Source organism: Chryseobacterium sp. GVT01B (assembly GCF_019970045.1).
Lineage (GTDB): Bacteria > Bacteroidota > Bacteroidia > Flavobacteriales > Weeksellaceae > Chryseobacterium.
In genome coordinates this window covers 346,029-717,763 of sequence record NZ_JAHXYI010000003.1, presented here as the reverse complement: position 1 = coordinate 717,763, position 371,735 = coordinate 346,029, and the positions used below count along the sequence as shown (strand labels likewise).

At 36.5% G+C, this 371,735-nt stretch carries 309 protein-coding genes, 2 tRNA genes and 1 pseudogene (1 of these 312 only partly in view); 117 read left to right on the top strand and 195 right to left on the bottom strand.

What is annotated here, in order from left to right; all coding sequences use genetic code 11:
* Window positions 1-6: 6 nt before the first annotated feature.
* The gene (locus LC457_RS23495; RefSeq protein WP_223599152.1) at window positions 7-99 is read left to right on the top strand and encodes an IS3 family transposase; all 93 of its coding nucleotides are present in this window, start codon (window positions 7-9) and stop codon (window positions 97-99) included.
* Between the two features lie 60 nt (window positions 100-159).
* Here the strand turns inward: LC457_RS23495 and LC457_RS09880 are convergent, their stop codons facing one another.
* From LC457_RS09880 to LC457_RS09855, 6 genes are all read right to left on the bottom strand, one after another.
* On the bottom strand, window positions 160-558 hold the full coding sequence (locus LC457_RS09880; protein WP_223599694.1) for a hypothetical protein: 399 nt from the start codon (window positions 556-558) through the stop codon (window positions 160-162).
* A gap of 93 nt (window positions 559-651) precedes the next feature.
* Complete coding sequence (gene bglX / locus LC457_RS09875; RefSeq protein WP_223599693.1) at window positions 652-2,979, bottom strand: beta-glucosidase BglX; 2,328 nt, start codon at window positions 2,977-2,979, stop codon at window positions 652-654.
* A gap of 79 nt (window positions 2,980-3,058) precedes the next feature.
* Window positions 3,059-3,766, bottom strand: a complete 708-nt coding sequence (locus LC457_RS09870) for a prolyl oligopeptidase family serine peptidase (RefSeq protein WP_223599692.1) — start codon at window positions 3,764-3,766, stop codon at window positions 3,059-3,061.
* 41 nt (window positions 3,767-3,807) lie between these two features.
* A complete protein-coding gene (locus tag LC457_RS09865) occupies window positions 3,808-5,199 on the bottom strand; it encodes a glucoamylase family protein (protein ID WP_223599691.1) in 1,392 nt (463 codons plus the stop codon).
* A gap of 75 nt (window positions 5,200-5,274) precedes the next feature.
* Window positions 5,275-6,726, bottom strand: a complete 1,452-nt coding sequence (locus LC457_RS09860; RefSeq protein WP_223599690.1) for a RagB/SusD family nutrient uptake outer membrane protein — start codon at window positions 6,724-6,726, stop codon at window positions 5,275-5,277.
* A gap of 3 nt (window positions 6,727-6,729) precedes the next feature.
* Window positions 6,730-9,579, bottom strand: coding sequence for a SusC/RagA family TonB-linked outer membrane protein (locus LC457_RS09855; protein ID WP_223599689.1), 2,850 nt, complete (start codon window positions 9,577-9,579; stop codon window positions 6,730-6,732).
* Between the two features lie 365 nt (window positions 9,580-9,944).
* Here LC457_RS09855 and LC457_RS09850 point away from each other — a divergent pair, with 365 nt between their 5' ends.
* The 3 genes from LC457_RS09850 to LC457_RS09840 all read left to right on the top strand — a co-directional run bounded on the left by LC457_RS09850 (window position 9,945) and on the right by LC457_RS09840 (window position 11,488).
* Window positions 9,945-10,616, top strand: coding sequence for a DUF4197 family protein (locus LC457_RS09850; protein ID WP_223599688.1), 672 nt, complete (start codon window positions 9,945-9,947; stop codon window positions 10,614-10,616).
* 40 nt (window positions 10,617-10,656) lie between these two features.
* Window positions 10,657-10,962: a DUF493 family protein gene (locus LC457_RS09845; protein ID WP_047421595.1), complete on the top strand. Its 306-nt coding sequence runs from the start codon at window positions 10,657-10,659 to the stop codon at window positions 10,960-10,962.
* A 64-nt stretch (window positions 10,963-11,026) separates the two neighbouring features.
* A complete protein-coding gene (locus LC457_RS09840) occupies window positions 11,027-11,488 on the top strand; it encodes a hypothetical protein (RefSeq protein WP_223599687.1) in 462 nt (153 codons plus the stop codon).
* 50 nt (window positions 11,489-11,538) lie between these two features.
* Here the strand turns inward: LC457_RS09840 and LC457_RS09835 are convergent, their stop codons facing one another.
* The 22 genes from LC457_RS09835 to LC457_RS09730 all read right to left on the bottom strand — a co-directional run bounded on the left by LC457_RS09835 (window position 11,539) and on the right by LC457_RS09730 (window position 35,189).
* Window positions 11,539-11,892 (bottom strand): ArsC/Spx/MgsR family protein, encoded by a 354-nt coding sequence (locus LC457_RS09835; RefSeq protein ID WP_223599686.1) that lies wholly within the window; start codon window positions 11,890-11,892, stop codon window positions 11,539-11,541.
* A gap of 85 nt (window positions 11,893-11,977) precedes the next feature.
* A complete protein-coding gene (locus LC457_RS09830) occupies window positions 11,978-12,592 on the bottom strand; it encodes a deoxynucleoside kinase (protein WP_002977952.1) in 615 nt (204 codons plus the stop codon).
* 24 nt (window positions 12,593-12,616) lie between these two features.
* Window positions 12,617-13,579, bottom strand: a complete 963-nt coding sequence (locus tag LC457_RS09825; protein ID WP_223599685.1) for a hypothetical protein — start codon at window positions 13,577-13,579, stop codon at window positions 12,617-12,619.
* A 92-nt stretch (window positions 13,580-13,671) separates the two neighbouring features.
* Window positions 13,672-14,694, bottom strand: coding sequence for a glutaminyl-peptide cyclotransferase (locus LC457_RS09820; protein ID WP_223599684.1), 1,023 nt, complete (start codon window positions 14,692-14,694; stop codon window positions 13,672-13,674).
* Window positions 14,695-14,729: 35 nt separating this feature from the next.
* Window positions 14,730-15,113, bottom strand: a complete 384-nt coding sequence (locus tag LC457_RS09815; RefSeq protein WP_223599683.1) for a VOC family protein — start codon at window positions 15,111-15,113, stop codon at window positions 14,730-14,732.
* Window positions 15,110-15,616: a GNAT family N-acetyltransferase gene (locus tag LC457_RS09810; RefSeq protein WP_223599682.1), complete on the bottom strand. Its 507-nt coding sequence runs from the start codon at window positions 15,614-15,616 to the stop codon at window positions 15,110-15,112. The genes LC457_RS09815 and LC457_RS09810 overlap by 4 nt, the downstream gene beginning before the upstream one ends.
* 3 nt (window positions 15,617-15,619) lie before the next feature.
* Window positions 15,620-16,045: an SRPBCC domain-containing protein gene (locus tag LC457_RS09805; protein ID WP_223599681.1), complete on the bottom strand. Its 426-nt coding sequence runs from the start codon at window positions 16,043-16,045 to the stop codon at window positions 15,620-15,622.
* A gap of 11 nt (window positions 16,046-16,056) precedes the next feature.
* Window positions 16,057-16,689, bottom strand: a complete 633-nt coding sequence (locus tag LC457_RS09800) for a hypothetical protein (protein ID WP_223599680.1) — start codon at window positions 16,687-16,689, stop codon at window positions 16,057-16,059.
* Between the two features lie 15 nt (window positions 16,690-16,704).
* Window positions 16,705-18,318 (bottom strand): Na+/H+ antiporter, encoded by a 1,614-nt coding sequence (locus tag LC457_RS09795; RefSeq protein ID WP_223599679.1) that lies wholly within the window; start codon window positions 18,316-18,318, stop codon window positions 16,705-16,707.
* Between the two features lie 89 nt (window positions 18,319-18,407).
* Window positions 18,408-19,412, bottom strand: coding sequence for a bestrophin family protein (locus tag LC457_RS09790; RefSeq protein ID WP_223599678.1), 1,005 nt, complete (start codon window positions 19,410-19,412; stop codon window positions 18,408-18,410).
* Between the two features lie 76 nt (window positions 19,413-19,488).
* Window positions 19,489-20,166, bottom strand: coding sequence for a DUF2490 domain-containing protein (locus LC457_RS09785; protein WP_223599677.1), 678 nt, complete (start codon window positions 20,164-20,166; stop codon window positions 19,489-19,491).
* A 131-nt stretch (window positions 20,167-20,297) separates the two neighbouring features.
* Window positions 20,298-20,690, bottom strand: coding sequence for a DUF1398 domain-containing protein (locus LC457_RS09780; RefSeq protein ID WP_223599676.1), 393 nt, complete (start codon window positions 20,688-20,690; stop codon window positions 20,298-20,300).
* A gap of 172 nt (window positions 20,691-20,862) precedes the next feature.
* The gene (locus tag LC457_RS09775) at window positions 20,863-21,312 is read right to left on the bottom strand and encodes a VOC family protein (protein ID WP_223599675.1); all 450 of its coding nucleotides are present in this window, start codon (window positions 21,310-21,312) and stop codon (window positions 20,863-20,865) included.
* A gap of 57 nt (window positions 21,313-21,369) precedes the next feature.
* On the bottom strand, window positions 21,370-21,741 hold the full coding sequence (locus tag LC457_RS09770; RefSeq protein WP_223599674.1) for a VOC family protein: 372 nt from the start codon (window positions 21,739-21,741) through the stop codon (window positions 21,370-21,372).
* Window positions 21,738-22,142, bottom strand: a complete 405-nt coding sequence (locus LC457_RS09765) for a hypothetical protein (protein ID WP_223599673.1) — start codon at window positions 22,140-22,142, stop codon at window positions 21,738-21,740. Before LC457_RS09765 ends, LC457_RS09770 begins: the two co-directional genes overlap by 4 nt.
* Before the next feature lie 2 nt (window positions 22,143-22,144).
* Window positions 22,145-22,615: a hypothetical protein gene (locus LC457_RS09760; protein WP_223599672.1), complete on the bottom strand. Its 471-nt coding sequence runs from the start codon at window positions 22,613-22,615 to the stop codon at window positions 22,145-22,147.
* A 10-nt stretch (window positions 22,616-22,625) separates the two neighbouring features.
* The gene (locus LC457_RS09755; RefSeq protein ID WP_149832696.1) at window positions 22,626-23,081 is read right to left on the bottom strand and encodes a DUF1569 domain-containing protein; all 456 of its coding nucleotides are present in this window, start codon (window positions 23,079-23,081) and stop codon (window positions 22,626-22,628) included.
* A gap of 781 nt (window positions 23,082-23,862) precedes the next feature.
* A complete protein-coding gene (locus LC457_RS09750; protein ID WP_223599671.1) occupies window positions 23,863-25,068 on the bottom strand; it encodes an ABC transporter permease in 1,206 nt (401 codons plus the stop codon).
* Between the two features lie 59 nt (window positions 25,069-25,127).
* Complete coding sequence (locus LC457_RS09745; protein ID WP_223599670.1) at window positions 25,128-26,084, bottom strand: HlyD family secretion protein; 957 nt, start codon at window positions 26,082-26,084, stop codon at window positions 25,128-25,130.
* A gap of 11 nt (window positions 26,085-26,095) precedes the next feature.
* Window positions 26,096-27,514: a TolC family protein gene (locus tag LC457_RS09740; RefSeq protein WP_223599669.1), complete on the bottom strand. Its 1,419-nt coding sequence runs from the start codon at window positions 27,512-27,514 to the stop codon at window positions 26,096-26,098.
* 1,132 nt (window positions 27,515-28,646) lie between these two features.
* On the bottom strand, window positions 28,647-29,135 hold the full coding sequence (locus tag LC457_RS09735; RefSeq protein WP_047378072.1) for an ecotin: 489 nt from the start codon (window positions 29,133-29,135) through the stop codon (window positions 28,647-28,649).
* A 147-nt stretch (window positions 29,136-29,282) separates the two neighbouring features.
* Window positions 29,283-35,189, bottom strand: coding sequence for an alpha-2-macroglobulin (locus tag LC457_RS09730; protein ID WP_223599668.1), 5,907 nt, complete (start codon window positions 35,187-35,189; stop codon window positions 29,283-29,285).
* 18 nt (window positions 35,190-35,207) lie between these two features.
* On the opposite strand from LC457_RS09730, the gene LC457_RS09725 reads away from it, so the two are divergent.
* The 4 genes from LC457_RS09725 (at window position 35,208) to LC457_RS09710 (ending at window position 37,900) form a co-directional block, all read left to right on the top strand.
* Window positions 35,208-35,963, top strand: coding sequence for a hypothetical protein (locus tag LC457_RS09725; RefSeq protein ID WP_223599667.1), 756 nt, complete (start codon window positions 35,208-35,210; stop codon window positions 35,961-35,963).
* Window positions 35,964-35,966: 3 nt separating this feature from the next.
* The gene (gene recF / locus LC457_RS09720; protein WP_223599666.1) at window positions 35,967-37,046 is read left to right on the top strand and encodes a DNA replication/repair protein RecF; all 1,080 of its coding nucleotides are present in this window, start codon (window positions 35,967-35,969) and stop codon (window positions 37,044-37,046) included.
* Between the two features lie 105 nt (window positions 37,047-37,151).
* Complete coding sequence (locus LC457_RS09715; RefSeq protein ID WP_223599665.1) at window positions 37,152-37,529, top strand: four helix bundle protein; 378 nt, start codon at window positions 37,152-37,154, stop codon at window positions 37,527-37,529.
* 77 nt (window positions 37,530-37,606) lie between these two features.
* Window positions 37,607-37,900 carry a hypothetical protein gene (locus tag LC457_RS09710; protein ID WP_223599664.1) on the top strand — a complete coding sequence of 98 codons (294 nt, stop codon included), beginning with the start codon at window positions 37,607-37,609 and terminating at the stop codon, window positions 37,898-37,900.
* A 58-nt stretch (window positions 37,901-37,958) separates the two neighbouring features.
* Here the strand turns inward: LC457_RS09710 and LC457_RS09705 are convergent, their stop codons facing one another.
* The 3 genes from LC457_RS09705 to LC457_RS09695 are packed head-to-tail and all read right to left on the bottom strand — an operon-like array spanning window position 37,959 to window position 41,737.
* Window positions 37,959-39,989 carry a site-specific recombinase gene (locus LC457_RS09705; protein WP_223599663.1) on the bottom strand — a complete coding sequence of 677 codons (2,031 nt, stop codon included), beginning with the start codon at window positions 39,987-39,989 and terminating at the stop codon, window positions 37,959-37,961.
* Window positions 39,990-40,002: 13 nt separating this feature from the next.
* The gene (mtgA, locus tag LC457_RS09700; protein WP_047378078.1) at window positions 40,003-40,647 is read right to left on the bottom strand and encodes a monofunctional biosynthetic peptidoglycan transglycosylase; all 645 of its coding nucleotides are present in this window, start codon (window positions 40,645-40,647) and stop codon (window positions 40,003-40,005) included.
* Between the two features lie 43 nt (window positions 40,648-40,690).
* Window positions 40,691-41,737, bottom strand: coding sequence for an ABC transporter substrate-binding protein (locus tag LC457_RS09695; RefSeq protein WP_223599662.1), 1,047 nt, complete (start codon window positions 41,735-41,737; stop codon window positions 40,691-40,693).
* 60 nt (window positions 41,738-41,797) lie between these two features.
* Here LC457_RS09695 and LC457_RS09690 point away from each other — a divergent pair.
* A tRNA-Arg gene (locus tag LC457_RS09690) sits at window positions 41,798-41,874 on the top strand.
* A 119-nt stretch (window positions 41,875-41,993) separates the two neighbouring features.
* Here the strand turns inward: LC457_RS09690 and LC457_RS09685 are convergent.
* Window positions 41,994-42,926 (bottom strand): aromatic alcohol reductase, encoded by a 933-nt coding sequence (locus tag LC457_RS09685; RefSeq protein WP_223599661.1) that lies wholly within the window; start codon window positions 42,924-42,926, stop codon window positions 41,994-41,996.
* A 274-nt stretch (window positions 42,927-43,200) separates the two neighbouring features.
* Here LC457_RS09685 and LC457_RS09680 point away from each other — a divergent pair, with 274 nt between their 5' ends.
* Entirely contained in the window at window positions 43,201-43,617 is a 417-nt protein-coding gene (locus LC457_RS09680; protein ID WP_223599660.1) for a helix-turn-helix domain-containing protein, read from the top strand.
* 463 nt (window positions 43,618-44,080) lie between these two features.
* On the opposite strand, the gene LC457_RS09675 is transcribed toward LC457_RS09680, so the two are convergent.
* The 8 genes from LC457_RS09675 to LC457_RS09640 form a co-directional block, all read right to left on the bottom strand.
* Window positions 44,081-44,728, bottom strand: a complete 648-nt coding sequence (locus LC457_RS09675) for a response regulator transcription factor (RefSeq protein WP_223599659.1) — start codon at window positions 44,726-44,728, stop codon at window positions 44,081-44,083.
* Complete coding sequence (locus tag LC457_RS09670; RefSeq protein WP_223599658.1) at window positions 44,725-45,459, bottom strand: sensor histidine kinase KdpD; 735 nt, start codon at window positions 45,457-45,459, stop codon at window positions 44,725-44,727. The genes LC457_RS09675 and LC457_RS09670 overlap by 4 nt, the downstream gene beginning before the upstream one ends.
* Before the next feature lie 477 nt (window positions 45,460-45,936).
* The gene (locus LC457_RS09665) at window positions 45,937-47,370 is read right to left on the bottom strand and encodes a hypothetical protein (protein WP_223599657.1); all 1,434 of its coding nucleotides are present in this window, start codon (window positions 47,368-47,370) and stop codon (window positions 45,937-45,939) included.
* Between the two features lie 10 nt (window positions 47,371-47,380).
* On the bottom strand, window positions 47,381-50,179 hold the full coding sequence (locus tag LC457_RS09660) for a hypothetical protein (protein WP_223599656.1): 2,799 nt from the start codon (window positions 50,177-50,179) through the stop codon (window positions 47,381-47,383).
* Window positions 50,180-50,188: 9 nt separating this feature from the next.
* Window positions 50,189-50,989, bottom strand: coding sequence for an Fn3-like domain-containing protein (locus LC457_RS09655; RefSeq protein WP_223599655.1), 801 nt, complete (start codon window positions 50,987-50,989; stop codon window positions 50,189-50,191).
* Window positions 50,990-51,070: 81 nt separating this feature from the next.
* Window positions 51,071-51,616, bottom strand: coding sequence for a peptidoglycan-binding protein LysM (locus LC457_RS09650; RefSeq protein WP_223599654.1), 546 nt, complete (start codon window positions 51,614-51,616; stop codon window positions 51,071-51,073).
* A gap of 202 nt (window positions 51,617-51,818) precedes the next feature.
* Complete coding sequence (locus LC457_RS09645; protein WP_223599653.1) at window positions 51,819-52,364, bottom strand: peptidoglycan-binding protein LysM; 546 nt, start codon at window positions 52,362-52,364, stop codon at window positions 51,819-51,821.
* Between the two features lie 203 nt (window positions 52,365-52,567).
* Window positions 52,568-53,110 carry a peptidoglycan-binding protein LysM gene (locus tag LC457_RS09640; protein WP_223599652.1) on the bottom strand — a complete coding sequence of 181 codons (543 nt, stop codon included), beginning with the start codon at window positions 53,108-53,110 and terminating at the stop codon, window positions 52,568-52,570.
* Between the two features lie 402 nt (window positions 53,111-53,512).
* Between LC457_RS09640 and LC457_RS09635 the strand changes: the two genes are divergently transcribed.
* Both LC457_RS09635 and LC457_RS09630 read left to right on the top strand, forming a co-directional pair.
* Complete coding sequence (locus tag LC457_RS09635; RefSeq protein WP_047433242.1) at window positions 53,513-54,541, top strand: LacI family DNA-binding transcriptional regulator; 1,029 nt, start codon at window positions 53,513-53,515, stop codon at window positions 54,539-54,541.
* Between the two features lie 30 nt (window positions 54,542-54,571).
* The gene (locus LC457_RS09630) at window positions 54,572-54,964 is read left to right on the top strand and encodes a hypothetical protein (RefSeq protein WP_142016262.1); all 393 of its coding nucleotides are present in this window, start codon (window positions 54,572-54,574) and stop codon (window positions 54,962-54,964) included.
* An 89-nt stretch (window positions 54,965-55,053) separates the two neighbouring features.
* Here the strand turns inward: LC457_RS09630 and LC457_RS09625 are convergent, their stop codons facing one another.
* The 8 genes from LC457_RS09625 to kduI all read right to left on the bottom strand — a co-directional run bounded on the left by LC457_RS09625 (window position 55,054) and on the right by kduI (window position 64,649).
* Window positions 55,054-56,667 (bottom strand): UxaA family hydrolase, encoded by a 1,614-nt coding sequence (locus LC457_RS09625; protein WP_223599651.1) that lies wholly within the window; start codon window positions 56,665-56,667, stop codon window positions 55,054-55,056.
* 5 nt (window positions 56,668-56,672) lie between these two features.
* Window positions 56,673-58,136: a tagaturonate reductase gene (locus LC457_RS09620; protein ID WP_223599650.1), complete on the bottom strand. Its 1,464-nt coding sequence runs from the start codon at window positions 58,134-58,136 to the stop codon at window positions 56,673-56,675.
* A gap of 48 nt (window positions 58,137-58,184) precedes the next feature.
* Window positions 58,185-59,711 carry an MFS transporter gene (locus LC457_RS09615; RefSeq protein WP_223599649.1) on the bottom strand — a complete coding sequence of 509 codons (1,527 nt, stop codon included), beginning with the start codon at window positions 59,709-59,711 and terminating at the stop codon, window positions 58,185-58,187.
* A gap of 210 nt (window positions 59,712-59,921) precedes the next feature.
* On the bottom strand, window positions 59,922-60,590 hold the full coding sequence (locus LC457_RS09610; RefSeq protein ID WP_223599648.1) for a bifunctional 4-hydroxy-2-oxoglutarate aldolase/2-dehydro-3-deoxy-phosphogluconate aldolase: 669 nt from the start codon (window positions 60,588-60,590) through the stop codon (window positions 59,922-59,924).
* Between the two features lie 2 nt (window positions 60,591-60,592).
* Window positions 60,593-61,597, bottom strand: coding sequence for a sugar kinase (locus LC457_RS09605; RefSeq protein WP_223599647.1), 1,005 nt, complete (start codon window positions 61,595-61,597; stop codon window positions 60,593-60,595).
* A gap of 9 nt (window positions 61,598-61,606) precedes the next feature.
* Complete coding sequence (gene uxaC / locus LC457_RS09600) at window positions 61,607-63,004, bottom strand: glucuronate isomerase (protein WP_223599646.1); 1,398 nt, start codon at window positions 63,002-63,004, stop codon at window positions 61,607-61,609.
* A 17-nt stretch (window positions 63,005-63,021) separates the two neighbouring features.
* On the bottom strand, window positions 63,022-63,804 hold the full coding sequence (locus tag LC457_RS09595) for a gluconate 5-dehydrogenase (RefSeq protein ID WP_223599645.1): 783 nt from the start codon (window positions 63,802-63,804) through the stop codon (window positions 63,022-63,024).
* A gap of 8 nt (window positions 63,805-63,812) precedes the next feature.
* Window positions 63,813-64,649 carry a 5-dehydro-4-deoxy-D-glucuronate isomerase gene (kduI, locus tag LC457_RS09590; protein WP_223599644.1) on the bottom strand — a complete coding sequence of 279 codons (837 nt, stop codon included), beginning with the start codon at window positions 64,647-64,649 and terminating at the stop codon, window positions 63,813-63,815.
* A gap of 879 nt (window positions 64,650-65,528) precedes the next feature.
* Here kduI and LC457_RS09585 point away from each other — a divergent pair.
* From LC457_RS09585 to LC457_RS09520, 14 genes are all read left to right on the top strand, one after another.
* On the top strand, window positions 65,529-68,546 hold the full coding sequence (locus LC457_RS09585; protein WP_223599643.1) for a TonB-dependent receptor: 3,018 nt from the start codon (window positions 65,529-65,531) through the stop codon (window positions 68,544-68,546).
* A gap of 10 nt (window positions 68,547-68,556) precedes the next feature.
* Complete coding sequence (locus tag LC457_RS09580) at window positions 68,557-70,392, top strand: RagB/SusD family nutrient uptake outer membrane protein (protein ID WP_223599642.1); 1,836 nt, start codon at window positions 68,557-68,559, stop codon at window positions 70,390-70,392.
* An 82-nt stretch (window positions 70,393-70,474) separates the two neighbouring features.
* Window positions 70,475-71,497: a pectinesterase family protein gene (locus LC457_RS09575; protein ID WP_223599641.1), complete on the top strand. Its 1,023-nt coding sequence runs from the start codon at window positions 70,475-70,477 to the stop codon at window positions 71,495-71,497.
* A gap of 29 nt (window positions 71,498-71,526) precedes the next feature.
* Window positions 71,527-72,942: a polysaccharide lyase family 1 protein gene (locus LC457_RS09570; protein WP_223599640.1), complete on the top strand. Its 1,416-nt coding sequence runs from the start codon at window positions 71,527-71,529 to the stop codon at window positions 72,940-72,942.
* Window positions 72,943-72,991: 49 nt separating this feature from the next.
* Window positions 72,992-73,987, top strand: coding sequence for a DUF4861 family protein (locus LC457_RS09565; protein WP_223599639.1), 996 nt, complete (start codon window positions 72,992-72,994; stop codon window positions 73,985-73,987).
* 11 nt (window positions 73,988-73,998) lie between these two features.
* Window positions 73,999-75,252 carry a glycoside hydrolase family 105 protein gene (locus LC457_RS09560; RefSeq protein ID WP_223599638.1) on the top strand — a complete coding sequence of 418 codons (1,254 nt, stop codon included), beginning with the start codon at window positions 73,999-74,001 and terminating at the stop codon, window positions 75,250-75,252.
* Window positions 75,253-75,335: 83 nt separating this feature from the next.
* A complete protein-coding gene (locus LC457_RS09555; RefSeq protein WP_223599637.1) occupies window positions 75,336-76,979 on the top strand; it encodes a glycoside hydrolase 43 family protein in 1,644 nt (547 codons plus the stop codon).
* Window positions 76,980-77,099: 120 nt separating this feature from the next.
* A complete protein-coding gene (locus tag LC457_RS09550; RefSeq protein ID WP_223599636.1) occupies window positions 77,100-77,945 on the top strand; it encodes a rhamnogalacturonan acetylesterase in 846 nt (281 codons plus the stop codon).
* Window position 77,946: 1 nt separating this feature from the next.
* Window positions 77,947-79,614: a glycoside hydrolase family 28 protein gene (locus LC457_RS09545; RefSeq protein ID WP_223599635.1), complete on the top strand. Its 1,668-nt coding sequence runs from the start codon at window positions 77,947-77,949 to the stop codon at window positions 79,612-79,614.
* 23 nt (window positions 79,615-79,637) lie between these two features.
* The gene (locus LC457_RS09540) at window positions 79,638-80,543 is read left to right on the top strand and encodes an alpha/beta hydrolase (RefSeq protein ID WP_223599634.1); all 906 of its coding nucleotides are present in this window, start codon (window positions 79,638-79,640) and stop codon (window positions 80,541-80,543) included.
* 31 nt (window positions 80,544-80,574) lie between these two features.
* Window positions 80,575-81,534, top strand: coding sequence for a pectinesterase family protein (locus LC457_RS09535; RefSeq protein WP_223599633.1), 960 nt, complete (start codon window positions 80,575-80,577; stop codon window positions 81,532-81,534).
* Between the two features lie 237 nt (window positions 81,535-81,771).
* Window positions 81,772-82,506 (top strand): rhamnogalacturonan acetylesterase, encoded by a 735-nt coding sequence (locus tag LC457_RS09530; protein ID WP_223599632.1) that lies wholly within the window; start codon window positions 81,772-81,774, stop codon window positions 82,504-82,506.
* Window positions 82,507-82,860: 354 nt separating this feature from the next.
* Complete coding sequence (locus tag LC457_RS09525; RefSeq protein ID WP_223599631.1) at window positions 82,861-83,199, top strand: cupin domain-containing protein; 339 nt, start codon at window positions 82,861-82,863, stop codon at window positions 83,197-83,199.
* Window positions 83,200-83,513: 314 nt separating this feature from the next.
* On the top strand, window positions 83,514-84,620 hold the full coding sequence (locus tag LC457_RS09520) for a polysaccharide lyase family 1 protein (RefSeq protein WP_223599630.1): 1,107 nt from the start codon (window positions 83,514-83,516) through the stop codon (window positions 84,618-84,620).
* Between the two features lie 153 nt (window positions 84,621-84,773).
* Here LC457_RS09520 and pelA read toward each other — a convergent pair whose 3' ends face one another.
* The 7 genes from pelA to LC457_RS09485 form a co-directional block, all read right to left on the bottom strand.
* Window positions 84,774-85,793, bottom strand: coding sequence for a pectate lyase (pelA, locus tag LC457_RS09515; protein WP_223599629.1), 1,020 nt, complete (start codon window positions 85,791-85,793; stop codon window positions 84,774-84,776).
* A 28-nt stretch (window positions 85,794-85,821) separates the two neighbouring features.
* Complete coding sequence (locus LC457_RS09510; protein ID WP_262904056.1) at window positions 85,822-86,907, bottom strand: DUF4861 domain-containing protein; 1,086 nt, start codon at window positions 86,905-86,907, stop codon at window positions 85,822-85,824.
* Between the two features lie 428 nt (window positions 86,908-87,335).
* A complete protein-coding gene (locus tag LC457_RS09505; protein WP_223599627.1) occupies window positions 87,336-87,755 on the bottom strand; it encodes a cupin domain-containing protein in 420 nt (139 codons plus the stop codon).
* A gap of 85 nt (window positions 87,756-87,840) precedes the next feature.
* A complete protein-coding gene (locus LC457_RS09500; RefSeq protein ID WP_223599626.1) occupies window positions 87,841-88,407 on the bottom strand; it encodes a DapH/DapD/GlmU-related protein in 567 nt (188 codons plus the stop codon).
* Window positions 88,408-88,481: 74 nt separating this feature from the next.
* Window positions 88,482-89,537 (bottom strand): alpha/beta hydrolase, encoded by a 1,056-nt coding sequence (locus LC457_RS09495; protein WP_223599625.1) that lies wholly within the window; start codon window positions 89,535-89,537, stop codon window positions 88,482-88,484.
* 89 nt (window positions 89,538-89,626) lie between these two features.
* The gene (locus LC457_RS09490) at window positions 89,627-90,505 is read right to left on the bottom strand and encodes an AraC family transcriptional regulator (protein WP_223599624.1); all 879 of its coding nucleotides are present in this window, start codon (window positions 90,503-90,505) and stop codon (window positions 89,627-89,629) included.
* A gap of 136 nt (window positions 90,506-90,641) precedes the next feature.
* Window positions 90,642-91,079: a nuclear transport factor 2 family protein gene (locus LC457_RS09485; protein ID WP_223599623.1), complete on the bottom strand. Its 438-nt coding sequence runs from the start codon at window positions 91,077-91,079 to the stop codon at window positions 90,642-90,644.
* 126 nt (window positions 91,080-91,205) lie between these two features.
* On the opposite strand from LC457_RS09485, the gene LC457_RS09480 reads away from it, so the two are divergent.
* On the top strand, window positions 91,206-91,604 hold the full coding sequence (locus LC457_RS09480) for a helix-turn-helix domain-containing protein (RefSeq protein ID WP_223599622.1): 399 nt from the start codon (window positions 91,206-91,208) through the stop codon (window positions 91,602-91,604).
* 164 nt (window positions 91,605-91,768) lie between these two features.
* On the opposite strand, the gene LC457_RS09475 is transcribed toward LC457_RS09480, so the two are convergent.
* The 4 genes from LC457_RS09475 to LC457_RS09460 all read right to left on the bottom strand — a co-directional run bounded on the left by LC457_RS09475 (window position 91,769) and on the right by LC457_RS09460 (window position 97,606).
* Window positions 91,769-92,287: a DUF2911 domain-containing protein gene (locus LC457_RS09475; RefSeq protein ID WP_223599621.1), complete on the bottom strand. Its 519-nt coding sequence runs from the start codon at window positions 92,285-92,287 to the stop codon at window positions 91,769-91,771.
* Window positions 92,288-92,321: 34 nt separating this feature from the next.
* Window positions 92,322-94,013, bottom strand: coding sequence for a sodium:solute symporter (locus LC457_RS09470; RefSeq protein ID WP_223599620.1), 1,692 nt, complete (start codon window positions 94,011-94,013; stop codon window positions 92,322-92,324).
* 100 nt (window positions 94,014-94,113) lie between these two features.
* Window positions 94,114-96,618: a PIG-L family deacetylase gene (locus tag LC457_RS09465; RefSeq protein ID WP_223599619.1), complete on the bottom strand. Its 2,505-nt coding sequence runs from the start codon at window positions 96,616-96,618 to the stop codon at window positions 94,114-94,116.
* 442 nt (window positions 96,619-97,060) lie between these two features.
* The gene (locus tag LC457_RS09460) at window positions 97,061-97,606 is read right to left on the bottom strand and encodes a hypothetical protein (RefSeq protein ID WP_223599618.1); all 546 of its coding nucleotides are present in this window, start codon (window positions 97,604-97,606) and stop codon (window positions 97,061-97,063) included.
* A gap of 651 nt (window positions 97,607-98,257) precedes the next feature.
* On the opposite strand from LC457_RS09460, the gene LC457_RS09455 reads away from it, so the two are divergent.
* The 3 genes from LC457_RS09455 to LC457_RS09445 all read left to right on the top strand — a co-directional run bounded on the left by LC457_RS09455 (window position 98,258) and on the right by LC457_RS09445 (window position 100,392).
* Window positions 98,258-98,506 carry a helix-turn-helix transcriptional regulator gene (locus LC457_RS09455; RefSeq protein ID WP_223599617.1) on the top strand — a complete coding sequence of 83 codons (249 nt, stop codon included), beginning with the start codon at window positions 98,258-98,260 and terminating at the stop codon, window positions 98,504-98,506.
* A 154-nt stretch (window positions 98,507-98,660) separates the two neighbouring features.
* Window positions 98,661-99,317, top strand: a complete 657-nt coding sequence (locus LC457_RS09450; RefSeq protein WP_223599616.1) for a hypothetical protein — start codon at window positions 98,661-98,663, stop codon at window positions 99,315-99,317.
* Between the two features lie 58 nt (window positions 99,318-99,375).
* Entirely contained in the window at window positions 99,376-100,392 is a 1,017-nt protein-coding gene (locus LC457_RS09445) for a restriction endonuclease (protein WP_223599615.1), read from the top strand.
* A 210-nt stretch (window positions 100,393-100,602) separates the two neighbouring features.
* Here the strand turns inward: LC457_RS09445 and LC457_RS09440 are convergent, their stop codons facing one another.
* The 4 genes from LC457_RS09440 to LC457_RS09425 all read right to left on the bottom strand — a co-directional run bounded on the left by LC457_RS09440 (window position 100,603) and on the right by LC457_RS09425 (window position 106,453).
* A complete protein-coding gene (locus tag LC457_RS09440) occupies window positions 100,603-101,274 on the bottom strand; it encodes a hypothetical protein (RefSeq protein WP_223599614.1) in 672 nt (223 codons plus the stop codon).
* Window positions 101,275-101,551: 277 nt separating this feature from the next.
* Window positions 101,552-104,179, bottom strand: coding sequence for a pyocin knob domain-containing protein (locus LC457_RS09435; protein WP_223599613.1), 2,628 nt, complete (start codon window positions 104,177-104,179; stop codon window positions 101,552-101,554).
* A gap of 1 nt (window position 104,180) precedes the next feature.
* Window positions 104,181-105,599: a hypothetical protein gene (locus LC457_RS09430; protein ID WP_223599612.1), complete on the bottom strand. Its 1,419-nt coding sequence runs from the start codon at window positions 105,597-105,599 to the stop codon at window positions 104,181-104,183.
* A gap of 2 nt (window positions 105,600-105,601) precedes the next feature.
* Window positions 105,602-106,453: a hypothetical protein gene (locus LC457_RS09425; RefSeq protein ID WP_223599611.1), complete on the bottom strand. Its 852-nt coding sequence runs from the start codon at window positions 106,451-106,453 to the stop codon at window positions 105,602-105,604.
* A gap of 530 nt (window positions 106,454-106,983) precedes the next feature.
* Here LC457_RS09425 and LC457_RS09420 point away from each other — a divergent pair.
* Window positions 106,984-107,430 (top strand): hypothetical protein, encoded by a 447-nt coding sequence (locus LC457_RS09420; protein ID WP_223599610.1) that lies wholly within the window; start codon window positions 106,984-106,986, stop codon window positions 107,428-107,430.
* 172 nt (window positions 107,431-107,602) lie between these two features.
* On the opposite strand, the gene LC457_RS09415 is transcribed toward LC457_RS09420, so the two are convergent.
* The 6 genes from LC457_RS09415 to LC457_RS09390 all read right to left on the bottom strand — a co-directional run bounded on the left by LC457_RS09415 (window position 107,603) and on the right by LC457_RS09390 (window position 116,785).
* Complete coding sequence (locus tag LC457_RS09415) at window positions 107,603-112,180, bottom strand: hypothetical protein (protein ID WP_223599609.1); 4,578 nt, start codon at window positions 112,178-112,180, stop codon at window positions 107,603-107,605.
* Window positions 112,180-113,199, bottom strand: coding sequence for a hypothetical protein (locus tag LC457_RS09410; protein WP_223599608.1), 1,020 nt, complete (start codon window positions 113,197-113,199; stop codon window positions 112,180-112,182). The genes LC457_RS09415 and LC457_RS09410 overlap by 1 nt, the downstream gene beginning before the upstream one ends.
* A 15-nt stretch (window positions 113,200-113,214) precedes the next feature.
* Window positions 113,215-114,054, bottom strand: a complete 840-nt coding sequence (locus tag LC457_RS09405; protein WP_223599607.1) for a hypothetical protein — start codon at window positions 114,052-114,054, stop codon at window positions 113,215-113,217.
* A gap of 330 nt (window positions 114,055-114,384) precedes the next feature.
* Window positions 114,385-114,825 (bottom strand): lysozyme, encoded by a 441-nt coding sequence (locus tag LC457_RS09400; RefSeq protein ID WP_223599606.1) that lies wholly within the window; start codon window positions 114,823-114,825, stop codon window positions 114,385-114,387.
* A complete protein-coding gene (locus tag LC457_RS09395) occupies window positions 114,822-115,391 on the bottom strand; it encodes a hypothetical protein (protein WP_223599605.1) in 570 nt (189 codons plus the stop codon). The genes LC457_RS09400 and LC457_RS09395 overlap by 4 nt, the downstream gene beginning before the upstream one ends.
* Window positions 115,392-115,468: 77 nt before the next feature.
* Window positions 115,469-116,785, bottom strand: a complete 1,317-nt coding sequence (locus tag LC457_RS09390; protein ID WP_223599604.1) for an ATP-binding protein — start codon at window positions 116,783-116,785, stop codon at window positions 115,469-115,471.
* Window positions 116,786-116,835: 50 nt separating this feature from the next.
* Here LC457_RS09390 and LC457_RS09385 point away from each other — a divergent pair, with 50 nt between their 5' ends.
* The gene (locus LC457_RS09385; protein ID WP_223599603.1) at window positions 116,836-117,114 is read left to right on the top strand and encodes a hypothetical protein; all 279 of its coding nucleotides are present in this window, start codon (window positions 116,836-116,838) and stop codon (window positions 117,112-117,114) included.
* Between the two features lie 95 nt (window positions 117,115-117,209).
* Entirely contained in the window at window positions 117,210-117,440 is a 231-nt protein-coding gene (locus LC457_RS09380) for a hypothetical protein (RefSeq protein WP_223599602.1), read from the top strand.
* 13 nt (window positions 117,441-117,453) lie between these two features.
* Here LC457_RS09380 and LC457_RS09375 read toward each other — a convergent pair whose 3' ends face one another.
* From LC457_RS09375 to LC457_RS09325, 11 genes are all read right to left on the bottom strand, one after another.
* Entirely contained in the window at window positions 117,454-118,191 is a 738-nt protein-coding gene (locus LC457_RS09375) for a hypothetical protein (RefSeq protein WP_223599601.1), read from the bottom strand.
* Window positions 118,192-118,735: 544 nt separating this feature from the next.
* Window positions 118,736-119,596: a hypothetical protein gene (locus LC457_RS09370; protein WP_223599600.1), complete on the bottom strand. Its 861-nt coding sequence runs from the start codon at window positions 119,594-119,596 to the stop codon at window positions 118,736-118,738.
* Window positions 119,597-119,914: 318 nt separating this feature from the next.
* Window positions 119,915-120,805 (bottom strand): hypothetical protein, encoded by an 891-nt coding sequence (locus tag LC457_RS09365; RefSeq protein WP_223599599.1) that lies wholly within the window; start codon window positions 120,803-120,805, stop codon window positions 119,915-119,917.
* A 391-nt stretch (window positions 120,806-121,196) separates the two neighbouring features.
* Window positions 121,197-121,604, bottom strand: a complete 408-nt coding sequence (locus LC457_RS09360) for a 5-fold beta-flower protein (protein WP_223599598.1) — start codon at window positions 121,602-121,604, stop codon at window positions 121,197-121,199.
* A 183-nt stretch (window positions 121,605-121,787) separates the two neighbouring features.
* Entirely contained in the window at window positions 121,788-122,423 is a 636-nt protein-coding gene (locus LC457_RS09355) for a hypothetical protein (protein ID WP_223599597.1), read from the bottom strand.
* 217 nt (window positions 122,424-122,640) lie between these two features.
* Entirely contained in the window at window positions 122,641-123,282 is a 642-nt protein-coding gene (locus tag LC457_RS09350; RefSeq protein ID WP_223599596.1) for a hypothetical protein, read from the bottom strand.
* Between the two features lie 128 nt (window positions 123,283-123,410).
* Window positions 123,411-124,040, bottom strand: coding sequence for a hypothetical protein (locus LC457_RS09345; RefSeq protein ID WP_223599595.1), 630 nt, complete (start codon window positions 124,038-124,040; stop codon window positions 123,411-123,413).
* Between the two features lie 7 nt (window positions 124,041-124,047).
* Window positions 124,048-128,244 carry a hypothetical protein gene (locus LC457_RS09340; RefSeq protein WP_223599594.1) on the bottom strand — a complete coding sequence of 1,399 codons (4,197 nt, stop codon included), beginning with the start codon at window positions 128,242-128,244 and terminating at the stop codon, window positions 124,048-124,050.
* A gap of 342 nt (window positions 128,245-128,586) precedes the next feature.
* Entirely contained in the window at window positions 128,587-128,964 is a 378-nt protein-coding gene (locus LC457_RS09335) for a hypothetical protein (RefSeq protein ID WP_223599593.1), read from the bottom strand.
* 59 nt (window positions 128,965-129,023) lie between these two features.
* Complete coding sequence (locus LC457_RS09330) at window positions 129,024-129,191, bottom strand: hypothetical protein (protein WP_156118455.1); 168 nt, start codon at window positions 129,189-129,191, stop codon at window positions 129,024-129,026.
* A gap of 375 nt (window positions 129,192-129,566) precedes the next feature.
* Window positions 129,567-129,725, bottom strand: coding sequence for a hypothetical protein (locus tag LC457_RS09325; protein WP_156118456.1), 159 nt, complete (start codon window positions 129,723-129,725; stop codon window positions 129,567-129,569).
* Window positions 129,726-130,490: 765 nt separating this feature from the next.
* Between LC457_RS09325 and LC457_RS09320 the strand changes: the two genes are divergently transcribed.
* A complete protein-coding gene (locus LC457_RS09320) occupies window positions 130,491-131,153 on the top strand; it encodes a S24 family peptidase (protein WP_047421519.1) in 663 nt (220 codons plus the stop codon).
* A gap of 74 nt (window positions 131,154-131,227) precedes the next feature.
* On the opposite strand, the gene LC457_RS09315 is transcribed toward LC457_RS09320, so the two are convergent.
* From LC457_RS09315 to LC457_RS09235, 17 genes are all read right to left on the bottom strand, one after another.
* Window positions 131,228-132,142 carry a hypothetical protein gene (locus tag LC457_RS09315; protein ID WP_223599592.1) on the bottom strand — a complete coding sequence of 305 codons (915 nt, stop codon included), beginning with the start codon at window positions 132,140-132,142 and terminating at the stop codon, window positions 131,228-131,230.
* Window positions 132,143-132,246: 104 nt separating this feature from the next.
* Complete coding sequence (locus LC457_RS09310; protein ID WP_223599591.1) at window positions 132,247-135,858, bottom strand: hypothetical protein; 3,612 nt, start codon at window positions 135,856-135,858, stop codon at window positions 132,247-132,249.
* An 85-nt stretch (window positions 135,859-135,943) separates the two neighbouring features.
* A complete protein-coding gene (locus tag LC457_RS09305; protein ID WP_223599590.1) occupies window positions 135,944-138,946 on the bottom strand; it encodes a PKD domain-containing protein in 3,003 nt (1,000 codons plus the stop codon).
* A complete protein-coding gene (locus LC457_RS09300) occupies window positions 138,946-141,789 on the bottom strand; it encodes a hypothetical protein (protein ID WP_223599589.1) in 2,844 nt (947 codons plus the stop codon). The genes LC457_RS09305 and LC457_RS09300 overlap by 1 nt, the downstream gene beginning before the upstream one ends.
* Before the next feature lie 24 nt (window positions 141,790-141,813).
* Window positions 141,814-144,864 (bottom strand): baseplate J/gp47 family protein, encoded by a 3,051-nt coding sequence (locus LC457_RS09295; RefSeq protein WP_223599588.1) that lies wholly within the window; start codon window positions 144,862-144,864, stop codon window positions 141,814-141,816.
* An 89-nt stretch (window positions 144,865-144,953) separates the two neighbouring features.
* Window positions 144,954-145,364, bottom strand: a complete 411-nt coding sequence (locus tag LC457_RS09290) for a GPW/gp25 family protein (protein ID WP_047421513.1) — start codon at window positions 145,362-145,364, stop codon at window positions 144,954-144,956.
* A gap of 156 nt (window positions 145,365-145,520) precedes the next feature.
* On the bottom strand, window positions 145,521-145,811 hold the full coding sequence (locus LC457_RS09285; protein WP_047421512.1) for a PAAR domain-containing protein: 291 nt from the start codon (window positions 145,809-145,811) through the stop codon (window positions 145,521-145,523).
* A gap of 2 nt (window positions 145,812-145,813) precedes the next feature.
* The gene (vgrG, locus tag LC457_RS09280) at window positions 145,814-147,559 is read right to left on the bottom strand and encodes a type VI secretion system tip protein VgrG (RefSeq protein ID WP_223599587.1); all 1,746 of its coding nucleotides are present in this window, start codon (window positions 147,557-147,559) and stop codon (window positions 145,814-145,816) included.
* Window position 147,560: 1 nt separating this feature from the next.
* Window positions 147,561-148,280: a LysM peptidoglycan-binding domain-containing protein gene (locus LC457_RS09275; protein WP_223599586.1), complete on the bottom strand. Its 720-nt coding sequence runs from the start codon at window positions 148,278-148,280 to the stop codon at window positions 147,561-147,563.
* On the bottom strand, window positions 148,280-148,441 hold the full coding sequence (locus tag LC457_RS09270) for a DUF5908 family protein (protein ID WP_223599585.1): 162 nt from the start codon (window positions 148,439-148,441) through the stop codon (window positions 148,280-148,282). Before LC457_RS09270 ends, LC457_RS09275 begins: the two co-directional genes overlap by 1 nt.
* A 202-nt stretch (window positions 148,442-148,643) precedes the next feature.
* Window positions 148,644-149,111 carry a phage tail protein gene (locus tag LC457_RS09265; protein WP_047388278.1) on the bottom strand — a complete coding sequence of 156 codons (468 nt, stop codon included), beginning with the start codon at window positions 149,109-149,111 and terminating at the stop codon, window positions 148,644-148,646.
* A 2-nt stretch (window positions 149,112-149,113) separates the two neighbouring features.
* Window positions 149,114-149,545: a phage tail protein gene (locus tag LC457_RS09260; protein ID WP_047378138.1), complete on the bottom strand. Its 432-nt coding sequence runs from the start codon at window positions 149,543-149,545 to the stop codon at window positions 149,114-149,116.
* Window positions 149,546-149,579: 34 nt separating this feature from the next.
* On the bottom strand, window positions 149,580-150,953 hold the full coding sequence (locus LC457_RS09255) for a phage tail sheath C-terminal domain-containing protein (RefSeq protein WP_223599584.1): 1,374 nt from the start codon (window positions 150,951-150,953) through the stop codon (window positions 149,580-149,582).
* Window positions 150,954-150,977: 24 nt separating this feature from the next.
* Window positions 150,978-151,409 (bottom strand): phage tail protein, encoded by a 432-nt coding sequence (locus LC457_RS09250; protein ID WP_047378138.1) that lies wholly within the window; start codon window positions 151,407-151,409, stop codon window positions 150,978-150,980.
* Window positions 151,410-151,444: 35 nt separating this feature from the next.
* Window positions 151,445-153,169 (bottom strand): phage tail sheath C-terminal domain-containing protein, encoded by a 1,725-nt coding sequence (locus tag LC457_RS09245; RefSeq protein ID WP_223599583.1) that lies wholly within the window; start codon window positions 153,167-153,169, stop codon window positions 151,445-151,447.
* 95 nt (window positions 153,170-153,264) lie between these two features.
* A complete protein-coding gene (locus LC457_RS09240; protein ID WP_223599582.1) occupies window positions 153,265-154,974 on the bottom strand; it encodes a phage tail sheath C-terminal domain-containing protein in 1,710 nt (569 codons plus the stop codon).
* 47 nt (window positions 154,975-155,021) lie between these two features.
* Window positions 155,022-155,606, bottom strand: coding sequence for a DUF4255 domain-containing protein (locus LC457_RS09235; protein ID WP_223599581.1), 585 nt, complete (start codon window positions 155,604-155,606; stop codon window positions 155,022-155,024).
* A gap of 571 nt (window positions 155,607-156,177) precedes the next feature.
* On the opposite strand from LC457_RS09235, the gene LC457_RS09230 reads away from it, so the two are divergent.
* The 7 genes from LC457_RS09230 (at window position 156,178) to LC457_RS09200 (ending at window position 164,150) form a co-directional block, all read left to right on the top strand.
* Window positions 156,178-156,498 (top strand): hypothetical protein, encoded by a 321-nt coding sequence (locus LC457_RS09230; protein WP_047421505.1) that lies wholly within the window; start codon window positions 156,178-156,180, stop codon window positions 156,496-156,498.
* Window positions 156,499-156,546: 48 nt separating this feature from the next.
* Window positions 156,547-157,965 (top strand): contractile injection system tape measure protein, encoded by a 1,419-nt coding sequence (locus tag LC457_RS09225; RefSeq protein WP_223599580.1) that lies wholly within the window; start codon window positions 156,547-156,549, stop codon window positions 157,963-157,965.
* A 105-nt stretch (window positions 157,966-158,070) separates the two neighbouring features.
* On the top strand, window positions 158,071-159,525 hold the full coding sequence (locus tag LC457_RS09220) for an ATP-binding protein (RefSeq protein WP_223599579.1): 1,455 nt from the start codon (window positions 158,071-158,073) through the stop codon (window positions 159,523-159,525).
* 42 nt (window positions 159,526-159,567) lie between these two features.
* On the top strand, window positions 159,568-162,720 hold the full coding sequence (locus tag LC457_RS09215) for a peptidoglycan-binding protein (RefSeq protein WP_223599578.1): 3,153 nt from the start codon (window positions 159,568-159,570) through the stop codon (window positions 162,718-162,720).
* 16 nt (window positions 162,721-162,736) lie between these two features.
* Window positions 162,737-163,189, top strand: a complete 453-nt coding sequence (locus tag LC457_RS09210; protein ID WP_223599577.1) for a hypothetical protein — start codon at window positions 162,737-162,739, stop codon at window positions 163,187-163,189.
* A 188-nt stretch (window positions 163,190-163,377) separates the two neighbouring features.
* Entirely contained in the window at window positions 163,378-163,635 is a 258-nt protein-coding gene (locus tag LC457_RS09205; protein WP_223599576.1) for a hypothetical protein, read from the top strand.
* Entirely contained in the window at window positions 163,632-164,150 is a 519-nt protein-coding gene (locus LC457_RS09200) for an HD domain-containing protein (RefSeq protein ID WP_047378147.1), read from the top strand. The genes LC457_RS09205 and LC457_RS09200 overlap by 4 nt, the downstream gene beginning before the upstream one ends.
* Window positions 164,151-164,344: 194 nt before the next feature.
* Here LC457_RS09200 and LC457_RS09195 read toward each other — a convergent pair whose 3' ends face one another.
* The 6 genes from LC457_RS09195 to egtD form a co-directional block, all read right to left on the bottom strand.
* Complete coding sequence (locus tag LC457_RS09195; RefSeq protein ID WP_223599575.1) at window positions 164,345-166,255, bottom strand: amidohydrolase; 1,911 nt, start codon at window positions 166,253-166,255, stop codon at window positions 164,345-164,347.
* A gap of 493 nt (window positions 166,256-166,748) precedes the next feature.
* On the bottom strand, window positions 166,749-167,906 hold the full coding sequence (locus LC457_RS09190; protein ID WP_223599574.1) for a MalY/PatB family protein: 1,158 nt from the start codon (window positions 167,904-167,906) through the stop codon (window positions 166,749-166,751).
* An 11-nt stretch (window positions 167,907-167,917) separates the two neighbouring features.
* Complete coding sequence (locus LC457_RS09185; protein ID WP_223599573.1) at window positions 167,918-169,483, bottom strand: ABC transporter permease/substrate-binding protein; 1,566 nt, start codon at window positions 169,481-169,483, stop codon at window positions 167,918-167,920.
* Window positions 169,480-170,400, bottom strand: coding sequence for an ABC transporter ATP-binding protein (locus LC457_RS09180; protein ID WP_223599572.1), 921 nt, complete (start codon window positions 170,398-170,400; stop codon window positions 169,480-169,482). Before LC457_RS09180 ends, LC457_RS09185 begins: the two co-directional genes overlap by 4 nt.
* 8 nt (window positions 170,401-170,408) lie before the next feature.
* Window positions 170,409-171,599 (bottom strand): ergothioneine biosynthesis protein EgtB, encoded by a 1,191-nt coding sequence (gene egtB / locus LC457_RS09175; RefSeq protein WP_223599571.1) that lies wholly within the window; start codon window positions 171,597-171,599, stop codon window positions 170,409-170,411.
* 16 nt (window positions 171,600-171,615) lie between these two features.
* The gene (gene egtD / locus LC457_RS09170) at window positions 171,616-172,596 is read right to left on the bottom strand and encodes an L-histidine N(alpha)-methyltransferase (protein ID WP_223599570.1); all 981 of its coding nucleotides are present in this window, start codon (window positions 172,594-172,596) and stop codon (window positions 171,616-171,618) included.
* 361 nt (window positions 172,597-172,957) lie between these two features.
* On the opposite strand from egtD, the gene LC457_RS09165 reads away from it, so the two are divergent.
* The 3 genes from LC457_RS09165 to LC457_RS09155 all read left to right on the top strand — a co-directional run bounded on the left by LC457_RS09165 (window position 172,958) and on the right by LC457_RS09155 (window position 178,098).
* Window positions 172,958-175,354 carry a hypothetical protein gene (locus tag LC457_RS09165; protein WP_223599569.1) on the top strand — a complete coding sequence of 799 codons (2,397 nt, stop codon included), beginning with the start codon at window positions 172,958-172,960 and terminating at the stop codon, window positions 175,352-175,354.
* Between the two features lie 390 nt (window positions 175,355-175,744).
* Entirely contained in the window at window positions 175,745-176,899 is a 1,155-nt protein-coding gene (locus LC457_RS09160) for an AraC family transcriptional regulator (RefSeq protein WP_223599568.1), read from the top strand.
* A 140-nt stretch (window positions 176,900-177,039) separates the two neighbouring features.
* Entirely contained in the window at window positions 177,040-178,098 is a 1,059-nt protein-coding gene (locus tag LC457_RS09155) for a serine hydrolase (protein WP_223599567.1), read from the top strand.
* A 68-nt stretch (window positions 178,099-178,166) separates the two neighbouring features.
* Here the strand turns inward: LC457_RS09155 and LC457_RS09150 are convergent, their stop codons facing one another.
* Window positions 178,167-179,309 (bottom strand): serine hydrolase, encoded by a 1,143-nt coding sequence (locus LC457_RS09150; protein WP_223599566.1) that lies wholly within the window; start codon window positions 179,307-179,309, stop codon window positions 178,167-178,169.
* Between the two features lie 545 nt (window positions 179,310-179,854).
* Window positions 179,855-180,376: a hypothetical protein gene (locus tag LC457_RS09145; protein ID WP_223599565.1), complete on the bottom strand. Its 522-nt coding sequence runs from the start codon at window positions 180,374-180,376 to the stop codon at window positions 179,855-179,857.
* Between the two features lie 103 nt (window positions 180,377-180,479).
* Between LC457_RS09145 and LC457_RS09140 the strand changes: the two genes are divergently transcribed.
* The 6 genes from LC457_RS09140 (at window position 180,480) to LC457_RS09115 (ending at window position 186,883) form a co-directional block, all read left to right on the top strand.
* Entirely contained in the window at window positions 180,480-180,719 is a 240-nt protein-coding gene (locus tag LC457_RS09140; RefSeq protein ID WP_223599564.1) for a helix-turn-helix domain-containing protein, read from the top strand.
* A gap of 274 nt (window positions 180,720-180,993) precedes the next feature.
* On the top strand, window positions 180,994-182,214 hold the full coding sequence (locus tag LC457_RS09135; protein WP_223599563.1) for a DNA cytosine methyltransferase: 1,221 nt from the start codon (window positions 180,994-180,996) through the stop codon (window positions 182,212-182,214).
* On the top strand, window positions 182,214-184,667 hold the full coding sequence (locus LC457_RS09130; protein WP_223599562.1) for an ATP-binding protein: 2,454 nt from the start codon (window positions 182,214-182,216) through the stop codon (window positions 184,665-184,667). The genes LC457_RS09135 and LC457_RS09130 overlap by 1 nt, the downstream gene beginning before the upstream one ends.
* Before the next feature lie 2 nt (window positions 184,668-184,669).
* Entirely contained in the window at window positions 184,670-185,374 is a 705-nt protein-coding gene (locus LC457_RS09125) for a hypothetical protein (protein ID WP_223599561.1), read from the top strand.
* Entirely contained in the window at window positions 185,374-186,111 is a 738-nt protein-coding gene (locus LC457_RS09120) for a hypothetical protein (RefSeq protein WP_223599560.1), read from the top strand. Before LC457_RS09125 ends, LC457_RS09120 begins: the two co-directional genes overlap by 1 nt.
* A 91-nt stretch (window positions 186,112-186,202) precedes the next feature.
* Window positions 186,203-186,883 carry a hypothetical protein gene (locus LC457_RS09115; RefSeq protein ID WP_223599559.1) on the top strand — a complete coding sequence of 227 codons (681 nt, stop codon included), beginning with the start codon at window positions 186,203-186,205 and terminating at the stop codon, window positions 186,881-186,883.
* Window positions 186,884-187,472: 589 nt separating this feature from the next.
* On the opposite strand, the gene LC457_RS09110 is transcribed toward LC457_RS09115, so the two are convergent.
* On the bottom strand, window positions 187,473-188,291 hold the full coding sequence (locus LC457_RS09110) for a hypothetical protein (protein WP_223599558.1): 819 nt from the start codon (window positions 188,289-188,291) through the stop codon (window positions 187,473-187,475).
* Window positions 188,292-188,400: 109 nt separating this feature from the next.
* On the opposite strand from LC457_RS09110, the gene LC457_RS09105 reads away from it, so the two are divergent.
* The 3 genes from LC457_RS09105 to LC457_RS09095 all read left to right on the top strand — a co-directional run bounded on the left by LC457_RS09105 (window position 188,401) and on the right by LC457_RS09095 (window position 189,422).
* Window positions 188,401-188,547, top strand: coding sequence for a hypothetical protein (locus tag LC457_RS09105; RefSeq protein WP_223599557.1), 147 nt, complete (start codon window positions 188,401-188,403; stop codon window positions 188,545-188,547).
* Between the two features lie 97 nt (window positions 188,548-188,644).
* Window positions 188,645-188,812: a hypothetical protein gene (locus LC457_RS09100; RefSeq protein ID WP_223599556.1), complete on the top strand. Its 168-nt coding sequence runs from the start codon at window positions 188,645-188,647 to the stop codon at window positions 188,810-188,812.
* 121 nt (window positions 188,813-188,933) lie between these two features.
* Complete coding sequence (locus LC457_RS09095) at window positions 188,934-189,422, top strand: GNAT family N-acetyltransferase (RefSeq protein WP_223599555.1); 489 nt, start codon at window positions 188,934-188,936, stop codon at window positions 189,420-189,422.
* A 24-nt stretch (window positions 189,423-189,446) separates the two neighbouring features.
* Here the strand turns inward: LC457_RS09095 and LC457_RS09090 are convergent, their stop codons facing one another.
* The 3 genes from LC457_RS09090 to LC457_RS09080 form a co-directional block, all read right to left on the bottom strand.
* The gene (locus LC457_RS09090) at window positions 189,447-190,367 is read right to left on the bottom strand and encodes an AraC family transcriptional regulator (RefSeq protein ID WP_223599554.1); all 921 of its coding nucleotides are present in this window, start codon (window positions 190,365-190,367) and stop codon (window positions 189,447-189,449) included.
* A 61-nt stretch (window positions 190,368-190,428) separates the two neighbouring features.
* Window positions 190,429-191,259 carry an SDR family NAD(P)-dependent oxidoreductase gene (locus LC457_RS09085; RefSeq protein WP_223599553.1) on the bottom strand — a complete coding sequence of 277 codons (831 nt, stop codon included), beginning with the start codon at window positions 191,257-191,259 and terminating at the stop codon, window positions 190,429-190,431.
* Window positions 191,260-191,541: 282 nt separating this feature from the next.
* Window positions 191,542-191,669, bottom strand: a tRNA-OTHER gene (locus tag LC457_RS09080).
* Between the two features lie 449 nt (window positions 191,670-192,118).
* Here LC457_RS09080 and LC457_RS09075 point away from each other — a divergent pair.
* The 3 genes from LC457_RS09075 (at window position 192,119) to LC457_RS09065 (ending at window position 195,251) form a co-directional block, all read left to right on the top strand.
* Complete coding sequence (locus tag LC457_RS09075) at window positions 192,119-193,018, top strand: NmrA family NAD(P)-binding protein (RefSeq protein WP_223599552.1); 900 nt, start codon at window positions 192,119-192,121, stop codon at window positions 193,016-193,018.
* 11 nt (window positions 193,019-193,029) lie between these two features.
* Entirely contained in the window at window positions 193,030-194,013 is a 984-nt protein-coding gene (locus LC457_RS09070; protein ID WP_223599551.1) for an aldo/keto reductase, read from the top strand.
* A gap of 317 nt (window positions 194,014-194,330) precedes the next feature.
* Complete coding sequence (locus LC457_RS09065; RefSeq protein ID WP_223599550.1) at window positions 194,331-195,251, top strand: AraC family transcriptional regulator; 921 nt, start codon at window positions 194,331-194,333, stop codon at window positions 195,249-195,251.
* A gap of 103 nt (window positions 195,252-195,354) precedes the next feature.
* Here the strand turns inward: LC457_RS09065 and LC457_RS09060 are convergent, their stop codons facing one another.
* A complete protein-coding gene (locus LC457_RS09060) occupies window positions 195,355-196,221 on the bottom strand; it encodes a LysR family transcriptional regulator (protein ID WP_223599549.1) in 867 nt (288 codons plus the stop codon).
* Between the two features lie 93 nt (window positions 196,222-196,314).
* On the opposite strand from LC457_RS09060, the gene LC457_RS09055 reads away from it, so the two are divergent.
* Together LC457_RS09055 and LC457_RS09050 are read left to right on the top strand one after the other, a co-directional pair.
* Window positions 196,315-197,292, top strand: a complete 978-nt coding sequence (locus LC457_RS09055; protein ID WP_223599548.1) for an alpha/beta fold hydrolase — start codon at window positions 196,315-196,317, stop codon at window positions 197,290-197,292.
* Window positions 197,293-197,338: 46 nt separating this feature from the next.
* The gene (locus LC457_RS09050; RefSeq protein ID WP_223599547.1) at window positions 197,339-198,301 is read left to right on the top strand and encodes a zinc-binding dehydrogenase; all 963 of its coding nucleotides are present in this window, start codon (window positions 197,339-197,341) and stop codon (window positions 198,299-198,301) included.
* 103 nt (window positions 198,302-198,404) lie between these two features.
* Here the strand turns inward: LC457_RS09050 and LC457_RS09045 are convergent, their stop codons facing one another.
* The 3 genes from LC457_RS09045 to LC457_RS09035 all read right to left on the bottom strand — a co-directional run bounded on the left by LC457_RS09045 (window position 198,405) and on the right by LC457_RS09035 (window position 200,323).
* Window positions 198,405-198,866: a MaoC family dehydratase gene (locus tag LC457_RS09045; RefSeq protein WP_223599546.1), complete on the bottom strand. Its 462-nt coding sequence runs from the start codon at window positions 198,864-198,866 to the stop codon at window positions 198,405-198,407.
* Window positions 198,867-199,212: 346 nt separating this feature from the next.
* On the bottom strand, window positions 199,213-199,407 hold the full coding sequence (locus LC457_RS09040; protein WP_223599545.1) for a cold-shock protein: 195 nt from the start codon (window positions 199,405-199,407) through the stop codon (window positions 199,213-199,215).
* Window positions 199,408-199,537: 130 nt separating this feature from the next.
* Window positions 199,538-200,323, bottom strand: a complete 786-nt coding sequence (locus LC457_RS09035; RefSeq protein ID WP_223599544.1) for a DEAD/DEAH box helicase — start codon at window positions 200,321-200,323, stop codon at window positions 199,538-199,540.
* Between the two features lie 444 nt (window positions 200,324-200,767).
* On the opposite strand from LC457_RS09035, the gene LC457_RS09030 reads away from it, so the two are divergent.
* Window positions 200,768-201,715 (top strand): beta-1,6-N-acetylglucosaminyltransferase, encoded by a 948-nt coding sequence (locus LC457_RS09030; RefSeq protein WP_223599543.1) that lies wholly within the window; start codon window positions 200,768-200,770, stop codon window positions 201,713-201,715.
* A 129-nt stretch (window positions 201,716-201,844) separates the two neighbouring features.
* Window positions 201,845-203,059, top strand: a complete 1,215-nt coding sequence (locus LC457_RS09025) for a winged helix-turn-helix domain-containing protein (protein WP_223599542.1) — start codon at window positions 201,845-201,847, stop codon at window positions 203,057-203,059.
* 182 nt (window positions 203,060-203,241) lie between these two features.
* Here the strand turns inward: LC457_RS09025 and LC457_RS09020 are convergent, their stop codons facing one another.
* Both LC457_RS09020 and LC457_RS09015 read right to left on the bottom strand, forming a co-directional pair.
* Window positions 203,242-204,750 carry an adenosine kinase gene (locus tag LC457_RS09020; RefSeq protein WP_223599541.1) on the bottom strand — a complete coding sequence of 503 codons (1,509 nt, stop codon included), beginning with the start codon at window positions 204,748-204,750 and terminating at the stop codon, window positions 203,242-203,244.
* A gap of 323 nt (window positions 204,751-205,073) precedes the next feature.
* The gene (locus LC457_RS09015) at window positions 205,074-205,991 is read right to left on the bottom strand and encodes an SRPBCC domain-containing protein (RefSeq protein ID WP_223599540.1); all 918 of its coding nucleotides are present in this window, start codon (window positions 205,989-205,991) and stop codon (window positions 205,074-205,076) included.
* 220 nt (window positions 205,992-206,211) lie between these two features.
* Between LC457_RS09015 and LC457_RS09010 the strand changes: the two genes are divergently transcribed.
* Entirely contained in the window at window positions 206,212-207,216 is a 1,005-nt protein-coding gene (locus LC457_RS09010; protein WP_223599539.1) for a GlxA family transcriptional regulator, read from the top strand.
* 33 nt (window positions 207,217-207,249) lie between these two features.
* Here the strand turns inward: LC457_RS09010 and LC457_RS09005 are convergent, their stop codons facing one another.
* The gene (locus LC457_RS09005; RefSeq protein WP_223599538.1) at window positions 207,250-208,170 is read right to left on the bottom strand and encodes an AraC family transcriptional regulator; all 921 of its coding nucleotides are present in this window, start codon (window positions 208,168-208,170) and stop codon (window positions 207,250-207,252) included.
* A gap of 185 nt (window positions 208,171-208,355) precedes the next feature.
* Window positions 208,356-209,267, bottom strand: a complete 912-nt coding sequence (locus LC457_RS09000) for an SDR family oxidoreductase (RefSeq protein ID WP_223599537.1) — start codon at window positions 209,265-209,267, stop codon at window positions 208,356-208,358.
* 749 nt (window positions 209,268-210,016) lie between these two features.
* On the opposite strand from LC457_RS09000, the gene LC457_RS08995 reads away from it, so the two are divergent.
* Both LC457_RS08995 and LC457_RS08990 read left to right on the top strand, forming a co-directional pair.
* A complete protein-coding gene (locus tag LC457_RS08995; protein WP_223599536.1) occupies window positions 210,017-212,971 on the top strand; it encodes a SusC/RagA family TonB-linked outer membrane protein in 2,955 nt (984 codons plus the stop codon).
* A 10-nt stretch (window positions 212,972-212,981) separates the two neighbouring features.
* A complete protein-coding gene (locus LC457_RS08990) occupies window positions 212,982-214,445 on the top strand; it encodes a RagB/SusD family nutrient uptake outer membrane protein (RefSeq protein ID WP_223599535.1) in 1,464 nt (487 codons plus the stop codon).
* Window positions 214,446-214,775: 330 nt separating this feature from the next.
* On the opposite strand, the gene LC457_RS08985 is transcribed toward LC457_RS08990, so the two are convergent.
* On the bottom strand, window positions 214,776-215,288 hold the full coding sequence (locus tag LC457_RS08985) for a hypothetical protein (RefSeq protein WP_223599534.1): 513 nt from the start codon (window positions 215,286-215,288) through the stop codon (window positions 214,776-214,778).
* Window positions 215,289-215,374: 86 nt separating this feature from the next.
* On the opposite strand from LC457_RS08985, the gene bla reads away from it, so the two are divergent.
* The gene (bla, locus tag LC457_RS08980) at window positions 215,375-216,265 is read left to right on the top strand and encodes a class A beta-lactamase (protein ID WP_223599533.1); all 891 of its coding nucleotides are present in this window, start codon (window positions 215,375-215,377) and stop codon (window positions 216,263-216,265) included.
* A 3-nt stretch (window positions 216,266-216,268) separates the two neighbouring features.
* Window positions 216,269-217,306 carry a serine hydrolase gene (locus tag LC457_RS08975; protein WP_223599532.1) on the top strand — a complete coding sequence of 346 codons (1,038 nt, stop codon included), beginning with the start codon at window positions 216,269-216,271 and terminating at the stop codon, window positions 217,304-217,306.
* Window positions 217,307-217,563: 257 nt separating this feature from the next.
* Here the strand turns inward: LC457_RS08975 and LC457_RS08970 are convergent, their stop codons facing one another.
* Window positions 217,564-218,679 (bottom strand): acyltransferase, encoded by a 1,116-nt coding sequence (locus LC457_RS08970; RefSeq protein ID WP_223599531.1) that lies wholly within the window; start codon window positions 218,677-218,679, stop codon window positions 217,564-217,566.
* Between the two features lie 183 nt (window positions 218,680-218,862).
* On the opposite strand from LC457_RS08970, the gene LC457_RS08965 reads away from it, so the two are divergent.
* The 4 genes from LC457_RS08965 (at window position 218,863) to LC457_RS08950 (ending at window position 222,332) form a co-directional block, all read left to right on the top strand.
* Entirely contained in the window at window positions 218,863-219,927 is a 1,065-nt protein-coding gene (locus LC457_RS08965) for a sensor histidine kinase (RefSeq protein WP_223599530.1), read from the top strand.
* On the top strand, window positions 219,917-220,615 hold the full coding sequence (locus LC457_RS08960; RefSeq protein WP_223599529.1) for a LytTR family DNA-binding domain-containing protein: 699 nt from the start codon (window positions 219,917-219,919) through the stop codon (window positions 220,613-220,615). The genes LC457_RS08965 and LC457_RS08960 overlap by 11 nt, the downstream gene beginning before the upstream one ends.
* A 380-nt stretch (window positions 220,616-220,995) precedes the next feature.
* Window positions 220,996-221,556, top strand: coding sequence for a hypothetical protein (locus LC457_RS08955; protein ID WP_223599528.1), 561 nt, complete (start codon window positions 220,996-220,998; stop codon window positions 221,554-221,556).
* Between the two features lie 80 nt (window positions 221,557-221,636).
* Window positions 221,637-222,332 (top strand): ABC transporter ATP-binding protein, encoded by a 696-nt coding sequence (locus LC457_RS08950; protein ID WP_047378181.1) that lies wholly within the window; start codon window positions 221,637-221,639, stop codon window positions 222,330-222,332.
* A gap of 66 nt (window positions 222,333-222,398) precedes the next feature.
* Here LC457_RS08950 and LC457_RS08945 read toward each other — a convergent pair whose 3' ends face one another.
* On the bottom strand, window positions 222,399-224,336 hold the full coding sequence (locus tag LC457_RS08945) for an SPFH domain-containing protein (protein WP_223599527.1): 1,938 nt from the start codon (window positions 224,334-224,336) through the stop codon (window positions 222,399-222,401).
* A gap of 441 nt (window positions 224,337-224,777) precedes the next feature.
* On the opposite strand from LC457_RS08945, the gene LC457_RS08940 reads away from it, so the two are divergent.
* Entirely contained in the window at window positions 224,778-225,215 is a 438-nt protein-coding gene (locus LC457_RS08940) for a hypothetical protein (RefSeq protein ID WP_142718324.1), read from the top strand.
* 113 nt (window positions 225,216-225,328) lie between these two features.
* Here LC457_RS08940 and LC457_RS08935 read toward each other — a convergent pair whose 3' ends face one another.
* Complete coding sequence (locus LC457_RS08935) at window positions 225,329-226,129, bottom strand: patatin-like phospholipase family protein (protein WP_223599526.1); 801 nt, start codon at window positions 226,127-226,129, stop codon at window positions 225,329-225,331.
* A gap of 178 nt (window positions 226,130-226,307) precedes the next feature.
* On the opposite strand from LC457_RS08935, the gene LC457_RS08930 reads away from it, so the two are divergent.
* Together LC457_RS08930 and LC457_RS08925 are read left to right on the top strand one after the other, a co-directional pair.
* On the top strand, window positions 226,308-226,883 hold the full coding sequence (locus tag LC457_RS08930; protein ID WP_223599525.1) for a Crp/Fnr family transcriptional regulator: 576 nt from the start codon (window positions 226,308-226,310) through the stop codon (window positions 226,881-226,883).
* 70 nt (window positions 226,884-226,953) lie between these two features.
* Window positions 226,954-227,781, top strand: a complete 828-nt coding sequence (locus LC457_RS08925; RefSeq protein WP_223599524.1) for a hypothetical protein — start codon at window positions 226,954-226,956, stop codon at window positions 227,779-227,781.
* An 81-nt stretch (window positions 227,782-227,862) separates the two neighbouring features.
* Here LC457_RS08925 and lpdA read toward each other — a convergent pair whose 3' ends face one another.
* Window positions 227,863-229,251, bottom strand: a complete 1,389-nt coding sequence (lpdA, locus tag LC457_RS08920) for a dihydrolipoyl dehydrogenase (protein WP_047378183.1) — start codon at window positions 229,249-229,251, stop codon at window positions 227,863-227,865.
* A gap of 227 nt (window positions 229,252-229,478) precedes the next feature.
* Window positions 229,479-229,742 carry a hypothetical protein gene (locus LC457_RS08915; RefSeq protein ID WP_223599523.1) on the bottom strand — a complete coding sequence of 88 codons (264 nt, stop codon included), beginning with the start codon at window positions 229,740-229,742 and terminating at the stop codon, window positions 229,479-229,481.
* 198 nt (window positions 229,743-229,940) lie between these two features.
* On the opposite strand from LC457_RS08915, the gene LC457_RS08910 reads away from it, so the two are divergent.
* Together LC457_RS08910 and LC457_RS08905 are read left to right on the top strand one after the other, a co-directional pair.
* A complete protein-coding gene (locus LC457_RS08910) occupies window positions 229,941-230,327 on the top strand; it encodes a hypothetical protein (protein ID WP_223599522.1) in 387 nt (128 codons plus the stop codon).
* 123 nt (window positions 230,328-230,450) lie between these two features.
* The gene (locus tag LC457_RS08905; RefSeq protein WP_223599521.1) at window positions 230,451-231,332 is read left to right on the top strand and encodes a hypothetical protein; all 882 of its coding nucleotides are present in this window, start codon (window positions 230,451-230,453) and stop codon (window positions 231,330-231,332) included.
* Window positions 231,333-231,386: 54 nt separating this feature from the next.
* Here the strand turns inward: LC457_RS08905 and LC457_RS08900 are convergent, their stop codons facing one another.
* The 14 genes from LC457_RS08900 to LC457_RS08835 all read right to left on the bottom strand — a co-directional run bounded on the left by LC457_RS08900 (window position 231,387) and on the right by LC457_RS08835 (window position 252,271).
* Entirely contained in the window at window positions 231,387-234,050 is a 2,664-nt protein-coding gene (locus LC457_RS08900; protein WP_223599520.1) for a beta-glucosidase, read from the bottom strand.
* Entirely contained in the window at window positions 234,050-235,495 is a 1,446-nt protein-coding gene (locus LC457_RS08895) for an alpha-L-fucosidase (RefSeq protein WP_223599519.1), read from the bottom strand. The genes LC457_RS08900 and LC457_RS08895 overlap by 1 nt, the downstream gene beginning before the upstream one ends.
* 50 nt (window positions 235,496-235,545) lie before the next feature.
* Window positions 235,546-236,445, bottom strand: a complete 900-nt coding sequence (locus LC457_RS08890) for a TIGR01777 family oxidoreductase (RefSeq protein WP_223599518.1) — start codon at window positions 236,443-236,445, stop codon at window positions 235,546-235,548.
* An 84-nt stretch (window positions 236,446-236,529) separates the two neighbouring features.
* Window positions 236,530-237,234, bottom strand: a complete 705-nt coding sequence (locus LC457_RS08885) for a YqjF family protein (RefSeq protein WP_223599517.1) — start codon at window positions 237,232-237,234, stop codon at window positions 236,530-236,532.
* A gap of 18 nt (window positions 237,235-237,252) precedes the next feature.
* On the bottom strand, window positions 237,253-237,729 hold the full coding sequence (locus tag LC457_RS08880) for an SRPBCC family protein (RefSeq protein WP_223599516.1): 477 nt from the start codon (window positions 237,727-237,729) through the stop codon (window positions 237,253-237,255).
* Between the two features lie 33 nt (window positions 237,730-237,762).
* Window positions 237,763-238,269: a hypothetical protein gene (locus tag LC457_RS08875; protein ID WP_223599515.1), complete on the bottom strand. Its 507-nt coding sequence runs from the start codon at window positions 238,267-238,269 to the stop codon at window positions 237,763-237,765.
* A 26-nt stretch (window positions 238,270-238,295) separates the two neighbouring features.
* Complete coding sequence (locus tag LC457_RS08870; protein WP_223599514.1) at window positions 238,296-238,574, bottom strand: hypothetical protein; 279 nt, start codon at window positions 238,572-238,574, stop codon at window positions 238,296-238,298.
* Window positions 238,571-238,933 carry a hypothetical protein gene (locus tag LC457_RS08865; protein ID WP_223599513.1) on the bottom strand — a complete coding sequence of 121 codons (363 nt, stop codon included), beginning with the start codon at window positions 238,931-238,933 and terminating at the stop codon, window positions 238,571-238,573. Before LC457_RS08865 ends, LC457_RS08870 begins: the two co-directional genes overlap by 4 nt.
* Before the next feature lie 156 nt (window positions 238,934-239,089).
* Window positions 239,090-239,593, bottom strand: coding sequence for a GbsR/MarR family transcriptional regulator (locus tag LC457_RS08860; protein WP_034696386.1), 504 nt, complete (start codon window positions 239,591-239,593; stop codon window positions 239,090-239,092).
* A gap of 300 nt (window positions 239,594-239,893) precedes the next feature.
* Window positions 239,894-244,408 carry a TonB-dependent receptor plug domain-containing protein gene (locus LC457_RS08855; protein WP_223599512.1) on the bottom strand — a complete coding sequence of 1,505 codons (4,515 nt, stop codon included), beginning with the start codon at window positions 244,406-244,408 and terminating at the stop codon, window positions 239,894-239,896.
* Between the two features lie 3 nt (window positions 244,409-244,411).
* Complete coding sequence (locus LC457_RS08850; RefSeq protein ID WP_223599511.1) at window positions 244,412-247,180, bottom strand: hypothetical protein; 2,769 nt, start codon at window positions 247,178-247,180, stop codon at window positions 244,412-244,414.
* Between the two features lie 63 nt (window positions 247,181-247,243).
* The gene (locus LC457_RS08845; protein WP_223599510.1) at window positions 247,244-249,151 is read right to left on the bottom strand and encodes a VWA domain-containing protein; all 1,908 of its coding nucleotides are present in this window, start codon (window positions 249,149-249,151) and stop codon (window positions 247,244-247,246) included.
* 120 nt (window positions 249,152-249,271) lie between these two features.
* Window positions 249,272-251,740 carry a VWA domain-containing protein gene (locus LC457_RS08840; protein WP_223599509.1) on the bottom strand — a complete coding sequence of 823 codons (2,469 nt, stop codon included), beginning with the start codon at window positions 251,738-251,740 and terminating at the stop codon, window positions 249,272-249,274.
* A 12-nt stretch (window positions 251,741-251,752) separates the two neighbouring features.
* Window positions 251,753-252,271, bottom strand: coding sequence for an RNA polymerase sigma factor (locus LC457_RS08835; protein ID WP_223599508.1), 519 nt, complete (start codon window positions 252,269-252,271; stop codon window positions 251,753-251,755).
* A 174-nt stretch (window positions 252,272-252,445) separates the two neighbouring features.
* On the opposite strand from LC457_RS08835, the gene LC457_RS08830 reads away from it, so the two are divergent.
* Window positions 252,446-253,648: an aminopeptidase C gene (locus LC457_RS08830; protein WP_223599507.1), complete on the top strand. Its 1,203-nt coding sequence runs from the start codon at window positions 252,446-252,448 to the stop codon at window positions 253,646-253,648.
* 237 nt (window positions 253,649-253,885) lie between these two features.
* Here the strand turns inward: LC457_RS08830 and LC457_RS08825 are convergent, their stop codons facing one another.
* Window positions 253,886-254,947, bottom strand: a complete 1,062-nt coding sequence (locus LC457_RS08825) for an NADH:flavin oxidoreductase (protein WP_223599506.1) — start codon at window positions 254,945-254,947, stop codon at window positions 253,886-253,888.
* 164 nt (window positions 254,948-255,111) lie between these two features.
* Between LC457_RS08825 and LC457_RS08820 the strand changes: the two genes are divergently transcribed.
* Together LC457_RS08820 and LC457_RS08815 are read left to right on the top strand one after the other, a co-directional pair.
* Window positions 255,112-255,504 carry a helix-turn-helix domain-containing protein gene (locus LC457_RS08820; protein WP_223599505.1) on the top strand — a complete coding sequence of 131 codons (393 nt, stop codon included), beginning with the start codon at window positions 255,112-255,114 and terminating at the stop codon, window positions 255,502-255,504.
* A 108-nt stretch (window positions 255,505-255,612) separates the two neighbouring features.
* The gene (locus LC457_RS08815) at window positions 255,613-256,029 is read left to right on the top strand and encodes a carboxymuconolactone decarboxylase family protein (RefSeq protein ID WP_223599504.1); all 417 of its coding nucleotides are present in this window, start codon (window positions 255,613-255,615) and stop codon (window positions 256,027-256,029) included.
* Window positions 256,030-256,063: 34 nt separating this feature from the next.
* Here the strand turns inward: LC457_RS08815 and LC457_RS08810 are convergent, their stop codons facing one another.
* Window positions 256,064-256,699 carry a methyltransferase domain-containing protein gene (locus LC457_RS08810; RefSeq protein ID WP_223599503.1) on the bottom strand — a complete coding sequence of 212 codons (636 nt, stop codon included), beginning with the start codon at window positions 256,697-256,699 and terminating at the stop codon, window positions 256,064-256,066.
* Window positions 256,700-256,922: 223 nt separating this feature from the next.
* A complete protein-coding gene (locus tag LC457_RS08805) occupies window positions 256,923-259,355 on the bottom strand; it encodes a thiamine pyrophosphate-dependent enzyme (protein WP_223599502.1) in 2,433 nt (810 codons plus the stop codon).
* A gap of 138 nt (window positions 259,356-259,493) precedes the next feature.
* On the opposite strand from LC457_RS08805, the gene LC457_RS08800 reads away from it, so the two are divergent.
* Both LC457_RS08800 and LC457_RS08795 read left to right on the top strand, forming a co-directional pair.
* A complete protein-coding gene (locus tag LC457_RS08800; protein WP_223599501.1) occupies window positions 259,494-259,787 on the top strand; it encodes a hypothetical protein in 294 nt (97 codons plus the stop codon).
* A 131-nt stretch (window positions 259,788-259,918) separates the two neighbouring features.
* Window positions 259,919-260,728 carry a hypothetical protein gene (locus LC457_RS08795; protein WP_223599500.1) on the top strand — a complete coding sequence of 270 codons (810 nt, stop codon included), beginning with the start codon at window positions 259,919-259,921 and terminating at the stop codon, window positions 260,726-260,728.
* A 68-nt stretch (window positions 260,729-260,796) separates the two neighbouring features.
* On the opposite strand, the gene LC457_RS08790 is transcribed toward LC457_RS08795, so the two are convergent.
* The 5 genes from LC457_RS08790 to queA all read right to left on the bottom strand — a co-directional run bounded on the left by LC457_RS08790 (window position 260,797) and on the right by queA (window position 266,296).
* Window positions 260,797-261,774: a polyprenyl synthetase family protein gene (locus LC457_RS08790; protein ID WP_223599499.1), complete on the bottom strand. Its 978-nt coding sequence runs from the start codon at window positions 261,772-261,774 to the stop codon at window positions 260,797-260,799.
* 71 nt (window positions 261,775-261,845) lie between these two features.
* Window positions 261,846-262,754 carry a hypothetical protein gene (locus LC457_RS08785; RefSeq protein ID WP_223599498.1) on the bottom strand — a complete coding sequence of 303 codons (909 nt, stop codon included), beginning with the start codon at window positions 262,752-262,754 and terminating at the stop codon, window positions 261,846-261,848.
* Window positions 262,755-263,117: 363 nt separating this feature from the next.
* A complete protein-coding gene (locus LC457_RS08780) occupies window positions 263,118-264,068 on the bottom strand; it encodes a sterol desaturase family protein (RefSeq protein ID WP_223599497.1) in 951 nt (316 codons plus the stop codon).
* 72 nt (window positions 264,069-264,140) lie between these two features.
* Window positions 264,141-265,175, bottom strand: coding sequence for a 23S rRNA (adenine(2503)-C(2))-methyltransferase RlmN (gene rlmN / locus LC457_RS08775; RefSeq protein WP_223599496.1), 1,035 nt, complete (start codon window positions 265,173-265,175; stop codon window positions 264,141-264,143).
* 71 nt (window positions 265,176-265,246) lie between these two features.
* On the bottom strand, window positions 265,247-266,296 hold the full coding sequence (gene queA / locus LC457_RS08770) for a tRNA preQ1(34) S-adenosylmethionine ribosyltransferase-isomerase QueA (RefSeq protein ID WP_047388096.1): 1,050 nt from the start codon (window positions 266,294-266,296) through the stop codon (window positions 265,247-265,249).
* Between the two features lie 154 nt (window positions 266,297-266,450).
* Between queA and LC457_RS08765 the strand changes: the two genes are divergently transcribed.
* The 6 genes from LC457_RS08765 (at window position 266,451) to LC457_RS08740 (ending at window position 273,050) form a co-directional block, all read left to right on the top strand.
* Window positions 266,451-267,176 (top strand): hypothetical protein, encoded by a 726-nt coding sequence (locus LC457_RS08765; RefSeq protein ID WP_223599495.1) that lies wholly within the window; start codon window positions 266,451-266,453, stop codon window positions 267,174-267,176.
* A gap of 27 nt (window positions 267,177-267,203) precedes the next feature.
* Entirely contained in the window at window positions 267,204-267,896 is a 693-nt protein-coding gene (locus LC457_RS08760) for an AIM24 family protein (RefSeq protein ID WP_223599494.1), read from the top strand.
* Window positions 267,897-267,951: 55 nt separating this feature from the next.
* The gene (locus tag LC457_RS08755) at window positions 267,952-269,487 is read left to right on the top strand and encodes a hypothetical protein (RefSeq protein WP_223599493.1); all 1,536 of its coding nucleotides are present in this window, start codon (window positions 267,952-267,954) and stop codon (window positions 269,485-269,487) included.
* 236 nt (window positions 269,488-269,723) lie between these two features.
* A complete protein-coding gene (locus LC457_RS08750; RefSeq protein WP_223599492.1) occupies window positions 269,724-271,121 on the top strand; it encodes a Gfo/Idh/MocA family protein in 1,398 nt (465 codons plus the stop codon).
* Window positions 271,111-272,025, top strand: coding sequence for a sugar phosphate nucleotidyltransferase (locus tag LC457_RS08745; protein ID WP_223599491.1), 915 nt, complete (start codon window positions 271,111-271,113; stop codon window positions 272,023-272,025). The genes LC457_RS08750 and LC457_RS08745 overlap by 11 nt, the downstream gene beginning before the upstream one ends.
* Window positions 272,016-273,050, top strand: a complete 1,035-nt coding sequence (locus tag LC457_RS08740) for a phosphotransferase enzyme family protein (protein ID WP_223599490.1) — start codon at window positions 272,016-272,018, stop codon at window positions 273,048-273,050. Before LC457_RS08745 ends, LC457_RS08740 begins: the two co-directional genes overlap by 10 nt.
* 184 nt (window positions 273,051-273,234) lie before the next feature.
* Here LC457_RS08740 and LC457_RS08735 read toward each other — a convergent pair whose 3' ends face one another.
* Together LC457_RS08735 and LC457_RS08730 are read right to left on the bottom strand one after the other, a co-directional pair.
* Window positions 273,235-273,726: a DNA-deoxyinosine glycosylase gene (locus LC457_RS08735; protein ID WP_223599489.1), complete on the bottom strand. Its 492-nt coding sequence runs from the start codon at window positions 273,724-273,726 to the stop codon at window positions 273,235-273,237.
* 303 nt (window positions 273,727-274,029) lie between these two features.
* Complete coding sequence (locus LC457_RS08730; protein WP_223599488.1) at window positions 274,030-276,024, bottom strand: S9 family peptidase; 1,995 nt, start codon at window positions 276,022-276,024, stop codon at window positions 274,030-274,032.
* Between the two features lie 271 nt (window positions 276,025-276,295).
* On the opposite strand from LC457_RS08730, the gene LC457_RS08725 reads away from it, so the two are divergent.
* The gene (locus tag LC457_RS08725) at window positions 276,296-277,099 is read left to right on the top strand and encodes a chitobiase/beta-hexosaminidase C-terminal domain-containing protein (RefSeq protein WP_223599487.1); all 804 of its coding nucleotides are present in this window, start codon (window positions 276,296-276,298) and stop codon (window positions 277,097-277,099) included.
* Between the two features lie 51 nt (window positions 277,100-277,150).
* On the opposite strand, the gene LC457_RS08720 is transcribed toward LC457_RS08725, so the two are convergent.
* Window positions 277,151-277,495 (bottom strand): phage holin family protein, encoded by a 345-nt coding sequence (locus tag LC457_RS08720; protein ID WP_223599486.1) that lies wholly within the window; start codon window positions 277,493-277,495, stop codon window positions 277,151-277,153.
* Window positions 277,496-277,613: 118 nt separating this feature from the next.
* A complete protein-coding gene (locus tag LC457_RS08715; RefSeq protein ID WP_223599485.1) occupies window positions 277,614-278,036 on the bottom strand; it encodes a PaaI family thioesterase in 423 nt (140 codons plus the stop codon).
* A gap of 212 nt (window positions 278,037-278,248) precedes the next feature.
* Here LC457_RS08715 and LC457_RS08710 point away from each other — a divergent pair, with 212 nt between their 5' ends.
* The 3 genes from LC457_RS08710 (at window position 278,249) to LC457_RS08700 (ending at window position 280,511) form a co-directional block, all read left to right on the top strand.
* Window positions 278,249-278,674, top strand: coding sequence for a hypothetical protein (locus tag LC457_RS08710; protein WP_223599484.1), 426 nt, complete (start codon window positions 278,249-278,251; stop codon window positions 278,672-278,674).
* A gap of 262 nt (window positions 278,675-278,936) precedes the next feature.
* Window positions 278,937-279,791, top strand: a complete 855-nt coding sequence (locus LC457_RS08705) for an AraC family transcriptional regulator (RefSeq protein ID WP_223599483.1) — start codon at window positions 278,937-278,939, stop codon at window positions 279,789-279,791.
* 225 nt (window positions 279,792-280,016) lie between these two features.
* A complete protein-coding gene (locus LC457_RS08700; protein ID WP_223599482.1) occupies window positions 280,017-280,511 on the top strand; it encodes a hypothetical protein in 495 nt (164 codons plus the stop codon).
* A gap of 372 nt (window positions 280,512-280,883) precedes the next feature.
* Here the strand turns inward: LC457_RS08700 and LC457_RS08695 are convergent, their stop codons facing one another.
* From LC457_RS08695 to LC457_RS08625, 15 genes are all read right to left on the bottom strand, one after another.
* Window positions 280,884-283,010, bottom strand: coding sequence for a type IA DNA topoisomerase (locus tag LC457_RS08695; protein WP_223599481.1), 2,127 nt, complete (start codon window positions 283,008-283,010; stop codon window positions 280,884-280,886).
* A gap of 125 nt (window positions 283,011-283,135) precedes the next feature.
* On the bottom strand, window positions 283,136-283,567 hold the full coding sequence (locus LC457_RS08690) for a hypothetical protein (RefSeq protein WP_223599480.1): 432 nt from the start codon (window positions 283,565-283,567) through the stop codon (window positions 283,136-283,138).
* An 82-nt stretch (window positions 283,568-283,649) separates the two neighbouring features.
* Window positions 283,650-284,390 carry a M17 family peptidase N-terminal domain-containing protein gene (locus LC457_RS08685; protein ID WP_223599479.1) on the bottom strand — a complete coding sequence of 247 codons (741 nt, stop codon included), beginning with the start codon at window positions 284,388-284,390 and terminating at the stop codon, window positions 283,650-283,652.
* Window positions 284,391-284,643: 253 nt separating this feature from the next.
* A complete protein-coding gene (locus LC457_RS08680; protein WP_223599478.1) occupies window positions 284,644-286,011 on the bottom strand; it encodes an alginate export family protein in 1,368 nt (455 codons plus the stop codon).
* A 2-nt stretch (window positions 286,012-286,013) separates the two neighbouring features.
* Window positions 286,014-286,439, bottom strand: coding sequence for a DoxX family protein (locus LC457_RS08675; protein ID WP_223599477.1), 426 nt, complete (start codon window positions 286,437-286,439; stop codon window positions 286,014-286,016).
* Between the two features lie 159 nt (window positions 286,440-286,598).
* Window positions 286,599-288,371, bottom strand: a complete 1,773-nt coding sequence (locus LC457_RS08670; protein ID WP_223599476.1) for an amidohydrolase — start codon at window positions 288,369-288,371, stop codon at window positions 286,599-286,601.
* Window positions 288,372-288,429: 58 nt separating this feature from the next.
* Window positions 288,430-289,119, bottom strand: a complete 690-nt coding sequence (locus tag LC457_RS08665) for a hydrolase (protein WP_223599475.1) — start codon at window positions 289,117-289,119, stop codon at window positions 288,430-288,432.
* 41 nt (window positions 289,120-289,160) lie between these two features.
* Complete coding sequence (locus tag LC457_RS08660) at window positions 289,161-290,036, bottom strand: pirin family protein (RefSeq protein WP_223599474.1); 876 nt, start codon at window positions 290,034-290,036, stop codon at window positions 289,161-289,163.
* Window positions 290,037-290,352: 316 nt separating this feature from the next.
* A complete protein-coding gene (locus LC457_RS08655) occupies window positions 290,353-290,937 on the bottom strand; it encodes a Crp/Fnr family transcriptional regulator (protein ID WP_223599473.1) in 585 nt (194 codons plus the stop codon).
* Window positions 290,938-290,947: 10 nt separating this feature from the next.
* Entirely contained in the window at window positions 290,948-291,259 is a 312-nt protein-coding gene (locus LC457_RS08650; RefSeq protein WP_223599472.1) for a hypothetical protein, read from the bottom strand.
* Window positions 291,260-291,412: 153 nt separating this feature from the next.
* Entirely contained in the window at window positions 291,413-293,023 is a 1,611-nt protein-coding gene (locus LC457_RS08645; protein WP_223599471.1) for a Na+/H+ antiporter, read from the bottom strand.
* A gap of 248 nt (window positions 293,024-293,271) precedes the next feature.
* The gene (locus LC457_RS08640; RefSeq protein WP_223599470.1) at window positions 293,272-293,892 is read right to left on the bottom strand and encodes an alpha/beta hydrolase; all 621 of its coding nucleotides are present in this window, start codon (window positions 293,890-293,892) and stop codon (window positions 293,272-293,274) included.
* Window positions 293,893-293,897: 5 nt separating this feature from the next.
* The gene (locus tag LC457_RS08635) at window positions 293,898-294,851 is read right to left on the bottom strand and encodes a ring-cleaving dioxygenase (RefSeq protein ID WP_223599469.1); all 954 of its coding nucleotides are present in this window, start codon (window positions 294,849-294,851) and stop codon (window positions 293,898-293,900) included.
* A gap of 335 nt (window positions 294,852-295,186) precedes the next feature.
* The gene (locus LC457_RS08630) at window positions 295,187-295,483 is read right to left on the bottom strand and encodes a GNAT family N-acetyltransferase (RefSeq protein WP_213280102.1); all 297 of its coding nucleotides are present in this window, start codon (window positions 295,481-295,483) and stop codon (window positions 295,187-295,189) included.
* Window positions 295,484-295,541: 58 nt separating this feature from the next.
* The gene (locus tag LC457_RS08625; RefSeq protein ID WP_223599468.1) at window positions 295,542-296,474 is read right to left on the bottom strand and encodes a ring-cleaving dioxygenase; all 933 of its coding nucleotides are present in this window, start codon (window positions 296,472-296,474) and stop codon (window positions 295,542-295,544) included.
* Between the two features lie 570 nt (window positions 296,475-297,044).
* Between LC457_RS08625 and LC457_RS08620 the strand changes: the two genes are divergently transcribed.
* From LC457_RS08620 to LC457_RS08600, 5 genes are all read left to right on the top strand, one after another.
* Entirely contained in the window at window positions 297,045-298,043 is a 999-nt protein-coding gene (locus LC457_RS08620; RefSeq protein WP_223599467.1) for an EamA family transporter, read from the top strand.
* Window positions 298,044-298,061: 18 nt separating this feature from the next.
* Window positions 298,062-299,090 carry a methionine ABC transporter ATP-binding protein gene (locus tag LC457_RS08615; RefSeq protein WP_223599466.1) on the top strand — a complete coding sequence of 343 codons (1,029 nt, stop codon included), beginning with the start codon at window positions 298,062-298,064 and terminating at the stop codon, window positions 299,088-299,090.
* Window positions 299,083-299,739, top strand: coding sequence for a methionine ABC transporter permease MetI (metI, locus tag LC457_RS08610; protein WP_223599465.1), 657 nt, complete (start codon window positions 299,083-299,085; stop codon window positions 299,737-299,739). Before LC457_RS08615 ends, metI begins: the two co-directional genes overlap by 8 nt.
* Before the next feature lie 103 nt (window positions 299,740-299,842).
* The gene (gene metQ, locus LC457_RS08605; protein WP_223599464.1) at window positions 299,843-300,652 is read left to right on the top strand and encodes a methionine ABC transporter substrate-binding lipoprotein MetQ; all 810 of its coding nucleotides are present in this window, start codon (window positions 299,843-299,845) and stop codon (window positions 300,650-300,652) included.
* Between the two features lie 579 nt (window positions 300,653-301,231).
* Window positions 301,232-303,442, top strand: coding sequence for a glycoside hydrolase family 3 C-terminal domain-containing protein (locus tag LC457_RS08600; RefSeq protein WP_374200543.1), 2,211 nt, complete (start codon window positions 301,232-301,234; stop codon window positions 303,440-303,442).
* Between the two features lie 423 nt (window positions 303,443-303,865).
* Here LC457_RS08600 and LC457_RS08595 read toward each other — a convergent pair whose 3' ends face one another.
* The 8 genes from LC457_RS08595 to LC457_RS08560 form a co-directional block, all read right to left on the bottom strand.
* On the bottom strand, window positions 303,866-306,052 hold the full coding sequence (locus LC457_RS08595) for an outer membrane beta-barrel family protein (RefSeq protein ID WP_223599462.1): 2,187 nt from the start codon (window positions 306,050-306,052) through the stop codon (window positions 303,866-303,868).
* Between the two features lie 382 nt (window positions 306,053-306,434).
* Window positions 306,435-306,986 (bottom strand): DUF2652 domain-containing protein, encoded by a 552-nt coding sequence (locus tag LC457_RS08590; RefSeq protein ID WP_223599461.1) that lies wholly within the window; start codon window positions 306,984-306,986, stop codon window positions 306,435-306,437.
* A 58-nt stretch (window positions 306,987-307,044) separates the two neighbouring features.
* Entirely contained in the window at window positions 307,045-308,457 is a 1,413-nt protein-coding gene (locus LC457_RS08585; protein WP_223599460.1) for an efflux transporter outer membrane subunit, read from the bottom strand.
* Window positions 308,458-308,474: 17 nt separating this feature from the next.
* Window positions 308,475-311,615, bottom strand: a complete 3,141-nt coding sequence (locus LC457_RS08580) for an efflux RND transporter permease subunit (protein ID WP_223599459.1) — start codon at window positions 311,613-311,615, stop codon at window positions 308,475-308,477.
* A 9-nt stretch (window positions 311,616-311,624) separates the two neighbouring features.
* Window positions 311,625-312,770: an efflux RND transporter periplasmic adaptor subunit gene (locus LC457_RS08575; RefSeq protein WP_223599458.1), complete on the bottom strand. Its 1,146-nt coding sequence runs from the start codon at window positions 312,768-312,770 to the stop codon at window positions 311,625-311,627.
* A 218-nt stretch (window positions 312,771-312,988) separates the two neighbouring features.
* Window positions 312,989-313,903, bottom strand: coding sequence for an AraC family transcriptional regulator (locus tag LC457_RS08570; protein ID WP_223599457.1), 915 nt, complete (start codon window positions 313,901-313,903; stop codon window positions 312,989-312,991).
* Between the two features lie 102 nt (window positions 313,904-314,005).
* On the bottom strand, window positions 314,006-314,752 hold the full coding sequence (locus tag LC457_RS08565) for a metallophosphoesterase (RefSeq protein ID WP_223599456.1): 747 nt from the start codon (window positions 314,750-314,752) through the stop codon (window positions 314,006-314,008).
* A gap of 112 nt (window positions 314,753-314,864) precedes the next feature.
* Window positions 314,865-316,253, bottom strand: a complete 1,389-nt coding sequence (locus LC457_RS08560) for an MFS transporter (protein ID WP_223599455.1) — start codon at window positions 316,251-316,253, stop codon at window positions 314,865-314,867.
* A 144-nt stretch (window positions 316,254-316,397) separates the two neighbouring features.
* On the opposite strand from LC457_RS08560, the gene LC457_RS08555 reads away from it, so the two are divergent.
* Window positions 316,398-316,868, top strand: a complete 471-nt coding sequence (locus LC457_RS08555; RefSeq protein WP_223599454.1) for an Lrp/AsnC family transcriptional regulator — start codon at window positions 316,398-316,400, stop codon at window positions 316,866-316,868.
* Between the two features lie 83 nt (window positions 316,869-316,951).
* On the opposite strand, the gene LC457_RS08550 is transcribed toward LC457_RS08555, so the two are convergent.
* Together LC457_RS08550 and LC457_RS08545 are read right to left on the bottom strand one after the other, a co-directional pair.
* Entirely contained in the window at window positions 316,952-317,491 is a 540-nt protein-coding gene (locus LC457_RS08550) for a hypothetical protein (protein WP_223599453.1), read from the bottom strand.
* A complete protein-coding gene (locus LC457_RS08545; RefSeq protein ID WP_223599452.1) occupies window positions 317,484-318,536 on the bottom strand; it encodes a hypothetical protein in 1,053 nt (350 codons plus the stop codon). The genes LC457_RS08550 and LC457_RS08545 overlap by 8 nt, the downstream gene beginning before the upstream one ends.
* A gap of 453 nt (window positions 318,537-318,989) precedes the next feature.
* Between LC457_RS08545 and mnmE the strand changes: the two genes are divergently transcribed.
* The 5 genes from mnmE to LC457_RS08520 all read left to right on the top strand — a co-directional run bounded on the left by mnmE (window position 318,990) and on the right by LC457_RS08520 (window position 323,582).
* Entirely contained in the window at window positions 318,990-320,375 is a 1,386-nt protein-coding gene (mnmE, locus tag LC457_RS08540) for a tRNA uridine-5-carboxymethylaminomethyl(34) synthesis GTPase MnmE (RefSeq protein WP_223599451.1), read from the top strand.
* A gap of 552 nt (window positions 320,376-320,927) precedes the next feature.
* Window positions 320,928-321,497, top strand: coding sequence for an AlpA family transcriptional regulator (locus tag LC457_RS08535; RefSeq protein WP_223599450.1), 570 nt, complete (start codon window positions 320,928-320,930; stop codon window positions 321,495-321,497).
* A gap of 119 nt (window positions 321,498-321,616) precedes the next feature.
* Window positions 321,617-321,898 (top strand): hypothetical protein, encoded by a 282-nt coding sequence (locus tag LC457_RS08530; protein ID WP_066694917.1) that lies wholly within the window; start codon window positions 321,617-321,619, stop codon window positions 321,896-321,898.
* Window positions 321,899-322,015: 117 nt separating this feature from the next.
* Entirely contained in the window at window positions 322,016-322,396 is a 381-nt protein-coding gene (locus LC457_RS08525; RefSeq protein WP_223599449.1) for an AlpA family transcriptional regulator, read from the top strand.
* Window positions 322,397-322,475: 79 nt separating this feature from the next.
* On the top strand, window positions 322,476-323,582 hold the full coding sequence (locus LC457_RS08520; RefSeq protein WP_223599448.1) for a site-specific integrase: 1,107 nt from the start codon (window positions 322,476-322,478) through the stop codon (window positions 323,580-323,582).
* A gap of 674 nt (window positions 323,583-324,256) precedes the next feature.
* Here the strand turns inward: LC457_RS08520 and LC457_RS08515 are convergent.
* From LC457_RS08515 to LC457_RS08495, 5 genes are all read right to left on the bottom strand, one after another.
* Window positions 324,257-325,141 (bottom strand): hypothetical protein, encoded by an 885-nt coding sequence (locus LC457_RS08515; protein ID WP_223599447.1) that lies wholly within the window; start codon window positions 325,139-325,141, stop codon window positions 324,257-324,259.
* Window positions 325,141-326,868 (bottom strand): caspase family protein, encoded by a 1,728-nt coding sequence (locus LC457_RS08510; protein WP_223599446.1) that lies wholly within the window; start codon window positions 326,866-326,868, stop codon window positions 325,141-325,143. The genes LC457_RS08515 and LC457_RS08510 overlap by 1 nt, the downstream gene beginning before the upstream one ends.
* A 917-nt stretch (window positions 326,869-327,785) precedes the next feature.
* Window positions 327,786-328,280 carry a CinA family protein gene (locus tag LC457_RS08505; protein ID WP_223599445.1) on the bottom strand — a complete coding sequence of 165 codons (495 nt, stop codon included), beginning with the start codon at window positions 328,278-328,280 and terminating at the stop codon, window positions 327,786-327,788.
* A gap of 56 nt (window positions 328,281-328,336) precedes the next feature.
* Window positions 328,337-328,606, bottom strand: coding sequence for a heme oxygenase (locus LC457_RS08500; protein ID WP_223599444.1), 270 nt, complete (start codon window positions 328,604-328,606; stop codon window positions 328,337-328,339).
* A 512-nt stretch (window positions 328,607-329,118) separates the two neighbouring features.
* Window positions 329,119-329,679, bottom strand: coding sequence for an AraC family transcriptional regulator (locus LC457_RS08495; RefSeq protein WP_223599443.1), 561 nt, complete (start codon window positions 329,677-329,679; stop codon window positions 329,119-329,121).
* A 165-nt stretch (window positions 329,680-329,844) separates the two neighbouring features.
* On the opposite strand from LC457_RS08495, the gene LC457_RS23375 reads away from it, so the two are divergent.
* From LC457_RS23375 to LC457_RS08485, 3 genes are read left to right on the top strand one after another with little or no spacing between them, the layout of a single operon-like run.
* Window positions 329,845-329,976, top strand: coding sequence for a hypothetical protein (locus LC457_RS23375; RefSeq protein ID WP_262904055.1), 132 nt, complete (start codon window positions 329,845-329,847; stop codon window positions 329,974-329,976).
* Complete coding sequence (locus LC457_RS08490; protein WP_223599442.1) at window positions 329,977-331,005, top strand: pesticidal protein Cry7Aa; 1,029 nt, start codon at window positions 329,977-329,979, stop codon at window positions 331,003-331,005.
* A 46-nt stretch (window positions 331,006-331,051) separates the two neighbouring features.
* Window positions 331,052-333,319 (top strand): glycosyltransferase, encoded by a 2,268-nt coding sequence (locus LC457_RS08485; RefSeq protein ID WP_223599441.1) that lies wholly within the window; start codon window positions 331,052-331,054, stop codon window positions 333,317-333,319.
* 1,040 nt (window positions 333,320-334,359) lie between these two features.
* On the opposite strand, the gene LC457_RS08480 is transcribed toward LC457_RS08485, so the two are convergent.
* Complete coding sequence (locus LC457_RS08480) at window positions 334,360-335,457, bottom strand: calcium:proton antiporter (RefSeq protein ID WP_223599440.1); 1,098 nt, start codon at window positions 335,455-335,457, stop codon at window positions 334,360-334,362.
* 450 nt (window positions 335,458-335,907) lie between these two features.
* Here LC457_RS08480 and LC457_RS08475 point away from each other — a divergent pair, with 450 nt between their 5' ends.
* The 5 genes from LC457_RS08475 to LC457_RS08455 all read left to right on the top strand — a co-directional run bounded on the left by LC457_RS08475 (window position 335,908) and on the right by LC457_RS08455 (window position 337,944).
* Entirely contained in the window at window positions 335,908-336,126 is a 219-nt protein-coding gene (locus tag LC457_RS08475; RefSeq protein ID WP_103247406.1) for a hypothetical protein, read from the top strand.
* A 142-nt stretch (window positions 336,127-336,268) separates the two neighbouring features.
* Window positions 336,269-336,607 (top strand): cupin domain-containing protein, encoded by a 339-nt coding sequence (locus LC457_RS08470; protein WP_223599439.1) that lies wholly within the window; start codon window positions 336,269-336,271, stop codon window positions 336,605-336,607.
* Window positions 336,600-336,833: a hypothetical protein gene (locus tag LC457_RS08465; protein ID WP_223599438.1), complete on the top strand. Its 234-nt coding sequence runs from the start codon at window positions 336,600-336,602 to the stop codon at window positions 336,831-336,833. The genes LC457_RS08470 and LC457_RS08465 overlap by 8 nt, the downstream gene beginning before the upstream one ends.
* 7 nt (window positions 336,834-336,840) lie before the next feature.
* Window positions 336,841-337,641, top strand: coding sequence for a hypothetical protein (locus tag LC457_RS08460; protein ID WP_223599437.1), 801 nt, complete (start codon window positions 336,841-336,843; stop codon window positions 337,639-337,641).
* A 39-nt stretch (window positions 337,642-337,680) separates the two neighbouring features.
* Window positions 337,681-337,944, top strand: a complete 264-nt coding sequence (locus tag LC457_RS08455) for a heme oxygenase (RefSeq protein ID WP_223599436.1) — start codon at window positions 337,681-337,683, stop codon at window positions 337,942-337,944.
* Here the strand turns inward: LC457_RS08455 and LC457_RS08450 are convergent.
* From LC457_RS08450 to LC457_RS08440, 3 genes are all read right to left on the bottom strand, one after another.
* Window positions 337,937-338,395, bottom strand: a complete 459-nt coding sequence (locus LC457_RS08450; RefSeq protein ID WP_223599435.1) for a MaoC family dehydratase — start codon at window positions 338,393-338,395, stop codon at window positions 337,937-337,939. The genes LC457_RS08455 and LC457_RS08450 overlap by 8 nt on opposite strands.
* A 231-nt stretch (window positions 338,396-338,626) precedes the next feature.
* Window positions 338,627-338,821, bottom strand: a complete 195-nt coding sequence (locus LC457_RS08445) for a cold-shock protein (protein WP_223599434.1) — start codon at window positions 338,819-338,821, stop codon at window positions 338,627-338,629.
* Between the two features lie 50 nt (window positions 338,822-338,871).
* Complete coding sequence (locus LC457_RS08440; RefSeq protein WP_223599433.1) at window positions 338,872-339,981, bottom strand: DEAD/DEAH box helicase; 1,110 nt, start codon at window positions 339,979-339,981, stop codon at window positions 338,872-338,874.
* 438 nt (window positions 339,982-340,419) lie between these two features.
* On the opposite strand from LC457_RS08440, the gene LC457_RS08435 reads away from it, so the two are divergent.
* Window positions 340,420-340,641 carry a hypothetical protein gene (locus LC457_RS08435; RefSeq protein WP_223599432.1) on the top strand — a complete coding sequence of 74 codons (222 nt, stop codon included), beginning with the start codon at window positions 340,420-340,422 and terminating at the stop codon, window positions 340,639-340,641.
* A gap of 54 nt (window positions 340,642-340,695) precedes the next feature.
* A complete protein-coding gene (locus LC457_RS08430) occupies window positions 340,696-341,367 on the top strand; it encodes a beta-1,6-N-acetylglucosaminyltransferase (RefSeq protein ID WP_374200539.1) in 672 nt (223 codons plus the stop codon).
* Window positions 341,368-341,424: 57 nt separating this feature from the next.
* Here the strand turns inward: LC457_RS08430 and LC457_RS08425 are convergent, their stop codons facing one another.
* The 3 genes from LC457_RS08425 to LC457_RS08415 all read right to left on the bottom strand — a co-directional run bounded on the left by LC457_RS08425 (window position 341,425) and on the right by LC457_RS08415 (window position 343,278).
* Window positions 341,425-341,847 carry a low affinity iron permease family protein gene (locus LC457_RS08425; RefSeq protein ID WP_223599431.1) on the bottom strand — a complete coding sequence of 141 codons (423 nt, stop codon included), beginning with the start codon at window positions 341,845-341,847 and terminating at the stop codon, window positions 341,425-341,427.
* A 188-nt stretch (window positions 341,848-342,035) separates the two neighbouring features.
* Complete coding sequence (locus LC457_RS08420; protein ID WP_223599430.1) at window positions 342,036-342,563, bottom strand: transposase; 528 nt, start codon at window positions 342,561-342,563, stop codon at window positions 342,036-342,038.
* Complete coding sequence (locus tag LC457_RS08415) at window positions 342,514-343,278, bottom strand: transposase (RefSeq protein WP_223599429.1); 765 nt, start codon at window positions 343,276-343,278, stop codon at window positions 342,514-342,516. Before LC457_RS08415 ends, LC457_RS08420 begins: the two co-directional genes overlap by 50 nt.
* A gap of 205 nt (window positions 343,279-343,483) precedes the next feature.
* On the opposite strand from LC457_RS08415, the gene LC457_RS08410 reads away from it, so the two are divergent.
* Window positions 343,484-344,053: a ferritin-like domain-containing protein gene (locus LC457_RS08410; protein WP_223599428.1), complete on the top strand. Its 570-nt coding sequence runs from the start codon at window positions 343,484-343,486 to the stop codon at window positions 344,051-344,053.
* Window positions 344,054-344,219: 166 nt separating this feature from the next.
* On the opposite strand, the pseudogene LC457_RS23370 reads toward LC457_RS08410, so the two are convergent.
* From LC457_RS23370 to LC457_RS08390, 5 genes and pseudogenes are all read right to left on the bottom strand, one after another.
* Window positions 344,220-344,513: pseudogene (locus tag LC457_RS23370) on the bottom strand (transposase).
* Between the two features lie 47 nt (window positions 344,514-344,560).
* Window positions 344,561-344,671: a transposase gene (locus LC457_RS23365; RefSeq protein WP_262904061.1), complete on the bottom strand. Its 111-nt coding sequence runs from the start codon at window positions 344,669-344,671 to the stop codon at window positions 344,561-344,563.
* Window positions 344,672-345,068: 397 nt separating this feature from the next.
* The gene (locus tag LC457_RS08400; protein WP_223599427.1) at window positions 345,069-345,461 is read right to left on the bottom strand and encodes a Rid family hydrolase; all 393 of its coding nucleotides are present in this window, start codon (window positions 345,459-345,461) and stop codon (window positions 345,069-345,071) included.
* A gap of 142 nt (window positions 345,462-345,603) precedes the next feature.
* A complete protein-coding gene (locus tag LC457_RS08395; RefSeq protein ID WP_223599426.1) occupies window positions 345,604-346,188 on the bottom strand; it encodes a Crp/Fnr family transcriptional regulator in 585 nt (194 codons plus the stop codon).
* 256 nt (window positions 346,189-346,444) lie between these two features.
* Window positions 346,445-347,224 carry a T9SS type A sorting domain-containing protein gene (locus LC457_RS08390; protein WP_223599425.1) on the bottom strand — a complete coding sequence of 260 codons (780 nt, stop codon included), beginning with the start codon at window positions 347,222-347,224 and terminating at the stop codon, window positions 346,445-346,447.
* A 251-nt stretch (window positions 347,225-347,475) separates the two neighbouring features.
* Here LC457_RS08390 and LC457_RS08385 point away from each other — a divergent pair, with 251 nt between their 5' ends.
* Complete coding sequence (locus LC457_RS08385) at window positions 347,476-348,036, top strand: TetR/AcrR family transcriptional regulator (protein ID WP_223599424.1); 561 nt, start codon at window positions 347,476-347,478, stop codon at window positions 348,034-348,036.
* The gene (locus LC457_RS08380; protein ID WP_223599423.1) at window positions 348,033-348,881 is read left to right on the top strand and encodes a sialate O-acetylesterase; all 849 of its coding nucleotides are present in this window, start codon (window positions 348,033-348,035) and stop codon (window positions 348,879-348,881) included. The genes LC457_RS08385 and LC457_RS08380 overlap by 4 nt, the downstream gene beginning before the upstream one ends.
* Before the next feature lie 40 nt (window positions 348,882-348,921).
* Here the strand turns inward: LC457_RS08380 and LC457_RS08375 are convergent, their stop codons facing one another.
* Complete coding sequence (locus LC457_RS08375; protein ID WP_223599422.1) at window positions 348,922-349,620, bottom strand: DUF1826 domain-containing protein; 699 nt, start codon at window positions 349,618-349,620, stop codon at window positions 348,922-348,924.
* 187 nt (window positions 349,621-349,807) lie between these two features.
* On the opposite strand from LC457_RS08375, the gene LC457_RS08370 reads away from it, so the two are divergent.
* On the top strand, window positions 349,808-350,626 hold the full coding sequence (locus LC457_RS08370) for a helix-turn-helix transcriptional regulator (protein WP_223599421.1): 819 nt from the start codon (window positions 349,808-349,810) through the stop codon (window positions 350,624-350,626).
* Window positions 350,627-350,628: 2 nt separating this feature from the next.
* On the opposite strand, the gene LC457_RS08365 is transcribed toward LC457_RS08370, so the two are convergent.
* From LC457_RS08365 to LC457_RS08355, 3 genes are all read right to left on the bottom strand, one after another.
* Window positions 350,629-351,069, bottom strand: coding sequence for a hypothetical protein (locus LC457_RS08365; RefSeq protein WP_223599420.1), 441 nt, complete (start codon window positions 351,067-351,069; stop codon window positions 350,629-350,631).
* A gap of 160 nt (window positions 351,070-351,229) precedes the next feature.
* On the bottom strand, window positions 351,230-353,095 hold the full coding sequence (locus LC457_RS08360; protein ID WP_223599419.1) for a T9SS type A sorting domain-containing protein: 1,866 nt from the start codon (window positions 353,093-353,095) through the stop codon (window positions 351,230-351,232).
* 71 nt (window positions 353,096-353,166) lie between these two features.
* Window positions 353,167-358,056 carry a PKD domain-containing protein gene (locus tag LC457_RS08355; RefSeq protein ID WP_223599418.1) on the bottom strand — a complete coding sequence of 1,630 codons (4,890 nt, stop codon included), beginning with the start codon at window positions 358,054-358,056 and terminating at the stop codon, window positions 353,167-353,169.
* Between the two features lie 473 nt (window positions 358,057-358,529).
* On the opposite strand from LC457_RS08355, the gene glsA reads away from it, so the two are divergent.
* The 3 genes from glsA to LC457_RS08340 all read left to right on the top strand — a co-directional run.
* A complete protein-coding gene (glsA, locus tag LC457_RS08350) occupies window positions 358,530-359,543 on the top strand; it encodes a glutaminase A (protein WP_223599417.1) in 1,014 nt (337 codons plus the stop codon).
* A gap of 924 nt (window positions 359,544-360,467) precedes the next feature.
* Window positions 360,468-367,490, top strand: a complete 7,023-nt coding sequence (locus tag LC457_RS08345; RefSeq protein ID WP_223599416.1) for a type I polyketide synthase — start codon at window positions 360,468-360,470, stop codon at window positions 367,488-367,490.
* A 19-nt stretch (window positions 367,491-367,509) separates the two neighbouring features.
* Window positions 367,510-371,735, top strand: the 5' portion of a protein-coding gene (locus tag LC457_RS08340) for a type I polyketide synthase (protein ID WP_223599415.1). Its footprint extends 40 nt past the window's final position; the window shows 4,226 of its 4,266 coding nt (coding positions 1-4,226); it begins with the start codon at window positions 367,510-367,512; its stop codon lies off the right edge, out of view.

Here is a 371,735-nt window from a genome sequence, read left to right as displayed (position 1 = left end):
CAATATATTGACTATTATAATAATGATAGGATAAGAATTAATTTAAAAGGAAAGAGTCCGATAGAATATCGAACTCTTTATTATCAAAAGATTATTTAATTTTGTCTAAACTTTTGGGTGCACTCTATTCCGAGTGGTTTTTTACTTTGAAATCTGATCTTACTGATAGATTACAATATTATCCTTTTTAAGCTGATATCCGCTTTTTTTGTAAGGAACCAATACATATCCATCCTTTTTCCATGCTTTGGCTTTACCGCCTGCTCTGGTAAGAATAATACTTCCTGTATCAGCATCTTTAATGAAAACCTCAGCTTTTTTCATGTCTTTACTGAAAATAACGGCAGCTATTGAAGTATAACTTTCTTTTGGGGCTACCTCTGTCAGTTTAATTTTCTGTTCAAAAGTTCTTACACAGTCTTTCTTGATTTGAGAATAAGTATATCCTGCCGAACCAATACAACCGTGTGCATCCCTGTCACCACCTTTTATTTGAGTTGTTTGCGCGAATGCTAAAGAACCCAGAAATATTGTGCTTAATAAAATTGTTTTTTTCATGTCGATTTGCATATAATAGTAATTACCGAGGTATTATTAAAAATCATGCCAAAAAAGACATAATACACATTTCTGTGAAAACTTTTTTCTTTATTATTTCGTCCAATTGATTTTTGAGTGTTTCACCTCAGCTGAGCTGGTTCCGATCATAATATCAAACTCGCCTGATTCCCAGTCATATTTCAAATCTCCGTTGTAGAATTTCAAATTTTCAGGAGTGATATCGAAAGTTACTTTTCTGGATTCTCCTTTTTTCAAAAATACTTTCTGGAAGCCTTTCAATTCTTTTACAGGTCTTGTAATACTTCCTACCATATCTCTGATATACAGTTGAACCACCTCAGCACCATCATAATTTCCATTATTGGTTACTGTAACGGATGCCTGAATAGCCTGGTCTCCTCTCGGATTGGTATTGGATACTGCAATATCAGAATAATTGAACTTTGTATAGCTTAGTCCATATCCAAAAGAATACAACGGCGTATTACACTCATCCATATAGTTGGAACGGAATCTTTCGTAAGTACATTTATCTACTTTATCCTGGCTCAGCGGGCGACCCGTATTTTTAGCATTATAATAAATTGGAACCTGACCAAGGCTTCTTGGGAAAGTCATTGGAAGTTTTCCTGATGGATTTACTTTTCCGAACAAAACATCTGCAATTGCATTTCCTGCTTCAGATCCTGCAAACCATGCATTCAAAATAGAATCCGGAGTATCTTTTACATTAGTTAAAGCTAATGGACGACCTGTGAAAAGAACCATTGCAATAGGTTTTCCGGTTTTCTTTAGTTCATTTAATAAATCAACCTGAGACTGAGGAATGGTAATTTCTGTTCTTGAAGAAGATTCTCCACTCATTTCCGCAGATTCTCCAATCGCAAGAACAATAACGTCAGCTTTGTTGGCAACGTCCACGGCTTCTTTTAAAAGTTCTTCTTTGGAACGGTTGTCTCTGTCTGTTTTCTTCCCGTGAGCTGCATAGATTTCTTCTAATTTAGCATCATAATCTATGTTTGCTCCTTTCGCTGATAAAAACTTAACTTCTTTTCCGTAGTTTGATTGCAATCCCTGCATTAAAGAAACTGAAGAGGCATGTTTTGTAGCAACACTCCAGGTTCCGGCCATATTCATAGAATTATTAACCAATGGCCCGATTACCGCTACCGTTCCTGATTTTTTTAAAGGTAATACCTGATTTTCATTTTTCAATAACACCATTGATTGAGCAGCAGCACTTCTTGCTATATTACGGTTTTCCATATTATAAACTTCTTTTGCTGCTAATTTGGCATCACCATGTTTGTATGGATTATCAAATAAACCCAGGTCATATTTTGCTTCAAGAATTCTTCTTGCCGCCATATCAATTTCAGCCTGTGTAACTTTTCCTTCTGCCAGAGATTTTTTTAATGTTGTTAAAAAACCTTCTCCAACCATATCCATGTCAACGCCTGCTTTTAAAGCTAAAGCGGAAACCTGCTGAAGATCTCCCATACCATGATCTACCATTTCATTGATACCGGTATAGTCTGTTACTACAAAGCCTTTAAATTTCCATAGATTTCTCAATACTTCAGTCTGAAGCCATCTGTTTCCTGTTGCAGGAACGCCATCCACCTCATTGAAAGAAGCCATAACAGAAGCTACTCCTGCGTCTACTGCAGCTTTGTAAGGAGGAAAATATTCGTTGAACATTCTTACATGGCTCATATCAACTGTATTGTAATCTCTTCCCGCTTCTCCGGCTCCGTATAGTGCAAAGTGTTTTACACATGCTAAGATATTGGTTCCATTGGCAAGATCTTTCCCCTGGTAGCCATATACCATATTTTTAGAAATTTCACTTCCTAAATATGGATCTTCACCGGAACCTTCCGATACTCTACCCCATCTTGGTTCACGGGAAATATCTACCATTGGAGAGAATGTCCAATTGATTCCGTCTGAAGCAGCTTCTCTGGCGGCTACTTTGGCAGACTGCTGTACAAGATTCATATCCCATGAAGCAGCTAATCCTAAAGGAATAGGGAAAGTCGTTTCATAACCGTGAATAACATCCATTCCGAAAATCATAGGAATTTTCAGACGGCTTTTTTCTACAGCTACTTTCTGAACAGCTTTTATTTTATCTGCTCCTTTTATATTGAATAGACCTCCTACCAGTCCCTGCTCTACTTTCTTTCCGATATCAGAACTTTGTGCCTGTCCTGTAGTAAAATCTCCGGAAGTCGGCAGGTTCATCTGACCAATTTTTTCGTCTAATGTCATTTTAGCTAAAAGATTGTCTACAAAAGCTTTCTTTTTAGCCTGATATTGAGCCGTCTGATAAGACTGAACGGGCTTCGTTACCATTTCCTGCGCGGAAAATACAGGTGCCAATGCTAAGGTGGCGATTACAATTAACTTTTTCATAAATCTATCTTCTTAAATTATTGTTTATATTTTTTTGCTTTAATTCGATGGGTTTATCTTTCGATCATTGTGTGTCAGATTATTTTTCTTTCTTTTTCGACAGCATCCATTCATAGAGCTGTGGGTTTGAATAGGCCGAATCCCAAGAATTGTGATTGTCATTCGGGAAAATAACCAATTCTGCGGTCGGATTTACCGGATGCAGTTTTTGATAAAAATTAAAGGCATTGGCAGGTAATACGATATCGTCCATACCACCATGAAATATTTTCATATTCAAATCTTTAAATTGATGAATATTAGCGGTCATTACCTGATCTGTAGGAGCACAAACTGAAGCTACTGCTGCAAACATTTCCGGATGCTCCATTGCCAGTTTTAATGTTCCCCATCCTCCCATAGAAAGTCCTGTAAGATAAATTCGGGAAGCATCAATTTTATATTTTTTCTGAATTTCTTTGATCAGATTATACACGGTAACCGTATCCCACCACGTTCCTTCCGGACATTGAGGTGCAAGAATAGCCACCGGTTCTTTGATCAGGTTTTTGTAGGTAAACGGACTGTGAGCTTTGACTAAATCAAGATTAGTTCCGCGTTCTCCTGAACCGTGAAGAAAGACTATTAATGGTACATTCCCTTTTGTATTCTGAGGATAATCCAGAATATAGGATATTTTTTCCTGTCTTTTAATTTCTTTATTGAGTTCTGCTTTTATCTCCTGTGCATTCACCTGTAATGAAAGTGGGAGCAGTAAAAGTGGGAGATGTTTCAGTTTTAATTTCATATTGTTATTTAGGTTTTGGCTAAAGCCCATTTATACTGAATTTATTTTATTCCGTATTTGGCTGACTGGAAGCTTAGTTTTTTTAATCCCTGCTGAATTTCAGGGGCATTCATAAATAACTTCCAAAGGAATCCCGATCTGTAGTTTTCAATCATTGGTGCTATTGTTCCCTGATCTATCGCCAGATATCTTGGGGTAAACCAATTGTTGTAATTGATAGAGGTAGCATCATAAGGGCCTGCGGATCCTATAAATTCAGGTTTTTGAGTATAAATAAATCTCAGGAAAGCCATTGATTCTTTCGGGGTATAAGGGAAACTGCTCAATGCAGCTGTAGGAGTTATCACTCCGTTATCATTCGTAGGCATGTGAGCCGTATATCCTGTGCTTCCGTCCTCATTTCTGGTATAACCGGCTGTCAATCCCCAATAGTTAGGTCCGTAGCCTTTCCATTGTTTTGGGTTTTCAACACAGTATTTATAGTCGATAAGGGTTTGATTTTTATTGATATCAAAATAGTTTTTGACAAGTTTATCAGACAATCCCGTAGGATCCAGTCCGATATATGAATATTGCGCCCAGAAAAGCGGTCCGCCGTATTCTTCAGCGTAATTATGTTTTACATACAGAGGTAATCCGTATTTTGTTTTGTCTGTAAGGTAAGTTCCGTTTCTCGTCCAGCCTTTATAATAAGTTTCAGCATCAATGGAATAGGTAGGTGAAGATGCAGCCAGAATATAGGTAATAAGACATTCATTATATCCTTCCAGAGGAAAGTTCATTTCCCATTGGTATTCCGGTGACCAGTGCCAATAGAGAACTTTTTCGCCTCCTTTTGTATACCAGCTCCATTGAATTCCTTTCCATAGTTCATCACATTTTGCAGCGAGTGCTTTTTCTTCTGCGTTTCCGTTTTTAAAGTATTCACGGACCATCAGTATTCCCGAAGTAAGGAATGCAGTTTCCACAAGATCCCCGCCATTATCTTTTTTGCCAAAAGGAACCGTCTTTCCGGTTTCTCCATTGATCCAGTGTGACCAGGCACCTTTATGGCGATCTGCCTTAGCCAGGAAATCCATAATATGAGTAAGTCTTTTTACGGCTTCTTTTCTCGGAACAAATCCTCTTTCTGTACCCACAAGAATAGTTGCCAGCCCAAAACCTGAACCTCCTGTAGTGATAACATATTTATCATTATCCGGATAAATATTATCTTCGTGATAACGCTCTCTTCCTAACATTGAATTAGGTTCTGCATAATCCCAGAAATACTTCAGGGCATCTTTCTGTACTCTATCCATCAGCTGTTCATCAGTAATAGTACTTTTTACAGCTTCGATTTTTCCAACTTCCTGTTGGGCTACAGGAGCATTTTTACAGGAATATACAAAAAATAAAGAGGTGATAGCCATTGATAATACGTTCCTTTTCATGAGATCTCTTTTTATAGGGTTTCTAACTAAAAGAAGAGGAGAACTTTCATTCTCCTCTAATGTTTATGGTTTATTTTAATATCCAGGATTTTGAGCAGACAATCCACCAGCTTCCATTATGAAGTCTTGTGGAAGTGGGAATACTTCATGTTTTCCAACGATGAATTTTTTACCACCATCAGCTGCCATTGCTGTTTGTGCTTGTCCGGTTCTTACAAGGTCGAACCATCTATCATGCTCAAAAGCAAGCTCCAATCTTCTTTGTTTCCAGATATCTGATCTTACATCTGCCTGAGATGATACAGGAGTATTTCCAATATTAGCTCTGTTTCTTACCTGATTCAGGAAAGGAATAGCAGCTAAAGTTTGTCCTAATTCGTTCATTGCTTCAGCTTTAATTAATAATACCTCAGCATATCTCAAATAACGAATATTTACATCAGTTGAAGCCTGATCTCTATAATTTGAAGAATAAGCTTTATAATTATAGAATTTATTTTCAGTATTTGGACCTACATAATACCCATCATATAATGTCATATCTCTGTGGATAATCGTTGCATCTCTTCTTGAATCTGTTGCAGAGTAAGCATCGTACAGACTTTGGGTAGGTGTAGCAAATCCCCAGCCCCAGCCTGTAGTACCTCTTGCTCCCTGAACCTGACTATACTGTTGAATTGCTCTTCCTGCTGTTCCTCCACTACCATTAATTTCAAAGATAGATTCAGCATTGTTTTCTCCTGAAACTTTATAAATCTCCTGGAAGTTAGGGGTCAATGAATAACCTGTAACCAAATTAGTCTCATCCACAGCCAACTGCCATTTCTTCTGATATAAATAAACCTTAGCTAAAAGTGCATGAGCAGCACCTTTTGTAGCTCTTTGTCCTCCGGTTCCGGAAGGCAAAACTGCTGCGGCGTCTTTAAGGTCTTTTTCTATAAATGCATAAATTTCTTCTTTACTTTTTCTTGTAAGTGTCATCAATTTATCTGCTTCAACCCCAGTTACAGGAACGTGGTCCACCAATGGAACCCCTCCAAAAGATTTTACTAAAGTAAAATACATAAATGCTCTTAAAAATTTAGCTTCCCCAGCTAACCTTTCACGTAATTGCGGATCAGCTTTATCTAATTGAGGAAGATATTTCAATGCCTGATTGCATCTGTTAATTCCCTGATAATTCGATGCAAACAATTCTTTAAATGATGGAGTTGAGGGTGTAAATGTCAAAGCATCCAAAATATCTTTATCCGAGCCTGAATCACTTGCACTTGAACCTTTATCTGCATCATCAGAAACAATTGATGTAACCCCAATCCAAGCAAACGTACTCATGTTCCAATCTAAAAATTTAGCATAAATAGCCGTAACTAAACTATTTGCCCCTGCATCATTATTATATATTTCACCCAATGCAGACTCAGGAATTGCTTCTGTAGGTGATACATCTATAAAGTCATTACTACAACTTTGGTTAACAGCTCCTAAAATTAAAAACGCAGCTGCTATGATATATTTCTTGTTCATTTTTTAAAAATTTAGGTTAACACCAAATACAAAAGATCTCAATGTAGGATAAGCATCCAATTCTACTCCTGCACGTTTATATGGATCTCCTTCTGCAGTAGGATCAGCAGGATTGTATCCAGATAATTCTGAAGAATATCCTGAATATTTCTGGAACACAAAAGGATTAATTGCACTTACATAAAGCTTAATTGATTTTACATAATCAGTTAAGTTCTTAAATGTATATCCTACTGAAATATTATTGATTCTGAAATAATCTCCACTTTCTAAATAGAATGTTGAGGCAATTGGAATATTTGCAGGATTTACAGGATTCGCAGCGTTAGTATTTGTTGGTGTCCAGAAATTATTCGCTACAGAAGCTTCAACATTTTCACCACCATTTCTTTGTGCTTTTTTACCATTGTATACTTTAAATCCAAAAGCTCCATAACCACTCAAGGCAAAGTCCCAATTTTTATAAGACATTGAGATATTTACACCTAACGTTGATTTTGGAATGTAAGAATCAAAGAAACGTCTGTCTCCCGGGTCTGCACTTCCTGTAACTCCGTTACCATTCAAGTCTTTAAACTTCAGGTTACCATTTGCATCATAACCATCAGCTTCCCATAAATAGAAACTTCCTAATGCATAACCAACTGCATTAGCGTTAAAAAGTTTTGTATCTTGTCCATTTCCAAGATTTCCTCCCACAATTTGAGAAACCGGCTTAGAAAGATCAATGCTGGCAAGCTTGTTCTTATTATAAGAATAATTGGCACCAATTGAATAGGTAAAATCCTCACCTACTTTATCAGCCCAATTTAGGCTTACCTCAGCACCTTTATTAACAACACTTCCCATATGTGAATAATTCAAATCAGAAATTCCGGTTGCCATATAGGGAACAACACCCAGAATAAGATTTTTGGTTTTTCTGTTATAGATATCAAAAGTACCTGTCAATCTTCTATCTAAGATACCAAAATCTAATCCTAAAGAAGATTCTTCTGTAACTTCCCATCCCAAATCCGGGTCGTAACCTTTATTGACAGTAACTCCATTACTTACTGGTGAACTTCCAAACGCATAATTATAAGTTGCTCCCATTGAAAGTGGTAAATAATTCAAAGGAACATTTTGGTTACCAATTTTACCCCATCCTCCTCTAAGTTTCAACAAATCAAAGAACCCATCTTTCATAAAGTTTTCTTCAGAGATAATCCAACCTGCACCAAATGATGGGAACGTTCCCCATTTATTACCAGCAGCAAATTGAGAAGAACCATCCCTTCTGATTGTTCCACTTAATAAATAACGATTCATAAATTTATATTGGAATCTTCCGAAATAGGAAATTGTCGTATTCCTGTTTCCTTTTATAGATTCAAGAGCTTTAGTATCGCTATCACTATACAGATTACCATAATAATCAACGCCGCTAAGGTTCCAGTAATCTTTTGAAACAGGAACATCTTTTCTGTTAATAATTAAAGTCTCAAGCCCATTCTTTACTGAAGCTTCTGTACCTACAACAACTTCAATATCATGGTTTTCAATTTTCTTTGTATATGTTAAATAATTATTAAGTAACCAGTTGAAATAGTTCTGACTTTTATTGGTCAATCTGGTAAGTGGTGATGTAGTTGAATATTGATTATCCGTTCTCATCGGATCACTATCTAACCAGAACGATTTAGAGTTTACGAAATTATAATATTTATAATTACCATACTCTCCACTAAACTGAGAGGTAAACTTTAAATCTTTATAGATATCTACATCCAATTTTAATCCACCTTGCAATAAGAAATTTCTACCTCTTTGATTATCGTAAGCCAGCTGCATTACAGGATTACCTACGTTATTAAATCTCCCACCTTCGTAATCGATATTTCCAGTAGTCTTATTATAAATAGGCTGACCGTATTTTCCATTCGGATAATATACAGGAACTAATGGCGATTGTTTGTAAGCATTCGTAAAAGCGCCATATGATTTAGGAGTATCATTCGTAAAAGTAGCACTTAAGGTCTGAGCTAACCTGATACCTTTAGTAATTCTGAACTCGTTATTCGTTCTTACTGTGGTTCTATTGTAATTGGTTCCTTTAAGGATAGATTGTTCATCGTAATTACTTAAACTTAAAAAGTATTTAGCAACTTCTGAAGATCCTGAAATTGATAAGTTATGCTGGTTATAGATACCCGTTCTTGTAATTTCCTTAAACCAATCTGTATTGTATGGTTGATTTGGATTCAAATAATTACTTGCTTTACCCGCGTTATTATAATTCGCAAATTCAGACCCGTTAGCCATTTTGATGGTTTTCAAAGGGGTTCTAAATCCAACCAGTCCATCATAAGAAACGCTTAGCTTTCCTCTACCTGATTTTGTAGTAATAATGATTACCCCATTAGCAGCTCTATTACCATAGATTGCCAATGCTGCTGCATCTTTCAATACATCATATGTCAAAATATCATTAGAGTTGATATTATTAATGTTATCAGTAAACATTCCATCAACTACATATAAAGGAGTTCTTCCCCCCAGTACTGTACCAAGTCCTCTGATCATAACTGTCGGGGTAGATCCCGGTGCATCGGAAGCAATTACCTGTACCCCGGCTGCTTTACCCTGGATAGCTTGTGATGCATTCAATACTTTGGTTTTCGTTACTTCTTCTGCGCTGATAGAACTAATAGAAGTAGTATTATCTACTTTTTTACGGCTACCATATCCAATCATAACGACTTCATCGATTTTCTGGACTTTAGCAGAATCCTGTGTAACCTGTGCATTCACGTTCATACCGAAGTACAAAGCAGCAATGAGACATGAATACTTTAAATTACTTTGTTTCATATAGTTTCAATTTTATTCAAATAAATTCAAATTTGTACCTGTCTCTAAATAGTGGAGTTATTTAAAATCTCAAAAAAAGACATTAGCCAAAAATAGAAAAAATATTGAACAATGTTAAACTATCTTAAATATTTAAAAATTACAGCATTTTATTACGCAAAAATTGACAAATGTTTAAATTTTATAATTTTATACCTAAAAATACTATCACTTATCTAACATTTTATTAATTATAAATTAACATTTTTAATGCAAAAAATCACCAAATATTCATGTGAACTTAATATTTTGTTAAATAGAGAATAGTAATTACCTTTGGTGCAGTTTTTGACAAAAAAGCATTTAGGAATAAATTATAAAAATCAATGAAAAAATATATCATTGCAGCCGCTCTTATTATAGGAACCGGTGCTGTTATTACAACCAGTGTGCAATCATGTACAACATTGGCCACATCAGACTTGGGGCTTTCTATTATTAAAAAAATTCTGCTTAATGGTATAGATAAAGGAATGGGCATCTACGGAAACAAGGAAGCCTTTCTGCAGAATAATATGGTAGACAAAGCACTTCCAAAAGAGCTGAGAGACATCAATTCTACGCTGGAAAAGATATCTCCGTCATTGGTTGCTAAAGAAAGAGATTTTATTGCACAGGCTGCAGCTTATACGGTAAATACTTCAAAACCTATTCTGGAAGGTGCCGTTAATAGTCTGAACGCTCAGGATGTAACGAGAATCATGCAGGGAACCACTGCAACACAGGTTCTGAAAGAGAAAACATCCCAACAGCTTATTGCAGCAATCGCTCCCAAAGTTGATGAGAAACTGAATGAATATGGAATTGTAAAAACCATCAATACAGCGTTATCAGGAAGCAATTTCTTGGGTAGTCTTTTAGGAGGAAATAAAAACACGGTTAATTCAGGTGGATTGAGTCAGCTGGCCTCTGAACAACTAGTGAATGGGTTATTCAATATCATTGAAGATTATGAGCATCAGAACTCTAAATCTCTCCTGGGACCATTTGGAAAATAGGAGAAATTTCGTTATATTTATATTATATTAATAATTGCAGATGGATATATTACAAGGAAATCAACACGCAAATCCCGAAGATTTTTACAAGTCTTTGAAGGATAAACTGGAGGATCATCATGATTTTCCGGAAGATTATTTATTTAAATTTATTATTCCTACAGACCAGTCAAAGCTTACTGAGATATACAGAGTTTTTGACGGCATTAAATTTACACTGGGAAACCGCGAAAGTAAAAATGGAAAATACACGGCCTGCAATATCAATGCATTTGTTTTGGATGCAGATCAGGTTGTGAATATTTATAAAGAAGTAGCAAAAATAGAAGGCGTTATTCTATTGTAAAAAACAGAAACCGTTTCATAGTAATGAAGCGGTTTTTTACTATTTAAAAACATAAAAAAACACTATGAACATCCAATTGATCCTATTTAATATCCTTTTAATCACATCTGCAACAAGCTGTGTTCACAAAACCAACAGTGAAAACAATACGACAGTCACCACTGCAGTACAGCAGCAAAAGATTGAACAAATCCAGTTAGCGGAAAGAACAAGAGGGTTTAGTAAAAGTATTGTTTTTACACCTTCATTAAAAACAACAAATAACAACGAAGATATCGTTAATACTAAGGTATCTCCTGCTGAATGGCAAGCAGTTTCAAAACTGGCTGAAAATCTTGATTTATCTAAGATATCAGATCTTCAATCTCCTACGACAGGCAGACATTCCGACCGTGCTATGGCTGCTTCCATTATTATTACTTCCAATGGGAAAGAATATACTTCTTCAAGTTTTGATGCCGGCCATCCCCCAAAAGAACTGGAAGCATTATACAATGCAATCAACGGAACTGAGAAAACGAAATAAAATAAAAAAAATCCGCTCTTTTACAGAACGGATTTTTTATGATGTATTTATTATTTTTCAATAAAGAATTTTACATTTTCAATGGGTCTTCCCAACATGGCCACTGAGCCTTTTACCAGAATTGGCCTTTGTATCAGAGAAGGATTTTCGGAAAGAATTTTCAGCCATTCTTCTTCTGAATAATTTTTATCTGCATAATTCTCAATATACAGTTTATCAGTCTTACGGATAATATGAAAAACACTTTGGTTAAGTTTTTTCAATACAGTTCTGATCTCAAGGATGCTTAGCGGATCTTCAATGATATTAATGATCTCAAAAGGCACTCCGTTCTCGTCAAGATACTCCAATACAGCATTTGACTTTGAACAGTTTCCATTATGTAAAACTTTAACTACCATCATATAATTATTCAAAAAAATTAAATTCTCTTTACCAAATTTAGGAAGAATCTCACTGAATATATCTTAATATTCTAATAAAAGTATGTTAAAACAATCCGTGAAGTTCTGCTTCAATTTTCTCCAGAATAAACCCGAAATCTTCCGGTTTTTCAACAAAATCAAGATCATCCACTTCTACGATCAGAAGTTTTCCTTCGGTATAGTTGGAGATCCATTTTTCATATTTCTGATTCAGTTTTGAAAGGTATTCAATACTGATAGAAGCTTCGTATTCACGACCTCTTTTATAGATTTTTTTAACCAGATTGGGGACATCTGATTTCAGGTAAATCAGTAAGTCCGGAGCCGATACAAAAGACTTCATCAGATCAAAAACCGATGAATAATTATTGAAATCCCTGTCCGAAAGAAGATTCATATCATTTAAGTTTTCTGCAAAAATGTGAGCATCTTCATAAATAGTACGATCCTGAATGATGTTTTTACCGCTTTCTCTGATCTCCTTTACCTGACGGAATCTGCTTCCCAGAAAATAAACCTGCAGTGCGAAACTCCACTTGCTCATATCTGAATAAAAATCCTCCAGATAAGGATTATGATCTACGTCTTCAAATTGTGCATCCCATCCGTAATGCTTGGAAAGCATTGTCGTCAAAGTTGTTTTTCCTGCTCCAATGTTTCCTGTAACCGCAATATGCATATTCTTTTTCCTTGTATTTACTGATTAATTGATAAGCTTTTCGATTCCCTCAGTCTGAACTTTGGAAGTGTCTTCAAGCAATTTCTGCAGTGTATTGTCTGAAGGCTTCTCCTCTTTATTCTCAACGGGTTTTTCTTCAGTTTTTTCTACGGGCTTTTCTGTAGATTGCTGTAGAGATTCCGGCTGAGCGTCAAGCAGTTTCTGCTGTTTGGCTTTCTTTACTTTTTCAAGGCTGTAAAGATAGAGTTTGTTCCCCTTGATTTCAAAATAAGAAAGGATGTTTTTATCCACAATTTGTGCGTCCGGATCTTCAAAAACCGTCACCATTCCTTTTTCAGGAACGTATTGTGAAATAAAATTACTAGCCACAACCAGAATTGCATCATTTTCTCTTCTAAAGCGTTTTCCGTTTTCTAAAGGGGCTTCAAAAAGTTTTTCAAATTTCAGGCTGTAAATCCTGATATGTTTTCTTGTTAAAATATAGACTTTATTTTCATAGACCAGCATATCCATCAGATCTTCAAAACTGATATCAAATGGATAGGAATTGATCGTAGTATCATTCCTGAAATTATACTGTATCAAGCGTTTTGTACTGTCATCCAAAAGCCACAGCTGCTGCAGATCTTCGGCATAAGCCATTCTGATGAAACCAAATTTCTGCTTAAAATCAAGTCTCTGAATCTCATTCATATTCTGATCCACAAATTTCATTTCCTGGGCATTTTCAGAGAATAAAGGCACATTCAGCGGATTTTGTACATTCTGCACTTTGTAAGGAACAGTAAGCATCATTTTTCCAATCTGCTTTCCTAAAGAATCGTATTTGGTAAAACTAAAATCTTTGTTTTTATAGATATACAGACTTCCATAGTCATCGGCAAGCATATCTTTAGCTTCCTTCAATTTTAAAGTATCTAAAGGGAGAATATTCTGCGCAGAAAATGTGCAGAAAGCAAAAGTCAATATCAGATATACTAATCTCAAAATTCTTTTTTACTAAAGATAGCGCTCCTCATGGAACGCTACCAATTTACATACTTTATTTTATTCCGATAGAAATTGTTATTAAACTTTTATTATTTAATTACAACTTCATAAATCTTCGGCCAGTTCTTTCCTGTTACCAACATATTATCGCCTTTGAAAGCAATTCCGTTCAATACATCATCACTTCCTTTTGTGTTCTGTTTGGCAATTTCTGTGAAATCAAAAGTGCCCACTACTTCACCGTTGGCTGGATTAATTTTTAAAATAATTGGTTTCTGCCATACATTGGCGTAAATAAATCCGTTGTGGTATTCCAGCTCGTTTAATTGATCGTAAGCTTGAGCGCTACCGGCAACAGCGATATATTTAATCAGTTTCGAAGGATTATTGACATCAAGGAAATATAAAAGTTTACTTCCGTCAGAAGCAATCAGGTTTTTCCCGTCATACGTCAATCCCCAACCTTCACCCAATACATTTGGATAAGCAAATTCCGAAAGCAGTTTTAAAGAGCTCTTATCATAGATATACCCTTTTTTGCTCTGCCATGTCAGCTGATATACTTTATCTCCTACAATGGTACTTCCTTCAGAAAAGTCTTCCTGAGCCTGTTTGGTAGAAGCAAGCGGCGTTGTAGTTCCCAATGTATATTTTAAAATCTGGGAAGCTCCGTTCTGTCCGTCACTTTCATAAATGGTATTTCCTTCCACCTGAAAACCTTGTACAAAGTTTTTAGGGTCGTGAGGATATTCTGCTACAATCTGGTAAGGAATATTTTTTTCAGGATTTTTTGCAAATACATTAATCGTTGCATCCTGATTCAGTACTTCTCCTCCTTTTGTTTTAACGTTGAAAGTAACAGCATTATCACCTAATGTGAAAAATTTAGGATCAACTGTTAGATCTGTTGTTTCTTTATCTCCAAAGCTGATGGTTACACTTTCTGCATTTTCCGTTACCTCTTTCGGAAGCTCAAGCTTATCTCCGAAATGGTATCCTTTCGCCTCCATTGAATTATTATAAGTATTCAGTGTATCAAGAATTTCTTTATTCTTGTTACAAGATGCCAGTAATAAAATCGCTGCGAAACCCGCTATTATATTTTTTCTCATTGAATTTCTAAATATTTCCCCAAAAATAGCAAATTTTATTCCGTATTGCCAATATTATCTATGAGTTCGCCAAATTGTAGGATATAACCGTTGTTGTCATAGATCGCAAACTCCCTCATTCCCCACTCAAAAGATTCAATCTCATAGCAGATTTTTGCCTTTGTTTTAAGGTCTTCCCAAAGCTCAACCACTTTATTTACATTGAAATAAAATGAGCCGGAAAAACCTATTGAAGTATTTTTTTCATGTTGGTTTGGTTGAGAAAGCATGATGTATATTTCATCTTTACGAAGGGAAGCCCATTGCCAATCATCATTTCTCCCCATCAGGGTAAAACCGAGAACACGCATATAAAATCCTATGGTCTCATCAAGATTTTCTGTCCAGAGAACAGGACGAAGTGCTGTAAACTGTGTCATGATTCCTGTAATTCAAAAGTATTTTTATGGATTTTCATATTCAGGGAAACCCAGGTTTCTGTATCAATCTTCGCTTCGCTTCTAACTTCAGGGTCAAAAGCAAAACCTACTTTCCGATAACATTCAATAGCTCCGGTATTCCAGTCGTAAACATTAAGCTCTGCAGTTTCTTTATCAAAATGACTAAAACCATATTTAAGAAGTTCCTGCATTACTTTTTTACCATATCCTTTTCCTCTGTTGTTTTCATCCCAGATCAGAATTCTGCCCAGCAGAAATGTCTTTTCTTTTAAAAAAATCTGAGCGTGACCAATAGTTGTTCCTGTATGATCTGCAATGGTAAACAAGGTTCTTTTTTCATCGGACAAATCGGTCTCCAGCTGTTCTGCTGTAAGCGGGAAACGGTATACGGGCCCGGCAAACTGAAGAAGCATTCTTTCATCTTCTATCTTTGAAATCAGCAGCGGTGCATCGTGAATTGTAAAGGGCTGTAATGTAATCATTATCTACTTTTCTAAATATTCTTTCAAACTCTGTCCCAAAATAGTGTTCCAGCCTTGTGTAAAATTATCTCTTGAAAAACCATCTCCCAAGTCTTTGAAGTTTTCAATATTTTCATGGGTAAGTTTTACTAGAGTTTGTCCGTCCTCCGGAAGTAATTCCCAGGTCACAATAGTTTTTAACATTGAAAAATCAGGATATGACCATGTATGTTTCAGTTTCTGATTAGGTATTATTTCTAAAATTTTTCCCTGATGATGGTATTTATTTTCACCTCCGGGTTCGAAGAAATTAAATTCTTTTCCTATTTCTAATGCAAAATCCTGGATATCAAAATACCAGGATTTCATTTCATTTTTATCGGTCAATGCTTTCCAGATTTTTTCAGCCGGAGCATTTATTTTGTATTGAACAGTGATGGGTGTGATCATATTTCTTTACTTTAGATACTTTCTTTAAGTTTTTTCAAAACCTCATCGTTATTCATTTTCCATAAGCCGGACAATTCAGTGACCAGTTGTTCTGAAAAAGCAATTTCTTGAGGAGCTCTTCCTCCAAAACGTTCTTCGCTTTTTTTAAAAGAGGCAATAGATTCTTCTAATGAAACATCATGTACCACTTCAACCAGGCAATCCTCTATCTCCAGAAACTTTCCCGCAAATTCAGCAACTGCTCTTTCAATGGTTTGAATGCCTATTCCTTCATCAGGATGCCAGATGTCTATCCAGGAAGGTTTTATTCCTTCCTTATTTCTGGGTGCTTCATAGGGAACTTCAAAAAAATGCCCGTCATCTTTATGGTCATAATAAAACCAATAATGACATTCATTCCCTTCCAGATAATTTTGAAGAGTATTATAAAATTCTATTTCATCAGCATCAATATCATTCTGGATCTTAAAGCTATCAAGAGAATATCTTAAATATTTTTTTGTATTCAAACAAACGAAACCTATTCTCTCTCCTGATGCATAAAAAAGTTCAAGATCTTCCCATCCCGCTTTTTCTGTCAGACCATGTATGCCCCACCATAGGTCTGAGGATTCCGTTTTTACAATAATCTTTTGCTGAGCCATGATAGTTTCAATTATTTACCCATGTGAAAATCCAGTGATCTTCGCTTCATCAAAATCCAGTTGCATTTCAATGGTCCTCATCACATGATCGTCAAATATCTTTTCTCTTTTCATTCTGTGCAGTTCATTTCTTTGTGCCTGAATGATCTGTCGCAAGACATCTTTATTTTCATTGATTGCGGATACATAGTCTCCTGTGGAGGCCATACATTGGGCTTTATCTGCCATCAGCATCATTTCATTTTCCAGTTTATGCTTCTGATGACGGACTAAGCTGTTTGTGACTGCCAACTCAGAAAAGTCATTATCCAGCTTGTGCAATGCTGTTTCTTTCAGCTTACGCATCAGGATCACTTCCTGTTTTTCTTCCGGCAATTCACTTCCGGCATCCTGAATATTCAATAATTTCAAAATCGGACTCAACAATAATCCTTGCCCTACAAGGGTAATCAATATAATAACGAAAGTTACAAATAAAATAATATTTCTGTGCGGAAATGCATCTCCGTTTGGTAAAAAAGCAGGAATAGACAGTGCTGCAGCTAGTGAAACTACTCCTCTCATCGCTGCAAAACTGATAATAAATGGTTCTCTCCAATCCGGTTTCGGAACTTTTAATCTTAATTCTTTGGAACACACTCTTGGGAAATACATCAATGCATAACTGTACAGAATTCTTGTTCCGATGATTGCACCACCAATCACCACACTGTAGAAAATACCCTCAGAAATGGTATATTCTTTCATTCCTTCCACTACAATGGGAAGTTCAAGGCCAATCAAAATAAAAATGATCGTATTCATCAGAAATATCAGTACACTCCACACGTTCCCGGACTGTATTCTTGAGGTGTGACTCAAATAACAATGTGAATTATAAGACATCAGCAAACCTCCGGCTACTACTGCCAGTACTCCCGAAAAATGGAAATATTCTGCTCCCACATACATAATGTACGGCACAATAAGGGTAATAATAGTATCAATATTAGAATTGGTAGGAATAATTCTAAGTAAAGCCCCAAATAAAAAGCCTGTTGCCACTCCCACCGCAATTCCTCCGATCGCCATCGTAAAAAAATCCTGAACAGCATCTCTCCAGATAAACTGTCCTGAAATAACGGCTGCAAGGGCAAATTTAAATACAATTAAACTGGATGCATCATTAATAAGGCTCTCTCCTTCCAGAATATTGGTTATTTTTTTAGGAATTTTCATATGTTTCAGCACCGAAGTAGCCGCTACCGCATCGGGTGGGGAATTTACACCTCCCAACAAGAATCCCATTGCTACCGTAAGCCCCGGAATAATTGAAGAAGAGAGATAAGCCACAACAATGGATGTTAAAAACACCAATCCGAAAGCCATTGAAAATATTTGTTTTCTCCATTTATGAAAATCCTGCCATGAAGTAAACCATGCGGCTTCAAACAAAATAGGGGGCAGGAAAATAAGGAAAACGAGATCAGGTTCTATTTCTATACGCGGCATTCCCGGCACAAAGCTTATGAGCAATCCTGCAATCACAAGAAAAATCGGGTAAGCGACTTTTAATTTCTGGCCGATCATTACCAATATCATCACAGACAGCAGTACTGCAATAGATATTATAACATAGCTGTGAATCATTTTAAGTTGTTTTTTTAAGTGTTATTTATTGTTTTGATTAATAAGGTTCCTGCTTTTACAGAAAGATATCTTAATCTTTTAATTTTAAATTAGAGTACAATATTGTTCTTCGGAGTAATGGCCGGCGGAAGATCAGACTCATCCAGCATATCTCTCATATCTATTTCTATGGTACGGCTGATCTGGGTGATTGGCACATCGTTAGGACTTCCTTCAAATGGATTTACGGAAGCTTCTCCAACACTATCCAAGGTATGAAAACACCACGTTACCAATAAAGAAAACGGAATATTAAACCATAATGTCCAGCCCTCCACTATTGTTCCGTCTCCTAATTTATCAAGTTCTTTCAGCAATCCGAAAGGCACAAAAACAATGAACAACAGCAAAAGATAAGTAGTGATTGAAGAAAAGTTTCTTGGATAAGGAAAGTTTTTAATTCTTTCAGCTTTTCCCTGGTTATCTGTAAACTTCACCAATTGCTGATTGATCTGTGTCCATTGAAAATCGTTAATTTCTCCTTTTTCATAGGCTTCGGAAAGTGCTTTACTCTGTTTGGCCATCAATTGTGTTGCCCTGTTTTTTTTGCTTAAAATATACTGAAGCTCGCTTTCCGAAAGGTATTTTTTCAATTCTTCATCCAGCTTGGAAAGCCTCTCCGGAATGTCATACTTTTTAGCATATTCATCAAACTGGTCTGTGCCCATGTTTTCCCATGCTCTCGGCTCACGAAGCTGAAATCTCAGTGCGGTAAGCCATGCATAATGACGAAGAAACATTTCTTTTACTTTACCTGCATCTTTGGAAAGCAGAGCGTCTCTCAGAATATATCCGAAACTACGGCTGTCATTGATAATAGCTCCATAGATCTGTCTTGCTTCCCAGAGTCTGCTGTAGCTGGCATTGTTTTTAAAACCAACAATAAAAGCAACTGCAGTTCCCATGATGGCAATTGGCTGCCACGGAACGGAAAGGAATTTCCATCCTAAAAAGTACAGAACAGTAGGAATGGCTGATAATACGACAAGAGCATAAATACTCCGTCTGGTCCAGATAATGAACTCACGGGCTCCAAATCTTTTTCCTGAATGCATAGGTGTTTATTTTTTGTGTTTATTATTTTTTATTTTCAAATAATGGTCTTCATCAAGCATTCAGCAGCGGTTACAATCAGTTTTTGGTAAATGGAATATTATTATAGAAACCAATCTGAATCTGGCCACGATTTCTGTTTTCCTGAATCTGATTCATATAACCTGCTTCAATCCTCATGTTTTTATTGATGACATATCCTAAAGCACCATAGACTCTGTTTCTGTCAAAAACCGGATTATTAAAGTGCAGAAAAATCTCATTGTATACTGATGCATAAAGGGTTTTCGGCAGCATTTCTTTTTGTGTAATCGGAATATTGACTCCCAACATGTATCGAAACCTCATCCTGAAATCATCTTCCAGAAAACGTTCTTCCAAACGGTAACGATGCTGAAGGTAAAAACGCCCGAACTTCTGTTTGGTAATATACTGCTGGAAAATTCGGTGTTCTATATTTTCTTTTTTCTCACCGTTTACATAAGGCTGGCTCAGAATGAAACCATATCCCAATAAAACATTGTTATTATTTTCCGTAAGATCATATCCAATCCCTGTACGGATCAGTAACTGCTCCAGATCTCCGACCGCATCAAAATTACGATACTGAATCTCATTATGCCAGTTCAGTTTCTTACTGATTTTGTTATTTCCAAAATACATATACCATGCTCCCAGATCACTTTTTTGAGCAAATGTCAAAATGGAGCCCAAACCTAATACTGTGAATGCCAACTTCGTAAAAACCTTTCTCATGCCTGCTAATTACTATTATCTATCGTTTTTAACAAAATTAATATTTTAAATCAATAATAGCAAATACTATTTTACAACATGATTGAAAGAAAACCGGATACAATAATTTTCACCTGCCTTTCTCTAAAACATTACCCTGGAACCTGTTCTGTCAGTACATCAGCTTCATTTTGGCCAAAATAAGTACAGGTCATTCCATGAAGATCCATTTTCCATCCTTTGATTCCGTTTTCTGCACAGTCATTACAGAAAGTCATATAATCTGTTTCTCCCTGTTGGTGAAGCTTGAGCCTCAGTTTAAAATTTTCAAGGTTTAAGTTTTCTGAAACAGTAAGTGGGTCGTACTTGCTTCCCGTCTGCACAGATTGATTTTCCTGATCAAAATATTCTGTATTTCCATCAGAGACATAGGTTGTATAATGAGAAACCCCTAATTTTTTTACAGCCTGAATATATGCAGGGAAATCGGCTCCGCTTTTCACTTTTTGATGCTCGGTTTTAATGTCTTCAATTGTAAATTTCATTTTTTTATGTTTTTTTAGGTGATTAAGTAAAAATCTTCCATCATTTTATTACCTCTGATGTACTTTTTTATCAAATTTAAAAAATTTAGGGATGCAAATATAGAGCAAATAAAAAACCGGCAATGTAACTGCCGGTAAGTTCTAACTATATTTCAAATACAAAATATTAATTTTATGGATGCTGCTGCATTTTAGCAGGATCATCATAGTTTACCATCCAGTTGATTCCGAATTTATCGCTAAACATTCCGAAATAAGCTCCCCAGAAAGTATCTGCCATTGGCATTGTTACCTGTCCACCTGCAGAAAGACCTCCGAATAATTTATCAGCTTCTTCTTTAGATTCTGCATTGATAGAAATAGAGAAATTGTTCCCGGCTTTGAAATTGGAAGACCATTCTCCTCCTGTATCGCTTCCCATCAATATGGTTTCTTTAGAGATTGGAAGTGAAACATGCATGATTTTGTCTTTGTCTTCCTCGGGAGTTTCTTTCCCTTCCATTGGAGGCATTTCTCCAAATGTTCCAATGTAAGGATACTCTCCTCCAAAAACAGATTTATAGAAATCAAATACTTCTTTGCAATTTCCATTGAATGTTAAATAAACGTTTACTGTTGCCATAGTTGTTTTTTATTAGTTAAGTTTTTTTAAGTTGTTTTTGTACCGTTTTCCAGATAATTACCTGTGCTGATCTATAAGAATCATATTTCCATCGGGATCTTTCAGGTAAATATGTTCAGGTCCTGAAGTTGTTTCATCAGCTTCTTTTCCGATCTCAATTCCACTTTCTTTTAATCTTTTCTGAATTTCACGCACATCGTCAAAAGAGTCAAGATTCTGTGCATTTTCGTCCCATCCCGGATTGAAAGTAAGCATATTTCCGTCAAACATAGCCTGAAAAAGCCCTATCAATGTAGACCCGTTTTTCATGATCAGATAATTACTTTCTGTAGTTCCTGCCATTGTTGTAAAGCCCAGCTTCTCATAAAAGTCCTTGGATTTCTGAAGATCTTTTACACTTAAGCTGATTGAAAATGCTCCTAATTTCATATTTTTTTTGTTTTTAAAGCGAGTTTATGTCCTAGGAAAACCAGTCCCCAAACGAGGATTCCTAAAATCCAGAACCAGATTGGAGTAGGTAAAGACACCATCATGTAAATGGTCATCAGTAAAAAAATAATTCCACAGATTATGGCTGCTGCAGGTTTTCCGTTATTAGAAATTTTTGAGGCTGTAAATCCGGAAATAACTGCTGCCAAGGTGTACGCCAGAATAATAATGAATAAAGCCATAAAAGGAGCTTCATTAATATACACTTTCAGTGCCTCCATATCTCCGGCGGAAGCTTCTGCGGGAGGAGGATACAGATAATGGCCTATTTTTTCTACGACTGTAATACAAATGGAACCTACAATAAGTCCCACCACCACGGCTAATATTCTTCTCAGCATGGTTATTGGTTTTTTAAATGGGTCTTAAACGCTATCGTTCCATCATAACTTTTCCAGTCTCCTATCAGTTCAATATATTGCCCTTCAATTTTTTCTGTTTTCTTATTCCACTTAAAATTATAGACAAATCTTCCCTTAAAAAGCCCTGAATGTTTTCCTTTATTCTCTTCTGCCAGTTCATATTCCCCAAACACGGTTCCCTGCTTTCTGGAATCTTTATATTTTGAAATGGTAATCTTACCTTCAAACTTTGTGTAGTTGGTATCCACAAGGGAATATCCTGAAACAAAATATTCCTGATCATTCTTTTTATTCTGTTCAGAAATATTGATCTTCAGTTTCAGCTCCTGACCTTTGTTTCCGATAGTTCCCAGATAAGGTTTACTGTTGTTCAGCCATGTATTTGAAATATCCGGCATCTGCCCCAATACAAAATTGGCCGCCAGAAGGAAGAGTAATAAAGTTTTTTTCATGCAGTGAGTTTTAAACGCCAAATTGTGACAGATGGTGGTTCAGATGTTTAGCAAACATATTATTCCACTCCTGAGCCTTTAATTTTCCGAAAGAAAAAGATTCTTTTCCATCAAAAGCATCTGCCCCCAATTGCTGTGTTTTCTGAATAAAACCAATCAGTCTTGTTTTTTCTTCGTGAAAGTTTTTTCTGGTAGTTACCAAAAACTGTGGAGCCGTAGGAGAATCTCTTGGATATGCTTTCTCTCCTACTACTTTAGGTTTCACAAAGGTTTTTAATATAAATTTTGCAATAGATCCCGGTTTTTTATGTTTTTCCGGCTCATAAATCATTTCATAAGTGATACAACAGTGTGCAAGCATCTGGTCTACGGTCATTTTCCCCCATAAACCATGCGTATCTTCCACCAACTTATTTATCCTATCAATATAATTTTGAGCATCTTTTGCATCAAATACATTTTCCATATAATTTCTATTTTACTACAGACAAATATATCAGTTTTTTTGTTTGATTTTATTGTTGGATGAAAAAATTGAGGGTTGTTGGTTATGGGATTCCGGTTGTGAGGTTGTGAGTTGATAGTTGGTCCGTTGCTGGTTGCTAGTTTGTGATTAAGTGTAGCTATAAAGGTTGAGGGTGTTACATGGGGAGGGTGCGGGATTCGGGGTGCGGGGGTATTGGTTGTGGGATACGAGTTGCTGGTTGGTGATTAAGTGTAGGGATAAAGGTTGAGGATGTTACATGAGATAAGTTACGGGATGCAAGGTGCGGGGGAATTGGTTGCAGGGTACGAGTTACCAGTTGCTAGTTTGTGATTAAGTGTAGGGATAAAGGTTGAGGATGTTACATGAGATAAGTTACGGGATTCGGGGTGCGGGGGTATTCGTTGTGGGATACGAGTTGCTGGTTGCTGGTTTGTGATTAAGTGTAGTGTAAAGGTTGAGAGTGTTACATGGGGAAGTTACGAGGTGCGGGGTTATGGGATTTGGGATGCTAGTTTTAAGGGTATGGATTTCGGGGTGTTAGAATCTGGAGTTTGGGTGATGTGGATTGTTTTGTTTTTTGACTTATTTCTTGATGTTATTATTTTGGATTGTTTAATGTAAAGACTAATAACCACAGAACTATTACAAGCCATAACCAATATACCCAATCGACTAAAAACAAAAACTAGAAACCAGCAACTAGCAACTAGCAACTAGCAACAAATTAACCAGAAACCAGAAATCAGAAACCAGCACTAAACTACTCAATCTCCTCAGAAGCATTCTCAACCGCAATTTCCTGTGGCGCAGCTTTTCTGAAAATAAACCAAAGTTTGATCTTTAAAGCAATCCAGCCTATCACAGCGTATACCACTAAAAGGATACTCAAATGTTTCAGGTAAGGGAATGTAAGTTCTACCGAACCTTTTTGAATTAATAAAATTTTGAAAGCCTGTAAAAAAGGGGTCAACGGAATAATATTAGCGATAAACTGAACGAAGGCAGGCATCGCGCTTAAAGGCCATGTAAAACCACTGATAATGAAAGCCGGTGAAGCAATAACCATAAGGATTTGTGTAGCTTTCAATGCATCAGGAATCAGGATACTGATAAATACGCCTAAAAACGAAACTGATCCTACAAAAACGGCCGTCAGCAAAATAAAATTGAATATTCCTTCCGGCATAGGAACATGGAAAATCATGTGCATAAAGTAGTAAATACCTACAATGAGAATAGAAAATACCCAGATAGGAATTACTTTTATCAGCATGGTTGGGAAGGCCCATTTTTTCATTCTGAGATATTCTTTGACAAAAGAACCTCTTTCAAATTCAGCTGCAAAACTTACAGCCATAGCTAATAGAATCACCTGCTGTAATACTACTGCCAGCATAGCGGGCCACATGAAGATCAGGTAGTTTCCGGTGGTATTGAAGAGGGTAATATAATTGGCTTTGAAAGGTTCATATTGTGTCACCGCCTTTGCTGCAGGCATTCCTGCTTTTTGAAGAGCCTTGATGGAAGCTCCGGCAGAGAAGGTTCCTATGGTCAACTGAAGGGCTTTGGAGGCAAAATTTGCCGTTAAGACGTTTCCGGTATTGATATAGACATTCAGTTCAGGATATTTTTTCTGAAGCATATCTCCTTCAAACCTTGAAGGAATAATCACTACAGCTGCTGCTTCATGCCTGATGACCTCATCTTTGATGCTCAGCGGTTCCTGAAGATATCTGATTATTTTAATGCTTTTATTATCATCCAGCATTTCCGTCAGTTGATTAGATAAGGGAGTATTATCTCTGTCTACCACCAATACAGGAGTATTTTCAACTTTTCCGCTTTTGTAGACAAACCCCAGCAAGGTTGCATAGAAGACCGGTGCCAAAAAGAACACTGTCCTTAAGGTAGAATTGCCAATAAAAAGTTTGAACTCACGTTTCAAAAGACGGAAAAATTCTTTCATCTGTATATTTTTATATTTTGAGAATGAAATTCAATAGAAGCTTCATCCGTTCTTTTCATTTATTTCAGAATTACGTTAGCATTTACTAGAATACTTTTAGCCTTGTTCATGTCTTTGGGTTTTACTTTGATCTCATAGATCGCATCCTGCAGCTGGTAATCAGGGTAAGCTGTTGTAATATCCGCGTACTTTGTCAACTGCTTGATGTATACGATATCTCCTGTCAGGTTTTCTTTGTTATAAACCACCTGCATGGTCACTTCCTGCCCTTTTTTATATTTTGAAATAGCACTTTCCGGAATGGTAAATCTGAAATAAGTACTTTCAGGGATATATCCGTTGAATAGGGCAAAACCAGCTGTTGCAAGTTCTCCTGTGTTTAAACTGATAGTTTCTATTTCCATATCATTGGTAGCAATGATGTATCTTTCGGAATAGGCTACATTGGCTTCCTGCAAAGCTCCTTTGGCCTGTGATGCCTGTCCTGCCGCCATTTCTATTTTTTCAAAACGGGTTCCTCTGTTTACGTCATCCAGCTCTGCCACTACAGCATCATATTGTGCTTTTGCGCCCTGCAGTTTTGCATAAATTTCGTCATGAGCCTGCGGAGACATTAAACTGTCACGGAACATATTGTTTGCTCTTTTATACGATTTCTGGGCAAATTCGTATTGTTCTTTCAAACCTTTATATTTGGCCTGAAGCTGTTTCAACTGATCGGATGTAGCTCCGTTTTTTGCCATTTGCTCCTGAGCTGAAGCGGCGTTTACTGCGCCCTGTGCCTGCGCGATTTTTGCAGAAACTTCAGGGACATCAAGCTGAGCCAAAGTATCTCCTTTTTTCACCGTTTGACCTTCGGAAACATATATTTTTAAGATCCTTCCGGTAACTTTTGGGGCAAAAGAGATGACATCCTTTTTAGTTTTTCCTTCAGGTTCTTTGATCTTTTCATTTTTTTTGTCACAGCTCCCCAACAAAAACAGAGCAGCGAAGAGTATAGATATATTTTTATGCATCATTTAAATTTTTAAGGGATTAAATAAAATTTGGTGATATCCAGTTCCTGGGTAGACCTCATCAGTTCTATTCCCGCTCTTCTCTGGTTGAAAATGGCATTCTGATATTCCAGCTCGGAAGCTTCAAGATCGTTTTCCGCATCAATAAGCTGAGAAGATTTACTCATTCCATATCGGAATTCTTTTTCTGCCTGTACGAGTGCATTTTTTGCCAGTTCTTTTTCCTTGGCTTTTAAAGTAATCTGAGCGGAAGCAATATCGTAATTGGTCTGATTATTTGCCAGGTTCAGTGTCAGTTTTTTCAGGGCATCTTCTTTCTGGTTCTGCAATACTTCTTTTCCGACTTTGGCTGTTTCTTCCGCATGTTTTCCTTCTTTACCGTCAAAAATCTCCCATTTAAAACCTACTCCTGCAGTAATCAAAGGGAATACATTGATATTGTTAGGCCTCCAGTCCAGTTTTTTCCCTTCGTATCCAAGTATCGGAACTGCCGGAATTATATTTTCTGAAGATTTGATCCTGTTGCCATATAAACCGATATAATAGGCGGAAGCCATCAGCTGTACTTTAGGAATCATCCATGTTCTTTCTGCTTTTATTTTATAATCTGCAGCACTTATACCATGTTCCAGCGCTCGAATTTCTGCTCTCTGTTCTATTCCTTTTTCTGCTGCAAGCAGTTCTACAGGAGATAATACCGGATCTATCATTCGGAGCCTTTCTCTGTTGATTCCTGTTAAAATATAAAGTTGGGTAAGAAGTAATTCTTTTTTCCCTTCATATTCTACCATTTTCGCATCTAAGGTAGCCTGAGCGAGTTCGATTTTCTTATGGTCATAAGGAGTAATCAAGCCGTAACCAAGTGCTTTATCGGCTGTTTTTCTGTTGATATCAAGCCGTCTTTTACTTTCATCCAGTACTTTTTTAGACTGATGAATGAGAGCTAGCTGATCGTACGCTTTAGAAATCGTAGCAATCACCTCATCTTTTGTCTTTTCCAAAAGGATATCTTCAGATTTTTTCTTTTCTTCAACCGCTTTTTTCATGTATTTGACCTTCCCTCCGGAATACAGAAGCATTTTGGCATCTGCCTTGGCAATACCTGAAAATCCTGATACATTGAAATTATTGTTGAAAGTCCCTTCAGGAATATTGATAAAGGGAGCGAGATTGAGTTCCGGTGACGTAAGTCTTGCTGTTCCGTTGAGATAGCCGGCTTTACCACTCAATTCCAGGGTAGGAAGAAAGATATCTTTCAGTTTATGTTCGTCAAGATCGGTAAGTTTGTTTTGGGTCACCTGCATTTTAAGGTTCGAATCCCGAACCATAGCACTATCCAGAAGTTCTTTAAAATCCGGCGCAGACTGTGCCCAGCCAAAAGCGGGGAACGCAAAAAAACTAAACGTAAAAATCAATAAATTGTTTTTCATGGTTTATGTTTACAACAAATATAATGCAAAAAAAAGTAAAATCCTTCAAGATAATTCTACAATACTGTGAATTTAAAGTAAGTTTAAAATCTGTTTAAGTTTAAAGCCTTACAAAATAAAGTTTTGCCTGATGCGTTTAAATGTTAATTAAAAACTAAAAAATTTTGAAAAAATATTTAACTCTACTTTTTTCATACTATTTATAAAGCATTTTTATCAGGAAATAAAAGGATTTAAAAGTACTAGACCGGAAAAACAAGCTTTAGTATTCTATCCTGAGATTTGAAATTTAGATTCCTGCGGAATGACAAAGTGCGTGGATAGACTTCGGGAATAATAATCAGCAAAATTTGCAAGAATGATTATTCTATAGGAATGGGCTTTAGCCCGTTTGATAAAAGGTTAAAATTCAAACGGCTTTAGCCAAAACCTATAATATAACGCGATGTTCGCAAAAGCATTTTGAAGTCTTTTAAATTCGTTCGCAAGGGCATTTCACTCAGCCAATAAGGTAATTCTGAATTTTAGAGCATGGATTCCTGTGGAATGACAAACTGAGTGGATAGACTTCGGGAATAATAATCAGTAAAATTTGCAAGAATGATTATTCAATAGGAATGGGCTTTAGCCCGTTTGATAAAAGGTTAAAATTTCAAACGGCTTTAGCCAAAACCTATAATATAACACGATGTTCGCAAAAGCATTATGAAGTCTTTTAAATTCGTTCGCAAGGGCGTTTCACTCAGCCAATAAGGTAATTCTGAATTTTAGAGCATGGATTCCTGCGGAATGACAAAGTGAGTGGATAGATTTGGGAATAATAATCAGCAAAATTTGCAAGAATATTATTCAATAGGAATGGGCTTTAGCCCGTTTGATAAAAGGTTAAAATTTCAAACGGCTTTAGCCAAAACCTATAATATAACGCGATGTTCGCAAAAGCATTATAAATTGTTTTAAATTCGTTCGCAACGGCATTTCACTCAGCGAATAAGGTGATTCTGAATTTTAGAGCATGGATTCCTGCGGAATGACAAACGAAACGTTTAATTAATCCCAAATTGATACTATAAAAAATGAAAACTCCTCACATCGCTGCGAGGAGTTTTCTGTATAATTATAATAAGCTGATTTATCTTTGAACTGCTTTTTTCAAGCCAGCATCGGGACGTAAAATTCTGTAACGTACTTCGATGTCTTTCGGTACATAGAACACCAATGGAAGTTTACTGTTGTATCTTACCGTTTCAGGCTTTAGGGTAACAAACTTTTTAGTCAGTTTTTTATCCATGCAGCCCATCAGGGTTCCGGCAGTTTCTCCTTTAGACTCTACTTCATAATAGTTATAGCCCCATCCCTGAAGATCCTGAGTTTTCATTTCTCCCATCAGGAAATAGTTGTTACAATCTAACATTTTTTCAGCACCTACAAAAAGTTCAACTTTTAAATCGTTTTCGTTTTTTGCTACTGGAAGCTGAATATATACCTGTTTATATCCTTCTTTAGCTTTTGGGAACATTTCAATCTGTAGTTTTTCAAACTTTTCTGCTTTCTTTTGCGCGAAAGCATTTACTCCAGCCATCAATACCAATCCAGTAATTAAAGTTTTAGAAAATTTCATCTTTATAATTTTTTAATTTGTACTAACCTAATTCCAAAAATCATTCCAAAATTAAACAATTGTTTGATTTTTTCGATTTAATTCTATTTTCATTTGAAATCTTTCAACAAAAAACTGCAGTAGTTTATACTGCAGTCCTCTTATACATTATTCTGATATTGTTACATTGCTTCCTTTTGTGTGGGCGTTCATCTGTGGTGCATAATAATTCTGCATCGTCGTGATTCCGTTGGAGAATTTTCCTGATGCATTGGCTACTACATCGTATTCAAAAACATATTTTCCTTTCGGCATGTACTGAATATAGAAATTGGTAGAAGCATCTTTGGTCGACTGATAATACCCAAGATTATTTTTCCACTGATATCCGGATAATACATCTACAGGTTCAAATCCTGCCGCACGCATATCTTTAATATGGATAAATTCCATGGCTCTGTCTGTGTTCAGAATCATTCTTACCGTTACCTTATCTCCTACTTTCAACGGCGTTTCAGAAGAGATTTTCTGAAGTTCTTCTCCGTTTACTGTTTTCACTTTTTTGTATAATTCTTTCGTCACGGAAATATAATTTTCGGAAGATTTGATTTTATCTAGATCTTCGTAATACTGCCAGAACAATCCACCCTGAACAATTCCGGGACCAGGTTTTGTAACGGTTACAGTGGCTAAGTTTTTATCTACGGCGTCTGTTTTCACTGTTGATTTCACATAGCCTGTTGCCTGGGTCTGAGGAACCAATTCTTTTCCTCCCCAAACGATAGTAGCTTTATCACTTTCTGCTCCGGTCCATGATTTTCCTGAATTCAGAATAGTAAAGATCACTTCGGCTGTCCCTCTTGAGCTTCCCCATGAGTTGACTTCCTTCTGAGTTACCAGCCAGATTTTCATATCCTCAATAAAGCTTTGGTCATTAGATCTTAACTTATTGAATGTTTCCAATGCTCCGGCATGGTTCACCACTTTGGAACCGAACCATCCCCAGTCATTCAGGTTTTGCTTCCAGTAGACCCCTTGTGTTTTTGTATCTGTAGATGTTTCTTTAAGGTAAGTCATCAATTTATCAGATACATCTTTCAGACCGTAATCATTCATTAATAAGGCTGCACGGTGAAGTCCGAAGAATGTGAAATCTGTGATCTTCGCTGTTTTTGCTTTTTGTTTTACCAACGCTTTCAGAGTAGCTCCTTTTCCTTTTAAAGGATATTGTTTTTCCCAATAGTTTCTGGTATCAAGATAATCCATAGCCCAATTGTTCCAAACGTTGCCTTTTTTCACATCAAAATACTTGTTGACTTCATTATCGACATATTGAATCAATTTAGCTGTAATAGCATTCTGATCGGCACTTTGATAGTCTTTCACATTGTCTTTTAACCAAGAGTTGATTTTCCCTAAGTTTTTAAGGATATACAATGAAGTACCGTAAGAACTTGGATACCCAGGATACCATGAGAATCCACCATCAGGGTTTTGCAGTTTTTTGAAATCGTCCCAATCCTGATTAATCGAATTTTTCATCGTATTGACATCGAATAATAATGCCAGTTTCTGCATCTGTTCTCCTTCATTTTTGCTTTCCAGTAACCAAGGTGTTTCTTCCAGCAACAGTTGTTTCAGCTCCTGATTTTTTTCAAGATTTGAATTTAATAATCCTTTGTTCTGATATTCTTCAAAAACCGTTTTCATTTTCGGATTAGCTTTGAATATTTCTGAAGCCAGCACATCTGCAAACCATTTATTGAAGATTACATCTGCTGAGTTATTCTGATCATTTTTCAGACTTGGAAGGGCAAACATAATCTCCCAGATCGGATTGGTTGTCAGTTCTAATGTATTCGAAACATTAGAAGCTGTTGTGGAAGTATTATTTTTAAGGTTATCTAACACAAATGTTTTGGTTTCTCCTTCTTTTACAAAAACAGGAACGGCATCAGTCACAAGCATTCTGTTTGGTAATACAGCAATGGCCTGCTGTTCACCATCGGAATAAGCACCTGCTTTGGCAACCACTTTAAAAATAACAGAGGAAACGTTGTCCGGAACTTTTAATTTCCATGTTAATGCATTGCTTCCGTTTTCAGTTAAGTTAAAGTTTTGTACTCCTGAATTCATTCCAAATTTTGAAGAAATATTTTCATTGGTAAAGGCATCCAGGATTTGTAACTCGGCAGAACCGTTCAGTTTTTTATCGGTAAGATTTGAAAGTTTTGACTGTAGGTTCAACTCATCCCCTTCTCTCAGGAATCTCGGATAGTTCGGTGTCACAGAGAATTCTTTCTGGGTTACCACTTCTTTTTCCAGGGTAGCTGCTCTTGCATCCTTTGTGTGAGCAAGGAACATCAGCTTCCATTTTGTCAATGCTTCCGGAGAAGTGAACTCGAAGTTTACATTTCCTTCGGCATCGGTTTTCAGATCCGGATAGAAGAAGGCTGTTTCGTTCAGATTCTGACGTACAGGAATTTTTTCAAGATCCTCTCCATCTGAATCTTCACCTCCATTAGCGTCCTGTGCTCTTACTCTTGTAGCTGAGGCTTCATCATAGTGCTTATTAGATTTTTTTGCGTATCCAGTCATAACCACTTCTTCAATTGCTGCTTCTTTTGCAACAGCAGCAGGAGCCGGCATTACTGCATTGTTAACCATTACTCCTGAAACTCTTCCTTTTAATCCATAGTGAGCAAAGTCACCATCAAACCAGTTGAATTGCGGAACTTGTATATACTTGTCTTCAAAATATCTCAGCCTTTTCTGATAGTTTTGCTGCTGCAGGTAATTGTTGATCCCATAAGAAGTAACAATTACAAATGGTGTGTACAATTTTCTCCAGCTATAGCTATTTTCGGCAAACTGATCCAGAGACATATCGTACATATTAGCCAATACCTCAGCATTGATCTTTTCATTATCATTTCCGGTTACTTTTACCGTCCATTTTTCCTTAGAATTCGGTTCCAGTTTATCTCTGAAGGTTACCGTTTCAATTTTTAAAGGTTTTTCTGTGTCTTTTATTTTTAAAGAAACAGATTCTGTATTCACATCATTGAATGCTACCAACTGAAATTGGAGGTTCAGGTCTGATACACTTTTATCTTTAGGAATTTCAGCAGTATATTCTAATATTCCTTTTTTGATCTGATGAACTTCTGAAACCGTTTTTCCGGATCCATCCTGAACAAAAACATTCACTAATGCATCAGGAATTGCTGAGAACACATACACTTTGGCCTTTTCTCCTCTTGATAATTCTTCTTTCGGAGCAATCACTGTAAGGAATGTTTTTTGAGTTGGTTTTAAAGAGGTTTTATCCCAGACACTGAAATTCTGAGCTGCTTTTATAGTGTCTCTCCCTTCGATATTGAAAAGTTCCAGCTGATAATCTCCAGCTTCCAGTTTTCCTAAATCAAGATTTGTTGTTAGCTGAGCATTATCTGCAGATGGCTGCTGTTGTTTTTCAACCAATACTTTTTCTGTTTTCCAGTTCTTGATTTCATCATTTTCATCAAAAAGATCATGCGGAAATTTGCTGATGAACTCTTCTTTTGAATATTTCGGAAGATTCTGCACGTCAGATTTGAAATTATCTCTGAAAATTCTGTCAGGAGCGGTCAGTTTTGATAACTTAACCTGATATGATTTTTTAAGATTCTGATCGTTATAGTTCTTGGTTTCCACCTTTACTTTTACATTTTCACCAGTAAAAGTATTGGCAATATTTTCTGCCTGAATGTAATGAGAAACGGATGCTACTTTCAATTGAGTATTTGCAGTCTGTGTTTCCCCATTAATGTCTGTAACGGATGCATTGATGGCATAGTTATCAATTTGTATCCCTTCCAGTTTATCATCTTTTTTAAGCTCCAGACGGATAATAAATTCTCCTTTTTCATTGGTCTTTGCTTCGCCCAGAATTGAGTTTTCATTATCATTGTCCTGTGGATACCAGCTGAAATATCTCCATCTGATATTCTGTTTCTTAATTTCATAGTTTACTGTGGTATTATTCAACGGAACACCGGAGAACATTACTGCTTTTCCTTTCAGTTCTATGGTCTGTCCGTATTTGTATTCTTCTTTTACCGGATCGAAGGTGACTTCAAACTTCGGTCTTTTGTATTCTTCTACTCTGAAATTTTTATATCCCTGGCTTTCTCCATCTATTCTCAGGTAAAAATTACCATTCAGTTTTCCTTTCGGAAGAATAAAGCTTCCATGATATGAGCCAAACTCATTGGTGGTAAATTCCTGCGAAGAAACCTCTTCACTATTGGTATTTAATAAAGTTATTTTTTGTTTTAATCCAGAAAGAACAGATTCAACTTCTTTATTGATATTTGTATTAATAACTTTGAAATAAACAGTCTGTCCGGGACGGTAGATTCCTCTGTCTATGAAGATCTGAGCCGTTGAACGGGTTTGTTTGTTAGGATTATAGTCTTCAGCAGACCCTCTGTTTCCATACACCTGCATGATCTGGAAATCATTGGTTTTAGGCTGCTGGATCAGGAAAGTCCGGTAGTACTCTTTACTTTCAGTAGAAGGGAATTTAAATACTCCATTTTCATTGGTTTTACCCTCAATTTTATTTAATGTTTTATTGGAAACAAATTCATAAAAACGAAGTCCTTCATTCGTCAGTGGTTTTCCGTTTTCACTATTCACCAACTTTAACTCATCAGAAAGAGGATTTCTGTCTGTTTTAGACTGATAAATAATTCTGTTTCCGGATACCAGGAAGTAAAAATTCTGTCTGGAGTCTGAATCTTTCATGTCAGTTCCGGCAACCGTAAATTCTGCTACATATACTCCTGAAGGAAGCGGTTTCACTTCCAGTGAAGTTTTATGATTCTGATAATCTTTAGGATCAGGAAGCTGGAATACTTCTTTCCTTACCAGATTCTTTTTCAGCTTTCCAAAAGTATTGGAATAAGAGTTCTGAACATATTGAAGCAGTGATGTAAAATCATCTTTTACTTCATAAATATTCAGGGTAAATTCTGACACGTTCTGATATTGTGCAACAAAATGAATCGGAAGGTTATTCTGGGTCTGAGCTTCATATTTTAAAGTCAGATATGGATTTACAATCTGAGCTTCTTTACTTTTGATATTCTCAATAAATGGAGATTTCGGATATTCATTTTTAGCCTGAGCCGCCAGTGCAATAGCTTCTTTAGGTTTCTTTTTGCCAACGAGCTCATCCATGATCTCTCCCATGATCATCACTTTATAATCTCCTTCTACATTAGATTTTAAAAGATTCTGAAGCTGCTCAAGTTTATCTTTACAGTGATTGAAGTTACAATTCTCTGTAATCTTTTCTTTCATGAAGTACAGCTTTGCATTTCCCTTATTCTGAGCAATCAGTTCATCATAAGTTGCATTGATTGCAGTACGGTTTGCTGTCAGTTCATTTTTTGTGAAAATATTGTTTTCAGATAAAAACTCTACTTTCTTTATGGCATACCAATCAGACAATGTTGGGAAATACGCGATATCAACCGTTCCGGAAAATATATCCTTATATTTTTCCAGAGAAATCTTTTTCATTTCAGGTTTTTCCTGATCAAGTTCCTGAAAGCTTTTGGTCAAATAATTTTTAAAATCAAGCCTGCTCCAGGTCTCAATCTGTGCAACATCCTGAGAATTAATATTGGTTCTTCCGTTTATTTTCCATGAATTCTGATTGTAATGATCCATGAAAAAGCCATTCAGCAAAACTTTGTATACCAATTTGCCTTCACCACTTAATTTACCTTCTGCATCTTTAAGCTTTTTAAAAAATTGGGAAGCGGAATCGTTCTGGTCATCGTCCACCGTTTGGTTTACAATACTGAACTCCGCTTTCAGAGAACGGATCAGCTCGAATGCATTATTTTCTTTCATGGCTTGTTTTTGTATGTCTAAAATAATGGGAAGATTAGATTTATAAGCTCCTTTCGTACTGTTTTCAGCCACTTTTTTCCACTGGGTATCATAATATTTCTGTGCGGATACCTTTGAAAAGCTGAGCATTATAAGCAAAAGCATAAAAATCTTGGAAAATCTTTTCATATATATTAATTTTGATAAATGAACATTTTAAAAATACTGAAAAAAACTGTCATAGACAGCCAACTTTATGTCTCTCTTATGGGAACTCTTTTTGCAGTATTTTTTATGAAAGAGCAAAACACATTCCGTTTCCCTACCTTTGCATTAATTTTCATCACTTATTTCAGTGGTTATCTGTATACTAAATACCAATACACCAAGCACTTTTTCAAAATAGTGGTCCTCAATGCTGTTGCAGGAATTATCTGTGCCTTTTTAATCATTCACAACCATAATGAAATAAGGCTTTTGAAGTGGTTCATTATTGTAGTATTGGGACTGCTTTATAATAGCTTTTTTCTCGATGTTTATATCCGGAAAATCCCACTGCTGAAAGTTTTTTATGTCGGCTTAGTTTGGGCGCTGGTCAACTGCTGGCTCACTCTTCCGGAGTTCAGTATTCCTATTTTTCTGATCAGCTTTTTCTTTATCACCGCTCTTGTGCTTCCTTTTGATATCCGGGATATGAATAGTGACACCGTAAAGACCTTTCCTATGCTGATAGGGGTTCAGAATACCAAATACATTGCTTATGCACTAGTTTTCATCAGCAGTATGATCTCTATTTTCTATCTTGAATTAGCATATGCTCTAGCTTTTTTTATGTCAAGCATCATAACTTATATTTTCGTCTATTTCTCTGAAAATAAAAGAGATGACACTTATTATTCATTTGGGGTGGAAACTTGTTCAGCACTTCCCTTTTTATTTTTACTAATAATGGAGTATTTTTGACGAATGATAATCAAGAAGCTTTCCCTCTACAATTTCAAAAACCACTCTGAAAAAAAATTTGAATTTTCACCACAGATCAATTGCTTTGTGGGTAATAACGGTGTGGGAAAGACCAATATTCTTGACGCCCTGCATTATTTATCTGTAGGAAAAAGTTTTCTGGGAAATACAGATGCGAATAATATTAAAAGAGAAGAAGATTTCTTTACGCTTGATGCTGAAATTCAGAATGAGGACAGCGAAGATATCATCAGAATTACCCAGCCCAAAGAGGCTAAAAAGGTGATCAAAAAGAATGATAAGAGCTATGACAGGCTTGCAGACCATATCGGCTACCTTCCGAGTGTTATGATTTCTCCGTATGACTCCAATCTCATTTCAGATTCCGGGGAAAGCCGACGAAAGTTTCTGGATTCTATGATCTCTCAAACGGATTCAGAATATCTTTTTGACCTCATCCAATATCAGAAAACAATTCAGCAGCGAAATGCTTTACTGAAATATTTTGCCAAGAACAGAACATGGGATAAGGATTCACTGGAAATCTATGATGACCCGATTACCCGATTCGGGACCAAAATTTTTAAGAAAAGAAAAGAGTTTGTAGAACAGCTCAACCCTATCGTTCAGAATTTCTATCAGATTATTTCCGGTGGGAAAGAAACCGTGTCTGTTATTTATGAATCTCATTTATTGGAAGATTCTTTTGAAAATCTTTTAAAAGAAAGCATTGAAAGAGACCGTATGCTCACCTATACCTCAAAAGGAATCCATAAGGATGATCTTCTTTTTGAAATGGACCATGTTTTAATCAAAAAAATAGGATCTCAGGGTCAGCAAAAGTCATTTCTGATTTCTTTAAAACTGGCTCAGATGAGTCTTGTGAAAGAACTTACCAAAAAAACACCTATTCTTTTACTGGACGATATTTTTGATAAGCTTGATGACACGAGAGTTTCACAGTTAATTGAACTTGTTAATCGTGAAAGTTTCGGACAGATATTCATTACTGATACCCACAGAGAAAGAACTGAAAGTGTAGTAAAGAAAATCAACGAGGAAAGTATTATTTTTGAGGTGTAGCGCCGATACGAGGTACGGGATGCGAGCTTTATCTGTTACGATAAAAATTTATTTATCATCGAAATGCTTTTTATCTTAACTTAATATCCTAAAAACACAAATAATATGAGTTATAGAAACTTGGAAATTTACAAATTAGCTTTTGAATTATTTTTAAAAATACATAAAGCATCGTTTCTTCTCCCTAAATATGAACTTTTTGAATTAGGCAGCCAGCTGAGAAGATCTTCCGATTCAGTGATTACGAATATTGTAGAAGGTTATGGAAGATCATCTTACAGAAATGACTACATTCGCTTCCTGATTTATAGCCATGCAAGTAATGATGAAACAATTAATCATTTAGAAAAAATTATCATCTTATACCCCAATTCTTCTTCAGAATTTGAAACATTAAGAAATTCATATAATACACTAGGTGGAAAACTTAATATTTATAAAAAATGGGTCATAGAAAATTGGAATAAAAACAATCTACAATAAAAAATAGAAAAAACTCGAAACCCAAGACCTGAATTCCATAACCCCGAATCACGCAACCCGAAACCCGAACCTCAGCTATGAAGAAGAAAAAACGTGAATATCAATCCTCCGAACTGGTGAAATCTTTTGCCAGGATTTATGGTTTTGAACATAAACTTGTTGCTTTTGACATTAAAGATTTCCTCGAGGATTATCTTGATGAAAGTCTTTTCAACGAAATAAGAAGTGTGAATATAGAAAACCAAATTATTATTATTAAGATTGATTCTCCTTTACTGAAACATGATTTTAAAATGCGGAAAAGCTTTTATCTGAAAAAGTTTCAGGATAAATTTGGAGAAGAAAAATTTCATGACCTTCAGATACTATAAAGACAAAAATGTATATCTATAGAAAAATGCTACCCGAGGGTAGCATTTTTTATTTTAATTAATGTTCTTCAGATTTATTGGAAATGGTACTGCTCATAAGATCATCTGCCTTTTTATCCAGTCGTGAGCTTAATGGAAGGAAGAATTTCAGGGGATGTTTCGTAAAATATCTGAAAATCTCTTTATAAATCTCACTTACCTGTCCGAAATTCATCTTTCGGGATCGGAATGCCAGGAACATGGATAGACTAAAACTTACCAGGAAGTTGAAAAAACCAATCAGGAAAACCGTTACAAAAGACATCCAGAAAGTATAGGAGTCTACTGAAAAATCTTTTCCATAAAGTCCCAATGCAAAGTTACCGGCAGCAAAAGTAATGTGTCTGATATCTAAATCGAGGCCGAAAAACATCCCTACCGGAGCTGTTGCTCCAAGGAACACCCCGAACCAAAAGTTAGAAACAATTCCAGGCCAGTTTTTAGCATAATATTTTGAAAGTCCTTTTGCGAATTTCTTTCCGAAAAAACTTCTGATTGAAAGGTTTTTGGCAATTCTTTCCGGAATCTGGTAAAACACGGAATTGTTCCCGATATTCCCTGAAATAATCCCTGAAATAAAAAGATAAAAACCGGCTATACTTGCATGGAGAATCGCTTTTGATTTAAAAGGGTCAAGGTCTTTTAATAATTTATCTGATCTGTCTACTGCCAGATTTTGTGAGAAAAACACATCCAGTCCGTAAATAATGGCAAGCGCCACCGGAAAAGCAAGCAGCACATTTCCTACAAAGGCAATAAACTGACTTCGGAATAATTTGGATACCAAATGGGCAAATTCTGTATTGTTTCTTTGGGTCTTTCCTTCCTCAGACAATACTTTTGTCATGGTAGCAGCTGTCATTGCCGGCTGTTTTGTAGCAAGGGTAAAACCCATCAGATAGATCATCACAAATCCCATTGCATAGTTCATCGAGTATAGAAAAGCGTGTGAAAAATCACTTCCCGGGATATACCCGTACAGCATTTTCAGAACACAAAGTGCTCCTACAATGATTCCACCACCACTCGCTTTGTAGAACATCGTCATATACTCTTTCCGGGTAGAGGTGATGTAATGAGCCCCGGCTTCTGCGGTATGATTGGTAATAAGATGGGAAATCAGCCTTGTACTATCGTTGATCAGATCAGAAATATTGTTTTTATGAGATTTGTAGCTCAGAATATTAAAGATCAACTGTTTAGATTTTATCAGAACATCTTCTTCAGTATCAATGACCAATAACTGCACAATATCATAAATTCGTTCAGTCTGCTGGCGGATCTTAAGCAGGGATTGGTTAATTTTTCCGGAAATACCATATTTGGCAGAATTTTTAAAAGCAATATTTACAAATTCCTGGCATTGTTCTGCATAGATTTTAATCTGTTTATATCTGCTGTCTTTGGAATGAAGCTGAAGTTCAGGGTCTTTTTCCAGATCATCTGCTAATGTTTCCAGCTCATTCTGAAGGGCAAGAAACGGATTGTCCAGATTTCTGTACTGCGGAGCCATTCTCACCACTTCCACTTCCATAGCCATCCCCGTAACCCTCCAGGAAAGAATATTCATAGAGAAAATGAGTTCTTTTTTCACATTGGGTTTCAGGATAAAATCTGAAGCACCCAGCATGTTTAAAAATTCGTCAATCTCGTTTTCAGGAAGATTATGCAGATATCTCAGATCTTTCTTAGGTCTAAGACTCACATTGTCAATCATAAACCACACCGTCTTTTCGTTTTCAACAGGTGGTAAAACCTTGTTCAGGATTCTTTTTTTAAGCTCCGGAAAGAAGGCATTTTCTGAAAGAATATTAGCCTCCGTCAACGAAAGATTGAAAGGTCTTCCTCTGAAAATATTGTGGATATAGTGTTTAAAGTTCTCAGCAAAATTAGGATTGCTTCTGAAAAAATTGAGCACATCTGTAAAGTCTGCCTCTTTGATAGTCTCTAAAAACTCTGCAAAGGGCTCTAAAGAAAGGGTTTCGTTCTTAAAAGAAAAATATTTTTTAAGAACTGACTCAAAGTTTGTGCTGGAATTAAAGAATTTCATTAGTACAAAGATACTATTTCAAACTCACATTCCTCATCTGTCTCATGATCCAATTATGTTTCTTCCTTAAATAAGGAGATGGATTTTTAGGGTCATATTTTTTCGGATTAGGCAATACTGCAGCAATCCAGGCTGCATCTGAAGCACTTAAGTCCTTGGATGATTTTCCAAAATAATACTGAGCCGCAGCTTCCACTCCAAATACACCTTGTCCCATTTCAATAGAATTTAGGTATCTTTCAAGAATAATGTCTTTGCTCCACACTTTTTCAATAATGAAAGTGTAGACCGCTTCCAATCCTTTTCTCACCCAACTTCTTCCCTGCCAAAGAAATATATTTTTTGCTGTCTGCTGGGAAATGGTACTTCCTCCTCTTATTTTTTTGCCTTTCTCATTATATTTCATCGCTTTTTCGATGGCTGTATAATCGAAACCGTCATGATCAAAGAATTTCTGGTCTTCAGACGCGATTACGGCTTTTTTCACATTGCTTCCCATTTCGTCATAGGAAATATAATCCCTGTGCAGTTTGCCGTATTCAAAAAGGCCTCCTATCTGGGTAAGGGTAATTGGCGGATTAAAGAATCTGCCCCAGATAATAAAAACTACATTCAGAACAAGAATGATGAAGATAAGCTGTTTAATTTTTTTCCACATAACTTTATAAAAAGGAAAGGCAAAAATAAGCAAATAGTACGAGTTACTGCAATTCTTTCATGTAAGTAAGCTGATAATCCGGTAAAAGTTCAGGATGGAAGATCTTAATGTAATCTTTAAGGATCAAATCTGCTCTTACCACTCCACTTTCGAAGAAATCATTGGCTTTTAGTTTTTCTTTTCCTGCTATGGTGTAAATTTTTCCTTTATTGAATACATCAAGTTTTCCATAGAAAGGATTCATGCCCAGCATTTCTTTTTTTGAAGTATGGCTTCCTGCGTTCACCCAATACTGAACACCTCCTGCTTTGGCATATACTTCTTCAAAGCTCATCGTCAATGCTTTTTCATCTTTGTTGTCCTTCATGACATAATTGGCATTGGCATCTGAAATATAATGAGCAACAGAGGTATTTCCACCTGGAAGATACCATACGTCTCCATACATTTCATTGGCAAGAACAACTGGTTTTTCTTTGGCAGTTGACGCTAGTTTTTTCAGTTCACTATAATTTTTTTCTACTTCCTGGTATTTTGTTTCTGCTTCTTTTTCTTTTCCTAAAAATTCTCCGAAAATTTTAATATAAGCAGTTTTTTCCAAAGGCTTCTGCTCCATATATTCATCCAGAAATATCACCTGAATGCCATTATTTTTCAAAAGCTCATAAGTATTGTCAAAGCTGGCAATGTGATTCGTAAAAATAGCATCCGGCTTCATAGAGATAATCTTCTCTATATCATATTTCTGCTCGCTTCCTACGTTCTGGATTTTCCCTTCTTTAAGCAGATTCTGAATTTTATCTGAATAGATATACTCCGGACTTGATACCCCAATGATTAAATTTTCTGCTCCAAGCTCTGAAATATACCCTGCCATAATCGCATTCAACAGGATAATTTTCTTGAATGGAGTTTGATTTTGCTTAAAATTATAAGTAAAATTCCCCGATTTTAGCTCCAAGGTACCATCATGTTCCTTAAATTGGGTACGGGCAGATATATTGGTCCAATCTGAGGACGAAATTTTTGATTCTCTTTTACAAGCTGTTAGCGCAAAAACCGTAAATAAAAGTAAAATTCTTTGTTTCATCTTTCAAAGAACGGAAAAAAGTGCTATATTTGCAAACCTTTAAACAACAAGATAACACAAGGCCTCGTGGCGCAACTGAATAGCGCATCTGATTACGGCTCAGAAGGTTACAGGTTTGAATCCTGTCGAGGTCACCAAAAGCCAAATGGCGCCACTTTATGACAAGTAGCGCCATTTTTTATCTGTATATTCTTAATAGCATTATACTTGCAGGGTTTATAAAATACTTTTAAGTAATGTGCTAACAAGTTATTTACTATTGATAAGATTCCCAGTCAATATTATCTTTTGCCCATTGCTTGGCAGAGGTTGTCGGAATTCTGTTTTTGCCATTAAATGTCTTTTCTAATGACCAGGAAACACCTCTTCCTGCTCCGAATATGGAACGGTATTTTTTAACGAAATTGGCGGGATCATTTTTAAGATCATTGGTTATTTCATTGATGTCTGAAAGTCTACGCTTATACTTTTGTCCTGACAATGATTCTGCAATGTCAGCCAAATCTCCGTAGGTGATGGTATCACCTGCAATATAGACGATCTCATTTTCAATCTCTGGTTCTGTGAAGAATATCTCAGCGGTAAGTCTTCCAATATCATCAGGTGTCGTTAGGGTAACCGCAGTATCCCACCCGCCAATGGCATTGATCGATTTTTTCTCTAAATCTAAAATACCAAAAAATGGTTCAAATAGATAGCTGGTAAACATACCCGTGGAAATAATGATCCACTTTGTAGTATTTTGTGATCTAAGAAGTTTTCTTACATCAAGCTGTTCATCAAACAGATCCTGGGCACTGCCTCGTCCTATCAGCTCAAAATCAACTCCGAACTGCCAAGGAAAATATCTTTTAACGCCAGCATCAAGCACAGCATTGGCCAACTTCAGCTGAAAACCTCCTGCACCGGTTCCATAGCCCGTACATGAAACAACAGCATCATAGTTTTTGAAAATAGCAATAAGTTCCAGAGACGGAGCGGACAGATCCCCTGCGAGCAGTTCCACACCTAATTCCTTGAGCTCTGTAATATTCTTTTTCTTATCCTCATCTTCAGAGTGAATTGTTGCTTCTCTCAGTAAAACAGTCACTCTTACGTTGATATAGTTTTTAGCTTTTTTTGCGATATTGCGGATGACAGGCATCCCTAATTCACCTGCTCCTAAAATTAAAATTGACTTATTTTCCATTTTAAAATAATTTAATGTATTTGAATCCCGACATTGTAGAGGTTTGTTCATTTCCTTGAGCAAAGTTATTGCGTTCAGATTATGAAAGCAATAAGACACCTGGCTGTTAGCCACTTACCTATAGGTTAGTTTTTTGATTTCTAATTAAATTATTTTCAATAAAGTTCAAAAAAAATTTTCTGAGATCAGTAACCTTAAAATTTATTGTTTAAAATGAGTTTTTTACTTAGAAAGATTTATCTTTAAATAAGCAATAAGCACATAAATTATAAATATGGACAGATTAATGACAGATGCTGAAATAGTAAAAGCCTGGGATGATATTTGTAAAGTACTGAATAAAGATCAGGATGAGCTTAAACATGACATACTGAATCATGTTGGCAATAAATGGTCACTTTTCGTAATTCATGCTCTTGGAATAGATGGGAAGATGCGATTTTCAAATTTGGAGAAGCACATTAACGGAATCAGTCAAAAAATGTTGACGAAATGTCTCCGCGAATTGGAAAGAGATGGTCTCATTTTAAGAACAGTTTATCCAGAAGTGCCACCGAAGGTGGAATATGAATTAACATCTTTAGGCCGAGGTTTATTGCTTCAAGTTACTCCGCTTTGGCTATGGATTGCCCGTCACAGCAATGAACTTAATAATGCTCGGGCAAATTATATAGAACAAATGGGTCGATAATTTTCTATAAATAATACTGTGTTTATTTGTTAATGTCAGCATCAACAATGTATGCTTTCATATATTAAATAAAAAAATGAAATTATTTAACGTTGTCACCATTAGTTGGTACAAAAGATAAACAATGTCATTTAACGACGAAACCATCCAAGGTTATTTGCTTTAAATATGTAAATGATAAATTTCAATAAAATAATTTTACGATTTCAAAAAAAATTATTTGATAAAAACGTGATTTGTAAGTCGTTTTTAATTTGGCTTAAATGAAGTAAATCATCTATAAAAGTGTTTTAAGATATGCTCGTCTTGGTCACCAAAAACCAAACGACGCAACTTTTCTAGTTGACGCCGTTTATTTTATTCTTGATTACAAAATAAGCCAGATGTTTTGGCATTAGATATTACAATTTTCCTTGCTGCAAGAATTTCATTGAATCATAATCAAAATTTTATAATAAAATATTTACTGATTATACAGCCTGAGAATCTCCACCAATTCGGGTATAGATCGTATTTTCAGTTTCTCAAACAACCTGATTTTGTAAGTGCTGATCGTCGATGAATGGAGATTCAGCTGATTAGAAATTTCTTTGAGGGGAAGACCTTCTGCAAGCTTATTGGCAATTTGCAATTCGCGGTCTGATAACGCTTCAAAGGGAGAACTTTTGGCCGTGCCATTTAATGATTCTAAAAGAATTGCTTCTTTTATATTATCACTGATATATCGTCCCTTACTAAGCATTGCCGTTAATGCAGTTTCAATGACTTCAGTGGAACTTAGCTTACTGAGATAGCCACCAGCACCCATTTTCAGATAACGCATCCCATACAACTCTTCATCCTGTGAAGAAAATATCAGAGTTTTTAATGCAGGTTGATGAATTTTTATATAATCTATTGCTTCCTGAACAGTACCATTAGGCATATTAACGTCCATAATTGCCAGATCAAATTCTTCTTTCAGAATTAAATTGTACAGCGATTTATAATCCTCTACTTCTGAAATTATGGCGTCTGGCTTGAATCGTTTGATTGTTTGTATCAAACCCATCCGGACGATACCATGATCATCTGCTACAACAATGCGAATGTTTGCTTTTAAACCCATCATTCTATAAATTTATGTAAAAAAAGGGAAACCGTAGTGCCTTTATTTTCAGTGGAAATGATTTGGATGTTTCCGTTAAGCAAGGATATAAAATTTTTTACAATTTTCAAACTTAATCCAACTCCTTTCTCGCCTGCAGTTCCCAGGAATATGGGATTACCATGATTGTAGATCGTAGGTAAATACTTCTCATGTATTCCTGTTCCGAAATCAATCACAGAAAGTATAACCTCATCATCCTCTGTAATCGATTGTAAATAAATATCTTGCCCCGGAAAAGTGTATTTTACCGCATTGTTAAAAATTTTGTCTAAAACATATTCGAGCAACATGCGATCGCTTGTAAGAAATGCATTGTGATCTCCTTTAAAATAAAATTTAATGTTTTTTTCGTTTAATTTAGCAGCGTATTTTTCTTCTAAATAGTGAAAAAGATCCATCACCATGATTTTAACGGGCTTAATCTTAAATTCCCCATATTGTGTTTTTAGCCAGGCAATGCTATCCTGGGTAGTTTGCAGATTCTTCTGGGCATCACGTTTTACCTGCGGCAACAACTTAAAAAAATCTTCCTCACTTAAAGTCTTTTGCTCCAGCTCTTCTATAAGCCACAGAAAAGTTCCAAACAGCTCTTTTGAGTCATGAGACAATATCGAGATCAGTCCGTTCTTGAAATTGATTTCGTCTTCCAGTCTTTCGATTTTTAATTGGAGTTCGTTGATAAAATCAGTCATAAATTCAGTATCAAATGTTTTAGAAGCTTTTTGAATTATTTTTTTTGAAAAAAGGCAGAAAGGGTTTATTATTTAAACATGAATAAAACATCCAGTTCAAGCCTTTCTCCAGAAGCTGGCAAGTTATAAAAAATATCATATTAGTAGGAAAAAAATCAAATGGGATTTACTATTTCAAGTAAATCCCATATTTTATCTTACTAAAATCCAGATGCACAAAAGGCAAAGTTTAAATTCATGAAAAGCGCTAAATTGTTGCGAAAATCATCTTCTGGACTCTTAATACCAGATGGTATTTCTAAGACTATGAAAGAAAAACAGAAAATGCCAATACTTATATTGTCATTGCAAACGAATAAAATTTAATTCAAACAGCTTCTGAATTTTCTAATGCCGTTAATTTATCAATATCGTACTGATTGGCAATTGATTATTGCTATTAAAGTGGTTCATAAGGAACTATTTCAGAAAGTACTGTTAAATTGCTGTAAAGCTATAGTAAACATTGATAGAGTAAGTGGTATTTTCCTTACCTACCAAACTTTGGGCACCCGCAGGTGATATGGTATATCTTACGTTCAGTCCCCGATCCAAAACCGGAGCTCCGTTAAAGAGTATTTTTTGAGGCGTTTTGGATAAGGGAGCATTTACAGAACTTCCATCTACGCCAATTTGTAAAATATTTGAATTGATATTGGTCTGCAAACCACCTTTCTTGAAATAATTTTCATCCGATTTTACATAGAGTTCAAAATTTTCATTATTAGACAACATAATTTGGTTGGGAATCATTTGTGACTGACCATCGGTGTAATGGGCAGCGGTATTAAAATTAAAGTTTACATTGCGCCCGGAACTTGGGATGGTGATCTCCGACAGAGGAAGCACCTTTAGCTGAACAGCCGTATTTTGCAAACTGTTAATTGAGTTATCTGTACTTCTGGCATTGAAGTTCAATTCAAACGTATAAGTTCCGGCTTCAAAAAAAAGGTTTTTAAAATCATCCGCAGACACTGAAAGCTCCGGAATGAAGTTGTTTCTGTTTCCCGCTACAACACTGAAATTAGCAGCGGAAAAATTCTGAAAATCGGCAGATAAGGTTTTGGTGGTAAGTGCAGATCCATTACTACCCAATTTAATGCTTGCTATATTTCTGGTTCCCGGAACACCTTTAGAAGAAGTGAACTGAATGTTTGTGGAAGCAGCTTTCGCCCAAAAATTAAAATCAACCGTATGCGCGATTTCCGTATTGCCCAAATCCCACACCCGCGTGCTAGTATTACGGTAGTCATTCAAAGAAGATATTTCTATGTATTTTGTTAAAGAGTTTGCAACCCATCGCATAGATGGAGGAATGACTAAAATTGTTTTAAAATTATGTGGTGTGAAGTCATTATAATTCTGAGTTATATCCATGGAGTAATTCCCGGCCCGGAAGGCATTGGCAGTAAATTGTGAGGCAGGAATTTTAAATGTAAAATTGATATTTCCCCGGTTGAATCCGCCCCCGATACTGAGTGATGGCGGTTCAAACCATCTTATAGCACTTGTACTGAACGACTGAAAACCTGGTAAATAACCTGTTAGTCCGGTATATGGCAGCTGCCCGCCCATACTTTCTAACTGCCACAGAAGAGTGGAACTGGGCAAAGTAAATGATGAAGAAGAGTGAGTAAAAGTTGGTCCTGAAACAGAGGTAAATGTAGGAGCTGTTGGGAGTAATCCCAAAAAGGCATAATCCCAGTTTGTTCTGTTGGCGTTCGTCATTACCCTTGTAGGTACTGAGGTAAATTCGCTTCGGTTAAAAATATTATTGTCAGGAACCGACAGGTATACATCCTGAGCTTTCGCGACTGCAGATCCGCAGAATACGGTAAAAATTCCTATTAGAAAAGCCCTCATCTTTTTCATACTTTTAAATTTAAAACTTTTTCACCTTAATGGTGGTGTCTTTCTTCTTATATTCAAAAACTACGGTTTTTGAGTAACCTTCCTTAGTCACCTGAATAGTTTGGGTGGGTTGTGTATAGCTGTATTTGTCATTTTCAATATAGAGGTTGTATTTTCCATCTTTCAGGAAAAACTCAAACTCATTTTTTTGATTAACCACGGCAGTATAGATTATGCCATCTTCACTTTTTGCATACACCACTATTCCGGTTACATCCGTTTCCAAAACATCGTAGGCTTGCTTAATCTCTGTTAATTTCCCACTTACCCTGATGTTTTTTACCAAGCCCACTTTGCGGTTAATATTGCTATGTACCATAATGACAGGATCCATCATCAATCGGGCACCCGCACTTTCGTTCACTTTCAGTGTGTAAGTACCTTCAGGCACATTCTGAAAAACTACTTTTCCATTTTTATCCGTCATCGCTACATAATTGTCCAGCTTTACAATTTCATTAGCAAGTACCGATTCGCCGGATTCAAGAAGTCCATTGAAATTTTTATCTTCAAAGAACTGGAAAGCCACTTTATGATTTCCGAGAGCTGTTGCTGTGGTAAAATATTTTTTAATCCCCACTCTGAACTGGTAATAACTGCCACTGGTTGCATATTCAGCCGTAGATTTATAACCGGAAAGATTAAAATAACCTGTGGTAGACCATGAAGGCGAAATCTTATATTCCAGATTACCGGTGATATTGCTGTTTAAATTTTTATAAAGTTCTGAATAGAAGGCTCCGGCTGAAAAAGATCCAGTCAGATTATGATTAAACATCTGGAAATTATACGAGGCGTAAACATTATAGTTGGCGAAATTACGGCTTACATCATAATAAGAATTTAAATCAAAGACACTGGTTGCGTTCCATTGGGCTGTTCCGTTGAGGGAGAATGATTTATATCTGTAAGATAGAGTTGTTTTCAAACTGTTGAACCAGTCCGCTCTATCGTTCTCTTTTGAATAAGAATATTCCGCTGTCAGGTTTAATCCATGAGCTCCTAATGTAGTGCTGATATTAGCTTCCAACCGGTATGAAAAAAGCTCCTGGGATGTGTAAAAATTAGCTGTTTTTTGCTTTTCAACCTTTGGAGAAAATAGAAAATTCCACTTCTTTAAAGAAAACTGATAGCCTAATCCCAAAGCTTCTGTACTGTTGAAATAATAACGTAAATTAGAGGTATTCCCAGGTTGGGTTGATGTACCCTGAAAACTCAGGAACTCAGGCTCTATCTGCGAATTCTGATATTGTATAAAAGCGCGCTGAGCAGCAGAAAATTGGCGACCAATCCTTTGATTTAAGAAAAAAGATCCCCTTTTGATCCCTGCATAACTTTTGGTAGCAAAGGAATTGACAGATTGTATATCCCAGCTCCCTATTTTCCCATCGTAATTGGCTCCCATTGAAGCTCCTGCATTTTCATCTTTGTTCAAGAGGCCTTTTTCGTGGCTCACACCAACCTCCGTGCGAATTGTATTTTTATCGTTAATTAAAAATGATGTTACCGCGTTCGCTACCTGCGTATCTATGTTAAAGCGCGGATCATGATCGAATATATAAGACACTTTCCCATTGAAAGATTTAGCATTCCCAAAAGCATATTTTGCACCCACAATGGTAGATCCTTCCGTTTGTTGGAAATAAGTACCATACAGATTATAATTATTTTCCAGCCCAAGAATTTCAATCTGATTATTTTCACCAAATTTGGTAGAAACCTTCCCACCTCTTCCGAAAACCGGGTAATCGTAATCACTGCTATTAACATTTCCCACCCGTAATACCGTATTTTTTCTCTCCAGCTCCAGCCAGGTATCATACAGGTTATAACGGCCATCTTCAACATAGTAATCTGCACCGATATTGAAGCGAGATTTTAAATTGTCAGTTACCCGAAATGCTGTATTTCCCCTTAATTGAAGATAATTGAAACCTGAACTGTTTTCATTATAGCTGATTTCCGCAAAATTACTTCCGCTCACCGCTTCGTTTCCGCGGGCAAGTTGTCTGTTGTGCGATAAAATGACTAAGTAAAGTGTGTTGCTTCCCACGATTTTATTATCAAGCAGGTCTGTGACAATTGCATTAATATTAAATTCCGGATAAAGTGTATTCTGTTTTCTGACCGCAATTTTGATCTCAACCGTTTGTTTTTCCAGGCCTTCCAGAGATATGGTTTGTTGTTTTGGCATTATTTCCAAACCGTCAGGAATAGATTGCAAATCAATTCTAACAGTTCGTTTACTATAACCTTGGTTTTCTACAGTCAACAGAATTGAAGATTGGGGCAAAGCAGGGTTAATGAAATTTTCGTAGGTGTCGGTATAAATTGCAATGTTTTTGTTCTCTTCTTTATCAACGAAGAAAGAGGCGATTTCAGCTCTGGTAACCGTTGAGCTGGTATAAGAAACCTGGAATTTGATCTCATTGGATCTCAGTTTCATAAAATCCACGTTGGCGATCAGTTTCACAGGAAGATTTTTAGACTGACCCGCACCTAAGGTAAAATCATTTTTGGGATAGAAAAGCAATCCCGGATATTTTTCCTGAGGTATGATATTCTGAATGATAATCTCTTCAGAACTTTTATTCTCAATGACCAGGAAATTAGTAAAAGTAGAACCCTTCTCAACAGCTACACTGTCATTTTCAAAATGGATTTGAATATCCTTCTTTTCCTGCGCAAAGGCCAACGAAAAGTGCAGAAGAACAAATACAAAAAATAAGATTGTTTTTCTTAGCATTGATATTCCATTCTGTGGTTTCAAAGCTTAATTTTAAAATTTAAAGTTTTTTTCTCCTACACGTAAATCATTGGATTCTGCCATTTTGATAATAGCCACGCCAAGGAAGTTCCCTGAAATATTCTCTGGTAAAGAAAATTGAACAACCTGATTGGTATCCGGAAGCATGGAGATGGAAATTGCAGGCAACTTTATTTCCTTACCACTGTCTGTATTGGTTAGTTCAAACTCAACGGTGGCATCATTGATAGTGTTACCATCATTATGGATGCTTACTGCGACTTTTCTGTTCGCTGCATTCTCATTACTCGCCTCTGAAATATTGGTAATATCTAAACTTTTTACATGGTTTCCCGGTGGAGTATAAAAGATGTGAAGTCCCACCTCAAACAAGGTGATAATACCAATACCATTCTGAATACGTGCCTTATCTGCCTGCTGAGGAAGTTGAGTGAAAAACAACATGCTGTTCGTAACTGCAGACTGTGATGCGTTTGCCGGGATCTGCATGGTTACTACAATTTCCTTTGTACTTTTGGCAGGAACTGTTACAGCGTTTTCTAAGGTAGACATCCAGGAGGCATTGGAAGTTTTTGAACTGCCTGCTTCAAGATAAACTTTATTTCCGTCTTCTTCTCTAACCCAATCTTTATAGTTGAGATTAAAGACATAATCCTTGTCCGAACTGTTTTGAAGCGTGACTGTCTTTGTTACTTTTTCTCCCGGATTACCTGTGAAAAACAAGCGTGTAGGTGACATAGAGATGCTTTGTGCCAGAAGTGAAGAAGACCCTGTAAGGATAAAGAAAATGAAAAGGTGAATAAACTTGTGCATGGTGTAAATAGTTTAATAATAAAAGATTCCCAAAACTACTGAAAACATAGCAAAAGGAACCTTTGCAAACTAAAAATTTAATTATAAAGCAGTCGCGGTATAAGTTACTGTTTGTGTATAAGTTCCGGCTGGTTTACCTAAAATATCAGAAGATGATGATTTTGCCGCTGGAATAGTGTAGTCCAGATTCAGTGTTAAGGCACTTCCAAGAGGAGCGTTTGATACTAAAGTTTGATCCGTTGCAGATAAAACTACAGCGCTTTTTGTTCCACCCATAGTTCCGGCAGCTGTAGCTGCTTTGATAGTCAAAACATTTACAGGGATTAAGTTCGTTCCATTCATAAAATTAGCACCCCCTGCTTTTACTTTAACATTAAAGTTCTTTGTGGAAGTAACTTTTAAAGAGTTAGCTTTAGTAATCGTCTGATCAGAGTTATAGTCTGCTGCAGTAACATAGTTAAAGTCAACTGTATTACCAATTGCAGTACTTCCTGCGTCGATAGAGATTACATCGTTCAGGGTAATGTTTACGGTTGTAGTTGCCGTTGTATTTTGAGCTTGAACATTATTAATTCCTAATATGATGGCTCCAAAAGTTAAGGCTGCGATTACGATTTGTTTTTTCATGATAGTAATATTTAATTTTTATTCTTGTTTAATTGTTCTCTTTTGAACACTACAAATCTACAGCTGCAATAAAAGTTTCTTTGTAGTGGAAAAAGGAAGTTCGCGTAGTAAAATCACTACAGGATTACTCATTTAGTTTAAATAGAAAAACCCTCAATACCTGTAAAGTGCTGAGGGCATATATAATTGATGTGTTTTTTTATTATAAAGCAGTCGCAGTATAAGTTACCGTTTGCGTATAAGTTCCGGCTGGTTTACCTAAAATATCAGAAGATGATGATTTTGCTGCTGGAATTGTGTAGTCCAGATTCAGTGTTAATGCACTTCCAAGAGGAGCGTTTGATACTAAAGTTTGGTCCGTTGCAGATAAAACTACAGCGCTTTTTGTTCCACCCATAGTTCCGGCAGCTGTAGCTGCTTTGATAGTCAAAACATTTACAGGGATTAAGTTCGTTCCATTCATAAAATTAGCACCCCCTGCTTTTACTTTAACATTAAAGTTCTTTGTGGAAGTAACTTTTAAAGAGTTAGCTTTAGTAATCGTCTGATCAGAGTTGTAGTCTGCTGCAGTAGCATAATTAAAGTCAACTGTATTACCAATTGCAGTACTTCCTGCGTCTATAGAGATTACATCGTTCAGGGTAATGTTTACGGTTGTAGTTGCAGTAGTATTTTGAGCTTGAACATTATTAGTTCCTAATATGATGGCTCCAAAAGTTAAGGCTGTGATTACAATTTGTTTTGTCATGATAGTAATATTTAATTTTTATTTTTATTTAATTGTTCTCTTTTGTATACTGCAAATCTACAGCGGCGATAAAAGTTTCTTTGTAGTGAAAAAAGGAAGTTCATGTAGTAAAATCACTACACGGTTTATTCGCATGATAAATAAAAAAGCCCTCAACACTTTTGTAGTATTGAGGGCTTTTCTGTTTAAAAATTGGTATTTAGTTACAATGCAGTGGCTGTATAAGTTATTTTTTGTGTATACGTTCCCTGTGGTTTACCTAGAAGTACCTTGGATGCATTTTCCGCTGAAATAGAGTAGGCAATATTTAAAGACTGTTTGGTGCCTAAACTTGCATTACTCACCAGTATCTGGTCAGTTGTAGATAAAGTGACCTCATTCAGGGTTCCTACCAAACTTCCGCCCGGTATCGCTTTTACCTGTAATATATCTACAGGAATTACGTTTGCGCCACTTACAAAGTGTGCACCTTCAGATTTTACTTTTACATCAAAATTTTTGGAGGAAATAATGACTAAACTATTGGGAACGGTCACATTTTTTGATGAATTATAGTCTTTTGTGCTCCCATAATTAAAATCTACAGCACCTTCTGAAGCAACAGAGCCAATGTCCATTGCAATAACGTCCGATAAAATAATATTTACTGATGTACTCACCTGCTCTGAATTTTGTGCCATAACCCGGTGGGTTCCTAAGGTCATTGCTCCCAGAGACAGCGCAACGATAAAGATTTGCTTTTTCATGATTAATAAATTTAGTGAGGTGTAATAATATTGTCATTCAGAACTCATTATAAATCTAATAACATTATCTGACATTACCAAAGCCTTTTTCATCATTGGTTATATATTGTCATCATAAAGTTTACAGATATTCAATCTGATATTAATTGTTCAACATTTTATGTAAAATGATAAGAGATAGCCTCATTACTATTTTCTAATTCAAAGTTTTTTGTATGTTTCAAAAGATGTAATCTATATAAAAAACAATCATTTAGGGGGATCTAAACAGACTATTCTGTTAATATATACGCAGATGATATAAAACTCAGCCATTTTCCTTTTAAATAGCCATAATTTGATTAAATTTACATCAACAATGCGTAGAATTTATGCATTATAAAAACACCCGAAAAAACTTCTATGAACAAGAAAAGTGCAACGATATATGACATTTCCAATAAGCTCAACGTAAGTGTTGCCACTGTTTCGAGAGCATTGAATGACCACCCAAGAATAAGCGTAGCAACTAAAGAGCTGGTCCGCAAAACGGCCAAGGAAATGAACTATAAGCAAAATAACCTTGCTAAAGCCTTAAAAAGTGGTGAAACCAAAAATGTAGGGATTATTGTTCCCTACATCAATACCAATTTTTTTTCCTCAGTAATACGGGGAATTGAGGAAGAACTCTCCCCACTTGGTTATCATGTCATCATCTGCCAGAGTCACGAAGATGTCAATATTGAAAAAAGACAACTTAACACGTTGCTGAATGCTCAGGTAGATGGTATTTTCATGTCTGTATCCAAAACAACAACAGATATTAATCACATCAGAAACATTCTGGATACGTCCAATACTCCGATTATCTTTTTTGACAGAAAAAAAGATATCGCTGGCATCAGCACCGTAACGATTGATGATTATCGGGGAGGATATATGGCTACAGAACACCTCATCAAAGAGGGTTATAAGAATATCTGTCATTTTGCAGGAGACCTTAATCTTGAAATTTACCAGAACCGTCTTAATGGCTATAAACAAGCCCTAATTGATCATAATCTTCCTATAAAAGAAGATAATATCATTCTTACAGGCAGTTCTATTGATGAAGGAACGGAAGCTATTAAAAAACTTTGGAGTAAAAAATCTGTTCCTGACGCTATATTCTCTTCCAGTGACTTTGCTGCTTTAGGTGCCTGTCAGGAATTAAAAAAGAGAAAAATAAAAATTCCTCAGGAAGTTGCCATTATCGGTTTTTCCAATGAACCGTTTACTCAGTTTATGGAGCTTCCGATCAGTTCAGTGGATCAGACTCCAGTGTTGATGGGGAAAATGGCAGGACAGGTATTTTTAGAGAACGTAAAAGAAAACGGATCTGGCGTTTCTATTGAGAAAAAAGTGGTACTTACCCCTCAGCTTCATATCAGGAAGTCTTCAAAAAAGAAGTAATTTTTCTATACTTAAAAAATATCGATGCTATTGGATAGTCAATCACTTTATATTTTTCTTGGTGGCTTTGGTCAAATTATTTTATGGTTATCATATAAAATATTGAAAAACAGAACAACTTACCTGATTGTATTGTTCTTCACCATTTTGATCGCATTATTTGGTTATTTAAATATCAATAGAGAAACGCTAAAAATGCCAAATGGCAATGCTGCTACGTTTGCATTTTTGCCTTTATTATATATGGTCTATTACTGGATTCTAAGAAATTTATTTCTTATTATTTTCGGAAATGAACCTTTACTGACAGGCTATATGCAATCAAGCTGGGAGCAAGGTGAATACAGAAAATTACATATGGGCGATGCTGTTTTCACTATATTAACTCTTATATTACCTTTTTTAACAACCCTACTCTTCTAACGAATTACCAATAAATAAAAGAAAATGCCTTCTACACTACGCAGAAAGCATTTCAATCCTAATTAGTATTTATAATAAAAAAAACATTTTTATAAGCTCACCCCCCTTCTCCAGGGGATAAAATCATTTTGGTTTAAAACAGCAGCTTTGGTTTTCACTTCTCCACTGGCTATTTTGATGATAAACTCCAACAGTTCTTCTGCCTTTTCATCAATCGTTTTTTCCCCGGTGATGACATCGCCTGTATTAAAATCAATAATATCCGGCATTCTCTCGGAAAGAGAAGTATTGGACGATATTTTTACCACTGGAACTACGGGATTTCCTGTCGGAGTTCCAAGCCCCGTTGTAAACAACACTACATTGGAACCTGAGCCCACCAAAGCAGTGGTACATTCTACATCGTTTCCAGGAGTACAGAGTAAACTCAGCCCGGGTTTCTGAATGTATTCGGTAAAATCAAGGACATCATTGATGGGAGATGAACCTCCTTTTTTAGCCGCTCCTGCAGATTTCATGGCATCAGTGATCAATCCATCTTTAATATTCCCCGGTGACGGATTCATATCAAAACCAGATCCTGCAGCAACGACTGATTTTTCAAAGTCTTTCATTAACTGTAAAAATCTTTCCGCATCTTTTTCATTTACACAACGGTTCACAAGCTCCTGCTCTACTCCGCATAATTCGGGAAATTCCGAAAGAATAGTAGCTCCTCCTACTCCTGCCATTACATCTGATAACCGACCTAAAACCGGATTGGCAGAAATTCCTGAAAAACCATCTGAACCTCCACATTCCAATCCTACTACCAGCTTTGAAATAGATGCAGGTTTTCTTTGAATTTCATTCGCTTTTTTAATGGCTTCATAAGAATCTTTGATGATCCCGCTCAGCATTTCATCCACTGTTCCCGATTTCTGCTGTTCATATATGATAATCGGTTTTTTATGGTTGGGACTGATCTTTTCAAGGGCATCTTTAAAAATATCAACCTGTAAATTCTGACATCCAAGGCTCAAAACGGTTGCTCCTGCAACATTCGGGTTATTAACATATCCTGCCAATAAACGGCCCAATGCTTCAGCATCCTGACGAATACCACCACAACCTCCCTGATGGGTAATGAATTTAACGTCAATATTTTTAAAAACTCTGGAATCCTGATCTTCTTCAGTGATAATTTCTTCCTCTGAGTTATTAATCAGAGATCTTAGTAATAGTTGATGCTTTGTTGCTTTTTCAAATAGAAGTTCTTTTTCGAAAACTTCTTTTAAAATCTCTACATTTCTGTTTTCACAAAAGACTAAAGGAAAAAACAGCCATACATTTTCTGTTCCCACCTGTCCGTCTTCCCTATGATAGCCCATAAAAGTTCTATCCTTCCATTCCTCCACATCCGGAGCTGTCCAGGAAATCGTTTCTGTTTTGCCTTCTACTTTTGCACTTTGATGTTTTACATTTCCAGTGGTAATCACTTCTCCTTTTTGGATGGGCTGACTTGCTTTTCCCACCAAAACACCATACATGATAATGGAATCTCCTACCGAAAGATTTTCTGTGACAAATTTATGTTTGGCTTTTGTATCTTTTACAATCTCATAGGTAAAATCACCCAACGTAACATTTTCACCCTGTGTAAGATCAACCAGCGCAACTGCTACATTATCGTCAGGATTTATCTTGAGTACTTTTTTTTGCATGATATTTAAGAGTAAGATTGAACAAAGTTTTGATACGCTGTTTCCACATCATGATGGTCAATTTCCCACAATGCTTTTGCCACTGCCTCTTTCAAGCCTTCAACGTTGGTAAGATCTGTATCCCAGAAAGAAGTTTCACATAATGCCAGTTCTGCAACTTTTTGATAATCATTTGCTGTCCAGATTTCTTTGAATCGGTTGATTATTGCCTCTTCATCGTTCAACGGAAGGGCTCTCTCATCAAAACTTCCCTGGTAGAATCTGATTAAACTTGCCAAAGAGAAAGTTAAATTAAGTGGTAATTTCTGATTAATTTCTACATACCTCAACAGACTGGGCAGAATTCTTACTTTAAATTTAGAAACAAAATACAAAGCGATGCTTGCCAGATGATGTTTAATAAAAGGATTTCTGAACCTGTCAAATACTTCTTCTGCAAATTCCTTCAACTCATTTTCATCCAGGCCTAAAGTGGGGTTTACTTCATTAAAAATTGAATCTCTTAAAAACTGTCCGATAAATAAATTCTCAAGAGATTCTTTTACCGTTTCTTTTCCTGATAATAGTGCCGGAGCCAGCATTAAAGTATGGCCGCCGTTCAAAATTCTTACTTTTCTAAGACGGTAAGGCTGAATATCATCCACTACTAAAATCTGCTCATTGATCTGATCAAAAGGGATTCTCTCATTCAGATTTTTAGCATCCTGAATTACAAAAAGTAAAAATACTTCAGAAACAACCATCATCTGGTCTTCATAATCCAACTGTTCTTCGTAGGATTCTGCATCATCTTTAGGATATCCCGGAACAATCCTGTCAACCAATGTATTGTGGAAATAATTACACTGTTCAATCCATTGCACAAAATTCTCTTTTAAATTCCATAATCTGGCATATTGAATAATAATCTCCTTTAAAACAAAAGCATTATCTTCAATCAACTCACAAGGGATCATTCTCAATCCTTTATCTGATGATCCTTTGAAATGTTTAAATCTTTCATATAATAAAACCGTTACTTTTGCCGGAAAGTTTTTGTGCGGGCCGGAATATTGATCTTCAGTTTCATCATACGCTATTCCCGTTTCTGTAGTATTGGAGAAAATAAATTCCAGTTCTTCTTCTTTTGCCAATGCAAGGAATTCATCATAGTTTGTATAGGGATTAATTGATTTCTGAATCGCAGAAATGACCATCTTTTCATCAATAATTTCACCTTTTTTAATTCCTCTTGTAAAGAGAGTATATAGATTGTCCTGCTCTTCAAGCTTATGAACAGAACCACCCTGCGTTGGCTGAACATTGACAATTCCGGCATTGAAGCCAGCTTTTTTATTCAATTGATCAATCACATAATCAGTGAATCCTCTCATGAAATTTCCTCCTCCAAACTGTACGATTTTAATCGGAAGCTTTTCGTGAGAACCATTGAATTCACGATTTAATTTTTGTTTTATCTGATTTTCCATTTTTTCTAATTTGAATGAAACTATCTTAGAATCTGATAGCTTTTGTTTTTATTTAATCACTTTATATTTCGGAACCAAAGTCTTCATTACACTCCAGGCAATCAGGTAAACCACTGCACATACTGAGAAAATGATCATATAGCCTTTATCGATTCCATCTGAAATAATAGCTCCGGATTTTTCCAGATCATGAACAAAATTTTCAGGCAGACGCTCATGGATATATTGGGGATATTTTTCCAGTAAAGGTATTCCGTCCACAGTAGTCCATGCTTTATGAGCATGATCAAACAGGACTCCTGAAGATTTATTGATTAAAAATGATCCGATTCCTCCTGCCATTCCTCCGATTCCCGTAATGGTTGCGATTGCTTTTTTAGGAAACATATCGCCTACCGTAGAGAATATATTGGCAGACCATGCCTGGTGTGCCGCTCCGGCAATTCCGATAATCAGTACCGGAATCCAATATGAAACAGAACCCAAAGGCTGGGCTAACAGAGCCAGCAATGGGAAAAATGCGAAGATCAGCATCGCCTTCATCCTTCCTGTATAAGCATCTATCCCTTTTTTCTCCACAAAATATTTAGGAAGCCATCCTCCGATAATCGACAATAAAGTGATCATATAAAGAACAAATAAAGGAAATGCGCTCTGTGTAGAATCCATTTTGTAAACGGAGCTTAAATAAGCCGGCGTCCAGAACAGGAAAAACCACCAGATTCCATCTGTCATAAACTTTCCAAAGGCAAAAGCCCAGGTTTGTCTGTGACTGAAACATTCCCTGAATGAAAATTTCTTTTCCGGCAGCGACGCATCTTCTGCTGGAAAATCATCCTGATCCTGCTGAATATAGATAAGCTCATGCTCATTAACCTTGTGATGTTCATGTGGCTTTTTGTAATAGAATACCCAAAGGCCCATCCATACAAAACCTAGTGCTCCGATAATGATAAATGCCCATTCCCAGCCCATCGATTTTGCGATAAAAGGAATAGTAACCGGCGCAGCCAATGCTCCAACCGTTGCTCCAGCATTAAAGATACTGGTTGCTAACGCTCTGTCTTTCTTTGGGAAATACTCTGCAGTAGTTTTTATCGCAGCAGGAAAATTCCCTGCTTCCCCAACTGCCAGAACGAAACGGGCAAAAATGAACAGTGTGACACTGGTACTGATGATAGCTCCAACATTATCTACTCTTCCGATAATCTCTTTGGATTCTTCAAAACCTACCCACCAGCTTCCGGTCAGAGCTCCTGAAGTAGCAATTCCGCAGAAAGCATGGAGTACAGCTCCTATTGACCAGATTCCGATCGCCCAGAGAAATCCTTTTTTGGTATCCATCCAGTCTACAAACTTTCCGGCAAAAAGCATACTTATTGCGTAGAAAATAGAAAATAATGCAGTGATATTTCCGTAATCATTATTGTTCCAGTGAAATTCCGGAGCGATGAAATCTTTCCAGGTGAGAGACAGCACCTGCCGATCCATATAATTGATGGTCGTTGCAATAAAAAGTAGCACGCAGATCGTCCATCTGAAGTTACTTGGTTTCGGAGATATTTCTTTTTTCATATCAATCGTTAATAGTATTGATTTTTATTGATTTTAACAACAGGACAAGACAAAAACTATCCTTTCCATGCTATTTCAGCACAGAATCTATTAATTTTTTAAACCATTGTTATTTAATTAAAGAATTGAAAACAATTAAGTTGAGTTTCAATGATTACCTCATCAAAGTTTTTAATTTTTTTACTGGCTTAAAACAAAATGTAAGGATCGCTATCTTAATTCATTAATAACCTGAATCGAATAGGCTACTGCTTCTGTAATCTTTTCATAATCATATTCTCCTTCCTCATTTTTTACAAACAACTGGGAACCCAATCCTACACAATAGGCTCCTGCAGAAATCCATTCGATAATATTTTCTTTTGCAGGCATTACTCCGCCTGTAGGCATGATGTTTGACCATGGCATCGGGCCTTTTACTGCCTTGATAAATTCCGGGCCTCCTACCTGTGTTGCCGGGAATATTTTCACAATTTCAGCGCCTAATTCTTCGGCATAAGAAATTTCAGAAACTGAACCACAGCCAGGCATCCATGCAATTTTTCTTCGATTACAAATTTTAGCGACTTCCGGGTTTAAAGAGGGTGCCACAATAAAGTTCGCTCCATTCTGAATGTATAAAGAAGCTGTTGCCGGATCAATGACAGAACCTATTCCCAATATCATTTCAGGAATTTCTATGGCCGCATATTTTACCAGATCGGCAAAAACCTCGTGGGCGAAATCTCCCCTGTTGGTAAACTCAAAAACGCGGGCACCACCATCAAAACAAGCTTTTATAATTTTTTTGCAAACTTCAGCATCTGCATGATAAAATACAGGAACAATACCGGTTTGCTTAGCTTTTAAGGCTACTTCTATACGATTAAATCTTGCCATAATTATCTTTTTATTCTTCCTCCTGAATTTCCGTTCATCACTTCCAGGATGTCTTCTACACTTGAATAGTTAATATCTCCCGGAATAGTATGTTTGATCGCACAGGCTGCGTTTGCAAAATTCAATGCTTTTTCATCATCAAAATTCTTTAAACCATAGATTAATCCTGCGGCAAAAGCGTCTCCCGTCCCGATTCTGTCAACGACAGGATTGATTTCCAGAAGGTCTGTTTCAAAGTAATTTTCGTTTACCCATGCTCTTCCCTGTGTCTGCTGGGAACTTGCGGTAACCCCTATTCTTATTTTATCAAAAATCTTATAAACGGAAGGAATCTGTTGTTTTAATTCTTTACAGGCTTCAATAAAACCTTCTTTATTTAAAGAAAATCTGGTTCCGAGAATCTCATTAATTTCATTCACTCCTCCGATAAATATGGTGGAATAAGAAACCAGTTCTTTAAGCACTTCACTTCCGTTTTTACCATATTTCCAAAGGTTTGAACGGTAAGCAGGATCGGTTGTAACTTCAATCCCCATGTGTTGAGCGGTTTTCAATCCCTCTTTTAAAGCTTCATAGGCAGATTCCGAAATACCAGGACTGATTCCTGTCCAGTGAAAGTATCCGCATCCTTCAAGCGCTTTATCCCAGTCTATTTTTTCCGGCCGGATGTTCGCAAAAGAACCATTCAGCCTGTTATAAGCAATTCTGCTGGCACGAACTGATGATCCTACTTCAAGAAAATACAATCCCAAAGGATATTCATTCTTGTCGATAAAGATGGTACCAATGCCAAAACCCCGAATGAAAGAAACCGCAGATTCTCCGACAAAATCATCGGATACACAGCTGATATGCTGTACTTCGCAACCCATTGTTGCCAATGAAGCAGCGACATTCAGCTCTGTTCCTCCAAAAAAGAATTCCATTTCATGACTTTGTTTCATGGTTCTGTTTCCGGGTGGAGAAAGCCTCATAATGACTTCACCGAATGTGACTATTTTGCTCATGGTACTCAATTAAAAATCAAAATAGTTTTTCGCATTATGATAACAGATATCTGAAATGGTTTTCCCAATCAGTTCAATATCATCCGGCAGTTCACCATTCTTCATTTCTTCTCCGAAAAGATTACACAATACCCTTCTGAAATATTCATGTCTTGGATAAGAAAGAAAACTCCTGGAATCTGTCAGCATTCCTACGAAGCAGCTGATTAATCCCATATTGGAAAGGGCATTCATCTGTTTGATCATCCCGTCTTTCTGGTCGAGGAACCACCATCCTGAGCCGAATTGTACTTTCCCTTTGATGCTTCCATCATTGAAATTTCCGATCATCGTAGCGAAAATCTCATTATCAGCAGGATTCAGATTATATAAAATGGTTTTTGTCAGCTGATCCTTTCCGTCTAAAGTATTTAAGAATTTAGATAACGTTTCTGCCTGAACAAAATCTCCAATAGAATCCCAACCGGTGTCCGGTCCAAGAATCCTATGCATTCTTTCGTTGTTATTTCTCAAAGCTCCCAGGTGGAACTGCTGTACCCATCCGTATTTATGATAAGCCTCACCAAGGAATAATAAAATTGCTGTTTTAAATTGATTAACCTGCTTTTCGGCAATCACTTTTCCTGCCAGTTTATCATTAAAAATAGCATTCACTTCCGCTTCTGAAGCTTCTTCAAAAGAAATATTGTTTAAACCGTGGTCACACAATCTGCAGCCATTTTCATGAAAATATTCAATTCTTTTAAGCAAAGCATCACATAAAGTCTGGTAGGAAGTAATCTCAATACCTGCCGATGCTCCCAGCTTTACCATATAATCTGCAAAATTGTGATTTTCAATCAAAATTGCTTTATCCGGACGGAATGCCGTGCTTACCTTGATGCTAAAATCGCTTTTCGCAAGGTCCTGATGGTAATTTAAAATATCTGTAGGATCTTCTGTGGTACATAAAGATTCTACATTCATCATTTTCAACAAACCTCTGGTTGATTTTTGCGGTGTCTGAAGCTGAGCGGTGATATTCTCATAGATCTCCGATGCGTTATCTTCACTTAATAATTCATCAATTCCGAAATATCTCTTTAATTCCAGATGAGTCCAGTGATATAATGGATTTCTCAATGTATAAGGGACCGTTTTTGCCCATGCTTCAAATTTCTCTTTGTCAGTAGAATCGCCCGTGATGAATTTTTCGTTCACTCCCATGGTACGCATGGCTCTCCATTTGTAATGGTCACCGGCAATCCATACTTTAGAGATATTTTCAAAAACAGTGTCTTCTGCAATATCTTTAGGGATCAGATGATTATGATAATCAATAATAGGTTGTTTTTCTGCAAATCTGAAGTAAAGTTCTTCAGCGTATTTATTTTGTAATAAAAATTGATCTGTTATAAAAGGTTTCATTCTAGTCTAATCTGTAGTTATTCATTAGCAGGTTTTCCAATGGTGGCGAGAATTCCTCCGTCAACGTAAATAATCTGCCCGTTGATGAATCTGCTTGCATCAGAAGCAAGGAAAATAGCTGTTCCTGCAAGGTCTTCCGGATTTCCCCATCTTCCTTCCGGAGTTCTGCTGATGATAAAATCATTGAAAGGATTTCCATCCACACGGATGGGCTCTGTCTGAGAAGTTGCAAAATATCCTGGTCCGATTCCGTTCACCTGAATATTATGTTTTGCCCATTCTGTTGCCAGGTTTTTAGTAAGCATTTTAAGACCTCCTTTTGCAGAAGCATATGCCACTACATTATCACGTCCCAGCTCACTCATCATCGAGCAGATATTGATAATTTTCCCGGATTTTCTTTTAATCATATATTTCCCGATTAATTTCGACATGATAAAAGGTCCGGTAAGATCCACATCGATTACTTTTCTAAAGTCGTCCACCTCCATATCAATAGCTGGAATACGCCTGATGATTCCTGCATTGTTGACAAGGATGTCTATTTTTCCATGGGTAGCTTCCATCAAAGCTACTTTCTGAGCTGCTTCCAGTTCATCGGTTACATCAAAAATATATCCGGTTGCTTTATACCCTTTTTTGTGGTAGTAATTCAAAGCTTCCTCTAATTTTGATGGCGTTGTGCTGGTAATTGCCAGTTCAGCACCAGCAGCAGCCAGCCCTTCTGCCATTGCCATTCCTAATCCGTGAGTACCACCTGTTACAACAGCTACTTTACCGGATAAATCAAATAAATTCATTAGAAAAATTACTTTAGTTCGTTTGTTTTGATACCGTCCATATCACCGTAGTCCATATTTTCTCCGGCCATACCCCAGATAAAAGTATAATGAGTTGTTCCTACTCCTGAATGAATAGACCATTCCGGAGACAGTACAGCTTGTCTGTTGATCATAAACAGATGACGGGTTTCATGAGGCTGTCCCATAAAATGACTTACCGTCTGCCCTTCTTCCAGATCAAAATAAAAATACGCTTCCATTCTTCTGGCATGGGTATGGGCGGGCATTGTATTCCATACACTTCCGGGGTGCAGTTCCGTCATTCCCATCTGAAGCTGACATGTTTCAACTACAGAATTCACAATCAGTTTATTGATTGTACGTTTGTTGGCGTACTTTTCTTCACCCAATACCACAATTTCCGCTTCATTTTTCGTGATTTTCTTTGTGGGATATGAATGATGTGCCGGCGCTGAATTGATGTAGAAATAGGTTTGCTCTTCACCATCTTTTTCAAAAAAGACTTCTTTAGCTCCTTTTCCCACGTATAAAGCTTCTTTATTCCTAAGGTTGTATACCGTTCCATCTACCGTTACTTTTCCGGCACCACCTACGTTGATGATTCCCAACTCTCTTCTGTCAAGAAAATTTTCAGCTTTAAGATCATCTGTAGGTTCCAGCTTCAAAGCTTTGGAAGAAGGCATTATCCCTCCTACAATAAGTCTGTCATACATAGAATAGACTAATTTTATCTTATCCTCATTGAATAAATCATTGATCAGAAACTCCCTCCTAAGATCTTCTGTGGTATAATTTTTAACATCTTCCGGATGATGGGCGTAGCGAAATTCTGACTGTATCATACTCCTATTTTTACTTTTCTTTTTTTGCGGTTTTCTCAAACCAGTTAAATTAAATGTAATCGATTGCATAAAATTACACTAAAATTGGCAGAAATACTTGTGGGATAAATATAGAATTATTCTTCAATTAGTTAACAAAAAATTAATTTAAATTTTAAATAATCTGATTTTCAGACACATATAATTGGAAATTACGCTAATTTTTATTGAAATAAAAACTTTTCATTTAAAAAAAATTAACCAAAAACAGAACCAGGAACCTTCAAAAATATAAAATCATGCCAAAATAAAAAGGTATTTACAATATGTAAAATTAATAAAAATTAAACACTTTTATAAAACATACTATATATATTATGATATATTATTAAAAACAACAAAATAGAGATTCAAAATACCATAAAAAAATATGACAAAAATCAGAAAATATTACAAAATTTAATTCCAAGATAATAATTCAGGGATTTATGGGATGCAAAAAACATATGAATATTAAGTTATTTTTAAGTTTTCTAAATCTTAAGCATTAAAAAAATGAAAAATTTCCACCTAATTGTACAACATTTAGTAAAAACCAATATTAACTTCATTTACAATATGTTACACAATAAAAAATCTCTATAGTTGGATAGAATATTTTTATTTAAACCATCAAATTAATAAAAAAATAACATTTTTTTCTTTGCATATTGAAAAATAATATTAGTTTAGGAGCCAGAATAATGTTTTATAAAAAATTACGCAATCGATTGCACTAAAGCGTAATAAAATATTAAAAAGCTTCATGACCACTAAAGTCCGCAGAATAATACTTAACAGTCCTAAACAAGAACGATTGAAAAAACTTTCAACCAAGAATTAAAACTATAAGGATACAAAATGGATAAAAGAGTACAATCAATAAAGTGGTTATATTTAACTGTTTTTCTGCTTCCTGTCCTTGCAATGGCTCAAGAAAAAGAAACAAAAAAAGATAAAGAAACCAAACTGGATGATGTGGTTTTAGTGGGATATACAAAGGTTTCTAAAAAAGATGTTACCAACGCTGTTTCTTCGGTGAAAGGCGAAGCGCTTAAAGATATGCCGTCTACCAATGCTGCTGAAGCTATCCAGGGAAGACTGGCCGGAGTGCAGGTTTCCCTGAGTGAGGGATCTCCCGGAGCTGATGTGGATATTGTCATCCGCGGCGGAAACTCCATCACTCAAAGTAATGCCCCGCTCTATATTGTAGATGGGGTGCAGATGGATAATGCCCTGACGATCTTATCGCCAAAGGAAATAGAATCAATAGAGGTATTAAAAGATGCTTCATCAACCTCTATATTCGGTTCAAGAGGAGCCAATGGTGTTGTTCTGATCACGACAAAAGGAGGCCGTAAAAAGGGGAAAACAACAATCAATTATAATGGTTTTGTAGGAGTAAGAAGTATTCAGAACAAGCTTAATGTTCTGGATCCTTATGAGTATGTACTCTATCAGTATGAACAATATTATAAGAATGGAGACCTGAAAGATATTGAAACTTTTAACAACCGCTACGGAACATTTGATCAGCTGGATAAATATAAATCTGTCAAGAATGTAAACTGGCAGGATAAACTTTTCGGAAGAGAAGCCTTCAACTTTACCCATAATGTATCTCTATCCGGAGGAAATGAAAATTCGGCATTCTCTTTAACTCTGAATAATGTTGAAGAAGACGGAATTATGATTGGTTCCGGATTTAAAAGAAATATGGCCAACTTCAGATATGATTATGATATTTCAAAAAAACTGAGCATTGGTCTTAATGCCCGTTACAGCCGCCAAATGATTTATGGTGCGGGAACTTCCGCTTCCGGTTCGCAAACGACCAACAGATTGAGAAATGCTATAAGATATCAGCCTTTTGAAGGAGGTTCTACGGTAGATGTTGATGAATTTGATCCGTTATTCGCAGATCAGACCAATCTTGTCAATCCAATTCTATTGGCCAATGATGAAGTAAAAGAAAGCGGAAGAAACGATTTATTGCTTAATGCAACGCTTGATTATAAAATCAGTAAAGACTTCACTTTCCGAAGTGTAATCGGATATGTACAGAGAGATCAGGTTGTCAACCAGTTTTCCGGTCCGGTAACCAACCTTGCAAGACAAAATAATGATCAGCCTGTAGTATTTTTAAGCAACGCTCAAACCAGAAGAATTACCAATACCAATACCCTGAATTATAGAAGAACCTTTGGAAATCATAAGCTGGATTTGCTAGCAGGTCAGGAAACGGTAAGAACAGACGGAGAATCGACATCTATTAATATCAAATGGTTCCCGAAATCTTCTTCAGCACAGGAAGCATTTGCCAATTCACAGCTGGCTTCTCCTCCCTCAGGAATGATTCAGGATGCTCCTAAAACTGCAAGAGAAGTAGACCGCCTGGCTTCTTTCTTTGGAAGAGTAAATTACATCTATAATAATAAATATATCGCAACGGTATCCATGAGAGCTGACGGCTCAAGTGTTTTCAAACCAGGCCCTAACCAGTGGGGATATTTCCCAGCGGCATCTTTAGCATGGAAGATCAAAGAAGAAAATTTCTTAAAACAGAGCAATTTTGTCAATGAACTGAAGCTTCGTTTAGGATACGGAAAATCGGGAAACAACAGAATCGGAGCCTTTTTATATGATACCTTCTTCACCTCTTCTTCAGATTATGGATATGCTTTTGGAACCAGTGTTACACCTGGTGCCACAACAGGAAATATCATGGCAAATCCTAACGTGAAATGGGAAACGGCAACTTCTTATAATGCGGGGATAGACTTTGGTTTATTCAAGGGAAGACTTTATGGTACCCTTGATGTCTATAAGACTCATACAAAGGACCTTTTATTACTGGCTAAAATACCACAGACCTCCGGATATGAATTTCAATATCAAAATTCAGGAAGCAGTGAAAATAAAGGGATCGAATTATCAATGGGAAGTACCATCATCAGTAAAGAAAATTTTTCATGGAAGATTGATGCCAATATCTCATCCAACAGAAATACGATCAAAAGCTTAGGAAACAACGCCTCAGCAAGTTCAAATTCTTACTACTACCCTTCCGGATGGCAGAATAACTTATTTGACTTCCTGGTACAGGTAGGCAAACCGGTAGGAACTTATTGGGGATATGTAACGGCCGGAAGATATGAAGTGAGTGATTTTAATTATGACTCAGCCACTCAAATTTATACGCTAAAAACAGGAATTCCAAATTCTGCTGCAGTAGCCAACGGTGCCAAAGCTATACAGCCGGGAGATCTTAAACTTCAGGATCTTAATGGCGACGGTGTCATTGACAGCAAAGATATGACTGATCTTGGTAGCGCTCAGCCTAAATTCTACGGTGGTTTTACCCAGACCTTCCGATATAAGAACTGGGATATGAGCCTTCTTTTCAATTTTTCAATAGGAAATAAGGTGTATAATGCCAACAAAGTAGAATATACAACTCAATATCTGTATAAAGATAACAATATGCTGGCTGAAGTGGCAGACCGTTGGAGATGGTTTGACAATGCGGGAAATAAAGTAACCGACCCAACCGCCCTTGCAGCCCTGAATGCCAATACAACGATGTGGACTCCACCTGCAGGAGCGTACTTCCTGCATTCGTATGCCATTGAAGACGGTTCATTCTTAAGACTGAATAACCTTACCATAGGATATAGTCTGCCAAAAGGATCTCTGGAAGCCATCGGAGTGAAAAACCTGAGACTGTATGCCACCGTGAATAATTTATTTACAATTACCGGCTATTCGGGATTCGATCCGGAAGCCAATACAAGAAGAAATCCATTAACTCCTGGAGTTGATTATTCAGCTTATCCAAGAAGCCGATTTATCTTATCAGGAGTAGATATCACTTTCTAAAACGAACGCTATGAACAAAAATAAATTTTCAAGCCTTTTTTTATCTCTTGCCTTTGTGGTGACCCTGAATTCATGCAGCGAATATTTAGAGGTAGAAAACCTTTCCAACACCGCAGAAAAACAGCAGTTTGACTCAGCGCCGGATACTTTTGCTGCTCTTGTGGGAGTTTATAACAGTGCTATGGGTGACAATACCTATGGACAGAGAATGAACCTTATTCTCTCTCAGTCAGGAGACGACTTCAGGACATCAGGAGATTACAATGCCAATGACAGAAGAGGAGTCAGCTGTTTTGGAGCAGTTCCTACCAATACAGAATTATTAAGACCTTTCCTGGATACTTACGCAGGTATCGAAAGAGCCAATCTTGTTATTAAAAACATTCCACTTTCTCCGGTGTATCAAACCGGATCCGCAGCTGATAAAAAACTGATGGACCGTTATCTCGGGGAAGCTTTGACATTAAGAGCAATGTTCTACTTTGATCTTATTAAAAACTGGGGAGATGTTCCATTTCAGGACAAACCTTCAGCTGATCTTCCTTCGGTATATTTACCTAAAACAGATCGTGACATCATTTATGATCAGATACTGGAAGATCTTGCTAAAGCTTCAGCCTTAGTTCCGTGGAAATCTGAAGGAGGAACTACAGCACAAAGACTTTCAAAAGCTGCAGTAAAAGGATTAAGAGCAAGAATCGCCCTGGCAAGAGCAGGATATTCTCTGAGAAGAAGTCCCCAATTAATGGTACAAGGCACCAATCCTCAGAAATATTACCAGATCGCTTATGATGAGTGTAAAGAAATCATCAATTCCGGGCAGCATAAGCTAAATCCAAGCTATGAAGGTCTTTTCAGATCACTGCACACCAACAGTCCGGATACAACGAATGAAATTATTTTCGCTGTCGGAGCGTTTGGAGGAAACTCACGAACAGATTCTAAAATCGGATATTATAATGGGTTAAGACATGATGATTCAGACTGGAAATCAGCAGGAGGAATCAGTGCTATTCCTACTTATTTCTATGAATTCGGTAAAAATGATTTGAGAAGAGATGTTAATATTGCTATTTTTAGAGTAAGCACAAGCAAACAGGAAGATCTTCAGACTTCTATCAACTGGAATGATGGAAAATTCAGAAAATCATGGACAAGCATCACAGGAACTTCCCAGAATTTAGGAATTGACTGGCCACTTTTGAGATATGCAGATATTTTATTAATGTTTGCAGAGGCAGATAACCAACTTCACAGTGCGCCTTCTCAGGAAGCTATAGATGCCGTAATGGCTGTCAGACAAAGAGCTTATGCCGGAAATCCAGGCCAGGTGGGAACGATCCCAACTTCCAAAAATCAGTTTTTCCAGTATATTGTACAGGAAAGACTGCTGGAATTCGGAGGCGAGGGATTAAGAAAATATGATCTGATCCGTTGGAACCTTCTGGAAACAAAAATCAATGAAACCAGACAGAAATTAACAGATTTCATGAATGGTACCGGAGCTTATGCCAACGTTCCTGAATATATTTTTTATAAAAAACCGGCATCAACCGTTGTCAATTATGTTCCTACAAAAACAGCACAGCAAAATGTACTGGACATGGATATTTATGTCAACGGAATCAACAAAGCCGATGTTTTCTACAATCCTAACCAAAGTGTTGCCACGCCTTCAGGATATACAAAAATCAACTGGAGACTTGCCATGACACAGCCTTACATCAACGGAGATCCTGTGAAAAGCTATGCTTATTATTTCCAGCCTAATAAAAAGGAACTTCTTCCTATAGCCCTGGACGTAATCAATTCAAATTATAATCTTACTCAGGATTACGGATACTAGACAGTTTAAGTTTACATTCATATCAAAAATACAGGCTGATCTCTTGAAGAACACAGCCTGTATTTTAAACCAAAATTGCTTTATGAGATATTCCATCCTTTTTAAAAACTGTACGCTGTTTTCTGCTTTTTTGATTGCTGTATTCAGCCTTCTTTCTTTCCGGACCAGGGAGAAAACCCTCGTGGTTTCGAAAGACGGAAAAGGTGACTTTACAACCGTTCAGCAAGCGATAGATGCAGTTGAAAACCATTCTTATCTGAGGACAAAAATTATTATTAAAGCTGGAATTTATAAAGAAAAAATTGTTATTCCTGAATCGAAAGGCCCTCTTTTTCTGGAAGGTGAAAATTCTGAAAAAACAATCATTACTTATGATGATTTTGCTTCTAAAAAAAATGCAGACGGAAAAGAAATCGGAACTACAGGCTCATCTACTCTATTTATTTACTCCAATGATTTTAGTGCTAAAAATATTTCATTTGAAAACAGTTCAGGGAAAGTTGGACAGGCCGTTGCAGTATTGACTTCAGGTGACAGGATCGCTTTTGAAAACTGCAGGTTTTTAGGAAATCAGGATACTTTATATCTGAAAGGAGTTCAGGATCTTCAGGATAAGACAAAACCATCAAGAAATTATTTTAAAAACTGTTATATAGAAGGTACTACTGATTATATTTTCGGTGCAGGAACCGCTGTTTTTGAAAACTGTATCATTTATTCCAAAGAAACGGCAAGTTATGTTACCGCAGCTTCTACTCCACAGGAAAATGAGTTTGGTTTTGCGTTTATTAATTCTAAAATTATTGGTAATGCAAAGGAACATTCGGTGTATCTGGGAAGACCGTGGAGGCCATTTGCTAAAACTGTTTATATCGATTGTGAACTCAATTCCACAATAAAATCTGAAGGATGGCACAACTGGAGCAAACCTGATGCTGAAAAGACAACATTTTACGCAGAAAGCTACTCAAAAGGGCCGGGAGCAAATGTCATGCAGAGAGTTTCATGGTCACATCAGTTAACCCAACAGGAAAGAAAAAAATATACGACAGACAATATCCTGAAAGGCAAGGATAACTGGAATGTGAAAAAGAGTTTAAAATAATTCAACCCTTCAAAGAGAATTTTTCAATCATGACAAAGAGTTTCATCAGACTATTCGCCACCGGAATTTTATGCAGTATTTCCCCGCTGATCAATGCACAGGAAGTATTGAGCTTTCCGGGTGCTGAAGGTTTTGGAAGATTCACAACAGGAGGTCGTGGCGGAAAAGTATATTTTGTTACCAATCTGAAAGACAATCATTCTGAAGGAACATTAAGATATGCCCTGAACCAGAAAGGGCCAAGATATATCGTTTTTAAAACCAGCGGAACCATCTATCTTGAATCTCCTTTAAAAATAAAAGAAGGTAATGTCACCATTGCCGGACAAACCGCTCCCGGAGACGGCATTACCGTTGCCAATTACGAAACATTTGTAGCGGCTGACAACGTTATTATCCGCTATCTGAGATTCAGAATGGGAGATCAGAAAAAATTTGAAGGCGATACTTTGGGTGCAAGATTCATCAAAAATCTGATAGTAGATCATTGCTCTATGAGCTGGTCCACAGACGAAACTGTTTCCATTTACGCCAACGAAAATACAACCTTGCAGTGGTGTATTATTGCGGAAAGCCTCAGAAACAGCTTCCATCAGAAAGGAGCCCATGGTTACGGCGGAATTGCCGGAGGTAAACTGGCATCATTTCATCACAATATATATGCTCATCACGATAGTAGGAATCCACGATTGGGAGAATATGCAGGAAGTAAATTTGCTCTCACCGACCTTACTGATTTCAGAAATAATGTGATGTATAATTGGGGGCACAACAGCATATACGGCGGTGAAGGAATGAACGTCAATATCATCAATAATTATTACAAACCCGGACCTGCAACCATCACCAGACAACGGATTGCTGCCATAGATAAAAATGAAAATCCGAAAACGGAAGTCTACAATACCTGGGGAAAATACTATATCCATGGAAATGTCATGGAGGGAAATCCTGAAACCACCAAAGACAATTGGAAAGAAGGTGTTTTTAATCAGATGAAATCCTCGTATAACCTAACGGAAAAAGATAAAAATTCCATCAGGATTAATCAGCCTCACGATATTAAAAATAATACCATCACCCATACCGCCCAGGAAGCCTATGAAAAAACTTTACAATATGGAGGAGCAAGTCTGGTACGTGACGCTGTTGATCTACATATTATAAAAGATATCAAAACCGGAAACTTTACTTATAAAGGATCAAAAGGAAGCACAAATGGAATCATCGACTCTCAGGAGGATGTTGGTGGATTTCCAAATTTGAGACAGGAAAAACCACTCCCCGATTCAGATAATGATGGAATGCCTGATGAGTGGGAAATCAAACATCATTTAGACCCAAAATCTGTCAATGCCAATGGTAGAGATCTGGATAAAAATTATGACAATATTGAGGTTTATTTCAACAATATCGTCAGTAAAATAACCGATGAACAACGTTAATAACCATGAAAACTCTTTGTTACAAATCGGTAAACTAATAAGAAAAAGTATGAAATTCAGCTTATTTACAATATGTATTGCGGGAGCTTTTATCAGTTCAACTCTTTCAGCACAGACTTCTGTGATTGAAAACAGTAAGAAAAACCCTAAAGCACCATTTTCCTACGCTGAACTTTCTGTAAAAGAAGGTGGCAAATGGGAAGGCAATCAATACATCGGCGGAACTTTTAAAAACATTCAGGAACTTACCCTGCCGGAAGCCCATACGGATCACTCCTCGTATATCAGATATGAAGGAATTGGTCTGGAAAACAATCAGATTGGCTACAGGCTCTATCTGGACTGGAGAAATGCTACAGATATTTTTGGTAAAAAAGTAAACACTCTGGTATTACCGGAAGTCGGTCAGGATGGTTTTGAATCCTATCATCATGATGCGCCGTGGGGACAGGATATTCTGAAGTCCGGCCGTACCATCGGAATCGGGTCTTATGGAAGATATGATGAACAGAACGATTATGTTGAAACTTTTAAAATCGTAAAAAATACCACCGCAAAAGTAGTCAATGAAAAAGAACAGTCTTATGCCATTATCAATTACAAAGGATGGAAAACCTGGGGTAATCCGGTAGATCTGCAGTCAAAACTGACGATTTTACCCAAAGACCGTTTCGTAAAAGTAGACCTTACCCTAAGCAATAGCCTTTCAGGTTTGTGTACGGGAATCGTTGCTTTTAAAGACATTCCTTTGAAACAGGGAATCAGTAAAAATAAAAAATGGGGCTATATTGCGACTTATGGGCAGCAAACTTTAGCCAAAAAAGAAGACAATCTGGGAATGGCAGTCTTCTATCCTATTGAAAGCCTAGATCAATATGTAAAGACAAAATCTACCCATACGATCATTTTCAAAAAAACAAAGAATATCTCCTATTACTTTTTAGGAGCCTGGTCACAGGAACCCAACGGCTTAACCACTGAAGACGCTTTCTATCAGGATTTAGATAAAAAACTGGATATTCTGGATAAAACTCAACAACTTTAAAGTTTAAAATTATGAACTTTATTAATAATTCTATTACAATCTATGCATTGGCAGCAGTATGCTCAGGCTTCTTTTTTTCCTGTGCACAAAAGCCACTGCAAAATTCTTCATCCGAAATACAATCAAAAGTAAACGGAAAAATTTCAGCCAAACTTCCATGGTCGGAAAGAATGCTTCTTTCTGAAATACAACGCTTTCCTCAGGCATGGATGCTGGATTATAACAAAGCTCCCAAATGGAGCTATCCTACAGCCATCGTTCTGGAAGGTGCTGAAAGATTGTTTGAAAAAACGGGAAACAAAGAATATTACAGGTATATCACAACCTTTGGTGATACCATGGTGAAAGAAAACGGAAGTATTGTTTCTTACGATCTTTCAAAATACAATATTGATATGCTGAATTGCGGAAATGTACTTCTTTACCTCTATCAGCAGGAGAAAAAAAACAAATACTTAAAAGCCCTGCAAACCCTGCGCACTCAAATTGACGGACAGCCAAGAACTTCAGAAGGCGGTTTCTGGCACAAGAAAATTTATCCTAACCAGATGTGGCTGGACGGATTATACATGGGAGAGCCATTTTATGCCCATTATACCCATGATTTTTCAAAAGGAGAAGAAGCTGAAAAAGCTTACAATGATATCATTAATCAGTTTGTACTGATTCAGAAACATCTTTTAGATAAAAAAACGGGACTGCTCTATCATGTCTGGGATGAAAGTAGAGAACAGCAATGGGCAAATAAAGAAACCGGACTTTCACCAAATTTCTGGTCAAGAGCAATGGGCTGGTACGGAATGGCTATCGTAGATGTACTGGATTATCTGCCTCAAAACCATCCGGGAAGAGTAAAATTACTTACCTATCTGAAATCTTACTGTGATGCTGTTATCAAAGTTCAGGATTCCAGGACAGGACTTTGGTACCAGGTATTGGATAAAGGAGGAGAAAAAGGAAACTATCTGGAAGCAACAGGTTCATCTATGTTTGTGTACACCATGATAAAGTCTGTCAACAAAGGGTATCTGCCCAAATCATATAAAACATATGCGAAAAAAGGATACGATGGCATTATCAAAAACCTGATAACAGTAGATGAAAACGGTGTTGTCAGCTTAAATAAATGCTGTGCCGTGGCAGGCTTGGGCGGAACACCTTACAGAAGCGGTTCTTATGAATATTATGTGAATGAAGAAGTACGCTCCAATGATCCGAAAGGAACAGGCCCTTTTATCCTGGCAAGTTTAGAATTTGAAAAGTAAAAAAAGATTAGGAAATCATCATCCTTGTCAAGGTTTAAAACCTTGACAAGGATTGATAAGTCAGGAAAAGTATAATTGATTCTATGAAGACAAAAAGTATTATAAATATCATTGCCATCACCGCATGTTCAGTAGCTTCTACCTATCTTCAGGCACAGGAGAAAAAATATGCTTCCGAAGTATGGACTGCTGATCAGGGGGAAAACTACAGAAATCCCGTTTTATATGCAGATTATTCTGATCCGGACGTTATCCGGGTAGGGAATGATTATTATATGACGGCCTCCAGTTTCAACGAAGCGCCCGGCCTGCCTGTTCTTCATTCCAAAGATATGATCAACTGGAAACTGGTTAATTATGCAATCCAGGATCTTTTGCCACTCGAACATTTTTCAACACCCAAAAGAGGGGACGGCGTTTGGGCACCCAGTATCAGATTTCATAAAGGAGAATTTTACATTTACTGGGGAGATCCTGATTTCGGAATTTATATGGTAAAAACTAAAGACCCTCTGGGAATCTGGGAGAAACCGGTTTTGGTAATGGAAGGCAAAGGTTTGATTGATTCCTGCCCTTTCTGGGATGAAGATGGCAATGCCTATCTGATTCATGGCTGGGCCGGAAGCCGTGCCGGAGTAAAAAGTATGTTAACCCTCAATAAGATGAATCCGGAAGGAACAAAAGTACTCGACAAAGGAATTCATGTTTTTGATGGTCATGATGCTCATCCTACCGTTGAAGGGCCTAAAATGTATAAAAGAAACGGCTATTATTATATTTTTGCTCCCGCAGGTGGTGTTGCAACAGGTTGGCAGCTTGCGCTGAGATCAAAAAATATCTATGGCCCTTACGAAGAAAAAATTGTTTTGGAGCAGGGTTCAACAAACATCAACGGACCTCATCAGGGAGCATGGGTAGATACCCCTTCCGGAGAAAACTGGTTCTATCATTTTCAAGACGTGGATGCGGGCGGAAGAATTGTTCATCTCCAGCCTATGAAATGGGATAAAGACTGGCCTGTAATAGGAACAGACTATAATAAAAACGGAATCGGAGAGCCTGTTGTAAGCTATAAAAAACCTGATGTTGGACAATTATATCCTGTTGTAACCCCTGCTGAGACCGATGAATTTGATGGGAAAAAATTAGGATTACAATGGCAATGGAGCGCGAATGAAAATATTGTATGGTCTTCCAAACTTCCCGGACAGCAATTTTTAAGATTATTCTCGATAAAAGTTCCTGAAGGTGAAAAAAACCTGTGGAATGTTCCGAATCTGTTAACCCAAAAATTCCCGGCTCCGAATTTTACTGCCACAACAAAGGTAAAATTAGTTCCCGAAGAAGCTAGGGATGGAAAAACTGCAGGGTTACTGGTTATGGGACTAGACCATACATCACTGGTCATCACCAACAAACCTGACGGCTATTACCTACAACTAAGGAAAGCTGAAAAAGCAGACAAAGGCGGTAAGGAAAAAATACTCTGGGAAACTCAGTTAAAAAGCAATGAGGCTTATTTAAAAGTAAATGTAACCGAACCCAACGGATTATGTCAGTTCAGTTATAGCGAAAATGGGAAAGACTTCATCAAAACGGGTGATGTTTTCCAGGCAAAACCGGGAAAATGGATTGGAGCAAAAGTAGGGCTTTATAGCATCAGTATGGCAAAAGCACCACGAGGAGGATATGCTGATTTTGATTGGTTCAGAATTACTAAGAAGTAAAAAATACTGGTAAATGCTAAGACGCTAATGATAGCAAAAAGGACTGTTTCAGGACATTTCTACACCTTAAATCAGAGAATAAAAAACCTCCCACTTTTGCAATTACCCAACAAAAAAGTCATGAAAAAAAGAATATATAAACCCGTTTTATTTTCATTAAGTATCCTATTCCTGTCAGCATGTCAGTTACAGGATAAAGTACAAAAAACAGCAGTAAAAACAGATAGAAAAGTAACCCATATTTACCTCATCGGAGATTCAACGATGGCTGATTATACCGGAGATTATGATCCAGGAAAAGACTATATGAAAGTCCGGTATCCCATCACAGGCTGGGGACAGGTTTTTCAGCCATTTTTTGTAAAAGACAGCATACAACCTCTGAAACCTGGGATCACAACAGATTCTGTAGCGGTTATTGACAGGGCTCATGGTGGAAGAAGCACACGAATATTTTTCCAGGAAGGAAGATGGCGGTATGTCTATGAACACCTTCAGGCTGGTGATTATGTAGTCATGCAGTTCGGGCATAACGATGGTTCTGAAAAACATCCTGAACGCTATGTGAATATTCAAGGATATAAAGAATTTTTACGTTTATTCGTTTCTCAGACGAGACAGAAAGGAGGAAATCCCGTTATTGTAACTCCAGTCGCCAGAAATTATCCATGGAAAGACGGAAAACTGGAAAATGTACATGGAGATTACTGGCAGGCCCCGATTGATATTGCCAAGGAAATGAATGTTCCCTACATTGACCTCAATAGATTATCGATGGATTATTTTACGAAAAAAGGAGAAGATTTCACAACAACTCATTATTTTATGAACCTTCCGGAGAACGTGTATGAAGCCTACCCAAAAGGACAGAAAGACAATACTCATTTTCAGCCTGAGGGAGCAAAAGCAGTCGCTTCTTTAGTCTATCAGGAATTAAAAAAAATAATTAAAACTCAAAAAAAATAACATGAAGAAGTCACTTACAATGATCGGTTTAGCCACAGCAATGATGTTTTCGGGGCAAGTTTTTGCTCAGACCCTGGATATTTATAAAAACATTGAGTTTACAATGCCTCAGGTTACAGAAACCACTTTTCCCGCCCAAACAGTTTCTATCATACAATTTGGCGGAATCTCAGGTGGAAATGTAAAAAATACGGCAGCTTTCAAAAAAGCCATTGAAGACCTTAGTAAAAAAGGAGGTGGAAAACTGGTGGTACCAAGAGGAATGTGGTTAACAGGTCCTATTGAACTGAAAAGCAATATCAATCTTCATGTAGAAGAAGGCGCATTTATTATTTTCAGTAAAGATAAAAATGATTATCCTTTGGTAGATGTAAGTTTTGAAGGATTAAATACCATTCGTTGCCAGTCTCCTATCTCCGCAAAAAATGCTACGAATATTGCCATTACAGGAAAAGGAGTCATTGATGGAAGCGGTGACGCTTGGAGGGCTATCAAAAAAAGTAAAGTCGCAGAATCTGAATGGAAAGAAATCATAAAATCGGGTGGAATTCTATCTTCCGATGGCAAAACATGGTACCCTTCAGAAAGCTATAAAAAAGGATTTGAAAGCAGCTCAAGCTTTAATGTTCCTGATAAAATATCCAAAGACGAACTGACCACCGTAAAAGATTTTCTACGTCCGGTGATGGTAAGTCTGGTGGGTTGCGACAAAGTATTGTTAGATGGTCCTACTTTTCAGAATTCCCCGGCGTGGAACCTTCATCCGCTGATGTGCTCCAATCTGATCCTAAGAAATCTTACCGTAAGAAATCCATGGTTTTCACAAAATGGCGATGGTGTAGATCTGGAATCCTGCAAAAATGTTCTGATCTATGACAATACATTTGATGTGGGTGATGATGCTATCTGCATCAAATCCGGAAAAAATGAGGATGGCAGAAAAAGAGGAATGCCTACAGAAAATGTAATTATCAAAAATAATGTAGTGTATCATGGCCATGGAGGATTTGTCGTGGGAAGTGAAATGTCCGGCGGAGCAAGAAACATTCATGTATCTGATTGTACTTTCATCGGAACAGATATCGGGCTTCGTTTTAAAACAACCCGTGGAAGAGGCGGAATTGTAGAAAATATTTATATTAAAAATATTGATATGATTAATATTCCTACCCAAACAATTGGTTTCAATATGTTTTATGAAGGATCTTCTCCGGTTTTAGAAGACGGACAGAAACAGGAAGGAAACAAGACTCCGGAAAAAGTATATCCTGTAACAGATGAAACTCCGGTTTTCAGAAATATCTTCTTTAAAAACATCAATGCCGTTAATTCTTATGAAGCCATCACTCTATTTGGTCTGGCAGAAATGAACCTTAAAAACATTGTGATTGAAGATTCAAAATTTGATACCAAAAAAGCACTGACTATTGTTGATGCAGACGGAATTCAATTAAAAAATGTAACGTTGAAATACTCTGAAGGTACAGGAGCAACGGTTTACAACAGTAAAAATATCAACCTTGCTGATGTAAAATTTGAATCCCCAATCAAACCTTATATCAAAATTTTAGGAAACAAAACGGGAGCTGTTATTTTGCCAAAAGAAATACGATCCGACAAAAATTTACTTTCTATAGGAACAGAAGTACCTAAGAATGCAGTAAAATAATATAATTTGTAAGAATCCAGCTCATGATTTTTAACAAAAGACATACTTATATTTCTATTTTATTCGTAGGGACGATGGCATTCGGGCAGATGAGACCGAATGCTTCTCCTTACACCAATGAGGGGACTTTTGAAAAGCTTAAAAAGAAACACAGCTTTATTACCCCTATTGACCGTTCAACACCCCAAAATATCAGAATTGATAAAGATATTGAATACAGTTCTGTTCATGGAGTTTCTTTAAAAGCAGATGTTTACTACCCTGCTGATTCGTCAAAAAAACATGCAGGAATTACTATGGTACATGGTGGAGGCTGGATTTCCGGAAGTAGGGAAAATGAAAAATACATGGCAATGGAGCTGGCATCAAAAGGTTTTGTAGTCATTGCTGTTGGTTATCGCCTTGCTGATATTGCCAAATATCCTGCGGGCATTGAAGATGTTGAAACCGCTATTCAATGGATCAGGAAAAATCACAGACGATATGCTTTAGATAAAAATAAAATGGCGGTTTTAGGTGAATCTGCCGGTGCACAGATGGCAACCCTGGTAGGCGTAAAAGCCAAAAACAAAATAAAGGCAATCATCAATGTTGACGGAATTGTTTCGTTCATCCATCCTGAAGCTGAAGAAAGTACGTATGCCTCCTACTGGCTGGCTGGTGACAGGGATATCAATCTCAAAAACTGGACGGAAGCCTCACCGTTGGAATATGTAAATCAACATACGCCGCCTACTCTTTTCATCAACAGTTCGCAGCCCAGATTCCATGCAGGAAGAGATGATATGATGAAGAAACTGCAGTCTTATAACATCCCTACTGAATTCCATGAGATCAAAGATTCTCCGCATTCATTCTGGTCGGCAGAACCGTGGTTTACAGAAACTCTGAACTATACTGTAGATTTTTTAAATAAGGTTTTAAAATAGCTTTTAATCTCAAACGGATCAAATAAATGGTATGAAAAAATTACTTTTAATTCTATTCATAACAGCAGCTCAACTGCTATGGGCAGGCAAACCATACATTACGATTACAGTTGATCAGAAAGGAAACGGAGACTTTACCTCCATTCAAAAAGCCATCAATTCTATAAGAGATCTGGGACCTGCTGAGGCATTAATCAAAATAAAACCGGGAATCTATCATGAAAAGATAAAGATTCCCTCTTCGAAACATAAAATCACTCTGGAAGGCGAAAACAAAGAAAATACGATCATTACCCATAACGACTTCTCCGGAAAGCAGGATGCATTCAATGAAAAGATGACGACATTCAATTCATATACGGTATTGGTAATGTCGGATGATGTTAAAATTACTAATCTTACCATTCAAAACAGCTCATGCAACGAAGGCCAGGCTGTTGCTCTTCATGTAGAAGGTGACCGTTTTATCATGATAAACGCTGCTATTTTAGGATGTCAGGATACTTTATATTCTGCGACCAATCACAGCAGGCAATATTTTGAAAACTGTTATATAGAAGGAACTACAGATTTTATTTTCGGACAGGCTACTGCCGTATTTAAGAACTGTACGATTAAAAGTCTCGCTGATTCTTATATCACTGCAGCCTCCACCGAAATTGACAGGAAATATGGTTTTATATTTTTTGACTGTCAACTAATTGCAAAAGATGGCATTTCCAAAGTGTATCTGGGAAGACCGTGGAGGCCCTACGCCAAAACAGTTTTTATCAATACGGAAATGGGAAAACATATTCTTCCCGAGGGCTGGGATCCATGGAAAGGCGACAAAATGTTTCCTGATAAAGAAAAAACGGCCTACTATGCAGAATCCGGAAGTAAAGGGGAAGGCGGAAACACTTCAAAACGTATAAACTGGTCTCATCAGTTAACCAAAAAAGATCTGAAAAATTACATTCTGGAAAAAATATTTGATGGCTGGAGCCCTTAATTATTGAATTGCCGGACAAATGCACAGACGCAAAGATTTAAAATTACTATCCTGTTAAGGCGCAATAAAATCAAAAATTTCCAGCAATTTGTATGGTTTAAAATTTATCGAAGATAAAATCATTGCGCCCTGAAGCATTGTCTTTTAACTTCATTAGCTCCTTTGCGTTTTTCCAACTTATTTGTCTGATGATATGGAATCAATTATAACAAGACAAAAAAATTATAAAAAACAACTATGAATAAAAAGCTTACCCTACTCCTTTTCTTCCTATCAATCATGACATTGGCACAACAACCAACTCTATTTCTGATTGGCGATTCAACAATGGCCAATAAAGAAAATCCGGATAAAAACCCGGAACATGGCTGGGGACAGATCCTTCCCTCTCTGTTGACTTCCGGAATATCCGTTCAGAATCACGCAACTAACGGGAGAAGTTCAAAAAGCTTCAGAACGGAAGGAAGATGGGATAAAGTGATGAATCAGCTTAAGAAGGGAGATTTTGTCATTATTCAGTTTGGGCACAACGATCAGAAAATCAATGACTCGGCACGGTTTACCAATCCATATACTCAATACAGAGCCAACCTTGAAAGATATGTGAACGAAGCGAGATCTAAAGGTGCTATTCCCATTCTGATGACGTCTATTGTCAGAAGAAACTTTAATGAGAATGGTGTTTTAGTGGATACACATAAAGAATATCCTTTGGTAGTGAGAATGGTTGCTAATGATCTTAAAGTTCCTTTTGTGGATTTACAATTATTGTCAGAGCAACTGGAAATTTCTTATGGTCCGGAAAATTCAAAAAAACTGCATCTGCATTATAAAAAAGGGGATGAAAATTATTATCCGGAAGGAAAAGATGATGATACTCATTTGTCAAAGCCGGGAGCTGAATCCGTTGCAAAACTGGCAGCGGCTTCTTTGAAAAGTCTGAAAACAGGATTAGAGAAATATATTAAATAAAAAGTTTTACGATCTGCGCGGTTTGTTATTATACACTAATTCAGACAGCAATATTTTTTATCGAGTAATACATGATGATAAAGTAAGAGTTTAGATTCTTTCAGAATGATAAGATGCATACGTATGTAAGTGTATATAGATATTAATTTGTTCCGGAATTAATACAGTGATATAAACTACTCGTTTTAGACTATCCATACAGTTTGTCATTCCAAAGGAATCCATACAGCAAAGACTTTTTTATTGGGTAATACATGATGATAAAATAACAGTTTAGATTCTTTCAGAATGGCAGAGGAAACACAAACAATTCTCTGCACATGCTTACAAAATTTCAATTTAAAAAAGATAAAAATGAATTTAAAAAAAGAACCTTTCTTTAGCGGAGACTCTGAATGGGAAGATCTGGGAAACGGTGTTTCAAGACAGTTTGTGGGATACAATGCTCAGGTAATGATGGTGATTGTAAAATTTGAGAAAGGAGCAACCGGAGCTTTACACCAGCATTTTCATTCTCAGATTACATATGTTGCATCCGGGAAGTTTGAAGTTACTGTGGACAATGAAACAAAAATTCTGCAGGAAGGTGATGGCTTTTTTGCACAGCCTAATGTTTTCCATGGGGTAAAATGCCTTGAGGAGGGAAAACTGATTGATGCTTTCACCCCTCTAAGGGAGGATTTTCTTATTTAGGAGGCCGGAAAAAGGAAGATAATAATGAAATTTAATATGCAGATACTTTTAAACCTTTGCGCCTTTCCGAATATTCAACAGAAAAAGCATATCTATTCTTCATTAGATTTGAGCTCTATATTCCAATTATTACTGCTTTATTTTTAACATTTAATCAATTTCATTTACTAATTTAAATAAATAACAAAATGCAACCGATTAACCAAATAAAATATTTAACATTATAATTATATAAATATTAATATATCAAAATATAAAATAATTAAATATTAACTTCATAATTTTACTTCAGAACAAATCACAAAATATAAACTATGAAAACAAAGTTCAAAGCTGTCTTCTTTACAGCAGCTCTAAGTTCAGCTTTTGCCCTTACCGGGTGTGGTAATGAAGAAATCAATAATGACCTGGCAGAAAGCGAAATCAATATTAAAAACAGTCTTACACAAAAGATTGTTCCTCTGGCCAATTGTGTGGCTCCCGGATGGGCTTCTGAAAACGGAGGTACTACCGGAGGAGGAACGGCTACAGAGACTACTGTTTCCACGTATGCCCAGTTAAAGGCTGCTATTGAAAATACTGCTGTAAAAGTGATTAAAGTAACCGGAACCATTACCATCACTACACGTTTATCTCTCCAGGATCAGACCGGAAAAACAATTTACGGAGCAACCGGAGCTAAGCTGGTATCTACAAACCAGACGAAGGACGGCTCAGGAATTATCAATATTAAAAGATGTAACAACATCATTATCAGAAACCTTATTTTTGAAGGTCCCGGAGCTTACGATACTGACGGCTGGGATAATGCCATTCTTGATGACTGCCGAAATGTATGGATAGACCACTGCGAATTCAGAGACGGTGTAGACGGAAATTTCGACATTAAAAACAAATCTGACTATATCACAGTTTCCTACACTAAATTCCATTATCTGAAAGCCCCAAAACCGGGCGGTTCAGGCGGAACGGATGACCACAGGTTCTCTAACCTTATCGGATCCAGTGACGGTGCTACCGCTGACACCGGGAAGCTGAATGTAACCTTTGTCCGTTGCTGGTGGGCACCGGGATGCAGAGAGCGTATGCCTAGAGTAAGATTTGGCAAAATCCATATCCTGAACAGTTATTTCAATAGTTCTGTAAGTAATAAATGTATTGCAGCAGGAGTACAGGCTAATATTCTCGTAGAAAGAAATGTCTTTGAAAACGTAAAAGAGCCTATTAATTTAATGAGCGGCTTTACAGCAGTAACGCAAACGGGAAGTAGTTTCATTAATGTTACAGGAAATATTAACGGAAGCGGAACAGCATTCACACCGCCATACAATATCGGAAAACTAAATGTTTCAGATGTAAAAGCAGATGTCACAGCTAATGCAGGTGCTACTTTAGGAGGAAATGTTTGTGACGCATTTTAAATCATAAATAACAGTAGTAGTACAAGGAGGGTGCCTCAGCAATGAGGTGCTCTCTTTTGTATTCCGGCCTTTCAGTATTCTATAAAGATTAGATAAGGCCTAAGGTTTTGATATAAAAAGCGGACTAAAGCCCGCTCTTATTAATATCTGTTGCTATTCTGTTATTTTATTTTTTTCAAGCCATTTCGGATATTCCTTAGCAAGCAGTTTTTCGGCAAAGTCTCCAAACCAGCTATATCCATTTCTCCTTTCTTCCGAAACTTCATTATAATTATACTTTACACTGCCATCCCGGTCTCCAAACAGAGGTTTGTTGGTATGAATATCATAGAATCTCGCCCAGATCACAGAATTTTTATCTTCTGCCAGTATTCTCACCGCTTTCCCGTTCTGTTTTGCTACATTATAACTGTACCCTTCAATTTTATTCTGCTTAAACCATTCTACTGCTGCTTTTATCGACTTTTCTATTTCAGGAGTCACTGGCTGCTGCATCATAAACCTGATAATTCCTACCGATTCTCCCGTAGCTAATGAAACAGGCTCAAAAGCTCTTGCCTTATCCGGCTGCAAAGTAATTTCATGATACTGATCGGCCCAGATAGAAGGGTTTCCCTTCTGAAGAACCTGAGTTTTTAAAATACATCCGATACCCTTCTGAACTGCAATTTTTGATTTTTCTTTTAGGGAAGAAGAAACCACATCAAAACCATTTTTTCCTTCCGCTGCATTATACAGAACTGTCAAGGCATTAATCATCGCATTATCATTATAAGTCACCTGCTTTCTGTAAAGCCCTGTATTGGGATAATATTGTGGAAAACCTCCGTTATCATACTGCATAAGAAGAAGATAACTGATTCCTTTTTCTGCAGCTTTTAAATACTCAGGATTTTTTGTAGTTGAATACGCTTTAATCAATCCATTGATCTCTCTGGAAGTTGCATTATTATCAATCGTTGCATGATCATCCCCCGTAGACTTTATCTTTCTCAAAAGATTTTTATCAACAGGCAGATTATAGTTTACCACTGACTTATCTTCCAGCTGTTTCCCCCAACCGCCATTGGGAAGCTGATAGACAAGCATTTTCTCTGCCAGTGTATCTTTCAACTGAGCAGAATAATTTACCGTCAGTAATCCTAATGTAAATGTGTATATTTTCAGATTCATTATTTATTATTTAAAAATTACCACTTCATTACTGTCCTACTTTCACCACCAATGGTTTTGCAATGATCTGAGCCTGCTTCTGAAGCATATTCTCCCAGTCTTTCTGTGTTTGCACCTGTCCGCTTTTCTGCCAGGCAAATCCTGCATAATACGTTAAGGTTTTATAAGGCTTTGTAATAACATATAGATTACTTTCATCGGGAACATCTGAGGTAAAAGCGATTGATTTTTCAACGATTTGCGGATTCACAACAATTCCTTCTCCCACAAAAGCATCATCTATTTTCTCCCAATGAAGATAATATCCGTTTTGATCATTCAATTGGGTTTTTCCTTCATTTTTATGCAGTGTAATTCCGATAGTATAATTCGGAACAGGTTTTTCTGATTCAAAAACAGATTCAAACTTTGAAAAGTTGGAAGCCAGATCCAGAGAAATTCTTTTTGTTTCTTTTACTCCAAATTCACTCCATGGCTGATAAGTCAGTTCAAAAACTGTCCTTAAAGGACCTTCAGCAATTGTTCTGGAGGCAACAAAGTTTTGGGAAACCTGAAGTTTTTCATTTTTCCAGATTCCTATTCCGCCTGTTCCTCTGCTGTTTCCCACATGGTAAGGATCATAGCCTTCCCCTCTTGTATCTTTATGATAATACATAGGATCTGTAAGGTAACCTTTGTACCATGTATTGATAACAGGCTGATCTGTTCTTTTCAACCAGATGTCAATACCACTTGAAAGCGTACTGCTTTTAATACCCTTTAAAGCTTCCTGCTGGCCTTTCGGACCGTAGACCCTGAAAGCAATTTTATCATTTTCCCAGGCATAATCATCTACTCTTTCCGGGACTAATCTCGAATAGGTAGAAATCCCGCTTTCCGGGATTTGAACGCTCCCATCCGCAACAATAGTGTATACATTGGTCTTTCCTCCGTCAATATTTACCAGAAAAAGCAATTCTTCATTTTTCCCATCAGCATCATAATCTATCCATTGAATAGGCAGCCATGTTCCTTTTGCATCTTTTATTCTAAGCTCTTCCTCGCTGTTTTTATGTAAAAATGACCGCAGCATAGTTCTGGGAATTGCCACTACTTCATTTCTGGAAAAATCCAAAGAATTAACAACCCTTACAGATCTTTGAGCATATAAAAAACACGAAAAAATGCAATCGATTGCGCAAATTAATTTAAAACTTATTTTATTCATAGATAGAGGTCTACAGTTTCACCAAAAATAAAAAATATTTTCAATATGGAGACCATAAACTTAGAGTTTCATCATATGTTATAATAACTGATTGATTGGAAATAATCATAATCTTCATTTAAGAAAAGGTAAACAAAACCAAATCATCAATAAAAGTGTTTGAAGATACACTCGTCTTGGTCACGGCCAACTCAATACAGTTGGCGCTATTTTTATTTTCTTATATTAATTCCTCCAAAGTCTTTAATTAAATTTCCAAAATTAAGTGTGCAAAAAAGATGGCCATATACTGCAATTATCCATTGGAGACACTTGTTTTCGCTCATCGTAGAAAATTAGCTTTTGTTGGCTTCAGCATATTCTTCATCTGAGACAGCTTCTAACCAAATATTCTGATTGGTTTGCGGATTACCATTCGTTGCCAAATGCGAGAACCAGCTTTCGGCAGCCGCACCGTGCCAATGCTCAACATTCGGAGCTATTTCCACAATATCACCAGATTTTAAACGACGGGCGGGTTTTCCTCTTTCCTGATATAACCCTTCGCCACCTACAACAATCAAAAGCTGTCCGCCTGTATGGCTGTGCCAATTGTTACGACAACACGGTTCAAATGTAACATTGGAAACAGGAACATTTAAATCTTTATTGCTTGTAAGAGGCGCCAGATATGATTTACCAATAAAATATTGCGCAAAAGCAGTGTTTTCTTCACCTGTCGGAAAATCACTTATTTCAGGGATATTTGGATTCATTTTGTTAGATTTTATTTTGTTTGAATTTACTTTATTTTGTGCGATTACAGATTGACTGAACGCTAAAAGAATGATGATTAAATATTTATGATTCAATTGTTTTGATGATTTTTGCAGGAATCCCTCCCACCACAGCATTGTCCGGAACATCTTTTGAAACTACAGCTCCGGCTGCAACAACAGCGTTTTCACCAATTGTAACTCCCGGAAGAATGGTTGCATTGGCCCCAATCCATGCATTTCGTTTGATGAGAATAGATTTACCTATCAGCCCTTTTCTATATTGAGGTTCTAACGGATGATTTTCAGTTATCAGACTAACTTTCGGACCGATCAATACCTCATCTTCAATGGTAATTCCGCCTAAAGTCAGAAAAGTACAATCGAAATTGATGAAGACATTCTTACCAATAGTAAGGTTCTTTCCGTAGTTGATGTAAATAGGTGTAAATACAGCAACATTCTCAAGCTTTTTATCAACAATCTCACTTAATATTTTTAAAATCTCATCTGGTTCTGTGGAATTGTTCAATTGAATCAATTGTTTCTTAACCTCATAAGAAGCTTCCAGCAATTTGTGAATTTCAGGATCATCTGGCATTATTGTTTCACCATTTTTAAGTCTGGCGAAAATATTTTTGTTAAAACTCATTTTTAAATATTTAGAAAAATAAAGACGATAAATCCGCCATTTTAACAAGCGGACTTAACAATTGTAATTTTCAATTATTTCAGATTCGTTCTAAAGAAATTATCCAGTTTTTCAAAAGGAATTACATCCACTTTGTCGTATAAATCTACGTGAACTGCATTCGGAATTATCATCAACTCTTTCGGTTCTGCAGCCATTTTGTAAATATCCTCACTCATATATCTGGAATGTGCATTTTCCCCGGCAATCAAAAGCATCGGCCTAGGCGAAATTTCTTTAACATAACTCAACATTACTGAGTTGGCAAAAGACATAGAATTCGTTTTCGTCCATCCTTTATTGGAGTTTAAAGAACGTTTGTGATATCCTCTCGGCGTTTTGTAATAATCAAAATAATCCTTTATAAACTGAGGTTCATCACCATTTAATTTTTCTGGTAAATGAGTTCTCGGGTATTCAGGTTTTCCGTTTTCAGCATCAACCCAACGTTGCTGACTCATTGTTTCGAAAGCTTTTGTCCGTTCTTCCTGAGTCATTTTATCGTAATAGCCTTTTGCGCTCACTCTTGAAATATCATAAGCACTGGTCGTTGCCACTGCTTTCACTCGTTTGTCGGCAATGGTTGCATTCAACGCAAAAGTTGCAAAACCACAGATTCCGATGATTCCGATTTTGTTTCGGTCTATATTATTCTGAAGCCCTAAGAAATCAACTGCCGCACTGAAATCTTCGGTATTGATGTCGGGTGAAGCAATATCTCTCGGTTCGCCTCCACTTTCGCCCGTGTAAGAAGGATCAAAAGCAATAACCGCAAAACCTCTTTCCGCCATTTGATTGGCATATAAACCGGAAGACTGTTGTTTCACCGCACCAAACGGTCCACTGATTGCCAACGCTGCCAGTTTTTCGTTTCCTGTGTTTTTTGGAAGGTATAAATCTCCGGAAAGGGTTATTCCGTAACGGTTTTTGAAGGTGACCGATTTTCGGGTTACTTTATCACTGAGTTGGAAAGTATAATGTTCGTTTTGTTCTGTTACATTCATATTTCTTGGATTTGATTTTTTATTCTGCGCAAATGCCTGCCCAATGAAAAGAAGGGACGAAATCATCATTGTTGTTGCTATTTTCATATCTGAATTTTGTTTAAAAATTACTGATACAAAAGTAGAAATAACGAAGTGCTAACAGTTAATGATAATCAAACCAAAAATTAAGAAATTCAAACCTCTGCCGAACGAAATGCTTTTGGATTGGTTCCGGTTTGTTTTTTAAAGAAATTATTAAAATACGTTGGATAATCGAATCCCAATGCGAAAGCTATTTCGGAGATATTCCAGTCAGTGTGCTGCAGTAATGCTTTTGCTTCTGTGAGAATTCTTTCCGTGATATGAGCCGTTGTTGATTTTCCGGTAACTTCTTTTACGGCACGATTGAGATAATTAACGTGAACATTCAGGTTTTTTGCAAAATCCTGGGCTGATTTCAGTTGAAGAGATTGGTCTGTAGTTTCGATGGGAAATTGTCTTTCCAACAGTTCCAGAAAAACGGATGATAATCTTGATGCAGCATTCTTGTTCTGGTCAAAATCTTCTGCAGGTTCCAGCTTCAGGGATTCGTGGATTATCAGACTGATGTAATTGCGTATCAATTCATCTTTATAAACATAATCACTTTCCTGCTCTGCAATCATCTTTTGGAAAATAGTATTGAGAAAGAGCCTCTGTTCTTCAGTAATTTTCAGAACAGGAGTTCCTCCGATTTTAAAGAAAGAAGACTGCTGCAAGCTTTCTGAGCGTTCAGAATTTTTAAAAAATTCCTCTGAAAAAAGAATAGTATATCCTTTATAAGTTGTTGAAATGGTTTCCCATGAATAAGGAATATGCGGGTTTCCGAAAAAAAGTACTGTTCCTTCCTGCTCAAAGCTTTTATCAGAATAATGAATTTTACTTTTCCCTGTCGTAAGGCAGATTTTATAGAATTCCTTTCTGCTGTATACACGGGTTTCGCTTCCATCCTGCTCAATCTGGAATGCACGAAAACCTTTTAGTTTTAATTCACTATTAAACTCCGAAACAACTCTTTTTACCTTTTCTTTCATTTTTCAAAGTTAAGAAAATCAAACTAATCAGTTGTAAAATGATTACAGAAGTAAAACGCCAATAGAATTCCCTGTCGAAACAAAAAATTCTATCGCTTAAAAAGGCTTTAAAGGCCTAATACTTTACAATTTCGTATTATGAAATAGTTCTCGATTCAATGATTACGAAATACCCGGTTCTTTCTTTAATCAGCCATTTCTCATTTTGGAAAACATATTTGTCTTCATACTTCACGCTATAATCCGTTAATACATCCTTGCCTTCATTTTCCCGAATCATTTTAATCTGAGAAAATGAAATTCCTGTTGCCGTTTTGCCATCGATTTTTGTAGAATGCTGACCGTTTAATGTGAAATAGGTTTTTACTTGTGAAGCGTGCAAATTAAAATCACTCTCCATACTTTCTCTACCCGAAACGTTTGCAACCAAAGCCCCATTCATGTAAACTTTATAAATAACGTCCGGAGTAAATAAGTCCATAACTTCTGAGATTTTCCACTCATCACCCAGGTAAGCATAATTGTCAATTAAGTCTCTTAAATCCTGCTTGGTTTTTAAAACTTCTAATGTCATAATTTTGTTGTTTAAATTAAATTTTAAAATTACTTTCTGTAATTATTCCTGGACAAAATTATATTATATTTGGTTACATTTTATTAGTTGTTACCTAAAGGTTACCAACTAACAATCGCAACAATTATGAAAAAACCAACAGAAAATCAAACAGATAACAAAGCATTCACGGAAGAATGTCATACCGTTTTAACAGCAGTTTCAGATGCTTTATATGTTATCGGCGGAAAATGGAAGCTGATGATAATTATTGCAATGGCGCGAGGAAACAAGCGATTTACAGAAATTCAGAAACAAGTTATCGGAATCTCGGCACGTGTACTTTCCAGCGAATTGAAAGACCTGGAACTGAATGGATTTATAGTTAAGAAAGTAGAAAATGTTTATCCCGTAACGATTGAATATGAGCTACTTCCTTACAGCCAAACATTAGAAGAACTGGTTGGTGCAATGACACGATGGGGAATTCAGCATCGGGAGAAAGTGAAAGCTGAAATGGGTTCGGAAAAATCGAAAGAGAAATAATTCAATTATAAAAAACTTCATAATTTTAAACTAAGAAAGCTTGTTATTTTATATCAAAACTTCCACAAATTTTACCTTTATTTAGCATCAGGGCATAAAATTCTTAGGGTGTTTTAAACAAAAAAATCCCGCATTAACGGGATTTTAATTTCTTATATTCAAATTTATTTTACTTCTACAGGAACTGAGATTTTATCCCAATCCATTGTGAATCCATTGTTGTTTATTTTATAAACCAAAGTTTCCTGTGTTGCCGGTAAAGCCTTTGTTTTTACATCAACACGTAAAGCATCTTTTGATTCTTCGTATTTATAAGCACCCCATTGCTTTGGCTCCTTGTTAAAGATTGCAGTCCAGGTTCCGCTTTCTTTAGGAATTAAGAAAAAGCTGTATTTACCAGCAGCCAGTTTTTTACCCTGAACAGTAATGTCTTTATCTGTTTCAAAAGTAGTTGCTTCATTGGCTCCCGCACGCCAAACTTTATTATAAGCTTCTAAACCACCCCAGATTGTACGTCCCTTTACAGAAGGACTGCTGTAAGCTATGGTAATGTTTGCATCTTTAATTTTTCCCGTAGCCGTAGCCGGAGGGCTGGCAGGTTTTTTAGTGTCCTGCGCAAAGGCATTCAGTGAAAGCGTCATGGTAGCAACAAGTACAGTTGCAGATTTAAGAATCGTTTTCATAATATTTTATTTGTTTGTTTTTGTTATTGTACGTTTACGAATTTACTATTTTCTGTTTATAAAACAGCAATCCGATTGCTGAAAATATAATGACCGCTGCTGCACCGATTACATTAAGCCAAAGGAAAGAAACAATATCGAACTGATACACGGCAATCACCGTAATTTCTGATAAAATTGCAGCAATAAATACATTCGCACCGTTGATTTTTTTATAGTAAAACGCGACAAGAAAAATCCCTAATATCGGACCGTAGAAAAGAGAACCCAGCACGTTAACCGCTTCAATAAGGGAACCCATTTGTGTGGCAAACATAGCTACACCGATTGAGAAAATCCCCCAGGCTAATGTATGCAGGCGGCTATACTTCAACTCTGTTTTTTCATCAGGAATTTCTTTGCTGAATATTAAATGAACATCTTTTAATGAGCAGGCGGCAAGGGAATTCAATGCTGCCGAAATAGAACCCCAGCTGGCCAGAAAAATGACGGCAAAGAGTAAACCGATCATCCCTACAGGCAAAATATTTTTTACGAAATACAGGAAAATGTAGTTGGTATCTGTTTTCTCCGCATTATAGTTTGACTTATTGATCGCTTCCTCTACCCTGCCATGCAGTGCTTTTACCTGCGTTTGTGTATCTTTAAAATCCTGAATTGTTTTTTTGAGTTCGGGAGAATCGGTTGCTTTCAGCTTTAGAATTTCTTTTGATTCTGCATTAAATTTTAGTTGCAAATCCTGATGTTCTTTTTCAAAAACCGCAGCCTGTTCAGGTTTTGTATCCTTTAAATATTGATAAGAGCGTTCGTTAAAATAAATGGGAGCCGGTTTCAGAGAAAAGAATGCGAAAAGCAAAGCACCGATCAGGAGAATAGAAAACTGCATCGGGATTTTAACCAATCCATTCAACAGTAAGCCCATTTTAGCATTGGTATTGTCTTTTGCAGTAATATATCTGCCAACCTGGCTCTGGTCCGTCCCGAAGTAAGAAAGTGCCAGAAAGAAACCACCAATCAACCCGCTCCAGATATTGTATTTATCTTTCCAATCGAATTCTGTAGTGATTACATTGAGCTTTCCGGATTTCCCTGCCAGATAAAGCGCATCTTTAAACCCAATTCCATTCGGCATATTCTGAATGAGTAGAAAACCTGCAAACGCCATTGTTCCCAGAATAATGAGAAACTGTAATTTCTGGGTGTGAGCGATCGCTTTTGCCCCTCCAACATAGGTATAAATCAACAGAATACCACCTGTTAAAATATTGGTTAAATAAATATTCCAGTTTAAAACGCTTGATAAGATGATACTCGGAGCATAAATACTGATTCCGGTTGATAAACCTCTGGAAAAAAGAAAAAGCAGTGAAGTAAGCACTCTTGTTTTTTTATCGAAACGGTTTTCTAAATATTCATAGGCGGTGTAGACATTTAAACGCTGAAAAATCGGGATAAAAGTAATACAGATTACAATCATCGCCAAAGGCAGACCAAAGTAATACTGCACGAAACGCATCCCGTCTGTATAAGCCTGGCCCGGTGCTGAAAGAAAGGTAATGGCACTTGCCTGCGTCGCCATAATACCGATAAGCACAATATACCAGGGCATTTTATTATCTGCTTTCAGGTAGGATTCGTTGCTTTTTTGGCCACGACCAATGAATACGCCGTAAACCACCACTACAACAAGTGTAAAAATAAGAACTGTCCAATCTATAGTACTCATGCCCAAAATTTAGTAAACCAATAATAAAATGCGATCTGCAATACTAATGCAACCGCTAATAGTATGTACCAGATATTCCAATTTTTAAGTGGTTTGTTCATTAGTTTTTCTGTGCAGATAAAAAGTTAAAAAATAAACGTGCCGCACCAACATTCCCTGCAGGCAGCTGTCTGAAAAATGCCAGCGGTGTATAAATAAAATTTCCTTTTCCGTATTTGGCATATAAAGTGGACCCCTGAAGAGATTCCTCATCTGTATCGTGCATTTCAAAAAGCGGCTCATATGCTGCATCCCATTGAGCAGGGAAATAGGCACCACGTTCCTGTACCCAGCCTTTAAAATCATCAGCAGTAATTTTATTCGGGAAATTCAGTAATTTATGATTTGGATTTAAAAACTTAACCTCAGCATTTTCTTCGGTAACACGCTTATTGGCAATACTGAAATTATACATCCCCAATTGGCCCACGGTTGTATCCTGGTTAGTGTTGTACTGCATCACCAAATTGCCTCCAGCTTTTGCATAAGACCATAAAAAAGGCATCCAGCGGCCCAGCTTTTTCTCTGTGTTATTGGCACGAACACCAAGTACAATGGCATCATATTGCGACAGCTTATTCTGACTACCGTTTCCGCCGGGTTCATCTGTGCTGCCATAAAAATCTTGGTCTTTCAACACATCTACCTGAACACCAGCAATGCGCAGGAACTCAGGAATGAAATCGCCTGCACCTTCTATATACCCCACTTTTTTAACCTTTGCCTGAATATCGCCTTTCATTACAGTTACCGTTGCAGGTGCAAAATATTGTAAGGAAGGCAAATGCGGATATTGAATTAATACCTGTTTTTTATTGTAAGTAATTCCGTCTGCAAGAAAATTGGCATCCAATTGCAAACGGGAGGAGTTTATTGAGGCAAGCTTAGTTTTTGGAATAACGTAATCGACGGTAAAATCTTTTCCATTAAACGAATTTACATCAGCACCGCCTAATTGCTCTCCATTATACATAAGGTTTAGGTTACCTTTATTGAACTGTTTGTTAGAATTGGCCTTAATATTTAAACTCAAATGTAAATCCTCATTTTCTTTGACCCAATAAAGTGGTTGTGTGAATTTCAGTTCCAATGCAGGAACAATACGCAAAGCTTCAACCACATCACCACGCACCGGATCTAATTTCTTGAAAGATAATGGAAGTTTAATCTGAAATTTTTCTGAACCTATTTTTAAACCAAGCAATACATTCAATGTTGATTCTGCTTCAGGCAAACCAATTAAAGTATCATTTGGAACTGAAAAAGTGGCTGCGTCCTTTGCTGGTTTTGCCAGCCAGTAAGGTTCTGTGAGTGCAGCATCTGCAGGAATCTGAATGTCATGCTGAATGGTGATTAAAGAATCCTTTGATAGTTTTCTATTGAAGCTTTCTGATTGACTCAACCATTGTACATTTTCTAAAATGACAGGGTTTGCAGCTCTTGAAATCAAATTTAACCTGAAATTGTAATGATCCCCTGCTACCGCTTCAGCGTGATTGGTGACTACCTCACCCATAAACCCGGCACAGCTTAAAATGATATTGTCAAGAGATTTAATTTTATCCTTTTTCAGGTCTGAATCATTGAGCGCCATAACCTTTTTTCGCAAAGCAAGCAACGCAGGTAAGCTCTGATCGGGATTATTGAAATTGAAAGCGGAAATAATTTTATCTAATGATTGGTCAATATCAGCATTTCCCTGTGAAGTCCAGGTTTTAGTGACTCCGTCAAAAAGTGTTGTTTTTGCAGGATCACCAATAACGTGTGAAAAATATTCAGTTCTGATCCCGGCTACAGACTGCGTTCCTGCACCCTGGCTTTTATGTAAGCTTCTGCTTAATCCAGCCAGTTCACCATAACCCATTCCCAGTTGCGCATCATATTGCCCAACGGTAACTTTTAATTGATTTTCAGCTGTGGTATTGACTGCGCCAAACCGGAAAGTATTCCACAATACGCGTTTTGGCTGCCATGTATTCACATATTTTAGTTGATCCGGGAAAGCGGTTTTATCTCCTGCCAGCTTAAAAGCTTTTTCCGCAACCACCGCCGAAGCTGCATGTTGTCCGTGGCCTGCCGCAGCAGTAGGTGGAAAACGGCAAATGATAATATCAGGACGGAATTGACGGATTACCCAAACCACATCCGCAGTAATGCTGTCGGCATCCCATTGTTTAAAGGTATCAGTAGTATTTTTAGAGAACCCGAAATCAATTGCACGGGTAAAAAACTGTTGGGCACCGTCTAACTTTCTTGCCTCTAAAAGCTCATGCGTTCTGATTAAACCCAATGCTGCGCCTTGCTCTGTACCTAATAAATTCTGACCGCCGTCACCTCTGGTTAAAGACAGATAACCCGTTTCTACATTTTGATCGTTGATTAACCAGGAGAGTAATCCCGTATTTTCATCATCGGGATGAGCCGCAAGGTATAAAACTTTAGGCAGATGTTTAAGGGTTTTGAGTTCGCGGTAAATTTCAGATGATTTTGAAGGCCGGACCTGTTGAGCCGAACAAAAAACCGTATAAAATCCAAGGATAAATACAGTACTTACTTTTTTAAACATTTAATTTTACTTTGCATAGCAAATATAAGTAAATCATCTTTCTTTCAAAATTAAAGAATCAGACTGTGAATTTCACAAAAAACTATTTAAATTTTTCATTAAACCACAAAAGATACAAAAGATTTTTAAACGCTTATTTTTAAGTTTAAATACTTTGAAAACAAAATATTTGTTGGTTGAATGCTATGGCGCGAAGACCATTGTTATACTATTCTTTGCTCTCTTAAAATCAAGTCAACAGTTTCAAAAATGATTGAATATATTTGAACCATTAAGATTTTTTAAGCTGTTAAGAATATGGCAAAGCTATTGAGTTAGCAAATTTGATATAGAGCCATTTAAATTGTAACATACCTTTTTACTCCCTCGCTCTCCGAAGCCTCTTGACTTTGGAGTAAATCTAAAGGTAATAATTTTATTTCCTCTGTTTTGCACTTGCCTCCTATTCTGAGGTAGTGTGAATAGTCTTTTTTTCTCTCTTTCTTTGAAGAATAAGATGTGCGGCATCCAGCATTTTAACCGTATGAATGTAGGGCATCACAATATTCCTTTCCGGCAGATTTTCATAGACTCCCATTGAAAAATAGACAATTCCGGACATAAAATAATCAAATTCTTTGATGGTGTATTCCCTGAATGCTGTTTTGAAAACCAGCAGAGGATTCCGGTATTCCTTCTCCGAAAGCAAGCCAAGAACCCATGGGGAAATCTTCTCCGGGTGAGTATCAACCGTCCATTTTCTTTCCTTCAGCATCATGAGATATCCTGCCCGGATCAACGACCTCATCGACTGGTAAAACTCAAAGATCACCGCCGGATCTTCATTGATCCAGCTATTTCTCTTTACTGCATAATTCATAATGTTGCTGAGCCTTTCTTTGGAAACATCCAGCTCATTGAACTGAAAGAAAGTTTCCATCAGCGGCAACCCGGAGTTCTTCTTTTCTGCCCGGAACTGGGGATCAAAGTTTGTTCTGCTTTTTTTCATGTGTTGTATTTTTTATTGTTGAAAGTTTTCTCAACCATTAAGGGATTTTAAGTGATGAAGAATTGTTAAGGACATAGCTAAGCTATTTTTAAAGCGAAATGCTTCATCCATCTTTAATGGATCTTAACTTTTTTTATTTTCTTCATTTTTCTTAGTGGTTTATATTTTTTCCTTTATGCACGATAAAGTTTCCAGCATACCGATCTAAGCTGATTTGTATTGTAAATGATGAATAGAAATAAAATCTTTGTTCCCGTGAAAGCCCTGAAGCCGCAATGGATTGTACACTCCATTGTATCGTATCATGATACTTATACATAAAAAAGTAGCTTAGAAAAAGATGATTGCAGAAAAGCAGAACAGCATGAAATAAAAACGGCATGAGACTCTACAATATCTGAATCAGAGGTACTGGTATACCGTGCACACAGATAAGAGAGCCCACGCCTAGGTCGTGAGCTTCCTGCCTATTTTCTCGTGTGCTAAAAATTACCAGTTTTCTGATACGAGATCCTAAGCAATAGCTTCTATTATTCTTTGAAGTATCGCAAAGCTACTTTATTGTAGCTTATTGTACAAATGTAAGAATATTACGATTATTGCGCACATAAAACCGCATTATTTTTTTTCTCTTTCTCTTAATTTGTTTGAATGGACGAAGAAAACGAAGTAACTATTGCCATCTGCAAATACATTTATACTAACTGGGTTTCGAAAGCGAAGTCGCAGAGAGACTTTGCATCTAAATGTGACATCGAAGAAAGCACTGTTAGGAAAATTAAAAATATTGCTCTAGGAACGGCAAAGGCAGAATACAATATGTCTATAAAAACGCTAGCAAAAATTTGTCGAAAGAAAGAAATTACTTTAGAAGAGTTTTTTAGAAATATACAAAAGTAATCCCGATGTGAGTCAGAGTCATTTTATTTTTAGGAATATACTGATTAAATATTAACAAATTACAATTTATAATATGCAACATTGCCGATTATGTAGATTAGAAAAAAAATTAGTAAAAAAATCACATATATACCCTGATTTTTTATATAAAGATTTGTATGATAAAAACCACAAAATCATCAAAGTTTCTACAGACGAAATCATTAAAAAGAATCCTAAAATCAGTAGAGCATCATCAGGTGTTTATGAAGGAAATTTATTATGTTCAGATTGTGAGAGCAAAATAATCAGTGGAAACTATGAAACTTATCTTGCTGATATAATTTCAGGAAAAAATAAAAATATAAAATGCACACAAGAAATATCAGGAGAAGTTCAAACTATAAAAATAGATAACCTAGATTATAAAAGATTTAAAAATTTTTTCCTTTCAATATTATTTAGGGCAGACATTTGCTCTTTTGAAGAATTTAATGATGTTAACCTCGGACCTTATCATGAAAAAATTAGAAAAATTGTTTACGAAAATTTAACTACAACTGATTTAGAATTCCAATTAAACATATTCAAACTTGATAAAAAATCAGAATTCAACCAATTAATAGTTCAGCCTTTTAAAAGTAAACTGGAGACAGAAACTTGTTATTCTTTCCTCCTAAAGGATTACTTAATTATAATTAATTTCAAAGAGAATAAAACATCTAAATTAATGAAAGAAAATAGGCTTAAGCAAAGTGGCCAAATAGTTATACCCATAATACCTAAAAGTACAGAAAAAAAGTTTATCCTTACATATATGGATTTAATTTAAAATGACTTGACAGTATTTACATTTAAAAATACTAATAGAACAAATTCAAAAACAAATCATGGATATTGAAGAAAATGAAAATTTAAGAATAGCAATTAATGAAATAATTGACAATCAAGGTTTAAATCTCATCGAATTATCAAAAAAAAATGAAACTTCAAATGAAACTGAATTTGTTGTAATAAATACAATTACAAAAGGAATATATAGGTCAGAAGATAGTTATATAGGAGTTTTTTTAAATTTTGTAAATGAAAATAGCTATCCGGAAGGCTTAAAAAAAACATTAAGAAAAAAATATAAAATTGAAAATATTTATGAAGGTGAAAAATATGCTTTGTGTCTTTCAAATAATAATATTTATACTTTCCGTATAGAACTTTACAAGAAACTTTTTGATATAATAAATTCAATTGACACCTTTATTTCAATTGAAACTCAGGAAATGCTTATTGCAAATGAGGATAAGAATACATTAAGTGCTTTAATAATAAAAACCAACATTGCAAGTTTTATGCTTTCTGGATTGTTAGGTGATGATTATGAGGAAGAAGAAAGAGTTTTATTGAGTGAAAAGCTCGAAAAATCTAGGCCATTTTTTGATTTCAAAGCACCAATAAATTTTGAATGGAATAAGTTAGTTGGAGATAAAGATAGACAATTTGAACGTATCTGCGAGCTACTTTTACAAAAAGAAAAAAATATTTCTCGAATTATTCCAATAGGAAAAACTCGAGCATCAGATAGAGGAAGAGACTTCGAAGTTTATGAAAAAGTTGAGTCTTTTGGAAATGGAGAGGAAAAAAAATGGTTAGTCCAATGCAAATTTTCAGAGAATAGTATTTCTCCAAATCATATTTCAGGTTGGACAGACAGAGTAATTGAGCATAATTATTATGGATTCTGGCTAATGACCAATAATGACATAACCCCTAGTCTATTTGACCAATTTAAAGATGTTGAGAAAAATGAAAAATTTAACATCAAAACCAAATTTTGGCAAAGAAGTGACTTTTATGTAAAATTAAATGTGCATTCTGAAATTTTTACTAAAAATGATATTTTTGAACTTTGACCAACTCCTGTTTACAATATCCTGCTTTCTGAAATTCCATTGTATTAGATATTTCATTTCAAACAGCAATAGCAAAAGACTCAATTATTAGCCTTAATTAGCTTCTAATTGCTATCCAAAGTCTCCCAACTTCGAAACAACTTTAAAGGAAACTATATTATTTGCCAACTCAAAGTTAGGAAACTTTGCGTAGCAGAAATTAAAATCCACTTATCCTTTTCTAATTATATTCTGCGTAAGACTAATATAATTAAACATACAAAACGTTGCTATTGCCCCGAAAGTATGCCATAGAAAGTGGGTTCCGAAACTGAACCATTCCCATTTATCAGCGATACGGAAGGTCAGTGCAAAAACAAATGACAATACAGCAAAGCCTACCCATTTGCCGGCTTTCCATTGGGTATAGATCAAATATCGTAGTACCGAGAAAACTACAAATGAGGCCATGATTGCATAATTGACGTTGATAAAAAGAGAAGAGTTATCTGCCAAAATCCAGTTTCTCAAAGCGAACATAAGGAGTGCATATCCCAGAACCATTACAGCAGCATAGTGCCATCTGGTACTCTGAGTTATAAAATAAAACCCGGCGGAGAGGCATAATATCATAATGGGCAGCCAATCCATCATAATAAATACCGGCCATTGCCTGAATGAATGGTAAACCGTTCCTCCTATGGCACCAATATATAATAACACGAGGCAGTAGGTTAAAAAAGGATATTTTTTGAAATTACCTTTCATTTTAAGGGTCCAGAAAATGGCTATGGCTAAAAATAATATGGCAGTGATTGCATTTAAGGGCTCAGGGAAAAAGTGAGCCATATCTGTTTCTTTATACAACAGGCCTCCGTCCGGTGGTATTGGGTTTATCGGCATTGTCTTTTTTATATTATATTTTATATACTGATATAGTTCTTCTAAATATAGAAAAAATTACAGCATGATCTACCTGGATGTGCCGGATTATATTTTACAAAAATGTTAATTCTACTTCTTATACAATAAACCAGATTGATTATAAAACCAATAGTGTTCAGAATATATACCAATACAAAACCCACAATCAGAAGACTTTCATCCTCTGACTGTGGGTTTTATCTTACAGTATCGTAAGAAGTTTTTAATTTATATTACGTGATAACTATTCTATTTCTTACCAGATAAACTTACAGACTTGTTCCTGTTCTGCAATTATTCTTCGTGATTTTGTTACATACAATCTAAGGAAACAGTTTGGGCTAATATTATATATTCTTTTGCCATATACATCAACTCCCATGGTACCTCCACTGTCAAAGTTATAAATAACGATCTGCTGTTTCGGATAGATTTCTTTGAAATTGACCACCATTTTAATCTGTTCTCCAATAACATGAATAAGCCTGTTTCTATCATCTATGCTAAGATTACTGGAAAAGAACTCATATTCGTGTGGATCTAATCTAACGGCATAATCCTTAGGATCAGACTGATCATTAACAATTTCATCCTTAAGAGTAGCTGTTCTACCGCTAGGAATAAACATTGTATCTGGGTTTTCATCTTCAGATTTAAAGTTTTCACTGGCTTTTACAGATCCTTCTACAGTTAATTTATCACCCGGATTCGCCTCTCTTCCCATTCCGAAGTGACTCAACTCCGTATGAAGATTTAAACCTCCAAACCCATTATACTCAGAACCATAAGAATAATATTCGTTTCGTTTCGCAGCTAACAGTCTTTTCTGATGGATATCTACAATACCTGACTCACTACTATTCAGATGGTTATCTGAGATCACTAAACCTGATCCTGTATTTACTGTAAACTCCGAGTTGAGCTGCAACCCGTACTGTGCCATATAATTCCATTGCTGAATACTCCCTATGCTAAAATCCTGAGTAGTCCAGATTTGCGCCCAATTAGACCAGCTACCTCCGCTCATAGTCCTTTGGTAGGTTATATTGCCCGTATTACTTGACCCAAATGAAGTTGCAGTCTGCTTTACCCAGGTACCATCGTGGGTTTCAATAGTCACATACCACCAGCCGTTATTATTTAAAGGCGCATTGGCTAATCCCACTCCCCTGTAAAAGCCTGTTTTAAGGTAATTATTCAGATTTGAACCTGAAATGATAACGGATGTACCATTCGGGGTACTTAAAAAGTTTGTCTGTACATAAGACTGTGTTGCCAATGCTACATATAATCCTGAACTATGATACATATACGGAAATGCATTTCCATCTGAAGTAGGTATATTTCCGGAAGAAAATCCCACAGCCATAGCATTTTCCTGACCATTAGCTTTTGTATTTAACTGTTTTATGTTGACTGCATGAGTCTCTAAAGTTCCTGCCGGAATAACAGGGCTATGGGTAAATGTCTTGGTATCGCTTATTGTTTCAACTCCATTTTTTCCAACGAATGCATTTAAAGCCTCACTTTTTGTGTAGTAATTAGATAATACGGCATTGGAAAGATATCCTGCATTAGCGTGATTTCCCCAATTGAATGCTGTATTCCAGTTGTTTATATTGGTAGCAGAAAAATCATTTGAATCCCAATCTTTTGTCCAGGGATACCAGGTTCCACTGAAATAATATCTCCTGTACACATCATTATTATTAGCATAGGTAGTATATTCCTGAACTATATGTGTTGAAGTATAGTAAACCCTTAATTGACCTGCTAAACCTGCGGGATAATTATTTGCAGAAGTTGCATTGGCATTTCCTGTCTGAACCCACCATCCTGTAGAAGTAATACTGTTCAAATCTATGGTAGGACCTAAAATACCTCTATAAAGAAAACCTGTATTGTATGCTGATATCCAATCCGCAGAAGTCCCATCATTTAAAGTTGTAATTCTACCCGTATTATTAATTTTCACAACCTCAGTTAGTGCCGGAATATCCCCATTTGTACCAGTAGCACTCCCATAATTAAATGAAAAGTTTTTATGGTTATTCACTGTAAGTCCCCATGAACTTAATGATCCCCTTGGTTGAGTAAAATCAGTGCCATTAAATTGTAAATTTTGGCCTAACCACACCCCATAACCATGGGTTGTATTAGACAGATTAGTATGAAAAATTGCTGATCCTGCTGCTGTTTGGCTGCCAAACAACAAATTATAAGCATCTACAAACTGAGTGTTATTAGCATTGATCACTATCTGACCTGCACTTACTGAATCTCCCTGAGGTCTCAAATAAACAATTCCCGAAGTTCCATCTCCTGAAATTAATGTATATGTAGAACCTGTTCTAATTCTGTTTACTCCCTGCCTTTGAACCTGAAGTTCACCCGCTGTACTGTTAATTGTTCCTGCTACTCCTATATTACCGGATGTATAACTATTCCCGGAAACATGAAGCCTATATCCATCCATCGGTAATGATGATCCATTTAATCCAATTCCTACTCTCTGATCAGATGTCCAGAGGAGTGCCTTAGTAGTATTGTAAGCCGTTGTACCTAAATAACCATATGTTACTTTTACAGTACCTTCTGCATCTACATTGCCAAACCACCCAATAGTATCCACTACGCCATTAGAACCCGCCAACTGTAAAATATCTCTTGCAAATCCTGTTCCTGTAGTTACCGTAGATAAATCTTTTCTTATTGTACTACCTATGGCATGATTAAATGTAAGGGCACCACTCATCAGGTCTCCTGATTTATTAACATAAGAACTGTTATCCAGAGAACCATCTGCCTTTAAAAACTGGGCAGCTGTGCCACCCGTTACTTTATAGCCTTTAGAAGTGTTATAATATGCGTATTTTACATCCATGTTAAATATCTTTACGCGTTACTGTTATGGATACAGTATTAGGTAAAGCAGAATCAAATTCAACATCTATTTTATTCGGATCGGTTAATTTTATTCTGCCATCTATTTTGTAAAAGGTTACTGTATCATACATGGCTACATCTACATTTCTGGTCCCTAAGTTGTGTACTACACCTGAAGATCCGGAAATAGCCGTAGTGTAAGATTTTACAGTATTACTTCCGGCTGTAACTCTACCTTTAGCATCAACGGTAACCTCATCATAAGTTCCGGCAGTTACTCCTGTTGCAGCTAATGTCAACCCTGAGGTAACGTTTGCAGAACCGTCAAAAGTTGCAGTCCATGTAGCGTCACCTGAAGCAGAAATTGTCCTTGGGGTTGTCAATTTTGCAGCTGATCCTGTTGTATTAATTGAAGCAGTTCCAGTTAATAATGTCGCAGGAACAGCAGTAACAGGTACTGCTACATTTCCGGAACCATCAATGGTTTGCGCTGTTGCAGTAACTCCGGAAAGCGTAATCGTTCTTGGTGTGGTCCATTTTGTAGCAGAAAGAACGCTTTTTGCTGCATCTGCTGTGTTATCAACATTCCCTAAACCTACATGAGATTTGTTTAAGACTACAACACCCGTTAATCCATTTACAGAATCTACAGCCCCTGAGGTGATATAAACGAACGTTGTTCCAGTCCATCGGTATGTTTTATTGGTATCAAGAGATACATAAATTTTACCTGTCTCACCAGTGATAAGGGTAGTATAACCCGCTTCTTTGTAAAATTTCCCGTCAGCAGTTTTATAATATCCCTCTAAAACATCATCTACATAAGATGGCAATTGAGATGCAGGCACCAGTCCTGATGCATCCAGTGCAGCAACCCCATTCGCGGCTCCTTTTTGTGATACCGGAATATAATTCGCTAAATCTGATGAAGTAGGCATAGAACCCAGAGTTACCGTTAGGCCATTGGTTGTCTGACTAATACCCGTAACCACATTTCCTGTACCAGAAGTAGTAACCGGTAAGGAAAATGAAGTTCCTGACAATGTCAAACCATTACCTGCGCTGTAGGTAGTGTCTGTAGAAACTAATGTGATTGTATTTCCGGTTTGGTTAACGGCCATATTAGCACCTGCTGCAAGGGTAACATCTCCGGAAACCAAAGTACCGGATGCCCCTCCTTTCATACGGGTAATGGTATCCGGAGTTGTAAATGATCTGTTTGCTGACAAATCATAGGCTGTACCGTTAATTGTTAAAGTTCTTGTTTTTGGTACATAATCTAGCGGATTTAAGTTTCCATCATGCCAAAAAGAATTGATTCCTCTTGTTCCGCCGCCTGCGGTTAAAATATCATTGTCTGTTTTCCCCTCTATTTTGTATCCTACAGAGCTTCGATAATAAGCGTATTTAATGTCCATAATTATATTTTTTTAATTGTTAACTGAATTATATTGGGTGGTAATGAATCAAACAGCACTTCTATAGTATTGGTGTCTATTCTTCTTACCTTAATAGGTATTGTAAACATTGTAACTGTGTCGTAAGCATCAATTACAAAACTTAGGGTATCAAGATCATGTTTTATCCTGAAGTCCCCTCTAACTCTCTCTTCGTGTTTAATTTTTTCGGCGCTGGCTGCGTCTTCGATATTTTTAATTTTACTGTATACCAAATCATTAAACTGATTTTGATAAGTAATGGCACCCCAGTTTGAATACATACCAGCAAGGTTGATTTTATCATCTGAAATACTTCTGGCAACAGCCTCTTTAAGCATTTCTATCTGTTCCCTGTTGGCTTTGATATTGTCTACGATTTCCTGAATTTCATCAAGGTTGGCATCATCAGAGGCTAATATTTCATTAATTCTCCTGATATGTTCAAGCATTTCATCATCTTTTGCCTGAAATGCATTGACTATTTCTCTGATCTGCTCTTTGGTAAAGACATTTCCAGTCTCTTCACTACCGTCTATAGTAGCGGCTAATCTGATTTTTAATTTTTCTTTCCATTCCTCTACATTAGCCTCCGTAAGATTGGATGCATCACGCTTTGCCAGCACTGAAATATGTGCGTTTTCATCTTCCAGATGATTGGTAAAAGTTGAGACAGGCAGTGTTTTTTGAAAAGCTTCATATAAGCCTGCCACCTCATCCATTTTGATTTTTTCATCTAAATGGCGGAATGAAGAAAAGGTCTGCTTAAACTGATATTCTGTAGGAATATCACCTTTTTCAAACCAGCTGAAAATTATATTTAATGGTGTACTCATTTTAATTATTGAAAATTAGTTTTGATAAAATTGACAGTTGCGAAATCTAAACTATCTTATAGAATGACTGCTTAGAATGAGATTCTACTTTTTGAGTGATTATTTCACTCTCCTCTATCATATTGTCAATTATCGCATTGCTTATATGTTGTCATTAAGAAAACTATGCATTTGTCAATGTTTATCACTTTATTTGACATCTTTTGAACTCAATGACTTTTCACATTCTTCAGAGTTCAAATTTCATTTTTCTTTTGCTCTTATAAAAGTTTTTTGACCTTCCTATTCTGTAGTTGCAGTAAACTTTATTTTTCTGAAACAGAGTAATACTGTTTGTAATTACAGTGTTCAAAATTCTTGTTTTTAAAGCTCCTATGAAAGTTTTTTGGCCTCTCCATTCTGTAGTTGCAGTAAACTTACTTTTCAATAAGTTCAAACGTGCTCAATCATTTATCAGAGATAATTTTTATAAAAACAGGATCTTTTAAAAGAAAATGCTAAATATTCCGTTTAATTCTTAAATTTGGCTAATGCAAAAGTATCTTTATCTCATCATCATATCATTTTCTCTCACCAGCTGCTATACTTATCAGGTAAAAAAGCAGCCGGATACCTCAACCGATAATAAGCAAGGGCCAAAAAAGACACCTGACTTAGCTAATAATACTTCAACACAGCTACAAAATGTAGCCGCCCAACCTCCTGCTCCGGTTAATATTCAGGAGAAGCTTGCCCCTAACAAAAATGTTAAAATTGATGTTGATGGAAAGAGCTATAAAATAATAGTTGACAGATGGGAAAGCGACAGCCTGGTTGCACACGCTGTTTATAATCCTAAAAAAGTTCTGAAATTTCATAAAAACCAGATCAACAGCGAAAAAATTGCAGAAAAACGCTTTTCACAACCCATTGCCGATATCATTACGGTTACTGTTTATGCTGGAATCGGTGTTTTAATATGGGCGCTTGTTCACTAATTTAAAGACAATTTCATTTGAAAATAACAGTAATTGCATTTTAATCAGGTATAAACGAACTCCATCGCCTATAAAAGGGTCTGAAGATAATCCCGGCATGATTACGAACGGGCAAATGACGCCACTTTTAAGATAGGTGACGTCATTTAATATTAGTTATGACTAATCATTTTTAATACATCTTATTTTCCGCATATTTATAAACAGTCTTTTCATCCCAGACAAATAACTGGATAGAGCTATAAGGTGGTATTTTATATGAATACCCTGCACTTTCTATGTCAAATCCTTGCCAATTATCACTAGCATTTAACACCAATATTCTTTGACCCCGGAAACATTTTCCTAATATAAAATGCTCACCATATACACATCTGATTACCAGCATTCTATTATCAGAATCATAATATTGAGTTCCCGGCTGCTGTTCAATCATGCCATGAGATAATCTCATTCTGGATTTTTCATTGGTAATCTCATCATCAAGACGTGATAAACTTCCGTCCGGAATAAATAAAGTATTAGGATCTTCATTTTCGGATTTAAAGTTATTAATAGCCTTTACCGAGTCCCCAACATATACTCTACCAGCAACATCTACTGAATCCGAAACTTGTACTGAGCCCCCAACATTTACGGAGTCTGAAACATTTAGTGATCCTGCAATATTTACTTTATGTGAATCATTAGCTTTTGTACCTATACCAATATTCTTGTTTCCTCTATTGAAGTTAATCCCTTCCCAGCCTTTATAACTGCTTGAATATTTATAGTATTCATCTTTTAATACTGCTAAATAGAATTTATCTTTTTCATTATATATACCGGATTCTCCACCGTTATAATTATCAACAACCATTAATCCATTACCCGTCTGATTAGTAAATTGTTGGTTTACAATAATGCCATTGCTGGACATATAATTCCAGCTATCAATATTGTTTTGTGAGAAATCTGCGTCACTCCACAATTTAAACCATTTACTAGACCATTTATCATCAATCCCCTTTCTTATTTTAAGCATAGGTATCCCTGCTCCATTGATCTCAGTTTGGTTGGCAAAAGCTAATTGGTATGAAGAATCCCCGGTTGATGCAGAGGTACCATCCCAAGGAGCGTAAGTCATTACACCTGCATAATTTCCAGTTCCTCCAACATGTCCGGCCTGAATAAAATCAAATCTAACCCTACGACTATTGCCATTAGGTGCAACAACTGTATCCGGATTTCTTGAACCATCTCTTGAAGTAACAAAGTAGTTTGTAGCAAAGACCCCGTTTGAATTGGTTAGATTTATCCATTGCCCACCTTCCTCCTCAGGTTGAATTGACAGAGTCTGGCTTGTAAAATTAGATGACACCCAAGATTGAGTAGCCAGAAATACATAACCATCTGTTCTATGGTATATATAAGGCGCACCTGCTGATAAACCACTTGAGAATCCTAATGTCTGAGCATTTTCTGCAGAATTAACTTTAGCATCAGGATTAAAGTTATTATTAGACCAAAGCGTTTCACCATCTGACAACAAAGGAATATTCCCTTTTTTCGTCATGGTTGTTGTATTAATCGCCTGCCAATACTCTAAGTGATTGCTGAATAAAGGAAAATCTATTCTATGATACCATGTATTACTTCCTGCAATGTGTAAAGAGTTACCATAAGTAGACGGGAATCCGGTACCTGAAGCCCAATCTGTAACGCTTAAAGGATAATCTGTTTTTACTGCGGTTGCATCCTGATGATTACCTCTTTTTGTTAAGTATTCTCCGGGATTTAAATTGTTAGTAGTCCACGGAATGCCCCCCTGAATTTTAACAACACCACTGTCTGAACTCAATAATAAATCACCACCATTTGCAGCACGAACTACAAAACTATCTCCTGTCCCACCCCATAAGGCAGAATTTCCATCAGCTCCGATATAAGCTATATCTTTAGATCCATCATATTTTTGCCAGGTCAGATAATTCCCTGTCTGTGCTGTACTTTTCCACTTACCTAACATAGAAGGAGTCTCTATATTAAAGGCACCTGTCATAGTACCGCCATCTTTTCTGAGGTAGTTTCCTAAGTCTGAAGATGATACAAAATCTGAGGCTAATCTCTGGCCTCCACCTGCAGTTAAAAGGTAGTTATCATTATACCCAATTTTATTAAAACCTTTTGATGAAACCTGGCCAGCATCAGTGAATTCTATACCATTACCTAAATCCCAGTCTTCTGCATTATTTGTAACAGAAGGTGCCAATATTAAATTGTTATTGGTAGGTTTCTGAATGGACCAGGATTTATATGAACTGTTTTTTAGTTTGAAAGGTATTCTGTTATAATAAGTTTTTGCGGCCGATACAATTTCATCCGTATTTCTTGTCTGGTAATCACTCGGTTTGAAATTTACATTATCCCAGGCTCTTCTCCATTGTGTCCAATTGCCATTGTGTCCACCTCTATAGACTAATTCTCCTGCGTCTGCATTACCATCATTATATTTTATCTGCAACTGTGCTGTAGTGTCCTGAGCACCCATGTGCAGCATAGGACTATATAAATGCTGAACCCCTCCTGCGTTGTTGTTTGCTCTGTAAACTCCGGAATTGGAATACCCTCCAAGACTGTTGAAGTTATCATTATATTGAACAGCCTTAGGGATATAGCTGCTATTTGCAAAATTAGTTAACCAACTTCTTGTTGCAACTACATCAGAAGGTAAAGTAATGATATTAGACGGATATAAGTCAAAGTTAGGTTCTATCGCATGAGACCATCCCAGATTCCAATCCAGATTATAGTTTCCATATTTAACTTCTACTTTAGCTACTTCAAATGAAAAATACCCATTCCAGAATGTATCTGACTCTCCTAATAAAATACTTACGTATCCATCAGTTCCAATTCCGATTCTGGCGGTAGTTGTAGGAAAATTGTCTGTTACTTCCCATATCGCTTTTGAACCATTGGAGATCATAGTTCCTGATACATATTTATAGAAAGCCACATTCACTTTTCCTAAGTATTGACTTTCATATCCATAAATATTGATATCAATACTGAACATAGCCTGATCTGGTGAAGCTTGCGGCATTTTAATCGCTAAAATACCTGTATGCCCTCCAACATCATAATAGCCCTGATAAACTTTATTAAATATTCTTACATTATTTTGGTGCTTACTTATTGATCCACCTCCATTAAATTCTAAATCCTTTGCCCCAAGATTCACATCCTGTGCTGCGCCATTATAAGGAACATAATTATTTAAAGCTGATGCATTAACAAAAGTTGACGGATCTAAATTATGAGCATCCCAAACCACTCCGTTTACTCCATTTTTATAGTGTATAATATCACTATTATTAGATTCTACAATAGTATTAATGGTAGGATTTCCTATATATAATGTAGATGGACCGCTATAATTTAAAACCTGGTTATTTCCTGTAGTAAATGAAGTAGAATAAATACCTTGTTTAGAATAAATCTGACCAGACCGCCCGAGAAAATGGGTGGGGTTATTTGCATCTCCAAAATGAAAACCAATCCCTTCATTCAAACTATTGGCATTGCCCTGATAGTAAGAAAGTCCATAAGTATCTGCATTAGCAAATGACCAAATTCTATTTCTTTCATCTGCTTTGTAGAACCTGTTTTGAAATCCTTCATCTGTTTGAACAAAGCCTCTTGAATGTATTCCATACGGAGGAATGAACTGGGAATCAGTATAAGCAGAAGAAGCCAGTAAGCCACCTGATAGAATTACCTGAGAACTATTACCGTTTAAACCCGCTATAGGTCTATCTGAATCTAATACCCAATAACCACCTGTATCTTTCTTCTCCCAGAATGTACCACCAGAAACTAACTCTTCTTTTGTAAGTAAATGTTTAAGATTAATCTGAACTCTCTTTGTTCCTCCCGGATCCCCACTGTCTGTAATTGAAGTCACTCTGTTTCTTCCTTGGTCCAAACCTCCGTAGCCTACAGTTATTTTCGCATCAAACCCTTGCCAATATCCCATACCTGGAAACCAAATAGCCAGTTTACCATTGAAGTTTAAGCATATTACATAATTAAAATAATTTAAGGTAGAATAGCCTCCTTCTGATATAATAGTATCATTGTAAATATACCCCTGGATTTTAGAATCTAAAGGTAAATACTGACCATTACTGTACATATTCCCTTTCATTTCTAAAAGGAACTGGTCTCCATATGTTACTGAATAATCAATATCTGTTTCAATGAATGTCCCCTGTGGGAAATTTCTTCCGGAATGATACCAGGAATCTTCTTTTCTTCGGGAATCGTAGTCATTTCCACCCCCTGTTAAAAAGTGGTTATCAGAGGAACCATTTTTCCTATATCCTTCTGCTTTTACATAATCATAATGATTCTTAGAAGCTACTCCAAAATGAAATCCATCATTTCTCAGAGTAAGTGTAGATGAAATATCTCCAATTTTTGAGAATGTGATCCCTGGTTCTGCGCCATCATCACTTCTTACCCACAGCCTATTGGAATATTCATCCGATATTCCAGAACTTATAAAATATTTCTGACCGTTTACAAATTGATTGGTACTTAAAGTCATTAAATCTAAATCAGCAACTATTTCCGCATGGGTTCTTGTGCTGATTTTTTTCGTTACAGAATTCCAAACCATTACAGAACCTGCATCGTTTGGAACACTTTTCACAATTATTTCGCCTTCTACAGCGATGTGATTGTTAAAATATTCAGGAGCAATCATTAGTCTAGTCTTGCAGTTAAAGTAATTCTATATTCATTCGGAGTAAGGGGAGCCAGCACATCTATTTGTACTTCATTTGGCGATGTCGTCACACAGCTTACATTTATTTTTCTGTTGTCAGTATTACGATAACAGATATAATCAACATTCTGGGTATTCCAGCCATGAGTAATGGGGAAAGTAACGGAAGATCCATCTCCGATCTGCCATGTTTTGGATTTAATTTTTGCATCCAGAACTGCTTTCGTGGATCTTGGAGTCATTGCTTTATTAGGATCTACTCCTGCAATAGCTTCAACATCTGTAGCAATCTGAATCAGTCCTTTCACCGCATCTGTAGCATCTACAATGTCAGGAATCCCTTTTTCTATGATCTGATAATTTTTAGGCGCATTGGAGGCATCATCGGTATTGGCAATAAGGTGGTCACCGACAGAAACGGGCTCATTACCTACCCAGCCATTTGCTGTAATTACCCATACCATCCCTGTTTTAATGGTAGCTGATGTAACAGGTGATGGAGTTGTCATTGAGCCTTCAGCGGTAGAAGGAATATAGCCTCCAGGCTGATAAATCAATGCTCCTGTAAGACTTTGTCCTACTAAGTTTTCAATATATGTTTTAATCTTATTGGATGACCATGTATAGGTTCCTGACTGAGTAGCATCATTCAGGAAAATAGAGACAATATCTGCATTGGTAAGATTTCGGCCTGCTACTTTAATAACATGCCCTGAACTATTAGTAAGGATCTGACTTAGCAATAAAAGCCCGCTTGTCTGATCTGTCTGAAATGGATTATTGGTTAGTGGATAATCCGGATGTACATAATTTTGGGCCAGGTTAATCCAACCGGTTCCGTTCCATTGATGCAGCTGCCCTTTATAATCGATTATCCAACCTGCAGGAACTCCAGTCGTATCAGGTAATGTATCATGGTAATGAAATCGGGTACGTTGCAGCTCACCAAAAAAATTATCCTGATTTGCATTGTTACTTATTACGGCGTTATTATTCATAGTTTTTTTATTTTTTTATGGTTTAACTTTTAAAATGAGAATATTAATAGGATTCACGAGGACGCCTATCATCTTAACCTCTATGGTTTGATTGGTGGCATAATCGTCAACATTTATTTTTTTACCCGTGACACTATCCCGGGCCTGAATGATCACATTTTCCGTTTCAAGGGTGTTAGGAAATACTGCATTTCCTGCGACTTGCACCACTGCACTTGTAGGGGTCTGCGAGATAAGTAAAACCTTATCATAGATCTGCTTATTAAATTCCTGTTGATTTTTCGGGCTGCCTACCCCGCTGTAGTCAAATAACAGCTTTACTTTATCTTCACTTGTCTGGCCTGAAACAGCTTTTAAAGCTTCAATATCGTCACGACTTTTTTTAATGAAATCGATTATTTCCTGAAGTTCATCCAAAGAAAGGTCGTTAGACAACAATATCTTTTTAATCTTTTCTATATTGGATGCCAAGTCTTTATCTGCATCTTTCAATTCATCAACAAAGCCGTCTATCTGTATTTTAGTATATACATTCCCTAGCTGCTCAGAACTATCAACCGTAGCAACATTTTTAATTCCAAGCTTATTTTTCCAGCTGTCAACATGAGCTGGCGTTAGATTACCGGCATTCAGTAAAGCCAGGTATTCCGAATGAGCCGCTGGATCTGCTAAGTGTTTTTTAAAATCTTCCGCACTGGCAAATAATTGAAAAATTTCTTCAAACCCTTCAATACCTTGCATAGGGATTAAGTCATCTTTGTGATAGAAAGATAAAAACGTGTCTTTAAACTGGGTTTCTGTTGGAAAATCTCCAGTTTCAAACCAACTGAAAATTGTATGTAATGGTGTACTCATTTGATAATTGATAATTAGTTTTGATAAAATTGATAATTTGGGAAGGGCTAAAGGTTATTTCTATTGCATGGCATGTCAAAGGGGCCGAAGAAAGCAATATGGCTACTGGTGAAGCGATATGGTTATGTATTCCCTTGGAAGAACCACGAAGCAGATTACACCTTTACGATCTCAAAATAGTACAATGATGTCTATAAAATCTTCGTGAATTTAAGCTGTATGAGCAGTTAGAAGCCGAAACAGGGAAACGAGAAAAGACCATTTATCTGATTTAGAGATTTATTTCCAATGATAATATGGCTTAAAATCCCACTAACAGGTGGGAATTGTTTATTTAGAAAAGAACAGATCAGCTTCAGCCTTTCTTCTACGGATAAGTCCGTTTAATGTTTTTCCGGCAGCAGTAATATATTTCGTGGTAAACCAATTTCTGATTGCCTGCTCTTCTACTTTTTTATTAATCAAAGAAAATAATCCATCTGATCCGCCGGTATTGTAAGTATGCGATACGAGGGCATCAAATTGATTTTGAGTAAGGATTACTTTAATTTTACTGTTGACGATTTTTTCATAAGTCGGTAAAACAGCTGAAAATAACTCTATTCCTTTTTCTTTGCTGATTGCAGGATCTTTCATGGTTACTTTCTTTCCTCCTGTATAGTAAGTGTTACCGTAACCAATTGTCGGAATTCCTGCAGAATCCAGATAAGGCTTTGAACTGAAACCTTCAAATGATACAATCAGATTGATTCCTTTTTGTGATGTTTTCATAGCTTAAAATATTTATAGGTGAAAAAGATGAGTATTAAAGTGATTCCAAGAATTGTAATGAAAATCCAGGCTACGATTTCAAATCCGTTTGATTGAATATTTTTTGTTTCTTCCGAGGTTTTTGAAGCCACTTCTCTGGTGGTTTCTTTTGAACTCGTTTTCTGGGTCAAATCTTGAATAACATGGATGGATTCTTCTTTTTTAACCTCTGCTTTTTCATGGTTGATCTTTGCATAATAGTTATTGATGGAGTATTCTGCATTTCCCATGATGGAAATACTCTGAATGGTATCACGTCCTATCACATTATGAAAGACAAAGGGATTAGATGCATCAGATTTTCCTTTAATTAACAGATCTCCTGATATTTCATTGATATCTTCCTTCAAGGCTACATCAGCTGTTTTACTTTCGGTTGATTGTAAATTGTGTAAGCTTGAAGAATCAACTTTCACTTTTTCTGTTTCTTTTGTATTTTCTTTGTATGTGGTTGTGATTTTGTGTTTGCTTCGGCAGCCCAATATAAAGCTGCTCAATATAATCAATAGCAGAATTTTTGCTTTCATTAGTTTTAGTTTTTAAAAAATTGAACAGGTTTATAATTTTGATTTCAACTCCATGAATCTGATTGAAATTCAAATTTTTACATAAATATTTTATCTTCTTTTACATATTCTTTTTTGATGCTGTCTAATAACATGTCTACACTTACTTTGTAACCAGGTTCTTTTAATGCAATTGCTTTTAAACTTACATCCTGTATGATATTCATAATATTAGAACCGGTTAATTCATAGTGTCGGGCAATTTGTTCCAGATCAATATTTTCAAGTTGTAATTGTTCGGGTAAGTTTTGCTGCCAGATACGCAGACGCTCTTCATGCTTTGGATTATTAAATTGTATGCAGCTATGAAAGCGTCGCGTAAAGGCTTTATCCATATTATTTTTAAAATTGGATGCCAGAATAATAAGCCCTGAAAATGTTTCTATCCTTTGCAGTAAATAAGAAACTTCCTGATTGGCGTATTTGTCATGAGCATCTTTTACAGAAGTTCTTTTTCCGAAAATGGCGTCTGCTTCATCAAAAAATAAAATCCAGTTTTTATTTTCTGCTTTGTCGAACAGTTTAGATAATTGTTTTTCTGTTTCTCCGATGTACTTTGAAACCAGCATAGAAACATCTACTCTGAAAACAGGGCGTTGGGTATATTTCCCTAAAAGACTGGCGGCAAGAGTTTTTCCCGTTCCCGGTTCTCCATGAAACAATACCCTGAACCCTGGTTTAAGTTTTGTCTGCATATCCCAGTCTTCCATAAGAATCCGGCTGCTATTGTACCAGTTCTCAATACACTTAAGTTCATCCAGTGTAGTTTGAGGAAGTATTAAATCTGTCCATGATCGATGGGTTTGTATTCGTTCTGCCGGAAAATCATTGCTCATTTTCGGTAATAATTCCAGGCCAAAAATGATCTTATTAAAGGCTTCTTCATGAACACTTATCTGACCGTTTATTGATGCCTGCTCATGAGCTGAGCCTGAAAAAACAATGAGTTCTTCTTTACTCAAAACCGACTTCGGACCGAAATAATCCAGTGCTTTCAATCGTTCTGAAATACTTTCTCCTCCTAAAATATATTGAGCAGCATGAATTGTAGGATAAAAGAGCCTGCCGTTATCATTGGTTGAACAGAAGTCAAACAGCGCACTACCCGGAAAATCCAAATAAATGCGTTTCAGCAATGATGGATCCAATCGTGGTAATAAAGCCATTAAAAGAATCACAACTTCCTGATGGGCAAGCTCTTTCCCTGAAATATAATCTCCTAATTGAAAGTTTTCATGGTTACTGGTATTAAATTCAGGGGCTCCTACACTAAAATCCTCTGATGGATTGTTTATACGCCATGTAATAACCTTTTCTAAATGAGTAAATAATTTTTGTAATTGTTCTGACTCCATTGGTTTTATGCTTTTTAGGATCCGGTGTACTGCTTCTTTTTACTTTTAAGATGCTTCCACCTATCTTGTATTTATTTCAAAAAACCTCAACCGGAAAGTATCTCACATTCGAGTATCTCTCCACAACTGCTACAGCAGCTGCCCTTGGAAAGTTGCTCCATCATGGGAGTCCTGCTTTTTTAAAGATTCCATCTACGCCTGAAAGAGTGCAGCAGATCCGAAGATCTATTGCCCTGCTTCCGGGAGGAGATTCTAATGTTTGTGCATCAGAAAATTCCGGGATTCCAGGTGCTAAGAGGTGTCCTGCCAATGAGAATCTCTCCGATTAAGGTATGTTTTATATGTTTTTAAATAGCATGCAACACATCTTAAGGATGGTTACATTGTATTTGGTAGTTTTTTTAAAGAAATCTCAACCGGAAAGTTGCTCACATTCGAGTATCTCTCCACAACTGCTAAAGCAGCTGCCCTTGGAAAGTTGCTCCATCATGGGAGTCCTGCTTTTTTAAAGATTCCATCTACGCCAGAAAGAGTGCAGCAGATCCGAAGATCTATTACCCTGCTTCCGGGAGGAGATTCTAATGTTTATGCATCAGAAAATTCCGGGATTCCAGGCGCTAAGAGGTGTCCTGCCAATGAGAATCTCTCCGATTGAGGTATGTTTGTGATTAATCAATAATGTAATTAACCAAATCAGTCATGTTCCGCCCCATAATAATTTTTATATTAACGGGATGCGATGTATATTTTCTTCCGTTGATCTCAATTTCCAAAAGCATCTGAATAAGAGCAAATGGTTTTCTGTGATGAACCGTATGTCTGAATGAGCCCGGTCTTGTAAGTGTCCCCGATGGATAGAATTCATTGAACTCTGATCCTGGTTTAAAATAATGAATAGGATTGATATCCAGGGTCATTTCTTTAGACGTTACAGGGTATTCGGACATTCTGCCTAAGGATTGTGCATCGAGCAGCTGTTCTTTGTAAAAACCTGCATCTTTGAATCCATCCTTGATCTTTTTTTTCTGTTTGTAACGTTTTATGATAATCTTGGGTTTGTATTTATCAATATCTAAGTCGTTTGATAATTTTACCTTTAAATATTTATAGCTTATATTTCTGCTGAAAGCATGTACATAATTTTCTATCTGTGGTGGTAGGCTTTCATATTCAGCTTCCAGGTTAATATGTCCACGTCCTGATTTTTCAATGTTTCCAGCCCGATAGAAATGATAGTATTTCGCAGTCCAATCTGCTGATGCCTTTACATCCAGCCCGAAATTAAGCTCATTTAAATGGAGATAATTATCTATGAATCTGCCAAACTGGCTTTCTGTAGGATATTTACCGGTTTCAAAGTAAGTTTTCAGCTCCTCTCTTGGGATTAATGTATTATTTTCTTCCATGATATTTTAGTTTTCTTTATTTGCTTTATGCTCTTAGTATACTTGTTTTCCGGAGCTGATTACCAGTTGTAATGAAGGTTCAAAGTTGATTCTTTTTTTGTTCCTATAAAACTTTTTCGACCTCTCTATCCTGTAGTTGCAGTAATTCATATGTCGCTAATAAGCAAATCATTAAGCCTATACTTTTCTTCATCTTCTGCAATACATTTCCTCTTTCTGTTTTTCACAGAATTTATGAGTTGCATTCAAAAAAATAGATTTGACGACCATCGTTTCGCTTTGCGGATGAAATTCCAATGGAAAAGCTTTCATCGCCGAGTATCTTACCCGATTGTGGTTGTATTTTTAGTAATGAGAATATAATGGATTAATTCTCTGCCGCCTTGTGATCTCAAGATCTTTTTATACTGGCTTGTTTTTGTTACCTAATAGCAATTACTATTTATGTTATGATGACAGTTCAAAATTAATCACTTTATTGTTCTTATAAAAGTTTTTTGTCCCTGCCTGCCTGTAGTTGCAGTTACTTATTTTTTAGGTTTCCTTATTTTACATTTTCAGAATAGCTGCATTCGATCCTAACATTTCTTACTGCATTGACCTGACCTCCCCACCAATTCTCTTGACTTTGCCCGGCATACAAATACCCAGTCGCTACAAGAGTGTTAGTATCAGCATCATACAAATCGCACTGTATGTTCTGGCTGACAGCCTGAAGGTCAGCATTATAAGAAATGTACAAAAGGTCCCATGCATCATAATGATCTGTAACAGTATCTTTTATTCCATATTCATTACCCCAATATTGAGAATATGCTCTATACTGGATAGGCACTTCAGTTTTGTTAAGAAACTTAATACTTGTATTTACAATATTTATTCTTACATTATTATCTATCCTGGTAATTTCGATGGGGAGTCTGGTGTTCTTCAATTCTCCAAGGTCAAAGCCATCAGGAATTGTATGCAGATTGTTTCCAAATAATCTACGAATATAATAGCTCTCACTTAATTGATAACCAAAACTATAGTATTCGGTTTCTGCTAAATTACCTTCTGATATCTTTTTAATTTTAATGGTATAAGGAGCACTTCCAAATAAATATTGTCTCACTACACCTACTTTGGTAGAATCTCTTATTGTGATCACCTGATCTTCTTCATCCGGTGAGATCACAAAAATCTGGATTTCTAAATCTCCCACGTTATTTGCGAAATAGTAAATAAACGCACTATCAATAGATGCCAAACTATTAGCAAAGATTAACATTTCTTTTTTGTTTAGTACATCTTCTTTATGTCTTAAAGAATCTATCAGATCCGAGAATTGGTTTTGTGTAGGATGTTTACCTGTTTCAAAATAGGTTTTTAATTGATCTCTTGGGGTTAGTTTATTTTCTTCCATAGTACTACTATTCTTTTACGGTTTATGCTTAGCATAATTACCTTTGGGTTTCAATGATTATTTATATTATGTTTTTTAAAATTTGGGACTTATACTTTTCTTATTCCTGTAATTTTTTTGAGCTTCTCTATTCTGTAATGGCAATAATCTTTTTTTAAATCGGAGGATGAGTAATTGATTCAAAGCCCGAAGTTCATCTTTTTCATGTTTCCGGGAAAGTTTTTTAGATTCTCTATTCCGTAGTTGCAGTAATGAATATTTGTCCCCACTTTCACAGAATTTATTTATCGCTTTTGAAAAAACAGATTTTAGATTTTTTTATTCCGTCGCTAGGGTAAGATTCTGATAATCACACTCTATCCTAACATTTCTGGTTTTATCTGCCGTCCCATTACTTGGAATGTTTATATTATTTTGGTTGGCAGTCAGGTGACTGGTCGCTAAAAGCTGATCGGTATCTCCATCATAGACCCTGCATTCTATAGGCTTATTGATTTTTCTAAGGTCTGCTCTATAAAAAAAGTTCAAGTAATCTCCTATATCATAATGATCAGTAACAATATCTCCACTTGTATATTCGTGTCCCCAAAGACTTCCTCCTCCTCCATATACCATATACTCAATAAGTGCTTCAGTTTTATTAATAAACTTAATATTGGTGTTTACAATGTTTATTATTTGTCCATAATCACGCTTGCTTATTTCAAAATAAAATCTTTTACCTTTAAGAGGTCCAAAGTCAAACCCATCAGGAATTGGAGGCAGCGTATTCCCAAACAGCCTCGCCATCATATTATTATACGTATAAGTAGGATCTGCTTCGTAACGCAAAGCATAATATTCAGTTCCCTTTAAATTTTCTGCTGAGAATTTTTTTGCACTAATGGTGTAAGGTGCAGTACCAACAAAATACCTCTTTGCTCCAAAGTTATTACCTTTACCTACATCAATTACCTCATCTTCTTCATCCTGTGAGCTTATCACAATTGGAAAGTGTTCATCTTCAGTACTAAAATTGACATATTCAATGGATCCGTTATCAATAGCTTCCAACCTATTGGCAAGATATATTATTTCCTTATTGGTAAGACCATCTTCTTTATGTCTCAAAGAATCTATCAAATCAGAAAACTGATTTTGTGTGGGAGCTTTGCCCGTTTCAAAATAGGTTTTTAATTCTTCTCTTGGGGTTAATTTATTTTCTTCCATAATAATTTACAATTTATGCTTGTCAGCACAATTACTTTTTAGTTTCAATGATTTTTTATGTTATATTTTAAAATTCGGAGCTCACTTTTTTATCCCTGGAAAAGGATTTTGACCTTGTTACTGTGTAGTTGCAGTACCATTTAGTTTTAAGAAATAGAATGGATGATTTCTTAAGTTTCAATGCTCAAAATTGATACTTTTTTTGTTCCTGTGAAAGTTTTCCGGCCTTTCTATTCTGTAGTTGCAGTACCTCCTTTTTCCGGATAATTAATAAGTCTGTTTTGAATAAAGCCTGGGCTATATCTATAATAAAAAAGACTCAGATTATAAAATCCAAGCCTTTTTTTAACTTATATGTTTACCGTTAGTTTCTTTTTTGCAGAACTGCTAATCAATCCAGCTTAAAGAAGAAATAGACTACTGCGGCCCATTCTTTTTTGACTCCTTTTGCATATCCAATAGTACCGTGGCTGCTGTTTTCAACTGTTCCATCGTCTTTGATGTAGCCAATGGTGGAATGACTGCTGTTTTCTACTGTCCCATCTTTTTTTACATAACCTACCGTAGAATGGCTTTTGTTTTCGATAGTTCCGTCACTTTTGATGTAACCAATAGTGCTTCGGCTTTTATTTTCGATAGTCCCGTCATTTTTAATGTATCCCACGGTGGAGTGGCTGCTGTTTTCTATAGTTCCGTCAATTTTAATATATCCAGTGGTACTGTGACTTCCTGATTCTATAGTTTGGGCACCTACGGAAAGACCGAAGAGAAGGGAACAAAAGAATAATATTTTTTTCATATTCAATATTTTAATGAGTTATTAACTTTGGTTGATTTGATGTATTCAAAAGTATTGATTATTCTTTTATAAAGATAAAAACTTGTAAAGAAAATGATTGAAAATAAAAACCGCACGAAAGGATTCGTGCGGTAGTAAGAAGACTTTCTTTAAAATTTATATCAAATTGTATAAGTATGTATATTAAATGCTTTTTTCGGCTTCTTCTATATTATATACAACTCTACTATCTTCACTTATTAAAGGACTAAAAATATCTTTGTATTTATTAAAAGAATCTTTGTCATAATGCACAATAACCGGAAACAGCTGGCTTGCCTGATAGTATCTTTTATTTTCTAAGGCAGCCTGTATTGCCTGTTCTATTTCTTTTAAAAGTGGTCTGCAATTTTTCTTTAAAAGAAAATCTTTTAGATTGGATTCAAAAAATTTATCACCATAAATATTCAAAAAGTATGTAATATATGGATAAAGTTCTTGTTCCGTCTTTCCATTTAATGTAGCAATATATAAGGCATTTGTAATTACATCATATACATTATCTTCATTATGGAGTCTATGGGGTTCAAAACTTTCTTTTTCATCCCATTTTTCAGAAATAAACCGATCAAGTTGTTCAAATCCTTCCGGTATTGCCCACGCCAATAAAATAAGCATGGCCTGATAAGCAATATATTGATTGTCATTATGAAGAAGCAATTTTAATTGTTCAACTCTGTCTGGATCTATTTTTTCAAGGAGCTGTACTTCTTTTAAATCATATCCTTCGTTTCCTTCTTCATTATAGTGATAAAGGAGTTCGTTTATTTGGTTATTCATTTTTATTATTAATTATTTTAAAATATTAGTATGGGAACAGTCGACTTATTAAATATTTTTTTGATTGATAATAGTTTTTAATATCTATAGTTAATTAATCTTCATATAACTTGTTCATTTGTTAAGTATTGAAGCATATGTTATCTTTTTATCCCGTCAAACTTCCAATTATAAACATTAATTGAATTCTTATTTTATAATAAAGAAGTAGCATATTTTATTTATTTCCTATTGTTTGGGTAAAAGTAACATTACCTTTTTCATCTTTTTTTCGGCTGATATTATATAAATCATTATCAGCAAAATAAGGTAATATTTTTTCTTTTATGAACACTGGTACTTTTATATATTTTTCCAAATCTTCTGTACGGGTTTGACTAATAGTTTCATATCCTCTATGTTCTTCTAAGTCATTTAATTCATGTATTTTTTTAGCTTCTTGTTGATAGATTTCATATTCTTCTTCGGTAATAAAAAAGACAATACTTTTATCCGTAAATTCTGATTCTGAATCAGATTGAACTATTGCATTTTTAACTTCCGGTTCTATTATTCTCACTGTTCCCGCCCATTCATTATAAGGCAACACAATATATGATTCACCATAAAGTAATCCTATGCATATATCTTTTTCTGATTGCATTGAGCGATAGTCAAAACGAGGAGGCCATGATTCATATATATTTTCAATTTTTGGTAAAAATAAAATTTCTGGAAAATGAAGACCTAAAGTTAATTTGAAAATACCTTGCATTTTTTCTTGTCCAAAATCTTCTGAATAGAAGTGCAAATCATCTTGCTCATTTGCACTATCTGAATAATATAAGATATAATTAAACTCTTTTTTATAATTTTTCATATTGCAAGAAACTTAATACTCTATATAAAATATTCCTATTCATCATCAAATACTAAATATTCAAGGTATCGTTCATTATTTATTTCCTAAGAAACTAATGCTAAAATTACACTTTAATATGGAAGGTATTAAAATCCAGCAAAGATAATATTATCGTTTTCATCTCTTATTCTTTCTATAGAGTGAAGATCGTGCTCATCAAAGCAAGGAATAATCTTCTCTTTTATGAATACAGGAATTTTCATCCGTTTTTCTAGATCTTCTGTTCGAGTATGGCTTATAATTAAATAGTCTTTTTCTTCTTCTAAAGTATTTAGTTCTTGTATTTCTTTTGCTTCTTGTTTATAAATTTCATATTCCTGTTCACTAATAAAAAAAATAAGACTTTTATATTTAAATATCATTTCTTTTTTAGATTGAATCAAAGAATTCTTAATATCAGGTTCTAAAATTTTCACTTGTCCTGCCCACTCATTGCAAGGCATGACAACGTAAGATTCACCATATAATATTGCTTTATATATATCTTCTGCTTGTTGATTAAGATTATAGTTCGCTATAGGGGGCCAAAAATTTTCTATATTTTCAATTTTTGGTAAAAAGACTATTTCTACTCCTCCCCATCCTAAGCTTATTCCAAAAATATCTTTTACTTTCTCATTACCAAAATCCTTCGCATAATTGAATAAAATACCTGAATCTTCATTTGTAGAATCAAAGTAGCAGATAGAGTAATTAAATTCTTTTTTTATATTCATAATGTTATTATTTTAATTTATTTTCTAATTGTTTAATTTCATCGTAAATAGAACCTATATATTCTTTAATAGTTGACATCCCACTAGTACTATAGTTACTCTTTTGCAATATTTTGTCAAATTCAGCACTATATTCATTCACTCCATATTGAGCTTGCTTTAAAGAAGTATCAGAAACTTTTACCCCTGCTTTTTTCATCTCTTTTAATCGCAACAAATCTTTTAATCGATTATGATATTCTAAGATTTTAATAGCATTACTGTTTCCCTTAAATGTTGTTACAAAATTTCCATTTTCTCTCAAAAATCCTTTTGGTGTGGGTAAATTAAGTCCTTCATTAATCATTTTTTCAATCTGCATTACATGTCCATGTTCATGTAGAACTGTATTATAATCCATTTCTTTTATCAGTACAACTTCTTTTTCGTATCGGATAAATTCATCTCCTTCAGTGATAGTTCTAACCTTAACTTCAGGATCAATTTTTATCTTTCCAAAGTCCTGCTCTATAATAGTTACTTTGTATCCTAACTCTTCCATTTCATTTACTAAATTCTTAAAGTTAGGATGTAACTCCATTTGAACCGTACCGGTAGCTATGGTTTGTTCTGTTGCAACTAATCCTGGTTTTGGCCCATAATTAGTATCTCTCCAATGGCTACTTTCATTTATCCATTGAGCTTCTTGATTAGCTAGTGGTCCTAAGTTCTCATCAAATGTACGGTTTTGTGTTGAGCTAATTTTATTATTTTGTTCCTTACTTTTTAGTCCATGCGTTTTTTTATTCCCTAACGTGTGAGCTTCTTCTTTCGGCAAAATATTTTTAGAGATATTACTTTTAGTCGATTTCACATTAAAATACTCAGCAGGAATTTCACCTTTAATTAAAATCTCTTTGTCTCTGACACTGTTGTTAAGATCTCTTACAGCATCATCTACTCTTTTCTGATTTTTAGGCGTTGGACTTTCTTCAAGCCTTTTCATCGCCTGATCTATTTTAGCCTGTAGTTCCGCCTGTACCTTTTCAGGTCTCAATACCTCTACCTCACTTATTTTACCTGCAGCAATATCAGCTTCTAGCCTTTTGATATCAACTTCAATCACATTGTCTCCGTAAGTTTTACCTATACCAGGACCTTCATCTGAGAAAGAAGTATAAGGGCTTTTGCTTTTCATTGGCTCGCTTCCTCTTACGTGATCAGAAACAGTAGCACTCCCGTTTTTGTCTGCAGGAGTTAAGTTTCCTTCTTCATTAATGTGAGATTTTATCCTTCCTTCTTTTGAACCTGCAGGAGAATAAGGTCTGTTATCTTGTCTGAATATACTTTCTTCATATACATTTTCCTGCACCTGAACTGGTTTCACATCTTCTTTCTTAACATTGGATTTCCCAGGGCTTTTTTCATTTCTTACAGGCTGTTCATGCATTCTGTCAGGAACGGTCTGCTCTTCAAAAGGAAGTTGATTCAAGTTTCGGCTTGGCGGTGTTGTAGATTTTTTCTTGAAAGGTTCAGTAACCCATTCCTGTGCTTTTTTATAAGCTGTTTTAAAACGTTGAGACGCTTTAATCCATGTCTCTTTTTTGAAAACAGAGGTTATTTTTCTAGGGATAGAAACAATACTTGCTTTTATTCCATTTCTTGCGGTAATGAACATTCGCTTGCCAAAAGTTTTTGGGTTTCTTTTTGCCAGATCTTTTATTGAAGCTCCTCCTTTTTTCGAGGCTTTTCCCCCTATCATTGCCAAAATAGCCATGCCTGAATTGGCAATATCGCTTTTTAACTCTCCAGAGTTTTTAAATAAAACATCAGCCGTTTTTGCCGTATGTACATCATAAATATTTTTAATTCCGTTGAGTATATTCAATCCTAACGCTATCGCACCAATCCAGAATGTGATGGTTCCCATTGTTATGGTAGCACCTCCCAGCCAGGCAGCTAATGGTGCCAGACCACCCAGAGTGAAAATTGATCCTACGGCGGCAGCTAGTGTTAATATACCCAATATACCTGTAATGACGCCGGCTATGATAAGTACTTTATTGGCTATCCCGGCGGCTTTTTGAAGAATCATTCCTACCGGATCTTCTGAGAATCCTTTCCAACTTGTCAAATCGTCCCAAATACCACTTATAGATCCTGAAATAGCCTCTACCCATGCTTTAGGACTAAAGATTGATTCAATAAATTTACCTACATCAGTCCAGGTAATGGATGTAACGTCATTCCAAATGTCTGAAAAGGCAATAGAAATAGACATCCATAATCTTTTTAAACCAGTAATTCTATTCAGATTTTTAGTCACTAAGTTTAATGGTTTTTGTAAAGCATCTTTACGTTTGTTATTAAAGACTTCTATTTGAGAATTTCTGATGCTTTCAACATTTTGGTCAATTAAGCTTTGATGTTCTGACTGATCACTATCATAATTAGCATTTACTTCTTCTAATTTGTCTTTTAATAAATTTTGTTGATCCGGACTTAATTTTCTTAGAAAAGCTATCTGCTCATCTTCTGCTTTTAATTGTGCAAAATCTACCAACAAACGTTCTGTCTCATTAAGTTCTTTAGGGGTTTGCTGGATTTTATCTTTTTCTTTTTGTAGTAAGCTATTTCGTCCCTCAACTGTTGCCATATTGGCATAGTAAGCATGTTGAGTTTTGATAACCTCTTTTTCGATAATGTAAGAATCCAATAACATAGCATCGGCTTCCTGGTTCAATTTTTTACTTTGCGATTCTACCTGTTTCAGTTTTGGAGTAAGTTTTCCTAACTCTTTTTTCGCTTCTATATTCTTTTTAGTATCTGCAGCCAGTTTAGCTTTTGATTTTCGTATTGACGCTCTGGAAGACGTTATTTCATTCTGTATCTTTGTATTCTTACCTTTAGCTTGTTGAGCTTCCTGAGATAATTTTTGAGTTGTATTTCCTGCCTGATATACTGCTTGATTTATCGTCCCGGCGTTAGTACTTAATTCATTTAATTTTCTGGTAAGGTTTCCTGAATCAGCATTTTTTGGATCTTGATGTTTTTGAGATCCTCCGAGTAAACTTTTTGCTTCGTTATTGAAATCATTTGCTTTGGTCTTATTTTTATTATATTCCTGTTGATATACTCCTACTTCCTGCTCTACCTTTTGTTGTCTTTTTACTGAGGTTTCAAGTCCTTTTTCTAATTTTTTGATTAAAGCTTCTTTCGTTTCTATACTATCTTCTGATTTTTCTAAATCAGCGTCTGATTTTTGAATTTCTTTTTCTACTTCTTTAATCTTATTTTTGAGTGTTTTAGCTGCTTCGTTTTGAGATTTCACCTGATCTCTGGCTTCTACTCCCTGGTCCCTAAACTCCTGTGCAGCGGCAACAAGCCCAACTATGTTGATTGTCGTTTGTGCATCTGGAGCTATTTCGGCTTGCTCACTATCAACAGCCTTGTCCATTCTTGGTGTAACAACGGATTGAATATCATCCGGAATGACAACTTTTGTTTCTTTTTCTCCTTTAGTTTTTGAATTTAATTTTCTATTATTAGATTTTTTGTCATCCATAGCCCTTTCGGAACGAGGTACTTCATTTTTATCCGCAACCTTTTTTGAGGTATTGTTATTAACTTCGGATGATATTGGTTTAACTGGAGGTATTTTAATCTCAACTGCTTTCTCAATTGGCTTCTGATCTATAACTGGTTTTAACGCTTCAGATTTGCTGCTAATGTTTTTTAATGCTCCTTTTTCGCCTTCTCTTGCCGTTTTTGCAGAAGTTTCCTGATTGTTAACCATCTGACGAACTGCTGACTGCTCCTCAGGCGTCTTTGGTACATTATTTCCCGATTTAATATTATGATAATCTTGTACCTGATTAACATTCAAAGTGGCCATATAGCCTTTTTCAATTTTCTTGGTGTCCGGATGATTGATATCACCGGTTTTTGCCAGACTCTCCCGGAGTTTTTCATAATTTTTTTCCGATCCCTGCCCATAAATATCTTGTGAATCATGAACACCCGCAACGGTACCATTGAGATTAAGCAATTTATCGTTGGGGCTTTCTGATCCAGTTTTAACGGATGAATCTCCGGCCTTTTGTGTCTGTACATTTGCCACTTGCACCTCAGATAGAGGTACAACTACCCGATCTTTCGGCTTTTGCTTTTTGCTCTGGTTTTTATGGGCTTTATTGTCTATTTCTACAGGTTTTGCTGCTTTCATTGACTTAGTTTTTTTATTTCATATTATTTTAAAAGACCTATAAAGCACAACCAAACTGTTATGCTTTATAGGGTGCCTGCCGGGTTTGAAAAATCGTACCGTGTGGGTAGATTCTTTAAGAATGTCAGTAAATGGAAATGGCATTCGACTTTATGGATGAGAAACAGGCAACACTGAACCATTTCCTTTGTTTGTTCTCTTGTTTTTTTGAATTTTCAGGTTTTCAAGTTCTTACAATCACTCTCTTGGGTGATCAGTTCTGTAATGGCAGGTAGAGTTTCTTATCATCTTTTCTATTGCAATGATTTAAGCATACCTACAAGTCCATTTATGGATATAAGTTTAATTCATATCACCTTTCTTTTCTTCTTCTTCACCAGACTGTCTGTCTGTCTTCACTCCATATCGGTTTTCAATAAAAAGATTCACTGCTTTATCAATCCAGTTAGGGAGATTTGTAGTGATCATTTTCAAGAATTTATCATAACCGTAACCAAGCACAAATAATATCCCTGTTGAATACCATTTGTCATGCAACTCGGCTCTGTTCATTAAATAGCTCATTGTAAAACCTACTATCACCACTATCACCAATGTGATAAAATGCTCCCACGGCTGTTTTTTCTCTTTATTTTGTATGGAGACCAGTACCCTTAACAATCCTCCTGAAAATGCTATTGCAGTTCCGATCAAAAGGGCTTTTATACTATCCAAAGTCATTCTTTCCTATTATATTATTTATTAAAATTTTAATTTTTCAGCAACTTCCAGGTGTTTACTTATTCCTGAGAAAGGATGTACATATCATCTAAAAATTTTCTGATTTTCCGGATATTTTCACTCTCATCCGCATAAGCCAGTTCATCAATAATATCACTGATATCTCTACCTGGTTTCTTCAATTTTTCCTTATCTTTTTTCTTTTTTTTCTTTTCTTTTTTTTTCATGGCTTTTAGAATTTATTAGAATGATTTTTTAGTTTTTTTTAAAAATTGATTTCTCTTCCAATCGACTAAGGCTAAACGGTTTTCGTTTTACAATTCATGGTTCATTTAAAACAACAGAACTAAAAAGCAAAAACCGTTTTTCACCTTAATATTTTACCTGTAATTTAAATTTGAGAAAGATATCAGAGCAGCCTTTTAATCTGATGTATGGGCAGTTGAGGATCTAGCAATAACTTTGAATCCTTTTTTATCTTCTTAGAATGAATAATTTCAAGAAATGAATTATGAATACACACTATCTACAAACATTATCTTATTGATATTCACATTACAACATTAAATGGTAAGGACTGAGCTTTCTTCCGCGATCATACGTTATGGCTGAAGAATGATGTTATATATTGTTCTTTCAGACAGAAACAACATTTCCATCAGCTCATTGACAATCACTTTCATCTGTTTATCCTGATTACGTCTTACATAATCAATGACAAAATCTTTTCTTTTTTCGACTAATTCTTTACTACGTTTCATATTCTATGGTTAAAAGTTTTTTGGTTTAAAAGTTTTTTTTGTATCAGACAGGCTTCCTTCTCTTACCTGTTGACCGTTTCATAAAGTCATAAGAATCCCTAAAGACGAATATTCCGCCTCTTAAAAAGATGTCTAATTCAATTAATTTTGTTTTTTTAGAAGCCGGTACCAGGTATTTCCCAATAAAAAATCTTACCCTGACTTCTTTATTCTAAATTTCATTTGCTCTCTCAGGATGTATTAGCAACTTTACTGACAACTATAATTAATCGATATTTTATATGTTGAAGAGTAGTGTTTTTCTACATTTTAGGCTTGTTTTTTATTTTCAGGAAAAAACAAAGAGCAAAATGATTGCTTTATTCAGATATCAATCAAAAAATAAACGCATTTTTATCATCAATTAAACAATACAAAAACGAACAAAATTCAAATAAAACAATATTAAAAACGCAATTTTTACACTTTATAGATTATTTAAAATTTCCTTATTCCAACTTGCTCCGGATAAAGCAAAAAATAAAAATATCTATCTATTAAATACAATATATATAAAATAAATTTTCAACTTGCTTAATTACACGTAATTACAAACAAAAACAATATTTCAAAATATTAAAAAAATATTAAATTTTAAATATAATTTTGTACATTTGTACTGTTCCATCTTAACGACGAAACAAATATACGAACATTGTTCGTTTTTCAAAATAAAAAACGAACATTTTATTCATTTTTTTTACAAATAACTATAAACATATCAAAATGAACTATTTAGAATTCAAAGAAATCAGAAAGAAACTAAACATGAAGCAGGCTGATATAGCAAAATCTATAGGAGTAGGCACCAGAGCCGTGCAGTATTGGGAAAAAGGCGAACGAAAAATACCGGAAACAACCGCTTACTTTGTAACCAATTTACTATTAAAGCAACAGGAACTCAATGATGACAGTGCGTCTCCGGTTGTTTTTTCAGATTTAAAGATCATGCATGTTCCATTGGCGAATCAATATGCACAAGCCGGTTATCTGAGTAATTTTGCTGATGAAGAATATATAGAAAGCTTACCGACTATTCCTTTTACGGATGATGTAGAGCACAGAGGTGAATACATGTGTTTTGAAGTGAAAGGAGACAGCATGGATAACGGATCGTATGAAAGTTATCTGGAAGGTGACATTATCTTATGCAGAAACATCAGACAGGATTACTGGATGAGTAAACTGCATTATGATAAGTGGGATTTTGTAATCGTTCACAAAGAGAAAGGAATTTTAGTAAAACGAATCGTAAACCACGATGTTGAGAAAGGCCTTATCACTCTTCATTCTCTGAATGAATATTATGAAGATTTCGAGATCCACCTTAAGGATGTTGCGAAACTGTTCAATATTATAAGTACCAGACGTAAAAACAACAGAAGATAATTGCCTGAGTGAATAAAATCCTCAATTTCTTGAGGATTTTATTGGGGCATTTCAGATCATCACCATAAGATATTCTAACAGCTCACTTTGTCTTCAATACTTATTATTGTAGCATTTTCAGGATCTACCCTATAAATTAACCTTGGGTTAAAACCTGAATTAGAACTTAGAAATCTTATCCATCTGATCCCACTTCTTTTGAAGCTTTCGGGTGCATTTGGCTCAAATTCTTTTATGTTTGTAGGTGTTGCAACCATACCATTAGTCAAGTAAATCAATGTTCCTATATCTGGTAAAGAAGGTTTCAAAATTACTTTCGTTTTCCAGGCGGGGTCTGTCCCGTTGCAAAGAGAATCTGGATTCAGATCATCTATACCAGACAAGCAGTAGGCTTCTACTGTACCTCTCCATTCTTTAGAATCAAACTGAACAGCATCTGACCATTCCGAAATTCCCTCTGGTTTACAATACTTTCTTATTCTTATATATAACTTAGTATTATCAGGAATTTTCCCATTTTTCATATCAATATTTTCAAATTGGGTATACGCTGTATCACTGAAACCTACCTTTGTATAAATAATGTCTGTAAAGTCAGGGTCTTTTGCTATCTGATATTCCAATGTTGCAAGATTGGTGGTATCATCAACCCAGTAGTTCATTACGATCTGGCCATCATCCAGCACTTTTATATCATAGATCTTAGGAACATAGCAAGTAGAAGAAGAGTTGCACCTTCCAACGTTCAAGAAAAACTCTCTCTTAGTAACAATTTCACCTACAGCCAGTTTCACTTCCAATTCGTATGTGCCTGGAGTTTGAATATCATTTTGAATATCATTAAGCTTTATTGCATTACCAGTTGCAACCAATTGCTTTATATCATGGGTAGGTCCCGGCGGATTTAAATAAGTCACAGTCGCCGCTGTTAGTGGCAATGAAGATTCATATCCTATTTTGAATGAAACATCACATTTTGCTGCTGCCATTATATTATGTTTTTATTGTTAATATTATATTTTCATTAATACCTAAGGGGTGCTTACATCATTTTAAAGAAAAAACACCCCATGATATTAGATTAGGTTTAATCTCAATACACTGTTACAGTTGTTGTATCAATACTAAATGCATCACTATTAGCATCTTTAACCAGAAGCTGGAACTTATAGTTACCGGCAACTAAATCTTCAACTACCAGGTCTCCGCTAGCAGGGTCAGTAATTAGCTTCACATCCGGACCTTCTAATTTGCTCCAGAAGTATAGAAGTACCGGCGCTCCGTCACCAGATCCTTTTAGTCCAAATCTCCCCAGCTCTAAAGAAAACCTCAGGTCTTTCGCTCCGGCATCAGCTTTAATAATCGGCAGAGTGGCAGGACAGCAGTTTACACTATCTGATAAGTCTATCTTTTTGATCGCAACGTACCAATCTCTTATTGTAATGGTTTGAGTACATTCACCGTTACTCACCTTCACATTGATCACCGGGATATTTTTTGGATCTACATTCATCAATGTATAACTCATATTTCCATTAGCATCCGGCTGAGAGAGCGGGTTACCATCTACACTGTAAGTATAGTTTGTAAAGCCTGGACCTGAAACAACGAAGTTTACTTTTGTTTCATTTGAATTACCAGCCGGATAATCAACAGACTTAACAGATATCCCAACCTTCGGTGTTGAAATAACCCTAATAGTGCAGTTGGTTTGTTTTCCGTTTACAGTAAAGGTAATTACCTGACCATGTAATGCAGGATTCACCAGGTTCGGATTGAAGGAATACCCCCCGGCACCGGATACAACACTAGCTTCAGCACCAGCACTAGCTGCTACAACTCCATTACCGGGTACTACGTTAAAAGGAATAGACCCGGATTCAGAACAAATAGAACTCACCGGCAAACTTAATTGAACCGGAGCATCATACCAGCCTCTTATAGTCGTGTATTGAGAGCATCCTCCTCCAGTCACATTCACTCCTATCACCGGAATATTTTTCGGATCCAGATTAGAATATTTATAACTTATCTTACCATTTATAGGTTTTGGAGGAGTAAACTGTCCGGTGCCCAGGAAATCCCATTCGTACATATATTCTGTAAAGTAGGGTCCGGAAACGTCAATGTTTATTGTTGTTTCTGTTGATCCGTTAGCTGGATAATCAACAGTATAATTAATATTAACTTTTGGCGGTGGAATAACTTTAATACGGCAGTTGGTTGATTTATCGTTTACAGTAAATGTAATGTACTGACCATACAAAGCAGAATTCACTGCATTTGGATTGAAGGAATAGCTACCATTGCCGGACACAACACTGGCTTCAGCACCAGCACTGGCTTTCACAATCCCATCCGTAGGGAATAGATCAATAAAAGGTATAGAATCTGATACAGAACAAATAATATCAGTTGCTAAACTTAAACGAACCGGAGCATCGTGCCAGTCTCTTATTGTAACGTCCTGGGTACATCCGCTGCCATCTACTTTTACTCTTATTGCCGGAATATTTTTAAGATCCAGATTGTAATACTTGTAACTCACAAATCCATTTGCATCCGGCTTTATCGGAACCCAAACGTCAGTTCCAAGGAAATCCCAGCTGTACGTATAGTCTGCAAAGTTTGCTCCGGAAACTTTAATGTTTACTATTGTTGCTGTTGAGTCTCCTCCAGGATAAATGACAGGTTCTACAACTTCTACTTTAATATCCGGTTCTGAAATCACCTTAATGCTGCAATCTGTAGCTTTTCCATTTACAGTAAATGTAATTTCCTGGCCATAGAACTGAGCATCCACAGCCTTCGGATCGAAGACATATTGCCCATTGATGATTTTCACACCATCACCAACACTTGCTTTGATCACTCCATTCATAGGGGATACTGTAAAAGGTATAGGACTGGATTCAGCACAGATAACAGAAGTTGGCAAACTTAATTTGATGATCGCTTTTGGAGTACAACAGATGTATGGAAGTGAAAAGTCTGCAATAACTTTTGGATTTTTTATGGAATCATACACCATAATAAAAGTACCTTTTCTTTCAACGCCTCGTTTATGCTCTAATCCTGAGTTCTTTTCTACGTATTCATTGAAATAAGCTTTTGTCAGATCTTTATTTCCTTTTATTTCTTCTAAAGACAAAAGCATGATATCAAATCCCAGCTGCTGCTTATCCTTGATTTCCTTTATCTGTTCAAAAGCCTTTTGATAATCCATCCCCTGATGACCTTCAATATTATAAAATGAATAGTTATCTATATTGAGATTTAATGGACTTACTTGTTCGGAATTTCCTATTAACACCCAATCCGTATCAAATGTCAGATTATTGCTAGATGACCGATTGCTTGTCTTATCAAAATTCCATGTTTTTAAAAACTCTTCTGTAACATGATAGTAAAAAGGAACTGCCTTATTGCCCAGAGGATTTAATTTTTGCGAAGGGGTAATTTTAACCCGTTCTTTATTTTTAATAATAGTATCAGGATCAAAACTTCCCACTTGCTGATTAAAACGATTAATTAAGGTTTTAACTTTTTGAGTTGCTTTTTCATCATCTAAAGCAGGAGAATTATAAAACTGATGTCTTGAGGAATCCAATTGAATATCTGATATTAGTTTTCCCAGCATGATATGTTTAGGAAAAGAAGCAAAATCCGGGAAACATTTAGTAAATGCTTTAGGAAGTAATTCTACAATTTCAGAATAGGTATCCATCAAATCCTTTATCACATCATAAGTATACTGAAAACCTGTTTCCTGATTAATAACTCTGTCTATTGACGCTTTAAACACGTCATAGCTAGCACTTGAAACACCTAGAATTTTGGCGATTGCTGCTGTTTTTTCAAAAACACTCTTCCCGTAATCAGCTTTATCTACCGCCTTGATATATACATTTTTTAAATCAGAGACTTTCAGCTTATTTTCTGAAACAAAACGCTCTAAAATAATCCGGTTTTGCTTTACAGGCTCCAAAATATCCTCTATAAACAAAGGATGAGGCTGAAGGTGATCTTTTCTTTTGGGCTTAACCTCACCTGTTACGGGGTCAGGCAGAGAAAAACCATCTTCTCCAAGAATGTGAGTGATACCACTTGCTGTAGTAACTAATACTTTAAGGTTTCTAATCTGCTGTATTCCATGATTATCACAGTCAACGCCTCTACAAGGTTTCACTTCTTTTTCATAATCCTCCAAATACAGCAGTAGGTATTTGTCTTCTAAATTTGTAAGATTATTAATAGACTGAAAATCAGATTTTGCTTCCTGAGCTGTTGCCAGTTCCCATAGTTCAATCTGCTCGTTCCCTTCGTAAAATGCAGGATATTTTACTTTAAAATTATCGTATACTTTAAAATGGGTAAAGTTTTTATTTTTCAGATCAACTGTCTTCAGATCACTCATGTACAAGTCTTCACTCGTCTTGCTGGTATTATTCAGGGTTAGTAAATCTCCATCAGTTGTAATTGCGGCTCCCTGGGAAAGCTCTATGCTGTCTAAAAGTCTGTTTTTATAAATAAGTTTTGGCTTAAGCCCACATACAACACCTACCCCTTGCAGCAATACTCTGGACAAACGGTCCTGATCTTCGAAAGAGTCCAGAAACTCATTGAACTGATCAGGATCTTCCAGATACTGTCCTTTACTGAACTTTCGATATTGAACGGTTATATTACTTAATTGATTATTCATTATTGTTCATTTTTAATGATTTATTAAGGTCTTTTAATAAACTTCATAGACAATTCAAACTGTCTATGAAGTTATTATCTGACTATTATTTTGTCACTCCTGTACAAGGGTTTATTTTTAGGAAATTCCCGTTTGGATATCCTTTATAAATAGGAACTGTAGCGTTTGCTAAGTAAATTTCCGTATAAGCAACATCCTGGTGGCAACCAGTAGGTGGTCTGTTATTAACAGGTAAAGCACATTCAAGAGAAAACTCTACAAAACCATCCAATGATTGTGATGCCATTTGCTTAGCTTCAGCCTGAGTAATGATAATTTCATTATATCTGCTCAGCGCAGGAGTACCTGGTTTATGGTTACCTCTATCCTGATTACCTCCTGTATTACTTAAATGGATATTTCCAATAAAGCCAGGGTATGGATTGACCCCTCCTATTACAATATCATTTCCTTTTAAGTTGAAAGTAGCATCATTACAAACGTGACCCTGGTCTACATCGTCTCTGTACTGAATAACCACTCTCATTCCACTTAAACATGCAATCGTAGACTGACCTTTTAATTTTAGCGGAGCTAATCTGTACACATTACTACAGCCATTAGCATTGGTTACTGTAAGTGTTGGATTGAAAGTTTTTTCCTGTCCTGCAACAAGCTTATACACATGAACTTTTTTATTAGTTGGAGCCTCATTATGTACGATTGGAGTACCATCATCAAAATTCCAGGTAAATGTAACCCCTGTAAAGTCACCGGTAACATTAAATTCAACCGTAGCATCCGGATTGTTTGCATTTTCGTCCATCGTAGGAGCGTCATAACTCACTGTACCTGTAGTAACAGATACGTTTGGCTGTGCATACACAATCATCTGTGCTTCCACTGGATCATCATTCACGGTAAATGTAATCGTTTGTCCAAAATAAGTTGCGTTAACCAGACTAGGATCGAAGAAGCTTTGACCTCCTGATTGTGTAACTGCAGGAATCGGAGTACCATTCACAAATGCTTTTACCTGTCCGTCCAGCGGAACAATGGTCATTGCAATAGGAGCATCTTTCTGACACAGTTTGTTTTTCGGTAATGATAAGAATGCAGGATCCTTTTTAGAACAGCATAGGTAAGGCAGTGAAAAATCTGCAAGAACCTGATTTTCAGCTTCCGAGTAGTAAATCAACGCAAAAGTTCCGCCCGGTTCTACTCCTGCCATATGTTCCAAGCCTGATTTCCTTTCTAAAAATTCGCTTAAAAGTTCACTTACAACATCGTCTTTTTTAGGATCTTGCTTTACAACGGTAATTCCTTCGGATGATCCTTCTTTTGAAAATTCAGCCTGGTTCAGCAATCTTAGCTGTTCATCCAGTTTAGAGATGTTCAGTAAAGTATTTTGTGAATTGAGTGTTCTGTTGCTGACATCGCTGGAAATAGATACCAACTGTTTTCTCAATTCTTCTATGGATACTGTTTTTTCTCTGATTGGCGGCTCCCCACCAGGTTTTTCACCTTTATTCAGGACCAATGCAATGACATCAAAAGCTAATCCGTATTGGGTTTTAAGATCATTGATGTTTTGCAATGCTGTTTTATAAGGCATTCCCAGGTGACCTTCAATTCTATAAAAATCGTTATTGTCAATGTTATAATTCAGTGGATTCTGAATAAAGTCTTCTCCTGCTAAGTTGGCTGTGTGATAGCTTAAATTATAAGCTGCCCTATCGGTTTTTGTTTTTTCAAAGTTCCATTGCGCCAATAAGGATTTATCTACGTTATAGTAATATGGTATTGCTTTATTACCCAATCTTACATTCAGATTTGAAGGGGTAATTTTAATGCGCCCGATATAGGATTGAAATCCATTGACTTTCTGCACAAAACGGTTGGCAAGCATTACCACTCTTTCATAATTCTCGTCATCACTGGTCGTAACCGGTGAATTATAAAAACCGTGGCGTAAAGGGGTATATCCTCCTAATTCCTGCTTTGCTCCGACATTTCCCAACATAAGGTGTTTAGGGAATGAAGCAATATCCGGACAGCATTCAGCATTGAGATGCAGAATCAATCCTTTTATTTCATTATAGGTATCAATCAGATCCTTTAATAAATCATATCGGTACTGATAATCTTCTAAGCCTGGAGAAGTGTTTGACAGTAAAGGATTCAATTTGTCAAAGAGTGTCTGTCCTCCCAGATTCATGTTTACATTAAAAGTTGCTGCAATGGAAGTAAAGCCGTCACTTAATTCTGCAACAGTACTGATGGCACCCTGAAATTTTGTTTTTAGCTGTGGTGCTGTTTTAACGAGTGTATCCAGAATAACTCTTTTGGCTTCTATGTTCGGTAAACTGTCAAAAAGCTTTTCATAAAAATTATGTTGTTTATAGATCGTATCTTTTGCATCACCTTTCGCAATAAGCTCTGAAACAGATGCTGTATCTGCAAGAAGCACTTTAAGATTAGAAACCTGCTCAGCTCCGTTATTGTCACAATCAGCATCCTGACATGGATTCTCATCATTGGAATAACTTTCTAAATACAGAATTACAACTTTATCACTTAGTGAAAGACTTATATCCAGTACCGGCTTAAAATCTCCGGCATTAGCACCTCCGTCTACCAGCTTTCTGTACTCTTGTGTTGTAAATAATTCTAAAAGAGGAATTTGCTGACCTCCGATACGAAAATGCTCATATCCTACAACATCAACATAATTTCTGTAGTATCTGTAATTATTAGCCTTGAAGTCAATGATAGCCTCTGAATTTTTGCTTCCTGCCTGGCGCAGTGTTATTAAGTCTCCATCGGTAGTAACACCGGCTCCCTGTGTAACTGCAATTGTATCAAAGGGAAGCTCAAGATCTCTATCTCCGGGTCTGGATGTTTTTTCCGCTAAGGTAGGTGAGATTTCAAGTTCCACATAATTCGATTGAAAACCACACACAATTCCTACGCCGCTCAGACGGGTTCTTGATAGTCTGTCCTGATCTTCAAAATAATCTATAAATTCGTTTAATTGCCCTTCTGTTAACGCCTGATTGTCGTTGAACTTTCTATATTGGGTTGTTACATTGTCTAATTTAGTATTCATTATTTTTCAATTTTTTTTGATAAGTTGGATTGTCCTAATATGATTTTTCCGTCCAGAATATCACTATCACTGGCATCGCAGTCCAAAAGCCTTCCCGGTCGATAGATATTATTCAAATGGCTAAGAGCGGTCAATAAATCCGTAATGCTGTTTCCGAGATTCAGAATATTGTTTCTTGACTTATCTAAAAGGTATTTTTTAAATGCTGCTTCAAATTCAGCCAAATCATTCTGAGCAGTTTGTTTTTCACTCAAACGATCTCCCACCCAGCAGATTTTCGCTAAAATATGAGCCGGAATTTCCTGCCTGATAACGGTTTCTGCATAGCGTCTGAAATCAGGATCCTGAAAACGGTAAGCAAAGCCGGGAAGGACAACACTTACTCTGTAGGAATAAGGATCAAAAACATCTGTTTCACAACCTTCTTCACAGGAAGACATAAAGGCTTCCGAATATTCTATCGGATCTGTTGTCGGGTTTTCTTCTTCAAGATCATACATGATTCTGAAAGTACCTCCAACAGACATACAGCCAATACCTCCCATAAGTTTATAATCCTTAGTAGTTGGCTTTAATAATAAATGCTCAACAAGGAAAATACCTTCTTCTGTAAATTCGTATTTGAAATAATTGATCGTCTCTTCAATTCCTTTTTTCAGGTCTTTCAATTCTGAATAAGGATTGGTTTTTTTGTGAACAGCAATAACATTTTTCTCGTCATCCAGAATCTCAAAATAATAGTTACCTCCTAATGAAACACGGATTTTTATATTCCCAATTAAACAGTAATCCTTTTCACAATTTTTCAGTTTTTCTAATGTTTCTTCCGGCTTTTTCTCATCCAGTCTGGCTAATGCATTTTCAAGATCTTCCTGATCAATCTGAATGGTTTGATAAATAGCTTCATTCAGATTTTTGATTGCAATATGCTCAGTCGTGTAGCTGTTTACAGAGGATAAAACAATATTGTTAGCGATATCTTTTATTTTCCAGGTATATGTTTTTTTACCTGCATTGTCTATTGTTTCAATGATGGATACCGGCGACTGGGATAAGTTTCTCTGGGTATAATCTTTAATTCCCAGCAAACGGGCAATTCTTTTCTGAACACCGGAAATATTACTGGTATTCCACAGATCTGAATCTCCGATCAGGGTATAATTATAGCCTAATCCTCTGTCCTTACTTAATGAAGAATACTCTTTTAAGAAGTTTTCTTTATTGCCTAAAACAATTTCATCGGTAGATTTTCCATACAGTGATTTCATCAAGAAGGTATAGTCGCTGAATGTTTCAGCAAAACGGGAGATCAGATGGTCCAACACTTCATTTCGGCGTTCCACACTGTTATCCAACTCTTTATACAATGAATCTGTAAGCTGATCTTCATTTTCTGTATCATAGTCAGAAACCAGTTCATCAAAGCCTTTAATATTTTTAAGAGTCTGTGTAAAAAAGGTTCTTTTTAACTTACCATTGATGCTCAATATTTCTTTTATTTTTTCAAGGTGTTTGAAATATCCGGCAAGGATCTGATCAAAAAACAGTAAATACCCTTTCATCTGTTTGGCCAGAGCTTCTCTTTCCGGAGATTGATTTCCGATAATTCCTGATTCTCCTACTCCATAGGTATCCGGGAATTCATTCAGAATAGTAGCGTAGTTCGCAATATCATATGAAGTTCCCTTTGGTAAAGCCAATTCTTTATTCTGTCTTGCATCATCTCTAAGTACTTCTTCTTCTCTTTTAAGAGTCTCCAGGTAATCCTGAACCTTTTTGTCATTGATATTTAATGGAAGAGATCCTTTACTGTAACTGAATGAACTCAGCTCGCACAGTTCCGGTTTTCTGCCCTTTTCAATACAGATCAGCCAATCGTTATTCTGTTTGATGATATTATCACAGCCTGCAATAGAAACGTCATGAATTTCTTTAACCCCTTCAATCTTCATGATTTCACTGATAATATCAGAAAGACGAACTTCTGTTCTTAACTGGCTGTTTTTAAGCTCTTCGGTATCAATAAAGCCGTTATCCAAAAGAGGTCCTTCAAAGATCTGATCTGTCGTAAGACCTTTATCAAGCATTTGCTTCAGTGAATAAAAATGAACTTCCGGAGACAGATAATTATTGATAGCTCTGATTACTTTGGCATGCACCAGCTCTTCATCTGCTTTGCTGACAAGTCCGATACGGGCACATACTGCCACTTTCTGGATTTCAACTTCTTTAATTTCTGCCAGATCTTCACAAAGGCTTCTGTTGGCGTGGTAACTGTCTAATATTTTGATATTAACATTAGATTTTTCACACCCTATTCCATCTGTATCAATATCTTCAGCATAATCTACATAAAGGTCATACAATCCTTTTACGGTAAAGCTTTCTGTTTTATCTCCGATAGGTTTAAAGTCTAAATCCCCGGTTTTACAATCAACGTATAATTTTTCATTTTTAGGAACTAACCAACAGTTACGGATCGGTCTTATAAGACTTCCTGCCATGTTGATATCTATGAACAGCTTTCTGTAATCCAGCTCGTTTAAAGGTCTTGACGGTAAAATTTCTGCAGCGTTTAAAAACTGAGTATGAATGTCTGTTTTTACATCATCAGATGCTAAGATATCTTCCATGTTCAGGTTCATCCTCATCCCAAGATCTGTTATGGCATAGCTTAGAACTTCCAAAGTGGTGATCCCGGGATCATGAGAGTTATAATCGGTCCAGAGTTTTCCTCCTAACTTTTCTATGTATTCAATCCCTGTTTTGCGTAGAAAATGAAAATCTGTCTGATCTCCGGTTTCTATATTTTTTGATATACTAATATGTTTATTTTCTGACATGATTATGTTTCTTCTTATTTATTATTAAATACATACCTGTTCTGTAATAGTGACATTGTGCTGCTTGGCAGATACCAGAATTGATTTTGGATCTACTTCGATTAAAGATTTCCTTTGTGGAATATTATTCACCAGGATTTTAATATCATCAATGTAATCTACATAATGCAGCTGCTCCAGATAGTTAACCAATTGATTAACATTCAACTCTACATTAAAATCAATATTTTCAGAGTCTGTAAAAGCCCATGGCGATATGTATTTTTTAATATCTTCGTCCAGCTGTTTGATGTAGAATGTTTCGTCATACTGCTCAAAGAACCTGACCTTTGTTTCTACTTTTGCTTCTTTATAATTGGGATTAATCACCTGAGCGGTCACATGCATTGTATTTAATTCATTTACATAGTTTTGAATTTTATTCAAAGAGGCTCTGCTTACTCTGGGCTGATAGACGTCAAAAGCATTTTTATTTTTAATATTCGGAACCACCATCAGGGTTACATGACCAGGAGCCATATAGGACGTTTCAGAAGTATGATTTAAACATTTTACCTTAAAGACTTCCGGGAATTCCTGTAATACCAAATGTTCGTAATCCCATTGTGTAATAGCTCTGTGCTTGTGTCTTAATCGTTCACTCACACGTCTGTAAAACTCGGTATCTGTTTCTTTGTATTTCCCGTCAAACGAGTTATAAGGCTGGCTGACAGATTTTACCTGAGGAACTCTGGAGATCAGCTTAGCAATGGTTTTTGCCTCCAATCCGTTATTGAGATGAGACAGATCATTGTCCTGATTCTGGAATGTTGCTAAAACAGCCTGAGTATAAATTCCCTGGATTTTGCATACTGCATCGTAGCTTCTTTGTGATTTGGCTCTGATCCAGACTAATCCGTCGGTAAATCTTGTGTGGCTTTTGTCAACATCCTTAGGCACTTTGAACTTGATTATCCCTGATTCCAGGAATTTTCTGGTCTCGTTCTGCAGCATATAATCCGACAAACTCATCCATGAATTGTTTGAAAGGATATGCCATTCTATAAATTCTTTTTCCAGGAAAGTATCCACCAGAGGGTTTTCACTTCCTTCCAGCATTTGAATTAATAGTGAAACTGTGGTCTGAGGCATTGCTTCCAGACCGATGTACAGTTCACCTCCATTTTGGTGTACCGGTACAATGCTGTTGGTTTCGACTTCTTTTTCGTATTGACCGAATACGTCTTCGTGGTACAGCTGTACTTCTTTATTTTTTGAAGCTTCTCCTGCAGATTCTTTTTCCAGGTAAGAATATACATTCTCTTTTGCACTGTAATTCAACTCTATATCTTCCGCAAAAGGAATATATGGCTCATTGGGAATAAGTTTTTTAAAGGTCGGATTACTTGATAATGCCAATGTATACAGTTTAGGATATACATCCTGTAATGACGACTGGTTCAGTGTTACTCTGATCGTCTCACTTGTTCCTGCTTTATTACTTGCATTATTTACAGAAAACCGGATTTTATACGCATCTTTTTCTTTCGTGAATACATCAATATCATTAGCCTTCTCATACCAGATTTCTTTATCCAGCAAGGCAACATCTGCTTTAAAGTAAGCGTCAGAACCTACGATTGAAGAGCTTTTTAAGGCCTCAAAATCGGTTAAACTTATATTCTGATTTGGCTGAATAACATATCCGCTGTATAAATCTTTTACAGAATCCGGAGCATTCTTCCAGTTGATCGTAATGTCTGCATTCTGCCATTTTTTGGAAAACATTTCAGGACATCTGATATAAAAATTAGATCCTTTAACAGGTTGTGCGGTGAAAGGATAATAAGGCTTTTCTGAATTTAATGCCCCGTTGTCATTTTCTAGCTGAATAGATTTTACTCCTTTTACATCAACTGCTATTTCTATGTTCTTTATTAATTTTTCTGAAAGAGCTTCATACATATCGTAGTATTTTTCTCCTTCAATCATCAATCTTACCACAGGAAAGCTGGTTTGAAATGTTTCTGCCAGCACTTCTTTATTGTATTTTACAACGGCCGGGAACTCTTTTTGTAATGTAATAGAAAGTTCTAATCTTTCTTCTTCGTTTTTAATACATGTTAAATCAGCACCTGATAACCATTCTTTCTCCCCGCTGCAAAGCACTTTGATATTATTTTTAATCTCTGTTTTTGAAAGGCTCTGTAATTTCTGGGTTGAGTTCTTATTAAAATCGATCTTAAGAGTAATGGTACGTTCTCCTTCTTTTAAATCAAGTAATGAGGATGCTATGGAAAAACCCAGTTTGGCTTTTGGAAGTTCCTTATAAATCGATTTATTGGAAACGGTTTCATCAGAATTATATCCAAACGGCCACCAATAGTTGCTGTCTTCCGGTAATTTATCTCCCAAACCATCGGCAGAATTGGCCACCGAAGCCATTTTCAGCTCTCTCTTTTCAGCATCATTTAAGAAACTTTTGATCTCAACTACTTTTGCCTGATTGGCAATAATTTCATCACCTGTTTTGTAGATTCGTTTCTTTCCGTCAGTGTCTTTATTCCCATCCAGCAATGTACCGGCCGGAATTTTTTCCTGAATCGCTTTTTTGGCGAGTTCAAAGATCACATAGACTTTGTCTGATTTGGCATCATTTTTCTCAATTTGAAGAATTTCGTTATAATAGAAATCCAGGTGTCTTTTCGTCAGATTATTGAAAGCTTTTTTTGAGAAATCCAATAATTTTAAGAAGCAGACAAATAATGTCAGATGAGGGGTAAGGCTGCTATCCTGTTCAAACTGGGACATAAGATCTGTAACCTGTTTTTTCATACTTTTATACTCAACGCTTTCTCTACGTGGGATAGCGTTGGCATCATCACCTAGGAAGAAGTTTCCCCATTTTCCTTTTGGTGCCGTATTATCATCTTTGTCAAAATAGTTTACATGACTTGCAAAATTGTTTGCGAATAATAGCCAGTCAAACAAATCGAAATCGTGTAACTCAAGATTCCCAGGATCTAATTCTGCTAAAAAGCGCTGCATTTGTGATTTTCCTTCACGATAATGTGAAAATGTATCTGTTTTTTTCATTTGTTTATATTTATCTTTCTATGGTCAGATGCAATACTTATTGTAGTGTTTGGTAGTATTCAAAATGGCTACAGACATCCCGTAATTCATTATATTTCGGTAGCTTCTCCTTTGTAAAAAGGGAAAACCATATTGCTTCTTGTATTAGTATTTCTTACTTCGTAGTCAACCTGTATCAAAACTTCTCCCTGAAGCTCTTCCTGAGTATCAATTTCGATACTTAGAATATTGATTCTGGGTTCATGATATAAAATAGCACGCTCCACGATTCCTTTCATTTGGGTAATCAGCGTTAAGTCCAGAGGTTTAAAGAGCATATCCTGCAAGTCACACCCGTAATTTGGGAACATGACACGTTCGCCAGGGCGTGTTGACAATAAAATCTTAAGGCTGTTATTGATGTCTTCCACATCTGTGGTCATGGCCAGTTTTCCTTCAGTTTCGTTAAACTCAGGCGGAAAACTCCAGCCTGTTCCTAAAAAATCTGTATTTATTTTCATACGTTAATTTGTTATATTGAATGTTCACATCCTGCATCTGTAGCATAGAGTTTTGGTTATTCTAACCGTTTTTGTTATTGATGTTCTACATTTTTACTTTTAGTCGGAGCTTATCTATAGGGGAGCTTATGATTGTGTTAAAAGCCGCCTTCAATATTATCCGCCTATTAAAACAGTAGCTTCCCCTGCGGTTATCACCCCTCCATGAGCGGTAGAATCGCCCATTCTTGCGGCAGGTTTCCCACCTATCAAAACACTTGAAGATCCTGACGCAATGGTATCCGGTGGCCCGGTACATACTGCTTTGTCTCCCTGTCTTGCTGCAGGCATTCCGCCGATAAGCACTGTGGGTTCTCCTGCCGGCATTATAGGCCCTCCTACATGGGGAACATTTCCCGTTACCATAGGACAGGTATGCATATCTGTAATTCTTGCTGCCGGTTTCATGATTAATTAATTTTAACTTGAGATCCTTTTACTACTGTTACTGCTCCTGATTTAAGCTCTGAGCCGGAACTGCCTTCTGCTTTGAATTGAGCACTTGCTTTTACATTGATATTGGTTCCTTCCATATTAATGTCTCCTTTTGCTTTGATTTTAATGTCTTTTCCGCTTTCCATACTGATACCGTCTTTATTAAGGGTAAGAGTATTAGAATGCTCATCTTTTATTGTAATGACATCGGCATCTTCGTCTACAATCACTTTTTTACCTTTTGGTGTTTCCAGTGTGTACGAAATTTTGTCGTCATTAAAAATCATTTTCATTTCGCTTCGGGTAACAAATCCTTTTTCGTGATTATCATCTGAAGCTACAATAGGAGCTGGTTTTGCACTGCTGTTCAACATTCCAAGTACAACGGCATCATTAGGATCATCATTAATAAATCCGATGATCACCTCATCTCCGATTTCCGGTCTGAAGAATGATCCTCTGTTTTCACCGGCATCCAGGGTGGCAATACGTGCCCAGATTCCTTCTTCCTCGCTATTAATGATAGGAATCTGTACCAGAATTCTGTCTTCTCCGTCAGGATCAGATTCCAGTTGTGATACTACTCCTACATGCAATCCGCTTATGGCAGGCATAATTCCTGCGCCTGGCTTTTCGCTTACATCATAGGTTTCTGAGAACCATGTTGGAGAAAGTCCGAATTGAGCATCCACCAGCCAGTTTCCTTCGGCGATTTCATGACGGACACCGGTTACGTATATTTTCCCGTTGAATCGGTTTCCTACTCCCTCTAGTGTTAACGAAACTCCTGGTTTGGCATCCGGGATTCCCTGAAATTGTACTCTTCCTCTTGTTTTAGCCAGTTGCTGGAAAGTTGCTTTGGCATCACTCCATTCCTGCAGCTCACTTTGAGTAAGATTTCCACCATGTTTAAGCTGCAGGTCTTCAATTCCGAAGACATCTGCCAAATCACCTGATGAAAGGTTTCCATTGAGGTTAATCGCCGGATCTTTAGCTTCCACTTCTGTCAGTTCCTGATCGGTATAGCTCCATGTTTTGGCAGTAATTTTACTGAACTGGTCTCTGGCATCAATTTCTCCATCAAACTCGTGTACAGATGATCCATAAACCACTGTTTCTACAGTTTCACCACTAAAATCAGGTTTAGTAATTTTAATAGTTCCATCTTCAACGAAACAAAGTTTACCGTTTGCCTGCGCTCTTGTTAGCATAAAATCCCAATCAGAAGCCTGATACTGCACCAATTCCTTGTGTGAGTTTGAAGTAGCTTCCACATCGGCAGTAAGCCCGTTATTACTGATGAGTTCTTCCATGACATCACTGTCTGTACTTTCGTAGAAGTACTTACTTTTTCTTCCTAAGGTCATTTTTACAGCCTTATCTCTGCATTCTATGATGAGGTAAGAAGAACCGTTTCTGATTTTTATGTTGTGCTTTACCACAACTCCTTTAAAGATGGTTTCCTCTTCGGAATGGTATCCGGCGGTAATCTCAATTTCTTTTCCGGGAATTAACAGATCTTCATTACTGAGCTTGAAATCCTGCTCCGGTACGCTTCCGTCTAAAATAACAATGCGGGCATAAGGAATTCTGTTGACTTCTTTTTCCACGACAATGCTTTTCACCCCGTACTTCCCCGGCAGTTCTGTTCCTCCAGACATCACCTTATGGGTGACTAAATCTGGATTTTTTGCTGTTTGTATGTATCCGCTATTATTCATATTATGAAACTTTTTCTAATGGCGGAAAGAATAATTCCTGTCCTGGTTTTAGCTGTCTGAAATTAACAAGGTTATTCACTTTGGCTACCTCCAGATAGTATTTGGAGTCTCCGTAAATTCTTTCAGTCATTAATGGCAGTGTATCTCCTGCTTGTACTGTTCTTTTATGGGTAAGATCGGGAGAACTCTGTTTTTTTTCTGCTGCTTCTAACTTGGGACTTATTGATTCACTGAATTTTGCTTTTCCTATAGCTCTTAAAGGCTGTCCTTCATTGTCAAACAATTTATATTCTACAGTAAATTCTGCCAGTACTCCTTTAAATTCAAAGTCTCCCCAATTAAGAATAACGTTATAAGGTTTATGTATAGGACCTGAAACCTGGCCTGTAGCCTTATAAAAAGCATCAACCTGATCTTTTACAGATGTCTTTTTAAAAGCCTTACCTTTAATTTTATTGATAAGCTTAATACCGGAATTCGCTTCTGTGACTCCTGTCCCATCAAATAGAAATTCTAATTGCAAATCAGTTGAAGGCGACGCTACATATTTTAAATCGGTTTTAGCTGTTCCTGGTGCCTGACCGGGTTCAAGCTCCGTTTTATAGGTTACAGAATACCCTGTAGGATTAATAAAAGCTTTAAAAGCGCCATTCTGAATTCTTTTTTCATAATCAGAATCTTTGTATGTTCCGATAGTCAGTTTTTGAATTGCTCCTCTCATTATCTTTCTTTTTTACGTTGTTCTATCTTTGCTGCCTGCTCTACACTTTCACTGATTGCACGCATAAGCAGTGCCTCATCTACCGATGCGGCAGTCGTTGCAGCTGCTGCTTTTTCGTCCACATTTATTTTAATGTGAAGCTCTTTTATTTCTATTGGCATTTCGTTTGTTTTTTAATCGATCATTAATATTCAAAACACTAATAACCAATGATTTAACATGTTTATTTTTAAAAATCTAAGCACATGAAGGGTGTGTTCAGTCTCTGTTATAGACCAATCTGTTGTTTTTTATGAAAAAAGATTTGGGTAAAATTTATCTTTAAACTAACACACGTTCAGGTGCTTAGATTTGATTTAGAAATTACAAGCCTAAGCTTGCTAACGATGAGGGTATTGTGAAATATCTATATTTCAGTTCTATTGTTTCAATAGCAAGTTTGCTTTCTTCTGCGTTGAATTCTGATACTTCCCATCTTACTGGGTATGCTCCAACTACATTCCAAACCATTAAGGGTGCTGTAGACTGAATTCCTCCTGAAAGAGTAATGATCAGGTCTCTGGGTTCAAACTGGAAGTTTTCCATCGCATTTCTGCACCAGCTTATCAATCCGGAACTTACGATTAACCCACGCTTAAGAACCAGATTAGGATATTTGGGCCTCAAAGGAAGTTGGTGTGTAAACCTGTTTTCGCCTCCTTCGGCATATTCTTCAGTTCCAATTTCTGTTGATAAACCAGATATAGATTGAAATCTGGAGTCAATACCCTCTGTTGTTGAAATCCCGTTAACAATAAAAGAGAAACTGGTTGGAGGATATAAAACTGCCATGATTAGTTATTTTCAATAGTTAATCCTTCGTGTGCAATTTCAAGCGTTTCAATAGCCACCTCATTACCTTCAGCTTTCAGATCCGTTGACTGTAATTTAAGAGGGAATGCATTTTTCACTTTCCAGGTTACTGCAGGCGCTCCTGTTTCATCTAAAAGGGAGATCGTGATAGATCTGCGCTCTACTGTACTTAGCTGAATACTCTGGAACCAGTCGAAATATTCGTTATCTGTTTTGAAAGTTCCTCTTTTTAAAGTAATGTTACTGAAACTTTTCATTCCAGGCATTTTAATCTTACTAAAATCAGGGCTTGCACCGTGTCTGTACTCAATTAAAGCTGCTTCAACATTTAATCCGCTGACTTCCTGAAAACCTACTTTTGTTCCGCCCCAATCTACTTCAAAGGCAAACTTTACTAATGGATATGTACTCATAATGTATTTATTTTTAGTTGTTATTTAATTTAGCTTATGCTTCCTGTAATTTGTGTGAAAAACGTAGTACGATAAATTCAGCAGGACGTACTGCAGCCATTCCGACTTCAATAATCATTCTTCCTTCTAAGATATCCTGAGCCGACATTGTTTTGTGCAAACCAACGCTTACGTAATAAGCTTCTTCCGGCTTGCTCCCTGCTAATGCACCGTCTCTCCACTGCTGATCAAGGAAATTCTCGATCATGGCCTGTACACGAACCCATGTATTGGCAGTATTCGGTTCAAAAACGAAACGTTCTGTTGCTTTCTTCACAGATTCTTCTACCATGTTGAAGAAACGACGTACAGGTACATACCTCCATTCGTTACTGTTCCCGTCTAATGTTCTTGCGCCCCAAACTAATGTTCCTTTTCCTGTAAAAGTTCTGATCGCGTTGATTGATTTTCCTGCTACTGCATCTACGTTAAGACCATCCTGCACTTCATTGGAAATTTTTACAACAGGTGCCAGTACGTTGCTGATTGCTAAGTTAGCCGGTGCTTTCCATACTCCTGAAGTGCTGTCTACTTTGGCATAAATTCCGGCAATAGATGATGATGGAGTCAATACTACTCTTTTAGATTCAATCTCCTTTTTAGCTTGATTATACAGCGCGGAACTTTTTGATTTCAACCATGCTAAGTTGTTTTCATTTTGAGGCATTGTAACATCTACAAGCGCTCCCGCAGCATTTAATTCTTTATAGCTTTCGATTTTAACATCTTTATCGTCAAAGCTATAGCTTAACACTGTTTCTAATTTTGGATAATAGGCAGCTCCATATTTTAATCCTGCAGCATCTACTCCCGCTCTGAAAGCAGCAGCATCTGCAAAAACATCCATAATAACAAATCTGTCTTTCAAATCTTCTGCCTGATCCAAAGCTTTATTGTATAGTTTGTAAGCATCTGCTCCTAAAACTTCCGCATCCGGGAAAACAATAAGTGTTGGCTCATCTTCTTTTTCCAATGATTTTAACCCGAACCATAAACCGCCGGCAACTGTTTCTGTTCCTAAGGCAGGAGTCTTTTCATAGTTATCTACTGACACAATATAGCAAGGTCCGCCACCGTTAGCAAAATACATTTGCATAGCATAATGCATTTTATAAGGGCTTAGCTTGGTGTTGTCTACTTTTGCAGTTACAACAGTATCTTCAATCGTAACAGAGAACGCTGTTTTTTCATCTTTTGCTCCTCCGAAAATTGTTTCGTATTCCAACATAGAAGAGATTCTTGTCGGTTCATTTCTTGGTCCTTTATCTGTGTGTCCGATAAAAGCAGGAATAGCTGTTTCTACTTGCGCTACAGATGGTGGGAATTTCGCAATTTCTTCTACGTAAACTCCAGGTGTTTTGTAATTCATTTTTTGTAAATTTTAAAGTTAATGTTAGTTATTTTCAATAGTTAATCCTTCGTGTGCAATTTCTAAGGTTTCGATAGCCACCTCATTACCTTCAGCTTTCAGATCTGTTGACTGTAATTTAAGAGGGAATGCATTTTTCACTTTCCAGGTTACTGCAGGCGCTCCTGTTTCATCTAAAAGAGAGATGGTAATAGATCTGCGCTCCACTGTACTTAACTGAATGCTTTGGAACCAGTCGAAATATTCATTATCTGTTTTGAAAGTTCCTCTCTTTAAAGTGATGTTACTGAAACTTTTCATTCCAGGCATTTTAATCTTACTAAAATCAGGGCTTGCACCGTGTCTGTACTCAATTAAAGCTGCTTCAACATTTAATCCGCTGACTTCCTGAAAACCTACTTTTGTTCCGCCCCAATCTACTTCAAAGGCAAACTTTACTAATGGATATGTACTCATAATTTATTTTTAATTTTATTGTTATTTAATTGATTTTATGCTTCCTGTAATTTGTGTGAAAAATTAAGTACGATAAATTCAGCAGGACGTACTGCGGCCATACCGATCTCAATATTCATTCTTCCTTCTAAAATATCCTGAGCCGACATTGTTTTGTGCAAACCAACGCTTACGTAATAAGCTTCTTCCGGCTTGCTTCCTGCTAATGCACCGTCTCTCCACTGCTGGTCAAGATAATTTTCGATCATTGCCTGTACACGAGTCCATGTATTAGCAGTATTCGGTTCAAAAACGAAACGTTCTGTTGCTTTCTTCACAGATTCTTCTACCATATTGAAGAAACGACGTACAGATATATATCTCCATTCGTTACTGTTTCCGTCTAATGTTCTTGCACCCCAAACTAAGGTTCCTTTTCCTGCAAAAGTTCTGATCGCGTTGATTGATTTTCCTGCTACCGCATCTACATTAAGAAGCTCCTGTTCTTTATTGGAGATTTTTACTGCCGGTACATCTACCAGGCTAAGTCCCAAATTAGCTGGTGATTTCCATACTCCGGAAGTACTGTCTACTTTGGCATACACTCCTGCCATTGCTGATGATGGAGCTAGTACTACCTGTTGAGACTCAATTGCTGTTTTAGCCTGATTATATAATTCTGAATTTTTTAATTTCAATTCTGCTAAATTTTTAATACCAGCAGCGCCCATAACTAAAACATTAGCTTCATTAAAATCATAACTCAAAACCGTTTTTAATTTTGGATAATAAGCTGCTCCATAATTTAAGCCCTTAGCTTTTACTTCTTTTCTAAAAATAGTATCATTTCCAAGAACATCCATGATAACGAATCTGTCTTTCATAGATTCCGCCTGATTCAAAGCACTATTGTATGCAGAATAGGCCTCAGTAATAAAAGAATCTATGTTAGCATCAGAAACATTATCAGCATTTTCAGAAGCAAGACCAGAAATAATGTTAATAGTAGCAAGATCTTCATTATAAGCATCTGCAACAACTTTAGCAGCAGCTTTAACAGTAACAACAGTAGCATTGGCAATAGCAGCAGCAGCTTTAGCAGCGGCTACAACATCCTGAGCAGCCTTAACAGCAGCAACTTCGCTAAGATTTCCAGGATTGGTAACTTCATAATCAGCAGCTTTAGCGACCGCAGCAGCTACAGCAGCAGCTACACTAGCACCGTCAACAGCGTTTGAAACGGCTTTAGCAGCAGCTTCAGCAGCAACAGCTACATTTCTATTATCCATGGAAGCTTGAAAAGCATCGTCTGCCGCAATAACTTCAGCAGCAGTGGCAACCAAACCTTGAAGATCCGGGAAAACGATAAGAGTAGGTTCGTCTTCTTTTTTTAGTAATTCAAGACCATATAATAAAGTTCCGGCTTCTGTTGTAGAAGTTCCAACGGTTACCTGATCATTGTAACCTCCTACCGAAACAATATAGCAAGCCCCACCACCATTGGCAAAATACATCTGCATAGCATAATACATTTTAAAGTCGCTTATTTTAGGTTGTGTTGCTGTGACAGCACCATCTTTGAAAGCTACAGCGAAGATTTCCGGATTTGCTTTTCCAAAAAGTTGTTCATACTCCAACATCGAAGCAATTCTCGTTGGTTTATTTTTCGGTCCATCCGCTGTATATCCAATAAAAGCAGGGATAGCCGTTTCAACTTGCGCTACGGAAGGCGGAAATTTTCCTTGTTCCTCCACGTAAACTCCAGGGGTTTTGTAATTCATTTTTAAAAAATTTTACGTTAATATTAATTATTCCTCGAAGTAGAACTTCGGGTATTTATTCGTGATTGATTTATTGATTGTATGGTTTAGAATTGTTACAATTTGTGTGAGAACTTGAGTACAATAAACTCTGCAGGACGCACTAATGCTATTTTAAGATCAACATTCATAATAGTAGTGCCTTCTACTCCCTTAACTGTTACTTCGTAAGCTTCTTTCGGAGTACTGCCTGCCAATGCACCTTCCATCCATTGCTGATTAAGAAAGTTTTCCAACATTGTTTTTGCACGTAGCCATGTGTGGGGAATATTAGGCTCATTAATAAACCTGTCGAGTGCTTCTGTTATCGCTTGTCTGATCATATTATGATAGCGACGTACATGTACATACTTCCATTCATTATCTTTCCCTTCACTATTTTTATCTTTCCCTTCAAGAGTTCTGGCTCCCCAGATCAAAGTTCCTTTTCCTGTAAAAGTTCTGATTGCATTGATTGATTTCCCGAAAGGATCTATGTTTAAAGCAGCCTGTTCCTGATCGGAAATTTTTTCTGTCGGAACAAGCACATTGCTGATATTCACATTTGCCGGAGCTTTCCACACACCTCTTACACTGTCTACCCTACCGTATGCCCCTGCTATGGCTGATGATGGCGGTAAAACAACTTTTAACGACTGTATTTCTTTTTTTACCTGATTATATAATGCAGAATTAGAGAATTCCAAATTTTTAAGCGTAATTCCGTCTGCATCTCCTTTTTCATCTTTTACTTCGAGAATTGCAGTTTTTAATGCAGTAAACTCTCCAGTGAAATCAGGTGCATTTTCATCCGAATCATCAGGGATCATAAAATCATCTATTGTTCCGTCATAAATGACTTCCAACACAATCTTTGCTTCAGAAACGGCAACTGTTAAAGCATTCTTTTTGTCACCTGCATCAGCATTGTCATTCACTTCTTCTGCTATCGCAATAGCCTGATCTAATAAATCAGCAAGGACGTAAGCATCGGCAGATCCGGTTGAGATTTCAGCACTTGCCAGACTTTTTAATTCATCTAAAGCAGCGGTCTCACCTGCATAAAAAAGAGTACTGTCTTGTCCAGGCTTTTGTAAACCAGTATGTATTATAGGAGTTTGAGTTTCATCAAAAGTATAATTCAAAATAGTTTTTAAGTGAGGGAAGTAAGCTGCTCCATGATTGGTTGTGCTTATATTATTTCTAAAAGCTTCAATAGTGGTAAGATTGTTTGATTTGGTGACAGAATTACCGTAGTAAGTGTCCAGTATAACAAATCTGTTTTTCGTCTCATCTTTTGCTTTATCAATGGCCTGATTATAAATGTTATAAAACTCAGATTCATTGGTTAGCGAAATAGCATCAGGGAAAATAATAAGAATCGGTTCTGTAATATTTTTATGATCAATTTTATTGAGTCCTGCTTCCAATGAGGATAATTGTACTTCTGCTGAGGTATAATCCCCTACGGAGATGATATAACACGGTCCGCCGCCATTGGCAAAATACATTTGCAGTGAATAATACATTAAAAACTGTACCTGAGGTGCTATAATAGTTGCTCCCTGGCCTTCTACATCTTTTAGCTGGATATTTTCCTTTTTTGCTTTTCCGAAATATTGTTCATATTCTAAAAGAGAACTGATTCTGAAGGGCTCATTATACCCGGCAGGAAGTAGTTCAGTATACCCAATAAACGCTGGCATAGCTGTGTCTATGTAGGCAACTGAGTATGGAAGTTTTGTAATTTCTTCAACAGAAACACCTGGTGTTGCTGGATTTAACATGTTTAAAAATTTAAAGGGTTATTAGTTTTTAGTTTTTGCTTTTATGATTAATCAACTTTAATACTTTGTATATTAACATCATTAATTAATGTAACAGGAACCACATCCTTAGCCGCAATTTTTATCACACTGATTTTATATAAAGCAGAAGGCATTATTTTTCCGCCTAATAATCCCCAGACGTAACTTAGCTGTTCAAACGGAATGGAGTGCAGTTCGATTCTGAAACTGAAGTTATTTTCCGGTTTAGTATCCACATATTCCAGAACATTTTTTGTCTGAAATACCTCAATAACTTTTGAAATACTCAGTAAAGATTTGCTGTATGTACTTCTGTTGGCAGCAATCATCACATATAAGTTTAAGTAAGCCGGAGTACTTTCTTTATCATATCGGACGGGATTGTTTTCTACCACAACCTGCTGATACCTTGATCTGTTTTTCAATGTCGATTCTTCCTCAATATTGAGCAGACTGATTACTACTTTGTTATTAATTCCTTCAGCGTTCTCATCCTGTTTTGCAATGTCATCAACAACAGCAATTTCGATTTCGCCAGGAACGTTAGGATCCCATAAACCATCCGGAGCATTTAGCTGATTTTTTAAAACTGTTAATACTTTATTAATCATAATTTCTGTTCTTAATTATTATGGTGCAAACATACAATCACGCCCCCTCAAAAGACAAATATTTTGAGGCCTCAATACAGTCTTTGCAGTAAATAGGATTTTCATTCTTATAGAAAAAAATCAAAAACAACACAGATATACAGTTGAAAACAAGCACATTAAAAACAATATTGAAAAATTAAATTTTAGTCCTTAGATTTCCCTTGTCGAATTATGACTTAATTTTCGCCTGCCAATTGAGTATCATTCTGTTTTTAAAAACTATCATATTTCAACATAAAATTGTCCATTCATTAAATGATCATTTTTAGTTATACCAGATTTTCTGAATTGTAAATAATCAAATACTAAAATTGATTGTCCAAAGTATCAGTCTCTAAAAAACAATATGCTTTTTGATTAGAAGTACCAAGTTTTTTTGTACCGGCAATTTCTAAAAACTGCAAACCTGCATCATCAGGAAATGATTTTTGTCTTTTACTGCAAAGACAGAATAGAGCGGCCTTATCATTCGCAAAATAGTATCTCTTCTTTCTAATTTTGACCCAATAATTTTAAAAACTTTAATCATATGAATATTAAAAATCTTTTCAGCAAGCGCAATGAAATCATTGAAGGCCATTTTAACGAACTACGCTCAAAACTGGGTGCAGCCAATCAAAATGAAGAAGCTATTTTCTCTTTAAGAGAAGAAATCTGTAATGCATGTCCTTTAAAAAACGGCAACAACTGCAACGCGATGAAATGGCTTAATCCAGATACACTGGAAGTGGTAGACGGTCCAAAAGATGGATTTATCAGAGGCTGCGGATGCAGATTGAGTGCTAAGCAGAGATCCAGATTTAGTCTTTGCCCTGCAGGTTTTTGGGGTGGAGAATTCGACCAAAAATAAAACATTTGACGATTCCCGATATTTTATAATATAAACTTATTTAATGTGATGCAAGATCATATCATTCAGAAAATTTTTGTTGAAATCACCGTAAACAACAAAGCAAAAGCATTGAGTATAAAAGATGATATTAATAGCTTTTTGTCTATTGATGTTTTTCCGGAAATTGAAAATCATATCAAAGCTTTAGAATATAAATTAGCCGGTCATACCCTGCAGATTCCTCGTTTAGAATTAAATGTGGATGTAAAAAGCAGTGCATTAAATATTGAGTTAAAAGATAAAATAGCTGAACTTTTTAAAGAAGAACTGGCAGAAATTACCAAGCCCCTTGAAACGTCCTCTCAGGAAACAGAAAATGATGCTAAAGTCTATCTGATAGATGATCAGGAAAAGATCATCAAGGCTTTCCTCCATTTTTTAGAAAAAGGAACTATGCCTTGGTGGAATTCACAGAGCAATAGCATGGCTTTTTTGGAATCAACGGTTTTTGACCGCATTATTTCGGCCGGAAGCTTTCAAAAAAGCATTTTGCCTGCTTTATCAAAAGAAAATGTCCGAAATCGAATAATCAATCAGCTTTCCGATGAACACATTGCACAGTTGTGTCTGGCGATTTTGAAAAACAAAGAGTTGAACATTAACCTGGAGACTGATACAATACGTTATCTGTCGAAACTGAATCATACAGATAGAATTGCAATATGGCGTTTGGTATTCAATGTAATATCGGAGTATTTGAATACATCTAATAACCATCTCAGGGAGTATCTTTTACAAGAAATTTCAACAAAAAAACAGATTAGCTTATCAACAACAAAAAGCAATCATCAAAACAGGAAAACACTAGTTAAGATATTCCCTTTTATTTCAGAAAATGAAATTTCAGAAAGTCTCAAAACGAATACAGCAGATCAACCTGAACATGTGAAAACTGTAATAGAATCCATCCAGGAAAGTGTAATCCAGGATGAGGGACAATATATTCAGAATGCAGGGCTTATTTTGATCCATCCATTTATCAGAACCCTGTTTGAACATTGTGAACTTATTGATCCCAAAACCCAGCAGCTCACAAATCCTGAATTATGTGCCCATCTATTGCATTATATCACTACCGGAAAAACAAATGCTCCTGAATACGACATGATTTTTGAAAAATTCCTGTGTAATATTCCGATGCATCAACCGATTAACAGGCATATTAAGCTTTCACGTAAGCATAAAACGCAGGCTAAAAATGTTATAGAAAGTGTACAGCATAACTGGGCTCCCATGAAAAAATCATCTGCCGCATTATTACAGAACGAGTTCTTCCAGCGGCCAGGGAAATTAGTTATTACTGACGCTGATTACACGCTTACTGTAGAACGAAAAACACAAGATATTCTTCTTGAAAAGCTCTCATGGGGAATTGGTCTCGTAAAGCTCCCGTGGCATAAAAAATTCATATTTGTAAACTGGTAATAACAGGTTACATTTTCTAATATTCTGAAACTTTCCAATCTCTAAAGTTGCTGATTTTACATGAGCAATACCCCGATTGCAACCCTATTAATTCAAAATAAGCTTATGAAATCTCCTATTAATCATGAAGAACCATCATTAATAAAAACAAAAATTAATGAAAAAGCAGAAATAGTCAATCCCTTGTTTCAAGCCAATACTGTAAATCATCATTCTTTAAATGAAGAAATGAAATGGTTACAATCCCTTATTGAAAAGCGATGCAAAGAATTATTTCTTGAAGATGAGACAGAATTAAATATTGGTTATGAAATACCTGAACCTCCAAAATCAGACGATCAATCTCCTTATTCGGTTACAGTAAACATCCATCAGCTTACCGTTGTAGACAGAATAATCTTAGCACTGGGGATTGCTTCGGCTCATTATCCGTCCGTCCTGAAAACATTTGTGCAGATAGAAGAAAGCAGTAATGCATTTGCTATTGAAGCGGGTGGTGAGTATGATAAAATTAGCCGCAGCTTTAAACCCACTTTTCAAACCGCACTTTTTTTGCTGGCAGGTAAAGATCTATCACTGTGGTCAGAATATGGTGCACAATTCATCAATGGCAGTGTCCTATTGAAAAATGACATTATTTACAACCGTTCTTCAACAGAATTTATTCATGGGAAGATTGAATTGGATACGGCTTATCTCAATTATTTTTTATCGGGTCAAAAGCCACAACTAGATCATGGTTCTTACTTTCCCGGCAGGCTTTACAAATCTGATCTCACCATGAACGATATTATTTTGGAAGATAATGTGAGGGAACAGATAAAACCCATTGGGCATTATATAAAAGCATTGGAAAACGGCTTTTTCAAAACCAGTGAACATAGCTTTAAACCAGGTTTCATTGCTTTATTCTATGGTACACCGGGAACGGGAAAAACAATGCTGGCCGGAATTCTTGCCAATGCATATGGGATTGATATGTATCACGTAGATCTTTCACAAGTGGTGAGCAAATATATTGGTGAAACTGAGAAAAATCTTGAAGTGCTATTCAACAGGCTGCAGGGTAAAAACTGTATGTTGTTTTTTGACGAAGCTGATGCTTTATTTGGAAAACGTTCTGATGTAAAAGATGCTCATGACCGCTACGCCAACCAGGAAGTTTCGTATTTATTGCAGCGAATTGAAAAATTTGACGGATTAACAATTCTTGCTTCCAATTTTGAAAACAATATGGATGATGCTTTCAAGCGCCGTATCGATGTCTCTGTCAATGTAATACGACCGACAGAAACTACAAGAAAAGCCCTTTGGGAGCATTATTTACCTCAAAATATAACTTTTGAAAGTGAGGAACTTTTACAACATTTAACTAAAGAGTACGCTTATACCGGTGCTAATATCCGAAACATTATGAAAAATGTAGCGATGGCATTACATGACCGTAATGAAATCTATATTACCTATTCATTAATAAGCACTTATCTAATGATAGAAAATGAAAAGGCTTTTGGAAAAAATCAATCCCGTCTCAGCCCATTTGTACCAAAATCAGAATAAACCCTTAGCACACTATAATGAACTTATCTAATAACCAATACCATGAGCAGACTTAAGAAAACATTTGCGCCCAGGGCCGGCAGGGCCGATAAGCAAAAAAACAATAATAAAGAGGATAAAGAAAAGTCTGAGCAAATCACCGATCAGGACAGCAAAATATCTCTCGCAAAAACAGAAGTTACCCAAATAACATACGTCCCTTTCAGAAGCAGAGCATTCAGTAAAGTAGAAAAAAGCGGATCTGTCATTCAATTGTTTAACAAAGGACAGCATGTAGCAGCACTTAATAATGCACTTGATAAATTAGGGCATACAGTATCCGGGAACAAAACCTATTTTGGTGATAAAACAAGGATTGCACTCATCAATTTCCAACAACAGAATGGGATTACAGGCTCTGGAATCTTTGATAAGGAAACTTTGTTGAAAATGAATGAGGTAACAAAAAATTCAGAAGAAAGGGAAACTATCAGAAAAGCCGCATTATCAAATAAAAAAACAGAATCCGACAAAAGAAATAAAGGAATATCTGAACCTGCATCTCGTTTAGAATCTAAGCTTGAAAGTCAAGAACTTTTTCAATCATTTTTCCAAACAGGCAAAGATCCTATAAAATTAAAAAAATGTAACCCTGAACATGCAGATGATTATTGCTTAATTGTCAGCTTCATTCCCACTACAAAAATCCCAAAAGGAAATACAATTGAAGGATACGCTATTTATTATCAGGCTGTATATGGTGGCAGTAAAGAGAATGCAATAAAAGTAGCCGAACACTGGGGTGAAGACGGTAGAATAAACTTTGCAGGAGAGATCAAAGCAGGAACACCAACAAATGTAAATGTACCTCTTGAGAAATATCTGGATAATCTTTTCTTTGAAGCACCAAAAAACGAAGCTGCCAGAGAAGCTTTAAAACTGAAATTATTAGGAATTGTAGACAATAATAAAGATAAAAAAGATGAAAAGGAAATTAACAGAGAAGAACTTAACAAATTTTTAACCAACGAATACAGTAAAATTACAGAGGATAGTGAATATATAGCACTAAAAAACAAACTAAAATCATTAAAAGCACCCGAACTATCTCCAAAAGGTAAAAAAGCAGCTGCGATTTTAGAGAAAACCCCTAAAAATAGCGAAGCACAAGACATATTAATTGAGGAGTTTGAAAAATTCGGAAAAGAAATGGCTCTTTATATGCTTCAAATTAACAGGAAATTAATTCTAACAGAGGCAGAGAGACATGGTATTTGGTTGCCATATGGAGAACATAAAAATAAATTACAGGAACTTAAAACCGGTATAGAAGCTTATAAAAAACAAATGGCTGCCATACAAGCTAGTCTGCCTAGTTTTAAAGAGCAGCAAAAGCTATATCAAGAAGCCTACGATGCTGTTGGCAGGGATCCTTATGCAACAGATATTCATGATCAAAAAATAAATAAAGCATCAGGAATTGAAAGAAAATACTCTGCCAGAAATGAAATCTACAGAGCTATTCCAATTTTATCAATAGGTGATGATTTTAACAATAAAGGACTGAAAGCCGAAAAGCAAGAATGGGCCCCTGATTGGGAAAATTTTGATTTCAAAACCGATGAACAAATTATAACTGCTTTAAAAAACAGTATTATAACACAGTTGGAAAAAATAAATGAAGCTGAAGAAAATATAATAGATGAGGATATAGATTTCATTTGGGATTTAGGAGAACTTATTCCTATTTCTATACAACAAGCGGGTATTTCCAGCAATAAAAATGCTGTAAAAATTATACAGGATAAAGTCCGGCAAGAAGCGAAATATGAACTTATAAAAAATATTATTCTTATAGCCGGAGGTATCATTCTTTCCATTGTATCCTTAGGGCAAGCTACTCCATTTTTATTAGCTATTTTAGCCAGCGGAGGTACTTTAGCGATTAGTACATATTATGTAAAACAGGAGATTCATGACTATAACTTAAACCAAAGTCTATATGATGCCTCAATACAAGTCGGACAGGTGCTGCAAGGTAACGATCCAAGTTTGGCTTGGCTGGTACTCGCCATTGCGGGTGCTGCGTTAGATGCAGGATCATTAGCAAAAATACTGAGATCAGCTAAACCTATTTCTGCAGCGGCCAAAGCATTTAATGATACCGACGATGCTACAAAAGCATTAGCCACTTTAGAAAGTGATCTACTTAAAATCGATGGTCTTGAAAGAAAAGTAAGGGAAAATATTATTAAACAGGCTAAAATACAAGCCCAACAGCAAAAAATACTGGCTGGCTTTGTAAAGGCAAAACAACTTACTTATGCAACAATACCAGGTTTGGCACAAACAGGCGAATTATTAGCCAGAGCAGTATTTGCTATTCGGAAAGGAATTGTTACATTTGATAGTTTTGTAGCCGAACTTAAGCTAACCAAGCTCATAAGTAATACAGGATTAACCCCTGAGCAATTGCTTGTGGTTAAAAATACCTTTGAAAAGGCAAAAACTTTAGCTAAAGATGACAAGCTGGTTATTGAACTTGAAAAAGCAATGGCAGATAATGACCTTGTAAAGGTGAAAAGTTTGCTAGAAGAAACTGAAAAAATTAAAGGTGAAAAACCGGTCAAAAATACTAATTTAGATGAATCAAAATCACCTAAAGAAAAGGAAACAAATTCCAGAGAGAGCAAGATTGAGGAAGAAGATATTTCTATTCCCTCTTCAATTAAGACAACAGAACAAATAATTACTGAAGCATCAGATAAGTTATCTCAAATAATACCTGGTCTCTCAAAAGATCAAGCAACATTTATCTTAAAACAGGCATTTTCTAGAAACTCTTCTGTTATATTTGGTGGTAGTAGAATAAGAGGTAATTATACTCTAACAAGTGATTTAGATGTTGGATTTGGTCAATTGACAAGCTCTCAAGCAGGAAAAATAATAAAATCAAATAATGCTATTTTTGATGCCGGAAAAATTGAAGGATGGTTAAAAATGGAAACGACTAAAATAATTCCAGGTAATGAAACAAAAAGTATTGAAAGAATTACAACTCCTGAAGATTTTTTTCAGAGATCTGGTGTCAGATCAGCAGAAGATGCAAAAGCAGGTGAAGCATATGGTCCATCAGGATCTATTACAGTTGAACCAGACGGAAATATTTTTAAAATAGATATAAATGGAAACCAAACAAATATTAAATTAAATTAAATTAAAGATAAATAAGATGCAAGTATACATTAATAATCAAGAAACGAATTCTCAACATTTATTCTATGATGAACATTACTATGAAAAATATATTGAAAACAAAGAAATATATCAATTTGATATAAATATTGAGCTAGATACTTTCAATAAAATAATGCAACCCAAGTATGAAGAATTGTTGAATGAATTAATAGAAGATGATAAACAAACCGGTGAAAACTATGCCTTAGAATTATTTGAAAATCTTACCGAATATCCTTCTTATGAAGATATTTTGAATGACACAAAAATTGGAATGAAAGAAAAAATGAGCTATCTGAATACTTTTTTTATATCACAAATTTTGAATGTGTATTTTAGTCAGAAAAGTAACTTTGATAATAAACGTTGGGTAATAAGGGAAGTTTTGTATCTAAATCAAAAAGAAAATAATGTTATAATCAAGGGTAATGCCCAAAAAATAGATTAATTATAGTAGTACAAACAAGTTATTCTATTGTTAATATTATCAATAAATTGTATCAAGGTTAGCTCAAAAATGAGCTAACGAGCTCTCCGAAGTCTCCCGACTTCGGAGAGCTTTATTTCAAACAAACCGCTAAACAGCCTGCAGAATATAAAAAATAAAAACACCAAAAAATATAAATTTACTTGAAAATGAATAAAAAAGATACAATAGAAAAGATTTTATATTATCACTTTGAAATAGAAAAGATCAATAATAAGGAACACTATTCACTACTAAGAGTGGTAATGTATAAAGACACAGGATTGCAGGGAGAAGAATACTATAATGGAGAATGGCATAGTGAAAAAGCGGCATTAAGTTATTATCCGGATCCAACACCGGGAGAATTTGTAGATGAAATCAGAGCAAAAGAGATCATGAAAATAATAGATAAAGAAGTAAGATGAATTATAAAGACCAGCTGTATAATGCTAGAAAATTTGCAATAGAAAAACACAATGGTCAGCACTATGGAATATACCCATATGAAATTCATTTAGGCAATGTAGTAAGTATATTAATGAGATTTTCTATTCTTCCTACAAATCAAGAAAACACTGATATCCTGATAAGCGCATGGCTTCATGATATACTGGAAGATACTACAGTTTCAATAGAAGAATTAGAGAAAAAATTTGGAAAGAAAATTACTGAAATTGTGTTTTCTTTAACCGATGGAGAGGGGAAAAATAGAGAAGAAAGAAAAAACAGCATGTATAACAAACTGATTCACAATCAAGCTGGTATCATTGTAAAATTAGCTGACAGAATAGCTAATGTAGAGTTTTGTTTGATACAAAATAATAAGAATTTATATGAAATGTATCAAAAAGAACAACCAAAATTTCAACAAATAATATCATCTAAAATGAACACAGAATTAGCAAATTCTCTATTAATTTACTTAAAAACATTACTGTAAAAAATCTCTATCCGAAATTGAATGCCTGATATATTTTTTTGTAACTGCTGCTAGTCAAAGCCACCATACTTAGCTAAGAGATATTATAAAGAGTTAAAAGCAAAGCATAAAATTTATATTGGGTTAAGGAATCAGAGCAGAAATAATCTGCTCTGATTCTTATCTGATCAATAACTATTTATTTTCAGAAGCAGTTATGAGTTATCTGAAAAGAGCATATCTTTTTCAGTCACTACTTTTGCTTTCTTATCATTCACATAAACAGGAATACCACCTACCCAGGTTTCCAATACCGGAATATCCCGCATTTTCATATATTGCAATGAAGGTGTATTTAGGGAAAGAGGGTTCTGTTCCAATATAACAAAATCAGCAAAGTACCCATTATCCAGCGATCCTACCCATTTGTCTGCGTAGCATTGCCATGCAGCATCATAAGTAACGGCAATCAGGGCCTGTTCGGGAGTAAGACGTTCAGCACCGTTTAAAACTTCAATATCCTTTGGATTCTTTTCCATGATTCTGGTAATCGATTGTTCCATCATTCTCAAAGGACCTAACGGGCTCACCTCATTATCACTGTGAAGGGTAATTCTCATTCCTGCAGCAAGCGTTGAGCCACAAAGATCAAGCATTTGTGCCTTTTCACCGAATATCACTTCCTTAAAAGCATATCCCCAATACCCTACGTGTCCGATAAGAAAACTTGGTGAAACTCCCATTTGAAGCATATTCGTAATCTGATCTGCTGTCAGAAGAGAGCAATGTTCTATACGGTTACGAAGTTCAGGACCTTTATATTGAGCCAGAGTACGCTGATACGCATTGATAGCAAATGTTACCGCCTGATCCCCATTGGCATGAACCATCAACGGCCAGCCTTTTACCGCTACCACAGAATTGATCAGTGTATTATAACTTGGCGGAATTGTATGGGCAGGAATCCCTGTCTGCGGAAAATTAAATACCCCTGTATTATCTGCAGGATTGCACAGGTATGGAGCACTCTGATATCCGGTTAATCCCTGGTTTGAACCATCCGAAACCACTTTAATATGTCCATAATATACAGGTTTATAGTGTTCCGGTTCTTTATAATGATCCAGTTTATCTACATCTTCCTGATTGGAGCAAAGATGTGCCCCACCCGTTCTTACCACTTCAGGATGAGTCTCAAAGTATTTGGTTAAAAGTGTTACCGAGCCCTTATTCAGCCCGGCATCATACATAAAAGTAACTCCTCTTGAATTGGCCGTGTGAAAAAGTTCCGTAAGATAACGGTTGATCTCTATGCTCATCGCAATGATCTGCAGTTTTATAGTCTTCAATGCCGGGGTCATCTGCAAACCTTCCTGCAGCTGGCCTTTCGTTTCACTGATATACCTGTCAACAGTTTTATACTCGCTCTTTATATCCGGATTATGATCAAATACATACTCTAATGCTTTAGTATTCAGATAAAGGGTATGCATAGAGGCACTCAACAGCATCATAGGAGTATCATGATTAATAGTATCAAGGATGACATTATCAATCGTTATCAATTCTTTTTTCCCATCAGTTTCCTTAAAAGGCATTAATGACGGATCCAATCCTCTTCCTAAAATAACCGCTCCCGGAATTTTAGGAATATGTCCGTTGATGATAGCCCCAACAGAAGTCAAATCATATATCGCTTTTAAATTCTGTCCGTCAAAAGGGCTCAAATCCAGCCAGCCGGTCATCATTGCCGTAGGAATCATATGAACATGGGGCTCAATCAGTCCGGGAAGTAAGGTTTGAGTACCGGTTAATTCTTTTCTTTGAAATCCTGAATGCTTTTCATTCATATAAGATTCTACCTGAGCTGCTGTACCTGTTACAACGACCTTTCCATCTGCAAATCCAATGGCTTCAATGGTACCGGTGGATCCACCAATCATTGGCAGAATAGTACCTCCGCTTACCATCAGTGTTTGTGGTTTTTCGTGGGTCGCTTTTCCGGAACCGGGATTGATCTTCGTCAGATTTTCTGCACTGAAAAGTTCTTCTTTAAGAACATCTAAAACGGGATTGTGGCAAGAGCAATGGGTGCAGCCATGTGTGTGATTGTGTTGTTTTTCCATGAGAATAATTTGGTTTTAAGTGTATGGTTAAAGTTTAATTCTATCCGTATCTATTTTTAATAATACATTGTCTTTAATGCATAGAAAGACGATCTTACAGTGGATAAGATTTATTATATTATTAAAACAAAACATGGGTATTTTTAATATATTATATTTAAATAAATATTTATAAGTGAATAATTTTCATTTATTTACATATATTAGTTTATTTTATAAAAATAATCAAAATATTCTTTCAACACACTTTTTTCACTCAATATTGATTATTTTTTTCTGTCTAAAATTTTAATTTACAGCACATTTTCATTTAACTCACACTTACTGTATGTATTTTTTAACACTTCATGATCTACTGCAACTCACAATTCTCGTGCTCTACACCATTAAACAAATAACAAGATGATCCAAATACAATAAAGCGCCAATTCGTGAAAATTGACGCTTATTTTTAATATTATTAATTCCGGTTACCATTTCATGGCTTTCCGCATTATTCCTTCAAAGCTTTTTTCAATCGTTCCAGTCCTTCGGTCAGGAGCTGTCTTGGACAACCGATATTGATTCTCATAAAACCTTCCCCATTTTGCCCGTACATCGTCCCCGAATTAAGCCAGACTTTACCATCCATTAAAAGAATTTTCGACAATTCATCAGAAGTTTTACCGAATACACGGCAATCCAGCCAGACCAGATAAGTTGCTTCCAAAGGGACAACATAGATTTCAGGCAGATGTTCGCTGCAAAAACTCTTCAGAAATATGAAATTCTGATACAGATAGTCTTTCAGTTCACCCATCCATTCATGTCCTTTTGTGTAGGCTGCAATCAAAGCTTCCATAGCAATTGGATTAGGATAGCTGTTTTCCTGAAGTTCCAGCATTTTCCGGGTCCGCTCCAATATATTTTTGTTCCGGGAGATCAGATACGATATCGGCAGCCCTGAAAAATTAAAAGTCTTACACGGCGAACCACACGTGACCGACTGAAGTTCATAATCCTGAGCTATTGAAACAAAAGGAATATGCTGACGGTTATTAAAAATCAAATCAGAATGAATTTCATCAGAAACCACCATCACGTTATTCCGTGAACAAATGTCAGCTACTTTCTCTAGATCTTCTCTTGTCCAGACTTTCCCCACCGGATTATGCGGATTACAGAACAACAGAAGTTTAGTTTTCGGATCAGAAGCTTTCTTTTCAAGATCATCAAAATCGATGGTGTAATTTCCTGCTTCATATTTCAGATCATTACAAACAACATGGCAGCCGTAATTTTCTAAAATGGTAAAAAAATGATTGTAAACAGGAGTCTGCAAAATAATATTTTCATCAGGCTTCACAAAAGTACGAATGATCGCCGAAAGTGACGGAAGAACACCTGTTGCAGGCAAAAGCCACTCTTTTTCTATCGTAAAATGATGATTTGTTTCCCACCAATCAATGACAGACTGATGAAAATTCTCAGGAATAGTTCCATATCCGAAAACACCATGAGAAACCTTTTCAGAGATAGCCTGAATGACTTCCGGAGCGGTTTTAAAATCCATATCAGCAACCCACATAGGTAAGATATCTGCCTTTGCCCAGTCCCATTTTACAGAATGACTTCCTCTTCTTTCTATGATTTCGTCTAAATTGTACTTCATGTTTAAGATCATTAATTTGAATCCAGATAATTCTTCAGGTCAGAAATATTTTTAATATTAAGCTCATTCGCCTGTTTCCTTCGCATCATCAAAGCATACGCATTATTAAAACCGAGTGGTTTCAGCCATTCAATTCCATACTGTTTCTGAAATTCCAGATTGACATAATCCAATGTTTTTTCCGGACTCTTAGAAACTTCTTCTATCGTTTTTGCCGAAGGTTTCAGCAAAACCAGCAGTCCGGTTCCTGTATATTCGGGATACAAATCAATTGCATCATTCATCAGAGCATCAAAGCAGATTTTCGTTCCGCCAAGCCCCGTTTTTGTTTCCACTTTATAATTGGTATAGCCTTCGATGAGCATTTTGTAAATTTCGGCAAGAATATACTGTTCACCAAAAATTTTTGACCCGATTTTTATGGTTTGTGAATTTCCTTTGCGTGGATCTTTATACAAGTTTGTTCTTATTAAAAAGTCTTTAGCAATTTTCTCAGGAGTCTGTTTAAGGTAATCGGCTTTATAATTCAGATCTGTCATGATTGAATCATTGAACTTCCCTGCTAAAAGATTCAGTGTTTTGTCCAGTTCAGGAAACTTTTCCAGTGTTTTTGTTTTGATCACGGGAGCAGCAAAATAGGGTGGAAAAATCTTCTTATTATCCTCCAGAACATACAAATCAAAAGCCTTGATTCGGCCGTCTGTAGAATATCCACTGATGAGGTCCAATTCTTTTTCGTAGGCTGCTTTGTACATGATGGCATCACTTACCACCAGAGGATGTGCATCAAGCCCGTATACCGAACGAAGCCCCAGATCACCGTCCTGCCGTCCCATAAATTCGGGTGTAAAGCCTGCCTTAAGCTTATGGTTTGAAGCCGAAGCAAAAAGATAAATAGCCCCGATAATCACCAATACAACCGGGACAATATATTTTAATTTCTTTACAGACTGATAGCTTAATTCCTGTAAAACTGCGATGATTTGATCCAAAAGAACAGCCAATAACGCTGCCGGAATTGCACCGGCCAGAATCATATTGGTATTATTAAGGGAAATTCCGCCAAAAATAAACTCACCCAAACCTCCTGCCGCCACAAATGAAGCTAAAGTTGCCACCCCAACATTGATAACCGCCGCTGTTCTGATTCCCGCAATAATGACAGGCATTGCCAAAGGAAGCTGAACTTTGAAAAGCATTTGTCTTCTGTTCATCCCCATTGCTTTTGCAGCTTCAGTTATCGCCGGATCCACTTCCGTAATTCCGGTGTACGTATTTCTGATGATAGGTAAAAGCGCGTAGATCAGCAATGCAACAATGGCTGGAGTTGCCCCGATCCCGAAAGCAGGAATCATAAAACCTAGCAAAGCAATACTGGGAATCGTCTGTAAAATTCCTGCAATTCCCAAAACAGAACCTGACAATTTTGTTTTTCGGGCAATGAGAATTCCTAAAGGCACTCCAATCATGATCGCCAGAAACAGAGACAAAAAAGTAAGTCCCAGATGCTGCACAACCTGAGTAAGAAGTTTCTCATGCTGCTCTATGATAAACTGCCAAAAACTCTGCTCACTCATACAGTCTGGAATTTTCGGTATTCATTAAAAGCTTTCACCAGATTTTCGTAATCTTCGGAAAGCAAAGTATCAGCGCTCAACTGCTGCAACGCATCCCACACACTTGAATTCTCTGAGAACTTAAGTTCTTCGTAGAAGCGGCTTCCTTCAATCAGAGAGGTCATATCTTTCAGTCTGGCCACTTTGTATTCCAGTAAAAGCCGGTTTTTGGCAAAGAAATTTTTAACGAAATCATTGTTGGGTTGATACAGCATTTCTTTCGGAGTTCCCGTCTGGATAATTTTCCCTTGATCCATCAGGCAGATTTTATGACCTAAATCGAATGCTTCCTGAACATCATGGGTAACCAGAATAATCGTCTTATTTTTAAGTTCTTCCAGTGATTTAAATTCTGAATGAATATCGGTTTTGGTAATATTATCCAATGCTCCGAACGGTTCGTCCATCAACAAAACAGGTGAATCCGCAATCAGAGCCCTGGCAATTCCTACTCTTTGCTGCTGTCCGCCGCTTAATTCGTTTGGAAACCGTGTAAGTATCTCTTCTGAAAGATAAAGTTTATGTAATAATTCAAGAGTTCTTTTGACTGTCTTTTTTTTATCCCATTTCAGCAATTCAGGAATGACTGCTATGTTCTGTTGTATGGTATAATGGGGAAATAATCCGGAATGCTGCATGACAAATCCGATTCCCATACGCACCTCTTCCACTTTTTGCGACTGAATATTTTTACCGTCAATCAAAATAGTCCCGGAATCTATATCAACGAGGCGGTTGATCATTTTCAGCATGGTTGTTTTTCCGCAGCCGCTTGTTCCTAAAAGCACCAGAATTTCTTTGTCATTGGCCTGAAAAGAAATAGCATCCACGGCTTTTTTCCCGTTAAAACTTTTTGAAACCGATTCAACTGTAATCATAGGCAAAATTATTGTGCAAGTCTGATTCCGGTAAACTGCCACTGTAAATGAGTCTGGAAAAAGTTCCGGTAAGTATTTCTGCTGTGTCCGGGCGGAGTGGCCACTGAAGCACCACGAAGCACCATTTGATTCACCATAAATTTCCCGTTATATTCTCCCACAGCTCCTGCTTCTTTTTTAAATCCCGGATATGGAAGATAAGCAGAATTGGTCCACTCCCAGCGCTTTCCCCAGTCAAAATATTCTGATGCAATCTCCCATTCAGCTTCGGTGGGCAGGCGTTTTCCTTTCCATGAAGCAAAAGCGGAAGCTTCAAAAAAACTGATATGGCAGACGGCTTCTTCTAAGTCGATTTCCTCTAAACCATGTAAAGTATAATTCATCCATTTCCCATCAATGAAATGCCAGTATAAGGGGGATTTTGCGTTATTTTGCTTCACCCAATCCCAACCCTCGGCATGCCAGTGTCTGAAATCTTCATAGCCTCCTGCTTCAACAAATTCTAAATATTCTTTATTGGTCACCAATTGACTGCAAATTTTAAAATCATTCAGATATACTTTGTGTCTTCCCAGTTCATTATCAAAACAAAAGCCATCACCCTTAAAACCGATTTCATAAATTCCTTCTGAAAAGCTTATCATCTCTGAGTTTACAACAGTTTCATTTTTTGAAATATTTTCCTTTTTGTAAGGAGGAAATAAAGGATTATGACCTAAAATGTATTTGATATCTGTCAATAATAATTTCTGGTGCTGCTGTTCATGGTTTAACCCTAATTCTAACAGTGACTCCAGTGATTCTGTAAGATATCCGTTCTGAAGAAATTCATCCATCTTCTGATCTACATATTCACGGTATTTAAAAACATCTGAAACAGATGGACGGCTCAAATTTCCTCTGTCAGTACGGATAACACGGGCCCCGATGGTTTCGTAATAACTATTGAACACAAAATTATACTGAGGATCAAAAACTTCGTAACCGGAAAAATTGGGCTGTAAAATAAAGGTTTCAAAAAACCAGGTTGTATGGCCCAAATGCCATTTCGGAGGACTCACATCTACTATAGGCTGAACAACATAGTCTTCAATTTCCAAAGGACTGCAAATCTCAACGGAATGATTTCTGATTTCAGAGTATTTTTTTGTCCTGTTTTTATGAGGTTTTGCTTTTACAAGTAATGCATCTTTTTTCATAAAAAATCATTTTAAATTATACCATCCAGATAGAATCTACAAACCAGTTTTTAGTATCTTTAATCTCAACAAGGATATGAAATCCTGAGTCTCCAGCCAGTTTTTTGATATCCTGTTCAGAAAATTTCTGAGAAATCTCCATATCAATCAGTTCATCTTTTTTAAATTGAAACAAATGGTTTCCCACATAAACTTCCTGATCACAAAGACTTACCAGAAAACTTCTGCAGGCTCCTGAAATAGGGTCATAATTTTGATAATGCTGAAAATTTTCCACCTTGAAATCAGCTTTCAGTTCCCGGTTGATTCTTGTCAGAAGATTAAGATTGAAGGAAGCGGTAATTCCCGCGGGATCATTATAAGCTGCAAGAATGGTGTTTGGGTTTTTCTTCAGGTCAAAACCTACGAGAAATAAATCTCCGGCATTCAGTTTTCTTTTCACTTCATTGCAAAAATGTCTGGCTTCCTCACTCTCCATATTTCCTATATTTCCACCTAAGAAAAGGACTACTTTTTTCCTTTTTGAAATCCCTGTGGCTTTGTCAAGCATATCAAAATACTCTCCTTCCAACGGTAAAATTTCAAGTTCAGGCAGTTTTTTCTTCAGATTTTCCTGTAAAACAGAAAGAATATTTCCTGAAATATCAATAGGCATATAGGTAAAATCTGTTCCTTTTTCTACTAAATTTTTGAGAAGGTAAGATGATTTCATCGCATCGCCTGCTCCTAATTCTATAAGATCAAAAGATTCATTGATATTGGAAATCGCTTTTGCAAGCTCCTCTGTTTTATTCTTAAATATATCCAGCTCACAATTGGTAAGATAATATTCAGGCATAGCCATAATCTGCTGGAAAAGGCGGTCGCCTGTTTTGTCATAAAAATATTTTGAAGATAATTTTTTCGGATGAGCGGACAGGCCTTTTAAAACGTCCGAACCGAAATTATCGGCACCATCATCTTTAAAATGACAATCCTGTTTTAACTGTACATTCATAGTTTACATTTTGTTTTGGTCGTTCATTGAGTACAACTATCTTGCCGACACCGGAATTACTTTCCGAATATCTATAAGCTTCTCCAATTCATCTAATTAAAGATAGGATTTATTTACGGTTTTGATGTACCACATCTTATTTTATTGGTAAAATACTGAACTATTCACGAATACTTTTCTTAAATCAGAATGTTTTAACGGAATCTTTTTCTGAGAAAACTGCGCCAGTATTGCTGTTAAAAAACTGTACATCAAAATCTGAAAGAAATGCTTTTTAAATTGGATAATTATAAGTTTTTAACCTTTTCCGAAGTCTTTAAATGACTAAATTAGCCCAGAATTAAAATGCGCTGAGATTTTTATGAAAAATATATTCTGTGTTTTGCTTATTTCAATGGTAACACCTGTGCTGGCACAAACCAAATTAGAAAAAGCAATTACCAATCTTGAGGATAATTATGAACAAGAGAAAGTATACCTGCTTACCGACAAATCACAATATGCCGCCGGTGATAAAATCTGGTTCAAAAGCTTTGTATTTGACGGATATAACCGATCTGCATTATCCACGACTCTATTTGTAGAATTGTACAATTCTGATAAAAAATTAATAGACTGGAAAACGGTACTTCTTACCAATGGTGAAGGCAGCGGAGATTTTCAGCTGAAAGAAGACCTTCCTGAACAGGTATATTTTGTAAGAGCTTATACGCCTTATATGACCAACTTTAATGAAGATTTTCAGATTGTTAAAACACTTCCCGTTTACAACCCAAATTCCACAGAATCATTAGTAGTTTCTAAAAATTCCGATTGGTCTGCAAAAGCATTTCCGGAAGGCGGAACTTTCATTAACGGCATGCCTACCAAATTTGCGGTAAGATTATCCGGCAATTCTTCTTTACCGGAAAACTGGACCGGAAAAATAATTGATGCACAAAATCCAAAAACTCCTGTCACTACGTTTAAATCTTTTGATAAAAATGTTGCTTCCTTTACAATGACTCCGGCATCAGGAAAAAAATACCAGGCTATTATTCAGGACAATGCAGGAAAAAGCCAGACAATAGATTTACCACAGGCTGCAGACAGCGGTCTTAATGTAGAAGTTCACAGCTCCAAGGAAGGAATTAAGTATTCCTTAAAAGGTGTTAACCTAAAACAACAGCTTCAAGGGTATAAAATTGTCGGACTTATCAATAATCACCTTGCTTACAGAGCGAACATCAACCATTTAACCAATGAAGCATCAAGTCTTATTCCTACAAAAATCAGCAACGGAGCCAATGGTGTTTTACAGCTGGTAATTTTTGATGAGCAGGACAATCCCGTGGCCCAAAGACTTTGCTTTATAAAACCCGGCGATTTAAAGATTGAAAAAGCAGAAATTATAGGCCAGAGTTTAAAACAAACTCCAAGGTCTTTCAACAGCATTGACCTTTCTCCGGAGTCTTATTTCAAAAATTATACTGTTGTGGTAAGTGAAGATGACGGCACCCAAACTCCTGATGAAGAAAATATTCTGAGCGCACTTTGGTTAACGGGGGATTTTACTTCAAAAATAGACAGCCCGGCACAGTATTTTTCTAAAAATGCCAATACTGAAGCTCTGGATGCACTTCTTATTTCTGAAAACTGGAAGAGATTCGACTGGAATTCTGTACTCAGTGGAACTGCCCCTATCATTAAAACCCAATCTCAGCAATATCTTTCTTACCGAGTAAAACCTATTAAAAACAACGCTCTGCTGATCAACTCTACTGTAAATTTAGTATTGCAGTTAGGCAAAAATCAACCTGCCTTTAATCAATTTAAAACAGATCAAAACGGGTATGTCTATTTAAATAATCTCAACAATGATGAACCTGTGAATGTTTCATTATTCGTCAATTCAGAAAATAAAGAATCAAGTACTGATAATTTATTCGTTACCGTGGAACCGCTGGTAAATCCTTCAGAATTTAAAGGTAATTTCCCCGGTACAAAATATACATTGGTAAAATCTGCTAAAAGCAAAACCCTTCCTCCTGCCATTGCCAGAGCCATCAATACTCAAAAAAACATCAGGAAGAAAGAGAGTAATGATATCCAGATTCAGGAAGTAGCATTAGTAGGAAAAAAGAAAGATCCGAAACAGGAATTAGATAAGCAGCTCTCCAGCGGAATGTTCAGTTCTGAAAATTCTACTGTATTTGACTTTGTGAATGAAGATCAGCATGTCTCTGGATCAAGCAATATATTAGACTGGCTGCAGGGAAAAGCAGCAGGTTTAACACTTCAAAGAAATAATTCAGGAGTAAATGTACCGTACATCCGAGGCCAGCAGGCGAAGCTGTATTTAGATGAAGTACTTACTGATGGCTCCATGATTTCATCCCTTCCTGTAAATAATATCGCAATGGTAAAAATTATCAAAGGATCAGGATTAATAGGTGATGCCGTAGCCATCTACACCATGAAAGGCAATATGAAATCTAAAAGTACCGAAAAAGAAGCCCCAAAGAACAACTCAGCCATCATCAAAGGATATGATAAGCCTTCAGAGTTTCCTATTGAAATGATAGATGATGACGCTCCGGAGAAAATTGAAAACGATACCAGAGAAACCCTTTACTGGAATCCGAATTTATTTGACAGCGATTATGTTCCGCCAAGAATTAAATTCTTCAATAACGACAGCGCCAAACAATATAAAGTACAGATCATAAGTTTTGATGAAGATGACCATCTTCTTTTTGATCAGCAGATTTTAAAATAATAAAAAAGCCTTTCAATGATCTTGAGAGGCTTTTTTTGTTTTGAAGCGGGAAACTGGAGGCTGGAAGTTATGATAGTTATAAAAATAGCTGTTTATCTTTTTTAAGGGATAATAACTTTCATTTTTGTCATTAGTTACGTTCAATCTTCTATTCCGATTTCTGACAGCGCATTGTCATTCTGACGAAGGAAGAATCTCAGATCATCCATTAATACAACTCAAAATAACTTCCATCTTCCCTCTCCCAGCTCCCAACCTCTTCACTTCCATTTTCTAAAACGCACAAACAATATTCTGTTTCCCTTTGAAACCTGCATGCTGATGTCGGTTAAATAATTATATTTACGAAAGTAAAACCCGGAACAAAATACAGAACATAAAGCATTATGAATGGATAAAATGAATTTATTAAGTATCGTAACAATCATCTCGTTGTTCGTTTCATTCTTTCTTGTATTTTTTTTACTTACAGTCAAAACAGAACACAAAACCAATAATCGCCTTTTTGCTTTTTTCCTTATCCTCACCGCCATAGATGTGAGTGAGCCTTTATTGAATTCAGTTTCTAGCGGTCCTTCCAATCTGGGAATGCTGAGAACTACATTTGCGTTTTTACAGATTCCTGTTTTCTATCTGTATGTGCTGTCTGTTTGTTATTCTGACTTTAAACTCAGACCAAAATACCTCATTCATCTTCTTCCCTTTTTAGTTGTGAATGCTGTTTTGCTGCCCCGTTTTTACGCTGTAGATACCGCTTCTAAAGTTGACTTCCTTGTCAATCGTCAGCATATGGCAGAGCTTCAGTTCAATCATATCCTGTTCCATATTCAGGTGATTGTTTATTTTACTGCTGTATTCCTGCTTTTAAGAAAGGCTAAAAAGCTTTACCTTGAAAATAATGCCGGCACCCATATCAATTCCTACAACTGGTTGTTCCAGTTTACGGTGGTGCTTACCATTTTATATTCCATTGCTTTATTGAAGAATATTTTCAAGTTTTCGGATTATCCGTACATCTCAGAATGGATAAAAATAGGAGCATTGGTCCTTCAGCTTTTTATTGTGTGCTGGTATCTGTACAAAGCTCTGAATAACCCTGGTCTTTTTAGAAATATTGATTCCAAATTAAAGCTTGTTTCGGATCTGATTTCCGAAGAAAAAAATAATACTTCTGAAGTTGTCAATGAAAATATAAACAATGAAGAATTACTGAAACTGAAGAAACTGATGACAGAAGAAAAACCATTTCTTAATCCTTCTTTAACGATACAGGATATTTCAAAAGAGCTTGAAATTCCCGTTCGTGAGTTGTCTGTTCTTATCAACCATCAATTGGGACAGCATTTTTACGATTTTGTAAATACCTATCGTATCGAACATGCAATGAATATTCTAAAAGACACTACAAAAAGTAAAGTAACCATCCTGGAAATCCTGTACGAAGTTGGTTTCAATTCAAAATCTTCATTCAATACTGCTTTTAAAAAGCATACAGGGAATACACCGACAGAGTATCGCAACTCATTACAAAACAACACCTTGTAATTACTCGTACTCGTATCTTACATTACCCGAACGTATTTTTTCAGACTAATGAGGCCGAATACTTTTATTCGGTCGCGTAGATCTAGGTACTTCCACATCTTTGTATCGAAATCATTTTTAACTATTAAAATAACGATACAATGAAAACTTCATTCACTTTTTTAGCAGTACTATTATTGATCAGTACTTTTACTTTTGGACAGAACATTTCCAAAAAAATAGATTCCATCATCAAAGACAATTATCAGAAAAATCCGGACGTTGCCATCAGTGTTGGGTTTATCAGTAATGATGAAGAATATTATACTGCTTATGGAAAACTTAGCAAAGAAAGTTCTGTTGACATTAACAAGAATTCCATATTTGAAATTGCATCTATTACCAAAATTCTGACTTCAAATTTAATTGCCCAGGCGGTTATTGAAAATAAACTAAAACCGGAAGATTATATTGACAATTACCTGCCTAAAAGTTATATTTTACAGAAAAACCTCAGAAACAAAATCAGAATTTCAGATCTGGCCTCTCATCAGTCTGGTCTGCCGGATATAGATTTCGCCAAACTGATAGAATTAAATCCGCAACAGCCGGTAAGTAATGTCACAGAAAAAACACTGACTTCCATTATCAACAACTACAATGAAATCACTGATTATGGTAAATACCGCTATTCTACCATTGGCTATACCCTGTTGGGACAAATACTGGAGAAAGTGTACGGTAAAAGCTATGATGAAATAATCCGTGAAAAAATAATCACTCCTCTGCAGATGACCAATACCTTGACAAAGGATTTCAATGTAAAAAACATCACAGCAGGCTATAATCCCAATGGCGGCGCTCAGGAATTTTTCAAGTGGAATATTACAGCATCGGCAGGATTGGTAAAATCAAATGCCTCGGATATGATCACCTATCTGAAAGCAGTTCTTACCAACGGAAATCCAATATCTAATGCCGCACTTTTAACAGAAAAGCTTTACTATAAGGATGAAAAAAGAGAAATGGGACTAGGCCTTACCATTAATACAGATGATCAGAATACCATTTTCCTGAAGTCCGGTGATTCTATGGGTCAATCTTCCATCATCTGCTACAACAGGGCAAAAAAATGGGGTATCATTATCCTTTTAAACCAAAGAAATTCTAAAATGAGACAAAACCTGCTGAATGAGATCTACAACAAAGTACTGAAATAAATCTTCTAAGCCATCATACAAAAAATCCAGAAAACAATTTTCTGGATTTTTTATTATGGTATTCTATTTCAATTTGCTCTTATTCTTTTTGCCCAGCTCTGATAGATGGGATACCAAACACGATCTCCGTTGGAACCATTGCAGAGAATTACAATACTGCTCTTTGTGGGCAAATGCATAAACACGCCAGCGCTCCAGCCTTCATTCTCCCCGGTATGCCCTACCGTTTCAAGCCCTTCATAATACATGAACCGATATCCAAGACCACTCTTTCCCTTATCGGAAAATGGTGAAACAGATTTTTCCATCAATTGTATGGCTGCCGGTTTCAAGACTTTATGCAGCTTGTTTGATTCATATGTTAATGACAGTTCTGCGAAATGCGCCAGATCCAACACTGTCGTCTGTAATCCTGCTGCAGCCTGTTCTGTAAATATTCTGTTCTTGATAGGCTTGCCCGATGCATCATAAGCCGTTGCAGAATTTTTCATCATTTCTTCCGTCCATTCATAAGTAGTATGATTCAATCCTAAAGGGTTGAAAACATTCTTTTTCATATAATCTGCAAACTTCTCCTTTGCTCTTTCTTCGAGCATCAGCTGTGCCAATGTGTAACCGCCGCCTGAATACTCCCATTGTGTTCCCGGCTCATTGATTAAACGCACACTTTCTCCATTTCTTTTTGTCTTTCCGGAAAGAGATTCTTCCAGACTCAGCAGTTTTGTTCCCTGCTCAGAACCTCCGTAACCATGTACCGAAAGTCCTGCCGTATGGCTGAGAATACGCCTCAGCGTAACTTTTGAAATATCATATTGGGAAGCAGGTAATTTCCAGCGGGTCAGATATTCATTTACAGGATCGTCCAGTTCTACAAGTCCCTTTTCTGTCAGTTGCATGAAGCCCCACGCAGATACCATTTTTGAAACAGAACCCACATTAAAAATGGTTTCTGTGGTTACCGGCTTTTGGCTTTCTTTATCAGCAAATCCTATACATTGTGTCCAGACTATCTTTCCATTCTGAATAACGGCTACGGCTACCCCGGGAACATTGTTATTTCTGGTTGATTCCAAACCGATCCGCTGAATTTCGGTATAGAGTGAATCCTTTTTCACCTTTTCAACCTCAACAGCGTGCTTTGTTCCCGAACAGGAAAGAAGAAATATGGTAAGAGAAAAACCAAAGATGGGTTGTATTATTTTGCCGTTCATTTTCTATTTGTTTACAATATTTCGGATTGAAAGATCAACACTTCCTTCACCTTTGTTGCCGTGCTAAAAATACAAAGAATATTATCAGGAGTATACTCTGCTTCAGGAGTTTTCTGTTTTTCAGTTAAATAACGTCATGTATTCTGATTAAAATAACTTCTATCTTCCAGCCTTTTATTTCTTTAAAACACAAAGATCACGTTCAAATCATTTTATATTTGCTAAGAGGGTGATAAAATCGCGGATGAAGCTGTATGGCTATGCGTTCGCTTAGAAAAATCAATGCAATTGATTCCAACTTTGCTCCCTTGTAATACGATAATCATAGTAGTAAACCTTTGCGTTAAATTTTAGCACTTGTCATTCTGACGAAGGAAGAATCTCTCTGAAATACTTGAGATTCTTCATTACATTCCTGAACTATGTTCGCAGACTTTTAGTCTGTATTCAGAATGACAGCGTTTGAAATACAGATGTTGCCATACCAACCATACGTCACTACAACTCAAACTACCTTCCTTCTTCCATCTTCCCGCTCCCAGCTCCTACCTCCCTCTCCTTTCCAGCATAAGATGCCCCGCATCCAGCATTTTTATCAGATGAATGTAGGGATTGACAATATTTCTTTCCGGCAGATTTTCATACATACCCATTGAGAAATAGACAATCCCGGACATAAAATAATCAAACTCCTTGACGCTGTATTCTTTGAATGCTTTTTTAAAAACCAACACTGGATTTTGATATTCTTTCTCCGAAAGCAAGCCGAGAACCCATGGAGAAGGATTTTCCAACGGAGGATCTGCAACCCATTTCTTTCCTTCTAAATGGATGAGGTAGCACGCACGCACAAACGACCGCACCGCCTGATGAAACTGAAAAACTACCGACGGATCTTCATTGATCCAGCTGTTTCGCTTTATAGCGTAACTCATAATGCTGTTTAACTTCTCTTTAGAGGCTGCCAGATCATTGAACTGGTAAAAGTTCTCCATCAGCTGTAACCCGGAGCGCTTCTTACCGCCTTTCCAAAGCTGAGGTTCAAAATGTGTGCTTGTCTTTTTCATGTTTGTATTTTTTTATAAATGTAATAAAAAAAATCAAACGTGGGTATAATTACCCACAAGTTTTTATCTGTTTCTATTGAACTTGCTTTTTATTTAATTTAATATGTCTGTAACACCAGAAAAAATAGCATTCTTAAAAAGCTTTGGAAAGAGAATCGAAGCATTGAGAACCGAAAAAAACTTAAGTCTCAGACAATTATCACAAAACTGCGACATTGACTATAGTGATATCAGTAAGATTGAAAAAGGATTAAGAAATATTCAAATGTCTACTGTTTTGGAATTAGCAAAAGGGCTAGATATATCAACAAAAGAATTATTTGATTTCGATATTGACAAATAAAAATCCCATTATTACTGGAATTTTTTTATGCCTAAGCTTTGAAGATATTTTCCGTTGAAATCTTTAAAATTTCCGTGAAAATACTGAATCAAAATTTTAACGTGTTTTTTATTTTTGCTGTTTACGGAAAGCCGTAATGCATAAAAAGAAATGTTTTATATTTTTGGCGACACTAAATAATAACATTTATTAGCTAATATTTTTATTCTCTCAAAAAATTCTTTCACCTTATATAGTTATTAAATACTTTTGTATATTAAACGATTTTTACAAAATGGAAACTGACAACCTATACATCGATTTATTTGCTGGCTGTGGTGGCCTTTCTTTAGGACTACATAATGCAGGTTGGAATGGTTTATTCGCTATAGAGAAAAGCCCAGATGCTTTTAAAACATTAGAACACAATTTAATAAATAAGAAAAATCATTTTGATTGGCCTGAATGGTTACCTAAACAAAATCATGATATTAATTCTGTTCTCAAAACTCATGAAAAAAACTTAAAATCCTTGAGAGGAACGGTATCCCTTATTGCTGGAGGTCCACCTTGCCAGGGGTTTTCAATGGCAGGTAGACGTAATGAAACTGACGAACGTAATGACCTAATAAACTCATATATTAAATTTGTAGAATATGTTAAGCCAAAAATCATTTTTTTTGAAAATGTTAGGGGCTTTACTATGGAATTCAAAAAAAATAAAGAGAAAGGGATTGCTTACTCTTCAGTTGTAACACAAAAATTGCAAAGCCTTGGATATTATGTAAAAGGGAAACTAGTAAATTTTGGAGAATATGGAGTTCCACAGAAACGAACTAGATTCATACTTATTGGTATTAGAAATGATCTTCAAAATTCATCTCAAGAATTAGTTGATGACTTTTTCTTGTCTCTTCAATATAAATCTTTTAGTTTTCTACAAAAAAGAGGATTGTCTAAAGATACTAACTTACAAGATGCTATTTCTGATCTTCTTAAATCAAATGGAACAGAAGAATCACCAGATACAAAGAGCTTTCAAGCAGGAAAATATGGTCAACAACAATCTTCATATCAAAGATACATGCGAAAAAGGATCCGTCGTGAAGTTGCGGATAGTCATAGATTTTCAAAACATACATCAATAACTTTAGAAAGGTTTAAAATAATACTTGAGTTATCAATTAACCGCAGGAATCTTGATTTAAGTAAAGATGTTCGTGAAAGATATAATTTAAAAAAGCATACTATAATACCGTTATGTGGAGCAAGTAAAAGCCCTACTATTACAACTCTTCCAGATGATTACATACATTACTCTGAACCTCGTATACTCACCGTTAGAGAATATGCACGTATACAGTCTTTTCCAGATTGGTATGAATTTCAGGGCAAATATACAACCGGAGGAAAAAGAAGAACTCAAGAGGTTCCTCGTTATACTCAAATTGGTAATGCTATTCCACCTCTTTTTGCAGAACAAGCAGGTATAATACTTCAAAAACTCATAGTATAATGGCAAAAGTAAATTTTAGAACCAATGTATTATTAAAAAATATTATTGGCAAAGATTTAATTACTGATGATAATGTTGCAGTATTAGAATTAGTTAAAAACTCATTTGATGCTGGTTCTAATAATGCGAATATTATATTTAGAGACGTTATTACTAATCAAACACCCGAAGAATATAAAAAAACAAACAAGTCAAAATTCATACTTCGTGATAATGGTTCTGGGATGTCAGAATACGATTTAATAAACAAATGGTTAAATATTGCTTATTCTGATAAAAAATCTAAAAAACAAGAATTTAACAGAAATTTAGCTGGTAATAAAGGAGTTGGCAGATTTTCATGTGATAGACTTGGAAAATCGCTCGTTATATATACTAAAAAAATAAATAAACCTTTACTAAGACTATCAATTGACTGGACAAAATTTGAAAAAATAGATGATATTAAAAAAAACATTCAAGATATTGATTTTGATTTAGTTGAAATCTCTCCAACTAAATATATTCAAGAAACAGGTCTTGAAGTCTTTGATAGTGGTACAACTTTATTTATAAGTAATTTAAGGGATATTTGGGATTTTGATAAAATAAAGTCTCTCAAGAGACAGCTTGAACGTTTTATAAATCCGAATCAAAACTTTGAATCTGAATCTTTTGATATTAATATTGAAGCAAATGAATTTATAAATTATGAATTAAATATTCCAGAAGTAGAAAAAATTAATGGTATAATTAAAAATAGGATTTTTAGTGAATTAAATTTTAAAGCTACTTATATTAATTCTATCATTTCTGAGGATGGAAAGCTAATTACAACAGAATTAATTGATCGGGGTAAGAAAATTTTCACCTTAGTTGAGCATAATTTATATACTTTATTAAAAAATATAGAAATTAATATTTATTATTTAAATCCTTATTCAAAAGCATATTTTAGAAGACAAACAGGTATTAGATCTGTCGACTTCGGTTCTATTTTTTTATTTATTAATGGTTTCAGAATACCACCATATGGTGATCAAGGTAATGATTGGTTAGGCATGGAAAGAAGAAAGGGCCAAGGATATAATAGATTTCTTGGAACTCGTGAAGTGATAGGAAGAATTGAAATTAATGGAGTTAATTTTGATGATGAAAGAGATGACTTCTTTATTATTTCCAACAGATCAGGTGTTGATAGTAATAAGCATTTTGAACAATTGACTAAAAATGATTCACCATATGGCTACTATTTTAAAATTTTCCGAAGGCTAGAAAGGTTTGTAGTAGAGGGGATTAAATGGGATAGTTCTTTAATAAAAGAGAATGAGATAGAAAAAAAAGTTTTAAATGATAAAAACTGGAGTGAATCAGATGAAAAATATATTGAGGATTCTTTGGAAAGGAATAAACGTATCATCTCTAATATAGAAAAAATTATAAATGTTAGGGGCGATGATGTTATATCGTTATCTATAAATAAGAAATTTGTTGAAGAATTAGCCCATGAGCAAGCCCAAAGAGCACACGAACAAATCAACTTTATCATTAATGAATTGAAAGGAAAGGATTTAACCTCATCCCAATTAAATGATTTGATAGGAAAAATAAGTAAAACAAGTGCTAATTTAAAAAATTTTCCTTCAGAAAATTTTGAACTTGAAAATCTATTCGACGAAGTCCAAAATTTAAAGACTCAGTTAGAATCTGGATACAAAAAAAGGAAAGAGCTAGAAGATGAAACTATAAGACTCCAAAAAGAGCTAGAAATAGAGAAAGATAAAAATACTTATTTAAGGACTTCTTCTAGATCTTTAAGTGAAGATGCTAAAGGACTCATCCATAACATTAAAATAACATCAAAAAAAATCAGCACTACTGTTGATAATTTGTATTATAAAATCAGTGAAGAAACATATAAAAAAAATGATATATTAAAATCATTAGGAAATATAAAATTTCAAGCTGAAAAGGCATTGAAAATAAGTAAGATTATTACACGATCGAATTTTAAGACAGATAAGAATGAACAGATCGTTGATATTGTTAAATATATCGAACAATATATTGAAATTTATTCAGATCTTTATGAGAAGACTCAAATGTCATTCAAAATCAATAGTAATAATGCTGAGCTTGTAAAAAAAGTTAGCTTGCTTGATATATCTATAATTCTTGATGATTTAATATCTAATGCTGAAAAAGCTGGGGCAAATAAAATATTAATTAATATCTCAAATATAGACAATAGTAACCTCAAGATTATTTTTAATGATAATGGCAATGGAGTAAATGATATTTTTTTGGATAATCCTGAAAGAATTTTTGAATTAGGAGTAACTACTACAGATGGCTCAGGAATAGGCCTTAATTCAGTTAGGACAGCTTTAAAGTCTATTCAAGGAAAAATAACTTTTCTAGGAAATAATTTATTTGAAAAAGGAGCAACGTTTGAAATATTAATTAATAATTAACCATGCAAAAAAATTGTATAATATTTGATAATGAAGATCAATCTGAAGAAATAGAAAAATTAGAAAGGGATGCAAAGTTAAGATATGGAATAACATTAACATGTGAACAATTTAATGTTGGTAGTACCGAAAAAACCGAGTTTCTAACTAGCGGTAAGATTGATATTTCTAAAGTTATTACCGAATTCAAAAAAAAATTTAGTAGAGGAGCAAATTTTCACATTGCTGCATTTGATTGGGACTTAGGAGATGATAAAATTGATGGAGTTGAACTTATAAGATTATTAAATGCTGATAAAATAATGTTAAAAACTCCTAAAATATTATATTCTGGATTACTTGAAGATAAAATATCCGGTCAGCTTGACGCTTTTAAAAAAAATCAAATAAAAAAAGATGGTTTGCTAAAACGGATAAAAGCTTTAATAAAAATAGATATTAAGGATTTTGTTGAAAGAGATGGTTATGAACAAGAAATCATTTCAACTATTTTGAAAGAAGAAGATTCATTGGATTTTTTAATTGAAAAGGAATTAGAAAAATTTCCTGAAATGATTTTTAAAAATAGATTCGTAAGTGATAGTTTCAATGGAAAATCTTTTAAAGAGGTAAATGTACTTATATGCAATAATGATAGATTGAGAAATGAATTTAAAAAAGAGATTATTGAGCAAGTTATTGCTTATTTAACTACATCTTATAGCTAATGAAAAAAATTTTACTTATTCACCCACACGATAAAAGCACTAAATTTTTAAAAAGAATAAAAAATTGCCTAGTAAATAATTCTTCTAATTTAATTCATTACTATAATGTAAAGCCAAATGATAATTCACACGCAAATTGTATAAAATTAATTAAATCTATGCCCGAAGATAGCTTAATTATTTTTATGGGACATGGAACAAAAGATGTGTTATGCGGAAGTAAAAGTGATGATTATGAAATGTATGAATTCACTAGTGATGAAGCAATGCGTGAGAATCAATTTTATATTAATTATTATAAAACTGAATTTTTTAATGAGTCTAACTTTAATGTATTTGAAGGCAAATTATTTTTTTGCTTAGCTTGTAATTCACGTGATTTAAGTCAAAAAGTTATAAAAGATGGTGCAAAGGCATTTATTGGCTTTGGGAATTTACCCACTTCTAAAGAAGAATTTATTCAAGAGAAGACAAATTTTCCTTCAAAATATTTAGTAGCACAAATGAAATCCGAACTCAATTATATATTAAAAAAATCATTGTTAATTGCTATTCACAATTCTTATAATTTTGATCAATTACTTAATCTATTACATTTTTTTGCTAATCAAAGGATTGCACATCATTTAGCAAATAGAAAAAAGAAAAAGGAGCGGTTTATTTTGGCTGATCAATTATACTTCTTGAAAAAAAATTTGAAATTAGTTGGAGATAGACACATATTAATTACAGCTTGATTTCTTTACTTTCATTGCCCATGTTCCCGCATGAAAGTTACTTATATTTGAGACTTAACGGAAATTATAGAGCATCCCCAACACTTACCATATGAAAACAAAACTTAGCTATCTGTTTATTCTGTTATATGCTCTTGTAAGTGGTCAGGAAAAATCTATCATTAATGACCTGAAGTTTTCTAACTATTTCGGGCATCCCAAAACCATCACAGAGATCATCACTTATTCACCGGAAAACAGCTATAAAAACATTTCCTATTATGACAAAGAGGGGTTTCTGACAAAAATAGAATATTACAATGCTATCGGAAGCGGGCCTTCTCAGGAAAGGTCTATCAATAAGATCATCACCTATAATTCAAAGGACAAAGCCAAACGCTATTTTGAAGCCTTTAATCCTGGGAATAAGAAGATAGAAACTACAGGCTATTTTGAAAAAGTTTCGGATTCTCTGTACAAAAGAGTTTCAAAGGATTTGGCTCACAATATATCCCTTAGCAAGATGTTTTATTTTGACAAAAATAACCGTCTTATAAAAACAGAAGAAACCGGAAATTTCTTTGAAACGCCAGTTAACAGCACTATTTTTTACACCTACATCAATGAAATGAGAAGTGAAACCCTTCTTGAAGATGCCACTAAGCAAAAAAAATCTAAGCTCATTTATAAAAATGTAAAGCTTGATCCGCAAGCCAACTCCATTTATGAAGAATTAGCAGATGATCAGGGAGCAATACAACAAAAAACAGAAAGAGTATTTGAGTATTATTAACCACTCTGGTTCAGCACTTTCATAAAAAACATAGAATTCAATATAAAGACTAAAGGCACTTTCAAATAGCCTCCGGACATTTCTATAAGTATCCGGAAGTATTTTCCAAACTGTCCGCCCCCCTTCAAAAATAATCTGCAACACTTATCCAAGTGTCCGGAGCCACTTACAGAAATATCTTCAGTTTCTTCCCTGATCGCTCTTACCACTTAAACAACTGTCTACAGACACTTAGATAGGTGTATATCGACAATGATATAAGTGTGTCCTGAAACCTACAAACTACCTCCAGACCGTTATCTAAGTAGCTCTACCCACTTATCATACCCTCTCCAGGGACTTCCGAACAGCCTCTACCCCCTTGAGGAAGTGTCTCCAGCCTCTTAAGTAAGGGGATCTACCCCCTTGGGTAAGGGGGTATAGGGGGTTGTATAAGGGGGTAAAGGGTGTTACATAAGGGGCTAGAGACCCTTATCTAAGAGAGTCTAGCCCCTTGTATTAATGGCTCGAGGGACTTCTGAAGGGTGTAAAGGGATAAAGCTTATTTGTGGCTATCCTTCTGCAAAGTTATTCAACATTATAGTTGAGGTTAAGATTTTCGGTTTCTAATAATTAATTCCAGATTTCTAATTAGAAAATGAAGAAAAACACCTATACCAATACAATAGATTATGATATAATGAATCGTATAAAATATATTAGCTGTTGGTGTCAATGGAGACATATTTCCTGTAAATAAAGAAGATGCACTATAAGGAAGTAATGTTGTATAAGTCCAAAAATTGTTTTTATCTAATTCAACTTTTTTAACTTTGTAGTAATGGAGTTCATTTTTTAAATAATTAATATCATGAGTGATTACACTTCCAAATTTCATAGAATCTAATTCGCTTTGACCACCAGTCTTCCTAAATTTCTTTTTTAAAACACCCTTCTTATCAAATATATAAATTGTTGCCATATAATCTTTTCCAGGAATATTAAAATCAAAATCTGAATGTAATATATAGCCCTCTGTAAAAGTTAATTGCTCCAATTCTTTTAACGACTTGTTTAAGATTGTATAATTTGACAACTTGATATTTTCAAGATATTTTATTTGGGATGGAATATCTTTAGAATCATCAATCCACTCATTCATCACTACCTGTTTTTGATTATCATGAATAGCTGTTTTAAATTCAAAGCTATTTGGGTTACTTTTAAGCATTAAAGTATATAAAAACGGGAAAACCACTAAATGTAATGCCAACATGATTGCAAGAGATGAAATTGCATATTTAGATTTCTGATACTTTTTAGAAATTCTGTAGAGATATGCACAGAATGATAAAATAATTAACATTAAGAATACTGTTGAAAAAAACTCTCCAACACCAAATGAGATAGTAATTAAATTTAGTAACATAAAAATTTTTTAGCACAAAAATATAGGAGATAATTATACATTCGTAACGGAAAACCGTAATGTAAAACCATTGAATCGTGATAAATTTCATCTGTTAAATAAATTTATTATGGAAACAATAAAAGCAATTAAACCAGGCCCAAAACCTGACAAATCTGACGGAACCCCAGACAGAAGAAGAAGGGTAACACCGGAAACGAAACCAAAGCATCCGGAGTTAAAGCCTCACAAGCACAAGCCTGGAGATTCAAAATAAACAAGAGTCCCAGCATTGCTGGGATTCTTGCTTTTACTTCAACCATATTTAATTGCAGCTATGGCTCTATTGAAAAAATAATAATACTATAAAATCCATGACACACAAAGAAATCAGAAAAGCTCATCTAGAAAATAAAAAACTTCATGATGATAAAGCCATTAATTTCCAAGAGTATATTAACAAGCAATTTGAATTGCTTAATGAATTAAATAAAGAAATAGATAGATTAGAAAATCTTCATTTATATTTTTTAAAAATATAATAAATTGGTTTAGAAACTTGTTATCGATAAGCTCAAAGTCATGAGACTTTGCATCGTTAGGCCATTACTTTTGATCCAAATATTTAATTATATTTGAAGATCAACCAACACACCTATTAACATGAAAAACAGTAGTTATGAAATACAACTCAGACCAACCACAATAGCGGATCTGGATATTCTTTTTGAATTTCAGCTTGAACCTGAAGCCAGGCATCTGGCAGCCTTTATGTCAAAAGATTCCACCGATAAAGAAGCTTATCTGGCGAAGTTCACAAAATTGCTGGCTGATCCTACCATCAACAATCAGACGATTATCGCAGATAATGAGATCGCCGGAAGCATTGCCAGGTTTATCATGGAAGGGGATGCAGAAATCACCTATTGGATTGATAAACCTTTCTGGGGAAAAGGTGTCGCCACAACAGCATTGAAAGATTTTCTCACTCTTGAAACCACCAGACCTATTTTCGGACGGGTAGCTTTTGACAATCTGGGTTCACAAAAGGTGCTGGAAAACTGTGGCTTTGTAAAAGTAGGCACAGATAAAGGCTTTGCCAATGCCAGACAAACAGAGATCGAAGAATTTATTTACAGACTTGACCGTTAATGCGGCCCCCATGTATCGAAAAGATTAATTGAAAGACTTCCTGAACTCCAAAGGAGAAAGCTTGGTTTTTGTTTTAAATAAATTACTGAACGACTGGGAATGCTCAAACCCCAGTGCATACGCCACTTCACTTACAGACAGGCTGGTGGTGGAAAGCATTTCTTTGGCCTGGCTGATCAGTTTGTCATGAATATGCTGCTGGGTACTCTGCCCCGTTAAGGAACGCAGCATATCACTTAAATAACTGGGTGAAAGATGGAGGTTTTCTGCAAAATAACTTACTGTAGGTATTCCTTTATTAAGAGACATTTCATCTTTAAAATATCCATCCAGCAAATCTTCAAATTTTTGCAGAAGGCTGCTGCTGGTAGCTTTACGCGTAATAAACTGGCGCTTATAAAAACGGTTGGCATAGTTCAGGAGCAGCTCTATCTGGGAGATCATCACATCATGGCTGAAGTCGTCAATACGGCTGTTGAGTTCAGATTCAATAAAATTAAAGATAGAAAGTACCGTATTTTTCTCTTCTTCAGAAAGGTGCAGGGTTTCTTTCGTAGAATAGGAGAAAAAACCATATTGCTTTATCTTCCTGGCGATGGGATATCCCAGAAAGAAGTCAGGATGTATGAGCAGAGAATATTGTGAACAGACCGTATCACTGTTTCCGTTCCCTCCTATCACCTGGCCGGGTGCTGCAAAGAGCAGTCCGCCTTCATTAAAATCGTAGTAGCCCTGTCCGTATTCTATCCTGCCGTCCAGTTTCGGTTTATAAGATATTTTATAGAAACTCAACACATGTTTTTGAGACAATTTATCTGTTGCCACCAGATTGTGCGCCCCATTCATTAAGCTAATGAGAGGATGCTTGGGTGTTGGCAGTCCGAAAAACCGGCTGGCTTCTGATAACGATTCAAATTTGAACGGAGTTTGATCTGTCTTTTTCATAAATGGTATTTTAAAGGTACGAAAAACCGGCTATAATTTTATAACCGGCTGTTACTGTTTATTACGATCCCTGTGCTGCGCTGGAAACTTCATCCCACGCTTCCCAGAGATTGATTCTTTCTGCATATACAGACTTCACCAAAGGAAGGTTATGACTTCCCAGATGGAAACGCAAGGGCGGATTTTCAGAATCTACCATTTTGAAGAGCGCTTCTGGCGTCGCTGTAGGGTCTCCCTTCTCATAAGACTGAATGGTCTTTATAAATTCTGTCTTAAAGTCATTGTACACCTCCATGTTCTGAGAAAATTTCAGTGAGTCCTGACTTCCAAATTCCGTGGCATACGCTCCCGGTTCTATAATCGTCACTTTGATCCCGAATTGTTTGATCTCTTCCGCAAGACTCTCATGGATGGCTTCAAAAGCCCATTTGGAAGAACTGTAATACCCAATCACTGGCAATGTAACGTGTCCGAGATTACTTGATGTCCCCAGAATATGCCCGTATCCCTGCTCTCTCATGATTGGCAGTACCGCCTGAATGACACTTACAGGGCCCAGAATATTGGTTTCATATAAAGAACGGATTTCATCTGCACCTGCCTCTTCAATAGTTCCTACCAGCGAATATCCGGCATTGTTCAGTACGATATCCAGCTTCCCGAAATGCTGGTGAGCCTTATGTACGGCTTCTTTTACCTGCTCAGGCTGGGTAACATCCAATGCTAAAGTAAGTACGTTATCACCGTATTTCTCCTTAAAATCGGCAATGCTTTCCAGTTTTCTTGCGGTAGCCACCACTTTGTCACCACGTTCCAACGCTGCCTCAGTCCAGATGCGTCCGAAACCTCTTGATGCTCCGGTTATAAACCAGATTCTATTTTGCTGTATCATAATTTTAAAATGTTTTTTTGATAAAGCAAAATTATAAAGCCTGTCTCCTGAAATTGTAGTCTAATCGCAGACCTTTGTAGGCGAATTGAGGATCTTTAAGCTGAAACAAAACCTAGACTGTGACTATATCAAAACAAGTACACATAAAGGCTTTGCCAATGCCAGACAAACGGAGGTTGAGGAATTTATTTACAGACCTCAAGACATAAAAAAACAGGCAGTAAAAACCCTCTAATACTCTTTTTGTGGAGTTGGAGGGAATCGCCCCCTCGTCTAGTTTTGCAGAGAAGAAGGGACTCGAACCCTCGATAGATCATAAATATTTTGTAGTATTGCAGCTCTTTCATAAAAAACATATACTTTTCTTAGAGCACCTGACTCATAATCAGGTGGCCATTGAGCTATTCCCTGATAAAGAAGAAGCCATTCTTCATTTTATCTAAATCAAAAAACATCCATCATATCATTAAAAACATCCATTTTCAGCAGTAAGTAATAGGCGCAACTTTGCAACAGACAAAATAGAAAAGTACAACCTTAAAATGTAAACAAAATGTCTGTTGCAAATCTCTCATAGTGGCTAAAAAATTATGATATTCGCTTCAGATTAAGATACAACTAAAGTCGATTGAGATACATTTATAACCGGACAATATAGCAATTTTGTGGCTGTAAAATTATACAATAACTTAATTCATATATACAAAGAATGGGAAGTAAAATTTTAAAAGTATCATGTATTTTAGATCAATTCAGATCACACCATTTTTTTCACTATGTACCAACAATGATATTGGTGTTCAGTACATTGGTCAATATAAAATGAACTCTTATCTAACATATAAAAAAACCTTATTAAATGAAAATCGTATTAACGGGTTCGGTAGGACCTATAAGCAAGCCACTTGCAGAACAATTGATTACAGCAGGTCATGAAGTGACTGTTATAAGCAGCCAGCCGGCAAAAAAGGAAGAAATAGAATTATTAGGTGCAATAGCAGCCATCGGAAGTATAGAAGACATTAATTTTTTATCAAAAACATTTGCCGGGGCAGATGCAGCATATCTTATGGAACCTACTGTCAATATGTTCGATCCCTCCGTAGATCTGCTAAAGAATTATGAAAAAATTTGCAACCGGTATATTAAGGCTGTTATGGATTCAGGATTAAAGAGGGTTGTTCATTTAAGCAGTATTGGAGGCCACTCCGCTACAGGAAATGGTATGCTGGCCTTTCACTTTTATGCGGAGCAGGCAATTAAAAAATTACCGGAAGAGATTTCTGTCAAGACCCTTCGTCCTGTTTCTTTTTATTCTAACATACTGTCATTTATACCCATGATTAAGGAATATGATGCCATAATCACCAGTTACCATGCTGAAACCCCCGAACCTTGGGTTTCACCTCTAGATATTGCTGCTGTTGCTGCTGAGGAATTGGTTTCATTAGCTGCCGGGCGGGAAGTGCGATACATTGTCAGTGATGAACTAAACAGTGAGAAACTGACAAGAGTATTAGGTGAAGCTATTGGCAAGGAAATTCAATGGATAAAAATAGCTCATGATACATTAGAAGAGTCTTACAAAGAAAAAGGTATGAGCCCTCAGGCCGCCAACGGGTTTGCAAGACTAAACCAGGCAAAAGACAGTGGTAGTCTATATGAAGACTTAATTAACAATAAAGACAAAATTACCTATGGTAAAGTGAAAATTGAAGACTTTATCAAAGATTTTACAAAAGTATATCAAAACTCTTAAAACAATTACATATGAAACATCTAAATATTCCCGGAAACAGTATCACTGATACCAAAATTTCTCAACTGGGGCTCGGTACTATGCGTATGGCTGCCAATAAGGATCAAGGAATAAGTGCAATACATGCAGCGCTGGATGCTGGCATCAATTTTATTAATACAGGCGATTTTTATGATGCAGGGCTTAGTGAAATTCTTGTGGGTGAAGCTTTGAAAGGTCGTAAGAGAGAAGATGCATTCGTATCAGTAAAATTTGGAGGAATGCTGAAGGTGGATGGTGGTATGTATGGTATCGACTCCCGCCCGGAACTGATCGAAACCTACCTTACCTATTCATTGAAAAGACTTGGATTAGAGTATGTTGACCTTTACGAGCCTTGTCGTATAAACCCTCATGTTCCCGTTGAAGATACCATTGGAGCAGTGTCAAGATTGGTTGAAAAAGGCTTTGTGCGAACCATAGGTATTTCAGAAGTTGATGCGGCAACGTTAAGAAGGGCCAATGCAATTCATCCGATAAGTCTTGTTGAAGTAACCTACTCGCTAATGGGCAGAAAGATTGAGGACGAACTTTTACCGACCGCAAGAGAATTAGGAATTGGTGTTGTAGGCTTTGGAGTACTATTATCCGGTGTAATCGGTGGTTCTAATCCAGATTCTAAACTCGCACAGATCAAGCATATGGTTTCAGATAACACTCTTGAGAATTTTAATCAGAACCTTTCTCTAAACGATGCATTGGAAGAAATTGCCAAGGATAAGGGAGCGACACTATCGCAGTTGGCTATTGCATGGGTATTAGCTCAAGGAAACGACATCATGGCGCTGGTAGGTTCAAGAACACCGGAGCAGGTACAAAATGCTTTAAAAGCACTAGAACTTACCTTAACACAAGAAGATTTGGATCGTATTGAAAATATTATCCCTAAAAATAATGCAAAAAGCGACTATATGCCGATTATGAATTTAGCCGAAAATGGATTATTCAACCATTAATTATAGGGTGAAAAATGGCTGCAATCAGTTTTTAGTCAAGCAAACTGCTGTCCTCTCAATAGAATGTATAGTTTACAAAAAGTAAATTGTCTTACACTAAATAGTCCGATTAAAATATAATCGGACTATTTTATGCCCGAAAACAGAACCGGCTCACCGTTACTGCCAGAGTCTGTATATAGGAGGTCATTCTGTTAGACAATAATCTATACTTTTTTTATCATATCTAGCGTATATATAGCTACATAAAAAGTTGATATGGCTACTGTTCAGGCTGAGTTTATTTATAAATTTGTATTATTAATTTAAGTCAAATCATGGAAATAAAAGCCCCGATACGGTTAACAACAATATCTGAATTTCATAAGTTCTGGGAACTTCCTAAGCCGGAAAATCCATTACTCAGTGTCATTGACTACCGGGATATCAATCACTCTCTTTCACAGCCGGAGCAGCCTGTGATACTTGATTTTTATTCGATCACCATCAAACGTGATCTTGGCGTAAAAATGATCTACGGACAGCAATCTTTTGACTTTGACGAAGGGATTATGTTTTTCATGGCTCCAAACCAAGTTTTCAGAATTGAGAAAGAGAAAAGAAATATTACTGATCATTCGGGTTGGATACTTCTTGTACACCCTGATTTCCTGTGGAATACCTTTCTGTCCAAAAACATCAAGAAATATGATTTTTTTCAATATTCTATGCATGAGGCATTATTTCTTTCTGAAAAAGAAGAAGATATCGTAGTAAATATTATCAAAAATATTCAGCAGGAATACCATTCCAACATCGATAATTTTAGCCAGAATATTATTATTTCACAGTTGGAGACACTATTGAATTATTCTGAAAGATTTTATCAAAGGCAGTTTATTACGAGAAAAATAAACAATCATAGACTCCTGGAAAAAATGGAGGACTTCTTGATCGTTTATTTTAAAAATGATAACCTAGTTAAAAAGGGTCTGCCTACGGTGAAATTGATAGCACAGGAATTGAATGTATCTCCCAGTTATCTTAGTGGTCTGTTAAAGCATCTCACAGGAAAGAGTACACAGCAACATATTCAGGACAAGATCATCGAACATGCGAAAGAAAAATTATCCACTACTGAACTTTCTGTTGCTGAAATCGCTTATGAATTGGGGTTCGAACACCCACAGTCTTTCAATAAGCTCTTTAAGATAAAAACAAAATTATCTCCGCTGGAGTTTCGCGCTTCCTTTAATTAATAATTGTCAATTAAAATTGAGTGCCTGCTTCTATTACACGCTCGCCACAAGGATCAATACTCTTACCCATTAAGTTATTAAATCAAAAACAAATTGTAAAAGATCACAATAGTTGCGCATGCATCTCAATAAAGCTCTGTAAAGCTCTGGACTGGGGACCGTCTTTTCTGAAAACAAGAATAGTATTCATGGTTCCCAGCTGCTTATTCAGTCCATAGGTCTTAATGCCTCTTCCTGCGTAGTATTTGGAAACAATTTCTTCCGGCAGAATACTGATTCCCAACCCTGCTTCTACGAAATTAATCACACCCTCAATAGAATTCAGGGTGGTACTCTTATAGTTCAGAATTCCTTTATGGCTTAACCAGGATTCTAATCTTTCCCTGAAAATACAGCCTTCATCAAATACGACAATCTTCAAAGGTTCATTCGCGATGAGTGTCTGCAGGTTCGGGCCTTTTGATGAGGTAAGGATCACCAGCTGTTCTTCTTTAATGCAGATTTTCTCCAGTCCTTTGGCGTTCACCGGAGCGGAAACAAAAGCTGCATCCAACCTGTAATCCAGAACTCCGGAAAGTACAGAATCTCTTGTATCTGATTTAAAATCCAGCTCAATGCCGGGATATTTTTCATCGAAGGTATTGAGAATTTCAGGTACTTTCAATGCCATCGTGGTTTCTATACAGCCTATTTTCAGACATCCTCTGATGTTTTCACCGCTCAGAATATTATTCTTTGCCTCTTCCACCAAATGCCGAATCTGTTTAGAATACTGCATCAGGATCATGCCTTCAGAAGTAAGCTCTACCTTTCGTGAGGTACGTGAGAAAAGTTTGGCATCAAACTCATCTTCAAGACTTTTTATTCTTGCCGTAACATTGGACTGAACGGTAAACATCATGGAAGCAGCTTTAGTAAAACTGCCACTTTCTGCCACGGCTTCAAATATTTTCAAATCGTTTATATTCATTTCAATCAATCATTAAAAGTGATTACATTGATTATAATTAATCGTTTTCAGTAATCAAATATCCGTATTAATTTTGAATATCAAAAAAATTCAATGAAAATAATTTCTAAACCATTCATTGCAGGCCTGTCGCTTGGCTTATTGATGAGTACTATGACAATGGCCCAATCTAATCAAAAATCATTTGTAAACAATCACATTATGGAAAACTACCCTATTCACTATCGCAACATCAAGGTCAATGATTTAAATCTGTTTTACAGAGAAGCAGGTCCTGCCAACGCTCCTACGATCCTTCTTCTTCACGGATATCCTACATCGTCACACATGTTCAGAAACCTGATTCCCATACTGAGTAAAAAATACCATGTTATTGCTCCGGACCTGCCTGGTTTCGGGTATTCCGACGCTCCGGATCATCAGCAGTTCTCTTACACCTTTGATAATCTTGCAGGAACTGTACAGGCATTTATTGACAAACTTGGAATGAAACGTTTTGCGGTTTATATCTTTGATTATGGCGCTCCTGTAGGGCTACGCCTTGCCATGAACAATCCTGAAAAGATCACCGGAATTGTTTCTCAAAACGGAAATGCCTATGAAGAAGGATTAAGCAAAGAATGGAATCCGATACAGAAATACTGGAAAGATCCTTCACTAGCCAACCGCCTTGCGCTGAAAGATTTTGTATCTAAAGAAGCAACGGTTTTTCAATACTATCATGGCGTTTCCGATCCTTCTCTTATTGCACCGGAATCCTACACACTTGATCAGAAATTCCTTGACAGACCGGGTAATATAGAAATCCAGCTGGACTTAGTAAGAGACTACAGAACCAATGTTGCTTTGTATCCGAAATTCCATGAATATTTCAGAAAATACCAGCCGAAACTGTTATTGGTATGGGGAAACAAAGATCCATATTTCCTGCCTGCAGGAGCCGAAGCTTATAAAAGAGATCTGCCGGATGCGAAATTAAAATTCTATGACACCGGACATTTTGCCCTGGAAACAAATGCTGTAGAAATAGGGGCTGAGATATTTGAATTTATGGGAACATTACCCCAATAGCCAATGTAAGTTTTAAACTATTAAAAAGTAAGCGAAATATATAATTATGAAAGCAATTGTCATTAAAAACTATGGCGGACCGGAAGTTCTGGAGGTAACGGAAATACCTGCTCCTTTTATAACAGAACCTTCTCAGGTATTAGTGAAAGTAAGAGCCACTTCTGTAAATCCTCTGGATTATCAGGTAAGACGCGGAGATTATGCATCACACTTTGAATTGCCTCTCACAACCGGTCATGATATTGCCGGTGATGTTATCGCAGTAGGTGAAGCCGTGAAAAAGTGGAAACCTGGTGATAAAGTCTATTATTCGCCTCGTTTTGGCGGGCCGGGCAGCTATTCTGAATACCATGTTACCGACGAATCCTCATTATCAGGAATGCCTGATAACCTAAGCTATGAGGAAGCGGCAGCTATTCCGCTTATTGGAGGAACGGTATGGGAAATGATTGTGGTACGTGCCCAACTAAAAAAAGGAGACAACATTCTCATCCTTGGAGGTGCGGGAGGTGTGGGCTCACTCGCCATACAGGTGGCCAAATCATTAGGTGCCTATGTGTACACAACAGGACAGAGCAGCTTACATGAAAAGCTTCAGCATCTTGGAGCAGATGTAGTTATTGATCATCATAAAGAAAACTGGATTGAAAAAATACAAACTCATACCAACGGAAAAGGTGTTGATGTTATTATTGATACTGTGGGAGGAAGCACGCTCTCAGACAGTCCGCTTGCTTTAGCTGATTATGGAACTGTTGTAACACTGGTTGATATTGTCCAGCCACAGAACCTTATCCACGCATGGGAAAAAAATGCGACCTATCATTTTGTTTTTACCAGACAAAGCAGGGACGAGCTTCATCATATTACCCGGTTAATTGAAACCGGACAGATAAAACCAGTTATAGACAGCATCTACACTCTTGAAGAGATTCAAAAAGCCCATCAGAGAATAGAGGATTCTAAACGGGACAGACCTTTACTAGGGAAAATTGTGTTATCATTGTAAAGATGCATGGATAGCTCAAAAAATTTAAAAGTATCATTGAACTCAATGGTGCTTTTTTATTTATAAAACACTAAATATTAACAACTTTTACACTCACAAGAAATCAATCTTTAAAATGATAAAGGAAAACCACATCGCCCGTATAGGCAGGTTTTATATGATCTTTAATGAGCAGTTTGGCTTCAACTACTGCTTTTACGGTTCCCCTGAGATTGATTACTGATTTTACTGTTGCCTGCAGCTTTACCTCACTATCTACAGGAACAGCATCTCCGAATTTAAGATTCTCAATTCCGTAATTGATTTCCATTTTTACATTCCGGACATCTGCAATCTGTTTCCAGAGATAAGGAATCAATGATAATGTCAAATAACCATGAGCAATGGTTGATTTAAAAGGGCCTTCTTTTTCTGCCCTCTCTTTATCTGTATGAATCCATTGATTGTCTAAAGTGGCATCTGCAAATCTGCTGATCTGATCCTGATCTATTGTATGCCAGGCAGAAACGCCTATCATCTGTCCTTCAAGAGACTTATATTCATTAAAATTATTAATAATAATCATATTATTTTCTGAACCTTTTGAGGGATTAAAATATTTACAGCTGTCATCAACTTTACAATAACTGTATACCAAGTCTTCCTATTTTTTATATTTTTCAGACATTCAATCTTAGTCTATCAATATCTGGTCCAATTACCATTCTTATATTTTCAAATCCCGGAAAACCTCTCACATAAAGTAAGAGGCTAATGAAAATAAAAAGTAACCTAAATTACATCCAAGTTTTTTCAAACAATAGATCCAGAAACTAAGCTCTATGGATTTTGAATCTGTAAAAAATATAAAAAATATGAAACTTAATATGGAAAGGCATGTTATTGTAACATACCTGAAAGTAAGACTTTAGTTATGCCAACTTCACGTTAACAGCATTTAAGCCTTTATCACTTTTTTGTACTTCAAAAACTACTTTATCATTTTCACGGATCGCTCTTGTAGTTAATCCTGAAGAATGTACAAATATATCTTTACTTCCATCTGCTGGAGTAATAAAACCGAAGCCTTTTGCTTCATTGAAAAATTTTACGGTGCCTTCTTGCATTGTAATTATTATTAAAAAATTGTGTATTATAGTCTGTAAACGCTACAGCTTCTATTAAAAAAAATAGCAGTTCTTTCTATTCCGGTTCATCCGATCCTGTGAACACAGGTTTCAGGAATATCCGGAAATTCTACCCCTGCCGGACCAGTTTATTGGCTGCATGTTTAGTGCGTGCAAAAACCAGTGATTTTATATTTTTTTTCTGCAGTGTATCTGTCTGCGAATCTTCTTTCTTTTCTTTTTCTACAAAACAAACAGACTGCTCAGCCATCTTTGTTGCTGAAGAAACCGGGCTGACAATCACCTCCACAGGATTGTTCAGAATTGTTCCGGCAAAATGTCTTACGCTTCCGGGCATTGCTGTAGAAAAAAACAGGTTTTGTCTTTTCTGGGGAAGCAGTTTTAAAACTTTTTTCACTTCATTCATGAATCCCATATCAAGCATCCTATCTGCTTTATCTAAAACAAATAGTTCAATTTTGGAAAGGTCAAGATGTCTCTGATTCTCTAAAGCAAGCAGTCTTCCCGGTGTTGCCACAAGAATATCCACTCTTTTTCTGAGTGCTGCAAGCTGGCTTCCAATGGGAATACCTTCATAAACGGAAAATTGAGACAATGGTAAATATTTACTGTAAGTTCCAATATTTTCTTCCAGCTGCATAGCCAACTCCCGTGTTGGTGTAAGTATTAAAATTCGTATTTCTTTATGTTCCTGGGTATGTCTTTTCAGCAGCTGCAAAATAGGCATAACAAATGCTGCTGTTTTTCCTGTACCTGTTTGTGCACATCCTACAACATCTCTTCCGGCCAAAATAGACGGAACTGCTTTGCACTGTATTTCAGTAGGCCTGGAATATCCGGCTTCTGTCACTGCACGGATAATTGGGTTGATTAAATTTAAATTTTTAAAATTCATTATAAATTCCGGATTTCCGGTATTTTGTAAGCAAATCTGTTGATCAGAATTTGAATTGGTGTATGGTAAGGATAAACAATAAAGAATGTTTTTCTCTGCTCATCTTTTTCCTGTTTTGGCTATAATAATATCCTTAATATATTGGGGATTATCCAGCCATGACGTATCGCTTCTCTACAATAGAACTTTATAATCTCTGATTCCTGCCAGGGAATGAAGACTATAAACTGGTAGCTGAAAAAGCAAAACTGAAAGAAAAAAATGTGATTTTAAACTATGACAGAATAGCAAAGGCAGTGACCTGTTTTATAAATATTTTACAAACCTACAATAAAAAAAAGCAAACACAATTTTATTTAATTAATTGATTATCAAAAATTTATTCTTACCTTCTAGCAATTAATTAAATTGTTTGCCGGCGCGGATGATTTTAAACTCCAAATCATGCAGACTTCTGATCCTATAACAAAACCTTATCCCAAAACACTAGAGTCACCTACAGGCTCACATGTAAGAATTGCTTATTTTATTATGGTACATCATAAATCTGAAGTATTTAAGGATATGTTTAAGAAAATTTATACAAGGGATCAGTTTTATCTTATCCATATCGACAGAAAAGCCAAGCCCGATTTCATTGAAGAAATACAGCTCTATGTAGTTCAATTTCCCAATGTCTATATTCTGGACAGCATGAATATTGTTTCAGGAGGCTTCAATATGGTTCAGGCTGAGTTGAATGCTATGGAATTTCTCTTAAATGTAAGCCAAGAATGGGATTATTTTATTAATCTGAGCGGAGAGGACTATCCCTTGAAATCACAAAATATCATCCGCCAGTTTCTTTCTGCCCATAAAGACAGAAACTATCTTTTTTATTACGACCAGAAATTTTACAGACCAGATACGCTGCAAAGAATACAAAGTTATTTTACAGAATTTGCCTATGTGATTTCCTCTTTTATCTACAAAAGAGCATTTATGAAAGGAGTAATCCCTTTTATTGGCGGAAAATGGTTTATGTTCACAAGAGAAACCTGTGTATTTTTGACCAATAATAAAACCGTAATGAATTTTGAGGATTATTATCTTCATACTTTTTTACCTGCAGAATCTTTTTTTCAGACTGTTCTTATGAACACATCATTTAGTGATATCATTATTAATGATGATAAGAGAGCTGTACTTGAGAAATCAATTTTTCAAAACACACAGAGTACATTCACTTATATTGAATCTTTAAAATCAGGTAATCAGCTTTTTATCAGAAAGATAAACAACAAAACTGATGAAAATATCAGAAAATATATTGAAGAAAGCTTTCATCTTCCCTTACCCTATGTAAATGAAATTGAAAGAGAACTAAAAAGAGATAACCGCCAGAACAACTGATTTCTTACCACTATAGTATTAACATATATTACCAGCTGTTACCCGGCATATTTAAATGATATCTTACTCAAAGCTTTTCGGTCAAATCCTTATATTTGAAAAAACATCACAAACCTGTTTTTTTCGGATATGGAAAAGAAGTTGGCATTGGAGCACCTAAAGCTTGCAACATTAGATAGTCAGGGATTAACACAAAATACTCCTTTCGGAACCGGAAAAGATGCCGTTCTTCATGCTTTGGAACATCTCGGTTATATACAGATTGATACATTATCTATGGTGGAACGTGCCCATCATCATACGCTGTGGACGAGAATCCCGGACTTTAAGGCAGATTATCTGCATGAATTGGTAGAAGAACGTCAAGTATTTGAATATTGGTTTCACGCTGCCTCATATCTTCCGATGAAGGATTTCCGGTATGTCTTACCTCAAATGCTGACGATCAAACGGGGAGAATCCCGCTATTATAATGCAGATCCAAAAGTGATGGAATATGTCACAGACATCATTCGCAACGAAGGGCCTAAGCGGGCAAGAGATTTTGAAAACGAAAGTCATAAAGCTGGAACCTGGTGGAATTGGAAACCTGCCAAACTCGCTCTTGAAAGACTTTTCATGCAGGGAGATCTGATGATCAGCGGACGTTCCGGCATGCAGAAAACATATGATCTGGCTGAAAGGGTTCTACCCGCTTCCATTAATACTACAGAACCTACTCCACTTGAGCTGGCAGAATATCTGGTAACAACTAATCTGCGTGCTTATGGATTTACTACGGTAAAACAGATTACCCATCTTCGGAGCGGCAATGACCTGAAAAAGAATGTCAATGAAGCATTACAGAATATGCTGGAAGAAGATAGAATCTCAAAAATCAAGGTGGATGGAGGAAATTCTGTTTTTGTTCAGAATGATCTGCTGGAAAAAAGCTTTGACCTGACCGCTTCCAATGTATGGCTGCTGTCACCGTTTGATAATTCTATTATTCACCGTGACCGGATCAAGCAGATCTTTGATTTTGATTTCCGGCTGGAATGTTATACCCCGAAAGAAAAAAGACAGTATGGTTACTTCTGTCTACCCATTCTGTTTGGGGATCAGTTCATCGGAAGGGTTGACTGTAAAGCGCACAGAAAGGAAAAGAAATTTGAGCTTATCCATTTACATATTGAAAACCATTCTATAGCTCCAGATGTATGGCTTACCCCTTTTGTAGAAACTGTAAAACGTTTTGCGGTCTTTAATGGTTGTGAATCGCTGGTGCTGACCAAGGTAAGTCCGTCAAAATTAGGTTCCATAATCAAAAAAGAATTATCCTCCAGAACAAAGCTTACAAAATAATCTTCATCAATCTATAAAAGGCAAGAGGCCATCTCAAAGTGTCATTCTGAATGAAATGCAATGTAATGAAGAATCCCATATGTTTGATAGTTAATGAGATTCTTCCTTCGTCAGAATGACAAAAGCCAAATTGTTCTACGTTTGAGACAGGCACTTTATTTTTTCAGGAAAGCCCGCCCCGGTTAGTTCAATTTCTGATTTGTTTTTTGTACAAAATCGTTCCATTGCTGAGTCAGATATGCTACTGATTTCTTTTTCTCACTGTCATTAAGAGAAGAATAATTAATGGAATTGAAAACCAGTTTTTTCAACGCTTTTACATCCAGTTCCCAATATACCAGCGCTACCCAGAAATCGTAGCTAAGCCCCGTATATCCGTATACGGAAGGATCATCACTGCTGATGGAACACTGTATTCCGTTGCTTAATAATACTCTGGCCGGGTGATTTCTCAGGTCACTTACATACCCCAGAACCTGATTGCTGATAGGGCTTACCTCAACCAGTTTATTCTGTTTTCTGATCTGCTCCATTGTTTTTGGAAAATAAATAAGATTCAGTCCGTGACCAATTCTTTTGTTGTTTAATAAAGCCACATCCAGAACATTTTTATTGAGAGCGGAATTACTTTCTCCGGCGTGAAGGAAAAGAGGCATTTCTACCCCATATTTTTTGTTAAGCTCATTCAGCTTTGTCCAGCTTTTCTCAAAAAAATTGATGTTATGCCCTGCAGCTTCATCTGCTACAAGATCAAAACCTGAGATCATATCCGGAAATTCTTTCTTCATCTGAAATGCTGTTTCCAGTTGTTTTCCAATACTTTCATTATCCAGGAATTTAAAGCTTGAATAAATCAGCTTCAGAGTAAACTGCGGATTTGTCTTATGTATTTCTTTAAGAATGTCCTGCAGATCTGTGATGGAAGTATTCAAAGGATATTTACCGTGCTTGAAATCATAAAGTTCATCAAAAATATATCTGATTTCTACATGCTGTACCTGATCTTTAATCAAATCCTGGAATCCTTTCAAATAATATTCTTTAAAGAAAGGACGATAAGGAAGCAGCAGATTGATACGCTTGAAACGTTTTTCAAATTCAATCCAATAATCTGTGTAAGAACATAAATTATTGCGTTTCAGCGTAAGAAGATCTTGCAGTTCTTTTTCAAAACCCGGGTTTGAGTTCAGTTTTTTATCAAGGCTGACAAATCCGTCCGGCACTTTTCCTTTCTCAAAAAAAGCCAGCTGTCCGAAAATGAACTGATCATTATCTTTCTGATCGTACACATAGCATTCCTTGTATTTTCTGGCAGCTGAAATGATCCATTCCACCTCCGTGATCCCTCCGCTGTGGGTGTGCAGCAAACCTCCTTTCGGCATGGTCTGTAATATTTTATACAGCTTACTGCCTTCTATTAATGGTCTTACTTCATAGAAAGAGCTGTTGTATAAAGATATTTTTTTGGATTCTGTATCACTCAGAAACTGCTTACGGGCTTGGAAGATCTTTTTATCCAAAGCAGTTTCAGCATCAGACAGTTTTATATCAGCATCAAATGCCATGTCCTGATTTTCCTTCTCTGCCGATTTCCAGTTCTGCTGGTAAGGAGATATTTCGGTCCCTTTATTTTGTCCCCAAAAGAAAGGTGCTCCCAAAAGTGCTATATAGGTAAGGTATTTTTTCATCATAATATTGTCGTGGTTTTTTTACAATCGTTATGCTTTACCGCTCCGGATAAAGAATTGTGCAGGTAAATAATTATCAAAAATATAATTAATTTTCCTGTAAAAGAACACCTATTCCATTAAGAATGATGAGAGATATCAATTTTTTTAATTTCAGAAACAGTTTTTCTAAGTCAATTGTAAATGCAATTCCCTGAGTTACAAAAACAATCTCATGAAAAAGGCTGCCTTCTTTGTGAAACAGCCTTATTGTTTTATTTTTTTATTAAAATTATAAGAGTTATCTATTTTTAGATATCAGAATCGAATTGTTGTGAAGTACCACATTAATTTATTTTATCAAATTCCGGATAGGGAAAGCCCTTCCCTGTTTCGCAAAGAGATTTCAGGCTTCTGAAAAATAAAGCCCAGTCAAAACTGCAGGATGCAAATTCTGAATTGTATGATTTCCAGCCATCATGATGGAATAATAAAATACATCCTTTCTTATGCGGTTCCAGCTCAAAAGTAAGCGTAGTACCTACCCAGTCCTCAAACCCCTTGATACAGCGCCATTTCACCAGACTATAAGGTTTCAGATCGACAACTTCCATATTCTTAAAATAATCAGGTCCAAAACCAAATCTCAGGATACTGCCTATCTCAGCTTTTGCCTCCGTATCCGGCGTCCACCATCCGGCTAATCCTTCCCGGGTAGTGATGGCTTCATATACTTTTTCCACTGGAACAGTAATGAGCAATCTGTGATAAATGCTTTTTGTATCTGTATTTATTTCCTGATGATCGGATGCTGTAAAATCTTCTTTGGGAGTTGCTTTACCCTGTCCTGTGGTGATAAGGGATTTCAGACTGTCCTGAATATAATGGGTCCAGGCGTCATGGCAGACCTCGTAACATTCACCTTCAGGAACCAGCCCCTGATGGGTAAATGTCAGTTCTGTTTTTCCCTCTTTTTCATGGATGTCAAATATGATATGAGTGTTTACCCATTCCGTTTTATCTTCAATGAAATTAAAATCATTATCCAGAACATGCCATACCACTCTGGTATTGGGCTGCATTTCTGTAATTTTTATTCTGCATCGGTGAACATCACGATAATGATAGGCAAATTCGCTGTTCAGTACAGAGGTAGATCCTTCAATATTTTCAGACCACCAGCCCCGGACATTATTAACGGCATCAAATACCTGCTGTGGCGAAGCATCAACGGTAATACTTGTTGTAAAATCCTGTGATTTCATACTATTATTTTGTTTTTTAGTGTTCATTATTTCTTTTCTACTATCTTTTTCAGATTGTATTATCTTATTTACTTATTCAAAGGTAAGAACATAGAAAGACCTGTAAGGGGTGTAAAATAGACATTATAAGAGGTTGATCCGGACATCTTATTTTTTTATATTTGTATGATACAGATGAGGTTACAGCCGGCACAATTTATTCACCTTTAAATTTTGCGATATGAAACATTTAACCATATTAGTTCCCGATGCACAGACAGCTCCCAATACATTATCCTGCATTATAGGGACCTATCATATTTTTACGGAAGCCAACAGGTATTACAGCCACAATAATAAAGATATGGTTTTCACCATTGAACTGGCAGGAGTTTCTGAGCATTCTGATTTTGTAAATGGCTTACTTACGGTGATCCCACAAAAAAATATTGCAGCCATCAGGAAAACCGATCTGATTGTCATCCCTGCCATTGCTCCGAACTTTACAAAAATAGAAGATCAAAACACAGCACTTGTCCATTGGATATCAGACCAGTATAAAAGCGGAGCGGATGTAGCCAGCATGTGCACAGGAGCTTATATATTGGCTTCTATAGGGCTTCTGGATTCAAAAAGCTGTTCTATCCACTGGAATACGGTTGCGAATTTTAAAAAGCTGTTTCCCAAAGTAAATGTAAGAGCAGAAAAAATCATTACGGATGAACATGGAATCTATACGAATGGCGGAGGCTACTCTTTCTTAAACCTTCTTCTTTATCTGGTTGAAAAATATTATGACAGGCAAACGGCTATTTATTGCTCCAAGATATTTCAGATTGATATTGACAGAGAAACACAGTCGGATTTCATCATTTTTAACGGACAGAAATCGCATGGTGATGAAATGGTTATTCAGGCACAGGAATATATTGAAAAGAATTTCTCTGAGAAAATATCCATGGAAGAGCTTTCCAGAAAATTTACAGTCGGAAGGCGAAGTTTCGACCGAAGATTTATAAAAGCAACCGGCAATACGCCTCTTGAATATCAACAAAGGGTAAAGATAGAATCTGCGAAAAAAGAACTGGAAGTTTCCCGGAAAACCATCAATGAAGTGATGTATGAAACAGGGTATTCTGATGTGAAAGCATTTCGGGAAATATTCCGCAGAATCACAGGCTTATCTCCTATTGAATACCGGAACAAATACAATAAAACAGGCATTACAGCCAAACAGCATCATTGATCACAATAATGCTGTCTGAATCTTTTTTATATTCTACTGAAAAGAAGTTCTGAACTCCAGCGGAGAAAGCCGGGTTTTATTTTTAAACAGTTTTGTAAAGGACTGCGGATGCTCAAACCCCAGTTCATAAGCAATTTCACTTACTGAAAGCTCTGTCGTAGAAAGCTTTTCTTTTGCCTTTTCAATCAACTTATCATGAATAAGCTGCTGGGTACTTTGCCCGGTAAGAGTGGTTAACAGCCGGCTAAGGTAATTGGGTGAAATTCCAAGTTCTTTGGCTGTAAACTGAACGGTGGGCAATCCTTTTGACACCAGATCATTATCATTAAAATAATCCGCCAATAAAGTTTCTAAACGGTTCAGAATGGTATGATTGGTTATTTTTCTGGTGATAAACTGCCTTTCATAAAATCTTTCGGAATAATTGAGCAATGTTTCAATATGAGAGATGATAATATTCTGGCTGAATTTATCAATCACCGCATGATATTCCTGTTCAATATTTTCTATAATTCCATTGATCGTAAGCTCCTCTTTTTTGGAAAGAAACAAAGCCTCATTCACAGAATAATCGAAAAAATCATATTGTTTTATGGTTTTTGCCAGTGAAGTGTTCCACAGAAAATCAGGATGAATCAACAGCATCCAGCCGGATTGCTTCTCCTTCAGACCGGAATCTGCTTCAATTCTGAAAACCTGATTCGGGGAAATGAAAAACAAAGTTCCTTCATCAAAATCATATTCCTGCTGGCCATATTTCAGTTTTCCGTTCATTCCTATTTTCAAAGAAATCTGGTAAAAATCCAACATCCAATTAACTTCTCCGATATCCGCAGGACGTTTAACATTGCTGTAGTCAATCACACTGATCAGCGGATGCTCAGGAGGCGGTAATCCTCTTGAACGGTGAAATTCTGTGATGGTTTTTATTCTTTTTGTAACCCGTCGTTCCATACCATAAATTTACAAATTGTTTTACAAGTTATTTTTAACCACAGAAGGCACAGATTTTCACAGATGTTTGCGTCTTATGTAGAATCGAAGATTTTTATAACTTATGTGTTCTTACTTTACGCAAGAATATTCTCTAAAGCTCACTTAGGGGGTTAAAGCTTTTGTGACTTTTGTGGTTCAATATTTCACATCTCTTCATTGTGGTAAGCAACAGCAAATTCCTTTGCAAAATCTGCCAGTTTCACTTTCCCCAGAACAGGTTGGTGCTGATAATAATCTTCATACAGAATTCCGCTTCCCTGACTTGCCTGAGTTTCTACAAAGCCTTTAGCCACCTGCTCATTGAAACCGATGTGAAGCCAGTTTTCCAATAATTCCTGATCTGAAATCACTTTCCATTCCAGATCTGCCTTACCGATTGATTCTCCCAAAGCTTTTGCAATTTCATTAGGGGAAACCTCATCACTGGCTACATAGTGTACTTCTCTGCCCATAAAAGGTTTTTCAATTTCTTCAGCTACAGCATCTGCAATATCCAATGGAGAAACCCAAGACTCTTTCTGATCACCTCCCCAATTGGAAACAATCGCACCTTTGTTTTTTATCGTAGGGATGAACGAAAACATATTGAAATAAATACCAACAGGACGAATGAATTTAATCGCAATATCATCCGGTAATTGTTTCAGAATCTGTTCTACATGGTGATGGAAGACAATAATCCCTGTCCCTTTATCTGTATGGGCACCAATGCTGCTGAGATGGATAATTTTCTTCACTCCAGACCGTTCCACAGCAGTTTTGTAATGGTGACCGATTTCAATGATCTTTCCGATAAAATCTATGCTTTTATCAAACATGTCTCCCGCTGCTTCCATTGTTTCCATTAAATAAACAATGTCTGCACCTGTAAAAGTTTCGGTGAGAAATTCTGCATCAAACATACTGCCTATAGCCGCTTTTGCTCCCAGAGCTTCTATAGAAGACTTTCTTTCTTCATTACTGCTGATCACTGTTACCGAGTGGCCTTTTTGTACAAGTTCTTTGGTAAGTGGCTTTCCGATGTTCCCGATGGAACCTGTTAAAACAATATTCATTTCTTTAATTTTTTGTTTGTGTAAAATTCCGAAATGCATATAAATAAGATTTCACCGGATCTATCTTCTTCTTAGCCAAAACTAATCCTGTGCAAAAATTTTCCCCGTCAATCTTCCGGATCAGATAGCGCGTGTGTTATAAAATAAATAAAAAGTCTACAAAAACAATAGACTTATTGTGTTAACTTTAATTCATAGCCAAAAATATTATTTTTTTATCATTTTTTAACGCTTTGAACGATCAATTAAACCATTAAATATCAAACAGATAAAACAAAAATATTATATATTTTTCTATTAGTCTACTAATTTAGTAGATTAATATGATTTATCTCATACGCTCCTTTTACCAGTGTTCAGCAATTATTAAATAATTTTGACCCAGTTAAAAAAACAAAAACTTTATTCTCATGAATAAGAACTACTTTGATTCTTACCTATGCATTATCGGGGCTCTTTCAAAACATCAATGTTCTGCAGGGTTCCGCCTTTCACAGCACACCTGTATTTCTCAAGACATGTGCTTTGATATGATGTGCACAATGATGATGTCATAACTTTCTAAGAGATACATTCATTACTGTAGGAATTAAAGCCCAAAAATTCAAGGCTTCTTTCATCCGGGCACATCTCCTGTAAACTTTAATCTTTCACTATTGAAAACCTCCTTGAAAAAGGAGGCGGAAAGCTACATTTTACGGGAAGATCAGCAGTAATATACAGTTCAGTTTTAAACCTAGATTAATATAATGAAAAAGAAACAATGTAAACTTGGTGTATTAGCTTTACTCCTATTCGCGGAATATGGCTATGCCCAAACTAAAGACAGCCTTTCCAAAGAAACTTCGATAAAAGAAGTGGTTGTGGTAGCCTTCGGGAAGCAGAAAAAAGAGGAGATTACAGGATCTGTACAGTCATTGAAGGCAAAAGATCTGTCTAATCTTCAGAACGGAAATATTCTTCAGGGAATTGGAGGAAAAGTAGCAGGTGTACAGGTTATTTCTTCCGGCCAGCCTGGTTCTCAGCCAACCATCAGAATGAGAGGAATAGGTTCAATTAATGCTTCCAGCGATCCACTGATAGTACTGGATGGTATCCCTTACAGTGGAAATCTGAACAGTATTGCTGCATCGGATATTGAAAGTATTTCTTTTCTTGAGGATGCTTCTTCGAATGCTTTGTATGGTTCCAGAGGGGCCAATGGAGTAATTATTGTAAATACAAAAAGAGGAAAGAGTAAAGGCGTAAGTATTGAAGCCGACGTAAGAACCGGTGTCAATTTCAGATCTATTGAGGACTATTCTGTTTACACTTCTCCACAGGATTATTATACAGCTTATTATAACAGGGCCAGAATTGGTGAAATCGCAAGACTGAAACAACCCGGAGCGGTTCCTTCTGGTGCCAGTCCGCATGATGTGGGACTTTCAGCGTTGAATAAATTAGGATATAATGTTTATAATGTAGCATTTAATCAACTGATTTCAAAGGATGGGTCTTTCAATCCGGATGCGAAACTGCTGTATCAGGACAACTGGAAAAAATTACTTTTCAGACCTGCTTTGAGAAGAGAAGCCACAGTGGGAATCAATGCCAATGGGGATCAGGTGAAATCTTATACTTCCCTTAATTATCTGGATGATAAAGGGTATTTAATATCTTCCGGTTTTGAAAGATTCGGAATCAGATCGAATGTAGATTATTCCATCACATCAAAACTGAAGTTGACCAGTGCATTGTCTTATACCTACAGTAAGCAGAATTTTGGGGAAACAGGAGGCTTTTCCAACCCTTTCCAGTTTGCCAGAAATATTGCTCCATTCTATCCTGTTTTCTTAAGAGATAATAATTATCAGAGGTTATATGACAGCAATGGAAATGCTCTATACGACTATGGAGACGGACAGGGACCCAATGGAGCCACAAGATCTTATGCCGTTTTTGAAAATCCTGTAGGCAATCTTCAGAAAGATAAATCTCAGATCGTAAGTAATATCACCAATCTCAACCTTGGTTTAAATTATGAAATTATCAAAGGATTGGATTTTACCTATAACTTCGGTGCTTATCTTGAAAATACAAGAAATCTTCAGTTTGGAAATACGGAAGGAGGGACTTCATCTTCTGTTGGGGGAACTATTTCGCAGGGTTCTAATTTTAAATATACCCTGAACCACCAGCAATTGCTTACTTATCAGAAAAAACTGGGAAATCACAGTTTTAATCTTCTTGTAGGGCATGAACTGAATAAGATAAAAGATGATGGTTTTTCAGGATCAAAACAACAGCTTTTATTACCCGACTCTCAGTCTTTTGACAATGCTGTGAAAATTACAGATTTATCAGGAAGCGGCTATGAATATGCTGTAGAAGGATATTTCACAAGGTTACTATATAATTATGACGGGAAGTATTTCTTCAATGCCAATATCCGTAGAGATGGTTCTTCTGTCTTTTCTCCGGAAAGCAGGTGGGGAAATTTTTATGGATTGGGACTGGCCTGGAATATTGCTAAGGAAGATTTCCTTAAGGACAACAGCGTGATCAATTCTTTAAAATTAAAAGCTTCTTATGGCCAGCAGGGAAATGACAACATTCTTTTAGGGGGTTCCAACAGAGATTATTATGCTTACCAGGATATCTACGGAATTAATAATTTCGGGGATGACAAACCGGTTCTTTCGCTTAAAAAACAAGGAAATAAGGATTTAAAATGGGAGACTTCCAAAAACCTGAATGCCGGTTTTGAACTCTCACTTTTGAAAAACAGAATCACCCTGAATGCAGATTATTTTGAAAGGAAGGTATCGGATATGATCTATACACTGCCTCTTCCTCCGTCCAATGCAGGTTCTTATGTGAAATACGGAAATATCGGAGATATGACCAACAGAGGAGTTCAGGCTAATCTAAGTGTGGATATTCTCCGTGGTGATGAATTCCAGTGGAGCTTTTACGCCAATGCTACTCATTATAAAAATAAGATTACAAAATTACCGGCTGAGCAAAGGAATACAGGTCTGGTTTCCGGATTGTTTATCCTTACAGAAGGTGGAGACCGCTATACCTATTTCCTGAAGGAGTTTGCCGGAGTAAATCCTGAAAACGGGGATGCTTTATGGTATCGCACTACCATCAATCCTGTCACTCAGAAAGAGGAAAGAACCGTCACCAACAGTTATAAGGAAGCTACGGATTATAACACCGGCAAATCAGCGATTCCAAAGGTGTATGGTGGATTCGGAACAGATTTTAGCTATAAGAGATTCAGTCTGGCAGTGAATTTTGCGTACCAGTTCGGAGGGTATGGATATGATGATATTTACAGAAGTTTATTCCATTCTGACAGCTACGGGTCTAACTATTCAACAGATCTGGATAAAACATGGACTCCTGAAAACCCGACTGCAGCGCTGCCGAGAGTAGATCTCACCGCTACAAACCAGAACGGAAATTCAACACTTTACCTGATTAAATCGGATTATATCAGTCTTCAGGATGTCACCCTCTCCTATCAGCTTCCAGATGGTTTTGCACAGCAGGCAGGCTTATCAGGTCTGAAAATCTACGTTACAGGTAACAATCTGTACCTGTGGTCCAAGAGAAAAGGATATGATCCAAGAGCTTCCCTGACAGGAGTTTCAGATGCCTACCGATATTCCCTGCTGTCAAGTGTCTCTTTAGGCTTTAAACTTAATTTTTAAAAGAACAGGAATGAACAAAATAAAATACTTTATAACAGCTGTAACGATTAGTCTGATTACTAACAGCTGTGCCAGTGACCTTAATACATTACCGGAAGGTGATATTTCCGGTGAACAGCTGAATAATGATTCTTCCAGCCCGGAAAAAATCCTCGGAGGAATTTATCTTGACCTTCGCAGCAATGGTGCCGGCGGTACTACCGTTCACTCAGATTTTGGAATCATGGGCATCAAAGCAGGTGCTGATCTGATGTCAAATGATGTCATCCAGTCTACGAACCAGCATTTGGGAATGTTTTACAATTATGAAGCTACCAATGCAAGCAACATTGCTTCTGAGATTGTATGGACCACTTTTTATGCAAGAATATTTGTGATCAATAAGCTTCTTGATGATCTGGATAAAAATGCAAATGCAAAAAACAGAGCGATTGCAGGACAGTTATTAGCTTTAAGAGCGTACTCTTATTTTTATTTAGTCCGTTTTTATGCCAATGATTATAATGGGCATCAGGCTGAACCGGGGCTTCCATTGGTCCTTACCGCAAAAAATCCAAGCCAGGGACTTCCAAGATCAACTGTTGCTGAGGTGTATGCACAAATCAAAAATGATATTGAGGAATCTATTACACTTTTAGATACTTATGCCCGTCCGTCCAGAGCTCAGATCGATAGAAGAACCGCCAAGGCAATTGCTGCCGAAGTATTTCTGGAAACAGGAGATTACATCAAAGCTGCCCAATATGCTGAGGAAAGCAAACAGGGAGTTGGTCTTATGACAGAAGATGATTATACCACCACCGGGTTTTCCAATATCAATAATCCTGAAGTAATATGGGGTTTTCATAATACAATTTCTACCATGAGTATCGGAAATTATTATGCCTCATTCTTCTCGATGTTTGATAATACTAATGAAGGATATGCCGGAGCAGCACAGATCCGTAAACTGATAGACAAACGTCTTTATGAAGCAATTCCGGAAACGGATTACCGTAAAAAAGTGTTCAATGGCAGTCAGGCTGCGGCTTATACTTTTAACGGAAAAACAAAAAATTATCCACCTTACGTAAGCTGGAAATTTAAAGATCCTACTCTTTTTGAAGGAGATTATATTTATATCAGAGCTTCCTCTCTGTATTATATTCAGGCTGAAGCCCTTGCCAGACAGGGAAGAGAAGCAGAAGCCAGACAGGTATTGTTTCAAATTACCTCAAAAAGGGATCAGGCTTATACACTCTCTACAAAGTCAGGCAATGAGCTTATCAATGAGATCGTTCTTCAAAAAAGGATTGAACTTTGGGGCGAAGGTTACGCATGGTTTGATATGAAAAGATTAAATACCCCTTTAGAAAGAGTATACACAGGGACCAATCATACTTTTGGAAGATTCAACCTTACTCCGGATAAATTCAGATTCCAGATTCCTAATAAAGAGATTAATAATAACCCACAAATCAAACAGAATGAATAGATAAACCTAAAACAATTTTACATTCAAATATATTCAGTGACGAGGCATCATTTACTTGTAAATGGTGCTTTTTTTATTGAATAAGGTAAGGTGCCTGATATTTTTTTGACTTTCACTTGCTAAAAATCTTTGATTTTTTCGCGCCTTAAAATTAGGCATATAATTAAAAAAGCTTTGCGTCTTTGCGTTCTCCAAAAAAACACAAATAAAAAAGGTATAATTGGAAAACGCAAAGACGCAAAATGTTATTAATAAAGTTGTTATAAGGCGAAAATATTTTATCTGCGATAAAATTGAATACTATTTATTTCCAAGTCTCTTGCAGATTTTTTATTTTATAACAATATCAGACTTGTAATTGTCTTTCACCAGCTCACCGTTTTTATACAACCGTTGGTTGATGACTTTCCCTTTTTCATTGAAATAAAGCCACAGTGCATTTTTCCTTCCTAAAGAATCCAGTCGCCCCATTTCTTTCGGCATTTTATTGTTGTGAAGAATCTGAACCGGATACAAACCTTTCAATTCACTTAAAGAATCCATTTTTTCAGGGATCAGTTCTGCTTCATTTCCTATTTTGAAAATATACTTTTTTCCTTTATCACTTTTTAAAATAAGTTCATCTCCGGATATCTCATATTTTCCCTCTGAAAATGGAGCTGTCGAAATTTGATCGTAACTTATAAGTTCCGTTTTTAAAAATTCAAAGGTTCCGTTCTTTATATAAAGTGAATATTCTCCGCCACCGGATTGCAGCTCAACATATTTCGGATATTCTTTGTCTTTTTTACAGGAAATAACAGAGAAAAGAATAATGAGAAGGCTAATAGTTTTTATTTTCATGCAACTAAATTATTAAATATTTACAATAAAGAAGAAGTGGAAATACATATATTTGGAAATCAAAAAAACTTTAAAACCAGACTCAAATGAAGAAAGGAATTATTTTGGTGTTATTCGCACTCCTGGCCAGCCTACCTCTTTTTTCACAGCACTCAAAACTTTCAGATCTTAAAAAAAACATTGAATCCATTATCGCAAATAAAAAGGCAGATGTGGGTGTTTCAATCATGGGACCTTATCAGAAAGAAACAATACAAATTAATGGCAATAAGCTGTATCCTATGCTCAGTACAGTAAAGTTTCCTATTGCTTTAACAGTATTGAAAAAAGTAGAAAAGGGAGAGCTTTCTTTACAGCAGAAACTATTCATTAAAAAAGAAGAACTTCTTGAAGATACCTGGAGTCCGTTCAAAAAAGAGCATCCTGAGGGCAATATAGAGATCAGCGTGGAAGAAGCTCTGAGATGGATCGTTTCATACAGTGACAATAATATCAGTGATATTCTGATGAGGTTGGTTGGCGGGCCAGAGCCTGTTCAGCAGCTTGTCAACAGTAAAGATTGTATCATTCAAAACAATGAAGAAGATATGCATAAAGACTGGGAATCTCAGTTTGTAAACAAAATAACACCCAACGAAGCGATCCGGCTTCTTGAAGCATTTAACAATAGAAAAATACTGAATAAAGAACATACGCTGTGGCTTTATAACACAATGCTTAATAACACTGCCGGATCCAAAAGGCTTAAGGGCAAACTCCCGTCAAGCGTAAAAGTAGCTCACAGAACAGGAACATCTTTTACCAATAAAGAAGGAATGACAGGCGCTATCAATGATTTCGGAATTATTGAACTTTCAGACAAAAAAAAGATATACATTGCCGTTTTTGTTCATGATACCTATGAAAAGTTTGAAAATGCAGAGGCAATTATTGCAGAAATTTCGAAAGCAGCTTATGACCATCACCATAAAAAATAAAGAATGACCCAAACCCAAATATTCTTCACAGCTCTATTTTCAGCAGTATTGTCTGTTACTGCAACAGCTCAGAAGAAAAACATTTATACGCAAAAAATAGACAGCATTATAGCAGCATCCAGTCCGATAGCGTTCAACGGTGTCGTGTTGGTTGCTCAGAAAGGGAAAATCCAATATCTGAAATCCAATGGCTACAAAGATTTTGAAAAGAAAATTCCTTTGAAAACAGATGACCAGTTTGAAATCATGTCCAATTCAAAGCAGGTTACCGCTGTTTTGATTTTACAGGCTGCAGAACAGGGGAAACTGAATCTTCATACCCCTATCAAAAAGTACTTGTCCACTCTTACTCAAAGCTGGGCAGATAGCGTTACCATCCATCATCTTCTGAATCATACTCATGGTATTACAGATATCAATAAGCCAGCAGCTTTCAAAGCCGGTTCCCAGTTCAAATATGGTAATCTATCTTATATGCTCCTGGGAGAAATCCTTAAAAATACCACGGGGAAAAATTTCACAGAACTTGCTATTTCTCTTTTCAAAAAACTGAAAATGGACAGAACTTTGGTATATAATACTAAGAGCAATCAGGCTCTTGTTCCCGGCTACATGAACGAAGACAATCAGTTTGAGAAAGTAAAAGAATCCTTTCTGAATGATGATATTGCTCCTGCTGCAGGTGTTATTTCTACTGTACAGGATCTTGCCAAATGGGATGAGGCATTATTTAAAGGAAAGCTTCTATCTCCCGAGTTTCAAAAGCAAATGCTGACTCCTTCCACAAGTTCCCAGCATAATGTCTTTGGAAAAGAAAGTATGGGGTTTGGATATAACGTAAGGTTTATCAAAGAAGCAGGCCTTGATTATTTTGCTGTGACAGGCCTTGGTGATGGATTCACCTGCCTTAATGTTTATTTTCCTTCTACAGATACTTCTTTGGTTATTTTAGAAAATCAGATGCCTGAAAAAAGTGAATACTGGAGTTTTAAAGAGGCCTCGATAAAGAATGCAGTATTGAAAGCGATGACATCCAAATAATTGTAAGTACTTTACAAATATTCATAATCTTCGAGATATAAATTCTTAAACGCAAAGTTTCGATAACTTCAATGGATAGATTTAAGAGGGCAAAGAAACAGCGACAAAGTCGCATTGAAGCTGCGTGATTATCGTCAGCTTAATAAGAATCAATAAAATTGATTCCAGCTTTGCTCCCTTACATATTCTGATTGAAAAGATAAAACTTTGCGTTAAAAAAATGGGCATCTGGTAATTCTTCCTGCGAACTTAGAATGCTAAGCAAGTTTTTTCAAAACCCTGGATTTAATGACCGAGAAAGGTTTCTCAATAACAAATCGGTAGAATAAACCACCCAAAATACAAGCCAGCAGGCAAATAAGAATAGTGATATTATCTGAGGTTTCAAATTTAAAATACTCTAGAAATTTCTGCACCATATGGATAATTCCTTTGTGTGAAAGATAGACAGCATACGACAGAGCAGCCAGTTGAGCAGTAATATACGACTTAGAACGATACAGGAAGGACGATTGGGAAATAGCAGCCATCAGAATAATTCCATAGCTTACCGCTACCAATGTAAAACCAAATACAGAAGCCGTTTTTGAAGCCTGTTCATTACATATCCAAAATGAAATTCCCAGCAGTACTACTCCAAGAAAGAAAAGCTTATTTCCATTGTCAGCAACGATGTTTTTAAACATTGAAGAATACTGCATGAGATACCCGATCAAAACACCTGTTCCCAGGCCATCTAATCTTGTGTGGGTAGGATAATATATTTTCATGTACCATAATTTCCAGAAATCTGTGGAGGATGTATCTGCTGCTGCAATAAATTCATTCCATGCCATCAGCCTTGCTGCAATAGAAAATCCAATGACGACAATCATCAGAACAGCCATATATCTGAACAGTTTTGTTGGTGCTAATATCAAAAGGAACAAAGGTAGAATGAGATAAAATTGTTCTTCGATACACAATGACCACGCATGAGAAAATGTTCCCCGGCTGATGACATCAAGCCCATAGTTTTGAGTGAAGGTAACAAACTTCCAAAAAGGAGATAACGCTTCCCTTTCCCTGAAAAAAGGAAATGTAAAATAGAGAAAAAGAGTAAAAAAATACGCCGGAATAATCCTGAAAAACCGTTTTATATAAAATATTTTCAGGCTGATATTTCCATTGTTTTCTATTTCTTTAAACAGCTGTCCTGAGATCAGAAAACCACTTAACACAAAGAAAAGGTCCACTCCTGTCCACCCAAATCTCCCGATACTGTCTATCCAGCCAGGATGTTTAAAGGCTCTGTAGTGATATAGTAATATAAGTAAAATAGCAGCGGCCCTCAGATGATCCAATCCGTAAAGCCTTTCAGAACGTTCCGTCATTATTTTTTTATGCAAATATTGACCTATTTCAAACTACCTTCTTACATGGAATCCGGACAACAGGTTATTCACTACCAATAGCAGAATAAACAGTTTATAGCATAAATGACGTTATCTGACATTATTTTAAAGTCTTTTGCATACCATTTCTCTGGCGTAACTTAAGTTTTTATATTTTTGAAGATGATGAAAACTCCATCAGGAACTCAGATCAGACAAACTCTATACTTCCAGCTGTTCTTCTGGACTGCTTTATTTTTATTCGGAACGGCAAGAATGTATGGAGAATATGAGAGTGGAACTTTTAAAGAAATGATGATCTATAACTTTTGCCACTGGATTTTCCAGATTGCAGGAGCCAACTTTATTTATTTTGTGCTGATCCGCCGTTTTTTTGACCAAAAAAGATATGCTGAGTTTTCGCTGTATCTTATGATCAGTCTCTATCTTATTTCTGTCATCAACAGGTTTTTCCTTGTTTATATTGCAGAACCTCTTTTTACCAATGAAGAGAAAGACAGTGTTTACAGTATTTTTACAGATATCCCTTACCTTTTACTCCATTATACATTCACAATTATCAGTGGGGCATTTATCTTTATTTCCATCATGTTTTTCATACGGTATAAGGATGAAAAGGAACGTACTATTAAACTGCAAAAGGAAAAGACTGAACTGGAACTGCAATCGCTCAAATCTCAGCTCAATCCTCATTTTCTCTTTAATACCCTGAATAATATTTATTCTTTGTCAATCACCCATTCTGATAAAACCTCACAATCTATCAGCCAGCTTTCTGATATCCTGGATTATATTTTATACAAAGGGCAGAAAAAATGGGTTTCGGTCTCTGATGAGCTGGCAATTATTGAGCATTATATTGCATTGGAAAGCCTGCGGTATCATGATGAAAGATTAAAAATTCAAAAAAACATCAGATTAAACTCCCCGAATACCATTCCGCCCCTGCTCTATCTTACTTTGGTAGAAAATGCCTTTAAACATGGAGTAGGAAAAAGTTCAGAAACTACGGAAATAAAGATTTATATGGAAACGAATTCCCAATATTCTGTCTTTACAATTGAAAACACCTTCTCAGGCCACCAGACAACCAATGAAAAAGGGATCGGGTTGCAGAACATACAAAGGCAGCTGCAATATCACTATCATGAACATTTTACCTTCAGTATCTCACAGGAAAACAATATTTTTAAAGTTGAAATAACCACTCCTTCACATGACGATTAACTGTATTATTGTAGATGACGAACCTCTGGCCATGTCATTACTGGAAAACCATATTTCTAAGATCGACGATTTAAAGCTGGTGGGAAAAGCTCAGAATGCAATGCAGGCTTATAAAATACTGCAAAATCAGACCGTAGACCTGATGTTTCTGGATATTCAGATGCCTCAGCTTAGTGGAATTGATTTCCTGAAGTCACTACCCCAAAAGCCCAAGACTATTTTCACTACCGCTTATCGAGATTTTGCCATTGAAGGTTTTGAACTGGAAGCGGTAGATTATCTCCTGAAACCGATTACTTTTGAACGCTTTTTTAAATCTGTGGAACGTATCCTGAGAACTACCGCCGGCCATACAGAAGATTTTATCCTCGTCAAAACTGAAGGAATGCACCGGAAACTTATACTTTCAGACATCGCTTATTTTGAAAGTCAGGGAAATGATATCAAAATAGTACTCATTACCAATGAAAGTGTTATCTCGAAAAGTAAAATTACAGACCTGGAACAGACGTTATCAAGTAAAAGTTTTGTGAGAATTCACAGATCTTTTATCATTAATTCTGCTTTTGTGATGGCATTCAATAATAATGAAATTGTTGTCAACAATCATAAAATTCCTGTGGGAAGAAGTTATAAAAAGGAATTTGATGTCTTAATCTCTGCTGTTTCCAGAAATAAACTGTTATAAACCTATTTCCCGAAAATTGCATTGTTGTGTTTCGGCTCCTTTTAGAAATTAATCTATACAGGCATTTTTTAACATTTATTTTAAATTAGTTTCTCTCTCAACCTCACTTAAGAGATTTTCAATCTGTTTTTCAACACATTACATCACATTGATAATTGGCAATCAACTTTAAACCCAATTGGCTTCACTTTCGTAAAAAAGAACCAATCAATTAACTAGCAATCACTTACACAAACAATGACATCCATAGCATCGACGGATGATCTCATAGAAATATTAAAAAAAAATGTTATTTTTGCTTTAACAAATAAAATTGCTTTTTAGCCTTTTTATTAGTAATTTTATGTACACCAATTTTATAAAACATTAAAATTCAATTCATGAGAAAAATAATTCTACTTATTACATGTATGTTCGGTATTTCAGTTTTCTCACAGATTAAAGTGTTGAAGAATGAAAGTTTGGTGGAAATTGGTAAAGATAATTCCGTTGGTCTCTATAAAAAGGAAGATAAATTTACAGTCAACTACCAGGATCTGAACACCAGCAACCTGAATACAATCCGATCTTTTTCATTTCAGAATCTTAATGGTGATGTTGCCGGACTATACAGACTTATTATGGATGGTTTTATCTCCACTCCGGAAGAGAATGTTGTGTTGGAATTACCTAATGATATCATCGAGCTTCATTATGAAAAGAATTATGGCCAGCAAACCATGCAGTTTATTCAGGTGATCAACAAAAACCGGAAATACATTGGAAAATCACAGTTTTTAACCCAAAAACAGGTGGAGAAGATTTTCGGAAGAGCTAATGGAAAGTATGCCATGTATGACAAACCTGCTTCTATAAATCCTTCAGCGAATAAAGGAAATGGAAATACGGCCTCTACCGCTGCCCCGGCAACAGGTGGAACCAAGAAAAAATCAAGAAAATAATTATATTTTATAAATATTGCGAAACTCATTCTATCGGATGAGTTTTTTTATTTTATTTTTGCAAAAAGATAGTAAAACTTATGCCGCTTCAGATAATCAATTTAACCAAAAAATTTGGTGAGCAGACTGCCCTTGACAATATCAACATTTCTATTGATAAAAACGAGATCATCGGTCTTCTTGGCCCAAACGGTGCCGGAAAATCTACCCTGATGAAATCTATTGTCGGAGCACTGAAAATTGACCAGGGTGAAATCATCTTCAATGGTATGAATATCTCAAACCATGAGATTGAAAGCAAAAAGAAAATAGGCTTTCTTCCTGAAAACAATCCGCTTTATCTGGAGATGTACGTAAAAGAATACCTTCAGTTTGTAGCCAATATCCACAAAATCCCTGAATCCAGAGTAGATGAGGTGATAGAACTGGTAGGAATCACGCCTGAAAAATCCAAAAAGATTGGGCAGCTTTCAAAAGGCTACAAGCAACGTGTAGGATTGGCACAGGCTATTATTCATCAGCCGGATTTACTGATTCTGGATGAACCTACCAATGGTCTGGATCCCAATCAAATCATTGAAATCCGTAATGTGGTAAAACAAATTGGCCAGCAGAAAACCGTTTTACTTTCTACCCACATCATGCAGGAAGTAGAAGCACTTTGTTCAAGAGTTATTCTTATTCATAAAGGAAATATTCTTCAGGATTGTCCTATTGATGAGTTTAAAGGTAAATTTGAAAGCCTGGAAGAGGCGTTTGCAAGTTATACGGTATAAAAAATAGGAAATCGCCCGGAAAATTTCCGGGCGATTTTTTTAGTTTAATTATTCCTTATGCTAAAATCAAGAATTGTTATCGGGTTTCTCTTCAATCACAGTAACCGTTTCGGCATTTTTCTTTTGCACCTGTTCCAACAGCTGAAGTCCCAGAAGTCCGCTGATTCCGCCATTTGCTGAATCTCCGTTACCGCCAATTAATACCTCAGGCATTATTCTTACATTCTGGCTGGCTATATTCTCCATTATTTTCAATTGGGTAAAATTATTTCCGCCCATTGCTTCTACCGATAGCTTGTAAGATTCTGCGTTAGATTTACCAATAGCCAGAATTTTTTCTGCTTCGGCATTACCGGTTAATGAAATTTGTTCCGCATTTGCTTTTGCCAGCAATTCTATTTTTTCTGCTTCGGCTTTGGCGAGAAGTCTTGTTTTTTCTGCTTCACCTGTTGCTAACAGTTTCAGTCTGTCTCCTTCCGCATTGGCCTGTAATCTTACGGAATTGGCATCTCCGGTTGCCTTTTTTACTGATGCATCAGCTATTCTTTCCGCAATCAAAACACCCTGATCTGCTTTTACAATTTCTTTCTGCATATCAGCAACAGCCGTTTCTTTTTCTAAAGCCTGACGTGTTTCCTGAGCCAGCATTTCAGTTTCATACGTAATTTTCTGTTCTTCCGCCAATTTTCTATCCGTTAAGGTTTTCATCAGGCTTTCCGGAGGAACAATCGCTCCAATCAAAGTGTCTACAGCATTTACATTATATTGTTCCAAAACACTGCTGATGTGATCTTTTGCAGACTGCTGTCTTTCTTTTCGGGTTCCCAGGAAGGCAATCACATCACTATCCTGCGCTGAATTTCTGAAATAATTTCCAATGGTTGGTTCCAAAACCTGACTTACAAGATTGATCATATTTCCAAAACGGGCTATTACTTTCGGAGCTTCATAGGTAGGAATATGGATAATTTGTGAAACATCAAGATTGAAAGGGAAACCGTCTTTACTTCGTACTGTAATTGTTGAAAGATTTTTATCCAGCTGGTGGGATTCACTTCTTTCATACGCCCAGTTCAGTACCAAATTGGTGGTAGGAACAAGTTCAACCTTCATAATATAAGGATTGATGGGATATTTTCCGGGACCAATGGGTTCTGCCCAAACTCCTTTGTGACTTTTCTCAACAATATTTCCATGCTTAAAATCAATCCCGCTCAAATCCTGTCCTTCTTCTCCCACATAGCTGATAATAACTCCCACATGGCCAATAGGAATTTCCGTCATTTTCACCATTTCAACTTTTGTAAACCAAGGATTCAGGAAATAAGAACCCGCCAGGATTACCTGCTCCTGAAGACCTTTAAATCCTCCGTTATTTAAAAAAGTATCTACATCCTGAAACTTATTATGATCACTGATAATCTTACCAGCAATCTGACCTTCCGCCAAAGGATCTCCTTCCATGGTTGTGATAATCCCTACTGCATTATCAGGAATCTGAGTCATATCGGTTAATTCTATTTCAAATAACAGCGTATTGATTCTATAGGATCCAGGCGCAATAATCGCGGTCTGACGGCCTTTCCTTCCTCCGTTTTTCAAAAAAGCTTCAGCATCCTGAAAAGAATCACAATCCACTTTTCTTCCTAAGATTCTTCCGGTTTCTAATTCTGCACCATCTTTTGCCAGTAATAATCCTATTTTTCCGGTCGGAATCACTGTAAAAGATTGAAAATCGATAGAATACTGCCATATCCATTTTCTGAAATATACACCCGGAGCTAATGTCTGAGCCTGAAAGCCCGCTTCTCCATTGGTTGCAATAATCCTTCCTTCCGGAAGTTCCTGCTTACCTACCAACACGAATTTTTTGGTTACCAAACCGATTTTGTCCTGGGGAACAATGATTAATCCAAAGAAAATTCTTAAAATGAATTTATAAAAAAGTACGCACAACAGTGCAATTACGACCGGAATCATCCAGCCATGAAAAGCTAATTCCATAGTTTTGTTTTTTGTTTTTGATTATATTTGAAAACAGGGATTGTGCTCTATTTCTTCGGTATATGAAAAAACAGAGTACGAATTATGTGATAATTCTTTCGAAAAAATTAAGAAATTACAGGAGGGGAAGTATTAAAAATCGTGAAGATGATTTCTGATACTTTTAATAGAAAAAACTTAAAGTTAATTAGTTTCATTTTGATAATAAAGGAACGAGATCCTTTGATGGTACAAATGTACAGAAGAAAAGTATTCAGTTGTTTCAAAAACCGGCTATTTTTTCAAACAAATCTATAATTAACTGAAAATCAATATAATTATTTCACATAACAAGCCTTCAGAAATCTAAAAATCTCTTTTGGAGCTTCCTGAGTTCTTCTGAAACATTGAAAAATGGCTCTAAATTTGATGAGGCTTAACATCACTACAAAATATAAGAAAATGATTAAAAAACTTTTATTAGGGACTTTCTGCTTAGCGCAGTTTTCTTTTGCTTATGCCAAAGAAGTTCCGACTCCGAAAACAGATATTTCTGTAACTTCATCTGCTCTTCAACAAGTACCCAAAACGGTCATTATTAAAACCAAAAAGTTCAAGATCAGAATCGACAAACAGCCAAACGGCAAGTATCTTTACCAGTCATGGAATGCCAATGCAAAGATCACAGCTAAACCAAGTATGATTATCAGCGATGGGGAAATGATTCCTGATGGTACCGGAGGAAATTATTATATCTCCTTCAGCAATGAAGGACACAGCTATCAGATCTGGAGAAACTACCTTACCGATTCTCCAAAAAAAGCTCCTTATACACTGGTTGTAAATGATGCCAACGATAATGAAATTGTACGTCAGGACGGATATGTAGTCAAAAACTAAGCTGGAAGCCTGAGGAGAGAAGCTGGAAGTTTTATAGTCTGTATATAAATTTTCTTTAAAGACTTAGAGTTTCTTTAATATAAAATAAAAATCCTGCATTGATGCGGGATTTTTTATGTTCCGGACTGTTTTAATTCTTCAAAAAAGCCACTGGCTCCATAACTTTCTTTAGCTGCTTTATAACCAATATCGAAAATCTCTTCCAGTCTGTCTTTTCTTCGCTCAAAAGTGCCATAAGAAGATAGTTTCTGGGAGGAAATGAACCAGTCGCAATACTCAAATTTTACTTTTTCAATTCTATAGGAAAGTAAATCGTAAGAACGGGAAACAATTGCTTTAATGGAGTTCAGATCTTTAATCTTAGCTTCATTGGGTGGAGATACAAACACTCCGATCAGCTTATCACAATCGTCTCTGATGATATCTGCCGGAAAATTGTTCAGCACACCTCCATCACAATACATTTCCTCACCAATAATGTATGGAGTTGTTATTCCGGGAATGGAGCATGAGGCAATAATGGCATCCACAATCTCAAAATCTTTGTCAAAAATCTTCTGGGTTCCGGAAACCAGTTCTGTAGCTACAATTTTCACTTCAATATCAAGATCACCCAATTTCATTTCATGGAAAATAGGTTTCAGATAGTTCCTGAAAATCACAGAAGAAACAAGTCCCGGCTGATTGAATGTAAAATGTTTCCAATTGAAAAAATATATGGAATTGAAAAATTCCAGGATTTCTTCGGGAGTTTTCCCTATGGCATGAAGGCATCCTACAATAGACCCTGCGCTACAGCAGGAAAGTATATCTATTTCAATCCCTTTTTCCTGTAAGAATTTTAATACTCCTGCATGAGCGATTCCTTTGGTACCGCCGCCTGATAAAACAAGTCCTACTCTCTCAAAATTCATAGAATAAATGTAAGGAAACGACTTGAAATAATTGAGTTAATTTTTATAAATATGCTGATTTTAAAATTATTTTAATATTTAGCATGGATTAATTGTTCATATTTGTTGTAAAATTCTGGTATACAAAAACTATAGCTATGTAAGAGTAACATTTATAATCAAATCTATAATAACATCTATGGATGAAATCTATTTATACTTACAAACTCATTTTGGCATCACTTACGAAGATTGGGAAATAATAGCTTCTAAAATGTTTGTTCAGGAGTTTAAAAAAAAAGAAATTATTCTATACCCTGGTGATCAGGAAGATCATCTGTCATTCTTATCAAAAGGAGTATTAAGGTTCTTTATCCCAACGGATGAAAATAAAGAAACAGATATTACGTATGACTTTATGTTTGAAAAAAAGTTTGCGTGTGCTGATGAGTCTTTTATTACCAGAACTCCTTCTGTATATGGGATTGAAACATTGACAGATGTATTGCTTTATCGGTTTACTTACCAGGATCTTCAGGATATTTACAAAAAAACAAAGAATGCAGAACGCATTGGAAGAATTGCCCATCAGAATATGTTTCTGGAACGGTCTCAAAGACTCTACTCCTTTTTAAAATATTCTGCCAAAGACAGATATCAGAATTTATTTAAAGAAAATCCTATTTTAATCAAACAGATTCCACAAAAATATATTGCTTCTTATCTGGGAATTACCCTTCAGGCTTTAAGTAGAATCAAAAGGCAAATTTATTAACATTTGTTCATTGCTTAATTAATAATGCTCTTCTAATTTTGCTGCGTTTAATCAAACTAACAAAAAACACATGACATTATTGAAAATGGAACATTTCGCCGCTTCCTTTATTTTTATGAGTACTTTTATTTTTGGACAGGTAGGGATAAATACAGCAAATCCTCTCGGTACTTTCCATGTAGACGGAGGAAAAAATAACCCAACATCCGGACCTCCGTCATTAGCCCAGTTATCAGACGATTTTATTGTTTCAGAAACAGGAAATGCAGGCTTTGGAATACTTTCACCTTCTGTAAAAGTGGATATCTCTACTTCAGGAACTTCAGCATCACCTCTCCCTGGAATTAAAATAAATGATGGACTGCAGGGTAAAAATAAAGTACTCACATCAGATGAAAATGGTGTAGGAACATGGAAAAAGCAAAGTTTAGAGCTTGTAGTGGGAACCATGGGAAATGGATATAATCTTCCCTTTTTATATGATTACAATTACCACCAAACAGGTTCTAATATTGTACTTCCTCCTGGAAAATGGCTTGTTACCGTTAATTTACTATCGGTAAATAATAACAATTCTGTATTAGATTCTGATGATTATGTATGGTTCAGATCTACATTTTCAGATTCTCAACTTTTCACTAATAAAAGCCCTGACATTCAGGGAAGTGCTGATAAGGTCAGTGGTATGCTTCAGGGACCTGTTCCTTCAGGAGCACTGAAATATAATATTGCCAATGGACAGCTTCTTATCAACAACAATTCCGGGACGAGTAAAACTTACTGGCTCATTGTTGGAAATTCAGAAGTGATAGGAACTCCTTCGTCTTCTGTTTATTTAGATCGTTTGGGAGGGTCAAATTGGGGAGAAAACATTATCTCTGCAGTTCCAATACAGTAAAATACCACTTACAGGTTTTTGAAAATGAAAAAGCCCGGATTTCTCCGGGCTTTTTATATATAGATTTCTATACATTTAAAATTAAATGTGAATCACTTCACCGTAAGCAGCAGCAGCAGCTTCCATAATGGCTTCAGAAACTGTTGGGTGCGGGTGGATAGATTTGATGATCTCATGACCTGTAGTTTCTAATTTTCTAGCTACTACAGCTTCAGCAACCATATCCGTTACTCCTTCACCAATCATGTGGCATCCTAACCACTCACCATATTTAGCATCGAAGATCACTTTGATAAATCCGTCTGTATTTCCGTTTGCAGTAGCTTTACCACTTGCAGAAAGAGGGAATTTACCAACTTTGATTTCGTATCCTTTTTCTTTAGCCTGCTTTTCAGTAAGACCTACAGAAGCTACTTCAGGGTGGCAGTAAGTACATCCAGGAATATTACCATAGTCAATTTTCTCAACGTGCATTCCTTTGATTTTCTCAACACAAGTGATTCCTTCTGCAGAAGCAACGTGAGCCAAAGCCTGAGTTGGGATAATATCTCCGATTGCATAGTAACCAGGTACTGAAGTTTCGTACCACTCGTTTACCAATACTCTTCCTTTATCTGTCTGAATTCCTACTTCTTCTAAACCGATGTTCTCGATATTAGCAGCAATTCCTACAGCAGATAATAAGATATCAGCTTCAAGAGTGATGTTTCCGTTAGCTGTTTTTACAGTCGCTTTTACGCCTTCACCACTTGTATCAACACTTTCTACAGAAGCGTTTGTCATAATCTCGATTCCTGTTTTTTTCAGAGATTTCTCTAAGTGTTTAGAGATTTCTTCGTCTTCTACAGGGACGATGTTTGGCATGAATTCAACAACAGTTACTTTTGTTCCCATTGTGTTATAGAAGTCAGCAAATTCTACCCCGATAGCTCCGGAACCTACAACAATCATAGATTTCGGCTGCTCAGGAAGAGATAATGCCTGTCTGTATCCGATTACTTTTTTACCATCTTGCGGTAAGTTTGGTAATTCTCTTGAACGAGCTCCTGTAGCGATAATGATATGAGTACCTGTATATTCAGTCACTTTTCCTTCTTTATCTGTTACAGAAACTTTTTTACCTTTCTGTACTTTTGCAGTACCAAGAATTACGTCAATCTTATTCTTTTTCATCAAGAATTCGATTCCTTTGCTCATTTTGCTGGCAACACCACGGCTTCTCTGAATTACATTCGGGAATTCAAAGCTTGCCTCCACTTTATTCAAACCATAATCTTCAGCATGGTTGATATAATGAAAAACCTGAGCAGATTTCAATAAAGCTTTAGTTGGAATACATCCCCAGTTAAGGCAGATTCCTCCTAAATTTTCTTTCTCGATAATTGCGGTTTTGAAACCTAATTGCGCTGCTCTGATCGCAGTAACATATCCACCAGGACCACTTCCAATGACAATAATATCGTAATTCATTACTTTAAAAATTTTTATGCGAATTTAAGGAAAAATATTGGATGTTTTATGTTTCTGAAAACTGATCTTAAAATGCATCAATGAGGCTATTTTATTTAATTTTAAACAAAGAAAGAGAACACAAAACGCATTCTCTTTCAATAAATTTTATTTAATATTGAAAATCTATTAAAATTCAAAATATAAAAAACAGCTTTTTCAATTTTAGTAACTGCAAAAGTTAATAGTTATCTCGCTTCTCTAAGCAATCGTTTTTCAGCCTCAAATCTTCTATTTAAAGCCTTCATCTGATCTCTCTTCATCTGTTTGGTTGCAAGCGGATGATTAAGAATGAGTTTTTTCTCAGTATTGTATTTTTTGGTAAGCTCTTGCATTTTAATATTCACCAATTCCGTTTTTGATGGATGTGGAGGAGCTGGCGGACGTTTCTGGGCAGAAACATTCATAGATAAACCTAATACTAGTAGTGTTGAAATTAAAAACTTTTTCATAATGTTCATATTTTTGAATGATTTTAATCAATTCTATAGTCTTAATTAAATTCATTCCGGTTCATGATAAATCTTACACATATCATACCAATATTTTTTTTGGAAAGTAAAATCCATATAGCAAACCACTGACGCATTTGAAATAACAGTCGTTAATAACGATCTATTTTTCATACATTTATATTTTAATAAACACTTATGAAAACGTCTGTAAAAAAGGGTAATCTGACCAAAGACAGTATCTGGATGAAAGAACCTGAAGTCCACGATTTTCCTGCAGCACAGGATTATCTGGAATTGCTTTTTGAACCTGATAAAGCCAGAAAAATGGTTGAAAAATTAAAGACAGCCCCTACGATTACAAAAAAATCGAAAGATATTTTAAGAGCCAGCAAGCTTGCCCTGCTTCCTGAAACCAATATTCATGTAAAAGAAAACCTGAAAAAAGTAGAAAAAAATAAAAAACTTTCGCCTATACTGCTTGTAAGAGGTGAACATGAACTGATCATTGCAGATGGCTACCATCGCCTTTGCTGCAGCTATTATCTTACCGAAGATCTGGAAGTTCCATGCAGGTTGGTTTAGTATTTTTCAAAAGTTAACGCATTATTAGATAAACGATTTACTTAATAACATAAATTTATTAAGTTTTATTTAACTTTTAGTTATTTTTTTTCTATATTTGATGGAAACCAAATTTCCCAACACATGAAAAAATACATTTTGATCCTTTTATTTGGAGCCCTTCCCTTAACTGCACAAGTAGGTATTAACACAACAACCCCTAACAGTACACTTGCCGTAAATGGTTCCTTAAGGGCTGGCTATAGCGAAGTCACAGCCACAACTTATAATATTCAGACTACTGATCATTATATTACTTATAATGGAACAGCCGATGCCACATTTACCCTTCCTGTCATCGGAACCGGAACAACAAGTTTTACGGGGAGAATTTATAAGATTAAAAACATTTCACCGAATAATATCACACTTCAGGCATCCAGCGGTAATACATTAAGAATTGACAATACTCCTGTTGCTTCTTTTGTGATTCCTATCGGTGCCTATGCTGAAGTCGTGAACAACAGTAATACTACTGGTGGAACGTGGGATTTGTCCTTTACGGTTCTGCCTAAGCCGAGCAATGTGGAAATCTATGGAACACAAGTTCTGATTCCTCCTCACAGACTTGGTACTGCACCTGTTGCCGACTGGACCAACCACACGAATGCAGGTTATGACACAGGAACAGCAAACGACAGATGGTGGATTATTAGTAAAACATCAGTAGATAATGCTCATACTTCACTCTATTCCAATGCCAGCAGAATGACCCTGGTTTATGAATATCAAGGTACTCCGTTCAACGTTGCCAATATGTATCCAATTCTTACTGCAGGAAATAATTCAAGTTTCCCGGATGTATTTACAGCATCTTTTGTAAGCCTTGCCAATAATGGTACTGCAGGAAGAACCAGACTTACCGTATCTGTGGCCCGTATAGATTTCATTGGAAATAATGGTTCCAATAACAGTAACTGGACCGGAACATTCTTATTGAACGTTTTATTAGCCAGAAAATACTAAATATCTTCAAAAAAACATACTTAAAAAGAGCAGAAATTTCTGCTCTTTTTTGTTTTATAAAACTTCAATATTTTGTTTTAAGGGAAGATTTTTGGATGAATTGCCGACCATAATTCTATAGGTTCCCTTTTCTACCGTCCATTCCATTTTTTCATTCATAAACTGTAATTGCTTTATGGGAACTTCAATGGTGACAGATTTTGATTCTCCGGGCCGCAATTCTACTTTCTGAAATCCTTTGAGTTCAATAACCGGTCTTGAAACGGTTGCCAATAAGTCTTTTACATATAGCTGAACGACTTCACTTCCTGTTTTTGATCCTGTATTTTTCACATTGACTGTAGCCATAATAGTTTCATTTTCTGAATATTTGACTTTGTTCAGCTGTAAACCGGAGATTTCAAAGGTGGTATAACTTAAACCAAATCCAAACGGATACAATGGTTCACCACTCAGGTCATGGTAATCATTTCCTCTTCCTGTTGGATGATGATTATACGTCAAAGGCAGCTGCCCTTCTTCAACCGGAAATGTTATGGGTAATTTTCCAGACGGATTTTCAGCCCCGAAAAGCGTTTTTGCTATGGCGTTTCCTCCTTCTTCTCCCGGATACCAAACATCTAAAATAGCTCCTACTTTATCTTTCCAGACGGTTGTTTTTATAGCAGATCCTCCTACTAAAACTACTGTTACAGGTTTTTTCAATTTTGAAATTTCCTGAATAAATGCTTCCTGATTTCCTGGCAAACTTAATGAGGAACGGTCCTGAAATTCGCCTTCATGAATACCGGCGGCAACAATGATATAGTCTGTGTTCTGAGCAAGATTTAAAGCTTCCTGATAGTCTTTCGAGTAATGATGTAGTCCATAGTTCCAGATCAGTTCGAGGTTGGCTTCTCCACGGTTTTCATGAAACTCAATGGTAATATCGTATTTTTTCCCTTTTACAAAATCTATATCAATTGTTTTGGTGGAGTAGCTTAATTTTTCCCATTGGTCAATGGCTAATTTTCCATCAAGGTATAATCTGAAGCCGTCATTTCCGCGCAATCCTAACTGATACTTGCCTGAATCCGGAGCTTCCAGTTTTCCTGTCCAGCGGATGCTATATTGATCTGGGGGAAGTTTTTGAGGATCGGGAGAATATAGGGTCCATTTGAAATTGAGCTGTTCATCCTGTTTTTCGAAAGCCGGATTTCCTTTTAAATCGGTATTGGAGAAATAGCTTCCTTTTAATCCTTTTTTGTTTTCAGAAGATAAATATTCATTGGAAACTGTGGTAAAATCCTTTACATTCCAATCAATTCCTTTTGAATAAACAACTTCAATATTTTTATCTCTGATATAATTTTTAATTCCGTCAACAATAGTTACTTTTTTGTTTCCGGGGCCTGAATAACCGCCTAATCTCGCATCAACGGCATCTGTTCCTACCACGAGAATTTTTTTAACACTTCCGGGAACGGGAAGCGTCTGATTATTATTCTGAAGCAAAACGAAAGATTCTGCAGCTGTTTTTTCTGCCAGAGGTTTATGATTCAGCTTTTTTAATTCTTCAATTTCTTTGAGTGAAACGTAAGGGTTTTCAAATAATCCAAGCTCAAATTTAGCTCTCAACACTCTTGACACGGCATCATCAATTCTTTCTTTTGAGATTCTTCCATCCAAAAAAGGGGGAATAAAGAGTTCATAATGTTTATATTCTGTCTGAAAAATTACATCCAGTCCAGCATTGATCGCCTGTGCAGAAGCATCGTCATAATCTTTTGCTGTAAAATGCAGCACATTGGCTCCTCCTACTGCACTTGCATCACTGATGACGAAGCCCTTGAAATTCCAGTCATTTTTTAATTTTTCAGTCAGTAACCAATGATTAGCTGTTGAAGGTCTTCCATCAAGCAGGTTATAGGAAGTCATCACTGAACGGCTTTTTCCTTTTGTAAAGGCATTATTAAAAGGTATTAAATGGGTTTCCTCAAGATATCTTTTACTCCAATGAATAGGATATGAATCTCTTCCGCCTTCTCCTACATTGGCCAAAAAGTGTTTCGGAGTGGTGATGATTCCCATATTTTCAAATGAACTGACAAAACTGACTCCCATTACAGAGGTCAGAAAGGGATCTTCGCCGTAAGTTTCTTCTGTTCTGCCCCATCTCACATCACTCGCCAGGTTTACTACAGGGGTCAGAATCTGGCGGATTCCTCTCAGTTTTGATTCTTTTGCAATTGCTGTTGAAACTTTATTCATCAATTCCGGGTTGAAAGTGGCTGCAAGGCCAATCGCCTGTGGAAAAGCTGTAGCCCCTTCCCTCACCAATCCGTGCAGAGCTTCATCAAAAGGAATAATGGGAATTCCTAATCTTGATTCTTCAACGAAGTATTTCTGAATAGCATTGATTTTTTTCACCAGTCTTTCTGCATCTTCATTGGCATTGTACTTCAGTAACTGCCCTGTGGCACCGCCTCCCTGATTTCCTGCACTTACCTGTAATCCAAAAATTCCATGGGAATACTGTCCTTTCGGAACGTGATCCAGATCTCCGGGTATCATAAAACACTGCCAGAATTTTTCCTCAGGGGTCATTCTCTTCAACAGATCCTGAACTCTGGTTTCAATGGGTTGTTTGGAGTCTTTATATAAAGGTTTTTGGGCAGAAACAATCACCACATTCAACAATAATACTACTCCTGTAAGTTTAAAACGAAATAGTCTCATTATTGCACGATTTGGATTACGGTTGCGTATTTCAGCTTTTTCCTTTCTTCAGGTAATTGGATTTCAAGCGTATTTCCTGCTGTTCTTTTCCATTGAATTTTTGATGAAAGACCTAATATTTTCAAGGATTTCGGCTTAAAATTTTCCGGGATGGAAAAGGCAAGTACTTCCGGAGCCTTATATTCTACCTGCTCATCAAGATGGAATACATTTACAGTCTGATGGTCCTTACTTTGGGTATAATAGTAGTTTCCTTCGTGATAGGGAGCAATACTTCTTGTAGCAAAAACAGCAGCCTGATTTTTGTCCATCCAGCCGGAAATTTGCTGTAATCTTTCATAGACAACGGCATCGTAATCTCCGTTGGGCCCGGGAGCGATATTCATCAGGTAATTTCCACCTCTTGAAATGATTTTCACCAGGGTTTCAATAATCTTTTGGGAGGTTTTATAGTTGTCATTGGGAACATAGGAAAAGGAATCTCCCATTGTGATACAGCTTTCCCAAGGGATGGAAAGTGTGTGTTCTGGAACAGCCTGCTCCGGGGTAACATAATTTTCCCACTTCCCGGGAACAGTACGGTCTACAATAATAATTCCCGGTTGATTTTTCCTGGCCATTGTTCCTATTTTATCCATATCAATGTCCTGCTCTACTTTGATAGTGCGCTGCCATTCTACTTTAGGATCTATGGTATGAAAAGGACGTACCCAGCCTCCGTCCAGCCAGAGAATATCAATTTTACCATACTTGGAAGTAATCTCGTTCAGCTGATTGAAGGTGAATTTTTTAAAATTCTCCCATCTTTCTGGATATTTCTTGGGATCATAATTAACATTTCTGTCTTTTGGCGGAAAGTAAGGCCACCAGTAATCATCAGAATGCCAGTCAGGTTTTGAAAAGTAAGCCCCAATTTTAAATCCTTCTTTTCTGAAGGTATTGAATATTTCTTTTGTGACATCTGATTTTGGATTTTTTGAAAAAGGAGTTTTAGAAGAGGTAATCTTATAATCAGACTGTTGGGTGTCAAACATTGCAAAACCGTCGTGATGTTTAGTTGTAAAAACCACATATTTCATCCCTGCTTTTTTTACTGCATCCGCCCATTTTTGTGGATTAAACTGAGTGGGATTGAAAGTGGTCTGAAGATTTTCATAATTCTTTACATATTCGTCATAAGATTTCCCATGCTCAGGTTTTCTCTGGGTCCATGATTCGTCTTCCGGGCATAAGCTCCAGCTTTCAACAATTCCCCATTGGCTGTAGGTTCCCCAATGCATAAATAACCCGAATTTCATATCCTGCCACTGGTCCAGGTTCTGAATTACAAGAGGGTCTGTGGGTTCCTGATATCCCTCAGACACATTATGGGCCTGTGAAAATACTACTGAACTTATTAAAAAGGATGAAAGAAAAAAGGGTTTTATTTTGGGTATAACCAGCATATGGAATAGTTTTCCGCTAATTTAATTATCCTTTGTGAAATCTACAAACATTAGGATTCCAAGAGATTAAGAATGGCTTCATCAAAACCTGGAAATGAAAACTGAAATCCGCTTTTTATTAATCTTTCAGGGTATACATTACGGCTTTTTAAAAGTAATTCGGTTTCTGTTTTCAGGAAAATGGAGGCAATTTCCAACTGCCAGACCGCAGCATTAATCCCGAAAGGTAATTTCAATTTTTTTCTTAGCTTTTTCATCATATTATCATTGGAAAGTGGAGCCGGAGCAGTTATATTAATTGCTCCAGATATATTTTCATACTCAATGATCCAGTCTATTGCTTTACAAAAATCCTCAATATGAATCCAGCTTACCATTTGGTTTCCCCGTCCCTGTTTTCCTCCTAAGCCCAGCTTTGTAACCATTTTCAGCTTATGAAATGCCCCACCATTATTTCCCAGAACAATGGATGTGCGAAGGGCAACTTTCCGTATTTCTTCATCTTTGACTGCAAAAAATTCTTTCTCCCAGCTTTTGCAGATATTCATTGAGAAATCATCTCCGATAATTCCGTTTTCTTCCGTATTCAGATGCCGTTCAGAATGAACGTAAATGGTTGCAGAACTTGCATTCAGCCAAATTTTTGGTTTTTCAGAACACTGATCTACAGCTTTCTGCAATATTTTTGTACTGTTAATTCTTGAAGAATATATTTCCTGCTTATTTTTCTCGTGATACCGGCAATCTACAGATTTTCCTGTAAGGTTGATCAGCACGTCTGCTTTTTTCAAACTATTTTTCCATTCACCTAATGTTTGGGCATCCCAGTAGATTTCGTTTTTACGCTGAGGATTACGGGTCAGGATATAGACCTGATTTCCTTTTTCTGTAAAGTATTTCTCCAGATTTTCACCAAGAAATCCGGTGCCTCCGGCTATGAGTATTTTCATTGTTTTACAATTTAAGGTTTAAGGTTTAAGGTTTTGGGTTCAATGTTTATGGTTTATGTACAGAAATTTCTGTTTTTGTTCTTTTCAGCTGATGTATTTCTTTGTTCTCACTTCTATTTCTGAGCCTTCAGCAAGCATTACAGAAACTGGTTCCTGATGATTCAGACATTCAAAATCATTTCCGTAGATATTTTGAAAATCAATATCCAGCTGATGATCTTTTATGGTGTAGTATTCCCATTTTGGGTGGCATACTTCATATTCGGAAGTGATATTTTCTTTTTTTGTAAAACCAAAATAATGTTCTGTGATAAATTCAAATTCTGAGTTTTCTTTAATAGGTTTTGGTGTACTATCAGCTATAATCTGAATAGAATGCCAGCTTTTATCTTTCCATGAATATCTGATCAGCAGTTCACCTTCTTTTTCATGAATCTGGTTTTTCATCGGCATGGTGTGATAATTTTCTTTATAGATAGAATTGGCAACAAAACTTAATGCAGGTTTGGGAACAATTTCTTTGATAAATACCACACCTCTTTTCCAGGCTCCTTTTTCTTTTTTCTTTACATAAAACCTCAGGTTTACTTCTTCAAAATTCCGGTGAAAAGGAATGGGAAATCCCAACAGTTTTGTATTTAAAAACATGAAACCAACTAAACTTACATAGCATCTGCCTTTGTAAAAATCGAGTTCTGTTCCTTTAGGTAAATACGGCAATAAGATCTCGGGATCAATTTCGTAATTGATGATGGCCAGCTTTCGCCATTCTGCTTTTAAAAAGTTCATAATAATGGGTTTTTCAGGTTAAAAAATGGCAATTCCATCATGGCTAGAAGATTCTGCAATGGTTTTGATCATTTCATTTCTTTTGAGCAGAAAACTTTTGAGATATCCTGTAAGAAAAATAGCATTGAACAATTTCCCTATGATGCCCAGCGGAGATTCAAATTCAAAAACATCGGTCATCAGTGTTTTCCCGTTTACAGATTTAAAGGTATGCCTGTGCCGCATAGATTTGAAGGCTCCTTTCTGCATCACATCAATGAACTGGACTGGTTTTTCCATACTGACAATCTTTGTGGTGAGGGTCTGATAAACTCCCAGATGTTTGGCGCGCCAGGTTACGGTTTCGTTTTCTTCAATCAACCCTGAAGTACGTCCGGCAATTGCTGTTTCATGAGATGTTGAGGTTGATTGCTGGTGCAGATCAATGTCTCTTGCCAGATCAAAAACATAGTGGATGTCTGCATTGATTATTGTATTTAAATAGATTGTTGACATTTTAAGAGGTTTTAAGAGTATACAAATTGTAATTTAAATGGTTGTCAGAATAATAATGGCCAGCGCTGTGAGCCTGAATACCATCCATGAAATGGTAGGAAGAAAATTTAATTTTAGTATTAGGCATCTTCTTATATGTTCCAGAAACATGATCAATACTACCATTCCAAAGTATATCAGATAAAAGACAGGGGTAAAATTGGTCATCAGAGCAGGAATTAACAGTAAAGTCCCGATTAAGGAAACAGTCATCATATTTCCGAGATAATCCCAGATTTTATCTTTGAGATAAATTTTTAAAAAGAGAGTCTGCCAAACGATCTGACCAAGACAAACGGCAAATTCTCTCAGGAAATTTCGTTCTAAATTAAAATCTAGCTTCAAGGAAAATTCACTTAGGATATAGGCTGAAAAAATAACAACAAAACTGATGTATGCTATTCTGTATTTCAGGTTAAAATCCGGAACACAAGATTGTTCTGTATAATCTTTTGAGGAAGGAATAATCTGTTTCCTATTGTAAGAAACAAAGGAATACAACTTTTGAAAAAACCAATAGAGAGGTCTTATTCGAGCGGTTTTTCCAACAATGGAAAAGAATTTCCAATGATGAGAAGCAGACTATCTAATCCGTAAACGACTTTATTTTTGTTGTGATCTACCAGAGCAATTTCATTTTTCGCCAGGTTGAAGTCTATGAGTATTTTATTTCTCACTGAGATTTCCGTAAATGCTTCTCTTCCATCTTCATCCAGCATTCCGCATTTGGTAAAACCTTTGGAGTAAAGATTACACATCGGACATTCGTTGTCGTAGATTAATGTGTGGTTTTTGAGCGTTTTCATAATTGTGATTTATAAGGTTTATAAATATTGTAGCAGTCATAAACATATGCTGCTGCCATCACAGGGCTATATAAAAGAGCGGCCATTAAAACATATCCAAAAAAATCATTGATGTGTTTCTCTGTAAACAAGATGGCTACAATAATCCAGACCGGTATTATTACAATCCCATACGCTATATACAATGGTGACTTTTTTGTTTTAAAAAACAGTTTGATCAGGAAACTTACCAATTGAGGAGTTCCTACTATAAAATAAAACAGTACAAATCCCGACAAACCACTAAATATAAAAGCCTGAGGCCCAATTATTATAAAGAATAACTGAATGTAATAATCATATTTTGCAAATGTTTTCATGGCAGCAATGGTTTTAAAGTGATCCTTTTCTTCTGAAATAAATAATCAGGAACAAATGAATGATTAAATTTTTCATAATTATTATTAATTTTATATTTTCAGTAATTTTTGAAAATTAATTTGAAATAAAAAAGGATTTTCATCCTCTTTTTTTTTCTATTTCAACAGATTGGTAATCTTTCCTACCAGCCAATGATCATCACTTTTTATTGCCAGATCCATAATATTGTTGATCTTTCCAGTTACCGAACTGAAGTCATTCATCAGCTTGATAAATTCCTGAGCTTCTTCTGAGTCTTTATCCTCAATATTTTTTAATTCTTCAAGAAAAGAAATTACAGGTTCTATTTCTCTTTTTCTGCGTTCCTTAGTAATTTGCTTGAAGAGATACCAAACATCTTTTTCTGCAACGAAATATTCTTTACGGTCGCCTTTTACAAATTCTTTTTTCACGATTCCCCAGTCTATCAGAGCGCGAAGATTCATGTTGGCATTCCCTCTTGAAATTTCCAGCTGCTCCATTACCTCATCGGTAGAAAGAGGTTTGCCACTTGCCAAAAGCAGTGCATGCACCTGTGCCATTGTACGGTTGATCCCCCAATTGGTAGCAAAGGTTCCCCAGGTCTGAATGTATTTTTCTTTTGCTTCTGAAAGTTGCATTTTGTTTTCCTTTTAGATTTCTGTAACAAATGTAATTATATTTTTTGAATTTTCAAAAATTATTGAAAATTAATTTTTAATAGGTTTCAGTGAGTTTAGTTTTTGTCATTAAAATATTTTGTTTAAACTTTTATCAGATGTATTTTAAATCTGGTTTCTTCTTTTCTATGGCTTTCTTTTTTCCCAGCCGATTATTTTGTATCCTTGTCAAGGTTTAAAACTTTGACAAGGATACAAAAGGATAGAAAATAAAAACAGACATCCCTGAGAATCTCTGTTTTGAAGTTTAAAAAATTAAAGTTAAGGTTCAATATTAGCCGTTATTCCCTGATTCCAGTGTTTTGCTTCCGGCATATAGTAGAGATAAACATTGCTGGATTTTCCGGTATAGGTACCCGCAAACTCCACTTTGAGATCCAGATTAATCGTTTTTGTTTCCTCTGCATTGAAATGCTCCCAATAAAGTACCAGATAATTGTCAAAGATTTCATAGTAGGAAATCTGCTTTTTATCAATCAGATCTTTTAGTAAAGCATTTTGTAAAGTCAAGCCTGCAGGAATACCAATCTTCGCAATGGTCATTGGAAGCTGTCCGTTGATTGTGTTCTTAACGGTCACTGTCATTCTGTTGGTCTCTCCTATTCTGGACACTGCAGATTTCAGCTTTGATTCCATCGTAACAGGAATATCTTTGCTTTCCGGAGCCTGGAGGGTATAATACTGATATTCTATTTTATAAGGCAGTCCATTTTTGATTGGATAGTGAATACTAATCTTATTTTCTCCGGCCTTGTATGCTGATGAAAGACTGATATTAGGATAAGTATTTGCTTTATTGATCGTGATAACCGGCCTTTCAGCTCCATATAATTTTTCATTTTTAGAGAAGAACTCAGACAATGCCTGTATGGCCAATGTTGTTGCCTGAGTGGAACCAAATCCGTAATATCCATTGAAATTAATAAGCTGATCTGCTGCTTCCGCAATTTTCAACCGATTCAGATTTTCGTCTTTCTGAAGTGCCATGATATATAACGAAAGGGTTTCCGCATCTGCAGATCTTCCCCATGAGCCTGTAAAGGTGATTTTAGATTTTACATTCTTCGCTTCATACTGCTGGTCCAGCATCTTCATCAAATTATCATATTCCTTTTGTTTTCCCATATGAGCGGCAGTATTGGCAAGCAAAGCCAATTGATAAGAATCTTTTGTAGCCAAAGCTCTTTTCATCATTACAGTAAAGGAATCTTCTATTTCATTTTTAAAACCAAGTTTGGATAAAGCATATATCACGTACATATTTCTTGACCAGGAATATTCTGAAAAATCCTTTTTTGATTCATAAGGTTTTCTTACTTCAAATAATCCGCTTGCATTCTTTTTGGATAAAATGAATGAGGAAAGTCCCTGAATAAGTTTTGCATCCGGATTGACATATTTTTTTAAATCCGTAAACTCCAGTAAGGCAAATGCAGAAAGTGCCACATCTGATTCCTCGCTGCTGAAATATCCGATACCTCCGTCTCTGTTTTTATAACTCAACATTTTCTGAAACCCTTTTTTCATATTTTTAACCACCAGATTCTCAGTTGCAGTATCTATTTTTTTTCCTGATTTTAAATAATCCAGAATAAAAATATTAGGATATACTGTTGAAGAAAGCTGTTCAAAGCAGCCATAAGGTTCTCTCTTCAGCTGATCAATATCTGCAAACATTTGTAAAGCGGTGTTTTCAAATACATAATATGAGGAAAACAGGCTTCCGTTGATATAGTCCGGAATATTGATTTTGATATCTTCCGTTTTGTTATTGATGATGGAAAATTGATGTGGGAATCCTTTCTCTTCTACTTTAAACGGAAGAATCATGGTTTCCCTGAAATCTCCGGATCTTATGGTAAACTGAATGTTGGAATCTACAATTTCATCTGTCTGTATTTTGACAAATAATCTTCCTGATTCTAATGGTTTCAGGGTAATTAAACTGTCAGAGCGCATCAGTTTTACGTGATTAGGAACAATAACATCCATGGTCATTTTCCTTATTTCCGAAGAATTGTTTTTAATAACAACAGGAATTGTCATCTGATCTGTTCTTGTCAGATATTGTGGAATTTTAGCATCTATGGAGATAAGGCTCTGAGCAGCATAGGAAGTTTCATCATTTCCTACAAGCCCTGATGCAGCAATACCTTCTGTCATAATTCTAAAAGTAGAGTTGGCATCAGAATTATAAAATTCCACTTTTGCTTTCCCGTTTTTATCGGTTTCCACCACAGGATTCCAGTAAAGCGCTTCTCTGTAATCGAAACGGTAAGATGTATTGGTCGTTTTATATTCCGGATAGGCAAATGCTCTTGATCCGGCATATGATATAAGCCTTCCATATGGTACTGCTTCAACAGCAATATAAGATTTCGGGGTAATATCAAAACTGATTTTTGAAATGTTATTTTTATATGAATTTATGATTACCACTCCATTTGCAGCCCTGCTTCCATAAATAGCTGTAGCAGCAGCGTCTTTGAGAACGGTGATACTATTGATATCGTTCGGATTTATAGTGGTGTTGAAATTTTCTACTGGTGTACCGTCTACTATGAATAGTGGATGCTTATTGGTGATGGATGCTTCTCCTCTTATTCTTATCTGTGCACTGGCTGCGGACTGTCCTGCTGGTGTAATTATTAATCCGGCAACTTTACCGCTTAGCAATGAAGTTACATTCGGATTCTGAATTTCCATAGAAGACGTTATTGTTGCAGAAGTAATTGCGGATTTACCTTTTTTCAAATTGTATCCTAAAACAACAACTTCTTCAATCCTTTTATTCTTAACAGTATCTTTTGCTAATCCATCGGGTTTGTTCAGTGTTTGGGTATTATTTCTGTTTTCTATCTTCTTTTCTTTTCTCTCAGCTTCTTTTACAATTTCTTCTACATCAATATTGGAAAGTTTCTGCTTCACTAAAGGGTTAATATCCAAATTATAAGACAAAATTCTGATTTTCAACTGATGTTTAGGCTGAGAAGATCTGGCTATAATTTTATATGAATAGTCTGCATTCAGGTCTGAAAAATAAAAACGTCCATTTTCTGCAGCAGCTTGCTTAAGGATTTTTTTATTATCAGTATCTAAAAGGAAAACATCTGCTTTCACCGGATTTTTGTTTTCATCTTCTACCACTCCGTAGATTGTATTTTTCTTTTCGGGAAGATATTTGTACTTATTGGTTGTAATGATTTCCGGGATAAGCTCGAAATATCTGTACCCGTTTGTCAACATAACAAGATCCAGGCTTTTATCTGCTTTTTCTTCTTTTTTATCGAAATAAAACTGTGGTTTTTCAATTTTCCCTTTCAACTCGGAGTCCATCAGAAGCCAGGAAATGATATGATTCTGCTTGTCATCAGCGTATGTCCATAGTTTATCATCCACCACACTCAGGCCAAGGTTGGCAGGAATAGGTTTATTATTTTCATCCGTAGTTTCGATGTTCAGTGCTACTTTTTCCCTCGGCAGGTAATGTTGTTTTACGGGCTTAACTTTTATATTCAACCTATTTTCTTTATTGGTAAAAACAATACGTTCTGCAAGAGGAATATTATTTTCCAGAATGGTAAATCTGCAGATTCCTATCGGGAAGTCTTTTTCATCAATCTCCAATGAATTGCTGCCTTTTTTCACTAGAAGATCTTTGGTATACCATTCTTTTCCGCGGAAATTCCCATTCAGGGTAATTGTTTTTTCATGGGTTGAAATGATGGTAAAAGTCAATTTTCTGTTTTCATTCTGAATATTTAAAACCAAACCTTCATCTTTTGCTACCGGAAGATGGAACGTCTGTGTATTACTTTCAGGTTTTAGAACTTTTGCATAATAAGTTTCTCCTTTTTTAGCGGTAAAATGAAAGCTTCCCATCCCGAAATTATAGGCTGAAATTTCTTTTATTTTTTCATGATTCTGATTGTAAACAGCCAGAACAGCGTCTACAGGTTTTTCAAATTCATCCAGAATCTTAAAGGCCATATTTTGTTCTATCCCGTTGATAAAAGTACCTCCTTCAGGCAAAAACTTCACATCCAGATTGTTCAGGACAATTGGAATATTTCTTGAAATAGATTCTGTAAATCCATCAAAATTCACTTTAATATTCAAAAGTGCATCAGAGGATTTCAAAACTTCAGGGAGTTTGAAAATCAATTGATTTTTACCTTCTTTATTGGTAATGAATTTCCCTTCTGAAACGGTTTCGCCATTGGTCATTACTGTATAATCTGCTTCATAAAAAGGAATGGGAAGATTGCTCAGACTTCTCATTGAAAAATCGGCTGTCATCTCATCTCCCGCACCATATCCTTTTTTAGGAAAATCCAGTTTCATTAATATTCTTGGAGATACTATTTTCTGGAGGGTAATTTCTTTTTCAAAGGTATTTTTCCCTTCTTCATTCTGCATCCAGTTGGTAAAGGCTCTTATTTTATAGATTCCACCTTTCATATCTTCATCAAAATAGAAATATCCCTGGGCGTACCCATTGGTAATTTCATATTTCATTTTTTTCAAAACACTTCCTGCGGGATCAATAATTTCAAAATTTACAATTTTACTGTCTTCTGCCGGAAGGTTGTTTTTTCCTTTTACAACGTATATTTTAAAATACATTCCCTCGCCAGGTTTGTAAAAAACATGATTGGTCTGAACGTAGGTTTTTTCTTTTTCAAAATCCTGAAATGGCTGCTGTGCTTTTAGAAAAACCGTTGACAATATTAAGCTCAGCGAGATGATATATGATGATATAAATTTGAAATTCATGGGTTAAAATTTGAGTGAAACAATACATCCAAATGTTTTAAAAGACGGAAGATTGAAAAAATCCAGCCCTCTTCCGTTGTCCATATCATAAAAATGCTGATTGGGATCTGCTCCTTTATTTGCCTGCCAAAGCATTAGATTATTCACATAAAAAGTAAGTTTGATATTCTGTTTTCCATAGTTGACCGGAAAACTGGAAGACAGTGAAATATTGCTGATTCTTATATAATCTGCCTTCTGAACATAGTTTTCCGCCACACCAAGGTAGCCATATCTGGACCAGCGGTTTTCCTGAACATTCTGGTTGGGGTCATAGAAATCTACCGGAATCTGGTTTGCCGTTCCATTGGCCTGTACACCCTGAAAAATATAATTTTTGATGTTTCTGTCTTCTCCTGATTCAGAAGAACGTCCATAATAATCGAGAACCGCCTGTGTTCCGTTCCAGAGCTGGCCACCTTTTTTCCATTCCCAATTGATATCTAGGGAAAAGTTTTTATAAGCAAAACTATGAGTGAATTTCATCACGAAATCCGGTGTAGGGTCTGCGATAATTTTCATTCCGTCAGCTTTTTTGGGAAATCCAAACTCATCAATGATTAATTGCCCTTGAGCATTTCTTTCAAAGTAGCTTCCCACGACAGCTCCCAAGACCTGTCCTTCCGACAGTGTTTTATAAATGTCTTTAAATCCTGAAACAGCAATATTCTGATAACCGGACGATATCCTGTCTACGATATCTTTATATTTGAAAAATGACACTTTCTGAACACTGTAAAAGTTGTCTCCCAAACGCAAACGGTCATAAGCAAAATTGAATTCATATCCACTGTATGTGTGATCCGCTATATTCTTTAGTTTCAACTGATTATTTTCAAAAACAGGAAATACATCATCTGTATTTTTTCTGTTGAAATATTCTCCTTCCACACTTATATTATAACCAAGGCTAAGACTGGCTCCCACTTTCCATTCACTGGTATTGATATTGGATAAACCTCTGAAACTTTCCACTTCCTGTACAGGGAAGTATTGATTGTAGTTTTGTGCGTTAAGTAAAGTTGTTACATAGGAAGCGTATGATCTTGTAATTTCCGGCTCGGAACTCAACTGTGTGTAACTTCCCAATAATTTAAAATTGTAATTATACCAATCGAAAATGTTATTGAATCTCACATAGAAATTAGCTTTGGGAAGCCAATAGTTGTTTTTCAGAGAGGTATTGGAAATGTAAAAAGAATTTCCAAGATTGAGACCTGCTTCAAAATCATAATCATGGATATCCATATTGTAATTAAAAATATGATCCTGCGAAGTTCTCTGATAGAAGTATTGCTGATGGGTCAGACTGTTATAAACATCCGATTTCCTATCGTTCAGAATAAAATTCAAGCTGAACGTATTTTTAAAATCATAGTTTCCTAATGCATAGGAACCCAATATATTGGAATGATACAAACTGTTGTTTTGTACCCTTTCATTGAGTAATCCGCTGCTGAAACCATAAGTAGAAGGCTTATACTGGTCTTTATTCCAGATATTGCTGCTTTCATAAGACTGGCTGACATTCAGTTTAAATTCATCCCAACTTTTAACAACATTAAAACTAAATAATCTATCCCTATTCTGATAACGGTATTTACTATCCTTTTCAAAAAGGAATGAAGGATTGTCTGCATCTTTGCTGTAACTTCTCTGTAAACCATTACTCAGAAGGGTATTTTGGCCATTTGAAAAAGAAACGGGTGTTAGCAAGGAATTCTGATACGCTCTGTTGAACAGCCCTATTCTATTGGTATTGGTGGCTTTGTCTTCTTCATAATTAAAAGCAAAATTAATGGAATATCCACTTAGTTCTGTATTCAGTTTGGCTTTAAAAGTATTGGCAATATCAAACTGATCTATAAAATACATCTGGTTCTTCTGCTGGCCCAGATTCAAAGACAACCGGATTTTTTCATTGTAACCTTCTTTTATAAAAGCATTTACATTCAACTGATTGTTGTATCCTACGGTTGTTTTAAAAAGACTGTTATCATATTTTCGGGCACGCTGAAGCCCATCAATCCAGGGAATCAGTCTTCCGTTCTGATCATATTCATAAGCCAGACCATCAAATCCCAAGGTAGAAATATCTGGTCCAAAACTGAACATTTCGTTGGTTTCAGGACCTTTCCAGACAAGATTTCCATTTTCTGATCTTCCCTGTACATATTTGTTTTGAGTCCCGGGAATAGCATTTCTGTTTTTAATCTCTAATGATGTGGTAAAGCTTCCGTTAAAAAGTAATGTTTTCTGATCGAGTCTTTTTACAATATAAATACTGTCATTCTTTTGTCTTACTCTTCTTATCTGATTAAAATAAGAGTGTGATCTTTTACTTAAGCGGGTCTTCGTTTTTTCAATGCTGAAATCATCTTTTGTTTCTTTTGAAACCAGACTATCATAGGCTTTACTGTAGATATTTTCTACATTTTTTTTGGAAGTCTGATTTTCCAGAATGGCTTTTAATTCCCTGAGCTCATAAGTAGAAATAACATAAGTATTTTTGCCTTGGTTCCACGAAATGGTATCATAAGGTTTGGCAGCAATAATTGCAAATCCTTCCTCATCAGTCAGTTCATAAACCCCACTGTTTTTATTAGAAACCTTTAAAAAGTTCTGTGCTTTAGCTTTAGTTGTTAAAAATTTTCCAGAATAATATAATTGTGAATCTTGTGCCTGTAATAAGGTAATAGTAAACGGCAGCAACAGCAGATAATTCTTTTTCATCAGTGATTAGTATGCTTAAAAATATAAAAAAAGAAACTTCCGTGGAAATTTCTTTTTTATGAATTATTTTTGAATTGTCTTATAACTCTCTATCAGTCTAATAAATTCTGAACGGTAACCTTCCTCATCTTTATTTTTTCCTTCTTTAGCTAGTTTCTCAATATCAGAAAGGTCTTTTTTCGTAATCAGTTCTGAATTTCTGAGTACCAAACCGAACCAGGCTACAGATGAAGCAAATTTAAAATCCGGACTTGCTGATGCAGATGGATTTTCTTTTTTAATCACCCTACTGATCTCCATGCTTTTATCACCATCAGGCTTTTTATATCTGAATTTCACTGTTGCCAGCTCATCTCCGAATTTCCTTGTATCTGATGTTTCAGAGTATTTCAATTTTGTTTCTTTAGGAATGAATTCTGATTCTACACTTGCAGGAATAATCTCATATAGTGCAGTAACAGTATGTCCACTTCCAAGTTCCCCGGCATCTATTTTATCATTGACAAAGTCTTCATTTCTCAGCTTCCTGTTTTCATATCCTATTAAACGGTAAGATTTTACAAACTTAGGATTGAATTCAATCTGAATTTTCACATCTTTAGCAATAGCATACATGCTTCCTGCAAATTCTTTTCCTAAAAATTTGTTGGCCTCCTGCATATTATCAATATAGGCATAATTTCCATTCCCTTTATCTGCAAGGGTTTCCATTGTGTTGTCTTTATAATTACCCATTCCATAGCCAAGACAGGTCAGGAAAATCCCTGTTTTTCTTTTTTCTGTAATTAAGGCTTCAATATCAGTATTGGAAGTAGCACCCACATTAAAGTCACCATCTGTTGCCAGAACGACTCTGTTATTTCCTCCTTTGATAAAGTTTTCTTTAGCAAGTTTATAAGCAAGTTCAATCCCTGCTCCTCCTGCTGTACTTCCTCCTGCCTGAAGATTATCCAGCGCTTTAATAATTTTTTCTTTTTCTCCTGCTGAAGTTGGGGATAAAACCACTCCTGCGCTACCTGCGTACACTACAATTCCTACTTTGTCTTTTGGTCTTAGCTGTTTCAGCAAAACTTTAAGAGAAGACTTCAGCAATGGCAGTTTGTTTTCCTCACTCATTGAACCCGAAACATCAATAAGAAAAACAATATTGGATGCAGGCAGACCATCCATCGGAATATTTTTTCCCTGAAGGCCTATTTTCAGCAGCTTATGCTTTGGATTCCATGGAGAGTTGCCATATTCGGTATTAATTGAAAAAGGATCGTTGTTTGCAGGCTGTGGATAATCATATTTAAAATAATTGATCATCTCCTCGACCCTCACTGCATTTTTATCAACTTTATCTCCATACCCGATCATTCTTCGGACATTGGAATAGGAAGCATTATCTACATCAATAGAGAAAGTAGAAAGAGGTTGGCGGCTGGTCAGCTCAAATGCATTTTCCACAAATCCGGCATATTCCTCATTATTATAATCAATATTTTTATCAGTTTTTGCTGGCTTTTGAACCTCTTTTGTGTCCCCAACCTGTTTGTTATAAACCCTTCCTGATTCATGGAATGATCTGGAACTCATCACTTCCATTGCAGTAACTGATTTTGGTTTCGGGCAACCATTATACTCTGGCATTCCCGGAACTGTAGGACAGGCATCATCTTTATCCAAAATACCATCTCCATCTGTATCCGGCCATGGGCAGCCATTATTTTCGGGAGGTCCTGCTACTGTAGGACACGCATCATCTTTATCAATTACACCGTCTCCATCCGATTCTATCCATGGACATCCTTCATTTTCTACCGGACCGGCAATATCAGGACATTTATCCAGTTTATTAGGAATTCCATCCTGATCTTTATCTTTTCTGACACTGTAAGTCTTTGGTCCTTTGTCTGTTTCAGTATTTTTTTGAGTTTTACAGCTTGTCAATGCAACAAGCCCTAGCATGGTTATTACAATTTTTCTCATCTTTTTCAAATTTCGGGAGGAAATTATTAAAATAAATTTAAACTGATCAATAAATATTTGATAAACCGATTTTTTCTAAATAAAGAAGAGAAATTCCCGAAGAAATCTCTCTTCCTAAAATCACTTTTGAACTGTTTTATAGCTCTCTATCAGCCTTATAAATTCTGAACGGTAGCCTTCCTCATCTTTATTTTTTCCTTCTTTAGCTAGTTTCTCAATATCAGAAAGGTCTTTTTTCATAATCAGTTCTGAATTTCTGAGTACCAATCCGAACCAGGCTACGGATGAAGCAAATTTAAAATCCGGACTTGCTGAAGATATCCTGCTATCATCATTTTTAACAATCTTACTGATCTCACGGCTGGTATCTCCAGCCGGTTTTTTATATCTGAATTTTATGGTTGCCAGTTCATCTCCAAATTCTTTCGATGAGGTATTATGAGTATATTTCAAATCAGTGTCTTTGGGAACAAAATCTGATTGTACATCTGCAGGAATCACTTCATATAAAGCTGTAACGGTATGTCCGCTTCCAAGTTCCCCGGCATCAATTTTATCGTTGACAAAGTCTTCGTTTTTCAGTTTTCTGTTCTCATAACCGATAAGGCGATATGATTTTACATATCCAGGGTTAAATTCAATCTGAATCTTGACATCTTTGGCTATGGCGTACATACTTCCTGCAAATTCTTTCCCCAGAAACTTATTCGCCTCCTGCATATTATCAATATAGGCATAATTTCCGTTTCCTTTATCCGCAAGGGTTTCGAGGGTATTGTCTTTATAATTGCCCATTCCAAAACCTAAACATGTTAAAAAGACTCCTGATTTTCTTTTATCTTCAATCAGCGTTTGAAGATCTGAGGTTGAAGACATTCCTACATTAAAATCTCCATCCGTTGCTATAATGACACGATTATTACCATCTTTCACAAAGTTTTCCTGTGCCAATTTATAGGCCAATTCAATTCCCGCTCCACCAGCTGTGCTTCCTCCCGCCTGAAGATGATCCAATGCCTCTATAATTTTATCTTTTTCTTTTGCTGACGTAGGCGGTAAAACCATTCCTGCACTGCCTGCGTACACTACAATTCCGACTTTATCCTTAGGTCTGAGTTGATTTAACAACACTTTAAAGGAAGATTTTAATAGGGGTAACTTATTTTCATCATTCATTGAGCCTGAAACATCAATAAGGAAAATAAGGTTTGAGGCAGGCAGACGATCCATTGGAATATTCTTCCCCTGAAGTCCTATTTTAAGCAATTTATGCTTCGGATTCCATGGAGATTCACTGTATTCAGTATTAATTGAAAAAGGATCTCCATTTTGAGGTTGTGGATAATTATATTTAAAATAATTGATCATCTCTTCAATTCTTACTGCATTTTTATCAACTGCCTGCCCATTATTAATCATTCTTCTTACATTGGAATAAGATGCGTTATCAACATCAATAGAAAAAGTAGATAACGGCTGGCTTCGTGTGAGTTCAAAAGGGTTCTCAACAAAGGTATTATAGCTTTCATCATTCTGAGTCACTGGCGAAACCTGCTGTTGCTTATTAATTGCTTCCTGAAGTTTTTTCATTCTTTTTCTTTCCCTTCTTGAAAGATCTTTGGTCGTTACCACAACTACTCCATTTACAGCTTTACTTCCATAGATTGCTGTAGCAGAGCCGTCTTTTAAGACATTCATACTTTCAATTCTGTTAGGATCTAAATTCTTGAAGTCATCAGCTTTTGTCAATATTCCGTTAATTACATATAAAGGGGCATTTCCAGGTGAAACAGAAGCAGCTCCTCTGATCATGATCGGGTTACTGTTACTAAGAAATCCTTGATTAATGCTGTTAAACCTATTTTTATTTCCCGAAGCAGTACTTATCTGTATTCCTGGGGCACTTCCCTGTAATGATGAATAAGTGGCAGGCTGTGGTTGATTACTGATAGAAGTACTTGTTATTGCATTGGATGCTGTTACATCCTTTCTTTTAACTGTCTTTGAATATCCCATTACAACAACCTCTTCAATACTTTTAATCTGATTGGTATCTTTTCTCTGACCAGAAGAAATATAAGTTGCTTTTTTATCAGCATTGGCCTCTATTTCAGTCTGATACTCAGATACTACCGGTTGATATACACGATCTGAAGGTACAGGAATTGGTAAAACTGGAGGTGGAGGAACTGTCACAGAGTATTTGATAGGTCCCGGATTGATTGCCAGATTTTCTGCAGGTGTAACAATTTTCTTTTCTTTCTGAATATTATTTTTTATAGTGCTATCTATTTTTGCAATATCTGTTTTGGTAACCGGACCTCTCAAAGTTGTATTCTCCGCGATTACAGGTTGTAAAGGTTCTACAGTTTCTTTTTTATTGATAAAGTAAAAAGCTCCTAAACCAATCACCAGACTTGCGGCGATACCATACGGCAGCCAAATAGGAACGACTCTCTTTTTTTCTTCTTTTTTATCTAATTTTTCTTCAATTTCCCCCCATACTTTTTCAAAACCAGGAAAAACAGTTGGCTCTTCGGAAAGCTTGGAAGCTTCATTGAATTGTTGATCTATATGATTATTTTCCATTGTTCTAAAAGTTTAAATGTTTTGATTCACTAAAAGTTCCTGCAGTTTTTTTCTTGCAAAATTGAGCTGTGATTTTGAGGTTCCTTCACTGATGGAAAGCATGGCAGCTATTTCTTTATGAGGATATCCTTCAATAGCGAAAAGGTTAAATATAGCTCTGCAGCCTTCAGGAAGGAAGTTCAGTAAACTCAGAATATCTTTTTCCAGAGACAGATTTTCTGTGGTTCCTTCAGAATGATCTATGAAATTTTCTTCAAGAGAAATCAGTAATCCCTTATTAGATCTTAATTTCTGTAAGCATTCGTTCACCGCAATCTTTCTGGCCCATGCTTCAAAGGTTTCAGCATTTTGAAGCTGGGTAATTTTCGTGAAAATTTTGTAGAACGTATCGGCCAATACTTCTTCTATATCTTCGTCGTTTTTCAAATAGCGTCTGCAGACTGCGTAAAGCCTGCCCACCATTTTCTCGTAGACCTTCCGCTGTGCATTGCGGTCGTTACGATAGCATTCTAGTAATAATTCTTGTTCCATAGTCAGGAGTTATATTATTATAGATGCAGAAACTTTTGCCGGGGTTGGAAACATGATTATTTTTTTTAGAAAAATAGTGAATAAGTAATTTTTTTTCATTTTAAATTTAACTTTTCCATCTGTAACAAATCTTTATTATCAACGACTCTTAATATAAATAATCTTTTTATAGTAATGAAAAATGCCAAAATTGCATCATTACTTTTTGTTTTGTCTGCAGGAAGTATGATGTTTGCCCAAGATGACTTAATCAATAAGTTAAAAAACAACCAATCACAAAATGCTAATTTTCAGTTCACAACGTTAAAGGACGTTGGTGCAACTTCTGTAAAAAACCAGGGTTCATCAGGAACTTGCTGGAGTTACTCAGGAAATTCATTCCTTGAATCTGAAATGCAGAGAATGGGCAAAAAACCTGTAGATCTTGCCGAAATTTTCACAGCAAGAAACTCTTACCATGATAAAGCAAAATTATATGTTTTAAATAATAGAGCAATCAGTTGGGGTGACGGAGGAGAACTTCACGACGTAATTAATATGTACAAAAAGTATGGGGCCGTTCCTCAGGATGTCTATTCCGGATTAAAAGCAGGACAAACGACCAACAACTTCAAGGAAATGCAGGGGAAACTGAAGCCGGTTCTTGACAGTCTTGTTCAAGCTTCTTCGAAAGGGAAACTGACTGATAATTGGATGGATTCTGTAGATGCTATTCTTGATGAATATTTAGGAAAAGTACCTGCTAATTTTACGTATGAAGGGAAGAATTACACTCCTAAAACATTTGCAAAAGAAGTAGTAGGGATCAATGCTGAAGATTATGTAGAATTATCTTCTTACAAAGACTATGCCTATTATGAGAAATTTGTAGTCCCGATTCCTGATAACTGGAGCCACGATTCTGACTGGAATGTACCGATGAAAGATCTTACAGCGATCATCGACAATGCAGTAAATAAGGGATATTCTGTAGGTTGGGCAACTGACGTTTCTGAACCTTATTTCTCTTACAAAAACGGAGTGGCTTATGTTCCTGATATGGATCTTGATCAGATTACTGCAGAAAACAAGCAAACTTTGTTTACTGAGCCTAAAAAAGATAAAACCATCACTGAAGATATCCGTCAGAAAGCCCTTAACAATCTTTCTACAACGGATGATCACGGTATGCATATCGTAGGTCTGGCAAAAGATCAGACTGGTAAAGAATATTATATGGTGAAGAATTCATGGGGAGTAACCAATGATTTCGCCGGATATATTTACGTAACAAGACCTTATGTTGAATATAAATCAACAGCAATCCTTGTTCACAAAAATGCAATCCCAAAAAGCATCTTAAAGCAATTAAAACCGACTAAGAATATTGGTTTATAATAAAGCAATCATTTCTGCCCTTTAAAAGGCAGTTTTAGATATTTAAATCTGTTAAAAACCCGATCTCAGAAATTCTGAAATCGGGTTCTTTAATAAATAGGTGAAAATTAAATATAAAATAAAGTGAATTATGCTGATTTAATACCAGATTGAATTGTCAATTCTGCTTCGCAGGTCAATAAATTATGCTGTTAAAAAAAATTGAAAGCTAAGCGAATTCACTATTCATTTTTGATATTAAAATAAAACGCCCATACTTTCTGCTGAAAAATCAAGAAGAGCTTCTGTGTTTCCGTCTTTGATCTTCTCTACCCATTGGTAGTCCTGAAGAATAGCTCTTCCTACCGCAACAAGATCGAATTCTTCATTATCAAGTCTTCTGATCAATTCTGTAAGGTCTGTTTTTTCTGTTCCCTGTCCTGCAAAAGCATTAAGGAAATCTCCGTTCAACCCTACAGAGCCTACTGTAATAGTTGGCTGCCCGGTAATTTTTTTTGCCCATCCGGCAAAGTTTAAATCAGAACCTTCAAATTCCGGTTCCCAAAAACGACGCTGTGAACAGTGAAAAATATCTACACCTGCTTCTTTTAACGGTAATAACCAATCTTCCATTTCATTAGGAGTAAATGCCAGTCTGGTTTTATAATCCTGCTGCTTCCATTGTGAAAGACGGATGATAATGGTAAAGTCCTCTCCTACCGCTGCTCTGATGGCTTTCACAACCTCTACAGCAAATCGGCTTCTTTCTTTTAATGTTTTACCACCGTATTCATCTGTTCTTGTATTAGTAACTTCCCAGAAAAACTGGTCGATAAGATATCCGTGAGCTCCATGAATTTCAATACAGTCGAAACCAAGGTCTTTTGCTGATTTTGCAGACGCTGCAAATTGTGCTATCGTATCCTGAATATCTTCAATAGTCATTGTGGAAGCTTTTTCCATTGGAACCAAAGGATAATCCTCAGACATTCTTGTATCTCCTACGTGCCAGATTTGAGGTCCCATTTTACCTCCATTCTGATGTACAGTATCAATTACATTTTTCCAACCATTTAAAGCTTCTGTACCATAGAAATCAGGAATATTCTGTAAGTTCTTTGATCCCAGTCTGTTGATCACAGTTCCTTCAGAAAGAATTAATCCTACTTCTGAAGCCGCTCTTCTCCCGTAATAGTCTGCGATATTCTGAGTTGGAACTCCATTGTCAGATTGTGCTCTGGTCATAGGAGCCATTACGATTCTATTTTTAAGCTGTAAATTTTTGTATTGAAACGGTTTAAATAATGATGATGTGCTCATATTTAAATTTATATTTTATAATTGTTACACAAAGTAACTAATAATAGTTCACTTTTGTATCTTTTATTAAAAAATAGTGGTAACTTCGCAGTAACTTACATTAGTAACATCAAAGTAACGTATGAAATTCCGGTTCCATATGATATTGAAATAAAGATTTTCTTATGAAAAAGAATGAATTAATGCAATACAGCTGTCCTCTGGGTAAAGCTATGGCCGCTTTAGGAAGCAAATGGAAGCCTATTATAGTTCTTGTTATTAAAGACAGGAGATTACGTTTTGGAGAACTGGCAGTACGCATTAATGTCATTTCCAGAAAGGTATTAACTGATCAGCTGAGGGAAATGGAAACCGATGGATTGGTTATCCGTGAAGAGTTTAAAGAACTTCCTCCACGCGTGGAATATTCTCTTGCAGAAAAGGGATTGGCTTTGCTGCCAATTTTATATTTACTGGAAGAGTGGGAAGCTAAATATCAGGTAAAAGGATCGCATGAAGATAAAGATTGCGCTTTTTTGAATGAAGATGTGAAAAATAAAAAGGCTGTCAATGTTTGATAGCCTTTTATTTTAAATTGTACTTTCAAAAAGGTAAGTGTATAACCAAAAAGTAAGTATATAGGTTTTGAAGTGTTTCTGATGCAAATTTGCACAAAAATTTTCATTATGAATTACAAAGAAATTGCAAAAGAAACTATTGGAAATCTGTATAAAGCCCACAACAGCATTAGAAAATCCGGGATTGACGAAAAATTAATTGCACTCGTTGAACTTCGGGTTTCTCAAATTAACGGCTGTGCTTATTGCTGCAGCTATCATGCAAAAGAACTCTCTGATTTTGGCTTTGAACAGGATATGATTAACAGACTTCCAGGCTGGAAACATACCAATGCCTTCAATAATCAACAAAAGCTTGTTTTAGAATGGGCTGAAGCTATCATTTACAGTAAAGATGATTGGCAAAATATCAAATCAAAACTGATAGAGCAATTCACGGAAAGAGAAATTGTAGAACTTACGGCAAGTATAACTCTGATGAATACTTTGAATAAGCTGAGAATTACTCTGGCTGAGAAGGATTAAAATTGTAGCACCAGCAGAAGTAATTTTATGAAAATTATACTTGATCTTTCTTTAAAATCAACATATTGGCAAAAGGAGTGATTTTTTTATTTTCTATTATTTTCATTTCTGCTGGTGAAATTGATTCTTTCCATTGTTTTTGACTTAAAAAGTGAAAAGCTCCGATATTAAAGAATATAAAATTGGTAATATCTCTAAACTGTTCAGATATTATGATTAGGCCTCCTTTTTTCAAAATTCTTTTAGCTTCTTTAAAAAACAAAACTCTTTTCTGATGATCAAGAATCTCATGAAGTGCGGTGACTGCAAGAATAACATCCTGAGATTCGTTCTCAAAAGGTAAAGTATCTGGTGAAATTCTTATTTCTCTGGGATTGGGAGGAAACATTTTTTTTGAAACTTCAATCCCGCTTTCATGCTCATGTCTGTTTCCGTAAATATCACAAACCGTAAAGTTTATTTTTGGATATTTTTCCTCAAGTTTTCCTGATAAAGGATCAAAGCTTGCATGAATTACAACAGCATTTTCAATTTTTTCCCAGTCTGCAAACTCTCTTAAATTATTCGGTTCATACAAATCAGATTTATCATAAAGAATATACGATGCAACAATTGAAGCCAATATATTTAAAATAATAAGACTCCCAAAGCTTCTTAATAATATGATCAATAGTGATGAATTTATCTGAAAAGACAGTATAAAAAGAAATAATGATATCAAAATACCAAGTACTATTTTTTTATAATTGAATAAGATTACAAGCTGAGTTATTTTCATTTAATTAGTGTTTAAAGAAGATGGTCAATTCTCAAATTTACAAATTTTAAGTCCATTTCTAAAAAACAAAACCGCTTCCTTTTGGAGCGGTTTCAAAATTTATTTAAAATCCCAATTAGAATATCGCTGGATATTTCTGAGGATTTGTTTCATTAAACATAGCGTAGATCTTTTCTACCATATCGTCTGCAGATGGCTTACTGAAATAGTCACCATCACTTGCATACGCAGGTCTGTGATCGTTTGCAGCAATCGTCAACGGATCAGAATCCAGGTATCTGAAAGCTTTCTGCTTTTCAAGGATCTGCTGTAAGATGAATCCTGTAGTTCCTCCTTCCACATCTTCGTCAATCACGACTAATCTGTTTGTTTTCTTAACACTTTCAGCAATTTCGTGAGATAAATCGAAAGGAATCAACGACTGAATATCAATTACTTCTGCAGAAATCCCCAGTTTTTCCAATTCGTTGGCAGCTTCTGTTACAATTCTCCATGTAGAACCGTAAGTGACCAAAGTAACATGTTTTCCTTCTTTAGTTACTTCAATTTTCCCTACAGGAACGGTGAATTCTCCTAAGTTATCCGGTTGTTTTTCTTTTAATCTGTATCCGTTCAGACATTCTACGATGATCGCAGGTTCGTCAGCCTGAAGCATTGTGTTATAGAATCCGGCAGCTTTTGTAAGGTTTCTAGGTACCAATACCAGAATTCCTTTTGAAAGGTTAAGAATACCCGCCATTGGAGAACCTGAATGCCAGATTCCTTCTAGTCTGTGACCTCTTGTTCTGATGATTAGTGGAGCTTTCTGACCTCCTTTCGTTCTGTAATGTACGGTTGCAAGATCATCACTCATCCCTTGTAAACAGTAAAGAACGTAGTCTAAGTACTGGATTTCAGCAATTGGTCTCAAACCTCTCATTGCCATACCAATTCCCTGTCCAAGAATTGTTGCCTCACGAATTCCTGTATCAGCGATACGTAAAGCACCGTATTTTTCCTGCATTCCTTCCAATCCCTGGTTTACGTCACCGATGTTTCCGGTATCTTCACCAAAGATTAAAGTTTCAGGATATTTTTCAAAAATTTTGTCAAAATTATTTCTAATCACTACTCTTCCATCAACATCCTCAGAGCTGTCGGAATATACCGGCTTGATCTCCTGAATGTTTTCAGATTTCCACTCAGACTGAGAGTATAAGTGAGATGAATAGTTGTCTTTTTCTACTGCAGCAACTTCATTGTATTTCTGCATCAACTGGTTTCTTTCTGCAGAATTGGTTCCTCTTGTTGCCAATAAAGCTTTTCTTACTAAATGGAAAATGTCCTTTTTGGCTTTTGAAACAAGCTTATTGAATTGAGAAATGTATGTTTCAACTTCAGCATTCTGCCCTTTAAGGTTCTCTACTAAAGGTAAGATAGACTGAATAAGTTCTGAAACTGCTTTCTGATAGTTTTCCCAAGCCGTTTTCTGTCCGGATTTTGCAATTTTTTTTGCTTCTTCATCAATAGCTTCCAGTTCTTCAGCAGTAGCAATCACCTCTTCATTTCCATCAATCTCAATAGAATAGTTCAAAATCCATTCTTTGAATTTTGCCAATCCGTCAAACTCAGCTTCCCAAGCCAGACGTTCTTCATTTTTATATCTTTCGTGAGATCCGGATGTAGAGTGTCCCTGAGGCTGAGTAACATCAATGACATGAACTACTACCGGTACACTTTCTGTTCTTGCAAAATGTTCTGCCTTAGCATATGCATCCAATAATGCAGGATAATCCCAGGCTTTCACCTGAATGATTTCACATCCCTGATTTTCTCCTTCTTTTCTCTGGAAACCACTTAGCATCTCACTGATGTCAGCTTTTGCTCTTTGATTTTTAGTAGGAACTGAAATTCCGTATCCATCATCCCAGATAGAAACAATCATAGGAACCTGAAGTGCACATGCAGCGTTCAGAGTTTCCCAGAAATGACCTTCTGCTGTAGAAGCATCCCCAATGGTCCCGAAAGCAATTTCGTTACCTTCTCTTGAGAATTTTTCTGAACCTTCAAATTTTACACTTTTATAAATTGTAGAAGCCTGAGCCAATCCCAATAATCTTGGCATTTGCCCTGCTGTAGGAGAAATATCCGAAGAGATATTTTTCTGAGCTGTCAGATCTTTCCAGCTTCCGTCTTCATTTAAACTTCTTGTTGCAAAATGCCCGTTCATTTGTCTTCCGGCTGAAGCAGGCTCTCTTTCCACGCTTGTATCTGCATACATCTGTGCAAAGAAACTTTCTACTGTTAAGGCATCTATTGCCAATGCAAAAGTCTGATCCCTGTAATATCCTGAACGGAAGTCCCCATTTCTGAAAACTTTCGCCATTGCAAGCTGAGGAAGTTCTTTTCCATCCCCAAAAATTCCGAATTTAGCTTTTCCAGTGAGTACTTCTCTCCTTCCGAGATAAGATATTTCACGAGAGATCCTTCCTAACCTGTAGTCTTCAAGTATCTGATTTTTAAAATCTTGAAAGGATATTTGCTGTGTTTCAATATAGGTTGTTTGCATAGCTAAGTAAAAAAGTTTTTTAATCTTCAAGTATTTTGCTAATATACACTTTTTAAATTAATTTTAATTTTTAATAATCTTTTTTAAAAATTTGATAATAAAAAAAATTGTGCTTTATTTTGATAAAAATTGTAAATGATGGAAAAAAAGTCACCTCACATTTTGAATGCATCAAGCAATCTTTTAGGATTTTCATTGATTATCATGACATCGCTAAAAATCGCTAAAATCAGTCAGAATACGCATTTAGACGAATTTGCAGGTCTTGCCAGTATCTTTTTTGCATGCAGCTGCTTCTTCTCGTTTCTGGCTATCAGAACGAAGACTGAAAAACGGGAACATACCTTTGAGAGTATTGCGGATTATTTATTTTTAATCGCTTTATTTTGTATAGTTCTAGCAGTTATTATTGTAAGCCTAAAAATAATCTAATGTCAAAAACATTAAATAAATTATCATTATCGAACTACAATCCATAGATATTTGTCGATAAACGCCAATTTTTATCATTCCGGTATATTATTTGAAATTAACATCAGTAATTATTTTTAAAACACTATAAGATGACAAAAAAATTACTGACCGTAGTTAAGGTCTTTGCCTTTTCTACACTTTACTTTTCACAGGTAGGAATAAATACCTCGAATCCTCAAACGACCTTTCATATTGATGGAGCCAAAGATAATGCAACATCCGGTTCTCCTTCTGCAGTACAACAGGCTAATGATTTTACAGTGACTAATACAGCACAAGTAGGCATAGGCACAACTACCCCAACAGAAAAGCTGGATGTAAGTTCTGGAAATGTACGTGTCCGAAATATTAATTCCAATATTGGAGTTGGTGGAACAGACAGAGTTGTTGTTGCAGATGCCACGGGTGTCCTGAAAACGATAGACTTTACGGCTTATTCACTATTTCATGCACGTTTGGCTGCCGATCAGACCATTGGTAGTGCTGCTTCAATTGTGACATTAATGTTTGCCAGCCCCGTTGCTACTTCGCCATTTTATTCTTACAACACCTCTTCAGGGGTCCTGACATTTAATCAGGCGGGTAATTACCTGGTGACTTTACAGGCAAGTTTTACAAATATTTCTGCAGGAGCGCAATTACTTTTAGGGATAAGACCTGTTCCCGACAGTAACTATCTGGGAAGGGGAAGCCACTATGCAGGAGCTGCAACTCCTACCCTGACTGCTTCAACAAGAATTGGTGAACTAATGAATTACACGACTGTAATTGTAGTGCCTACAGCAGGTTATCAGATTCGTTTTACAGCTGCTCCCAATCAGGCATGCACAATTTTATCAACAGAGATGGGACCTACAGGAAATGGAAATGTGACCAATGTAACGGTACAGAAAATATAAACAGGAACATACATAAAAAGGATTCGGCGCACCATAGGTGCGCCGAATCCTTTTTATGTATTAATTTTTTAAAACTTTCTTTCAATTACATAATCCAACATACTATGCAGCGATTTTCTAGCTTCAGAATCCGGGAATTCGTTCAGAATATCTTTGGCTTTCTGCTGGAAATCCTTCATTACGGTAATAGCATATTCCAGTCCGCCAGAGGTTTTGACGAATTCTATAAGCTCTTTTACACGCTTAGGATTATTATTATAACGTTTTATGGTATCGAAATAATACTTTCTATCTTTCTCATTGGCAATTTTCAGAGTATGAATTAAAGGCAGGGTCATTTTCTGTTCTTTAATATCAATTCCTACGGGCTTTCCGATCACGTTTGAGCTTAAATAATCGAAAAGATCATCTTTAATCTGAAATGCCATTCCTGTAAAAGTTCCAAAGTCCATCATCTTCTTAGCCAAAGCTTCGTCCGCATTATTGGAAAGAACTCCTATTTCACAGCATGCTGCAATCAGAGTTGCTGTTTTCTGGCGGATAATCTCATAATAAACATCTTCAGTAATATCCAGTTTTCTCGCTTTTTCCAGCTGAAGAAGTTCACCTTCTGACATTTCACGGATTGTTCTGGAAATTACTCCAAGTAAATCATAATCTTTATGGTCTGTTGATAATAAAACTGATTTTGATAAGAGATAGTCACCTACCAAAACCGCAATTTTATTCTTCCACAAAGCATTGATTGAAAAGAAATTACGACGTTTAAAACTCTCATCCACCACATCATCATGTACAAGAGTTGCAGTATGAATCAGCTCGATCATAGAAGCACCACGATACGTCTTTTCTGTGACTTCACCCACAAGTTTAGCACAAAGAAACACAAACATTGGGCGCATCTGCTTTCCTTTGGTGGTAACAATAAAACGGGTTACTTTATCTAATAAAGCTACTTTACTCTGCATTGACTCATAAAACTTCTGTTCAAAAAGTTTCATTTCATCATTGATCGGTCGTTTAATCTCTTCTACAATGTTTGCCACAATCTGCGATGCTGGGTGAATAATTATTAATTCTCACAAAGATAATTTTTTTCGCTCAATTTTAAGACAAATTAATCTTTGAGTTGATCTTTCGGGATAAAATAAAAAGAAGGTTTTGTAGTTCCCAGTGGAGATTTAAATTTTTCCCCGGAAATATAAATTCCCGTTTCATCTACACTTATTCCTTCAATCTGAGCTAATGAAAGAGCTGTTCCCAAATAATAATGCTTTGGTTTTTCTTTGAAAAATATTCCGGGTTCCGTTTCAGTAAAGATGTCTAAAAAGACTTCCGTTTTCTTGGTATATCCCACCAAATAGAGCTTTTTATCAAAATAGGAAGCATCTGTAACTACAAAACCTGTTTTATAGGTTTCAATCTTTTCTGCTTTTTGAAATTCTGAAATATTGGGGTCTACAATATAATGAGAGGTTGCTTTTGCTACCCATTCTTTAGTAAATATATGCAGCTTTCCGTTCAAATAGATCATGGCTTCTGCATCAAAATCATTTCTGGTATTTTTGGAAATAAATTCAGTCTGTTCAGGATAATAAAAAGAAATTGTCGTTCCATCTAAAGCTCTTTCCGAGCCAGGAATTTTAATGTTAATAGAAGTATCAAGACGTTCGTAAGGAACTTTATAGATCATCAGATTTTTCCTTGTTCCTACATTATTTCCAAAATCTCCGATATAAAAATTCTCACCGTCATTAGCCAAAGCTTCCCAATCATTATTAATCAGATTGGTTTTCAGTGTTCGGATAATTTCGCCATTATTTTTATCAATTTCAAAAAGCTCAGCTGGATTTCCACTATCGTTGAAAGTGTATAATTTTCCGTTTAAAATGTCAAGCCCTGAAGTTTCTTCAATCTTATCATTCAGATAATTAACCCTGTATTTTTTTATTTTCAGAAAGTCGGCCTGCTGGGAAAATGCAGATTGAGTAATGATGAGGGCAACAATCAGAAAGAATTTTTTCATTTAACAAAAATAGGATTTTATTCTGAGTTGATGAGTTGGGATGTGAGGTCCGGGGTTCGGGATTCGAGGGTTGAGGGTTGAGAGTTTTAGGGTTTTAGGGTTTGTAAATGAGAGAATTTGTGATTATAAGAACATAGATTCCTACGGACTGGACAACTAAGCGCTTTATTTTTCCACACACATTGTCATTCCGTAGGAATCTAAATATTTAATGTAGTCTTTTGAAAAAAAATTCTTGATTTTGGGTTGGAGAGTTTAAGAGATTCATTATTTGTTTATTCGTCATTCTCTCATCTTAAAATAGAAAAACGAGCTAAAAATAGCCCGTTTTTCATTAGATTTCTATTGATTTTAAAAACAAGTTTAAGCAGTTTTCTGCTTTTCCTGAGTTTGCTGTTGTTCTTTCTTTTTTGCCTGTTTTGCAAAATATTCTTTCTGGTATTGCCTTACCGTTTTTCCGGTTCCGTCATGTCTCCACCCCGGTGAGTTGAAAATATAATTAATTCTGTCAGTGAATTTTAATCCGGGCTGTTTAAGATCTTTCCAGATTTTTCTCCATTCATAAAAAAGGACTGTATCTGGTCTGTTGTCCGGCATTTTAGGATAGATTCCATATTTTACAGGAATATTGGGGTCTTCTTTTTGAAAAGTTCCAAATATTTTATCCCAGATAATCAGGCACATTCCCATATTTTTATCTAGGTATTTTACATTACATGCATGATGAACACGGTGGTGAGAAGGAGTGACAAGAATATATTCTAAAAATCCCATACTCTTCACAGTCTGTGTATGAACCCAGGTTCCATATACCTGACCAATGGCGTAAGCTACCATAATATGCCAAGGATTGAACCCTAAAAATGCAAGCGGCGAAAAATATAAATATCTGTATAACGGCTGCAGTACAGGGCTTCTGAATCCTGTTGTAAGGTTAAAGTATTCTGAACTGTGATGTGTGATATGTACCGCCCAGAATGCTCTGGAACGATGGTCAACATAATGCAGCACGTAATAGGCAAAATCTGTGATGATAAAACAGGCCAGCAGATACCATACACTAAGATCCCATGAGAAAAGTCTGTGATTGTAGAAGAAAAACATAACGCCCATGGCAAAAGCTTTCATGATAAGGTCCAGACCAAAGTTCATCAATGCCAGATAAACATTGGTAGCAAGATCTTTCCCACTATATAGCTTAGCTTCTGAAACGTGGCTGTAAATCATTTCAGCTAAAATAACGGTTGCATGCAGCGGGATAGCCCATGCATACACATTTTCCAGCCCATCCTCACTCATAAGAAAATCCATCATCACAAAATAATTTGTGCAAAGGTAGGGTTTTAACCTTTTTTTAAGGAATTTTTGATTTTTTTTAAGGAAATTTTAATCCGTTGCTTTGTTGGCCAATTGCCCGCAAGCGGCATCAATATCACCTCCACGGCTTCTTCTGACCATTACAGTAACGCCTGCATTTTCAAGCTGACGGATGTAATTTTCTTCCGCCTGTTTGTTGCATTGGTCATACTTTCCGTCACCAATCGGATTATATTGAATAAGGTTTACTTTTGAAGGAACCTGTTTGCAGTATTTGATTAAAGCTTTAATATCTTCATCTCCATCATTGATTCCTTTCCATACACAGTATTCAAAAGTAATGACAGAACCTGTCTTTTGATACCAGTACTGAAGGGCCTCCATAATATCTGTCAACGGAAATTTGTCAGAGAAAGGCATGATCTCGTTACGTTTGGATTCGATAGCTGAGTGAAGGGATAAAGCCAGTTTCACACGCAGTTCGTCATCAGCAAGCATTTTGATCATCTTTGGAATACCGGATGTAGAAACGGTAATTCTTCTTGGAGACATTCCCAATCCTTCCGGTTGGGTAATTTTTCTGATGGCTTCCACTACGTTTTTGTAATTCATCATAGGCTCTCCCATTCCCATAAATACGATATTGGAAAGCGGTCTCTCGAAGTACATTCTGCTCTGGCTGTCAATCAGGGCTACCTGATCTACAATTTCAGCTACTTCAAGGTTTCTCATCCTTTTCAGTTTTGCTGTAGCACAGAATTCGCAGTTTAGTGAGCATCCTACCTGCGAAGATACACAGGCTGTGGTTCTTGTTTCTGTAGGAATAAGAACAGATTCCACCATCAGCCCGTCATGAAGTTTCACTCCGTTTTTGATGGTTCCGTCAGTACTTTTTTGAAGAAGATCTACGGAAACAGGGTTAATTGTATATTCTTCGGAAATTTTTTCACGAAGAGATTTCGAAAGATTCGTCATTTCATCTATCGAATGGAGGTTTTTACTCCATAGCCAGTCATAGACCTGTTTCGCACGAAACGGTTTTTCTCCTAAAGACTCAAAGTAATCTTTAAGCTGGTCCAGTGATAATATACGGATATCTTTCATTGTAAGGTTGTAGATTATAGGTAGCAGGTGGCGGATAACTGCTACCTGCCACCTTTTACCTATTATCTTTTTTATAGAATTAACATTGCGTCACCGTAAGAATAGAATTTATACTTTTCTCTTACAGCTTCTTCATAAGCTTGCATTACGAAATCTTTTCCGGCAAATGCTGCAATCATCATAAGCAGTGTAGACTTCGGTGTGTGGAAGTTTGTGATCATTGAAGTAGCTACTCCAAAATCGTGAGGCGGATAAATGAATTTATTGGTCCATCCGTTGAAAGCAGAAATCTTTTTGTTTGAAGAAACAGAAGTTTCCAATGCTCTCATTGTTGTAGTACCTACCGCACAAACTCTTCTGTGAGATTCTACCGCTCTGTTGATAAGGTCAGCATTTTTTTCATCGATGATGATCTCTTCAGATTCCATTTTGTGCTTAGAAAGATCTTCTACCTCAATTGGGTTGAAAGTTCCCAATCCTACGTGAAGTGTTACTTCAGCAAAATTGATTCCTTTGATCTCTAATCTCTTCATCAAATGCTTGGAGAAGTGAAGACCAGCCGTAGGTGCAGCAACAGCTCCTTCTATTTTAGCATAGATCGTCTGGTATCTTTCTGCATCTTCCGGCTCTACTGCTCTTTTGATATACTTTGGAAGTGGAGTTTCTCCCAATTCTTTTAATTTCGTTCTGAATTCGTCGTAAGAACCATCGAATAAGAATCTTAATGTTCTTCCTCTTGAAGTGGTGTTATCAATAACTTCCGCTACCAAAGATTCATCTTCAGTGAAGAATAATTTGTTACCAATTCTGATTTTTCTTGCCGGATCTACCAAAACATCCCAAACTCTGGTTTCTTTATCAAGCTCTCTTAATAAGAAAACTTCAATTTTAGCACCTGTTTTTTCTTTATTTCCGTAAAGACGAGCAGGAAAAACTTTTGTATTATTGAAGATAAACAAATCATCCTCATCAAAATAATCCACTACATCCTTGAATAATTTGTGCTCGATAGTTTGTGTTTTTCTATCAAGTACCATTAATCTGGCCTCGTCTCTGTGCTCTGATGGGTGTTCTGCTAATAATTCCGCAGGAAGATCAAAATTAAAATCTGATGTTTTCATTTTTTAAATTACGGTTTAAAAATTATTATAATTACAAGGTGTAATTTTCGGAGTGCAAATATACGACATTGAACACCCCTTTGTCAAGTATTATTTACAATGAAATATAAAACCGTGATTTTACGGGGATTTTTAAGCTTAAAAAGTTCTATTTTTGGAAAAATTAAAATTCAGCATGGAGCCAGTAAGCAAAATATACTTCCTTAATAATCCCTATCCTGACGGTCATAAAATCGTCACATTCAACTGGAGCGGACGGATTGATGAGTATGGGTTTATCTGGTTTGATTTTCATTTAAAAACTGAAAATTATTACGCAAATGATGACGAAAACAGTGAGGAAGAAGACAAAGATCTGCCTGACTGGGACTCCAAAATCGTATGGGGAAATTACCATACCTGTACACTGTCATCAAATTACTGGGGTGAGCAGAGAGGAATCAGAATTAATATCCTTGATGAAAAACTGGATTTTGATACTGTTATTAAAAATGATCTTTTCAGCAACGATCTTCCGTCTGAACAACATTTTGATGATGATGATCTGGCGTTCAATATTTATCTGCTTGGGCATGACAGCTGTGCAGGCCATCAGATCAGTTTTTCAAAAAAAGATAATAATCGGTATGATATTACATGGACCGGCAAAATAGCATTGACCTATGCAGGTGATGATGAGTTTTCCCATGATTTCAAAGCAGAGATTTTCAATGTTGAATTTGAAGGTTTTCATTATCCTAAAACCTGGTCACCAGAAAAAGCAACTAAAATGTTCAAAGCCAGGCTTGCCAATTTTGAAGAGTATGAATTTGTAGATCTGAATCCGAAAAGTAATAAAAGAGAATATAAATTAAATAAAATCAAATCGATAAACGCATAAGAACAACCAATCAAAAAAATTATCATTATGAGTAAATATTCAATTGAAGCATTTATCAACGAAACAAAAGAGAATCCACAGCAAAGAGATTATTTTGAGCTGGAAACCAAACATCTTCTGGAAATCAACCTTAATAACCAGGCGGTATGGACCAAAAAAGGAAGTATGGTAAGCTATGTGGGAAATATCAATTTTGAAAGACAGGGAATGCTGGCCGGAGGAATTGGAAATCTCCTTAAAAAAGCAATCAGTGGTGAAGGAAGTAAGCTAATGAAAGCAGAAGGAACCGGAAAGTTGTATGTAGCAGATTCCGGAAAAAAAGTCCGTATCCTTTATCTGAATAATGAATCCGTATGTGTGAACGGAAATGATATTCTTGCTCACGAACAAACCGTAAACAGCGATATTACCATGCTGAAGAGTATTGCAGGAATGATGTCCGGCGGACTTTTCCAGGTGAAACTTTCAGGAACGGGACATATTGCGATTACCACCCACGGAGATCCATTGACATTACTGGTAACTCCTGATACACCTGTTTTCACTGATCCTAATGCTACTGTTGCATGGTCCGGAAATCTGAGCCCGGAACTTAAAACAAATGTTTCTTTTAAAAGCCTTATCGGAAGAGGAAGCGGCGAAGAGTTTCAGATGAAGTTTTCAGGCCACGGATGGGTATTGATCCAACCTTACGAAGAAGTTTATTATATGGAAAAATAAAGTCCGTAAATCCTAGAGGTAATTTTGTATTTTCGTAGTACTTAAAGCAATAGCAATGAATACTATTATAAAGCTATTTTTTCTGATCGTTATAATTCCTGATATAATTATAGCCCAAACATCAAAAAATAATTACGAATACAATATAGATCTTCTTCATATGTCCAATGATGAAGTCCGGGTTTCTTTTGCTCCCCCAAGGAACAGTCTTAAACAGGGTAAGTTTATTATCCCTAAACTGGTTCCCGGATTTTATCAGGCTATGAATTTCGGACAATACATTTCTGATTTCACAGCCACTGATAAAAACGGTAAGAAAGTCTTAACTGAACGGTTGGACAAAAACAGCTGGATGGTACATGATCTTAGCCGGGTAAAGAAAATATCTTATCAGGTAGCTGACGGATGGGACTCTTTGGAAAAAGAATCCAATGAGGCCAGATCTGCCGGCAGCATGTTTATAAAAGACAGTGTTTTTGTCATCAACTATAATTCTTTAGTTGGATATTTTGAAGAATTGAAAGATATTCCTTATCAGATTACCGTTACAAAAAATAAGGCTTTCTATGCTTCCTCTGCTTTAGATTACAAACAGAAAAATAAAAACACGGATATGGTTTGGGCAAAGGATTACCGCGAACTGGTAGATTCTCCTGTTTTATATTCCGTTCCGGATACCACGTGGCTCAAAATAGGTCAGACCAAAGTGCTTGTATCATTCTACAGCAAAAAGGAAAGGCATTATTCCAAAACGATTGCCCACGAAATAGAAAACATTCTTAAAAATCAGCAGGCTTATCTTGGCGGAACATTACCGGTCAAAAAATATGCTTTTCTGATTTATTATGAATCTTCCAATGAGAATGGATATCTGGGTGATGGTCTGGAACATTCCCACTCTACAGTCTGCCTGTACCGTTCCGGAGATATGAAATTTATTCCGCATGCTTTAAATAGGGTTGCTTCTCATGAGTTTTTCCATGTCGTTACACCGCTCAACATCCATTCGGGAGAAATTCAGCATTATGATTTCCTGAATCCTGTTATGTCTAAACATCTTTGGCTGTATGAGGGAATGACAGAATATGCTACGATCCATATGCCTGTCAAACAAAAAATGATCAGTCTGGAAGATTTTGAAAAGAGCCTGGAAGAAAAGATACATGGCATGAAAGAGTTTGACAACAAATTTTCTCTCACGGAACTGAGTAAAAACTCCATGGAAAGACAGGATCAGTATATGAATTTTTATATGAAAGGAGCATTGCTTGGACTATGTTTAGATATACGACTAAGAGAACTATCAAACGGAAAAACAGGAACTCAGGATATGATGCAGATGCTTATGAAAAAATACGGATCGGGCAAATATTTTAATGATGATGAGCTTTTTGATGAAATTACCAAAATAACCTATCCGGAAATACGTACATTTTTCAGAGATTTTGTAGAAGGCACCCAGCCCATTCCTTTAAAAGAATATCTTGAAAAAGCAGGTTTTAACTATGATGAAGCCACCGGAAAAGTAACCTCTTTTCCCAACCCGGATTCAAAGCAACTGGCTTTAAGAAAGGCGTGGATTAATCAGTAGGTTTTTAGGTGAAAGGGCAAAAGGATGAAATTGCGGAGAAGTCTCCAGAGTTTTTTCCCAAAGATTAAGTACAATATCTAGATTCCTACAATTTCAACGCTCTTACTCACAAAAACTCTTACCCTAAAACCTTCTAACTCGCATTCCGCATCCCGTAACTCATAAACCCTCCCCACTTAATATCCATCACCCCATCGGGATTTACAAAAGTTTTAATATATTTAGGAAAAAAATAGATGGACAATAGCAATTCGCGCAGGAACTTTCTTAAGACGGCAGCTTTGGCAAGCTTTGGGGCATTGGTTTTACCCAATTCATTATTTGCCTATTCCAATGATTTTAAAACAGATAAAAAAGTCCGTGTCGGTTTCATCGGTGTGGGCCTTCGTGGACAGGAACATGTAAAATTACTGGCAAAACGTAATGATGTAGAGATTGTAGCGTTTGCAGATCCGGAGAAAAGAATGCTTGCAGCTTCACAAAAAATATTAAAAGACAATAATAAACCGGCTGCTCAGGAGTTTTCCAACGGTGAATATGACTATCGAAATCTTTTAAAATTAAAAACAATTGACGCTGTTGTCATTGCTACTCCATGGGAATGGCACCTTACGCAAGGAGTTGAGGCAATGCGTGCTAAGAAAATTGTGGGTATGGAAGTTTCCGGAGCGATAAAGCTTCAGGATTGCTGGGAATTTGTAAAAGTATATGAGGAAACAAAAGTTCCTATCTTCATGATGGAGAATGTGTGCTACCGAAGAGATATCATGGCCATTCTGAATATGGTCCGTAAAGGTATGTTTGGAGAATTGGTACATGGAAGAGGCGGTTATCAGCATGACCTGAGAGGGGTTCTTTTCAATGACGGAATTAATCCTTACAATTCAGGTGCTGAGTTCGGCGAAAAAGGATTCAGTGAGGCAAAATGGAGAACCGAGCATTATGTAAAGCGTAACGGAGAACTTTATCCTACGCATGGATTAGGCCCGGTAGCGATGATGATGGATATCAACAGAGGAAACCGTTTAACAAGACTTTCTTCATTCTCTTCAAAATCCGTAGGACTTCACAAATACATTGTTGAACATCCAAAAGGTGGAGAAAACCATCCTAGTGCAAAAGTAAAATTCAACCAGGGAGATATTGTAACCACTCAGATTGCCTGTGCTAATGGAGAAACCATTCTACTTACTCATGATACAAGCTTACAGAGACCTTATGATCTTGGCTTCAGGGTTCAGGGAACTGAAGGCTTGTGGCAGGATTTCGGATGGGGAGATTTCAACCAGGGACATATTTATTTTGAAAAAACAATGAACCATACCCATCGTTGGGATAATACTGAAAAATGGATGACAGAATACGATCATCCGATGTGGAAAAAGTTTGAAACTACTGCTGCAGGAGCAGGACATGGCGGAATGGATTTCTTTGTAATGAATACTTTTATTGAATGTATCAAACGAAATATAGAATTCCCGATGGATGTGTATGACCTTGCGTTGTGGTATTCAATTACGCCATTGAGTGAAGAGTCTATTGCCAAAGGTGGTCAGGTAGTTGATATTCCTGATTTTACCAATGGAAAATGGAAAACCCGTAAACCTGTATTTGGAATGACCGATGAGTTCTAAAAAGACACTACTCATATTAGCAGGCGGGTTAGGAAGCAGATACAAAGGTCTCAAACAGGTGGATGGAATACTCGATAACGGTTCGCCGATTCTGGAGTATTCTATCTTTGATGCACTGGAAGCCGGTTTCCAAAAAGTGGTCATTGTTGTCAACAAACTCATTCCTCAAAGTTATATTGAAAGGCTCAACAGAATCTCAGAAACTAAAAATTTTGAGCTGCATTGGGTGTATCAGGAAATAGACAGTATTCCTATTTCATTAGAGGGTTTTGATCATCCTGATCGTGAAAAACCATGGGGAACTGCTCATGCTGTACTTTGTGCCAAATATTCGATCCAGGAGCCGTTTGTAATGATTAATGCAGATGATTTTTACGGAAAGGAAGCATATCAATTGGCTGCACATGAAATTAACCATCATCATATTTCAGATTCACAACTGGGAATGATTGCTTATCCTGTAGGGACAACGTTGAGCGGCAATGGAGCTGTAGCCAGAGGAATATGTACGCTGGATCCGGAAAACTATCTTATTAAGGTTGAAGAGCAGACTTCCATTCAAAGAATAAATAATTCTATCGTTTATATCAAAAATGGAGAAAATGTAAAATTAGATCCTGATAGTTTGGTGTCTATGAACTTTTTTATTTTCCATCCTCATATTTTCTGTTATCTGGAAGCTTATTTTTATGACTTTATTGAGTCTGATCCACAGCCTGCTCAGGAGTTTTATATTCCTTCTGCTGTACAGAGAATGATGGATGAAAACAGAGTACAGGTAAAATTAAAAGCATCTCCGTCTCAATGGATGGGTGTCACCTATGCAGATGATAAAAAGGAAATTAAAGATTTCCTGATTTCAGAGATTAGAAACAACAGATATCCGGAAAATTTATGGAGCTAAACGATATTGTCATTCAATTTATTGGTACAGATCATTATGATCTTACTCCTATTACTGACGGACTGATCAATACAACCTATCTGTTGGAAAATAAAGATCAGGGAAAGAAGTTTATCTTACAAAAAATCAACAATCATGTCTTCAAACGGCCGGAAGCCATTGTCAGCAATCATTTAATAATTAATGAACTTCTGAAGTCAAATGACTATCAGTTTCAAATCATAGAGCCAATTCCTTCTCTTACCAATAAACTTTTGGTAAAAGATGCCAATGATGATCCATGGCGCATGCTGAGTTTCGTAGAAAACAGTACTACTTTTCTTACCGCTCCCTCATTGCAGACGGCTTTTGAAGCAGCAAAGACCTTCAGTTATTTCCTTACCACCGTAAATAATGAAAAATTGCCTGCTATTGAAGATACACTTCCCAATTTTTTAAATTTTGAGAAAAGGATTGCAGATTATAAAAACTCATTAAAGAATGCTGCTCCTCATTTAAAAGAAAATGCAAAAGTTGAAATAGAAATCACTAACCAGCTTCTGTCTTTACCTGATCGATGGATCGAAATGGAAAAAAACAATCGGATTCCTAAAAGAATCATCCATGCAGATGTAAAAATCAGTAACATTCTTTTTGATCAAAGTCATCGTCCTTTAGCAGTTATTGATCTGGATACGATGATGATTTCTACTATTTTGTATGATTTTGGAACCATGATCCAATCTTATACCAATACAACGAATGAAGATGATGGCAGTGCCCAAAACAATTTCAACCCTGAAATGTATAAGGTTGTAAAAGAAGGATTCTTATTTTATCTGAAAGAAAAACTGACTCCGGAAGAATCTGATAATCTCGAGTATGCTGCACAGGTCGCCATTTATATTCAGGAGCTTCGTTTTTTAACCGATTATCTGAACGGGAGTATTTATTATTCTACGAAATATCCAGAGCATAATCTAGACAGGACAAAAAATCAGTTAGAATTGTTGAAAGGACTGAGAGCATATTTGGGAAGTGAATGATTTTACCTTTAGGATTCTAAGAATTACATACAAAATTAAGATTCCTACGGAATGACAAAGTATACGGATAAATGATAAATAAGGCGCTCTGTTTGTCATTCCGTAGGAATCTATGCTTTTATTCAAACTTTCTAAAACCTCTTCAACTCTCAAACCCTCAAACTCACGAGCCCGACCACGAAACTCATCTCAAAAACTCCAGTACCTTCTTCCATTCTTCCAATTTTTTTTCAAAGGAAACCGTATGAAGCGGGCTCGTAGAAGGCAATAGAAAAATGGGTAGTTTATAATTTTTCCCTAACAGTTTTTGTAAATTTTTATAAGATTTTCCTCCGTTACAGAAAATGGCTCTGACATTCGGGTGTTCTTCGAGCAGTTCAGCGATCTGGTTGGCTTCTTCATTTCTGATTTCAGAATCAAGGCTACCTTTCCGTTCGCAGGAATCAATGACATCCCAAAGGGCAATATGATGTTTCTTCAATGTTTCGATTCTTTGAGTATAATCTTCAGTAAATTCTTCGTTCAGCAATTCAAAGATGATTTTCCAGAATTTGTTCTGAGGATGTGCATAGTACTGCTGTTTTTCAAGTGATTTAACTCCGGGAATCGATCCTAAAATGATAATTTGTGACTGAGTATCAATAAGGGGTAAAAATGAAGAAATCCGGTTTTGCATATTCAAATATAGAGATTTAATTTATTTAATCTGGCTGGAAGCTGGGAGCTTGAAGAAGGAAGTTATTGAGGTTATGAAAAACGGGTTGTCCGTATTCTCATCTTTTTAAACAGTGATATTATTAATTGATGGCAACCTCTATAAATGTTAAGATTAATAGCAACTTCCAGCCTCCCTCTTCCAGCTTCCAATAGCCTGAATTTAATTTCGTTTATTTAAATTTTGGCTAAAGCCATCGGAATCTTTAATCATAAAAAAACGGGCTAAAAGCCCGTTTCTATTGATATTTTATTTTTGTTGATCTTACAAAGTTTCCTTCAGCCAATCGAAGAATTCTCTCTGCCATACCAATCCGTTTTGTGGATGAAGTACCCAGTGGTTTTCGTTCGGGAAGTACACCAGTTTAGATTTTAATCCTCTTAATTTTGCAGCCTGGAAAGCTTCCTGACCCTGCTCGTAAGGAACACGGAAATCAATTCCTCCCTGAACAATCATAATTGGTTTATTCCATTTATCTACGAAATTGCTTGGGTTGAATTCTGTGTATGCTTTTGGTTGTGGCTTTTCCCATGGTGAACCAAGGTCCCAGTTCGCAAACCAAAGTTCTTCCGTAGTAAGATACCAAGATTTCATATCAAATAATCCATCATGCGCAATGAAAGTTTTGAATCTGTTTTCATGAATCCCGGCAAGCATAAATACGCTGTATCCTCCGTAGCTCGCTCCTACCGCTGCTACCCTGTCACCGTCTACGTATGGTAACGTTTTTGCAAAATCTGTTGCTGCCAGATAATCTCTCATCGGCTGTCCACCCCAGTCTCTTGAAATTTCTTCATTCCATTTTGTTCCCCAGCCCGGCATACCTCTTCTGTTTGGAGCTACCACGATATAATCGTTGGCTGTCATTAAAGCAAAGTTCCATCTTACACTGAAAAACTGAGTAAGCGCAGACTGCGGACCACCCTGGCAGTATACCAAAGTAGGATATTTTTTGTTCGGGTCAAAGTTTGGTGGGTAATGGAACCACACACCCATTTCTTTACCGTCTGAAGTTTTCACCATTTTAAGTTCAGATTTCCCCTGAGCCAGCTTAGCATAGGTTTCTTTGTTAGCTTCAGTCACCTGCTTCATTTCTCCGTTTTTAACGTTTACAGAGAATAGTTCTGTTGCATGGTTTACGTCTGTTCTTCCTACTAAAAGTGAAGTTTTATTATCTGTAAAGATTTCGTTTACATCAAAATCTCCTTTTGTAATCTGCTGTACTTTTGCTGATTTTGAATCCAGAGCAAAAAGCTGTTTTGTTCCTCTGAATGCTGCTGTGAAGTAGATCGTTTTTGAATCTGCACCCCATAGTACATCTCCTGAAACACTTTCATCCCATCCTGAAGTCAGATTAGTTGTCTTTCCAGACTTCCAATCCATGATTTTCACATCATTCTTATCTGCTTCATACCCATCTCTGGCCATACTCTGCCAGATCAAAGATTTTCCATCCGGACTGAATTTAGGATTTACATCATATCCTTTGTTGGATTCTGTAAGATTTTTGGTTGTACCTGATGCTAAATCGTAAGCAAAAATATCTGTATTGGTGCTTGTAGAATAGTCTTTTCCACTTTTAGGTTTTGTAACATATAAAAGCTGTGCAGAGTCTGAGCTCCAGATAAAATCTTCAGCACCTCCGAAAGGTCTCTGAGGAGAATCCCACATTTTTCCTTCCAGCAGGTCTTTAGCAGATTCTGCTTTATCAGAAGTATTTACAACAAATACATGGTTGTACTTTCCTTCATTGAAATAATCCCAGTGTCTGTGGTTCAGATCTGTATATACCTGAGCGGTCGTTTTAGGAGTATCAGCGAATTTATCTTTCCCCATTACTTTTTCAACCAATACCTGCTTGCTGAAAGCAATTTTTTTCCCGTCCGGAGAAATGACAACATTATCAACTTCACCGATGGTATAAAATTCTGTCCAGTTTTTTCCCGCATCTTTAGAAAGATAGATTTTATCACCTTCCTGAGCATAGATTCCGTTTTTATCCCATTGAATAAGGGCTTTTTTACCGAAATCAATTTTGGAAGACTGATTATTAAGAACATTAAGAAAATAGTTCTCGTTTTTTGTTTTCTCTATTTTCAGATCTACCTGTCCTACTTTATAGATAAGGGAACCCTGATCCGGTGAAACAGCCTGTACTCCAACTTTTTTCAAAGTCCAAAGAATTTCAGGTGTCATTACTTGTTGTGCATTCATTAAAAGCGGAGCTGCCAAGGCCAGCAGACTGTACTTAAGTTTCATATGTTGATATTCATTTTTTAACGGATGTACGGAATCCTGATGATTTTGTACTCTCCTTTTATTAAACTCAAAGATTGCCAAAGTTAATATTTAAAATAAAAATGAGCGAAAGAATTAACATTTATGTTTTTTAAAGTTGAAAAATAATTGATTTACTTATGGACAAATATTATTAATTTTATAAAAACTAAACTAATAACCATTTTACATGAAAAAATTTCTGCTTTTTTCTTCATTTTGTGTGTCTTCATTCTTTTTTTCACAACTCACAATGAGTCCGTTTGCGAGTCATTATGATAATCCTTATCAAGTCACTATTTCAGGAAACGGTACGATTTATTATACCACTGACGGAAGTACCCCGACCCTGAGTTCAAGCTCTGCACCCAACAATGTACAGATCCTTATTAACCAAAATAAAGAAATCAAGGCGTTTCTGGTTGACGGACAGGGAAATTCTTCTGCGGTCATCAGTAAAAAATATTACATCGGAATTATTCCTTCTGCTATTATTTATTTTAAAGCGCCTTCTACGTGGACGGGAGGAAGCTGTGTAATGGTTGACATGGTTAATCCTAATGCAGTCAATGGATTTGCTATGGATACATTCTGGCCGGGAATAACGATGCAGCCTGCAGGGTGTGAGTCCTGGTACAAAACAACCAGAGATTTTGAAAATGCCAATCTGCGTTTTAATAACTGTACCCTTTTTGAGAATATTCCCCAAACCATCAGCACCAATCTTATTCCTGCGGGAAGTACTATATATTATGATTTTACAGATGGCGTCATAACGACTCCGCCTTCATGCTTATTCTTAGAAAGCCATGAAACCCTGTCAAAAAACACCAATGTTTTAATCAAGGTATATCCAAATCCTGTTTCCGATATTTTAAAAGTAAATACCGACCGCCAGTTCCGGGAGTATGAGATTATAGATATCAGTGGAAAAGTTCTTTTAAAGGATCTGTTTACCAAAGAAATTACGATCAGCCATCTTATTTCAGGGAATTATTTTCTAAGAATGAAAGACCAGCAAGGTGATTTAGTTGTAGTAAAATTCATTAAGAAATAAAAAAATCCGCTCTAAAATAGAGCGGATTTTTATTTGAATGTTTATCATTTTTTAATCTCCATCTGAGAACATTGAGTTCGCCAGAGAAGTTACGATTGACAATAATATACTGAAGATAAATGCCCACCAGAAACCATCTACCACCATACTATCAATGAAATAGTCTGCAATCAGGATAATTCCGGCATTGATTACCAAAGCAAAGAATCCTAAAGTAAGAATCGTTAATGGCAGACCAAACAGGCTTAAAACAGGCTTTACAAATATGTTAAGAACTCCAAGCACAATGGCAAAGATAATGGCTGAAGAAAATCCTTCAAAATGTACTCCCGGTAGAATTTTGGTTAAAAGGTAAGCAACAATTGCTGTGATAAATAGTCGGATAATTAAGTTCATTGTGATATTTTTTAATGTTTATGGGGGATATGGAGCAAAAGCCATTCCATTTCAAAAAAAAGAATTCCGTGAAACCCTCTATTTAAGGAATATTTTGCCTGTTACCTCCCCAAACCTGTTATTTTATTTTCATCATAGTGACCAATGAAGTCGCCACGTGACTTTCTGAGTCGGAATTTTCATTCTGAACATAGATTTCCGTTCTTACTACAATGATTTTCCCTCCGCCTTTGATGACATAGGATTTTGAAACCAAAGCGTCTCCCATAGCAGGACGAAGGTAATTTACTTTCAATTCAACCGTTACCACATAACAGTCTTCCGGATAATGACTTACTGCTGCATATCCTGAAGAAACATCCACCAGAGAAGCGATCATAGCCCCGTTGAACATTCCTGCTTTTCTGGTCATCATCTCTATTTTGGGAATCTTCATGGATATAAAATCGGTTTCTACTTCCAGTAGTTCTGCTTGATAGAATTTTAAGGTTTCTGAACGGCTGAAGCTGTCTGTGATGAGTTTTCTTTTCTCTGGTGTCATTATTTTTTGAATTTGTATGTAAAGGTAGAAATTGATTTAAGGATTAAAGAATTTAAAGATTAAAAATTTCCAGTGGCAGGAAGCTTTGAGAGTACTACTGCCGTTTGATCTCTACGTGAATATTGAAAACCTGTAAAGTTTGGTGGTGTGTGGTTTGTCCAGCAATAATTAAAATTTTTCAGTTCAAAAGGTTAGCTTTGCAGGAAAGCTTTATGATGGGTTTAAAAAGGTTTTTCCAATTTTTAGGTTTAGTTGCATGCTCCAGTTTCCAGGCGCAGACTCTGCATTTGTATGGCGGTGCAGATCAGGATCAATATCTGGGATGTTTAAACTGTGATAACTTCGATAAGAATTCGATATGGAATAAATTTAGCGATTACGGAAATGCCTTCAGTTCAAAATCTATCTGGAATAGGTACGGAAATTATGGAAGTCCCCACAGCACCTACTCTCCATGGAATGAATATGGGGCTTATCCTCCGGCAATCGTTGATCAGGATGGAAATTTCTTTGGTTTTCTTACTGTGAATCCTTACAAATCTGAAAGGTCTGAACTGGAACTGGCAGTAATTCTCTACAAGCATCATGAGGAGATTAAAAATGATGTTGGTGGCTGGTATGAGAAATTGTTTAGGTAAACCACCCTTCCGGAGGAGGGGAATTTTCACGTCTTCAGTTGAGATATTTTTTATTGGAATAAAAGGTATGAAAAGTATAGGGCTGGATTCCTACGGAATGACAAACTGTGTGGCTATGCGGAGCGGTATACTTTTATTCATTAAAAAGAAGAATGCAAAGTGTAGATATTTCATCTAAAATATAATAGAACATAATTTGCCATTTTAAAGAAAAAATTATTTAATTTTCCCGTGATTCATTTCAAAACGAACCCCTTCTATTATGCTGAATGATTACAAAAAATACGAATTATTTGGAAAGACCCTGATACAGAAAATTGATATGACGGGGTCATTCAGATATGATTTTCCGGTTTCGGAGCAGGCCTGTTTTCTGTATGTGACCAAAGGAGAATTTCAATATAAAACAGATGAACAGAAATTTGATATTCCTGCCACCTATTCTCTGTTTCTGAACTGTATCAGCTCGGGAAAGCATATTCAGAATTCAAATTTAGAAAGTAACTGCCAGGTCGTCATTGTGACCTTTTATCCTGATATCCTGAAAAGAATTTACGACAGAGAATTACCTTCCTTACTGCAGAGACCTGCAAATATAGTTTCAAATCAATCCAGTGAAATAATAAATAATGATTTTCTGATTCAAAAATATGTAGAAGGGCTGCTTTTTTACTTTGAAAATCCTTCGCTCATTAATGAAGATATATTAATTCTTAAGCTGAAAGAGATCATGTTATTGCTGGCACAGTCACAGAATGCCAATACCATTCAATTGATTTTGTCTCAACTTTTCTCTCCTACAACTTATTCTTTTAAACAAATCATTGAAGCCAACTTATTTTCGCAACTCACCATTGAACAGCTTGCACAACAAAGTAATCTGAGTGTATCATCCTTCAAAAGAGAATTCGCAAAACTTTATGAGGATACTCCAGCCAATTATATAAGAAACAAAAAACTGGAAAAGGCCGCCGAACTGCTTTTAATATCTGATGAACGGATTACTGATATTGCTTTTGACTGTGGGTTTAATGATCTGGCAACTTTTACAAAAAATTTCAGCGATAAATTTCACATTTCCCCTTCAGCTTATCGTCAGGAACGGAAAGAAAAATAATTGGAAAACTATTTTATACAAATTATGCATGCATTTCTTTTTTCAATAAGAAGTGCGTTTTTTTGAACTAAAATCTCAAATTCTTGGACGAAATCACAAAATCATTTCTGTGTTTCTGCCGCAAATTTGTACCATCAGTTTCAGGGAATAAATTTTCTCTTCAGATGCCTTAAAAAGCAAAAAGAATTAGAAACTGAATGAGTATAAATTTTAAATAATAACAATATGAATCTATCGATTTTAGGAATTTTTCACACCATCATTGGTATAAGTGCTCTTGCCGGAGCAATGATCGGATTTATCAAATATGGTAAGATCAGCCTCGCTCGTCTATCCGGAAAAGTCTATTTTTACGCTACGCTCATCACGTCACTTTCTGCATTGGGTATCTCTAAAGCCGGAGGTTTTAATGCAGGACATGTGTTCTCATTATTTATCATTGTTTTGATATCTGTCGCCTATTTCCTGTTCTCAAGTAAAAAGGAAAGCAAGAGAGCCAGATATTTTGAGAATTTTTTGTTGTCATTCAGCTTTTTCCTGTCCCTTGTTCCAACGATTAATGAGACTTTTACAAGAGTTCCCATCGGACATCCTTTAGCTAAGGATATCAAAGATCCGATTATTGGTCAGACTCTTCTTGTTATTTTTCTGCTTTTTTTGATTGGATCAATCTTTCAGTTTATGAAGCAGAGAAAAGAGAATGTGAAAATTTCAGGATGATAGTGTGTTCAGAAAGCGGTAAACCACCCCGTCAAAAATTCTTTGAATTTTCGCCCCCCCTCCAGTGGAGGGGAATTTTTACGTCTTAATTAGAGATATTTGTATTATGATAAAGACTGTGAAAGTATAGAAAATAGGGCTGGATTCCTGCGGAATGATAATTACAACAGTTGGTTTATCCGTACAGTTTGTCATTCCGTAGGAATCTATATATAGATTGTTGGAAAGCGCAAAGGCGCAAGTTGTTCCCAAGTTGTCTACTTTTAAGGCGCAAAGATTTTATCTCCGATAAAATATGATAATGTCCAATTGTGCCATTTAAGTTGTTTTTCCGAATCACAAATAACGATTTAAATCCTGATATACTATTGATTAGCTAAGGTGTGTCTGAAAATCGTCAGTCAAAGTCAAAATACCTTCTGCAACAGCTTCCGGATGGGTGGTAAAGCCTTTTAATTTTGAAGTTTTCCCTTTTAAAACAAGGTCTAAAAGCTGTTTATCTGATAATTTTTTACCGAAAATTTCAAAGGTAATTTTAAAGCCACAGTTTTTGAAATCGGAACATCCTACCGCTGTTTTTCCTTTGATGAGGTTGTGTTCTTTACATTTCGGACATTTCGTTTCTTCCCAGGACTGAAGCTCTTTTTTCTGTGCAGGCTCTCTTTTTTTCTTCTCCTTTACTTCTTCTTTTTCCTCAGCCTGAAGGGTAATCACTTTTCCCTTTCCGTACACTACTTTTTCGGTAAGTTCGGTAACCATCTGGATCAGTTCTTCTTTGAAAAGGTTGGCTTCATACTCCCCTTTTTCTATTCTACGAAGTTTTGATTCCCATTCACCAGTCAGTTCCGGACTTTTTAACAATTCATCCTCGATGGTATCAATCAACTGAATTCCGGTTTGGGTAGCGATGAGGTTTTTCCTTTTTTTCTCGATGTATTTTCTTTTGAAAAGGGTTTCAATGATGTTCGCACGAGTGGATGGTCTTCCGATCCCGTTGTTCTTCAACATTTCACGCAGCTCTTCATCTTCAACCTGTTTTCCGGCTGTTTCCATTGCTCTCAGCAAGGTTGCTTCCGTGTAAGGTTTTGGAGGCGTGGTTTTTCCCTGGTGAATCTTTGGATCGTGAGGTCCGGTTTCTCCTACAATAAATTCAGGAATGGTTTGTTCTTCTTCTTTTTCTTTGTCCTTATCTGTGGTTTCTTCTTTAGGCTCTTTGGCATAAACAGCTCTCCATCCCGCTTCAAGAACCTGTCTTCCGCTGGTTTTGAAAGGAATGGTTCCTACTTTTCCTTCTACCAACGTATTGGAAATTTTACATTCCGGGTAGAATACAGCAATAAAACGTTTTGCAATCAGGTCATAGATCAGCTTTTCTTCCCTGCTCAGGTTTTGAGAAGGTGGAATTTCCGTAGGAATGATCGCATGGTGATCGGTCACTTTGGTATCGTCGAAAACAGCTTTTGATTTTGGAATCGGAGCTTCCAGTAACGGAGCAATCAGATCCTGATAAGGGTACATTTTCTGAAGAATTCCTGTTATTTTCGGATATAAACTCTCGGATAGATAGGTGGTATCAACACGTGGATATGTTACGTGCTTCTTTTCATAAAGACTTTGGATATAGTTCAACGTATTTTCCGCTGAATACCCGTATTTTTTGTTGGCTTCAACCTGAAGTCCGGTCAAGTCGAAAAGTCGTGGATTTTTTTCTTTTCCTTCTTTAATTTCAAAAGAAACGATCTCAAATGGATTTACTTTCAGGTATTCCAGTCCTTTTTCAGCCCGCTCCAATGTTTTTAAACGATCAATCGCCGCATTGAAAATAACATCACGGTATTTGGTTTTCAGTTCCCAATATTCTTCTGTGGTAAAGGCATCAATTTCTTTCTGACGCTGAACCAGCATCGCCAATGTAGGAGTCTGCACCCTTCCAATGGATAGAACAGCTTTATTCCCACCAAATTTCTTGGTAAAAAGTCTGGTAGCATTGATTCCTAATAACCAGTCTCCTATGGCTCTGGCATTTCCCGCCAAATACAGATTTTTATAATCTTCTGCAGGTTTTAAACTTGCAAAGCCTTCTTTAATGGCATCTTCCGTCAATGAAGAAATCCATAAACGCTGAATGGGTTTGTTGCATTTTGCCTTCTGCAATACCCAACGCTGAATGAGTTCTCCCTCCTGCCCGGCATCCCCGCAGTTAATAACCTCATCACATTCTTCTACTAATTTTTCGATTACTTTAAACTGATTTTCAACACCTTTATTCGGAATTAGCTTGATTCCAAAACTGTTGGGAATAATAGGTAATGAAAAAAGATTCCAGGATTTGAACTGCGGACCGTAATCGTGAGGTTCTTTCAGGGTGCAAAGGTGTCCGAACGTCCATGTTACGCAATAGCCGTTCCCTTCCATATAGCCCTGTTTAGGCGTGGTAGCGCCCAATACTTTGGCGATATCTCTGGCAACACTGGGTTTCTCGGCAATACATAATTTCATGAACTCGGGTTTATTGAAGGAGTGCAAAAATCGGGATTTTTTTTGGATTTTGCTAATTTAGTTGGGTGTTGATCTTTGATAAGTTGTAGACACGGATATCTCAAACCTACCCACAATATTAATAATTATGAGCTAACAAACATTACTTTTTCTGCCCCATTTATTATATTCAGATCCAGCCTTTCAATAAGAAAATTTACATCTTCAGCAAACTTCTCCCTCAGGTAACCGTCTTCAATATCATGTCCATACGCTATCTTTTTATAAAAATTGGGCTGGTTTTTCAATGCTCCATTCAGTTGTATCAGATTAGATTTTAAAATTTCCACATCAATATATTCTTCATAAAAATTCCAGAAATCCAATATTTTCAAGTCTATATGTAAGACTCTTTCTATTTGGCACAATAATCTGTCATCATCTTCCAGTCCATCACCGGTCATAACCAGATTTAAACCGTCTCTTCCGTCAAAACGGTATTGATCTCTCAGGTTCAGATATTGCCATAAAGGTTCCTCTTTATCAAACACGAAACTTATTTCAAGTCCTAATCCCATATTATTTTCTTAAAAGTAAATATAACAAAAAGCCCCCTTAAAAAAGGAGGCCGAATCAACAATACTAATGAAACTAGGTTCATTATTTCTTTTGAACTTCTGAAATGGCATCGGAAATTCCTCCGCCTGCGGTTTCAAAGAAGGCAGGACCAGCCAGAAGGTATACTTTTTCTAATTTTTTTGTAGTGGATAGTTTGTGTTCTTTCAGGTAATTTTCAGAACGGTTGGCGTGTACGATTCCTCTTACTATGTTTCCGGCTACCAAAGCAGTTGGAGAATCAATTCCTGCATCTTTCAGATCACTTGCGAAGGCAAAATTAGTAACACCTAATCTCATCGCTTCACGGGCAGCCACTTCTCCTACTGAAGTCATTAAATCAGGGGTAAACTTGTTACGGTCACCTAAACCGATCAACAATAATTTCTTTGCAGACATTGATCCGGCAGGAGGTGTAATCAAAAGGGTTTCTAAAGAATGTCCCTGGAACTGTCCTGCTTTTCTGATATTGGTCAGTTCACCTTTTAAAGCTTCATCCAAATGAACTAATCCATTCAGTTTTGCGGGTAAAGCCTGAGCATTAAAGATGTCTCCTTCTGTATATTCAAACACACAGGCTACCTGAAGCTGGGCATCAGCAGAGGAAGGTCCCTGTACCAATCCTACCATGGAGATTCCGTCTACAGTTCCCCATGTTTTAGAAGTTCCGATGGCTGTTGTCTTTGCAGGTGCTGTGGTAGTGGTTTGTGCAAAGCTTAGTGTAGAGAATGCTAAAGCTGTGATTACTAATGAGTGTCTTAAGCTATTTTTTAGTGTATTTTTCATGAGATTTATTTTTTTGTTGTTGCTGGTTGCTGGTTATTTTTGTTGCTGGTTTTTGTTGACGCAAAGGCGCTAAGTTTTTTTACGGTTTATTTTTTTAAGGCGCAAGTCGCTTTGCTCCGGCTATTTCTTGTTTTTTCAAAGGTAGTTTCTGTGATGGATAGATGCATTGATGTGGGGTAATTTTTGTTGTTGGGTTCGGGATGCGAGTTTTCGGGGTTCGAGCTGCGGGATATTCTTGCGGATATATATTTTTTTAAAATTTAAATACAATTCTGGAATTGATAAAGAGTCCGTCTTTGTGGTTGTCTATCACTTCATTGATGAAGGCTCCTGTGTTAAAATACTGTATTCCTGTATTAAAGGTTAAAAACTTATTGATCTTATAATTAAAGCTTCCTAAGAAAGCAGTTCCTATGTATCTCTTTGTTGAGTTTGAGGATGGCAGGTTTAATGTTCCGCTCGGTCTGTAAATCCCGTCCTGGGTAGAATATCTCCAGTTGAAAACGACATCTGCCTGTACAGTTATTTTTTCACTCAAATCTACGGTTGCATAGGGATGAATATCAATTAAATTCACCGGGCCGATCTGAGGATTGAATCCAAAATACCCTCCTTTCGGATACAGGGGATTGAATGTTCCCAATTTTCCGTCTCCTTTATTGCTGTCACCTGAGATATAATCGTTTCTAAGGTTAATCGTTGGTTTTCCTTTTACATTTTCAAACATATATCCGATGTCTGCAGAAGCCGTCCATGCGCTGATATTTCCTTTATTAAAGTTACCGAACTGATAAGCAGCTTCAAAATTGTAGATAAATCCTCCTCCATATCTCCAGAATCTCCCTCCTAAAGTATGTCTGTTTTCATCAGAAATTCCATCTTCAAAACGTACATCTTTTCTGTGAATTCCTAAATAATACAACTCAAGGTTTCCGCTTCTGGGAATAATCAAGGTGTTGTAACTTCCCCAAAGGTTGATGGATTTTGAGGATTTATTGTCAAATGCTCCGGGAATGATTTCACTGGCAGCCATCATAAAGGCATCTGATCTGAAGTTTCCTCTTTTGTACATGAATTTCAATCCGTCAAAATAGAGTCTTAAATTGGGACCTTCTCTTACTGAAATCAGCCTTCCGCTTCCATAATCAAGTTCCTGTCTTCCAGCACGCACTGTCAGTTTTTCTTTGTCACTTTTCAGGATATCAACATCAATGAAAAGATTCTGAATATTCAAATGATCTTCATCAATTGGTCTTGGGCCGTTCTTTCTTCCGTTTTCCCATGCACTTCTCAACTGTCCGAAAATTCTTACCCGTGAGCCCAGGTGCAAATCTGCATGTACATTGTATCTTTGAATCAGAAAAGGATTACTTCCAATGTCCATTCTCCCCCAATCTTCATTATTAAAATCTACAAACTCCAGTCTTGCCTCTCCTCCCACCGACAAGTAATTGTTATTTTTTTCTGCAAGCGGGATATATTTTATGGAATTGTAAAAAGTCTTTGCAGAGTCTTTGTATGCAGCATAATCTTCATCAAACCTCATCAGTTTGAACTGTGCAGAAAGCTGGGCTGGAATAAAAATCTGCAACAAAAGCGCAATGGCAATCAGTTTTTTCATGATTATTTCTTGGTTAAAAAATTATCAACTGAGTATTTCCCAGCCCCCATAAACAGTAAAAACAGATAACATAAGCTATACATAAAAGGAGTATCTTTTACCAGTAATGCATCGTTCCAATGAAGAATAAAATATCCTGTAAGCGTCACCGCCAAAATTGGCAATACTGCAACTCTTGTGAAAAAGCCAAAGATCACAAACACCGGGAATACCAGATTGGCAGCATCTGCAAAAAGACTGTTGAAAGCTTCCGGAAGGTGAAGCGGGTTCGGAACCTGCTCGGCTTCTGCAACGCCTATTCCTAATTTTTTTAATCCGTGGGCTACGATTAATTCTACAGAAAGTAAGACTCTGAAAACTAAAAGCGCGATGTCTGTTAATTTTCCTGGCGGATTGGTATTGGTGATGATGTGGATTAGCTTTTTCATGATTTGAATACTATTTAACTTGAATTGTACTGAGTTTGGTGACTGTTTTAATAATGGGCTGACCACCCCGTCAAAAATTCTTTGAATTTTCGCCACCCCTCCGGAGGAGGGGAATTTTTGCTCCTTCAGTTGAAGTATTTGTGGCTTTTGTGGTTTACATTATTTGGTTTGATAGCCTCCGTAATATTTTACCGGTGACCAGTCCGGGATAATCGGAAGAGGTGCGGGAGCAACGGTTTTGTAAGTATTGTCTCCATACACTACTTTTCCGTCTACAATGGTCAGTTTTGAAGTGATGTTTTTAATTTCTTCATCATTGACCATGAAATAATCTTTGTCCAAAATGGTAAGGTCTGCAAAATATCCCTTCTGTATTTTCCCTTTCTGATAGTCTTTTATTAATTCGTATCCGCCATAGGTAGAAAGTGATAAAGCTGTTTTCCTGTCTAAGGTATTTTCTTTGCCCATTACCTGGTTTCCTCCGATTGTTTTTCCTGTTGTGATCCAGTATAAAGCAACCCATGGATTGTAGCTTGCTACTCTGGTTCCGTCTGTTCCCAATCCTACGGGAATTCCCATTTCGAGCATTTTTTTCACTGGTGGAGAAGCTAAAGCTGGCTTTTTACCATATCTGTGGATGAAACTTTCGCCCTGATAAGCCATTCTGTGCTGTATGGCAATTCCACCACCCATTGCTTTTATTCTTTTCATATTGTCTTCAGTAACGGTTTCGGCATGATCAATAAACCAGACTAGTCCGTTCAAAGGGGTTTCTTTGTTGACCTCTTCAATGACATTTAAAAATCTTGTGATACTTTCATTATAGGTTGCGTGAATTCTGAAAGGCCATTTATTTTTAACCAAAAGACTTACTACTTCTTTCATATTTTTTTCCATGGTTGCAGGAAGTTCCGGTCTTGGAAAAAGGAAATTTTCAAAATCTGCTCCATCAGACACCAGGTTTTCCCCTCCTCCATTAACGTGATAATCTATTTCATTGAAATCGTTGTGGCCATGATCGTCAATTTCTACCATTCCAATCCATTTGGTGTAATCTGCCAGCTCAGATCCTTTCTTCTGAGCAAATAAATAGTAAGGTAAACGAACGGTAATTTTTCCTTCTTTGTTCAGCTTGTCTGTCGTTCCATAATCATCAGGGAAATTCTGGAATCCTCCTCCTGCATCCATTACAGCCGTTACACCCAATCTGTTCAGTTCCGTCATATACTGAAGGGTAGAATTTACTTTTTCTTCTTCTTTTAACTCCGGTAGTTTTGCCAATGTTGAATAAAGAATAAATGCATTAGGTTCTGCCACCAGCAAACCTGTAGGGTCTCCGTTGTTGTCTTTCTCAATTAAACCTTGTGCAGGATTAGGCGTTTCTCCGTTGATATTGAGTTCTTTTAATCCGGCTTTATTTAACCATGCTTTTCCGTAAAGGTACATGATGAAAGTGGGTACATTTGCTGTTGCTTCATTTATTTCAGCCAGGGTAGGAAGTCTTTTTTCTTCAAACTGATATTCATTCCAGCCTCCAATCACTCTTACCCATTGTCCTTTTGGGGTTCTCTGAGCCTGTTCTTTCAGCATTTCCAAGGCTCTTTTTAAAGATTTCACTCCATCCCAGCGAAGTTCCGTATTATAAAATCTACCACCGCGAATCACATGCAGGTGACTGTCAAACAATCCAGGGATCACTCTGTTTCCTTTGGCATCAATGATTTTTGTATTGCTGCTTTTTAATTTTAAAATCTGGGCGTTTGTTCCGGTTTGTAAGATTTTGTGGTCTTTTATAGCTACAGCCTGTACTTCGGGATTTTTATCATCCATTGTTGTGATCTTTCCATTGGTAATAATCATGTCTGCTTTTTGAGCGTTCAGGATTCCTGTCCCTAAAACTGTTGAAAGTATAAGTGTATTCAGTAATTTCATTATTTCAATATTTAAGTTTGAAGATTTCGGCAGGCTTTCAGCCTGCCGAAACAGACCATTAGTGTTTTAACATTTCCTGAGCGTACTGAATTCCGATACCGTAAGCTCCACCGTGTTTTTTCATCAGATCATTAACCGGTTTGTAGGTTTCTTTTCTTGCCCAGTCTCTCTGAAGTTCCAATACATACTGAACAGAAGTAATAGGATGTGCTCCCGCCTGTACCATACGGGTAATTGACTGGTCATGAGCTTCTTTAGAAATATCACCTGAAGCATCTGTTACCACATATACATCATAACCTTCATCAATAGCTGATAATACTGGTCCTACGATACATACGCTTGTCCATAATCCCGCGAAAACCAGTTTCTTTTTATTCTTTCCTGTAATGGCTTTGTGAGCGTTAAGATCTTCCCAGGTATTCATCGTAGTTCTGTCTACATATCCGCTTGTTGCTTGAGGGTATACTTCTGAAATTTCAGGGAAAACAGGTCCGCTGAATGATTTTTCTGCCACTGTTGTTACCACTGTAGGAACATTAAAAATCTTTGATCCTCCGGCTACAAGTGCCACATTGTTTCTTAATTCTTCTATACTGATACTTTTTGTTGCAAAAGCCATCTGTCCTTCATGGTCTATTAATACCACGGCATGATTGGTAGGATTTAATAATGATTTTCCAGGGTTTTGAGCTGACGCAGTTAAGGATAATAAGCCTGCTGCAAATGATAGGATTAATTTTTTCATAATGATTTAATTTAAGGGTTGTTATTTCTGTTTAATTTTTATTATAGTGTCATTGGTACGTCCATTACAAGGATTTCTGTACCTTCTTTTAGTGCTTTGATATTGATATTTTGAATATCCCATACTCCGAATCCATCACGTTCTTCCAAAATTTCTCCGCCTATTTCTGCGCTTCCTTTCAGAATGAAAACATAGATTCCGTTTCCTTTTTTCTTGATCTGATAAGGTGTTTCTGTATTCTGATCAAACGTTCCCAGATGGAACCAGGCATCCTGGTGAATCCATACTCCTTCGTCATCCGCATTGGGGGAAAGGATCTGTTCAAATTGATTATGTCCTTTCGTTTTGTCTAAAGTGATCTGATCATATCTTGGCGTAACATTTCTTTTTTTCGGGTAGATCCAGATTTGAAGGAATTTTACAAGCTTATCACTGTTTTTGTTGAATTCGCTGTGCATGATTCCTGTTCCTGCACTCATCACCTGGATGTCTCCACTTCTGATTACTGCTGTATTTCCCATGCTGTCTTTATGTTCAAGGTCGCCTTCCAAAGGAATACTGATGATCTCCATATTGTCATGAGGATGTGTTCCAAAACCTCTTCCTGCTTCCACTTTATCGTCATTCAGAACTCTCAGTACTCCGAAGTGCATTCTTTCAGGATTGTAATAATTGGCAAAGCTGAAAGTGTGCTGGCTCAACAGCCATCCGTGGTCTGCTTTTCCTCTTGAGTCTGCTCTGTGGATGACAGAGTTTTCTTTTATTTTTGATTCTGTATTGGGAAGATGATTATATCCGATTGGTTCTAATGGTTCAATCTCATCGATATCATTTTTCATAGCGTTTGCCAGAGAAGCTGATGCTACAAACATTCCTGTTCCCAATAATCCTTTCTTTAAAAAATCTTTTCTGTCCATATCAGATTGTTATTTGTTCTTGTTTGATAGGACAAATTTAGAGAGACCGGAAACCCTGCACATTTAACTAGTTTAATAAATGAGTTTACAGCAAAAAAAAATACCGGATACGTTTGTATCCGGCAGTATGATGATATTTAAAGTTCCTGGGAAGTCTAGAGTATTTGATAATAACCCTGTTTAGATTCCTACGGAATGACAAACTGTATGGAGAGAGAAAGCGTACTATTTGTCATTCCGTAGGAATCTCACTTTCTTATCAGTATTAATTATTGAGTTGATAAAATAAAGGAAAGGAGTCTTAAAATCTGAAAGATTATTTTTCCTTTGAAGCAAGACGCTTTCTGATAGTGCTGACAAACTCTTTTGAAACCCCAAGATAGGAAGCAATGTAATACTGTGCTACTCTTTGGGGAATTGAAGGATATACTTTGATGAATTCAAGGTATCTGTCTGATGCGGTCTTGGAAATGGTATTTACCAAACGGCTCTGCAATGTTGCCAGATTTCTCTGAACCAGCATTCTGAAAACTCTTTCCAATTTCGGAATTTCCTGCAGCAGTTTTTCTTTGGTTGCAGGATTCAGCATATAGATTTCCGAATCTTCCAGCGTTTCAATATAAACTTTTGAAGGTTTCTGCTCCTGAAATGAGGCAATATCACTGATCCACCAGTCTTCGATAGCAAACAGCAGCGTAACTTCGGAACCATTATCATCCAAACAATACATTCTTATACATCCTTTGTGAATATAACCTTCAAACTGACAGATCTCTCCTTCTCTCAGCAAAACTGTTTTTTTAGGGTAAGACTGGCAGGCAAGCAGATCAGTAAACGTCTTTTCTTCTTCGGGGGTGATTGAGATAAATCGTGTAATGTTTTTAATGATATTTTCAAACATAATGTCAGGTTTATTCCTGCAAATTAGGAAAAAGACTGTAAACTTCATTCTTTAAAAGTCCACTTCCTCCTCCATAATGATCGATTACTTTAACATCTTTATCTAATCCTGCACAAAATATTTTAATATCTTTTTCAAAATCTTCCTCAAGCCCGGAACTTAAAAGAACAATATCTATGGGGGTCTCTTTTATATATTCGTAGCAGAAATTTTCATCACTTTGTATTTCGGCAGTCCAACCTTCGTTATTTTCTATAATTCTTTTTAAAGTATCGAGAATTTCCTGATTCTTTCCGATAACTAAAAAATGTAATGTTTTCATTTTGTTCACTATTTATATTGTTGATTAAGGTAAGAAACATTTGAGTAAAAAGTACATCTCTTATACAATCCGTAACAATTCATACCCTTCAAACTCGTTAACTCGAATCACGTATCTCTTATCTCTTATCCCGAAGCCCGCATCTCGTTCCCTCTACAAATGTTTGTTCCCTGTGATTTTCAGTTCGTTCAGGTCTAATTGGGATTCTGCTTTTCTTATTTCATCTTCACTGAAGCGTTTTTCACGTTTCATCTGGAACAGTTCTTTTCTCTGCAGGGCAAAGATATCCAACATTACATTGTGATATTCTGCCATATCGTTTCGTCTGTTGGTACACATTTCCAGAGAACTTAAATGATTCTGATGAAGTTGGATATCGGTTTCCAAAGCTTTTTTAAAATTCTCAAGCAGACTATTTCTGTTCACCAATTCATTATATTCTTTATCAAGTTTTTGGACAGCAAGCTTATCCAGTCTCATTTGGATTCCGGCCTGCTGTTCATGAGAAGGAAGAATAGGATCAATCTCTTTAATTTTTGTCAGCCTGATCACCAAAGGCAGTGTCAATCCCTGAAATACCAATGTCACAAAAATGACTACAAATGTGATAAAAATAATCAGGTTTCTCATCGGAAATTCGGCCTGACTGTTCATCATTACCGGAATGGACAAGGCTGTAGCCAAAGAAACAACACCTCTCATTCCTGCCCATCCTATAATTAAAGGATTTTTCCATCCCGGGCTCGGATCACGGCGGGCTTTTTCACTCAGCCATCTTGGAATATGAGCTACAGGATAAATCCATAACAAACGTACTACAATGACGATCAAACTTATAATTAAACCATATTTGATACCTTCCATTAATGAAACTTCTCCCAATCCATTGATAATATCCGGAAGTTCCAGCCCTATTAATACAAAAACCAAAGCGTTCATTACAAAGATCAGGGTATTCCAGACTCCTGTCATATTGATTCTTGTGGTTCCTGTCTTAAAAATTTCATGAGCACGGAATGACATAAATAAACCTCCGCTCACCACAGCCATTACTCCTGAAAAATGAAAATGTTCTGCAGAAAGAAACAGAATATAAGGTGTAATTACTGTAATGGCAGCATCAATGGCAGGTGTAGTAGGTAAAAACCGGTGAATGGCATAAAAAACATGAGCCCCTGCAATTCCTATTACAATTCCCATTCCTGCTACCAGAAAAAACTGTCCGGTTGCTTCATGCATCGAGAAAGCTCCTGTCATTACTGCGGCCAAAGCAAATCTGAAAACAATCAGTGAAGAAGCATCATTAATCAGACTTTCACCTTCCAGTATTGCAAGAGTACGTTTTGGAACTTTTAATCCTTTTAAAACCGTTGTGGCAGCAACTGCATCCGGTGGTGAAACAATTCCTCCCAATAAAAAACCCAATGCCAGGGTAAATCCGGGAATCAACATCTGTGAAGTATAGGCAACCACCAGCGAGGTCAGAAATACCAGACCAAAAGCCAGCAGACTGATGGGACGTTTCCATTTCCAGAAATCATTCCATGAAGTATACCAGGCTGCTTCGTACAGAAGTGGAGGTAAAAAAATTAAAAATATAATCTCTGGATCCAGCTTTAAAACAGGAACTCCCGGAATAAAACTAATTCCTAATCCGGCAAGCACCAGAAAAATAGGATAAGCAATCTTAATCCGTTGCGCCAGCATGACCAGCATCATGACGAGTAATAAAAGTCCCAGTATTAAAAGTAGTTGTTCGTGCATAGTTTTTCAGAAGTTAGATTTCAGATTCTGGTTATTTAGGTTTTGGCTAAAGCCAGTGGTATATTTATTTTTTAAAGGTGGGCTAAAGCTCACTGCTATTGAATATTTATTAATTCATTTAGATTCCTACAGAATGACAAATATTACGCTTTATCTATCCGTACACTTTGTCATTCCGAAGGAATCTCACCATTACTTAAACACTTTAAGCATTATTAAAAATTATAAATAATTCAAAATTAAAATACTTATTTAAATAGTATTGAGTTAGCCAATTCCATTTCTTCCTCATTAATAGAATGTCCGAAATTGGCATATACTTTTTCTGTTACCTCAGCGTTCATTTCTCTTAAAATATTGGCTGTAGCGTATACTCTTTCTACAGGAACGTGAAAATCAGGATTGCTGGTTCCCAGAAAAACAGGGGTTCCGGCAAAATCTCCTTTATAGTTTTCACGATTGATCTTATCACCTATCACTCCACCAATAATAGCTGCTGCTCCACCGAACTTCTGAGCATTACGGGCCAGAAATTCAAGGGTAAGACAGGCGCCCTGAGAAAATCCGAAAAAGTATATATTTTCTGGTTTAATTCCTGCGTTTACAGCTGCTTTTACTGTTTCTTCAACCATTTCAATGGCTGATGACAACCATGGTTCGTTTTGCTCTACCGGGGCTATAAATGAAAAAGGATACCAGGTGTGATTCAAAGCTTGCGGGGCTAATAAAGCATAGTCTTTTACATTTAAATGTTGAGATAAACTCAGAATATCCTGAGCGCTTCCTCCACGTCCATGAATCATAATCAAAGCTTTTTCTGCCTGATTCAATGGAATTCCTGCTGTTTTTATATTTAAAATATGACTCATTATTTCTATCTGAATTTTTCTGTTGGATAATTAATTACGGGAAGAACTTCTGTCAGACGTTCTCTTCTTTTTTCAAACTGCGGCGGCAACTGCAAATCTTCTCCTAAAAACGCGGCTTCTTCATCTACATCGAACCCGGGACCTGAAGTAGCAATTTCAAACAAAACTCCACCCGGCTCTTTAAAATATACGGAGGTGAAATATTTTCTGTCTTTTACTTCAGTATGCTCCAGACCATATGCATTTAAGCGTTTTACCATTTCAAGCTGAGATGCTGCATCCGGAGTAGCAAATGCTACATGGTGAACGGTACCTCTTCCTGCCAATCCTTTCAATGCGCTGGGTGTAGAAAGCAGATCTACATATTTCCCCGGCATATTCTCTGTTCCCAATCTCAGTCTGTCAGGAGTTTCCTTAATTACTTTATGATCCATCTGAGTGGTCAGAAGAGCGGCCGTTCTTTGATAGTCATCCTGCCAGATCTCTACGTGATGGATTCCTTTAATGGCATAATCTTTAGGAATATAACCGTTGTAATATCCTTTTCTTTCGTCTTTATCATTAAAAACCAATTCCAGTCCTAACCCGTCAAAATCTTCAAGATAAATAAAAACTTCATCCGAGAATCTTTGCTGCGGCTGTTTAAAAGGAATATTAAACTGTTCCAGACGGCTCATCCAATAATCCAGAGCATCTATAGAAACTGAAAATGCCGTTGTATTGAGCATTCCTTTACCATGTCTTCCGTTGATCAGATCCTTACCATACGGAAAAGTAGTCATAATCGTTCCCGGTGTTCCATATTCATCCCCGAAATAAAAATGATAAACATCCGAGTAATCAAAATTAACCGTTTTTTTGACCAATCGAAGTCCTAAAACTCCGGTATAAAAGTCTATATTTTCCTGTGCATTTCCGGTAATTGCCGTAACGTGATGCAGTCCTGTGATAAGTTTCATTCTGTTGATAATTGTTAATTGATTATTATGATAGCATGCGAGATTTGGGGTTCGGGTTGATGCTTTCGAGAGCAGTTTTATTCATCTTTTGTCTTTCACCTTTGTTTTTAGCTTGAGACTCTCAACCCCTCAAATCCCCAATCCTCAAAATGTCAAGATTCTTTTACAAAGGTTACATAAAAAATTTAGATTCCTTCGGAATGACAAAGTGGACGGATAGATAAAGTGCATAGTTTGTTCATTACGTAGGAATCTACGCTCCCACCCTTGTACTCTCATACGCTCTCGCCCTCTTGCCCGAAAACTCGCATCCCGAATCCCAGCTCTCAAACTCACTAGAGTTCTTCCTTCAACCAAACATCATTGTATTCTTCCGGATGACGTTTGAACTGTGCGTGAACATACGGACACAGTGGCAGAATCTTTAAATCATTTTCTCTTGCATAGGAAACCAGTCTTTCCAGTAAGATTTTAGCAAAGCCTTTACCTTCATATTCCGGATTTACTTCAGTATGATAAACCGTCAGTTTTTTTCCAATGACTGAAATATCCATTTTACCTGCTTTTTTATCGTCTGAGAAAAGCTGGATCTCCCCTTTTCTTCCTTCTAAAACTATTTCTGTTCTTTCCATTTTTTTGTTTTTAATTCTTAATTCAAAATTAGCATTTTTATCAGTGCTGGCCGATGATCTATGATAAGTTCGGAAGTACTCCTTCTATTTTCTCACGCATTCCTTCATACTGTGCAGGAAGCTTCAGGTTGGCTCCCAACTCATTCAAAGGTTCATCTACTGTGAATCCCGGGTTATCGGTTGCAATTTCAAATAAAACTCCTCCCGGCTCACGGAAATATAATGAATAAAAATAATCTCTGTTGATTTTCGGAGTGATGCTCAATCCTGCAGATAATACTTTCTCACGATATTCCATCAGAACATTGTCATCTTTTACCCTGAAGGCAATATGGTGATTGGTTCCGGCAGCGTTTCTTCCGGCAGGAATTGTACCATTCTCAATAATATCTATAAGGTTAGCCGTGTCAATTGCATTAGTGGCGAATCTGTATCTTTCTCCTTCCTGTTTCTGCAGATTGTACCCTAAAACATCAGTCAGAACTTTGATCGTAGGATCTGCTTTTTTTAAGGTTAAAGTTACATTATGGAAACCTTTCAAGGCATATTCATCCTTGATATCATCAGTTGTCCATACTTTTCTGCTGTCTTCACTTGCAGGTTCTACAAACTGTAACTGAAGACCGTCCGGATCTGTAAAAGAAATCATTTTTTCTCCAAAAACTTCTGCTTCTTCTATGTTTACATTAAAGCTTTGTAAACGGTTTTTCCAGAATTCAAGGCTTCCTTTGGGTACTGAATATCCAATGTGCGTAGCCATTCCACTTCCGTTGTTTCCTTTACCAATTCCTTCCCATGGAAAGAAAGTAAGGATGGTTCCCGGTGTTCCGTTTTCATTCCCAAAATAGAAATGATAAGTTCCCGGATCGTCAAAGTTTACCGTTTTTTTAACCAGTCTTACTCCTAAAACCTGAGTATAAAAATCTAAATTTCTTTTGGCGTTGTCTGCTATTGCAGTAATATGATGCAGACCTAATATTCTATTGTCCATTGTCTTTAATTTTTATGCTAAATTACAGTGAACAGAAATGCTGCGCATTTAACTAGTTTAATAAATGTAGATGCTTTATTTCGGTTAACATTCTTATTATACTTTTTAAATAAGAAATCACCTTTACACAATTCTTAAAAATTTCATTTTATTTTATCTTTTCCATAACATCAATTAAGATATGATTTCAGCATTATTTGAATAGAAAAATATAAAATAAATGTATTTTTTAAAAAATAAATTGAAAATTAAAACACACAATAATGTGATTTATAATACATTAAATCATTAACAATAAATTAATATTTAAAATGTCTACTTTTTTAGTGGACTAATAGAAATTATATTATATATTTGCAAACGTATTCAGGAAATAAAACAAAATGAAGGCAGAATTCAAAAATAATTCAATTAAGAGACATACCATCAAAAATATGATGAAGGATATCTGTATGCCTGTGCATCAAGAATACTGTGGTTGACCTTACTTTTATTTAGACATATTTTAAAGGCTTTACCACGTGGTAGAGCCTTTTTTTATTGAACACAACAACATTAAAAAAAATAAAAATGAACAATTCTAAAAACAAATGGTTGATTCCATTGGCTTTTACAAACATCTATGTGATATGGGGAATTACGTTTTTAGCTATTTCATTTGGCTTAAAAGGTTTTCCGCCATTTATTCTTTCAGGATTAAGATTTCTGGTTGCCGGGATTCTGATGATAGGATATCTGCTTTCTAAAGGAGAAAAAGCAAATTCACTGATCAACTGGAAGAAAAATGCAATTACCGGTATTCTTATTCTTACCGGAGGAACAGGTCTTGTAGCCTGGGGAGAACAATATGTAACGGCTTCAGAAGCGGCAATTTCTATTGCAACCGGCCCGTTCTGGTTTATTGCAATCGACAGAAAAAACTGGAAATATTATTTTTCAGATAAATTTATTCCGATAGGATTGGCCATTGGATTTGCAGGATTAATTATGTTTTTAAAAGGCAGTGTCAATTCAAATGCAGCGCATGCCGTTGCTGACGGAAATCTTCGTATTACGGCATTTGTTGTATTAGGTCTAAGTTCCATCGCATGGGTACTGGGATCTTTATATTCAAAGAAAAATCCAGCTTCTCAATCTACTTTTATGAATATCGCTCAACAGCTTATAGTAGCGGGATTAGCTTCATTTTTAATTGCTTTTATAAGAAAAGAATGGACTGGTTTTTCAGTTTCTGCTGTTCCATTATCGGCATGGTTTGGAGTCCTATTTTTGATCTTCTTTGGATCGATAGTCGCTTATTTGTCGTACATTTGGCTTCTGTCCGTAAAACCCGCTGCCTTGGTAAGCACCCACACCTATATCAATCCTATTGTAACAGTGATTGCAGGGTGGATTGTTGCCGGCCAAAGCATCAATGGAGGTCAGCTGTATGGCTTGTTCATCATATTGCTGGGAGTACTTCTAACGAATGTCACCAAGTATTTCAGACTTTCAAAACGGTCAAAGGTAAAAATCAGAAGAGTAAGAAGATTTTTTAACAGAGCAGGCAGACCATATCAGCCTATTTAAACAGTATACAAAATCAGAATGATAGAGATCAGAAACATATCGAAAACATTTCACCAGAAAAAACAGTCCTTTAAGGCATTGGATAAGGTGAGTTTAAATATAGAAAAAGGAGATATTGTAGGAATCATTGGTTTTTCGGGTGCAGGAAAAAGTACCCTGATCCGTACCGTAAATCTATTGGAAAGACCGGATGAAGGACAAATTATTATTAATGGAAAGGATTTTACCAAACTTAGCTCCAAACAATTGGCTGAGGAACGTAAAAAAATCGGGATGATCTTCCAGCATTTCAATCTTCTTTCTTCAAGAACTGTTTTTGATAATGTGGCTCTTCCTTTGGAACTGGATCACAGCAGTAAGGATGAAATCAACAGAAAAGTCAACGAACTACTGAAGGTCGTAGGGCTTGAAGATAAAGCCAATGATTATCCCAGAAGTCTTTCGGGTGGACAGAAACAGAGGGTAGCTATTGCAAGGGCTTTGGCCAATGATCCTCACCTTCTGCTTTGTGATGAAGCAACCAGCGCATTGGATCCTGCTACAACGCAATCTATCTTACAACTTTTAAGAGATATCAATCAGAGACTGGGAATTACCATCCTTTTAATTACCCACGAAATGGAAGTGATCAAAGCGGTCTGCAACCACGTTGCCGTGATCGACAAAGGAAAATTATTAACAAAAGGAACTTTAAGCGAGATTATTTCGGACAAAGAAAACCCGATTATCCGCCAGTTTATAAATTCAGACATCATGACCCTGCCACAGGAACTCAGCAGCAGACTGCAGAAAGAACCAAAAGAAGGTTTATTTCCGCTGGTCGAAATAGAACTTAATGAAAACATCAGTGTTGAACAGATTCTTTCAACATTATATAATCAATATAAAATCCCTTATAAGCTTCTAAAAGCAGACGTAGAGTATTTTGGAGATTCCAATTTCGGAAAACTTCTGCTGCAGCTTCAGGGTGAGGCCGAAGAAAACCAACAGGCGATCTATTATTTCAACCAAAATAAAATTCAAAATACAGTAAAAGGATATGCTTAGTGATACGGTAATTGCCCTTTTGGCAAAAGGAACCTGGGAAACGGTTTATATGACATTTTTATCCGGATTTTTTGGATTTGTACTGGGCCTTCCGGTAGGAATCATGTTATTTTTAACCAGAAAAGGACAACTGCTGGAAAATGCAGCCTATCATAGAGGATTATCTATTCTGGTTAATATTTTCCGTGCTATTCCTTTTATTATTCTGATCGTGTGGATGATTCCTTTTACCAGGATTCTGGCGGGAACTTCTATTGGAGTAAATGCAGCTTTAGTTCCGCTAAGTGTGGGTGCAGCTCCGTTTATTGCAAGACTTGTGGAAAACAGCCTTATTGAGGTTCCTCATGGTCTTATAGAAACGGCAAGAGCACTGGGCGCTTCTCCTTTACAGATTATCAGAAAAGTATTGCTTCCTGAAGCACTTCCTTCTTTAATCAACAATGCTACAATCACTTTGATTACGTTGGTAGGTTATTCTGCGATGGGTGGTGCTGTAGGTGCGGGCGGACTTGGACAGGTTGGTTACCAGTACGGTTATATCGGCTATGATATTGTCATTATGAATACGGTTTTGGTTCTGCTTGTTCTGCTGGTTTTCATCATCCAGTTTATGGGTGATAGGTTGTCAAAAAGATTTGATCACAGGTAGTTTTGAGTGAGAGAGTTTGAGGGCTTGAGAATATGAGAGTATAGAAAGTTATTAATTTAGTCATTTTGTTCTCTGTCTTAATCCATTTTAAATAAAAAATAGAATGAAAAAAATAAAAATTTTTGGTGTAATAGCTGCAGGAATATTACTGTTCAGTGCTTGCTCAGGAAGAAAAGATGATCCGAACTTTATCCGTGTGGGGATTACCTATGGTCCGGAACAGGAAATTGCTGAGGTTGCCAAAAAAGTAGCTAAGGATAAATATAATCTGGAAGTGGAGCTTATTCCTTTTAATGATTATGTAGTTCCCAATGAAGCCCTGACAAACGGAGATATTGACGCCAATGCTTTTCAGCATCTTCCTTATCTGACAGAACAGTCCAAGCAGAGAGGATACAACCTAGTACCAGTAGGAAATACATTTGTCTATCCTATTATAGCCTATTCAAAAAAGATTAAAAATATCAGCCAACTGCAGGAAGGCAACACGGTCGTTATTCCTAATGACCCAACCAATGGAGGACGCTCCCTGCTTCTTCTGCAGAAAGGCGGTCTTCTGAAATTAAAAGCAGGTGTAGGACTTCTGCCAAAAGTAACAGATATTACAGAAAATCCAAAACAGCTGAAGATCATGGAAATTGAGGGAGCACAGATTCCAAGAGTTTTAGATGACAGAGACGTTGTTGTGGGGATTATCAATAACAATTTTGCAGCTCAGGCAGGATTAGATTCTGAAAAACAGGGAATCCTTGTTGAAGATAAAGACTCACCCTATGTGAATCTGGTGGTAGCAAGACAGGATAATAAAAACAGTCAGAAAGTAAAAAACTTTGTAAAAGCCTACCAGTCGCCGGAAGTGGAAAAGAAAGCCAAAGAGATTTTCAAAGGCGGGGCTGTGAAGGGATGGGATTAATGAGTTGGAGGGTTTGAGAGTGGATGAGTTTGAAATGCGAGGTTCGAGGCGCGCGGTTTCGGGATGAGAGTATGAGAGTAGGAAGGTTTGAGATTGTAAGAGCGTAGATTCCTTCGGAATGGACAAACTACACGCTTTGCCTATATGTCCACCTTTTCATTCCGTAGGAATCCAGACACTATGTTTAGAGCGTTGTAGAATTCGAGGTAAGAGTTTGAGAATAGGAAGGTTTGAGATTGTAAGAGCGTAGATTCCTTCGGAATGGACAAACTACGCGCTTCAACTATACGTCACCTTGTCATTCCGTAGGAATCTAGACACTGTGTTTAGAGCGTTGTAGGATTCGAGGTGCTTTTCCACCTATCAACTTCTATTTATATTTTTCGCCATTATGAATACAATATTCAACAATGAGCTGTCTGCAAAATATGTGAACAGTTTTTTTATTCATTAAAATTTATTTTCTCAATTTGAGATAATAAAAAATTTTCTCTATTTTTGCTTTTAATCAAATAGAAAGGCATCATGTTAAAGAAAACCGTCATTATAAGTTTATTCACCTTTATTTCTGCTTCTTATATGGCTCAGACTAATACTACCCTTCCCGTTTACTTAGATGAATCCAAACCTGTAGAACAGCGTATTCAGGATGCATTATCAAGAATGACACTGGAAGAAAAAGTGGCAATGCTTCATGCACAGTCGAAATTCAGTTCACCTGGTGTTCCAAGATTGGGAATCCCGGAATTCTGGACCACTGACGGTCCTCACGGGGTACGTCCGGAAGTAATGTGGGACGAATGGGATCAGGCCGGATGGACTAACGACTCCATTATCGCCTACCCTGCCCTGACTGCTTTATCTGCTACCTGGAACAAAAAAATGTCATGGAACTATGGGAAAGCCTTGGGTGAAGAAGCCCGCTACAGAAAAAAAGATATCCTTCTGGGACCTGGAGTGAATATTTACAGAACTCCGCTGAACGGAAGAAATTTTGAATATATGGGTGAAGATCCTTATCTGACCTCAAAAATGGTAGTTCCTTACATCAAAGGGGTACAATCTAATGGCGTGTCTACTTCTGTGAAACATTTTGCCCTGAACAATCAGGAAATGTTCCGTCATACGAGCAATGTGAATGTAGATGACAGAGCGCTTTATGAAATTTATCTTCCTCCCTTCAAAGCAGCGGTAACAGAAGGTGATTCATGGACAATCATGGGGGCTTACGATATGTACAAAGGTCAGTATGCCAGCCAGAATCAATATCTGTTAAATGATATTTTAAAAAAGGAATGGAAATATAAAGGGGTTGTAGTCTCCGACTGGGGGGCTGTAAACAACACAGAACAGGCGATTCACAACGGTCTTGATCTGGAATTCGGATCGTGGACCAACGGACTTTCTGCCGGAACTAAAAATGCCTACGACAATTACTATCTGGCAAAGCCTTATCTTGACCTGATTAAAGCTGGCAAAGTAGGTACTACAGAACTTGATGATAAAGTAACAAGATTACTTCGTCTTGCCTATAAAACAACCATGAACCGCAACAAACCTTTCGGGAATATCGCTTCAGAAGAGCATAAAGCGGTTGCAAAAGAAATTGGTGAAGAAGGAATCGTTTTATTAAAAAATCAGGGAAATGTTCTTCCGATTGATCTTAATAAAGCTAAAAAAATAGCAGTTATTGGAGAGAACGCTATTAAAATAATGACTGTTGGAGGGGGTTCTTCATCTTTAAAAGTGAAATATGAAGCTCTTCCATTAGACGGAATTAAATCCAGGTTTGGAAAGCAGGCTGATGTACAATATGCGAGAGGTTATGTAGGAGATATCGGAGGTGAATATAATGGCGTAAAATCCGGACAGGATTTAAAAGATACCCGTTCCGAAGCTGAATTACTGAACGAAGCTGTAGAATTGGCAAAAAAATCAGATTATGTGATTTTCGTTGGAGGTCTGAATAAAGCCGACTTCCAGGATAGTGAAGGAAACGACAGAAAGAGCTACGGACTTCCTTATAATCAGGATCATGTGATCTCCGCGTTGGCAAAAGCCAATAAAAACCTTGCCGTTGTTCTGGTGTCCGGAAATGCTGTAGCTATGCCGTGGATTAAGGAAGTTCCGACCATTTTACAGTCGTGGTATCTGGGGTCTGAAGCGGGAAATTCAATTGCCTCTATTCTGGCAGGTGACGCGAATCCGTCAGGAAAACTTCCATTCACATTCCCTGTAAAACTTGAAGACAATTCAGCTCATCAACTTGGAGAATATCCTGGACAGAAAGATGAATTGACTGCAGGAAAAGGTAAAGATCAGAAAAACCCTATCAATATCACTTACAACGAAGGCGTTTTTGTAGGCTACCGCTGGCATGATACTAAAAATATAAAACCTCTGTTCAGTTTCGGACATGGATTGAGCTATACGACTTTTGAATTCGGAAAGGCAAAAGCAGACCAGAACACCATTTCACAGGATGGTAAAATTACGTTTACAGTAACGGTGAAAAATACGGGTAAAAAAGCAGGTGCTGAAGTTGCCCAGCTTTATATCAGTGATTTAAAGTCATCAGTTCCGCGTCCTGCAAAAGAATTGAAAGGGTTTGAAAAAGTATATCTGAACCCTGGAGAACAGAAAGAAGTTACTTTCACCATTGATAAAACAGCTTTAAGTTTCTTTGATGCTCAAAAACATGACTGGGTAGCTGAACCGGGAGACTTTGAAGCACTGATTGGAAATTCTTCCGATGCCATTAAAACAAAAGTGAAATTTACACTTAAATAAAAACTGAGAGTTAAGAGTATAAACTCTATTTAATAATTATTTGATAGAATGCAAACAGATTCCAAATTGGGATCTGTTTTTTATTACCCCAGACCAAACAATTTTCTCTATGCTCAAATTACGAAATCTGTAAGCTGTTATTTTTTTAACGCAAAAGAGCGCAATTCTTTTGGAAATAATTTTATGAAAAAAGTTCGCAAAGACGTTACACTCAGCAGAGACAAATACTCAGTTGCTAAGCGAAGTGCCGCTGCGACCGAAAAAGTATATACTGTAATTCAACTTTGCGAGCATTGCGTTTATACAGCAACTAATGTTCTACACTGTATGTGCGCCTTCTGATAAACCATGCGTTTATATGGTTCATAAAAAAGCAGACTCCAAATTGGAACCTGCTTTTATTTTTATCTGACAAATCTTGAATTACTTTCCGCCGCCGCCGTTTTTCTCAACATCGGTTTTGGTATTTTCTTTTACCTTCTGGTTTCCGAAGCGCTTCACAAACGTAAGAGAAACTCCGTACCAATCCCATTTTGAATACTCTCTGAAAGTCCCATCCTGGCTGTAAGTAGTGTTATCACCATAAGGTCTTTTAAAAATATTCATCAGCTGCATACTCAGCTCCATCTGGGTTTTCGGGAATATTTTGGTGACTGAAATATTGTGGAAAACATTGGTATTGTTTGCGTATGAATTTCCGTTGTTCTGATTGGCAAGTTCCACCCACGCACTCAGGTTAATATTTTTATTGAACAGATTAGTATAAGATACATTCGCAGAGGCTCCCCAATAACTGATATAGTCTTTAGCTCCCAGCTTATTTTTCTCATTAAAATCTTTATTATTAATATAGTACCAACCAAATCCTGCATTGACATTCAGTTTATTTTTCAGGAAATTTTGATTGGTATTGGCGAAAAGATAATATTTTTCAACTTTTCCATCAAAGTTTCCTGGTAATGAAACTGTTCTGCCATTTTCCGTTACATAAGTAGTCCAGTAATCCTGATTGGTATGCATATATCTTGCAGAAATAAAATACTTTTTCAGAATTCCGAATTTCAGATAAAGTCGGTCATTCGGATTGGGGTTCAGATAAAGGTTTCCTCTGGAATATGTTCCGTTAATTTCAGGCATTACAAAAGGATTAAACTCAGAATACCACGGTCTCCAGATGCTTCGGTTATAGGTAAGACTCAAATCAAATTTCTCTGAAAAACTATATTTTAGCAATAGATTGGGAAGAAAAGTTCCATAAGAATCTTTTCTCTCTGTACCCGCCACATCCTGTGTTACTTTATAATCAATGTATTCATATCGGATTCCGACTCTTGTTTCCAGCTTTTCGAAAAATGTTTTGCTGTAATTGGCATATAAAGAGCTCAGATGATCTTCATAATGGAACCTGTCATTCTTGGATAGATTAGCATATTCCGGTGTGGCATTATCAATACTGAATCCATAGAGCCTGTTAGGAATAACATGATTATTCAATTCGGTTTTTCCTCCCACTTCCATGGTTCCGCCTGTCTTACCAAAAGGATGGGTATAATCAATTTTCAGATAATAATTACGCATTTGGTTTGTGCTGATAACTCCCAGCTGCTGATTGGTAATCACACCCTGCTTATTAATTTGTTTGTAAATCAAATTATCATTATTATCGCTTGAATAATTGGTACCCAAATTAATATCTAGAATCCTGTTCTTTTCTTTATCATAGTATTTATAGAAAGCATTGGTTCCTAAATTTCGGCTGAATCCCCAGTTATTCTGGCTTTGAAGAAAAGATTCACCGGGATCACCGTCTTTTCTGGTCATCCCGTCAGACTCTGCAGAAAGTAAATTTCTGTTCTGTGAATACTCCAGTACAAATCCGAAATTATTTTTATCATTGATTTCAAACTCTGAGGTAGAAGAAAGAGAAGGACTCTCATTTCTCATCACATTTTCCAGATTGAACTGCGTAAGCTTATTACCTTCAAATCGGTTATCCCAGGTCTGGGTTTTCTGCACATACGTTCCGTTATTATAACTTCCAATAAGGGTTTGGGTAAACTTTTTCTTGTGGTAATTCAGGTTAAAATTCGTGTATTGCGAATTTTTTGTACTTTGTCTGTTGTTCAGCGAGATACTTCCTTTCAATCCCTCATCATCTCTCTTTTTCAGGACAATATTGATTACAGAACCTGAAGTCTCATATCTTGATGAAGGGCTGGTAATGACTTCAATTTTCATCAGGTTATCAGCAGGAATCGTCTTAAGATATTCCTTTAATTCCTTCCCTGTAAAAACTGATTTTCTATCATTGATGTATACGGTGACCATCTGCCCTTCGGCTTTTACATCATCATTATTATCTATGCTTACCAAAGGCGTCATCCTAAGAACGTCCCATGTTGTATTTCCTGCCAGAATTGCACTGTTAGCTACATTAAATACAGTTCTGTCTACCTTAGATTCTACGGTTGGTTTTCTGGCAACCAGAGTTACCGCTTCTATTTCTTTTGTATTTCCTTTTACAGTATCCTTTGCTGCCGCGGCCTGAGCCTGCTGAGCCATTGCAAATGAACCTGCTAATATTGCTATTGGAAATAAGATTACTTTCATGTGAAATTATAGTTTTTTCTATAAGACCATTATCTTCACAAGTTTGTTACATCAAAAAGTAAAAAAAATAAAATAAATCCTTAATTCCCAACAAGATATAAACTAAAAATAAAAGCATAAATTTAAAAACAATAAAAAATTTTCAATAAACCAACATAATAAAAATCACTTCCGTAATAAATATTCTTAAAAACATATTTTATCTGTAATTTAAATTTTATTGAAAAAACTTTCTATTTTGTCCTTGATGAGTGAATCTTTTATGATGAAAATAAATTGTTCATTCATTAAATTCCAAAAGTCTTACCAACAAAAAAGCCCGGATCTCACCCGGGCCGCTAGCAATAGCAAATTTACAAGGAATAATATTAAAAAATATATGCTAGTTTAAATTTTCAAAATAATGAATAACGCCTACTTCAGGCAGACGACGCGGATCCTTATTAAAATCAGACTCTTTATTTTTGCTGTTTTCCAGAAAAGAATTACTGAAAAGCGCATAAGAAGGCTGCTCTGCCAGTCCGTTTTTCAAAAGTTGATGGGCTTCCACAATGGTTTTTCCATATAGCTTTCTAAAGTTTCCAATATTGTACTGTGAGAAAGATCCGTAATGAACAATAAACTTGAGAGCCAGATCAATTTGGGTGCTTAAACTCTTACTCAACTCCTCTATCTTCCTATTGAAGGCGCTTCTCATCTTCCACAGCATTTTGGAAATGCTCTGGTAAGACGGATTTTCATCATAACGGTAAAATAAAATGGCATCCCCCTCAATCTCGGAAATTTCAAAATACTGATCATTTACATCAATCAGTATAGACAATAACTGTCTTACAATATACTCGCCTGTATACAATTTTGTATTGAACACAAATTCGGTAAATCCGCTGAAATCCGGAATTAAAATGATCCCCTCCTGTATATTTGTCTTCATAATGATATGGATTAAAAACCTGCTTCATCATTACAGACGAAGCAGATTCAATTTTACTTTATTGCCATCCGCCACCTACTGAGCGGTAAAGTGCTGTTATAGCATTCAGTCTCTGGGTTTTCAGAGACGCCAGTTCCAACTCTGCCTGAAGTTTATTCGATTGGGCAATGATTACCTCTACATAAGTTGCTGAATTATATTTAAATAACAGATCAGCTTTCTTCACTGCCTCACCGGATTTCACAGCCAATCCTTCTGCAATTTTCTGCTGTTCTTCCAGTTTTTGGATCTGTACCAATGCATCAGAAACTTCAGCAACTGCTTTTAAAACAGATTGTTTAAAGTTGAGTTCCGCCTGATCAGCGACTACTTTAGACTGTTCATACTGTGTTTTCAACTGTTTTCCATTCAAAATCGGTTGTGCAACAGCTCCCGCCACCATTCCGAAAAGTGATCCCGGAACGCTGAACCATTTACTGATCTGGAAGGCGTTTACACCTCCCTGCGCTGTAATATTCAACGAAGGATACATGCTCATTTTGGCAACATGAATTGCGGCTGCACTTTTTCTTACCTCAAGTTCTGCTGTTTTAATATCCGGTCTGTAGCTTAATAATTCTGAAGGAACTCCCGCCGCGATATGATCCGGAGACTGTACATTGTTCAGGCTTGCACTTCTTTCAATTTTCCCAGGCATTGAGCCCGTCAGCAGACTCAAAGCATTTTCCTGGGTTGTCACAGAGCTTTCAATCGCAGGAATTGATTTCAGGATCTGATCTTTCACAATTTCCTGCTGCTGTACCGCCAAAGCCGTTGTTAATCCCAATTCCTGTTGTTTAGTGAGAAACTTCAGGGTATTATCAGCATAAGCCAGATTGGATTTTGTAATCTCCAGCTGGGTATCCAGCATCAGCAGGTTATAATATCCCTGCACTACAGCAGATACCACTTGTGTTTTTACCGCCTTTGCTGCTTCCTGCGTTTTGAGATATTCTGCCAAAGCCTGTTCTTTCCTTCCTTTGATCTTCCCCCAGATATCGGCTTCCCATGAAAAACTAAGGGAAGTTGTATAATCTTCCATATATCTTTTTCCCATGAACTGCCCGGCCATCATTCCATTCATACTGTTGTCTGAAGGACGGTTGATATTCGCATTGGCAGAAGCACTGATTGTCGGAATATTAGCCCATTTGCTTTGAGTATAAGCCAATGAAGCAAATTCTATCTGTTTTAAAGCGACCTGAAGATCATTATTCTGTACCATCGCTTTATCTATCAAGCCTACCAGAACCGGATCTTTGAAAAAATCTTTATAGCTGATTTTAGCAATATTTTCATTTTGATCCGAAACAATACTATCACTTCTGAAGGCTTCAGGTATTTTTACCTCAGGCTGTTCATATTTCTGTACTTTACAGGAAATTGCTGTTCCCGAAATGAACGCGATATATGCTATATTTTTAATTTTCATTTTTAAAATCATTTGAATTAATATTCCCAATCGGCATCCGTTACAACCTTTCCGTTGATTCTCTCATGCAAAGCCTGAAATACCACGAAAAGAACCGGAACCACAAAAATTCCTAAGATTGTCCCGAAAAGCATCCCTGAAATAGCTGCATATCCGATGGAATGATTACCCATCGCTGATGGTCCTACCACAAAGATCAATGGCAGTAATCCTGTAATAAATGCCAGAGAGGTCATTAAAATAGGACGTAAACGTGCTTTTGCCCCCTCTACAGCGGATGCAATAAGACTTTTCCCTGCTCTACGTCTCTGAATGGCAAATTCCACAATAAGAATACCGTTCTTCGCCAACAATCCGATCAACATTACCAAAGCAATCTGTACATAAATATTATTGGACAATTCCGCAAAGGTAATTCCTACAAATACTCCTGAAAGCCCTACCGGAATAGCGATCAATACAGCCAATGGAAGGATATAACTTTCGTACTGGGCAGATAAAAGGAAGAATACAAACACAATACACAATCCGAAAATCATTACCGACTGTGAGCTTGAACCTGCTTCTTCACGACTCATTCCTTTATAATCATAAGTATATCCCGGAGGAAGCACCTGCTTGCTCACCTCCTCAATTGCTGCCATAGCCTGTCCGGTACTGTATCCCGGAGCTGCCATCACCGTTAAATTAGATGAGTTAAACAGGTTGAAACGGTCTACCACTTCAGCTCCCGTTACCTGCTTCAGGCTTACCAGCGTGTTGATAGGGACCATTTGTCCTAAATTATTTTTAACGAAAATTCCGTTTAAGGATTCTTTATCCTGTCTTGTTTCCGGAGTAGACTGCACCAAAACTCTGTAATATTTCCCGAATCTGTTGAAATCCGAAGCCTGAATACTTCCGTAATATCCCTGCATCACTCCCAGTACATCAGAAACATTCACTCCCAGCTGAGCAGACTTCACTTCATCTACAAGCACTTCAAACTGCGGATACGTAACATCGAAGGTGGTAAATGCTACTGCTACCTCTGGTCTCTGCATCAAAGCTCCCATCATTCCATAAGAGATATTTCCTAAATTCTGAAGTTCTCCGTTGGTACGGTCCTGAAGTACAAGCTCCATCCCACTTGTATTTCCGAATCCATCTACCGTTGGGGTATTGATTACAAGGAAATTGGCTCTTTTATCCTGGGAAAGCATTCCCTGAGTTTGCCCAATGATATCATTGATATTATTCACAGCTCCTCTTTCACCTCCTTTTTTTAATTTAACGAAAATAGAAGCGGCAGAAGATGACATGGAACCACTGAACAGGTTTAATCCGTCTACTGAAATTACCTTGTCCACAGCAGGATTTTTCATCAATAAATCTTCCGTATCGGAAACTACTTTTGAAGTTCTGTCCTTTGAGGCTCCCGGAGCAAGATTCGCTGTTACAATAATGAAACTCTGGTCTTCATCCGGAATAAATCCTTTTGGTGTCGTCATAGACATCCATGCAAACAGTCCACCGAAAGCTACAATAATGATCATGGCCACCCATTTTCTTTTTAAAAGGAACAGTACCGCTTTTCCATAACGGAAGGTCAGTTTATTGAAACTTGCATTGAAGCCTGCAAAAAAACGGTCTTTGAAGTTCATTTTTTCATGCGTTCCCGGATGGTGTTGTTTTAAAAATAAAGCACATAATGCCGGACTCAATGTCAATGCATTGATCGCTGAAATTACAATCGCAATAGCCAAGGTCAGGGCAAACTGCTGGTAAAATAATCCTGTGGATCCACTCATAAAGGCCACCGGAACGAATACGGCAGACATAATCAGTGTGATAGAAACAATCGCTCCTGTAATTTCACTCATTGCCGACATCGTAGCAGCTCTCGGGTTCAGTTTTTTATGTTCCATCTTAGCGTGAACAGCTTCTACCACAACAATAGCGTCGTCCACTACAATACCGATTGCCAAAACTAAGGCAAACAACGTAAGAATATTAATAGAGAATCCGAAAACCTTCATAAAGAAGAACGTTCCTACGATGGACACCGGAACTGCAATGGCCGGAATCAAAGTAGATCGGAAATCCTGAAGGAAGATATACACCACAATGAATACCAGGATAAATGCTTCTATCAAGGTATGAATTACCTGTTCTATAGACTGGTCCAATGCATCTTTTGTTGCATATGGAATTTCATAATCCATTCCTGCCGGGAAGGATTTTTCCAGCTCTTTCATTCTTTCCTGAAGAGCGATCTGCACCTCATTGGCATTGGAACCTGCCATCTGGAAGATCGCCATCGTTACGGACGCTTTTTTATTATAATTGGAAGAAACCGTATAACTGTAAGCCCCGAATTCTACTTTGGCAATATCTTTGAGTTTTAAAACAGAACCGTCATTCAATGCTTTGATGGTGATATTTTCATATTGCTCAGGCTCTGTGAATTTTCCTTTGTAACGAAGAACATATTCCATTACCTCCTTACTTCTCTCTCCTAATCTTCCGGGTGCTGCTTCAAGGTTTTGAGTCTGAATAGCACGGGAAACATCAGATGGAGTAAGATTGTATGAAGTCAGTTTATTCGGGTCCAGCCAGATACGCATGGAGTAATCTTTATTTCCATACACCATGGCATCTCCTACTCCTTTTACTCTTTTCAGTTCCGGAACGATATTGATTTTCGCATAGTTTTCAAGGAAAAGATCGTCCATCTTTCCATCTTTACTGGTCAGGGAAACCATTGCGATCATACTGTTCTGTCTTTTCACCGTGGTAATTCCCGCCTGAATTACTTCTGCAGGAAGCTGATTGGTAACCTGAGCTACCCTGTTCTGCACGTTAATCGCAGCCTGATCAGGATCTGTTCCCAGTTTGAAAATAACTGTAATGCTTAATGTTCCGTCATTACTTGCTGTAGAAGTAATATAGTCCATATTTTCCACTCCGTTGATGGCATTTTCTAACGGAGGCGCCACCGACCTGGCAATCGTTTCAGCATTGGCTCCCGGATAAGCAGCCGTTACCATAACGGTAGGTGGTGCAATGTCCGGAAATTTGGTAATCGGAAGACTTACCATCCCGACAATCCCCAGTATAACAAGCAATACGGAAATAACCGTTGCCAGTACGGGTCTTTTTATAATTTTCTTTAACATGATTTCTTCTTAGGATTTTTTCTGTTGAGCATTTTTCTTTTGTGCCACGACAGGAGTTCCAGGCTGTAATCGGTCAAAACCGCTGGTGATATATTCATCGCCGGCCTTAAGTCCTTTGGCTATAATGAAATTGTCCCCGGCCTTTCCATTCACTTCTACAGGTAGCATCGCCGCTTTCCCGCCCTGAATGGTGAATACAAAAACTTTATCCTGAATGGTTCTGGTAGAAGCAACAGGAAGTAAAACAACATTGCTGTAGAACTGCTCCAGTATAATTTTACCGGTATTTCCGCTTCTTAAAAGATTGTTCGGATTGTTGAATTTTGCTCTTAATGTAATAGATCCTGTTGTTTTATTAAACTGCCCTTCTACCGCATCAATCTTCCCTTTTTCAGCATATTGGTCGCCACCGGAAAGAAGTAATGATACGGCCGGAGTATTTTTGATCACTTCATCTATGCTGTTTCCTACATACTGTTTCTGGAAATTATTAAAATCATTTTCGCTCAAACTGAAATACGTATATACCTGATGAATATCTGACAATAGGGTAATCGGTTCCTGATTGGAAGGAGTCATTAAACTTCCCAGACGGTAATTGAATCTTCCGATAAATCCACTTACTGGTGCTTTGATCGTAGAGAAATTAAGATTGATTTTAGCTGACTCAATACCAGATGTAGATTGGCTTACGGCTCCTCTTGCTCCATTGTAAGCAGCTTCCGCTTCTTTCACCTGAATTTCTGAAACCATTTTGTTTCTGAACAGTTCTTTTTTTCTGTCTAAATCAATTTTAGAAGTTGAAAGATTGGCCTGAGCTGTAATCAAAGCTGCCTGAGCACTTTTCAGCTGTTCGCGGAAAACCTGATCTTCGATTTTAAACAAAGGCTGCCCTGCTTTCACAAAGTCTCCTTCATCTACATAAATTTTGCTTAAATATCCTGTTACCTGAGGTCTGATTTCCACATTGGAAATACCCTCGATAGATGCTGCATATTCCCTGGAAACAGAAGCGTCTCCCTGGGTCACTTTTGCAACAGGTAATTCCGGTGCCTGCTGCTGATAGCCTTGGTTTTGATTACCTTTCCCACACCCCGCCAAAACGATCAGCGAGAGGAAAAGTAAAGTCGATTTTTGAATAAAAAATCTTTGCATAACAATAGTCCTTTTAAATTTTCCGGACAAAAATCGAACGAAAAAAGTTCAATAGGATTATTCAAAAAACTCCTTGTTTTGTCAAAAAGACTCCTTATTTTAAAAAACATGAGAAATATCATTCATAGACAATATAAATGAAGCTATTTGTTATTTTTAATCGGAATTATAGTTGAAATTTGGTTAAAAGACGTCTTAAAATTATAAATTACTCATTATCAATACAAATCATCTTTTCTGTATTCCAAAGGAGATCTTCCCACATGTTTTTTGAAAAATTTACTGAAAGACGCATGATCTGAAAACTTCAGTTGTGATGCTACATCAGCGATATTAAGGTTAGGATTTCTTAGCAGCAGTCTGGCTTCTACCGCTAAAACCTGATGAATAATATCTCTTGGGGATTTGAACACCGTTTTATTAATGACTTTCGTGAGATATTTACGACTGATAAAAAGCTTATCGGCATAGAACTGGACGTTGTGTTCTTCTTTGAAATGATTCTGAACAAGCGTAAAAAAACTGGTGGTTAATTCATCTTCTCTATTGGTTACCTGATGAGGTTTTTCTGTTTTCTTGAAATAATTATCAATTTCATAGATCACCAGTGAAAAGTGATGCCAGATCATTTCATTGAAATAATAATTCTCTTTTTCTTTATCATTTAAAACTTTAAGTTCATCGAGATGGAAATTCAGTTTTCTGTACACATCCGATTCGTTCCTGATAATATGAGTAGGATCCGATGAAAGACTCTTCAGAACATTATTTGACTTATAATTAAAACCTGCATCAGAAATAAAATTCAATGAAAAGAAAATATACTTAGCGTTGTAATCTTCGGTAATTTCATCCAGCCAAAAAGTTTCCAACATCGGACAAAACACAATATCACCTTTGGACACCTGATAACTTTTATCATCTAATCGGAATGTCACTCCTCCCTTCTGTATCATAAAAATACAGAAATAATCTGAGCGGTAAGGAATATTCGGTTGTATTATATAATCAGCTTTGCCTATTTCCATCACCACAAATTCCTTGATTCTAAGATCAAATTCTACCTGCTGCAACACTTCATCAAAGGCTAACCGCGAAACAAAATCAGATTTTGGCTGGGATTTTTTAGACATTACAAAGAAAATTAAACACGAAGATAGTTGAAAAAGGAAAAAGAGCCAAGAAGTAAAGAGAACCAAGAAAGCCAATAATCGAATTACACTTTTTATTGTTTTCTAAACAATAATCAGCAATTCCTTATCATATCCGTTGTATTTTTCATCGATATAGCCGTGAGGATTACAGATGATTTCTGTCTCTTCAATTGTATATTTGCACGGAGTATGGATATGCCCGTGAATCCAGTACAGCGGTTTATATTCGGTAATTAAGTATTCCAGATCGGAGGCATAAGCAGACGTTACCGGATCTTCCTTGTAATGATCGGGAACAGATTGTATACTGGGTGCATGATGGGTAACGACTATATTTTTAAATTCTTTTGAAGTTTCAAGACTTTCTTTTAGCCATTCTTTTGAAAGCTGATGGATTTTGAAGGTATCCAATGTTCTCATTCTGGAATAGGAAGGATCTCTCCTGATCATTTTATAATCATTCATTTTGGACTGGCACAGCATTCCGTACTGAACCGGATTCCCAAAGATGGAAAAATCCGTCCATAAAGTAGCACCATGAAAACGAATACCATCAATATCTACAAATGAATTTTCAAGTACGTGAACATTAGAATTCAAGGCAGCCTCTCTGATCTTATTGAGTGTTTTAGGATAAGATCCTTTATAATATTCATGATTACCCAGAACGTAAATTACAGGTTTATCCGGAATTGTATTTTTAATCCATTCAATTCCTTTGGTTCCTAAATTGACATCACCTGCCAAAACAACAATATCAGAATGACCAAAACATAATTCCGTACTTCCAAATTCCCGGTGAAGATCACTAATGATCTGTATTTTCATGATGTATCGTAAAAGAACAAAGGTAATGAAGTGAAGCGGAAAGACAAAAAAAAGAACCGACACCTAAGCACCGATTCTTCCTCATATAGTTTGTGTATTTTTAGGCTTCCTGCTATGAAACGGCTACTTTTGCCTGTTTCACTTTTAAGCTTTTCAATATAAAATAAAACAGCATTCCGAGTGCCAAAAGAGCATAACCGATCAGGATAATCAGATTCAGACTTCCTACTGAAAACTCAGAAGGAAAGATCTGGCTCATTAAAGTCATGAACGACAATCCAATCCCTGCTCCCAAAAAGTAACTTGTAGAGCTCAAACTTGATGCCAATCCGTAATTGGAAGGTTCAACATCCTGGATTCCCATTACTGAAAGTGCGGTAAAACAGAATGTCATCCCTACTCCTGAAATACATGCCGCTCCCAATAAAACTACAGCCAGCGGATGTCCGGTAAAAACGGAGATCAACAGTGATAATCCACCCATCAGCATAAATAACCATCCTAAAACACCCATTTGAGATGAGCTCAGACGTTTTGATACATGTGGCAGAATAAATTTAGCCGTCAAAGCAGAGATGATACTGAACGGAACAAGCATTAATCCTGCAGAAGCAGCACTATACCCCATATCTTTCTGAAGCATTAATGAAATCAGGAATAAAAATCCGATAAAAAATGCACCCAACGTAAAGAATACGGCATTGGAAATTACTAAAGACCTATGTTTGAATAACTTTAAGTCAACCAAAGGTTCAGCGACAGATTTCAATCGGTTATACACCATAATAAGAAGTAATACTGCCAGAATCAAAGAGCCTATAACCATGAATGGCTGTTCTTTAATATGGACTAATTCATGGGTACCGTAAGTAAGACTTAAAAGCCCCAACACCATTAATATTCCGGAAACCACATCTGTTTTCTGTGCGGTTTCATTTTTCTCATCTGCAGGCAGATAGTGGTAAGACAGCACAAGTGTTATCAGAAGAATAGGTACATTAATCAGGAAAACCCAGTGCCAGCTGAGGTAAGTACTGATAATTCCTCCAACGGAAAGACCACTTCCTGAACCGATAGCAGCGAATGAACTGAAAATTCCGATAGCATGGTTTCTCTCCTGTTCTTCTCTGAATGTATTGGTCACAATAGATAGTGCAGATGGCATTACCAATGCTGCTCCCAATCCCTGTAAAGCACGGAAAACAGCCAGCACTTCAAAGTTTTGGGACAATCCCGCTCCTAATGATGTGAGCATAAAAATCAGTGCTCCGAGTAAGAACATTTTCTTTCTTCCGATCTGATCTGAAAGCTTTCCGCCAATGATCAGAAATCCTCCAAAGAACAGTACATAAAGGGTCTGCAGCCACTGAACAGTCTCTGCTCCGATCTGGAACTGCTGCTGAATAGAAGGAATTGTTAAATTAATAATGGCAATATCCAAAGCCTCCACAAACGTTCCCACCGATGCTAAAATTAATATTAGATTTTTCCTTGTATCCATATATTCAAATTTCCTTCAAAATTAAAATTTACAGAACGTATTTGAAAATTTAACCTTAAATTTGGAACAATATTAAAAATAATTAATAAATAAAAGAACAAAACTCCTGATATCCCAAACAACAATCTATAAAAACAGAACAAAATGGCAACTGAAAATTATATTCCCGACGAAAAAGATTTATCAATCCTGCGTCTTCTTCAGAAGGATGCCAAGATGAGTGTACGTGACATTTCAGCAAGAATCAATTTAAGCCCCACCCCTACCCATGAGCGTATCAAACGTATGGAAAAACAGGGAATCATTAAAGAATATACTACTGTTTTAGACCGTAAAAAAGTCAATAAAGGAATGATGGTGATTTGTATGATTGCACTGAGTGTTCACAATAAAAAGACCGCAGGAAAATTCATTGAGGAAGTTGGTAAACTGAAGGAAGTTGTGGAATTTTATAATATCAGCGGAGATTTTGATTTTATGCTGAAGATCCTTGCTCCCAATATGGATGAATTCCATGAGTTTTTTGTGAGCAAATTGTCAGAAATTGAAGGAATTGGTCAGACCAAGAGTATTTTTGTGATGAACAGCATCAAGGAAAGCGCCCAGATTGTATAAGAGAAAATAAAAAGCAGCTGTATGAAAATATACAGCTGCTTTTATATTGTAAACCAGAATATTCCGGATTAATTTCTCCACATTTATTTCCAGTAGTTCCAGACTGACCCGTCAAATATCGCCAGAGTCTTGCTGGTTGTATCGTAACAGATCATACCCGGATAGGGATTTTTTACACTAAGATGCGGTGTCGCTACTTTTGGAAGAATCATTGCTTTATCCTGAGATTCAAGGACCAATACGCCATCAGCAGCACTTGATGCCTCCCCCATGATAACTCCTTTCCCTGATTCTGCAGAATTGTTGGTTATAACTGCACTTGAATTACCGGTATCTGACAAAGATTTCCAGGTGTCATTTTCGTAGACTTTGACTTTATTATCTGTGAGATCAAAGATCAATGTTCCATTCACCAAAGTTCCGGTTGGAAATCCCGATGTTGCAGGAAGAATCAAACCTTTTGTATTTCCGGAAACATTATCAAAATCCAATACAGTACTTTTTCCATCCACCGTCTGCTTACCAATAGCTACCTGAGCAAAAGATGAATTAAAAACGATCAGGGCAGCAATTATACTTATATTTCTTATACTTTTCATATTCTTATCGGTTAGATTAATCATTACAGCTTTTTTGTACACATTTCCATTCTGTACCGTTGTAAAGCTTTACACATTTGTCCTGGATATCGTATAAAAGCATTCCTTCCTTCGGATCGGCAATGGCATCACCAGGCTGTGGTGTCTGGCTTACATGCTGAACTCTCGTCATTACAAAACCTTTATTTTTTGATTCCATCGCTAAGAATCCATTAGGTATGTTTTCCGGCCAGGCATTGTTTTTCTCCTGTACTGTAATTCCAAATTTGGTAAAACCATCGGGTGTACCTGAAATTCCCGGTTTTGTACAAAATCCATCGATCTCATCAATAATGACTGGAGCATTTCCACAACTTGATTTATCTTCGGATAATCCTTCAGGCCAAAGCCCCGGACACATCGCTTTTGTTGCATTAGGACCACAGAAGCTTGAATTCCCTATGCCTAATCCTGTAACAGATCCCATAGCAATGGTTACAATCTGGCTATCATCACTAATAATGGAAGCTTCTCCACCTCCACTTACGTCTGCTTTTGCAATACAGTAAGCTTTTCCGGTAGGAATTCCAATATACTCAACTGAAGGATACGTTTTGGACTGTTGGGTAAATGTTCCGCAAATCTCTACCACACTGCTTGTTCCCATTTCAATAACAGAAGTTGATCCGGGGTAAAATCCACCAAAAGAAGGATCTTCCTGAATAACTGATCCTACCAATGATAAAAATGATTTGGTTCCCAGTTTGATTTTTGAATTTTTCTGAGATCCGAAAGTTCCTACTTTTACCGTTCCTGTAGATTTAACACTGGCTCCATTACCGATTTCCAGCACTCCATCCACCTGAATACTGTTAGACTGAAGCTGACCGGATTGAATGATAAGGGTTGCCCCATTCGGGATACTGATATTCGTACTTACACTGAGACTGCCATTAAGACAATAGGTATTTCCACTCGTCATCGTCTGCCCTGTATACGGAATACATTGAGCGTAAGCTATAGTGCTGAAAACAAGCATTAATAAAAAAATGACTTTTTTATTAATTTTTAAAAAAAATAATTTATTCATGTATATTTATAATATTTTAACAGATTATTGTTGTCTAATTGGAAAATATTTAAATTTTCAACATCATCGACGCACTAAGAAACAATTAACATACCAAACAGGTGTTTAATTTTTTATATTCTTATAATGTCTCATCAGAATCTGTACTCAATAATTTTATTAAAATCATTTATAAACACTACACCATAAGACATTGCACTTTTAAAAGCAGCAAACAATTAAGAGATGATCTAAATGTTTAAATATTCTTTTTCTTGTGTAATTAAATGATGGTTTAATAAAATAATCCTGCATTTTTATATACAACACCCTTACTCCCAATCTGAGAATGGTCAAAAACATAGCGAATTTCATTCTGTACACTCTTCATTATTTTTGATCTGAATACAACAATAGATAATCTGAATAACAGACCTCAGCGAAAATTCACATTAAAAAACGTAAATTTGCAGCATGAATAACGATACGATATGTGCACTGGCTACTGCCAATGGAATAGGTGCTTTAGGCATCATCCGGGTTTCAGGAAATGAAGCTTTATCTGTAGTTCAGAAAAGTTTTCCGGGGAAAAATCTGGAAAAACAGAAATCCCATACCATTCATTACGGTTATTTTATGGATGAGGAGGAAGCGATTGATGAAGTAATGCTTTCTATCTTTCTGGCACCGAAAAGTTTCACCACTGAAAATTCTGTGGAGATTGCTTTTCACGGCTCCCCGCATATCGGAAAACGTATTCTTGAAACGCTGATCAAAAACGGAGCGAGAATGGCAAAAGCAGGAGAATTTACACTCCGCGCCTTTATCAATGGAAGAATTGACCTTTCTCAGGCAGAAGCAATTGCTGATGTGATTGCCTCTGAAAATGAAGCTTCCAGAAAGGTAGCCATCAATCAATTAAAAGGAGGAATTACGAATGAAATCTCCCTATTAAGAACAGATCTTCTGAATTTTGTTTCCCTGATTGAGCTGGAGCTGGATTTTGCTGAAGAAGATGTAGAATTTGCAGACCGAACGGCTCTGAACGGATTATTAGATAAAATTGAATTAAAATTAAATTCTCTTATTGAAAGTTTCCAATATGGAAATGCCATTAAAAACGGAACAGCTGTTGCCATCATTGGAAAGCCAAATGCCGGAAAATCTACCCTGCTGAACTCTCTTTTAAAAGAAGAAAGAGCTATTGTAAGTAATATTGCGGGAACCACCAGAGATACGATTGAGGAAATTCTTCATATTAAAGGACACGCCTTCCGACTGATTGATACAGCAGGACTTCGTGAAACAGTGGATGAAATTGAAGCAATTGGAGTAAAAAAAGCAAAAGAAAAGGTAGAAAACGCCAACATCCTTGTATATCTGGCCGATGCTGCAACTGAAGATTTTTCTGAGGATATTGAAATGATCCAGTCGCTGCTGAGAGAAGATCTGAAACTGATTATCTGTGCAACAAAAATTGATGAAGTGACTCCTACCAAATACGAAACGGTAGAAAACATCTTCAGAAATGCCATCTCCCACGAGTTTGATTTCATTAAAATATCAGCTGTTGAAAATCAAAATATTCAGGATCTGAAAAATGAACTTTCATCTTATGTTGAACATTTAAAATCTGAAGAAAATAACGTTGTAATCACCAACCAACGTCACTTTGAAGCACTGCGAAAGTCTCTGGATGCTGTTCACAAAGTAAAAGAAGCCATCGTTTTCCAGATTTCTACAGAATTGCTTGCTTATGAGCTAAGAAATGCCTTAGAACATCTTGGAGAAATTTCCGGAGAGGTTACAAATGATGAGGTGCTGGGGAATATTTTTTCTAAGTTTTGTATCGGCAAATAACGCACTTAAATAGCTGAAAATCAACAATTTACATTAATCAAGCAAATCCTTTCAAACATGCCACAAATCACTGTATTACAGTATTTTACGTGTTTTTCAAAAGAAAATTAGCACTATAAATCAGTTAAATTTGTCCCCAGTTTTGTCCCCTAATTCCAAAATAAAAATCGTATGATTTTATTGGTTAATTCACTGTACTTAATATATACTAGCACACTATAAATGAATTAATTAGTGTTTATTTAAAGGTAATTCTTTAGAACTTTTGCAGCCTTTTTTATAATAATTCATTTTCATACAAAACGATTTAGATTTAAACAATTAACCATTAATATTAATGGTTAATTTACTGTACTTAATGAGTCTAATTTCTATATAAATTGATTAACAATTATCAAAGTTGATTTCTAAGATTCTTTTAAGCATTTTATAATCCATTTTTGAGACAATTTAACTCTCTTATTTTAGACTTTGGACAATTTATTGCATTCATTTACAACCATTCTATTTTTAGATATATATTCAAGATGCACAACTAGTTAGAACAAAGCAATGAGTACACATATCTACATATTGAAAACATGCGAATATTGTGGATTAGAATTTGCAGCCAAAACCACTGTAACAAGGTTTTGCAGTCAAAGATGTAGAACAAAAATGTATAAGAGATATAATAAAAATTCATCTCAAACAATAGAAAATAAGAATTTATGCAATTTTAAAATGTACACTTATTCTCCCTTTGATTGCATAACGATAAAAGAAGCTTCCAGTATTATAGGATGTGCCCGAACTACAATCTATGATATGATCAAAAAAGGAAAGTTATCTTCTATTAATTTTAGTCAAAGAAAAACCAGAGTTTTTAAGGAAGAAATTGGAAAATTATTAGATCAAAATAAAACAGAAATAGAACCTTTTATATTTAAAGATGATGATACAAAAATAAAAAACTGTTGGACAATAAATGAGATCATTAACCTATATAAAATCTCTGCCAGTGCCCTGTACAATAAATTGAAAATATATAATATAATTAAAATAAAGAAGGGAAAATCTGTTTATGTATCTAAAGAAATTATACGTAGGTTATTCAATATAGTTATCAAAAATAATAATTAATATAGTTGATTTTATATTATTGAAAGGCCTATAAAAGACAAATTAGGCTTTTCAAAGACATAATTTAAAACTAAACAGAGTTCATAATATTTTTGTAGACAACTCTAAAACAAAATATTATGACACTTATTAAATTACGTAAAAAGCCTGCAGCTAAAAATACTGTTAGACTTTATTTAGATGCTTATCCTCCTATCTATGATCCATTAACTGGAAAATCGCAGCGAAAATTTTATTTAAAACTTTTTCTGTATCGCATGCCTAAATCGCAACTTGAAAAAAAACATAATGACCAAACACTGTTCCTAGCAGAAAATTTAAGAGTAAAAATGATGCTTGAAGTATATAATAATAGGATTAGCAATAAACTACGAATGAGTATATTATCAGGAAATTACTAAACTTCAAGAATTTTCAAACATTACAGTATCCACTATTATGGATATACATTGCAAAAATGTTATGGGTTAATCCCATATTAAATTATTTGGTTAACAGTCCACTTTAAAAACATTGATATGAGTTCTAACATTGAGATCATAAGAATATGCCAATATTGTGGCAAGGAATTTATCGCAAAAACAACAGTCACAAAGTACTGCAGCCATACCTGTAATAAAAAAGCATATAAAGCTGAACTAAAAACAAAAAAAATAGAAAAAAGTAACATCAACACTCAACTTTTTAAAGAATCCTATATGGATATTATAAATAGCTCTGCTTTTCTAACCGTTAAAGAATCAGCCTGCTTATTGAAATGTAGTAAGCAAATGATATATGATCTAGTTAATTCTGGCCGTTTAAAATCAATAAAACTATCTGTAAGAAATACCAGAATTAGTAGAATAGAAATTGATAATCTTTTTAAGATTAGTATTCGAAAAGTCAAAGAGAATTAGCAATCGAAAAAACTGCAATTGTGAAAACGACCTTTTGACCTTTAAACTATGTTTTATTAATTGAGAAAATAAACCGGTGATGACAAGGGTAAAACTAAGACAAAAGCCCATAAGTAATGGACAAGAATCTCATTATTTGGATATCTATCCTCCCATAGCACATCCAATAACGGGAGAACTTAAGAGAAAGTATTTTCTACATTTACACACCTATGTGAATCCTAAAAATAATGTAGAAAAACTACATAATATTGAAACTTTGAAATTGGTGGAATATAGAAAAGCCGAACGTCTAATAGATATTCAAAATAAAAACTTTGATTTTTTAATCAAAAAAAGGATATCAGATTTTACGGAATTCTTTCAAGCTGAAGCAAACAAAAGACCAGATTCATACAATTGGCAAATGGCTGTACGGTATTTTCAGAATTTTTGCGGAAAAAATTTGCCTTTTATTGAGCTCAACTATTCTACATGTGAACAGTTTAGAAATTTTCTATTATCTAATCCATCTATTGGCAGATACAAAAGAAAAATCAGCCTTAATACCGCATCATCTTATTTTGACAAATTTAGAAATACCATTAAGAGCGCTTTTATTAATAAATATATTTTAACAGATTTCAGTACGGTTGTCAAAGGAATAAAATTAGAGGAAACTCATCGCTGTTTCCTGTTCTTACATGAGCTACAAAGTATGGCTGATGCAAAATGTGAATCACAATTAGTTAAAAATGCTGGCTTATTTTCCGCATTAACTGGTTTTCGTTTTTCCGATATTAAAAAACTTGTATGGGGTAACATACAAGGGTCTAAAGGCGGTTTTTACATTATATACAAACAAAGTAAAACTGGAAATGCAGAATACTACCCTATATCAGATAAAACATTAAAAATATTGGGTCTTCCAAAAGATAACAATGAAAAAGTTTTTGAAGGAATTAAGTATGATGATGTTATTAAATTTCTTAAACCATGGCTAAAGAATGCCGGCATCAACAAATACTTTACGTTTCATGGCTTTCGACATACATTTGCTACATTACAGCTTGCATCAGGCACATCTATTTATACAATTTCTAAACTTTTGGGTCATAGAAACCTTAAGACAACCGAAATTTATACTACAATAATAGATTCCGTTGCCAGGGAAGCGTCATTAAAAATTAAGTTAGATTTTTCTTAAAATTTGGAAAATAACAATAATTTTCTTATTGTATTGATACATTAAACTTTAAATTCTCAGACAGCGAGGTACAACTACAAGCATAAAATCTATGGTAAAATAAGATATTACTTATTAGCAAATATATTTGACAGAAATAAGCCATCCATTTTTCATCGATAACTATATTATTAGTATTGCCATACTGGAAGGCTTATTTTTTTATCAATATTTAGTATAGGATCCTTCGCCCTATGAGCCTGAGAAAACGATCCTGTTCCATCTTTTTGACGGTGCGAATTACTGTCTCTACACGCAGTCTAGTCAGGTTTGCAATCTACTGTCTTATCAGAGGGACGTATGAAAATTTCAAATTATTAATATATGTATGTATTCAAATCAGTTTTACCGCCTAGGTAGGGTGAAAGACCGCAGTACATCTTGATTATATAAAAACAAATCCTAATGGAAACAATAACAGAGATGCAAATTTTATTCCTGATCAGAGAAATGCTTCCTTGATTACAAAGTAGGAAGATAATTTTTGAGGGGTTATATTACCCTCCAATTTTTAACGTCAATACTATATTGAAACATACTTAGTAAATAGTGTCTTTTTTGCAAATATATCCAAGAAGCCTACTTGAGAAATGTAGTAATAATATCAATGCTTTCCACCTAAAACTGTACAAATTCTATTCATTACACGCCATGATATCAGAAATAGACTTCGCTACAAAAGCATTGCTCAAATAACCTTCTATACCATGTCTATTATCTGTTTTATTGATTACATCAATATTCAAAATTTCGGGATTTACCTTGAAATGTGCTGCTTCGAGTGCTCGTAATGAAACAATGTCACGTTTATCATATAAATTAGTCCAACTTCCACTAACTACCAGCGGAAAAGTTGGTGATGTGTACAGTTGTCTGATAATAGCCTTCATTCCAAGAGGTGAACCCAAAGTAATCAGGCCACAAATATTGTAATCTTCTTTTTTCAACATATGCAGAACTTCATATGCGATCATAGTCCCTAGTGAATGTGCTATAATAATTGTTGGTTCACTGGTTAAGGCATCGGTGACCAATTTATTGATAACAACTTTTACGTCTGGAACCACAAGGTAAGTCACGACATCATCTGTTTCCTTTAATATGAGGTCATTAGCATATTTTTTTCCGTAACGATCCAGAATCCTTGCTAAAGCAAGAATTATAGGATTATTTTGGAGTCCCCGCTCCTGCGTTTCCATCTTCATTTCCTCTAATATCTGTTTTGGTGTGATACCCGCATTTTCAGCCATATCGTTCAACAGATCATTGTGAAGGGCCTGTATCTCGTCCAGATCTTCGTCCGAACGCATCTGATATTTTCCACTATGCACATCGTCCTTAAATTGATCCCTTAAAGAAATTAATTCTTTGCCATAATAAGGCATGTGCAGTGTCAAACCTTCCGGATATGAAATACCTCCATTTTCAAATGACTTTTTAAGTTCGCTTGTCCATTTATCCAGTAACTCTTCCTGGCTAGAGTGCTCTTGTGCCCTACCGTGTATAAATAAGATACGCATTACAATTGTGTTAGATTATCGTGAATATTTCGAAAGCCTTCCCTGGAAAAAGAGGTCCAAAGACCTGGTTGAAGATATGGAACCAAGTTTTCCAAAGGATTGTAGCCTAATAAGTCAATATAAGACCAGCCCTGGGTTAGTAAAGGGATCTGTATCATGTCATTTTGCTGGGTAGAGGGATATCTATTTGAAAGTCGCTCCAATAAAGAGATATCTCCAAGTATGGATTGGTTATTTTGTTGTAAGAAATCATATAAAGAGTGGACCCCTTCAAAGTCCCCATTTTGAAAATAAGCATATGCTGCAAAAAGTCCTAATGTAGGCTCAAGATGTTTATACTTCCGGTAATAATTCCCACCTTGATTTAACTCATAGGTACTTTGAAAAATCCCTTTTTTGGCTGCCATAATTATATTTGACTTCCTTTCGGCTACCTCATTAGCATAATGCCTAGACTCGTGTTTACCATTTGGATCCGTTGGAAAATAATTGACTGTCAATAATTCATTTTTATGAAAAACAACCTGAGTAAAAAAACCGCGGAGCAATGTTATCGGGTAAAATCTTTTACCTCCATAATTTCCGATAAAATACATCGCGTTTGAACCATGATCAACATCGCTGAAATCAAAAATCTGTGGAGATGAGAAATTCCGCCTTGCGTCATTCCATTGACGATCTTGTTGCCTGCTGCTGAAAACTAGAGGATTTCTCACCCCTTTCACATATAGTCCAGTCTCACCTTGCTGAAATAGTGCATCAGCAGTGAAAAAGTCATAGTCAAGTTTAAAATCCCTTTTTATTTGTTGCATTTCCCTTGCGGAGCTGCCACCTTTAGCACGTAAATAAAAATTCAGCTTTTCAGAAACTACTTCTGTATCAACTGGGATCGGCTCTTGGTCCGTTATCAATGAAAGCCCTGTTTCACCAATAGTTTCGACAAGAACCTGTTCACTAAATTTGGATAAAAAAAGTGGGTCGGACGAAGAAACACTACCAATAGGAAACTGTTTCTTACCCGTTGCCAAATAGATTTCGTAGGGCACTTTCGTTTTCAGATAATCATTGAGTTCATGAGAAAGGACCGCCGGAAATGGAGGATTTAGCCGTTTTATCGGCCTGATAACTTCTGTAACTTCACCATTTAAGCATTTTAGTAAATTATCACTGTAAACACTTCGGTAATTTCCATCTTCATCCATCACATCAATTGACTTAGCTCCTGAATGAGTCGAATAAAATGTGTCTATTTCTGTCCTATTGTTACGAGTTAGATTGGGGAACAATGCACCTGGATCTAATCCTTGTACCGTGGTTGCACTAGAAGCGCTACGGCAGGCGTCGGAAATGAAAACTACGTGCTTAATACCTGACCGGTAAGCCCTCTGCTGACAAGACAGAACACTAGCACTTTCTGAAGTATCCCGCAAATAACCGGGAAATAACCAAATATCTTCACCCGCTGCGCGTTCAACCCCATGTCCAGCAAAATAAATTAAAAGCTGATCTGTTCCCTCGTCAATAATAGTACTAACCGTATTTAGAATGTGAGTTCTTGTACATTCGCCAGATGTACTCTCTCCTCTAGGCTCATCCACAAAAAGTGCGGTAATATATCCTTGTCCCTCTGCCCAGTTTTTCATCTTTATGGCGTAACTTGACGGTGATGCCAGATATGGCATTTCAGGTATTTGATTTATCCCTATTAATATAGCATGTTTGGTCATTAATGGCTAAAAGTTTTATTAACGAAAATAATGATATTTTAGTTACACAACAACCATTTATTCGCTGAACTGAACTCTTAAATGACTATAAAAAAATATTTTTAGTATTCCAATCTTAGTTTTCTACGTTTACACAGCAAAGGCCAAAGCACATTTACCCAAGTAAAATATCCCAACGCGTAAAAGAACTTTAGATTACCATGATATAGCAAATTGCAATATGTCTACCCTTCCCAATCAAGCAAAAATTATCTTCCAATTCCCTATGGAATAATACTCCTTGTTATCACAAAATAATATAAAAAGAAGATAGGGAATCAGTTTTTATCAAAAGAATGTCATGTCTGGACTTCCTAATTGAAAACAGCGTCATAGAAAGTAGTATTTGCTATATGAGAAATAAATATTACTTGATTTTAATAACATTATTCTTAATCTTCTGGCATTTCTTCAATTGAAAATAAGCTTGATAAAGTATTAAGAGTATATAGCGATTTAACAAAAATATCAAATGCAACTTGACGATAATTTTCATCAGTCAATCCAAAGTAATCCATGGCTCTCTTGACACTCTTGTTTGAACTGCTATACCTATGAGCTATCATTCCGGACCGAAGATCTTGTAAATTACGTAAAAAATTAATCATATCAGGAATCTCCCTATTGTGGTGCTGTAAAAATCTTTCAAGTTTTCCAATACCTTTTTCATTTTGGACTTTTTTGAAATAGGTTCATGGTGTGATGAGTTATAGTTTTCTGAAAATAAGCTTTATCATAATATAATCTTTTCAGTCAACTATATCTGATCTCTGATTTGATAAAGTTAATGATATAATTAGATATACCTGCTAAATTGTAAGAGCAATTTTATAGAGGGATCTGAAAGATATTTTGCAGGGTATGAATAGTGGCATATCTTAAATCAATATCTGGTTAAGCGCACTTTTATAACATCCTAAAATAAATTCGGTATAATACAACTGTGCGTCTAATGCCTGAGTCTTATCATGAAGTTCTATCCGTTTGGAAAGCACGATCTCTCCCTTGTAGCTAAATGAACAGAATGAATACACTTTAAATCCTGAATTTCTTACAGATGCAGCATATCCCGTGGAAGCAATTCCCCAGTCTGTTCCAAACGATTCTGCGACCTTTACAGCCATTGTATCAGCCATTTTTGGGGTTTCAAAACCATTTTCCTGAGCTTCAATTCTATTGATATCTAAAAAATTAACTTTTTCAGGTAGTGTAAACGTTGTTATTCCTCCTTTGTAAAACAGCTTTGCATTAGGCATTTGGGAAAAAGCCAGCTGTATTAATCCCGAGGTTACACTTTCTGCTATAGAAACTGTTTCATTCATTGTAATGAGTGAATTACTGATATAATCAAGTAAACTTTGTTGAAATTTCATTGCATTTACTATTTAATGTTGATCTAAAAAACTTTTTACGCTGCTGAAATCAATATTCAGATAACGTCATAATCATTCATGGTTGTTACAAAATAATGCTCAACCATTTCCTTGGCATCTCTGCACATGGACAAAAGATCTTCTCTGATCATATCTTCAAAAATAAAATCATCGTGAACCTCAATAATGAATTCAGTCACTTTTTCGGTGTTCATCAGGTCATAGGCCATTAAATCATTTAAATTATCTAATCTACATTCTTCCTTAAAAAAAGGAAGCTTCCGGGAAATGGAATTTTTAAACTGAAAAAGATGTATTGTTTTCATGACTTTCGGTGTTGAATTAATAGTAATAACAGTCTGTTTTGTAGGTAAAAAAAATGGCTTACACATTCATATTCAGACAGATTTTTTTGTTGGCACAGTTGATGAAATTCATTATATATCCTCACATCAACATGGATAAAAAGGACAGAAACCAGAGGTTCCTATCCTTAATTAATTAAAACCTTATGAAAACAGATCTACTATTTTATTGGGATTTTAATATGCTCATTATCAAAATTGAGAATCCTTAAGCCTATTAATTTTATCATGGTGTATATTGGCTTTTTCCAGTCTTTTTTACTACTACGATGTTTTCAAATACCGGAGAACAGCATGTTGTATGATATATATTTTCAACTGTTCACTATATTTTCCTATCTAAAATTGCACTATTGATGGTGATATAAACTTTATGGATTGGGTGAATTCCTGATTATTATACTACAAAGATGGCCGTTTCAGTATAGACTAAGCTATATATATCCGGAATAATCTTACATATATCCCACTTTTTATAAGTCTTCCAGATTTCCAAGGCGCCTTTGTTTCAACTGCTTGTAAAATGAAGGGGAAAGCCCGGTGATCTTTTTAAACTGGTTAGAGAGATGGGCTACACTACTGTAATTGAGTTTATAAGAGATTTCTGTAAGATTGAGTTCATCATACAACAGTAATTCTTTTACCTTTTCTACTTTATTAATAATAATAAAATGCTGAAGTGTCATTCCTTTCACCTCAGAAAAGGTATTGGCAAGATAAGTATAATCATATCCTAATTTTTCACTTACATAATCTGAGAAATTTTCTTTTGGGAGTTCCTCTGAATAATGAATCATTTCTATGACTACATTTTTTATTTTTTCTATCAGGATGCTTTTTTTATCATCTAATACTTCAAGTCCTGTTTTAAGTAAATTTTCTTTCAGAATTTGTCTCAGTTCGATGCTGATATCATCCAATAATTCTACAGTTCCCAAATCTACAATAGCATTTTTAATGCCCAGCCTTTCCAGTTCCTGATGGACAACCATTTTACAGCGTAAACTTACCATATATTTTATGTACAACTTCATCTCCCTTACTGTTTAAACCCGCCAATTATTTCATTAACAGCTATTTACCCAAAGTTAGTCTATTAAATTGGAAATACCTATGATTTATACAACAAATTAAAAGACAATTGCAAAGCTTTCCTTTTTTAATGATTGAAATTTACAGTTAACAAAAAATATTTCATAATGTCAAAAGAAAAAGACGGAAAAAAGAAGACAGATAAAACTCCACCCGCAAAATCCGCAAAAGAGAAACGGGAAGATAAGATGAATAAACGAAGAGGCAGGGAAAACGAATCCCGAAATACCGGCAACTAAATGGTATCTCTGAAAAAAGATGGAATTATACTCAGAAAAACAACATTAGACTTTGAGAGTGAGGGTGTTTTAAATCCTGCTGTCATTCAGGATAACGGAAAAATACATTTATTATACAGGGCTGTTGCCAAGAATAATTTCTCCAGTATCGGATACTGTACACTATCAGATTATAAAACGATAGAAACCCGCTTGAGCAATCCGGTTATTATCCCCGAATTTGAATACGAAAAACACGGTGTTGAAGATCCAAGAATCGTGAAAATCGATCACTTATTTTACCTTACTTATACGAGTTATGATGGGATTAATGCATTGGGAACCCTTGCCGTATCTGAGGACCTTACATCGTGGCAAAAGCAGGGGATTATTGTGCCTCAAATTCCATACAAAAAATTTAGACTTTTATCAGAATCTCAAGGTAAAATAGGAGAAAAGTACAGACGTTTCAATAAACTCCCGCCTACTCACAATAAGAATAAAGATGTTTTCCTATGGGACAAAAATGTGATATTTTTCCCACGACGAATTAACGGTAAGCTTTATTTTCTTCATCGCATAAGACCAGATATCCAAATTGTAGGGATAGAAAATATAGAAGATCTGAATCCTGATTTCTGGAAAGATTATTTCCTTCACTTTAAAGATCATATTGTATTATCTCCTCAATATGAGCATGAAGTAAGCTATATTGGCGGAGGATGTCCCCCTATAGAAACCGAGCATGGATGGCTTTTGATATACCATGGCGTACATGATACCATTGAAGGGTATGTTTACAGCGCATGTGCTGCCTTACTTGATCTTAACACCCCTGAAAAAGAAATTTCAAGACTTCCTTATCCTCTTTTCAAGCCTGAAGAAGAATGGGAACAGAAGGGAGAAGTGAATAATGTCTGCTTCCCAACCGGAGCTATAACAGAAGGAGATACACTCCATATTTACTATGGAGCAGCAGATAAGAGAATTGCTGTTGCTTCTTTAAATATCCCGGAATTACTGAAGGAATTACTACAGTACACCTTATAACTGACTATTCTATAACAGAATGTCATACTTTAAAATAGATATCAACATGAATAAAAATATAAAATCAGACGTGGAGGAAAAGACAAAAAGACGATCTGTCCAACATAAAAAAAGCACAATTAACTATAAACCTCAAATTATCTTTATAAGTACTTTTCCTCCTAAGGTGTGTGGTATTGCAACGTATTGTCAGGATTTAATAAAATCTCTTCAGATAAAGTTCAATGAATCTTTTAACATCATCATCTGTCCAATGGAAACTGAAGAGGAGCATCATCGATACGAAGAAAATCCTGAATATCGCTTAAATACATCTGATGCCATTTCTTATTTGGAGCTGGCTGATAAAATCAACAAAAATGATAAAATTCAACTGGTTATGCTTCAGCATGAGTTTGGATTTTTTACTGAGGCCAAAAACGGATTGCTGCTTTTTCTTCAAAATTTAGAGAAAGACGTCATCATTACTTTTCACACAGTTCTACCGAAACCGGATTTGGAATTAAAAGAAAAGGTAAAAGAAATCAGCAGTTTTGTAAAATCTATTATCGTAATGACCGGTATTTCTGCGGATATCCTTTCTTATGATTATGATATTCCGGCTGAAAAAATTAAAGTAATACCCCATGGCACTCATTTACTGCCATTTATCGATAAGATTTCACTAAAAGCGAAATACGGATTTAATGATAAAAAAGTTCTTTCAACATTTGGTTTATTGGGTTCTGGGAAAAATATTGAAACCACTTTAGAAGCTTTGCCTGAAATTATTACAAAAAACCCCGATGTAATGTTTCTGATTATTGGAAAAACGCATCCCGGCATCATTAAATATGAAGGTGAGAAATATCGTGATTTTTTGCAGGATACTATTAAAAGGCTCCATCTGGAAAAACATACTTACTTTATCAACCAGTACCTGCCTTTAGATGAGTTGTTGGATTATCTTCAGCTTACCAATATTTATCTTTTCACTTCAAAAGACAGAAATCAGGCAGTAAGTGGTACTTTTTCCTACGCCATCAGTTGTGGCTGCCCTGTGGTTTCCACTCCTATTCCCCATGCTTTGGAAGTACTGAATGAAGACCTGGGAATCATTATTGATTTTGAAGATCCGAAACAGCTTGCTGTTGCCGTGAATACCTTACTAAAAAATGAAACTGCACAGGAAAAATTACGGTCAAATAGTTTGGAAAAAATGGCTCCCACAGCCTGGGAGAATTCCTCTATTTCACATGCCCTATTATTTCAACAATATAGCAAAGACAACATGACATTACATTATGCATTTCCCATCATCAATCTCAGCCATATAAAAAATATGACAACAGATTTTGGAATGATCCAGTTTTCTAAAATCAATAAACCTGATATCAATTCCGGATATACTTTGGATGATAATGCCCGCGCTATGATTGTAGCCTGCAGACATTATGAGCTGAGCAAAGATGAATCTGACCTAGACTTAATCTCCACTTATCTAAAATTTATTAAGTTTTGTCAACAACCGGATGGTAGTTTTCTTAACTATGTGAATCAAAACAAGGAATTTGCTCAGCAGAATTATGAAACCAATCTTGAAGATTCCAATGGAAGGGCTGTCTGGGCACTGGGATATCTACTTTCAACAAAAACAATCTTACCTCAACAGTTTTATGATGAAGCAGAATCAGTAATTGAAAAAAGTCTTCCATCGATTGAGAAAATCCATTCTACCCGAGCAATGGGCTTTATCATCAAAGGCTTACATTATCAAAATTCAGAAATCAATATTCCATTATTGAAAAAGCTGGCCAATCGTCTGGTGAAAATGTACCAGCATGAAAAGCACAAAGACTGGCATTGGTTTGAAAGCTATCTGACCTATGGAAACAGTTTACTTCCAGAGGCTTTATTATGCGCATGGATTACTACCAAAGACGAAATGTACAAGCAAATTGCCAATGAATCATTCAGGTTTCTGCTTTCTAAAATATTTATTAAGGGGGAAATCAAAGTAATTTCCAATAAAGGATGGTTGCAGAAAGAAACGGTTAAAAGTCCTGAATCAATTGGCGGGGAACAGCCCATAGATGTTGCTTACACCATACTGACATTATCTACATTCTATCAAGTTTTTAAGGATGAAAAATACTTACAGATGATGAGGAGTGCTTTTAATTGGTTTTTAGGAAAAAATCATTTACATCAGATCATTTATAACCCTGCAACGGGTGGCTGTTATGACGGTCTTGAAGAAAAAAATGTTAATCTTAATCAGGGAGCAGAATCAACCGTCAGCTATCTCATGGCAAGGCTCTGTTTTCCAAAATAAGTAGTTTACTTTTTCAACCAGCAACCAACCCTATGATCAAAACTCTGATATCAGTCATTTATCTGCAACTCTGTAATAAGACCTCGCATTAAAAAGTCATGCTTAAAAAAATTACCCTAAGGAGAGTTAAAAATAAATGTACTAATTCTACTCCATATACGACAATAATAAAAAGAATCACATGACTTGCAGCATATTAATGTAATTTATTTACATATACATTTACTGTTCATAATAGTTGTACATTCTCATTAGTACAATTAACTCTCCCCTAAAAAGGAGGGTTTTGTTATATACTCTCCTCCTAGGCATTAGAAAGGTTAAAGTGAAAATTCTAATTTTCATCATCATGATACCGCTGACCACTCCTTTAAAGATGTTATCGTTTTAGTAAGAGTAACAAATACTATAGCTTTCAGAAACCATCAAAACGAAATAAGACAAAGCAGCGATATTTCAAACAAATTTGAATTCTAACATTATGCTATGATCGGAGGAATAATAAAGTATAGTAATGTTATGTTTTCTGAATGGCGTAATTATATATTGTATCTTCACTAAGATATAAATACAATCTTGTCTTAAAAATTCCTAAAAATGTTTTTTTCAAGATATAGACACGCTCTATTGTATGTAGCTTTTGTAACTGATAATCAGTCAGAAAACATTCTATATCATCTATATTTTCTCCAATTAATTGATCTTCTGATATAATATTCTGACTTTTATCGTGGAAGTAATATTTTTTACTAGTCATATCGATAAATAATTTTTATTTGCAAAATCTTTTTTCTGTTCAGAGTACTTCTTCAAACTTTTAAAGTATTGGCTTAACCCAAGCTGTGAACCAGTTTCTATATTATCTCATTAGTTTTTATTTGATATTTCAATATTTGGGCAATACCTTTATAATCATGAGCCTTCAAACGTTTTTTGTGGCTTCATTTGATGAAATATATTCTATATCAACCATCATATCATATAAACTACAGCTAGCCGTTTCAATATATATCAAGCTATAATGTATAACTTAAATAGGTTTATGGTACAATTGTAATAAAAAGATAAATTAAAAATATAGCAATTAGTACAATTCCCTGCATGATATTAGTTCTGCCTGTTGCCAGTGAAACAGTAATAATAAAAAGCGATAGTCCTAAAAGTATTGTTGATTTGATATCTATCCCCAATGTCATTCTTATACCGGTTATTACAGATATAATGGCAATCGCAGGAATACTTAGTCCGATACTCGCCAAAGCTGAACCAAAAGCCAGATTTAATGAGGTTTGGATCTGATCACTTTTTGCAGCTCTGAATGCAGCCAGACCTTCCGGAAGCAGAACAATACCAGCAATAATGATACCTACAAGAGATTTGGGGGCACCCACAGAAACAACTATATGCTCAACATCCTTTGAAAGAAGTTTTGCCAGCAAAACGACTATTCCCAGGGATAAAATTAACAATATACAATTGATATATAATTGTTTTCTGGAAATTATTTTATTATTACTTTCTACAGGCAGATTCTTGGATAATTTGTTTTGCGGAGAAATGAAAAAGCTTCGATGTCTAAAAGTCTGGATCATGGTAAATCCAAGATAGAGTCCTAAAGAAATCAAGGCAATAAAAAGCAGTTGGAAGGACGTGTATTCACCTCCGAGATGGCTTACCGTATAATTGGGCAGAATAAGCACAAAAATAATAACAGAGGTAAGCGTAATCAGTGCAGTACTTACCCCTTGTAGTGTAAAACTCTGTTCTCTATATCTTAAAGAACCTATTACAATACAGCCCCCAATGATTCCCGTAAGGATTATCATCACTGCTGCAAAAACCGTATCTCTGGCAAGAGTAATGGTTTCCAACCCTTTTGCTCCCATCATAATGGAAATAATAAGCCCTACTTCTATGACCGTAATGGCAAATGCCAGAAGTAAAGTACCGAATGGCTCTCCCAAACGATGAGCAATGACTTCGGAATGATACACAGCAGCCAAAACACTTCCCATCAAAAATAAAGCAAGAATCACAGAGTAATATCCTGAAGAGAAAACAGAATTTCCAACATAAGAAAGCCACGCCAGAATAGGAACCCAAAAAGTCCACATCTCTAAATATTTTTTTATATTCATAAAAACATTATTATTGTCTACTATTGAATTGTCCTTTGGAGAAATTATAAGATTTATATTCTCTTTTTCAAAACAGTTTCGATAAATGATTTAAAGCAGAGAGAAGATACCGGAAATATCAAATAATGAAAAAATGAATATGTCGGAGGTTAGAGTTCAGATCGCCAGTTCAATGCAGTTATTCAGCAATATACGAATAATCATTCACTTATTTGAATATAAATTAGTATTTTAAGTTTATAATCATTTCCCAGGCTTATAACTTCTATTACTATATCAGAGTAATCAAAGCAGTTCTTTTATGAAAACCCGGATTTCAGATACACAAAACAAGCTGCAATTTTGTAAAAGTGTGATATGTGCAACATAAAAGAAACAATCTATAATACAATAGATTATTAAACGCCCAACTTTGTAACGTAGCAATGAAGTTACACTAAAATCCACCTTATGGACACAAACCACAACAAAGGCAACAAATTTTTCAAAACTCCTGGAGACTGGATTGAACAGTCAAAACAATTGAAAGAAAAATTTTCAACATTAACGGATAACGATCTGAAACTTGAAGAAGGTCAAGAAAAGGAAATGTTAGAAAGAATCGGAAACAGACTAAGAAAAAACCGTGAAGAAGTTCTCAATATTATTAAAGAAATTAATCTTTCATAAATTGTTTTCAAGAATAGTTAAAACCTATGAAAAAGATATATTTATCAAAATGTTTTAACTAGAAAAAGGGATGGGATATTAGACAGTTCTATCCCTTTTATTTACAATACCTCCTACTCTTTTTATGTTTAAACCAACTGTGATGAATCATAAAGAACTTGAGAAATCAAAAGTATATATTACCAACCAGATTGTAGAATACATTCCGAATTCTGTTGTCAGCAAGACGATCCTGGAAAAACTAACCGGTACTATCAGCGCTTTATCGTTTGATGACAAAGAAGGATTACCCGAAAAAATTTCTCCTTTTGACGCTGTTGCACAGATTATTGAAGGTAAAGCAGAAATTATGATAGATGGAGCTTCTTATTTTATGGAAGAAGGTGAATGCATTATCATTCCCGCTCATAAATCTCATTCTATAAAAGGAAATAAGCGCTTTAAAATGATAGTAACAATAATAAAAAGCGGCTATGAATAATAATGTAAATACCATATCTATTTTAACAAAAAAGATATTTAAAAAAACGGTTGAAATTCAAAAAGAATTTCCTGAATTGTATGAACTTTTAGACGAAACTCCACTATTTTTTTCTGCAAAAGAGAAAAATATTACAATCAAAGATTTAAGACAGTATCTTATTTCCCTTATCATACAGCAAAAGTCCTTTGAAAAAGGGATTATCAAGAAAAAAGATTTACAATAAAACCCTAATGAAAAAGCTAACTAAACACCCCAAGAAGAGATTAGGATTCCGAAATAAAAAAAATATTACAAGAAGAGCCTATTACTCACAGTTTGTTGCTTTATTCTACATCAGGAATGCCAATATCACCCTGGAAAGGGATGCAACAGAGATTCTTAGAATGTTAAAAGAATTACAGCAGCTTACTAACAGATCAAGATTGGTATTCAGTACATACTGCAGCTTAAGCCAGCATAATTTGTGGCAGTCTATTTTAGAAGACATGAGCGAAAACATCAAAAATATGAGAATGCAGTTTGAATGTATACTGGAGAATATTATTAAAAAAAATACAATCAATTCACCCATATTCTGGCAGCAAAACAAAGTCTATACAGATGAAATGGAAGTGAGCCATAAAAAAATCATGCAATTGGCCGTTCAGGTTTTACCGGAAGAAGAAAGATTATCATGGAAGACCACTATCTGCAATTTTTATGATGAAATTTTTTCTTTACTCATCCCACTTATCGGCATGTGCAGGCTTGAATTGGACTTTATAAAAAAACACTCACCAAAAGTCTTTAGCCAAACTGCTATGGATATTATTAAAGATATTCCGAAAAACTACACATTACAGGAAGCAAAGGAATACGAACATGAGTACTTAAAAGTATTAACAAACTATAGTCATGAATTCTACAGAAAAAATAATTTTTGGAACAGCTTATTATACATCCTTTCAGGCGGTATGTACCCATTACCATCAAAACGTACTTTATCCAAAAGATGGATCAATAGGAAAATGAGAGATAAGCTTCCAAAATAAACCTCAAACTTAATTTTCATCTTATTAAATATTTTTGCAGTGAAAACAATACATCTTTTTCGGTTTAACGATACTATTTTCCGTAAAATTCCTTTTTTTAAAGAAGAACACAGGCTGAAAACCGATGTAACAGAACTCGATGTAATGAATATTGAAATCGTCACCGAGTATATTGTGAAAACCCATGATGACTTCAGTTTTGAGAACACATCCAGGGATGACCTTTTATCAATGTGCAAAGAAGCACAAAAAACAATTGAACATTATTTTGTGATAATCTTAGATTATTATGATTCTATATGAAATGATAAAGAAAAATAACATCTCCTACATAAGTAGGTTTGGCCTGATCTCTTATAAGAAGCTTCGCTTCTACCACTACCTTTACCGTTCCTCTGAGATCTGTTACCGATTTTACATAGGCCTGTAGCATCACCTCACTATCCACTAGAACAGCCTGCCCAAATTTAAGATTCTCAATCCCATAATTGATTTCCATTTTTACATTTCTCACCTCTGCAATTTGTTTCCAGAGATAAGGAATCAGTGATAATGTTAAGTAACCATGAGCTATAGTGGACTTAAAAGGGCCTTCCTTTTCTGCTTTTTCTTTATCAGTATGAATCCATTGATAATCCAGAGTTGCTTCTGCAAATCTGTCAATCTGAGCCTGATGTATTGTATGCCAGGCAGAAGTTCCTATCATTTTACCTTCCAGAGCTTTATATTCAATAAAATTGTTGATGACAGTCATTCTCTTTTGTTTTTATATTAAGCTGATTGTATTCTTTCCTTAAAAACCTCTCACATAAAGCGAGAGGCTAATGAACATCGTGAAAATAAAAAGTAATGTATTTATAGTAATGTCCGTTCAAATACCATATCCAAACAAATAGCCCGGATTCTGAATTTGTAAAAAAAATATAAAATTATGAAACTGAAATTGCAAAAAATTATCTTTTGAAATATCTACATCAAGTTTAAATTATGCCAATTTTACATTGATAGCATTTAAGCCCTTGTCGCTTTTTTGTACATCAAAAACGACTTTATCATTTTCACGAATTGCACTTACGCTCAATCCTGAAGAATGTACAAATATGTCCTTACTTCCATCTGCTGGAGTAATAAATCCGAAGCCCTTTGCTTCATTGAAAAACTTTACGGTGCCTTGTTGCATTGTAATTATTATTAAAAATTGAATAGTATGTTCTGTAAAAGCTACAGAATTTATTTATAAAATGATCTGACCGGTACTTTAAAGCCGATCAGCTCTTGAATATTTTTAAGGTCTATGCGTTCGTCTGCATCACAAAACGAAATAGCAGTACCCTCTGCCCCTGCCCTTCCGGTTCTTCCAATCCGGTGAACATAAGTTTCCGGGATATTAGGAAGTTCGTAGTTAACAACATTGGGAAGGTCATCTATATCAATGCCTCTTGCTGCAATATCTGTAGCCACCAATACATTAATTCTACTGGTTTTAAAATCATCAAGTGCATTTTGCCTGGCTGCCTGTGATTTATTTCCATGAATAGCAGCGGCAAAAATCCCTACATCTTCTAATTGCTGAACAAGTTTATTCGCGACATGTTTGGTACGGGTAAAAACTAATGATCTGACCGTACTTTTTTCCTGTAATATATCAATCAGCAGATCTGTTTTATCTTTTTTCTCTACAAAATATACAGACTGCTTTACTGTTTGTGCAATTGAAGATACAGGAGTTACGGTAACCTCAACAGGATTATTAAGAATGCTTGCAGCAAACCTCTTTATACTTAACGGCATGGTGGCAGAAAAAAATAAGGTTTGTCTTCTTCTGGGAATTAAGGCTAACACCTTTTTTACATCATTTACGAATCCCATATCAAGCATCCTGTCTGCTTCATCCACAACCAATATTTCAATCTTAGAGAGATCAATATGTCTTTTATCCAGTAATCTTCCTGGTGTTGCTACAAGAATATCCACTCTTTTTCTCAGAGCAGCAAGCTGGCCGCCTATTGAAATTCCCCCAAAAACAGAAAGTTGGGATAAAGGCAGATATTTGCTGTAAATGCTAAAGTTTTCTTCTATTTGTATCGCCAGTTCCCGGGTTGGAGTAAGAATTAAGGTACGTATTTCTTTATGTTCAGGATTATGTCTTTTCAGTAACTGTAGTATAGGCATAGCAAATGCTGCAGTTTTCCCGGTTCCGGTTTGTGCACATGCTATGATATCCCTTCCTCCCAGAATATGTGGAATTGCAGTACTCTGTATTTCGGTGGGCCTGGAATATCCGGCTTCCGTTACAGCACGAACAATGGGATTGATTAAGTTTAAATTTTTAAAGCTCATTATAAATTCCGGTCTTCCGGTAGTTGGTAAACAAATCTGTTGATCAGAATTTGAATTGGTGTACGGATAAACAAATAAAGACTACTTTTCCGGTTTATCATTTTGCTTGCTTTATCGGTAACAATATCATTCAATATTATTTATGATCAGCAATAACATATCATTCCTATTGACAGTAGGATTTTTACAATCTTCGACTTTTTACTCATGAAATCAAGATTATAAATGGGTAGCTGGAAAAGCAAAACTGGAAAAGAAAATTGTGATTTTAAACTATTACAGAATAGCAAAGGCAGAAACCTGTTTTATAAATGTTTTGCAAACCTACGATAAAACAAACAAAACTATATTTAATTAACTGATTATCAAAAATTTATTTATACATTCCGCACGTTAATCGAATTGTTTGCAAATGCGGATGATTTTAAGCTTCCCAAAATGCAAACTGCTTTTCCCAACACCCAGCCTCAGACCCAGGCCCTGAAATCATATGCAACACCGCATATAAAAATTGCCTATTTTATTATGATTCATCATAAGCCTCATGTATTCAAGGCAATGTTTCAGAAAATTTATACAAAAGATCAGTTCTATCTTATTCATATTGATAGAAAGGCCCAAGACTCTTTTACAGAAGAAATACAGCTCTATATAACATAATTTCCTAATGTTTTTATTCTAGAAAGTCTGAATATTGTTTCAGGTGGCTTCAGTATGATCCAGACAGAGCTTAATGCAATGGAGTTTCTCTTAAACGCAAGCCGGGAATGGGATTATTTCATCAATCTCAGTGGTGAAGATTATCCCCTGAAATCCCAGCCGATCATACGTAATTTTCTTACCGTAAATAATGGCCGGAATTATCTATTCTACTATGACCAGAAATTTTACAGACCAGATACCCTGAAAAGAATACAGAATCATTTCACAGAACTAGCTTATATGATCTCCTCATTCATCTATAAAAGAGAATTTATGAAAGGAGTAGTACCCTATATTGGTGGGAAATGGTTTATGTTTACAAGAGAAACCTGTGCTTTCTTAACAAGCAATAAAAAAGTAATGGACTTTGAAGATTACTACCTACACACTTTTTTACCTGCCGAATCTTTTTTTCAGACTGTTCTTATGAACACATCTTTTAATGACATTATTGTGAATGATGATAAAAGAGCAATATTTGAAAAAGCTTTTTTTAACAAAGATCTGTATGTTGAAGATTTAATTGCATCTCTCAAATCTGGTAACCAGCTTTTCATCAGAAAAATAAATAGCAAGACAAATAAAAGTATATTAGAGTATATTAGAGAAAGCTTCTTTCTACCGCTACCGGAAATCGACGAAATTGAAAGGGAGCTCAAAAGAGACGATTCACAAAATAATTGATATACTTAGCATTTAGTTACCATTCATTATTTCTAACACCAACTTTTAATCTCAAAATTACTTATAGCGAACTTTAGTGTGTCCATCATCAGGATTACTCTTGCGAGGTTCAGATTTTCTTTTGGGAGCTTTTCCAATCCTTTCATAAAATTTATGGAGTTCATCGAGTTCCTCTTCTGTAAGATCTTCAATATCAACCATTTTATTACTGGCTTGTTCATGGCTAGCAATCAGTTCATTGAGTTTGATTTGAATTGCTTTAGAATCTTTATTTTGTCCTTTTTGAATTAAAAACACCATCAAAAAAGTAATAATGGTAGTCCCTGTATTGATAACCATCTGCCAAACTTCTGAAAATTTAAATATCGGTCCAGTAGCTGCCCATATGATTACCAATAAACTCGCTCCAATAAAAGCACCTGCACTACCTGTAAAGCAAACCGCCCAATCCGCAAACCTGTCAAATAAATTCCTTTTCATCTATAAATAATTCATGTCGACTATTGAAAGTCAACGGGTTTATAATTCAATTAATAAAAAACACAGCCAAGAGTTGTAAAATTTCATCTTCGAGCTCCAAGCTCAACCCTGTGTGCTTAGCTGTGCAACACCTGTTTCATAAGCGGGGTCTAACCCACCAGTAAAAAAATCGGCTTTCATTTTCAGGATCAGACGCTTACGCCCAACCCTTTTAATTCATTTTGCAAATGTGTTATACGTTTTTGGTTACGTCTTTTTTCAAACTCTTCCACAGAATAAGCCATGTAGGACAGCCTGGCGGTCAGAACAATATAGGCTGCGTTCAGGATCTTGTGTCCTATTATCAATAGCGCCCTTTTAAGTCCTTTGCGTCCCGCCATGCTGTCGTACTTGGCCCGCAGATAAGTCCCTTTAGTTCTTGTGGCCGTCCAGGCAGCCTCCACCAACAAACTCTTAAGGTACTTGTTGCCATGTGTCGTGCACCCGCTCATCTTCTTGCCGCCGCTTTCGTTGTTGCCTGGACATATTCCAGTCCATTTGGCCAATCGCTTGGGGTTACCAAAAGTCTCTTCAACCTTGGCCCTCATCTCTGCAAGCATCTTGACGGCCATCAATGTATTAATACTCGGAATCGTTTTTAAAAGTTCTATGCTTTCCCTATCCTGTTCAAGAAGCCGTTCCACTTCTTGCCGTAGTACTGCAATCTGAGATTCCATAGGCCATATGGTGTTTGATCTGCCTCAGCATAAAACGGTAATGATCGGTCATCCTGCCTGTAATCGCCCGTAGTAACTCTGCTTTGCTCACCTTGAGCTTACCATGATAAAGTTCATCGATCAAAACTTCCAGATCCTCCCGTCCGCTCATTAACCCCTCAATGATACCCGTGGCCACAACCCCCGATGTATCGCTGACAATACTGCTCAACTTAATGTTGGCATCTTCAAGGATCTTCTGGATCCGGTTCTTTTCAGAGGCAAGCTGCCCGGTAAGCTTGGTACTGTAGCGGTTCAGGTCTCTTAACTGACGGATCTTTTCCTCAGGGATAAAGCTGGCCTTCAACAAACCTGCAAGCAATAGTTTGCAGATCCACTGGCTGTCTTTCTTATCTGTCTTCCGTCCGGGAACATTCTTCAGGTGCCGGGCATTGACCAGGATCACTTTGAAATCTTCACCAAGGATGTTAAAAACAGGCTTCCAATAAACGCCTGTACTCTCCATCGCAACATGGCTGATGCCATGCCGCCGTAACCAATCGCGTAAATCATTCAAAGAACAGGTGTAAGTATTGAAAGTCCTGGTCTCCCTGACCAATCCTTCGCCATCTATGGCTGCAACAACGTTCTTTTCATGAACGTCCAGGCCGCAACCCCGCTTGATGAGCTGTTCAAATTGAACAGTGCCGGCTTCTTGTTCGATTACCTTATTCATAATTAGCTAGTTAGTAAAGAAGTAAGTTACGAACTCTTATTTACATGCCCCTGTGTGTGTTAAAAACTCATGTTGGCTTCATAGCGTAACATTTTTATTCTAATGTATGTGATCGGTTTGTTATCAATTTATGAGCTGGGTCATATTAAGACAGAAATGGTCTTAGAATTGCAGCAGTTAAGATTATCACACTAAATCTAATATTATGGCAACTAAAACCGTATCAAAAAAAACATCTTCAAAATCAACCTCAACCACAAAGAGAGGAAAAACACCAGCGAAAAAAAATGCGTCTAAAGGATTGAAAGATCTGTTTGAAGATGGGTTAAAAGACATCTATTGGGCAGAGAAGGCATTGGTAAAAAACTTACCTAAAATGCATAAAAATGCAACAGATAAGAAACTCAAACTCGCTATTGAAAACCACCTTCTAGAAACTGAAGTCCACGTAAAAAGGCTTGAAGAGTGTTTTAAATCGCTGAAAAAGAAGGCTCAGGCGAAAAAATGTGATGCCATGCAAGGACTGCTTGATGAAGGAAAGAGCATTATGCAAGAAACTGAGCCTGGCTCTGTAAGGGATGCAGGCATAATAGCTGCTGCACAGAAAGTAGAACATTATGAGATTTCAACGTATGGGACGCTAGCTGCCTATGCAAAAATTCTTAAGGAAAATGTATGCTTAAAAAATCTTTTAGCAACTCTAAATGAAGAAAAAAAATGCGATAAAACACTGAGTAAAATTGCTGACATTGGACTTAATAGTAAAGCGTTGTAATAAATATCAGTTATTAAAGACGACTAGACAATATCCACTACAAATTAAAACCCCTCAATTAAGAAGGGTAAGGTTGTAGAAAGTGTAGAGATTGACTACAACTATTATAGTTTTTCAAAGGTATAGTATATAATAATATATCCTTATGATTATACTCATAACAAAATCACATTATAATTCTTTCGAATAAGAGATTTATTCCCAACAACTGAACTTTAGTTTTTGGAAAAATAGCCTCTATAGCCTCAGGAAACCCCTTAAGTCCATCGATACACGCTATCAGGATATCCTCGACACCGCGCTGTTTCAAGTCTGTCAGAACAGATAATCAGAACTTTGTCCCGTCGTTTTCTGAGCTATAAAGTCCTATTAGGTCTTTGCGTCCGTCCATTCCAATACCCAGGATGTTATAAATGACTCTAGATTCAACCGTGCCATTCTGTCGGACTTTATAATGCATGCAATCCAGGAATACAAAGGGATAAATAGCTTCCAAAGGCCACTACGTCACTCATTTACTGCGGGGAGCACACTTTCGGTAATACGTGAAATTTCAGTCGCAGAGATCTCCATGGCATACATTTCGCGGATAAACTCGCTTATCGCACGTGTGCTCATTCCTTTGGCATACATCCTCAACACTAAGGAATTCATCACTAATCACCAGATTTATTCAAGATGGTATAATTTATAGAACCAGCGGGAAATCCTCATTGTTTGCTGAAATGATCTTACTGACATTGAGATCGATTTGAAATGTCTTTTCAATTATTATTGAGTTATTTTTAAAATATCACTACCTTTGTAATAAATATTATTAGTTTGTGGAATTCTGTTACCCCATTGTCCCTCAGAAAGCATAAATATCTGTTTATCAGTTATTTTTACTTTTTGTATCGGGAAGTAAAACTTATCTCCAAACAAAAAGGCTTAGATTTCATAATCTAAGCCTAATATTTTAAACGTAGTGTACCAGTCTAATCAATGATGATTTTTAGAAAATTCACTGGTAAACTTATACCGTTGCCATAATTTTAATTTCAACAAGCTGTCCTGACAATGCAAGCCCGCTTACGCCAACCATTGTACTGGCTACAGTTTTAGGATTATCGTAAAATTCTGTTTTGAAATTTTTTCTTGCCTCAAATGCAGTCGCCATGTCCATTGCATAAATCACTTCTTCTACCACATTTTCCATCGTCATATCATATCTTGACAATAATTCTTTGATATTCGCATAAGTTTGCTTCATCTGCGCATCCATTCCTTCTGCCAGTTCACCTTTATCATTGTGACCCAATTGACCGGAAATCCATACGGTATTGCCTTTTTTTACCGCTTGTGCGTATCCGTAAATATCTTCCCAAGGCATTCCAAAGCCTTCTGCTGTTTTATTTTCCTGTGACATTTTTTTATATTTTAAATTAATAAGGCAAATGTAGAGCAGAAAGAAATCTTAGAAATTTAACTAGTTTAATAAAAATGCTTCCGACGAAAAAAAATGTCGAATATTTTCATATCCGACATTTTATAATTTTAAATGTATTGATTTATTTCTGCTTATTCGCTAAACGCTTCCTGATTGTACTTACAAACTCTTTTGAAACGCCAAGATAGGATGCAATATAATACTGCGCCACACGCTGTGGAATCGTTGGATAAACTCTTATAAATTCCAGATAACGGTCTGTTGCAGGTTGAGAAATAGTATTAACCAAGCGGTTTTGCAGTGTCACCACATACCTCTGCATCATTAGCCTGAAGGCTCTTTCAAACTTGGGAACTTTCTGCAATAACTCTTCCTTCGTTTCCGGATTCAGCATATAAATTTCTGTATCTTCCAAAGTTTCGATAAAAATCTTTGAGGGAGTTTTACTGTTAAACGAATCAATATCGGTAATCCACCAATCTTCAACAGCGAACAGAAGTGTTACTTCAAAACCGTTTTCATCAAGATAATACGTTCGCACACAACCCTCTTTTATAAAACCCTCGAACTGGCAAATCTCTCCTTCACGCAAAAGATGTGTTTTTTTCGGGAACTTCTGAAGTGTCAGCAAATCCTCATAAATTTTTTCCTCTTCAGGTGTTAAGCTAACGAACCGCGAAATGTTTTTAATGATATTTTGAAACATAAATTTATTTTACGGCTGCAAATTAGTAAAAAGTCTTTAAACATCGGCATTCAGAGATCTACTTCCCTATCGTGATGGCTAATTATTTTCACATCTTTATTCAGATTTTCACAAAAAAACTTTATTGACCCCATCGAACCAATTGTTTTTATATAGATTTTTTATAATAAGATGAAAAACAGAAAAGATTATCGTAAAATAAACATCAAAAAACTCCTGCAAAACGCAGGAGTTGAAAACTAAGTAGCAATAATAGCTATTTATTCTTTATTAGTTTTAAAGTTCCACTTTTACCGATGCTGGATTTCCACTGAACAACATAGGTACCTCCCAAAGAATTTTTGAGATCAATAGGTAACTTGTTTAGCCCGGCTTCTATATCTGTAGTGTATGCTCTAACTACTTTACCATTGATATCAACAACATTGATTGAAATTGTTTCTTTATCCTCGGCGGTATAGTAAAGCTCAGAGAATCCCATGCTTGGATTAGGTACCAATACTGTATTATCACTTTGAAGATTCCCATTTTTAGAAACCGGAGGACGGATACATATGTGACATAAGAACTTGGTAACCCTGATGGTATACTGGTTTGGTGCATTGCAATAAATATCTACTCCATATCCATATTTTCCGGGGTATGGATCATATACAATCATATTAGGATCTGAAATGGTTGTATGACTTCCCACTACAGTTGAAAGCGGATAGTATCCACTAAATAATGACGGACTTACCAAATCATTAAAAGTTACTTTAACGTAAGTAACCTGAGATGAAGTAACAAATGAAGGAAAAGCATAATCTTTAGAAGTTATACTATTAGGAGGAAACGAATTAAATTGTGGAGCAGTAGCCCCTGTTTTTATTTCAAGTGTAAGGGTAGTATTGGCATAAGCAATATTTCCCGGAACATAATCATCGTGTCTGGTAAAGGTAGCTTTGTAAGTTTCTACGGGACCAATAATTATTTGTGCCATGAATTGATTTTGGCAGACCAGCAAAAAAGCCAGCAATAGGATAATTTTTTTCATTTTATTCTGATTTTAAGTTATTGTTTTTATGATAGATCTATTCTGATTTTTTAATAATGTAAAATTGAAAGTTCTGAGCCGGATCGTAAAAGGACAATTAATAAGTGTGAAAGATTTCCTGATATCTGCTTATATTTATTTAACAACTGTAGATTTAATATCCCATATCCTTTTCCAATCCATAGGTATTTCCAAAATTAAATGTCTCAAAATTGAGACATTTATTGTATTTTTGTGGCATTGAAAAAATAATGAATACCCAACAAAAGATTATTGATACAGCGATATCCGTCTTCAATGAGGATTTTTCGGCAACATTTGAAGAGATTGCAGAACGCTGTAACCTTAACCGAAGAACATTGCACCGGTACTTTAAAAACCGAAACGAATTGTTAGAAGCCTGTAATTCAAATATGATGAAGGCCTGGGAAGAAGCGGCCATAAATGCTTTTAACAGCTCTACCAATCCTTTGATACAACTGGAAAACTTATTATACGCCGGTATTGACAGCGGAACAAAATATTCTTTTTTAATTAAGCTGAACGAAATAAAACCTGCTTATACCACTGAAATAAGTAAGGATTATTTAAAAACAAGGAACGATATATTCAATGCAATAGAAACTCTGCAAAAGGAACAATTAATAGACAGCGAACTGCCATTAGCATGGATAAGGATTCTGTTTACCAACGTTATCACGGCAACCATTACCGCATACAGATCGGGAGATATTGCACCTAATGAAATAAAAAAACTAGCCTGGAATTCATTCAGCAGAAGTATAGGCTTGGAATTAAATAAACAAAAATGATACATTCTTTTTTAATGATAGGCCAATCCAATATGGCCGGGCGCGGTTATGCAAAAGAAGTTCCGCTTATTTTTGATGAACATATTAAAATGTTGAGAAATGGCTTATGGCAGATCATGTCAGAACCCATTAATTTTGATCGTCTTAGTTCGGGTGTGGGGCTCGCTTCATCATTTGCCGCCTTCTGGAGACGGGATCATCAAGAGGATGAAATCGGATTGATTCCATGTGCTGATGGAGGAACCAGCCTTGATGACTGGGCCGTAGGAAATGCTCTGTTTGAGAATGCCGTTTCACAAGCCAGACTTGCCCAACGAACAAGTGAGATTAAAGGAATTTTATGGCATCAGGGCGAAAGTGACTGTTCTCCTGAAAAGGCAGATCAATATCAGGAAAAGTTCTCTAAGATTATTGATGCTTTGCGCCAGGAACTCAATATTCCTGGAGTTCCTCTTATCATTGGAGGATTGGGAGATTATTTACCCAACGGAATATTGGGTCAGTATTTCAAGTATTATTCTTTGGTCAACCGGAAACTTGAAGATTTTGCCCAATCTCATGAAAACTGTTATTTTGTTACCGCAAAAGGACTTACGCCTAATCCTGATGGCATTCATTTCAATGCGCATTCACAAAGATTACTAGGAATCAGATATTATTGTGCTTATCGTGACTTAAAACACCTTCTGAAGACCAACATTGATGAAAATGATATTTTGAATGAAATCTACAATCGTCCTTATACCAAAACAGAAAAAATCAAGCTTCTGGAGCACGAATTTGCACTTGGGAATATTGAAGGTAAGGATTATTTAATGCAAATAACAGCCATAGGACAAGAGTAAAAGAACACCCTGCTTATTTATTATTTCAGCATGTAATATATCAGCAAATCAACAGCAACCGATATTCACCATCGTTTTCTATGGGAGCCCTATGAACACATGGCAACGCCTGCTGCTCCGGATGATCTACAGCAATTCTCCATAGATGGCCTGCTCCTAAATTTACTGGTTGTGCATTAGGTTTAGGCTGATAGTGAAGATCAAAGAAATATTCTTTGAGGAAGTCTTCAAATTCTTCTTCGGGGCCGTTGTGCAGTTCTTTTAACTGTTCGCGGATTTCAGGAATCAAAATTTTCTGTTCCACCTGATCATTGGGAATGATATCACTTGCAGTTCCATGATAGGTACATAAAAAAGTATCTGTTCCGATAGGTGAACGGTCTACATGATATGAATATACATCTGTTGAAATGAAACCGAGTTCTTCATCCCGTTCATAACATTTAAGCAAATTAAGAACCGGAGATGCTCCAAAATCGGTCAATACCTGTAAATCATTTAAGATTATTTTTCTTGCAATATCTCCTTCTTCTGATAATTGCAATGCTAAAAGATCCTGAGCGGAAACTACAGTTATATCATCATTTAACTGAAGCTGAGCAACAATTTCTTTAAAATCCCCCATTAAATTCCGATGCCAGCAAATAGCATTCATAGCTCCCTGAAAATGGGTATTGACAAGTTCTGAGAAAGAAGATACCACATTTATTTGCTGATTGTCAGAAAATATATTGCTCATGTTTTGAAATAAACCGTTTAATTGTCTGCAAAAATACGGAATAGGTTGCTCAAATCGTCATTACAAAAAAAATCAGATATACTTTTAATATGGAAGTTTTTATTTGATATTCTTCTTTCCTCCTCATATTATATTTATTCCTAACTTCGAAGAAACTATCCCTCAACGAATTAACACCTCCAAAGCTATGCAAATTTCACCTTCCGCCAGCTTAGCTCCATACATAAAGAGTTACACCGTTATTACCATTGACAAGGATCTCAGGGATGAAGTATTTTATCCCAGCGGATATGTAGATCTGATCATCAATATTTCCGGTGGTGCCGCAGCAACCATTATCAATGGAAAAAGTAAAGATACTCCGGATATAGAACTTCTAGGGCATCTCACTCTTCCCACCCGGCTTACCGTTGCGCAAGGAACTTCTGTATTGATAGCACGGATTTATCCATATGCTTCTGCTTTATTCTTTTCTGATCCTTTGTCAGAATTCACAAACTATGCTACTGATATGTATGATGTGGCAAAAAGTGAAAACAGAGATTTGTATGATCGCATCATGCAGACTGGCAGTCTTCATGCAAAAATCAATGTTTTGGAGACATACTTTCTTCAACAGCTGAGAAAAAATGAAACCCGGATAAAGAAAGCCACAATACTTCAGGAACTCAGCCAGCAGTTTTTGATGAATCATCACATATTGGATCTTTCTGCTTTGGCTCAGGATTCAGGATTATCGGAACGATATATTCAAAAGCTTTATATGATGAATATGGGCATCAGTCCTTCTGCTTTTGCGGCTGTCATGAGATTTAACAAAAGTCTTCAAATGGTTCTCAACACTCCGGAATCACTTACAAATATAGCTTATGACTGCGGGTACTATGATCAGTCTCATTTTATCAAAGAGTTTAGGAAATTTACAGGCATCACTCCTTCTGCCTCGAGGCATTCACTGATTAAAAATGATATGGATCTTCAACAGGCTGTCAATATTGGTTTTTGATTTTATTTTGCAGGATGATTACTGCTGAACATGTCACGGTGCATCTTCCAACCCTCTTTTGTATTTTTCCAGATCACGATTACTTTCCCATCGTCCAGTTTTTTACCATCTAAATCTGTCATTTCGTAATAACTTTCTTCAGTAACCGATGTTTTACCATCTCCGTACAGGTTTTGAATCGTAAATTTAACATGCACCTTAGGACCTCCCTTAAAGAAATTGAATATCTGCTCTCTTCCGCAAACCGGTATCGCATTGGGCGGAAACAGACATGCATCATCTGTGTACCTTGTTAGAATTGATCCGTCATTTTTGTTCGCCAGATCAGCGTAGATTGCATTACTGGCTTCAATAGTTTTTCTTACTGTTTCCAAATCTGTAGTCTGAGCATTTGACCATGAGGTAAGCAGTAATAGTGTGCTTACAATAAGTACCTTTTTCATTTTAATTTTTTATACAAAGCAACTACTTCCTGCGGGCAAAAAATTGTAAAATAACGAACAAGTTTATTTTTTCAACTCAAAAGCATTTATAAAAAAACAGCATCCTCTTTTGGAGAACACTGCTTTATATATAAGGTTATTAATTTTCAGTTTTGTTTTTTTACTTCTTCAATATTTTTTCTGTTACTGTAGAAGATTTTGTTTTAAGTTTAATGTAATACACTCCTGTCTGAAGAGAAGATAATACTATTTGCTCCTGCATCAAATTCAAAGTTCCCTGTTTTATCAGTTGTCCTGCAGCACCAAAGATTTCATAAGAAACCAAAGGTTCTTTACTTCTGATTGTAAGTACATCCTGAACAGGATTCGGATATAATTGTATTCCTGCCTGAACAGCTGTTTCTTCTACCGACATCTGACTGCACGCCGATTTAGCATATTTTGTAAAAAATGACTGAGATTTTCCTCCTGCTACATTGACAGCCATTGTATTGACATTGTCATTAGAATCTGTAAACAATTGGTCATGGAAAAAGCCTCCCACAACATAATTACCATCTTTATCTGCAGCAACTGCCGTAAATTCATCTATCACATTAAAATTACTGCGGATTTCTCCTGTTCCCAAAACAGCTCCTGTATCTTTATTGAGTCTAACCAATAATGGATCTGATCTGTCTCCATCAGGTCGTGTCATTGTATAACTGCCCCAGATATCAGACCAGCTTCCTTTGGCAAAAGCGATTTCATTTCCATTAACAGCAAGGGTTCCTTTCGTAAAACGATATCCAAACTGAAGACCGGACATTCCTTCAGGAGTTCTTGCCCACTGTACCGAGCCAAGAGCATTAAGCTTCATGACAAACGGAACGGCTTCTACATAACTTCTTAAAGGGAAAGTATAACTCCCAAAAGTTGCAGGTACTGTTATCCCATTGAAATAACGCCCTGAAATGTAGATATCTGAAGTCGCAGGATCTTTTATGATGGAATGAATTTCATCATCCGTACTTGTAACACCATTATTAATTTCTCTTCTCCATACCTCCGCTCCGGTAGTTCCATCAAGAGCTAATAAATAAGCAGCTTTCGTAAAGGGTACATTATTATAGGAAAGGTCAAGCAGGGTACTAAACCCGGCATCCATTCTCTTTCCTGCAAGATAATAACGGTTCAGGCTTTCATCGTATACCAGATTTACTTTTCCCTCTCTTCCTACTGCATATACTGCATCTCCTGTAATAGGAAGAAACACAGGTGCCGCAGGTGTCATATTACCATTATCATAATTAAACTTAACTGCATAATACTGATAGGTTGAGGTAAATGTTGAAGGCACTGTAATTAAACCATTCAAATGAGTTCCCGCCCGGAATCCCATAACAGCATGAATGTTTTTGGAAGAATCCATATACATCATCTGGACATCACACATACGCGAGGAATAGTTAACATCCCCCTGCAAAGGCTTACTCCATGCCAATGTACCGTCTGAAGTATTATATTTCAAAAGAAATGCTGCTTTATGGGCAGGATCTATGGTTTGATCATAATGGGTATACAGAGGTAATGTATGAGTGTCATCAAAATGCACCGGAACGGCAGTAGGATCTCCTATATAAGAATTATTATAAATGGTAGCTATCATATATAACCCTCCATTATTATCCAGTTTAATATGCCATGCATTTTCTCCGTCTCCGGAACCTCCTATGGGTCTGGACCATCTTATATTCCCTTCACAATCGGCAGAGAACAGAAAAAGGTCACTAAGCCCATAATTGTTTACAGAGGTACCATTCAGGTTTTGTCCCTGCTCACGCATGGTTGCAAGATAATAAGTATTGTTGTTGTTATCCACTACAATATCCCTTATGGATTCATCAAATACATAATGAAACCCGGGATCAGCCGAGCCTGTTATTCCTCCGGCCTGTTTTCCCCATTGCCACTGATAAGTCTGGCTAAAAGATAATGCCGGCAGTATCAGAAGCAGTCCCCACAGTTTGTTTTTTAATTGTATCATAAAAATTCTTTTAGTTTTCACATACTATAAAAAAACAGTGCTCTCCGAAGAGAACACTGCTTTATAAGCTACTAATTTTTAATTAGTTTTCCTTGTAATGATGTGTCTCCCGTTTGTACAATGACAATGTAAACACCTTGCAGCCAGCTGCTAACTTCTACATCTACCTCTCCGGAAGCCGCTTTCAGTTCTTTACGGAATTTGATATTGCCCATGGCATCAAAAACTGTAATCTGTTTTGCAAGTAATTTTTCACTGCCCGTATTATACGAGATTTTCACTTTTTCCTTCGCAGGATTTGGTATCATTTTCAGAGAGGAAACTGAAGCAGCAATTACGCTTCTTCCAGCACTTCTCATACCCATCCAGTCTGGATCTGATGCTTTAGTAGTAAACTTACAGGTTTCATTTGAGAATAAGATCTCGTCTGTACCCTGGAAGTTTGAGTTTGGATAGAATGCCAACGGATTAGCGTTCATATCATACACTCCTCCTGCCGGAATAGTGATGATAGACGGAATATAACTTCCATATCCATTAAGACTCGAAACCGTAAGACTTATCGGCTGGCTTCCCATATTTTGAAGAACACCACTCACTTCGTAATGATCTCCAACCCACTTCATGCCTTTGATATTTGTCTCAAGCTTACAATCTGATTCAAATCCACATTCTTTACCCGGATAGTAATTCATCGTTCCGGAAGTAAATACACATCCTAAATGAGAGATCTGTAGCTGATATGTTCCCGGAGCACCAATATACAACGGATTAATGAAAGCATTGTTTCCGCTTTGGATACTGTTTCCGAACAGCTGCCAGTCATGATGATCAAAGATTCCTTTTGGTCCTAAAATATAATTCTTTCTAAGACATTCATCATAACATCCTGTAGGGAATACCCACATCAGACTCTCAAGACTTAACGGAACTTCTGTATAATTACTTACTTTACATCCGCTTGGCGCAGTATAAATAACCTGATAAGCACCTCCTTCATTTACTGTAATAGACTGACCAGTCATTCCATTACTCCAGTTGTAATCTCCTGCAGATGGTCCTGATGCTGTTAACTTAATTTTATAAGGCTGGCAGCTCACCAAACTGTAGGTTACCGTAACCGGTGATGGTGGAGGACTTACCGTAACGGTAAAGTTTTTAGAACTTGTACATCCTGATGCACCCGGAGTTCTTACTTCCAGCGTATAAACATAGGTCCCTGCAGGTAATGATCCTGTATCGAAAACGATCGGATATGGACCAGGGCTCCATGGAGCTGATGCCAATCCTCCGTTTTTCTTCCATTGGTATTCCAATGTGGTATCCGTTACAAGGCCGCTAAGAATTGTAGAAGATCCTTCACAGATATTAGCTTTTCCGGATATATTAACATATGGAGGATTTTTAAGCGTCACAGGTATTGCTTTCGTACTCATGATACTTGTTCTACATCCATCTGAAGATACCAGCACCGGCCAGTAGCTTCCTGATTGAGTTGGAGTGAAGACCGGAGAGTCTGGTGCTCCAAACACAGGCTGAGAACCATTCATCCAGATGTAATGACTTGGAGTTCCAAGAGTACTTGTAAACAAGATATTAGGAGCACTTCCTATACAGGCAACAAGAGCCGGAGGCGCCATGTTACCATCAAGAGTAGCTTCTTTCACACTAATATTAATGACAGCGGAAGTATATTCACATCCATTAGGAGTTTTAATTTTCAGCTGTATTGTTTTTGTTCCGCTCGTATTGTATGTTATAGTAGCATTCGGTCCTCCGGTTACATAAGATGTACCATCAAAGATCCAGGTATAAGTATTTCCTGGAACATATGATATAGGAGAGAATGTAATTGCCTCACGCACACAGATCCATGCCGGAACCAGGAAGCTGGTACTAGGAACCGGAGCCAATGTAATAGTCTGCGTAGTAGTACACGTTGGTTTTCCAGGTGCAGACATTGTCATTGTAAAGGTGTAAGTACCTGGCGCCAGATTGTTATAAGTAGCCGTCTGTCCTGTTTGATTTGGCTGACCCGGGCTGGAGAATGTGTAAGTGATAGATGCCGGATTGATTTCAAAGATAGTTGATGTATTGAAAAGAGTTACATTGTAACCTCCTCCATTACATACTGTACTTACATTGAATTTAGGCTCGTAGTTTTTTCTTACTTCTACCCCTTTGCTGTACCAGCATGTACCGTATCTTAAACGTACAAAAACAATATGCGCAGCAGGAAGATTCGTCTGATATACCGGTGTAGCTGTTCCCTGTCCGGAAGACAAAGTAAGTACACTATCTGATAGCCACTGAATCTCGTCAGGAGTTCCAATATAAGATAAACCGGTAACAGAAATTGTATTACAACCTGACCATTGTGGAACAAAACTGATCTGAGGGTCTGTTGTACAACCTGCACTGCTCGGACATAGCTGAGTGACATTAACATTCTGAGAAAAAACCACACAGTTATTAATATCTACCGCACGTACTTTATATGTTCCGAAAGCCCCTGCACCCGATATGGTATATGAGTTTGTATTAGCACCTGGTATAAGTGAATTATTTTTATACCATTGCCACGAACTAATATTCGTAAGACCTGTAGAACTGTTCGCCGTAAGAGTATACGGTGTCATTGTTGTCGGGTCACAAACAGTAACATTATATACCGGAGAAATGGTAATAATAGTCTCTGGGTAAATGGTGAAGTTTGCACTTGCTGTTGGGTTATAACTACATCCGTTAGTTCCTGTATACGTTACAGTAACCACCTGAGAAATATTACCTCCTGTATTATTCGAGATATACCCATTATTTGGGAAGCTGTAATTTCCGGAAGGATTGAAAGCTGTAGTATAAGTTGTTCCGTTAGCAAATGTGAAAGTAACATTTGTAGCCGTAGTAATCGTTCCCTGATTTACCGTGAAAGAAAGGTTTGAACCTAAACAAACTCCACCTACACTTGTAAAGTTGACTACCGGAAGCGGTATTAAAGATACTGGTATGGTGATAATTTTTGTTACCCCGCATTTTACAATTCTTAGATTCAGAGTTGTGCTGCTTGTAGAAGAGATCTCATTGAAGTTTACAGTAATATTAGCTGTACCCTGCCCTCCTATCACACTTCCGAAGTTGGAACTTCCAAATGTCCATTCCATAAATTCAGGAACAATTCCGTTCAGATTAGCACTGAAAGTCTGAGTACTACTCGGGCAGAAAGGCCCTGGATTAGGATTAATTGTAATAGAGTTAAGATCTAAAGGCGCTACATTGAACGTAGTTGGAGCCGAAAGACATCCTGCGCTGCTGATTGATTTATTCTGTGCAGACACCGTATATGATGAAGCTCCGGCGTTAAAGATCACCGTTACAGAAGAACCTGCATTACTTCCCTGAATTGTTCCGTTGGTAACACTCCAAACCGGAACCATTCCGGCATCAACAGGGCTGATCGTATATACGTAAGGTCTTCCCGAACATACTTTTGTTTCTCCGGAAATAGTACCTGTAGGCGCCTGCGGAATTGGTAATACCTTAATGATTCTTGCATTACTTTCACACCCTCCACCTTGTTTAGTAGCTGTAATAGTATAAGTACCAGCTGCTGTAAAAGTGTAGCTAAATGGCCCTGTCGTTACTCCAGACACAAAAGAAGATCCGCCAGTGGTAACTTTCCAGGTAACAGGCACATTAGGGTTAGTCGTAAACACCTGGCTTGTTCCTGCACAGATCTCATCCGTACCACCACTTACTTCTACCGGAGCTTCCACTACGATATCAATAGATGCCTGACCTTCACATGGTAATAAGGTATTGTGATAATTGGCTACAAGGTGGTAAGTACCAGGCTGAGTAGCAGAGAAAATAGCTTCGTTTCTCTGTTGAGTATAATACAACTGACCTCCTGCAGGGCCGCTTACATTCCATTGAACACTGGTTGTAGGCCATTGAGGAATTGAATACGTATATTGTTTACCTGCACATACTACCGCCTGTCCTTTCACTTTTGCATGCGCTAAAACTACAGGAATTTTGATAGTAGTCCACTCAGGACAAGCACATTCAGATAAGTACATTACATAACCGAAACCATCAAGCGGATCTACCTGATCCCACTTCACTTCGATTTCGCTTCCGTAATTATTCACAATAGATCCTCCAATGACTTTCCATTGTCCTTTATTACATCCGTCCTGTGCGCTGTATTTTTCAACACTGCCCTCACATACTACAGATGCACAGTTGATCTGTACAGGATCTGATTTCAATACCTTGATTTCCTTTTTGTAGGTATTCTTACAGCCGCACTTATTAGTTACAGTCAGGCGAACAGTAAAGGTACCAGGATTAGTATAGATATGAGAAGGTTCAAAAGCTGTGGAAGTAGAAGTTACCCCATCTCCAAACTCCCAGAAATAATTGATAATATCCGATCCTCCGTTTTGTTCGGAAAGGTTATCAAAATACACCGTGGTATTTTTACATACGGTATAATCCAGGTTTAACAATTCAAATTTAGCAATCGGTCTGTTGATTTTTTCAATACAGATAGTCTGGGTTTCAACAGTTCCGTCATTATATGTAATAACAGCTTGTAAAGAGCCATTACCTGCAGCTCCCCAGGTCACATACGCTGCTGTATTTCCTGGTCCTGAAGGTGTTAAAGTTCCTCCCGAAATAGTCCATTGTACATTAGAAACGTTCGGTCCCTGAACAAGATATTTGACAGGATCTAATGATTTCTCACAGACACGTAGACATTGGGAAGAATTGATGTAGGAAACAGCGACTCCGTTGTCAGGAATCTGGTCTTCTTTTTCGCCACGGAATTCCTGGCATCCGACCTGTTCAGTCCATGTAATTCGAGCTTGTGCTTGTAGTACCCAGGGCACCAAAAGCCAACATAGTAGCAGCCATCTAAAGATGTGCTCCCTACCAAAATAGGTGTTGTTTTTCATAGTTATTAAAAAGTGTTATTAATTTTTTGTCAAATTAATAAAAATAATAATACAAAAATCATTTAATAGTGAAAAAATAACATTATTTCACTATTGAATTCCAACGATATAGACAAATTCATGATTATATGTTATTTCACCTACATATTAGTTATACGAAAAATATATACACTTTCTTATGATCTGAGGATCCACAAGGCTTTTAGCAAAATAAAATCCACAATTCCCACCATTAAAACAACCAAATCAACAACCAAAAACACAATTTGTTTATATTTTTCTACATAAATTAATTCTATATTAAAATTAATCACTTTAACAACCATTAAAACTGAATCAATTTTCAGATTAAATTTCTCACTGGCAATACAAACATTAACCCGTATAATAAATGAGCATTGCCGACAAGATCAAAATACTTTATCTTTGTTTTTCGAGGCTTATCATAAACATTTTATTTGAAGATCTTCTCTATGAAAAACAACAGCTTTTTATTTTCTGCAAAAGGAATTTGTACAGCAGCTTTTCTTTCCTTAAACACAATAATTTACGCTCAGAAAACTGCAGATATTTCAACAATTTCAGAAAAAACACTAAATACCATTCTGGAAAAAAACAGAGCTTATTATACACAAGGCAAAGTAGCAGATTATATTCCCGAACTGGGAAAAATGGACGCTAAAGCAATTGCCTTTTCTGTAGTAGATAAAAACGGAAAAGTATTCAATACAGGTGATGTGAGTAAAAAATTCACAATGCAGAGTATTTCCAAAATCATATCATTAATGGTAGCCGTCAATGAAAAAGGTGAAGCCCATATTTTTGATAAGATGGGATATTTCGGTTCCGATAAACCTTTCAACCATTTTTCAAACCTTGAAACCACGGGTAAACCGCTCAATCCCATGATGAATGCAGGGGCCATCCTTACTACTTCGTTAATTTCAGGAGAAGGCGAGAAACCTTTCATTAAAATTCTGGATATGGTAAGATATATTACCAAAAATCAGGCAATTGAGTATAACAAATCTGTTTACGAATCTGAAAAAGCAACCGGACACCGCAACCGGGGGATGTTCTATATAATGAAAAACAGCGGACTGATTTCCGGAAATGAAGACCAGCTGGATAATTATTTCAAACAATGCTCTATTGAGCTTACCGCTGAAGATCTTGCAAAAATCGGTTATTTCTTTGCCAACCAATGCGTAAGGTTTGACGGGGATGCTACTTATAAGAATGCAGAAATGGCAAGACTGGTGGAGTCACAAATGCTGACTGCCGGCATGTATGAATTCAGTGGTGAATATTCCAGAACCGTAGGTCTTCCAAGCAAATCCGGTGTTGGAGGCGGAATTACCGTAAGTGTTCCGGGAAAAATTGGAATTGGTGTATTCAGTCCATCACTGGATCAGCACGGCAATTCCCTGGCAGGATATCACATGATTTTAGACCTTGCAAAACAATACGGATTAAGTATATTTTAAATTTTAAAAGCCTTTTAATTTACAGATCGCTCACCGGATAATAAAAATTATATGAGCCGGCATTCTTTAAGGGGTGTATTTATCAGAAAATCTTAACGGTCAACCTAATTAAAAAACAGTAAGTATATCAGATACTTACTGTTTTTTTTATGAATTTCGGAAAGATATATTAATTATTCTTAAAATTATCTATCTCTTTATTTATCAAAAAGATAGGAAAAGTTCATAAATAATTCAAATTAAATCACAATATATTGATTAATTTTATCTAAATTCGCTTTACTGTTTTATCAGATTGATAAAGGCAATTTTTACATTTCGGAACCTTATTCATTCTATATTATCTTTTTGTAATATATGCAAAAACAAATCTCTTGTTTTTGAAATATTTTATTTTTTATTCCTATATTTGCTTAACATTTCTTTAACTATAACTATTTATAATTAAAGTTGAGAAGATTGTACCGGCATGTTTCTAAGAATAAATAAACAATAAATATATTTTAATAACATATGAACAATTGATATTTATATATTAATAAATAATTATCAAATTGTATTTATGATTAAAGAATATATACGTTTTTATTATTTTTATTCACTCATAACAGAAAAACACCATCAATACTAATGGCATCCGTGTTCTGGTATGAGATATCATTAACTATTCCTATACCGTAAATGCTATGAAAAACTTGACTAAAATCAGGCTAATGCCTTTTGAAAAACCGGACACCAACCTTACATCATGCAATCTATTAACAAACAATAGATTCTTGAATAATTACTATAAAAACACATCCATCATTAAAGATTTAACAAAAACCAATTTTATTATATCGTAACAAAAAGCGATCGCCTTAATACCGAAAGGCCCTGCATTTTGTTATGAATCTCTTGCTATCATTCAATAATTATCACGCCATGAAAAACTTAACCATTATTGGACTGACGCCTTTTGAAAAACCAGACGTTAACCTTATACCTAAACTACACCAGGCGGGCGCATTTCCCGTTTTAAGTTTAGGAAATGAAATAACGGCTGCACAGGAAGCGTTACATCAACTTGACAAGATAGACGTACCATCGTATGGTATTTATTTTTCTAATGACAATTTCACCACAATTCAAATTCCTGAAAAAGTAAGGTTCGCTATCCTTCCGTTCGGAATGCCGAAGCCCTTCAATCTGCCTGCAGTTTATCAGGTAAGCAGTTTGGAAGAAGCCCGACAGGCTGAACAATCGGGAGCAGAAGGAATCATTATCAAAGGAAATGAAGCAGGTGGATGGGTAGGCTATGAATCCACGTTTGTATTATTTCAGCGTGTGATCAAAGAAATTCAGAACATTCCGGTGTGGGTACAGGGAGGAATAGGTCTCCATACTGCAGCGGCATCTAAAGCATTGGGAGCAACAGGAGTTGTACTGGACAGCCAGCTGGCCCTGTTCCCTGAAAGTTCAGTTCCAAAAGATCTGAAAGAAGTTTGCTCAAAACTGAATGGTACAGAAACTAAGGTGATTGCTAACCATCGTGTATTGGTAAGACCCAATTCACCGGTATTACCAGAAAACACAACTGCTGAAGATCTGAAACAGTATTTCACCGGTCTGGACCTCAATACATGCTATATCCCTATGGGACAAGACATTTCGCTGGCAACAGATCTGTATGAAGATTTCAAAACTCTGAAAAAACTTGTTTTCGGATTCAAAGAAGCTATGTACGGGCACTTGAAGCAGGCAAAAGCACTCAAAGTAATTGACAAAAACAACTCTTTAGCTCAGGAGTTAGGGTTGAGTTACCCTATTGCTCAAGGCCCAATGACCCGCGTGAGTGATGTACCTTCATTTGCCAATGCGGTAGCAGATGCCGGAGCTTTACCTTTTGTTGCCTTATCCTTATTGAAAGGAGAATCTGCAAAGTCTCTGGTAATGGACACCAAAAAACTGGCTGGTGAAAAAACATGGGGTGTAGGTATCCTTGGATTTGCTCCGCAGGAATTAAGAGAAGAACAGACCTCTTATATATTAGAAGCCAAACCTCCTGTAGTTTTGATTGCAGGCGGAAGACCAGCTCAGGCTAAAGTATTTGAAAAAGCCGGAATAAAATCATTCTTACACGTTCCTTCCCCTGCCCTTCTGGATATTTTCCTGAAAGAAGGTGCCAGAAATTTCATTTTTGAAGGACGTGAGTGCGGAGGTCACGTAGGTCCGCTTTCAAGTATGGTTCTTTGGGAAAAACAAATTGAACGTATCCTAAAAGAAGAAAACCCTGAAAACATCAGTGTCTTTTTTGCAGGAGGAATTCATAACGCATTTTCAACAGCATTTGTTTCCATCATGGCCGCTCCATTAGCTGCGAGAGGAGTAAAAATTGGAGTATTGATGGGAACCGCTTACCTTTATACTCATGAGGCAGTACAGACGGGAGCTATTCAGGAAGAATTCCAGTCGCAGGCTATGCAGGCAAAAGATACCGTCTTATTGGAAACAGCTCCGGGACATGAAACCCGTTGTCTCAATACGGCATTTGCCCACCATTTCAATACAGAAAAAGCAAAGCTTCTTGCTGCAGGAATGGATAAAAAACAGGTGTGGGAACAACTTGAAAAATTAAATGTAGGCCGTTTAAGAATTGCGGCTAAAGGTATAGAGCGTCAGGGTGATAAACTTGTCAGTATTCCTAAAGATGATCAACTAGACTTAGGAATGTATATGATCGGACAGGTAGCTACGATGCACAATCGTGTGATCTCATTAGCGGCTCTTCATCAAAGTGTTGTAGACAACTACGAGCATATTCAGGATGCAGCGTTACCGGAAGAACCTGTTTCTACAGAAAAACCTCTGGACATCGCTATCGTAGGAATGGAATGTATTTTCCCGGGAGCTAAAAACCTGGATGAATACTGGAGAAATATCATTTTAGGAAAAGACAGCGTTACCGAAGTACCGGACGAAAGATGGAATAAAGACCTTTATTATAAACCAGATTCCAACGAATCTGATGTCTCTCATTCCAAATGGGGAGGATTTATTCCTAAAATTGATTTCGATCCACTGGCATTCGGAATTCCGCCACAATCACTTGCTGCTATTGAACCTACGCAACTGTTAACTCTATTGGTTGCCAAGCGTGCAATGGAAGATGCAGGATATGGTGAAAAACATATCAACAGAGAAAATATTTCTGTAATCATAGGTGCTGAAGGGGGTAATGACCTTGCCAACAGCTATAGTTTCAGAGGATATTATAAGCAGGTTTTCGGAGAACTTCATGAAGAAGTAAAAGAAGCCTTCCCTCATACCACAGAAGACTCGTTTCCGGGTATTCTTGCCAACGTGATCGCAGGTAGGATTACGAACCGACTGGATCTTGGCGGCAGAAACTTTACCGTAGATGCAGCTTGTGCTTCTTCATTAGCTGCTATTGATCTGGCTTGTCAGGAACTTGTATTAGGAAAATCCGATATGGTTCTTGCAGGAGGAGCAGATTTACACAACGGAATCAATGATTACCTGATGTTTTCCAGTACTCACGCACTTTCCAGAAAAGGAAGATGTGCTACTTTTGATGGTGATGCAGACGGTATTGCTCTTGGAGAAGGTATCGCGATCCTTGTTTTAAAAAGATATGAGGACGCAGTACGTGATGGTGACCGTATTTATTCAGTAATCAAAGGAGTTGGCGGATCCAGTGACGGCAAAGCACTGGGATTGACAGCTCCAAGACAGATAGGCCAGGTAAGAGCATTAGAACGTGCTTATTCCCAGGCGGGTATCAGTGCTGCTTCTGTAGGTTTAGTGGAAGCTCACGGTACAGGAACTGTAGTGGGTGACAAAACGGAATTAAGTGCATTAACTAATTTATTCAGCCGTTCAGGGGCATTGCCTGGGCAGACTCATTTAGGTTCTGTAAAAACGCAAATCGGACATACAAAATGTGCGGCAGGATTAGCAGGATTGATCAAGGCTTCCCTTGCCGTTTATCATGGTGTAAAGCCACCTACCCTTCACCTTCAGCAGCCGAATGCTTATTATAACGCAGAAACCAGTCCATTTGCCTTCCATGCAGAAAGTGGATTATGGGGCGAGAAAAACCGTTATGCAGGAATCAGTGCTTTTGGATTTGGAGGAACCAATTTCCATACAGTCATTGCCAACCATCCAAAGCAGGATAATTCAATTGCGATGCAGTCATGGCCTTCAGAATTGTTTGTGTTCCGTGGAGATACCTATGAAGAAGCCAAAGGAGAATCAAGCAAGGTTAAGGCTTTATTAGAAATTAACGATGGGATTCCATTAAAAGATATTGCTTACAGTTTAAGTATCAGTTCAGAAAAGCCAATCCAGTACAGTATTGTTGCAGATACCGCTGAAGACCTGATGATGAAGCTTGAGCTGGTATTGCTGGGGATTGAGACAAAAGATACATTTACCGTGAATAAAAAAGAAGGTAAAGTAGCCTTCACTTTCCCTGGACAAGGCAGTCAGAGAATCAATATGGCTCGTGACTTATTTGTAGTGTTCCCGGCTATGCGTAAGATTATTGATGAGTATCCTGAACTTGAAAAAGTAGTTTTCCCATCAAAGACTTTTAACGAAGCTGATTTAAAACAACAAAAAGAAACCATTAAAGATACCCGTTTAGCACAACCGCTTTTAGGAATTGTAGACCTTGCATTGGCTAAATTCTTAGAATCATTAGGTATTATTCCTGATATGCTGGCAGGTCATAGCTACGGTGAAATTCCGGCATTATGTTTTGCAGGTGTATTTGGAGAAGATAAACTGGTTGACTTAAGTGTTAAGAGAGCGCAGTCTATCTTAGATTCAGTAGAAGGCGGAGATCCCGGTTCAATGCTGGCAGCAAGTGCTACTCCGGAACGTTTACAGCCAATTATTGAAAAAGTAGAAGGATGTTATCCTGTGAACTTCAATGCACCTACTCAATGTGTAATCGCTGGAAGTACAGAAGCCATCAATACATTACTGGAAATCCTTAAACAAGAAGGTATTTCTGCTAAAAAACTTGAGGTTGCATGCGCATTCCACAGCCCGCTACTCGCAAAATCCAAAGATTTATATGCTGAGGTGTTAAAAGATGTTCCTTTCGGGGAAATGCAGATCCATGTATGGTCCAACACCACAGCAGAAGTATATCCGGCGAATCCTGAATCCATAAAAGAAAGACTTACTGATCATCTGGTACAGCCTGTAAGATTTGTAGAACAGCTTCAGGCAATGTATAACGACGGTGCAAGAATATTCATCGAAGTAGGCCCAGGAAAAGTTCTTACCGGACTGACCAAATCCTGTCTTGAAAAAGATCAGCTGACCTTATATGTTGAAGACAACAGCCGTAATAAATTCAGCCACCTGCTTTGTATGCTGGCACAATATTTAGGAACTGGCCGAAGCTTCAGTATTGATAAACTTTTTGATGGCCGAAGCGTTAAGGTTATTGACCTTAACCAACCTGAGCTTTACAAGAAAAGCCCTGCCATCTGGCGTGTAAACGGGCAGACTGCCCACCCAACTCATGGTAATCTTCCATCTAATGGTGCTTTACCACTCATAAACCCTATTCCCATGAACAATTTTACTCATCAACCACAGGCCCCTGCAACTGAAGCTCAGTCTACTGCTGAACGCATGCTGCAGGAATATTTAAACAGCATGAAATTAATGATACAGGCACAACGCGATGTGATGCTTTCCTTTATGGGACAGAATCCTCAGGCGTTCCCTGCTCCTGTATACAATGCTCCGGTACAGGCTCCGGTTCAACAGCCGATATCTACTATTCCGGTTCAGCCTGTTCAGCAGGAAAGACCGGTGGCCGTTGCAGCTGTAAAACAAGCTCCGGCAAGAGATATTAAGTCTTTATTATTACAGGTAGTAAGTGACAAAACAGGATATCCTCAGGAAATGCTGGGTATGGAAATGGACCTGGAAGCTGACTTAAGTATTGATTCTATTAAAAGAGTTGAAATCATCGGAACACTTCGTAATGAGCTGGGAAGTCTGGGTAATGGAAATACCAGTGAAGATACCGTTATGGAACAGTTAGCAGGAATAAAAACCTTAAGCGGTCTTGTTTCATGGCTTACTGAATTCTCAGGAGCTGAAACAACTGCTGCTGAAAAAAACGGATCTGCAGCTGAATCAGCAGCTTCAAAACCACAAGCTCAACCTAAATTCTCTCTTGAAGACCTTCAAAATGCTATTCTGAATATCGTAAGTGAAAAAACGGGATATCCAAAAGAAATGCTAGGTCTTGATCTTGATCTGGAAGCGGATTTAAGTATAGACTCTATCAAACGTATGGAAATCATCGGTGATCTTAAAACCAAGATCGGTTTTGGTCAAAACCTTGAACAGGCAGATGATGTCATGGAAAAACTTGCTGCCATTAAAACCCTTCGCGGTCTGGCAAGCTGGATCAGCGAAATGAATGGTGAAACCAACGAAACGACACCTGAAGTGAAAGAAGACAGCACTACAGAACCTGTTCAGAATGTACTTTCACGTCTTCGTTTTGATATCACACCTACTGACGCTTCTCTAGTACAAAATACAGAAGTATTGCAAGGAAAACGTTTTGCCATTACACAAGATGACAGCAAACAGACCTCCGCGATCAAAGAAGCTCTGGAGAAACATGGAGCCATCGTAGAAATAGTAGATACAGAAAAAGATCTTTCAGACATTGACGGATTAATTATGCTGGATCTATTCTCAGCAACCGATAAACCGAGTATTATCGATCATGTAGATCTGATCAAGAAGCTGGATTTTGATAAAGCAAAATGGGTATATCTGATCTCAGATATTCCGGCACATATTCAGGAAATTACTGATGTAAGCGTATTGCGTCATCACCAGGGATATCCGGGGCTTTTCAAAAGTCTGGCCAGAGAATTTGACAATACAACCTGCAGACTGATCAGTTTGAGCACTCCTCAGGAAGTAGATCAGATTGCTGAAATTACCTTAAAGGAAATCCTTACGAATGATAAACCTGCTGAAATCATTTACAAAAATGACCAGAGACATAAAGTAGACATCATTCCTTCCCCATTGTCAACAAGTTTAAATGAGGCCCACATTCAGCTAGATCAGAAATCTGTGGTATTGGTACTTGGAGGCGCCCAGGGAATCACTGCCGAGTTGGGGAAACACATGTCTCAGGCTTATCCATGCACCTATATTCTGGTAGGAAGATCTGCAGATCCAAGAAATGAGATTTCGGCTAAAGACTTTGAAGGAATGAAAACCAAAGAGGAAATCAGAGGCTTCTTAATTAAGTCTGGCCAATTCACTTCTCCTGCAGAAATAGAAAAAGAAACGACGAAAATTTTCAAAAACAATCAGATTCTTCGTACGATCCGTGATATGGAAGAACTTGGAAATACCATCGTTTACCAATCATTAGATCTTTGTGACGAAGAAGGTTTAAGTAACCTGATCAGCAATATCTATGAAAAATACGACCGTCTTGACGGAGTAATCCACGGAGCAGGTCTTTTAGAAGATAAATTATTCAAGCAAAAGACGACAAGCTCTTTCGGACGTGTATTCGATACCAAAGTGAAACCACTTCGTGTATTGGCAGAACAACTTCGTACAGACTGCCAGTTTGTAGTATTATTCTCAAGTATTGCTTCCGTATACGGTAACAAAGGTCAGACAGATTATGCAGCTGCCAACAGTGTACTGGATGATTACGCAAATGCTTTAAATAAAAGATTAAAAGGAAAAGTAATCTCCATCAACTGGGGACCATGGAAAGGAGCCGGAATGGTTTCTTCCACCCTGGAGTCAGAATATGAACGCAGAGGTATTTCCATGATTCCATTGGATGAAGGAAAAGAAATCTTCCTTAACGAGATTAAATACGGAACAGAAAGCCAGGTGCTGATCATGTCAGGAAATAATTGGTAAAACGCTGCATAAACTCAATATGAAACAAACAGATGTTGCTGTAATTGGTCTATCCTGTGTCTTTCCCGGGGCACAGGATGCCAACACTTTTTGGCAGAATATTGTCAATAAAGTCGATTCTACCGAACCTGCTCCGGCTGATCGGATAGATCCGGTTCATTTCAGTGATGCCACAAATCCCGTTGACCGTTTTTACTGTCAGCGTGGAGGATTTATCCCTGATTATACATTCGATCCCACAGCATTCGGTATTTTACCACTGGCTGTTGAAGGAACGGAACCTGACCACTTGCTTACCCTTGATCTGGTAAAGAAAGCACTGGAAGACGCAGGAATATTTCAAAAGAATATTTCCCTTGAAAAAACGGGAATCATCATCGGTAAAGGAAACTATACCGGTCCGGGAGCAACCCGTGCTATTGAAATTGTAAGAACCGGAGAACAGATTTCTTCGTTATTAAAGGAATTGCTGCCTCAGGTTTCTTCTGCAGACATTGAAAAGGTAAAACATGCCTTTCAACAGCGTAAAGGCCGTTTTGCAGCAGATACCGCAATGGGATTAATTCCTAATCTTGTTGCTTCACTTGTCGCCAACCGGTTCAATCTGGGAGGTGCTGCATTCACTGTAGATGCCGCTTGTGCCTCTGCACTTATTGCTGTTGACCATGCTGTACAGGAACTTCAGAGAGGTCGTTCCGATATCATGATTGCAGGAGGAGTACACACAGGACAGAACGCTGCTTTCTGGAGTATTTTTGCCCAGCTGGGAGCTATGTCACGCCAACAGCAGATCAAACCTTTCAGTATGGATGCTGACGGATTGCTGATTGGTGAAGGCTGTGGTTTCGTTGTTTTAAAAAGATTGGAAGATGCGGTTCGTGATCAGGATAAAATTTATGCAGTGATCAAAGGCGTAGGAGTCAGCAGTGACGGTACCGGAACCAGTGTGATGAGCCCATCCGTAAAAGGTCAGTTAAAGGCTTTAGAACAGGCATGGATCAACGCTGATTTAGATAAAAATAAAGTGGGATATCTTGAGGCTCATGGCACAGGAACACCCCTTGGAGATAAAACAGAACTTCAGACCTTAGCCCAGTTCTTCGGAAAAGAAGAAACTGCTCCGATGGCGGGTATTGGGTCGGTGAAGTCCAATATCGGGCATGCTATGCCGGCTGCCGGAATTGCAGGATTAATTAAAACCTGTTTAGCATTACATCACGATACTTTGCCGCCAACCTTATATTGTGAGAATCCGACTTCGGATATGAAAAATACAAGGTTTGAACCTGTACAGGAAGCCAGACACTGGTCAAAAACTGGACTGCCAAAAGTAGCTGCAGTAAATGCTTTCGGATTTGGAGGAATCAATGCACACGTTGTTCTTGAAGGGTATGATATGCCTAAAAAAGATCAGGTATTGATCTTGGCCAGACCTACCCATGAAGAATTGCTTTCAGCTTTACAAAATAATGAAACAGCCATCGGAGAAGGAGATTTCAGAGTTGCTATATTTGATCCAACGCCTGCAAGAATAGAAAAAGCCATTAAAATTGTTTCCAAGAATATCACGTGGAAAAACAAACAGGATATCTGGTATACCTCTGCCCCATTATTAAAAGATGGCGGTAAAGTAGCCTTTGTATTCCCCGGCTTAGATGGTCTGGCAAAAGGTGAAGTAGAGACTGCAAGCCGTTATTTCGGACTCACAGCGCCAATCGAAACAGAAGGTGAAGGCCTTTTAACCGATGCCTTAAACATTTTCAACAACTGCAGTATCCTTGATCATTCACTGAAAAAACTGGGAATTGTCCCTGATATGAATGCAGGGCACAGTTTAGGAGAATGGCTGGCAGGATATTCATCCGAGTTGGCAGAAGCAAATTCAGTTAAAGCTTTAATTGATGTACTGAATCCTGAAACTTTTGAATTAAAAGATTCCAAATTCATTGCTATAGGAGCTGGTATCGATACCATAAAACCTTTTATTGATGAAATTTCAAACCTGTATGTATCCAATGACAACTGCCCTAATCAGGTGATTCTTTGCGGAAGCAATACAGCTTTGGATGAATTGGTTCCTTTGTTAAAAGCAAAACAGATCTTCCATCAGGTATTACCTTTCCAGTCAGGATTCCACTCTCCTTTTATCGCTGATAAACTGGACGTGATCCTTGCGGGAATGGAAAAAGCACAGTTCCAGCAGACGAAAATTCCATTGTGGTCTGCCACCACATTAGAACCTTATCCTGCAGATCAGGCAGCGATCAGAAAACTGAGTGCAGAGCATTTGGTTCAGCCTGTCCGTTTTCGTGAACTGACCGATAAATTATACGAAGAAGGTGCAAGAGTATTCATTCAGGTGGGTACCGGAGGCCTGATCGGATTTATTGATGATACTTTGAAAGGGAAAGCTTTCAGTACGATTGCTTCCAGCGTTCCTACCCGTTCTGCATTGGCGCAGTTACAGCGTGTAGTTGCTTCATTATTTGTAGAAGGAAAAACAATCGCTCTTGATTTTCTGGAAATTCAGAACCATTCGAAAAGAGTATCAGGAAAAGGTATTAAACTGGAATTAGGTTCACCTATTATCCGTAATTTTAAAGAAGTGAAAGCGTTGGCTCAATCATTTGAGGCACCAAAACAATATACAGCAACTGCTTCAGCTATTGCTACAAAATCCGATCATCCGCTGGTACAGGCATTCCAGAATAACGTTGCAGATATGATCCGGATGCAGGAAGAAGTATTGACTTTATTCCAGAACCGTCCGGAGATTACAATTCCACGTCCTGCTCAGGTCGCTCCTGTGGCACAACAGGTTGTTCAAAAAGCACCGAGCAGTACAACTTTCTCAAAAGATTTGTATGTAACGCTGGAAAGTCATCCTTACCTGATCGACCACAGCTTATTGAGACAGCCTAAAGGATGGGTTCATGTAGCAGATATGGAGCCGGTAATCCCGATGACGATGATCTTTGAACAGCTGGCAGAAATTGCAGAAGCGGAAATTCCGGGAACACAGGTTCATAAAATCATGAACGTAAGTGTATTCCAATGGATGAATGTGGCTAAACCTTTTGAAAAAACTGTAAAAGGAGAATGGCGTTCATCAAACCATGCTTATCTCGATATTGAAAACTTTGCCAACGCAGAAGTAGTTTTAAAATCTGCTCCTGTTCCGACACCAACATTCAATCTTTCCATCGGTAATCTTTTACCTATCGAAAGAACCACTGAAGAAATCTATGACATGCACATGTTCCATGGAGAAAAATACCAGGGAATTACTGAAATTTCAGCTGTTGGAGATAAAGGAATCATCGGAAAGATAAAAGGAAATGGCGGTAAAGGTTCATTACTGGACAATGCCGGACAGTTATTCGGGCTTTGGCTTCAGCTTACTTTGGTGAAAGACCGTATTGCATTTCCTGTGAAAATCAGAGATATTGAATTCTTCGGAGATATGCATGATCAGAAAGGTATTTTTGAATGTACGTGTATGCTGACCGAACTGAATGATGAATTTGCCATCGCCGATATCATCCTGAAAAGAGACGGAAAAGTTTGGTGCGCTATTACAGGCTGGCAGAACAGAAGACTGGAAATTGATGCCGCTTTATGGAATGTTTCCATGTCACCGCTGCACAACCGTCTTTCGGAAGAGATTGCTCCTGAAGTTTTCTTCTTCCATCAGGCCTACACCAGAGTCGCGTCATGGGATTTTATCCTGAAGAGATATTTCAACCAAACGGAAAAACAGCATCACCAGCAGTTATTACCTAACAAAAAGAAAAACTGGATGGTAAGCCGTGTGGCAGTGAAAGATGCTGTAAGAAATCTTCTCCGTCAGGAAAAAAATCATGCCTGTTTCCCGATTACATTTGAAATTCGTTCCGATGAAGTGGGGAAACCTTACCTCATCAGTGATTTTACAGAAGATATTCATATTTCATTGGCTCATAAAGGCAAGGAAGCCGTGGGGATCGCGAGATATGGAAAATCTGTAGGAATCGACATGGAACTGATGGAAGAACGCAGTGCCGGATTCTACGACATGGTATTTACCAACAACGAATTAGCTTTATTAAAAGACAGAGATCAGGCAGAATGGACCACCCGTTTCTGGGTAGCCAAGGAAGCTTACGGAAAGTTCCTGGGAACAGGACTCAAAGGAAATCCTAAAGCCTTCGAAGTCGAAGAAATAAAAGACGATCACCTGTGGATCAACAACATTGAAATCAAAAC

Coding starts and splice junctions, on each gene's coding strand:
- LC457_RS09650 (WP_223599654.1), bottom strand. CDS start 51,616: ATGAAAAAACAAATCGTAATCGCAGCCTTAACTTTTGGAGCCATCATA.
- LC457_RS08435 (WP_223599432.1), top strand. CDS start 340,420: ATGCAAACTGCTTTTCCCAACACCCAGCCTCAGACCCAGGCCCTGAAA.
- LC457_RS08565 (WP_223599456.1), bottom strand. CDS start 314,752: ATGAAAATACAGATCATTAGTGATCTTCACCGGGAATTTGGAAGTACG.
- LC457_RS09160 (WP_223599568.1), top strand. CDS start 175,745: ATGGATAAAATGAATTTATTAAGTATCGTAACAATCATCTCGTTGTTC.
- LC457_RS08655 (WP_223599473.1), bottom strand. CDS start 290,937: ATGTTTGAAAATATCATTAAAAACATTACACGATTTATCTCAATCACC.
- LC457_RS08745 (WP_223599491.1), top strand. CDS start 271,111: ATGAGTTCTAAAAAGACACTACTCATATTAGCAGGCGGGTTAGGAAGC.
- LC457_RS09395 (WP_223599605.1), bottom strand. CDS start 115,391: ATGAAAGCAAAAATTCTGCTATTGATTATATTGAGCAGCTTTATATTG.
- LC457_RS09585 (WP_223599643.1), top strand. CDS start 65,529: ATGGATAAAAGAGTACAATCAATAAAGTGGTTATATTTAACTGTTTTT.
- LC457_RS09595 (WP_223599645.1), bottom strand. CDS start 63,804: ATGAATTTATTTGATTTATCCGGTAAAGTAGCTGTTGTAACAGGTGGT.
- LC457_RS09210 (WP_223599577.1), top strand. CDS start 162,737: ATGCAAGTATACATTAATAATCAAGAAACGAATTCTCAACATTTATTC.
- LC457_RS09375 (WP_223599601.1), bottom strand. CDS start 118,191: ATGGAAGAAAATAATACATTAATCCCAAGAGAGGAGCTGAAAACTTAC.
- LC457_RS09400 (WP_223599606.1), bottom strand. CDS start 114,825: ATGAAAACATCACAAAAAGGAATCAATCTGATTGTATCATTTGAAGGT.
- LC457_RS08805 (WP_223599502.1), bottom strand. CDS start 259,355: ATGCAAACAACCTATATTGAAACACAGCAAATATCCTTTCAAGATTTT.
- LC457_RS09135 (WP_223599563.1), top strand. CDS start 180,994: ATGGAAACTGACAACCTATACATCGATTTATTTGCTGGCTGTGGTGGC.
- LC457_RS09550 (WP_223599636.1), top strand. CDS start 77,100: ATGAAAAAAAGAATATATAAACCCGTTTTATTTTCATTAAGTATCCTA.
- LC457_RS08570 (WP_223599457.1), bottom strand. CDS start 313,903: ATGTCTAAAAAATCCCAGCCAAAATCTGATTTTGTTTCGCGGTTAGCC.
- LC457_RS08525 (WP_223599449.1), top strand. CDS start 322,016: ATGAGTTCTAACATTGAGATCATAAGAATATGCCAATATTGTGGCAAG.
- LC457_RS09795 (WP_223599679.1), bottom strand. CDS start 18,318: ATGATTCACAGCTATGTTATAATATCTATTGCAGTACTGCTGTCTGTG.
- LC457_RS09610 (WP_223599648.1), bottom strand. CDS start 60,590: ATGGCAAGATTTAATCGTATAGAAGTAGCCTTAAAAGCTAAGCAAACC.
- LC457_RS09715 (WP_223599665.1), top strand. CDS start 37,152: ATGAGTTATAGAAACTTGGAAATTTACAAATTAGCTTTTGAATTATTT.
- egtD (WP_223599570.1), bottom strand. CDS start 172,596: ATGAATGTACAGTTAAAACAGGATTGTCATTTTAAAGATGATGGTGCC.
- LC457_RS09365 (WP_223599599.1), bottom strand. CDS start 120,805: ATGGAAGAAAATAAATTAACCCCAAGAGAAGAATTAAAAACCTATTTT.
- LC457_RS08935 (WP_223599526.1), bottom strand. CDS start 226,129: ATGAATTTTGAGAGAGTAGGACTTGTTTTATCAGGCGGCGGTACCAAA.
- LC457_RS08855 (WP_223599512.1), bottom strand. CDS start 244,408: ATGAATTTCAAATTTATATCATCATATATCATCTCGCTGAGCTTAATA.
- LC457_RS09060 (WP_223599549.1), bottom strand. CDS start 196,221: ATGAATATAAACGATTTGAAAATATTTGAAGCCGTGGCAGAAAGTGGC.
- LC457_RS09880 (WP_223599694.1), bottom strand. CDS start 558: ATGAAAAAAACAATTTTATTAAGCACAATATTTCTGGGTTCTTTAGCA.
- LC457_RS09730 (WP_223599668.1), bottom strand. CDS start 35,189: ATGAAAAGATTTTCCAAGATTTTTATGCTTTTGCTTATAATGCTCAGC.
- LC457_RS08740 (WP_223599490.1), top strand. CDS start 272,016: ATGGAGCTAAACGATATTGTCATTCAATTTATTGGTACAGATCATTAT.
- LC457_RS23365 (WP_262904061.1), bottom strand. CDS start 344,671: ATGAGCACACGTGCGATAAGCGAGTTTATCCGCGAAATGTATGCCATG.
- LC457_RS09090 (WP_223599554.1), bottom strand. CDS start 190,367: ATGAAAAAGACAGATCAAACTCCGTTCAAATTTGAATCGTTATCAGAA.
- LC457_RS08705 (WP_223599483.1), top strand. CDS start 278,937: ATGCTGAATGATTACAAAAAATACGAATTATTTGGAAAGACCCTGATA.
- LC457_RS23375 (WP_262904055.1), top strand. CDS start 329,845: ATGTCAAAAGAAAAAGACGGAAAAAAGAAGACAGATAAAACTCCACCC.
- LC457_RS08640 (WP_223599470.1), bottom strand. CDS start 293,892: ATGAGTCATATTTTAAATATAAAAACAGCAGGAATTCCATTGAATCAG.
- LC457_RS09320 (WP_047421519.1), top strand. CDS start 130,491: ATGAACTATTTAGAATTCAAAGAAATCAGAAAGAAACTAAACATGAAG.
- LC457_RS09405 (WP_223599607.1), bottom strand. CDS start 114,054: ATGAGTACACCATTACATACAATTTTCAGTTGGTTTGAAACTGGAGAT.
- LC457_RS09580 (WP_223599642.1), top strand. CDS start 68,557: ATGAACAAAAATAAATTTTCAAGCCTTTTTTTATCTCTTGCCTTTGTG.
- LC457_RS08715 (WP_223599485.1), bottom strand. CDS start 278,036: ATGACACCAGAGAAAAGAAAACTCATCACAGACAGCTTCAGCCGTTCA.
- LC457_RS08800 (WP_223599501.1), top strand. CDS start 259,494: ATGGAAAAAAAGTCACCTCACATTTTGAATGCATCAAGCAATCTTTTA.
- LC457_RS08410 (WP_223599428.1), top strand. CDS start 343,484: ATGGCAACTAAAACCGTATCAAAAAAAACATCTTCAAAATCAACCTCA.
- LC457_RS08895 (WP_223599519.1), bottom strand. CDS start 235,495: ATGCTGGTTATACCCAAAATAAAACCCTTTTTTCTTTCATCCTTTTTA.
- LC457_RS08420 (WP_223599430.1), bottom strand. CDS start 342,563: ATGGAATCTCAGATTGCAGTACTACGGCAAGAAGTGGAACGGCTTCTT.
- LC457_RS09340 (WP_223599594.1), bottom strand. CDS start 128,244: ATGAAAGCAGCAAAACCTGTAGAAATAGACAATAAAGCCCATAAAAAC.
- LC457_RS09220 (WP_223599579.1), top strand. CDS start 158,071: ATGAAATCTCCTATTAATCATGAAGAACCATCATTAATAAAAACAAAA.
- LC457_RS09665 (WP_223599657.1), bottom strand. CDS start 47,370: ATGAAAAAGATGAGGGCTTTTCTAATAGGAATTTTTACCGTATTCTGC.
- rlmN (WP_223599496.1), bottom strand. CDS start 265,175: ATGAAAGATATCCGTATATTATCACTGGACCAGCTTAAAGATTACTTT.
- LC457_RS09530 (WP_223599632.1), top strand. CDS start 81,772: ATGAATAAAAAGCTTACCCTACTCCTTTTCTTCCTATCAATCATGACA.
- LC457_RS08950 (WP_047378181.1), top strand. CDS start 221,637: ATGCCGCTTCAGATAATCAATTTAACCAAAAAATTTGGTGAGCAGACT.
- LC457_RS08830 (WP_223599507.1), top strand. CDS start 252,446: ATGAAAAATGCCAAAATTGCATCATTACTTTTTGTTTTGTCTGCAGGA.
- LC457_RS09095 (WP_223599555.1), top strand. CDS start 188,934: ATGAAAAACAGTAGTTATGAAATACAACTCAGACCAACCACAATAGCG.
- LC457_RS09805 (WP_223599681.1), bottom strand. CDS start 16,045: ATGATCACACCCATCACTGTTCAATACAAAATAAATGCTCCGGCTGAA.
- LC457_RS09345 (WP_223599595.1), bottom strand. CDS start 124,040: ATGAATATAAAAAAAGAATTTAATTACTCTATCTGCTACTTTGATTCT.
- LC457_RS09325 (WP_156118456.1), bottom strand. CDS start 129,725: ATGAAACGTAGTAAAGAATTAGTCGAAAAAAGAAAAGATTTTGTCATT.
- mnmE (WP_223599451.1), top strand. CDS start 318,990: ATGAATAACGATACGATATGTGCACTGGCTACTGCCAATGGAATAGGT.
- LC457_RS08970 (WP_223599531.1), bottom strand. CDS start 218,679: ATGACGGAACGTTCTGAAAGGCTTTACGGATTGGATCATCTGAGGGCC.
- LC457_RS09010 (WP_223599539.1), top strand. CDS start 206,212: ATGAAACATTTAACCATATTAGTTCCCGATGCACAGACAGCTCCCAAT.
- LC457_RS09870 (WP_223599692.1), bottom strand. CDS start 3,766: ATGAAATTAAAACTGAAACATCTCCCACTTTTACTGCTCCCACTTTCA.
- LC457_RS09455 (WP_223599617.1), top strand. CDS start 98,258: ATGGACGAAGAAAACGAAGTAACTATTGCCATCTGCAAATACATTTAT.
- LC457_RS09705 (WP_223599663.1), bottom strand. CDS start 39,989: ATGAAATTCTTTAATTCCAGCACAAACTTTGAGTCAGTTCTTAAAAAA.
- LC457_RS09725 (WP_223599667.1), top strand. CDS start 35,208: ATGAACATTTTAAAAATACTGAAAAAAACTGTCATAGACAGCCAACTT.
- bla (WP_223599533.1), top strand. CDS start 215,375: ATGAAGAAAGGAATTATTTTGGTGTTATTCGCACTCCTGGCCAGCCTA.
- LC457_RS09860 (WP_223599690.1), bottom strand. CDS start 6,726: ATGAACAAGAAATATATCATAGCAGCTGCGTTTTTAATTTTAGGAGCT.
- LC457_RS09145 (WP_223599565.1), bottom strand. CDS start 180,376: ATGAAAAAGACAAGCACACATTTTGAACCTCAGCTTTGGAAAGGCGGT.
- LC457_RS09615 (WP_223599649.1), bottom strand. CDS start 59,711: ATGAAAAAAGAAATATCTCCGAAACCAAGTAACTTCAGATGGACGATC.
- LC457_RS08960 (WP_223599529.1), top strand. CDS start 219,917: ATGACGATTAACTGTATTATTGTAGATGACGAACCTCTGGCCATGTCA.
- LC457_RS08865 (WP_223599513.1), bottom strand. CDS start 238,933: ATGAAAACATTTGCAAAATATGATTATTACATTCAGTTATTCTTTATA.
- LC457_RS08560 (WP_223599455.1), bottom strand. CDS start 316,253: ATGGATACAAGGAAAAATCTAATATTAATTTTAGCATCGGTGGGAACG.
- LC457_RS09685 (WP_223599661.1), bottom strand. CDS start 42,926: ATGGAAAATAAGTCAATTTTAATTTTAGGAGCAGGTGAATTAGGGATG.
- egtB (WP_223599571.1), bottom strand. CDS start 171,599: ATGAAAAAAGATGCATTACTTGTAAAAGCAAAACCTCATAAAAACAGG.
- LC457_RS09055 (WP_223599548.1), top strand. CDS start 196,315: ATGAAAATAATTTCTAAACCATTCATTGCAGGCCTGTCGCTTGGCTTA.
- LC457_RS09185 (WP_223599573.1), bottom strand. CDS start 169,483: ATGAGTGAGCAGAGTTTTTGGCAGTTTATCATAGAGCAGCATGAGAAA.
- LC457_RS08760 (WP_223599494.1), top strand. CDS start 267,204: ATGAGTAAATATTCAATTGAAGCATTTATCAACGAAACAAAAGAGAAT.
- LC457_RS09605 (WP_223599647.1), bottom strand. CDS start 61,597: ATGAGCAAAATAGTCACATTCGGTGAAGTCATTATGAGGCTTTCTCCA.
- LC457_RS09300 (WP_223599589.1), bottom strand. CDS start 141,789: ATGTCAGAAAATAAACATATTAGTATATCAAAAAATATAGAAACCGGA.
- LC457_RS08825 (WP_223599506.1), bottom strand. CDS start 254,947: ATGAGCACATCATCATTATTTAAACCGTTTCAATACAAAAATTTACAG.
- LC457_RS09330 (WP_156118455.1), bottom strand. CDS start 129,191: ATGAAAAAAAAAGAAAAGAAAAAAAAGAAAAAAGATAAGGAAAAATTG.
- LC457_RS08880 (WP_223599516.1), bottom strand. CDS start 237,729: ATGTCAACAATCTATTTAAATACAATAATCAATGCAGACATCCACTAT.
- uxaC (WP_223599646.1), bottom strand. CDS start 63,004: ATGAAACCTTTTATAACAGATCAATTTTTATTACAAAATAAATACGCT.
- LC457_RS09775 (WP_223599675.1), bottom strand. CDS start 21,312: ATGGCAACAGTAAACGTTTATTTAACATTCAATGGAAATTGCAAAGAA.
- LC457_RS09200 (WP_047378147.1), top strand. CDS start 163,632: ATGAATTATAAAGACCAGCTGTATAATGCTAGAAAATTTGCAATAGAA.
- pelA (WP_223599629.1), bottom strand. CDS start 85,793: ATGAATCTGAAAATATACACATTTACATTAGGATTACTGACGGTAAAT.
- LC457_RS08835 (WP_223599508.1), bottom strand. CDS start 252,271: ATGGAACAAGAATTATTACTAGAATGCTATCGTAACGACCGCAATGCA.
- LC457_RS08990 (WP_223599535.1), top strand. CDS start 212,982: ATGAACAAAATAAAATACTTTATAACAGCTGTAACGATTAGTCTGATT.
- LC457_RS08905 (WP_223599521.1), top strand. CDS start 230,451: ATGAAAAAATACATTTTGATCCTTTTATTTGGAGCCCTTCCCTTAACT.
- LC457_RS08425 (WP_223599431.1), bottom strand. CDS start 341,847: ATGAAAAGGAATTTATTTGACAGGTTTGCGGATTGGGCGGTTTGCTTT.
- LC457_RS09295 (WP_223599588.1), bottom strand. CDS start 144,864: ATGAAAAAAACAGATACATTTTCACATTATCGTGAAGGAAAATCACAA.
- LC457_RS09115 (WP_223599559.1), top strand. CDS start 186,203: ATGAAAACAAAACTTAGCTATCTGTTTATTCTGTTATATGCTCTTGTA.
- LC457_RS09140 (WP_223599564.1), top strand. CDS start 180,480: ATGTCTGTAACACCAGAAAAAATAGCATTCTTAAAAAGCTTTGGAAAG.
- LC457_RS09695 (WP_223599662.1), bottom strand. CDS start 41,737: ATGAAACAAAGAATTTTACTTTTATTTACGGTTTTTGCGCTAACAGCT.
- LC457_RS08925 (WP_223599524.1), top strand. CDS start 226,954: ATGACATTATTGAAAATGGAACATTTCGCCGCTTCCTTTATTTTTATG.
- LC457_RS09785 (WP_223599677.1), bottom strand. CDS start 20,166: ATGAGAAAGGTTTTTACGAAGTTGGCATTCACAGTATTAGGTTTGGGC.
- LC457_RS08440 (WP_223599433.1), bottom strand. CDS start 339,981: ATGAGCTTTAAAAATTTAAACTTAATCAATCCCATTGTTCGTGCTGTA.
- LC457_RS09475 (WP_223599621.1), bottom strand. CDS start 92,287: ATGAAAACGATTCTTAAATCTGCAACTGTACTTGTTGCTACCATGACG.
- LC457_RS09225 (WP_223599580.1), top strand. CDS start 156,547: ATGCAAGATCATATCATTCAGAAAATTTTTGTTGAAATCACCGTAAAC.
- LC457_RS08695 (WP_223599481.1), bottom strand. CDS start 283,010: ATGAAATTATGTATTGCCGAGAAACCCAGTGTTGCCAGAGATATCGCC.
- LC457_RS09505 (WP_223599627.1), bottom strand. CDS start 87,755: ATGAATCCAAATATCCCTGAAATAAGTGATTTTCCGACAGGTGAAGAA.
- LC457_RS09760 (WP_223599672.1), bottom strand. CDS start 22,615: ATGAAAAAAACTTTATTACTCTTCCTTCTGGCGGCCAATTTTGTATTG.
- LC457_RS09465 (WP_223599619.1), bottom strand. CDS start 96,618: ATGTTTAAAAAAGTAAGTACTGTATTTATCCTTGGATTTTATACGGTT.
- LC457_RS08975 (WP_223599532.1), top strand. CDS start 216,269: ATGACCCAAACCCAAATATTCTTCACAGCTCTATTTTCAGCAGTATTG.
- LC457_RS09430 (WP_223599612.1), bottom strand. CDS start 105,599: ATGGACATTAAATACGCTTATTATCGAAGCTCTGTAGGATACAAAATA.
- LC457_RS08370 (WP_223599421.1), top strand. CDS start 349,808: ATGCAAATTTCACCTTCCGCCAGCTTAGCTCCATACATAAAGAGTTAC.
- LC457_RS09545 (WP_223599635.1), top strand. CDS start 77,947: ATGAAGAAGTCACTTACAATGATCGGTTTAGCCACAGCAATGATGTTT.
- metQ (WP_223599464.1), top strand. CDS start 299,843: ATGAAAAAAATAAAAATTTTTGGTGTAATAGCTGCAGGAATATTACTG.
- LC457_RS09205 (WP_223599576.1), top strand. CDS start 163,378: ATGAATAAAAAAGATACAATAGAAAAGATTTTATATTATCACTTTGAA.
- LC457_RS08630 (WP_213280102.1), bottom strand. CDS start 295,483: ATGGAAAGAACAGAAATAGTTTTAGAAGGAAGAAAAGGGGAGATCCAG.
- LC457_RS09425 (WP_223599611.1), bottom strand. CDS start 106,453: ATGAGTACACCATTAAATATAATTTTCAGCTGGTTTGAAAAAGGTGAT.
- LC457_RS09770 (WP_223599674.1), bottom strand. CDS start 21,741: ATGAAATTAGGAGCATTTTCAATCAGCTTAAGTGTAAAAGATCTTCAG.
- LC457_RS09735 (WP_047378072.1), bottom strand. CDS start 29,135: ATGAAATTTTCTAAAACTTTAATTACTGGATTGGTATTGATGGCTGGA.
- LC457_RS09560 (WP_223599638.1), top strand. CDS start 73,999: ATGAACTTTATTAATAATTCTATTACAATCTATGCATTGGCAGCAGTA.
- LC457_RS09865 (WP_223599691.1), bottom strand. CDS start 5,199: ATGAAAAGGAACGTATTATCAATGGCTATCACCTCTTTATTTTTTGTA.
- LC457_RS09020 (WP_223599541.1), bottom strand. CDS start 204,750: ATGATGAAAAAATACCTTACCTATATAGCACTTTTGGGAGCACCTTTC.
- LC457_RS09315 (WP_223599592.1), bottom strand. CDS start 132,142: ATGGCAGCAGCAAAATGTGATGTTTCATTCAAAATAGGATATGAATCT.
- LC457_RS09490 (WP_223599624.1), bottom strand. CDS start 90,505: ATGAAAGAAAAGGTAAAAAGAGTTGTTTCGGAGTTTAATAGTGAATTA.
- LC457_RS09195 (WP_223599575.1), bottom strand. CDS start 166,255: ATGGAAAAACAACACAATCACACACATGGCTGCACCCATTGCTCTTGC.
- LC457_RS09755 (WP_149832696.1), bottom strand. CDS start 23,081: ATGGAAAATGTATTTGATGCAAAAGATGCTCAAAATTATATTGATAGG.
- LC457_RS09810 (WP_223599682.1), bottom strand. CDS start 15,616: ATGATTACATTACAGCCCTTTACAATTCACGATGCACCGCTGCTGATT.
- LC457_RS08415 (WP_223599429.1), bottom strand. CDS start 343,278: ATGAATAAGGTAATCGAACAAGAAGCCGGCACTGTTCAATTTGAACAG.
- LC457_RS09655 (WP_223599655.1), bottom strand. CDS start 50,989: ATGCACAAGTTTATTCACCTTTTCATTTTCTTTATCCTTACAGGGTCT.
- LC457_RS08555 (WP_223599454.1), top strand. CDS start 316,398: ATGGCAACTGAAAATTATATTCCCGACGAAAAAGATTTATCAATCCTG.
- LC457_RS09025 (WP_223599542.1), top strand. CDS start 201,845: ATGGAAAAGAAGTTGGCATTGGAGCACCTAAAGCTTGCAACATTAGAT.
- LC457_RS09565 (WP_223599639.1), top strand. CDS start 72,992: ATGAAATTCAGCTTATTTACAATATGTATTGCGGGAGCTTTTATCAGT.
- LC457_RS09410 (WP_223599608.1), bottom strand. CDS start 113,199: ATGAATAATAACGCCGTAATAAGTAACAATGCAAATCAGGATAATTTT.
- LC457_RS08365 (WP_223599420.1), bottom strand. CDS start 351,069: ATGAAAAAGGTACTTATTGTAAGCACACTATTACTGCTTACCTCATGG.
- LC457_RS08380 (WP_223599423.1), top strand. CDS start 348,033: ATGATACATTCTTTTTTAATGATAGGCCAATCCAATATGGCCGGGCGC.
- LC457_RS08575 (WP_223599458.1), bottom strand. CDS start 312,770: ATGCAAAGATTTTTTATTCAAAAATCGACTTTACTTTTCCTCTCGCTG.
- LC457_RS09435 (WP_223599613.1), bottom strand. CDS start 104,179: ATGGATGTAAAATACGCATATTATAACACTTCTAAAGGCTATAAAGTA.
- LC457_RS09625 (WP_223599651.1), bottom strand. CDS start 56,667: ATGCAAAAAAAAGTACTCAAGATAAATCCTGACGATAATGTAGCAGTT.
- LC457_RS09085 (WP_223599553.1), bottom strand. CDS start 191,259: ATGATACAGCAAAATAGAATCTGGTTTATAACCGGAGCATCAAGAGGT.
- LC457_RS09740 (WP_223599669.1), bottom strand. CDS start 27,514: ATGAAAAACAATTTATTGATTTTTACGTTTAGTTTTTTTGCGTTCCCC.
- LC457_RS08490 (WP_223599442.1), top strand. CDS start 329,977: ATGGTATCTCTGAAAAAAGATGGAATTATACTCAGAAAAACAACATTA.
- LC457_RS08860 (WP_034696386.1), bottom strand. CDS start 239,593: ATGCAACTTTCAGAAGCAAAAGAAAAATACATTCAGACCTGGGGAACC.
- LC457_RS09290 (WP_047421513.1), bottom strand. CDS start 145,364: ATGAAAATAAATACAGATTTTTTAGGAACAGGCTGGAGTTTTCCGCCT.
- LC457_RS08590 (WP_223599461.1), bottom strand. CDS start 306,986: ATGAAGACAAATATACAGGAGGGGATCATTTTAATTCCGGATTTCAGC.
- queA (WP_047388096.1), bottom strand. CDS start 266,296: ATGAAAACATCAGATTTTAATTTTGATCTTCCTGCGGAATTATTAGCA.
- LC457_RS08840 (WP_223599509.1), bottom strand. CDS start 251,740: ATGGAAAATAATCATATAGATCAACAATTCAATGAAGCTTCCAAGCTT.
- LC457_RS08355 (WP_223599418.1), bottom strand. CDS start 358,056: ATGAAAAACAACACCTATTTTGGTAGGGAGCACATCTTTAGATGGCTG.
- LC457_RS08675 (WP_223599477.1), bottom strand. CDS start 286,439: ATGAAAAAGCTAATCCACATCATCACCAATACCAATCCGCCAGGAAAA.
- LC457_RS09800 (WP_223599680.1), bottom strand. CDS start 16,689: ATGGCTCAGCAAAAGATTATTGTAAAAACGGAATCCTCAGACCTATGG.
- LC457_RS09165 (WP_223599569.1), top strand. CDS start 172,958: ATGAAAAATATATTCTGTGTTTTGCTTATTTCAATGGTAACACCTGTG.
- LC457_RS09845 (WP_047421595.1), top strand. CDS start 10,657: ATGGATATATTACAAGGAAATCAACACGCAAATCCCGAAGATTTTTAC.
- LC457_RS09110 (WP_223599558.1), bottom strand. CDS start 188,291: ATGTTACTAAATTTAATTACTATCTCATTTGGTGTTGGAGAGTTTTTT.
- LC457_RS08995 (WP_223599536.1), top strand. CDS start 210,017: ATGAAAAAGAAACAATGTAAACTTGGTGTATTAGCTTTACTCCTATTC.
- LC457_RS09265 (WP_047388278.1), bottom strand. CDS start 149,111: ATGGCAGTTTTATATCCTCCAACCAGTTTCTCTTTTATTGTTAACGGG.
- LC457_RS09495 (WP_223599625.1), bottom strand. CDS start 89,537: ATGAAAATAGCAACAACAATGATGATTTCGTCCCTTCTTTTCATTGGG.
- LC457_RS09305 (WP_223599590.1), bottom strand. CDS start 138,946: ATGAATACTAAATTAGACAATGTAACAACCCAATATAGAAAGTTCAAC.
- LC457_RS08850 (WP_223599511.1), bottom strand. CDS start 247,180: ATGAAAAAGAATTATCTGCTGTTGCTGCCGTTTACTATTACCTTATTA.
- LC457_RS08535 (WP_223599450.1), top strand. CDS start 320,928: ATGAGTACACATATCTACATATTGAAAACATGCGAATATTGTGGATTA.
- LC457_RS09635 (WP_047433242.1), top strand. CDS start 53,513: ATGAACAAGAAAAGTGCAACGATATATGACATTTCCAATAAGCTCAAC.
- LC457_RS09255 (WP_223599584.1), bottom strand. CDS start 150,953: ATGAATTACAAAACACCTGGAGTTTACGTAGAAGAAATTGCGAAATTC.
- metI (WP_223599465.1), top strand. CDS start 299,083: ATGCTTAGTGATACGGTAATTGCCCTTTTGGCAAAAGGAACCTGGGAA.
- LC457_RS08985 (WP_223599534.1), bottom strand. CDS start 215,288: ATGAAAATAAAAACTATTAGCCTTCTCATTATTCTTTTCTCTGTTATT.
- LC457_RS09240 (WP_223599582.1), bottom strand. CDS start 154,974: ATGTTAAATCCAGCAACACCAGGTGTTTCTGTTGAAGAAATTACAAAA.
- LC457_RS09675 (WP_223599659.1), bottom strand. CDS start 44,728: ATGATGGGTTTAAAAGCAAACATTCGCATTGTTGTAGCAGATGATCAT.
- LC457_RS08735 (WP_223599489.1), bottom strand. CDS start 273,726: ATGCAAAACCGGATTTCTTCATTTTTACCCCTTATTGATACTCAGTCA.
- LC457_RS08530 (WP_066694917.1), top strand. CDS start 321,617: ATGACACTTATTAAATTACGTAAAAAGCCTGCAGCTAAAAATACTGTT.
- LC457_RS09350 (WP_223599596.1), bottom strand. CDS start 123,282: ATGAAAAATTATAAAAAAGAGTTTAATTATATCTTATATTATTCAGAT.
- LC457_RS09385 (WP_223599603.1), top strand. CDS start 116,836: ATGCTTCCACCTATCTTGTATTTATTTCAAAAAACCTCAACCGGAAAG.
- LC457_RS09000 (WP_223599537.1), bottom strand. CDS start 209,267: ATGAATATTGTTTTAACAGGTTCCATCGGGAACATCGGAAAGCCACTT.
- LC457_RS09540 (WP_223599634.1), top strand. CDS start 79,638: ATGATTTTTAACAAAAGACATACTTATATTTCTATTTTATTCGTAGGG.
- LC457_RS08710 (WP_223599484.1), top strand. CDS start 278,249: ATGATGGGTTTAAAAAGGTTTTTCCAATTTTTAGGTTTAGTTGCATGC.
- LC457_RS08930 (WP_223599525.1), top strand. CDS start 226,308: ATGGATGAAATCTATTTATACTTACAAACTCATTTTGGCATCACTTAC.
- bglX (WP_223599693.1), bottom strand. CDS start 2,979: ATGAAAAAGTTAATTGTAATCGCCACCTTAGCATTGGCACCTGTATTT.
- LC457_RS09500 (WP_223599626.1), bottom strand. CDS start 88,407: ATGAGTTTTAACAAAAATATTTTCGCCAGACTTAAAAATGGTGAAACA.
- LC457_RS09535 (WP_223599633.1), top strand. CDS start 80,575: ATGAAAAAATTACTTTTAATTCTATTCATAACAGCAGCTCAACTGCTA.
- LC457_RS08510 (WP_223599446.1), bottom strand. CDS start 326,868: ATGACCAAACATGCTATATTAATAGGGATAAATCAAATACCTGAAATG.
- LC457_RS09420 (WP_223599610.1), top strand. CDS start 106,984: ATGCAAAAGTATCTTTATCTCATCATCATATCATTTTCTCTCACCAGC.
- LC457_RS08645 (WP_223599471.1), bottom strand. CDS start 293,023: ATGCACGAACAACTACTTTTAATACTGGGACTTTTATTACTCGTCATG.
- LC457_RS09190 (WP_223599574.1), bottom strand. CDS start 167,906: ATGAAGTACAATTTAGACGAAATCATAGAAAGAAGAGGAAGTCATTCT.
- LC457_RS09460 (WP_223599618.1), bottom strand. CDS start 97,606: ATGAAAAAAAGCAGAACAAACTTTGATCCCCAGTTCCGGGCAGAAAAG.
- LC457_RS08720 (WP_223599486.1), bottom strand. CDS start 277,495: ATGAACTTAATTATCCGACTATTTATCACAGCAATTGTTGCTTACCTT.
- LC457_RS09105 (WP_223599557.1), top strand. CDS start 188,401: ATGGAAACAATAAAAGCAATTAAACCAGGCCCAAAACCTGACAAATCT.
- LC457_RS08495 (WP_223599443.1), bottom strand. CDS start 329,679: ATGAAGTTGTACATAAAATATATGGTAAGTTTACGCTGTAAAATGGTT.
- LC457_RS09445 (WP_223599615.1), top strand. CDS start 99,376: ATGGATATTGAAGAAAATGAAAATTTAAGAATAGCAATTAATGAAATA.
- LC457_RS09750 (WP_223599671.1), bottom strand. CDS start 25,068: ATGAAAGAATTTTTCCGTCTTTTGAAACGTGAGTTCAAACTTTTTATT.
- LC457_RS09150 (WP_223599566.1), bottom strand. CDS start 179,309: ATGAACGGCAAAATAATACAACCCATCTTTGGTTTTTCTCTTACCATA.
- LC457_RS09180 (WP_223599572.1), bottom strand. CDS start 170,400: ATGATTACAGTTGAATCGGTTTCAAAAAGTTTTAACGGGAAAAAAGCC.
- LC457_RS09015 (WP_223599540.1), bottom strand. CDS start 205,991: ATGAAATCACAGGATTTTACAACAAGTATTACCGTTGATGCTTCGCCA.
- LC457_RS08680 (WP_223599478.1), bottom strand. CDS start 286,011: ATGAAAAAACTGATTGCCATTGCGCTTTTGTTGCAGATTTTTATTCCA.
- LC457_RS09270 (WP_223599585.1), bottom strand. CDS start 148,441: ATGCCAATAGAAATAAAAGAGCTTCACATTAAAATAAATGTGGACGAA.
- LC457_RS09390 (WP_223599604.1), bottom strand. CDS start 116,785: ATGGAGTCAGAACAATTACAAAAATTATTTACTCATTTAGAAAAGGTT.
- LC457_RS08595 (WP_223599462.1), bottom strand. CDS start 306,052: ATGAAAGTAATCTTATTTCCAATAGCAATATTAGCAGGTTCATTTGCA.
- LC457_RS08390 (WP_223599425.1), bottom strand. CDS start 347,224: ATGAAAAAAATTATCCTATTGCTGGCTTTTTTGCTGGTCTGCCAAAAT.
- LC457_RS08820 (WP_223599505.1), top strand. CDS start 255,112: ATGAAAAAGAATGAATTAATGCAATACAGCTGTCCTCTGGGTAAAGCT.
- LC457_RS08375 (WP_223599422.1), bottom strand. CDS start 349,620: ATGAGCAATATATTTTCTGACAATCAGCAAATAAATGTGGTATCTTCT.
- LC457_RS09155 (WP_223599567.1), top strand. CDS start 177,040: ATGAAAACTTCATTCACTTTTTTAGCAGTACTATTATTGATCAGTACT.
- LC457_RS09620 (WP_223599650.1), bottom strand. CDS start 58,136: ATGGAAAATCAGATAAAACAAAAATTAAATCGTGAATTCAATGGTTCT.
- LC457_RS08395 (WP_223599426.1), bottom strand. CDS start 346,188: ATGTTTCAAAATATCATTAAAAACATTTCGCGGTTCGTTAGCTTAACA.
- LC457_RS09555 (WP_223599637.1), top strand. CDS start 75,336: ATGAAGACAAAAAGTATTATAAATATCATTGCCATCACCGCATGTTCA.
- LC457_RS08615 (WP_223599466.1), top strand. CDS start 298,062: ATGATAGAGATCAGAAACATATCGAAAACATTTCACCAGAAAAAACAG.
- kduI (WP_223599644.1), bottom strand. CDS start 64,649: ATGATACAGTCAGAATTTCGCTACGCCCATCATCCGGAAGATGTTAAA.
- LC457_RS09065 (WP_223599550.1), top strand. CDS start 194,331: ATGGAAATAAAAGCCCCGATACGGTTAACAACAATATCTGAATTTCAT.
- LC457_RS09230 (WP_047421505.1), top strand. CDS start 156,178: ATGAATATTAAAAATCTTTTCAGCAAGCGCAATGAAATCATTGAAGGC.
- LC457_RS08500 (WP_223599444.1), bottom strand. CDS start 328,606: ATGAAAACAATACATCTTTTTCAGTTTAAAAATTCCATTTCCCGGAAG.
- LC457_RS08545 (WP_223599452.1), bottom strand. CDS start 318,536: ATGAATAAATTATTTTTTTTAAAAATTAATAAAAAAGTCATTTTTTTA.
- LC457_RS08750 (WP_223599492.1), top strand. CDS start 269,724: ATGGACAATAGCAATTCGCGCAGGAACTTTCTTAAGACGGCAGCTTTG.
- LC457_RS08400 (WP_223599427.1), bottom strand. CDS start 345,461: ATGTCACAGGAAAATAAAACAGCAGAAGGCTTTGGAATGCCTTGGGAA.
- LC457_RS08890 (WP_223599518.1), bottom strand. CDS start 236,445: ATGAAAATACTCATAGCCGGAGGCACCGGATTTCTTGGTGAAAATCTG.
- LC457_RS08780 (WP_223599497.1), bottom strand. CDS start 264,068: ATGATGGATTTTCTTATGAGTGAGGATGGGCTGGAAAATGTGTATGCA.
- LC457_RS09680 (WP_223599660.1), top strand. CDS start 43,201: ATGGACAGATTAATGACAGATGCTGAAATAGTAAAAGCCTGGGATGAT.
- LC457_RS09820 (WP_223599684.1), bottom strand. CDS start 14,694: ATGAGAAAAAATATAATAGCGGGTTTCGCAGCGATTTTATTACTGGCA.
- LC457_RS09260 (WP_047378138.1), bottom strand. CDS start 149,545: ATGAGTACATATCCATTAGTAAAGTTTGCCTTTGAAGTAGATTGGGGC.
- LC457_RS08965 (WP_223599530.1), top strand. CDS start 218,863: ATGATGAAAACTCCATCAGGAACTCAGATCAGACAAACTCTATACTTC.
- LC457_RS09525 (WP_223599631.1), top strand. CDS start 82,861: ATGAATTTAAAAAAAGAACCTTTCTTTAGCGGAGACTCTGAATGGGAA.
- LC457_RS09835 (WP_223599686.1), bottom strand. CDS start 11,892: ATGATGGTAGTTAAAGTTTTACATAATGGAAACTGTTCAAAGTCAAAT.
- LC457_RS08460 (WP_223599437.1), top strand. CDS start 336,841: ATGAAAAAGCTAACTAAACACCCCAAGAAGAGATTAGGATTCCGAAAT.
- LC457_RS09815 (WP_223599683.1), bottom strand. CDS start 15,113: ATGACACAGTTTACAGCACTTCGTCCTGTTCTCTGGACAGAAAATCTT.
- LC457_RS08785 (WP_223599498.1), bottom strand. CDS start 262,754: ATGAAAAAATTCTTTCTGATTGTTGCCCTCATCATTACTCAATCTGCA.
- LC457_RS08870 (WP_223599514.1), bottom strand. CDS start 238,574: ATGAAAACGCTCAAAAACCACACATTAATCTACGACAACGAATGTCCG.
- LC457_RS09470 (WP_223599620.1), bottom strand. CDS start 94,013: ATGAGTACTATAGATTGGACAGTTCTTATTTTTACACTTGTTGTAGTG.
- LC457_RS09645 (WP_223599653.1), bottom strand. CDS start 52,364: ATGACAAAACAAATTGTAATCACAGCCTTAACTTTTGGAGCCATCATA.
- LC457_RS09250 (WP_047378138.1), bottom strand. CDS start 151,409: ATGAGTACATATCCATTAGTAAAGTTTGCCTTTGAAGTAGATTGGGGC.
- LC457_RS09120 (WP_223599560.1), top strand. CDS start 185,374: ATGAAAAAAATTTTACTTATTCACCCACACGATAAAAGCACTAAATTT.
- LC457_RS08910 (WP_223599522.1), top strand. CDS start 229,941: ATGAAAACGTCTGTAAAAAAGGGTAATCTGACCAAAGACAGTATCTGG.
- LC457_RS08685 (WP_223599479.1), bottom strand. CDS start 284,390: ATGAAAAATACACTAAAAAATAGCTTAAGACACTCATTAGTAATCACA.
- LC457_RS08795 (WP_223599500.1), top strand. CDS start 259,919: ATGACAAAAAAATTACTGACCGTAGTTAAGGTCTTTGCCTTTTCTACA.
- mtgA (WP_047378078.1), bottom strand. CDS start 40,647: ATGTGGAAAAAAATTAAACAGCTTATCTTCATCATTCTTGTTCTGAAT.
- LC457_RS09075 (WP_223599552.1), top strand. CDS start 192,119: ATGAAAATCGTATTAACGGGTTCGGTAGGACCTATAAGCAAGCCACTT.
- LC457_RS09670 (WP_223599658.1), bottom strand. CDS start 45,459: ATGACTGATTTTATCAACGAACTCCAATTAAAAATCGAAAGACTGGAA.
- LC457_RS08470 (WP_223599439.1), top strand. CDS start 336,269: ATGAATCATAAAGAACTTGAGAAATCAAAAGTATATATTACCAACCAG.
- LC457_RS09640 (WP_223599652.1), bottom strand. CDS start 53,110: ATGAAAAAGCAAATCTTTATCGTTGCGCTGTCTCTGGGAGCAATGACC.
- LC457_RS08940 (WP_142718324.1), top strand. CDS start 224,778: ATGATTAAAAAACTTTTATTAGGGACTTTCTGCTTAGCGCAGTTTTCT.
- LC457_RS09830 (WP_002977952.1), bottom strand. CDS start 12,592: ATGCATATTGCGGTTACAGGAAACATTGGAGCAGGAAAAACAACTTTG.
- LC457_RS09485 (WP_223599623.1), bottom strand. CDS start 91,079: ATGACATTAGAAGTTTTAAAAACCAAGCAGGATTTAAGAGACTTAATT.
- LC457_RS08690 (WP_223599480.1), bottom strand. CDS start 283,567: ATGGGATTAGGACTTGAAATAAGTTTCGTGTTTGATAAAGAGGAACCT.
- glsA (WP_223599417.1), top strand. CDS start 358,530: ATGAAAAACAACAGCTTTTTATTTTCTGCAAAAGGAATTTGTACAGCA.
- LC457_RS08635 (WP_223599469.1), bottom strand. CDS start 294,851: ATGAAACTTATCACAGGACTGCATCACGTTACGGCAATTACCGGAAAT.
- LC457_RS09215 (WP_223599578.1), top strand. CDS start 159,568: ATGAGCAGACTTAAGAAAACATTTGCGCCCAGGGCCGGCAGGGCCGAT.
- LC457_RS08345 (WP_223599416.1), top strand. CDS start 360,468: ATGAAAAACTTAACCATTATTGGACTGACGCCTTTTGAAAAACCAGAC.
- LC457_RS09245 (WP_223599583.1), bottom strand. CDS start 153,169: ATGAATTACAAAACCCCTGGAGTTTACGTGGAGGAACAAGGAAAATTT.
- LC457_RS08670 (WP_223599476.1), bottom strand. CDS start 288,371: ATGAAATTACTGAATACACTTATACTTTCAACAGTTTTAGGGACAGGA.
- LC457_RS08520 (WP_223599448.1), top strand. CDS start 322,476: ATGACAAGGGTAAAACTAAGACAAAAGCCCATAAGTAATGGACAAGAA.
- LC457_RS08620 (WP_223599467.1), top strand. CDS start 297,045: ATGAACAATTCTAAAAACAAATGGTTGATTCCATTGGCTTTTACAAAC.
- LC457_RS08515 (WP_223599447.1), bottom strand. CDS start 325,141: ATGCGTATCTTATTTATACACGGTAGGGCACAAGAGCACTCTAGCCAG.
- LC457_RS09520 (WP_223599630.1), top strand. CDS start 83,514: ATGAAAACAAAGTTCAAAGCTGTCTTCTTTACAGCAGCTCTAAGTTCA.
- LC457_RS09370 (WP_223599600.1), bottom strand. CDS start 119,596: ATGGAAGAAAATAAACTAACCCCAAGAGATCAATTAAAAACCTATTTT.
- LC457_RS08580 (WP_223599459.1), bottom strand. CDS start 311,615: ATGTTAAAGAAAATTATAAAAAGACCCGTACTGGCAACGGTTATTTCC.
- LC457_RS08360 (WP_223599419.1), bottom strand. CDS start 353,095: ATGATACAATTAAAAAACAAACTGTGGGGACTGCTTCTGATACTGCCG.
- LC457_RS09570 (WP_223599640.1), top strand. CDS start 71,527: ATGACAAAGAGTTTCATCAGACTATTCGCCACCGGAATTTTATGCAGT.
- LC457_RS08725 (WP_223599487.1), top strand. CDS start 276,296: ATGAGTCCGTTTGCGAGTCATTATGATAATCCTTATCAAGTCACTATT.
- LC457_RS09275 (WP_223599586.1), bottom strand. CDS start 148,280: ATGAGAGGAGCAATTCAAAAACTGACTATCGGAACATACAAAGATTCT.
- LC457_RS09285 (WP_047421512.1), bottom strand. CDS start 145,811: ATGAAACCGGCAGCAAGAATTACAGATATGCATACCTGTCCTATGGTA.
- LC457_RS09780 (WP_223599676.1), bottom strand. CDS start 20,690: ATGAAATTTACAATTGAAGACATTAAAACCGAGCATCAAAAAGTGAAA.
- LC457_RS08755 (WP_223599493.1), top strand. CDS start 267,952: ATGAATACTATTATAAAGCTATTTTTTCTGATCGTTATAATTCCTGAT.
- LC457_RS09310 (WP_223599591.1), bottom strand. CDS start 135,858: ATGAATAATCAATTAAGTAATATAACCGTTCAATATCGAAAGTTCAGT.
- LC457_RS08600 (WP_374200543.1), top strand. CDS start 301,232: ATGGCTCAGACTAATACTACCCTTCCCGTTTACTTAGATGAATCCAAA.
- LC457_RS08430 (WP_374200539.1), top strand. CDS start 340,696: ATGATCCAGACAGAGCTTAATGCAATGGAGTTTCTCTTAAACGCAAGC.
- LC457_RS08885 (WP_223599517.1), bottom strand. CDS start 237,234: ATGAACTTTTTAAAAGCAGAATGGCGAAAGCTGGCCATCATCAATTAC.
- LC457_RS08450 (WP_223599435.1), bottom strand. CDS start 338,395: ATGACTGTCATCAACAATTTTATTGAATATAAAGCTCTGGAAGGTAAA.
- LC457_RS09355 (WP_223599597.1), bottom strand. CDS start 122,423: ATGAATAACCAAATAAACGAACTCCTTTATCACTATAATGAAGAAGGA.
- lpdA (WP_047378183.1), bottom strand. CDS start 229,251: ATGAATTACGATATTATTGTCATTGGAAGTGGTCCTGGTGGATATGTT.
- LC457_RS09050 (WP_223599547.1), top strand. CDS start 197,339: ATGAAAGCAATTGTCATTAAAAACTATGGCGGACCGGAAGTTCTGGAG.
- LC457_RS08700 (WP_223599482.1), top strand. CDS start 280,017: ATGAATCTATCGATTTTAGGAATTTTTCACACCATCATTGGTATAAGT.
- LC457_RS08660 (WP_223599474.1), bottom strand. CDS start 290,036: ATGGACAGAAAAGATTTTTTAAAGAAAGGATTATTGGGAACAGGAATG.
- LC457_RS09005 (WP_223599538.1), bottom strand. CDS start 208,170: ATGGAACGACGGGTTACAAAAAGAATAAAAACCATCACAGAATTTCAC.
- LC457_RS08955 (WP_223599528.1), top strand. CDS start 220,996: ATGAGAAAAATAATTCTACTTATTACATGTATGTTCGGTATTTCAGTT.
- LC457_RS08815 (WP_223599504.1), top strand. CDS start 255,613: ATGAATTACAAAGAAATTGCAAAAGAAACTATTGGAAATCTGTATAAA.
- LC457_RS09070 (WP_223599551.1), top strand. CDS start 193,030: ATGAAACATCTAAATATTCCCGGAAACAGTATCACTGATACCAAAATT.
- vgrG (WP_223599587.1), bottom strand. CDS start 147,559: ATGAATAATAGCGGATACATACAAACAGCAAAAAATCCAGATTTAGTC.
- LC457_RS09840 (WP_223599687.1), top strand. CDS start 11,027: ATGAACATCCAATTGATCCTATTTAATATCCTTTTAATCACATCTGCA.
- LC457_RS08505 (WP_223599445.1), bottom strand. CDS start 328,280: ATGAAATTTCAACAAAGTTTACTTGATTATATCAGTAATTCACTCATT.
- LC457_RS09125 (WP_223599561.1), top strand. CDS start 184,670: ATGCAAAAAAATTGTATAATATTTGATAATGAAGATCAATCTGAAGAA.
- LC457_RS09765 (WP_223599673.1), bottom strand. CDS start 22,142: ATGCTGAGAAGAATATTAGCCGTGGTGGTGGGACTTATTGTAGGTTCC.
- LC457_RS09040 (WP_223599545.1), bottom strand. CDS start 199,407: ATGCAAGAAGGCACCGTAAAATTTTTCAATGAAGCAAAAGGCTTCGGT.
- LC457_RS08385 (WP_223599424.1), top strand. CDS start 347,476: ATGAATACCCAACAAAAGATTATTGATACAGCGATATCCGTCTTCAAT.
- recF (WP_223599666.1), top strand. CDS start 35,967: ATGATAATCAAGAAGCTTTCCCTCTACAATTTCAAAAACCACTCTGAA.
- LC457_RS08585 (WP_223599460.1), bottom strand. CDS start 308,457: ATGAAAATTAAAAATATAGCATATATCGCGTTCATTTCGGGAACAGCA.
- LC457_RS09575 (WP_223599641.1), top strand. CDS start 70,475: ATGAGATATTCCATCCTTTTTAAAAACTGTACGCTGTTTTCTGCTTTT.
- LC457_RS08625 (WP_223599468.1), bottom strand. CDS start 296,474: ATGGACAATAGAATATTAGGTCTGCATCATATTACTGCAATAGCAGAC.
- LC457_RS09480 (WP_223599622.1), top strand. CDS start 91,206: ATGAAAAAACCAACAGAAAATCAAACAGATAACAAAGCATTCACGGAA.
- LC457_RS09235 (WP_223599581.1), bottom strand. CDS start 155,606: ATGATTAATAAAGTATTAACAGTTTTAAAAAATCAGCTAAATGCTCCG.
- LC457_RS08465 (WP_223599438.1), top strand. CDS start 336,600: ATGAATAATAATGTAAATACCATATCTATTTTAACAAAAAAGATATTT.
- LC457_RS09035 (WP_223599544.1), bottom strand. CDS start 200,323: ATGAATTTTAAAAATTTAAATTTAATCAACCCAATTATCCGTGCAGTG.
- LC457_RS08730 (WP_223599488.1), bottom strand. CDS start 276,024: ATGAAACTTAAGTACAGTCTGCTGGCCTTGGCAGCTCCGCTTTTAATG.
- LC457_RS09440 (WP_223599614.1), bottom strand. CDS start 101,274: ATGCCGATAAACCCAATACCACCGGACGGAGGCCTGTTGTATAAAGAA.
- LC457_RS09710 (WP_223599664.1), top strand. CDS start 37,607: ATGAAGAAGAAAAAACGTGAATATCAATCCTCCGAACTGGTGAAATCT.
- LC457_RS09335 (WP_223599593.1), bottom strand. CDS start 128,964: ATGACTTTGGATAGTATAAAAGCCCTTTTGATCGGAACTGCAATAGCA.
- LC457_RS09850 (WP_223599688.1), top strand. CDS start 9,945: ATGAAAAAATATATCATTGCAGCCGCTCTTATTATAGGAACCGGTGCT.
- LC457_RS08480 (WP_223599440.1), bottom strand. CDS start 335,457: ATGAATATAAAAAAATATTTAGAGATGTGGACTTTTTGGGTTCCTATT.
- LC457_RS09130 (WP_223599562.1), top strand. CDS start 182,214: ATGGCAAAAGTAAATTTTAGAACCAATGTATTATTAAAAAATATTATT.
- LC457_RS08650 (WP_223599472.1), bottom strand. CDS start 291,259: ATGAAAACATTACATTTTTTAGTTATCGGAAAGAATCAGGAAATTCTC.
- LC457_RS09790 (WP_223599678.1), bottom strand. CDS start 19,412: ATGCATTCAGGAAAAAGATTTGGAGCCCGTGAGTTCATTATCTGGACC.
- LC457_RS08845 (WP_223599510.1), bottom strand. CDS start 249,151: ATGAGAAAAATTGTAATAACCATGCTAGGGCTTGTTGCATTGACAAGC.
- LC457_RS09745 (WP_223599670.1), bottom strand. CDS start 26,084: ATGCATAAAAATATATCTATACTCTTCGCTGCTCTGTTTTTGTTGGGG.
- LC457_RS08475 (WP_103247406.1), top strand. CDS start 335,908: ATGGACACAAACCACAACAAAGGCAACAAATTTTTCAAAACTCCTGGA.
- LC457_RS08900 (WP_223599520.1), bottom strand. CDS start 234,050: ATGAGACTATTTCGTTTTAAACTTACAGGAGTAGTATTATTGTTGAAT.
- LC457_RS09855 (WP_223599689.1), bottom strand. CDS start 9,579: ATGAAACAAAGTAATTTAAAGTATTCATGTCTCATTGCTGCTTTGTAC.
- LC457_RS08445 (WP_223599434.1), bottom strand. CDS start 338,821: ATGCAACAAGGCACCGTAAAGTTTTTCAATGAAGCAAAGGGCTTCGGA.
- LC457_RS08665 (WP_223599475.1), bottom strand. CDS start 289,119: ATGAAAAAATTAATCCTATCATTTGCAGCAGGCTTATTATCCTTAACT.
- LC457_RS08485 (WP_223599441.1), top strand. CDS start 331,052: ATGAATAAAAATATAAAATCAGACGTGGAGGAAAAGACAAAAAGACGA.
- LC457_RS09030 (WP_223599543.1), top strand. CDS start 200,768: ATGCAGACTTCTGATCCTATAACAAAACCTTATCCCAAAACACTAGAG.
- LC457_RS09415 (WP_223599609.1), bottom strand. CDS start 112,180: ATGATTGCTCCTGAATATTTTAACAATCACATCGCTGTAGAAGGCGAA.
- LC457_RS09360 (WP_223599598.1), bottom strand. CDS start 121,604: ATGAAAAAAATATTATTCTTTTGTTCCCTTCTCTTCGGTCTTTCCGTA.
- LC457_RS08945 (WP_223599527.1), bottom strand. CDS start 224,336: ATGGAATTAGCTTTTCATGGCTGGATGATTCCGGTCGTAATTGCACTG.
- LC457_RS09100 (WP_223599556.1), top strand. CDS start 188,645: ATGACACACAAAGAAATCAGAAAAGCTCATCTAGAAAATAAAAAACTT.
- LC457_RS09045 (WP_223599546.1), bottom strand. CDS start 198,866: ATGATTATTATTAATAATTTTAATGAATATAAGTCTCTTGAAGGACAG.
- LC457_RS08915 (WP_223599523.1), bottom strand. CDS start 229,742: ATGAAAAAGTTTTTAATTTCAACACTACTAGTATTAGGTTTATCTATG.
- LC457_RS08550 (WP_223599453.1), bottom strand. CDS start 317,491: ATGATTAATCTAACCGATAAGAATATGAAAAGTATAAGAAATATAAGT.